Source organism: Nonomuraea rubra, from assembly GCF_014207985.1.
Lineage (GTDB): Bacteria > Actinomycetota > Actinomycetes > Streptosporangiales > Streptosporangiaceae > Nonomuraea > Nonomuraea rubra.
The window spans coordinates 4445212-4900257 of record NZ_JACHMI010000001.1 but is presented as its reverse complement, the minus strand read 5'-3'; the positions used below and the strand labels follow the sequence as shown (position 1 = coordinate 4900257).

The following is a 455046-nucleotide window of genomic DNA, read 5'->3' as shown; positions in this document are numbered from 1 at the left end:
TCGCCCTGTGGCGCGGGGAACCCCTGGCCGGGATCCCCGGAGCATGGGCGGCACGCGTGCGGGAGAGCCTGCGGCGGCAGCACCTGGACGCGGTCGTCGCCTGGGCGGACGCCGAGCTGCAGGCCGGCGACCCCGGCACCGCGACCGGCCGGCTCCGCGACCTGCTGGCCGAGTACCCGCTGGTGGAGCCGCTCGCCGCGGCGCTCATGCGCGCGCTCCACGCGGCGGGAAGCGGTGCCGAGGCCCTGGCCTGCTACGCCGCCATCCGCATGCGCCTGTCCGACGAGCTCGGCACGGAGCCCGGGGCCGAGCTGCGGCAACTGCACGAGGCGATCCTGCGCGACGAGCCGCGCCGGCCGCCGCCCCGCCGGCCCGGCGCACCGGCGCTCCTGCCCCTGGACGTGCGCGGCTTCACCGGCCGCGACGCCGAACTCGCCCGGCTGGACGCCGTGCTGGCCGAGACGGCCGAGCATCCCACCGCAGTGATCATCTCCGCGCTCTCGGGCACCGCGGGGGTCGGCAAGACGGCCCTGGCCGTACGGTGGGCGCACCGCGTCCGGGACGCGTTCCCCGACGGGCAGTTGTACGTGAACCTGCGCGGTTACGACACCCAGCAGCCGATGACGGCGGGTGAGGCGCTGGCGGGGCTGCTGTCCGCCCTCGGCGTGCCCGCGCAGGACCTCCCGCCGCAGCAGGACGACGCGGCCGCCCGATACCGGAGCGAGGTCAGCGGACGGCGCATGCTGATCCTCCTGGACAACGCCTCGTCGGTCGAGCAGGTCCGCCCGCTGCTGCCCGGCTCGCCGTCCTGCGTGGTGATGGTGACCAGCCGGGACTCCCTGGCCGGGCTGGTGGCGCTGCACGGCGCCTGCCGCCTGGACCTGGACCTGCTGTCCGCCGCCGACGCGACCCTGCTCCTGCGTACGCTCATCGGGGCGCGGGCCGACGCCGAGCCGGGCGCCGCCGCGGCGCTCGCCGGGCTGTGCGCGCGGTTGCCGCTGGCGCTGCGGGTGGCCGCCGAGATGGCCACCGCCCGTCCCGCCGCGCCGCTGGCGGACCTGGTCGCCGAGCTCGCCGACGAGCGGCGGCGGCTGGACCTGCTGAACGCCGGAGGGGATCCGCGGGCGGCCGTGCGGGCCGTGTTCTCGTGGTCCTACCAGCGCTTACCCGCCGGCACCGCCAGGGTGTTCCGGCTGCTGGGCCTGCATCCCGGCTCGGACTTCGACGCCGACGGCGCCGCCGCGCTGGCCGGTGTCACGCCCGGTCAGGCCGTACGGGTGCTGGAAGAGCTCGCCGGCGCCCACCTCGTCGAACGGCGCGCCGCCTCCCGGTACGCCTTCCACGACCTGCTGCGCCTCTACGCGAGGGAGCGCGCGCTCCAGGAGGAGCACGAGCACGATCGGCAGGCCGCGGCACACCGCCTGTACGACCACCACCTCCGCACCGCCGACGCCGCCGCCCGGCTGCTCTACCCGGAGAAGCTCCGGCTGCCCCTGCCCGGACCGCCATCGGCCCCGCGGTTCGCCGGCGACACCGCCGCGCTGGCCTGGCTGGAAGCCGAACGCGGCAACCTGCTCGCCGTCGCGCAGCACACCGCCGAACACGGGCCGCGTTCCGTCGCGTGGCGGCTCACCGACATCCTGCGCGGCTACTTCTGGCTGCGCATGTACGCCGCGGACTGGCTGGCCCTCGCCCACGCCGGTCTCGCCGACGCCCGGGCCGACGACGCGCCGGCGGCCCAGGCGGCGGCCGAGCTCAGCCTCGCCGACGCGTACCTGCACCAGACCCGCTTCGAACAGGCCGCCGAGCACTACACCAACGCGGCGGAGCTCTTCCAGCAGGCCGGGTGGCCGGACGGCCAGGCCGCCGCGCTGGGCAACCTCAGCAGCGTGTACTTCGACTCAGGCCGGCTCGGCGAGGCCGCCGCCTGCCTCACCCGGGCGCTCGCGGTGAACCAGCGGACGGGACGGCTCGCCGGGCAGGCCGCCAGCCTGGGCAATCTCGGGCTGGTGCACGAGGCGCTGGGACGGCTGGAGCAGGCGGCCGGGTTCTTCGAGCAGGCCCTGATCCTCGACAGGAAACTCGGCTTCCCCGGGGCCGAGGCCATCGACCTCAACAACCTCGGGGAGGTCTGCCACCTGCTCGGCCGGACAGGCCAGGCTCGGGACCTGCTGTTCCAGGCCCTGGAGATCGAGCGCAAGATCGGCGACCGGGACACCGAGGCCGAGACCCTGCGCCTGCTCGCCGACGTTCACCGTGACACCGGCCGCGACGGCGAGGCACGAGAGTTCGCCCGGTCCGCGCTGGCCCTGGCGCGCGACACCGGGAACCGCCGGTTCGAGGCCGAGGCGCTCAACACCCTCGCCTCCGTCTGCGGGCGGCTCGGCCTGCCTCACGACGCCGCCCGGCACCACGAAGAGGCCCTGCGCATCGCGCGCGAGACCAGGGCCCGCGCCCCCGAGCTGACCGCCCTCCTCGGCCTGGCCGCCGTCCGCCACCCTGATGACGCCCTCCCCGCCGCCGAGGAGGCGCTCGCCCTCGCCCGGCAGGACGGCTACCGGTTGCTCGAAGGCGCGGCCCTCACCGCCCTCGCCGGCCTCCACCACCTCGGGAACCGGGACGACCAGGCCGTCGAGCACGCCCGGCCGGCCTTGGAGATCCACCGGGAGACCGGTCACCGTCTCGGCGAAGCCCGTACTCGCCTCACGCTCGGCCACGCCTGCCGCCGCCTCGGCCGTCCGGACGCCTGCCTTGAGCACTGGCGGCGGGCCCGGACGATCTGCACGGAGATCGGCGCCCCGGAGGCGGGCGAGGTCCGCGCCCTCCTGGGCGACGGTCAGGAACCATGAGCCGGCAGGGAAGCGCCCCAGTGACTCCCCTGCCGGTCGGGGGGCCGGGCCCGGCTCCTTTGGAGCGTTGGACCGCTGAGACCATGGTGGCGACGGCATGCCGGCGCATTGTTGTCGAAAGCTTGCCGCCCTGCTCGCCCCGGCCCACATCGGCGAGCCCGCACCTTGAACGTGCGGGCCGTCGGTCAGGGGGCCGGTTCCGGCTTGAACGTGCAGGCCGTCAGACGGGAGGCCAGTTCCGAAGGGCCGCGTCGGCCACCTGCTGGAGTTCGTCAGGGCCGGCGCCGCCGGTGGCCTGGACGGCGATGCCGTTCGCCACGGTCATGAGGTAGCGGGCGAGCAGCGCCGGATCGACGTCCGCAGGCAGGTCGCCTTCGCTCGCGGCCCGCTGGAACCGGTCGCGCAGCCGGGCGCGGCCCTCCTCGCGCCAGGCGGCCAGGGCGTCGCTGATGGCCCGGGCCGTGTCGCCGGCGACCAGCGAGCCCTGCACGCCCAGGCAGCCGGCGGGGCAGCCGGGCCGGGTGGTCGCCCTGACCGAGCCGTTGAGGAAGGCGGTGGCCACCTGGCGCGCCGTCGGCTCCTCCAGCGCCCGGGCCACGTAGGCCGCCGGGCCTTCGCTGTAACGCTGCAGGGCCTTGCGGAAGAGGTCTTCCTTGTCGCCGAAGGCCGCGTACATGCTCGTCTTCGCGATCCCCATGGCGCGGGTCAGGTCGGTCAGGCTGACGCCCTCGTAACCGTGCTCCCAGAAGAGCAGCATGGCCTGCTCCAGGGCCTCGTCGGCGTCGAACCCCCGCGGCCGGCCCGGCGGCGTCCTCGGCGTCACTTCCACACACCCGATCATACGCCCTTCTGTACCGGGTGGACCGGAAGTGTGCCGCCCTGCCCGCCGGCCGTGAAGAAGCCGGCCGCCGCACGTCGGGCAGGGAGTGCAGCGGAAACAGTCGTGGGCGTGGTCGCATCGAACGACCACGCCCACGACCGCGTTCATCCCAGGGTCAGCTCAGCGGACGCCAGGGGCCGTGCGGGTTGCCCGGCTCCTGGTTGCGGGTCCACCAAGCGGCCTGGTACCGCCGGCCGCGGTGCTCCACCACGTCACCGGCCACGAAGATGCGGGTCGGTGTCCAGACGGCGGTGCCGTCGCCGGTCGTGGCGATCTCCTGCCACGGCCCGTTCGGGTCGCCGGGCTGCTGGCCGCGGGTCCACCACGACGCCCGCCAGACGGCGCCGCGGTAGGTCACCTCGTGGCCCGCGGTGTAGGCGGTCCCGGCGTCCCAGGCGGGCGGCGCCGGCGTGCCGGCCACGGTGAAGGTGCTGACCGCGCTGCGGGTCACGTGTCCCGCGGGGTCGCGCAGCTCGGCGTACCACTCGTAGGAGCCGCCGCTCCCGACGCCGTTCAGCATCACCGAGACCCGCTCGGCGCCGACCGCCTGCCGCACGTCACCGACCTGCTGCCGCGCGCCGGCCGCGACGGTGAGCGACGTGGCGGCCAGGGTCCGCTTCGTGCTGCCGCCGAGGTCGATCTCCAGGGCGAAGTTCTCCGAGTCCGCGCCGTGGAAGCCGGGGATCGCGCCCTCGGGGACCTTGTGGTGCCAGTTCCCGTCGGACGTCGCCTTGCCCAGCAGGGGCGACCAGGTGTTGAAGTAGATCAGGTCGTTCTCGGCGTCGACGCTGATGTGCTTGAGGTACTCCTGCCCGCCGTAGACGCGCGACTGGTAGTCGGTCAGTACGCCGTAGGCGCGGTTGCCGCCCGCGGTGGGCCGCGAGGCGACGCCGGTGCCGGCGATGTGACCGCCGAGCACCAGCTTGACGTTCGGGTACGGATCGATCAGCGCCCTGGTGACGTTGTCGTTCGACCAGCCGTTGACGCCCTGGTTCACCGAGTTGTGGTTGGCGAGGATCACCGCGTGGTCAGGGTGCGCCTCGATGACGCCCTTGGCCCAGGCCAGGCCGGGGTCCGCGGCGTTGTCCGCGGAGAAGTAGCCGACGGTGATCAGCAGCAGCTTCGCCCCGTCGATCTCGGCCGTGTAGTAGTAGTTGTCGATGTTGTCGCTGCCGCCGAACCGCCAGGGGCTGCCTTCGAGACTCCGCTCGAACCGCTCCATCGGGAAGTACTTCGGCAGCATGACCCGGCCGTTGCGCGCGTCCGAGTAGTCGTGGTTGCCCCACGAGATCATGTACGGCAGGTTCGCGTCCTCCAGCGCCCGCGCCGACGGCTCGGCGTTGACCCACTGGTATTCCTGCGACAGGTACTCGCGGTTGACCCAGTCGCCCGACTGCAGCACCAGCTTGGTCTTGCGCTCCGCCGCGACGCCGGCGACGTACTCGAACTGGTGCGTCATCAGGTCGGGCGTGGCCTGGGCGTAGAGCTGGGAGTCCGGCACGTGGTCGAACGCCCAGTCGTACCGGTCGGCGGTGGGCATCGACGCGAGGTCGCCGCCCTCCTGTCCCGGCAGCGCGGTCAGGCCGCGCCAGACCAGCAGGTGCAGCTTCCCGCCTGCCACGACGTTCTCGTTCGCGCGGGCGGTCACGTCGAGCTGGACCGCGGCGCCGGACGCGTCCGAGCCGGAGTCCTTCAGGATCCAGCGGCCGGCCGTGTGGTCGTACACGTGGGCCGAGACGGTGCGGTCGTCGCCCGAGCCCGTCCAGGTCAGGTGGAACTCCTCCTGCGTCGCCTGCTCGCCGGTGAGCGAGATCTCGTAGATCTGGAACGGGTTCTCGTTCGCGCCCTCCGTCGTCGGCAGCAGCTGCCCGGTGACGGTGCCGCTGCCGGGCTTGAGCGCGTCGGGCAGCCGGTCCGGGGTGGTGCCGGTGCGGACCACGACGTTCGAGCCGCTGAGCGGGATGGTCGGGCCCGCGTAGAACCTGGCCTCGACCCGCTCGCGGTCCTCCGTCTGCGGTGTCGCGCTCAGCGTGACTCCCGCGTTCGGCCCGGAGGCCGGCGAGGCGTCGTCGCTCACCTTCGGAGCGCCCGGCGCCACGGTGTCCTTGACCGTGAGCCGCACCTGGACCGGCTCGGCCAGGTCACGCGACCCGCCCTGACCGGGCTTGCCCGGCTTGGCCGGTTTTCCGATGGCGGTGGCCTCCAGAGTGAGCGTCTGCTCACCGATCTCGTTCACGGGCACGCGGACCGTGAACGGCCCGGCGTCGACCTGCTGGGTGAACACCTTCTGGCCGGCCACCTGCGCGGTGAGCTTCGCGCGCCGGCTGACGGTGCCGGTCACCTCGGCCAGGCCCGCCTCCAGCGAGGCGCCCGCGCGCGGGGTGCCGACCACCAGCGTCAGGCGCTCGTCCGCCCGCTCGGCCCGCTCGCCGAAGGTCACGGCGTCGCCGAACAGGTTCGCGTACCGGAAGGCCTCGAACGCGGGGGTGAACGCCACGCCCGCGATCTGCACCTCGTCGACCAGGCCGCGGAACGGCGCCCGGAGGGTGCCGTCACTCGTGTGGTAGTCGCCGATCGTCGTCTGCACGGCCGGATCGGAGAACGTGCTGCGGTACTCGACCATCTGGCTGTGCACCTCGCGGCCGTCGACGAACACCGAGTACGTCATGCCGTCGTAGGTCTGCGTGACCAGGTGCGGCCTGCCGTCGGCCGGGAAGCCGAACCGGTGGCTCAGGTCGACGTTCCCGAACTCGAAGCTGTTGCCCGCCAGGCGCGTGCCGACCTGCTTCTCGCCCGGCCGGATGCCCTGCCAGAACGTGAGCCGGCCGTCACCGGTCGCGCTCTCCTTCGCGACCACGGGCGCCGGCGAGCCCAGCGCGGCCAGGTCCTCCTCGGTGAGCGAGTACACGCCGCTGATCGCGATGCGGTCGTGACCGCCGCCGACGTCGCCCGCGTACTGCAGGCGCGAGCCCTCGAACCTCGCCTGGCCGGTGCCCCGCTCCGAGGCGCCGGTGACCAGGTTCGCGCCCACGACGAGGCCGGACTGCCGGCCGGTGGAGTCGGTGCGGCGCTCGCCGCTCGCGGTGCCGCTGCCGAAGTGCTCGACCAGCGAGTACGCCTCGCCCCACACGGCCGTGGGGTCGTTGCCCGGCGCCCCGCCGCCGAAGTAGGCCCACACCTGCCGCGCCGACCTGGCCGGCAGGCCCGGCACCCGGACCCACACCGTGGAGGTGCCGCCCGGCTGCCAGGTCTCCACCTCGAACGGCAGGGGTGCGCCGTCGGCGGCGAAGAACGCCAGCTCCTCCCGGTCGACGCCGGGCGTCGCCGGGATGCGGAGCTGCACGGGCGTGCCCGCGAAGTCCGAGGCCGTGTCGTTGCGGACGGTGACCGCCTGGCGGGAGGTGGCCTCGGGGTCGGCCCAGGCGACGGTCTTGCCGTCCGTGGACACCAGGCCGCCCAGCTCGCGCAGCCGCCGCTCGGCGGCCTCCAGGCGCGCCAGTCCGGTGAGGGCGCCGCGCTGCGCCTCGGTGAGACCGTTGGCGGCCTCGCGCGCCGCGGCCACGGCCTCGGCGTCCTTCAGCGTGACCTCGGCGGGCAGCTTGCCGATCAGCGAGTCGACCGGGGAGATCGCGCGGTCGATGCCGAAGCCCTCGAACAGGCGCGGCACGCCGCGGTCGCGGATGTCGTAGACGTTCACCGTGAGGCGGTCGGCCGTGACGTTCACCGCGGTGAAGTTCTCGCCCGCCTGCTCACCGGTGCGGTCGAACAGCCGCAGGTACGGCTCCAGGTCCACCCCCTGCGGGCTGGTGGCCTGCTTGTAGTGCTTGGCGCCCGCGGTGTTCGGCAGGAAGTAGATGGTGCCCTTGGGGTCCACCGAGTACTCGACGCGCTTGCCGTTGCGGACCTCGGTGATCCTGGTGGTCTCGACGGGCCGGGCGCCCTGGACCCCGGCGGGGTCGGCGGCCAGCACCTTGGACCGGCTCATCACGTGGTCGTGGCCCTGCAGCACCAGGTCGATGTCCAGCTCGTCGATCACCGGGACGAGGGTGCGGCGCATCGCCATGACGTCGCCGTCGTCCAGGTGGTTCGCCGTGGTGTAGGTGCCCTTGTGCATGGCCAGGACGAGCCACCGGGCGCCGGCCTCGCGCGCGGCCCTGGCGTCGGCCTTGAGCCAGTCGAGCTGCTTGCCGGAGATGCCCTCGGCGCCGCCCTCGTTGGTGTTGAGCACCATGAAGTGCGCGCGGTTGTAGGTGTAGGAGTAGTACACGCCGCTGGAGCGGTCCTGGCCCTGCGGGCCCTCCAGCGTGAAGTGGTCGGCGAACGCGTTCGCCGCCGCGTCGTGGTTGCCCGACGCCGGCGCGAGCGTGGTGTTCAGCAGGCTCGGGCGGGCGGAGTCGAGCAGGTCCTTCCAGTCCTGCTCCCGGTCGCCGGCCTCGACGACGTCGCCGTTGTGCATGACGAACTCCGCGTCCGGCACGTGCTTGAGCGCCTTGGCGATGGTCTGCGCCGACAGCTCCGCCTCGGCCAGGTTCTGCGACTGGGTGTCGGTCAGGTCGACGAACGTGAAGTCCTCGTCCCCGCCCTTCGCCGTGACGAACGTGCCGGTGGCGCTCCACACCTGCTGGTCCGCGTTGCCCACGCGGTAGTAGTACGTGGTGCCGGGCCGCAGGTCGCGGGCGACGGCGCGGTAGAACGTCTCCCCGTCCTCGCTCTCCTCGCGCTGCGCCTCGACCGTCACCGTGGCCGAGCCCTCGGGGAACTCGCGGTCCATGCTCAGCACGGCGGCGGCGGTGCCGGTCTCCAGCGTCGAGTACCAGGTGAAGGCGCGCTGCCTGCCCGGGTCGCCGTAGAACGTGGTGGCGATCCGGTTCGGCGCCTCGGCCGAGGAGACGTACTTCGGCACGGGGTGGCCGAGCTCGCCGTCCCAGCTCCACTTCTCGGCGAAGTCCCAGCCGAGTGCGGTGTAGGTGGCCTGGCGGGCGAGCGCGTCGGCCGTGGCGTCGGTGCCGTGCTGGTTCTTGGTGCCGGGGCCGGTGACGGCTTGCCCGCCGATGGTGATCGCGCTGTTCGCGAGGTTGCCCTGCGCGGTCCAGCCGTCGTACCCGGTGTAGCCGACGACGCGGCCGGCGAACCCGTCGATCCTGCCCTGGTAGGCGATCGAGCCGGACAGCGCGACGTTGCCGGTGAACGAGCTGCCGGAGCTCGGGTTGCCGGGGTAGGACACGACGTGCGCGGCGTCGATGCCGCGGGTGCCGCCCGCGCCGCCGTCCGCCGCCACGGTGAGGTTCGCCTCGACGAGGTTGTTGCGGATCGTCACGCCGTTGTTCGCGTACGACACGGCACCGGCCGGCATCTTGTGCGCGGCGATCGTGCCGCGTACCCAGTTGTCGGTGACGGAGCCGCCGCGCAGCTCGGCGACCAGGCCCGCCACCTTCTCCGCGCCGGGGGCCGTGAGGTTGGCGTCGAGCACGGCGTTGCCCGTCAGGGTCGCGTCGGTGGCGACGACGGCGAGGCCGGCCACGAACCCGGCGCGCGTGCCGCCGTCGGCCGTGACGCCCGCCAGGGTGAGGCCGCGGATGGTGCCGCCGTCGAGCTGCCGGACCAGGCCGAGCCGGTCGGCCTCGCCGCCGGCGCTCGCCTGCGGGGCGTAGACCAGGCCGCTGATCCGGTGGCCCGCGCCGTCCAGCACGCCCTCGAAGCGGTTGATGCCGCCGAACGGCGCGCGCCCGGCGAAGTCGAGGTCGGCGGTCAGCACGAAGTGCCTGTCGCCGGTGTACCGCTCGTTGCCGGCGTTGAGCTGGGCGGCCAGCAGCTCCAGGTCCTCGGCGGAGGCGAGCTCGTAGGGCTGCTCCGCGGTGCCGCTGCCGAACAGCGTCGGGGTGTACTGCGGCACGGGGTGGCGCAGCGCGTCGTCCCAGCGCCAGGCGTTGGTGAAGTCCCAGCCCAGGCCCTCGTACGTGGCCCGCTGGGCGAGCTGGCCGGCCGTGGCGTCCGTGCCGTGCTGGTTCCTGGTGCCGGGGCCGGTAACGGTCTGCCCGCCGATGGTGATCGCAGCGTTGGCCAGGTTGTTCTCGGCCGTCCAGCCGTCGTAGCCGGTGTAGCCGATGACGCGGCCGACGAACCCGTCGGCCTTGCCCGTGTAGGCGATCGAGCCGGACAGCGCGACGTTGCCGGCGAAGGCGGAGCCGTTGGGCGAGCCCGGGTAGCCGACGATGAGGCCCGCGTCGATGCCGCGCGTGCCGCCGTCCCCGCCCGGGACGGCGACCGTCAGGTCGGCCGCGGCCAGGTTGTGGCGCACCTGGGAGTTCTGGTTGACGTAGGCGGCGATGCCGGCGGGCATCTTGGCGGCGCGCAGGGAGCCGGTCACGAGGTTGTCCTCGATGGTCCCGTTGTGCAGCTCGGCGACGATGCCGCCCACCTTCTCGGCGCTGCTCGCCGTGAGCTGGGCGCCCTTCACGGAGATGCCGGTCAGGGTGGAGTTGGTGGCCACGACGGCGACGGCGCCGATCCAGCCGCCGGTGCTCGTCCCGGCGTCGGCCCGCACCCCGTCGAGGGTGAGGTTGCGGATCGTGCCGCCTTCCAGCCGGCGTACCAGGCCCAGGCGGTCGGCCTCGCCGCCCGCCGAGGGCTCCCGTACGAGCTGGAGGCCGCTGATGGTGTGGCCGGCGCCTTCGAACGTTCCAGTGAAGGAGTTGATGCCGCCGAACGTGCCGCCGCCGAAGTCGAGGTCGGCGGTTAACCGGTAGGCCGCGCCGCCGTAGCCGCCCGGGTCCCCGTTGATCGCGCTCGCGACGGTGCGCAGGTCGTCGGCCGAGTCGATCTGGTACGGGTCGCGGGGCGTGCCGGCGCCGTCGATCCCGGGCAGCGGATCGGCCGCGTGGGCGGCGGGCACCCCCGCCCCCAGAACGAGTACGGCGCCGAGCGCGGCGGTGACCCGGGCGAGGGCACGGGTGCGTGACAGGGCATGGGATCGCATGCGGCGAGTTCATCGATCATGGTTGAACTCGTCCGGGCCGGACGGCGACGCCACGATGAACATCGCAGTTTCGGCTCGTTCCATACAAGGCTTTTCGGCCGATCGTCGCCCTGAAGGCGGGGGCTGCCGCAGCCGCCCATCAAGGGCTGCGCGCCGGCGGAATCAGGTCCCCGTGACGGCGCTGCGGCGCTCGATCATCAGGACGTCCCGCCAGACGCCGCGGTGGCACCCGACGCGCTCCCGTACCCCGACGGTCCGGAAGCCGAGCGCCCGGTGCAGGGCCAGGCTGGCGGCGTTCTCGCCGAAGACGCCGGACTGGATCGTCCAGACGCCGGCGTCCTCGCCCGCGGCGATGAACGCCTCCAGCAGCGCCCGGCCGACCCCCTGGGCCTGGCAGCCCGGATGGACGTAGATACTGTGCTCGACCACCCCCGCGTACACCCGCCTGGACGACACCGCCGAGGCGGCCACCCAGCCGAGCACCTGGCCGGTGCCCGTGTCGCAGGCCACGTAGCGCAGGTGGGGCAGCCTGGCGGCGGTGAAGCCCGCCCAGCTCGGGGCGACGGTCTCGAAGCTCGCCTGGCCGGTGTCCAGCCCGGCCTGGTAGATGGCCAGCACCTCATCGGCGTCGCCGTCGCGCATCGGCCGGATCTCCACCTCCGGCGGGGCCGCCGGCTTGGCGGCCTGGACGATCGCCGAGTGCACGCCGTCGCCATGGTCCGCGGTCAGCGTGACGCGCACGCCGGTGAAGCCCGCCGCGGCCAGCAGCCCGCGGTACTCGCCCGCCGGGAGCGCGCCGGCCGCGCAGCCGACGCGCCGCTCGGCCGCGGCCCGCCGCTCAGGGTCCTGCTCGCCGTCCACCACCACGTCGCTGACGCCGAACCGGCCTCCCGGCCGCAGCACCCGGAACGCCTCCGCCAGCACCGCGGCCTTGTCGCTCGACAGGTTGATCACGCAGTTGGAGATGACCACGTCCACCGCCCGGTCCGGCAGCGGCACGCGCTCGATCGTGCCGTGCAGGAACTCCACGTTGCGGGCACCCGCCTGCCCGGCGTTGCGCCGGGCCAGTGCCAGCATGTCCGCGCTGGCGTCCAGCCCGTAGACCCTGCCCTCCGGGCCGACGCGGCGGGCCGACAGCAGCACGTCGATGCCGCCGCCCGAGCCGAGATCGAGCACGACCTCGCCGGGCCGCAGCCGGGCGACGGCCACCGGGTTCCCGCAGCCCAGGCTGGCCAGGACCGCTCCCTCGGGCAGCACGCCCAGCTCGTCGTAACCGGCCGGGCCGAAGCCGCCCCGCTCGAACGCGTCCTGCCCGCAGTCGGCGGCGGCCCGGCCGGCGTCCGCGGCGCGGGCGAGGGCGGAGTAGTGGTCGATGATCTCATCGTGCGCCATGGCTCTGCTCCTTCACTCACAGGTGGGCGCCGCCGGCGCGGGGTTGCCCATGACCACGTCGGCGGCGGTCGGGAAGCAGCTCACACAGTTCTCGTTGATCCGGTACAGGCTGGCGGTGCCCTGCTTCTCGACCAGGACGAACCGCACCTCGGCCAGGATCTTCAGGTGGTGCGAGACGGTGGACTGGCCCACCCCGGACACGGCCACGATCTCGCCCACGCTCATCGGCGCCCGGCGCCGCGCCAGCAGGGACACGATCTGGATGCGCGTGGCATCGGCCAGCGCCTTGAACCAGCTCGCGTACTCCTCGGCCTCCGCGCGTGGCAGAGGCCCCTTCTCCTCGTTCATCGTTAATCGACGATAGTCGATAGAGCGGGCGTACGGAAGCCGCGGCATATGATCGGCGGCATGGCGTTGCGACCTGTTCAGGTGAATTTCAAGGCCCGGGACGACGCGGCACTCGGCCGGTTCTGGGCGGAGGCGCTCGGCTGGGGCGTCTCCAGCGAGGGCCCCGGCGTGACCAACCTCGAGCCCGAGGGCTTCGTCTGGCCGGATCCCGACGCCTTCTACGTCGACCTCGTCACCGTCCCCGACCCCGAGACGGTGAAGTACCGCGTGCACCTCGACCTGGCCTCCACCTCCGCCGCCCACCAGGCCGAGCTGGTCGCGCGCCTGACGGAGCTCGGTGCCACGCCTGCCGACGTGGGCCAGGGCGAGGTTCCGTGGAAGGTCATGGCCGACCCCGAGGGCAACGTGTTCTGCGTGCTGGAGCCCCGGCCGAGGTACCAGGACACCGGGCCGATCGCCGCGGTGGTGGTCGACTGCGCCGATCCGCGGGCCATGGCCCGGTTCTGGGACCAGGCGCTGGACTGGACCCTGCACGAGGTCACCGACGACCACGCGCTGCTGCGTTCGGCGAAGGGGTCCGGCCCGTACCTGGAGTTCCTCCGCACGACCGGCGCGACGGCCGTGCCGAGCCGCGTCCATCTCGACCTGCTGCCGCATCCCGTCGAGGCCCAGGAGGCGGAGGTCGCCCGGCTGCTGGCCCTGGGTGCCACCACCGCCGACGTCGGCCAGGGCGACGTGCCGTGGAAGGTGCTGGCCGACCCCGAGGGCAACGAGTTCTGCGTGCTCGGACGCGGCTGACCCCGCCGCGCTGTGTGAGCCGGATCACCCGGGCCTGGCTAAACTGCCGCCATGACCACGGAGTCGTCCCCCCTCACCATCGCCCAGCTCGCCGAGCTGGCCGGAGTCTCCACCGCGACGGTCTCCAAGGTCGTGAACGGCCGCTCCGAGGTCTCCTCGGAAACCCGCGCCGCCGTCGAGGAGCTCATCCGCCGGCACGGCTACCGCCGCCAGCGCCGCCGCTCCGCCCCCACCACCCTGATCGAGCTCGTCTTCCACGCCCTCGAAGGCGACTACCCCGTCGAGATCACCAAGGGCGTCGCCGACGTCGCCCGCCGGCACGACCTCACCGTCGGCATCTCCGACCTGCACCGCGACCACACCACCGCCGACGCCTGGCTCGACGGCGTCCTGCGCCGCCGCCCCAGCGGCGTCATCGCCGTCTTCTCCGGCCTCACCGAGGCCCAGCACCAGCAGCTCACCCAGCGCGAGATCCCGCTCGTCCTGCTCGACCCGGCCGACGCCCCCGCCCGCGCCATCCCCTCCGTCGGCGCCGGCAACTGGAACGGCGGCCTCACCGCCACCCGCCACCTCCTCGAACTCGGCCACCGCCGCATCGCCATCATCACCGGCCCCGACTCCGCCCTGTCCAGCCGCGCCCGCCTCGACGGCTACCGCACCGCCCTCGACCTGGCCGGCCTGCCCGCCGACCCCCAGCTCGCCGGGTGCGGCGACTTCCTCATCGAGGGCGCCCTCACCGAAGCACACCGCCTGCTGCGCCTGCCCGACCCGCCCACCGCCGTCTTCGCCACCAACGACGGCCAGGCCATCGGCGTCTACCACGCCGCCCACCAGCTCGGCCTGCGCATCCCCGACGATCTCAGCGTCATCGGCTTCGACGACATGCCGTCGGTGAGATGGGCGATCCCCCCGCTGACCACCATCCGCCAGCCCCTCACCGACATGGCCGCCGCCGCCACCACGATGCTCCTGACCCTCGCCCAGGGCGAGCCGCTGCCGCAGAACCGCGTCGAGCTGGCCACCGAACTCGTCATCCGCGAGAGCACCGCACCACCCAAACCCTCCCGTGCCTGAGCCGAGGCGGGCGCCCGCCTCCGGTGCACGCCTCCTCCAGCGGCCTGGTCCTGCTCGCGCACGCCCCCGCCGAGCTGCGGGAACGCATGCTGCGCAGGCCGCGGCAGGCGTACACGACGGACACGATCACCGACGCGAAGGCCCTGCGCACGGCGCTCGCCGAAGTGCGGCGCAACGGGTACGCCTTCTGCCCCGGCCACATCCATCCCGACGCCACCGGCATCTCCGTGCCCGTCCGGGTGGCCGGGCAGGTGGTGGCCGCGCTCGGCCTGGTGGTGCCCAACGACGAGCACGCCTGGCCCCTGGTCCGCCCGCTGCAACTCACCGGCCTGGCCGTGGAGCGTGCCCTGGGCGGCCGGCCGGGACGGCCGGAGGCGGAGGCCGGCGATCCGGAGCGACCTCGATGATCGGGTTTGTCGGTGGCGCGATCTATCGTCCCGGCCATGACTTCTGCGACGCAGGCGTACACGTACGCCGCGCCCTCCTCCCTCGTCGCCGGCCGGCTCGGGCTGGCGACCTCCGGCGGCCGTGCCCTGTCCGGCCCCGCCGTGGCCCCCCGGTTCTTCAGCGGCGTGGTGACCCAGGCGGCCCCCGCCGCGGCGAGCCTGCTCGGCGTCGCCGACGTGGCGCTGGCCCGCTACCACCAGCCGCAGTCGCGGCCCGGCTGGGTGCGGGACCCGGTGGTGACGTGCAACGGCGACCGGTTGCGGTTCGAATCGTTCTCGGCCTGCGGCGGCGTGTACGCCCGGCTCGACCTGCTGAACGGCGCGCTCGACGGCGAGGTGTTCGACCGGGGCACCACCAACGTCGACGTGAACGCCCCGCTCAGGGAGGCGCTGGCGCGCATCGGCCCGCGCGACCCGTTGCACCTCGGGGTGGGCCTCGACGAGCTGGTCGTGACCACGATGGACGGCGCGGTGGTGGAGAAGAAGGTGCCGCTGCCCGAGCGCTGGTTACGCGGGTTCGCCGAGGTGCAGGTCATCGCCTCGGGCATGGACCAGCGCGGCGAGCTGGCCGGCATGGCGGCGGTGCGGTTCCTGCGCGGGCTGCCCAGGAGGGGCACGGTCTGGGTGACGCAGGCGGGCCGTGAGCTGAAGGTCTCCGACCGCCCGGTTCCCGGCGCGGTCCAGCTCGCCGCCCCCAACCGGCTCGGCACGCTCCTGCCGCTGCTGCGCTTCGCCACGTCCCTCCGGGTGTACGGCCCGAACGACGCCGCCTCCAGCGCCTGGGAGCTGGAGCTGCCGGGCATGCGCTACACGCTCACCCTCTCGCCCGAGCGCTGGCGCGGCTTCTCCGGCGAGGGCGCGGTGCTCGACGACCTGTCCACCGATGAGGCCGAGGACGACGCCGACGTGGTGGGCATGCTGCTCAACTTCGAGCCCGAGGTCGAGATCAGCCTGCTGGCCGCCCGCGCGGGCATCTCCGCCGACCGCGTACGCGCCGCGCTGACGCGGCTCGGCGTCGCCGGCCGGGTCGGCTACGACCTGTCGGAGGCCGCCCACTTCCACCGCGAGCTGCCCTACGACAAGGACCACGTGATCCTGCTCAACCCGCGGCTGGCCAGGGCGCGCAAGCTCGTCGAGGCGGGCGCCGTGCGCCTCGAAGGAGAGTCGGCCACCGTCCGCACCTCGGGCGGCGAGCGCCGCGTCTCGCTGGCCGACGGCTCCTGCACCTGCGAGTGGTGGTGGGACCATCGCGGCTCCCGCGGGCCGTGCAAGCACGTGCTGGCCGCCAGGATCGTCGCCCGCGCCGCCGTGGAGGTCTCCCGATGACGCTCTGGACGGAGATCTGCGACCTGGTCACCCGCAAGCAGGTCGCCCGCCTGGCCGACCGGCTCGTCACGCTCACCGAGGAGGAACGCGCCGAGCTGGGCGGGCGGCTGCCCGGCCTGGTCAAGGAGCTGCGCAGGGCCCGCACCGAGCAGGTACGCGCCCGGCACCCCGAGGACTTCGAGGAGCTTGCCTCCTGGGAGGTCGGCGACCTGCTCGACGAGCTGGCCGGCGGGCTGCTGCTGGCCGGGGTCGGCGTGATCACCGGCCCGGCGGCGGCCGTGACGTGGATGACCAGCCGCGACGTCAACCGCCGCTGGGCCAGGGACCCCAACGTCGGCCTGGTGTGCCGGGTGGCGGCCGCCCGTCCCCTGGAGTGGCGGCGCGAGGTCGCGGTCCGGCTGGCCCAGCGGATACGCCGTCCCGCCGACCGCATCGCGCCGCTGGCCGTGGCGCTGCTGCGGGAGTCCGGCGCGGTGCCGCCGGACCACGACCCGCTGGTGGCCGCGTGGCTGGCCGCGCCGAGCGTGCCGGGTGACCCGCTGACCCCCGTGCTGCTGCCCCGGGTCTTCACCGCCGACGGCGCGGGCCGCGCCCTCCGCGAGGAACGGCTGGAGCCCCGCCCGACGCGCTGGCTGGCCGCCGCCGCCCGCGACCTGCCCAGGGAGCAGGTGCTCGACGGTTGCGTGAGCCGTTTCCTGCGCGGCGGCGAGCCGCAGGACCTGCGGTTCTTCGTCCGGCTGCACACGCTGCTCGACCCCACGCCCGCGGAGTCCGCTCCCCGCGTGCGCGACTACCTGCGGTTGTTGCCGTCGGCCCCGGGCACGGTCGCCGAGCTGGCCGCCGGGCAGGTGCGCGCGGCGATGCCCCTCGACCACGCCGATCTGGTCGAGGCCGTGGACGCGCTCACCTTCCGGGAGGAGGCCAAGTTCGCCGCCACGGGCCTGCGCTGGCTCGACCAGGCGATCCGGGCCACGCCCGAATCGGCCGCCGACTTCGTGACCGCGCTGACCACGGCGTACGCGCACAAGTCGTTCGACGTGCGCAACCGCGCGGCCGAGCTGACCCTGAAGCACGCCGCCCTGTTCGACGGGCACGCCGAGGCGATCCTCGACGGCGCCGGCCACCTTCCCGCCGACCTGGGCGCGAAGCTGGCCGGGCGGTTCGGCGGTGCGGTCCCGGCCGGGGAGCTGCTGGAGCGGAAGGAGTTCCCGCCGCTGCCCGAGGTGCCGGAGGCGCGGCCGTTCCCCGAGCCGTCGATCTTCCCCGGCTACCACGAGCACTGGGTCGGCCACGAACGCTGGCTGGCGGCCTTCGTCGCCGGGATCGCCGAGGACCGGGCGGGGCTGAGCGGTAAGCTCAGGCGCCACGTCGAGGAGCACCAGGGCCACTGGCGCTCCAGGGACGTGCTCCTGCACCCCGCCGATTGGCAGTCGGCGCTGTCCGCCGAGCTCGTCACCCCCGGCAGCGTGCCGGAGCCACCGCCGATCGAGCCGGAGAAGTTCTGGGACGGCGCGAGCCACTCCGTCCAGGTGCGCGAACTCACCCGTGGCGAGGAGCCTGCCCCGGAGGAGCCCCTGCGGTTCACGATGGGCCGCTTCGGCTTCCACCGGCCCGGCCGCTACCTCGACGACGACGCCCCGCTGCGTGCCTTCTTCATCACCTGGACCAGCGACGACGGCCCGGAAGCGGCGGTGGCCCGCGAGGGCGACCGGCAGATCCCCTTCTCCGGGGGCCGGATCCACCTGAACGGCTCCCCCGCCGACGGCGCCGAGAGGATCTACGACGACTGGCTGCCGGGCCACCCCCATCCGGTGCGGTCGAAGCCCGGCGTCCTGTACGACGACTCGGGCGAGGCCATGCCGTCCCACGTCCTCGACGACGTCTACGAGCACCTGGCCGAGCTCGGCGTGGACCCCGCCCGGGTCGCGGCGATGCGGGCCGGGGAGCCGGTGCCCCCGCCGGGCCCGGACGAGCCGCTCGTGCAGGTGACCGTCGTGTTCATCCCGTCCCGGCTGCGTTCCTACCTGCCCGAGCCGCTGCCCGAGCACGAGGAGTGGCGGCGGCGCAACCGGCTGCCGCGCCCCGGCGGGGTCGCCCCGCTCCACGACTTCCTGCTGCACCGCTACGTGGAACTCGCCGCGGCCCTGCGCGACGGCACCCTGCCGCCGGTGCTGCTGGCCACGCCGACCTGGATGAGCGGCCACCTCGACCCCGACGTGCTGGTCGACCGGCTGGAGACCTGCGCCGCCGCCGAAGTGGAGCCGCCCCCGGCCGACCTGGCGCAGGCGCTGCTGCGGCTGCCCAGGGGCCGGCACCCGGCCGCGGCCGACCGGGCCGCCAAGGTCGACTCGGAGGCGGCCCGCTCGGCGGCCCGCTGGCTCGCCGGTGACGGCCTGGCCGACCCCGGGTGCGGCCTCGTGTGGCGGCACATGGCGGGCGGGTCCATGGTCGACTTCGGCGACGCGGAGCCGGAACACTTCACCGAGGTCAGACTGCAGCCGGAGCTGCGGGTGACGGCCCCGACCGGCCATCGGCTGATCGACGAGGTGCTGCTGCGCCAGCCCGACGGCTGGAGGTCCGACGAGTCCGGCGGCACGCTCGGGGCGTGGCCCGCCATGCTGCCCTCGCACCGTGAGGTCGTGGCCGTCAACCTGCTGCCCTTCCTGCTGTACGGCCACTGGGGCGCGGGGCTGACTCCGGCGGAGATCGCCGGCCTGGAGCTCGCCCAGGGGCCGATGGGCGAGTCCACGGCGGTGATCCTGGCCTTCCTCCTGGCCGACAGCGTGGCCGGCGTGATCCCGCTGGTCCTGCGCCTGGCCGCCAGGGGCGAGCTGCCCGCCGAGGCGATCGGCCGCCAGCTCGCGCTGGTGCTGCGCCGTACCTGGAAGGAGACCCGTCCCGCCGTCGCGGCCCTGACCGAGCTGGCGGACGCCGGTGGGCACCACGAGGTGTGGCGCATCCTGCGCACCCTGCTGCCGGCGATGTTGCCTGGCGAGGGGCGGCGCATCACCGTGACCCACGCCGACCTGGTCGCCTTCGCCGCCGACGTGGCCCGCTGGACCGGCGCGCGCGGGGAGATCCCGGTCGTCGGCGAGTTCGCGCGCAGCCGCCGGAAGATCCGCTTCGTCCACGAGTGCAGGCGCCTCCACGCCCAGCTCACCGGAGCCCCGTCATGAGCCGGTCGCGCCGTGACGCGGGTGGGTCAGCCGGCCAGCGCGAAGCCCGCCGCCGCCTCCGCGTGCAGCCGGGCGCTCGGCAGCACCGGGACGGCGGTGTCCTTCTCGCCGAGCAGCAGCTCGATCTCCGTGCAGCCGAGGATGACGCCTTCCGCGCCGTCGTCCGCGAGCTCGGCGACGATCCGGGCGTACGCGTCCCTGGACGCTTCGCTGATCACGCCGCGCACCAGCTCGTCGAAGATCACGCGGTGGACCAGTTCGCGCTGCTCACGCCGCGGGACGACCACGTCGAAGCCGTGGGCGGCCAGCCGGTCCCGGTAGAAGGGCTGCTCCATGGTGAAGCGCGTGCCCAGCAGCCCGACCTTGCGCATCCCCCTGGCGCGGACCTCCGCGCCCACGACGTCGGCGATGTGCAGCACGGGCACGCTCGCGGTCCGCGCCACGTCGTCGCTCACCCGGCTGAAGGTGTTGCTGCAGATGAGCAGGACGCCGGCGCCGAGCTCCTCCAGTTTCCTGCCCGCGCCGGTCAGCAGCGCGCTCACCTCGTCCCAGCGGTCGGCGAAGATGAGGTTCTCGACGGTCGTGTAGTCGATCGACCAGATGAGGCTGTTGGCTGAGTGGCTGCCGCCGAGCCGCTCGCGTACCCGCTGGTTGATGATCTGGTAGTAGATCACCGTCGACTCCCAGCTCAAGCCGCCGATGAGGCCTATCGCGCGCATGGAACTCCGTTTCACTGGTTGGTGCCGGCCAGCGCCCGGGCGCAGGCGCTGAGCCCGATCTCGCTGGAGGCCTTGACGAACACCACGTCTCCCGGCTCGACCAGGCCGGTGGCCAGGCTGATGGCTCCGGCCACGTCCTCGACGGTGTGGACGGCCACGCCCTGGCCCGGGGAGCGTGCCGCCTCCGCCGTCGCGAGCGGATCCCCGGCTCCGACCGCGATCAGCACGTCGAAACGGAGATCTGCGACGAGGCGGCCGATCTCCGCGTGCCGGGCGCGGGAGGCGTCCGCCTGCTGTCCCATCGCGCCGAGCACGGCGACGGTACGGCGGTCGCCGGCCAGGGCCTTGGCCGCCCGCAGCCCGGCGCGCATGGATTCGGGGTTGGCGTTGTAGGCGTCGTTGACGACGGTGACGCCGTCGGGCCGTTCGACGATCTCCAGGCGGCCCGCCGAGCGGCGCCGTGCGGAGTTCAGCCCCGCGGCGATCCCGGCGGCGTCCAGGCCGAGCACGGTGGCGACAGCGGCCGCGCCGAGGGCGTTGCCCACCTGGTGCTCGCCGATGAGGCCGAGCTCGACCGGGGCGCGGCCGGAGGGCGTCACCAGCTCGAACGCCGGTCGTGCCCGGCCGTCCATCCGCACGTTCTCGGCCCGCACCACCGCCTCCGGGGACCTGCCGTACAGCAGGACGGACGCCCTGGTGCGGCCGGCCATGCCCCTGACGTACGGGTCGTCGGCGTTGAGCAGGGCGAACCCGTCCGCGGGAAGCGCCTCGACCAGCTCGCCCTTGGCCTCGGCCACGGCGGCCCGGCCGCCTCCCATCCGCTCCGCGTGCGCGGTGCCGACGTTGAGCACCAGCCCGGCCAGGGGCGGTGCCAGGCCGGTCAGGTACGTCAGGTCGCCCTTCCTGCCCGCGCCCATCTCCAGCACCAGGTACCGCGTGGCGGCGTCGGCCCGCAGCACGGTGAGGGGCAGCCCGAGCTCGTTGTTGAACGAGCGGTCGGTGGCGACCGTCGGCCCGTGCGGTTCGAGCACCTGGGCCAGCAGGTCCTTGGTCGTGGTCTTGCCGACGGAGCCGGTCAGGCCGATCACGGCCGGGCTGATGCGTTCGAGCAGGTGCCTGGCCAGCAGGCCGAGCGCGAGCTGGACGTCCTTGACGACGAGGGCAGGCACGCCGACTGGCCGCGAGGCCAGCACGGCGGCGGCGCCGCCCGCGACCGCGGCCGCCGCGAAGTCGTGGCCGTCGACGTTGGCGCCGGCGGTGGCGGCGAACAGCCCGCCGGGCACCACCTCGCGGGAGTCGACCGCCGAGGGCGCCGTCACCGGCGTCCCCGGGTCGGGTACGTCGTGCAGGCCGGCGTCGAGCAGGCGCGCGATCTCGGCCAGCGTCATGGGGATCACGAGCCGCTCCTGGCGAACGCCAGGTCGATGAGGCGGCGCAGCAGGTCAGGGTACGGGACCCCGCTCGCCGCCCAGGCCCTGGCGTAGACGGAACGGGAGGTGAAGCCGGGCATGGTGTTGATCTCTCCCACGTACAGGCGTCCGGTGTCGTGCTCGTAGAGGAAGTCGACGCGGGCCAGGCCGTAGCCGCCGATGGCCCGGAAGGCGCGCAGGGACAGCTCCCGCACCTCCTCGGCCACCCGCTCCGGCAGCTCGGCGGGGATGGTGGCGATCTCGGCCCGGCTGAGGTACTTGGCCTCGTAGTCGAGCCACTCGCCGGGCACGATCAGCTCGCCCGGCACCGAGACGTCCGGCGTGTCGTAGCCGCCGAGCACGCCGCAGATGAGCTCGCGCGCGGCCACGCCCTGCTCGACGACGACCACCCGGTCGTGGGCCAGCGCCAGGTCCACGCCCGCGCGCAGCTCGTCCATGGAGGTGACGCGGGAGATGCCGATGGAGGAGCCCATGTTGGCCGGCTTGACGTACATCGGCCAGGCGAGCGGCTTCACCAGGCCCCAGGGGTCGGTGGCGGTGCGCCAGTCGTGCTCGGTGAACCACACGTGCGGGGTGACGGGGATGTCCTCCGCGAGGAACGCGCGCCGCATGGCGACCTTGTCCATCGCCACGGCCGAGGCCAGCACGCCGCAGCCCACGTACGGGATGCCCAGCGTCTCCAGGTGTCCCTGGACGACGCCGTCCTCGCCGAACGGGCCGTGCAGCACGGGGAAGACCACGTCCACCAGGTCGCGCCGCAGCTCCACCGGCCACCTGCCCTGCCGGTCGATGATCACGGGGACCGGCTCGTACAGATCCCTGGGCAGGGCGTCCAGCACGGCCTGCGCCGACTGCAGCGACACCTCGTGCTCGGCGGAGGGCCCGCCCGCCAGCACGGCCACGCGCGAGCGTTCAGTCACGATCAATAGAGCCTTCCTCAGTGGCGGGGTGACGGCCCGATCCACTCTGGGGCGGCGGTGTCCCCGGCTCGTCAGCGTCATGTCATGGTTGTGTCACGGCCGCGCCCCGTGCTATTTGTTTACGGAACCGTATCGTTAATTAATGATGAGGTGCCTCCATGGAAGCCGACGTCCTCGTGGCGGGGGCCGGGCCGGTCGGCCTGGCGCTGGCCATCGCCCTCCTGCAGCACGGCGTCCGGGTGCGGGTGGTCGACAAGGCTCCCGGCCCGGCCACCACCTCGCGGGCCAACTTCGTGCACGCGCGCGGCTCCGAGGTGCTCGACCGGCTGGACGCGCTCACCGGCCTGCCCGAGGAGTCCGTCCGGGCGATGACGATCACCACCTACGCCGGCGACCGCCCGATGATGCGCATCCGGTTCGGCGACCCCGGCCTGAACACCGCCGCTCCCCCGCTGGTGATCTCCCAGGCCCGCGTCGAGGCGCGGCTGCGCGAACGCCTGGCCGAGCTGGGCGGGCAGCCCGAATGGGGCTCCGCCGTGGTGGCCGCCGACCAGGACGCCTCCGGGGTCACCGCCGTGCTGGGCGACGGCCGTACCGTGCGGGCGGGCTGGCTCGTCGGCTGCGACGGGACCGGCAGCACGGTACGCAAGCTGGCCGGCATCGCCTTCCCCGGCGTCAAGGTCAGCGAACGGTTCCTGCTCGTGGACGCCCGCCTCGACACCACCCTCGACCGCTCCGGCACCAGCGGCTGGGTCCACCCGGACGGCATGCTGGGCGCGATGCCGATGCCCGGCGGCCAGTGGCGGCTGCTCGCCTACGACCCCGCCTTCCGCGAGGACAAGCCGAGCGAGGAGCAGATCGTCGAGCGCATGCGCCGCATCCTGCCGGCGCGTACCGGGCTCGGCGGCATCCGGCTGCTGGACGCGTCCTGGGCGTCGCTGTTCAGCGTGCACCGCCGCCTGGCCGACGCCTACCGGCGCGGCCGGATCCTGCTGGCCGGGGACGCCGCGCACGTGCACGCGCCGTTCGGCGGGCAGGGCATGCTCACCGGGCTCGGCGACGCCGAGAACCTGGCCTGGAAGCTGGCGCTCGTGATCGGCGGCCTGGCGGGCGAGCGGCTGCTGGACACCTACCAGGCCGAACGCCGGCCGCTGGCCACCCAGGTCCTGCGCGGCAGCACCGCCACCACCAAGGTCAACATCGCCTCCGGGCCCGTCGGCCGGTTCCTGCGCGACCGCGTCATGGTGCCGGCGTTCAACCTGCCCGTGGTGCAGCGCTGGACCACGTACACCACCTCCCAGCTCTGGGTCAGCTACCGGCGCGGCCCGCTCGGCGGACGCGGCGGCCGGCCACGGCCGGGCGACCGCGTCCCCGACGTGGCCTGCGAACGCACCGACGGCACCCGCACCCGGCTGCACGCCGAGCTGCGCGGCCGCTGGGCGGCCGTCGGCGACGGCGCCCTGTTCGAGGCCGCCCGGCGGCGCCTCGGCGACCGCGTCGTCCACCTCCGCCCGGTGGAGGCGCTGCCCGCTATGCTCGTACGCCCGGACGCCCACCTGGCCTGCAAGGGCGACCCCACCCGCTGGCTGGACGGAGCCCTCGCTTGACCGACCGCCGAGGACGCGGACGCCCCCGCGACCCCGAGACCGACGCCGCCATCCTGCGCGCCGCGCTGGAGCTGTTCATCGAGCGCGGCGTCGAGGGCACCAGCATGGAGCAGATCGCCAAGCGGGCCGGCGTCGGCAAGCTCACCGTCTACCGCCGCTGGAGCACCAAGGAGGACCTGATCGCCCAGGCCGTCGAGCAGACGGTCAGCGCCGACCTGGTCCCCTCCCCCGGCGACGTCCAGGCGCTCGACCCCCACGAGATCATCGAAGGCGGCCTGAAGACGGCGGCGGAGACGACCGCGAGCCCGGCCTTCCGCGCGCTGGTCGCCCGGATGATGGGCTCGGCCGTCAGCCATCCGCAGCTCATGGCCGTCTACTGGAAGCACCACATCCTGCCGCGCCGCGACCTGGCCGCCGCCATGCTGCGCCGCGCCCAGCAGGACGGCACGGTGGCGGCGGACGCCGACCTCGACGTGCTCATCGACATGATGGCCGGAGCCGTCACCTGGCGCGTGCTCCAGCCCGACCCGCCGGACGCCGCCGGGATGCTCGACTACCTGAAGAGCGTCTACCGCCAGATCGGGCTGTACCGATCCTGACCTTCAGCCGGACACGTCCTTGAGCGCTTCGCCGTCCGATCGGCCGCACTCCCCGGTCCCGCGCCGGGCCGCCGTGACCGCGCGGGCCGCCACCTCGGCGGAGGTCGTCCAGAACCGCACCTCCAGGGGCTCGTCCAGCTCCGGGAGCAGCAACCGGCCGCTGCAGGCAGGCCCGCCCTCGGGCGGTCGTCAGGGGGCCTGGCGGATAACTGCCCGGTGGCCGCCTGAGCCGGTCGGAGCCGGGGTCAGTGCTGGTCGGCGTAGTGCCGCGCGAGCAGGTCCACGCCCCAGTCGTTGCGCACGTCGCGCCAGACGGAGTGGATGTGGTTGGCCTCGTCCTGGGTGTTGTCGTACTCCAGCAGGAACGTGGGCCCGGCGACGCAGTAGTAGTGCCCCTGCCCGCGCTGGTCGGACCCCATCCAGGCGAACGTCACCCGGTCGAGTCCGGCTTCGAGCGCGTGCTGCCAGCAGGTCTCGCCGTACCAGCCGGGGGCGCGGTCGAAGTAGCGGCGGACGAGCCGCTCGAGCAGGTCCCTGGACGACGCCGTCATGTCGCCGTAGGGCAGCCCGCGGGAGATGCGGTCGAGGTCGGCGACGGGATCGTTGCGGGTGAGCACGTCGTCCGGGGCCACCTCGCCGGTGATCGCGATCGACCGCAGGCGCGGGCCGAGGTCGGCGAGCAGGGCCCGGCCCAGTTCCTCCTCCTCGGCGAGCAGCCGCAGGCCCCGCTGCGGTCCCGACAGCACCAGGGCCGGCTCGGCGCCCAGGAAGCTCGGCGTGACGGCGATCGAGTCGCCCACGACCGTGATGTGCACCGCGAGGTGGTGACCGTTGACCCGCCACGCCCACGGCTGCGGCCCTCCCGGCTCGCCGAACACCCGGAACCAGTAACGGTCGCCGTCGATCTCGTCGACGCCGGTCACCAGTCGGCGCCGGACGCGCTCCAGCTCGATGACGCCTCTCGCGACGCGCGCCCCGGCCAGGCCGCAGCCGAGGTCGAGCAGAACCAGCGCCAGCTCCTGCTGCCCCGTGGTCATCTCGACCAGCGGCAGCCCCGGACGCGGACCGGGCAGGTAGGACCACTCGGTGCGCTCCGGCGAGCCGAACGCCGCCGTGGCCGCGGCGCGCCGCTCGGTGTCGAGCGAGGCGAGGAAGCGCAGCACCGCCTGGCGCATCTCCTGGACATCGTGCGTACTCATGCGGGGTTCCTTAAATGGAGATCAGAACATCGGGGCCCTGACGCCTCGAAACCGCAACATACTGCACTTTAACGACAGGTGGCGTGGTCCTTGCTGTGGCGCGCGCCTGCCACAATGGCACCGTACGTCGCATACCTAGCTCTTCTCTCGCGAAGCTGTAGCAGCCTCTCCCCCACAGAAAGCCTCACGATGAGCAACGATCGCTCCGACGTCACCGCGAGGATCAAGCCCGAGATCCCGCACGCCGCCCGCATCTGGAACTACTGGATGGGCGGCAAGGACAACTTCGCCGCCGACCGGGCCGCGGGGGACGCCGTGGCCGAGGTCTACCCGGAGATCGTCCAGATGGCCGTGCAGTCGCGCGGGTTCCTCATCCGGGCGGTGCGCCACCTCGTCGCCGGGGCCGGGATCTCCCAGTTCCTCGACATCGGCACCGGGCTGCCGACGATGCAGAACACCCACGAGGTCGCCCAGGCGCTCGACCCCACCGCGCGCATCGTCTACGTCGACAACGACCCGCTGGTGCTCGTGCACGCCCGCGCGCTGCTCAGGAACACCTCCCCCGAGGGCGTGACCGCCTACGTGGACGGCGACTACCACCAGCCCGAGCAGATCATCTCCGAGGCCCGCAAGGTCCTCGACTTCACGCAGCCGATCGCCGTGATGTTCATGGGCGTTCTCGGCTACGTGGAAGACCTGCACGTGATGCGGTCCATCATCGACAGGGTCATGGAGGCCGTGCCGTCCGGCAGCGCCATGGTGCTGTGGGACGGCACGGCGACGGGTGAGGCGGTCGCCGAGGGCAGCGACAAGCTGGCCGAGAGCGGGGCCGTCCCGTACTACCTGCGCTCGCTGGAGGAGCTGGCCGAGTGCTTCGACGGGCTCGACCTGGTGGAGCCCGGGCTGGCGCCGATCACGCGGTGGCGGCCGGAGGACGAGGGAGAGGCCCCGTTCATCGACGCGCACGGCGGCGTCGCCTTCAAGCCGTGACCGGCCGCGCGGTCAGGTTTTCTCACGGTCGGCGGCCGGGGCGAACCGTCCGGGTCACCCCCACGTCGCGCGCTTGAGAATCGTCGCCAGGCCCGGGGTGTCCCAGACGTCCACGACCACGATCCCGGCCTCGCGCAGGTGCCAGACCCGCTCGGTGAAGGCCGACACCTTCTTGCCCTTGTCGTTCCTGCAGTGCGCGGCCCAGGCCCGGTACTGGGCCTGGTGGCCGCGCCCGGCCGGGCGCGTGGCGGCCACGGCCGGCTTGTGCGTGGGGAAGGACCACCACAGCTTGTCGTCGGCGGGGCAGGGAACCACGCCGGTGCTCGGGTGCCAGGGTCTCTTGCCGGTGTACGGCGACAGCTCGTGGCCGGTCCTGATCGCCTTCGGCCCGTACAGCTCGAACGAGTCGCACTCCACGTACGACCCCTTCTCCGGGCAGGTCCCCGTCACCACCTGCACGGTGGGACCGTCGCCGGTGGAATGGCGGTACACCTTCCAGCCGGACGGGATCTTCAGCTGCATGCCCCTGAAGGACACCGTCTTGGTCGTGTCGGCCGCGGCGGCCGGGACGGTCGCCGCGGCTCCGACGCCGCCGATCACGATGCCGGCGGCGACCAGGCGCTTGATCTTTTTCATCCCCATGGCTCGTTAGACACCTGGTCGCGTAGAACGGTTCTCTCCCGCGCCGGTCCGCGCCTCGCGCAGCAGCCGCGTGTCGCCGAACATGTCGTCCTGGGCGTGCTGAGCGCCGTACGACGCCCGAGGGCGCCCGGCGCTACGCCGAGCACTTCGACGGCGCCGTACTGCCCGAGCTGCGCCCGCCTGAGACGCCATCGTTCGAGATCCCCGCCGGAATCTCACGCGGGCCCCCGGCTCCCGAGAGGACTGCGGGCCAGCTTCGCGATCATGGCCCGCGCCTGTTTCCCGCCGAACTTCGACTCCGGCCAGCCCTCGGGATGATCGGAGAAGGTGTAGATCACGATCGCCCGGCCCTGCCGCGCCACCGTGCCGGCCATACCGGAGGCGACGAAGAAGCCCTTCACCAGGAACGCCTCGTCGCCGATGCGCGCCGGCCTCGTGGCGTGGATGAACGTGTGGCCGCCGCCCGCGTCCCGGGCGGCGCAGCGGCGCAGTTGCGCGCGCAGGCCCTGCACGGCCGCTCGGGCGGCACTCGCGTCCCGGTAGACGATCAGCTGCTCGGAGTGGGTGTCGTCCCATTCGACGCTGTCGCCGGTGATGGTGCGCGCCGCCCGGCGGCCCGGGTCGGTGCTCTGCTTCGTGGCGCAGGGATCGACCAGGAACGGCACGTCACGGCGGTCGGTGGTGGTCCAGGTCGCCCGGCCGAGCCGTTCGGCGGCCTTCTGCCTGGCGGCCTTGCCCTCGTACAGGAGGAATCCGCCGGGGATGCGCGAAGCGGCGGGCTGCCGGTCGGAGGTGGCGTGCGCGGGGACGGCGCCCAGCACGCCGATGAGCGTGGTCGCAGCCAGGGGCACCGCGACGGCACGCCGGAGGACGGCTCCCCGTTGAACGGCCCGCCGGAGGGCGGCTTCCTGGAGGACGGCTCGCCTGGATGGCGGAGGTGTGGTGTTCATCTGCATCCCCGTTCGCGACGACGGCGTGTCCTTGGGAGATGAGATGCCCACGGCCGGTGATTCGTTCAGCCTCCGGCCGGTGGGTCGCGCTCAGCGGGCCGGGTGGAGGCGGACGCAGCAGTGTTCGGGGGCGGGCTCCAGGCGGGCGGTGACGTCCGTCGCGGCGAGGCCTTCGAGGAGGCCGGAGACGAGGCACAGGTTCATGCCGCAGACCAGTTCGGTGTGCCGCTGGGCCAGGTTGTGGAAGGGGCAGTTGACGAGGGCGATGGTGTCGCCGGCGGCGCGGGGCTCGAAGCCGAGTGCCTCCAGGGCCTCCATGAGCCCGGTGCGGGCGTTGCGGCCGAGCTCTCGCCCCAGCTCGCGGGCGCGCCGGTCGAGCACCGTGCGGGGCGGCTCGCCCGAGGCGTGCGCTTCCTGGAGGGCGTCGGCGAGCAGGTGGGCGGCGGTTTCGTAGCGCCGGTCGGGCAGGGAGACGGCGATCTGCCCCGGCGCGCGCCGGTAGAGCTTGGCCGGGCGGCCGGCGCCGGGGCCGGTACGGCCGGTGCGGCGCTGGTAGACGGCTTCGAGCAGCCCTTCGGCCACCAGCTTGTCCAGGTGGAAGGAGACGGTGTTGCGGGGGGCCTGCACGGCGTCGGCGGCCTCGTCGCGGCCCACCGGCGCGGCCTGCCTGACCACGAACTCGTACAGGCGGCGCCGGGTCGGCTCGTCCAGCGCCGCGACGGCGGAGACGTGTGCCGGCCATGCCCCATCGACCTCGCCCATTCTAAAACCCACTTCTGTTGACTGAATTGCCGCACTCCTTCTAATGTTAACGAAACTCGTCAATAGAAGAAGGGTCCCCGTGGCATGAGTGAGTCCGTTGCGCAGCCGGCCAGTGATGCGTCCCCCGACCACCAGCACAGACGCCTGCGGGTGGTGCGCGGACAGGACGGTGTGGACCTCGCGGCCGCGCAACGGGCGGTGGCCGACCTGCTGACCGCGCTGGGCCGGGACGCGACGTCGGAGCACCTGGCCGACACGCCGAGACGGGTCGCGCACGCCTACGCGGAGTTGCTGGCGCCGCGCGAGTTCAACCTGACGACCTTTCCCAACGAGGAGGGGTACGACGAACTCGTCCTGGCGCGCGACATCCCCGTGCAGTCGTTGTGCGAGCACCACCTGCTGCCCTTCCAGGGCGTGGCACACGTGGGCTACCTGCCGGGTGACCGCATCCTGGGGCTGTCGAAGCTGGCCCGCGTCGTCGAGCTGTTCGCCCGCGACCTGCAGGTGCAGGAACGGTTGACCAAGCAGGTGGCCGGCTGGCTGCAGGAGCACCTGGCGCCCAAGGGCGTCGGCGTGGTCATCGAGGCCGAGCACCTGTGCATGTCGATGCGCGGCGTGCAGGCCCGCGGGTCCCGTACGGTGACCTCGGCCCTGCAGGGGCTGCTTCGCGAGGATCCGCGCTCCCGGCAGGAGTTCTTCGCGCTGTCCGGGGTCCACGCCTAGCCACTCCGTACGGACGGCCCGGCCGGCCCAGTGGGCCGGCCGGGCCGCCTCGTCAGTCGGCGAGCTTCGCGCTGAAGCGCGACTCGGCCGCGTCGAACTCGATCACGCGTACGCGTACCGTGGCGCCGGTCACGGCACCACCACCGCGGACGAGCCCTCGCACACCAGAGTCGGACTCGACGAAGAGCCCGAACGGCTTCGCGAACGTGACGACGACCTCGATCTCGTCACCGGCGTTCAGGAGGGTTCCGGTCATGCGGCTCACCCCCTCTCCATGCTCAGGGTGAGTCGGGCAGCGGCGCGCACGCGGCCCCAGGTTCCTTCCGTCGCGGGGCGGCGCGGGCTCCGGGCTCTGCCGGACATCACATGGCAGATCATACAGGCGGAGCCGCCGATCCGGCTTTTGCCATAGGAATCCCCTATGCCATCCGCTGACATTTCGTCTTTGCCTCTCGTTCTTTTCCCGGCATACCGTTGATCCGCGGCGAAGCGCATTCCCGCGATTATTCGAGACCGGAAGGAATTGCGGCATGTCTGAAATTCGAGAACTCAAGGGAAAGCGAGCCCTGGTCACCGGTGGTTCCCGCGGGATCGGGGCGGCCGTCGTGCGCCGGCTCCTGGACGCGGGCGCCGAGGTGCTGGCCACCGCCAGGTCGACCGCGTACCCGGCGCCGGAGGGGGCCGCGTTCGTGACGGCCGACATCCGTACGCAGGAAGGGACGCGGGCGCTGGCCGCCGCCGTGCGGGAGACGCTCGGCGGGGTGGACATCCTGGTCCACAACGCGGGCGGCGCGCAGGCCGGGCAGGGTGCGATGACGATCCCCGACGAGGACTGGCAGGACGTGCTGGAGCTGAACCTCCTGGCGGCGGTACGGCTGAACTCCCTGCTGGCGCCCGGGATGCGGGACCAGGGATCGGGCGCCATCGTGCACATCTCCACGGCCGCGCTGCTCCCGCCGGTGCCGGTGTTCGCGCACTACCAGGCGGCGAAGGCGGGGCTGGAGAGCTACAGCCGGGCCCTGGCCGCGGAGCTGGCCCCGTCCGGGGTCAGGGTCAACGCCCTGGGTCCCGGCAGGACCGCCACCCCCGGCGGCGAGGAGACGCGCAGGCGGTGGGCGAGCGGCGAGGGCGGAGCGGGCGCGGCCGCCGCTCCCCCGCTCGGGCGCGACGGCCGGCCCGGCGACATCGCCGACGCGGTGCTGTTCCTCGTGTCCGACCGGGCGAGCTGGATCACCGGAACCTATTTCTCCGTGGACGGCGGCGAATACCCCAGGAACTGAGCTTCTACAAAAAGAGAATTGAGGAATCACAGCATGGATGAATACAGCGGCAAGAATGTGGTGGTCACCGGTGGCGGCAGCGGCATCGGGCTGGCGATCGCGCGATTCCTGGCCGGCGGCGGCGCCCGCGTGGCGATCACCGGCCGTTCCCAGGAGCCGCTCGACGCCGCGCGGGAGCAGCTCGGCGAGGGCGCGGTGGCCTTCCGCGGCGACGTGTCCTCGCTCTCCGACCTGGACGCCCTGGCCGACCGGGTGAAGACCGAGCTCGGCACGATCGACGCGCTGTTCGTCAACGCGGGCATCACCGCCCTGACGCCCTTCGAGTCGACGACCGAGGCGATGTACGACGAGCTGTTCGCGACGAACGTCAAGGGCGCCTTCTTCACCGTGCAGAAGCTCGCCCCGCTGCTGAGCACGGGCGCCGGCGTCGTCCTCACCACCTCGGTCGCCGGCACCGTCGGCATGCTGGACACCAGCGTCTACGCGGCCGGCAAGGCGGCGCTGCGCTCCATGGCGCGCAGCTTCTCCCGCGAGCTGCTTCCGCGCCAGATCCGCGTCAACGCGATCAGCCCCGGCCCGATCGACACGGGGGTCCTGGAGCGCATCATGACGAGGGAGGCCGCCGAGGAGTTCAAGGCGGAGCGGGTCGCGGACAATCCCATGCGGCGTTTCGGCACCCTCGACGAGATCGCGACCGCGGCCGCGTTCCTGGCCTTCGACGCGACCTACACCGCGGGCGTCGAGCTCGCCGTGGACGGCGGGGTCACCCAGCTCTGACCGCCCCCAGCGCACCGCTCCACGGCTGTCCGCCGGCGTACGGCTCGGCCGAGGGGCGGAGGGAGGCGGAGCCGTCCCAGGTCTCCTGGCGCAGGAGGTCGAGCAGGGCCGTCGCCGCCGGGCCGGCGCCGGACTGGACGACGGCGATGACGGGCTGGGACACGGCCGGGAACACCGGCCGGGCAAGATGCTCGTAGCCGAGGGGCACCGCGGAGGCGGGGACGAGCGTCACTCCCAGGCCGTGCGCGGCCCACCGCACGGCCGTGGCCGTCTGGGACACGCGGGCGACCGTGGCCGGGGTCAGCCCGTGGTCCCGCGACACCTGCAGCAGCACGCCGTCGAGTGCGCTGTCACGGTCGAACCTGACCCAGGGCTCCCCCTCCAGGTCGCGCAGCTCGACCCGGTCCGCGGCGAGCTGCCGGTGCCCGGCGCCCAGCACCGCGACGAACTCCTCCTCGCCGAGGCGGTGGGCGTTCGCGGGGCTGCGCTCGCACGCCGCCATCAGGGCGAGGCCCAGCGCACCCTTGCGGCACAGCCGATCCAGCTCAGGGGAGCTCGACTCCTCGAAGACGGTGACCTCCAGGCGCGGGAAGCGGCGCCGCAGCGCGCTCAGCGCACCCGGCAGCTGCCGCGTGCCGAAGCCCAGCTGCGCCGCGACGACCAGCTCTCCCACCAGGTCGTCCGCGCCCGCGCGCGCCGTCGCCCGCGCCCGCCGCGCCGCGTTCACCGCGACCTCCGCCTCCTTGAGGAACGCCCGGCCGACCGCGGTGGGCACCAGCCCGGCCGCCGTCCGGGCGAACAGCGTGACGCCGAGGTCGCGTTCCAGGTTGCGGATCTGCTGCGACATCGACGGCTGGGCGACGCGCAACGACTCCGCCGCCGCCGTCACCGAGCCCTCCGCCGCGACCGCCAGGGCGTACTCGAACTGGCGAAGGCTCATCGGCTCCCGCCCCTCCCCGGGTGTTCCACCCCGTCGTCATCGTGTCCTGACCCCGCGTCAACACGTTCTCGTCCCGAACCCTTCCCGGAGGTGGCGCCGCCCTAAGGAGTCATGATCTCGCGCGGGGGGTGCAGGCCGGCGTCGAGCGGGACGCGGTCGCCGAGCGGGCGGCCCAGCTCGACCGTGTACGGCGTCGCCGGGTTGCCCATGCAGTTGTGGAAGTCGCCGGGGGCGCGTTCGACGCCGATGACCAGGCGTACGTCCCGGTCCGTCTCCTCCAGGCCGACCACCCGGATCCGCCCGGCGGCCGACTGCCCGCTGGCGCAGTCTCGTTCGGTCACCAGCAGGTGGAGGCTGTTGCCGGTGGCCGGCTTCGCCGGGTCGAGGGCGAGGTCGGCGACGCCCAGGTCGCCCAGGTCCCGCCGCAGGCTGCAGCCGCCGCGGCTGCGCAGGTGCCAGCTCGGGCGGCCGTCCGCGGCCGGCGGGCCGAAGCGCTCGATCACCAGGAAGTCGTGGGTGACCGTCGTGCTCCCGCGTTCTTCCGGCTCGTCGAACTCCTTCATGAGGGCGACGCGCTCGCCGGTCTCCTCGACGATGCGCCACTTGTCCAGGTCTTCGACCCGGCGGACCTCGTGCCCCTTGAGGGCGGCCCGGCCGTCGGGGCCGAGCCGCGTCGCCGGGCGGGCGGTGCTCATCACGTCCAGCGGGATCGGCCGGTCGTGGCAGGTGTAGGTCGGCTCGGCGGCGTCCGCCAGCGGCGTTCCGCAGCCGGAGACGAGGAGTAAGAGCGCGATGATTCGCTTCATGTCCTGGACGACGTGGTCATGCGCCGCCCGGTTCACGGGGCGGCGCATGGCCGGTGGGTTCCCGTCTTCGGTGACATCAGGCTCCGCGGTCACCGGTCATTCATCGTCCGGGACCCCCGGAGGCACCGGATCGGGAGGAACGGGGACGGGCCCGGAAGGTGCCTGCGCCACGGTGGTGGCCGCGTCGGCGGCTGGTGCCGCGGGCACAGCCGAAGTGAATATCAGGCTTGCCGCTACGAGTAGATGTCCCACCATCAGAGATCACCTCATGAGGTAGACGTTCGCCCGGACGATGCGGGCTGGCGGAGCACTGACCGGGGCGCCGGTGAAGCGCCCTCTGCTCTCCCCCACCACCCTGCCCCGGCGCGCGAACCCGGTCTCCCTCCCGGAGGCAAACCTTTCGGCAGAGCGGGCTTACCGTCGAGGTCCGGCCGTACGGTGAAGGCATGTTCTTCGAACCCCCGCCACCCCACGAAGAATCGCCCCGCGAACCCGAACCTCGCTTTCCGGCCTGGGCCGCCCCACCGGCGGGCGAGATGGGCGCGGTGCTGGTCAGCGGGCTGACCCTGGCCCGCACCCCGAACGTCGCCGTCACCGTGCCGGCGATCCAGGCCTTCACCACCGGCTGCCTGATCAACGTGGACCTCGCCACCCGGCGGCGGACCCTGTCCCCCGACGACTTCCAGGCACTCCAGCTGGCGGCGTTCCCCCACATGATCACCGGGGTGAAGTCCGACCAGCCGCTGCCGGACCAGCTGCTGCGCTTCGGCGTGCGCTTCGCCGGCGGCGCCAAGGCCACCACCGTCGGACAGCGCCTGGACAGGACCCGGCTCCCGCAGGAGCCGCCGCCGGGCCCGCGGCTGTCCCTGCTGCTCCCCGGCATGTCCATGCGCAGCGGTGACGACGACGCGGGCGTCATGACGTGGGGGCTGTGGTTGTGGCCGTCGCCTCCGCCAGAGCCGTTCGAACTCGCCGTGGAGTGGCCCGCCGGCGGGATCGAGCTGAGCCTCGCCGAACTCGACGGCGCGGCCATCGCGGCCGCCGCCCGCCAGGCGGTCCCGTACTGGCCGGAGTCCCCGCAGGGCGGGTAGCTCCGTGCCCGGCGGCTCTACGGGAGGTCGAAGGGGGCCGGGGCGTGGCCTTCCCAGATGCGGCGGGAGGCCTCCTCGGGGTAGGGCGTGGTCTGCGACTCGGTGTTCAGGACGCGGGTGAGCCGCCCGCCGGGCCGGTAGGCGGACCATCCCGCGTCGCCGGTGGTGACGAACCGGACCCAGATCTCCTGGAACTCGCGGGAGAGCGCGACGGCCTCGGGGGTGGGCTCGTCGCCGATGAGCTGCACGCCGACGGGGCTGTCCAGCGTGCCGAACGCCAGGGGGACGTCCAGGCTGTGGCAGGCGCCCAGGGCGCCGCCGAGCGCCGGGGCGGTCCAGCACAGCTCGAACAGGTACGAAGTACCGCCTGCCGCGGCGTTCGCCTCGGCGAGCTGCTGTGACGGCATGCGGAAGAGGGCGTCGGAGTACACCGCCTCCACCAGCTCCTCCGCCCCCGCCTGCGGGAACGCGGCACGGTAGGCCCGCGCGCCGTCCGGCTGGGGGGCGAGCAGGTCCAGGGCGTCGCGGGCGTCCTGCTCGGTGAAGGTGCCCCGCCGTCCGCTCATGACGCTGAACAGCCGGAACTCGTCCCGGGCGTGGCCGACGAGCAGTTCGATCCCGCTCGCGCGCGCGCCGGTCAGCGCGGGCCAGGGCGTTTCCGGGAGGACCTCGCCGTCGACGACGGGGCACAGGGCGGTGCCGGTCTCGGTGAGCCGTCCCCAGCTCTCCCGGTGCGCTTGCAGGCCGGCGTTGAACGAGGTGAGCTCCGCGGCCAGGTGCCAGGGGTCGAGGTCGCGCCAGGCCGCGGCGGTGGGGGCCGCCACGCCGAGCCGGTCCGCGAACGCGGCGGTGACCTGCCGCGCCAGCGCGGGGGTGCTGTGCAGCCCCGGCACCGAGTGGGCCATGGCCCGCCGGAACAGGCCGCGCGCCGCCTTCATGGTGAGGAGGGCGGCGACCGATCCCGCCCCGGCGGACACCCCGGCCACGGTGACCCGGCCGGGGTCGCCTCCGAAGGCGGCGATGTTGCGCTGCACCCACTCCAGCGCCGCGATCTGGTCGAGGAACCCGCGGTTGGGCGGCGCGTCGTCGAGGAACGCGAAGCCCTCGGCGCCCACGCGGCAGTTGATGGTCACCACGACGACGCCCGCCTCGGCGAGCGCCGCCGGGTCGAACATCGGGTCGCTCGACGCCGCCGAGAGGTAGCCGCCCACCGGGATCCACACCAGCACCGGCAGTCCTGCCGCGCCCGGGTCCGGAGTGCCGACGTTGAGCGTCAGCCAGTCCGTGCCCTGCGGCGGGCCCACGTCGATCGGCAGGGACAGCGGCACCACGGGGCCGAACTCCGTCGCCTGCCTCGTCCCCTCCCAGCGGTGCGGCGGGGCGGGCGCGGCGAACCGGAGTGCTCCCACCGGTGGCTGCGCGTACGGGATGCCGCGGAACACCGCGTGCCCCTGCCGCCAGAGCCCCTGCACGGCACCTTCCGTGGTCCGCACCCTTGGCTGTTCGGACATGACGCTTCCTTCCCTCGAATGGGCCTACAGGATTATGGGTCAGGTGTATTATGTCAATTGTATTGAAACCGGAGGGGTGCCGGCGATGCCGAAACAGGTGGATCACCGCGGACGTCGCGAGACGATCGCCCGCGCGCTGTGGCGGGTGGTGGAGCAGCGCGGCGTCACGCAGCTGACGATGCGCGTGGTGGCGCAGGAGGCGGGCATGTCCCTCGGGCAGCTGCAGCACTACTTCGCCTCCCGGGCCGCCATGCTCTCCTTCGCCATGGACTTCGCCTCCGAGCAGACCTCGCTGCGCGTCGGCCAGGGCCTCGAGAAGCTGGGCGACCGTCCGCACCCGCGGGACGTGCTGCGGCTGACGCTCGCGGAGATGCTCCCCCTGCACGCCGACGCCCGCGCGACCAGCCGGATGAGCGCCGCCTACGTCCTGGAGGCGCTGCACGACGAGGCCGTCCACGAGCAGGCGCGCCATGGCCTCGTCCAGGGGCGTGCGCTCGTCGAGCGGCTGGTCCGGCAGGCGATCGCCGACGGGCACCTCGACTCCGATCGCGACCCGGCGACCGAGACCAACCTGCTCCTCGCCCTCACCGGCTTCACCCCCCTGATCGAGCTGAACGTGATCGAGCCCCGGGACGCGCTCGCCGCGATCGACCTGCATCTGGACAGGCTGTTCAGCAGGAACGATCGACGGACATGAGGGGGTTGCTACATCTGTAGCGAGCGAGTGCTACAAATGTAGTCATGACGGACGCCATCACCCGGCCCGGCCGGTGCACCCTGTGCGAGGCGATGTGCGCGCTGCGCGTCACCACGTCCGGCGGGCGGGTCCTCGACATCCGCGGCGACGAGGACGATCCGCTGTCGGCGGGGCACATCTGCCCCAAGGCACTCGCCCTGGCCGACCTCCAGGAGGACCCCGACAGGCTGCGCTCGCCCGTCCGGCGCACCGCGGACGGCTGGCGGGACATCTCCTGGGAGGAGGCGTTCGACCTGGTCGCGGCGGAGCTCGCGCGGATCCGGCGACGGCACGGCGCGGACGCGGTCGCGGTCTATCTCGGCAACCCGGTCACCCACAGCCTCGGCGCCATGACCCACGCCCCGGCGTTCGCGAGCCTGCTCGGCACGCGTAACCGGTTCTCCGCGAGCTCGGTCGACCAGCTGCCGCACCAGGTGGTGTCCCGGCTGCTGTACGGCAACCAGTGGCTGCTCCCGGTCCCCGACGTGGACCGCACCGCGTACTTCCTGGTCTTCGGGGCGAACCCGGCCGTCTCCAACGGCAGCCTGATGACGGCGCCTGGCATGGGCCGCAGGATCCGGGCGCTGCTGGCACGGGGCGGCAAGATGGTGCTGTTCGACCCGCGCAGGACCGAGACGGCCAGGCTCGGGGCCGAGCACCACTTCGTCCGGCCGGGCACCGACGCCGCGCTGATCCTCGGCCTGGTACGGGTCATCCTGGAGGAAGGGCCGGCCAGGCCCGCCCCGTACGTGGACGGGCTCGGCGAGGTCCGCGACGTCCTCGAGCCCTTCACGCCCGAACGGGTCGAGGCCGCCACCGGGGTGGAGCCCGGCACGGTGACGCGGGTGGCCAGGGAGTTCGCCGCCGCGCCGGCCGCCGCCTGCTACGGCAGGATGGGCGTGTCCACGCAGCGGTTCGGCACGCTGTGCCAGTGGGGCATCCAGCTGCTCAACATCGTCACCGGCAACCTCGACCGCCCCGGCGGGACGATGTTCACCCGGCCGGCCGTCGACCCGATCAGGACCAGGCAGATCGACCCCGGGCACCAGGGCAGGTGGCGCAGCCGGGTACGCGGCCTGCCCGAGTTCGGCGGCGAGCTGCCCGTCGCGGCGCTCGCGGAGGAGATCCGCACGCCCGGGGCCGGCCAGGTGCGCGGCCTGGTCACGGTGGCGGGCAATCCCGTGCTGTCCACGCCCGCCGGGCCCGCCCTGGACGAGGCGCTGGCCGGGCTGGACTTCATGGTGTCCGTCGACTTCTACGTCAACGAGACGACGCGGCACGCCGACGTGATCCTCCCGCCGGCGGCGCCGCTCGAACGCGACCACTACGACCTGGTCTTCCACCTGCTCGCCGTCCGCGACACCGCCCGCTACGTGCCGGCCGTGCTCCCGAAGCCGCCCGGCGCCCGCCACGACTGGGAGATCTTCCGCGAGCTGGCCCGCAGGTACGGCCGGCCGGCGCGGTCCCGCGCGTGGCGTGCGGCTCTCATGGTGCGGATGCGGCCGGAGCGCATCGTGGACCTGGGCCTGCGCACCGGCCCGTACCGGCTGTCGCTGGCCCGGCTGCGGCGCCTGCCACACGGCGCGGACCTCGGCGAGCTACGGCCCAGCCTGCCCGGGCGGCTGCAGACCCCGCGCCGGCGCGTCCGCGCAGCCCCCTCGGCCCTGCTGGCGGCGGCCGGGGACGCGGCCGCCCAGCTGCTGCGGCCCGCCGGGGACGCGGTCACGGAGCCGCCGCGGCCCACCGAGGACGCGGTCACGGAGCCGCCGCGGCCGGCCGAGGCGGGCACCCTGCTCCTGATCGGGCGCAGGCACCTGCGGAACAACAACTCGTGGATGCACAACTCCAGCCGGCTGGTGAAGGGACGGCCCCGCCACCACCTCCTGATGAACCCCGGGGACATGGCGGCTCGCGGGCTGGGCGAGGGCGGCCTGGTGACCGTGCGCTCACCCGCGGGCGAGCTGACGGTGGAGGCGAGCGCCACCCCCGACCTCATGCCGGGCACGGTGAGCCTGCCGCACGGGTACGGCCATGATCTCCCGGGGGTCCGGTTGTCGGTCGCCCGCCGGGTGCGCGGCTCCAGCGTCAACGCGCTCACCGACCCCCGCCTCCTCGACCAGGTCAGCGGTACGGCGGTGCTCAACGGGGTACCGGTCACCGTGGAGCGATGCCGGTGAGCACCCGCAGCCGGCGGGCGGCGGACGCCGCCATCGAGGTGATCGCCGAGCAGGGCCTGCGGGGTCTGACCCACCGCGCCGTCGACACGCGCGCCGGCTTGCCGCCGGGCAGCACGAGCAGCTGCTTCCGCACCCGGCGCGCGCTGCTCGAAGGGGTGCTGCAACGCATGCTGGAGCTGGACGAGCTGCCGCTCACCCGGCTCCCGCCCGATGCCTGGAGCACCAGGGAGCGGGCCACGGCCACGATCGTCGGCCTGCTGGAGCACTGGCTGGGCGCGGCCAGGACGAGGACGCGCGCCAGGATGCAGCTCTACCTCGACGCCGGGGACGGCGCCCTGCTGCGGGCGGAGCTCGACGCGGCCGGCCAGGGGTTCGTCCGGATGGCCGCGGACGGCATGCGCGCCGCGGGGGTGCCGGACGCCGGCTACGCGGCACGCATGCTGGTGGCGCAGCTGGACGGCGTGCTCTTCGACGCCCTGGCCCGCCCCTGGCCCGAGGCGGATGGCGGCGCGTGGCTGAGGCACGCCGCCGAGACGATCATGCGTGGCGTCCCGTCCACCCGCCAATAGCACCGGATCACGGGTTTGGATCGTCGTTGGACGGTCATTTCCAAGCTTCCTTGGGCGGGATCTCATGCCGCCGTGGCCCGTACCTGCGGCCGGGACGGCCATCCTGAGGACGGGTCGGCATCCACCATGCGAACCGGAGGACAGACAGATGTCCAGAAGCCTGATCCGCACCCATCCCTTCCTCGCGCTGGCCGCGTGCGGCGTCCTGTGCGCCGGGACGGCGGCTCTCGGGCCGGCGCCGGTCACGGCGGAGGCGGCCGAGGTCATCGACTGCGTGCAGTCGAGCGGCGGGCTGGACCTGACCGTGGTCACCGAGAAGGATCGCGAGGCCGCGTGCGCCACCGGGGTGAAGGTGGGCGACGCGTACCGCGCGAAGGGCTTCGCCGAGGGGCCCGTCAGCGTGAACGTCGACGGCGCCGAATGGAGCTGCCGGCTCATCCGGGGCGGCCCTGACGACTTCCCCGACTGCACCAACGGGATGGAACAGGTCCACCTGAGCTCGTGACGGCCGGGAGGACGTTGCCGTCGTGGTCCGGGTTCCCGCTGATCAGCCGCTGGAGGAGCTCCGGGCGGGCACGTCGTTGACCGGGCTCCGGGCGCCCTGCCCGGTCAGGACCCGTACGGCCTCCTCCGCGGCGATGCGCCGCACCGCTGAGACGGCCTGCTCGGAGTAGTAGGCGGCATGCGGGGTGACGATCACGTTGGGCAGCGAGAACAGCGGGTTGCGCGGGCGCCAGTCGCGCTGCTTCGCGGGCTCCTCCTCCAGGTCGTCCAGCGCCGCGCCGGCGATCCACCCCTCGGCGAGCGCCTGGTGGAGCGCCGCGTCCTCCACAATGGGGCCGCGGGCGGTGTTGACCAGGACGGCGGTCGGCTTCATCCTGCGCAACGTCGTGCGGTCGAAGAGGTGGCGGGTGCCGGGGGTGAGCGGCGCCTGGATCACGAGGTAGTCGGCGCCTGCCACGAGCTCGTCGAAGGACACCGGCCGCACGTGGCGCGCTCGCAGCTCCGCGTCGTCGAGGAACGGGTCGTGCGCCCAGACCTCGACGCCGAACGCTCTGGCGCGTTCGGCGATGAGCTGCGCGATGGAGCCGAACGACAGCAGGCCGAACACCCGTCCGCGCAGCCGCCAGATGGGCTCGCCGCTCTGCCACTGCCATTCGCCCCGCCGGGTCGCCTGGTCGTAGGCGCAGATCTTGCGGGCGGCGGCCAGCCAGAGCGCGACGGCGTGGTCGGCGACCTCCTCGGCGCACCAGTCGTTCGGCGCGTTGGTGACCTGGATGCCCCGCCGGGTCGCGGCGTCGACGTCGACGATGTCCACGCCCGTGCCGTAGCGGGCGATCACCCGGCAGCGGGTGAACGCGTCGATGGCGCGGGCGCCGACGCGGGCGTACTGGGTCAGGACGCCGACGGCGTCCCGGCCCCGCGCGATCACCTCGTCCTCGCTCTTGCACTGCGCGGCGAGCAGCTCGAATCCGGCGCCCTCGATGATCGCGCGTTCGATGTCCACGTCGCCGAAGTCGGAGTCGGCGATCATGATGGTGCCTCTGGCGTCAGTGCGAGTCACGGGGAATCCCCTTGGTGTGGACGAGGTCCTGGTAGGACAGGGCGAGCTCCAGGCAGCCTCCGCTGTCGAGCTGGCCGACCGTGGCGCGGTAGATCTCCTGCCACGGGGTCTGGTTCTCGAACACGGGCGGGGTGTAGCCGGCCCACCGCGCGGCGATCTCGTCCTCCGTCAGCAGGACGTCGACGCGCGCGTTCTCGAGGTCGATGCGGATGCGGTCGCCGGTACGCAGGATGGCGAGGTTGCCGCCGGCGGCGGCCTCGGGGCTGGCGTTGAGGATGGACGGCGCGTCGGAGGTGCCGCTCTGGCGGCCGTCACCGAGCGTGGGCAGCGTGGTGACGCCCTGCCGGATCAGCGCGGCGGGCACCTCCATGTTCACGACCTCGGCCGATCCCGGGTAGCCGATCGGCCCGGTGTAGCGGATGACGAGGATGCAGCCCTCGTCCACGCCCAGGGCGGGATCCTGGATGCGGGCGTGGTAGTCCTCGGGCCCGTCGAAGACGATGGCGCGATAGTCGGACACCGCGGGGAAGCCGTCGGCGAGGACCGAGGTCTTCATGACCGCGGAGTCGAACAGGTTGCCCGTCATGACGGTGAGCCCGCCACGCGGGGCGAGAGGCTCGTCGAGGGGGCGGATGACCGCCGGGTCGGCGGGCGGGGCGTCGGCCAGGTTCTCGGCCACGCTACGGCCGGAGACGGTCACGGCCTCGCCGTGCAGGCGTCCCGCTGCGAGCAGCAGCCGCATCAGGGCGGGGACGCCGCCCGCGCGGTAGAAGTCCTCGCCGAGGAACTCACCGGCGGGGGCGACGTTCGCCAGCACCGGGACGTCGGCTCCGGCGCGTGCCCAGTCCTGGATGGACAGCGGCACCCCGGCGTGCCGCGCGATGGCGTTGATGTGGATGGGCACGTTGGTGGAGGCGGCGATGGCCGAGGCGACCACGATCGCGTTCTCGAACGCCTCCCAGGTCATGATCTTGCGCGGGGTGAGGTCCTCGCGTACGAGGTCGACCACGCGGTGGCCCGTGTCGTAGGCCATCTGCGCCCGCCGGCGGTAGGGGGCCGGGATCGCCGCGCACCCCGGCAGGGACATGCCCAGCGCCTCGGCGAGGCTGTTCATCGACAGCGCGGTGCCCATCGTGTTGCAGTGGCCGATGCTGGGCGCGGAGGCGCACACGCGTGCCATGAACTCGTCGTAGTCGATCTCCCCGGCGGCCAGCAGCCGCTTCGACTGCCAGATCACCAGCCCCGAGCCGGACGCCGCCACCCGCTTGCCCTGGTGGTAGCCGTTGAGCATCGGCCCGCCGGACAGGACGATCGCCGGGATGTTCACCGTCGCGGCCGCGGCCAGGCACGCGGGCGTGGTCTTGTCGCAGCCCGTCGTCAGGACGACCCCGTCGAGCGGATAGCCGTAGAGCACCTCGACCAGCCCGAGATAGGCGAGGTTGCGATCCAGCGCGGCGGTCGGCCGCTTGCCGGTCTCCTGCAGCGGGTGGACGGGGAACTCGAACGGGATGCCGCCGTTGTCGCGGATCCCGTCCCTGACCCGGTCGGCGAGGGCGAGGTGGTGGCGGTTGCAGGGGACGAGGTCGCTGCCCGTCTGGGCGATGCCGATGATCGGCCGGCCGGACCGGAGCTCCGCCGGGGTGAGCCCGAAGTTGAGGAAGCGTTCGAGATACAGCGCGGTCATCTCCGGGTTGCCCGCGTTGTCCCACCACGCCTGGCTGCGCAGGCCGCCGGTTTCCTGCATCACGAACCCTCGCATGGTGCCCCCGAATGTCCCCCGCGTCCGGCGGCGCGGAGAACGCCGCGAACATGCCCAGCTCTACCCTGCCGCTCCCGGCGTTTAACCGGATCAAGCCAGGCCGGGATGTTGCACAATGGGATCGGCACGCCGGCGAACCCAGGGAGGGGCGATGCGGCCGCTGGTCATCGCCTTGGTGGCGGTCCTGCTGGCGGGCGGCTGTTCGACGCCGAGGCGGGAGAAGATCACGGTCGCGTGCGGGGCGGGCGAGCCGTGGTGCGCGATGATGGTCAAGCGGTTCTCCGACGCCACCGGGGTGGAGGCCGACTTCGTGCGGCTGTCGAGCGGGCAGGCGCTGGAGCGGATCAAGGAGGCCGGGGCGCGGCAGGAGTTCGACGTCTGGCACGGAGGGCCGGCCGACTCCTACGTGGCCGCGAAGGCTCAGGGGCTGCTGGCGCCGTACGAATCAGGCAAGGCCGGCGAGATCCGGCCGGGATGGGCCGACCCGGACCACACCTGGAGCGGCGTCTACGCCGGCGTGCTGGCCTTCTGCAACAACACCAGGGAGCTGGCGAAGCGGGGCCTGCGGCCGATCCGGTCCTGGCGGGACCTGCTGGACGAGCGGCTGCGCGGCGGGGTCGCCCTCGCCCATCCGGCCACCTCGGGCACCGCCTACACCGCCCTGTGGACCCAGGTGGAGCTGAGCGGCGGCGACCAGGACGCGGCGCTCGCCTACCTGCGCGCCCTGCACGCGAACGTGCCGGAGTACAGCTCGTCCGGCGGCGCGGCCGCCGTGCGGGCGGCCAAGCGGGAGGCGGCGGTCGGCGTGGTCTTCTCCCATGACTGCGTCGCCGCCCAGGAGCAGGGCTATCCGGACCTGGAGGTGACCTTCCCGCAGGAGGGCACCGGCTACGAGCTGGGCGGCCTGGCCGTGCTGGCCGGGGCGCACGACCCGGACAGCGCCCGCAGGTACGTCGACTGGGCGCTGAGCGGAGCGGCCCAGCGGCTGGGCCCGCTGGTGAAGTTCTACGCCCTGCCCACCAACACCGGCGTGCCCGCGCACTCCAAGGCGGCCGACCCGGCGGCGGTCAAGCTGGTCCCCTACGACGTGGAGGTCGCCGGGAACGCCAAGCGGGCGCTCGTCGACAGGTTCAGCAGGGAGATCGCCGCGCCCTAGGAGCAGCCCTCGAACTGCGGGACGGCGATCACCGACAGGTCGATGCCCGACCGGCCGAACCACTTGTCCAGCAACATGTGCGCCGTGCCGTCCTGGTACATCCGCGTGATGGCCCGGTTGAGCTCCTCGCAACCGCCGACGTCGCCCTTGCGCACCCCGATCGACGTGCGCTGCTCGTTGAAGGTCGCGCCGACCAGGTGCAGGTCCACGCCCGGCCTGGTGAGCAGCCCCGCCAGGATCTGGCTGTTGGTGGAGATGGCGTCGATCTCGCCCTTCTCGATCATCTCCAGGCAGGTGTCGTAGTCGGGCACCTCGACGGCGATCGCCTTGACCCCGCGCTCTTCGATGATGCGCTGGGCGATGTTCGTGCCGCGCACCAGGCAGATCTTGCGGTTCTCCAGGTCGCGGACGTCGCGGACGGTGTTCTTGTCGGCCGGCCGTACCGCGATGTCCTGGAAGTCGAGGTGGTACGGGCCGGCGAAGTCGATCACCTTCTTGCGCTCCGGGGTGACCGACATGTGGGCGAAGACGAGGTCGGCGCGCCCGTCGGTGAGCACGGTGAGCTGGTCGCCCGCCTTGATCTCCAGCCAGCGGATGCGCTTGCCCAGCCGGGAGAGGAGATCCTCGGCCACGTCGATGTTGAAGCCGGCGTAGGCGCCGTCCTGCCCCCTGAAACTGATCAGCGGGACGTCGGAGCGGATGGCGACGACGACCTCGTCCTTGTCCACGAGGGATTCCTGCCGTGCCGTGCCGCAGGCGGTGAGCAGAGCGGCGAGCAGGACGATCGGCAAGAGCGGCAGTCTTCTCACCGGTACTCCCGCAGTCGCGGCCAGATGCCGGCCAGGATGAGCAGCGCGCCGGTGGCCAGCGCGGCGGGGATCCACCGCCACAACGTCTCCAGGGCTCCGTCACCTCTGTCGATGGCGCGCTCGAAGCCCGACTCGTACCGTCTGATCAGCTGCTCCAGCACCTGGTCGTACCCCTCGTAGGCGGTGCTGAGCTCGCCGTCCCAGAACTTGATCGCCTTCTCGCCCGACATCGTCCGCATCTCCGCGTCTGCCTGCTGGAACTGCTGGTAGGCGACGAAGAGCCGCCCCCGCTCCCGGCCCGGCAGGCCGCCGAGCAGGCCCTGGAAGTTCACCTGCAGCCTGCTCTGGTAGTCGCGCAGGCTGGTGGAGTCGACGGCGGCGACCGTCATGGACTTCTCCAGGAAGGTGTGCTCGTAGGTGTCCCTGCGGAAGCGGTCGAGCAGGTAGCGGCTCTGGTCGCCGTGCATGCTCCTGCTGATCGCCCGGGCCCTGGTCAGGGTGAGCACCGAGTCGAACCCCAGGCGCTTGGCCTCCTCCAGCGCCTCGCCCTGCCGGTTGAGCAGGGCCGTGCCGGTCACCAGGCCGGCCGTGGTGAGCACGGTGGCGACCACCAGGGCCGGGGCGAGGATCCGGCGGAACCTGCGGGTCAGGTAGGTCTGCAGGGCCAGCAGGCAGGCCACGGCGAGCAGCCCGGTGACGACGACCGCGACGCGCGCGAGCGAGGTGGCCGCGCGCTCGGCGGCGTGCGCGCGCCTGACGATCGTCCCGGTCTCCAGGGTCAGGTTGTACGCCTGCGGCAGCAGCTCGCGGTGCATGAGGTCGGTGGCCTGCTGGTAGGCGCCGACCACGGCGTCAGGAGGCGACCCCGCGGTGTGCCCGGACTGCGCGTCCAGCAGCCGGGCCTGGGCCGCCAGCCGCTCGTAGCGGCCCAGCCCCTCGATCAGCGACTCGACCGTGCGCTGCTCGGAGGGGTCGTCCAGGGCCAGCCGGTAGGCCTTGAGCAGGGTCTCGGAGGTCTCCAGCCGCCGCTGGTCGTAGGTGGTCAGGTCGGCCTGCTGCTGCGGGCCGTACTCCCTGCCCAGCAGCAGGGTCTCGGCCAGCAGCGCGTCCATCTCCGACATCTGCCGGTACAGGCCCGTGGTCGCGAGGACCTGGGGGCCGGCGTCGTGGCCGATGGTGCGCAGGCCGGAGCCCGTACTCGCCGCGCCGGCCAGAATCGCGGCCAGCAGCAGCGCCAGCGTCAGCAGCGACAGCCCGGCCAGCGTGCGCACCCGCCGGGAGACCGACCGCACGCGCCGGACCGCGGGCGCCGCCGTCACCGTCATGACCTGACCCGGCGGGGAACACCTGGATCATGGGCGTGCACCGCGCCTCCCGGGATCGCCTGCGGCTGGAATTCGAGCATGGCCGCGGGCTCGGTAGATCCGCAAGCCCGGGCCGGGCCGCGGTATGGAGATCGGGCTGCCGCCTTGGTCCGCGCTGGGCGTTCCGCCGTACGGCTGCGCGCCGGTGACCACGACATCCCCCTCCGAGGCGGCAGGGTATTGGATCACGGCCAAAAGACACGGGGCCGGGTCATGCGCACGTGGTGCCCCGGGGCGGCAGGCGGCGCTCGGTGACGTACGCGCTGACGTGCCCGATCACGCAGGCGTTGGCCATGGCGCCGAACAGGTTGTGGCCGGGGCCGTCGTACCGGATCGTGCGGCTGCCGGGGATCTGCCCGGCCACCCGGCTGGTGGCGCCGTAGTCCTGCCAGGTGCCCGCGCCCAGGAGCGGCGGCAGCGTGCGGGGCATCGGGGCGGGCGGGTTGCTCACGGGGGCGGGCCAACCGGCGCAGGTCAGCGGCAGGTGCCAGGCGAGTGGGAAGGCGGCCCCGGTGTTGGGCGCGATCGCGCGCAGCCGCTTGACCGTGCGCGCCAGCTCCCGCTGGGTGCCCGCGCGAGGGAAGTCGAGGCATTCCTTGACCCCGCCGCCGGGAATCCCGGGGTAGGGCTGGCTGCTCGACAGCGCGAAGCCGGAGGCGTCGCCCGCCTCGGCCGCCGTGATGGCGGCCGTGAGCTCGCCCCACCGCGCCGGGCCCGGCCGGAGCTTGAGATAGGCGAGGGCCTGGAGCTGGGTGCGGTCGTAGCGGGCGCCGGCCTCCGGGGCGGGGACGGGCTCCTCGTCCGCCCTGGCGAGCAGCGCCTGCCAGCGCTGCTCCAGGCCGGCGGGTGCCCAGGCGAAGAACCGGTCCATGAAGCGCTCGTTCTCCCGCGCCAGGGTCTCCAGCTCCCGTTCCCAGCGGCGGAGGCTGTGGTTGCCGATGCCGTCGATGTACAGGGTGCGGACGCGCCCGGGGAACAGCCGGGCGTACGACTGCGCGATCGTGCCCCCGTACGACAGGCCGAGGAAGTTCATCTCGTCGTCGCCGAGTGCGGCGCGGATGGCGTCGGCGTCGCGCGCGTCCGAGGCGGAGTCCATGTGGTCGAACAGTTCGGGGTCGGTGGCGCGGCACTTGCCGGCCCTGGCCTGGTTGGCGGCGGCGAGCCGGTCGAGCCCGGCCTGGTCCGAGGGGAACGCCGGGGTGCGCACGAACCCCCAGTCGCACCGCAGCACCGCGCCGCTGAGGCCGGGGTAGCCGCGCGGGTCCCAGGTCACGACGTCCATCGAGGTACGGATCCGGTCGAAGGTCCGGGTGCGTGCGGCCAGCAAGGCGATCTGGCCGCCCATCGGGCCGCCGAAGTTGACCAGCGCGGAGCCCTTCCTGGTGCCGGTGGCCGGCAGGCGGGCGATCTTGAGGGTGATCTTCCTGTGGCTGCCGGGCGACAGGGCGACGGGCAGGTCCGCGCACTGCAGTTCGGGCGCGTTCGCGAGGGGGCAGGCGGTCCAGCGCGGGGACGGCTGCGGCGTGGGGACGCCGGCCGGTGCCGCGAGCACGGCCAGCGCCACGAGGGCGTTGAGCATGCCGGGAACGCTAGGAGGCGCGCGAGTGCCGCGTCTGCTCCCGAAGGTCAGCGGTGATTGTTCACCAAAGTTGACTGGGAGAGCGGCGGCACCCCCTGAGTAGGGTGAGGCGTATGCCGAGAACTGCCCAGCTCGTCGCCGTGGTCGTGGTCGCGGACTCGGCGCTGTCGTGGCTGGACGGGATGGGGGGATGGGCGCTCGTCGCGTACGCCGTGGCCGTGGCGCTCACGATGGCGGCGCGGGGCCGCCTGCCGTTCGCGGCGTTCCTCGCGGCGCTGGCGCTGGCGCTGGTCACCGGCGGGTCGCTGGCCCTGCTGGTCTGCACCGGTTTCCAGGCCGGGCAGCGCCTCTCCACCCGCAGGGACCTCGTGGTGACGGCGGCCGGTCTCATCGCGTACGTGTGCGCCCTGCTGCTGGCCGTGGAACGGTCACCCGGCGGGGAGGACCCGTGGGTCAGCCTGGCCCGCGTCGTCATCCTGACCGCGCTGCCGCTGCTCGCCGGCCGGTACGTGGCCCAGCAGCGCGAGCACCTGCGCCGGGAGAAGGCGCTGGTCGCCGAGCAGGAGCGGCTGCGCGAGCGGCTGCGCATCGCCCACGACATGCACGACTCGCTCGGCCACCTGCTCAGCCTGGTGTCCGTGCAGGCCGCCGCGCTGGAGGTGGGCTCGCTGCCCCCCGACCAGCGGCGGGCCGTGAGCGGCCTGGCCGACAACGCCCGCGCCGCCGCGGCCGGGCTGCACCGGGCGGTCAGCGCGCTGCGCGACCACGACACGCCCGGCCTGGACGACCTCGACGGCCTCGTCGCCCGGTCCAGGGCGGCGGGCGCCGCGGTGACGATCGAGACGTGCGGCGAGGCCGTCCCGCTCGCCGATCCGCGGGCCTCCCACGCCGCCTACCGGGTCGTCCAGGAAGGGCTCACCAACGCGGTCAAGCACGCGTCCGGCGCGCCGATCACCGTGTCGCTCGACTGGCAACCCGACGCGCTGCTGCTCTCCGTGGCGAACCCGCTGCCCCGCCATCCCCACTCCCCCGCCGGCGGCGGCAGTGGCAACGGCAGCGGCCTGCCCGGGCTGACGGAGCGGGTCGCCGCCGCGGGCGGCCTGCTGCAGGTCCATCCGGGGCCGCGCGTCTTCCGGCTCGTCGCGATGCTTCCCCTGGTGCCGGTCCTCGCGGGGGCCGCCCCGTGATCAGGACGCTGGTCGCCGACGACGAGCCCCTCATCGCCACGGGCATCCGCACCGTCCTGGAGTCGGCGGGCGACATCGAGGTGGTGGCCACCGCCCGCGACGGGCGCGAGGCGGTGCGGGCCGCGCGCCTGCACCGGGTCGACGTGGCGCTCCTGGACATCGCCATGCCGGTGCTGGACGGCCTGGCCGCCGCAGCCGAACTGACCGGCACGCACGTGGTCCTGCTCACCGCCTTCGGCGACGAGGACAACGTACGGCGAGCGGTACGGCATGGCGTGTCCGGGTTCGTCCTGAAGACGTGCACCCCTGACGAGCTGATCCGCGCGGTCCACGCGGCTCATGCCGGGCAGGCGTACCTGTCGCCGGCGGTGGCGCGCCAGGTGCTCGACCTGGCGGCATCGGGGAGCCCCGGCCGGGGGCACGAGGGCGGGCACGACGCCGCCCGCAGGCTGGCCACCCTGACCGCGCGCGAGGCCGACGTGCTGGCGCTGGTGGCGCAGGGGCTGTCCAACGCCCAGGTCGCCCGGCGCCTGCACATGACCGAGGCGAGCGTGAAGACCTACGTCAGCCGGATCCTCGCGAAGCTGAACTGCGCCAACCGGGTGCAGGCGGCGCTGCTGCTGCGCGACGCGCCGTTCACCCCGTGACCTTCCGGGGAGGCTCTCAGAACCGGAAGCGCACGATGCGGACGGATCGTTTCAGGCCCGGCAGCAGGTTCAGGAAGCGGTAGAGGCGGCGGACGTTCGCGGGGGCCTTGGCCATCAGGATCGGCGAGTCGTTCATCGGCGCCTCGTCGACGTACTCCAGCCGCGGATGCCACGCGGCCAGCGCGGCCGGGTCGTTGAAGCCGCAGTGGAAGCGGGCGTCGTACACGCGCAGCGAGGGATCCCATCGCGAGGTGCGCCACGCCCAGACCGGCACCGTGTCGAACTGGAGCCGGCCCGTGGGGAAGGCGTCGACGACGCTGGTCAGCAGCCGCCGGACGTCCTGCTCGGTCAGGTACGGCACCAGCCCCTCGGCGATCATCAGCACCGGCCGCTCGCGGGGGATGCGGTCCAGCCAGGCCGGGTCGGTGACGCTGGAGGCGATCAGGGTGTAGTGCTCGCGCGGCGGCAGGAAGCGCTCCCGCAGCTCGATGACGGTGGGATAGTCCAGGTCGTACCAGTCGACGGTGGCGGGCGGGTCGATCCGGTACACCCGGGCGTCGAGGCCGCAGCCCAGGTGCAGCACCACGGCGTCGGGGTGGGCGGCCAGGAAGCTCCGGGCCCAGTCGTCGTGGGCCTTGGCGCGGACGACGGCCGCGAGGCCCACCTGGCTGGTGCCGAATCTGCGCTGGTCGTAGCCGGGGTCGAGGCGGCGCATCACCTGCTCGGCGTACGTGTCGCCGAGTATCGGGTCCGGCAGCCGGTTGTCCAGGGCCTTGGCCTTGAGTACGGGGCTGAGGGTCTTCTGCACCCCGACGAGCTGGGTCTCCTTCACCCCTCCGACACTACTCTTATTTCACGAATTTCGTGAAGTGCATGAATGATCTAAACTGTGAGGCCACGACAAGGAGAGGAGCCGCGGGTGACGCGAGCGGACGAGGGCGCCATCGCCGGTTTCCGGGAACGGTTCGCGCAGATCATGGTCGAATCCGGCATGCCCCGGATGGCCGCGCGCGTGTACGCCGCACTGCTGGTCACCGACTCCGGCAAGCTGTCGGCCGCGGAGCTCGCCGAGCGACTGGGTGTCGGCGCACCCGCCATCTCGGGCGCGGTCAAGTACCTGGTGCAGGTACGGCTGGTCGAACGCGGCCGCGAACCCGGGGCCCGGCACGACTTCTGCCGCATCCACGAGCACACCTGGAGCGAGTTCATCAGCCAGTCCGACCCGGTGCTCGTCCGGGTGCAGGCCGGTGCCGACGAGGGCACCGCGCTCCTGGGCCTGGACTCCCCCGCCGGGCGGCGGCTGGACGAGACCAGCCGGTTCTTCGCGTTCATGCGCGAGGAGATCAAGCAGTCGATGGCGAAGTGGTCGCGGCTCCAGGCGGCCGACCGCAGGGCAGGCTGAACGGACGGCAGGATCGCGCCGCACGGGCCGTGGTCGTCAACCGGGCGCGACGGCGCGCCGGACGCATTCGCGGAGCAGGGTGCGGCGCTGTTCGTGCACGGCGGGGGGCTCCTCGGCGGTGGCCGCGTAGACGTTGCTGACCGGTGACCAGGCCATGGACATGGCGATGACCATGGCCATCACGTCGAACGGGTCTCCCCGGCGTACGCGCCCGGCGGCCTGGGCCTCGGCGATGGCGCGCAGCTTGTGATCGTCGAGGCGGTCCCGCTGCTCCACGAGGTGGCCGGCCGGGCGGCGTTCCAGGCGCGCCCAGGTGGCCAGCCGGATCAGGTCGGGGCGGCGCAGGTACTCGTCGTAGAGGCGCACGGCCCAGTCGGCGAGGTCGCCGGCGTCGATGGGGACGACGTTCACGATCCGCTCCAGCGAGGCGAGGAAGATCGTGTCGAAGAGCCGGTCCTTGTTACCGAAGTAGGCGTAGAGCTGGGCCTTGTTGGTGCGGGCGGCGGACACGATCCGCTCGATGCGCGCCCCGGCGATGCCGTGCTGGGCGAACTCCCGCGTCGCCACGTCGAGGATGCGCTGGTAGGTCGCGGCTCCGCGCGAGGTCAGGGGCTGCTCCGCCATGCCTGCGACGCTATCAGACAGAACAGTTGGTTTGCTTCCGGAGGCGGCACGTGCGTACGATCGAATAGACCGAACAGTCTGTTTATAGAGGAGTGCCTGTGCGGACCACAACCGGATGGCGGGCGGACGGCTCGACAGGGACGCTGCGGCGCACGCCGCTGCGGCGCCGCGAGCTCCGCCCTGACGATCTCGCGGTGCGGATCGACTACTGCGGCGTCTGCCACAGCGACCTGCACGCGCTGCGCCATCACGACGGCGCGGCGGGGCAGCCGCTGGTGCCGGGCCATGAGTTCACCGGCGTGGTGACCGAGACGGGGCCCGCGGTCACCCGCTTCTCCCCCGGCGACCCCGTCGCCGTCGGCAACATCGTCGACTCCTGCGGCGAATGCCCCATGTGCCGGGCCGGCCAGGAGAACTTCTGCCACGCCTTCCCGACCCTGACCTACGGCGGCACCGACCGGCAGGACGGATCGACCACCCTGGGAGGTTTCTCCCGCGAGTACGTCGTCCGCGACCGGTTCGCCTACCCCCTTCCCCCAGGTCTCGACCCGGCCGCCGCCGCTCCGCTGCTCTGCGCCGGCGTCACCGTCTGGGAGCCCCTGCACAGCCTGGGCGTGGGCCCCGGCAGCCGCGTCGCCGTGGCGGGGCTGGGCGGCCTGGGCCATCTCGCGGTCAAGATGGCCGTGGCCCTCGGCGCCACCACATCGGTCATCAGCCGTTCGCCCGCCAAGGCGGCCGACGCGCGCCGGCTCGGCGCCCACGCCTTCGTCCTGTCAACGGATCCGGAACAGCTCGCCCAGGCCCGGGACACGTTCGACGTCGTCATCGACACCGTCTCCACCCCGCACGACCTGGGCCCGTACCTGCGGCTGGTCGCCATGGACGGCACGCTCAGCAGCCTCGGCCACCTCGGGCCGGTCACCGTGGAGACCATGGACCTGCTCCTGGGACGCAAGAGGCTCAGCTCCGCCGGCAGCGGAGGGCGTCCCGCGACCGCCGCCATGCTGGAGTTCTGCGCCGCCAACGGCATCACCGCCGAGATCGAGCTGCTCCCCTCGGCGCGGGTGAACGAGGCGCTCGACCGCCTCGGCCGCAACGACGTGCGTTACCGCTTCGTCCTCGACCTGTCCGACCTGAACTGAGCGCCCGGATGAAGGCCGGTCAGGCCGGCGGTCGAGGACGGCCAGGCCCAGAGCGGCCACGGACGCTTCGAGCGAGGGCAGGTCGGCGAGGTCCAGCCGGAGGGGCCGGACGAGCGCGCCGGGGCACGTCCCGGGGGGCTGGTGACATGGTGCGGCTCCTTGCGTCGAAAGTGCGGTCAGTGCTGGAGTTCTTCCGGTGCCCGGCGCGGCATCAGGGCCACGGCCGGGACGGTGAGGGCGGTGAGGGCCACGACCACGATGAGGCTGGTCGTCATGGCCGGGCCGAAGCCGGAGGCGGCCGACTGGAAGAAGATCGAGGTGACGGCGGCCGAGCCGATGCCGGCCGCCAGTTGCTGGACCGCCGACAGGGAGCCGCTGGCGCTGCCGGCCTCGCCGGGGGCGATGTCGCCGATCGCGACGTCGAAGATCGTGCCGTAGCAGGCGCCCATCCCCAGGCCGGTGAGGAAGACGGCCGGCGCCAGGGCCCACAGGCTCAGGCTCGTGCCGGAGGTGGCGACCAGGACGAGCAGCCAGCCGCAGCCGACCAGGATGACGGCCAGGCCGAGGAAGACGAGGGTGCGGCCGAGCTTCTTGATCAGCGCCATGCAGGCCGCGGCGGCCACGATGATGCCGACGGTCATCGGCAGGAGCCCCAGGGAGGCGTCCCGCGCCGAGGCGTGCAGCCCCTGCTGCATGAACAGGGAGAGCACGTAGACCAGCCCGGTGGTGGCGGCGAAGACGACCAGACCGGTGAGCAGTCCGGAGCTGAAGCCGCGGTTGCGCAGCAGGGACGGCTTGAGCAGCGGGTCGGCGGCGGTGGCCTGGCGGCGGGCGAAGGCGGCGAGGAACGCCAGGCCCGCGGCGATCGAGAGGACCGGCAGCGCGGTCCAGCCGTTGCTCGACCCCTCGACCAGCCCGAAGAGCAGGCCGACCATGGTGGCGGCGAGCAGCCCCGAGCCCGCCCCGTCCACGACGGTGGACGCGTCGCCGTCGTCGTGCGGCAGCAGCCGGACCGCCAGGATCAGGCCGAGGGCGCCGAGCACCAGGTTGACGAGGAAGATCGGGCGCCACGACAGCCCGGCGAGGTCGGCGTCGATGACGAACCCGGCCAGGATCGGGCCGCCCACCGAGGCGGCCCCCAGCAGGGGCCCGAACATCGCGAACGCCTTGGTGAGCATGTCGCGCGAGAACGTCTTCGTCATGATCGCCATGCCTTGCGGGATCAGGAGCGCGCCGAACGCGCCCTGGGCGGCGCGGGCCAGGATCAGCAGGGCGGGGTGGGGTGAGAGCCCCGCCACGGCCGAGGCGATCGTGAAGCCGCTCATGCCGATGAGGAACAGGCGGCGCTGGCCGTACTTGTCGCCGAGCCGCCCGCCGACCACGAGCAGGACGCCCATGGCGAGCATGTAGGCCGATCCGAGCCACTTGATCAGGCCCTCGCCGCCGTGCAGCTCGGCGGTGATCGTGGGTGCGGCGAGGTTGGTGACCGTGGCGTCGATCATGTCGAGGGCGTCGGCGAGCAGCACCAATCCCAGGATGGCCCACATGCGCCGGGTCGACACGGCCGCCGGCGGGGCGGCGGTTGCGGGGGTTGCCATGACGTCTCTCCGTTCGCAGAAATCTGAACTGACTACGAAACTATAATGACTATAGATTCCGACTCGTTTCAAGTTCGGCTACGATGAGGCCATGGGGACGACGATGGGGCGCCGGGAGCGCAAGAAGGCACAGACCCGCCAGGCGTTGTCGGAGGCCGCGTTGCGGCTGTTCAGCGAGCACGGGTACGACGGCGTCACCGTCGCCCAGATCGCCGACGAGGCGGACGTCTCCATCGCCACCCTGTTCGCGCACGTGCCGGACGGCAAGGAGGCGCTGATCTTCGACGACGGCGCCGAACGGCGTGTCTGGCTGGTCTCCGCGGTCCGCGACCGTCCCCCCGGCCAGTCGGTGCTGGAAGCCCTGCGCCGCTGCCTGGCCGCCCGGGGCCCCTTCACTGACGACCTCCCGCCCGAGCTGCGGCGCAAGCGCGACCTGATCGTCAGCACGCCCGCCCTGCGCGAGTACTCGCGCAAGCTCTGGATCGCCAGCGAGGGGGCTCTGGCCGAGGCGATCGCCGCCGAGAGCGGCCGCGACCCCTCCGACATGACCGTCCGCGCCCTGGCCCGCTACGTCCTGGAGATCCCCGAGCTCGCGGGCACGGAGCCCGACCCCCTGGCCGCGCTCCACGCCATCTTCGACCTGCTCGAATCCGGCTGCCCCGCCTCGCTCAGGGAAGCCTGACCGAGCCCTCCCGCCTGGCCGGGGAACGGTCGCGACCCGACTGGGCGCGCGGGCATACCGGCGACATACCGGCGCCGCCTACGCTGACGGGCCCGTACTCGATCATGCCCGAAGGAACTCCCGTGACCCGTCCAGCGTTCGTGACCGTCCTGGCCGTCCTCTTGTTGTCCCTGATCCCCGGCGTGTCCCACGCCGGGGCCGCGGGCGCGCTGGGCACGGCGGGCAACCTCATGCGCGAAGAGCAGCCGCGCGCCGACGGGATCAGGCACGTGGACACCAAAGCGATCATCGCGGGACTGAAGGCGCTCAACGCGAACACCTACGTCTATCCGATGGCCGGTGACAACGTGCACTGGACCGACCTCCGGGACGAGTTCCTGCCCGCGGCGGCCGCCGCCGGGATCGACGTCTGGGTGCTGGTGTACTCGCCGAGCCAGGCGGGCTGCTGCGTGTCCCGGCCGTTCAAGCACGACTACGTGGCCTGGTCCCGCGAGATCGCCACCCTCGCCAGGAGCCACCCCAACCTCGCCGGCTGGACGGTGGACGACTACGGCTACGACCTCAAGACGTTCACCCCGGCCTACGTCGGGCAGATGCGGTCGGCGGCCGAGGCGATCAGCCCTGGGCTCAAGTTCGTCCCGACCGTCTACTATTCCCAGTTCACCGACGCGTTCGTCGCCGAGCAGATCCCGCTCATGGACGGGGTGATCTTCCCCTTCCGTGACGAGCCGTACCGGGACACCTCCTGGTCGTGGAGCCTGTCGTACCAGGTGCGGCAGCTCGCCGAGCGGTTGCCCGGCACCGAGGTCTACCTGATGCCCTACGCCCACCCGCTGAGCCACGCCGCCCAGAAGCCGACGGTGTCCTACGTCGAGGCGGTCACCAGGAAGGGCATCGAGCACGTGCGCAGCGGCGAGCTCGCCGGGGTCCTGCAGTACAAGCTCCCGTTCGTCTCCCGCGACCTGGCGTGGACGCGCCCCGCGAGCGACAACCTGGCCCGCTCGGGCGACGGGCGGCTGAGCTTCGTCGTCCAGAAGGACACGGCCACCAAGGCCGGCGACGCGTGCGGCGCGACGCGGAAGCTCACGCTGAGCGCGGGGGCCGCCAAGCGCGTGGTGAGCTTCTGGCACCGCGACGCCCGCGGGCCGAGTCATCCGGCCGGCTACCACGTCAAGCAGCTGCTGCTCAACGGCCAGGTGGTCTGGCAGCGCGACGTCACCGCCGACGCGGCCGACACGTGGGCGCGCACGACGGTCGACCTCACGGCCAAGCTGGGCGGGGCGACGAGCGCGACGCTGCAATGGCGCCTGTACGAGCGCAAGGGCGTGAGCGACTACTTCATCGACGTCAGCGTGGACGACATCACCCTCACCGGCCTGGCGATGGGCGACCCCGGCGTGGAGAACGCCGCCGTCTGGACGCCCACCCTGGCCCGCCAGGGCGGCCCGGTCTACTGCTCCGCCCAGGTCTACCACGAGAACTACGGCGCCGACCTCGGCGCGCGCATCGCCAAGCTGTACGCCGCCGGGCAGGCGCCGGTTTCCTGAGGTAGGACGTGGCCCCCATATTTCGATGCAGGACTGCACTGTATTGTAATTGCCGAAGCCGGCGATGCCGGGCTCCCGGCAGGTCAGTCCGCGCAGGAAAGACAGGGATCAACCATGGGTGCCTACGTGCTCGGGTTCCATGACATCGACAGGACGCAGCTCGCCCTGGTCGGAGGGAAGGGGGCCAGCCTCGGCGAGCTGTCCGCGATCGACGGGGTCCGCGATCGATGGGGTCCGCGTGCCGTACGGATTCTGTGTCACCACCGACGCCTACCGGGAGGTCGTCGAGCAGGACGCCGGGGTCCCGCATCCAGGACGGCTTCGACCACCGGGCCGTCCGGCTGTCGGTCGTCGTCCAGCGAATGGTCTTCCCGGAGGCGGCCGGCATCCTGTTCACCGCCGACCCGGTCTCCGGCAACCGCACCGTCGTCTCGATCGGCGCCGGGTTCGGCCTGGGAGAGGCGTTCGTCTCCGGGCTCGTCAACGCCGGCAACTACCGCGTCAGAGCCGGGCGGATCATCGGCAGGCAGATCGCCACGCAGACCAAGGAACTGCGCGCCTCCCCGTCCGGCGGCACCGAGGAGCAGCCGATCGAGCCCGCCCGGCAGCACACGCAGACCCTCACCGACAGCCAGATCCTGCGGCTCGAGCTGCACGACAAGCTGGGCCGCACGGCCGGCGTCGTGGCGGGCAACCGCTTCTCCAAGGACGTCTGCGCCGAGCTCACCTCCGCCTGGGCCAGACCGGCCACGCTCAAGAGCCTCGACCAGGTGGACGTGCTCATGGCCGGCGCCCTGCGTACCGTGCTGAAGCGCAGGGACTTCGTCGCCTCGCTGGCACGCGGCAGGACCTCGATGCTGGACTTCGGCGAGGGCGGCCCGCTGCCGATCGTCCGCCAGTACCTCAAGCTCTCCCGCGAGGACGACCCGGGCGTCGTGCCCGGCCTCATCGCGTACACCGAGCAGAGGGTGGAGGCCGAGGCCGCCGGGCTCGCGGGCCGGGGCTTCATCAAGGAGCCGGAGGACGTGTACTTCCTGTCCATCGAGGAGTTCAGGCACGCGGTCAACACCGGCGAGCTCGACTACTCCACGGTCACGCAGCGCAGGGAGGCGCACGAGACGTACCGGAAGCTCGTCCCGCCGCGCGTGATCACCTCCGAGGCGCCGTGGTGGCCCGCGAGTACGGCCTTCCCGCCGTCGTCGGCGTGGAGGGTGCCACCGAGCGCATCAAGGACGGCCGGCGCGTCCGGGTGAACGGCGGCGAGGGGTACGTGGAGATCCTGTAGCCCGTGACGGGGTGACGGCTCAGCGCGCGAGCCAGTCCCGGTAGGTGGTTGCGGCGATGCGGGCGCCGTCCTTGGCGACCAGGGCGTAGCCCGAGGCGGCGGCGAACAGGCCGGCGCCGTTGTCGGTGACGACGGTGCGGGGGTCGCCCTGCGCGGCGAGGGTGATCCTGCCCAGCGCGTCGAGCGCGAAGACCTCGGGGCCCGCGATGTCGCGCGTGCCGCGCAGGGGGACGCCCACGCTCACGTCGGCCACCGCCCGCGCGACGTCGGCCGCGGCGACGGGCTGCACGAGGGTGGGCGGCAGGCGGACCGTGTGCTCGTCGCCGGTCCAGGACAGCACCTCGTCGATGGACTCGAAGAACTGCGTCGCCCGGACGATCGAGTACGGCACCGGACCGAACCTGAGCAGGTCCTCCTGCAGCACCTTCGCCTGGTAGTAGACCAGGCCGGGCACCTCGTCCGCGCCCACGACCGACAGGATGACCGCGTGGCCGACACCTGCCGCCTCGGCACCGCTCAGCAGGACGTCCATGGTGATCTGGAAGAACGCGGGCGAGGTGTCGTCGGCGGCCGGCGAGTCGGTCACGTTGACCACGACGTCGGCGCCCGCCAGCGCCTTGTGCAGGCCCGCCCCGCTGAGCAGGTCCAGGCCCGTGGACGGCGAGTGCGGCAGCGCCTCGTGCCCGCCCGCGTTCAGGATCCTGACGACCCGCGATCCGATGAGGCCGGTCCCACCGATGACTGCGATCTTCATTGCTTCGACCTTCTTCGTTCTCCGGGACTTCGAAGGGGTCCACCCGCCTGTAAGACCGGAGCGGTCACCCGGATCGTGACCGGCCAGGCAACTGGCCCGCACCGGCGTACCGCCGCCGGGCCCCGCGGCGGCTCCCCGCTGAAAGTTTCTCCCGCCGCGACCCTCCCACCAGCACCGTTGCCGGCCGCCGGCGCCGGGAGCCCTCCTCTGGACGCCGGATGGCGTACGTTACTGCCGCTCACCCGCATCCACGTCAAAGGGAGTCGTCGTGCGTACCTGGCCGGCCCGCGCCGTTGTGTCCTTGCTGATGGTGCCGCTGACGGCCGTTCCGGCGGCCTCCGCCGCGTCGGCGCAGCCGGACGCCCGTACGTGCGCGAAGGCGGACCTGCTGTTCTGCGAGGACTTCCAGTCCATGCCCGTCGGCGGGGCGAGCAGCCTGCGCTGGGGCATCGACACCGAGCACGGCACGCTCACCGTCGAGCGCGGGCGGCGGGGGCAGAAGGTGCTGCGGGTGCACACCGAGGGCAACGGCCGCGCGTTCCTGAAGGTGGACGACTTCGCCGCGCCGGGCAACAGCTTCTACGGGCGCGTACGGCTGCGGGTGGCCGCGTTCCCGTCCGCGCCGGACTGGGCGCACTACACGCTGGTCGAGGCGACCGGCGACGGGCCCGAGATCGTCCGCCCGCTCGGCGGCCAGTACGCCCCGCCGCCCCACGGGGGCGCCGCGTACTGGGGCGTCGGCGCGGACGGCGGCCCCACCGGGGACTGGACGAACTGGCGCACCACCGCACCCTCCGTCGCCGGGACCTGGACCTGCGTGGAGTGGCGCATGGACGCCGCCGACAACCGCATCTCGTTGTGGTTCGACGGGGTGGCCAAGCCGGAGCTGACCGTGTCCACCCGGGAGCACGGCGGCAACCCGGTGGACTTCGTCTTCCCGCGGTTCGACACGGTCAAGCTGGGCTGGCAGCTCTACCAGGCCAACCCGGCCCCCGCCGGCTACGACGTGTGGATGGACGACCTCGCGCTGAGCAGCCGGCGAGTGGGCTGCTGACCCTGCTGCCGACCCTGCTGCTGACCGCCTGCTCAGCGCGACGCCGGCGAGCGGGCAGGTCAGTGGAACTCGTCCGCGCTCCTGCACGTCATGAGCCCGTCCAGGCTCAGGCCGCCGCTCAGGATGCCCGCCACGTAGCCGCATCCCACCATGTGGCTGCCTCGCCTGGCGACCGCGGCGAAGACCGCTCCGGAGAACAGCTGCCTGCCTGCGGGGTTGGAGATCCGCGGCTGGACGCTGCACCTGGTGGTGTTGTTACAGGTCTTCTGGCGGCGTACGGAAGGCACCGGGTAGACGTGGCGGGTGACGTCCGCCGAGACGATGATGCGGTCCTGGACCCGGTCGCACACCACCACGTACGAGGCGACGACGGCGGAGCCGCTGGTGTAGATGCTGGAGACGTTCCCGCGGCAGTTGTCGCGGTTGGAAGCCTGGGCCGGCATCGCTCCGGCGAGCAGGGTTCCCGCGGCGACCGTGGCCACGAGGGCGGCCCTCAGGTACTTCTTCAAGGGAGATCCTTCCTGTGATCGGTGGCGTCAGTTGACGAAGCGGAAGGTCCCGCGCAGGACGGTGCCCCGCCCGCTCCAGTAGCTCTCGTAGTCGACCCGGTAGGTCGTGTCCTCGAAGGCGGCGAGCACCGCGCAGGTGGCGCCCGGGTGCCGGACATTGTCGTCCCTGATGACGATGGGGATTCCGATCACACCGGGGCGGGTCACGGTCACCTCGACCCAGGCCGTCCCCGTGGTGTCGTCCGCCCGGACGCAGAGCTCGTTGGTGGGGTCGGCGTAGCGGACGACGCCGTCTCCGACGTCCCGTTGGAAACTCGCCGCCAGGGCGGGTTGCGCGAGAATGACGCTCGCCACCGCCGCGGCGACGCCGACTGTGATCGTTCTGAGCGGGTTCATCGTTCCTCTTTCTCCCGGACGGAGATCGGCCCACAGCGAGCGTGATCGTCGCACGCGCCGGAAGCACCGTGGAATACGCGGGGAATACGCCTGGTCACCGTGGATCTTCGCCGGATCGCAGGCCGGAGCGGGGGTCGCCAGGGCCCGGGGCGGGCAGGATTCGCAATCGTTTCTTCACCCAGAGCGCCAGCGGAGCAGGCCGTCCGGGTTTACAGTGCCTCCCAGCCGAGGGGGCGCGATGGAGTTCGGGATACTTGGTCCGCTGACGGTACGGCGAGACGGCGAGCAGCTCGACCTGGGCACGCCCAAGGCGCAGGTGCTGCTGGCGGTTCTGCTGTGCCAGGCGGGTTACCCTGTTTCGGAAGATCAGCTTGTCGTGGCGCTCTGGGGGAACACCCCTCCCAAGAGCGCCACCAAGAACGTGCAGACCTACGTCCACCGGCTGCGGCGGCACCTGGGCGACCCCGCTCTCGTGGTGCGGCAGGGCTCCGGCTATCTGGTGCCGGTGGCCGGGGACGAGCTGGACGCGGCGAGGTTCGAGAGCCTGGCCGGATCAGGGCAGGCGGTGGAGGCCGCCGGCGACCCGGAGGAGGCCACCCGCCGCCTGCACGAGGCGCTGAGCCTGTGGCGCGGGCCCGCGTTCGTCGGCATGACCGATGTGCCGATGCTGGCCGCGGAGGCTTCGCGGCTGGACGAGGTCCGCCTGTCGGTCCTGCAGTCGCGGATCGCCGTGGACCTGAGACTGGGGCGCCACGCCGGGCTGCTGGGCGAGCTGACCGCGCTCACCGCCGAGTACCCGCTGCGGGAGCGGCTGCGCGCGCAGCTGATGCTGGCGCTGTACCGCTGTGGCCGGCGGGCGGACGCGCTCGCCGAGTACACGCGGGCCCGCAGGACCCTGATCGAGGAGACCGGCCTGGACCCGGCCGAAGAGCTGCACGACTTGCACCAGCGCATCCTCACCCAGGACCCCTCGCTCGACCTCGTCCCCCGCGCCACGGCGACGGTCACCGGTGCCCCACGGGACGAACCGGGCCCCGATCCGGGCGAGCGGGTACGGGACGCGCACCCGGTGCACGAGCCTCAGGCGGCTCCCACCCCCGCCGAGTTACCGCCGGACATCGCGGACTTCACGGGCAGGGACGACGAGGTGGCGTACCTCACCGGGGCGCTCACCAGGCCGCAGCCGGGCACCGTCGCCATGGCCAGCGTCGCGGGCCTGGGTGGCCTGGGCAAGACCACGCTCGCCGTGCACGTCGCGCACCGGATCGCGGACCGGTTCCCCGACGGCCAGCTCTACGCGGACCTGCGCGGCGCCTCGGCTGAGCCCGCCCGAACGGAGGACGTGCTCAGCCGGTTCCTGTTCGCGCTGGGCGTCAGCCCCACCGGCATTCCGGAATCCCTGGAAGAACGCGTGGCGCTCTACCGGAGCTGCCTGGCAGGACGCAGGATCCTCATCCTGCTCGACAACGTCGCCGGGGAGAAGCAGGTGCGGCCGCTGCTGCCCGGCGCGTCGGGCACGGCCGTGCTGCTCACCGGACGGGTCCGGCTGGTCGGCCTCGAGGGCGCGAGCCTGCTGGAACTCGACGTCCTGCCGTCCGGGCAGGCCATGGACCTGCTGAGACGGATCGTCGGCGACGAACGCGTCCAGGACGACCCGAGCGCGGCTCTGGAGATCACCCGGCTGTGCGGCCGGGTCCCGCTGGCGGTCCGCATCTCGGCGGCCAGGCTCCTCGGCAGGAGGCAGTGGAGCCTGGCCCACCTCGCCGGCGTCCTCGGCGAGGAGCGGCACCGGCTGGACGAGCTGGTGGCCGGCGACCTCGACGTCCGCGCGGGCTTCGAGATGAGCTACCGGATGTTGCCCGCGGGCACGCAGCGGGCCTTCCGGCTCGCCGGCCTGCTCGACGCGCCCGACTTCGCCTCCTGGGCGGTCGCGGCCCTCCTGGACGTCCCGGTACGGCAGGCGGAACGCGAGATCGAGAACCTGGTCGACGCCCACCTGCTGAACCTCACCGGGACGGACGAGACGGGCGGGCTCCGCTACCGGTTCCACGACCTGATCCGGTTGTACGCGCGCGAGCGGGCGCAGCGCGAGGACTCGGAACCCGAGCGCCGGGCCGCGCTCCAGCGGGCCCTGGGCGCGTGGCTGGCGCTGGCGGAGGCCGCGGCGGAGCACGTCCCCGGCCCCTGCTACGCCCTCATGCACAGCCGCGCGCCGCGCTGGCGGCTGCCCGCCGCCGTCTCCGGCCCGCTGCTGGCCGACCCGATGGCCTGGTTCGGCGCCGAGCACGCCGCGCTCATGGCGGGGGTGGCCCAGGCGTGCGAGGCCCGCCTGACCCAGCTCGCCTGGGACCTCGCCGGGTCCACCGAGACCTACCTCAACGTGCGCGGCCTGTACGACGGCTGGCAGCGCATGCACGAGCAGGCGCTCGCGCTCTGCCGCGAGACCGGCGACATGCAGGGCGAGGCCGTGCTGATGCGCGGCCTCCTGGAGGTCACCACCTGGAGCTCGCCGGCGGGCCCCGGACCGGCGATGACCCGGATGCGGGCCGGCGCCTCGCAGCTCCTCGACCTGTTCACCACGCTGAACGACCCGGTCGGCATGGCCGACGCCCTGGCGACCCTGGCCTGGAGCCTGACGGCCGACGGGAACGGCGGCGCGCAGGCGCTCGCCCTGGCGGAGCACGCCCTGCGGACGGCCGCCGACGCGGGCTACCTCGGCGGCCAGGCACGGGCCTATCACGTGCTGGCGATCATCCACGGCGAGGACGACCCGGAGGCGGCGCACGCGGTCCTGGAGCAGGCCACGAAGGTCGCCGAGGCCCTCGGCAACGTGCACTACACCACGACGATCACCCAGTTCCTCGGCGCGGCGAAGGCGTTCTCCGGTGACTTCGCGGGCGGCCAGGAACTGCTGGAGAGGTCCCTGGGCATGGCGCGGCGGCTGAACTACCGCTATCAGGAGACGTTCTCCCTGCTCTACCTGTCGAAGCTGTACGCCACGGTCGGGGACGAGCGGGCCAGGGCGACCGCCGAGCTGGCGCTGGCCTACAGCGAGAGCGGCAACTTCGGCCACTACCTCGCCGACTCGCTCAGCGTGCTCGGGCAGCTGGACCTGGCCGAGGGAGACCTGCCCGCCGCCATCGCCACCCTCGACCGCTCGGTCCGGGTGTGGCGGACCCGCGGCTCGATCCCCTACCTGGCGCGGACGCTGCGCGCCCTCGGCGACGCCCACGACGCCGCCGGCGACCACCAGACGGCCAGGGCCGTCTGGGAGGAGGCCCGCGAGCTGTTCCGCGGGATCGCGCACGAGCACGGCGTGCGAGCGCTGGACGCCCGGCTCACGCGTGAGGGGACGGAGTCCAGGGCCTCGAACCGGCGGTGACGTCGAGGACCAGCTCGGCCACGTGGTGATCGCCGCCCAGCGGGTCGGGCAGTGCCTCCTCGAACGTCACCAGCGCGGTGCCGGGACGGCGCAGCGCCGCGACGAACCCCCGCACCAGCAGCGGGCTGTCGAAGTCGAGGTACATCGGCTTGTGCCACTTCTCGCGGGTCCGGGTCCACGGCGTCGCGGACCTGGCCAGGCGCTCGTCCACGCCCTCCGGGGCGGAACGGGTGCGGAAGAAGCACCGGCGGGGGATCCACTCCGCGCGCCGCCATTCCGCGAGCCGCAGCAGGAACCGGGCCTCCTCCTCCCCCGTCCGGGGCAGCGGCACGCTCTGCGCGGGGAACCTGGTCTGCGCCCGTCCCGCGACGAGCGAGCCGATGGTCAGGCGCGGCCAGTCGCAGCGCCGATCGACCGGCGCCGTACGGGAGGGGTGCGGTGGTGGGAGGACCGAGAGGGGCGGCGTCTCGCCGGACAACACCGTCAGCAGGAGCGAGAACGGGGGCAGGAACTCTCGAGCGGCCGCGCCCGTGTGCACGACGCGTACCTCGCGGCCGTGCGTCGTGGCCAGCGCGAGGAGGCCGGTCTCCTCGTCGAGGCGGACGACGAGGTCGCCGATCCGCAGCCGGGCGCCGTCCGCGTGGTCGGCCAGGCCCGGGGTGCCGCCGAGGTGGAACGGGAGGCATCGCAGGTGGTCGTTGAGTGAGATGCCGAACCGGCCCGCGAACTCCGCGTAGATCGGGCCGGTTCCGTGGTCCGCCGGCCCGGCGTCGCGCCGTGCGCCGGTCAGGTGGTCGAGGCGGGCGCGAACCGAGCCGAATCCGGTGCCCAGCGCGTTGAGCACCGCCCGGAAGCCGCCGGCGGTGCCGGCGGGCTGGACGAAGGCGCTGATCGACCGCACTTCGGGCACCCAGGGCGGGTAGCTCGCGACCGCCGTGCGCAGGGCGCCGGGATGCACGGCCACCTCTCCGGCAGGCCTCCTGGCGGCAGGCCCCTCGGTGACGGGACTCACAGTGACGGGACTCTCAGTGGCGGGGCTCTCAGCGGCTGGGCTCTTGGCGGCGGCGTGGTGCGGGTAGGGCGACAGGGCCGCGAGTGCGGAGGTCATCACGTCGCTCAGCCGGCTCACCGAGGCCAGCACGCTGTCCTCGGGATGTCGCGCCGCCGGTGCGAGCACGCTGCCTCGCAGCTCGGCGCCGGCCTCGTCCGCGGCCGTCACGGCCTGCTGGTACTCGCGGTAGAACACGATCGCGGGGACGGGGCCGCGCCGGCGCAGCCGCTCGCCGAAGAGCTCCGTCAGCGCCAGCCTGGCCGGCAGGTGGGGCGCGAAGGGCGCGATCCACCGGCGGATCAGGTCCAGCTCCTCGGCGACCGGCCGCCACGCGCGTTCCGAGCAGACGGCGGGCGGCGCCGGGGTGACCGCCGTGTCGCGCACGTTGACGGTGGTGAGCGAGGCGAACATCGCGTGGTGCGGGCCGCCCGGTACGGCGAATCCGGCCAGCTCGCGCAGCCTGCCCGCCACCGTCTCACGGCGGGCCCGGTAGGAGCCGGAGCCGTCGATCGCCGGACGCGCCGCGAGCGCGGCGGCCGCCCGCTCCAGCGCGTCCGGCAACGCGCCGGCCTCCCCCGAGTCCCGCAACCACGCCGCGGATCCGGCGAGAACGTCGTCGAGGTGCGGGATCGGCAGCCCGCTCACGATGAGCCCGGCGTCGAGCAGGTGATCGAGGAAGGCGTCCACCTCGCCGTCCAGGGAGCCGTCGCCGCCGGTGAGGCGTTCGCGGAGTACGTGGCGGGGCAACCCTCCCGGCGCCGCGCCGAGCTGATCGATCAGTGCGAGGACGGAGGGCCGCGCGGGGACGGCACAGTGACGTTCGCCGCCGAGCAGCCCGAGAACTCCCAGCCCCCTGAGGTAGACGACCTGGTCCCCCAGGCGCTGTGCCGACGCGTTGAGCGCGAGCGGCACCCGCCCGGCCGCGTGCTCCGCCACGAAGCCGGCGATGCTCTCGCGGAGGTGGTAGTAGGAGAGCTCGAAGACGCCGGACCGATCCACCGGGCGCACCTCGACGGCGGGACCGCCGGCTCGCCACGCCACGGGGCCGCTGGTGGTGAACGTGCTGAGCGGGCTGGTCTTGGTCGCGGCGCGCGCCAGGTAGCGCGCCACCGTCGTCAGGGTCCCTGACCGAGGGGTCCTGGCCGGGTCGCTGATCCATTTCTCCAGCTCGGCCGCGAGCACGGGGCTCGTGCCGCCGAGCGCGATCCGGAACCCGGGGTCCATCGCGGCCTTCAGCAGCGCGTCCAGGCCCGACTCCCGCGCGGCGGCGAGGACGCCTGGGAGGGAGTCCTCGGCAGTGGCGAGCGCGGCGGCCCCGTCCAGCCAGCCCGAGATCCTGCGCGACACCTCCGCCGGCAGCCGCCCGGCGATCTCCGGCGTCCACTCCCGGGTGCCCGGCCGCCGACCGGCGTGCAGGGCCCGGCGGAGGCCGATGACGCGGGGGCGTACGTCGTCGCGAGGCAGGCCGCCGATGACGGCATGGAGGGCGTCGGCGATCGCGCGTCCCTCCGCTCGGAGCCCGTCGCGGCGGGCCAGCACGCCGTCGAGAGCCGCGGCGAGCCGCGGGGAGCGGAGCCCGTCGAGGGCCGCGGGAGCCAGTGCGGCGACGCGGACCACCGCGTTTCCCGCGCCGCCAGGGATGTGGCCGATACGGGCGGGCGCCTCCGGTGTGTTCACCGTTCTCCCTTCGCGATCCGGATGGAGAGCCCGGTCCGGCACGTGCGCCGGACCGGGCCGGGCCTGCCCTTCACGGGGCCGGCGTCATCGGCGGTCCGTCCGGGTTACTGCACTTCCTTCGGCGACCCGCTGCAGCAGCTGCAGCCGATCAGCTGGCAGGAGCAGCCGCAGTTCCTGGAAGCGCCGTACTCCAGCATCCCGTGACCGCCGGTCAGCGATTCGAGCTCGAGGTCACCGGTCTCCAGCTCGAAGACGTCGACCGGGAGGTCGGCGACCGAGAACTTCGACTTCGCAGGGCTCATCGCGTTCCTTTCTCTCCTTCACCCGGATCCCCCAGCGGGAGCCGGACGTTTCTCAGGCCTCACTCAGCTCGTCCGCGCGCGCGGGACTCAGCAGCTGACTGGAGATGAGCTCGGCGTACAGCTCGTCGGTTCGCATGAGCTCGTCGTGCGTGCCGACGGCGCGGGCGACTCCCTGGTCGAGGACGACGATGCGGTCCGCGTCCATGACCGTCGAGAGGCGGTGCGCCACGACGATGACGGTGACCGTCCGCGCGATGGTGCGGACGGTGTCGCGGAAGGCCGCCTCGTTGACGGCGTCGAGGTGCGAGGTGGCCTCGTCCAGGAGGAGCAGGCGCGGGCGGCGGAGCAGGGCGCGGGCGATGGCCAGGCGCTGCCGTTCCCCGCCGGAGAGCGTGCCGCCGCGGTGCCCGACGAGCGTGTCGAGCCCGTCGGGGAGGGCGTCCACGAACTCGTCGAGCCGGGCCAGCCCGAGCACGCGGGCCAGCTCCGCGTCGGTGGCGCCGGGGGCGGCGAAGGTGAGGTTGTCGCGGATGGTACCGGCGAGGACGGGGGCGTCCTGTTCGACGTAGCCGATTCCCTGGCGGAGCCGCGCGACCGGCCAGTCGCGGACGTCGCGGCCGCCGACCAGGACGCGGCCGTCCTCGTGCTCGTAGAACCTCTCGATCAGGCCGAACACCGTGGACTTTCCCGCTCCCGAGGTTCCGGCCAGCGCGGTCACGGATCCCGCCGCGGCGGTGAAGGTGAGTCCCCGCAGGACCGGGCCCGCGTCGCCGTACCGGAAGTGGACGGAGTCGAAACGCACGCTCAGGGGCGAGTGCTCCGCCTGCGGCGGCGGGGGCCCGTGCGGGGCCTCCGCGGGGTAGTCCAGCGCCTCGGCGATGCGGGCGACGCCGGCGGTCGCCGACTGGTAGGAGGCGAGCGCCTGGATCACGCTCTGCATGGGCCCGATCAGGTAGAACACGTAGAGCAGGAAGGCCACCAGCACCCCGACGTCGATGGTCCCGGTCGCGACCCGGGCTGCGCCGGCCACCAGGACGGTCAGGAGCGCGAGCTGATAGGTCAGGCCGGTGACGTTCGCGGACACCACCCCCCACCACGACGCCCGGGTCCTGGCCTGGCGTACGGCGTCCGCCGCGGCGTGCAGGCGGGCCTCCTCCGCCCGTTCCGCGCCGAACGCCCGGATGGTGCGCAGGGCGCCCAGAGCCCGTTCCAGATCGGCGGTCAGGGCGCCGACGGCCTCGGCCGTGGCCGCGCTCGCGCTCCGGATCCTGGGCGCGAGCAGGCGGAAGACCAGGAACGCGAGGACGACGACCGCCAGCGTCAGCCCCAGCAGGACGGCGTCCAGGTACGCCATGAAGCCGATCACCGCGATGACGACGGGGACGTGGATGCCCAGCCCGACGAGCGCGTCGGTGGTGAGGATGTCCACGCTCGCCGCGTCGGCGGTCGCCCGGGCGAGCAGGTCTCCCGGCCGGAGCCGGTCGAAGAACGGGACGCTCAGCCGCACCAGGCGCGAGGCGAGCAGCCGGCGGACGTCCCTGATCAGGATGACGCCCGTACGGTCGAGCAGGAACCAGCTGCCCGCGTTGAGCAGCACGTTGGCCACGATGAGCGCCCCCACGAGCAGGATCGCCCCGCTCGGCCGGGTCCCCTCGGAGATCTGGCCGATGAGCCGCTGCGTGACCAGGGGCAGCACCAGGACGCTCGTCGCGGAGAGCAACGACAGCACCACTCCCCCGGCCAGCCGGGCACGGTACGGCCGCGACCAGCGCAGGAAGATCCGCCACGCGGACACCGCCTGATGGGTCATGGGTCCTTCTCTCGGTAGTGGGGAACGGCCTCAGGGGAAGGGGTGCGGTTCCGTGTTGAGCTCGTCGTCGGTGAGGGGGCGCCGGGTGTAGCCGAGCCGGTGGGGCACCTCCAGCAGCCGGGGCAGCCCGCTGATCCGCCGGTGGCGGTGGCCGAAGGTCATCGGCAGCGTGCCGGGGATCAGCACCTTCACCGCGTGCAGGTCCATGGCGCGCAGCTCGTCCGGCGTCTGGTCGACGACCACGACGTCCAGCCCGGAGCCGGTGTACCGGCGGGCGACCGAGCGCATGAGCTCCCCCAGGTCGCCGGCCGCGAACTCGTCCGTGCGGGCGCCGACCTCGGAGGCGGGACGGCCGGCCGTGCTCGCGGTGAGGAAGTCCAGCCGTTCCGCGGCGCGCGGGTCGGTGTAGAGGAGCGGATGGTCCTCCATGTCCACGACGGCGGAGGAGTCCTCGGCCATGGCCGCCGCCCGGGCCCGCACCTCGGGGCTCGCGAAGGACTGGATGCCGTTGGTGAGCATGTCGCCCAGCTCGGCCACCGCGTTCGTGACCGCCCGGCGCCCGGACAGGTGGGAGCCGGCGGTGCAGAACGCCGCGGGCAGGTCCGCGCCCGGGGCGGCCGTGGCCAGGGCCCACACCGCGGGGATGCCGTGCTCGGCCGTGATGTCGAAGAGGCGGAGGTCGTACCCGGTCTCCGCGCGCAGGGCCGCGAGGTGGAGGGCGTTGCGCTCGTCGAGGGTCGCCTGGTCGATCTCCGGTACGGGCAGCCGGGCGTGCCACGTCAGCAGGAACCCGTCGCGTTCGGCGATCTCCAGCATGCCGTAGAGGACCGCCTCCTCCAGGCTGGAGCCGAGCGCGCACCCGTTCGAGATCTCGTAGACGAAGGGGCGGTTGTCCCGGTCGAGGGCGTGGGCGCCGTAGTAGGCGAGGGTCTCGGGCACCAGGATCGGCTCGCCGCGCAGGAACGACCAGCCCCACACCCAGCGGTAGTCACGATCCGGGTCGAACGGGTCGTACCCGAAGCCGGGCTCGTCGTACGCCTCCGGCGGGTGCAGGCCGAGGGTGCGCGGATCCAGGGCGCGGCCGGCGAGGTCGTGGTACGACCCCACCTCCGGGCTGTGCAGCCGCCCGGGAGCCGCGGAGAACCGTTCCAGCGCCTCGAGCAGCGCGATCGTCCGGCTGACGCGGCGCTGCGGGGCGCGGCCGTAACCGCCGGACCCCCGGCCCCAGCGGTGCGACACCTCCGCCGAGCTGAGGATCGCCCCGCCGGAGCTGCGGTCGTGCAGCAGCCACACCACGCCGGTGCGCTCGCCGACGTAGGTCTCGGTCAGCGCGTCCAGCTCCGCGGCGAGGTCGCGCCCGCGTGCCGCTCCCTCGGCATGGGCCGGCACCGGCCGGGGTGTCCCCAGTACGGCCGGGGGCTCGTCGGTCACGCGCGGGGCGCAGACCTCGCAGAGGGGGTCCGGCAGGACCCTGTGGGGGGTGACCGACAGGTCGTGAAGATCCACGGTGAGGACCGTCGAGCGGGTCCGTGGCCGCCCGCCGCCGGCGAAGGAGCGGACGTCGTCGGCTATCAGGGCCGCCGCCAGGCGGACGGCGTCCGCGGTCAGCAGCGGTGAGGGCGCGGCGAGCTGCTCGGCGTGGCGTTCGCGGACGGCCTCGCCGCGTTCGTACCTCGGGGCGGCCCAGGTCTGCCGGCGGGCGGCGCACAGGGCGCAGCCCGGTTCTCCCGGTGTCTCCCAGGGGCCGATGACGATCGTGTCCGGCTCGGTGCGGGCCGGGAGCACGGGGCCGGTGAGCCTGGCCCGCAGCTCGGCGGTGACGGCCTCGGACCAGCCGTCCATGGCGGCGACGGTCGGCGCGGCGGGGAGGTCTTCCCCGGGGAGCTGGACGGGCCGCACTCCGAGCCGGTCCGCCACGGCATCGGCGATACGCCCTGCCGCCAGCACGGTCGCCGGCCCAGTCGCCAGCGCGGTCGCCGGCACAGTCGCGGCGTGCTCGGACATCCTGCCTTCTTTCTGGGTTCAGGCCTGACAGAGGTCGTGAGGGCCGGCGATCGCCACCCTCAGGCTGAGCGGGGCGATCGCCGCCACGGCGGGGTCGTGGTCGAGGGGGAGGACGACGGCGCGGCGGCCGGTGGCGGCCAGGGCCGCCGCCACCCCGTCCGGGTCGATGACGTGGCCCGGATCGAGCCGCATCGTGGTGGCTCGTGCGGGGTGCGCGGCCGCCGATGGGCGGGGCCGTCCCGCGTGGATGCGTTGCTGGACGCTGAAGAGTGTTTCGAGGAGTCCCCGCGTCCAGGCCGAGGACGCGGTTCCCGCGGCCCTGGCCACCTCTGTCCCGCCACGGTGGAACGACAGGCTGGTGACCCCGAACCGGCCGCCGTGGTCGTGGACCTCGGGCAGTTCGCCGAGCTCGGCGAGCAGGGTGAAGCAGCGCCGTCCCACCGCGTCCAGGCCGGCCGGATCGGCCGTGACGAGGCGGCCCGCGGGGTCGTCGATGAGGTTCGCGTCACGCGTCCAGTGGGTGCAGAGCCCTCTCGCCACGGCCTCGTCCCAGGTGGCGCCGAAGCCCTCGCCGGCGGCGGCCCGCTGCCCGGCCAGCCGGGGGAAGGCGCGTGCCGCGGCCAGGCGTACGGGGGCCCCGGCCGCCAGGTCGTAGGCGATGGCGAACCCGCCCGGGGCGCCGGCGGCCCCCGCCGCGTACAGGGCCGTGTGCAGGGCCGCGTACAGGGCCGCGGGCTCGGCGTCCGCGGCGGCCAGCGCGGCGCCGCCGGAGTCGACCAGGCGCCGCGGGTCCACCGTCAGCGCGGCGTAGCGGGCCAGCGCCCGGCGGGCCGCCTCGATCCGGGTGTCCGCGTAGGCGAAACCCACCGCGCGCACGCTCGCACCCGGCCTGGGTGCGAGCACACTGACCTCGGCCTCGGACACGTGCAGCGGGCTCTGCGCGGCGGAGTCGTCGGGGAGGAACCGGAACGGGCCGAACAGCTCGTCGGCGGCCCTGACCGCCGCGTCGGAGAACTCCTGCGCGTCCTCGGCGGGCCGGGACCGCAGGTGGTCCACCCGGGTCAGCACCGCGTCCGGGGCGGGCGCCGCCGCCGGCAGCTCGTACGGGTGCGGCAGGCAGTGGTGCCTGGAGGTGATCAGGTCCGGCCCGAGCCGCGCCGGCCTGCTGGTGTGCCGCGGGTCCGCGGTGCCGGTAGCCCATCGGAACACCGCGCGTCCCACCTGCGCGGCGGCCACCTCCACGTGCACGCCGGTGATCGCCTCGGGGGCGCGTGGTGCTCTCCTCAGGCGTGCGCGCAGCGACTCCGGCCGTACCGTGACGAGGGCGTCGTCCTTGGCCACCCGCACGGGGACGTACCAGACGTCCGTCCCGTCCCGCAGGACGTGGCCGACGGCGAGCCCGTCGCGGGCGGCCCGGTCCGCGAACCGCGCCCTCTCAGCGGCACGGTCGAGGGCCGAGGTCAGGAGGAGGACGTCCAGGCTCCACAGGTCCTCCTCGCCGAGCCCGTCCGCGTCGCACACCCGGACCTGCGCGGCCCCGGAGGCGCGGAGCGAGGCGGCGATCGCCTCCGGCAGCGGATCAGCCGCCAGGCCGTCGTTCGCGACGGCGACGCTGAGGTCACGGAACCGCGCGAACGCGGCCCGCGCCCCGTCGCGGTGACTCTCGATGAAGGCGACCTCCGCCGCGAAGCCGCCGTCCTGTTCGTCGTCGCCGCAGGAGGGCGCGGGCTCGGCGGCGATCTCGCGGACGACGCCCGCGTCGCGCAACTGCGTCAGGATCGACCTGGCCAGGTCCGCGTGCGCGGGCGGCAGGCCCGCCGTGATCTCGTCGAGGCTCGACCGTCCGTCCAGGTGCGGGGCGAGGGCCTCGACCCATCGGGCGATGGACGCCCCGGTGAGGGTGACCGGCCCGGCCGGGGTGACGAGGTGCACCCCGTTCCTGATCGGGGCCAGGTACGTGTGGTCGACCAGGCGCAGCTTCATGCGTCTCCTTCCGTCGGGTGCTCCGCGGCGACGGTGCCGAGCATGAACTCCCCGACCACGTCCTCGCTGAGGGGATCGGCTCCGGTGATGCGCTGGAAGGCGCGGGGCGCGCTGCTCCCCAGGGCGCAGCCGCCGAGCCCCATGGCGGTGGCGACGAGGTACATGGTCTGGGTCAGGACACCGAGGTTCTTGAGGATCAGCGCGTACGCCAGGCCCTCGTACACCCACATGAGCTGTTCGAAGCGCGCGGTCACCAGCACCAGCACCTGCGGCCGCGCCCCGGCGCCGGACATCGCCCGCGCCGCGTCCAGCAGGATCGCCTCGGCGCCGGGCTGCCTGCCCACCAGCTCCAGGCGGTGGCCGTACCCGTCGTAGTGGTAGGTTCCTGGCTCCAGCCCGGCCACCTGGTGGGCCACCACGTACAGTTCGAGCTCGTGGACGCCGCCACCGCCCGGGTAGGCGCGGCGCGGCCGGTCGCCGTACGGGGTGGGGCGGTCGGCGGTCCTGGCGCAGCGGTGGAGGAACTCGGCGAGTTGCACGATCGTGATCGGCCTGCCCGCGTCGTGGTCGCGTACGGACCTGCGCGCCTCCAGCACCTCGGTCAGGCTCGGGTCCGTGGCCAGGACCCGTTCGCGGTCGGGGTGCGGCAGATCCGTGGCGGGCCCGGCGGCCGGTGGCCGGGGAGCCGGCGCGGCCGCGTGTTCCCGGCCCCAGTACGTGGCGCCGAACCCGCCGGCCACCCCGCTCCCGCCGTCGATGCCCCGGCTGCTCCAGTGGAACGCCAGGTCGACCGCGGACCACTGCCGGACGCGGAACTCCTCGTCCTCATCCCCGGTCACGGCGAGACCGGACCAGAGCAGGTCGCGCCGGAGCAGGGTCGCCGCCTGTGCGCCGATGCCCGGGAGCGGCCCGGCGGTGCCGGGATCGGCGAGCGCGGCCAGCGCGCCCGGGGCGTGGACCGTGATGGAGGCCCAGGCGCGGGGTGACGTGGCACGCAGCCCGCCGCCGGGCACCGCCGCGATGGTGGTGAAACGTGACAGCCGCGCGGTGGGCGGCACGTCCGCGGGCGCGTCCGCGGGTGGACGGCGCCGGGGCTCCAGGGTGTGGACGAGCGTGCCGCCGTCGTGGACGGTGACCGCGAGCCAGCCGTCCTGGCGCAGCCGCGACAGGAGCGCACGGGCTTGCGCGGGGAACTCCTCGGCCCGATGCTCCCCGGCGGCGAGCGCCCGGACGACGGCGAGGTCACCACCGTCGATCGGGGTCGTGTCGGGGTAACCCACCAAGTGGACCCCGTTGCGCTCGCGTCCGATCGCGACCCCCGCGCGGAGCCTCAGGGTCTCGCCCGCGGTCACCCGGCACCTCCGCCCGCCGCGGCGAAGTCGCCCAGGACGTCGGTGGCCTGCCTGCCGGTACGCCGTTCCACCGCCGCGGCGACCAGGTAGCAGAGGAAGTAACGCTGGAGTGGGGTCAGCCCCAGCCGGGTGAACTGCAGGTACATCAGGTTCAGCACGAGCCGGAAGAGCGCGAACCAGGTGGACGGGAGCACCTCGCCGAGCCACCGCTCGTTCTCGGCCAGGGCCCGGTGGAACGGGCTCAGGTCCCGGTAGGCGTCGCGCACCAGGGCCAGGTCGTCCGCGCCTTCTCCCAGCGGGAGCAGCCCGCGCCCGCGCAGGTCGAGCCCGTGTGCCCGGCTCGCCAGCAGGGCGGCGACCAGGCTCTCGGTCGCGTCGTCCACGGCCCCCGAGCCGGGGTCGAGCAGGGCGTCCAGACGGGCCCCGAGCACGCCGGCCCTGTCCTGGAAGTGCGCCTCCCACGCGCGCTGCCGCGCGGCGCCGCCGGCGTGCCGGGCGAGGTAGGCGTCGGCGTGCGACCGGTAGCTGAGGTAGCCCGCCTCGATCCCGTCCGAGTGGAACTCGTCGGCCACGACGACCATGGCGTCGAACACCGCCGCGAGCACGCCCTGCCCCTGGACCGCCCGGCCGAGTACGGCGAAGGCGTGATCGTTCGCGGCGCACATGAAGTCCGCGTACAGCGCGGCGGCCTCGGGTGTGCCGTGGACCGCCACCCGGGTGTCGTACGCCTCCACGTGCCAGGAGTTGTCGTCGTACCAGGGAGTCAGCGGGCCGGGCTCCGACTCGGCCTCGGCCAGCCGGCGGTGGAGCGGCAGAACCCCGTCCGGGTCGGCCGCTGTGGCGGGCAGCCCGGCCAGGTACGGGCCGATCCGCGCCCCGACCGCCGGGAGCACGTCCGTCCTGAAGGCGGTGCCGGTGGCTTCGACGTGCAGCCGCACGTGCGGGCCCTGGCGCCAGTGCCGAGCGAACCAGCAGCGGTGACCGCGGGCCGCCAGCTCGGTCATGAGCGGGCGGACGGCCTCCATCAGCAGGCGGTCGGTCGCGTCGCCGTAGTGGTGGATGTGCACGCTGTGCCAGCCGGCCGTGGTCATGCGGCCGCCTCGTCCCTGGCGAGCTCGGCGAAGGTCCGGTCGGCCAGGTCTCGAAGCCAGGATTCCTCGGTCAGGCTCACGCCGAGGCGGTTGCAGGTCAGGTGGGCGCACCTGCCGAGGACGTCCCGCACGGCGCCGGGCTCCCCGATCCGGCCGGCCAGGGTGGTGGCGGAGGCCGCGAGGGCGCCGGCGAAGCCGGACGGCTCCTCCGGCGGGTTCTCGGCCAGCGCGCGCGTCCGTTCCGCGATGGCGAGCAGGGTGCTCCGGCGGCGTTCGTACCGGGCCTCGGCCTCTCCGCCGGGCGGCCACGACGGCGTTCCCGGCTCCGGCCGGCCGGTGGCGATCCACCGGTTCAGGGCGAGCGTGGCGAACGCGGCCGTGGTGCGCCGGTCGCGGGAGGGCTGCGTCGCCAGTAGCCGCCGTACCGCTCCGCTGCAGCGGACGAAGTGGTCCTCGGTGGCGTGCAGGGAGGCGCCCGTCCCGTACGTGCCGGTCTCCGGCCGGTACGGGATGAACGCGAAGGAGTTGTTGGGCCGGAGATCGCGTTCGTACGACGGCAGCTCCTCCAGCGCCGCCATCGCGGGCGCGTACCGGTCGTAGTCCGCCTGCGTTGCCCGGGTGGGCGCGGGGAGGCGGCACAGGAAGTCCCCGGTGGCGACGGACAGGATCCGCCGTACGTCGTCCGCGCGCCCCGGGGCGGGCAGGGCACGGATCCGCAGGTGCGGGCCGCCTTCCCAGTACCGCAGGAAGAACAGGCCCGCACCGGCGGCGGCGGCGTCGAGCCGGTCCTGCACCGTGGCCAGCAGGTCCGTGATGACGAGATCGAGGTCGCCGTCGTAGAAGACGTGGACGCTGATCCACGGCCGCGTGCCGGTCACTCGCGCACCACCCGCTCCCTGATCCGTCCCTGCCACCGTGGCCTGGATGATCGGGGAACGTAGCGAGCGCCGGTATAACGCCGGAACACGTCCCGTATACGCGCCTGGTGAGCCCCTTACCAGCCGGCCGAGTCCTCCGCCACGGCGATCACCGGCAGCTCGGCCACCCGCAGGCGGGCGGAGCCGTACGGGACCAGCCGCATCGGCAGCACCGGCTGGCCGGTCGGGGCGGGGCCGGACGGGGGCACGTCCGCGGAGCCGTCCACGAGCTTCCACTCGCGCAGGATGGCGCCCGCCGCGTGGATCACGACGGGGGCGGCGTCCGCGGTGAAGGGCACCTCGGAGACCGGGCGGCGCTCGATCCGCCAGGACTGCCGGTCGGCGAGCAGCACGCCGCAGTTCCACATGGTCCGCGGGTTGATCTCCCATTCGGCGGGGCCGCGGTGGCCGGGGACGGTACGCCAGATCTCGCCGATGCCGTGCACCATGACCAGGGGGCCCAGGCGGAAGCCGACGGCGCCGCGGTCGCGCGGGACCGTACGCAGCCGCATCGGCAGCGTCAGCTCGATCCCTCGCCGTCCCGCCAGACCCGGCGCACCGCGACGCAGCCCAGCTCGTCGGGGGAAGCTGGCGCTGGGTGTTCTTCGCCCCCGTGTTCGTGGCCGGCGCCATCCTCCTCGCGGCGCTCAGGCTGGTGCCCGCCGAGGCCCGGCCTGCCTCGGCGCAGGGCGGCTACGACCTGGCCGGCGCGGGCAGCGCCGCCGCCGCGATGCTGCTGCTCGCCTACGGCATCGTCCGGCTCGAACACGGCGGCGACGATCTCGGGCCGACCCTCGGCGCGCTCGCCGCCGGGCTGGCGCTGGTGGCCGTCTTCATCGTGATCGAACGGCGCGCGAGGACGCCGCTCGTCCGGCTGGGGATCTTCCGCGAGTCCGCGATGGTCCGGGCCCACGTCGGCGCGATGCTCTTCCTGGGCGCGTTCTTCGGCTTCCAGTTCATCGTCACGCTGTACCTCCAGGAGCTGCGCGGCTGGTCCTCGCTGCAGACCGCGATCGCCCTGATCGCCATGGGCTGCGACGCCGTGCTGGCCCCCGTCCTCACGCCCCGGCTGGTGAACCGGTACGGCCACGCCCGGGTGATCTTCGGCGGCTTCCTGCTGGCGGTCGTGGCCTACGCGCTGTTCCTGCCGGTCGGGATGGACTGGCCGTACGCGGCGATGTTCCCGACGCTGATCATCTCGGGTACCGCCTTCGCCCTGGCCTACGGCCCGCTCACCATCGCGGCCACCAACAGCGTGGCCGAGGAGGAGCAGGGCCTGGCCGGCGGCCTGCTGTACACGTTCACTCAGTTCGGCTCGGCGGTCGGGATCTCCGCGGTCACCGCGGTGTACGGGTTCGCCGTGGCGGGCGGCGACGGCTCGCCGGGGGCGGTGCTGGACGCCTACCGGTCCGCGCTGGTGGTCCCCGTGGTCATGGTGCTGCTGGGGACGGGGTCTCCGCGTTCAGCCTGCTGACGGGCGACCGGCGGGCCCGGCCTGGCCGCGTCGGCCGGGCGGGAAAACCCGGATGACCTTCCCGGGGCGGCCTTGTTAGGGTGCCTGGATGTCTTCTCAGGGCGCCTTACTGCCGCGGTCGACACCGGCCGCCTCGGGGATGTCGTCCCGCGCCATCTCCGCGCTGCTGGACCGGCTCGAAGCGGAGTCCGTCGAGTGTCACTCCCTCATGGTCGTACACCGTGGTCACGTCGTCGCCGAAGGCTGGTGGGCGCCGTACTCGGCCGGGCGCCCGCACCTGCTGTACTCGCTGACCAAGTCGTTCACCTCGATCGCCGTAGGGCTCGCGATCGCCGACGGGCTGCTGTCGCTGGACGATCGGGTGGTGGACGTGCTGCCCGATCACGTCCCGGCCGGCGTCCCGGAGCAGGGGCGCCGCCTCACCGTTCACCACCTGCTGTCCATGACGGCCGGGCACCGCGACGACAGCCTCGCCGAGGCCTGGCGGCTGGAGCCGGGCGACCTGGTGAAAGGTTTCCTGCGCGTACCGTTCCCCGAGGCCGAGGGGACCCGGCACGCCTACGACAACGCGACCACGTTCGTCCTGGCCCGGATGGTGGAACGGGTCACCGGCCGCGGCCTGCCGGAACTGCTCGACGACCGCCTGTTCCTGCCGATGGGCATCGATCACGCCGAATGGGACCGGGTGGCGAGCGGCGCCGCGTTCGGATTCCACGGGCTGCACCTCACGACCGAGGCCGTCGCCGCCTTCGGCGAGCTGCTGCTGCGCGGCGGCCGCTGGGGCGAGCGGCAGCTCGTCCCGCGCTCCTGGGTGGAGCTGGCGACCAGCCGGCACATCGAAACCCTGCAGCTCGAGGACGGGTCGGCGGACGCCGACTTCCTCTGCGGTTACGGTTACCAGTTCTGGAGGTCGCGTCACGGGTACCACGGTCATGGCGCCTTCGGCCAGACCTGCGTGGTCGTGCCTTCGCACGACCTCGTGGTCGCGGCGACGGGCGCCATGGAGCAGTCCTGGCTCGGCGCGTTGTGGGACTGCCTGCTCCCCGGCCTGGACGACGTGGCGAGCCCCCGGGACGACGAACTGCTCGCCGAGCGGCTGCGCGGGCTGTCGCTCGCGCCGGTGCCGGGTTCTGCCGCGCCGGAGCGTTCCGTCAAGGCCAGGCTGGACGTCTCCGCCGAGGGCTCGCCGCTGCCCGGCGGAACCACGGTGATCGTCGATCCCGTGGACGGTGGGTGGCTCCTGCAGCTGGGGCCGTCGCTCGACATCGAGGCCGGTCATGGCGAATGGCGGGAGAGCGCACCGCTCGGCCGCCCCGTCGTCGCGACCGGCGCCTGGCAGGGCGACACGTTCGTCGCCGACCTGTACGTCATCACCACCCCGCACCGGGTCCGGCTGGTGGTCGACGCCGGCGCCGGTACGGCGGTGGCGACCTGGCACACCGTGCCGCTGACCGGGCCCAGCCTGGCGTTGCACCTGCGGTCGCCACTGATGACCCGGCCCGACGTGGCGTAGCCGGGCCGACGCTGGGGGCGCCTGCCGGAGGCGAGCCTGGCCCTGGCTAGCCTGCCATGAGCCGGGCCAGGCGGTCCCAGGCCGGGGAGGAGGCGCCGGGCTGGGACTGCTCGGCCAGCCTGGCGACGGCCTCGTTGCTGACGGGCCGGGTCTCGGAGCGGCTCTCGTGCCGGACGTACCAGCTCCGGGTGCGGTCCGCGAGGGCCGGGAGGCGAGGGTCGTCCGGCGGCCAGTCGTAGGCGGCGTCGTGGTCGAGGTAGAGCGCGCGGAACTCGGGGTCGTTCAGCAGCTCGCGCTTCTCGGCGATCCACACGGAGGCGTCCTGGGGTGAGGCGGTCTGCATCAGGATCCAGCCGTCGCGTTCCAGGTTCCGCTGACGTTCGCTCACGCCGAGCCGGCGCAGGTCGTCGAGGAAGTCGGCCACTTCGGGGGAGACGAAGAGCCGGTCGCCGCCGCGCAGCTCGGCGAGTTGCTCGCGGGTTCGCCGCAGCCGCGCGATGCGGTCCTCGAGGTCGTGGTCGATCTCGGCGATGGCCGCCGTGAGCGTGTCCGGGTCGGCGTCGAGCAGGTCCTTGATGCGGGTCAGGGGCACGCCCGCGTGGGCCAGGGTCCTGATCTTGACCAGGTCGATCGCGTGCTGGGCGGTGTAGCGCCGGTAACCGGAGGAGTCGCGGCCGGGCTCGGCGAGCAGCCCGCGCTCGTGGTAGTGGCGGATGGCCTTGGTGGTCACCCCGGCGTAGTCCGCGAGCCGGCCAATCGTGAACATGCCGGACATCCTCCCACTCGAACGGGTCAGCCCCGCCGCATCAGGCCCGCCGGGTCATGCGGCCGCCGCCGTTGCGGAAGCGCGCCTGGCCGTCGCGCACGTCGTGGTAGGAGACGAGCAGCAGGCGCAGGTATCCGTCGAACGCCTCCAGCGGGTACCCGGCGGGCGCGAACAGGCCGGGCCGGATCGGCACGTAGCGCTGCGGCGGGGCGGCGGTCGTGCCGCCGGCGAACTCCGTGAAGATCCGCTCCTGCGAGGCGTCCGCCGGCTCGTACGCGGCCCGCTCCTCCAGCTGGCCGTCCACGACGCTGACGTCGATGCGGAGCTGGCCGGAGCGGTAGGTGCCCGCGTACGGGGCGAGGTCGACGTCCTGCTCCGTCTCCGTGATCAGCGTGGGGATCGGGACGCCGAGGTGCTCGCTGAGCAGCCACTGGAGCAGCTGGTCCTGCAGCAGGATCGCCCCGGGGGTGTTGCCGAAGCAGGCGAGGACCAGGTCGTGCTCGGGGATGACGCACAGGATCGACACCCCGCCGGGCGACGCGCCGGACATGGCCAGGACGGTCGTGTCGCCGAACGGGTACCGCACCCAGCCCAGGCCCATCGGCGGGGTGTTCGGCGAGCGCAGGTCGTACGAGACCTGCTGCATCAGCGCGGCCGACCCGGCCGACAGGACGCGCGTGCCGGAGGGGGACACGCCGCCCGCGAGATGGGTACGCCCGAACGCGAGCAGGTCGGCGACGGTGCCGATCGGCGTGCCGCCGGCCGGGCCCCACGTGTCGGGCAGCGTGAACATGCCGGTGGGCCTGGCCTCCATGGTCTCCGGGTCCGGGAAGTGGCCGATCGCCGTGCTGCGCAGGATGGCCTGCTCGGCCGAGGTGCTGGAGTCCTTCATGCCGACGGGGGTGTAGATGTCGCGGGCGAGCAGCTCGGAGAAGGGCAGGCCGGTCACCACCTCCAGCAGGCGGCCGGCAACGATCATGCCGCCGTTGGAGTAGCTGAGCTGCTCGCCGGGCTCGAACAGGGTGCCGCACCCGCTCGCCAGGCCGGCGACGTACGTCTTGAGCGCGTCGCGGCCCTTGGCGTCGGGGAAGTACAGGTCCGCGTCGATGCCGTTGGTGTGGGAGATCAGGTGCCGGACGAGGATCTTGTCCGCCGCGCCCGGCACGTTCAGCGCGAATTCCGGCAGGTACGTCACCACCGGCGTGTCCAGGTCCAGCACCCCCCGGTCGACCTGCTGCAGGACCAGCGTGGTGGTCAGGACCTTGGTGACGGAGCCGAGCAGGAAGCCGGTGTCTTCGAGCATCGGCGCGCCGGTGGTGACGTTCGCGGTGCCGTGGGCGACGACGAACTGCTCGCCGGCGTGGTGGACGCCGGCGACGAACCCGGGGACGTGGTTGGCGGCGCAGTAGGCGGCGGCCTGCTCGCGGATCCGGGCTTCGGCGGTGTGCAGCTTGTTGGTGTTCATGCGGACGATCGTCGAACCTTGCCCCTAGGGCAAGGTCAAGCCCGCGCCGGAAAATCGGTCTCGCCCCTCGCCGGGCTACACCTGCCACCGGCAGATCACCTTGGGAACCAGCTCGGCTCCGATGCGCCGGTAGAACCGCTGGGCCGCCACGTTGGCCGCGGCGACCTCCCAGCGGATCACCCTGCCGTCCGCGGCCTCGGCGGCCGCGCGCATCAACTGCTCCCCCACCCGCCGGCCGCGTTCCCCATCGGCGACGAAGAGGTCGTCCAGCGCGAGGTAGTCCCCGCCCGACCACAGGCTGACCCGGACGAACCAGGACACGTAACCGACCGCCCGCCCGCCGCTCTCCGCGATCAGGTAGGTGATCTCGGGGCGCGCGAGCAGCTCGCGCATGCGCTCGGCGCTCACGCCGACAGCGGACCGCTGGCCCTGATGCCCGGCGAGCTCGCACATCAGGCGGTGGACGGTGGCCGCGTCGGCGGGCGTCGCGCGACGGATCGACAGCATGACGGATCTCCTCTGGTCAGCCGGTGGGCGGAAGGTGACGGAGCCGGCGGAGCGCCAGGATCGCGGCGGCGGCCGCGATGACCGCGGCGACGACGGCCGCCACGTTGAGCCCGCCGGCGAAGGCCTCGCGAGCGGGGGCGAGCACCGCCGCGGCGACGTCGTCCGGCAGCCCCCGTGCCGCCGACACGGCCCCGTCGAGGCTGTCGCGGCCGGCCGCGGCCGCCTCCGGCGGCAGGCCGGCGGGCAGGGAGGTGGCCACCTGGGCCCGGTAGACGACGGCGCCGATGCTGCCGATGACGGCGATGCCGAGCGAGATGCCCAGGTCGCTGCAGGTGGTGGCCAGCCCGGACGCCGCCCCCGCCTTCTCCGGCGGTACCGAGCCGACGACCAGGTTGGTGGTCAGCGCCATGGACGGCGCCACCGCGGGATAGAGCACCATGAAGCCCGCGACCAGCAGCGGCAGCCCGCCGGCCACGTGCACCTGGGTGAGCATGAGGTAACCGATCACCTGTACGGCCAGCCCGGCCGCGATCAGGTTCCCGGGGCGGATCCGCCGTACCAGGACGGGTGAGAGCGTGGAGACCACCACCAGCAGGGCCGCCCCCGGCAGCACCCACAACCCCGCCCGCAGCGGCGAGAGCCCCTCGACGAGCTGCAGGTACTGGGTGAACAGCAGGTAGATGCCGCCGAGTGCGGTCGCGGAGAGCAGGAAGACGCCCAGCGCGCCGCTGACCGCGCGGTTGGCGAACAGCCGCACGTCGAGCAGCGGCTCGGGCAGGCGAAGCTGGCGCACGAGGAACCAGGCGCCGAACGCCAGCCCGACCACGATGCCGGCCAGCGCGGGCAGCAGCGAGTCCGGCCTGGCCAGCTCCTTGACGCCGTAGACGATCGGCAGCAGCGTCGCCAGCGACAGCAGCACGCTGAACAGGTCGAGGCGGCCGGCGACCGGGTTGCGGGGGTTGGGCAGCAGCAGCGGGGCGCCGATCGCCACGACGGCCATGACGGGCACCGCGACCAGGAAGGCCGCGCGCCAGGAGAACGCCTCCAGCAGCGCCCCGCCGATCACCGGGCCCAGGCCGGTGCCGACGGAGATGCCGCCCGACCAGATGCCGACCGCGATGCCCCGCTGCCGCGGGTCGGCGAACGTGGCGAAGATCAGCCCGAGGGTGGCGGGCATCTGGGTGGCCGCGGCGAGGCCGAGCACCGCCCGCCACCCGATCATCAGTGCGGGGTCGGAGGTGTTGGCGGCGATCAGCGAGACGACGGCGAAGACGGCCGCGCCCGCGATCAGCAGCCGGCGATGGCCGATCCTGTCGCCGAGCGTGCCCATGGTGACCAGCAGGCCCGCCATCAGGAACCCGTAGATGTCGATGATCCAGAGGGTCTGGGTGCTGGTGGGCCGCAGCTCCGTGGCCAGCTGGGGGATGGCCAGGAACAGGATGGTGAGCATCATGAACAGCAACATGGCGGGCAGGACCAGCACCACCAGGCCCGCCCACTGCCGGGGGCCGGCGCGCCGGCCGTCGTCGAGGTCCGCGGACGACATGAGAATGTTCCTCCGGTGGGTTCTGATCCGGTGTGCAGACGGCGCCAACGTTAGGAAGGCCGTGGCGGTCGCCGAATCAGTGAACTCGCCGGTCCGGGCAGGGGCGGGTCAGGCCGGGCGTTCGGCGAGGACCAGCCGCATGAGCTCGGCGCGCGAGGTGACGGCGGTCTTCTGGAAGACCTTGCGCAGGTGGTAGTCCACGGTCCGCGGGCTGAGGAAGAGCTGGGCGGCGATCTCCCGGTTGGTCAGCCCCTCGCCGACGGCCAGCGTGATGCGCAGCTCCTGCGGGGTGAGCGGGCTTAGGGCGCCCGTCTCGTGGGGGCGGGCCGATCGCTCGCCGGACGGCCCGTCCCCACGCGGGACGCGCCCGCGCTCCCCGGCCGCGCGCAGCTCGCCCAGCACGCGGTCCTCCCAGGCGAGCGCGCCGATGCGGCGGAACGTCCCGGCCGCGCCGCGCAGGTGTTCCTGGGCCTGCGATCGCCGCCGGTCCCTGCGTAGCTGCTCGCCGAGCAGCAGCCTGGTACGGGCGTGCTCCAGCGTGGAGCCGGCCGTGGCGTGCAGGCGCAGGCTCCGCGCGAAGTGCCCGTCGGCGCTCTCGCCGGTGGACAGCAGCGCCCGGCAGCGGGCCGCGAGGGCGGCCGCCTCGGGTGAGGCCGTGTGCCGCCGCCACCGTTCGTAGCGGGCCGTGGCCGCGGCGGCCCGGTCGTGCTCGCCGGCGCGGACCAGCGCCTCGACGAGGTCGGGGACGACGCCCATGACGAGGTCGGCGGGCTCGCCGGTGTCCCAGGTGCCGGCCGCCTCGAGGTGCCGTACGGCTTCGCGGTACCTGCCGGCGGCCAGCTCGATGAGGCCGAGTGCCCGCCAGGCGCAGGTCATCGCGTCGGCCAGCCGGAGGTCGCTCGCCTCGGCCAGCACGCCGGTGGCCAGCTCGGCGGCTTCCGGGCGGCCCCGGACGGCCGCGCAGAGGGCGAGCAGCCCGCGGTTGCGGCAGGCCGTGCTCGGCTGGCCGACCTCGGTGGCGAACTGGTAGCCCTCCTCGGCGTGGGCCTCGGCGAGCCCGAGCCTGCCGCGGGCGAGCTCGTCGGCGGCCTGGTACTCGAGGTTCCAGGCCAGCGCGCCGAGCGATCCGCTGGCGCGGGCGAACCGCCCGGCTTCGCGGTAGAGGCGCCTGCCCGGCTCGTGCTCGCCGAGCCCGCGTAGCACGGAGCCGGCCATGGTCATCAGGATCGGATCGGCGAGCGCCTCCAGCGCGGCCCCGTCCCACGGCGCGGCACCGCCCTGGGGCCCGGGACCGTCCTGCGGCCCGGCACCGTCCTGGGGCCCGGCACCGTCCTGGGGCGCGGCACCGTCCTGGGGCGCGGTCGCCGGTTTCTGGCCGGTGCGGGCCTGGCCGGCGTGGCGCAGGAGGAGGAGTACCGCGTCCTGGGGGTCGTGCGGGTCCAGCGGGATCCCGTCGAGCCGGGCGGCGAGGTCGGGCCAGACCTCGGGCGTCCCGGCGCGGGTGCCGAGGTCGCCGTACATCGCGACGGTCGGGGCGAAACGGCGCCGGTCGAGGCGGAGCACCTGCGGGATCCACGGCCGGAGGAGGGCCAGCGCGTCCTCGGGAGAGCCGGCGAACTCGGCCACGACGGCCCGCATCACGGCGAGGGGGATGCGGTCGGCCTCGTCCAGGCGGGGTTCGCGCTCGGCCCTGTCGAGCAGTTCGGTGGCCTTCGCGGTGAACCCGCCGTGCAGGGCGGCGTGCGCGGCGGTCCACAGCCGCCGTCCCCTGCGCCGGGCGTCCGCGGTGAGCTCGGCCGCTCTGGCCAGCGCGGCCATGGCCGCGGCCGGGCCGCCGCGCGAGGCGGCCTGCTCGGCGGAACGTTCGAGTTGCCCGGCGACCTGCTCGTCGGGGCCGACCGCGGCCTGCCCGAGGTGCCAGGCACGGCGGTGCTGGTCGGCCGGGCCGTCGAAGGCCGCGGCGAGGGCACGATGGATCGCGGCGCGCCGGTCGGCGGCAGCGCTGTGATAGATCGCGGACCGGATCAGCGGGTGCCGGAACACCAGCCGCGTCCCGTCGTACGACAGAAGGTCGTCCAGCTCGGCGCGGTGGAGGGGGCCGGTGTCGACCCGCAGCGACGCGGCGGCCCGCTCGAACCCGTCGAGGCCGCCCGAGCCGCCGGCGGCGATCAGCTGCAGCAGCGGCAGGGACCCGGCGTGCCGTGCCCGCACCCTGGCCAGGAAGGAGCGCCGCAGTTCGTCGGTCATGGCCGGCGGCTCGGGCGTGCCCTCCGGGGGTATCGGCTGTCCGGCGAGCTCGACGAGGGCCAGCGGGTTCCCGCCGGTGACCGCCAGCAGGCGGCTCTCCTCGCCGCCGGTCAGCCGCCGCTCGCCGTGACGCTCGGCGAGCAGCGCTCGGGCGGACTCCTGGTCGAGGCCCATGAGCGGGACGCGGCGCAGGTCGGGCAGGCCCGCGCCGTGCCCCTCGTCGGCCCGGGCGGCGAGCACGAGCGCGACGGGCTCGTCGGTGAGGCGGCGGGCGACGAACGCCAGGGTCTTCAGCGTCGGCTGGTCGGCCCAGTGCGCGTCGTCGACGACGCACAACACCGGCTGATCGCCGGCCAGCAGGGACAGCGCCGACAGGGTCGACAGGGCGACCAGGAACGGATCGGGCGGCGCTCCATGCGCCCGGCCGAACAGCACGTCCAGCGCCTGCGCCTGCGGCCCGGGCAGCCCGCCGGCCCGGCCCAGCACGGGGAACAGGAGCTGGTGCAGCGTCGCGTAGGCCAGGTCGCTCTCCGGTTCGGCGCTGACGGCGCGCAGCACCAGGAAGCCGGCGGCCCGTTCCTCGGCGTGGGACAGCAGCGCGGTCTTGCCGATCCCCGGCTCGCCCTGCAGGATCACCCCGCCGCCGCGGCCCTCGGCGGCGTGCCGTAACAACGACTCCAGCAGTGCGATCTCGCCGTCCCTGCCGAGCACACGCCGGGCACGGGAAGCGCCCGCACCTGCGCCGGCACCTGCGCCGGCACGGGCGGGGTCGCGGTCTCCCCGGACCGGCGACTTCACTGATGCGGCCGCGGCGGCGGCTCCCCTAGCGTCGGGCATCGGACTGCCGCGTGGACAGGGACGAGACCATCGTGACGCGAGGAGCGTTGAGCGGGCGTACCGCCATCGTCGTCGGGACCGGTGGCGAGGAAGGCGCCGCCGTGTCGTTCGCGCTGAGCCGGGCCGGCGCCGGCGTGGTCCTCGCCGCCCGCCCCGGCCCCAAACTGACGGCGCTGGCCGCGGGCCTCGTCTCGGCGGGAGGCCAGGCCGTCGCCGCCGCCGTGGACGTCACCGACCCGGCCTCGGTCCGGCGGCTCGTCGAGCAGACGCTCGGCGCGTTCGGCCGGCTGGACCTGGCCGTCAACGAGGTTCGCGGGCGGGCGCTGGCGGTGGCGATGACGTACCAGCTCGCCGCGATGCGGCTGACCGGCGGCGGCCACATCGTCAACCTGGCCGCCGCCGAACCGGCCCGCACGCACGCCGGCTCCGGTGTGCGGATCGACACCGTCTCCGCGGCACTGTACGGCGGCCCGGAAGAGCTCGCCGCCGCCGTCGTGTCACTGTGCACCGGCCCAGCCGGATCGGCTCGCTGAGCGCGCCGGACGAGATCTGACATCTGCCCTCCTCCCGGAACCCCAATATACGGTACCCCCCTACCGTAAACAGCATTCGAGGGCTTAGTTAAGAGTCCTGCCATCTCCCGGCCGGGAAGCGGGATCACGAGTTGATTTCGAGCCTTGACCGTACCGGTCCGCGCACCTACCGTCCCTATCAAGTTAGGAAGCTTTACTAACGCTGGCGTCACCCCAGCTCATAGGAGATCCTCGTGCGCTTCGCCCCCCTAGCGGCGGCCGGGTTGCTGGCCCTGTCGCTGACCGCCTGCACAGCGGGCAAGGAGGCGCCGCCGTCGCTCGGCGCCCAGCCCAGACCCACCGCGAGCGGCACCGGACCGGCCGCCGCCGCGCTGCCCGCCGCCACGCTGGAGCTGTGGCACGGCTTCTCCACGGACGTCGAGACGAAGGCGTTCGAGGAGGCCGTCGCGGGCTTCACGAAGAAGTTCCCGCAGATCAAGGTCACCCTGAAGAAGGGCATCCAGGACGACCAGATCACCCAGGCGATCCGGGGCGGCAAGGCGCCCGACGTGGCGGCCTCGTTCACCACCGACAACGTCGCCCAGTGGTGCAAGAGCGGCGCCTTCCAGGATCTGACCCCGGTCATCCGGCAGGACGGCATCGACCTGGGCGTGCTGCCGGCCGCGTCCCGCGCGTACACCGAGTTCGAGGGCAAGCGGTGCACGATGCCGCTGCTCGCGGACGCGTACGGGCTGTACTACAACAAGGCGCTGATGAAGGGCGAGCAACCGCCGAAGACGCTGTCGGAGCTGACCGAGCTGACCAAGAAGCTCACCGTCCGCGACGCCGACGGGACGATCAAGGTCGCCGGGTTCATCCCGAGCTTCCAGTACTACGAGAACTCCCCCAGCCACCTCGGGCCCGTGGTCGGCGCGAAGTGGTACAACGACGACGGCACCTCGGCCATCGGCTCCGACCCCGCGTGGAAGCAGCTCCTGCGCTGGCAGAAGGACCTGGTCGACTGGTACGGCTACGACAACCTGGAGAAGTTCCGCAAGAGCCTGGGCGAGGAGTGGGGCGCCGAGCACCCGTTCTTCGAGGGCAAGGTCGCCATGATCCTCGACGGCGAGTGGCGCAACGCCATGATCGCGAACGACCCCGACGCCAAGGACCTGGACTACGGCACCGCCCCGCTGCCCGTCGCCGACGACAAGCCCGACCTGTACGGCAGCGGCTTCACCGCCGGCACCGTGATCGGCGTGCCGAAGGGCGCCGCGCACCCGCAGCACGCCTGGGAGCTGGTCAAGCACCTGACCACCGACACCGAGTCGCTGGTGACGCTGTCGAACGCGCTGCGCAACGTGCCCACCACCAAGGCCGCCATGGAGCACCCGCGCCTGGCCAGGGACGACAACTTCGCCACCTTCCTCGACATCTTCGCCCATCCCAAGACCTCGACGCTGCCCGCCAGCGTCAACAGCGTCTTCAACCAGGACGCCTTCTCCACCTTCCTCACCCAGTGGGAGAAGGGCGCGGTCAAGGACCTCGACGCCGGGCTGGCCGAGGTGGACAAGCGGATCAACGACAAGCTGAAGCTCTCCGGGGGCTGATGATGGTCTCCACCCACGCCGCGCCGCCCCGGCGGTGGCGCGGCGAGGGCGTACGCGCCCTCCTGTGGCTGTCGCCGTGGATCATCGGCGTCGCGGTCTTCTTCGTCTACCCGCTGCTGTCCACGGTGTACTTCTCCTTCCACCGCTACGACCTGTTCACGCTGGAGTTCATCGGCCTGGACAACTACCGCTACGCCTTCTCGGACGTCCGCGTGCTGCAGTCGGCGCTGAACACCCTCTGGCTGGTGGTGTTCATGGTCCCGGCCCAGGTCCTGTTCGCGCTGGGCGTGGCGCAGCTGCTGGCCAAGGTGAAGAGCGGCGGCGGCCTCCTGCGGACGATCTTCTACCTGCCGTCGCTGGTGCCGACGGTGGCGGGCACGGTCGCCTTCGTGTACCTGCTCAACCCGGCGACCGGCCCCGTCAACCAGGTGCTGGCGTGGTTCGGCATCACCGGCCCCGACTGGTTCGGCAGCGCCGCCTGGGCCAAGCCCAGCCTGACGCTGCTCGCCCTGTGGGGCGCGGGCAATCTCATCATGATCTTCCTGGCGGCGCTGCTGGACGTGCCCAGGCACCTGTACGAGGCCGCCGAGATCGACGGGGCGGGCGCCTGGCGGCAGTTCCGCAGCATCACGCTGCCGATGATCTCCCCCGTGCTGATGTTCTCGGCGGTCACCGGAGTGATCTACGCCGTGCAGTACTTCACGCAGGCGATGATCGCCTCCCGGGTGGCCTCCGGCGCGACCGACTCGGCCGGCAGCACGTTCACTCCCGGCTATCCGGACGGCTCGCTGCTCACCCTGCCCCAGCACCTGTTCCACACCGGGTTCAGGGACTGGTCGATGGGGCTGGCCTGCGTGCACGCGCTGCTGCTGTTCGCGGTCGCGATGGCGTTCACGCTGATCCTGCTCCGCCAGTTCAGCAAGGCGGAGGTGGCGTCGTGAGGCGCAGGCGGGGCCTGATGTGGGTCGCCCGGCACGCGCTGGCCATCGCGCTCGCGCTGATGTTCCTGGCACCGGTCGCGTTCGTGGCGCTGACCGCGCTCATGACCGACGAGCAGGCGCTCACCAGCCGGTTGTGGCCCGAGCGGTGGAACTGGGCCAACTTCGCCGACGTCTTCGCCCGCTCGGAGCTGCTCACCTGGACGGTCAACACGTTCGTCTACGCCTCGCTGGCGACGCTGTTCATGCTGGTGTCCTCCATCCCGGCGGCCTACGCGCTGGCGCGGTTCCGCTTCCGGGGGCGCAAGACGGCGTTCCTCGTCGTGATCGCCACGATGATGCTGCCGCCCCAGGTCGTGGCGGTGCCGATCTACCTGGTGTGGGCGCGGCTGGACCTGACGGACTCGCTGTGGCCGCTGATCCTGCCGATGCTCTTCGGCGACGCCTTTTCGATCTTCCTGCTGCGGCAGTTCCTCATCACGATCCCGCGCGACTACACCGACGCGGCCAAGGTGGACGGCTGCTCGGACGTGCAGATCCTGTTCTCCGTCATCCTGCCGATGGCCCGCCCCGCGATCGCGGCGGTGGCGCTGTTCTCGTTCTTCTACTGCTGGAACGACTACTACGGGCCGCTGCTGTACGCCGGGGTCGACCAGGAGGGCTGGACCCTGTCGCTGGGCCTGGCCACCTTCAAGGCCTTCCACAGCGTGCAGTGGAACCTCACCATGGCCGCCACCCTCCTGGTGACCGCCCCGGTGATCATCGTTTTCCTCTTCGCCCAGCGGGTTTTCATCGAGGGCGTGACATTGACGGGAGTGAAGGGTTGAAACTCGCCGTGGTCGGGGGCGGCTCGACGTACACGCCTGAGCTGGTGGACGGGTTCGCCCGGTTGCGGGAGGAGCTGCCGCTGACCGAGCTGGTCCTGGTGGATCCGGCCGCGGAGCGGCTGGAGCCGGTCGCGGGCATGGCCCGCAGGATGTTGCGCGCGGCCGGGCACCCGGCCACCGTGACGGCGACCGGCGACCTGCGGGAGGGGGTCGCCGGGGCGGCGGTCGTGCTGCTGCAGCTCCGGGTGGGCGGGCAGGCGGCCCGCGAGGTGGACGAGACGCTGCCGCTGCGCTGCGGCTGCGTCGGCCAGGAGACGACCGGCGCGGGCGGCCTGGCCAAGGCACTGCGCACGGTGCCGGTGGTGCTGGACCTCGCCGAGGTGATCGCCGAGCACGCGCCGGAGGCGTGGATCGTCGACTTCACCAACCCGGTCGGCATCGTCACCCGGGCGCTGCTCGACGCCGGGCACCGCGCGATCGGGCTGTGCAACGTGGCGATCGGCTTCCAGCGCCGCTTCGCGGCCATGCTGGGCGTCGAGCCGTCGCGGGTGTCGCTCGGTCACGCCGGCCTCAACCACCTCACCTGGGTGCGGTCGGTCCACCTGGACGGCGTGGACGTGCTGCCCCGCCTGCTCGCCGAGCACGCCCAGGAGATCGCCGGCGACCTGCACCTGCCGGTCGGGCTGATCAACCGGCTCGGCGCCGTGCCGTCGTACTACCTGCGCTACTTCTACGCCCACGACCTGGTGGTGGAGGAGCAGCGGACGGAGCCGTCCCGCGCGGCGCAGGTGGCGGACCTGGAGAAGCGGCTGCTCGCCATGTACGCCGATCCCGGCGTGACGGTCAAGCCGGACCTGCTGGAGCAGCGGGGAGGCGCGTTCTACTCCGAGGCGGCGGTGGCGCTCATCGCCTCGCTGCTCGGCGACCGGGGCGACACCCAGGTGGTCAACGTGCGCAACGGCGGTGTCCTGCCGTTCCTGCCGGCCGAGGCGGTCGTCGAGGTCCCGGCCAGGATCACGGCCTCCGGGGCCGAGCCGCTGCCCGTCGCCCCCGTCGAGCCGCTCTACGCGGGGCTGATCGCGCACGTGTCGGCGTACGAGACGCTGGCCGTCGAGGCCGCGCTGCGCGGCGGGCGCGAACGGGTCGCCGACGCGCTGCTCGCCCACCCGCTCGTCGGGCAGGAGCACCTGGCGGGCGAGCTGACCTCGCTGCTGGTCGAGACCAACCGTGCGCACCTGCCCTGGGCGGGAACGCGGTGAGGACGATCCTGGCGGTGGACGGCGGCAACAGCAAGACCGACCTCGCGCTGGTGGGCGAGGACGGCACCGTGCTCGCCACGGGGCGGGCCGGGCCCTTCGTGCCGCAGAGCGCCGGGGTGGCCGCCGCGGCCGACGTGGTGGAGCATGGGGCCAGGGCGCTGCGCGACGGCATGGCCGCGCCGTACGCCGACGTGCTGGCCGCCTACCTGGCCGGAGCCGACTTCCCCGCCGAGGAGGAGGCGCTGCGCGCGGAGTTCGAAGGGCGCGGGTGCGCGGGCGCGGTGTCGGTGGCCAACGACACCTTCGCGGTGCTGCGCGCGGGCGCGTCCGAGCCGTGGGGCGTCGTCGTGGTGTGCGGGGCGGGCATGAACGCCGCCGGGGTCTCGCCGTCCGGCGAGGTGGCCCGCTTCCCCGCGGTCGGCAGGTGGAGCGGCGACTGGGGCGGCGGCGAGGACCTGGCCACCTGGACGCTCTGGCACGCCGCCCGCATGGAGGACGGGCGCGGCCCGGCCACGGCGCTGGCCGAGCTGGTCGTCACGCGGTTCGGCACGGCGAGCGTCGCGGAGGTCGTGCACGCTCTGCACTTCGGCGAGCTGGACCCGGCCCGGCTGCACGAGCTGGTGCCCGGGCTGTTCGAGGTCGCGGCCGGCGGCGACGCCGTGGCCAGGGAGCTGGTGGCCCGGCAGGCGGAGGAGGTGGCCGTGATGGCCCGGGTGTGCCTGGAGCGGCTCGGCCTGCTGGACACGCCCGCCGAGGTCGTGCTCGGGGGCAGCGTGCTGGCCGCGCGGGACCCGTACCTGCACGGCCTGATCGAGGCCGCGATCGGGGCGAGCGCGCCGCTCGCGCGGGTCGTGGTCAGCGCCCTGCCGCCTGTCGCGGGCGCCGCCCTGGCCGGGCTGGACCTGCTCGGCGCGGACGGGTCCGCGCGAACCAGAGTTCGTGATCACTTCAGGAGGAGCGGATGAGAAGGCTGATCCCCGCGACGCTCGCGCTGGCGCTGCTGGCGGGCGTGACCACCCCCGCCCAGGCCGCCGCGCCCGGGCACATCCGGGTGGACCAGGTCGGTTTCGGGCCGGAGGAGAGTAAGCACGCCTACCTGATGACCAGCGGCCGGGCGGGGCGCTTCACCGTGGTGGACCGCCGCGGCCGGGTGGTGCTCGCGGGGCGGGCGGGGCCCGACCGGGGCTCGTGGAACAGCCGCTACCCGCACGTCTACGACCTCGACCTGACCCGGCTGCGCACTCCCGGCAGCTACCGGATCAAGGCCGCGGGGGCGACGTCGGCCGAGTTCGAGATCGGGCCGTCGCGGAATCCGGCGGCCGGGGTGCTGCGCTTCTTCGGCCTGCAGCGCGACGGCGCCGGCGCGCCCCGCACGCCGAGCCACCTCAACGACCGGGCCGCCTCCGTCTACGACTGGCCGGAGTTCACCGGCCCCGACACCGACCAGATCAAGGGCGAGCTGAAGAGGGTCGGGGGTCCGGTGGACGTCGAGGGCGGGTGGTTCGACGCGGGCGACTACCTCAAGTTCACCCACATCCTGGCGTACGTGGACACGCTCCTGTGGGCCGCCCAGCGGGACGGCAAGGCTTCCGGCCACGCCCTGCGCGACGAAGCAGCCCATGGGCTGAAATATCTGGACAAGATGTGGGATGAGGAGTCGAAGACGCTCTACATCCAGGTCGGCATCGGCGCCGGCAACGCCGAGGGCACGTTCGTCGGGGACCACGACATCTGGCGCCTGCCCGAGGCCGACGACGGCGACGACGCCGAAGGCCACCAGTTCATCCGCAACCGGCCGGTCTTCCGCGCCGCGGCCCCCGGTCAGCCCATCAGCCCGAACCTGGCCGGGCGCACCGCCGCCGCCTTCGCCCTGGCCGCGCAGCTCGAACCGTCCCCCCGTCGCGCCGCCCACCTGCTCGACCAGGCCGCCTCCGTCTACGCGATGGCCAGGACCACCGGCGTGGAGCGGCTGGTCACCTCCCTGCCGCACGCGTTCTACCCCGAGAGCGTCTGGCGCGACGACATGCAGCTCGGCGCCGCCGAGCTGGCCCTGGCCGCGCAGCGCCTGCGCGACCCGCGCGCCGGGCGGTGGCTGGCGGACTCGGCCCGCTGGGCGCGTGGCTATCTCGACGAGGATCAGGGCGACACGCTCAACCTGTACGACGTGAGCGCCCTGGCCCACGCCGACCTCCTCAAGGCCATGCGGGCCGCCGGGGGCGGTGCCACGGGCGCGACCGGCGCGGCCGACGCGGCCGGGACGACCGGGACGAAGGGCGTGACCGGGGCGACCGGTGGGGCAGGCGGGCTGGCCGTGACCGAGGCCGACCTGGTGGCCGGGCTGAAGGCGCAGCTCGACGCCGGTGCGCGCCGCGCCGCCGGGGACCCGTTCCGCGCCGGAGCGCTGTACGACACGTTCGACTCGGTCCCGCACGCTTTCGGCCTGGCCGCCACCGCCCGCCTGTACAGGTCGGCGACCGGCGACCGCGCCTACGACGCCTTCGGCACGCAGCAGCGCAACTGGGCGCTCGGCGCGAACCCGTGGGGCGTGTCCTTCGTCGCCGGAGCGGGCGAGAACTCGATCGCCTGCCCCCACCACCAGATCGCCAACATCACCGGCAAGCCCGCTACGGGCGCGGTCGTCAACGGGCCCAACAGCGCCGGGCTGTTCGAGGGCGGCCTGGGCGGGCACTTCGAGGAGATGCCGCCCTGCCCGGCCGGCGGGGTGGACCGCTACGCCGAGTTCACCGGGCACGGCAGCCGCTTCGTCGACGACGTACGCTCCTGGCAGGCCTCCGAGCCGGCCGACGACTTCGCGGCGATCGCCCTGTACGCTCTCATGCTGACGTGACGTCCCTGACGCGGAGGTGACGTGAAGCCACCTGTCCACGGGACGCCGAGGCTGATGCGCGCGATCAACGACCGCGCCGCGCTCCGCATCCTGCTGGAGAAGGGGCCGCTGACCCGGCCCGAGCTGAGCGAGCTGACCGGACTGTCGAAGCCGACGGCGTTCCAGCTCCTGGCCCGGTTGCAGGAGGCGGGGCTGGTGGTCGGCGACGGCGTCCGGGCGGGGCAGCCCGGGCGCACGGCCGAGGTCTACCGGGTCAACGGGGCGGCGGCGTACGTGGTGGCACTGGACGTCACACCCGAGCGGATCGGCGTCCAGGTGGCCGACCTCACCGGCGCCGTCGTCGGCGAGACCACCTCACCCGCCCCCGCGTCCGGCCCGTCCGGCCCGTCACGCGAGGGCGACCTGTCGCAGGCGGGCGATCTGTCGCAGGCGAACGGCCTGTCACCCGAGGGCGGCGGGCTGGTCGAGCGGCTGCGGGCGGCGATCGCGGCGGCGCGGCCGCCAGGCCCGCCGCATCGCGTCGTCATCGGCGTGCAGGGCGCCGTCGACCCCACCACGGGCAGGCTCGACTACGCCACCGCCGACGACATGCCCGGCTGGCAGATCCCCGACCTGGTGCCCACGCTCACCGCCGGGCTCTGCGTCCCCGTGGACGTGGAGAACGACGTCAACCTCGTCGCCCTCGCCGAGCAGGCGCACGGCGCGGCGACCGGCTGTCAGGACTTCGTGCTGCTGTGGGCCGGCGAGGGCCTCGGCGCCGCTCTCGTGATCGGCGGGCGCCTGCACCGCGGCTTCTTCGGCGGCGCCGGCGAGGTCGGCTACATGCCCGTGCCCGGCGCCGCCACGGCCCGCGACGGCGGCCGGTTCGCCGACCACGGCTACCAGGCGCTGGCCGGCGGGCCCGCCGTCCACGACCTGCTGCGTTCGTACGGCGTGCACGGGGCCGGCTTCCGCGAGTCGGTGGCGAACGCCGTGCGCCTGGCCGAAGGCACCGGGCGAGCCGCCGAGGAGGCGGCAGCGGGCCTGCGCACGGTGGCCGCCCGGATCGCCCTCGGCCTGGCGACCATCGCCTCGGTCGTCGACCCCGGGCTCGTCGTGCTGGCCGGGAGCCTGGTGTCCGCCGGGGGCGAGCGGCTGCGCGACCTGGTCGAGCGCGAGCTGAGGGTGCTGGACGTGGAGCGCCTGCGGGTGCGGCTGTCGGCCGTCCAGGGGAACCCGGTGCTGGTGGGCGCGCTGGACCTGGCGCTCGCCCGGGTCAGGGACGAGGTGTTCGGGCAGACCGCCCGCGACGGCGGCCCGGCGGCGCCCGCTCACGTTCGTGATCGCGGCATTGACGGCACGTGACGGTCTGCTCCAAGCTGAACGCAGGCTGACAGGGAGGGCGCCGATGTCGCCTGAACGTTTTCCCGGGACGAACAACGTCCCCTCGCCGCCATCGCGCGGGCCGAGTTCCTCGCCGGACTTCCCGAGGACCGGCGAGGAGGACGGCGGCGGCTCCGCCCTGCGCAGGGCCCTGCAGTCACCTCGTACCCGCGAGAGCGTCCACGCGCTGGTCGACGCCGGCGGGCAGATGCGGATCTCGGAGTTACAGGCCCGGACGGGGCTTTCGTTCCTGCCGTTCACGGCGATGCTGGCGGAGCTGACCGAAGAAGGGCTGGTGACGGTGACGGGGCCGCCGGGAGACGAGATCGTCCATCTCTACCGCGAGACCTGAGTGATGTGGGTCCCCTACCTGGCCGTGGTCCTCATCGGCGCCCTCGTCGCGCTGGCCGAGCTGGTGTCGCGCTACCGCGACGACCCGGCGGGCGCCCTGTTCTCCGTCCCGGCGATCCTCTATCTCGCGGTCAACGCCGGTGGCGCGGCCGCGGCCTTGTGGATGGTCGTGCAGTTCGGCTGGACCTTCGGGGCCACGGGCGACAGCGTCGCGTTCACGCAGGTGCTCGTGGCCGGCTTCGGGTCCGGAGCGCTGTTCCGCAGCTCGTTGTTCAATGTGACGGCGGGTGACCAGGTCATCGGGGTGGGGCCGAGCGCGGTGCTCACCGTGATCCTCTCGGCGACCGACCGGGCGGTGGACCGGGGCCGGGCCCGCCTCCGGTCCAAGGACGTGCACGACATCATGTCCGGATACCCGTTCGAGCGAGGCTCGGACGCGTTGCTCCAGTACAGCATGGCGGCGTTGCAGAACTTCACGCCCGCGGAGAGCAAGGTGATCGAGGACCGGATCGCCTCCTTGCGCTCGGGACGTGAGGCCACCCTGCCCGACCAGGTGAAGTCCTACGTGCTCGGCCTGTCGCTGCAGGCGTTGATCGGGGTGAAGGTGCTGCGTCAGCTCGTGGACTCGCTGCGCCCCGTCTTCGCCGAGGCTCCGCCCGCCGAGCAGGTGCTGCTGGAGATCCTGCGGATCAACGGCAAGTGCGAGCTGCGCAAGCTCCAGGCCAGGTCGGGGCTTCAGCTCTTCGAGTTCTCGCGCGTGCTGGACGGGCTGGTCGCCGCCGGGCAGGTCGTCCTGGACGAGGTGTCCGGCGAGGAGGTGGCGAGCCTGCCGGAGACGGGCCGCTGACCCGCGCCCTCAGCCCCCCTCAGCCCCTCAGCCCCTCAGCCCTTCCAGCGTCTTGCTCAGCCGCTGCCGCCAGTACTGGACCGACTCCGGCGCCCACCTGCGGACCTGGCGGTCGAGCGTTCGCCCGACCTCGTCGGCGCCTTCGTGGTCGCCGAGGACCGTCAGGCAGGTCGCGAGGCCGAGGTGGGCGTCGAACCAGCGCTCGCGGTACGCGTCCCCGCCCGGCCGGTCGGCCAGTTCGCCGAGGCTCCGCACCGCCGAACGGAACCCGCGCAGGGCCGGGGCGTCCCGCTGGGCGTGCAGGGACGTGACGCCCAGCCGCAGGCCGAGCTCCCCTGCGAGCACGGCGACGTCGTCGCGCCGGAAGGTGCGGCTCAACCACAACGTCGTCCCCAGCAGCGGTTCGAGCAGGCGCGAGGCCTCCTGGGTCAGGCCGCCGCGGCCGAGCTCGCCGGCGTTCCGCATCGACGTCCCGATCTCGGCGAGCCGCCCGTCCAGTTCGTCCGGCCGCAGCGCGAGCAGCGCGTCGAGGTCGCCGATCTGGCCTTCCAGCACTCTCAGCAACATGGCGGCGTCGGGCTCGCCGACCTCGAGCCCCGCCGTACGTTCCCGGTACCTTCTCGCGGCGGCGGGATTGCTCGTGAGCCGGCGCATCGCGAGATCGTCGTCACGCAGGTCTCCGCCGAAGCCGCGCGCCTGCCGGTAGGCGTCGGCCGCCTGCTCGACCCTGCCCAGCATGTGCAGCGCGGCTCCGGCCAGATACGCGCAGCGCAGCGCGTCGAAGCGCAGGTCGGGACGTCCGGCGATGACCTCGGCGTACAGCGCGGACGCCGTTCCCGCCTCCTCGGCGGACTCCTCCAGCCGCCCCGTCTCCAGCAGGAGCGAGGCCAGCCTGCGGTGGGAGGCGGCCAGCCAGGCGGGGTCGCGCTCGCCCGCCGACGCCAGCCGCTCGCTCTCCCCGGTGGCCGTCGCCAGAGCGTGCAGGGCCTCGTCGGCGTGGCCGGCCTCGGACAGGATCGCGCTGAGCGTCTCCAGGATGAGCACCCGCTCGACGGCCGGCTCGGGGCCCGCGCCGTCCGCCAGGAGCAGGGCCTCGCGGCACTCGTCGTAGGCGGCCTGCAGGTCACCGGCTCTGCGGTGCACGACGCCCCGCTCCCGGTGGATCATGGCGTCCTGCCTGATGAGCTGCGGAGTCCTGTCCTCGCCGAGCGCGGCCACGTCCCGGGCGGCCTCGTCGAGCACGTCCAGCGCGCCGGGACGACCGGCGTCCTCCAGCGTGACGGCCAGGCGTACCCGTGCTCTGATGAGCTGCCTGCCCCACTGCTCCATCCCCTCCAGGTCCACCAGGCGTCTCCACCGGTCGACCGCCACGCCGACCGGCTCCAGCGCCTGCTCCGCACCGTGCAGCTCGAAGGTCAGCGTCGACTCGAACTCCAGGCACTCGCTCAGCTCGTCCGCCAGGTCGGTCCGGCCGTCGCGCAGGACCACGCGCTCGTACAGCTTCCGCCCCCGCCGGTACGCCGACAGCGCCTCCTGCGGCCTGCCCAGGTGCTCGTGGGCGTAGCCGGCCTTCATGCAGGCGGAGGCGAGCTCGGTGGACAGGTCGTAGCGGCCGTGCCGCTCGACGAGCGGGGCCAGGAGCTCCACGGCTCGTTCCGCGTGCAGGAGCTGTGCCTCCATGCGCGTGGCCAGGGCGGCGCGGTTCATCGCCATGAGCGCCCGGACCACCTGTACGCCCTGGTCGCCGGGCTCCTCCTCGCCGGCGGCTCCCGGGCCGGCGAGCAGGGCGTCGGCTTCGTCCCAGAGCGCCGTGGCGCCGGCCTCGTCGCCCTCCTGCTCGCGCTGGGCCGCCATGGCGGCCAGCACCCGCGCCTGTCCGCGCCTGTCTCCCGATGACCGCAGCTCCGTGAGGGCGGCCCGCAGCGGCACGGCGGTCTCCGCGGCGGCGGCGCCGGCGGAATTCATGGTGTTCGCCTTGCTCAGCAGTGCCGAGCCACGTAGCCGGGCGGCCTCGTCCGCGTCGGGGAGGTCGTCCGCGCCGGCGATCGCCGCGTCGCTCGCGCTGATCGCCTCGGGGAGCCTGTTGCCGCGGCGCAGGGCGATGGCCAGCCAGTGGAGCGTCCACGGCCGCAGGGTGCGATGCCCGGCCGAGCCGGTGTCCAGCAGGCCGGCCGCGGACTCCAGGTGCGCGATCGCGCCGTCGGCGTCGCCGAGCGCCTGCCTGATCCGCGACTCGTGCACCTCGATCCGGGCCAGGACCTCGACGTTCTGCGCAGTGGCGGGAGCGTCGCGCAGGACCGCGGACGCCTCCTGGAAGGCCCGCAGATCGGCCAGGACCTGGGCGCTGAACCCGCCTCCGCGCCGTGGCCAGTGCGCCAGCGCCTCTCCGGGATCGCGGCCTGCGGCCTCGTAGGCGAAGTGCAGGTAGCGGCGCGGGTCGTCCCATCCGCCGCTCTCGCCGAGCGCCCTGCTGCGCGGCACGGCGAGCACGGAAGGCCGCTCCGGCGGTGTCAGCCCCGGCACGTGCAGCGCCGCCGCGGCCTCGCCAGCCGAGCGGGGCCTGTCGTCCGGGTCGAGCGCGAAGCATGCCTGGAGCAGCTCCGTGACGGCTGGGGGCAGCGGCACGCGGCACTGCCGGCGGCCGCGCACGATGGCGTCGAGGACGAACGGGGCGACGGTGCCCGACGGCCACGTCCGCTCGCCGGCGTACATCTCCAGCACGGTGACCGCCCAGCTCCACAGGTCGGCTCCGGGGCCGGCCGCCCGCCGCTCGGCCTGCTCGGGGGAGGCGTACGCGGACGTGGCGTCGCTGGGCACGGCGGCGAGCGTGGCGTCCCCGCCGCCGAACTGCGTCCACAGCAGGTGCTTGACGGTCTCGCCCAGGTCGCCCGCGACGTAGTCGATCACCGCTTCCAGCTGGGCGTGCTCGGCCGGCGTCGTGCTGTCTCCAGCGGCCAGGCCGAAGTCAGCGATCTTGGCGAGGCCGTCCGCGCCGAACAGCACGTTCGCCGGTTTCATGTCCAGGTGCAGCAGGCCCATCGCGTGTACGGCGTCCAGCCCCCAGGCCGTCTGCAGGGCTATCGCCTGGATCTCGGGGCCGGTGAGATCGCGGCGGCCGATGCGGTCGGCCAGGGAGCCGCCGGGTGCGTACTCGCTGAAGACGGCGACCTCCTCGCCGACGGTCCGTACGAAGTGGCAGGCGGTGATGTGCGGATGCGGCGGCAGCGCGACCCAGCGCTGCGCCTCCGCCAGGAGCCGCCCCTGCTCGGCCGGCTCGGCGCGGACCAGCCGCTTGATGGCGTAGCGTGTACCGGAGCGGCGGCTCTGGGCCAGGACCACCCGCCCGTAGCCGCCCCGGCCGAGCTCGCGTTCGACGACGAAGTCACCGGCCACGACGCTCCCGGGAGCCCAGCCCGTCATGTCAGCGCCCCCGCCAGGTCGGCACGCAGCTCGGCGGCGGAGGCGTACGGCAGCCCGTCGCCGTCGTCGACGGCCCGGTCGACGACCCGGGCGAGCGCCGGCGGCACGTCCTCGCGGCGGCTCGCGACGGGTAACGGCAGGGTGGTGGTGACCGTCAGCCAGGGGTCGCGGCCGGGCGTGAAGTCGCGCGGGGCGCTGCCGGTGAGCGCGTAGTAGAGGGTCGCCGCCATCGCCCAGACGTCGACGCCCGGCCGGGCGTACTTGAAGTCGAGCACCTGCTCCCTGGGCATGTAGGCCGGCGTGCCCAGCGTCGCGCCGGTACGCGTCATCCCGCTCCAGCCGGCCGACTCGAACGCCTTGGCCAGCCCGAAGTCGGCGATCTTGGCGGCACCGGCGGCGGTCAGCAGGATGTTGCCCGGCTTGATGTCGCGATGCACGAACCCGGCGCCGTGCGCGTACGCCAGCCCGTCGAGCAGCCCTTCGAACATCGGCAGGGCGCGCTCGGCGGGCAGCGGGCCGTCCCTGGCCACCAGGTCGGCCAGGCTGCCGCCCTCGCACAGCTCCATCACGATGAACGGCGCGCCCGCCGCCTCCCCCACCTCGGTGGCGTGCACGATGTGCGGATGGCGCAGCGCCATGCTCGCGAGCATCTCGCGGCGGAAGTACGCGACCGCCCGCCCGTCCGCCTCGGCCAGATCCGGCCGCATGAGCTTGATGACGCCCGGCGTGCCGTCGTCGCGGCGGGTGGCGGCGTACACGACGCCCATGCCGCCCCTGCCGAGTTCTTCGCCGATGGACCACGCACGGAGCTCGGGAGCCGAGCGCACCGTTTCCATGGCCTGATGATAAGCACCGGTGCCTTGCCGACAAGGCCCCGTGCTCCCGCCGTGATCTGCTTGCGGCAGGATCACGGCTCGTGCAGAAGACCACGATCACGGCCCTGGTGGCCTGCGGCTGCCTGGTGATGGCGGCCACCCCCGCCCAGGCTGCCCCCAAGGATCCCGTACGCGCTCTGAAGAGCGAGCTCGCCTCCGGGCGCGGCGTGCGGTTCACCGAGACGACGACGCTCACGGGCGACGGCAAGACCAAGATCCAGAGCCGCAAGGGGACCTTCCAGTTCAACGCCAAGGGCGTGGCGGCCGCCGACATCACCGCCACCCCCGCCGGGGGTGCCCGCGAGCGTACGATCAGCATCGGGAACGTGAGCTACACCTCGGGCGGCATGTGGGAGGGCCGTCTGCCGGAGGGCAAGTCCTGGCTCAAGAGCAAGGCCCTGCTCGGCGGCGGCAGCGGCTTCTACGGCCAGGTCATCAACCCCGCCGAGCCGAAGACCCTGGCGGCGCTGGTCAAGAAGGGCAAGCTGCGCGGCAGCACGCTGACCGGGAAGATCACCTTCAAGGAGCTGGAGAAGGCGTCGCGCTGGTTCGGGGCGTCGATCCCGCTGCGCATGCACGACGACACGAAGGTGTCCTACACGCTCACGCTGACGTCCGCGGGGCTGGTGAGCAGGGTGAAGTCGTCGTACGCGGCCACCGGGGTGTTCGACAGGAACGAGTTCGAAGGCAAGACGATCACGATCGACAGCCGCTTCACCGGGTGGGGCGCCAAGGTGTCCGTCAAGGCGCCGGATCCCGAGACGGTGACCACCGAACTGGGCAGCTGACCGGCCTTTTCGGGCCCGGGCCACCGCGTCCGGGGTCGTCCCGCGTGGAGGCGGGGGTCCGTCCGCGCGGCGGTGGTCGCGTGGTGGGGTCGCGCGGTGAGGGTCGTCCGGCGCGGTGGCGGCGGTCGCGTGGCGAGGGTCGTCTTGCGCGGTGGCGCGGTCGTCCCCCTCGCGGTGGCAGGGAGGGGCGTCTTGATGGTCGGCGGCGGAGCGCGATCCCCGGAGGTCGGCGACGGGTTATCGTGTGGATCGCGTATGGAAGGCCCGGGAAAGGAGCGGGATGCCGGAAATCCGCCCGCTCCGGCCGGGTGACCCCGAACGGGTCGGCCGCTGGCGGCTCGTCGGCGTGCTCGGCTCCGGCGGCCAGGGGACGGTCTACAAGGCGGCCGGCGACGACGGGCTCGAGGTCGCGGTCAAGCTGCTGCACAGCCATCTGAGCGGCGACGACGCCGTCACCAGGGGCTTCCTGCGGGAGGCCGAGGCGGCACGGCGGGTGGCGGCGTTCTGCACGGCGGCGGTCCTGGACGTCGGGACAGTCGGCGATCAGCCGTACATCGTGAGCGAGTACATCGCGGGTGAGACGCTGCAGCAGGTCGTCCGGTCGGCGGGGCCGCGCGCGGGCGGGGCGCTGGACCGGCTGGCGATCTCCACGCTGACCGCGCTGGCCGCCATCCATCAGGCCGGCATCGTGCACCGGGACTTCAAGCCGGGCAACGTGCTGATGGGGCCCGAGGGGCCGATCGTGATCGACTTCGGCATCGCCAAGGCGCTGGACGCGACGACGATGGTGTCCGGAGTGGTGGGGACGCCGGCGTACATGTCGCCCGAGCAGTTCGAGGGGCTGCGGGTGGGGCCCGCGTCGGACGTGTTCAGCTGGGCGGGGACCATGGTGTTCGCGGCCACGGGGCGGCCTCCCTACGCCGGGGAGACCGTTGCGGCCATCCTGCACGCCGTTCTCAGCGGGGCTCCCGATCTGAGCGGGGTGCCCGCGCGGCTGGCGGAGGTGCTGCGGGACTGCTTCGCCAGGGACCCGGCGGCGCGGCCGCTGCCCCTCGACCTGATGAAGCGGCTGACGAGCCGCCCAGGGGTCGCCGTCCCCGCAGAGGACGCACCCAGCGCGGGCCACGCACCCGGTGCGGGCCACCCCGCAGAGCGCACATCCGGTGCAGGCCAGTCCGCAGGCAGCGCGGCAGGGGTGGGTCAGCCCGCACCTGGCAGGCTCGGACCGGCGGCGCCCGGCTGGGCGGGGCACGCCGACCATGTGAACGTAGCGGGGCATTTCGGCCACGCGGACGTAGCCGGGCACGCCGGACACGCGGGCGCAGCAGGGCACGCCGGACACGCGGACGTAGCCGGGCACGCCGGCCATGCGGGCCTAGCGGGGCATCCCGGACACGCGGGCGTGGTGCCGCCGCAGCAGGCCGGGATGGCGGGCACCGAGACGGCGCCGGTTGGCGATGGGAAGCGGGTCAGCCGCCGGGCCGTGCTCAGTGCCGGGGCGGCGGCGCTGGCGACGGCGGCGGTGTCGGCGTTCGTCGTGCTCAGGCCCGACGGCGGCACCGGCCGCCAGAACGTGCCGCAGAACCCGCCGCCCTCACCCGCCGGCACCGGGACGGCCACCGCCTCCGTGTCGCCCTCCCCTACGCCGACCGCGGCGGCCGAGCCGTTCGGGACGCTGATCGGGGAGCCGGTGAAGCTGCCCGCCGGTACGGGCACCCCCGCCGCGATGGCGACGACCGGGCCCGGCGTGGCCTGTGGCACGAGCAACGGATCCATCCTCACCTGGGACCTCTCCACGAGCACGACCTCCCAACTCGGCGACGGCGGCACGGGCACGGCGGCGCTCGCCTATGGCCAGCACGGGAACGCCCCGGTGATCGCCTCCGGGCACGCCGACGGCAGGATGCGGCTGTGGAGCCCGTCAGGCGAGAGCCTGGGCACGCGGAAGGCCACCGACCCGATCGTCGCGGTGACGGTCGCGGGCGGGCGGGTGGTCGCGGTGTCGCAGAAGTACGACAGCCTGCGGGACCTGCACGGCACCGTGCGCCTGTGGGACGCCGGCACCGGCAAGCAGATCGGCCCCACGAGCACCGAGCACTTCCAGGGCATCAACGGCCTGGCGTTCGGCCGGCTGGACGGCGACGACGTGCTCGTGACGGGCGACGGCGCGAACCGCGTACGGGTGCGCCGCCTGGCCACGGGCGCGGTGACGCACACGTACAAGACGGGTGAGGTCGGTGGCATCGAGCGGCTGGCGTGCGGCGAGCTGGACGGCGAGCCGGTGCTCGTTTCCACGCATCTGGACGGCACCCTGCGCGTGTACGACCTGGCGACGGGCAAGCGCAGGCAGAAGTGGCCGTTCAGCGACCGCAGCCCGGACGACCGGGGCACCGCCGCGCTGGTGGCGGGCACGCTGGACGGCGTGCCGGTCGCGGTCGTGGCGCACGCGCCGCACGGCGGGGATGCGTTCGTGGGGGTGCGGCGGCTGGACGACGGGGCGATCGTCGGCGAGTTCGGGCACGGGGCGGGCGGCGGGATCCGACTGCTGGCCCTGGCGGAGCAGGCCGGGCGGCCGGTGGTGGTGACGGTCGGCGAGGACCGGCTGCTGCGGATGTGGAGCCTCAGTCCGGCCTAGGTGCTGTGGCAGCCTCAGTCCGGCCAAGAGGCTGTGAAGCCTCAGTCCGGCCGAGAGGCTGTGGAGCCCCGGCCCGGCCAAGAGGCTGTGGAGCCTCGGCCCGGACCAGGGCGTGTGGATCGCCCACGGGTCGCGTTGTCAGCAGGTGGGCCGCCATGGGCTTCCACCTGGAGCGTGTCGCCATGGGTCAGCGCCTCGACGCGCACGCCGTCCGTGACCGGCGTCGGCACCCCGATCTCGCCGTAGAGGCACGCGTCGAGCAGGCTCGCGCGGGTCCTGGCCCGGAGCTACTCGCCGCGGTCCCGCAGCGGGCGCTGCTCGCGGTCGCTCCTGGGGAGGTTGGCCTGCCGCTGACCGTGGCGCGAGTGGATTAACCGGTCCGTCCCTGGCCGGTGCACGAAGTCGTTGATCGAACGGAGGTTGAGCTGTCTGCCGGTCTTCTGCCCGGGCCCGTTGGCGGTGGCCTGCTTGGGTGCGTGACCGTCGAACGCGATCTCCAGGCGCCAGCCGTCACGCTTCAGGATGACTACGGGGCCGGAGGATCGCGGGACGGTCTGCACGTCCCAGCCATGTCGGTGTGCCCGGTGGGCAAGTGCGCGCGGATTCACCGAGTCGTACTCCTTGTGTCGAACGGGGGCGGTTCCTGCGGAGTTTGGCCTGCGGGGTGTCACGGGACGGGTGCGGTAGGTAGGCGGCGAACAGATCCCTTCTATCCAAGGGACGGTCGTAAGTCCGGTTCGGGTTCCATCGCGCGCTTCCCGACCGTCTTTTTGCCTTCCCGCGCACCCTCCGGCCGCGGGAGGTCCAGCCGCTTCGGGAGGCGTGCGTGTAACAGGTTCCGGCCGGCGTCGCGGCCCCGCGGTCAGCGGATGCGGCGGCCGGTTTCGGCGCAGGAGTAGCCGCCCAGCGCCTCCACCTCGGCGCGGAACCCCGGCTGCTCCAGCAGCGCCCACAGCGGCGCCAGCAGCTCCTCGGCCTGCGTCCCGGTACGCAGCACCAGGTCGTACGGCTCCTGCGCCACCGGGACGAAGTCCAGCCCGAAGGCGCGGGCGGCGGCGAGGATGCCCAGGCCGCAGTCCGCCCGTCCGGCGGCCACGGCCGCGGCGACCGCCAGGTGGGTGTGCTCCTCGCGGGAGTAGCCCGGCACCTCGGCGGGGTCGATGCCGTGGCCGGCCAGCTCGTGGTCGAGCAGCGCCCGCGTGCCGGCGCCGCGCTGCCGGTTCACGTAGCGCAGGTCGGGATGCGTGACGTCCTTGATGCCGGTCAGGCCGAGCGGGTTGCCGGGGGCGACGATCAGGCCCTGGTCGCGGTGGACCAGCCTGATCACGGTGACGTCGGCGTCCGCGCCCATCAGGCGGTCCACGTACGGCAGCGTGTACTCGCCGGTGGCGGGGTCCAGCAGGTGGGAGCCGGCCAGGTGGCACAGGCCGTCGCGCAGGGCGACGAGGCCGCCGAGCGAGCCGACGTTCGACGAGGCCAGGGTGACCAGCGGGTCGGCGGCGCGCAGGGCGGAGGCCGCGAGGTCGAGCACGAGGTCGTGGGAGCCGATGGCGACGATGGTCCGGCCGATCTCGGACAGGCCGCGCAGCAGCTCGACCCGTACCTGCTCGCCGGCGTGGTGGCCCTCCACTCCTGAGGGGACAACGAGCAGGCCGTCGGCGCGGACGAGCGAGGTGAGCACGCCGGCGCCGCGGGGCAGCGGGGTGGCGACGAGCCGGTCCCGTACCCGGCCGAGGCGCACGCGTACCCAGTCGTCCATGCCGAGGGCGGACGGCAGCTTCCTGGCCAGGTGCGCGGTGGCCACCGGGCGTTCGCGCGGCGCGGCGCCCTCCAGCTCGGCGAGCGCCGGGGCGGCGAAGATGTCGAACGTCAGCGCCGCCGACACCGGGTAGCCGGGCACGCCGATCACGGGCGTCCGCGCGACGGCGCCGAGCACGACGGGATGGCCGGGCCGCACGGCGACCCCGTGGACGGCGACGACGCCGGCCCCGGCGACCACGCGGGCGGTGTAGTCGTCGCGGCCGGCGCTGGAGCCGGCGATGAGCAGCACCAGGTCGGCGTCGCGGGTGGCCTCCGTGAGCGCCGTGGTGAGCGCTTCGGGGTCGTCGGGGACGATCTCCGTCACCCGGGCCTCGCAGCCTGCCTCCCGGGCCTGGGCGGCCAGCATCAGCGAGTTCGTGTCGAGGATGTCGCCGGGGGCGAGGTCGGCGCCGATCGGGCGGATCTCGTCGCCGGTCGGCACGATCACCACGCGCGGGGCCCCGCGCAGGCCGAGTTCGGTGACTCCCGCGGCGGCGCAGGCCGCGACGTCCACGGGGCGCAGCCGGTGGCCCTCGGGGAGCAGCAGCTCGCCGGCGCTGATGTCCTCCCCGATGGAGCGGACGTGCTGGTACGGCGGGACGGCCGCGCGCAGCTCGGCCTCGCCTGCCGGGGTGCGGTGCACGTGCTCCCGCATGACGACGGCGTCGTACCCGTCGGGCAGCGGGTCGCCGGTGTCCACGACGGCGAAGTCGCCGGGCGCCAGGAGCACCGGGCTGGTCTCGGCCGCTCCGACGGTGTCGGCGGCGCGTACGGCGATGCCGTCCATGGCCGCGGCGTCGAAGGCGGGCGAGGACCGGGTCGCCCAGACCGGCTCGGCCGTCACCCGGCCCACGGCGGCGGCGACCGGCGTCCGGAGCAGGGCGACTCGCGCGGGGCAGCCCGCCGCGGCGCGCGCCTCGCGCCAGACGGCGAGGGCCTGCGCCGCTGGGACGTCGGAGACAAAAGGACTTTCCGCGCTCATCAGTACAGGGTGACCTCTACTCTCAGACTTCCCGCGCTCATCACGACGCGACGACCTCCATGCGTGCTCATCGGTACAGCACGACCTCGACCTCGGTGCCCGCGTCCAGCCCGGTGGCCGGTTCGGGCACGATCACGTAGCCGTCGGCGCGGGTCAGCACCGACAGCAGCGCCGACGGGCCGAAGATCGGCTCGGCCAGGCCGTCCCGCACGCCGACCTGGACCACGTCGAGGCGGCCCGCCGCCGAGGCGAGGTCGCGTGACAGCCGGGCGCGGGTGCTCGGCTGCGGCGGCGGGCTCTCGCAGCCGGCCAGGCGCCACAGCAGCGGCACGCCGACCTGCCCGAACACGACCAGTGCGGACAGCGGGTTGCCGGGCAGCCCGATGAGCGGGATGCCCGCGCACTCGGCCAGCAGCGTGGGTTTGCCCGGTTTGATGGCGATCCCGTGGCACCAGACGTCGCCGACGGCGGCCACCGCGCCCGCCGTCTCGTCCCTGGTGCCGACGGACGAGCCCGCCGACACGACGACCAGGTCGGATTCGGGCAGCAGTGCGGTCAGGCGGTCCTTGAGCGCGCCGGGCTCGTCCGGGACGATGCCGGCGATCACCGGCTCGCCGCCGGCGTCGGCGACGAGCCCCGCCAGCGCGGAGGCGGTGGCGTCGCGCACCTGGCCGGGGCCGAGCCGCGCGGTGCCGGGCGGCACCACCTCGTCGCCGGTGGAGACGATCGCCACCCGGGGGCGGCGGTGCACGGCGACCTCGGTCACGCCCGCGGCGGCGAGGAAGCCGAGGTCGGGGGCGCGCAGCGGCCGGCCGCCCGGCGCGAGCACGCCGCCCCGCGCCACGTCCTCGTCGGCGCGGACGAGGCCGCCGCCCGGCGCGACGGGCCGGGTCACCTCGATGGTGCCCGGCATGGTCTCGGCGGTGTACTCCACCATGACGACCGCGTCGGCGCCGGGCGGGAGCACGCCGCCGGTCGGCATGGCGACGCAGCCGCCGGCGCGGACCGCCACGTCCGGCTCGGCGCCCATGCGGACCGCGCCGAGCAGGTCGAGGTAGGACGGGAGCGCGTCGGAGGCGCCGTAGGTGTCCATGGCGCGGACCGCGAAGCCGTCCACGGTGGAGCGGGCGAAGCCTGGCAGGTCGGCGGGCGCGGTGATGCCGGCGACGGGCACCCGGTGCAGCGCCTCGGCCAGCGGGACCCGCTCGGCGGGCGTGCGGTGCGCGGGCCGGAACCCGGCACGGACCTCGGCCAGGGTCCGTGCCGTGAAGAACTCTCTGCCGCTCAACGGTCCGGCTGCTCCTTCGAGCCTTCGGGGCGGGGCTGCGGGCGGGCCGCCGCGGCCCCCTTGTTCAGCCCGAGTACCGACACTACCGGTCCCAGCGCCACCTGCCCGAGCCCGCAGATGGACGTCTTGCGCATGGTCTCCTCCAGTTGCAGGATCCGGCCCTGCTGCGCGTCGTCGAGGGTGGCGGACCCGGAGTCCAGCACCCCGCGCAGCACCTCGTGGGCCTTGGTGGAGCCGACCCGGCAGGGCACGCACTTGCCGCACGACTCGTTGCGGAAGAACCGCAGCACGTTGGTGGCGGCGGCCAGCAGGTCGGTGCCCTCGGCGAGCACCACCAGGGCGCCGGAGCCGAGCATGGTCCCGGCCTCGGCCAGCGTGCCGAAGTCCAGCGGCAGGTCCAGCTTGTCGGGGCCGATGAAGTTGGAGGACGCGCCGCCCGGCTGCACGGCGCCGACCCGGGCGCCGCCGGGCACGCCGCCGGCCAGGTCGATCAGGGCGCGCACCGTGGTGCCCATGGGCACGCAGTACACGCCGGGGTTCGCGACGTGGCCGGAGACGGCGAAGAACTTCCAGCCGACGCTGTCGCCCTCGCCCTGCTCCGCCCACCATTCGGCGCCGCGCTGCAGGATCACCGGCACGTCGGCGAAGGTCTCCACCGAGTTGATCAGCGTGGGGCGGCCGTGCAGGCCGTAGTTGCCGGGGAAGGGCGGCTTGTTGCGCGGCTCGCCCCGGTGCCCCTCCATGCACTCCAGCAGCGCGGTCTCCTCGCCGAGGATGTAGCCGCCGGGCGAGACGAAGATGTCGAGGTCGAGGCGGCGGCCGCTGCCGCAGGCGTTCTCGCCGATCACGCCGGCCTCGCGCAGCGCCTCGATCTCCGCGTGCAGCACGCGCTCCTCGGGGCCGTACTCGTGCCGGATGAAGATCCAGCCCTGCTCGGCGCCGACCACGGCCATGCCGAGCAGCAGGCCCTCGATCACCAGGTGCGGCTGGTCGGTCAGGATCTGCCGGTCCTTGAACGTGCCGGGCTCGGACTCGTCGGCGTTGCAGATCGCGTACTTGACGCCGCCCGGCTCGGTGGCGGCGACCAGGCCCCACTTCCTGCCCGTGGGGAACCCGGCGCCGCCCATGCCGCGCAGCCCTGACGCCTCCAGCGTGGCCACCACGCTCTCGGCGCTGATCCGGCCGGCCAGCAGGGCACGCAGGCTCGCGTACCGGTCCTGGACGCCGGAGCCGGCCGGGTACGGGTCGTTCGGCCACGGCTCGGCGCGTCCCGTCACCGTGGCCTCGGCCAGCTCGCCCTCGCGGGCGGCGGCCACGAGCGTGTCGAGACCGGCGACCGGCGCGGGGTGCTCGTTGACGGCCAGCGCCGGGGCGCTGTCGCAGCGGCCCAGGCAGGACACCTCGGTGAGCTCGATCTCGGTGTCGTCGCCGTAGCGGGCGCGTACCTCGGCGATGCGGTCGTCGGCCGAGCGCAGCCAGCACGACAGGTCGTGGCACACGCTGACGCTCACCTTGGCGGGCGGGGTTGTGCGGAAGTGCGGGTAGAACGAGATGAGCCCCTCGATCTCGTACCGCGGCCGCCGCATGGTGCGGGACAGCTCCTCGAGCTCCTCCCGCGGCAGCCAGCCCAGCCGCGCCTGGATGGCGTTGAGCGCCGGGATCAGCGACGGGCCGGGGAACTTGCCGGCCCGTGCCTCGACGCCCGGAAGCCGGCGGCCCATCTCGAAACTCAGGGTCATTCGGACACACTCCACGTGGGCTCGGCGCTCAGCGCCTCGACCTGGATCGCACAGAACTTGAACTCGGGGATCTTGCCGTAGGGGTCGATCTCGTCGATCGTCAGCAGGTTCGCCGCCGCCTCACGGAAGTGGAACGGGATGAAGCAGTTGCCGAGCTGCTCGCGGTGCGAGATGCGGACCTGCAGCTCGATGACGCCGCGCCGGGAGCGTACGCGGGCCTGCTGGCCGTGCGACAGGCCGCGGTCGGCGGCGTCCTTGGGGTGCATGTACACCTCGGCGACCGGCGAGATCGTGTCCAGCGCGTACGAGCGCCGCGTCATCGACCCGGTGTGCCAGTGTTCGAGCAGCCGGCCGGTGTTGAGCACCAGCGGGTACTCGGCGTCCGGCAACTCCTTGGCCGGCAGCCACTGCGCGGGGACGAGGTGGGCGAGCCCGTCGTCGGTGTTGAACCGCTCGTCGAACAGGACCACGGTCCCGTCGGAGTGGTCGGGGTCGGCGTTGGGGTAGAGCTTGCCGGTCAGCCCCAGGTTGTCGTGGCGCAGGTTCGCGTACGACGGCATGAGCTCGACCATCTCGTCGAACACCTCGCTGGGCGAGGCGTACGACCAGTCCAGCCCGATCCGCCTGGCGAGGTCCTGGATGATCTCCCAGTCCACCCTGGCCTGGCCCGGCGGGTCCATCACCTTGCGGCCGAGCTGCACCCGCCGGTCGGTGTTGGTGTAGGTGCCGTCCTTCTCCAGGTACGACGACGCCGGCAGGATGACGTCGGCGAACTCGGCGGTCTCGGTCAGGAAGATGTCCTGCACGACGAGGAAGTCGAGCTGGGACAGCGCCTTGCGCACCTTGTTGATGTTGGGGTCGGACAGGAACGGGTTCTCGCCCAGCATGTACATGCCGCGCACGCCGCCCGGCTTCAGCACCGAGCCGATGATCTCGGTGACGGTGAGCCCGCGGTCGGGGTCGAGCTCGGTGCCCCAGGCCTGCTCGAACCGCCTGCGGGTGGCCTCCCGGTCCACGCCCTGGTAGTCGGGGTAGAACATGGGGATCAGCCCGGCGTCGGAGGCGCCCTGCACGTTGTTCTGCCCGCGCAGCGGGTGCAGGCCCGTGCCCGGCCTGCCCACGTTGCCGGTGATCGAGCAGAGCGCGATCAGGCAGCGGGCGTTGTCGGTGCCGGTGGTGTGCTGGGAGATGCCCATGCCCCAGTAGATGACGCCGGCCCCGGCCTCGCCCCAGACCCGCGCGACCTCGCGGATCAGGTCGGCGTCCACGCCGGTGATCTGCGCGGCCCGCTCGGGCGGGTAGTCGTTGACCGTGCGCACCAGCTCCTCGAAGCCGGAGACGCGGGCCTTGATGAACTCCATGTCGATCAGGCCGAGCCGGATCACCTCGTGCATGATCGCGTTGTAGAACGCCACGTCGGTGCCGGGCTTGACCTGGCAGTGGTAGTCGGCGTGCTCGGCCACGGTGCTGGCGCGCGGATCGACGTATACGATCTTGGTGCCGCGGCGGCGGGCCTGCTTGAAGAAGGAGCTGGCGACGGGGTGGTTCGCCGTCGGGTTCGAGCCGGTGATGATCACGACGTCGGCGTTGGCGACGTCGCCGTACGTGGTCGAGACCGCGCCGGAGCCGACGCCCTCGAACAGCGCGGCCACCGACGAGGCGTGGCACAGCCGGGTGCAGTGATCGACGTTGTTGGTGCCGAACCCGGCCCTGATCAGCTTCTGGAAGAGGTATGCCTCCTCGTTGGAGCACTTCGCCGAGCCGAACCCGGCGATGGCCCCGGGGCCCTGCTCGGCGTGGATCTCCTTCAGCCGCCGGGCGACGAGGTCGAGCGCCTCCTCCCAGGTGGCCTCGCGGAAGTGCGGCAGCACCTCGTCGTAGTCGACGAGCCCGCCCGGCTTGCGCTTGCGGTCCTTGCCGTTCCTGCTCAGCCTGGCGCTGCGGTCGCCTCCGCCTCCGGCGCGTCCCCTGTCGTTGTGCGCGTCGCCGCGCACGTCGGCCGACAGCGGGCCCTTGGGGTAGGACGATTCCTTCCTGATCAGGGGCATGGTCAGGCGTTGCGGGGAGGCCGCGTAGTCCCAGCCGTACCGGCCCTTGACGCACAGCCGGCTCTGCGAGCCGGGCTGGTCGCGCCCCTCGGCGAAGGCGATCGCGCCGCGCGACCGGTCGACGTAGTAGGTGAGGGCGCAGCCGACGCCGCAGTACGGGCACACGGTGTCGACCGCGTCCAGCTCCTGGCGGGGCCGGATGGGCACGTCGTTGATCGCCTTGTTGGTCAGCGCGCCGGTGGGGCAGGCCTGCACGCACTCGCCGCAGGTCACGCAGGAGCTGGCGCCCATCGGGTCGTTGAGGTCGAAGGCGATCCTGGTGGAGTAGCCCTTGCCGGAGCGGCCGATGACGTCGTTGCCCTGGATGTCGTCGCACGCGCGGACGCAGCGGTCGCACAGGATGCAGGCGTCGTGGTTGACCGCGATCACCGGGTTGGACAGGTCCAGGCCGCGCCCGGAGCCGCACGGCAGGTCGGTCGTCTCCTGGGCCACGTCGAACCGGTCGGCGAGGTCGAGGAGCAGGTTGTCGCCGGTGGTCGTCTGCTTCGGGTCCTCCGCGCGCGGCGGCTGGTCCGACAGCAGCAGCTCGGTCAGCGTCGCCCGGTTGCGCTCCAGCTCCGGGGTGCTGGTCTTGACCTGCATGCCGTCCTCGCAGGGCCGCACGCAGGCGGCGGCGAAGGCCCGCCCGCCCGTGTCGACCACGCACATGCGGCACACCCCGACGGGGTCGTACCGCTCGTTGTGGCACAACACCGGGATATCGATGTCCACCTCTTTGGCGGCGTCGTAAATGCTGGTGCCTTCCGGCACGGTCACGGCACGGCCGTCGATCTCGACGGTCACGGTGCGTACGGCGGTCGCCGGCTCCTCAAGCGTCGTCATCTCAACTCCACGCTGGCATACAGAATACGGCATACACCATGCGAGCAATCTACCCTTGCGGGTGGCCCGTCTTCTACCCCCTACTCACGATCTTCTACCTCGTCCAGCAGGAGATCAGGGAGGTCGGCCGCCACGACCCGCCCCTCGGGGTCCAGCCCGCGCGCGGCGTAGTAGCCGGCGACCATCGCCCGCAGGCGGGTCGCGTCCAGCGCCGCGCGGCGGCCCGAGCCGAGCTCCAGCGGCGTCTCCAGCATGCGCGGCGGCAGCGTGTCGTCGGCCGCGGTGGCGCCCTCGCGCAGGTTGAACGCGCGCTTGGCCCGGACGATCCGCCTGGCGGTCCCCCGCAGCTCGGCGGCGTCCACCTGCCATCCGGTGACCAGCGCGAGCAGCCCGGCCCACTCCGCGAACGGGTCGTCGAAGACGCCGCGCAGGAACTTGCAGAGGATCATCGAGTCCATGACCGCGGCGCGGTCCTCGGTGTCGACGGCGGCGGCGACGTGGGCCGCACCGCCGGCCAGCCGGTCCAGCTCGCCCGACAGGTCGGCCTCGTAGGCGCCGGACCGGTTGTGGTCGGCTCCCCTGGCGTTCACCGCGAGCCCGAGTGCCATGGCCTGAAGGCTTCGGGGCTCGTAACCGGGCAGCTCCAGACCCTTGACCTGCGGCGCGAAGTCGATCGAGGCGTGCCCTACGACGCCGGCGGCGCGGCGCGAGCCCTCCGCGAGCAGCTCGCCCAGGCCCGGCGAGCGCTCCCCGATCGCGTTCAGCGCGCGCAGCAGCGCCGCGCCGTCGCCGAACTTCAGCCACGGCTCGTCGAGCAGGCCGCGTTCGACGCACTCCATGGCCCACGCGATCGTGCCGCCCGCCGAGATGGTGTCGATGCCCAGCTCGTCGCAGCGGGCGCTGGCGGCGAACACCTCGTCGGGGTCGGACACGCCGCACAGGGGGCCGAGCGCGAAGACGTTCTCGTACTCCATCCGCTGCTTGCCGCCGCCCTTGCGCGAGTAGATGTGCTCGCAGCCGATGGAGCAGGACGCGCAGCTGTTGCGCGCCACCCCGCGCAGCTCGTGCAGCTCCTCGGCGGCCAGCCGGGGCGCGCCCTCGAACGTGGCGGCGGTGAAGTTGCGGGTGGGCAGGGTGCTGACGGCGTTGAACGCCAGCAGGTTGGCCAGCGTACCCAGCTCCCGGTACTTCGCCGTGGCCGGGCCGAAGCTGCGCCTGCGCAGGTCGCGGGCGGCGGCGAGCACCCCGGCCTGGTCGGCCACCGACACCTTGGTCCCCGCCCTGACCAGCACGGCCTTGAGGTTCTTGGCGCCCATCACGGCGCCCAGGCCGCCCCGGCCCGCGTGGCGGCCGTCATGGCTGATGGTCGCGTACCGCACCTGGCGCTCGCCCGCCGGGCCGATCGCCGCGGTGCGCCAGGTGCGGCCGAACCGCTCCCGGGCCGCGCGCTCCGCCTCGGCCGCGGGCAGCCCGGAGAGCTCAGGCGCCGGTTCGAGGCGCACGCCGTCGCCGTCGATCAGCAGCACCGACAGCTCCTCGGCCCGGCCGCGGATCACGATCGCGTCATGCCCGGTCAGCTTGCCGGCGATGGCGAACTGGCTGGAGGCGAGCGCGTCGGTCAGCAGGCCGGTCAGCGGGGACTTGGCCACCACGGCGAACTTCGCGCTGGTCGTCAGCGGGGTGCCGACCAGCGAGGAGAAGACGAACGCCAGCGGCGCCGCCGGAGCGAGCGGATCGACCCCGGCGGGCGCCAGCCGGTGCAGCAGCCACGTGCCGAGGCCCACCCCGCCGAGGTAGCCGCGCAGCACGCGCTCGTCCAGCTCGTAGGGGACGGCACTCGCCGTCCCGCCTGCGACGTCCACCAGCAACGCCCGTCCGAAGAACCCGCCAGCTGCCATGCCCTGACTCTACGACGGTGTCAAATCTCTCAGCCGCCGGCGTCCGCCGACAGGAAGGCGACGGTGTCGCCGGCCGCCAGCGGCAGGGCCGTGTCGCGGGTGACCTGGTCGCCGTTGAGCGCGGCCACCACGTGCCGGTCCAGGGCCAGCCCGACCGCGTCCGCCGCGGCTCCCAGCGTGGCGGCCCGTACGGCGTGCGGCCGGTGGCCGCCGTTCCTGGCGAGCGCGCCGAACCGCTCCACCACGATCTCGGGCGGCTGCCGGTCCCTGGCCGCCGCGTAGTCCTCCGGGGAGTTGACGTTCACCACGGACTCCAGCTCCGGGTCGTACCGGGCGAGCTGCGCGTCCGCCAGCAGCTCCGCGTCGTCGAGCCGGGCCACCTCGCAGTGCTTGAACAGCATGCCCGGCCGCAGGTCCCCCGCGGCCAGCAGGTCGGCGACCAGCCCGGCCAGGGACGTCCGGTAGCCGGCGGCCAGCGGCTGGCGAAAGCCCCTGGCCACCGGCAGCGCGACGTCCGTGCCAGGGGTCAGCGCGCGCAGGACCCGCCGGACGAAGGCCGGGTGCAGGAACGGCAGGTCCGTGGAGCACACGAACGCCGTCTCGGCCCGCCCGGCCACCGCCGCCAGCCCCACGGCCAGCCCCTGCATGGGCCCCAGCCCCTCGACGGGGTCCTCGGCCACCGTGACCCCCGAGGGCAGCGGCGGCAGCTCCTGCCCGGGCGCGGCGACCACGACGACCGGCCCGTCGACCGTCCTGGCCAGGACGGCGGCGGCCCGGTACAACAACGTCGAGCCGTGCCATTCCAGCCACGCCTTCGGCCGTCCCATCCGGGTGGAGCGCCCACCCGCGAGCACCACGCCCGCAGCAGTCTGCATGCCCGCATGCTAGGCCACGCCGCCGATCACGCACACGAGGCCCTGCCGCACGCGGCCTCCTGGTGACGATCCGGACGCCGCGTCAGGCCTCGCCGGGGGCGTCGAAGTGCCCGGTGCTGTGCTCGACCAGCATCGCCCTGCCCTTGATCTCGGCCGTGGCGTCGGGGCCGATGACGCCCTGCCCGGGGAGCTGGCCCGCGCCGCCCTCGGGGCCGAGCGGCACGAGGATCAGCGCGGGGCGGCGCTCGTAGGCGACGGTCTCGCCCTCGCCGGTGATCTGCGCGCGCAGGTTCGCGGCCAGCAGCTCGCCCTGCTGACCGGCGAAGCCGGCCATGTTCCTGTCGGCGTCGGAGATGTCGCCGATGGCGAAGACGCGTTCCTGCCCGAGCACCCGCAGGCCCGAGTCGACCTGGACGTATCCCTGCGCGTCCAGGGACTCGGCGAGCGCGCCGCGCAGGTAGTCGGTGCGGGGCACGACGCCGAAGCAGCGGAACCAGACGTCGGCCGTCAGCTTCTCCCCCGCCTCGGTCGCGATCGCGATCGGGGCCGCCGTGGCGGGCGGCGCGGCGGGCAGCTCCCGCAGCGGGCTGCCGAGCTTGAGCTCCACGCCGAGCTCGTCGAGCTGCCTGCGCAGCTCGTCGCGCAGCTCCTGCTCGAACGGCCCCGGCAGGATGTCGGGGGCGACGTCGGCGAGCGTGACGTGCTTGCCGGGGAACGCGGCCTTGATCTCCCCCGCCAGCTCCAGCCCCACGGGCCCCGCGCCGACCAGCAGCACCCGCTCGGCACCTGCCAGCACCTCGTGCGCGGCGCGGGCCTCGGCCTTGGCGAGCTCGGCATCCGGCTGCCCGGCCTTGGCCGGGAACGGGTACGCCGAGCCCGTGGCCAGCACCAGGTAGTCGGGCCGCAGCGTGGCGCCGGAGGCGAGCGTCACCTGCGTGCCGTCCACGGCCACGGCGTGGTCGCGCAGGAAGCGCCCGTGCGTGAGCAGCCGCCGGTAGGGCACGAAGATCCGGTCCAGCCACTCGGGCTCGACCAGCGCCCGCCAGGCGGCCACGTTGTGCATGAACGCGTCGGACGGGTCCACGAGCGTCACGTCGGCCACGTCGTCGAGCAGCCTGGCCACCTTGGACCCGCCGTATCCGCCGCCCAGCACCACGACGCTGGGACGCACGCGCGCACTCTCACTCATCACAGTCTCCCTGCTAGTCATTGAGGTGTGCCTAGGCTATTCATATCTACTAGCAAAATCAAAGTGACCTTGTTTCTGCTAGTTTGGAGGCATGGCACGGGCATCCACGCGACAGGACACGGGCGACTGCGTGCGTGGCGACGCCGCGCTGACGCGCGCGTTCGCCCTGCTCGGCAAGCGCTGGAGCGGCCCCGTGCTCGGCAGCCTGCGCGCCGGGCCGGCCGGGTTCCGCGAGCTGTCGCGGGCCATCGCCGGGGTGAGCGACTCCGTGCTGTCCGACCGGCTGTCCGAGCTCACCAAGGCGGGCCTGATCGCGCGCACCGTGGACGAAGGGCCGCCGGTCACGGTCACGTACGAGCTGACCGACAGCGGCAAGGCGCTGATGCCGGCGCTGCACGAGCTGTCGCAGTGGGCCGAGCACCACCTGCCCGAGGACGGCTCCTGACCGTCCGGGCGGTCATCACGCGCGCTCGGCCAGCGCCAGCAGCCTCTCCTCTGACGGCGAGCCCGTCGGAGCGGTGTAGACGACGAGGTACACGTCCGGGTCGGCGGTCGGCGCGAACGACTCCCAGTTGAGCGTCATCGTGCCCACGTCGGGATGGCGCAGCCGCTTGGCCCCGTACGTGCAGTAGGTCACCCGGTGGTCGGCCCAGTGGCGGGCGAAGTCGGCAGAGCGCGCGGTCAGCTCGTCGACCAGCGCCTGCGGGCGCGGGTCGGCGCCGGCCCTGCCCAGCGCCCCCCTGAGCCAGGCGGCGGCCTCGACGGCGACCTCCTCCCAGTCGGGGAAGACGTCGCGGGCCCGGGGGTCGAGGAAGATCCAGCGGATCTCGTTGCGCTCGGCGCGGGGCATGGCCTCGAAGTCCGTCAGGAGGGCCGCGCCCAGCCGGTTGATCGCCAGGATGTCCAGGACGCCGGTCATCAGCAGCGCCGGCACCGGGCCGAGCAGGTCGAGCATCATCCGCAGGGCCGCCCGTGGCCGGGCCGGTGGCCGGGCCGGCTCGTGATCGCGGTCGGCGATGAGCTCGCGCAGGTGGCGCAGCTCCTCGGGGTTGAGCCGCAGGACTCCGGCCACGGCTTCCAGCACCTGGTCGGAGACGTTGCCGACGCGCCCCTGCTCCATCCGGGTGTAGTAGTCGGCGCTGACCCCGGCCGCCAGGGCCAGCTCCTCGCGGCGCAGCCCGCGCACGCGGCGGCCATCGGCACGCGCGGGCAGCCCCACCTCGCGCGGGGACACCCGGGCTCGCCGCGAGCGCAGGAACTCTCGCAGCTCGTCCTGCCGGCTCATACCGCCAGTATCGCATGTGCGCAGGTCAGAGCCGTTTCCATCTCGAACCACACCGTCTTGCGGCCGGCTTCGCCGTTCACCTCGACGTCCCACCTGTCGGCGAGCTCGCCGACCAGGGCCAGCCCGCGACCGCCCGTGGCGGTGGCGCCGGCCCGGCGCGGCACCGGCGGGACGAGGGCACCGTGGTCGGTGATCTCGGCCCGCAGGCCGCCCGGCCTCCGGGTCAGGCGGAAGGTGATGGGCGACCGGGCGTGGACGACGGCGTTGGTGACCAGCTCGCTGACGGCGAGCGTGGCGTCGTCGATCGTCTCCGGCGGCACGCCCCATTCCGCCAGCGTGGCGCGGGTGAGCCGGCGCGCGTACGCCACGGACCGGGGCTCGGGCGGGAGCTTGCTGATGGTGGTCATGTCGTTGCCTCTCTCGTTCGCTCACCTGGTCAAACACCGCCAGGCGGGCGGACGAGGGGCCGGGGCTGGCCCTCCCGTACCTGGGTCCGGCCAGGACCACCTTCGCTTGAGAATCGGTTGCGTATCTTATCGCCGCGATCTACGGTGTCCTCCGTTAGATACGGGCACGTACCCTAAGAGAACGGGACACACTGATGACCGACAGCGGCTCGACCGGGAAGTCCGCGGGCGTGAGCACCGCCGGGATGCGGCGGATCCTGCCGCCGGACGTGGTGGAGCGGGGACGCGACCCGTTCGGCCCGCCGCCCGGCCTGCGGGGAGGGGGTGGCCCGGTCCGGCCGCTGGAGCTGCTGAACGGCGCCACGGCGTGGCTGGTGACCGGGTTCGACGAGGCCCGTACGGTGCTGGCGGACGCCCGGTTCAGCGCCGACAAGCTGCGCCATCACGACGCCACCTCGCTCCGGCCGCCGCAGGCGCAGGTGGCGGAGCGTACGGACGGGGCGTTCGTCTTCATGGACCCGCCCGAGCACACCCGGCTGCGGCGGGCGCTGACGGGCCAGTTCACGGTGCGGCGGATGCGGCAGCTCGAGTCGCGGGTGCGGGAGATCGCGGTCGAGCACGTCGAGGCGATGCGGGCGGCGGGCACCCGGGCCGACCTCGTGCCGGCGTTCGCGCTGCCGCTGCCGTCGCTGGTGATCTGCGAGCTGCTGGGCGTGGACTACGCCGACCGCGCGGAGTTCCAGGAGCGCACGGCGGTCGGCCTGAGCGCGAGCTCGACCCCGCAGGAGCAGCTGGAGGCGCGTGCCGGGCTGCACGCGTTCATGCGGCGGCTGGTGTCGGCCAAGCGCGCGAACCCCGCGGACGACCTGCTGTCGGGGCTCGTCCACGACGCCGACCCGCCCCTGACGGACACGCAGCTCGTGGACGTCGCGCTCCTCCTGCTCACCGCGGGCCACGAGACCACGGCGAACATGCTGGGCCTGGGGACGTTCGCGCTGCTGGAGCACCCTGACCAGCTCGCGGCGCTGCGGGCGGAGCCCGGCCTGATGGACGGCGCGGTGGAGGAGCTGCTGCGGTTCCTGTCGATCATCCAGCTCGGGGTCAGCCGGGTCGCCACGGAGCCGGTGACCTTGGGCGGGGTGGACCTGCCGGCCGGCGCGACCGTCGTGATCGCCACCCCCGAGGCGAACCGGGACCCGCGGCACTGGCCCGGCCCCGGCACGCTCGACCTGCGCCGCGCGCGCACGCCGCACCTGGCGTTCGGGCACGGCGTGCACCAGTGCCTGGGCCAGCAGCTCGCCAGGATCGAGCTGCGGATCGGGCTGGGCGAGCTGCTCTCCCGCCTGCCGGGCCTGCGCCTGGCGGTGCCGGCCGAGCAGGTGCCGGTGCGCGACGACATGCTGGTGTTCGGCGTGCGCTCGCTGCCGGTCACCTGGTCCTGAGCCGTTCAGCCCGCCGTCAGGTAGCGGGTGAACATCGCGACGAGCTCGTCCTCCAGGCTTTTCAGGTCGACGGGCTCGTGCTCGGAGACGACCTGGTGGACGACCAGCTCGATGGTGGCGTTGATGATCCGGGCGGCGGTGTGCAGGTCGGAGACCCGCACCTCGGGGTAGCCGCGCAGCAGCTCGCGGGTGTAGGCGGTGCGCTCCCCGGTGTACCGGTGGACCTTGTCCAGCAGTTCCTGCGAGCGCGGCGTCTTCTCCAGCATGACGCGCAGCAGCCGCGGGTCCTCCAGGTGGTTGGCGATGGAGGCCTGGACGAAGGCCCGCATGACGCCCTCCACGCTGGCGGGCGGCTCCTCGGCCTGGCTGCGGCCGGCCTCGGCGGCGCCGCTCTCGAGGTGCCCGGCCGTCAGCTCCAGCAGGATCGCATCCTTGTTCGGATAGTACTGGTACAACGACCCGATCGACACGCCGGCCCGTTCGGCGATGCGGTTGGTGGTGCCGGCGGCGTAGCCGTACTCGGCGAAAACCTGAGCAGCCGCCCTGAGGATGCGCCGGCGGGTGAGCTCGGCGCGGACCTGCCGGGGCTGTTTGCGCGGGTGGATCCGTGGGTCCCTCGACACCGCCTGCCTCCTGGTGAAATGCGCGAAAAGCGAGTAGCGCAAGAACTGAATAATTGCTCATAATATTGCCATGAGCAGGCAAAATACGCCACTCGCAGATCGTCCGCCGGCCTCCCGGCGGCCTCGCGAGGTCTCCATCGAACAGGTACTCGCCCGGCTCGGCGAGCCCGGCGCGATGGCCGTGCACAAGATCGAGGACCGGCTCGACGAGCACACGCGCCGCTTCATCGCGCACTCGCCGTTCCTGGCCATGTCCACCGCGGACGCCGCGGGCCGGGCCGACTGCTCGCCCCGGGGCGACTACCCGGGCTTCGTGAAGGTCCTCGGCGAGCGTTTGCTCGCGATCCCCGACCGGCCGGGCAACAAGCTCGCCGACTCCTTCCGCAACCTCGCGGAGAACTCCGGGATCGGGCTGCTGTTCCTCGTCCCCGGCTCGCGGGAGACCCTGCGCGTCAACGGCCGCGCGTACGCCACCGACGAGCCCGACGTGCTCGCCCGGATGCAGACCGAGGCCCGCGAGCCGGAGCTGGCCATCGTCGTGGACGTCGAGGAGGTCTACTTCCACTGCGGCCGCGCGCTCATCCGCTCCCGCCTGTGGGACCCCGCCAGCCAGGCCCTCGCCGGCGAGCTCCCGACACCCGGCGAGATGGCGGTGGCGAAGCTCGGCCTCGACCTCGACCCTCGGCTCGTCGAGGCGAGCCTCGAAGAGGGCTACCGGAAACTCTACTGACCGGAACCGGATCTCATGCAGCTCACCATTCTCGACCGCGTCGAGCGTCCCGCCGAGGACGTCGTCGCCCTCACCCTGCGCGGCGCGAACGGCCCGCCGGCCCCGTGGGAGCCGGGCGCGCACGTCGATCTCACCCTCCCGAACTGGCTGACCAGGCAGTACTCCCTGTGCGGCGACCCGGAGGACCGCGAGCGCTACCGCATCGCGGTCCGCCACGAACGGCTCAGCCGGGGCGGCTCCGACTACATCCACCGCTACCTCAGGCAGGGCCGCACGCTGGAGGTGTCCCTGCCGCGCAACCACTTCCCGCTCGTGCCCGCTCCCGGCTACCTCTTCCTCGCCGGCGGGATCGGCATCACCGCGATCCTGCCGATGGTGCGGGCCGCCGCCGGCGCGGGCGCGGCCAGCTCGCTGGTCTACGTGGGACGCACGTACGCCGCCATGCCGTTCGCCGGCGAGCTGCGCGCCGCGTACGGCGACCGGGTGACGATCGTCGCCACCGACCGCGACGACCGGCCCGACCTGGCCGCGCTCGCCGCCGCGCTGGGGCCGGAGACCGTCGTGTACTGCTGCGGCCCCGCCTCCCTGCTGGCCTCCTGCGAGGCCGTCTTCCCCGCCGGGCGGCTGCACGTGGAGCGGTTCCGCCCGGCTCCCAGGACGTTCGCGCCGGACACCGCGTTCGACGTCGTGTGCGCCCGGTCGGGACGGACCGTGCCGGTGCCGGCGGACGAGTCGCTGCTGTCCGCGCTGACGCACGCCGGCCTGCCCGTGCCGGCCGGGTGCCGGGAAGGCGTCTGCGGGAGCTGCGAGCTCACCGTCCTGGAGGGCGAGCCCGAGCACCGCGACGACGTCGGCGCCGCGCCCGGCCGCATGTACGCGTGCGTGTCCCGCTCGCTGTCGTCCCGCCTCGTCATCGACCTGTGAGGAGAACACCAGGTGCTGCCGAAGGTACGCCTGCCCGAGTCACGACAAATGATCACTTTGGAGGTCGTGCGGAACACCAGGCTGAGCCCGCACTTCACGTCCGTCACCCTCGGCGGACCCGAGCTGGAGCGGCTGCGGCCGATGGGCTTCGACCAGACGGTACGGCTGTTCTTCCCCCGCGAGGGCCAGGCGGGGCTGAGGATGCCGACGTTGTCGAACGAGGCGTGGATGGCGCAGGTGCTCCTGCTGCCGAAGTCGCGCCGCCCCTGGGTGCGCAACTACACGATCCGGCGGATCCGCCCCGAGGCGGGCGAGGTGGACATCGAGTTCGTCCTGCACGGCGGCGAGAGCCCGGCCTCGGCCTGGGCCCTGCGGGCGCGGCCCGGCGAGCCGGCGGGCATCTTCGACATGGGCATCAGCTACCTGCCGCCCGCGGGCGTCTCCTGGCAGTTGCTCGCCGGTGACGAGAGCGCGCTGCCCGCCATCCTGGCGATCCTGGACAGCGCGCCGGCCTCGCTGGTCGCCGAGGTCTTCCTGGAGGTGCCGGAGAGCGCTGACATCCGTACGGACGTGAGGGGGCCTTCGGGCGTACGGATCCACTGGCTGCCCCGCGACGGGTCGGGCCGGGCTCCCGGCGAGCTGGCACTCGAGACCGTCAGCCGGGCGGACCTGCCCGGGGGGCGCTTCTACACCTGGGTGGCGGGCGAGTCCCGGCTGGCCACCGGGCTGCGCCGGCATCTGGTGAACGAGCGGGGCACGCCCAAGGGGGACATCGCGTTCCTCGGCTACTGGCGGCGCGGCCGATCCAGCCCCGGCTGATCGCGCCCCGGTTAATACCGCCCCGGCTTTCCGGCCCCAGGCTGGTCCGGCCCCCAGCCTTTCCGCCCCCGGCTGGCCCGGGAGGGTGGTGACGGCGTCGCCTGCCTTCCATGGGCGCGGCGGGTCCAGAATGGCGAACATGCAGCTACGCGAGTTCGGCGAGTTCCTCAGGTCGCGCAGGGACCGCATCCGGCCCGGCGAGGTGGGGGTGCCTGTGGGCGCGCGGCGCCGGGTTCCTGGGCTGCGGCGGGACGAGGTGGCGGGGCTGGCCGGTCTGTCGGTCGACTACTACAACCAGCTGGAGCAGGGCCGCGGCGCGCAACCGTCGGAGCAGCTGGTGGCGGCGCTGGCCCGGGCGCTGCGGCTGACCGAGGACGAGCGGTCGCACCTGTACTTCCTGGCCGGCCGCCCCCTCCCGCCCCGGCACGGCCTCGCCGCGCACGTGCACCCCGGCATGCTCGACCTCCTGGAGCGGCTGCCCGCGACCCCCGCCGCGGTGATCACCGACCTGCACGCGACGCTCGTACAGAACCGCCTGGCCACCGCGCTGCTCGGGCCGATCAGCCCGGCGCGGGGCCGCGAGGCGAGCTTCCTGTACCGCTGGTTCACCGATCCGGACGCCCGCTCCCGCTACCACCCGGACGAGCACGAGCACCAGTCCCGCGTCTTCGTCGCCGACCTGCGTGCCGTGGCGGCGCGGCGCGGCGGTGACGCGGAGGTGGCCGGCCTCATCGCCGCGTTGTCCTCGTCCAGCGCCGAGTTCGCCGCCCTGTGGGCGCGCCAGGAGGTCGCGGTACGCCGGTCCGACCGCAAGCGGATCATGCATCCGGAGGTCGGCGCCATCGAGCTCGACTGCCTGAGCCTGCTCAGCGAGGACGGCACGCAGCGGCTGCTGTGGTTCACCGCACCGGCCGGCGGCGACGCGGCGGAGCAGCTCGCCCTGCTCGGCGTCCTGGGCGGGCACCGCTGACCCGCCATCACGACCGGACGATCACCCAGGACGGGCATTCCTGATCCGCCGACACGACCGGACGATCACCCTGGACGGGCATCGCCGATCCGCCGTCAGGGCTGGACGATGATCTTGCCCTTGGCATGGCCGCTTGCGAGGTACTGGAAGGCCTCGGCCGCCCGCGCCAGCGGCACCGTACGGTCGACCACGATCTCCAGCCCCTCGCCGGCGACCTTCGCGAGCCGGCCGGCGTCCGTGCGGTGGAACACGAACTCGGCGCGCACCCCGCGATCGGCCGCCCGCCCGGCGTCCGGCGGTGTGTTGAGGCTCACCAGCAGCCCGCCCGGCCGGAGCACGTCGAGGGACGCCGCCTCGAGGTCGCCGCCGACCGGGTCGATCACCACGTCCACGTGGCCGGCCTCGGCCCGGAAGTCGGTCGTGGTGTAGTCGATCACGTGGGCGGCGCCGAGCTTCGCGGCGATCCCGGCGCCCGCCGGCGAGACGGTGGTGATCACGCGGGCGCCGGCCTTCCGCGCCAGCTGGACGGCGAACCCGCCGACCCCGCCCGCGCCACCGTGCACCAGCACCGTCTGGCCGGGCTTCACCCCCGCCACCTCGGCCACCGCCTGCCACGCCGTCGCGGCCGCGGTCGCCAGCGCGGCGGCGAGGTGGAGCGGCACCGAGGCGGGAGCCGTGGCGAGGTTCGCGACAGGGACGGCGGCGTACCCGGCGACGGCTCCGCCTGCGACCGGGCCGGTGCGGGCGATCACGGGGTCCCCCGGGTGCAGGCCCGTGACGTCTGGCCCCACCCGTTCGACGGTGCCGGCGAGGTCGGTGCCCACCACGGAGGGGAAGGTGATCGGGAAGTGGTCGCGGACGTGGCCGGCGCCGATCTTGACGTCGAGCGGGTTCAGCGCCGCTCCGGCGACCCGGACCAGGACCTCGCCCGGCCCGGGGACCGGCTCCGGGATCTCCTCGACGACCGGGTGCTCGCCGTACGCGGTGTACCGCAGGGCCTTCATGGTTGTGCCTCTTTCTGCTCTCGGGCTTCCGGCAACCCACGATCGCCTGGGCGGATCGGCGCGGGAAGGCGGAGCTCACACTGGTGACGGCGGCACCCCGCTCGGACGTCAGGGGGCACGTCCGCCGACCAGCGGCACCCGCTGAAAGGCCAGGGGGCACGTCCCCCCGACCAGCGGCACCCCGCTGAGAGGCCAGGGGCACGTCCGCCCGACCAGCGGCCCCTCGCTGGGACGTCAGAGGCGCCAGCCGCGTTCGACCGACCGGCGGCACCGTTCCGGGTCGTCGCCCGCGCCGGCGAACAGGGCCGTCAGCAGCGGGACGCCGTGGGCCAGCGCCTGCTGCGGCAGGGGGCCGGTGGCGACCAGTGACGCCAGCCCGTGCCCGATGATCCAGCTCCGCGTGGCCAGCTCCAGCGGATCCGTATCGTCGCGGAAGCGGCCGGCGGCCGTGGCCCGTGCGACGGTGGCGACGAGGCAGTGCAGCGTGCCGTCCGCGGCGGCGGCGTCCTCCAGCTCGAACCCGGCGTCGAACATGACCCGGTAGAGGTCGGGGGCCGCCATGGCGTTGGACAGGTAGGCGGCGCCGAGCGCGGCCAGGTCCCGTACCGGGTCCCGCGTCGAGGTGACCGTGGCGAGGCGGGCGGCCAGGCGGGTGAAGCCTTCCTGCCGCATCGCCGCCCACAGGCCGTCCATGCTGCCGAAGTAGGTGTAGACGGCCATGGTGGAGACCCCGGTCCCGGCCACCAGGGAGCGGAGGGTGACCGGTTCGCGGGCGGCGAGCAGTTGCGCGGCGCGGTCGATGAGCAGGGAGCGGATCGCGGGGTCCTTCGTCCTCACCATGGCCCCACAATACATAGCTTTGCTATGTTTTCAGGAAATGCCGGACTTGCTGTGAGGAGCGGACATGACCGTGACGCTGATCAACCCCGACGGGCTGCCGAAGCCGGACGTCTACCGCCAGATGTCGATCGCGACCGGATCGAGGCTGGTGTTCCTGGCGGGCCAGGTGGCCCGTGACGCCGAGGGCAACCGGGTGGGCGAGGGCGACCTGGCCGCCCAGGTCGAGCAGGCGTACCTCAACATCGGCACCGCCCTCGCCGCGGCCGGCGGCTCCTTCGACGACGTGGCCAAGCTGACCGTCTACGTCGTCGACTGGACACCCGACAAGATGCCGCTGCTCGGCGAGGGGATCATGCGGGCGGCGGCGAAGCTCGGAATCGACCCGGTCAAGCCGATCACGCTGCTGGGCGTCGCCGCGCTGGGCGAGCCCGACCTGCTGGTCGAGGTCGAGGCCACCGCCGTGCTCGACTGAGCCACTTTCTCACCCCTGGGGCGGCGCCACCGGGACCGCGACTGCCGGAAGCGATGCCCCCAGAGCGCGACTGCCCGGAGCGGGCGCCGCCCGGAGCGTGACTGGCGGGAGGGGTGTTGGCGGGGGTCAGCGGGACAGGCGGTCGAGCCACTCGCCGAGGAGGTGCTGCTCGGCCTCGCTGAGCGCGGTCTGCTGGGGCAGCACGGCGCGCAGTGCGCGGGCGGCGCCGGCCGGGCCCGGGTCCTGGACGGCCGGGCTCTCCGTGGTGACGGCGGTGACCATGGCCTCGCGCATCGCGGTCAGCAGGGCCGGGTCGCGCCCGTCCTCCGGGAGCGACAGCCAGGTGAGCACGGCGCCGCGGGCCGTGGCGTGGACGAGGGCGGCGGCGAGCGGTTCCGCCACGCGCAGCCTGCCGACCGCGGCCAGGCGGCGGATGCGCCCCAGGAGGATCTCCATGCCGGTCCTGAACGCGGCCGAATCCGTGCCGCGCCGGGGCTCGCCGTACATCATCGCGTAGAGCGCCGGGTTGGCGAGCCCGAACTCCACGGCGAGGTCCCAGCCCGCCCGCAGGTCCTCGACCGGGTCGTCAGGGGCGGGGGATGCCTGCTTGGCCTCGAGGAACCTGGCGTAACCGTGCTCGGCCACGGCATCGAGCAGGCCGTCCATGTCGTCGAAGTGGCGGTAGATCGCGGGCGGCTGCACCCCGGCCGCCGCCGCGACCGCGCGGGTGGTGACCGCCTCGCGCCCCTCGCGCGCCAGGAGGCCGGCCGCGGCCTCGATCACCCGCCGCCGGGTCGGCTCCCGCCCGCCGGAAATCCCCTCCCGCGCGCCAGAAGTCCCCACCCGCCCGCCGGAAGCCCCCTCCGGCGCGCCAGAAATCCCCTCCCGCCCGCCGGAAACCCCCTCGGGCACGGGGCCTGAGGGGGTTTCCCGCCGTGTGCTCCTAGGCATGGAGGCGATCATATCGAGGGTCCGGTCCGGCGCGTTTCTCCAGGCGGGCGCCGCCGGGTGGGGTGATGGTCATGACGGTGCTGGGGATGTCGAGCTGGATCCGGTGCCATCGGCCGCGCGGGACGATCGCGGCCGTCCCCGCCGTCAGCCTGATCTCCTCCTCCCGCCGGCCCGGCTCTTCCGGACGGAGGTAGAGGCGGATCTTGCCGATGACGCAGGACACGATCTCCTCCGCGTCCGGGTTGACCTGCCAGTGGTCGGCGCGCACGTCGTCGCCGGTCTTGGCGTGGAACGCCTTCAGGCGCCAGCCGTCGCCGCCGGAGTCCACCGGACCGGGCCCGGCGTGGATCCTGCCGCCCGGGCGGAGGTGGATGGCGGAGGCGAACAGCTCGATCGGGGTCAGGGTCATCCGCGTACCCGGGGGTTCAGGCGGGGGTCTCGGCGGTGGCGGTCAGGACCGCGCGGCCGAGAAGGTGGCCGGCCATGGTGAAGCCGAGGTAGGCGGGGGTGGCCTCGGCCGGAACGCCGATGGTCTCGACGTCGAGGGCGTGCACCACGATGAAGTAGCGGTGCGGCCCGTGGCCCGCCGGCGGGGCGGCGCCGAGGTAGTGGGGCACGCGGGCATCGTTGGGCAACTGGTAGGCCCCTTCGGGGAGGCCGGAGCCGGTGTCGTCGCCCGCGCCCTCGGGCAGGTCGGTGACGGTGGCGGGGATGTCGGCCACGGCCCAGTGCCAGAACCCGGAGCCGGTCGGCGCGTCCGGGTCGTACACCGTCACGGCGTAGCTCTTCGTGCCCTCGGGGGCGCCGCTCCACGACAGCTGCGGGGAGACGTTCGCGCCGGACAGCTGCCCGCCGGTCAGCGTGGCACTGGTGACGGTGAAGGAGGGCACCTCGGGCAGGCGGGCGAAGGGGTTGTTCATCGCGTGGTTCCTCGTGATGGGACGTTGAGACATCATCGACCATAACACGAATAATCGATTATCTTGCGAATGGTCTATGCTGTGGGAATGACGCAGACGGCCGGCGCACCGACGAAGCAGATGCTCTCCGAGCGGGTTCACGCCCGGCTCCAGGAGGCGATCATGAGAGGCGAGTACGCCCCCGGCGAGGCGCTCAAGCCGCAGGAGCTGGCCCAGCGGCACGAGGTCAGCCTGGCCGTCGTGCGCGAGGCCCTGGTCCGGCTGGTCGGCGAGGGCATCGCGGTGCGGCTGCCGAACCGCGGCTTCGCGGTGCCCGACTTCTCGGACCGGCGCTGGCAGGAGATCGCCGAGGCCCGGCGTACGATCGAGCCGGTCATGCTGCGCCTGGCGATCGAGCGCGGCGACCTCGACTGGGAGTCACGGGTGCGCGCGGCCCACCACCGGCTGACCCGCACCCCCGTGTACGTGCCGGAGGAAGGCGAGTACTACAGCAGCGCCTGGTCGGAGGCCCACCGGGTCTTCCACCGGACGCTGCTGGACGGGTGCGGCAACCCCGTGCTCATGGACACGTTCGACCGGCTGTGGACCAGCAGCGAGCTGGCCCGCCGCTGGTCCGCCCAGCGCACGCCGGGCCGCGACGGCGTCGCGGAGCACCGCCGCCTGGAGGAGGCGGCGCTGGCCCGCGACGCCGACACCGCCGCCGGGGTGCTGACCGAGCACCTGACCCTGACCGCCGCGGGCCTGATCTCCTGCTCCTGACCTGACCAGAAGGCGGCCGCGGTCAGGGGGCGGCCGCGGTCAGGAGGCGGTCGCGGTCAGGAGGCGGTGGCGGTCAGGGGGTGGGTCCTGTCAGGAGGCGGTCGTCACCTTCCACAGGTAGCCGTCCGGGTCGCCGAACCAGGCGGAGTAGCCGCCCCAGTCCGCTGCCTCCGCCTCCTTGACGACGGTCGCGCCGGCGGCCACCGCGGTCCGCATGACCTCGTCCACCGTGTCCCTGGAGTCGGTGACGAAGTGGAAGGAGACGCCGCGGAACCCTGAGCCCTCGGCGGGGACGCCGGCGTCCTGCGCGGCGGCCTCCCATTCGTAGAGCGCCAGCTTCGAGGAGCCCTCGCCCAGGCTGCACCTGACGAAGCCGGGGTAGTCCTGTTCGATCTCGCCGCCCATGCCTTCGACGTAGAACTTCTTGGCGCGGTTCACGTCCTGGACGCCGAGCATGATCACGCTCGCTCGCAATGACATACTGCCCTCCCGTCGCTGCCGGTTTCGGGCATCACGCTAGGGGCTGGGTGCTGCGGTCCGCTTCTTCGATCCTGATCGGTCGTGGTGCGGTGAAGCGGCGCAGGGCGTCCAGCCCTGACAGGCCGTAGACGTCCTCCACGGCGTCGGCCAGCAGGTGGCATGTCCTGAACCGGTCGAGCGGGGTCAGGCCGAGCCGCGTCAGGTGCAGGTACGTGTAGTTGAGCAGCACGCGGTAACGCCGGAAGGCCGGGTCGGCGAAGATCGCAGCGTGGTAGGCGGGGTTGTCGAAGACCAGGCGCTGCAGCTCGCTGGGCTCGCGGTGCGGCGCGGGCGGGTCGCCTGGCCTGGCCAGGAAGGCCTCCCCCGGCTCGACCGTCGGCTGGACCAGCCGGCCGTCGTCCATCATCTCCGCCACCCGCGGCCGGTACCTCTCCAGCAGCGCCGCCCACTCCCGGACGAACGGCACGGGCGGGGCGGTGACGTCGTCCAGGCAGGCGACGACGTCCCGCACGCGTTCCGTCAGGGCCGCGCGCCGCTCGCGGAACGCGCGTTCGAAGGACGCGCGGGCCTGCTCCGGGTCGGCCGCCCAGGTGAGGTAGCCCTCCGCGTGCATCCGGAACGACAGGTAGCTGCGGTCGATGCGCTGCGAGGTGTGCGCGATCGTCAGCATGAGGCTCAGCGCCACCCCGAGCCTGCCGTCGCGGCCGGCGCGCACGTGCTCCAGCATGCCGAACAGCAGCGGGGTCGCATCCGTGTAGAACGCGGCGAGCAGGTCGGCCTCCTCGTCGCTGCCGAGCACGTGCCGGCGCGAGTCGTACGGGGCGTCCTGGATGGAGTTGTCCGGCGGCCACGGCGTGAGCGGGCCGCGTTCCTGCTCCCGCATGGCGAGCAGGCGGTGCCTGTCCAGGCCGGCGGCCGGGTCGAGCGCGGCCGTCGAAGGGTGTTCGCGCAGGTAGGCGCCGACGATCTCGGCCACGCGCGGGCGCACGACCCGCTCCCAGACGGTCGGGGACGCCTTGACGTTGATCCGCAGGTGCGGGCCCTGCCGCCAGTGACGCAGCACGTACGCCGCCGCCACCTGGCCGCGCAGCCCGTCGAGCAGCGGGCGGACGGCGTCCAGCAGCAGGCCGTCCTTGTCGGGAGCGTGGTAGTAGACGTGCACGCAGTGCCAGGCGGGGGTGTCGGATGCGGGCGAGCGGGTCAGGGGGACCACCTCCGGGGGTCGGCGAGGCCGGCGACGGCGCGGGCCGCCAGGAACGACATCTGCTGCTCGGCTCCGGCACGCAGCCCCAGCCGGTTGTGGAACAGGTGGACGCAGCGCATCACGATCAGGGAGACCGTGCGGTGCTCGGGTGGTGCGGCCCGGGCGAGGAACGCGTGCGGGGAGCCCGAGTCGGCGGGGGTGCAGCGGCCCTCGGCGTGCAGGGCGTCCAGGTCGGCTCGCAGGGTGTGGATCGAGGAGGCCCAGGTGGCGAGCAGGCCGGTGCTTGGAGGGTCCCAGAGGGTGCGGGTCTGGGCGAGGAGGGCGGTTTCGTGGCGCCGCCAGTCTTCCTCCATGGCGGTGCGCGTCCAGGTGGCCGCCCCTGGAGACGCCGGTCCGGAAGCGATCGTGAAGGACGTCCCCGGAGATGGTGGTGTGCTCGTCCCGGGAAATGGTGGGGCGCTCGGCTCGCGGATGGCTGAGGCGAGGCGGTGGGCGGCGGCTTGCTGGTCCGGCTCGCACGCGGCGATCGCGATCGTGAGCGCGGCCAGGCCGATCGCCGTGCGGCGGGCCGGCTCGGTCCCGGCGCGCAGCACGTCCAGGGCGAGGCGGCTCGACACCGCGAAGTGCCGTTCGGCGGCGGCCACGCAGGCGGCGTCGCCGTACGCCTCGTGCTCGGGGCGGTAGCCGATGAACGCCACCGAGCCGGGTGGGTGGAGCCGGTCGTCGTAGTTCGTACGCCGCTCGCCGCGGGCCATGGTGGCGGCGAAGGTGCGGTAGGCGGCCGGGTCGACCGGCGGGGAGGGGTGCTCGGCGAAGTGGGCCGCCGCCCGCTCGCGGATCAGGGCGCGGACGTGTGGCTGCCGGGCCGGGTCCGGCACCTCCAGCCGGAGCCGTACGTGCTGGCCGCCCTCCCAGTAGCGCAGGAAGAAGGCGGTGCGTGCGGTGCCGTCCGCCGTCAGCTCCCGGGTCACCGGGTCGACCACGGCGGTGATCAGGGGGTCGAGGTCGCCGAAGTGGAACAGGTGTGCGCTGATCCACCGCTCCTCGGCTTCGTCGCTCCGGGTAGCGGCGGAAAGCTGGGCCTCGGTATCTCCCGGAACAGCGCCGACGCCGGGCGGGCGCGGTTCTGCGGTGCTCGGAACGGCGCCGGCGTCAGGGAGGCGAGGCTCTGCGGTGGTGGTCGTGTTCGTGTGCGGCGCCGTCATGGGTGGCCCGGCTTGGCGGAGAGCTGGACGACGTACTCGGTGACGCGGGCGTCCGCGCCGTACCTGGGTGCCTGGGAGGGGTCGGGCAGGGTCTCTTCGAGGACCAGCAGGGCGCCGGGGTCGCGCAGGGTGCGGACGAAGCCGGTCAGCAGGAGCAGGTCGGTGACGTCCACGTACATGGGCTTGCGGTCCTTGCTCAGCAGCCCGGCCAGCAGGCCGTCCCCTACGTCCACCACCCGGGCGAAGAACCGGCGGGGCACCCCGTGCAGCGCCAGCCATCCGGCCAGCCTGGGCAGGTAGGCCGCCTCGCTCTCGCCCTTGGCCGGCACCGGGAACGCGCCCGCCCGCAGCCGCCAGACCGCCCGAGCGACCGTGACACGTCCGACGTCCATCCGCGGCCAGCGCTCCACCACCCCCTCGGCCGGCGGCTCGCTCCGGGTGCGGAACACCCAGCCGGGCACCATCGCCGTGGACGGCTCGCCGAACGCCCGCACCAGGAACTGCAACCAGGGCGGCAGCCAGTACTGGGCCGTCATGCCCAGGTGGACCGGCCTGACCTGGCGTCCCGCGCGGTCGTACAGGGCCAGCCGGTCGTAGCCAGGGTCGTAACCGACGGTGAGGTCAGCCGGGGCGACGGTGGGGAGGTTCGAGTCGGGGGCGGTGAAGGGGTGGTCGAGGGCGAGGTCGGCGGTGGCGGGGCGGACGTTCAGGCCGCCGCCGACGAGGCCGCGGCACTCGGCCACCATGACCTCGCCCTGCGCGGCCCGCAGGCCGGCGGCGGACGGCACGTCGCCGCCGGCCAGGGTGACCAGGCGGTGCAGCCGCGACAGGCCGCGCCCGTACCCGGCGGAGATCGAGTTGACGACCGCGCGCACGCCGCCGCCGGGGCCCGGTACAGCCTGGAGGTAGCAGCAGATCGACCCCGGCGGCCGGACGAAGCTCGGCCACTCCTGCGCCAGCGCCTTCAGGCGGGCCGCCGTGAGATCCACCGGCTCCAGGGCTCCGGGGCCCGCGCTGTCTATGCTGGAGCCCGCGCTGTGAGTGCCGGGGCCGGTGGGCCGGGTGTCGGGGCCGGCGCCGAGTCGTTCCCAGAAGCCTCGACGCAGTTCGGTGAGGCGGGTGAGGCCGGGTGGTGGGTCGGCGTCCGGCAGGGCGCGGGTGCCCGCGACCGGGTCACGCAGCATGGCGCGCAGCAGCGCCCCGCCCGCGCCCGGTGCCTCGCGGTGGATCTCGCGGTAGAGCTCCACGGCGGGGATCCGGCCGCCGGGGCCGTACCGGTCCAGGAAGAACGCGGTGGCGGCGATCTTGACGGGCAGGTCCGGGTCGAACAGGCCGAGCAGCCCGCGCAGTGCGTCGAGGTCGTCACAGACCCCGCGCCAGGCCGACGCGTTCAGCCGTCCCGCGACGCCGGGCATGACGGCGCTGTGCCACAGCAGGTTCTTGTCCGGCAGGGACGGCCCGGGCGGCAACACCTCCCGCAACGCCGACCGCACGACCCCGGCCACCTCGTCGCCGTCACGCAGCACCGCCCGCACGTCAGTGGCTGCCTTGTCGCTGTCATGCGGTGCCGCGCGCACGTCAGTGGCCGCCTTTCCGTGGTCACGCAGGGCGTCGGCGACCCGGGCGATGGCCTGCGCGTACGGGGCGGGACTGTCGGGCGCGAGCCACGACGCCAGCTCCCCCACCGGGTCGGCCCCCTGCTCGTCGTACGGCGGGACGTACTCCAGCAGCCCAGCCTCCGCCAGCGGCTCGATCCCGGGGGCCGAGGCGACGGTGGCGGTGTGCCGTTCGCGCACCCAGTCGAGGGCCTGCCGGACCTCGGGGCTCGCGGGCACGCTGGACAGCGGCTCGCCGTGCCCGGGGCTGAGGAACCAGATCCGGTTCCCGTCGTCGGAGGCCGACGGGTTGACGCGCAGCCGGGCCCGCTCCCGTACGCACCGGTGCCGGGTGAGCACCGCCCACAGCGGGCGCAGGACCGCCCGGTCGAGCTCCGCCATGACCTGCCAGGACGGCTCGCCCCCGGTCCGCACCGCCGGCCCGTCCGGCTCCCACCGGCCCAGGCCGCTGAGCGTGAACGTGGCGTACGGGCTGGTCTTGACGCTCGCCCTGGCCAGGTAGCGGGCCAGCCGCAGCAGCTCCTGCCGTTCGGGCGGGCGGTCGGCGGGGCCGGCGAGCCAGGCTTCGAGCCTGCCGGCCAGCACCGCGCTGCCCTGGGCGAGGCCGTGGCGGAACCCGGCGTCGGACACCGCCTCCCGCAGCACCGCCGTCTTCTCCCTCGACTCCGCCGCCAGCACGGCGGGCAGCTCGGCACGCAGTCCCTCCGCGCGGCGCCGCAGCGCGGTCCACGCCTCGAGCCTGGCGGCCAGGCCCGCGGGCAGGTCCGCCAGCACCTCGGCGGACGCGGCCCGGCCGCTCGGGCGGCGTCCCGCGAACACCGCGCGCCGCAACGCCACCAGCCCCGCCTTGAGCGGGCCCGCCGCCACGCCGCCTATCACCTCGTGCAGCTGATCGGACAGCCCGGCACCCTCCCGCCGCAGCCGGGCGGAGACGTCCGCCAGCTCGTCCACCAGCCGCCACGTACGGGTGCAGCGCATCCGGTCCAGACCGGCCACCGGCAGCCCCGCGACGCGGACGGCGAGAAGGGGCGAGAGTGCATAATCGGGATCAGCGAGCCTTGCAGAGTCGCCGTCCCCCGCGACGGGGACGGCGTGCGTTACCTGGGTCAATGGAACGCGCTCCTCGAAGGGTTCGTCAGGGGGTCGAGGGCGCCCACTGCACGGGCGCCCTCGACCCTGCTCGTCATCCCGGTGGCCGCGTGCGGCTCACCGGAGGGCCGACGCCGGCTCTACAGCTCCGGAGCCCAGCAGCTCATGGCCGTCAGGTACGACGAGCAGTAGCCGGGGGAGGACGAGGCACCGGTCTCGATGGTGCCGTGGCCCTCCGCCACGATGGAGTCGGCCGACACGACGTCGATCGAGTCGACCTCCAGGCCGCGGAGGTCGAGCTTCAGGTTCTCACTGGACATGTGCATCTCCTTCTGCAGTGTTCGGTACGAAAAGGTCGAACGGGTTACCTCTCTTGCCGGGGTGGCATCACCTCCTCGTTCACCAGGGCCGGGATGGGGCGGGTCACCAGGGGCCCGCCGGTCGGTGGGGTGCCCATCGCCAGGAAGGACAGGCTCCGCAGCGGGGTTCCGGCGAGGCCGAGTGCCTCGTCGGTGGTCTCGTTGGCGCCGTCGGAGTGGATGCGCGCGGCCAGGCCCAGCGCGGTGGCGGCCAGCGTGGCCCGCTGGGCGATCAGGCCCGCCTCCATCTGCTGCATGCGGTACCAGCGGTCGCCGAACGTTCCCGCGCCCGCGACCGGGTCGCCCACGGGGATCAGCACGGCGGCTGCGCCACGCAGCGCCACCCGCGTGTTGGCCAGCAGGGGGCCGGCCTCCACGTGGGCGGTGCCGGGCAGCTCGTGGAGGGTGTGCAGGGCGGGGTCGTACCAGTAGGCGCCGTTCGGCAGGCCCGCCACCCGCAGGGACAGCAGGCACAGCGCGGTCGCGGCGGGTCCCGTCGCGGCGCTGGGCAGGTCGGCCGGGTAACCGCCGCCCGCCGCCACCAGCACCGCGCCGAGCGCCCCTGCGGGGAGCGGCACCGGGCGGTAGCCGGCCAGCGGGGACGCGCGGCGCGCCACCGCCTCCGCCGGGTGGTGGCCGGTCGCGGGTTCGGGGGCCGGGAGGGTCCGGCCCGCTCGTACGGGCGGCCGCGGCCGGAACGCGCGGTCCGGGGAGCCGCTGCCGCCCGCGCCGGGCTCTGCCCGTGTGGAGGCCCGGTGCAGGACGGCGGCGGGGCCGTCCGGCATGGGTCTGGGCAGCGGCCTGCTCTCCCCCGCCACCGGCCGCGACATCAACCGCTCCGCCAGGGACGGCGCCGGCAACGCGGCGGGCCGCGTCGGCGGAGCACCGGAGGGGAAGGTGGGTTGCGACCGTGACTCGCCGGAGGGAAAGGCGGGCTGCGACCGTGACTCGCCGGAACGAGACAGCGTCGGCGCCGTGGTGGGTGGCAGGGTGAAGGTGAGCACGGCGAGCGTGGCCTCGCGGGTGCCGTCGAGGCCGAGCAGCCGGTCCATCTCGCCGTCCGGGAACCGCAGGTGGGCCCGGGTGGCCAGGCCCAGCCGCCCGCCCACGGCCAGCGCCTGGGCGATGAGCACGCCGGTCTCCTGGCAGATCAGGCGGTAGCCGAAGTCGCCGTACTTGAACATCGACCGCCAGAACACCGCGGGCAGGACGATCACCAGGTCCGCCGGGGAGCTGTCCGCGAGCAGTCCTGTCAGGGCCGGGACGTGGTCGCCGTCACGGAGGCGTTCCAGCACGTGGTGCACCGGATCGTAGTGGTACAGGCCGGCGGGCAGGTGCGGCTCGCCGATGGGCGAGAGCGACTCGCCTTCGGGGAGGAGCGCGGCGTCGCCGGGCGAGAGCACGTCGCCGGCGGCCACGTACGCCTCGATCGGGTAGAGCCCGCCGCCCGACGGTGCGGGACGGCCGGTGAGCAGCATGGGAGGGCGCCCGGAAGGCTCGCCGCCGTCGTCGAGGTGGTGGGACCACACGATCCTGGTCATGCCGAGCAGATCCCGCAGCAGCTCGCCGAGCAGGCCGAGGGGGTGGTGCCGGTCGGCGGTCCAGGGCAGCCGCACGCGTCCGGCGCCGGGGTAGCGCTTGTGCCGGGTCGGCGCCGCCGCCCAGTCGATGGACAGCGGGCCGCGGTCCCGCATGGCGGCCAGGTAGCGGCTCGTCGCCGTGCCGGGAGCGCTCGTGGCCGTGCCGAGTGTGCTGGTGGCCGGGCCGGGCGCGCTCGTCGCCGGGGTCGTGTGCATGCCGGGGTCTGCCTCCTTCCTTCGGCGGGGACCGGTCAGGGGAACGGGTGCGGGTACGGGTTCAGCTCCTCGGACCGCAGGTCGCGGTCGCGGTGGCCGAGGACCCTGGGCAGGCCCGGCAGCCGGGGCAGGCCGTGCACGCGCCGGTAGCGGTGGCCGAACGTCATGGACACCGTCCCCGGCACGATGACCTTCGCGGCGTGCATGCCGCACGCCCGAGCCTCGGGCGAGGTGATGTCGACGGCGATGACGTCGAGCCCGCCGGCCAGGTAGCGGCCCGCCAGCTCGGCCACGTCCGCCCGGAGGTCGTCGTGCTGCGGCCACGCCGCCCGGGCCGCCACCTCGGGCAGGGTCAGCGCGGGCCCCTCCAGCGGCAGGAAGCCCAGCCTGCCGAACGCGTCCGGGTGGGCGTAGGTCAGGGGATGGTGCTCCAGCAGCCGTACCTGGTCGGAGTCCGCCACGAGCCGGGCCGAGAACGCCGGGTCGTAACGTTCGAGGTGGCTGGCCAGCATGGGGCCGAGGTCCTCCAGGGCCCGGCGCAGCGCGCGTTCCGGATCGAGGTGCGAGGCGGAGCCGCACAGCGCGCGCGGCCGGTCCGGCCGGTCCAGGGCGTCGACGGCCATCACCCAGAACACCGGCACCCGCTGCTCCAGCAGCGCGGCGAACGCGTGCACGTCGTAGCCGAGCCGGTCGCGCACCCGCTGGGCGAGCATCGGGATGCGGCGGTCGGCCGCCGAGCCGAGGTCCACGCGCGGGACGGGCAGGCGGGCGTACCAGGTGGCCAGGGCCGCGTCCCGCTCGGCCACCTCCAGCAGGCCGTACAGGATCGCCTCCGCCGGGTGGCCGCCCAGGGCGCAGCCGTTGGAGCACTCGTAGGCGAAGCCGAGGTCGTCCCGGGGGCGGGGGCCGAAGAAGGCGTAGCTCTCCGGCACCAGCACGGGGGCGTCGCGGCCGAACGAGTACGCCCACACCCACGTCGTGGGGCGTTCCGGGGCGAAGCGGGTGAACAGGAAGCCGGGCTGGTCGTACCAGTCGTCGGGGTAGAGGCCCAGCGTGCGCGGGTCGAGGGCGTGGTCGGCGATGTCCGCGTACGCGGCGCGGACGGTGGTCCGGCGGCCGCGCGGGTGGATGCCGGCGATGCGCTCCAGGGCCTCGGCGACGGCGGTGGCGCGGGCCGAGGCGAAGTCGTCGCTGCGGCCGTAGCCGTGGTGGCTCTCGTGTTCGGTGCGGGCGGGGCTGAGCCGGGCGACCGCCATCGGGCCGCCGCCGCGCTCCTGCGCGACCAGGGCCTGCACGATGCCGGTCTCCGCGTCCACGAACCGCTGCTCCAGCTCCACCTCCCGGCCGGTGATCGTGCCGACCCGGAACGTCCAGGGGTCCGGTTTGGGCGCCGGGCGCGGGACGTACCGGCCTGCGTGCGGGCCGTCGTCCTGGCGGGTGCCGCAGTCGGGGCAGAGCGGGTCGGGCAGGAACGCGTGGCGGCGTACCGCGGCGGTGGGCAGGCGGATCTTCAGCAGCGCGCCGGCGGTCCTGGCGGAGCCGGGGTCGTGCCGCAGCCGGTGCACCTCGTCGGCGACCAGCGCGGCGACCGTACGCGAGACGAGCGGGGTGAGCAGGATGGTCGGCCGCGAGTCGAGGTCCCCGGCCCACTTCGCGCGCAGCGCGTCACGGGCCTGCGCGTCCGGGCGGTTGCCCGCGCGCCGGCGCGCCACGCACGTCGGGCAGCCGGGACGGGACGGGCGGACGGCGGGACCCACCAGCGCCCACCCGGCCTCGACCCGCACCGGCAGCCACGGCACGCCCCGCCCGGCCGCCCGCCGCGCCACCCCGGGGTACGGCCGCACGTCGTCGGCGTCGCTCGCGACGACGATCGCGCCGCCTCCGTGTCCGGTGGTGGAGGCGAGTGCCGCGCTGATCGCCGCGTGCAGGCGGCCCTCACCGAGGACGGTCACCCGGTCGAGGTCCGCGGCGGACGGGGCCGGGGTGATGGTGGCCTCAGTCATCGAGCAGGACGACTCGGGTGACGAACGGCAGCAGCCTGGCCGCCTCTGGGTCGCCGTCGAGCGGCACCGCAACCGGCACCTTGCCCGCGCGGCGCAGCGCGCCCGCCATCGTCCGCACGGCCTCGGCCGGGTCGCCGTCCGGTGGCCAGAGGGGGTGGGCGGTGGCGTACGCGGGCTGCCGGGCGGTTCGGGACTGCCAGCGGAGCAGCAGCCGTTCGAGGCCGTCGCGCAGGGCGTCGGCGACGGTGCCGGACACCGACACGACCGTTCCCAGGGCGGGGGTGGTCAGGGCGATGGCGGGGGCTCCGAAGGACGTGGTGTGGTCGCGGAGGTGCGGGGTTTCGCCGGCCAGGACGAGCTGTCGCAGCAGCGCCTCCGCGGCCGGGTCTCCCCCGGGCTCTACCGGTGTGCCCGCAACGGTGTCGTCGGCGGCTGGCAGGCGGGCGGCCAGCAGGTGCTCGCAGTGCGCCCGCAACCCGGCAGCCAGCGCCTCGGCCCAGCTCGAACCGGCACCGATGCCCATCGGCGGCTCCATCGCGCCGGTGGCCGCGCCGTTCGGCGGCTGCAGTGTGCGAGTGCCGGTGCCGCTCGGCGGGCGCAGCGTGCCGGCGCCGGTGAGCTGGAGGCCGGGCTCGGGTATGGGGCGGGGGCGCCCGTCCGGCAGCTCCACGCCCCAGGCCGGCCCGTCCTGGGTGCCGAGAGCGAGCAGGCCGTACGTGGCGAGGGCGGCGAGCAGGCAGCGCAGCCGGGCCGTCCGCTGATCGGGACCCCAGCCGAACGCCCGCGGTCCCGGCGCCCAGCCGGGCAGCGCGCCGAACGGGTCGGAGACGACCGCCTGGCACACCGCCAGCGGCGACTGCACCAGCGCCTGCTCGTCCAGCATGCCCAGCACGCCCGTCCGGGGGTCGACCAGGTCGGCGGTGCGAGCGAGCAGCCCGTCCGCGTCAAGGGAGGCGGTGACCGGCCCGGCCGCCGCCAGCGCCTTCGTCAGCTCCTCGACCGCCCCGGGTCTGCCGCCGCCCGCGCGCGGATGGGGCAGGAACCGGTGCGGGAGCGTGTCGAGAGTGCGCAGGTCGATCCGGGTGAGCGTACGTTCCGACGTCGTGTCGAGCCCGGTCACGTGGGAGAAACAGGCGAGCGCCAGCACGGCGGCGACCACCGTGGGCACCGGCCCGGACAGCAGGTCCTCGTCCGGAGCGACCGGAGCCGCGCTGGGCAGCCCGGCCAGGCGATGCCAGCCCGACTCCCCCGCCGTCCGCGAGGGCCGTCCCACCCGGCTGAGCCAGACCTCCGCCGGCCCGGCCAGCGCCTGCCCCAGCACGACCCCGGCCGCCTCGCAGGCGCGGGCCGTCGCCACCAGGTCATCGAGGTCCGTACCGACCTGGAGCACGACGTCGGCGTCCCCGAGCGCGTCCGCGACGCCGGTGGAGGAGGAGAGCGGGTGGAACTCCTGGGCGGGGTCGCGGCGGGCGGTTTCGGCGGCCTGGACGGCCCGCCCGGGCTCGGGGGAGATCACCGTGACCCGCCGCCATCCCGCGCCGGCACACGCCTCTGCCAGTGCCTCCAGCAGCGGCCCCGAGCCGGTCAGCACCAGGTGGGCGCGGCGGATGCGTTCGAAGCGCGACTCCGGCGAGCCCAGCGCGTACCCGATGAAGGCGATCTCCTCCGCGTACGCCCGCAGCTCCTCACCGCTCAGCCCGTGTGCCCGCGCCTGCCGCGCGTCCACCACGAACCGCTGCTCGGCGAGCCGCCCCACCAGCTGCTCCACCATGGCCCGGCGGTCACCGGAAAGGTGCTCGGTGAGCTCGGCCAGCGTGTGGCGGCCGGTCAACACGGGCGCCAGCCTGGCGAGCCAGGCGTACGCCTGCCGCCCGCGCAGTGTGCACGCACCGTAGTCGCTGTGGACGTAGGCGCCGTCGGGGCTCTCGACGAACCGTACGTCATCCCGTAGCTGCGGTCTCATCGCCGGATCGGCTTTTGGGAGCGCTCCCATGAGTGGGATGTTACGAACGGAACGCGTTTATGTAAACCCCAAATCACCCCTTTTATGTGCATTCATTGACAGTTATAATCACGAAATTCCACATTGCATTACGGAATGTCACTTTCCCAATGAATGGCATCCAGGATCACACCGAGAGGTCGCGCCAGCGTTCGGCCGACGCCAGAGCGTCCAGGCTGATCCGCTCCAGGAACGCACCACCCCTGGCCAGGCGGCGCCCCACGGGCGTGTCGAGCCCCAGCGTCTCCCCCGCCGCCTTCGCGACCTCCGCCGCCGCCAGCGTCTGCCGCGAGCTGATCACCGTCGAGCGGTACCAGGCGTCGTCGTCGACCACGTAGATGTCGCGCCGCCGCTGCGGATCGCGTTCGCGCCTGATCAGGCCCTGCTGGGTCAGGTAGCCCACGGCCGTGGAGATCGAGGCGGGACTGACGTTCAGCCCGCGTGACAGCTCGGCCGCGGTGAGCCTGCCGTCCTCGCTCAGCCACAGGCCGATGAGCACGCGCGCCATCATCTTCGGCAGGCCCATCCCGATCGCCATCTCGATGGCGCCCTCTTCCACCTCGACGACCTTGCGGTCGTGGGAGCCGGTGCCGGGCGAACGAGCCGGGGCGCCGCGCCGCGCCCGCCGCGCCGCCGCCTGGTGCGCCCGCTCGGGCCGGTAGTCGCCGGGACCGCCGTTGCGGGCGATCTCGCGACTGATCGTCGAGGTCGGCCGGTCCAGCCGCCTGGCGATCTCGGCGTAGGAGCGGCCCTCGGCGAGGCCGGTCGCGATGCGCTGACGGTCCTGCCGGGTCAACCTTCCCTCTGGCATGACGGCCAGTATTGCGTTCGACGCCATACAATGCAACGTTTCATTGCATTCAGCTTCACTGTCAACGCATCAATATATTCTGATTGAGCTGCAGAAATGCATATCGATTGATTGACGGAATTTCTGAAAGCAACGTAGCTTTCAATTATGTCGAACACGTACTATCGCGACGAGCCGGTCAGCCCGTCCCTCGACCGCGCACCCGCCTGTCCCTTCGATCCCGCCCCTTCGCTCACCGCCCTGCGCGCCGAGCAGCCGATCGCCCGGCTGGCCGCGCCCGAGGGCGCCCCCGGCGTCTGGATGATCACGGGATACGACCTGGTCCGCCAGGTCCTCGCCGACCCGCGCTTCAGCTCCCGCTACGAAACGCACTACCACCCCCTGGCGGGCGGCCACCTGCCGCCCGCCCCCGTCGGCGACCTGACCGGCATGGACGCACCCGAGCACACCCGCTTCCGCAGGCTGCTGGCGGGCAAGTTCACCGTCCGCAGGATGAACCTGCTCACCGAGCGGGTCACCGAGATCACCCGTGAGCGGCTCGACGCGATGGAGCGGCAGGGGCCGCCAGCCGACCTCGTCGAGGTCTTCGCGCGGCCGGTGCCGGCGCTGATGATCTGCGAGCTGCTCGGCGTGCCGTATGGGGACCGCGACCGGTTCCAGAGCTCCGCCCGGGCCCTGTCGGACGCCGGGACCCCTGAGGCGCAGTACGCCGCCTTCGCCCGGCTCGGCACGTACCTGCGGGAGCTCGCGCTCGCCAAGCGGGCCGAGCCGGCCGACGACCTGCTCAGCGACCTGGCCACCGGCGGCGACCTGACCGGCGAGGAGCTCGGCGGCGTGGCCGCGTTCCTGCTCGGCGCCGGCCTCGACACCACGGCCAACCTGCTCGCGCTCGGCACGTTCGCCCTGCTGCGCAACCCGGCCCAGCTCGCCGCCCTGCGCGGCGACCCCGGCCTGGCCCCCGGCGCCGTGGAGGAGCTGCTGCGCTACCTGTCCATCGCCGCCATCGGGATGCGCGGCGTGCTGGAGGACGTGGAGCTCGGCGGCAGGCGGCTCAGGGCGGGCGACACGGTCATCATCGCGATCAACGCCGCCAACCGGGACCCCGCCAGGTTCTCCGACCCCGACGTGCTCGATCTGCGCCGCTCGGCCGCCGGGCACCTGACCTTCGGGCACGGCGTCCATCAGTGCCTCGGCCAGCAGCTCGCCCGCATCGAGATGCGTGTCGCCCTTCCCGCGCTGCTCGCCCGCTTCCCGGCGCTGCGGCTCGCCGTACCTGCCGAAGAGCTGTCGCTGCGCACCGACCCCTCGCAGGTGTACGGCGTGCACAGCCTGCCCGTCACCTGGGACCGGAGGTGAGCACCATGCGAACCTTCGTCTCGGTGACGGGGCTGCGCAAGTCCTACGGCGCGCACCGTGTCCTGGACGGCATCGACCTCGCCATCCCGCAGGGCACCGTCTTCTCCCTGCTCGGCCCGAACGGCGCGGGCAAGACCACCATGGTGCAGATCCTGTCCACCCTGATCAAGGCCGACGCGGGCGAGATCCGGGTGGCCGGGCACGATCTGGCCCGGGAGCCCGACGAGGTGCGTGCCGCGATCGGCGTCACCGGTCAGTTCTCGGCGGTCGACAGCTTCCTGACCGGCGAGGAGAACCTGCGGCTCATGGCCGACCTGCTCCACCTCGGCCGGGCCCGGGGCCGCACGCGCGCCCGCGAGCTGCTGGAGCGCTTCGGCCTCACCGACGCCGCGCGCAAGCCCGCGGCCACCTACTCGGGCGGCATGCGCCGCCGGCTCGACCTCGCCATGACCATGGTCGGCACGCCCAGGCTCATCTTCCTCGACGAGCCGACCACGGGCCTGGACCCGCGCAGCCGCCGCACCATGTGGCAGATCGTCAGGGACCTCGTCCGGCAGGAGGGCGTGACCATCTTCCTGACCACCCAGTACCTGGAGGAGGCCGACGAGCTCGCCGACCGCATCGCGCTGCTCAGCCAGGGCCGGTTGGTGGCCGAGGGCACCCCCGAGGAGCTCAAGCGCATGGTCCCCGGCGGCCACCTCGTCGTACGCTTCGCCGACCCCGACGGGTACCGCAGGGCGGCCGGCCACGTCGGCGCCACCTCCAGCGACGACGCGGCCCTCACCGTCCAGATCCCCGACTCCGGCGGAGTCAGGACGCTGCGGAAGCTCCTGGAGTGGCTGGACACGCACGCCATCGAGGTCGCCGAGCTGTCGGTGCACACCCCCGACCTGGACGACGTCTTCCTCGCCCTGACCCAGGAGTCCTCCCGATGAGAGCGATCACCGACTCGGCGACCATGCTGCGGCGCCAGGTCAGGCACATCTGGCGCTACCCCACGCTGATCGTCACGTTCGTGGCCGTGCCCGTGGTGTTCCTGCTGCTGTTCGTCTACGTCCTCGGCGGCATCATGGGCGCCGGGATCGGCGGCGACCGCGCCGCCTACGTCGGTTACGTCACCCCCGGCATCCTGATCATGACGATCGCGAGCGCCGCGCAGGGGACCGCGATCTCGGTGGCCATGGACATGACCGAGGGCATCGTCGCCAGGTTCAAGACGATGGCCATCGCCCGCGTCTCCGTCCTCACCGGGCACGTGCTCGGCGCGCTCGTCCAGAACTTCATCGCGATCGCGGCGGTGATGCTGACGGCCCTGCTGATCGGCTTCCGCCCCGCCGCCTCCGCGCTGGACTGGCTCGGGGTGGTCGGCGTGCTCGCGATGTTCACCTTCGCCATCACCTGGCTGTCGGCCGCGCTGGGCATGGTCACCAGGAACGTGGCCACGGCCAGCAACCTGCCGATGCCGCTGATGCTGCTGCCGTTCCTGGGCAGCGGCGTGGTCCCGACGGAGTCGATGCCGGGCCCGCTGCGCTGGTTCGCCGAGCACCAGCCGTTCACGCCGGTCATCGAAACCCTGCGCGCGCTGCTGGCCGGGCAGCCCGCGGGATCCGGCCTCGCGGCGGCGGCACTCTGGAGCGCGGCCATCGCGCTGGGCGGGTACCTGTGGGCACGCAGGCTCTACAACCGGTGAGGTCCAGGATCGGATGACGCCCGGGTCGCGGCCTGGGTCAGGCCGTCGGCAGGTGCTTGGCGAGGAACTCGCGGATCAGCGCCGCGACCTCGTCGCCGGCGCTCTCCAGGAGGAAGTGGCCGCCCTCGAACAGGTGGATCTCCGCGTTCGCGGTGTCGCGGGCGAAGGCGCGGGCCCCGTCCGGGCCGAAGTACGGGTCGTACTTGCCCCACGTCGCCAGGACCGGCACCTGCCTGCTCCGTAGCCACTGGTGCAGCGCCGGGTACAGCGGCGGGTTCGTGGCGTAGTCCAGGAACAGCTTCAGCTGGACCTCCGCGTTGCCCGGCCGCGACACGAAGGCGTGGTCGAGGTGCCAGGTGTCGGGGCTGAGGATGCTCTCGTCCTCCACGCCGGTCACGTACTGGAACCGGATCCCCTCGAGCGTGAGCGCCGCGCGCAGTGCCGCCGCGTTCTCCGGGCTCTGCTCGCGCTGGTAGTTCCAGACGGCCTGCCAGTTGTCGGCGACGAAGCCCTCGTCGTAGCCGTTGCCGTTCTGGCTGATCACCGCGACCACCGCGTCGGGGTTGCGGATCGCCAGCCGCCAGCCGATCGGGGCGCCGTAGTCCTGGACGACGATCGCGTACCGGGTCACGCCCAGCTGATCGAGCAGTCCGGCGGTGAGATCCGCCAGCGCGTCGAAGCTGTAGCCGAACTCGTCGGCCGACGGCGCGTCGGAGAGCCCGAACCCGAGGTGATCGGGGGCGATGACCCGATAGCCCTCCAGCCGGGGGATCAGGTTGCGGAACATGAACGAGCTCGTCGGGAAGCCGTGCAGCAACACGATCGCCGGCATGCCGGCCGAGCCGGCCTCGCGGTAGAAGAGCCGATGGCCCTCGACCGTCGCGTACCTGTGGTGCACCATCCTTCTAACCCCCTTGAGTGACGTTGATGGTTAGACGGTAGACATCGGGGTATAACCTTGTCAAACGAGATTGGAGGTTAGAGCCATGACGAAGGCCGCAAGCCCCGACGAGGAGCTGCTCCTGGCCCTGCTGAACACGACCCCGACCGTCGCGGGAGAGGTGCAGGATCGGCTCGACGATCCAGAGGAGGCCCGCTCCTGGATCGCGGAGCACGCGGGCGAAGGGCATCACGACGAGGATCTCGGCCTCCTGCGTTCGACCCGCGACACGCTCCAGGCGCTGGTGCGCGGCCGGGCCGCGCCGGCGGCGCTCGCGCCGGCGCTGTCCGGCGTCAGCTACCAGCCGGTCCCCGGCGACACCGGCCTCAGCTGGCGGCTCGTGACACCTCGCGAGCACGCCCTGGCAGCCCGAGCCGTCGTGGCCTGGGACGCGCTCCGGCAGACCGCCCCCGGACGACTCCGCTCATGCGAGAACACGGACGAGTGCACGCTGTTCTTCGTCGATCACTCCAAGAGCAACAGCGCCCGATGGTGCTCGATGGCGGGCTGCGGCAACCGCATGAAGGCGCGCCGCCACTACGAGCGCCGGAAGAACGCCCAGACCATCGACTGACACACCCGCCCATCACCCTCGAACTTGTCAACGGCACGCAATGTGCCGATAGGATCGGTCGCATGACCGACACGCCACGACGCCGAGGCGCTGCGCGCACTGAAGAGCTGCTGCGGGCAACCCTCGATCTGGCCGCGGAGGTGGGTTACGCGGGCCTGAGCATCGAGGCGGTCGCCAGACGGGCCGGGGTCGGGAAGCACACGATCTACCGGCGCTGGCCGTCCATGGCGGCGCTGCTACTGGACGCGCTCAGCGTCGTGTGGGCCAGCAACCTGGACTACCGCGACACCGGGGACGTCCGCGCGGACCTGCGCGAACAGTTCCTGCGCTCGAGCCAGGCCCTCGCCGGCCCGCCGATCGGACCGGTCTACCGCGCCGTCATCGCCGAGGCGCAGGCCGACGCCACGCTGCGGGCGACCCTGCACGAACGATTCCTGGTCACCGTGGAGCAGAGCACCCTCGACCGGCTCACCCGGGCCCAGCACACCGGTGAGCTGGTCGCGGAGGCGAACCTGGAATTCGCCGCCGAGGTGCTGTGCGGCACCCTGTACTACCGCCACCTGCTGTCCACCCGCCCCATCGACGAGCACGCGATCGACGGGTTGCTGGACATGTTCATGGCCGCGTACGGAACAACGGCCTGAGCCCGGGCGCAAAGTGGGAAGGAGTCTCGACATGACACCCAAGCAGCCGAAAACCGAGCTCGACCCCCGCTACAGCTCCGCCCTGAACCCGCGCCCTGGCGCGGAGAACGTCACCGCCACCGACTGGGCCGAGGTCCAGCGCCGCATGCAGGCCGCCGAGATCTTCTGGATCACCACGGTACGGCCGGACGGCCGGTTGCACGTCACGCCCCTGATCGCCGCCTGGCACGACGGGGCGCTGCACTTCAGCACCGGGCAGGGCGAGCAGAAGGCGAAGAACCTGGCCGCCGACGCCCGCTGCGCGCTCACCACAGGCCACAACTCACTCTCCGAGGGCCTCGACATCGTGATCGAGGGCACGGCGGAGCGGGTGACGGATCCGGCGCGGCAGGAGGAGGTCATCGCCGCGTTCGAGGCGCAGTACGGCGACCACATCACCTCTCCTGAGGGCACCTTCTACGGCTTCGGCGACAACATCCGCAAGGGCAACGACCTGCTGTTCGCGGTGGCACCAGGCACGGCGTACGGCTTCGGGCACGACAGCCAGGTGTTCAGCCACACCCGCTACACCTTCTAGCGGGCGCCGGCCCCGACGTCACCGTTCAGGTCACGGGCGGCGGACGCGGTAGCGCAGGTGGGTGACGCGCTGCGTGAGCTCCTCGACGTCCGGCGTGGTCAGCCGGCGGACCAGGTCGAGTTCGACGTGCCCGGCCTGCAGGTTGTCGAACAGCCGGCGGCCCTGCCCGAGCAGGACCGGGACGACGTGCAGTTCCAGCTCGTCCAGCTGCCCTGCCCGCAGCAGCGCCTGCGCCGCCCCGGCACCGTGGACCATCACGTCGCCGTCCCCGGCGGCCGCGCGGGCCTGGGCGGCGCACTCCTGAACGTCGGTGACGTAGCGGACGCTGCCCGGCGGCGGGTCGTCCGGGACGTCGTGGGTCAGGACGAAGACGGGGACGCCGTCGTGATGGTCGCCCTGCCAGCGGCCGGCGTGCTCGTAGGTGCGGCGGCCGGAGATGACGGCGCGGGTGGCCTGCACCTCGGTGTACACCTGCCCGCTGGGTCCCGGGGCGTTGCGCCGGTCGAGCCAGTTGAACAGCCGGAAGCCGCCGATGCCCATCGGGGCGTCCAGGCTGTCCTGCGGCCCGGTGACGTAGCCGTCCAGGGACATGGTCATGTACAGCCGGATGATCGCCATCGTCTCAGCCCTCCGTCCGCACGCGGTAGCGCAGGTGCGCCACGCCCGGGCCGTCCGCGGCGCGGAGCAGTTCGAGCTCGATGTGGTCGGGCGGCAGGTTCTCGAAGAGCGGTTCGCCCTGTCCGATCAGGACCGGGACCAGGTGGATCTGCAGCTCGTCGAGGACGCCTGCGGCGAGTGCGAGCTGGGCGGTGCGGGCTCCGTGGACCAGGACGTCCTTGCCGCCGGCCGCGTCCCTGGCCAGGTTCATCGCGGTCGTCACGTCGCTCACGTAGGTGACCCCGGGCCATTGCAGCGCGGGATCGGGCCGGTGGCGGCTCAGGACGAAGATCGGCACGCCGTCGTGGTGGTCGCCGCCCCAGCCGCCGGCGAGCTCGAACGTCCGCCGGCCGGCGACGACCGCCCCGGTGGCCATGGCCTCGTCCATGACCTCACGGCTCGCGCCCGCCAGGTGGCCGAGGTCTCTCCTGTGGGCGGCGTCGGCGTCCGGCAGGAACCACTCATGCAGCCGATGCCCTCCGTCACCGAGCCCGTTGCCCGGCCCCGCGTTCGGGCCGGCGATGAACCCGTCCACCGACATCGACATGTACAGCACGGTCTTGCTCACGTTTCCGGTCCTTTCAGTACGTTCGTGGGCCCCAGCATGCGAGATCGTCCAGCCGGATTGAATCCCAGATTTCTGGGATGAGGCCGCCGATCGTCATAAGCTTCCGATCGTGGTCAACGCGACGGCGGCGCAGGCGCGCGTCCGCGAGGAGATCGTCAGGCTGGCTCACCGCGGGATGTCCGTGCCCGAGTTCTCGCGGGCCGTCGGCGATGTCCTGGGCCGGGCCGTGCCCGCCGAAGGCACCTGCCTGATGACGACCGACCCGGCGACCATGCTCCCGACCGCCGAGTTCGTGGAGAACGGCCTGCCCGCGGCGGAGCTGCTCCGGCTCGTGGAGATCGAGGTGCGCGAGCCGGACTTCAACACGTGGGTGCAGCTCGCCCAGGCCGGTCGCCCGGCCGGCAGCCTGAGCGAGGCGACCGCCGGCGACCTCGACCGTAGCCCGCGCCAGCGGGAGATCCGCCGTCCCGGGGGCTTCTCCGACGAGTTGCGGGTGGTGCTGGCCGGCGGCACGGGGACGTGGGGGCAGCTGACCGTGTTCCGGGAGGCGAAGCGCCCGTACTTCTCCCCGGCCGAGGTGGAGTTCGTGTCGTCGGTCGCCCCGTTGATCACCGACGGGCTCCGGCGCGGGCTGTTGCTCGGTGGCGCGCAGGCCGGTGACGACGACGCCGGGCTGCTAATCCTCGACGCCGATGACGGCGTGCGCATGTCGAACAAGGCGGCGGAGCGCTGGCTGGACGAGCTGGGCCTCGCCGACAGAGCGGGCGCCCGGCTGCCGCTGGTGATCTCCGCCGTCGCCCGCCAGGCCCGTTCCCTCGGCGGCCCGGCGACGAGTACGGCACCCGCGCCGAACGATCTCAGCCCGGCCAGGGCCCGGGCGCGCACCCTGGCCGGTCAGTGGCTGATCGTCCGGGGCTCGCTGCTGATGGACGGGCCGGAACCGCAGGTCGCGGTGATGCTGGAAGCCGCTCGCCCCGCCGAGATGGCGCCCCTGATGGTCGAGGCCTACGGCTTCACCGACAGCGAGCGCCGGGTCACCGAGCTGGTGGCCCAGGGCCTGTCCACCAAGCAGATCGCCGGCCGGCTGCACGTGTCGTCGTACACCGTGCAGGACCACCTGAAGTCGATCTTCGCCAAGTCGGGCACCGGTTCGCGCGGCGACCTGGTCGCCCGGCTGTTCCTCGATCACCATGCCGCCTCCTTGACCGCGCCCGGCGAACCCGGCGTCAGGTGATCTCGAGGTTGGCCATCATGCCCATGTCCTCGTGCTCGGCGTTGTGGCAGTGGAACAGGTAGCGGCCGCGGTAGCCGTCGAAGCGGGTGATGATCTCCACCGCTTCGCCGGGGCGCAGGGAGACGGTGTCCTTGAGGCCGGCGTCGTGGGGCAGGGGCGGGCGGCCGCTGCGCGACAGCACGCGGAAGCCGACCAGGTGCAGGTGGACGGGATGGTGCACGTCGGCGATCAGCCGCCACACCTCGACGTCGCCGAGCCTGGCGGTGACGTCGGTGCGGGCGGGGTCGAACGGCAGCCCGCCGATGAGCCAGCCACGCCCGCTGTGCAGGTGCCCGGTGCGGAAGGCGAAGTCGCGCACCCTGACGGCGTCCGACCGGCGCCAATCCGGCAGGTCGGTGGACAGCGTGGCCGGGACGCGGCTGCCGTCGGCGGCCTTGCGCGCCACGCGGAAGGCCATCACGTCGCGGGTACGCCCGGAGCCGAGCCGGTTGAGCAGCCTGACCCGCCCGCCGACCGGGACGCCCGAGAAGTCGACGATCAGGTCGTAACGTTCGGCCGGGGCGATCGGCAGCAGCCGGTGGGTGACCGGCGCCGCGAGCAGCCCCTGGTCGGCGCCGACCTGGACGAGATCCAGCCGGCGGCCGTCGTCGCCGACCGCTTCGAGCTCGTAGTGGCGGGCGTTGGAGGCGTTCAGCACACGCAGCCGGTAGCGGGCCGCGTCCACCTCGTGCACGGGCCACGGGGCGCCGTTCACCAGGATCACGTCGCCGAGCGCCCCCGCCAGGTACGGCTCCCGCACGCCGGGCCGCTCCCGCAGGGCCGGGTCGAGGGCGGGGTAGGCGAGGGCGCCGTCGGCGGCGAAGGCGCGGTCGGCGATCATGAGGGGCAGCTCGCGCGGCCCCGCGGGCAGGCCGAGCGCCTCCTCGGCGTCGTCGCGGACGAGGTGCAGCCCGGCCAGGCCGCGCCAGATCGCGGGGGCGGTGAAGTCCATCCGATGGTCGTGGTACCACAGCAGCGTCGGCCGCTGGTCGAGCGGGAACGTGTAGTCGCGCGTCACCTCCGTCACCACCGCCCTCGGGTCGTGCATCCCGTGCCCTGAACCGTGCCCTGAACCGTGCCCGGAACCGTGCCCGGAACCGTGCGGGGTGGCCGGTGCCGCCCAGCCTCGGGGCAGGACGAGGTCGGTGGGGTAGCCGTCGGAGGCCGCCGGGGTCCGCCCGCCGTGCAGGTGCACGACGGTCGGCACGGGCAGCTCGTTGCGATGCGTCACGGTGACCGGGCGGCCCCGGCGCGACTCGATCGTCGGCCCGGGGAAGGTGCCCCCGTACGTCCACAGCGGCGTCCTGACGCCGGGCAGGATCTCCGCGGTCACCTCCCGCTGGACGATCTCGTACCGCCCGGAACCGGCCGGCTCCAGCGTGCGCGGGATCGGCAGCGGCACCTGGTACGGCGGCGGCAGCGGCACGGCGCTACGCAGCTCGGCACCGGTGACCGGCGGCCGGCGGGCCAGCGCGGCCGAGGTGGACAGGCCGGTGGCCGCCACCAGCCCGAGCGCCCCGCCGATGCCCAGCACCCGCCGCCTGCTCGGGCCGCGGCCCTCGTCACGCGCGCGCATCGCGAGCCTCCCGCCGGACGAAGGGCCGCCGCCAGACGTCGATGAACTGCACGGCCAGCCCCACGACGGTCATCACGCCCAGCGGGACGTGCAGCCACAGCGCGCCCTCCAGCCCGGCGAAGTACTGCACCGTCTCGGCGGCCACCACCACCGCCGTGGCCAGGAACGGCCCCGCCTGGCGCAGCCGTACCCAGACCATGATCGCGGCGAGGACCTGCAGGTAGCCGATGGACGTGACCACGTCGGCGCCGACCGCGTGCCAGCGCAGGCTGTCGTAGTCGCCGGTCAGGTACACCCCGGCGAACACCGGCTGCCCGGCGATCGTGACGACGTGCGCGCTGACGACGGCCCGCAGCGCCCACCCCGTCCATTCCGTCGATGGCGTCGGTCGCGCCATGACGTCCCCTCCTCAGATCGTTCCCGATGCGAGCAGCAACGACGATATGAGGTTGGAGTTATCGTGTCTAAGATCAATATTGCTATGGTGTTATGTATCGGGGGTCATGATGGACCTGAACATGCTCAGGCAGTTCGCGGTGGTGGCCCGGCTGGAGCATCTCAGCCGGGCGGCCGACGAGCTGCGCGTCGCCCAGCCGTCGCTGAGCCGCACCGTCAGCAGGCTGGAGAGCGAGCTGGGCGCCCCGCTGTTCGACCGCGCCGACCGGCTGCGGCTGAACGCCACGGGCAGCCTCTTCCTGGGGTACGTCGAGCGCGCGCTCGGTGAGCTCGACGCCGGGCGGCGGGCCGTGGCCGACGCTGTCAGCGAGGGGGTGGGCAGCGTGCGGCTGGCCTCGGAGACGTTCCTGACCCTCACCGGGCCGCTGGCGGCCTTCAAGCGTGATCACCCGGGTGTCGAGTTCGGGCTGCACTGGATGGCGGCCGACGAGATGGCCCGCCACCTGCGGGCCCAGGACGTCGATCTGTGCGTCGCCTCGCAGCCGATCCACGCCGAAGGGCTGGCGTCCGCGCGGCTGTTCGACGAGGCCGTGGGGGTGGGCATGCCACTCGATCACCCGCTCGCGGGCCGTGACAGCGTGAGCATCGGCGAGCTCGCCGGCCAGCCCTTCATCACCGCCCGCAGGGGGCACTGGATCCGCAGGCTGCTCGACCGCCTCTTCGCCGCGCGCGGCCTCACCCCGAGGATCGTCTGCGAGAGCGACGAGCCCAGCGCGATCGCGGAGCTGATCAGCGCCGGGCTCGGCATCGGGCTCGTCCCCGCGTTCGCCCGCCGCGTCGCCGTCCGCACCCCGGGCGCCTGGATCGCCGTCGAGGAGCCCGACTGCCGGCGTACGGTCACCCTGTACTGGGGGGCCGGCAGCCGGCTGCCGGCCGCGGCCCGCCTGATGCGGGCCACGATCACCGGCTGGGACTGGAGCGCCGGAGGGCCGCAGGAGGCGATGACGACGTAGGACCAGCCCCCCCAGCGTGACACCCGCGAGATCTCTCGAGAGGGACTCAGCGGTCCAGGAGCGGGGCGAAGTACCCGCCGTTCCCCTCGGCGAACGCCGCGAGCATGGCGGCGGCGTTGGCGCGGTCGGCCTCGTCGGGGTCGCCGGCGGCCAGCTCGTGCGCCAGCACCCACATCTCCAGCATGATCGAGTAGCCGACGAGCACGTCAGGGCCGCCCGCGGCGTCCAGCGCGGCGGCGGTGACGTCCCGGACGGTGTCCCGCAGCGGGGCGCTGCCGCCGGGGCCGAAGGCCAGTTTGGCGATCTCGTTGAGGTCGATCGCGATGGGGGCGATCACGGCGAACTCGAAGTCGAGCAGGGCCACGACCCGGCCGGCGTGCCACAGGGTGTTCGGGGTGCACAGGTCGCCGTGGTTCAGCGCCACGGGCGCGGCGGGCAGGGCGGCCCAGAAGCGGTCGAGCGCGTGGCCGAGCCCCTTGGCCTGGGCCGGGGTGAGGCCTCCCGCGGAGACGAGCCGGTCCAGGGCCGCGGCCGCCTCCGCCGGGGTTCCGGGGAAGAAGGGCGAGCGGAGGCGGGCGTGCGGCGCGGCGGCGGCCACGTCGACGCGGTGGACGTGGCAGGCGCGTTCCCACATCTGCTCGACGGCGCGGGAGCGGGCGGCGGGGTCCAGGGACGGCCACACCTCCTCCAGGTTCTCCCCTGGCACGCGGCGGGACAGCACCCACTCGTGGCCGTGCCGGACGCCGGCGTCGACGACGGGGGGATAGCCGACCTCCGCCGGGAGCAGCTCCGCCAGCCGCCGCTCGCGGAGCAGGTCCGCCGTCCCGGGGCTGGAGGCGACGCGGACGACCAGCTCGTCGGTCAGCCACGTGGCGTTGGTCCAGCCCCTGCCGCGCCGGGCGCCGCCGAGGTCCGCTCCGTGGTCGCGCAGGACGGCTTCCGCCACGCGCTGGGAGTCAGAGGTGTTCGTCACGGTGGCACGTTACAAGGCCGGGGACCTGGGCGCGCGCTTGATCACCGAGCGCGCCGTACGGCAGCATGATCGCCTGATCGAGGAGGTGCAGGCGGTATGGCGCTGCCGCGCGTACGCGGGGGCCTGAGCAGCGCCCTGGCCCCGTTCCTGTTCCCGCTGGCCGTGGTCGGCTGCCTGATCGCGATGGGAGCGATCGCGAAGTTCCTCCTCTTCGCACCCGACGTGCGGCGCGTGGATCCGGCGGCGCTCTCGGAGTTGCGCGCCATCGGCCGGGTCGTCGGGGAGGACGCCGACACGCTGCACGAGTGGGAGAACACCCACGTCGAGTTCCGCTACCTCGTGATCCACCTCGACGGCGGCGAGGAGGACCTGCTCGCCGAGGCCGAGCGGCGGCTGGGCCGCACCGGCTGGCGGGTCTGGAACCGGGTGCCGCCCGAGAGCCACCTGGAGTCGGATCGCCGGCCTGGCCTCCTCGTCTCGGTGCAGCCGCTGCTCGGGGCGCCGCTGCGTGGCGAGCTGTGGCAGGGGATCGCGGCCACGGAGTTGCCCATGGACAGGATGGCCTACGTGACCGTGCAGCCGTGACAGTGAACCGTGTCGATCCCGGCGGTGCGCGTTCGACGCGTCGGTGAAGGGCGGGCAGGGAGTCCTGCCCGCGACGACCGACTCACCCGGGAGGAACCCATGAGGTACATGCTGATGCAGTTCGGCGACGAGGCCGCCCTGAGCGGCAGGTCCGAGGAATGGGTCCAGCAGATGATCAGGTTCATGATCGAGTTCACCGAAGGGCTGAGGAGGTCCGGCGAGCTGCTGGCGGACGAGGGGCTGGAGCTGGCGCCGAACGCGAAGGTCGTCAGCCTCCGGGACGGCGCGGTGGACGTGCGGGCCGGCACGATCGCCGAGCCCGCCCAGTCGCTGGCCGGCTGGTGGCTGGTGGACGTCGCGGACGAGGCCAGGGCGCTGGAGCTGGCCCGCCAGATCGTCGCCGGAGCCGGCGAGCCCGTGGAGGTCCGCCGGTGCCAGGAACTCCCGTGACCTGACCGGCGACGGACGCGGAAGGGTGCGCCGTACCGCAGCGGAAGGCACCCTTCTGCCCAGACATGTCATGGCTTTCTCCGATTTTCGGCGGAAGCCTATGGGCAAAGCGAAGATCTCGACTTATATTACGGCGCAGAGCAGCGTTATCCCATTCCTGCCCCAGCGTATGAGCCCCCGGCATCCGCCGATGGCGATGCCGCACCCCCCTTCGAGATGGGATAGGTCATGCGGACGTCCCCCCTGTTATCCCTCTTACTGATCATCGCCTGCCTGGTCGTCCCGGCCCCGGCGCACGCCGAGGTCCCTCCGCAGGAGCCCGGCGTCACCCTGCGCACGTACGACGTGCAGGTCGAGCTGTCCAGGCTCTGCACGCTCAAGCCGGGCCAGACCCCGAACGTGGACAAGCTGATGCCCACGATCGACTGGACCTCCGACGCGGACTTCGGCCTGACCGACATGTTCGTCACCGAGGCGGTCGGCAACATCTCCATCCCCGCCGCCGGCACCTACGAGTTCCGCCTCACCAGCGACGACGGCTCCCGGCTGCGCATCGACGACACCGTCGTGATCACCAACGACGGGCGGCACGGGCCGATCTCCGTCGACGGCACGATCACGCTGACCGCCGGCTACCACGCGCTGCGCGTCGACCACTTCGAGCACCTGTACGGCCAGCAGCTCAAGCTGGAGTGGAAGCCTCCGGGCGCCTCCGCGTTCGCCGTGGTGCCGTCCTCGGTGCTGAGCACGGACGCGGACGTCGTCAGGGTCACCGCCCCGGGCCGCAAGGAGTGCGAGAGCGGCGCCGACTCCCCCGGCGACGGGCTGCCGCTGACGTCCGTGCACCCGGATCTCACGCTCACCGACCTGCGCCCGGCCGGTTTCGAGCCGCAGGTGAGCGCGATGGACTGGCTGCCCGACGGCCGGCTGGCGATCGCCACGTGGGGCGGCTCGGAGAACAGGCTCGGCGAGGTGTACCTGCTCGGCAACGTCACGGGCGAGACCTCCCCCGAGCGGGTGACCACCAAGAGGATCGCGAGCGGGCTGCAGGAGCCCATGGGCATCAAGTACGTGGACGGCAAGCTCTACGTCTCGGAGAAGTCCCGGCTGGTGGAGCTGAACGACACCGACGGCGACGAGGTCGCCGACGACCTCAGGACCGTGGCGACCTGGCCGTTCGGCGGCAACTTCCACGAGTTCGCGTTCGGCCTGCTCTACCGGGACGGCCACTTCTACCTCAACCTGTCCGTCGCCATCGACTACGGCGGCGCCACCACGAACCCGCAGCCCGCGCGGGACAGGGGCACCACCATCAAGGTCAGCAAGGCCACCGGCAAGGTGGAGTACGTGGCCGGCGGCCTGCGCACGCCCAACGGGCTCGGCTGGGGCCCGCAGGATGAGCTGTTCGTCCTGGACAACCAGGGCGGCTGGCTGCCCGCCTCGAAGCTCGTGCACATCAAGCAGGGCCGGTTCTTCAACCACTACACCAATCCCGGCGGCCCGTTCGACGCCACCCCGGTCAGCCCGCCCGTGTTGTGGCTGCCGCACAACGAGATCGCCAACTCCCCCAGCACCCCGCTGGTCATGAAGCGGGGCAGGTTCGCGGGGCAGCTGCTGTTCGGCGACGTCACGTACGGCGGGATCCAGCGCGCCTACCTGGAGAAGGTCGGCGGCGAGTACCAGGGCGCGGTCTTCCGGTTCACGCAGGGGCTGGAGGCGGGGGTCAACCGCATCAGCCTGGGCCCCGACGGCGCCATCTACGCCGGCGGCCTGGGCGCGGGCGGCAACTGGGGTCAGCCGGGCAAGCTCACCCACGGCCTGCAGAAGCTGACGCCGGGCAAGGGCGAGGCGTTCGACATCCTGCGGATGCGCGCGGTGGAGGGCGGCTTCGAGCTGGAGTACACCGAGCCGGTGTCGGCGGAGACCGCCGCGTCGCTGGCGGCCAGGTACCAGGCCACCCAGTGGCGCTACGTCGCGGCCTCCACCTACGGCGGCCCCAAGGTGGACGAGGAGCCGCTGGCCGTCACCTCCGCGAGGCTGAGCGCCGGCGGCAAGAAGGTGACGCTGAAGCTCGACGGCCTGAAGCCGGGACGGGTGGTGCACCTGAGGTCACCGCGCCCGTTCACCTCGGCCTCCGGGCGGCCGCTGTGGAGCACCGAGGCGTGGTACACGCTCAACTCGCTGCCCGGAGGCCGGCCGGCGGACACCACGTACGAGGCGGAGAGTGCCGCGCCCAGCGGCGGCGCGAAGCTGAACACCGACCACCTGAGCTACTCGGGCAGCGGCTTCGTGGACGGCTACTGGACGGCGGGCGCGTCCACGCGGTTCGCCGTGCGGGTCGCCGAGGCGGGCACCTACCACGTGGGCCTGCGCTACTCCAACGGCCCGCACCCGGCGCCGGGCACCAAGTCGCTGAGCGTGTACGTCAACGGGACCAAGGTCAGGCAGGTGCCGCTGCCCACGACGGAGACGTGGGACCACTGGGCCACCCGGGTCGAGCCGCTGGCGCTGAAGGCGGGCGCCAACACCATCGCCTACACCTACGACACCGGCGACGCGGGCAACGTCAACCTGGACTCCATCACCGTGGCCGCGCGCCCGGTGCTGGAGGCGGAGCGCGCCGAGCTGCGCGGCGGCGCGGCGGTGCGCACGGACCACCAGGGTTACACCGGCGGCGGCTTCGTCGGCGGCTACACGGCGGTGGGCGCGAGCACGTCGTTCTCCGTGCGGGCGGACTCGCCGGGCCGGCACAACGTCGGGCTCCGCTACGCGGCGCCGGCCGGCACGTCGGTGAGCGTGTACGTCAACGGGACCAGGGTCAGGCAGGTCCGGCTGGCCGCCACCGGCGGCTGGGACGACTGGGCCGTCCAGACCGAGGCGCTCGACCTCAGGCGGGGCTCGAACAGGATCGCCTACAGGTACGACTCCGGCGACGCGGGACAGCTCAGCCTCGACCACGTCACGGTGTCGAAGGCGGAGCGGATCACGCTGTTCGACGGGTCGAGCCTGGCGGCGTGGGAAAAGCGGGCGGGCGGGGCGGCGACCTGGCCGGTCGCGGACGGCTCCATGGAGTCGTACGGCGGCGACATCCGCACCCGGCGGACGTTCGGCGACTTCAAGCTGCACGTCGAGTGGTACGAGCCGGACTACCCGCCGGACGTGACCGGCCAGCAGCGCGGCAACAGCGGCGTCTTCCTGCAGGAACGCTACGAGGTGCAGGTCCTGGAGTCGTACGGTGACACCACGCCGGCCGCCAACGAGGCGGGCTCCATCTACTCCAAGCGCGCGCCGGACCGCAACATGGCCACCGCCCCCGGCACGTGGCAGACCTACGACATCACCTTCCGCGCGGCCCGCTACACCAGCGCGGGTGTGAAGGTGGACGACGCGAGGGTGACGGTCGTCTGGAACGGGGCGGTGGTGCACGACGACGTGCCCATCGACGGCGGCACGGGCGACCACATCCCGGAGAGCGCGGCGGCGGGCGGGATCCGCTTGCAGGATCACGGCGACGCCGGCGAGAACCCGCGCTTCCGCAACGTGTGGATCGAACCCGTCTCCTGACCCCCGCGCTGGTCAGGCCGTCCCCTCCCGCGAGGGGGCGGCCTGCCATCTAGCCGAGCTCCGCCCGCAGCTCGGCGCAGGTCTCGTGGAGGTGGTCGAGGACCTCCTCGACGCGGTCCCGGTGGGTGCGGTGGCTGACGACGCACACCCGGATCATGTACCGGCCGCCGATGCGCGTGCTGGACAGCAGGGCGCGGCCGCGGGCCGTCACGCGGCGCAGCAGCTCGGCGTTGAACGCATCGGCGTCGCCGCGCTCCGGCACCCAGCGGAAGGCCACGGCGGTCAGGCCGGGCCGCCACGGCACCTCGAAGCCGTGCTCCCGCAGCCTCTCGTACGCCAGCTCGGCCAGGTCCAGCTTCTCGTCCAGGGCCTGGCGGAAGGCGGCGAGGCCGTGCAGCTTGATCGGCAGCCACAGCCGCAGTCCGCGGAAGTCGCGGGTCAGCTCGGGCGAGTACTCGGTGAAGTTCGGGATGTCCTCCTCCTCGCCCAGGTCCTGGAGGTAGGCGGCGCCCACGTGGTGGGCCTGGCGCAGCCGCGCGCCGTCGCGCACCAGCAGGGCGCCGGTGCCGTACGGCAGGAACATGGCCTTGTGCGGGTCGATGGTGATCGAGTCGGCCAGCTCGATGCCGCGCAGCCGGGCCCGGCCGCGTTCGGTGAGCTGGAACGGGCCGCCGTAGGCGGCGTCGACGTGGAACCACGCCCCCGCGTCGCGGGCGACGGCGGCGAGCTCGGGCAGCGGATCGACGGCGCCGGTGTTCGTCGTCCCCGCGCTGCCGATCACGAGGAAGGGCCGCAGCCCGGCCCGCCGGTCGTCCTCGATCATCGCGGCGAGCGCGTGCGGGTCCATCGCCAGGCTGTCCCGTGCCGGGACGACGCGCACGCGGCCGCGCGGGATGCCGGCCAGCAGGGCGGCCTTGGCGCAGGAGGCGTGGGTCTGGTCGGTGACGTACGCGGTGCCGTCGAGGAAGCTCTCGCCGAGCAGGGTGGTGCGGGCGGTGACGACGGCGGAGAAGTTGGCCATCGAGCCGCCGGAGGTGAGGATGCCGCGTGCCTGCTCCGGGTAGCCGAACAGGTCGCGCAGCCAGCCGATGGCCGTGGCCTCGATCTGGGCGCAGGCGGGGGCGAGCTGCCACACGGTGACGTACTTGTTCAGCGCGGCGGCCAGGAAGTCGGCGAGCGCGGCCGCGTACAGGCCGCCGCCCGGCACGTACGCGAGATAGCCGGGCCCCGCGCTGATGGCGCCGCTGCGGGCGGCGGCGTGCACCGTGGACAGCAGGCCGGGCAGCGGGCTGCCGTGCTCGGGCGCCGGCTCGCGCAGCGCCGCGGCCAGGGAGGCGGCGCCGTCGAGGTCGAAGGCGGGCAGGTCGGGCAACTCGTCCAGGAAACGCTGGACCAGGGCCAGCACGGCCTCCCCCATCTCGCGCGTCTCGGCGGGGCCCGGCTCCAGGGGGTACTGCTCGGCATCGGACATATCCGCATTTTTGCAGTGCGGGGTGGCGGGTCAGGCGCGGGCGCCGCCGTCCACCCTGAGCACGGTGCCGGTCACGTACGAGGCGCGGTCGCTGAGCAGCCACGCGGCGGCCTGCGCGATCTCCTCAGGGTCGGCGGTGCGGCCCAGCGGGATGCGCGGCCTGAGCCGCTCGACGAGGCCGGGCGAGTGCCGCTCCCACGTACGGATCATCTCGGTCATCGTGCCGCCAGGGGCGATCGCGTTGACGCGGATCCCCTCCGGCCCGTACGTGACGGCGGCCGACTCCGTGAGGCTGTTGACGGCCCGCTTCATCGCCCCGTAGGCGGGCAGCTCGGGGTTGCCCATCAGGCTGCCGACGCTGGAGTTGTTGACGATGGCGCCCGTGCCGGCGGTGGCCCGGATGGCGGCGACCTCGGCGGTCATGGCCAGCCACGGGCCCTTCAGGTTGACGGTGTAGAGGTGGTCGAAGTCGGCCTCGGCCACCTCGTCGACCGGGCCGGGCGGCGTGATGGTCGCGCCGTTGTTGAAGGCGACGTCGAGGCGGCCGTACAGGTCCACGACCCGATCGACGGCGGCGCGCACGGACCCGGCGTCGGCCAGGTCGCACACCGTGTAGTCAGCGGTGCCGCCCGCCGCCCGCACCTCCTCGGTCACCGTCTTGAGCTGCTCCTCCGTACGGGCCGCGAGCAGCACCCTGGCGCCTTCCGCGGCGAACAGCCGCGCCGCGGCGGCGCCGATGCCGCGCCCCGCGCCGGTGATGAAGGCGACCTTGCCGGCCAGCAGGCCCGTGGAGATGTCATCGATGGTGTGCATGGATACGAGCCTGCGGCAGCGCCCGCGGCTCATCCAGGTATCAGCAGTACATGCCTGGCATGCCCGGACTCGGGGCAGGCTGGGGGTATGGACAGACGAGAACTGGCGGCCTTCCTGCGCAGCAGGCGCGAGCGGATCACCCCCGCCGACGTGGGGCTGCCTGCCGGGCCGCGCCGCCGTACGCCGGGGTTGCGCCGCGAGGAGGCGGCGCAGCTGGCCTACATCTCGACCGAGTACTACACGCGGCTGGAGCAGGCCCGCGGGCCGCGCCCGTCGCACGAGGTGCTGGCCGGGCTGGCCCGGGCCCTCCGCCTGTCGGACGCCGAGCGCGACCACCTCCACCACCTGGCCGGCGCGCCGCCGGCCCCGGCGCCCGGGCCCTCGCGCGAGGTCCGCCAGAGCATCCTCGACCTGCTGCGGCGGCTGCCGCAGGCCGCCGCGATCGTGACGTCCGCGACGATCGAGGTGATCGCCTGGAACGACCTGGCGGCGGCGCTGATGGAGGACTTCTCCGCCCTGCCGCGGCGCGAGCGGAACCTGGTGCGCCGGGCCTTCCTCGGGCCGCACCCGCAGGGACGGCGGTTGTACGGGGTGTCGGACGTCGAGGAGTTCGCCCGCATGTCGACCGGCCGCCTGCGCGCCACCGCCGCCCGCTACCCCGGCGATCCCGAGGTGGCCGCGCTGGTGCGCGAGCTGCACGAGGGCAGCGCGGAGTTCGCCCGGCTGTGGGACTCGCACGACGTGGCCACGGAGCCCGTCATGACCAAGACCTTCCAGCATCCGCTGGTCGGCCCCGTCACCGTCAACTGCGACGTGCTCGACATCACCGACCGGGACCAGCAGGTCGTCATCTACACCGCCGCACCCGGCTCGCCGTCCGAGCAGGCGCTGCGCCTGCTGTCGGTCGTCGGCACGCAGCGCATGGACGTCCCGACCTGAGCCACCGCCCCGGCACTGACCGGCTCACCGTCAGGCGCGCGGGTCGGAGCCGCGCCCCCGCGCCGGGCCGGCTCTCCGGCAGGCGCCCGATCCGAACCGTGGGCTCGCGCCGGGTCAGCGCTGCGGCAGGAGGGCCACCTCGGACACCGGGCCGAGATGGCGGAGCTTGTCGGGGTTGACCACCGAGTGGATCGCCCTGATGACGCCGCCGTCGAGGTCGAGCCCGACCACACCGGCCACGCGGCCCTCCGCGTCGTACATGACGGCGCCCGGCCGGCCGTTGACCATGGCCGGCCGGTAGGAGACGCCGAGCCGGCCGACGCGGCGGAGCCCGGCGACGAGCAGCTTCGCGACGCGATCCGCGCCGGTCGCCGGCCTCGCGATCGCCTGCGCCTTGCCCCCGCCGTCCCCGTGCAGGACGACGTCGGGCGCGAGCATGCCGAGCAGCGCGTCCAGGTCCCCGCCCGCGGCCGCGTCGAAGAACCTGCGGGCCAGCTCCTCACCGCGGGCCCGCCGCGCCGGGGGCGGCGGGCCGGTGTCCGCCCGCCCGCCGGCGGTGACGCGCTGCCTGGCGCGGGCGAAGATCTGCCGGCAGTTCACCTCCGTCTTGCCGGTGATGCGCGCCACGTCCGGGTAGCCGTACCCGAACACCTCGCGCAGCACGAACACCGCCCGCTCGACCGGCGACAGGGACTCCAGCAGCACGAGGAACGCCATCGACAGCGAGTCGGCCAGCTCGGCGTGCTCGGCCGGCCCAGGCCCGCCCGAGCCGGCCGAGACGACCGGCTCGGGCAGCCAGTCCCCCACGTACGTCTCCCGCCGCACCCGCGCCGACCTCAGGTGGTCGATGCCCAGCCGCGTCACCGCCGTCGTCAGGTACGCCTTCCGGTCGGCGATCACGGTGCCGGCCCGGCGCGCCCTGGCCAGGCCGAGGAACGCGTCCTGCACGAGGTCCTCGGCGTCGCCCACGGAGCCCGTCATGCCGTACGCGATGGAGAACAGCAGCGGCCGGTACGCGTTCGCGCCCGTCTCGTCCGCCGCCCCGGACACCAGTTCCCACTCCTCGGCTCGCCTGCTCATCGGAGGGCGCCAGCGTATCGGAGCCGGCTCGGGCCCTCGCCGGTCACCAGGCGACGGGGCCGAGGCGGTCGACGAAGATCCCGGTCGGCCCGTCGGGGCCGAGGGTCGCGAGCCTGACGATCGAGTCGGTGCCCTCGGTGACCGTCAGCTCGCCGGTGTGGTGGTTCATGTCGGTGGCGGCGAACTTGCGGTTGGCGACCTCGCCGGGGGTGGCGAGGTTGAACTTGATGTCCGGGAGCGCCTGGGCGTACCGGACGGTGATCATGTTCAGCGCCGCCTTCGAGGAGCTGTAGGCGAGTTCGTGCAGCTTCGAGACGGGCTGCCCGGGATCGGTCACGACGGAGAAGGCGCCGCCGGCGCTGGACACCATCACGACCCTCGGATGCTCCGAGGCCCGCAGCAGCGGCAGGAAGGCGTGCGTGACCCTGACCGGCCCGTACACGTTGGTGTCGTAGACCGCGTGGATCTCCGCGGCCGTCGCCTGCGCGGGCGGGATGCCCCTTCCCGGCGCGCCGGCGTTGTTGATCAGCACGTCCAGCCGGTCGGTGTGCTCGCGGACGAGCCGTTCCGCGGCGGCGACCGACTCGTCCGAGGTCACGTCGAGCGGGACCAGGACCACGTTCGCGCCGCCGGCGGCCAGCTTGCCCGCGGCCGCCCGCCCGCGGTCCTCGTCCCGCGAGCCGAGGAAGATCGTCCAGCCCAGCTCGCCGAGCCGCCGGGCCGCTTCGAGGCCGAGGCCCTTGTTGCCGCCGGTGATCAGCACCGAGGTGCGTTCCGTGTTCGTCATGCCCTCTGAAGACGGAACACTCCCCCGGGCTGTGACACGGTGTGAGCGACGCCACAGCCATCGACGCTGTTCACCGGTATGAATGGATCATGACCACCGCACGCTATGACGGGCAGGCCGAGTGGTACGACGACATGAACGCGGACGGCGCCGCCGCCAACCTCGCCCGCGTCGTCGAACTGCTCGGCCCCGGCGCGGGCCGCTGCCTGGACCTCGGCTGCGGCACCGGCCAGTATCTTGACGCGATCCGGTCCACCGGCCGCACCGTCATCGGCCTCGACCGCTCGGCCGACCAGCTGCGGCTCGCCCGGCGCCGGGATCGCGCGCCGCTGCTGCAGGGCGACGCGACGGCGCTGCCGTTCGCCGCGGGCACCTTCGGCACCGTCACCGCGCTGTGGATCTCGACCGACGTCGACGACTTCGCCGGGGCGCTGAGGGAGGCGGCCCGGGTCCTGGTCCCAGGCGGCCTGCTGCTGTTCTACGGCGTGCACCCGTGCTTCAACGGCCCGCACGTGGAGAACCGGCAGGACGGCGCGCTGATCGTCCATCCTTCGTACCGGACGGCGGGCAGGCACGAGCACGCGCCGTGGTGGCGCGTGGGCGGGATCCGGGAGCGGCTCGGCATGAGCCACGTGCCGCTGCCCGGCCTGATCAACGCGTTCGTCGGCGCCGGGCTGAGCATCGATCACGTGTCCGAGCCGCGCGAGCAGCCCATCCCGTCCGTGCTGGCGATCAGGGCGTTCCGCCGGTAACGGAGTCATCCGCCCGCTTGGGCCGGCCCTCACGGCGGGCAGGGATGGAAACGCTTCCCACATGGACGCAACTTAAGGGCCTGATCGACCCTGCCCAGGAGCATCCCCAACCCGGGCAACGGCCTGCGCTCGGCCACCTCGGTGAGCAAGGGCGCGCAGCTCAACCCGATCATGGGGGACGGCAGTGCCGCCGTCGTCTTCGGCCGCAAGCCGCTGTCGGCGTGGAAGGACATCGTCGCCCAGTGGCGGAACGCGGGCGGCGACCAGGTGGCGGAGGAACTGGCCAACGAGCACGCGGCCCGCGCAATGAGACCGCTGTTGTGACCGGTTTGACACCGTCATGCTCGCGTATGATCGTCCGTGATGACGACGAGCCGGAGGCCCTCGATGGCGATCAGCGGTACCGGTGCGAGAGTGACGGCGTTCCTCGGCGTGCTCGCCCTCGCGGCCGGCGTGGTCGTGGCGATCGTGGCCTTCCGCGACACCGGCGACCAGCGGCTCATCCGCTCGGCCGCGGAGCTGGAGACGTACGCCCGCACGGTGCAGGAGGGCGAGCGGCTCGGTCCCCGGACCATCGGCGGGTTGGAGTTCGAGCAGGTTCGCCGCGAGCACGGGGTGGTCGTCTTCCAGCAGGGCGAGTCCCTGCACAGCCCGTACGGCTACGCCTGGAGCCCGCAGGGCGATCCGGGCCGGATCCTGGAGGGCGCGGAGTGGTCGGCGGACCCCGTCGACCACCGGTTCGAGCACCTGCACGGCTCCTTCTACTCCTGGCAGGGCAGGCGCTGAGTCAGGCGGCACCTCCGGTGTCCCCGGCCAGCGGCAGGTGGCTCGGAGGCGGGTGCGGGAGTGCCCGGCCCGTGTCGGTGGTGATGCCGTCGATGGCCAGCTCCAGGTAGCGCCGCCACGCCTCGGGCTCGGCGGCGAGCAGCGGCTCGGCCGTGTGCTGGATGCCGCTCACCAGCAGGACGACGTCGATGCCGGTGATGCCGGGACGGACGGCGCCCTCCCGGCGGGCGCGGTCGGTGAGCGCTTCGGCGACCTCGCAGAGGCGCCGGATGGCCTCCCGCACCCCCGCGTGCTGCAGGGACGGGCGCCCGACGGTCTCGCAGAACGCCCGGTCCCTGACGAAGGTCTCCACGCAGGCGGTCATGAACCGGCGCAGCGCCGATCCGGCGTCGTCGGCCGTGAGCAGTTCGCCGCCGGTGTCGGTGAGCTCGCCGAGCAGGCCGAGCATGATCGCCGCCAGCAGCTCGTCCTTGGAGGAGAAGTGCCGGAAGACCGTGCCCTTCCCCACCCCGGCCCGCTGCGCGATCTCACCGATGGACACCTCGACGCCGCGCTCGGCGAACATCTGCGCCGCGGCGTCCAGCAGCAGCCGGCGGTTGCGCACCGCGTCGCTGCGTGACGAGGCGGCGGGCGTGGTCCCAGCCATGAGCCTCCCTTCCGCTACCAGCTTACCCCAAGGTGACCGACCGGTCCGTTTCATGCGTTACCGTGAAAAGGTGACCAACCGGTCCGCTTACCAGATGGGAAGAAGCACCCTCATGAACACCACGTTGAACGGCAAGGTCGCCCTCGTCACCGGAGCGTCCTCGGGCATCGGCGAGGCCACCGCGCTGGCGCTGTCGGCGGCCGGAGCCCGCGTCGCGGCCGGCGGCCGGCGCGCCGACCGGCTGAAGCTCCTGGCGGACCAGGCGCCCGGCGAGCTGCTCCCCCTGGAGCTGGACGTGACCGACCAGGAGTCGGTACGGGCCGCCGTCGCGCAGACCGTCGAGCGCTTCGGCGCCCTGGACATCCTGGTGAACAACGCCGGGGTGATGCTCAACGGCCCGATCGCGGGCGCGGACACCACGCAGTGGACGCGCATGGTGGAGACCAACCTGCTCGGCTCGATGTACGCGGTCCACGCGGCCCTGCCGCACCTGCTGGAGCGCAGGGGCATCGTCGTGCAGGTCTCCTCGACCTCGGGCCGGACCGCCTCCGCCTACAGCGGCGTCTACGCCGCGACGAAGTTCGGCATCAACGCCTTCTCCGAGTCCCTGCGGCAGGAGGTGACCGCGCAGGGCGTGCGCGTCGTGGTCGTCGAGCCCGGCTTCGTCGCCACCGAATTGACGACTCACATCACCGATCCCACGATGCGGGCCGCCGCACGGGAGCTGGCCGAGTCCATGCGCACCCTGCGGCCCGAGGACATCGCCGCCGCCGTCCTGTACGCGGCCACCCAGCCGGAGCACGTCGCGGTCAACGAGCTCCTCATCCGCCCCACGGACCAGACCCGCGCCTGAACGGGACGGCCGGCTCGCCACCCGTGACCTTCCTGCTGCCCGGCCGTCCTGACTATTGTTGATCTCCACCTAGCGGAGGGGGATCATCACTGATGGCTCAGGGCGAGTCCGAGGCGGCTCTGGGCAGCCGGTACGTGCTGCTGGAGGAGATCGGCGGCGGCGCGATGGGGACGGTCTGGCGGGCGCGGCAACGCGACACCGGGGAGATCGTGGCGGTCAAGCTGCTGCGCGACGGCCTGGCCGGGGATCCCGACCTGGTCCTGCGGTTCGTGCAGGAGCGCAACGTGATGCGCAGCCTGCGCCACCCCCACATCGTCACGGTCCGCGACTTCGTCATCGAGGGAGATCGCCTCGCCCTCGTCATGGACCTCGTCGAGGGCGGGGACCTGCGCGGCCTGCTCCGGCAGCGCGGCACGCTGCCTCCCGGGGAAGCGGCCCGGCTGGCGGCCCAGGTCGCCGAGGCGCTGGCGGTCGCCCACGCGGTCGGCGTCGTGCACCGGGACGTCAAGCCGGGCAACGTCCTGCTCGACGGGGTCACGGGCCAGGCACGGCTGACGGACTTCGGGGTGGCGCGCATCGTCCACGGCCCGGGCCTCACCCAGACCAGCGCTGTCATCGGCACCCCCGCCTACCTGGCCCCCGAGGTGGCCGACGGCGCCGCCGCGGGCGCGCCCGTGGACGTGTACGCCCTCGGCCTGATCATCTACGAGCTGCTCGCCGGGCGGCCCCCGTTCGTCGGCGACCACCCGATGGCGCTGCTCCGCCAGCACGCCACCGCCTCGCCCCGCCGGCTCCCCGGCATGCCGGACTCCTTGTGGGCGCTCCTCGCGGCCTGCGCCGCCAAGGACCCGGCCGTACGTCCCGGCGCCCACGCGGTGGCGGCGGCGCTGAAGGAGGCGGCGCCGTCGCTGGCCGGCCTGCCGGCCCTGCCGCCGGTCCCCCGGGCCGAAGCCGTCTCCGCCACCTCTGAGCCCCTACCCGCCGTAAGCCACCCGGCCCCGGCCCCGCCGCCGCCCGCCTCACCCTCACCCACCCCGCCCTCGCCCGCCCCGCCGTCACACCCCGCCCAGTTGTCGCACCCCGCCCCGCTGTCGCACCCCACCCCGCTGTCGCACCCCACCCCGCCGCACCCCGCCGCGCCGCCGCCCGGCCGGGCGCAGGGGGCGGGCGCGGTTCCGTCCGATGGCGACGACACGCAGACCTCGGCCAGGCGCGGCCGGTCGCGGCAGCGCCTGGTCATCGCCGCGGCCGTCACCGCGGCGCTGGCCCTGTCCGGCGCCGCGGTGGCGGTCATCGCCCCGTGGCGGGCACCGGACGCGGACCCGGCACCCGTTGCCGCCGCCTCGACGCCACCTGCCGGTCAGGCGGCGGACCCGCCGGTCGTGACCCCCACCCCGCCCATCGACACCCCGTCGCCGAAGGACCTCGAGCTGCTCGACAAGCCGCAGGACAAGCCGAAGACCGTCGTCCCGGCCCCGTCCACCCCTCCGGCCTCGACCGCCCCGCCCACGCGCCGGGTCCGCACGCCCAAGCCGGCGAAGTCGTCCCCCACGGTGGAAGTGCCGGACGACGGCGGGGAGCCGCCCTCCGAGGAGCCGGCGGCGCCGGTGTGGCGCTGCCGCAGCTGGCTCGCCACGGGCAGCGGCGTCGAGATGTCGCCCTGCATGGCCGTGGTCGGCGACACCATCCACCTCAAGGGCCAGATCAGAGGATCCGCCTCCGTACGGTCCGACGTCCACGTGCAGCTCTACGACACCGACGCCGACACGAACCGCTCCCAGCCGTTCATCTGCACCGGCGTCGCCCCGCCGGGCGCGGGCGGCGTCGCGGTGTGCGGGCCGTTCACGATGACGGCCCCGCGGACCGGCGCCAAGACGGACGTCCGCCAGCGGTGGCGGGTGACGGGCGGTTCGACCTGGGGCGGCGGCGCCGAGAGCCCCTGGGTCCTGTGGTGACCTCCGCGCTCAGGCGGGAGGCAGGATGCGGCACAGGGCGTCGAGCGCGGGCCCGTACCCGTGGTCGGGCGGGGTGGCGTAGCCGACGACCAGCCCGTCGTGGGCGGGCATGACGGCGGCCGGGTGGCGGTAGCCGGCGAGGCCGTCCAGGGCGATCGACTGCCGGGCCGCGGCCTCGACGGCCGGCCGCTCGGTCCCCGGCGGCAGGTGCAGCACGGCGTGCAGCCCGGCGGCGATGCCGGTCGTCTCGATGTGCGGCGCCCGGGCGGCCAGGGTGGCGACCAGGCGGTCGCGGCGGGCGCGGTAGCGCTGGCGCATGCGGCGGACATGCCTGTCGTAGTGGCCCGAGCCGATGAACTCGGCGAGCGTGAGCTGATCCGTCACGCTCGCCCAGGCCTCCCGCTCCCCCTTGGCCGCCAGCACGGGCCCCAGCAGGCCCTCGGGCAGCACCATCCAGCCGAGCCGCAGCCCCGGTGAGATGCTCTTGCTGGTCGAGCCGAGGTAGACGACCCGCTCGGGATCGAGGCCCTGGACCGCGCCGACCGGCTCGCGGTCGTAGCGGAACTCGCCGTCGTAGTCGTCCTCCAGGATCAGGCCGCCGCGGGAGCGTGCCCAGTCCACCGCGGCGACGCGCCGCTCCGGGTGCAGGGGCCCGCCGGTCGGAAACTGGTGTGCCGGGGTGAGCAGCGCCGCCCGGACCCCGTGGAGGCCGGTCAGCTCGCTCGTGCGGGCGCCGTGCTCGTCCAGCGTGAGGGGGACCGTGCGGACGGAGGCCGCCGCCAGGACGGAGCGGTGGAAGGCGAGCCCGTACGACTCCACGGCCAGGGGGCCGCGCAGCACCCGCCCGCCGAAGAGCAGCCGCAGCGCGTGCGCGAAGCCGGAGCAGATCACGATCCGGTCCGGCGTGGTGCGCACGCCGCGGGCCCGCGAAAGGTACTCGGCCAGCGCCCGGCGCAGCTCGGGGCGGCCCTGCGGGTCGCCGGGGCCGAAGGCCTCGCCGGGCGCGGCGTTCAGCGCGCGGCGGGCGGCGGCCAGCCAGGCCGCGCGGGGGAAGGAGGAGGCGTCGGGCTGCCCCTGCCTGAGGTCGTGGGCCGGCGGGGCCGGGCGCGCAGGGTTCCTCCTGGGTACGCGCGGCTGCCGGACCGGCTCGGCCCGGGACGCCACCCGGGTGCCGGAGCCCTGCCTGGCGACCAGCCAGCCCTCGGCGACCAGGTCCGCGTAGGCGTCGGCGACGGTGTTGCGGGCCAGGCCGAGGTCCGCGGCGAGGGAGCGGTAGGGCGGCAGCCGGGTGCCGGGGGCCAGCCGCCCCTCCCGTACGGCCTCGCGCAGCGCGCGGGTGAGCACGGCGCGCCTGCCGCCGGGACCCGCCAGCTCCAGGTGCAGGTCGCTGCCGAGCCGCTCCGCCAGATTGACCCACGAATCCGCCACGGAAATGCACCCTATATCCGGCTTTTTCCAGCCATAGCGTTGGGTCCATGAACGTGATGAACACCTTGCGCTCCGCCGTTCGCGGCCAGGTCCTGCTGCCGGGCGACGCCGGCTTCGACACCGCCCGCCGCCCCTGGAACCTGGCCGTCGAGCAGCCCGTCGCGGCCGTGGTCGAGGCCGCCGACGCCGGCGACGTGGCCGCGCTCGTCCGCCACGCCCGCTCGGCCGGCCTGGGCGTCGCCGTCCAGCCGAACGGGCACGGCGCCTCCGGCCGCGCCGCAGGCACGATCCTGCTGCGTACCGGCCGGTTGGACACCGTGGAGATCGATGCGGCGGCCCGCCGGGCCAGGGTCGGCGCGGGCGTGCCGTCCGGGCGCCTGCAGGCGGCCGCCGCCGCGTACGGATTGACCGGGCTGCCCGGCAGCTCGCCGGTGGTCAGCGTGGCGGGGGTGGCGCTCGGTGGCGGGCTGAGCTGGTTCGGCCGCGCCCACGGCTGGGTGGCGGACGCGGTCACCGCGTTCGACGTGGTGGACGCGGAAGGGCGGGAGCGGCACGTCACCGCGGGCTCCGACCCCGACCTGTTCTGGGCGCTGCGCGGCGGAAGCGGCGACTTCGCCGTGGTCACCGCGCTGGAGCTGGCCCTGCATCCCGCGCCGCGCCTGTTCGGCGGCCGGGTCCTGTGGCAGGCGGAGCACGCGCCCGCGGTCATGGACGCCTTCCGGCAGATCACCGCCGCCGCGCCGGAGGAGCTGACGGTCTGGCTGGACCTGCTGCACTTCCCCGGCGCGGACCCCATGGTCGCCGTGGACGCCACGTACCTCGGCGGCGAGGACGCGGCCCAGGATTTGCTGGCCCCGCTGGACCGCCTGGCCCGGCCGATCTCCGACAGCAGGCGGGTCATGGCGGTCTCCGAGCTGGGCGGCATCACCGCCGAGCCCACCGGCCCCTCCCCCGGCCTCTCGCGTGCCGAGCTGCTGACCGGGCTGGACGACGCGGCGGCCAAGACCCTGCTCGCCGATCCGATCGCGCCGCTGCTCAGCGTCCAGGTCCGGCACCTGGGCGGCGCGTTCGCCCGGCCGTCCGACACCCCGCACGGGCCGCTGACCGAGCCGTACGCGCTCTACCTGTTCGGTATCCCCGCCGACCCGCGCACCGCCGAGGCCGTCGCCGCCAGGCAGCGCGGGCTCGCCGAGTCCCTTCCGGTCAGCGGGCGCAAGCCGTTCACCTTCCTCAACCCCGCCGAGACGGCGGCCGACGCGTTCGGCCCCGCCGCCCTGGCCCGGCTGCGCGCCGTCAAGCAGCGCCATGACCCGCACAACGTCTTCCGCTCGAACTTCCCCGTGGGCGGCTGAGGGCCCGGCGAGCCGGGGGATAATCACCGGCATGCGGTTCGGGATCCTCGGTGAGACCAGGGCGTGGCGGGACGACGGGGCCGAGGTGCCGCTGGGCGGGCCGGCCCGCCGCGCGCTGCTCGCGCTGCTGCTGCTCCGGCCCGGCGAGGTCGTGCCCGCCGACCGGCTGGCCGGGGGGATCGGGCCGGACGGGGTACCGTCGGCGCACGCGCTGCAGTCGCAGGTGTCCCGGCTGCGCGCGGCCCTGGGGCCGGCGGTGGTGATCGAGCGGGCCGGCAGCGGGTACCGGCTCATGGCCGATGACGACGACGTGGACGCCTTCCGGTTCTCACGCCTCGCCGCCGAGGGGCGGGCCGCGCTGGGCGAGGGCGATGCCCGGCGGGCGGTGGCGCTGCTGCGGGCGGCGCTCGGGCTGTGGCGCGGACCGGCGCTGGGCGAGCTGCCCGAGAGCGAGACGGCCCGGGCCGCCGCCATACGGCTGGACGAGCTGCGGCTCGCCGCACTGGAAGATCGCATCGAGGCGGAACTACGCCTCCCCGACCACCACCCGCCCCCACCCGAGCCGGCGCCCTCTACAGCGCCCACGGCAATACCGAGGCCAGGGCCACCTTCTACTTCGCCTCACCGCTGCTGGACCTCGACCGCCGCGACGCGGCCCGGCAGCAGGCCATCCTCACCGAGCAGTTCACGGGCAACGGCTGGGAGAGCGACCGCCTGCTGCGCGAGATGCGGCACGCGTCCGACTTCTACTTCGACTCGGTCGGCCAGGTGCGCATGGATTCCTGGACCCGCGGGCGCGTCGCCCTGGTGGGTGACGCCGCGTACAGCCCCTCGTCCCTGTCGGGCATGGGGACCGGGCTCGCCCTGGTGGGGGCGTACGTGCTGGCGGGCGAGCTGGCCGCCGCCCGCGGCGGCCACCGTGTCGCCTTCGCCCGGTACGAGGAGGAGATGCGGGAGTACGCGGCGGGCTGCGTGAAGATGGGCGACGGTGTCGCCGGGTTCATGGTGCCCGGCAGCCGGTTCATGGCCGGGTTCCTCAACCGCTACTACAAGATCATGCCGTACCTGCCGGGCAAGAACCTGATGACGAGCCTGGCCCGCAAGACCGCCGAGAACATCTCTCTGCGCGATTACGGGAGCCTGGTCAAGAGGTGAGGCGGGCGAAGAGGATCGCCCCCGGCGCGCGGTCGTCGAGGCCGAGCAGCAGCTGGGCCTCGACGGTGAACCCGGCCTCGCGCAGCCAGGCCGCCATCGTCTCCGGCCGGCGGCGGTGGACGTGCACCCGCATGGGATGGCCGCCGTACCCCTGGGTCTTCAGGACCGACTCGTCGCCGGTGTGGAAGCCGGCCAGCAGCGTCCCGCCCGGTCGCAGGACCCTGCGGAAGTGGCCGAGCACGGCCGGGATGGCGTCGTCGGGGACGTGGATCAGCGACCAGAAGGCGAGCACGCCGGCGACCGAGTCGTCGGGGAGGTCGAGCTCGGTCATCGAGCCCACCTCGAACCGCAGCCCCGGGTGGTCGCGCCGGGCCACGCCGATCATCGCGGGCGACAGGTCGAGGCCGAAGGCGTCGAGGCCCAGCTCGTGCAGGTGGGCGGTGACGTGCCCGGGCCCGCAGCCCACGTCGGCCACCTGCCCGCCACCGGCGGCGCGGACCAGGTCCGCGAACAGGGCCAGGGCCGCCCGCAGGTACGGGCGCTCGCCCAGCGCCCCGCGCAGCTGGTCGGCGTAGCTGACGGCGACCGTGTCGTAGGAGGTCCGGGTGTCCTCCAGCCAGTTGTCCGCGTCCATGCGCCGACACCCTAGTCCCCTTCGCGGCGGGGAATGTCGGTGGGCGCTGCCATACTGCGGCGCATGACGATGGAGACGGTCGTACTCACGGGCGCGGCGGGGAGTGTCGGCTCCGTGCTGCGGGAGCCGCTGCGGCGCCGGCTGCGCCGGTTGATCTCGGTCGACCGGGCGCCGCTGACCGCGGCGGGGCCGGGCGAGGAGGTGCGCCAGGCCGAGCTGGGCGGCGCCGGCGACGTGCGAGCGATCGTCGAGGGCGCCGACGCGGTCGTGCACCTGGCCGGGGTGCCCGACGAGGCGCCGCTGCCCGGCCTCCTGGAGGCCAACGTGCTGGGCACGCACCACGTGCTGGAGGCGGCGCGGCTCGCGGGAGTCAGCCGCGTGGTGCTGGCCAGCAGCAACCGGCTGACCGGCTGTTACCCGGCCGCGCGGACGGTCTCGGCGGACCTGCCGCCCAGGCCCGACGGCGTCTACGGCGTCAGCAAGGTCGCCATGGAGGCACTCGGGCGGCTGTACGCCGACAAGTTCGGCCTCCAGGTGGTGTGCCTGCGCATCGGGAGCCTGGAGCCGGAGCCGAGCGAGCCGCGACACCTGGCCACCTGGCTGAGCCCGCGCGACTGCGCCGGGTTCGTCTGGGCCGCGCTGACCCGGCCGGATGTCACCTTCACGGCCGCGTACGCGGTGTCGGCCAACACCCGCCGCTTCTGGGAGCTCGACGGCGGGCTCGGCTACCAGCCCCTCGACGACGCGGAGGCCTACGCCGGCCGCATCCCCGGCGCGGCCGAGTTCTTCACCGCCGACCGGCTCCAGGGCGGCGACTACGCCACCGCCTACTACACCGTGCGGCACGCCCTGGGCGGGAGCTCGTCCTGATCTTTCGGTGACGGCACACCCCCGCACGAGCACGGGCCGGCGGCGGCGTAACCTGTCGTCGTCCTGTTGATCGTGGGCCCCGAGGAGGCCGTTGTGGAGGACGTCACGAGCCGTCATCGCATGCTGGCGGTGCTCGCGCGCCGCGCCGCCGAGGCGAGCCGGCCGGGCGAGCGGACCGACGGCCACCGGGTGGCGCTGGCCATCGAGGGCGGCGGGATGCGCGGCACGGTGTCGGCGGGCATGGCGCTGGCGATCCAGCAGCTCGGCCTGCTGCCGCTGTTCGACGCCGTCTACGGCGCCTCCGCGGGGGCGATCTCGGGGGCGTGGCTGCTGAGCACGCGCCCTGAGGGGCTGCGCGGCTGGACCGACCCGGTGTTCGCCAAGGCGCTGATCCGCCGCGGCAACGTGCTGCGCGCCCGGCCCGTCGTGGACGTGCGGGGCCTGATCGAGACCGTCTACGTCCGCGACTTCCCGCTCGACTTCGCCTCCGTGCTGGCCGCCCCGATCGAGTTCCACCCCCTGGCCACCGACGTGCTGACGGGCGAGGCGGTGGACCTGTACCCGACGCTGACCTGCGAGCGCGACCTGCAGCTCGCCCTGCGGGCGAGCGCCGCCCTGCCGATGCTGGCCGGCCCGCCCGTGGCCATCGGCGACCGGCTCCTGTACGACGCGGGCGTGGCCGAGTCGATCCCGTTCCGCCAGGCGCTGCGCGACGGCGCCACCCACGTGCTCGTCCTGCGTTCCCGCCGCCTGGTCGACCGGGCCTCCGCGCGTACGGCGCCGTCGTGGGGGGCGCGGCTCGTCACCGGTGTCGGCCTGCGCCGCCACCCTCCGGCGCTGCGGACGGCGTTCCTGACGCGGGACGCCCGGCTGGCCGCCGACGACCGTCTCCTGGCCGAGCACGACCTCGACGGCCCCGCCCTGAGCGGCGGCCCCGCGGTGCTGTCCATCCGGCCGCCGGACACCTCGCCGGGCATCGGCCGCCTGGAGAGCGACGCGGCGCTGCTGCACGCCGCCTTCGAGGTGGGTCACGCCGCCGCGACCGCGGTGCTCGCATTTATCGATCAGCGAGATAATTCGTCCGGGGAATCGGCGTCGAGCGCGTATTAGTGCATAGAGCGAATTGAAGGACCTTCTTATCGTGAGAATCAATCTCACGGAAAGGAAGGGATCATGCGTAAGCTCCTCGCGAGCGGCGTACTCGCCGCCTCGATGGCCCTTACCGGACTCGCCGCCACGGCTCCCGCCCAGGCGAGCGTCACCACCGACGTGACCGTGGCCAGCGCGACCGCCAAGTGCCCGCACGGGTACTACTGGCACAAGCACTGGTACAAGAAGTGGTACAAGGGCGGCCACTGGTGGAAGGGCCACTACCACAAGAAGGGCCACTACCACTACTTCTACAAGTGGCACTGTCACAAGAAGGGCTGATCTGATAAAGGGGCCCGCCGACTTTCCGGTCGGCGGGCCCTTTTTATTGGGAATGGCGTTGCAGGATGGTCAGCCTGTCTTTTGGGTCAGGTTGTGGACCCAGGCCGACAGGCCCTGCATGAGCACGTCGAGGTCCTTGCGCAGCTCGTCGTTCTCGGCGCGCAGCTCGGTGTTGGCGGCGCGCAGCTCGGCGTTCTCCGTCCGCAGCGTGGCGTTCTCGGCGCGCAGCCCGGCGTCATCCGGGTGCGGCGCGGCGGTCTGCGCGGGCGGGCGGAACGCGTCCCGCCACGGGCCCAGCTCCTCGTGCCCGATCCGCACCGGCACCGGCGGCCAGACCTGTGTGACAGGCGGCTCGGCGGGCGCCGCAGGCACGGGCGACACAGGCGCGGGCACTGCGGAAGGGGACGCTGCGGGAGAGGGCACTGCGGCCGGTGGCCGGATCGGGGAGGGTGCGGACTCGGCCGGGGGCCGGGGCTTGGGCAGGGCGAGCGTGACCAGCGCGGCCGCCAGGGCGACGCCGCAGCCGACCAGCAACGCCGTACGGAACCCCGACTCGGACGGCAGCACGTGCCCGCCCATCGACACCGTCAGCTGCGACAGGATCACCCCGACCACCGCCGCCGACACCGACGTGCCGATGGAGCGCATCAGCGTGTTGAAGCTGTTGGCGGAGGCGGTCTCGCTCTGCGGCACGGCGCTCATGATCAGCGCGGGCATCGCACCGTAGGCCAGCCCGACGCCGATGTTGCCGACGCTGCTGGCGATCATCAGCCCCCACGCCGACCCCATCAGCCCGAACGCGGCCCCGTACCCGAGCGCGATGATCAGCGCGCCGGCGAACAGGCTGGTCTTGGGCCCCCGGGCGGCCGAGAGCCGCGCGCCCGGCGCCGAGACGGCCATCATCATCAGCCCGGACGGCGCCAGCCACAGCCCCGCCGCGAGCATGGACTGGCCAAGGCCGTATCCGGTCGCCTCGGGCAGCTGGAGGATCTGTATGACGACCAGCGACTGGGCGTACATGGCGAAGCCGACCAGGATGGAGGCGAGGTTGGTGAGCAGGACCTGAGGCCGGGCGGTGGTGCGCAGGTCCACCAGCGGGTCACGGGCGCGCAGCTCCCACAGGCCCCACAGCAGCAGCACCACGACGGCCGTGCCGAGCAGCCCGAGCGTGGTGCCGCTCCCCCAGCCCCAGTCGGCGCCCTTGGACACGCCGAGCAGCAGGCAGACCAGCGCGATCCCGAGGCCGAGTGCGCCGGTGACATCCAGGCGGCCACGGCCGTGGGCGGGCGTGGCCGGGACGAGCAGCCAGATCAGCACGGCGACCAGCACGCTCAGCGCGGCCGAGCCCCAGAACAGCATGCGCCAGTCGGCGTACTCGGCGACGGCCGCGGAGATCGGCAGGCCGAGCGCGCCGCCGATGCCCATGGACGAGCTCATCAGCGCGATCGCCGGGCCGACCCGCTGCGGCGGCAGCAGGTCGCGCAGCGCGCTGACGCCCAGCGGGATCATGCCGACGCCCAGCCCCTGCAGGCCGCGTCCGACGATCATCGGGATCAGGGAACCGGCGAGGGCGCACACCACCGATCCGGCGATGAGCGGTACGGAGCAGGCGAGCATCATGCGGCGCTTGCCGTACAGGTCGCCGAGCTTGCCGACGACCGGGGTGGCGACCGCGCCGACCAGCAGGGTCGCGGTGATCACCCAGGAGGTGTCGGCCGCGCCCGCGCCGAGCAGCCTGGGCAGCTCGCCGATCAGCGGCACCACCAGGGTCTGCATGAGGGAGCCGACGATGCCGGCCACGGCGAGCACGCTGACGATCCCGCCGCCGGAGCGCGAGGTGGGCGCGGAATGCACGTTATGTCCCCTTATTTCCCGTTAAGTCCGTTTGGACTATACACAGGATGTGTAGAGTGCACATCCACGGCCCCTCCTCCGGACGTGCTAGGCTGCCCGTCGTTCGGTGTTGGACTTCGGATGAGAGGGAGGTGAGGTTGAATGACCGCGGTGAAGACCGCTGCCGTGCGCAGCGCCCGGACATTCCTCACGTCCCGGGCCCCGGTCTGACCCCAAAATCCCCCTCGCCGTAGCCGTCCGGCTCACGGAGCGAGGCTGGTGACCGCGCGTCTCGTCGGGGCCCCTTCCCGCAAGGTGTCTCACGTTGTCCAACCACTTCACGGATCCCTCCGGCGGCCTGTCCCCGTACGGATGGACGGAATCACTCGACCAAGCCTTCGCCGAACACCGCGAGGCCGGGCTCGAACCGGCCCGGATCGCCCGGGTCGATCGCGGCCTGTGCGACGCGATCACCGGGTCGGGCCCGGTGCGGGCCGCCCTGGCGCTGCCGCACGCGTCCGACCCGCTCCTGACGCCCTGCACCGGCGACTGGGCCGCGCTGCGCCCCGGCCGCGAGCCTCGGCTGGTGGCCCTGCTGCCACGCCGCAGCACGATCGTGCGCTCGTCGGCGTCGCGCACCTCCCACGGGCAGGTGCTCGCCGCCAACGTCGACACCGTCGTCATAGCCGTCCCGCTGTCCGCTCCCCTGGACGCGGCCAAGCTGGAGCGGCTGCTGGCCATCGCGTGGGACAGCGCCGCCCGGCCGCTGATCGTCCTGACCAAGGCGGACCTGGCCACCGACGCCGCCGCCGCGCACGCCGAGGCGAGCGCGCTGGCTCCCGGCGTGGACGTCCTGGTCACCAGCGCGGCCACCGGTGAGAACCTCGACGTGCTGACCGCCCTGCTGAGCGGCGGCACCACGGTCCTGCTCGGGTCCTCGGGCGCGGGCAAGTCCAGCCTCGCCAACGCGCTGCTCGGCGACGAGCGGCTGGCCGTCGGCGAGGTACGGGCACAGGACGGCAAGGGCCGCCACACCACCGTCCGCCGCGAGCTGGTGCCCCTGCCCGGCGGGGGCGTGCTCATCGACACGCCCGGCCTGCGCGCGATCAGCCTGTACGACGCCGCCGACGGCCTGGAACAGGTCTTCGCCGAGATCGAGGACCTGGCCAGGCACTGCCGGTTCGGCGACTGCGCGCACGACGCCGAGCCCGGCTGCGCCGTCCAGGCCGCCATCCGGGCGGGCGAGCTGCCCGAGCGCCGCCTGGCCAGCTACCGCAAGCTGCAACGGGAGAACGCGTGGGCGGCCGCGCGCACGGACGCCCGGCTGCGCGGCGAGCGTACCGAGCAGCAGAAGGCCATCACCCGGCACCTGCGCGCGACCTACAGGTTCAGGGACCGGCAATCGTGACCGGAGAATCCCGCCCCCAGATCACCACCCCCGCCGCGCGCCACGAGCGCGGCGGCGACCTCCACAGCATTCCCGCACCCGCCTCTGCCCTGCCCACCGCAGACGAGCACAGAAACGGACCCCGACCGATGACCGATTCCTGGATCACCCGCCCCGAGACCGCCGCCGACCTCGGCCCGATCCGCGAGGTCAACCTCGCGGCCTTCCCCACCCCGCACGAGGCCGACCTGGTCGAGGCGCTGCGGGCCGACCCGGCGGCGTGGCTGCCCGGCCTGTCGTGGGTGGCGCAGCAGCCCGGCGGCCCCGTCACCGGGTTCTCGCTGCTCACCCGCTGCCACGTCGACGGCGCTCCGGCTCTCGCGCTGGGGCCGTGCGCCGTGCGGCCCGAGGCGCAGGGGCGCGGCGCCGGCTCCGCGGCCATCCGCGCCGGGCTGGACGCCGCCCGAGAGCAGGGCGAGAACCTCGTCCTGGTCCTCGGCCACGCCACGTACTACCCGCGCTTCGGCTTCGTCCCCGCCTCGCGCTACGGCATCAAGGCGCCGTTCGACGTCGAGGACCAGTACATGATGGCGCTCGTCTTCGACGCCGCGAGGCCGGTGCCGTCCGGCACCATCCGCTACCCGGCCGCGTTCGGCGTCTGACCGGGGCTTGAGGTGATCGTCCGGGCCGCCGGAGGAGCGCGGCCGGACGGTCACCGGCTCACCCCGCGGGCGAGGGGAGCGGCCGGACGGTCACCGGCGGCTCATCCGGCGGGCGAGTCGCTCAGGACCTTCGCCTCTTCGGCCTCGATCTGCTGGTTCCACTCCCGCTTGGAGGACTGCCAGCCGTCCTCGTCCCGCCCCAGCCGCCAGTAGCCGGAGATCGAGAGCTGCTCCAGCGGCACGCCCCGCTCCACCCGCAGGTACCGCCGCAGCTCCTTGACGAACGTCGCCTCGCCGTGCACGAAGGCGTGCAGGGTGCCGTCCGGGAACCTGGCGTCGCGCACCGCGCGTACCAGAGCCTCGCCGACCTGGCCGCCCGCGCGGTGCAGCCACACGACCTCGGCGTCACAGGCGGTCGGCAGGTGCTGCTCCTCGGTGGGGTCCTCCACCTCGACGAAGACCTTGGCGGGCGCTCCGGCGGGCACCCGCTCCAGCGCCGCGCCGATGGCCGGCAGGGCGCTCTCGTCGCCGGCGAGCAGGTGCCAGTCGGCCTCGGCGCTGGGCGCGTAGGCCCCGCCGGGCCCCATGAACCGCATCACGTCACCCGGCTTCGCCTGCATCGCCCACGGCCCAGCGAGGCCCTGAGCGCCGTGGCAGACGAAGTCGATGGCCAGCTCCCGCGCCCGCGGGTCCCACGAGCGCACGGTGTAGGTGCGCATGACGGGCCACTGCTCGCGGGGCAGCTCGGCGCGGATCACCCCCATGTCGAACGGCTCCGGATACGTCACCCCCGGCACCGGGAACAGCAGCTTCACATAATGGTCGGTGAACTCTCCCGCGCTGAACCCGGCCAGCCCCTCGCCGCCGAGCACCACGCGGATCATGTGCGGGGTCAACTGCTCGGTACGCAAAACCACACCGGTGGTGCACCGAGGCGCACGCCGTGCCGATTCCGTCGCCATCGGACTCCTCCTCGCTAGATTAGGCAAGCCTAACTTAACGGGATGACCACTCATGGCGGGTTCGCGGGCAGGGTGAGGGTGAGGACGGCTCCCCCGTCCGGGGCGTTGCGCGCGGTGAGGGTGCCGCCGTGCAGGTGGGCGTTCTCGGTGGCGATGGCCAGGCCGAGGCCGCTGCCGTCTGACCGGGCGCGGGCGCTGTCGGCCTTGGTGAACCGGTCGAAGACATGGGGCAGGAGGTCGGCGGGGATGCCGGGCCCGTCGTCGGAGACGGTGACGACGAGGCTGCCGGCCTCGGCCCGCACCCGGACGAGCACCGACACCTCGGGGCCGCCGTGCCGCAGCGCGTTGCCGGCGAGGTTGGCGAGGATGACGTCGGCGCGGCGCGGGTCGAGGCGGGCGCGCAGCCCCTGCGGGACGTCGGCGCGGACCCGGTCCTGCCAGTGCCGCAGCGCGAGCGTCTTGGTGACGAACTCGGCCACGTCCACCTCGTCGAGGTTCAGCACGGCGGCGCCGGCGTCGAAGCGTGACACCTCGATCAGGTCCTCGACCAGGCGGGTGAGCTTGCGGGTCTCGCCGGAGACCAGCTGCAGCGCCTCGGCGGTGAGCGGCGCGAGCCGGCCGGAGGCGGCGTCGGCGTCGAGCACCTCGGTGACGGCGCTCATGGCCGCCAGTGGCGTGCGCAGCTCGTGGGAGACGTCGGCGGCGAACCGCCGGGCCCGCACCTCCATGGCGCGCAGGGCCGCGGCGTCCGCCTGGAGCGTGGCCGCCATGGTGTTGAAGGTGCGGCCGAGGTCGGCGAGCTCGTCGTCGCCGGTGACGGTCACCCGCGTGTCCAGGCCGCCGCCCGCCATCCGCTCGGCGGCCGTACGGAGCCTGCGTACCGGCCTGAGCAGCCGGCGCGCGGCCAGCAGCGCGACGGCGACGGAGGCCAGGACGACGGGCAGCGCGCCGGCGCGGGCGGCGGCGGCCAGGGCGTCCACGTCCTGCTGCTGGGAGGCCAGCGAGAAGGAGGCGTAGACGACGAGCGGCGGCGGGCCGTCCGGGCGGGCGGCGGCGGTGACGGGCAGCGCCACGGCCAGCCAGGGTGTCTGCCCGTGGTGGAAGCGCTGGGCCAGCGCGGTGGCCGCCGTGGCCGCCTCGGCACGCAGGCTCGCGGGCACCGGCGGCGCCTGCGCTCCCGCGGCGACGAGCGGGCCGCCGCGGTAGGACAGCGCGGTGCGCCGGCCGCGCGGGCCCGCCGCCCGGTCGAGCTGCAGCGCCAGCGTCCGCAGGTCCGCCTCGCCGGGATCGGCGGGCAGGTCGGGCGCCAGCGAGTCGAGGTGGACGCGCAGCTCCTGGAGCGCGTCGGCCTGGGCGCGCGCCACGATCGCGCTCTGCCCCTGCCGGAACGTGAAAGCGGCGGCCGTCAGCGCGCTCAGCGCCGAGACCAGCAGGAACACCAGCACGAGCTGCGCCCGCAGGCCCCGCACCAGGGACGGCCGGATCACAGCGGGCCGAACCGGTAGCCGAAGCCGCGCACGGTCTGGATGTAGCGGGGGTTGCGGGAATCGTCCTCGATCTTGGCGCGCAGCCGCATCACGCACGCGTCCACCAGCCGGTAGTCGCCGTGGAAGCTGTGCTCCCACACCTGCTCCAGGAGTTGCTGGCGGCTGAAGGTCTGCTCGGGCGCGGCCGACAGGAACAGCAGCAGCTTCAGCTCCGCCGGCGCCAGCGCGAGCTGCGTGCCGTGCTTGAGCACGCGCAGGGAGACCCGGTCGACCAGCAGGTCGCCGTGGGTGGTGCGGGCCTGCGCGGAGGAGGCGGGCGCGGCGGTGCGGCGCAGCACGGCACGCATGCGGGCCTCGATGACCTCGCTGCTGGCCGGCTTGATCACGTAGTCGTCGGCGCCCGCCTCCAGGCCCACGACGATGTCCACGTCGTCGTCGCGGGCGGACAGGATCACGATGGGCACCTGGCTGAACGCGCGGATGCGGCGGCAGGTCTCCAGCCCGCTCATGCCGGGCAGCATCAGGTCGAGCAGCACGATGTCGGGGGCGCTCGCGACGAGCTCGGCCAGGCCGTCCTCGCCGGTCGCGACGAGCAGCGTCTCGTGGCCGCGGTGGCGCAGGCCGAGGCTCACGCCCCGGCGGACGGCGGGGTCGTCCTCGATCACCAGCACCCGGGTCACGAGAAGCCTCCCTCGCCGGCGGGGACGGCCGATCCGCTCTCGTCGCACCTCACCGGCCAGGGGCCGCCCGTCATGCCGGGCTCGTACACCTCGATGACGGGGGCGCCGCCGGCGCCGGCGGCGGCCGTGCAGACGAGCTGGCTCACCGCCACCGGACGCAGGTCGCGGACCAGCCAGGGGAGGCGGAGCTCGACCCGGCCGTCCGCCGTCCGGGCCCGCACTCTCTGGGACGCCCGGGGCAGCTCGGTGGCCAGGCCGCGCCGGCGTTCGTCCGCCGTGGGGCCTGCCAGCAGCGCGTCCATGGCGGGTTGCAGGCGGTCCCCGGCCGGTGCCGGGCGGGAGACCGGCCAGGTGCCCTCCTGGGTGACAAAGTACACCCGCAGCAGGTCGCCGCTGCCGGCGGTCAGGCCGCCCCGGGCCGGCTCTCCCGCGGGCAGCACCCCGGTGTCGGCGATCCCGCAACCCGCCAGCGCCACCACCGCGGCCAGTACGGCCGCCACGCGCCGGGGTGTGCCTGGCATGTGCTCGTTTCTCCTTTTCGGCATGCTGTCTCCGGTCACGGCGGGCCGAGCCTGCTCACGTCGACCGTCCCCGCGCCCGGCTCCGGCCGGGGGATCGCGGCCCACAGCCCGGCCGCCGTCACGGCGGTGACGGCCAGGGCCGCCCAGCCGCGCCGGCCGGTGGCCCAGCGGGCGCGCTGCCGTACCGGGTCCTCGACGGCGGCCTTCGAGACTACCGCAGCCAGCAGCGACAGCCCGATGGCGGCGGACGTCCAGGCCCACGAGCCGGTCGCCGGCCGGGGCAGCAGCAGGTAGACCGGCCAGTGCCACAGGTACAGGCCGTAGGACAGCTCGCCCAGCCGGCGCGGTACGGCGCTGCCGAGCGCCCGGCCCGCGAGCCCGCCCGGGCGGTGGGCCAGCAGCGCGATCAGCACCGCGCAGGCCAGGGAGTGCGCGAACATCCCGCCCTGGAACAGGCCGGGGGCCTTCTCCCCGTCGGTCAGCAGCCATGAGACCGTCAGGCCCCCCAGCAGCAGGGCGCACAGGACGTCCATGGCCTTGCGCGGCAGGGCGGCCACAGCGTCCCTGACGGGCGCGGTGGCAGCGGCGGCGCCGAGGAGGAGGGAGAACGCGCGGGTGTCCGTGCCCTCGTAGGCGCGGGTCGTGTCCACGGCCGCTCCCAGCTCGATCATGAGCAGGAGAGACCCGATCGCGCCGGCCACCGCGACGAGCGCGACCCGGCGGGGCCCGCCCGGCCCCCGTCCGGCGAGCATCACGATCAGGGGCCAGGCCAGGTAGAACTGCCATTCGACGCCGATGCTCCACAGGTGGGCGAACAGGCGGGTGCCCGAGGCGTTCCAGTAGCCGAGCTGCTCTCCGATGTAGTGCCAGTTCACGCTCTGGGCGGCGACCCACGGCGCGTCCGAGAGGGCGGGGCCGAGCAGGTCCGGCCTGGCGCACGCCCAGGCCAGCAGCAGTGCCGACAGGACCACGACGGTCAGCGCGGGCAGCAGCCGGCGGGCCCGGCGGCCCCAGAACGCCGCCAGGTCGAGCCGGCCCCGCTTGCCGAGCTCCGCGAGCAGCAGGCCGGTGATCAGGAAGCCGGACAGGACGAAGAACAGGTCCACGCCCAGGAACCCGCCGCGCAGGTGCCCGGCGTGGAACAGCAGGACCGCGGCGACGGCCAGCCCGCGCAGTCCGTCGAGCGCGCCGACGCGTTCCGGACGGGAACCGGACGCGGGCGAACCGGCGCGGCCCCGGTGTGGGGCCGGCTCCGGCGGGCCGTCGAGGGCGGCGTGGGAGGGGGGCCGCATCAGCCGCAGCCGAGCTTGGCGTAGCGTTCGTCGCCGGTCCACGGCCCGGTGGCCCAGGTGGCGGGGGCGGCCGGGGTGAAGCCGGTGAGCTCGCCGAGCCGCTTGGCGAACCAGGTGGCGAAGGCGGCCGCCCCCTGCTGGCAGGAGTGGATGCCGTCCTTGGAGCGCTGGGCCTTGGCGGCGGCGTGGTCGTTCCCCCACAGCTCGGCCGCGTCCAGGTAGCGGGCGTGCGCGCCCGCGGCGGCCTTGGCGGCCATCGCGGGGGCGCTCCTGATGGCGCGCTCGTGCGGCTGGAAGAACTCGTCGATCTTGAACGGCGGCGCGGACACCAGCACGAGCCGGGCACCGGCGTCCTCGGCCGACCGGGCGAGCTTCCGGTAGGCCGACAGTTGCTGGGCGGGGGTGCCCCAGTCGTAGCCGGTGATCTGGTAGGCCACCACGGTCGGGCGGAAGGAGGCGAGGTTCTCGCGCAGCGCCTTCCAGGTGTCCCCGGCCACCTTGGCCGTCACTTCGTGGTCGCCGGCGACGACGTTGCCGCCGCCGTCGGACGCGGCGTTCTTGAAGGCCACGCCGCCGGCCTCCAGCGCCGCTTCCAGTGCCGGGGCCTGCGCGCCCGCGATGGAGTCGCCCATCCACAACACCCTGACGCCGGTTTCCGGCACCGCCTGCCTGTCCGCCGCGGAGGTGGCGGCCGAGCCGCACCCCGCGAGCGCGGCCACGGCCAGGACGGCCAGGGGGATGCGGGGAGAGAAGTTCGTCGATCGCATGACGCTCAGGCAACCAGGCGGATCCCCCGCCCGGCCGCGCCGTCATCGTTTCATCACATGATGCGGGAGCGGCCGTCACGAAGCCTCGCCACACCCTGTCAGGCGTCGCCGGCGGCGTCCGATCCGGTGTGCTGCTTGCGCAGCCGCCAGGCGGCCTGGGCGCCGAGGCTGGTGTCGATGTGCTCGCGCATGACGGCGGCGGCCGAGTCGGCGTCGCCCGCGATGACGTACTCCAGCAGGGCCTCGTGCTCGGCGGCCTTGCGGTCGCGGGCCGCCTGGCCGCGCTCGACCTCCAGGGCCAGGCGGCGGTAGCGGTCGGCCTTGTCCCACAGGCCGTCGAGGGTCTGGATGAGCAGGTCGTTGTGCGAGGCGGTGTAGAGGGCCGTGTGGAACTTGCGGTGCGCGACCAGCTGCTCGTACGCGGGGTTGCCCGGCAGCGGTTTGAGGCCCTCCAGCGCGGCGCGCATGGCGGCGATGTCGGCCTTGGTACGGCGCTCGGCGGCCAGCGCGACGGCGAGCGGGTCGAGGCTGCGGCGCAGCTCCAGCAGGTCGCGGGCCTCCTCGGCGGCCAGGGGCGCGACGCGGGCGTCGCGGTGGGCGTCCAGCTCGACCAGCCCCTCGCTCTTGAGCCGGCGCAGCGCCTCGCGCAGCGGGGTGGTGCTGATCCCGATCTCGCGGGCGAGCTGGGCCTGCGCGATGACGGAGCCGGGGTGCAGGGTGCCGGACAGGATCAGCTCCTTGACCCTGAGATAGGCGTAGTCCGCCTTGGTCGTGTAGAGCTCCGCCGCTGGTTCGCTCATCGCCGTCCTGTCCCGTCGTCCGATGACGGTTATAACCTACACCGATCTCCTGCCAGATCGGCAAGCCGCTGAGGAACGAGGCCAAGGAGATGCCCGGACTGCCGTAACGCCTATAAGGCGTCCAAGACGCTTAAAGGCGTTACATTCCCCGGAAACGGAGCCTTGATGTCATAGGTTATAGCGAAGCAGAGCGTGCGGCATCGCAGGCGACGGGCCGGTTCCTCTCACCTGGCCTAGGAGGGAGCCACATGTTCACCTTCCACCCCCCCGTTCCGCGCCGTCGGCGCCGCCGCACTCGCGCTCGGCCTGCTCACGGCATGTGGCAGGCGTAGGAACCGCCGCCGCGCAGTGGCTAAGCTGCGCGCATGGCACGCGTTCTCCTCTTGCACTCCATGTACGGCCTGCGCCCCGCCGTCCACCAGGCGGCCGACAGGCTGCGGGCGGCCGGGCACGAGGTGCACGTCCCCGACCTGTACGGCGGCCGGGTCGCCGGCACGGCCGAGGAGGGCATCGCGATCAAGGAGGAGATCGGCCGTGACGAGCTGCTGAAGCGGGCCGTGGCCGCGGCCGCCCCGCTGTCCGACGAGCGGCTGGTCTACGCGGGCTTCTCGCTCGGCGCGGCCATCGCGCAGAACCTCGCCCTGGGCGACGAGCGCTGCCTCGGCCTGCTGCTGATGCACGGCACCTCCGACCTGGCCGAGGGCGTCGCGGCCGACGACCTGCCCGTCCAGCTGCACGTCGCCGACCCCGACATGTACGAGACCGCCGACTGGCTGAACTCCTGGTACCTCGGCATGCGCCGGGCCAGGGCCGACGTGGAGGTCTTCCGCTACCCCGGCGTGGGGCACCTGTTCACCGACCCCGGCCTGCCCGACTACGACGCCGAGGCCGCCGAGCGGGCCTGGGCGATCGCCCTGGACTTCGTCGCCGGCCTGTGATCCGTCCTTCGGCGGAGGAGCGGCGGCGGGCGGCGGGCGGGAGCTGCCGAACGGCGGATGGGCGCGGCCGCCGCCCGGCCCGAGGCTTGAGCCATGAGGAAGATCATGGCGAGCTGGCCCCGCTGGGCCGGGTACGCGGCGGCCTGCTGGTCGCTGGCTTACGGAGCGCTCGGGCTGTTCTGGGCGCTCGGCGGCGAAGGGTTCCCCTTCGGCAGGACGGACCCCGACTGGGAGCCCGGGCTCTCGGTGCTCGGGGACGCGACGAGGGACGTGGCGGCGCCGCTGATCGCGATGCTCGGCGCGCTGGGGGCGGCCGCCGGGCTGGCGATCGCGCGAGGGGTGCGGCGGGGACGGCCCCTGCTGCTCGGGTTCGCGTGGGCGGCGGCGGCCGGGCTGACCGTGGTGGTGCCCGACAACCGGGTGCTGATGCTGGTGGCGTACGCGCCGCTGCTGGTGGTGTTCGCCTTCACCGGCGTGCCGGGCGGGCAGCCGATGTCGGAGCTGGTGCCGTGGTCGCGGGTCAACCTGTTCATCGTGCTGGCGGGCGGGCTGCTGTGGGCGCTGGCCTCCCTGGCCCACCAGCGGCGCACGGCGGGCAGGTGCGTGGCCTGCGGCCGGGGCGGGCACCGTACGGCGCGCTGGGCCACGCCGGCGGCGGCGCGGCGCTGGGGGCTGTGGGCGGTGGTGGTCGCGGCGGCCATCCCCGCCATGTACGACGCCAGCCGCTTCGCCTGGGCGGCGGGCATCCCGCTGGGGATCACCGAGGAGTTCTGGCGGTGGCTGGACGAGTCGGGGCTGCGCTGGGCCGGGCTGTTCCTGAGCCTGATGGGGCTGGGAGGGGCGATCCTCACGCTCGGGCTGGTGCAGCGGTGGGGGGAGGTCTACCCGCGGTGGATCTGGTTCAGGGCGGGCCGGCCGGTGCCGCCGATGCTGGCCGTCGTGCCCGCCTCGATCGTGTCGGTGATCGTGCTGTCCGGAGGGCTGACCTTCTGGCGGCTGCGCATGGTGCACGACTACGAGTGGGAGATGTGGGCGACCTGGGCGCCGTCGCTGGTGTGGCCGCTGTGGGGGGTCGCGCTGGCCGCCGCGACCCTCGCGTACCACCTGCGCCGCCGCGGCGCCTGCCGGTCGTGCGGGCGCGGCGGGCCGCTGGAGGCCCAGCCGGAACCTGTGCGCGGCTAGGGCCGGAGACCCCTCATGACTAGGGACGGAGGCCGGCGGTTCGCGGCGGCCGGTCGGTGGGTCACGGAGGGCGGTCGGCGGGTCACGGCGGGCGGGGTGGCGGGGGTCGCCGGGGCCGTCTCGCTCGCTGTCACGCTGGCGCACCCGCTGACGGGGAGGGCGTCCGTGAACGCCCTGGCGATGGTGGCCGAGGTGTCGGTGCTGCTGGTGCTCACCGTCGTCACCGTCCGGCGCTCCCCCGCACGCCAGGCGGCCGTCGCCGCGACGCTGAGCGGCTCGGCGGTGGCGTTCATCCTGCTGCGTGCCGTGTGGCAGGGCCCGCCGCAACTGGCGTTCGGCGCGTGCGCGGCGTGGGCGCTCGGCGCGGTGGCGGCCACGGGGGTCGGGCTCTACCTGCGCAGGCTGGACGACAACCGGCGGCGCGCGGTCGAGGAGGCCACCCGGGCGCAGCGGCTCGGGCTGGCCCGCGACCTGCACGACTTCGTCGCCCACGACGTCAACGGCATGCTGGTGCAGGCCCAGGCCGCCCGGGTGGTGGCGGGCGAGCTGCCGGAGCCGGTCGCCGACGCGCTGCGGCGCATCGAGGAGGCAGGGCAGCGGGCGCTGGCCTCGCTCGACCGTACGGTGCACGCGCTGGGCGAGCGGGGGCCGGGGATCGAGGGGCTGGCGCGGCTGGCCGACGCGTTCTCGCCGGGCGTGCGGGTGGACCTGCACGTCGAGCCGGGCCCGGCGCCGCGGCAGGAGGTCTCGTCCCTGGCCTACCGCGTGGTGGCCGAGGCGCTCACGAACGTGCGCAGGCACGCCCCGCGTGCCACCATCGTGGCGGTGGAGATCGGTGAGAAGGGCGGTGTCCTGCGGGTGCGGGTGGCGGACGACGGCGGCGGCAGCTCGCCGAGCACCAGGGCCGGCGGCTTCGGCCTGGCCGGCCTGGGCGACCTGCTGGAGGCGCGCGGCGGACGGCTGACGGCCGGCCCGCACGGGCCCGGCTGGCAGGTCGTCGCGGAGATCCCGGCTTGACGACGCGGATCCTGCTGGCCGACGACCAGGAGGACGTGCGGATCGGCTTCCGGCTCATCCTCGACGCCCAGCCGGACATGACCGTGGTGGGTGAGGCCGCCGACGGCGCGCGGGCGGTCGAGCTGGCCCGCCACCTGCGCCCCGACGTGGTGCTCGCCGACGTCCGCATGCCGGGGCTGGACGGGCTGGAGGTCACCAGGCGGCTCGCCGCCGAGACCCGCGTGATCGTCGTGACCACGTTCGACCTGGACGAGTACGTCCACACCGCCCTGCGCGAGGGCGCCTGCGGCTTCCTGCTCAAGCGTTCGGGCCCCGCGCTGCTGGTGGAGGCCGTCCGCGCGGCGATGGCCGGCGACACGCTGATCAGCCCGCAGGTGACCGTACGCCTGCTCGCGGGCCTGACCCGCCGGCCACCGCCGCCGCTGGACGACCCGCTCACCGCCCGCGAGCTGGAGATCGCCCGCCTGGTGGCGCGCGGCCACACCAACGCCCGCATCGCCGCCGAGCTGACCATCAGCGCGGGCACCGTGAAGACGCATGTCGCCCACATCCAGCGCAAGGTGGGCGCCGCCAACCGGGTCGGCATCGCCGCCTGGGCGTGGAGCAGCGGCCAGGTGACCTGACGAGGGAGAGGACCGCAGGATGATCGAGACGGCCGACCACGGCGGCATCGCCGTGCTGACCCTGGCCAACGGCCCGGTGAACGCCCTGGACCTGGAGGTGCTGACCGCCGTCCCCGAGGTGCTGGACAGCGTGGCGGACGCCCGCGCCGTCGTGCTGACGGGCGCCGGCCGGGCCTTCTCGGCGGGCGTGGACCTGAAGCGGATCGTGGAGGGCGGTCCCGGATACGTCGAGCGGTTCCTGCCGGCGCTCAGCTCGGCGGTGCTCGCCCTGTTCGGCCGGCCGGAACCCGTCGTGGCCGCCGTGAACGGGCACGCCCTGGCCGGCGGGTGCGTGCTGGCCGCCGCCTGCGACGTCCGGCTGATGTCGGGCGGCACCATCGGCCTGACCGAGCTGGCGGCGGGCGTGCCGTTCCCGACGGTGCCCCTGGAGGTCATGCGCCACGCGGTCGGCCCGGCGCTCGACACGATGGTGCTCGGGGCCGGCCGGCTGGACCCCGGCCAGGCCGTCGCGATCGGCCTGGTGCACGAGGTCGTCGAGCCCGACCGGCTGCTCGCTCAGGCGCTGCGGCGCGCCGAGGCGCTGTGCGCGGTCCCGCCGGACGTGTACGCCTTCTCCAAGCGGCAGCTCCACGCGCCGGCGCTCGAACGCGTCCGAGCCGCGCGGGAATCGGACGATCCCGAGGTGCTGAGGATGTGGAGCTCCGAGCGGACGCACACGATCCTGCGCGGCTACCTCGACTCCCTGCGCCGGTCCTGAACCGGCTCAGTAGGTGATGAACCCGTACAGCGCCAGGTGGTTCGACTTCGTGCCGCTCACCGTGTGATCGACGCTCGACGGCCGCACGGCGCCCTTGACGAACAGGTAGTCGATCTTCCTGGAGCCCATGGTGGCCTTCGCTCCGTAGCCGGTCATGCCGAAGCCGCCGAGGGTGCCGGGGGCGATGCCCGTACGGTTCGCGTCGACGCCGATCACGCGGATCGTGGAGGCGTTCATCAGGCTCGTGGCGTCGGCGCCGACGTGGAGGCCGGAGCCGCCGATGCCCGTGTCGCCCGCGCCGGCGCAGGCGTGCTGCCCGTTCTGCTCGGGCAGGTGCATGGTCGCGGCGAACACGGACGTCCCGGTCGCCTTGATCGTGAACCTCGCGGCGATGGCGCTCGTGCGCTTCCACTTGTACGCGTACGCGGCGCCGTCGTCGTTGCTCGGCGGCTTGTACAGCGTGCACCCGGCCCCGCCGTCGTAGGCCGTGCCGGGCTTGAGCCAGCCGGCGCTCCAGTACTTCGAGGTGTCACCGAGGCTGAGCGTCCTGGTGTTGTAGAGGATGGCGTTGGTCTGCTTCTTCTTCAGGTCGCCGAGCTCCGGCCGGCTGCAGTGGTGGGAGCCGCCCCACGGCTCGGGGTCGGCCCAGGCCACGATCGCCCGGTAGGTGCCGGCCGGGTGGCCGAACAGGGCCGAGAGCTGGTCGGCGTACGCGGTGGCCTGCCCGGTGCCGCGTACCTGCTGGACGATGAGCAGGTCGGGGGCCTGCACGCCGGAGGTGCCGGTCGCGCCGTTGTCGTCGACCAGCATCGAGCGCAGGTGGTCGGGGCCGGAGATGCGGGTGCAGGTGCCGTCGGCGTTGTTCCGCACCAGGTTCTCGATGTTGTTGCTGTAGACCCGTAAGACGCGGTCGGCGGCGGCCGCGGGGGCCGCCGGCGCGAGGGCGGAAAGGGCGAGCGCGACCGCGCCGATCGATCGAAGACTGGATGCCATGGTGGCAGGGTAGCCAGCCGCATGATCGGCGAGCGCGGCCTCTTGCGCCGAACACTTACCTGAACTGGCGTCTGGACACCTGTCCGGCGAAGCGATGACGGAGCCGACCCGCCGCCGGCTGTCCGGCCGGCAGGCCGACACGGTGCGCCGGCTCACCGGCGCGGCCGTCGAGGAGGTGCGGGCGGCCGGGTTCGACGGGTTCACCGTGCGCAACGTGGCGCGCCGCGCGGGGGTCGCGCCCGCCACCGCGTACACGTACTTCACCTCGAAGAACCACCTGATCGCCGAGGTGTTCTGGCGGCGGCTGCGCGCCCTGCCGCCGATCCCGCCGTCGCCCGGGGAGCCGCGCGAGCGGGTGATCGCGGTGCTGCGCGAGATCGCGCTGCTGGTCTCCGACGAGCCGGAGCTCGCCGCCGCCTGCACGGCCGCGCTGCTCGGCACCGACCCGGATGTGCGGGAGCTGCGGCTGCGCATCGGCAGGACCATCCACCGCCGCCTGCTGGCGGCGCTCGACCCCGGCGCCGAGCGCCCGACGCCGGAGCAGGCGCGGATGCTCAACGTGCTGGAGTTCGCGTACGCGGGCGCGCTCGTGCACGCGGGCATGGGTTACAGCTCTTACGCCGAGATGGCCGACCGGCTCGCCGAGGTGGCCGGGCTGCTCTTCTGAGGGGGTGGCCGCCGTGCGGGGCAGCCCGTCCTACGACCCGTACGACTACGCGATCCACGAGGACCCGTACCTGGACCCGAGCACGTGGGGCCCGGCCCCGGCACCTGGAGCCGGCCGTGGCCGCGGGCGGGTTCGACGCGGTCGCGGACTTCGCGGGCAGGCTGCCGATGGACGTCGTCTGCGAGCTGATGGGCGTGCCGGAGGCCGACCGCGACGAGCGGGTGTTCCCCGAGCCCGACTGCTACGACCTCGACCGGGACACCTCTCCGCTGATCAGCTTCGGCGGCGGCCGGCACTTCTGCCTCGGGGCCGGCCTCGGCCGGCTGGAGGCGCGGCCGGCCCCGACCGAGTTCGTCCGCCTGGTCCGGGCCTACGACGTGCACGAGGACCACGCCGTACGCGTGCACCCCGTCAACGTCAGAGGCTTCGCCGCCTTACCCGTGACCGTCACCCCCCGATAGGAGGTCCGCCTCCATGCCCCGATTCGCCCCCCACCCCGGACGCCGCCCCGCGCTCAGCTGCGCGAGATCCCGCTGCTGGAGTCGGCGGTCGAGGAGGTGCTGCGCCTGCACCCGCCGCTGATCCTGCTGCTGCGGGTCGCCAGGACGGAGCAGCAGGTGCCCGGTTACCGCATCCCGCCGCGGACCCTGGTCGGCTGCAGCCTGGCGGTCTCGAACCGCATCCCGGAGGACTTCCCGCGGCCCGACTCCTTCGACCCGTCCCGCTACGCCAGGCCGCGCGAGGAGGACCTGGTCAACCGGTGGACCTGAGTGCCGTTCGGCGCGGGCAGGCATCGCTGCGTGGGCGCGAACTTCGCGATGATCCAGCTCAAGGCGATCTTCTCGGTGCTGCCGCGGGACTGGGAGTTCGAGCCGGCCCAGCCGCCGGACTCCTACCGTGACGACCACTCCGAGATGGTCGTCCAGCTCGCCCGGCCGTGCCGGGTCCGCTACCGGAGGCGCAGATCGTGAAGCCGGAAGCCGACCTGGACCTGTGCCAGGGGCACGCCATGTGCGAGCTGGAGGCGCCGGACGTCTTCGAGGTCCCGCGCAAGGGCAAGGTCCGCGAGCTCGCCCTCGGCTCGGAGATGGGGGCCTGGCCGGCTGGTCGTACCCGTACCAGAGCATCCTCATCGACGAGCGGCAGGGGCAGGTGGTCGGCTTCTGGAAGCAGCTCGCCGACGCCCGCCGCCCTGACGGCAGCCCGTACGAGGTGCCGGGGATCGGCGGGAGCCGGTTCAGGTACGGCGGCGGCTTCCGGTGGAGCCGGCAGCGCGACTGGTTGCCGCTGTGGTGAGGGCCGCTGTGGTGAGGGCCGCTGTGGTGAGGGCCGCTGTGGTGACGGCTAGTGCGGGATGGCGTCGATGAGCTGGCGGGCGCCCTGGCGGAGCAGCGCGACGGCGACCGAGGTGCCCAGGGTGGCGGGGTCGAGCGGGCCGGCCCACTCGTGGGCGTCCAGGACCGTCTTGCCGTCGGGGCTGAAGACGCGGGCGCGCAGCGACAGGCGGCCGTCGCGTCCGGCGCGGCCGTACCCGGCGATCGGGCTGTTGCAGTGGCCCTGCAGGACGTGCAGCAGCATGCGCTCGGCCGTCACCTCGCGCCAGGTGTCGGGGTCGCCCAGGCCGGCCACGGCCTCGATGGTCTGCTCGTCGTCCTCCCGGCACTGCAGGGCGAGCACGCCCGCGCCGATCGGCGGGCACATCGTCTCCAGCGGCAGCGCCTCGGAGATGCGCTCGCGCATGCCGATGCGTTCCAGGCCGGACACGGCCAGCAGCAGCGCGTCGGCCTCGCCGGCGTCGAGCTTCTCCAGCCGGCGGTTGGCGTTGCCGCGCATCGGGACGCAGCGCAGGTGCGGGTGGGTGGAGGCGAGCTGGGCGATCCGCCGCACCGACGACGTGCCGATGCGAGTGCCCGGCGGCAGCTCGTCCAGGGTGCCGCCGCCCGGGTGCACGAGGGCGTCGCGCAGGTCGTCGCGCTTGAGGAAGGCGGCCCAGGTCGTGCCCGCGGGCAGCGGCCGGTCGGCCGGGACGTCCTTGACGCAGTGGACGGCGAGGTCGGCCTGCCCCATCAGCAGGAGCGCGTCCACCTCCTTGGTGAACGCGCCCTTGCCGCCGAGCGCCGACAGCGCGCCCTGCCACCTGTCGCCCGACGTGGTGACCGGCACGACCTCCGTGCGGATGCCCGGGTGCAGCGCGGCGAGCTCGTGGCGGACCCTCTCCACCTGGGCGAGCGCCATGGGTGACGAGCGGGTGGCGATGCGGATCAGCTCAGGGACGGCCATCCGTCGATGGTAGCCCGGTCCGGCCGTCCCCGAGGCCTCATCCGGCGGGGGCCTGGGCGAGGGAGAGGCTGTTGCCGTCCGGGTCGAGGATCTCCACGTGGCGCACGCCGTTGCCGTAGGTCTCGACGGGCTCGTGCCCGATGCCGTGCGCGGCGAGCCTGGCCAGGATGTCGTCGAGGTCGGTGACGCCGAACGTGATCATGGTGCCGCCCACCCGGGAGGCCCGCACGTCCCGGTCGTCGAGGACGAGCCACGCGTTCTCACCGACCTGCCACAGGAGCTCGTCGCCGATGATCTCGTCCGCCGGCCGCCCGAAGAACACCTCGTACCACTTCCGCGAGATCGCCAGGTCGCGCACGCACACCACGCTGTGCAGGTCCATGGATGCCGTTCCTTCCGTCGCTTCGGGGATGAGACGGCTCGCGCGGCGGAAACTCATCGGGGCGGCACGTTCGGCGTGCCGTCGCGCATCGGCGGGAAGCGGAATCGGGCCGCGGTGGTGGCGCGCCCCATCCCGGTGATCGGGGCCTCGCCGACCGGCTCGGTGGCGTCGTCGATGACGACCTCCCAGCGGCAGTGCGGCACCCTGCCGCCCGGGACGCGCGGCGGGCGGTGCACCGGGCGGCCTCCCGGCCGCACCTCGTCCCGACCGCGATCAGCGAGGGGCGGTCGAGCAGGTGGACGATGAGCGCGTACTCCCTGACCAGGCGCACCAGGGCCGCCTTCGACAGGTCCTCGAAGCGGAAGCCGGGGATCGGCACTTCGAGAGGATCGATCCGGCCGCCGAGGAGGTCATCGGCCCGGCCGCCGACGCCACGCCCGGCCTGCTCGACGCGCCCGTGGCCGATCTGGGCTGGGTCGCGACCTCGCCGAGAGCTACGCCGGGACGCGCGACCTGGGCCGGGCCGCGCCGATGGGGATCGCCAGCGACCGGCGCGTGCTGCGCGAGCCGGTGGGCGTGGTCGGCGCGATCACCCCGTGGAACTTCCCGCACCAGATCACCCTGGCCAAGCTGGGCCCCGCGCTGGCCGCGGGCAACACGGTGGTGCTCAAGCCCGCCCCGGACACCCCCTGGTGCGCGGCGGCGCTCGCCCGGCTGGTCGCCGAGGAGACCGACGTCCCGCCGGGCGTCGTGAACGTCGTCACCGGCCGCGATCACGCCCTCGGCGCGCGGCTGGCCGCGCGAGATCGCCATCTTCCTCACCCACTACGTCGGCTGGCCGCTGGGAGCCCGGCTCAGCCTGCAGATCGACACGATCGTCGCCCGGCACGAGAAGCAGGCCGCTACAGAGGAGTGACCGGGGTGGCCCGCGGCACGTACACCAGCGCGTCGTACGCCTTCGCCGGCACCATGGACACCGTGTACATCCAGCTCACAGCGCTGAACAGGGAACGGAAGCCGTCGCCGACGCTGCCCATGCGCAGCTCCGAGCCGAGCAGCCGGCGGTTGGCGGGCGTGGCCGACGCCTGCGCCAGATTCACGTAACCCAGCGGCTCGGCGCCGAACAGCCCGGCCAGGGGCGTGTCGTGGCTCACGGTGAACCGCGCGCGCCCGCCGGAGGAGTCGTCGCGGCTGAGGAAGGTGCTGGTGCCGAACTCGGTGCCGATGGCGAAGTAGTCGTCCCCGTACGTCCTGGCCAGGCGCCGCCCCATCGACTCGAAGGAGAACGCGGCCCCTGTCTTGTCGAGGTGACCGTTGTGACCGGCCAGGATGAGCTTCTGGCGGCCGCGCCCGGCGATCCACTCGACGGCCTCGGCCATCCAGGCGTCCCGCTTGCTCGCGTAGTCGAGCCCGGAGAGCCGCAGCCGCGCGCCGCGGCCGATCGTCTCCGCGTGGTGCAGCGCGACGGCGAACGACTCAGGGGAGCTGCGCTGGACGTACGCGTCCTCGTGCTCGCGCATGCGGGCGGCGATCCGCTCGGCCGCGGCGGCGCCGGCCTCGACCTTCGCCTCGTCCTGCGTGGACCTGGTGGCGTCGGTGAGGCCGGCCAGCTCCTGTCCGGCCTGCTGGGCCTGGGCGGGCTCGACCGTGGCGAGGTAGCGCAGCAGCCGCTCCTTGTTGCGGTCGTAGCGCTGCATGTCGAAGCCGTAGAGGCGGACCTTGTCGGCGTCGGCGGCGGTCGCGTTGTGGTCGTGGATCCAGCGCAGCAGGCCGGCCGTCTCGCGGGTGCGGTAGATGTCGAAACCGAGCGCGGTGGCCGCCTGCTCCGCGGTGCCCTGGCCCTTGACGACGTAGTCGTCGGCGACGGCCGTGCCGCCGAAGTCGGCCTCCAGGGCGACCGTGCGGAAGCCGTGCTCCCGTACCAGCCGCTGGATGATCAGCGTGCGGGCCTGGACGAACTCCTTGTTGCCGTGGGTGGCCTCGCCGATGCCGACCACCCGGTTGGCGGCGGCGTCGGCGAGCGGGGCCCGGTCGAGGGCGACCACGGCGCCGGAGGTCACCCCCGCGGTGTCCACGCCCCCGCAGGCGGTCGCGAGCAGCGCGAGGCCCGCGAGGGCGGCGGCGAGCCTGTGCTTGTCGAACTCGATCATGGGTCCAGTTCACCGGCGCGGCGGGGTGCCTGTCATCGGAGCCAGGTCGAGCGTGACGGGGTGCGGGTTGTAGACCCTGGGCCGCCGCCGATGTGGACCTGGGTCGTACGGATGACAGTGCCGTGACCTCCGTCAACGAAGCCGCCACACGAGAGCGGCGGCTGAGTGCGGGAGCCGTTCTCGCGGTCTGACAGGCCAGGGCAGGGATGGCGCATATTTCGAACGGCACATTATTTACGGTCGATGAGGATTGTGTTACATATATGGGAATCCTCCGGGCGCGACGCCTCCTGACTACCGGAGACACCATGAAATTTCGGCTCCGTTCCGCCCTCATCGCCTGCGCCGCCCTGCTCCTGGCCGCCGGCTGCGGCTCCTCCGGCACCGGCGGTGGCGCGTCCGTCCCCGCCGACGCCTCCCCCGCCCTGCGCACGCTCATCGAGGCGGCGCAGAAGGAGGGCGAGCTGGTCTGGTACAGCGTCCCGGCGGAGAACATCGCCAAGGCCGTCTCCGACGACTTCACCGCGAAGTACGGCATCAAGGTCAAGTTCATCCGGCTCACCTCCAGCGACCTGGCCCAGCGCTTCGCCGCCGAGGCCGAGAGCGGCAGACCGGCCGCCGACCTGTTCGTGGGCTCCTACACGCCGTTCGTGCCCGAGGCGCTGGGCAAGGGCTGGACGGTCAAGCTCGCCGAGGCGAACATCCCCGACTTTCCCGGCGGCTTCCCGGACAAGTACCTGCTGCCCGACGCCGGGACCGCGGTGGTGCAGGTCCAGCCGACCGGCATCGCGGTGAACACCCAGCAGGGCGGGGACACGATCAAGGACTGGCAGGACATCCTCGACCCGAAGTGGAAGGGGAAGATCATCCTGGTGGATCCGCGGACGTCGGCCGCGTACACCCCGTTCTGGAACCTCATCGTCAAGGAGTACGGCGAGGAGTACCTGACCAGGCTCAAGGCGCAGCAGCCCGTGGTGGCCTCCGGGGCCGCGCCGGCGACGCAGCAGCTCGCGGCGGGTGAGGCGGCCATCGTCATGCCGGGCGTGCAGTCCATCGCCGACGACCTCAAGGGCAAGGGCGCGCCCGTCGGGTTCGTGCAGCCGCCCGCCTCGACCGGGCCGGAGATCGTGCCGGGGCTGGCCGCCAAGGCCGCCCACCCCAACGCGGCGCGGTTGTTCGTGCACTACCTGATGAGCGCGGAGGGCAACAGGAAGCTCAACGCGGTCCCCGGCTCCGGCTCGCCGCTCGACCCGGCCACCCTGCCCGCCCGCTACACCTTCAACCGGGAGCTGTCGGGCACGCCCGCCGAGCGCATCACCTCCCTGCTGGGCCTGACGTGATCAGGCGCCTCACCCCCTTCCAGGTCGCGGGGACGCTGCTGGCGCTCGCGCTCGGCGCGCTGGCGGTCTACCCGCTGGCCCTGGTGGTGGCCCGGCCGTTCGTCACCGGCGGCCGGCTGGACCTGGCGCCGATCCGCGACACGCTCGCCCAGGCCGGGCTGGGCACCCTGCTCTGGCACACCGCGGTCGTGGTAGGCGGCAGCGGGCTGGCGGCGATGGTGATCGGCTCCGCCCTGGCCTGGGCGAACGAGCGCACCGACGCCCGCATGGGGCTGCTCACCGACGTGGTGCCGCTGGTGCCGTTCCTGCTGCCGCCGATCGCGGGCGCGATCGGCTGGTCGCTGCTCGGCTCCGAACGCTCCGGCTACCTCAACCAGCTCCTGCGCCTCGGCCTCGGCGGGACCCAGGGCCCGATCGACGTCCACTCCTGGTACGGCCTGATCTTCGTCTACACCATCTACCAGGTCCCGTACGTCTTCATGATCGTCTCGGCCGGCCTGCGGAACACCGACGCCGCCATGGAGGAGCAGTCGCGGGTGAGCGGCGCGGGCCCGCTGCGCACCCTGCGCCGGATCTCGCTGCCCGCCGTACGGCCGAGCCTGGGCGCGGCCGGGCTCCTCATGGTGTGGACCGGGTTCGGGCTGTTCTCCATCCCGGCGATCCTGGCCCCGCAGGCCGGCCTGGACATCCTGTCGGTGCGGGTGGTGCAGCTCCTGTCGTTCACCTACCCGCCCGAGACCGGCGTGGCGGTGAGCCTGAACCTCGTCGTCATGCTGGTCGTCACCCTCGTCTGGTACGCCCAGACCCGGCTGCTGCGCAGCACCCGCACCGCCGGCCTGGGCGGCAGGGGCGCCCGGGCCCGCCCGCTGCGGCTGGGCCGGTGGCGCGGCCCGGTGCGGGGGCTGATCGTGGCGTATCTCGCGCTGACGTCGGTGCTGCCACTCGGCGCCCTGGTGCTGGTGTCACTGACCGGCTTCTGGAGCGGCACCGTCGACTGGACGCGGCTCAACCTCGACGCGGTCGTGCGCACGCTCACCGACACGGCCACCCAGGAGGCGCTGGTCAACAGCCTGCTGCTGGGAGTCGTGTGCGCGACGATCGGGGTGCTCGCGGCGGCGGTGGTGTCGGTGCTGGTCAGACGGTCGGGGCGGGCCACGGGGATGCTGGTGGACGCGGCGATCAAGTTCCCGCCGACGCTGTCGCACCTGGTCATCGCGGTCGGGTTCGTGCTGGCGTTCAGTGGGGCACCGTTCCACCTGGGCGGCACGCTGTGGATCCTCGTGCTCGCGTACGTGTCGCTGCACATGCCGCAGGCCACCACCGCCTCGGACGCCGCGGCCGGGCAGGTGGCGCCCGAGCTCACCGACGCCTCCCGGATCAGCGGCGCGGGCCAGGCGCGCACGTTCCGCCGGATCACGCTGCCGCTCATGGCGCCGGGCCTGCTGGCCGGGTGGGCGCTGCTGTTCGTCACCATCGCCGGGGACATCAGCGCCTCGGCGATCCTGGCCGGCACCGACAACGAGGTGGTGGGCTTCCGCATCCTCGAGGTGTTCGCCAACGGCGACTACGCCATGCTCGGCGCGATCTCGGTCCTGCTGACGCTGGCCACCTCGCTGGTGGTGCTCCCCGTCACCTGGTACGCGCGGCGGCGCGGCGCCTCCCCCCTCTCCCGAACCCAGCTCTGAGGACTTCGATGCAGGAGACCATTCCCAGGCGAGCCACCACGACGTCCGTCGTCCGGCTCGACGGCGTGCGCAAGCACTTCCGGCGGGCCGACCGCACGCTCGCGGCGGCCGTGGACGGCGTGTCCCTGGAGGTGGCCCCGGCCGAGATCCTCGTGCTGCTGGGGCCGAGCGGCTGCGGCAAGACGACGCTGCTGCGTTCCATCGCCGGCCTGGAACGGCCGGACGCGGGGCTGGTGGAGATCGGCGGCCGGGCCGTCTTCGACCCGGCGCGCGGGCTGGACGTCCCGCCCGAGCGGCGGGGGCTGAGCATGATGTTCCAGTCGTACGCGCTGTGGCCGCACATGTCCGTGTTCGACAACGTGGCCTACCCGCTGCTCAGCCGGCGCGGCGGCCGTCCCGGCCGGGACGAGGTCGCCGCCCGCGTGGGAGAGGCGCTGGAGCTGGTGGGCATCCCCGAGCTGGCCAGGCAGCACCCCGGCGAGATGAGCGGCGGCCAGCAGCAGCGGGTGGCCCTGGCCCGGGCGCTGGTGGCCGGGGACGGGCTGATCCTGTTCGACGAGCCGCTGTCCAACGTGGACGCCAAGGTACGCGAGCGGCTGCGCGTCGAGCTGCTGGCCATGCAGCGCAGGCTCGGCTTCGCCGCCGTGTACGTCACCCACGACCAGACCGAGGCGATGGAGCTGGCCTCCCGCATCGCCGTCATGCGGGAGGGGCGGGTCGAGCAGCTCGCGCCGCCGCGCGAGATCTACGACCGGCCCGCCACCCGGTACGTGGCCGGCTTCGTCGGCATCGCCAACGAGATCCCCGGCGAGGTCGTCGAGGTCTCCGGCGACCGGGCCGTGCTGCGTGCCCCGTTCGGGGCGCTGACCGGGGTGGCGGGGCCGGGGCTGCGGCCCGGCGCGGCCGGGGTGGCGGTGTGGCGGCCCGAGCACGGCCGGATGAGCGAGGGCGAGCCGGACGGAGCCAACCGGTGGCGGGCCCGGCGGCGGATCTCCATGTTCGCCGGGCCGCACCTCGAGCACCACCTCGACGGGGAGGGCCTGGCGTGCCGGCTGTGGTCGGACGGGTCGGAGGGCGAGGCGGAGGAGGTGTGGGTGAGCGTGACCCCTGAGCGGCTGCGGATGCTCCCCGCGTAGGGGGCAGGTGCCGTGGCGGGTCGCGGTCCCGCGCCCGGCGTGGCGGGTGGCTCGGGGCGGGCGGGTCAGCGCAGGACGGCGTCCTCCAGCCAGTGGCCGATGCGGGCCGCCACCCGGTCGCCGTCGTAGGTGCGGGCGTCGACGTTGTCGGCCTCGATCTCGATGACGGGGAAGCCCGCCGACTCCAGCGCCCGCGCGGTGAAGTAGCTGCCGCGCGGGTCGTCGGAGACCAGGTGCACCACGCCGTCGATGCCGTGCAGCCTGGCCTCCTTGACGTACCACTCGCTGGACCAGGGCGGGGTGTAGAGCTGGTCGGTGAAGGCGGCGAAGCGGGCGGCCAGGGCGCGCATGGGGTCGTCGCCGTAGCGGATGTAGCCGTCGGCGGCGATGGCCAGGTACATCGACCAGACGAAGACGGCGCCGTACTCGTCCTGGAAGCGCTGGTAGAAGCCCATGTCGTACCAGAGGCCGCGGCCGATCCACATCAGCCTGGCGCGCTCCCCCGGGCACACCGCGTGCCCGGCGTCCACCCGCTCGCGTACCTCGTCGTGGAAGCGGCGGGCGGCGTCGCGGGCCCATTCCGTGCCGCGGTGCCACTGCGGGAGCATCACGCCGGGGATGCCGTCGGCGACGGAGATCGGGGCCGGACGGGTGCGGGCGATGAGGTCGCGGGTCCGCCTGTTCCACTCCTCCTGCTCGTTGACCAGGGCCATCACCTCGCGGAAGCGGGACTCGCGGAAGCGCCTGCCGGTGGTGGTCTCCAGGAACCTGACGAGGTTCTCCAGCTCGGCGGTGAGCAGGTCGAGCCGGGCCGGGCCGATGGCCTGCTCCCAGCGGTGCGGCATCAGCTCCCACCAGTTGGCCGGCACCTCGTTCCCGGCCGCGCTCTCCAGGGGGTAGAAGGTGACGCCGGGCTCGCGGCCCCAGAGGTCGAAGATCTTGCGGGTGACGTCGCCGGAGGCGTCGCCGACCACGATGGCCGGTTTGGGCAGGCCGCCCCACGGGCCCTCGTCCGGGTCGAGGGCGGAGGCGAGGGTGAGCGCGTTGTACTGCTCGGAGTGGTCGGGCAGGCCGCGCTGCCGCAGCAGCTCCAGGTAGTGGCCGGAGCGTTGCTTGGCGGCGATGACCGAGGCCCACCACTGGCTGACGACGTACGGGATGTCCATGGCGCGGAAGATCTCGTGCGGCACGTCGGCGTTGACCACGGCCAGCGGCTCCCCGCCGGCCACCCGGGCCCGCAGGCCGGCGAACCACTCCCGCTGGTAGCGGCTCGCCTCGGTGGCCGTCGCCAGCCTCTTCACGCGTCCTCCTTGTGCAGTGCGGCCAGGTCGGCGTGGCCGTATGGCTGGCGGTCCAGCAGCACGGCCGGGATGTCGAGTGCGGCCCGTTGCGCCGCGAAGTCCCAGGCCGGCGCGTCGTCGCCGGTCCTGGCGTAGGCGACGAACAGGTCGGCGCCGCAGCGGCGGACGCCCATGGCGGCGTGGGCAGCGCGTTCGGCGGCGGTCGCCCGATGGGCGGTGGGTCCGAATTCGTGGTAGTGCTCGGCGAGCGCGTCCAGGTCGCCGGTGCCGACGTGGCGCTCGGCCTGGGGGTCCCCGAAGGAGTGGTCCTCGCCGACGATGACGTGGCCGTCCGCCTCGATGGCCTCGTACACGTGCGGGGTGTCGTGGTCGGAGCCGCTCAGGAAGACGCGCCGGCCGTGCAGCTCCGGCAACCGGCCGGCCTGGGCCAGCAGCTCCCGGAGCCGGGCGATGTGCTCGTCCAGGGCCAGGGCGGCGTTGGCCACGGCCAGGAACTGCCGCCCCGTGAGGCGGGCGGGCACGGCGCGGCGCAGCCCGGCGACGGCGGCCAGCAGGCGGCGGCGCTCGTCGTGCGCCTCGATCGCGGCGGCCAGGCCGAGCGGGCGGCCGGTCCAGGCTCGCAGCCGGGCCGCGAACTCCGCGATCCTGCGCCGGTTGTAGCGGGCGGTGGTGCGGTGCGGCAGGTGCAGGATGTCCACCAGGTACGCCTCCGGCACCCCCGCGCCCGGCTCGACCCGGCGCAGCTCGCGCAGGGCGTAGAAGAGCCGCAGCGACGCCTCGCAGTCGTGGGAGACGACGACCCGCTCCAGCTCACCGAACGCCCCGGTCAGCAGCCGGGTGAGGATCGACCGGGCCATCGGGTCCACGCCCCGGCCCAGGTAGCGGTCCCCGAGCGCGGAGTCCCCACGCGGGTCGCCGGTGAGGCGCACGGCGTGGAGCCCGGCGGCGGTCAGCAGCTCAACGGGCACGTCAGCACCGACATAGCCCACCATCGGCCTGCCGCCGGCTGCGGTGTCCCGTCCGTCGGGGTGGCGCGGCCGGGCGTAGGCCGCCTCCATGGCCGCCAGGGCCGGGAGCACGTCAGATCACCCCGTCCTCGGCCAGCGCCTTCAGCTCGTCGTCGGTGTACCCGAGCATCCCGCCGTAGATCTCCCCGTTGTGCTCCCCCAGCCCGGGCGCGGGCCCGTCGAGCGCGGCCTCGGCCGCCGAGAAGCGGATCGGGACGCCGGTCCCCACCAGCCCCGCCACGTCCCCATGCCTCGGGTGCTCCAGCGGCACCACCTCCGCCCGTTCGAGCACGAGCGGGTCGCGTACGGCGGCGGCGGGGTCCCGGACCTCGGCGGCGGGCACCCCGTGCCGGGCGAGCAGGTCGAGCACCTCGGCCAGCGGCCGGTCCGCCGCCCACGCCGCGATCATCCCGTGCAGCTCGTCCGCGGCGGCCACGCGGGCGTCCCGGGTGGCGAAGCGCGGATCCGCGGCCAGGTCGTCGCGTCCCATCGCCGCGAACAGGCCGCGGGCGAAGGCGTCGGTCGGCCCGCACAGCGCGAACCACCCGTCCGCCGCCGGGAACGTGCCGAACGGCGCCAGCCGGGGCACGGTGGCGCCGGTGCGGGCGGGCAGGCCGAGCCGTTCGTAGGCGTCGAACGGCTCGCAGGCGACCAGCGAGGTGAGCGCGCCCAGCATGGAGACGTCCACGTGCTGCCCGCGCCCGGTGGCGTCGGCCTGGAGGACGGCGGCCAGCGTGCCGATCACCGCGTAGAGCGGGGCGAGCAGGTCGCCCACGGGCAGCCCGAACCGGACGGGCGGCTCGCCGGGCGCGCCGGCGGTCATCATCACGCCGCTGAGCGCCTGCACGATCGTGTCCATCGCCTTGCCCGAGCCGGGCCCGCCCTGCGCGCCGAAGCCGCTGATGGAGGTGCACACGATGCGCGGGTTGATCATGCTCGCCCAGTCGTGGCCGATGCCGAGCCGGGCCGTGACGCCCGCGCTGTAGTTGTCGACCATGACGTCGGCGTGCCGGACGAGCCCCGCCAGGACGTCGCGGGCCTTGGGGTGCTTGAGGTTGAGGGTGACACTGCTCTTGTTACGCCCGCGCAGCAGCATCGACACCGACATGTCGTCCGGCTCGCGTCGGACGGTGGTGAGCCCGCCGGCGCCCACGTAGGGGGAGTTGTCGCGGGAGCTGTCGCCGCCGGTCAGCGGGTTCTCCACCTTGATGACGCGGGCGCCGAGCCCGGCCAGCAGGAGGGTGGCGTACGGCCCGGACAGCGCGGTCGTCAGGTCGATGACGGTGCGGCCCGTGAGCGGTCCTTCAGCCACGCAGCACCACCTCGCCGCCCTCCCAGCCGAACTCCGTCCCCAGGCCCGCCCGGCGGGTGATGTCCTCGACGTACGCCGCCACCCGCCGCCCTTCCGGGGAGTCGCCGAGCGGCACGGGCCGGCCCGAGTCGTCGATCCAGCACGGCACGAACCCCGCCGACACGAGCCCGTCGCGGTCGAAGCGGCAGACGGCGACGGCGGTGTTCCTGCTCTCGGGATGGAAGGGGTAGAACGGCATGTCCGGGTCGGGGGCGAAGCCGTACAGCTCCTTGCGGCGGCGTGCCCACGCGGCCCGCTCCCCCTCGTCGCCGGCGGCGGGGGTCAGGGCGTGGGTGACGGTGACGAAGTTCCCCAGGCCGTGATAGATGGGGCGGCCCCGGTACAGCTCGATGCCGCGCATGATGTGCGCGTGGTGGGCGAACACGGCGTGCGCGCCGGCGTCGATCGCGGCGCGGGCGACGGGCTGCTCGTACATGGCCAGCGCGGCGGGGGTGTGGCCGACGCCCTTGTGCAGCGACACCAGCACGACGTCCGCCTCCGCCGACAGCGCCGCCACGTCGGCGGCCATGCGTTCCAGGTGGGCGGGGTCGGCGAAGGTGTAGACGGCGGGCGGGCCGCCGGGGCTGGCGTGGTCGAGCTCGTAGTGGGTGAGGACCTTGATGTACGCGCAGCCGGGCTTGCGCGAGGTGGCCCACGACTCCCTCGGTCCGACGCAGTTGTAGCTGAGCACGCCGACGCGCAGCCCGTCGCGCTCGACCAGGGCGGGCCTGCGGGCCTCGTCCAGGGTCAGGCCCGCGCCCGTGGTGACCAGCCCGGCCTCGGCCGCGTACTTGATGGTGTCGGCCACGCCCTGGTCGCCGGCGTCGTAGACGTGGTTGCCCGCGAGGGTCACCACGTGGAAGCCCGCTCCGGCGATCGCCCGCAGGGCCTCGGGGTCGGCGGGCGGGGCCGGCACGTCGGTGCTGACCTGGGCCGTGGAGGTGCTGTGCGGTACCTCGACGTGGCCGATCACGACGTCGCCGCGGCGCAGGGTCTGCTCGGCGGGGGCGAAGAACGAGGCGGGGTCCGGCTCGTCCACGACCAGGTCGCCGACGGACATGACGGTGAGCGCGCTCATCGGGCTCTCTCCTTCTCCGGGTGGCGTTCCTGCGAGAAGCGCGACAGGAACGCGCGCAGGCGCGGCGAGCCGGGACGGTCGAAGATCTCCTCGGGCGTGCCGGTCTCGACGACGCGCCCGTGCTCCATGAAGACGCAGCGGTCGGCGACCTCGCGGGCGAAGCTCATCTCGTGCGTGACGATGATCATGGTCATGCCGCCGGCGGCCAGGTCGCGGACGACGCTCAGCACCTCGTCCACCAGCTCGGGGTCCAGCGCGCTGGTGGGCTCGTCGAACAGCATGATCCGGGGGCCGGTGGCCAGGGCCCGGGCGATGGCGACGCGCTGCTGCTGGCCGCCGGACAGCTGCCCCGGGTGGGCGTCCGCCTTGCCGGTCAGCCCCACCCGCTCCAGCAGGCGCAGCGCCTCCTCGCGGGCCCGCGCGGGCTCGCGGCCGTGCACGGCGACCTGCGCCTCGGTGAGGTTGCGCAGCACGCTCCAGTGGGCGAACAGGTTGAACTGCTGGAAGACCATGCCCATGCGGCCGCGCTGGGCCGCGACCCGCCGGTCCGGCAGGGGCCGCAGGTGGCCGCGGTGGAACTCGTAGCCGAGCAGCTCGCCGTCGAGGTACATGGCGCCGCCGTCGATCGCCTCCAGCTGGTGGACGCAGCGCACCAGGGTGGACTTCCCTGACCCGGACGGGCCGATCACGGTGACGACCTCGCCTTCGCGCACGTCCAGGCTCACCCCGTCGAGCGCCACGTGCTCGCCGAAGCGCTTGCGCACGTTCTGGACGCTGAGGACCGGCTTCACCGCCTCCCCCTTCCGAAGTGCCGCTCCAGGCGCCGCTGCCCGAGCGACAGTACGGTCACCACCGCCAGGTACCAGGCGCAGGCGACGATGAGCAACGGCACGATCTGGTAGGTCCGGTTGTAGATCACCTGCACGGAGTAGAGCAGGTCGGCCATCGCGATCACGCTGACCAGCGAGGTGCCCTTGAGCAGGCTGATGAACTGGCTGCCGGTGGGCGGGATGATCACCCGCATGGCCTGCGGCAGCACGACCTTGACGAAGCTCTGCCTCGGCGTGAAGCCCATGGCGCGGGCCGCGTCGCGCTGGCCACCGTCCACGGCCAGGATCCCGGCCCTGACGATCTCGGCCATGTACGCCGCCTCGTGCAGCGTGAGCCCGAGGACGGCGGCGGTCAGCGAGCTGATCACCGCGTTCGTCGGCCACGAGGCGAAGGTCGGCCCGAACGGAATGCCGAGCGAGAGGCGCGGCAGCAGGTAGCCGAGGTTGAACCAGAAGATGAGCTGCACCAGCGGCGGGATGCCGCGGAAGACCGCCACGTACCCGCCGCACGCCCACGCGACCGGCTTGAAGCCGCTCAGCCGGCCGGCGGCCAGCAGCACGCCGAGCCCGCCGCCCAGCGTCATGGCGATCACGGTGAGCAGCAGCGACATGCCGAGCCCCGCCAGGATGTTGGGGTCGAGCAGGTACTCGGCGACGACCGGCCACTCGAAGCGCGGGTTGGTGACGAGGAACCAGCCGAGCTGGGCGGCCAGCACGAGCAGCACCGCTCCGGCCAGCCAGCGCAGCGGGCGCACCCGGGGGCGGGCGGCGGCGACATCGGCTGGGACGGTGATCTCGCTCATTGGGCCGCCGCGGTGTTCAGCTTGGGCTCGTCCACCGTCACGTTCTGCAGGCCGTACTTGTCGGCGATGCGCCGGTACTCGCCGTTCTTGAAGATCTCCTTGAACGCCTCCAGCATGACCGGGCCCAGGCCGCTCGACTTGGGCACCAGCATGGCGAGCTGGTCGACGCCGGCGCCCTGCTCGTCGGTCTGCGTCACGTACGTGAAGGCGTCCTTCTCCTTGGCCATCGCGTCGATCGCGGCGCTCTCGGTCATGCCGGCGGCGTCGGCGCGACCGGACTTGGCGGCCAGGATCGTGCCGTTGGTGTCGGCCAGGCCGATGAACGCGAGCGCCGGTTTGCCCTGCTGGGCGCACCACTCGCTCAGGCGCTTGGCCTGGTCCTCCACGACGCTGCCCGCGGTGCCCGCGACGCGCTTGCCGCACAGGTCTCCCGAGCTCTTGACGGCGGCGGAGCCCGCCTTGGGGATGAGGTAGGAGGTGCGGCTGACCATCCAGACGATGGCGTCGAACTGCTTCTCGCGCTCGGCGGTGTCCTTGACCGGGCCGTTGAAGGCGTCGTAGCGGGAGGCGAGCATGCCGGACAGCGCGGCGGGCAGGCCGTTGACGATCGAGATCTCGGTGCGGACTCCCAGGACCTTGCCGAGGGCTTCCTGTAGTTCCTTGTCGATGCCGGTCACCGTCTTCCCGTCGTTGCCGACGATCCGGTAGGGAGGGTGGGAATCCCCGGCGAATCGGATGACGCCCGCTTCCTTGATGGCATCGGGTAGGCGGCCGGAGAGGGCCGTTCCGCCGGCCGCTCCGGCCGGCTCGCCGCCGTTCGCGCCGCAGGCCGCGGCGGTGGCGAGGGTCAGGGCCGCCGTGGCCGCGCGGGTGATCCTGGGCAATCTCATGGTGGTCCTCCGGAACCCGGATCATGTTGCAACACTCGTTGCGATCGTGCGAATTAATGTCACATCTAAGAGCGCACGTCTGTCAAGGGGTCGCGGTGCGGAGGAGAGGGGACACGGGCGCGCTCGCCGCCGGCGAGCGCGCCGGATCTAGCGGGGGGAGAGGATCAGGCTGGTGCGGTGGTGCGCCACCAGCTCGGCCAGGCCGGGATCGAACTCGGCGACGATCTGCTTCACGCGGAACTCGGCGAGCGTGCCCAGCGTGTCGTAGATCTCCACGAACACGTCCCTGGCCGCGCTCCTGGGCCAGCCGTCGGGCAGCAGCTCGGCGGGCAGGTCGGGGTCATGGTTGGGGAACGTGCGCCAGGTGTCCATGATCCCCGTACGCGCCACCAGGGCCTCGGACGCGCCCACGGTCCCGTTGCGCACGCGGGCCAGCAGCGGCGAGTACTGCGCCACGAACCCCTCGTAGGTGCGACGGAGCTGGTCGAAGTCCCACGCCTCCTGCGGCGCCCGCATGCCGGCCAGGTCGAGGGCCTGGGCGCGGAAGATCGTGGACGTGGGCACCTCCAGCTCGGCGAGCACGGCCGCGGCGTCGTCGGCGTCCGCCCTCGGGGAGACCCAGAGCCCGTCGTACAGGGGGGCGAAGCCGAGCCAGCGCAGCCGGGAACGCAGCGCGTGCCGCAGGTCGCGCTGCTCCTCCGAGATCGAGAACGCGGCGAGCACCCACGTCCCGTCCCAGGCGCCCTGCTCCAGCCCGAACGACATGATCCGCTGCCGGCCGTCGAGCAGCACCGCGGCGGCCCGGTCGGTGAGCCGGTAGTAGGTGCGCCGCCCCACCTTGGACGACTCCAGCAGGTCCCGCCGTGCCAGCCGCGACAGCGCCGCGCGGGCCGCCACCGCCGACACGCCGAACTCCTCGGCCAGCCGCACCAGCGCCGCCGACGGGAGCTGCTCGGACCGGCTGATCCAGTAGTCGCCCAGCAGCGTCGTGATCAGATGCTGCGGTGGCGCGCCCACCTGGAAACGTGGAAGATCGACGCCGCCTGCCTCGGTCCATGCACCGTCAGTCACCGTAGGAGTATATGGATAACGCTTACGCATACGCACGCAATCGATTCGTCGTACATCTCAGGCCGGGCGGAGTCGTACAGGGACGGACACCGCACCGATCTCGGGCATCCGCGCGCTCTCGACCGGGCCGCCGGCCTCGATCGCGGAGGTGCGCCGCAGCAGCTCCTCCAGGGCGAGGCGCATCGACAGCCTGGCCAGCGGCATGCCGGCGCAGGCGTGCCGGCCGCGCCCGAAGGCCAGGTGCGCCGCGATGTTGGGGCGGCCCTGGACGAACGTGTCAGGGTCGGGGAAGACCGCCTCATCCCGGTTCGCGGAGGCGTAGACGAGGGTGACCGGCTCGCCCGGGCGGATCCGCCGCCCGTGCAGCTCGATCTCCGCGCTGACCGTGCGGGCGAAGCCGCGGTAGGGCGTGAACAGGCGCAGGAACTCCTCCAGCGCGGCCGGCAGCAGCTCCGGGCGCGCCCGCAGCTCCGACTGCAGCTCCCGGTGCCGCGCCAGGTGGACGCAGATGGAGCCGAGCAGGATGGGCGGCGCCACCATGCCCACCACCAGGCACTGGCGCAGCGCGCCGACGATGTGCTCCGCCTCCAGCGGCCGGCCGCCTGGGCGCTCGGCCAGCAGCGAGGAGGCCGGGTCCTCCTCCACCGGGCGCGGTGCCGCGCGGCGATCGCGGACCAGGTCGCGGGCCATCGCGTACATGCGCTCGCTGGTCTCGTTCACCACCTCCCGGTCCAGGTCACGCCAGGCGCGCACCCAGCGGGCTGCGGTGGCGGCCAGCTCGGGGGCCAGGTGCGGGTCCAGGTTGAGCCACTCGGTGGTGACCCAGGCGGGGAAGACGGCGCCGAACTCCTGCGCGATGTCGCCGCCGCCGCGCTCGACGAGCGGGGTCAGCTCGCGGGCGGCGTGCGCGCGCAACCGCGGCTCCAGGCGGTCGATGCGGGCCCGCTGGAGGGTGCGGTCCAGGGCTCTGCGGTACGGGGTGTGGGCGGGGGCGTCGTAGTTGAGCGGCGGGCGGCGCAGGCCCCGGGGGTCGCTCGGGACGACGGCGCGCACCGAGGAGATGAACGTGACGGGGTCCGAGGCCGCGGCGGCCACGTCGGCGTAGCGGGTCAGCGCCCAGAAGCCGCCGTGCCTGCTGCTGCGGGCCACCGGGCAGGAGGAGCGCAGCCGCGCGTACATCGCCAGGCTCTCCTCGACGGAACCGGCCGCCTCGGGATCGAAGTCGTCATGTTCTGGCCCGCTCACCGGAGGACCGCTCACCGGGGGGCCGCTCACTGGGGGGCCGCTCACTGGGAGGCCTCGGTGAAGCGCATCGGGACCGCGTTGGTGCCCCACTCGGCCCAGCTCGCCATCTTGATCTCGCCGCTCACCTCGAACGCCGACGTCCGCGCCAGCGCCTCCTCCAGCGTCGTGACCAGCATCATGCGGGCCAGCGGAGCGCCGGGGCAGGTGTGCACGCCGGCGCCGAAGGCCAGGTGGCGTGCCAGGTTGGGCCGGTCGAAGCGGAACGTCTCGCCGTCGGGGAAGACGCTCTCGTCCCGGTTGGCGGAGGTGTAGACCAGCGCGATCGGCTCCCCCGCCCTGATGAGCCGGCCGCCGAACTCGACGTCCTGCCGCGCGGTCCTGGCCATCCCCCGGTACGGCCCGTACAGCCGCAGGAACTCCTCCACCGCGGCCGGGATGCGGGACGGATCGGCGCGCAGCAGCCCGGCGAGCCCGGGGTCGCCGCTCAGGTGCACGAACATGTTCCCGATGAACACGCTCGGCGCCACCATCCCGGTCACCAGCAACTGCCGGACGCAGCCGAGCACCATGTCCGGTGGCAGCGGCTCGCCCTCGTACTCGGCGGCCATGAGGGCGCTGGTGAGGTCCTGGCCGGGATCCATCGGGCGGGCCCGCCGCTCGTCGATCACCGCCTGCGCGATCTCGTACAGCCGGCGGCTCAGACGTACGACGTTATCCGTGTCGACGATCTGGATGGCTGCAACGTACGCGGCGCTGATCTCCTTGATCAGCCCGGCCAGGTCGGTCGGCAGATTGAAGAACGCCGCGAACACGTGTGCCGGGAACCTCTGCGCGTAGTCGACCGAGACGTCCCCCTCGCCCGCCTCGATGAGCGGCCGCAGCAACGCCACGGCGTGCTCGCGCACCCGGGGCTCCAGCGCGGCCATCTTGTCGCGGGTGAAGAAGCGGTTGATGACCCGGCGGTAGGCCGTGTGCTCCGGCGGGTCGAGGTGCAGCGGCGGCCGGCGGCCGGTGAAGGCGAACCTCGGCACGGTGTTCTGCACGGACGTGGTGAACAGGTCACGGCCGTCGAGGACGCGCTTGACGTCGTCGTAGCGGAACAGCGCCCAGAACCCGCCGTCGTAGGTCGTACTGTGCGCGACCGGGCAGGACGAGCGCAGTTCCTTGTAGAGCGCGTGGGCGCTGGTGAAGGTCTCAGGAGCGCGGGGGTCGAAGTCATGGGTTTCCGTGTCCTGTTGGGGCGTGGTCATCACGGCCTTCCTGGCTCGGCAGAGACTTCCTTGACAGTAGACATTTGCCGTTTCGTCCGTCAACAGGATGACGTATGTGTGCGGAGGTGATCACCTGCGCGCAGGGCGGCACGGCCCGCCCATCCAGGACCTGATCCCCGTGACGGGAGACCCGGTGGAAGACGTCGACGTTCCCCGGGGGCGGAACCGAGGGCGGAACCGAGGGCGGTGTCCCGCGCCTTTCCCAAACCGGTCGTCACCACCGCGGCGGGTGACCAAGAAAGGGTCGCCCAATTACGGAGCGGCACCACCGGAATTCATTAATCAACGATCTCTTCAGGACGGCGCCGAAAGGGCCGGAAGAACGTCACGGCGAACGATGGAACCGCCATTTGTGACCATGCCGGACGAGATCCGGGCCGCCGGCGCCGAGGGCGGGGCGCGCACGGCGCGGGCCCGTAGCGGCCGGCCGGCCGGAGGGCGCGTGGAGCCCACCCTTTCGCGGGTAAAAGCCCACGCCCGCAGGGCTTTCCGCCTTGCGACGGCTTTGGCGCAAACCCTGGCACAGAGGGCCCCCTCCTGTCTACAGTGTGGACAGCGAAAAGTGGATTTCCCTGACATCTGATTACAGATCGGACAGACGTCGATCTCAACTTCGCAACAGTGTGGACACGGCTATTTGTCCGAAACGTTGGCCGATGATCCTGTTGCGCATTAACCAGCAGCGCCGTTCCTAGTTCGGACACAAAGGAGAGCTGTCGTGACCCATAGGCGGAGACTTGGGAGATTCCTCACGGCGGTGACAGCAGGTGCGCTTCTGCTGTCCGCTTGCGGGCAGAGCGGCAACGAGGCGAGCAAGCCGACGGAGTCGGCCACTGGCGGCGCCGCCTCGGGCCAGACCATCACCTACGCGGGTGAGCAGGAGTTCAACTCCTACAACAGCATCGCCGTGAACAACCTGGTCAACAGCACCGCCATGCAGCGGGTGCTGCTCGGCTTCTGGTACTACGGCGAGAAGGGCGTGGTGACCCCCGACAAGGACTTCGGCACGTACACGAAGACGTCGGACTCGCCGCTGACCGTCGACTACGAGTTCAACGCCCAGGGCGTCTGGTCCGACGGAAACCCGATCGACTGTGACGACGCCCTGCTGTACTGGGCGGCCAAGTCCGGCAAGATCAAGGGCTTCCAGGTCGACGGCACCACCGGCGTCGAGCTCGTCAAGGCCCCGGCGTGCAAGGCGGGCGACAAGAAGTTCACCTTCGAGTACTCCGAGCCGTTCGCCGACTGGGAGAGCAACGGCCCCGGCGCCGCTGACGTGCTGCCGGCGCACGTGGCCTACAAGGCCGCGGGCATGAGCGAGGCGGACTTCATCGCCGCGGTGCAGGCCGCGGACGCGGCGAAGCTCGAAGCGGTGATCAAGTTCTACAACGAGGGCTGGGTCATCGAGGGCGGCATCAAGGACATGTCACTCTTCCCGGCCTCGGGCCCCTACAAGATCTCCGCCATGCAGCCCGGCCAGTCGCTGACCCTCGCCGCCAACGACAAGTGGTGGGGCGCCAAGCCGGCCACACCGACCATCGTCATGCGGGTGGTCTCCCAGGAGGAGCAGGCCCAGGCGCTGCAGAACCGCGAGGTCAACCTGATCGAGCCGCAGCCGAACCCCGACCTGCTCGCCCAGCTCGAAGGCATGCAGGGCATCACCGTGAAGACCGGTGACGCCTACACCTACGAGCACCTGGACTTCAACTTCGACTCCAGCGACTTCAAGGACAAGACGCTGCGCGAGGCGTTCGCCAAGTGCGTGCCCCGGCAGCTCATCGTGGACAACCTGATCAAGCCGCTCGCACCGCAGGCACAGGTGCTGCAGGTGCGCAACACGCTGCCGTTCGAGGCCGACTACGCCACCGTCTCCCAGGGCAGCGGCTCGGAGACCTACGCCCAGCCCGACATCGAGGGCGCCAAGGCGCTGCTGGAGAAGGCCGGCAAGGTCGGCATGGAAGTGAAGATCGGCCACAACCTGCCCAACCCGCGCCGTACGCAGGAGGTGCAGCTCATCGCCGACTCCTGCAACAAGGCGGGCTTCAAGATCACTGACGCCGGCGACGAGAAGTTCTTCGAGGCCGGCGGCCCGCTCGCCACCAACACCTACGACGTGGCGCTGTTCGCCTGGACCGGCTCGGCCGAGGTGAGCGGCTGGAGCTCGACGTACACCACGGTCAAGGAGTGCAGCGAGGCCGGCAAGGAGAACAACAACGGCTGCTACTCCAACAAGGAGGTCGACGACCTCATCAAGAAGCTCAACGCCGAGGTCGACAAGACCAAGCACCCGGCCATGATCGCCGCGATCGAGAAGGTGCTCTGGCAGGACCTGGCCACGATCCCGCTGTTCGCCCACCCGAACATGCTGGCCTGGGACGAGAAGCTGCAGAACATCGTGCCGAACCCGGCGCAGTCGTCCGTGACCTGGAACATGGACAAGTGGGCACTGGCCCAGTAGCCGTCCGATCACTCTGAAACACCGGCGCGGAGCGGAGGACTCCCGGGTCCTCCGCTCCGCACCACTCTCGAACCAAGGGGGATAACGAGTGATCGCCTTCATCGCGCGAAGACTGATCGTCTCCTTCTTCGTGCTCCTGGCGGCCACCATGGTCATCTACGGGCTGACGGCGCTCGCGGGCGACCCGCTCGAAGACCTCAGGGAGCTCCCGGGCCCGGACCGGGAGCGGAGGATGGCCGACCGCGTCGAGCGGATGAACCTCGACGATCCTCTCCCGCTCAGGTACCTGAGCTGGCTCGGCAACCTGTTCCGCGGCGACCTCGGCGTCAACCGCGACGGCCAGGACGTGGCCACGCTGCTCGGCAGCGCCCTGTCGGCCACGCTGCAGCTCGTCGTGGCCGCCACCGTGCTCGCGGTCGTCATCGGCGTCATCGTGGGCATCGTCTCGGCGCTGCGTCAGTACAGCGCCTTCGACTACTCGGTCACCTTCACCGCCTTCGTCTGCTTCTCGCTCCCGCTCTTCTGGGTGGCGGTGATGCTGAAGCAGTACCTCGCGATCGAGTTCAACGACTGGCTGCGCGATCCCGTCATCCCGCCCGCCGTCATCGGCGTGGTCGCCCTGCTCGGCGGGCTGGTCTGGGGCGCGCTGTGGATCGGCGGCCGGCAGGCGCGGCTGGCCGCGTTCGGCCTCGGCGCCGCCGCCACCGCCCTGACGCTGACGCTGCTGTCGGTGACCCGCTGGTTCGCCGATCCCGGCATCGGCGTCGTCCTCCTGGCGGTCCTCGCGGGCGGCACGGCGGTCGGCATCACCGCACTGATCTCCGGGCTGCGCTACCGCGATCCGCTCTACGCCGCCCTCTCGGCCGCGGGGATCGGCGTGATCCTCTCCGAGCTCCTGGATCCCGTCCTGGCCGATCCGAGCTGGCTGGAGATCTTCGGCCTGGCGCTGCTGACGGTCGCCGTCTGCGTGGGCCTCGGCTACGGCCTCGGCGGGCTGCTGCGCCGCCAGGCGATCCTCGCCTCCGTCCTGACAGGGCTGCTCACGGCCGGGCTGGTCTTCCTCGACCGCATGCTGCGCGGTTTCGCCGACTACAGCGACTACGTACGCGGCCGCCCGATCTCCACGATCGGCTCCAGCACCCCGAACTTCCAGGGCGATTTCTGGCAGACCAACCTGGACATGGCGGGCCACCTGCTGCTGCCGACCATGGCGCTGATCCTGATCTCGCTGGCCACCTACACGCGCTACAGCCGCTCCAGCATGCTCGAGGTGATGAACCTGGACTACGTGCGCACCGCGCGGGCCAAGGGCCTGCCCGAGCGCACGGTGGTCACCAAGCACGCCTTCCGCAACGGGATGATCCCGATCACCACGCTGATGGCCTTCGACTTCGCAGGCGTGATCGGCGGCGCGATCGTGACCGAGAACGTCTTCGGCTGGGAGGGCATGGGCAGTCTCTTCCTGCGAGGGCTGCAGGAGGTCGATCCGGCTCCGGTCATGGCGTTCTTCATCGTCTCCGGGAGCGCGATCGTGCTGTTCAACATGCTGGCCGACATCATCTACGCCTACCTCGACCCTCGGATCAGGCTGTCATGAGCGGGCAGTACACACCCACAGGAGAACCACCCATGGCGATCAGCGCGCAGGTCCCGGGGGCCGCGCAGGGCATGACCGTCGTCGCCCGCACCCAGAGCCAGCTCGTCCGCCGCCGCTTCTTCCGGCACCGCGCCGCGCTGATCGGCATGCTGGTCTTCGGCTCCGTCGTCCTGCTGGCGTTCACCTCCATCGGGTTCGGGCCCATCCCAGGCTGGTGGGACAAGACCTACCTGGCCACCGGATCGGTGGTGGACCAGGGCAGGCCGACGCTCAGCCTGGTGCCGCAGTTCCTGGGCGGCGAGGGCATCCGCTGGGGGGAGCATCCGTTCGGGCAGGACAACATCGGCATCGACTACTTCGCGCTCACCATGCGCGGCACCCAGCAGTCGATCATCGTCGCGTTCATCGTCGGCATCGTGGCCACGACGGTCGGCACGCTGGCCGGCGCCTTCGCCGGATATTTCAGGAAAAAGGTTGAAGCGATCCTCATGCGGCTCACCGACGTGATGATCACCATTCCTGTCCTGATCATCGCCGCCATCGTCGGCCGGACGTTCGGCGACTCGGGCATCGTGATCCTGGCCGTCTGCATCGGCCTGGTGACCTGGCCCACGCTGAGCCGGCTGATCCGCGGCGAGTTCCTGTCGCTGCGCGAGAAGGAGTTCGTCGAGGCCGCGCGGGCGCTGGGCACCTCCTCCCGCCGCATCATCTTCCGGCACATCCTGCCGAACACGGTCGGCGTCATCATCGTCAGCGCGACCCTGGCCGTCGCCAACGCGGTGCTGCTGGAGTCGGCGCTGTCCTTCCTCGGCGTCGGCGTGCAGCCGCCCGACGTCTCGCTCGGCCAGCTCATCGACACCTACCGCAGCGCGATGACGACCCGCCCGTGGCTGTTCTGGTGGCCCGGCGTGTTCATCATCGCGATCGCGCTGTCCATCAACTTCATCGGCGACGGTCTGCGCGACGCGTTCGACCCTCGACAGACCAGGGTGCGTGCCTGACATGACGGATTACCCCACCGAGATCCTCCGGGTGGAGGACCTGGCCGTCGAGTTCCCCACCGAGGACGGCCTCGTCCAGGCGGTCCGCGGAGTCTCCTACTCCCTGCACGAACGCGAGGTGCTCGGCATCGTCGGCGAGTCGGGCTCGGGCAAGTCGGTCTCGTCGCTGGCCGTGATGGGGCTGCTCCCCCGCGGCGCCCGCGTCCGGGGCAGGATCCTGTACCGCGGCGACGACGTACTGAAGCTGCCCGCCCGCAGGCGGCGCGACCTGCGCGGACGCAAGATCGCCATGATCTTCCAGGACCCGATGACCGCGCTGAACCCCGTGCACACCATCGGCGACCAGCTCGCCGAGGCCGTGCTCGCCCACGACCTCGTGCCGCGCAAGCAGGCGCTCGCCCGCGCCAAGGAGATGCTCGACCTCGTCGGCATCCCGCAGGCCGAGCAGCGGCTGCGCAGCTACCCGCACGAGTTCTCCGGCGGCATGCGGCAGCGCGCGATGATCGCCATGGCGGTCATCAACAACCCCGACGTCATCATCGCCGACGAGCCGACCACGGCGCTCGACGTGACCGTCCAGGCGCAGATCCTGGAGAAGCTCCTGGAGGTGAAGGACGCCGTCAACGCCGCGATCGTGCTCATCACGCACGACCTCGGCGTCGTCGCGGGCATCGCGCACCGGGTGCTCGTCATGTACGCCGGCAAGCCGGTCGAGGTCGGCGACACCGACACGATCTTCTACCGGCCGCGCATGCCGTACACGGCGGGGCTGCTCGGCTCGATGCCGTCGCTGGAGACGTCGGGCGGGCGGCTGCGCCCCATCAAGGGCGCCCCGCCCTCCCTGATCAACCTGCCGTCCGGCTGCCCGTTCTCGCCGCGCTGCCCGCTGGCCGACACCCGCTGCCACAGCGAGGAGCCGGCGCTCGTGGAGGTCGACGAGGGCGGGCACTACGCCGCCTGCCATCACTGGGACCAGCTGGCCGCGGTGGCGGATCCCACCGCGCTGTTCCGTACGGAGAGTGAGCCCGTCACATGAGCGTTCAGGTCACGCAGGAGCACCTCCTCGAGGTGGAGGACCTGGTGATGAGCTTCCCCGTACGCGGCGCGGGGCTCCTGCGCAAGGTGGCGGGCCACATCCAGGCGGTGAGCGGCGTGTCCATGCACGTCGACCAGGGCGAGACCCTCGGCGTCGTGGGCGAGTCGGGGTGCGGCAAGTCGACGACGGGCCGGGCCATCCTCCAGCTCCACAAGCCCACGTCCGGCTCGGTGCGCTTCGACGGCGAGGAGCTGACGACGTTGCCGCCCAAGCGGCTGCGCGCGGTGCGGCGCGACATCCAGATCGTCTTCCAGGACCCCTACGCCTCGCTCAACCCGAAGCTGCCGGTGAACGACATCATCGCCGAGCCGCTGAAGGTGCACGACCGGTGGAAGGACACCGGACCGAAGAAGGTGTCGGAGCTGCTGGAGCTCGTCGGGCTCAACCCCGAGCACGGCAACCGGTATCCGCACGAGTTCTCCGGCGGCCAGCGCCAGCGCGTCGGCATCGCCCGCGCGCTCGCGCTGGAGCCCCGGCTGCTCGTGCTGGACGAGCCGGTGTCGGCGCTGGACGTGTCGGTGCAGGCCGGGGTGATCAACCTGCTGGAGGACCTGCAGGACACCTTCGGGCTGTCCTACATCTTCATCGCGCACGACCTGTCGGTGGTCAGGCACATCTCCGACCGCGTCGCGGTGATGTACCTGGGCAAGATCGTGGAGACCGGCCCGCGCGATGACGTCTACGACCGTCCCGTCCACCCCTACACCCAGGCGCTGCTGTCGGCCGCGCCGACGGCCAACCCGGAGGAGGAGCGCCGCAGGCAGCGGATCATCCTCACCGGCGAGGTGCCGAGCCCGCTGGATCCGCCGAGCGGGTGCCGGTTCCGTACGCGCTGCTGGAAGGCGCAGGAGATCTGCGCCACCGAGGAGCCCGAGCTGGTCGACCGGGGCACCGGGCACCCGGCCGCCTGCCACTTCCCCGAGGTGAACACCAAGGTGGTGTGAGCCGGGCCGTCACCCCGTCCAGGTGATCGTGAACTGCAGGTCCGCGATCATCTGGAGGGTGACCGACCCGGTTTCGAAGCGCAGCTCCAGCCCCTGGTCCCCGTCGCCGCCGGACAGCCTGAAGTCGCTGAGCGTGCGCCCGACGGCGGCCGCCGCCCGCTCGCGTTCGTCGCGCAGGTACCAGATCACGCCCTCGGCCAAGAGGTGCCCCTCCTCGCCGTCGTCGTCCACGAGCCGGCACTCCTCGTACGGCTCGCCGGACCGCCCGTCCTCGAACCGCAGCCGGCCCTCGTACCCGGCCCAGATCTGCATCGTGTCACCGTCGAGGAACAGCAGCTCCAGCAGCTGATCCTCGGCGGGGCCGCCGTACTGGCGGACGAACCCGCGCCACACGCCCGCCAGGCACTTGCCGCGCCGCCGCCAGATCTCCTCCGGCAGGTCCTCGCCGCCCGGGTACGCGTGGCGCTCCATCAGCTCCAGGTACTCACCGGCGAGGCGGCGGGCCGTGTGCCCCGTGCGGGGATCGCGCTGGATGCCGAGGAGGTAGGCGGCCGCGTCGAGGCCGCCCGCCATCTCCAGGTGGGTCACCATGCCGTTCCCGTACTCCCCGAGGTTCGGGACGCTCGCGGCGAGCAGGGAGAAGTAGCGGCGGCGGTCGGCCCGCGTGCCGGCCGAGGTGAGCCGCTCGCGCAGCCAGTTGCTCACCTGTCCCGCAAGAATGGGGGGCAGCTCGTCCATCCAGACGCGGACGAACTCGGCGATCATCTCCGGCGACGGCCCTGGCTCAGACTCCGGCTCCGCGCGGGCCCCCTCCTCGGTCAGGGCCGCCACGCCGGCGCGGCGCACGTCGTCCAGCGTGGGCATCAGCTTCTCGAACCTGTTCCGCCACCGGCCCCACGAGTCCTCCATCGGCGCCAGCGCCCGGGAGAGCACGACCTGGTCGTACATGCTCAGCGGGTGCGGGTGGGCGGCGGCCCAGCGCCGGCACCGGTCGAGGACGTCGAGGGCCTGCGCGATGGTGCCAGGCGTGGTCTCCAGGGCCCGCGCCGCCTCCATGCGGGCCAGCCCGTCGGTCAGGCACCACGGCGGGCCGATGCCCTTCAGCTCGTCCGGGACTACCTCGTCCATGATCCAAACGCCTCCAGACCGGCCACCCTACCGATCAAGGGCCGCCCGCCGGAACCCGTGCGGCAGCGCCCTGACCTCGACCACCCGCACCCGTGATGCACGCATCACCCAGCAAAACGAGCAGAACCCTTCTGCGGCCGGGTGCCGTGGCTACCGTGCGGAGAACAAGGCGGTTTCCAGTACCTGCGGGGGGATGGTTGCTGTGACGTTCTCGACGATTGTGGCGGCGGTCTTCGTGATCGCGTTCGTGATCATCATCGTGAGCATGCTCACCTCGTTGACGAGGGGCCGGCCCGCCACGCGGCGGGCATCCCGCTACTCCGGCATGCCGTTCTCCGGCGGCTCCGGCTCCGGCTGGGGCGGCGGCGACAGCGGCTCCGGCTGGGGCGGCGGCTGCGACAGCGGCGGTTCCTCGGGGGGCGACGGCGGTGGCGGCGGAGGCGGCGGCTGAGGCTATGAGGCGAACGCCCCGTCCTGGGACCGATCAGGGCGGGGCGTTCACGTCAGTGGAGCGTTCCAGATCGGAGCGCGGACTCGGTGATGAGGGCGGCGACGGCGTCAGGGTCGTCGGTCATGCAGACGTGGCCGCAGCCGGGCAGCGATCCGACGCGGGTCCCGGGCGGGAGCTCGTCGAGGTGGCGGGCGACACCGGGCAGGAGAAGCAGGTCGCGGGAGCCCCACGCGACCGTCGTCGGGACGCTGAGCGGCGATCCCGCCAGGTAGCGGCGCTTGGCGGTGGCCCGGTACGTGGCGGCGAAGCCGGGGCAGCGGCCCATCGCCCGGATGCTACCGCGCGCCTGATCGGGCGACACCCGGGCGGGCCTGGCATGGGTCTGGCCGAGGACGAGGACCCGTCCCACACGGTGGGCCACCAGGCGCGACATCAGGCCGGCGGCGTGCTCGCAGCCCCACCGGATCATGCGCAGGCTGGCGCGCTGGTAGAGCGGCGTGGCACCGCGCCACAGCCCGGCCGGTGACACCAGGGTCAGCGAGGCGGCCGGGCGGATGGCGGCGAGATCGAGTGCCACCCATCCGCCGAGCGAGTGTCCGGCGAGATGCGGCGAGGTGATGCCGAGCCCTTGCAGGAGCTCCGCCACGATCGCCGCCAGGGCGGCCGGTAACGGCTCGATGCGCGCGGGCAGCGGCTCGGACTCCCCGAAGCCGGGCAGGTCCACGGCCAGGACGTCGAAGCGCTCGGCGAGCGCGGGGATGACGGGGTTCCAGGCGTCGCGCATGGATCCCAGGCCGTGCAGCAGCACGAGCGGCTCGCCCGTGCCCTGGCGGGTGTACGCGAGTGACGACATGTGGTTGCCTCCTTCAACGGTGCCGGACCCGGCGGAGCTTGTCGGGGTTGACCACGAGGTCGAGCTCGGTGATCAGGTCGCCGGCCACGGTGAAGCCCATGACGCCGACGACGGCCCCGCCGGCCTCGAACACCAGGCCCGCCGAGCCGTTGACCGTGCTCGGCCGCGGCGTGACGGCGTGCCTGGCCGTGACGCCGAGCAGCAGCCGCGCGACGTTCGGCGCGCCGGTGACGGGGCGGCGCGCCACCCCTGGCACCAGGCCGCCGCCGTCGGAGCGCAGGACGACCTTGGGGTCGAGGACGCGTACCAGTTCCTCGACGCCTCCGTGGAAGCACGCCTTCGCGAACGCCTCGACCGCGTGGGCGTGCTGCCCCTGGTCGGGGGTGAAGCGGGGCGCGCGGGCGCGGACGTGGCTCCTGGCCCTGGCCACGAGCTGGCGGCAGGCCACCTCGCTGCGGCCCACGGTCCGCGCGACCTCCGGGTAGGACAGGCCGAAGACCTCACGCAGCACGAACGCGGTCCGCTCGGCGGGGCTGAGCGATTCGAGCAGGACGAGCACCGCCATGCTGACCGACTCGTCCAGGGTCACCCGATCCTCGGGCCCGGGCACGGACAAGGTGCCGACGAGCGGTTCGGGCAGCCACTGCCCGACGTAGCTCTCGCGCCTGACCCGGGCGGAGCCCAGCTCGTCCAGGCAGATCCGGGCGACCACCGTGGTCAGCCAGGCCCGCACGTCCCGCGGCTCACTGCGCCGCGCGCGGGTGAAGCGCAGGTAGGCCTCCTGGACGGCGTCCTCGGCGTCGGCCAGCGTGCCGAGCAGGCGGTAGGCGACCTCGGTGAGGTGCGGCCGGTACCGCTCGAACTCGTCCGCGAGGTCCGCCGTGCTGCTGTCCGCTCTGCGAGGCTGCATACCTGTTAGACGACGAAGCCCACCGGGCTGTGACAAGGGGCCGCGTCATCCCCCGGCCACCAAGGAAGCCGGAAATTTTCACATAACCAGGATTGATGAAGAGAACTTTCGAGGATATCTTCACGATCAAGCCGCCCCTCCCCCGGGGCGGAGAGATTGGGCGTTCGACCGTACCCCTCCACCCCCTGTTTCCCGAGGTGAGCATGCCCAAGATCGGAAAACTCGCCCTGCCCCCTGCCCTCGCCCTCGCTGCGGCGCTGCTTGCCCAGCCCGCGTCCGCGGACCCCGTCGAGGCCCTGGCCACCACCCACAAGAGTCCGTTCAACTGCGGAAAGACGTTCAACGCGAACAACTGGACCCCCGGCCACAGCCCCTCGGGCTCGCTCGACTGGCAGGACTACGGGGGCGACGGCATCAACGGTGAGACCGTACGCGCCACCGCCGCCGGCACCGCGTACTTCTACGACGCGGGCAACACCAGCTACGGCAAGTGGATCGAGATCCGCCACGGCGACGGCACCCGAACCCGCTACGCCCACCTCGCCACCATGGCGCGGGCGGCCGGCGGCTCGATGAGCGTCGGCCAGGGCACCGCGATCGGCACGGTCGGCTCGACCGGCGGCTCCACCGCCCCGCACCTGCACTACGAGCAGCGAACCTCGACCGGAGCGGTGGACACCAGCCCCACCGTTGACGGCGTGACCGTGTCCCTGGGCCAGAAGAAGGCCATCACCAGCACGAACTCGTGCGGCGGCAACCCGTACACGCCCGAGGAGGTCTGCGGCGGCGGCTACGCGGTCATCGACTCGGCCGCGCTCACGGGCGGGCGCACCTACCTGCTCTACAACTCGGGCAACGGCAACAACTGCGTCGTGACGCTGAAGACGACGAACGTCGGATCCCCGTCGTCGATGTCGGCGTTCCTGGAGCCGGAAGGCGCGAGCAGGACGACGAACGCGGGCAGCTTCAGCTACTACGCGGGGCCTGTCGTGCGGTCCGCTCCCGGGCAGTGCGTCAAGTGGGGCGGCTCCATCGGGAGCAGCTCGTACACCAGCCCCTTCGAGCACTGCGGCTAGCTCGTCGTGGACGGTGCCGGGGGCGAGGGCGCACCCCCGGCCTCGTCACGGAACGTGGCGCGGGCGAGGCGCGCCCTCGGCCGCGGCACCGGTTCCAGGCCGGCCACGACGGCGTCGCGGACGCCGCCGGAGTCGGACAGGCGAACGACGGGCCGCGTTCAGCGGCCCTCGAAGACGGGTTTGCGCTTGGCCAGGAACGCCTCCACCGCGCCGGCGTGGTCGGCGGTCAGGCCCAGGCGGGCCTGGGCCCGGGCCTCGGCCGCCAGCGTGGCGCCGAGGTCCCGCTCCCACGCCTGCGCGATGAGCCGCTTGGACTCCGCGTAGGCGGCGGTCGGCCCGGCCGCGAGCCTGGCCGCCAGTGCCCGGCCCTCCGCGCCGACCTCGTCGCGCGGCACCACCCTCCCGGCGATGCCCCACGCGACCGCCTGCTCCGCGCCGAACGGCTCCGCGAGCAGGACCAGCTCCCTGGCCCGTGCCTCGCCGACCGATCGGGTGAGCGTCGCCGAGAGCCCGGAGTCGCAGGTCAGGCCGATCGCGCTGAACGCCGTACCGAAGACCGCGTCCTCGGCGAGCACCCGCAGGTCGCAGGCCAGCGCGAGGGCCAGCCCCGCGCCCACGCAGGTGCCGTTGACGGCCGCGACGACCGGCTTGTCCATCGTGGCCAGCAGCCGGACGACGGGCGCGTAGTCCTCCTCGACGGTGTCGAACGCGTGCGCGGGATCGCCGCGCAGCGCCGCCGCGTGCTCCGCCAGGTCCTGCCCGGCGCAGAACGCGCCGCCCGCCCCCGTCAGCAGCACGGCCCTGACGGCGGCGTCGGCGGCGACGTCCTCCAGCGCGCCGCGCAGCGCCGCCTTGGTCTTGGCGTCCAGCGCGTTGCGCCGCTCCGGACGGTTCAGCGTCACGACCGCCACGGCGCCGTCGCGCTCGACGGCGACCGGAGCCCCGTTCACCGCGCGTCCCAGGTCTTGGCGACCAGCGTGAGCACGTCGTAGGTGGCCACCGGCTGGTCCTCCTGGTTGGTCACGACGGCGTCCCAGCGGACCTCGCCGTAGTCGGCGTTGCTGCGCGGGGTGATCTGCTTGACGGTCAGCGTCACGGCGATGGTGTCGCCGGCCTTGACCGGGGTGAGGAAGCGCAGCGAGTCGACGCCGAAGTTGGCCAGCACGGGGCCGGGCGCCGGGTCGACGAAGAGCCCGGCTGCCAGCGACACGACCAGGTAGCCGTGGGCGACGATGCCGCCGAACAGCGGGTTGCGCGCGGCCGCCTCTGGGTCGGTGTGCGCGTAGAACGTGTCGCCGGTGAACTCGGCGAAGTGGTCGATGTCGGCGAGCGACACCGTGCGCGGCGCGGAGGCGATCGTGTCGCCGATCCGCAGCTCGGCCAGCGACTTGCGGAACGGATGCACGCCGGACTCGGCGCGCGCGGACCCCGTCGTCCACCTGCCGGTGATGGCGGTGAGCTGGTCGGGGGACGCCTGGACGGCGGTTCGCTGCATGTGGTGCAGCACCCCGCGGATCCCGCCCAGCTCCTCGCCGCCGCCGGCCCGGCCGGGGCCGCCGTGCACGAGGACGGGCAGCGGGGAGCCGTGCCCGGTGGACTCCTTGGCGTCGTCCCTGTCGAGGACGAGCACGCGGCCGTGCCACGGCGCGAGCCCGAGCACGACGGAGCGGGCCACGGCGGGGTCGTGGGTGGCGACGGAGGCCACGAGGCTGCCCCTGCCCCTGGCGGCGAGCGCGACCGCCTCGTCCAGGCCGTCGTAGCCGATCACCGTGCTGACCGGGCCGAACGGCTCCACGTCGTGCGGCTCGACGGCTCCGGGCCGCGCGCGCAGCACGAGCGGGGTCATGAACGCGCCGCGCTCGGGGTCGCCGTCGAGCAGGCCCGCGCCCTTGGGGTCCCCGAAGACCACCTCGGCGCTCGCCAGCAGCGCCTCGACGGCCTTGCGCACCTCCTCGCGCTGGCCGAGGCTGGCCAGCGCGCCCATCCGCACGTCGGGGTTGCGCGGGTCGCCGACGCTCACCTTGCCGAGCCGGTCGGCGAGCGCGTCGACCACCTGGCCGGCCAGCGCCGCGGGGACGAGCACGCGGCGGATGGCCGTGCACTTCTGCCCGGCCTTGACCGTCATCTCGGTGACGACCCCCTTGACGAACAGGTCGAACTCCGGATCGTCCGGCCGCACGTCGGGGCCGAGGATCGAGCAGTTGAGCGAGTCTGCCTCGACGTTGAGCGCCACGCCGTCGTCGAGCACGTTCGGGTGGCGGCGCAGGATGCCCGCCGTGTGCGCCGAGCCGGTGAACGCCACGGAGTCCTGGATCGTCAGCTCGTCGAGCAGCCCGCCGGCCGAGCCGGCGAGGAGCTGCAGCGTGCCCTCCGGCAGGATCCCGGACTCGATGATCTGCCGGACGGCCAGCTCGGTGAGGTACGCGGTCTGGCTCGCGGGCTTGACGATCGTGGGCAGGCCGGCCAGGAAGGCGGGGGCGAGCTTCTCCAGCATGCCCCAGACGGGGAAGTTGAAGGCGTTGATCTGGACGGCCACGCCCGGCCGGGAGGTGTAGAGGTGCTGGCCGGCGAACGTGCCGCCCTTGCCCAGGCGCTCCAGGCCGCCGTCGAGGACGACCGTGTCGTTCGGCAGCTCCCTGACGCCCTTGCTCCCGTAGCTGAACAGGGTGCCGATGCCGCCGTCGACGTCCACCGCGGTGTCGCGGGCGGTGGCGCCGGTGCGCACGGACAGCGCGTACAGCTCCTCCTTGCGCTCCAGCAGGTGCTTGGCCAGGGACTTGAGCAGGGCCGCCCGCTCGTGGAAGGTCAGGGCTCGCACGGCGGGGCCGCCGGTGTCCCTGGCGTGCCCGACCATGGCCGCGACGTCCAGCCCCCGGCTCGAGATCCGCGCGACCTCCTCGCCCGTGGCGGCGTCGAGCAGCGGTTCACCGTCGTCCGCCGCGCGGAACCATCGTCCGGCGGCGTAGCTCTCCAGCAGCGCGCTCACGCTGTCTCCTTTCCCCAGGGTCTCCGTTCCCCGGGACCTGTTGCGCGAAGACCCCGACCCGTGTCACGGTATTACTGACCGAGCGATAAGTAAATAAGAGTGATGTGTCTCGGAGGGAAGATGACGACGATCCCGGCGGAGCCGGAGCTGCAGGCCGCGTTCGACGCGACCATCGACCGCCATGACCGGATCGAGCCCCGTGACTGGATGCCGGACGCCTACCGCAAGACGCTCGTCCGCCAGATCGCCCAGCACGCGCACTCCGAGATCATCGGCATGCAGCCCGAGGGCAACTGGATCGGCCGCGCGCCGTCCCTGCGGCGCAAGGCGATCCTGCTGGCCAAGGTGCAGGACGAGGCGGGGCACGGGCTCTATCTGTACTCCGCGTGCGAGACCCTGGGCGTCTCCCGCGCCGAGCTGACCGAGTTGCTGCTCACCGGCAGGCAGAAATATTCCTCGATCTTCAACTACCCGACGCTGTCGTACGCCGACGTCGGCACGATCGGGTGGCTCGTGGACGGGGCCGCGATCTGCAACCAGGTGCCGCTCTGCCGCACCTCCTACGGCCCTTACGGCCGAGCCATGATCCGTATCTGCAAGGAGGAGTCCTTCCACCAGCGACAGGGGTACGAGCTGCTCATGACCATGATGCGGGGGACGGCCGAGCAGCGGGCCATGGTGCAGGAGTCGGTCGACCGGTTCTGGTGGCCGTCGCTGATGATGTTCGGGCCGCCGGACGCGCAGTCGCCCAACAGCGAGCGGTCGATGGCGTGGGGCATCAAGCGCAACTCCAACGACGAGCTGCGGGAGAAGTTCGTGGACATGACCGTCCCGCAGGCCGACGCGCTCGGCGTGACGCTGCCGGACCCCGATCTGCGCTGGAACGAGGAGCGCGGGCACTACGACTTCGGCGAGCCCGACTGGCGCGAGCTGGCCGCCGTCATCCGGGGTGACGGGCCGTGCAACGCGCAGCGGCTGGCGCACCGCCGGGCCGCCCACGAGGAGGGCGCCTGGGTACGCGAGGCCGCCACCGCCTTCGCCGCCCGCGAAGCCGCGGCGCGCGAGGGCACCGCACGCGAAGCCGCCGCCCGCGAGGGATCGGAGGTCGTCCGATGAGCGGCGACCGGCGGGAGTGGCCGCTCTACGAGGTGTTCGTCCGCGGCAAGCGCGGCCTCAACCACGTGCACGTCGGATCGCTGCACGCCCCGGACGACACGATGGCCCTGCGGCACGCCCGCGACGTCTACACCCGCCGCAACGAGGGGGTCAGCATCTGGGTCGTACGCGCCGACGCCATCACGGCCTCCAGCCCGGACGAGAAGGACCCGCTGTTCGGCCCGAACGGCGACAAGGTCTACCGGCACCCCACGTTCTACGACATCCCCGCCGACGTCCCGCACATGTGAGGAACGGACCGAACACCATGAGCGACGAACACGGCAGCGTCTTCGACGGCCTGCTCGGCGGCGACTCCTCCCAGTGGGCCTTCGGCACCGACTTCGAGGACCCGCTGGCCGGCGTCGACACCACGACACCCGGCGGCGTGGACCCGGCCGAGCTGGCCACGTACTGCCTGATGCTCGGAGACGACGCGCTGATCATGTCGCAGCGCCTGTCGGAGTGGTGCAGCCGCGCGCCCGACCTGGAAGAGGACATCGCGCTCGCGAACATCGCCCTGGACCTGCTCGGACAGGCCCGCCTGCTGCTGGCCCGCGCCGCCGCCGCCGACCCCGGCGTGGTGCCCGCCCTGCCCGAGGGCTCACCGGTGCCGCCGGAGGACGCGCTCGCCTTCTTCCGCGACGACCGCGAGTTCAGGAACGTGCGGCTGGCCGAGGTGGCCAACGGGGACTTCGCGCACGTCGTGGTCCGGTTGCTGCTGTTCTCCACGGCCCGGCTGGCGCTGCTGGAGCGGTTGCGGACGAGCCGTGACCAGGTGCTGGCGGCGGTGGCGGCCAAGGGCGTCAAGGAGGTCGCCTACCACCGGGACTGGGCCGGGCGATGGTTCCTCACGCTGGCGCGTGGCACCGAGGAGTCCAACCGCAGGCTCCTCGCGGCCCTCGACCTGCTGTGGCCGCTGCAGGGCGAGCTGGTCGGCGCGCACCCGCTCGAACGTTCCCTGGCGGGGTCGGGCGTCGGCGTGGATCCCGCGTCAATGCGCGAGGAGGTGGACGCCGTCCTCGACCAGGTGCTCACCGTCAGCGGCGTCCCCCGTCCCGAGCGCGCGCCCCTGGCGGGCGTCGGCGGCCGGACGGGCCGCGACGGCCTGCACACCGAGGCCCTGAGCCGCCTGCTCGCCGAGATGCAGGTGGTCGCCCGCGCCCACCCGAGCGGGCGCTGGTGAACACCGACCGGCGCGCGGCCGAGGCCGCCGGAAGGCGCACGGCCGACGCCGCCCGGCGCCGGGCGGCCGAGGTGGCCGGGGAGGTGCGCGATCCCGAGATGCCGATGCTCACCCTGGCCGACCTGGGCGTGCTGCGCGGCGTCGAGGTGGAGCGGGACGCGGGCGGCGGCGAGGTCGTCGTCGCCTCGATCACGCCGACCTACACCGGCTGCCCCGCCATGGCGACCATGCGCGACGACCTCGTCCACCGGCTCAACGACGCCGGGTTCGACCGGGTCGAGGTGCGGGTCGTGCTCGACCCGCCCTGGTCCAGCGACTGGATCTCGGAACGGGGCCGCGCCGCCCTGCGCGCCGCCGGGCTGTCGGCGCCCGGCCCCGCCCCCAGGCGCGCAGGCCCGGTGCTGCTCACGCTGACCGGCCCGCCCAGGCCCGCGCCGCCCTGCCCCCGCTGCGGCTCGGCGGCCACCCGCCTCACCTCGGAGTTCGGCGCCACCGCCTGCAAGGCCCTCTACCGCTGCACCGACTGCCTCGAACCGTTCGAGCACGTCAAGGAGATCTGACCGATGACCACGCTCGCGCCCGCCCCGTCCAGGGCCGCCGTCTTCCACCCGCTGACCGTGGCGGCCGTGGACCGGCTGTGCGAGGACGCCGCCGCGATCACCTTCGCCGTCCCCGGCGAGCTGCGCGACGCGTACGCGTTCGGAGCCGGCCAGTCGCTCACCCTGCGCCGCGTCATCGACGGCCGCGAGCACCGCCGCTCGTACTCGATCTGCGCCCCCGCCGGCGCCGCGCCGCGCATCGGCGTCAGGGAGATCCCCGGCGGCCTGTTCTCCTCGTGGCTCGTGCACGAGGTGCGGCCAGGCACCGTGATCGAGGTGCAGCCGCCCACCGGCTCCTGGCGGGCCGATCCCGAGCTGGGCGAGCGGCACCTGTGCGTCGCCGCCGGCTCGGGCATCACGCCGATGTTGTCGGTCGCCTCGACGGTGCTCACCCATCCCGGCGCGCAGGTCTCTCTCCTGTACGGCAACCGCACCAGCCGCACCGTCATGTTCGCCGAGGAGCTCGGTGACCTGAAGAACCGCTACGGCCCGCGGCTCCAGGTCGTGCACACGCTCTCGCGGGAGCCGCGCGACGTCGAGCTGCTGTCGGGGCGGCTCGACGGCGACCGGCTGCGCCGGCTGCTGACCGGTCTCGTCCCGGTGGAGGTGTTCGACCACGTCTGGTTGTGCGGGCCGCTCCAGATGGTCGAGGAGGCCCGGACGGTACTCGCCGAGCTGGGCGTGCCGCGCGACCGGGTGCACGTCGAGCTCTTCTACGCCGACGCCCCTCCCCCGCCGCCCCGCCGCGCCGCGAACGAGCTCTCCGGCGCCACGACGGAGCTGACCATCGTGCTCGACGGCCTGCGGACCACCTCCACGGTCTCCCGCGAGACGACCCTGCTCGACGGCGCCCAGGCCGGTCGTGGTGACCTGCCGTTCGCCTGCAAGGGCGGGGTCTGCGGGACGTGCCGCGCCGTCGTACGGGAAGGTGAGGTCGACATGCGCCGCAACTACGCGCTCGAACCGGCCGAGGTCGCCGCCGGCTTCGTGCTCACCTGCCAGACGTACCCGGTAGGGGAGCAGGTGACCGTCGACTACGACGCCTGACCGACCCGTACGACCACCGCACCGTTCAACGATCACAGGAGCTGCACGTGCCCGAATCCTTCGTCGTCTCCGGCGTGCGGACGCCGATAGGCCGTTACGGCGGCGCGCTCGCCCACGTCCGCCCCGACGACCTGGCCGCCCTCGTCGTACGGGAGGCCGTCGCCCGCGCCGGGATCGCCCCCGACCTGGTGGACGAGGTGGTGCTGGGCGCGGCCAACCAGGCCGGTGAGGACAACCGCAACGTGGCTCGCATGGCCGCCCTCCTGGCGGGCCTGCCCGACTCGGTGCCCGGCTTCACCGTCAACCGGCTCTGCGCCTCCGGGCTCACCGCGGTCACCACCGCCCGCGCCCTCATCGCCGCCGGGGACGCCGACGTCGTCGTCGCGGGCGGCGTGGAGTCGATGACCAGGGCGCCGTGGGTGATGGAGAAGCCGGCCAAGGCGTTCGCCAAGCCGGGCGCGTCCTTCGACACCTCCATCGGCTGGCGTTTCACCAACCCGCGCTTCGACGCCGCCACGACCGCCTCGATGCCGCAGACCGCCGAGACGGTGGCCGAGCGGTGGCGGCTCACCCGCGACGAGCTCGACGCGTTCGCCCTCCGCTCCCACCAGCGGGCGGTCGCGGCGATCAAGGAAGGCCGGTTCGCGGACGAGATCGTCCCCGTCCCGGTCGGCCCGGGCGCCGCAGGGAAGCGCCCGGCCGGCACGGGCGCGGCTCAAACGGGCGCGGCCGGCGCGAGCCCGGCCGGGAAGGGCCTGGCCGGTGAGGACGTGGTCGAGGCCGACGAGGGGCCCCGGGCGGACACCAGCATGGAGCGGCTGGCCCGCCTGCGCCCGATCCACGGCCCGGGCGGCGTCATCACCGCGGGCAACTCCAGCTCGCTCAACGACGGCGCCGCGGCCGTCGTCGTGGTGAGCGAACGCTTCCTGGAGCGGCACGGCCTGACGCCGCGCGCCCGGCTCGTGGCCGCCGCGCACGCCGGGGTCCCGCCCGAGATCATGGGGATCGGTCCCGTCCCCGCGACCCGCAAGGTGCTCGAACGCGCAGGCTGGCAGGTCGGCGACCTCGACGCCGTCGAGCTCAACGAGGCGTTCGCCGCCCAGTCGCTGGCCTGCGTCCGCGATCTCGGCCTCGACCTCGAACGCGTCAACGCCGACGGCGGCGCCATCGCCCTCGGCCACCCGCTCGGCGCTTCCGGCGCCCGCATCCTCGTCACCCTCCTCGGCCGGCTCGAACGCACCGGCGCCCACCGCGGCCTCGCCACCCTCTGCGTCGGCGTCGGCCAGGGCAGCGCACTCCTGGTGGAGCGGCCATGAACGGCGAACAGGAGAAGCACGGCGGACCGGCCGCGAGCAGCAGGCGAGAGACGGGCGGCGGGTCGGGTCTTGTCGTCGAGGAGGGCGGGGACCGGGTCGTGTGGCGGCTCAACCGCCCCGAGGTCCGCAACGCGATCGACCACGAGCTGGTACGCGCCCTCCACGACGCCTGCAGCGCCGTCGAGCACGAGCCGAAGCTCGTCCTGATCATCGGCGAGGGCACCACCTTCGCCGCAGGCGCGGACATCGCCCAGCTCCGCGAGCGCGGCCGCGACGACGCGCTGCGCGGCATCAACTCCAAGATCTTCGACCGGATCCACAGGCTGCCGATGCCGACGATCGGCCTGCTCGACGGTTACGCCCTCGGCGGCGGCGCCGAGCTCGCCTACGCCTGCGACTTCAGGATCGGCACGCCGCGCACCCGCATCGGCAACCCCGAGACCGGCCTCGGCATCCTCGCCGCCGCCGGCGCCGCCTGGCGGCTCGCCGAGCTCGTCGGGGAGCCGCTGGCCAAGGAGATCCTGCTCGCGGGCCGCGTGCTGACGGCGGAGGAGGCGCTGTCGGTGCACCTGCTCAACGAGGTCGTGCAGCCGGAGAACCTGCTCGCCACCGGCCACCTGCTGGCCGACCGGATCGCGGCGCAGGCGCCGCTGGCGACCCGGCTGATGAAGGCCGTCTTCCACGCCCCGCGCGACGCGCACCCGTTCGTGGACGACGTGGCACAGGCGGTGCTGGTCGAGACCGAGGAGAAGCAGGCGCGCATGACGGCGTTCCTGGAGCGACGCAACCGGAAGGAAGGCAACCGATGAACGCTGACCTGCCCAGGACCGTGGGAGTCGTCGGCGGCGGACGGATGGGTGCCGGCATCGCGCATGCGTTCCTCGTCGCGGGCGGCCACGTGGTCATCGTGGAGAGCTCCGCCGAGACGGCCGCCGCGGCGCGCGACAGGGTCGGTGACAGCCTGGCCAAGGCCGCCGCGAAGGGCACGCTCGCCGAGCCCGCGCAGGAGGTGGCGTCCCGGCTGCGCGCCACCGCCGATCGCGCCGGGCTGAGCGGCTGCGAGCTGGTGATCGAGGCCGTTCCCGAGGACGCGGCGCTGAAGGCCGAGGTGCTGGCCGCCGCCGAGAAGCAGGCTCCCGGCGCGGTGCTCGCCACCAACACCAGCAGCCTGTCACTGGCGGGGCTCGCCGCCGGGCTGGCGGCGCCCGGCCGCTTCCTCGGCCTGCACTTCTTCAACCCCGTCCCGGTGAGCGACCTCGTGGAGATCGTCGCGGGGCCGCGGACGGAGCCCGAGCTGCTGACGCGGGCGCAGGGCTGGGTGGCGGCGCTCGGCAAGACGCCGATCACCGTGACGGACTCGCCGGGTTTCGCCAGCAGCCGGCTCGGCGTGTGCCTGGCGCTGGAGGCGATGCGGATGCTGGAGGAGGGGGTGGCCAGCGCGGCCGACATCGACACCGCGATGACGCTCGGCTACCGCCACCCGGTCGGGCCGCTGCGCACCACCGACCTCGTCGGCCTGGACGTGCGGCTCGCCATCGCCGAACATCTGGCCCGCGAGCTCGGCCCCCGCTTCGAGCCGCCGCGCATCCTGCGCGGCCTCGTCGCCGCCGGGCACCTGGGCCGCAAGACGGGGCAGGGCTTCTACACCTGGTAATCCAGCCCGGGCCGGTTCGGCTCAGGCCTTGTGACGGTCGGGGCCCGGTTCGGCTCAGGCCTCGTGACTACCGGGACCCGGGGCGGCTCAGGCCTCGTGGCGGGCGAGGCCGTCGAAGGCGATGGAGGTGATCGCGTCGGCCACCATCGCCTGGTCGTACGCGCCGTCCGGCCGGTACCACTCCACCAGCGAGTTCACCATGCCGAACAGCAGCCGGCTCACCAGCGCGGGCGGCACGTCGTCGCGCAGCGCGCCCTCGGCGACGGCGTCCGCGACGAGCGCGGCCAGCCGGTCGTCGAGCCAGCGCCGCCGTTCCAGCGCGGCCAGCTCGATCTCGCTGTTGCCGCGCACCCGCAGCAGGAGCGTGACGGACGGCTGGTGCGCGACCAGCACCTCCACGCTGCGCCGCACCACTTCGCGCAGCCGCTGGTAGGCACCGGCCCCCGGCTGCTCGCGCGACGCCTCGGTCACGACGGAGGTGAGCTCGTCGAGCGCGTCGTCGAGCGCCTGGCCGAGCAGCTGCTCCTTGCTGGTGACGTGGTGGTAGATGGCCGGCTTGGTCAGGCCGAGCTCCTTGGCCAGGTCGCCCATGCTCGTGGCGTCGTACCCACGCCGGTTGAACAGCTCGACGGCGGCGCGCAGGATCGCCGACTGGTCATGGCCTGGACGGCCCCGCCTGCGGCGGGGGGCCGGTTCGGCATGTTCAGTCGTGCTCATCCCCGCAGCATCTCACGCGCCGCGAACCGCCCCGACCGCGCGGTCCGGCGCTCGCGTGCCGGGTCCTGGCGATGTGCTGTCGCTTTCGGCGCGGGCGTCGTCCTGCACGCCCTTCGTCATGGCTTCCCGGCGGGGAGCGGGGGTGGGGATGGAACGACGGCGACCGCGGGCTGCGTGGCCCGGCGCAGGGCGTAGGCTGCGGCCAGAACCCCGTCGAGCACCCCTGTGACGAGAAGGCCGAAGCCCGGACCGGCGTCTGAGCTGGTGATCCGGCAGAGGCCGGGCGTGGTCGTGGCCCAGCCGCCGGATGCGGTTCTATGACACGGGTGCCCGCCAGATCGCGACGATCGCGTCGATGAGGCCGTCGGCGGTGGCGGACCAGGTGGGGCGGAAGGTGGCGCCGTGGCCGGCCAGGGCCCGTTCACGTTCGGCGCACATCTGCACGATCAGGTGGCGGGCCATGATGCCGCGCTCGACCCGGACGCCGGCGGGCAGATCCGGCAGGCACCGGTCCAGGCCGTGGCGGAAGAGCCGCAGCACGGGGGCGGCGGTCAGGGCCTCGTCGACCATGATGGCGTTGAGCGCGGGGTCGGCCATGACCTGGGCGGTGAAGCGGGCGTACCAGGTGGGGCTGCCGAGGCTCTCCAGGTGCTCGGTGAGCGGGCGGACCAGGCAGGCGACCCAGTCGCGCAGGTCGGTGGAGCCGGCGATGCCCGCCATCATGCGGGTGCGGGTGCCCTCCAGTTGCTCGGCGTGCTTGCGGGCGATGGCGCGGATCAGGTCGGCCTTGGCGCCGAAGTGGTAGGTGACGGCGGCGTTGTTGCCCTGGCCGGCGGCCTCGCTGATCTGGCGGTTGCCGACGGCGTGCACCCCGCGCTCGGCGAACAGCCGCTCGGCGGCGGCCAGGAGCGCCTCCCGGGTCGCGCTGACCTGCTCGACCCGGGTCATCCTGCTGGTCATCGTTCCTTCACCGCACCGGGGACGTCGCGCAGCCCGCGACGGCCCGCCCCACAGGGCGCCGCGGGTCCTCGGCCGTGCCGGCGAGGCATCTCGGTAGCACAGCCTACGCAAGCCGGCCGCCCGGCACGGCCCGCCGGGACGCCGCCCGCCGGGGGGCCGCGTCCCGGCGGCGTGGCTAGGCGCGGTTGTCCACTTCGAGGACGAACCGGGCCAGCTCCAGCCGATCGACGTTGGGCCCGAAGGCGCTCGCGTTGCCGAGGACGAGGGCGCCGTCCGCGGTGGTGAGGGTGAGCGGGGTGGCCTGGGGCCAGAAGTTGTCCCAGGCGTAGTTGTGCCGGAACACGCCGCGCGCCGTCCCGCCGCCGGTCTCGCTGATGTCGAGGAACCGGCTGATGACGTCGGTGTTGTACGCGTGCCCGGTGTTCCTGTCGGCGTTGGCGTAATGCGTCACCAGCACGTACTCCCCCGGCCCGAACCCGGCGGGCCGGTCCAGGGTGATCGTGCTGGCGGCGCCGTTGCCGAGCTCGCCCACGTACGCGCCGGCGGAGGCGTTGGACGCACCCCCGGCACCCACCACGCGAGCCGCACCGGACAGGCGCGCCTGCTCGGCCTCGACCCGGTGCACCGCCGCGTCCGCCTGCCCCGCCCGTACGGTGACCAGCTCGCGCAGGTGCAGGCCCGCGAAGCCGCCGACCTCGACCTTCGAGATCCCGGCGGGCAGGTAGACCCGGACGCGCGAGGCGCCGTCACCGGGCCGGGCCGCCCGCACGCCGGGAACGGCGCGCCCGTCGATGCGCACGTCGAGGTCGCCGGCCCGCCCGGAACGGTACGACAGGGTCAGGTCGTGATAGCCGTCCTGACCGGCGGCGACGAAGAACGTGGCGCGGGCGCCCCCGCCGAGGGTGATGGCAGGACCGGCGCCGGAGCGGGTGAGCCGGGCGCCGCCGGAGAGCCGGGCCTCGTCGGCCGGGTAGGCCGCCCGCGCGGGCCCGGTGATCTCGGTGAGATCGAACCTGTCGAGGGTGATGTCGCTGCCGGGCAGCAGGGTCGTGCCGTCGGCGCTGGTGCGCAGGGAGAGCCGGTGGGTGCCGGCGGTCAGCTCGATCTCGACGTCGGTACGGCCGCGGTAGGTCCAGCCGAGCGTGGCCGAGTACTGCACGAGCCGGTCGAGGGCGCCGTCGACGAACAGCGCGTGCCTGCCGGGCACCTTGTTCGTGCCGTGGTGGATGCCGAGACGGTAGCGGCCGTCGCGCGGGACGGTGACGGAAAACGTCACGGCCGAGCCGGGCTGGTTCATGGAGCCGACGTCGCGCTTGCCGGAGGTGGCGTACTTCTGGGGGTCGGCCGTGGTGTCCTGGTCGTAGGCCTGGGCCGAGGCGAGGGTGGCCGACTCGGCCTCGATCGACGTCGTCCACGGCGCGTCGATGGCGGGGGCCGGGCCGCTCGACGGAACGATGGTCACCCGGTAGGCGGCCATGACGTCGCCTCCGGGAAGGTCGACGCGGAGTTTCCCGCCGGGCGCGGTGGTGCGGCGCGCCGCGACGACGGGCGGCTTGAGCGCGTCGCCCTCGTACCCTGTCCAGGTCGTCTTCGACACGACGACGTCGACCTGCCTGCCGAAGAGTGCCGGGTCGAGGCCGGTGACGTCGAGGCGGACGGGCTGGGCACCGCCGCCGGCCAGGACGGTGCCGCGCCGCGCGGGCTCGTCGACGGCCGCGACGGCCTGGACGGTGTCGGGGACGTTCGGGTGCGGCGGGGTGGCCCTGACGGTCTCCCCTGTCAGGTCGGCGTACCACTTGAGCAGCCACCAGCCGCCGTTGGCCTGGCGGGTGCGCACGGCGTGGTCGTCGAGGTTGCCGGCATAGGTCCAGTACGCCATGTCGGCGTCGACCTTGGTGTCCTCGAACATGGAGATCCACTGGACCAGCTGGCCGGGGACGGACATGTCGCGCCGGTTGCCGTACTCGTCGATGTTGACGGGCAGCGGGCCGATGCCCAGCTCGCGTTCGAGGGCGCGGTAGTGCTCGTGGTGGCCGCGGTAGCCGGCGAGGCTGTCGCGCGACAGCTCGTGCCAGGCCATGATGTCGGGCAGGCAGTCGCCGCCGCCGCAGGTGGCGCCCTTGGCCCAGGTGAGGAAGTCGCGCAGGCGGCCGGGGTTGTACCGGGCCTCGTTCGGGCCGACGATCCTGGCCTGGGGGTCGATGGAGCGGATGCGCTCGACGACGGCCTTCCAGTCGCCGAAGAACTTCTCCTTGAGCGCGTCCCAGTCCTGGTACCAGATCCAGTCGGGCTCGTTGAACGGCACCCAGACGAACCTGTCCTTGTCCGCCGGCCGCTCGCGGACGACCTTGCGCACCATGGTGTCGACCTTGGCGAGGTAGTCGTCGATGCCCAGGTTCTCGTACGGCCAGCGGCTGTAGACGTCCTGCATGTAGACGACGATCTCCTCGCCGCCGGCGGCGAGGAAGCCGTCCGCGACCACGAGCGCGTCGCCGTTGGGGTGCTGGTCGCCGTCGGGGGCCTTCTGCGCGACGGTACGCGGCCGGGCGCCGGCGAGCAGGGAGTCTCCGGGCACGCCCGGGTCCGACAGGCCGTACAGCATGCCGGTCGCGCCGCCGTGGACAGGCCCGGTGCGCTGGGCGAAGTCCACGGCGACCACGTCGGGGGCGGCCGCGGCACGGGCGGGGGTCATGGTCGAGGAGGCTAACGCCAGGACGGCGGCCACGGTGACGGCTCGCCCGGTCAGCCGGAGTCGGTGCATGGGAGTCCTCTCGCAGGTTTGTGTGACCGGTCACACGCTTGCCTTACTGTGACCGGTCACACAGTGCGGCGGAAGCCCTCGTCACCGGATCGTTACGCGCAGGTTCCTGGCACCGATCCGGATACAGCCGCTGTTCACGAGAAGTTCGAGGTCCGGTTCTACACTGGCGGGCTGCGGGGGCTTCGATCATCCGGAAAGCCATTCAGACCTCCGGAGGTACTTGTGCGCAGCACACGGCGGGCCGCGCCGGCCCTCGCGGCCGCGGCGGCCCTCGCCCTGCTCGGCGCGGCCGTCCCCGCGGCCGGCGCGGTGACGTCAGAGCGTTCCCCGGCCGGCGTGGTGACGACAGAGCGTTCCCCGGCCGGCGCCCGCTGCTCGGCCGACGTCTCCCTGCTCGGCTTCACCGACAGCCTGGACAAGACGACGTTCGAGGGCACGCCCGTCGGCGGGCTGTCCGCCCTCGCGCTCACCCGCTCGTCGCGGGCCCTGGCGCTGGCCGACAACGCCGGCACCACCCCCGCCCGCCTGTACGACCTCGGCCTCGACTCCGGCCGGGGCGGGCGCCTGTCGGCCGAGGTACGCGGGATGACGACGCTGCGGCGGCCGGACGGCACGCCGTACACGGGGGCCGACTTCGACGGCGAGGGGCTCGTCGCGGAACGCGGCGGCCGCACCGTGCTGGCCAGTTCCGAAACCGAGCCGTCGATCAGGCGCTTCCGGCTCTCCGACGGCCGCCAGGTCGCCGAGCTGCAGGTGCCGCAGCGGTTCCGGGTCGCCCCGGCCGGCCAGGCGGCGACCAACCAGACGTTCGAGGCGCTGGCCGCCACGCCCGACGGCCGCGTGCTGTACGCCGGCATGGAGGGGCCGCTGTCCGCCGACGGCCGCGACGCCGAGGGCCGCGGCCTGCAGCGGATCCTGCGCTACGAGGCCGGGCCCGGCGGCGCGTACACGCCCGCCGCCCAGCACGCCTACCGCACCGACCCGGGGCTCGGGCTCGTCGAGCTGGTGGCGCTCGCCGACGGGCAGCTGCTGTCCCTGGAACGTGGCTTCACCTCCGGCGTGGGCAACACCGTGCGGGTGTACCGGGTCTCCGCCACCGGCGCCGCCGACGTGTCCGGCGCCGAGTCCCTGTCCACCGTCACCGACCAGCGTTCCTGGGTGGGCAAGCAGCTGCTCGCCGACCTGGTCGACTGCCCGCCGTCCGGGGCCACCGCCGAGCAGCCGCAGCCGAACCCGCTGCTGGACAACATCGAGGGCATGGCGCTGGGCGAACGCCTGTCCGGTGACCGCCGCACGCTCTACCTCGTCTCCGACGACAACAACAACGCGGCGCAGACCACCCGCCTGTACGCGCTGAGCGTCCGCCTGCCGGACGAGGCCAGGCTGACGGGGCGGGCGCTGCTGTCCGCGACGGACTACCAGCCCGGCCCCACGTCGGGCACGCAGCTCCCGCCGGCCACCGTCAACGGGGTCACCCCGCCGTTCGCCGGCCAGCCGATCCCCGGCTTCTCCGCCGTGATCCCGGCCACGCCGCGCTCCCGCTCCGCGAGCCGCCTGCTCGCCATGCCGGACAACGGGTTCGGCGCGAAGAACAACTCGGCGGACTTCCTGCTGCGCGCGTACGTCATCGAGCCGGACAATCGTTCCGGCGAGGTCCGCGTACGCTCCCACATCGGTTTCCGCGACCCTGACCGCAAGGTGCCGTTCCCCATCGTCAACCAGGACACCGCCGACCGGCTGCTGACCGGGGCCGACTTCGACATCGAGTCGCTGGCCTGGGACGCGCGCGGCGACCTGTGGATCGGCGAGGAGTTCGGGCCGTACCTGGTGCGGACCGACCGCACCGGCAAGGTGCTGCAGGCGCCGATCCCGCTGCCGGACGGCACCAAGTCGCCGCAGTCGCCCGACCTGGCCGCCGGCGAGAGCCCGACGCTGCCGGCCAGCCGCGGGTTCGAGGCCGTGGCGGCGAGCACGGACGGCTGGACGTTGTACCCGATCCTGGAGGGCGCCAGGACCGGCGACGCCGACCAGCGGCGGCGCGTGGTCTACGAGTTCGACGTGCGCAAGTCGGCCTACACCGGACGTACCTGGACCTTCCGGGCGGACGAGCCCGGGCTGCTCGTCGGCGACGCGGCGGTGCTCGACGGCCGGCGGCTAATGCTGATCGAGCGGGACAACGAGATGGGGCCGAGCTCCCGGGTCAAGCGGCTGGTCGTCACCGACCTCGACGCCGCGGGGCAGGACGGGGTGCTGCCCCGCCGTACCGCCGTGGACCTGCTGCGCATCGCCGACCCGAAGGGCGTCTCCACGCCCGCCAGACCCGGCGAGTACGGGGTGGGGCCGCTGTTCTCCTTCCCCCTGCAGTCGGTGGAGTCGGTGCTGCCGCTGGGCGGCGACCGGGTGGTGGTCGCCAACGACAACAACTTCCCGGGCAACGACGGCCGCATCCCCGGCAGGGCCGACGACACCGAGGTGATCGTCATCGACGTGCCCGGCCTGCGCGGCTGATCCAGCGGAGCCGGCCGCATGCCCCGCGACCGGCTCCCGCCCGTCCGGTCAGGCGGCGCCGAGCGCGGTCGGTTCCTGCGGGAACAGCCCGTCGAACACCGCGGCCCGGTCGAAGGCCATCGCCCGGGTACGGGCCCGCACCTCCAGATCGTGCCGCTCCCCGGCGGACAGCTCCATGACCACCCGGTCCACGGCCTGCGCCAGCGCGGCGGCGTCACCGGGCGGGACGATGACGGCGGTGTCGCCGACCGCCTCCAGCGTGCCGCCCGTCGGGGTGGTGACGATGGGCCCGCCGCCGGCCAGCATCTTCTCGGCCAGCGCGATGCCGAACGTCTCGACGAAGTCGGGCTCGGGCTTGGTGGGCAGCACGTACGCCGCGCAGCCCCGCATGAGCAGCGCCTTCTCGCGGTCGTCCACGTCGGTGAGGAAGACCACGCGGTCGCCGCCCGCGGCCAGGGCCCGCGCCTGCTCCAGCATGGGCCCGGTGCCGGCGACGACCAGCTTCACCCGCGACCGGCAGCGCATCCGCCGGTAGGCGGCGAGCAGGTCGTCGATCCCCTTCGCCTTGGTCACCCGCGACAGGAACAGGATGTACCCGTCGCGCTCCAGGCCGCGCCGGGCCAGCGCGTCCGGCACCGACGCCGGGTCCAGGTCGAGGAAGGCGGAGGCGTCGATCGGCGGGTAGCTGACGGTGACGCGACGCCGGCACTGCTCGGCGAAGGCGGTGCCGCAGCGCGCGTCCACCTGCTCGGCCGAGGCGACGATCTCCTGCCTGGTGTAGTCGGAGACGGCGACGACCTCGTCGTTGGCCAGGAACGTGGTGAACAGCACGGTCGCCGCGCCGAACCGGCCCTCGCGCAGGCATGATCTGATCACGTTGGTCACGTCGGAGCCGACCGCCTTGGCGACGGTGCGCACGCCGGGCGCGAACCCGGCCGCGCGGGCGGCGGCGACCGCGTCCACGACGACCGGCGTGTGCGGCGCCAGGTACATGGACAGGCAGACCGTGGCGTACGGCTCGGCCAGCAGCTCGACGAGCCGGCCGGTGAGCCCGGCCTGGTAGCGCCCGTCGGGCACCCGGTAGTCGCCGACCGGCTCCGGCCGTTCCACGGTGATCCCCTCGCTGTACGGCAGCAGCCGGTCCAGCGGCTTGAGCGGCAGCCCCGCCGCCCGCAGCGCCGGGATGGGCCAGGTCAGCAGCCGTACGTCGGCGAACCCGCGGGTCAGCGCGACCTCGGCGAGGTTGCGCGCTTCGCCGGAATGGCCGCAGATGACCGGGTCGGCCCTGACCACGATGACGAGACGGCGGGGGAGGTGAGTCATCGCGTTTCCTCCGGTGTCGGGAGCGGATCGGACAGGGACGGCGGGCGGAGCCCGCGCCCCCACGCGGACGGCTCCGGGCCCAGCCGCAGGCGCAGCAGCCCGCCCTGGTGCACGGTGGTGGCGCTGAGGTGCGCCGCGTGCAGGGGTTTGCCGTTGAGCGTGGCCTCCTGGACGTACTGCGCCGACGGGTCACGGTCGAGGCCCTCCACGCCGATGGGGGTCTCGCGGTGCCCGCTGGTCTCGATGACGAACTCGTTGCCGCCCGCCCTGAGCACGGCGCGGGAGAAGGCGGGGGCGTTGACGAGGAACAGGTTCTGGCCCGCGACGGGGAACAGTCCCAGGGACGCCCAGACGTACCAGGAGCTGAGGCCGCCGGAGTCGTCGTTGCCGGGCAGGCCGCCGGGGCCGGTGCCGAACTGCCAGGTCAGCGCGGCGTGCACCACCTCGGCCGTGCGGTCGGGCCGGCCGGCGTAGTGGTAGGCCCACGGGGCCTCCATGTCGGGCTCGTTGTTGAGCCCCTCGAAGCGGTCGAGCGCGTACCCGGCGGCCATCTCCGCCGGCCGCGGGCGGCGGCCCGGCCGGTCCACGGGTTCGGCGCCGTAGCCGAAGAACCGGTCGAGCCTGTCGACGAACGCGCGGTCGCCGCCGGCCAGGGCGATGCGCGCGGCCATGTCGTGCAGCAGCCGGAAGGAGTAGTTCCACTTGCCGCCCTCGTAGAACTCCGAGTCGCGCAGCAGGCCCGTGCCGGGGTCGAAGGCGTTGCGCCACTGCCGGCCGCGTTCCTCCAGGTCGTCGGCCAGGCCGCCGTCGTTGAGCGCGCGGGCGACCTGGGCGGTGCAGTGGTGGGCGTAGGCGAGGTCGAGGGTGTGGGTGATCGGGTGCACGACGCCGCGCTCGTAGAAGTCCTCGCCGTACCCGCGGCGCAGGTCGCCGACCATGTGCACGAGCGCCCAGCTCCAGTCGAGCTCCGCCCTGCCGAGCGCGTGGGCGTCGGCGAGCGCGGTGTGGGCGAGCGCGCTGGCCTGGCGGAAGAACCGGTCGGCGCCGCGCGACATGCGGTAGCCGATGGGGAAGTTGCCCTCCTCCTCGCAGACCCTGATCAGCGACTCCAGCAGGTCCGCGGCCCGGCCGGGGGCGATGGCGGCCAGCAGCGGGAGCTGGGTCTTGTAGATGTCCCACATGGTGCACACGTCGAACGCGAACGGGCCCGGGGTGGGCCAGAACGGGCTCTCGTCGTCGGCGAAGCACGGCTTGATCAGCGCGTGGTAGAGGGACGTGGCCAGCACGGTACGGCGGGCGGGCGTGCCGCCCTCGACCTGGACGCGGTCCAGGTGCCCCGCCCAGCGGGAGCGGGTGCGCGCGAGCACCGCGTCGAAGGCCTGCCCGGTGTGCCCGCACTCGCGCTCCAGGTTCTGGCGGGCCTGGTCGCAGCCGCGCAGCGAGAACCCCATCCGCACCTCGACGGCCTGTCCCGGCGCCGCGGGGCCCATGAAGAGCATGCCGAAGGGCCGCAGCGTGGTGTGCCGGATGCTGTCGAAGTCGAGCCGGGTGCCGCCGTCGATGAGGCGGCGGTCGTACCAGAGCATCTGCCGCCAGCCGGGGCTGTCGACCTCGACGTACACCGACAGCGGGACGCCCTCCATCACCACCGTGCCCTGGGCGCGGCCGTGGCCCATGCTCTCGACCTGGGCGCGTACCGGGACGGTCCGGCCGAGGTCGATGGCCAGGCCGCCGCAGGACAGGTCGATCACCACGCGGGCGCTGTTGTGCGCGGGGAAGGTGTAGCGGTGCACGGCGACCTTGGTGCCGACGGTGAGCTCGCAGCGGATGCCGGTGTCCAGGGTGGCGGCGTAGTAGCCGGCCCTGGCGGCCTCGTCGTACAGCGGCCAGGACTCGCCGAGCACGTCGAGCGGCTGCACCATCGGGGTGACGCGGACGTAGTTGTAGTACTTGCGGATGGCGCCGGTGCCGGACTGCTGGAAGTGGGTGAAGCCGGAGGCCTGCAGCCGCTCGAACATCTCCTCGGGCACGCCCTCGGTGTTCTTGGCGTACCGGCCGTACCCCGTCGGGTACGCACCGGAGTAGGCGCAGGCGGACACCATGCCGAGCGGCGACGTGGCGCCGGGGTGGGTGTTGCCCACCTGCGGTTTCGGCCACCACCAGGTGGCGGCGAGACCGCGCGCGCGTGGCAGGTCCGTCGCCGCCGTTCCGATGAAGGGGTCAACGTTGTCGAGGATGGCGGGACTCTATCCAGCGCGCCGCCCCTGTAGGTTTCGGCGAGATGAACTCCTCGGCGGCGTGGCCGTCTCTTGACCGTTTCCATGTCTTGACCGGGGGAAGGGGGTGTGCTGTCATGTGCCTGTCGATTGTTGATCTCTGCCGCGCTCAGGGGGACCTCTCGCGAATCACCAGGTCGATCGACGTGGCGGCACACATTCTCGCCTTGGGGGCTCAGACGCATGCCCAGGAACATGGCGTTGTGGGATGGCTACGACGAGGTGACCTTCCAGGTCGTGATCAACGCTCGCGGCCGGCAGTCCGTCTGGCCGGTGACCTCGCCCCTGCCGCCCGGCTGGAGCGCGAAGGGCTTCGCGGGGTCGCGGCGCGCGTGCCTGGAGGAGATCGATGCCAGGTGGCAGGAGCCGCCGCTCGACGGCGGGTGGCAGAGCGGCGCGGGCGGCGGCAGGGCGACGGGCGCCAGCGCGCTGCGCGGGCCCCTGCGCGCGGTGCCCGACACCTCCATCACCGCCCTGATCAGGGCGCAGGACCTGCCGCGCGACCGGCTGGCCGCGCGGTGCGGCACCGAGCGGGTGACGCGGGGCGAGCTGCTGGACGCCGCCGCCGCGTGGGCGCGCGTCCTGGTGGAGGCAGGGTGCGGGCCTGAGGTGCCGGTCGCGGTGCTCCTGCCGCGCGGCGTCGAGGCGCTGATCGCGATCGTGGCCGTGCTGGAGGCCGGCGGCGCGTACGTCCCGCTCTCGTGCGACGACCCGCCCCAGCGCCTCCAGGCGATCCTGGCCGACTGCGGCGCCGCCGTCACCGTGACCACCGACGAGCTGGCGGAGCAGGTACGCGGGCACGGCGGCACCGTGCTGACGCTGTCGGCGCTGAAGGAGCGGGCCGCCTCGGCCACGGCGGCGCCGCGCCGGTCGTCGGCAGCGAGCCTCGCCTGCGTCTTCTACCCCTCCAGCGAGCCGGCGGGCGTCGAGTGCACGCACCGGCAGCTGGTCAACCACGCCCTCTGGTGCCGTGCGGCCTTCGCCCACCACCCGGGCGAGGTCACCTTCCTCAGCGCCCCGCTGTTCCTGCCCGGCTCCCTGACGATGATCTTCGCCCCGCTGCTGGCCGGCTGGCCTGTCGTCATCGCCCCGGACGGCGCGACGGCCGGCGCGCTGCTGGAGCTGTCGCGCACGGCCCCGGGCGGCCTCCTGGAGCTGACGCCCGCGCACGTGGGCGTGATGACGGCCCGCGGCGTCCCGGACAGCGGCCTGGCCCGGCAGCTCATCGTGGGCGGCGAGCCGCTGACCTTCGGCCCCGAGCTGCGCGCGTGGATGCGGGCCGACCCCGATCGCGTGGTGGTCAGCCACTACGGGCCGGCCGAGGCACACGGCTGCTTCTGCCACTGGCTGACGGGCGGCGAGGAGCCCGGCAGCCGGGTTCCGGCCGGCAGGCCGATCGACAACGTCGAGGCCTACCTCGTGGACCGCGACTGCGCGCTCGTCGGCGTGGGCGAGGTGGGCGAGCTGCTCGTCGGCGGGCCGTCGATCGGGCGCGGCTACCGCGACAGGCCGATGCTGACCGCCGAGCGCTGGATCCCGCACCCGTGGGGTGACGGCGCCACGCTGCTGCGGACCGGCGACCTGGCGCGCCTGGAGCCCGATGGCGTCGTGACCGTGCTGGGGCGCGCCGACCGGCAGGGGTAGATCCGCGTACCTGTTCATGTCCGAGGCCGCCGCCCGTCATCCGGGTGTTGGTTCGCGTTCATGAAAGATCACGACACTCCGCCACATGCACACCAAGACCCCGATTTGCCTGGCAGCGGCAAGTTTGTCGGTATTCGCCATGCTCACTCCGGCCTCCGCGTCCACCAGGCCGTCCGGCCTCGAGCTGTCCCTGCTCGGCCGCTACTCCGCCGGCGCCGTCGGGGCCGGAGCCGCGGAGATCACCGCGTACGACGCGAAGACCCGGCGCGTGTTCGTCGTCAACGCGGAGCAGGGCACGGTGGACGTGCTCGACCTGCGCGACCCGCGCGCGCCGCGCAAGGTGGCCACGCTCACCACCCCCGGCGCCAACAGCGTGGCCGTGCACGACGGGCTGGTGGCGGTCGCGCAGCAGGCGGCCGACAAGACGGCTGCGGGCAGCGTCGCGTTCTTCGACGCGCGCACCGGCGCGAAGAAGCGGCAGGTCACCGTGGGGGCGCTGCCCGACATGCTGACCTTCACCGGCGACGGGCGGCAGGTCGTCGTGGCGAACGAGGGCGAGGCGGCCTCGTACTGCGCGGGCGCCGTGAACGACCCCGAGGGTTCGGTCAGCGTGATCGACGTGCGGCGCGGCACCGTGCGCACCGCCGGCTTCCAGGCGTGGAACGGCAAGGAGGACGCGCTGCGCGCCAAGGGCGTGCGAATCAGCGGCCCGGGCGTGAGCGCGGCGCAGGACCTGGAGCCCGAGTACATCACCACCTCCGGCGGCACCGCCTGGGTCACCCTCCAGGAGAACAACGCGCTGGCCGTGGTGGACCTCGCCAGGGCCACGGTGCGCGGCATCGTGCCGCTCGGGCTCAAGGACCACGCGCAGCCGGCCGGCGCGCTGGACGCCTCCGACCGCGACGGCAAGATCGACATCCGCCCGCACCCGGTCAAGGGCGTGTACATGCCCGACGCGATCGCGCACTTCCGCGACCGCGGGCGTACGTACCTGGTGACCGCCAACGAGGGCGACAGCCGCGACTGGGAGTGCCACAGCGACGAGGTGCGGGTCAAGGACGCCGAGCTGGCGCCGTCCGCGTTCCCGAACGCCGCCGAGCTGCGCAAGGACGCCGAGCTGGGCCGGCTGACCATCCTGTCCGACTCGCCGAAGGACGCCGAGGGCAGGTACACCGAGCTGCGCGCGTTCGGCGGCAGGTCCGTCTCGGTGCGCGCCGCCGACGGCTCGCTGATCTGGGACTCCGGCAGCGAGCTGGAGCGGCTCGTCGCGCGCGACCTGCCCGCCGAGTTCAACGCCGACAACGAGGAGAACGACTCCTTCGACTCCCGCAGCGACAACAAGGGCCCCGAGCCCGAGGGCGTCACGGTCGGCCAGGTACGCGGCCGCACGTACGCGTTCGCCGGCCTGGAGCGCGTCGGCGGCGTCGTCGCCTACGACCTGTCGGACCCGCGCCGGCCCCGCCTGGCCGGATACGTCAACACCCGCGACTTCGCCGGCGACGTCGAGGCCGGCACGGCCGGGGACGTCGGCCCGGAGGGCGTGCTGTTCATCGACGCGCACGACAGCCCGACGCGCACCCCGCTGCTGGTGGTGGGCAACGAGGTGAGCGGCACCACCGCCGTGTACGAGATCAGGTCGTAGCCCGGCCCGGGGCTCAGCCGGTGACCAGCGTGAGCCCGAAGGCCGACAGGGCCTCCCCGACCGGCTGGAAGAAGGTGGACCCGCCGGTGGCGCAGTCGCCTGTGCCGCCGGAGGCGATGCCCTGCGCCTGGTCACCGGAGAGGAACGGCGCGCCCCACGTGCCCGGCTCCGCGCACACGCTGGTGCGTACCAGGCCGGTGACGGTGCCCTCCGGGTAGCCGACGGTGACGTTGCGCTGCTGGACCGTGCCGCAGTGCCAGCCGGTGACGGGGCTGGCCCGGCAGACGGGCGAGCCCACGGCGGCGGGCGCGGAGCCGCGCACGGGGCGTTCGACGCCGTGGGCGGCCACGGTGCCGCGCGGGGTCCAGCCGGGGTAGAGCGACACCCAGGCGTAGTCGTCGCCCGGGTAGGAGGAGGCTTCGAAGACGCCGAGGGGCGTGCCGCCGTAGCCGGTCAGGGCGACGTCGCCCGGCCGGCCGCACCGCCCGGCGGTGAGGAACCCGCCGGTGGCGCCGCGCCGCACGGTGAAGGCGACCGTGCAGCGTCCCTTGTCCCTGACGACGAAGGTGTCGCCGCCGCGGACGTCGCCGTAGGAGGCGGCCCCCGCCGGGCCGGGCGGCGCACCGGTGACCAGCGCGGCGGCGAGGACGATCGCGGCGGCCGGGCGGAAGAACCTCATGTGAACCTCCCGGGGCCACCGTAACGGCTCCGGGCCGCCGCCGCCCCTACCACTTGAGCAGGGGGCACGACGTTATGTCCGTACGAGTGATGACCCGGACCGTTACGTTGGGTACATGACCGCTCACGATTGCGGCTCGGCGGCGGCGCGTGCGGCCATGTTCGGCGCGCTGATCTCCGTGAGCCACACGTCCACGCTGGAGCAGATCCCCGACCTGGTGGCCGAGCAGGCCGCCCGGGTGGGGCTGTCCGACGTGGTGATCTATCTGGCGGATCTGCAGCAGGAGGTGCTCTCGCCGCTGGTCTCCCGGCCGGCGCCGGCCGGCTCGGGCGAGAGCGGGGAGATCTGCATCGAGGGGACGGTGGCCGGCCGCGCGTTCCAGCACGGCAGGATCCTGCCCGCCTCGGCACGCGACCCGCGCCAGTGGTGGGTGCCGCTGGTGGACGGCACCGACCGGCTCGGCGTCCTGCGCATCGGCGCACCCGGCGCCGACGAGGACGCCCTGCGGGACATGGAGCGCCTGGCCGGGCTGGTGGCCCTGCTCGTGGTCTCCAAACGGCCGCTCAGCGACACCTACGCCAGGCTGGTGCGGCGCAGGCGGATGAGCGTGTCGGCGGAGATGGAGTGGCGGCTCATGCCGCAGCGCACGTTCGCCACCGACCGGTTCGTGATCAGCGCGGTGATGGAGCCAGCGTACGACGTCAGCGGCGACGTGTACGACTACGCCCTCGAAGGGCGTACCGCCCATCTGGCCATCTTCGACGCGATGGGCCACGACACCGCCGCCGGGCTGACCGCCAACCTCGCCCTGACGACCCTGCGCAACAGCCGCCACGAGGGCGAGGGGCTCGTCCGGGCGGCGGAGAGGATCGACGAGGCGCTCATGGGGCAGTTCGGCGGCGAACGGTTCGCCACCGGCGTCCTGGCCACCCTGGACATCCCGAACGGCGAGCTGGTCTGGGTCAACTGCGGCCACCACCCGCCCGTGATCGTCCGCAGGCGCGCCACCATCGAGCTCGAATGCGACCCGGCGCCGCCGGCGGGCACCGGCCTGCACCTGCCGGTGACGGAGTGTCGCGCCCAGCTCCAGCCCGGGGACCGGCTCCTGCTCTACACCGACGGCATCACCGAGGCGCGCAACCGCCACGGCGAGGAGTTCGGCATGGAACGGTTCACCGACTTCCTCATCCGGCACCAGGCGGACGAGCTGCCGGTGCCCGAGACGTTGCGGCGGCTGATCCACCACCACCTCGACTACCACGAGCGCCGCCTGCGCGACGACGCCACCGTCCTGCTCGTCGAATGGCCCGGCACCCCCTACACCAGGAAGGAGGCCGAGGCCCTGACCGGCGTGCCCGAGGGCTCCGACACCCGGCCTCCCGGTTCCTAGCCCATGCGGTCTCACCGCTGCTCGCCGGACGCCGAGACGAAGGCGTCACCCCTGCTCCCCGGACGGCGCGGTGAAGCGGCCGCGGGCGACGAGCTCGACCGTGACCACGGTCGCGACGGCCTCCGCGGCCAGCAGCGCCACCAGCACCACGAGCTGGACGACACCCGCCTCGATCGGGCTCGCACCGCCGAGCAGCACCCCCACGAACGCCCCGGGCAGCGTGACCAGCCCCACGGTCCTCGTCTGGTCCAGGGCCGGCACCAGCGCCCCCGCCGCGGACGGCCGGCAGATCTCCATGGCCGCGTCCCGTGGCAGGAACCCCAGTGCCAGCGCCGCCTCCACCTCTCCCCTGCGCTGCCGCAGCTCCTCCACGGCCCGGCGTCCCGCGAGCGCGGTGGCGGTCAGGCACCCGCCCAGCAGGATCCCCGCGATCGGGATGATCACGATCCCGGACGTGGGCGTCAAGCCGCTGCCCGCCAGGGTCGCCAGCACGGGGGCGGTGCCCGCCGCGATCGGCAGCCCCGCCCACCACCATCCGGGACCGCCGGCGGTGACGCGACGGCCGGCGGTGAAGGCGGCGACGCCGTACATGAGCAGGATGAAACCTGCCACCGCCGCGGAGTACGCGACGACCCAGGCGATCACCACGGACACGACGCCGAGCTGCAGCGCGGCCCGCAGGCACGCCGTCACGACGGCCCTGCCGTGCCCCAGCCGCCCCAGCCACGCCACCGCGCCGCCCAGCGCGGCCAGCAGGACGACGATCACGGGCAGCAGCGGGGTGATGGCGATCATGGACGAGGAGGAGGACACGGCAGCAGTCTGGCGGAGCCCTCCGGGGCCCCGCCGCCCAGACCCCCGCTAACCGATCACCCGCAGGCGGACGGGGCCGAACAGGCCCGTGGTGCGCTGGCCGGGGAAGACGAAGTGGGTGGGGCTGACCTCGTCCAGGTAGGGGGCCAGGGTGCCGAGGACGAGGATCTCGACGGCGTTGTCGCCGTCGTCCAGCTCGACGTCGAACACGTACGGGGAGCAGACGCGCACGCCGCAGGGCCGCCCGTTCACGCTCACCTCGGCGCTGCCCCTGACCCGGCCCAGGTCGAGCAGGCCGGGCCCGGAGCGGGCGGGCACCGTGGCCCGGTAGCGCACGCCGCCGCTGTACCCGGCCAGCCCCTGCTCCTCCCAGTCGCCCAGCCGCATCCGGCCGGGCCCGCAGGTGAACCGCACAGGCCCGGCCAGCGCCGCACCACCCTGCGCGCCCGGCGTGGTGTGCACGACGAGCTCGACCGGCGCGGTTCCAATCTGCCAGTGCACGTCGTACCGGCCCAGGGCGGTCACCTCGATGCCGGTCGCTCCGGGTGGCGGGTCGAGCAGGAAGCGCTCGGCGCGCGGGCGGGCGCCGGGGACCGCGAACCCGGCCGGCAGCGCGACGGGGCCGCCGTCCAGCCAGCCCGCCTCCGGCAGCGGGTGCGGCCGGGGCAGCAGCCACAGGGCGGCGGGATCCCCGTACTGGCGCCGTCGTACGCGGGCCGCGGGCGACCAGCCGGGCCCGGAGACCACCAGCCCGTCCACCAGCACCCAGCCCTCGGACTCGACGCGTACGGTGTTGGGCCCCTCGCGCAGCAGGCGGGTGACGTCGTAGCGGCGCACGCGCGGGATGTCCGCCTCCGCGTACGGGTCGAACCCGCCCTGCCTGCCCGCCTCGGCACCGTTCACCAGCACCCGGCAGAACGCGGTGGACGCCACCTGCAGCACCGCCGGCCGCCCGCCCTCGTCCACGTGGACGACCGTCTCCAGGGGCGTGCCCGCGATCCACTCCGGCCGGATCGCGTCGGCCGGGTCGGCCACCAGGCACGCGTACGCCCGCAGATCCAGCTCCTCGTCCGGCACCAGCAGCAGCTCCAGCAGGTGCTCACCCGCCGGAAGAGGCGAACGCGCGACGGCGCAGTAGCCGCGGTCGTCGAGCGGTAGCTCAGCGCCGTCCACCCGGAGCGTCTTGGCCGCACCCGCGCCGAGCGCGAGCCGGCCGCCGCCCGGCGGGACGGTGACGACCGTGCGGAAGCGCACCTCCGTCCCCGCCGCGACCCGCCCGAACGCCAGGAACTCGACCGGCACCCGCCCCTTGGGCCCGAGCGTCTCGCGGTGCACGGCGTCCTTGCGCAGCCCGCGCGAGGCCGACCAGACGGAGGGCGCCCACGGCCCGTCGCCGATCCGCTGCTCGCCGCGCGGCCCGAACGTCACGTCCACCGGCTCGCCGTCCGGCGTCCGCAACGTCCAGCACTCGACGCCCTCGCCAGCGGTTCCGAAGTCGGACCAGGTGTCGTCCAGGGTGGGGACCAGCTCGACGTCCCAGGCGTCGCCGAGGTCCAGCTCCACCGGGTACGCGGGCCGCGGCGCGGGTTCGGCGTCGGTGCCGTCGAACACCAGCAGCGCGGCGGGCCCGTCGTCGAACGGCACGACCACCCGCACGGTGTCGCCCTCGCGGGTGTGCGGCAGCGGCACGGGATCGCCGCCGGCGAAGGGGCGCAGCAGCAGCGGCGTGCCGGTGACGCCTCTCACGGTGACCGGCAGCTCGCGCGCGTACCGGGCGGGCTCGAAGTCGATGACCGCGTCCAGCCAGCCCAGCTCCACCCCGCGCTCCTCGGGCCGGCCGACGCGGATGCGGCTGGCCATGGGGAACGCCGCGGGCAGGAACACCAGCGTGGTCTCGCCGTCCTCCCGCACCAGCGCGGGCACGGCCGCCTCGACCCGCCGCTCCAGCCCTTCCAGCACCTCCCCCACCCGCTCGGCGGACGCCACAAAACGGGCACCCCCCGCTGCGACAACCGCTCCCAGCACCGACGCACCGGACGACACAGCCCCGCCCAACACCGAAGCGCCCGATGACTCGGCCCCGCCTGGCTCCGGTGCGCCGACCACGACGAGCAGGCCGCCCCGTTCGGCGAACTCGGCTAGCCGGGCGGCGACCTCCTCGTCCAGGGTCGTGACGGCGGGCAGGATGATCGCCCGGTACGCCTCCGTGGCGACACTCAGCCGCCCGTCCTTGACGACCGCCCGCCGCACCGACTCCTCGTCGATCACGTCCGCGTCGAACCCGAGCCGATCCAGCACCCCGGGCGAGGTGGCGAACCAGGCCATGTTCCCCACCAGCTCCCGGTACACCTCCTGCGCCAGCACCGCCGCCGCGCCGGCGGCCCCGTCCGGCCCCACCCCGGCCTGGGCGGTGGCGGTGGGCAGGAGGACGGCCACGTCGCACGCGTGCCGCCCGAGCGACAGCGCCGCGCACAGCCGCGTGACGGCCGCGGCGAAGACCCGGTAGTGCCGCCAGTACGGCTGCCGCCAGTCGGTGGACGGCGGCGCCCACTCCCACCAGCCGCGCTTGGTCGTGTAGTAGACCGCGTGCGGGTTGTAGAGGGTGGCCCCGGCCCGCAGCCACGGCAGCAGCCAGTCGAACGTCTCCTCCAGCGTGCCGCCCCACCCGCTGGAGTGGAACGCCTCGATCCAGGTGCGCGAGCGCCCGTACAGGTGGGCGAGGGAGGAGTGCAGCCGGGCGTCGCCGTGGTGGTCGGAGCCGGGCGCGCCGAACCAGCGGTGGGTACGCGGGTAGTCGGCGTACAGCCGCACCCCGTCCACGGGATGCCCGGCGCGGGCCGGGTCCTGCTGGTCGCAGCCGTGCACCAGCCCATGCCGGGAGTGCCACTCGGCCAGCGGCCGGAAGAACGCCTCCTCGGCCAGCTCGGCCCGGGTGAGCTGGTACGCCCAGAGGTCCTCCGCCGAGTACGGCCGCCCCCTGCGGGCGAGGTGTTCCTCGGCGAAGCGGGCGGACCAGGTGGGCAGCGCCGGCAGCTCGTCCTGGAACGACCCCGCGATCACCTTGCCGAACCAGTGCCCGACCCGCCGTTCGAACTCGCCGTGCACCCGGTCGAGCAGCACCGCGCACGCCTCGCGCGACAGGTAGTCGAAGCCCCGCGTGCCGACGGTCCCGCCGGGCGACAGCCACTGCCCGGCGAACTCGGGCCGCTCCTGCACCAGCCGCGCCTGGAGGTCGGCCCCGGAGAAGCCGAGCTGGTCGTAGAACCACAGGTACGCGCCCAGCTCGTACGCGTCGGCGCACACCCCGTCCAGCAGCTCCCACCACGGCTCGGACAGGAACGGCGGGTCGTCGGCTCCGGCCCCGAACATCGGCCCGGAGGGGGCGAGGTTGAGGATGACCAGGTTGTGCACTCCCCCGGCGACCAGCCGCTCCATCTGCCAGCGCAGCCGGTCGCGGCGCAGCGGCTCGCCGCTCCACCACCAGATGGCGGCCGGCGAGTACGCCCGCGGCGGCTCGCGGAACACTTCGAAGACGTTCATCCCTTGAGCCCGCTCGCAAATCCCTTGATGACGTAGCGCTGCAGCGCCAGGAACACCAGCACGATCGGCAGCGCGCCGAGCACGAGCCCGGCGAAGACGAGGCCGTGCTGGGAGACGTACTGTCCGACGTAGGCGAACACGCTGACCGGCACCGTCTCGTAGCCGGACCCGCCGAGGTAGACCAGCGGGGTGAAGAAGTCGTTCCAGATGAAGACGGCGTTGAGGATCAGCACGGTGCCGGTGATGGGCCGCAGCAGCGGGAAGACCACGCGGGTGAACGCCGTCAGGTGGGTGGCGCCGTCGATCTGGGCGGCGCTGGCGTACTCGCGGGGCAGCGCCCGGATGAAGCCGGTGTAGAGGAAGACGGTGAACGGGAGCTGGATGCCGGTGTAGAAGAGGATCATCCCGGCGTGCGTGCCGATCAGCCCCAGGTCGTTGACCAGCTCGTACAGGGGGATCATGCCGAGCTGGAAGGGCAGCACGATGCCCAGCAGGAACAGCACGTACAGGCCGTAGCCGAGGCGGGTCTGGACGCGGGCCAGGAAGTAGGCGGCGAACGAGCCGAGCGCGATGAGCGCGACCAGGCTGGCCGCGGTGATCACGGTGCTGTTGACCAGCGACGGGCCGAGCGCCGCCGCCGACCAGGCGCCGGCGAAGTTGTCGAAGGTGGGCGGGTCCGGCGGGGCGAGCGGCGAGCGCGCGATCTGCCCGGGGTCCTTGAGGGCCAGCGAGACCAGCGTGTAGACGGGGAACAGGAACGCCACCGCCACCGCGATCATGACGATCTCCAGCACGAACGTCCTTCTCACACCGCCACCTCCCGGCTGCGCAGGTAGTAGACCTGGACGAGGGACACCGCGGCCACGAACAGCGCCAGCACCAGGGCGACGGCGGTGCTGTAGCCGAACTTGCCGAAGACGAACGCCTGCTTGTACAGCACCGTGGACAGCGTCTCGGTGGCGTAGCCCGGGCCGCCGTTGGTGGCGGCGAAGACCTGGTCGAACAGCTTGAGCCCGCCGATCGTGGAGAGCATCAGGTTGATCGTCAGGGCGGGGGCCAGCAGCGGCCAGGTGACGTAGCGGAAGCGCTGCCCGGTGCCCGCGCCGTCGATCATGGCGGCCTCGTGCAGCTCGCGCGGCACGCCTTCGAGCCCGGCCAGGAAGATGACCATGGAGTAGCCGGCGTTCTGCCACACGACCATGCCGGCGATCGACCACAGGGCGATCGACGGGTCGCCGAGCCAGTCCACCTCCAGGCCGAGCAGCCCGTTGAGGCCGGCCGACGGGTCGGGGTTGTAGATGTACTTCCACAGGAAGGCCACCATGACGGGGCTGACGACGACGGGCGCGAAGAAGATGACGCGCAGCAGGGCGCGGCTCCTGAGCTTGGCGTGCACGCCCAGCGCGAGCAGCAGGCCGACGCCGTTCTGCACCACGACGATGGCCACGGTGAGCAGCAGCGTGTTGCCGATCGAGCCCATGGCCTGCTCGTCGCCCAGCAGGGTGCGGAAGTTCTCCAGGCCGACGAACGACATGTCGCGGCCGATGCCGCTCCAGTCGGTGAAGGCGTAGACCACGCCGGCCACGGCCGGGTACAGCACGATCAGCGCGTACACGGCCAGGGCGGGCGCGGCGAACAACCAGGAGGGGGAGGCCGCGGAGAAGCGCCGCCGCCGGACGTGCGCGGGGCGGGCCCGGCCCGCGGTTACGGGAGTCACTTGCGGTAGGCCTCGTCCATCTTCTTCAGCGCCTCGTCGATCGTGGACTCGCCGGCCAGCAGCTCCTGGACGACGGCGAAGTGCACGGGCTGGACCTCGGCGTTCGGCCAGCGCTGGTCCATGAAGGGCACGGCGCGGTCCTTGGTGAAGGGCAGGAACGACTGGACGGCGGGGTCGATGGTGGAGCTCGCGTCCTGGGTGAGCGGGATGGCGGCGATGGCCTTGGCCCAGGCGTTGATGTTCTCCTGGCGGCCGAGGAAGTCGATGAACGCCTTGGCCTGCTCGGCGTTGCGGCCCTTGGCCGAGGCGCCGAGCCCGACGACGACGCCGGCCGGGATCCACACCTGGGCGGCGTCGTCGGCGCCGGGCAGGGGGAACATCGACAGGTCGTCGGGCGAGGAGGCGGCCTTGCGGAAGTCGGGCAGGACGGCGGAGACCTGGACGGCCATGGCGGCCTTGCCGGTGGCCACCATGGAGGTCTGCTGCTCGAAGGTCGTGCCGTTCGGCTTGTCGTTGAAGTAGCCGCGTTTCTGCAGCTCCAGGTACATCTCCATGGCCTGGCGCCAGCCGGAGTCCGCGAAGGTGGCCTGCCCGGCGAGCTGCTTGTCGTCGAACGTGGGGTCCTTGGCGTAGACGGTGGAGGGCACCAGCGCGTACGTGATGAGCTGGGTGACCCAGGGCGTCTGGGCGCCCAGCGCGATCGGCGTGACCCCGGCCTTCTTCAGCTTGTCGCACACGGCGAGGAACTCGCTCCACGTGGTGGGCGGCGCGTCGATCCCGGCCTGCTGGAAGACCTTCTTGTTGTAGACGGCGCCGATGACCGAGGAGCCGGCCGAGTACAGGTAGGTCTTGCCGTCGAGCTGGAAGGCGGGCTTGAACCCGGCGGGGATCGTCTGCGTCCAGGGCTGCGCCGACAGGTCGGCCAGCAGGCCGGCCTGGGCGATCTGGGTCATGGACATGGCGCTGCCGTTGCCGGGGAAGACGACGTGCAGGTCGGGGGCGTTGCCGGCGCCGAGCTGGGTGCGCACGGAGGTCTGCACCTGGTCGGTGGGCGCGTAGGAGGCCGTGATGCGGACGGCGGGCGTGGCCTTGGCGTAGGCGGCGGTCAGCTCGTCCATCGGCGTCTTCTGGTCGGCCACGCCGATGAACTTGAGCTCGGTGGTGGCCCCGCCACCGCCGCCGGTGGTGGCGGTGGTCTCCGGTCTGGTGGAGCAGGCCGTGGTGGCGAGGGTGGCCGCGGCCAGACCGCCCATCATGCGCAGGAACTGGCCGCGGCTGACCCTGGCGTGGTGCAGCAGGTCGGTCATGTCGCTGTCTCCTCGGTCGTGCGAAGTGCTGAGATCCCCCGAGAACGCCCGGCGGTCAGGAAGCCGGGCGGCTATGCGAACGTTTTAATACTTGTTAAATTAACAGTCAATCATGTTAAAAGTAGCGGTGGGTGGAGGGTACGAGTCGCCCGAGCGGGGTGTCAAGGGTAGGATGCGCAGCCGTCCGAACAGGGTGGAGACATTGGTGAATTCGCGTCAGCACACCTCCAGCAGGTCCACGCGATGGCAGGGCATGGCCGAGCACATCGTGCGCCAGGGCTCCGTTTCCGTGACCGAGCTCGCCGAGAGCTTCGGCGTGAGCCTGATGACCGTCCACCGCGACCTCGACGAGCTCGAGCGCCAGGGCATGGTGCGCAAGGTCAGGGGCGGCGCGACCGCCCAGGCCAGCAACGTCTGGGAGAGCAACATCGCCTACCGGCTCAAGGCCCACACGGCGGAGAAGGACGCGATCGCCAGGGTCGTGGCCGGCCTGATCGAGCCGGGCAGCTCGGTGATGCTCGACGACTCGACGACGGCCCTGGCCGTCGCCCGCCACCTGGGCGAGCTGGCCCCGCTGACCGTGGTGACGAACTTCCTGGAGGCGATCAGGCTGCTGGCCGCCGAGCGCGACCTCCGTCTCATCGCGCTGGGCGGTGAATATCACGCCACCCATGACTCGTTCCTCGGGCTCGGCTGCGTGGACGCGGTCGAGGCCGTGAACGTCGACCTGGTGGTGGTGTCCACCTCTGCGGTCACCGAGCAGTACGCCTACCACCAGGAGCAGGAGATCGTGCTGGTCAAGCGGGCGATGCTGCGCTCGGGCTCCCGGCGGGTGCTGGCCGTGGACGGCTCCAAGCTGGCCCGCGTGGCGCTGCACCGGGTGGCGCCGCTGGACGACTTCGACGTGGTGGTGGTGGACGCCGGCGCGCCCGCCGAGCTGCTCCAGCGGCTGCGCGACCACCACGGGGACGTCCGGGTGGCAGAGATGTAACGCCTGGATGCGTTATTTGTAACTTGTATCTTGTTAAGAGCGTGCCTGCTTGCTAGAAAGTGAGGGCTTCGTCCCCCAGCCTAGGAAGCAGCATGCCGCACCCTTCACGCCGGGGATTCCTCGGTTTAGGCAGCGCCGCCTTCGCCCTGGCCTTCACGACCGGCCTGGCCGACCCCTGGACCGCCCCCGCCTCTGCCGGCACGGCCGACTACCCCTTCCAGCTCGGCGTCGCCTCCGGTGACCCGCTCCCCGACCGGGTGATCCTGTGGACCCGCCTGGCGCCCAAGCCCCTGGAGCCGCTCGGCGGGCTGCCGTTCAACAGGATCCGGGTGGACTGGGAGCTCGCCGAGGACGAGGGCTTCACCCGCCGCGTCCGCTCCGGCTCGGCCTGGGCCACCCCCGAGTACGGCCACTCGGTGCACGTGGACGCCAAGGGCCTGCGCCCCGGCCGCGAGTACTTCTACCGGTTCCGCTCCGGCGGCGAGCTCAGCCCCGTCGGCCGTACCAAGACCGCACCGGCGCCGCGCAGCAGCCCGGAGTCGCTGCGCCTGGCGTTCGCCTCGTGCGCCTCCTGGCAGGACGGCTACTACACCGCCTACCGCCACCTCGCCGACGAGAACCCCGACGTGGTCTTCCACCTGGGCGACTACATCTACGAGTACGGCATCGTCCCCATGGGCGGCAACCGCAACACCCCGGTGCCCGAGCAGTTCCGGGTGCAGTGCGACACGCTCGACCGCTACCGCGTGCAGTACGGCCTCTACAAGAGCGACCCGGACCTGCAGGCCGCCCACCACCGCGCGCCGTGGATCGTCACCTGGGACGACCACGAGGTGCTCGACAACTGGGCCGGCCGCTTCGGCCCGGGCGGCGAGGTGACCGAGCAGGACTACCTGGTGATCCGCGCCAACGCCTTCCGCGCCTTCTGGGAGAACATGCCGGTCCGCGTCCCCTCGATGGAGGGCCCGGACGCGCGCATCTACCGCCGCTTCACCTTCGGCGACCTGGCCGAGTTCAACGTGCTCGACACCCGGCAGTACCGCGACGACCAGGTCTGCGGCGACGGCCAGCAGGTGGACTGCGCCGACCGGCTGGACCCGGCCCGCCAGATGCTCGGCGACGAGCAGGAGCGCTGGCTGCTCGACGGACTCGGCGCCTCCCGCGCCAGATGGAACGTGCTGGCCCAGCAGATCGCCATGATGCAGCTCGACTACGACCCCGGCCCCGCGCAGCGGCTCAGCATGGACCTGTGGGACGGGTACAGGTCCGCCAAGGACCGCCTGCTCACCGGCCTGGCCGAGCGCCAGGTGAGCAACCCCGTGGTGCTGACCGGCGACATCCACTACAACCTCGCCGGCGACCTCAGGACGAACTTCGACGACCCCGCCTCGCCCGCCGTCGGCGTCGAGTTCGTCTGCACCTCGATCAGCAGCGGCGGCAACGGGAACCCGAACACGGGCGTGCCGCCGGGCGGCTCGGACCCGGCCAACCCGCACCTGCGTTTCTCCAGCTACCAGCGCGGCTACGTCTCCTGCGAGGTCACCCGCGGCCAGTGGCGCTCGGACTTCAAGGCCGTCCCGTACGTGGACCGCCCCGGCGCCCCCGTCTCCACCCGCGCCAGCCTGGTCGCCCTCGACGGCGCGCCCGGCCTCCAGGTGCTCTAGGAAGGAGCCGATCATGCGTGTTCTCGCCGCCGCCCTGGCCGTCGCCGCCACCGTGACCACCACGGCCGCCGCTCACGATCCCGAGCCGTCGCCACCGGCGGCCTCGGTCAAGGTCGAGGCGGGCGTCTCCAAGGGCACCGGCAGGCTCACCCCCGTCGCGGGCGCGGCCGAGCTGGTGGCCCCGCTCGGCGTGGACCCGGCCTGCCCCGCCAAGCTCAGGATCGGCATGCGCAGCGACGCCCGCAAGGCCGCGTACGCCACGATGCGGGTGGAGCTGGACCCGCCGCTGACGGCCTCCCGCGCGATGCTGACCAGCTACCTCCCGCCCGGCTACCAGGTCGGCGCGAACCTGCTGGTCGCCGTCCCGCCCGGCACCCAGCAGGGCACGTACGGCCTGCGCCTGCGCACGCCGGACCGCACGCTGGAGGTGCCGGTCGAGGTCGTGCCCGTGGACGGCCTCGACAACGGCGGCAACCTCGCCCTGCGCCGCCCCGTCACCGCCTCCTCCCAGCACGTCAACGCCAACTACCCGCCGTGCAGCGTCGCCGACGGCGACCGCTCCTCCAACGGCTGGGCCGGCGGCAACGGCTGGAACGACGCGACCGCCAGGGCCTGGCCCGACACGCTGGCCATCGCGCTGGGCGGGGCCCGGCAGGTCTCCCGCGTGGACCTGTTCACGCTGGACACCGAGCGCTATCCCGCCTCCAGGTACGGGCTGCGCGACTGGGACGTGCAGGCGCAGGTGGCCGGCCAGTGGCAGACGGTCGCGCAGGTACGCGGCAACACCGCGGGAACGGCCCGCTCGGACTTCGCCCCCGTCAGCGCGGACGCCGTCCGCATCGTCGCGCTGGCCTCGAACGGCGCGAACGACTACACGCGCGTCATCGAGGTCGAAGTGCGCTGAAAGGAGTTAACCGTGAACACTCTCCCCCGTATCACCCCGCGCCGCGTCAAGGTGGGCCTGGTCGCCGGAGGGCTGGGGGCCTACTGGCCGCAGTTCCCCGACCTGCTGCCGCAGCTCCAGCGCTCCGCGGAGCGGGTCTCGGCGCGCATGCGCGGCTTCGACGCGGAGATCGTGGACGTGGGCTTCATCTCCGACGCCCGGGAGGGGGACGAGGCGGCCGAGAAGCTGCGGGCCGCGGGCTGTGACCTGATCGTCGGGTTCCTGACGACGTACATGACGGCCACCATGCTGGTGCCGATCGCGCAGCGCAGCGGCGCGCCCATGCTGCTGATCAACCTGCAGCCGACGGAGTCGATGGAGCACGCCACCTTCGACACCGGCCAGTGGCTGGCCTACTGCGGCGCCTGCCCGCTGCCCGAGATGGCCAACGCGTTCACCCGCGTCGGCGTCCCGTTCCGCTCGGTCTCCGGCTACCTGGAGGACGAGCGGGCGTGGGAGCGGATCGGCCGCTGGATCAGGGCGGCGGGCGTGCGCGCGGCGCTGCGTCACGGGCGGCACGGCCTGATGGGGCACCTGTATCCGGGCATGCTGGACGTGGCCACCGACCTGACGCTGGTGAGCGCCAACTTCGGCGGTCACGTGGAGGTGCTGGAGTTCGACGACCTGCGCGTGCGTACGGAGAAGGTCACCGACGCCGAGACCGGCGAGCGGGTGGCGCTGGCACGGGAGGTGTTCGAGCTGGCCGACTCGGTGAACGAGGAGGACCTGGCGTGGGCGGCCCGCGTGTCGGTGGGCCTGGACCGGCTGGCCGAGGACTTCGGGCTGGACAGCCTGGCCTACTACCACCGCGGCCTGGACGGCGAGGTGCACGAGCGGCTGGGCGCGGGCATGATCCTCGGCGCGTCCCTGCTCACGGCCCGGGGCATCCCGGCGGCCGGGGAGTACGAGCTGCGTACCTCGCTGGCCATGCTGATCATGGACCGGCTGGGCGGCGGCGGCTCGTTCACCGAGCTGCAGGCGCTCGACTTCGCCCGCGGCCACGTGGAGATGGGCCACGACGGCCCCGCCCACCTGGCGATCAGCTCCCGCCGGCCGCTGCTGCGCGGGCTGGGCGTGTACCACGGCAAGCGCGGCTGGGGCGTGTCGGTGGAGTTCGACGTCAAGCGCGGCCCGGTGACCGCGTTCGGGCTGCGGCAGGCCAGGGACGGGAGCTTCGGCTTCGTCGTGTCGGAGGGCGAGGTCGTGGCGGGGCCGCTGCTGCAGATCGGCAACACGACGTCCCGGGTGGACTTCGGCTGCGACCCCGGCGAGTGGACGGACGCGTGGAGCGCCAGCGGCATCTCCCACCACTGGGCCCTGGGCACCGGCCACCGCCTGGCCGACCTGCGGGCGGTCGCCGACCTGATGGGGGCGGAGGTGACGCACGTCCAGCCCTGAGCGGGCGCGCCGAGCACCCGCGTGCACGGACCCGGCCAGGGCACGTGCACGCGACCGCCCAGGGTAGGCTCGGCCTCATGGCGATCGGCAGCTTGTTCCTCTGACCCCGGCCCGCGCGGAGCGGCGGGGCACGCGCCGGCCTCCGGCGGTGCTCCGCGGTTCGACCATGCGCTCCTGACCCCCGGTCAACCGCTGGCTTCCAGAGAAACGAGCACCTCACCATGACTTCCGTGCGCCCGACGCACCCCTTCGCCGTCCTCGGCACCCTCGACCCCCGGGACCCGCGCCTGGACGACCTCGACCCCCTGCGCGCCGTCGTGGAGGGCGCCCAGGTCGTGGCCGTCGGCGAGGGCGCCCACTTCGTGCACGAGTTCGCCCTCGCCCGCGCCCGGCTGATCCGCTACCTGGCCGACCGCCACGGCTTCGACGTCCTGGCCCTGGAGATGGGGACGGCCGAGGCCGCCGCCGTCGGGCCCTGGCTGGCCGGCGACGGCGACGAGGGCGACCTGCCCGGGCTGCTTCCCCAGCACAGCCTCAACCTGTTCGGTGAGCTGCTGCGCCACCTGCGCCACCTGCGGGCCGGCGGCGCGCGCCCGTTCCGGATCGTCGGGATCGACCTGCCCAACACCCTCACCCTGCTCCCCGACCTCGACCCGGTCGCCGCGTACCTGCGGGAGGTGGACCCCGCGACCGCCGGCCTGATGACCGGCCTGCTGCGGACGGCCGCCGAGATCACCGGCGGCTCCGCCGCCGCGTCCGCCCCGCAGTGGGCGAGCCTCGAACCGGACCGCCAGGAGGCGATGACGGCCGGCCTGGCGAGGCTCGCGCTGCGGATGGACGCGCTCGAACCGCTCCACGCCGGCAGCGGCGGCCAGGACCGCTTCGACACCGCCCGCCTGCACCTGGAGGCGGCCCGCCACACCGACTACATGCTGCGGGCGATGAGCAACCTGTTCGCCGGGACCGGGATGGCCGACGACACCTCGATCCGCGACCGCTACATGGCCACCTGCCTGCGGTGGCACCTCGCCCGCACCGCCCCCGACGCCAGGGTCGTCGTGGTCGCCCACAACAACCACATCCAGAAGACCCCGGTCACGTACGAGGGCTACCCGACGGCCCTGCCCATGGGGTACCACCTCGCCCGCGACCTCGGCCCGCGCTACCGCGCCGTCGGCCTGACCCACACCGCCGGCGAGATCCCGGAGATGAGCTGGCCCGCACCGGAGGGCTCCACGCTCGGCTTCACCGTCGAGCCCGTCCCGCTCGATCCTCCGGCGCCAGGCAGCGTGGAAGGGGCGCTCGCCGAGGCGGGCCTGGCCTCCGACATCACCCTGACCGACCTGCGCTCGCCCAGCCCGGTGGTGGCGTCGCTGGAACGCATGCGATCGCAGGGCGCGACCATGGACCTGCCGGTCGCCCGGTCCTTCGACGCGATCCTGACCGTGCCGACCGCGACGCTCGACCCCAGCACCACCTTCTAGTCCCGTGGCCTGGCTCTCATCACCCACTCCCTTATCGCCGTTCTAAGTCAGAACGCCGTTCAAAATTTGGAAGCCGTGCTCTTACGCTGCGGTGTAGGTTGTCAGCGTGCAGGAGCAGACACCGGGGCGCAGGGCACGGCTACGGGCGCAGACCACCGAGGAGATCAAGACCGTCGCGCTCAAACACCTCTCCGAGGGCGGCCCCGACGCCGTGTCGCTGCGGGCGATCGGCCGCGAGATGGGCATGAGCGGCAGCGCCGTCTACAGCTACTTCGAGACCCGGGACGCGTTGATCACCACGCTGATCAGCGACATCTACACCTCGCTGCTCGACCAGGTGGAGGCCGCCCGCGACGCGGTCGCCGCCGGCGACGTCGCCGGCCGGATCATGGCGTGGGGGCACGCGGTACGCACCTGGTCGCTGGCCAACCCCGAGGGCTTCCGGCTCATCTACGGCGACCCGGTCGCCGGCTACCAGGCCCCGGCCGGCGGGCCCGCCCCGGAGGCCGCCAAGCGCGCCTGCCTGGGCCTCACCGAGCTGGCCGCCGCCGCCTGGCCGCACGCCAGGGCCACCCAGCCCGACACCGGCCACCAGTGGGCCGACTTCTCACCGGCGCTGGCCGCCACCGTCCGCGAGCACCTGCCCGACCTGCCCCCGGCGGCCGTCGCCCTCGCGCTGCGCCTGTGGGGCCGCATGCACGGGCTGATCTCCCTGGAGGTGTACGGCCACCTCGGCCCCCAGACCGGCGACCCCGCCAAGCTCTACCACGCCGAGCTGCTCGACCTGGTCAGGTCGCTGAACCTGACACCGGAGAATTCCTGAGAAACGCCGGTCACCTTCCTTCCGCGCGATCCGTCAGTGGAGTGACGAACCGCTGAAGCTGCGAAGGGAACACCTCATGACCACGTCCCGTCTGCCCAACCCCGCCACGCTCGTGCCCGAGCTCGGCCAGGTCGGCGCGGCGCTGTTCAAGGCCGCCGCCAACGGCTCCGTCCCGCAGACCACGATCGGCCTCGTGCAGCTGCGGGCCGGTCAGATCGTCGCGAACACGTACCTGACCATGCTGCACACCGGCAACCTGCGCAAGGCCGGGGTGACCGAAGAGCGCATCACCGCCGTGGCGTCCTGGCGCGACGCGCCGTACTTCACCGGCGCCGAGCGGGCCGCGCTGGCGCTGGTGGACGCCGTCCTCACGGCGAACCCGTCCGGCGAGCGCGTCCCGGACGAGCTGTACGCCGAGGCGTCCGCGCACTACGACGACAAGGCGCTCGCCACGCTCTGCATGGCGATCGGCCAGGTCTGCTTCTTCCTCCCGCTGGCCCTCATCGGCAGGCCGCTCCCCGGCGTGGCGCCCGCCGAGCAGTGGCGGGACTGACACCCGGGTGAGACTGTGAGCCCCGTCCGGGACGAGCCGGCCGGGGCCCGCCTAGGCGACCAGGGGCTGCTCGTCCAGCTCCGTCAGCGTCACCGTGCACAACCCGCCACGCCCGGCGCGCCGGGCGCACCGCGATCACCGGCGAGGGCACCGCGGCCGTGGCCAACGACGAGCCGCCGGCTCCTCCGCGGCCAGGGCCAGGCTCTTCGAGCTGTACGTGCCGCGCGAGTTCAAGCTGCTGCACGACACCGACGACGCGCGTTACCTGCTGGGCCTGCCGAACAAGTTCGACCTGTTCAGCCCGTACTGGCCGGGCCGGTGACCCCATCGCCCCTGGCCGGTGGCGGGGGCGCCAGGAGGGTCGAGCGGGCGGCCCGCGAGCAGGTCCGCGTGCGCCCGCCGCAGGTCGCGGTTCGGCTCCACACCCAGCTCGCGGGCGATGGCGGCCCGGATGCGGCCGTACCAGCGCAGCGCCTCGGCCTGGCGGCCGCACCGGTCGAGCGCGACGAGCAGGCGCAGGCACAGGGACTCGCGCAGCGGGTGGCGGGTGACCTGCTCGCTCAGCTCCGGCACCGTGTCGCTCGCGCGGCCGGCGAGGATGTCCAGCTCGGCCCGCCGTTCCAGGGCCGTGAGGTGACGCTCGGTCAGGCGGGGCGCCTGGATCTCCTCCAGCCAGCGCGAGCTCACGCCCTCGAACGGCTGGCCCCGCCACAGCTCCAGGGCCTGCTGGATCAGCTCGCGCTCGCGCGGGGATCCCCGCTCGGCGGCGGCGCGGTCCAGGGTCCGCTCGAAGCGCAGCGCGTCCACGGCGTCGGGGGCGGCGCGGAGCAGGAGGCCGTCCTGGCGGGTCTCGATCCACTCCCGCCCGAGCGCCTCGCGCAGCCGGGCCGCGTAGATCTGCAGGCAGCGGCGGCTGTAGCGGGGCTGCGCGTCCGACCAGACCGCCTCGGCCAGCCGCTTCATGGACACGGTGGCCGAGGCTGACATGGCCAGCACGACCAGCAGCGTCCGCAGCTTGCCGGTGGTCAGCGGCACCGGCCGCCCGTCCACGGCGACCTCCATCACCCCGAGCACCCCCACCGTCAGCCCGCGCCGCACCTCACCCGCCTCCTCCCACGCGGACCCGCGCACCTCACCCGCCTCTTCACACACGGTCCCGCGCCGCACCTCACCCGCCTCCTTCCGCACGGACCCGCGCCGCCCCGCGGCCGTTCGCCCGGGCGGCGGCTCGTGCCCGGCCGCCGTCCCCGGTTCAACGGCGGGTCGCCGCCCAGGGCTGGTCACCGGGCCTCCTCGCGGTCGCGGCGGGCCGTGGCGAGCACGGCCGCCACCGCGGCCAGGACCAGGGCGGCCAGGATCCCGGCGACCGCCAGCGTGAGCCCGTCCGGGCGGGTCAGCGGCTGGCCGCGCAGCGCCTGCCAGAGCGTCAGCCCGGTGAAGGCGGCGTACCCGGCGGCGGCCACGAGGACCAGCCGCGTCCTGACCCGCTCCCCGCGCAGCAGGGTCGTCCGCCGGGCCATCGCCGCCAGCAGCAGGGCCAGCAGCGGCAGCGCCTGCAGCGCGTGGATGCCGACGAAGTGTGCCACCCGCAGGTCACCCCCGGTGGTGCTCCACCCCGTGACCTGCATGATCGGCCCGCCGTCCAGCACGCCCACGCTGTGCCTGCCGATGATCCCGCCGAACCCGCCCTCGCGCATCGCCGCCCGCTGCGCCTCGGTCGGCCTGGTCATCAGGAACGCCATTCCGATGCCGAGCAGGGAGATGGCGGCGCCCGACCGGACCGCCCAGGTGAGCGTCCTGCCGCCGATCTCGCGGCGGATCAGGAAGAGGGCGACCACGATGTTGGCGAGCCAGAGCACGGTGATCGAGGTGCCCATGACGCCCCACAGGATCCCGTCGAGCGGGGTGGCGACGTTGAAGTGGCTCTGGCGGCCCCTGATCACCTGGGCGACGATGATCGCGTACTCGACCGCCAGGGCGGCCGCGATGACCGTCGCCGGCCACCGGACGAGCCGGCGGTGCGGCAGGTAGGTCACCAGCCACGACCACGTCACCGCGTACAGCACGATCGACACCGCGAACTTGAACGGTTTGCCCCAGATCGGCGCGCCCACCAGCACGCGGCCGTCGAGCGCGAGGCCGGCGAGCGAGATCGCCACGAACGGCGCGGTGACGGCCGCGACCAGCAGCAGCGGCCGGTGCCAGGTCCCCGGTCCCGGGGTGGTTCGCTCGCGCATGTGGTCACCCCCTGGTGTCGTCGCCGAGCGCGAAGGCCTGCCGACAGCATCGGTGCCGAGCGGGGCGAGATGATCGGGATGGCGGGCGGCTCGTCCGTTCCTCTGGGGATCCTGTCCGTACGGCTCTGCTCCCCTCCCGCGGGCCTTACGGTGGTTCCATGGTGGAGCCGCTGATCGTCGTGGTGGCCTATGACGGCATCGAGCTCGTCGACGTCGCGTCCGTGACGTCCGGGTTCGACTACGCGAACCGGCTGGGGGCGAGCCCGGCGTACCGGGTGATGCTGGTGACCCCGCTCGGGCGGCCGGTGCGCTGCGACTCGGGGCTGGAGCTGCGCGGGCAGGGCCGCCTCGACGGCGTGGACGGCCCGATCGACACGCTGATCGTCTCGGGCGGGCAGGGGCACGAGGCCGCCGCCGCCAACCCGCGGCTGGTCGGCCAGGTCATGCGGCTGGCCGGGCTGTCGCGGCGGGTGGCGTCGGTGTGCACCGGGGCGACCGTGCTGGCCGCCGCCGGCCTGCTCGACAACCGCCGGGCCACGACCCACTGGTACGAGGCCGCCCGGTTCGCCGCGCGTTTCCCGAAGGTGAACGTGGATCCGGCACCGATCTTCGTCAGGGACGGCGAGGTCTCGACGTCGGGCGGGGTCACGGCGGCCCTCGATCTCACGCTGTCCTTCGTCGAGGAGGACCACGGGCCCGAGATCGCCCGCCGGGTGGCCATGGGCATGGTCACGTACCTGCAGCGGCCGGGCGGGCAGACGCAGCTCAGCCTGTTCACCAACCTGCCGCGTTCCGACCAGGCGGTGGTGCGGCGGGTCATCGACCACATCATCGGCAACCTGGACGGCGATCTCGGCGTCGCCCGGCTGGCCGCGCTCGCCGGGGTGAGCGAGCGGCACCTCAACAGGCTGTTCGCCGAGCACGTGGGCAGGACCCCGTCGCGGCTGGTCCGCGACATGCGCATGGAGGTGGCCTCCCACCTGCTGACCAGGACGAGCGAGCCGCTCGCCGCGATCGCGCGCCGCTGCGGCTTCGCCTCCGCCGAGACCTTCCGCCAGGCGTTCGTGGCCTGGGCCGGCGTCCCGCCGTCGCAGTTCCGCGCGGCCGAACGCTGAAGCGAGCGCTGAATGCGCGTGCGGCTCCCGGACCCGGAGCCGCACGCGCGGACCTCAGTCTCCTGTGATCACGAAGGCCCTCGGTTGATCACGAAGGTCCTCCTGTGATCACGAAGGTCCTCCCGTGATCACGAAGGTCCTCCCGTGATCACGAAGGTCGAGCCCGGCTCCTTGACGATGTCGCCGGTGGCCGAGTTCGTGATGGTGACGCCGGTCAGGGTGGCGCTGCCGCGGGCGCTGCCCTGGGCCAGGATGCCGGCGCCGTTGTTCGACCTGTCGATGCGGACGTTCGTGATGGCGACGTTCGGCATGTTGCCGCCACCGCCCTTGAACTGGATGCCGTCGTAGGTCGAGTCGTGGATCTCGGTGTCGCGGATGGTCACGCCGGTGATGTCCCGGTTCTGGGCGAAGAGTGTGATGGCGCCGAACTTCTGCGCCTCACCCCAGAAGACGCCGCCGCACCGGTACAGCGCGTTCCCGGCGATCAGCGTCTGGCCGGAGAACGGCAGGGGGTTGTGGTCGGTGGCGAGCATGATGCCGGGGTAGTTCATCGTGTCGTAGATCAGATTGTTCTCGATCTTGTTGTTGTAGCCGCCGTAGATCGCGATGCCGTTGGCCCGCCACGGAAGCTGCACGGTGTTGTTGACGAACTGGTTGTCGTGGGCGATGTCCACCGACGGGTCCTTCACGTACGGGTTCGCCCAGACGGCCAGCGAGTCGTCGCCCGTCGTGCGGAACGAGGAGTTGAAGACCCGCGAGTTCCGGGTGCCGTTGCTGAAGTTGATGCCGTCGGCGTAGGTGTTGCGGATACGCATGCCGCTGAACTGCAGCCCGTCGGCCGGCCCCCACAGCTCGGGGATGTTGTCGTAGTCGCGGCCGACCCAGACGCCCACGTTGGCGTGCTCGATCCAGACGTTCGAGATCTTCGTGTTCTGGCCGAACCGGCCGTTCAGCCCGACCCCGCCCTCGGCGCCGCCGGGGCCGCCGCGGATGCGGCCGGAGCCGAAGATGGCCAGGTCGGAGATCTGCACGTTGTCGTCGATGTCGAAGCCGAAGTTGCCCTCGTGCGGGTGGTTGATGCCGCCCGTGGCCAGGTGCGGCTCGGTCAGGGTGTAGAGCTGGGAGTGCCACATGCCCGCGCCGCGGATCGTGACGTCGCTGATGCCGACCTGGTTGTACGGGCCACGGTTCAGCGGGTCGTCGGTGAGGATCTTCTTCTCCTGGCGCCACTGGCCCGGCGGGATCCACACGCAGTCGATGACGCCGTTCTGGTCGTCGGTGACCGCCTGCTGGATGGCGGCGGTGTCGTCGTTGCCGTCGCCGGGCGCGGCGCCGTACTCGGTGATCGAGGTGCACGCGGCCGGCTTGGTGGCCGGTGGCGCCACGTCCTCCAGGTCGATCAGGTCGATGATGTAGAAGGCGGCGCTGTCGCCGGCGTCCCGCTGGAGGCGGAACTTCGTACCGGCCGGGTACGAGCGCGACAGCAGCGCGTTGGACTCGTCGAACAGCCGCCTGGCGTCGGCCTGCGGCGTGTTGGTCAGCGCCTCCGGGTCGTCGCTGGTGCCGTACAGCCAGCTGTGCTTGGAGGAGAGGGTGAGTTTGCGGGCGAACGTCCCGTCGATGTAGAGGCTGATCGTGGCGTCGATGCCGCCGCCGCCCGGCGCGTCCGGGATCGAGTTGCGCACGACGATCGAGTTGGCGGGGCTGGTGGAGGTGAACTCGACGTACTGGCCGGTGTTGTCGAGCCGCACGGACTTCCTGCCGGAGGACTCGGTGGCGAAGTTGGTGTGGCCGAACGTGCGCAGCGGGTCCGCCTGGAGCAGGGTGCCCTGGTAGGCGGCGGCCTCGGCCTCGTACTCGACGTACGGCACCGAGGCGCCACGGCCGACGGTGATCGCCTGCGAGAGCGTGTTGTTGCTCTCGTCGGTCTCGGTGACGGCGCCGGTCGCGTCGGCGGTGGCGGTGATCGTGGCGCCGCCGGTGGTGGCGGTCCAGCCGCCGGTCATGGCCACGTTCGCCGTCGCGCCCGCGGCGATCGGGGCGGTGTCCGTGTTGAGCGTGGTGCCGCCCACGGCCACGCGGGTGACCGTGGTCGCGCCGGTCGTGGTCGTGCCGCGGTTCTTCACGGCCACGGTGAACGTGACCCGCGCGCCGGCGGCGGGGTTGGGCGGGGTGGCGGTGATGCCCAGCACCTGGAGGTCGGGGCCGGGGGCTTCGGCGATCACCAGGGACGTGGGCGCGGTGAAGGCGTTGTTGGCCTCGTTCTGCTCGGGGACCTCCTGCTCCTCGTCCACCTTGGCCGAGACCTGATAGACGCCCGCCTGCCTTGTCCCGATATTTGCGGACACGGTGGTGGACGCTCCGGCGGCCAGGGCGGCCACGCCGGCGCTGCCCACCTTGGTGGGGCCCGCGTAGAGGTTCACCGACGTGGCGGCGGAGGCGGCGGTGCCGGCGTTCCTGATCGTGGCGGACAGCGTGATCGCGGTCGTCGCGGTGGGCGAGGCGGGCGTCCAGGTGAGCCCGGTGACGACGAGGTCGGGGTTGGGCGCCGGGGTGCCGTAGATCTGGAACTCGGCGACCTGGCCGCTGGGGGCGCCGGAGTTGGCGGTGAACTGGAGCCGTACGTCGGCGACCTTGCCGGTGACCGGGACGGTCACGCTGTTGCCGGTGGCCGGGTCGAAGGTGTAGGTGGCCTGGGCGACGAGGGTGGTGAAGGTGGAGGCGTTCTGCTCGCGGCCGAGCACCTGGAGGGTCTGGGTGCGGCGGCCCCAGGCCGGGTCGGGGTTGAGCTTGAGCACGATGGAGGTCAGGTCGGCGTTGGCGCCGAGCTGGGCGGTCAGGGTGGCCGGGTAGGCGGCGCCCTCCCAGTAGGTCTGCAGGTTGTCGTCGTTGGCGTTGGCGGCGGCGTAGGTGTGGGTGTGCCCGGACTCCGTCAGCGTCTTGCCGAGGGCCAGGTTGTCACCAGGGTTGCCGGGATTGCCGGGAGCGCTGCCCCAGACCTCCAGCTCGGAGAGCTGGCCGGCGGGCCAGCCGGAGTTGGCGGTGATGTGCACGCGGACGTGGCGGGCGGTGGTGCCGGGGGGCAGGGTGATGGTGGCGGCCGGGCTGATGGTGTGGGTGGCCGCGGCGGCGATGGTGGTGAAGCTGGTGCCGTTCGTGCTGCCCTGGACGCTCAGCGTCTCGGTGCGGCTGGGCCAGCCGGTGGGCAGTTTGAGCACCACCTTGCTGAGGCCGGCGGTGGCGCCGAGGTCGACCTGGATCCACTGCGGGAAGGCGTTGTTGGCCGATTCCCAGTAGGTGGCCTGGTTGCCGTCGGTGACGTTGGCGGCGCGGTAGACGCCGGTGAAGCTGCTGGCGGTCGCCGTCTTGCCGGCGGCGAGGTTGGTGTCGGCCGCGGCGTGCGCGGCCGGTGCGGCGAGGAATCCGATGAGTAACGCAAGGGCGGCTAACAGTGCTCTCATGGGGGTGGCCCTCCGGGTAAGGCGGATGGCCGAACCATAGGATGTCGAGCAGATGGCCGCAATATTTCGACGAGATTGCGCAAAGAGATAACTTCAGCATCCCGCGGAATGAAGGATCTTCGCCCAGGTGGCGCCTACGAGCGCGTTTTCGGCTGACCCGCGGCGGAGCGCAAGCGGCTACGTCGGACGAGCGTAAGAAGACGCAAGACTTGCGCTCCGCGGCGGGTCAGCTTGCGGAGCCGTACGTCGGGCGGTGCAAGTGACGCGCTACAACCCCACGAGCGCGACGATCACGGACGTCAGCGCGATCGGCCCCATCACGGCCACCGTCACCACCGTCGCGGTGTGGCCGGGCAGCAGGCGGGCCAGGAGGCCCGAGGCGGCCCGCCGTACCGGACCGGCGCCGGGCAGCACGAACAGCCCCAGCGTGAACGCCCCGGCGGCCAGCGACTCGGCGTGGCTGGTGCTGAGCCGCCCGGCCAGGTGCAGCAGCCCCGCCGCGGCGATGCCGAAGGCCAGCGACAGGAGCAGGTGGCCCATCGCCACCATCGCGGCCCTGGTCAGCTCCGGCCGTTCCTCGGCGAAGTAGTGGTCGCCGGCGCGCAGGGCCAGCGACAGCGCCGCCACCACCAGGCCCACGACGACCGGCATGACGACGGTCAGCGCCACCAGCGTGACCAGCGCGAGCACCCCGACGAACCCGCTGCTCTTCAGGAACCGCCGCAGCTCGAACGGCTCCGCGGGCGGGCGAGGCGGCGCCGGGCGGCGCTCCTGCGGCGACTCGGCGTGCAGGGTGGGCGGCGGTGTCTCCTGTTCGCGCCGCCGGGCGTACTCGACCGGCGGGAGCAGGTCGGAGACGGTGTTCATGGCCACCGTACGGCCCCCGCGAGCCTGGGGCACGCGGCTGCCCGGGTCGAGCGCCCCGGCGGTCCGCAGCAGTTCCCGGGCGCCGGGGCGGGCCGACGGGTCGACCTGCAGCGCCCGGCTCAGCCAGTCGCGCAGCCAGGCCGGCGCCTTGTCGATCTGCGAGCGCCCCTCCATGGTGTTGAAGCAGACCGCCTCGAACGTGCCCGTGCCGAACGGCGGCAACCCCGTGGCTGCGAAGAACACCGTCGAGGCCAGCGCGTGCACGTCGGCCGCCTGCGTGATCTGCGAGCCGCGGATGATCTCCGGCGCCAGGTAGCCCGGCGTGCCGACGAACATCCCGCTCTGCGTCAGCCTGGCCGCGTCCACCAGGTGCGCGATGCCGAAGTCGATGACGAGGGGCCGCCCGTCGACCATCATGACGTTGGACGGCTTGAGGTCGCGGTGGATCACGCCGGCCGCGTGGATGTCCACCAGCGCCTGGCACAGCCCCTGCGCCAGCCTGATGACCTCGTGCGGCGGCAGCGGCCCCCCGGACAGCACGGTGTCCTCCAGCGTACGGCCGGGCGCGAACCGGGTCACCACGTACGGCCGGGCACCGGACAGCTCGGCGTCGAGCACCTCGGCGACGTACGAGCTGCGCACCCGGCGCATGGTCTCCACCTCGCGGAACAGCCGGTCGCGCGCCTTGAGGTCGGCGGCCACGTGCGGGTGCAGCACCTTGATCGCGACTTCCCGGCCCGCGGCGTCGAGACCGAGGTGGGCAACCCCCATGCCGCCCTCACCGATCTTCCTGACCATCCGGTAGGGGCCTAGATGCTCGTACGTCTGAGTGCTCATTCCCGGCGTCATCCTCCGTCTTCCCCCGTGTGCCGCGCCTTCCGTGTGCGTCGGCCCGCACATTCTCCCGCAAGCGCGTCCCCCAGAATGCACAGTAAGCGAAGATCTGTCCGAGTGCGGCGCCTGGTGTTCCAGAGGCGCCGCACCCGGCCGGAGGTCAGATCTCCTCGACGCTGCTCGGCTCGCGCCGGGACAGGTCGATGCCGAGCTCCTCCGCGGCGCGGAAGACGTCCTCGTCGGTGTCGCGCATCTCGATGGACATGCCGTCGCTGGAGAGCACCTCGACGTTTAGGCACAGCGACTGCATCTCCTTGATGAGCACCTTGAAGGACTCGGGGATGCCCGGCTCGGGAATGTTCTCGCCCTTGACGATGGCCTCGTAGACCTTCACCCGGCCGAGAACGTCGTCGGACTTGATGGTCAGCAGCTCCTGCAGCGCGTACGCCGCGCCATAGGCCTCCATGGCCCACACCTCCATCTCACCGAAGCGCTGGCCACCGAACTGGGCCTTACCGCCGAGCGGCTGCTGGGTGATCATGGAGTACGGACCGGTCGACCGCGCGTGGATCTTGTCGTCGACCAGGTGCAGCAGCTTGAGGATGTAGATGTAACCGACCGCGATCGGGTACGGGAACGGCTCCCCCGAGCGCCCGTCGAACAGTTGCGCCTTGCCGCTGCGCTGCACGAGCCGATCCCCGTCGCGCGTCGGGACGGTGTTGCCGAGCAGCCCGATGATCTCCTCCTCGTTCGCGCCGTCGAAGACCGGGGTGGCCATGTTGGTGCGCGGGGCGACCTGCTCGAAGCCCTTGTCACGCAGCCGCTCGGCCCAGGCCTCCTGGATGCCCGAGATGTCCCACCCGCGGGCGGCGATCCACCCCAGGTGGGTCTCCAGCACCTGGCCGACGTTCATTCGACCGGGCACGCCGAGGGGGTTGAGGATGATGTCGACCGGGGTGCCGTCCTCCAGGAACGGCATGTCCTCGACCGGCAGGATCTTGGAGATGACACCCTTGTTGCCGTGCCGGCCGGCCAGCTTGTCACCGTCGGTGATCTTGCGCTTCTGCGCCACGAGGACGCGGACCAGCACGTTCACCCCCGGCGGCAGCTCGTCGCCCTCGTCCCGGCTGAACACCTGCGTGTGGATCACCCTGCCGGACTCCCCGTGCGGCACCTTCAGCGAGGTGTCGCGGACCTCCCGGGCCTTCTCGCCGAAGATCGCGCGCAGCAGCCGCTCCTCCGGGGTCAGCTCGGTCTCACCCTTCGGGGTGACCTTGCCGACCAGGATGTCGCCGGGCACGACCTCGGCGCCGATCCGGATGATGCCGCGCTCGTCGAGGTCGGCCAGGACCTCCTCGGAGACGTTCGGGATGTCCCGGGTGATCTCCTCCGGGCCCAGCTTGGTGTCACGGGCGTCGACCTCGTGCTCCTCGATGTGGATCGAGGACAGGACGTCGTCCTGGACCAGCCGCTGGGACAGGATGATCGCGTCTTCGTAGTTGTGACCCTCCCACGGCATGAACGCCACCAGGAGGTTCTTGCCCAGTGCCATCTCGCCCTGGTCCGTGCACGGGCCGTCGGCGATGACCTGGTTGACCTCGACCCGGTCGCCCTCGGCCACGATCGGCTTCTGGTTGAAGCTGGTGCCCTGGTTGGAGCGCTTGAACTTGGCCACCCGGTACGTCGTCCGCGTGCCGTCGTCGTTCATGACGGTCACGTAGTCGGCGGAGACCTCCTCCACCACCCCGGCCTTCTCCGCGTTGATGACGTCACCCGTGTCGGTGGCGGCACGGTACTCCATGCCGGTGCCGACCAGCGGCGCCTCGCTCTTCAGCAGCGGCACCGACTGGCGCTGCATGTTCGCGCCCATCAGGGCCCGGTTCGCGTCGTCGTGCTCCAGGAACGGGATCATCGCGGTGGCCACCGACACCATCTGGCGCGGCGACACGTCCATGTAGTCGACCTCGCCGGAGCGCACGTACTCGAACTCGCCGCCCTTGGTGCGGACCAGCACGCGGTGGTCGGCGAACGAGCCGCCGGCCGTCAGCGGCGAGTTCGCCTGCGCGATGACGAACTGGTCCTCCTCGTCGGCGGTCAGGTAGTCGATCTGCTCGGTGACCCTGCCGTCGACGACCTTGCGGTAGGGCGTCTCGATGAAGCCGAAGGCGTTGAGGCGGCCGAAGCAGGCGAGGTAGCCGATGAGGCCGATGTTGGGGCCTTCGGGGGTCTCGATCGGGCACATCCGGCCGTAGTGGGACGGGTGCACGTCGCGGACCTCCATGCCGGCCCGCTCGCGGGACAGGCCGCCGGGGCCGAGCGCGTTCAGCCGCCGCTTGTTGGTCAGGCCGGCCAGCGGGTTGGTCTGGTCCATGAACTGCGAGAGCTGCGAGGTGCCGTAGAACTCCTTGATCGACGCCACGACCGGGCGGATGTTGATCAGGGTCTGCGGCGTGATGGCCTCGACGTCCTGCGTGGTCATGCGCTCGCGCACGACCCGCTCCATGCGGGCCAGGCCCAGGCGGACCTGGTTCTGGATGAGCTCGCCGACGCTGCGCACGCGCCGGTTGCCGAAGTGGTCGATGTCGTCGACCTCCAGGGGCAGGCCCGTGGACTCCTCGCCGGCGTGCAGCCGCACCAGGTACTCGATGGCCGCGACGATGTCGTCCTCGGTCAGGACGGTGACGTCGATGTCGAGGTCCAGGCCGAGCTTCTTGTTGACCTTGTAGCGGCCCACCTTGGCGAGGTCGTACCGCTTGGGGTTGAAGTAGAGGTTCTCCAGCAGGGTCTGCGCCGACTCCTTGGTCGGCGGCTCGCCTGGCCGCAGCTTGCGGTAGATGTCGAGCAGGGCGTCGTCCTGTCCGGCGGTGTGGTCCTTCTCCAGCGTGGCCCGCATCGACTCGTACCGGCCGAAGCGCTCGAGGATGCGCTCGGCCGTCCAGCCGAACGCCTTGAGCAGCACGGTGACGGGCTGCTTGCGCTTGCGGTCGATGCGCACCCCGACGCTGTCGCGCTTGTCGATCTCGAACTCCAGCCAGGCACCCCTCGACGGGATGACCTTGCAGCCGTACAGGTCCTTGTCGGAGGTCTTGTCGGCGTTGCGCTCGTAGTAGACGCCGGGCGAGCGGATGAGCTGCGACGTCACGACGCGCTCCGTGCCGTTGACGATGAAGCTGCCCTTCGGCGTCATGAGCGGGAAGTCGCCCATGAACACCGTCTGGCTCTTGATCTCACCCGTGGTGTTGTTGATGAACTCGGCCGTCACGAACATCGGCGCGGAGAAGGTCATGTCCTTCTCCTTGCATTCGTCCACGGAGTACTTCGGCGGCTCGAACCGGTGGTCGCGGAACGACAGGGACATGGAGCCCGAGAAGTCCTCGATCGGGCTGATCTCTTCGAAGATCTCCTGGAGGCCCGACTGGGCCGGGACGTTCCTCCGCCCGGCCTGGCGAGCCGCCTCGACCCGGGCCTTCCACCGCTCGTTCCCGAGCAGCCAGTCGAACGACTCGGTCTGCAGGGCGAGCAGGTCGGGAACTTCCAGAGGCTCCTGGATGCGCGCGAAGGAGACACGGCGGGGGCCGGCGGGAATGGGAGAGGCATTGCGCGAGGCTGCCAACAGATGTCCTTCCGGAGGATACGAAGGCGAAGGAGGGCAGCATAACGCAATAGGCAAACGGAAGTCCACACTTATTTGTAGTGTCAACTCCATCTGCCGCCATCAATATCCCACACACTCCGCACCCTCGTCAAACCGGCGCTCGATCGCCACCTAGATGCAATTTGCTGGCAATTGCGGAGTATGTGCACAATGGTGCCGATCGTTGATCCTTCACCATCCGGAGACCTCGCCCCATGAGCCGCCCGCTCCGTACCGTCCCAGCCAGGCTGCTCGCTCTCGCGATGGCGGCCGTGACGCTGACCGCCTGCTCCCAGGCTCCCGCCGCCCAGGAGACCCGGCAGGCTGCGGCGCCGCAGCCGGGTTTCCCGGTGACGGTCGAGAACTGCGGGCGCGAGCTCACCTTCGACCAGCCGCCGTCCAAGGTGGTGACCGGCTACCACCCCTCCCTGGAGACCCTGCTCGCCCTCGGCCTCGGCGACCGGATCGCCGGCCGCACCTTCTTCGGCGAGAGCGCGTTTCTGCCCGGCCAGAAGGAGCAGTACGACCGGATCCCGCAGATCTCCGAAACGATCATGCTGCCGCAGAAGGAGGTCATGCTGGCCCAGAGCGCGGACTTCGTCCTGGACAACGCGATGGCCAGCTTCGACGCCGCCGGCGGCTACGCCACCGTGGAGGAGCTGGACGCGGCCGGCAGCCCGGTCTACATCCTGGGCGGCTGGTGCAGCCCCGAGGAGGTGCTCCGGTTCACCATCGACGACACCTTCACCGACCTGCGCAACCTCGGCAAGATCTTCGGCGTTCCCGACCAGGCGGAGAAGCTGGTCGGCGAGCTGCAGGCCCAGCTCGCCGACGTCAAGAAGCGCGTCGAGGGCCGCACGCCGGTCAAGGTGCTGGCCACCGACGGCGGCAAGGGCCCGGTGAACGCCTACGGCGGCTCCGGCATCACCCAGCAGATGATCGCCCTGGCCGGCGGCGAGAACGTGCTCAAGGACGTCAAGGGCGACTACACCGAGGTCAGCGTCGAGAAGGTGAGCGCCTCGCAGCCCGAGGCGGTGCTCGTCAGCGACTACGCCACGCTGCGCGGCGAGGACATGCCGAGCTCGCCCGCCAAGGCCGAGGAGGCGTTCGCGATCGCCAAGAACAGCCCCGCCGCCAAGGACAAGCGTTACCTCGCCCTGCCCGTGGCCGCCCAGCACCCCGGCTACCGCAACATCCTGGCCGTCACCGACATCGCCAGGTTCCTGCACCCGGACGCCTTCGCGCAATGACCGCCCAGGACGTGGCGCCCACCAGGACGGTGAGCGCCGGACCGGCTCACCGGCGCGCCGGCCGATTCGTGCTGCTCCTCACCGCCCTCGCCGTGGCCGCGGTCGCCTCGACCTGGCTGGCGGTGAGCATCGGCGCGGTCCACGTCGCCCTGCCGGAGGCGTGGGGCATCGTCGCCGACCGGCTCGTTCCCGGCCTGGTGCCGCGCACGTGGACGCCGGTGCAGGAGCAGATCGTGTGGGACTTCCGGCTGCCGCGCGCGCTGCTGGCGCTGCTCGTCGGGGCCGGGCTGGCGGTGGTCGGCGCGGTGCTGCAGGCGCTGGTGCGCAACCCGCTCGCGGACCCGTTCCTGCTCGGGATCTCCTCCGGCGCCTCGTTCGGCGCGGTGTGCGTGTTCATCCTGGGCACCTCGGCGCTGGGCGGGCTGTCGCTGTCGGCCGCCGCCTTCGCCGGCTCGCTGCTCGCCCTCGGCCTGGTCTACCTGCTGGCGCAGCGCAGCGGCCGGCTCACCCCGTCCCGGCTGGTGCTGGCCGGGGTGGCGCTGGCGTACCTGTTCCAGGCCGCCTACAGCTACGTGCTGCAGGCCGCGCAGAGCGGGCGGGCCGCCCAGCAGGTGCTGTTCTGGCTGATGGGCAGCCTGGGCGGGGCCCGGTGGCACATGCTGCCGCTGCCGGCCGTCGTGCTGGCCGCCGGGGTGACGTACCTGCTGCTGCAGCACCGGCCGCTGAACGCGATCGCCGCCGGGGAGGAGACGGCCGTCTCGCTCGGGGTGAACGTCGGCCGGTTCCGCCTGATCCTGTTCGTGCTGACCTCGCTGCTGGTCGGCGTGCTGGTGGCCACCAGCGGCGCGATCGCGTTCGTCGGCCTGATCGTGCCGCACGCCGCCCGGCTGCTCGCCGGCGCCGACCACCGCCGGGTGCTGCCCGTCACCGCCCTGCTCGGCGCCGTGTTCCTGCAACTGGTGGACATCGCCGCCCGTACGGTCAACGCGCCGCAGGAGCTGGCGTTGAGCATCGTCACCGCGCTGTTCGGCGTGCCGTTCTTCCTGTGGCTGCTGCGCCGGCGTTCGGTGGACCGGGCGGTGACCGTCTCATGAAGCTCGACCTGCGCGGCGTGTCCGTCGCCCTCGACGGACACGCCATCGTGCACGAGGCCGACCTGCTGGTGGACGACGGCGAGTTCGTGGCACTCGTCGGGCCGAACGGGTGCGGCAAGTCCACGCTGCTGCGGACGATCTACCGGGCGCTGAAGCCGTCGGCCGGGCTCATCGCCGTGGACGGCGACGACGTGCACCGGCTGCCCGCCCGCCAGGCCGCCCGGCGCACCGCCGTGGTCGCCCAGGAGATCCCGGCGGACCTCGACTTCACCGTGGCGGAGATCGTCGCCATGGGCCGCACCCCGTACAGGCCCGACGCCGCCGCCGACGCGGAGCGGTACGCGCGGGCGCTGGACCGCGTCGGCCTGGCCGGCGCCGCGGACCGGATCTTCGCCACCCTGTCCGGCGGCGAGAAGCAGCGGGTCCTGCTCGCCCGCGCCCTGGTCCAGGAGACCCGCCTGCTCCTGCTGGACGAGCCCACCTCCCACCTGGACATCCGCCACCAGCTGGAGATCCTGCACCTGGTGCGCGAGCTGGGCAGCGAGGTGGGCATCGCGACGCTGGCCGTGCTGCACGACCTCAACCAGGCGGCCGCGTTCTGCGACCGGCTCTACGTGATGAGCGCCGGCCGCATCGTCGCCGGCGGCCCGCCGGGCCAGGTCCTCACTCCCGAGCTGATCTCGCAGGTGTACGGCGTGCGCGCCGTCCAGCGCCCCCAGCTCGTCTTCGAACGGCTCAAAGAAGAGGCGTGACGGTCAGGTCCCGGCCCTGGGCCTGCGCGGGCGGGCGGGTGCCGAGCAGCGCCGCGATGGTCGGGGCGACGTCGATCAGCCGGGCGCCGCGAGGGCGGGCGCCGGGCCGGATCCCCGCGCCGGACAGCACCAGGGGGACCTTGGCCTCGCCGAGGCTGCCGTGAGCCCCGCGCCACTGCCCGTCCGGGGGCTCGGGCAGGGCGAAGCCGTACGGGGGCCGGGCCTCGGCGACCAGGTCGCCCAGCTTGTCGCTCGCGTGCAGGGCGCGCAGCGCGCGGTCGTCGAGCACCCGGCCGATCTCCGGCAGGCGGCGCAGCGCGGCCTTGATCCTGTCGCGGGCGGCGGGTCCGGCCGCGGTGCCGCGCAGCGTGATGTCGCCCAGGCGGACCGCGTTGGGCACGATGACGACCTCCGTGCCTGCGGCCGGGGCCGAGCCCGAGGGCACGACCTCGACGCTGTGGCCGAGCGCCTGGACGGCGCCGACGACCTGCGGGAGCAGCGTACGGTTCCAGGCCGTCATGCCGTGATCGCTGGTCACCAGGAAGGCCGTGTCCCGAAATATGCCGACATCCTTGGTGGCTTGGATGAGGCGGCCGAGCTGGTGGTCGTGCTCGGCGAGCAGCGGGCCCAGGTTCGGGCTGTCAGGGCCCTCGTTGTGGCCGAGCCCGTCGAGGTCGGAGCTGTAGACGGCGAGCAGGTCGGGGATCCGCGGGACGGTCACCTGCTGCCCGCCGGAGTCCACCGGCCGCAGGTTGAGCAGGTCGATCGCCACGTCCACGCGCTGCCCGAACCCGCCGCCCGGCTGGACGTACAGGTGCTCGGGGTCGCCGTACCGCACGCCGTGGTCCTGGACCATGTACCACTGCACGGAGGCGACCGTGCGCCCCTCGGCCGCCAGCGACTCGGCGATGGTCTCGGCCGCCAGGAACCGGCTCTGGCCCTGCGCCCTGCCGCTCACCGGGTCGTAGACGTAGGCGACGTTGCCGTGCACCTCCGGGTACGCGCCCGTGCTCATGGACGCGCGGCACGGGTTGGAGACCGTGTGGAAGGTGGCGTCGGCGACCGTGAGGACACCCCTGGCCGCCAGCCGGTCGAGGTTGGGCGTGGGGACGCGGCCCAGGTAACCGGGGTCGAAGCCGTCCCAGTCCACCAGGACGACGTGCCTGGCCCCGCGCCGCCGGCCGGCCTGCGCCGCGGCGGGCGCGGGCGCCGCGCTCGTGATCGTGCCGGCCGCCGCCAGGGCGCCGAGCATGGTGCGCCGAGAAATCGACATGGACGATCCTCGCCTTCGCGGCCGCCGCCGCGACGGCCCCGACCAACGTAGAGGACGCCGGGCGGCGGTCACACCGGCTTCGGGTGACAACCACGTGAACGCCGTTACCGTGTGAAGATCGTCCCCTACGTACGACGAGGAGAGCGCCCCTGTGACCTGGGACCCCTTCGGCACGCTCGGCCGCGCGCTGTGGATCGGCGGCGGCCAGTGGGCCGGCAAGTCCACCGTGGCCCGGCTGCTGGCCCAGCGGTACGGGCTGACCGCCTACCACTACGACTACCACGACGCCCGCGGCCACGACGACCGCCGCGTCGCCCGCCGACTCAGGCTCGGCGAGCCGCCCGGCGGCCCGGACCCCGACACCAGGTGGATCCGCGGCACCCCGGCGGACCTGGCGGCGGAGACGCTGGCCGGCTTCCCGGTCCGGTTCGAGTGGGCGCTGGACGACCTGCGCGGGCTCGTCTCCGGGCGGCCGATCCTCGCCGAGGGCTGGGGGTTGCGGCCCGAGCTGGTCGCGCCGATCGCCGGCTCGCCCCGCCGGATGGTGGTCATGGTGCCCACCGCGGCGTTCCGCGACCGGCAGGCGCGCGAGCTGCCCCGGGCGGCCACCGTCGGGGCCGGGGTGAGCGATCCGGCCCTGGCCCAGCGCAACCGGCTCGAACGCGACCGCCTCGTCGCCGACGACGCCGTACGCTCCGCGCACCGGCTCGGCATCCGCGTGATCGAGGTCGACGGCACGCTCGGCGCGGAGGCCGTCGCCGGCCTCGTGGCCGACCACTTCCGCCCCTACCTGCCGCCGGAGGAACCATCATGACCGGGCGCTCCCGGGCACGCGCGCTCGGCGTGCTCGTCGGCACGCTGCCGACCGGCCCGCTCAACGCGATCACGGACGTCGAGGGCGTCCTGGTGGGGCACACCACGATCGACGACGGCGCCGCCCTCCGCACCGGGGTCACCGCGATCGTTCCCCGGCCCTTCGGACCGCTGCCCGCCGCCGTCTACACAGGCAACGGGTACGGCAAGCTGGTCGGCTCGACCCAGGTGGACGAGCTGGGCGTGCTGGAGTCGCCGATCGTGCTGACGGGCACGCTGTCGGTGTTCAGGGCGGCGGACGCGGTGCTCACGTACCTGATGGAGCTGCACCCCGGCGGGCTGTCCTTCAACCCGCTCGTCGGGGAGACCAACGACGGCTTCCTGTCCGACATCCGGCGCCGCCCGATCACCGAGCGCCACGTCCTGGACGCGCTGGAGGGCGCCTCGGGCGGCCTGCCGGCGGAGGGCTGCGTGGGCGCGGGCACGGGGACGACGGCCCTGGGGTTCAAGGCCGGGATCGGCACCTCGTCCAGGCGGCCGGTGGTGGAGGGCGTTCCCGTCACGGTGGGGGCGCTGGTGCAGGCCAACTTCGGCGGCGTGCTGACGGTGCGCGGCGTCCCGATGCCGGTCGAGGAGCTCGTCCCTGGGGCGGGGCGGGTGGAGCCGCCGGGCAACTCGTGCATGATCGTGGTGGCCACGGACGCGCCGCTCGACGCCCGTCAGCTCGGCCGGCTCGCCCGCCGGGCGGTCTTCGCGATGGGGCGGGTGGGGGCGTCGTACTCGCACGGGAGCGGCGACTACGCGGTCGCGTTCAGCACGGCCTCCCGGGCGGCTGTCCTGCCCGATGCCGCGCTGGATCCGGTGTTCGCGGCGGTCATGGACGCGGTGGAGGAGGCGCTGCTCAACTCGCTGTTCATGGCGACGACCACGACGGGGGTGCACGGGCACACGAGTCACGCGGTGCCGTACGACCGGCTGGGCTGAACCCGCCGGCTCACTCGAACCGGTCGGCGAACGCGGCGCGGTTCGCCGAGTCCGGGTCGCGATCCCACACGGCGAACGTCACCCGCTCGAACACGCCCGCGAAGTCGCCGGTCAGGTGGCCGTGGAAGGCCCCGGCGACCTCGCGCGGGTCGTTGCGGAACACGCCGCATCCCCACGCGCCCAGCACCAGCGTGCGGGCGCCGTGATGCGCGGCGACGGCCAGGACGCGCCCCGCCCGCTCGGTCAGCGCCCGGCGGATCCGCTCGCCCGCGCCGGGGTCGCGGCGCAGCACCTGCCCGGCGTTGGGCGCCGGCGAGGTGAGGAACGAGACGAGGTACGGCTCGGCCAGCAGCCGGCCGTCCGTGTCCCGGTGCACCGGCACACCCGGCGACCAGATGACGCGGTGGCTGTAGAGCAGGTCGGGCGAGGCCCGGTGGGCGGCGTAGTAGCCGGGCGCCCGCAGGAGGCAGGGGTAGAGCAGGGAGTGCCGGCACAGGTCCTCTTCCTGCGCCTTCGCGCCGCCGAGGTAGCCGCCTCCGGGGTTCCGGGCGGAGGCGAAGTTCAGCACCGCGATCCCGGCCGCGCCGTCCAGGTGCAGCCGGCGCGCCGCGCCCAGGCTGCCCTCGCCGGTGACCTCGAAGGCCGTCGCGTACGTGCCGGCGCCCTTCCAGGCGAGGGTGCCGTCCGGCGGATGGCTCACGGTGCCGGTGACCGCGTCCCGCAGCGCGGGGCCGACCTCCACGGTCGTGCCGTCGGCTGCCTGGTAGTGGCCGTCCGCGGCGATTCGCTCGTTCGCCGCCGCGAACCGGCGCAGTCTTCCGCTCACGCGTCCTGATCGTAAGCGGTGATCGTCGGGCACAAGAAGCGGATTTCTCCAGACATGTTATACAAGATATGGATTTGTCATACAGATTGTGGAGGACGACACGTGATCGCCCAGGCCGACTACGACGTGGTGCTGGTGGGTGGCGGCATCATGAGCGCCACCCTCGGCGCGCTGCTGCGCCGCGTGCGGCCGGACTGGTCGGTCCTGGCCCTCGAACGGCTGGACGGCCTCGGCCTGGAGAGCTCGTCCGCCTGGAACAACGCGGGCACCGGCCACGCCGGGCTCTGCGAGTTCAACTACACGCCGCTGACCGGCGCCGGCTCGATCGACGTGAGCAGCGCCGTCGCGGTCAACGAGCAGTTCCAGCTCTCCCGGCAGCTCTGGGCGCGCCTGGCCGAGGAGGGCACGCTCGGCGATCCCGCGGGCTTCATCCGGCCGGTCCCCCACTACGCCTTCGCGCACGGCGCCGCCGGGGTGGAGCACCTGCGGCTGCGCCACGCGGCGTTGCGCGGGCATCCGCTGTTCGAGGGGATGGAGCTCACCACCGACAGGGACGTCATGGCGGGGTGGCTCCCGCTGATGTTCGCCGGCCGTCCCGGGCGCGGGCCGGTGGCGGTCTGCCGTACCCGGGGCGGCACGGACGTGGACTACGGGGTGCTCACCCGGCGGCTGTTCGCCGCCCTGGCGGGTGGCGGCGCCGACGTGCGGACCGGTCACGAGGTGCGGTCGCTGCGGCGGGACGGCCGGTCGTGGCGGCTGCGGGTGCGCGACCTGCACGGCGCCCGCGACTACCTCGTACGCGCCCCGTTCGTCTTCCTCGGCGCGGGCGGCGGGACGTTGCCCCTGCTCCAGAGCGCCGGCGTGCCGGAGACGCGGAGGTACGGCGGCTTCCCCATCAGCGGCCGGTTCCTGCGCGCGGCCGATCCCGGGCTGCTGGCCCGCCACCACGCCAAGGTCTACAGCCACGCCGAGCCGGGCGCGCCGTCGCTGTCGGTGCCGCACCTCGACACCCGCGTGGTGGACGGCCGCGCGTACCTGATGTTCGGGCCCTTCGCCGCGTTCTCGCCGCGCTTCCTCAAGCGCGGCCGGCTGTCCGACCTGCCGCGGTCGGTCACCCCGCGCAACGCCGGCACGCTGCTGGGCGCGGCCCGCGACAACCGCGACCTCCTGCGATACCTGGTCGGGCAGCTCGCGCAGACCCGCGGCGGCCGGTTGCGGGCGCTGCGCCGGTTCGTCCCCGACGCGCGGGCGCGGGACTGGGAGCTCGTCACGGCCGGCCAGCGGGTGCAGGTGGTCAAGCGGGTGAACGGCCGGGGCGCGATCGCCGGCTTCGGCACCGAGGTCGTGACGTCGTCCCACGGCGGCCTCGCCGCCCTGCTCGGCGCCTCCCCCGGCGCCTCCGCCTCCGTTGCGATCATGCTCGACGTGCTCGAACGCGCCTTCCCCGCCCACCTGCCCGGCTGGCGCCCCGCGCTCCGCGACCTCCTCCCCTCCTACGGCCTCTCCCTGTCCGAGGAGCCCGCGCTGTTCCGGGCGCTCGACGCGCGCACCGCCGAGACCCTGGGCCTGGACCGTGGCTGACGGGCACGGCGCTGACGGGCACAGCGCTCACGGGCACGGCGCTCACGGGCACAGCGCTCACGGGCACAGCGCGAGCCTCGCGGACCGGGTGGAGGGCGAGCTGCGGCGCGGCATCGGGAGCGGGGAGTGGCGGCCCGGCGAGCTGCTGCCGTCGGAGGGCGAGCTGGCCGTCCGGTTCGGCGTCAGCCGCACCGTCGTGCGCGAGGCCATCTCGCGGCTGCGGGCGGCGGGGCTGGTCGAGACGCGGCGCGGGCGCGGCTCGTCCGTCCTGGCGAGACCGCCGGCGCAGGACTTCACCCACTCGCTGGGCACGGTACGCACCCCGGGCGACCGGCTGCACCTCCTGGAGCTGCGGCGCGGCATCGAGGTGGAGGCCGCCGCGCTCGCCGCCGCCCGCCGCACGCCGGCGGCGCTGGCCGCCGTGGACGCCGCGCTGCGCCGTACGGCCGCGGTGCGGGGCGGCGCCAGCGACGCGGTCGAGGCGGACTTCGCCTTCCACCGCGCCGTCGCCGCCGCCACGGCCAACCGCTTCTACCTCGACCTGCTCGACACGCTGGGCGCCGGCGCGATCACCCGCCCGTACGCGGGGCCCGAGCCCGACCCCGGCCACCTCGACCAGGTCCTGGGCGAGCACCGCCGGATCCGCGACGCGATCGCCTCGGGGGACGCCATGGGGGCCGCCGCCGCCATGCGCACCCACCTCGACGCCTCCATGACACGGCTCAGGGGCTACGAACGTTGATCGGCCGGCACCGCGGGCGCGGGCTGCTCCGCCGGGGGCTCCGACGGTGATCGTCTGTGCAGCAGGAGCGCCGTCAGGCCGCCCGCGGCCAGGCCCCAGAACGCCGCGCCGATGCTGAGGATCGTCATCCCCGACGCGGTGACCACGAACGTGACCACCGCCGCCTCCCGTCCCTCCGGCTCGGTCACCGCGCCGGCCAGCGAGGAGCCGAGCGCCGACAGCAACGCCAGGCCGGCCACCGCGGTGACCAGCACGGGCGGGGACAGCAGCACCAGCGCCATGGCCAGGCCCGCGCCGAGGCCGAGCGCCAGCTGCCCGGCGCCGAGCGCCACCGTCGCGATCCACCGGCGGCCGGGGTCGGGGTGGGTGTCGGGGCCGGCGGTCAGCGCCGCGGTGATCGCGGCCAGGTTGACGGCGTGCCCGCCGAACGGCGCCGCCACCGCACTGGCCAGGCCGGTCGTGACGAGGACCGGGCGCAGGGGCGGCAGGTAGCCGTAGGTCGCCATGACCGCCATGCCCGGGACGTTCTGCGCGGCCATGGTGACGAGGAACAGCGGGATGGCGATGCTCACCACCGCGGACAGGCTCAGCGCCGGAGCGGTCAGCTCGACCGCGGGCCGCAGCGCCGCGCCTGACAGGCCGCCGCCGTTCCCCTGCACCGCGATGGCGACGACCGCCACGGCGAGCGCGCAGGGAACGGCCCACCGCCGCTGGTACCGCTGCAGCACCGCCCAGGTCAGCACGACGGGCACGGCGAGCATCGGGACGTCGACGACGGCGCGGACCGGTGCGGTGCACAGGCTGAGGATGACGCCCGCCAGCATGGCGGCGGCGATCGGGCGCGGGATGGCGGCGATCGCCCGGGCCGGCCAGGGCGACAGGCCGGCGAGCACGAGCAACCCGGCGCAGACGATGAACGCGCCGACCGCGGCCGGGAACCCGCCGGGCACGGGGCCGGTCGCCATCAGCAGCGCCGCGCCGGGGGTGGACCAGGCGATGCTGATCGGCATGCGGTACCGCAGCCCGAGGAAGATCGCAGCCGCCCCGACGCCGCAGCACAGGGCGAGCAGCCCGGACGCGGCCTGCCCCGGCGTCGCCCCGACGGCCCGCAGCCCGGCGAGCACGACGGTGAACGAGCTGGCATAGCCGACCACCGCGCTGACCAGCCCCGCCATGACCGCCTGCACGCGCATGCCCCGCCCCCTGAAAGGTCCACCGTTCCACATACGGAACGAACCCTAGCCACGCGGTCATCAGGGGACAAGACCTGCGGTGCGGGCGAGCTGACATGCTGGGGCCCCATGAGCGTCGAGCAGAGGAACGTCCAGATTCGCCCCGTCCGGGAGGAGGACCGTGACGCTGTCATGGAGCTCGCGTCCCAGCTCACCGAGGGGGTGGCCGACTGGCGCGACCCCGGCGCCGTGGTGGAGGCGGCGCGGCAGTGGCTGGCCGGCTTCTTCGGCCCCGCGCCGGAGCAGCGCGGAGCCGTGTTCGTGGCCGCGGCCGGCGGCGAGGTCGTCGGCGTGGTCTCCGTCAACACCCACCGCCACTTCACCGGGCCGGTCGAGGCGTACGTCGGTGAGCTGGTCGTCGCGCCGCGGGCCGTCCGCGCGGGGCTGGGCCGGCGGTTGCTGAGCGCGGCGGAGGACTGGGCGCGGCGGCAGGGGGTGCGCCATCTGACACTGGAGACGGCAGCGGGCAACACGACCGCGCGGCGGTTCTACGCTGCCGTGGGGTATCGGGAAGAGGCGGTCCGCTTCACCCGGGTGCTCGATTAGCGCCTCCGGCCACCGTGGCGCGGCTCGCCACGGTGGCCGGAGCCTGCGTCAGAGGTCCGCGCCGAGGCCGAGCTCGCCGACGGTGACGGGCAGGCCGGTGCGGAGCGACTGGTTGGCGGCGATGCCGACGGCGACCGCCCGCAGGCCGTCGCGGTAGTCGGCGGCCCGGGCGAGGAGGTCGGGGCCGAGGCGCAGGTCGCGGCGGAAGACGTCCTTGAGCAGGATGGCGTCGCCGCCGCCGTGGCCGCCGATGCCGGCGGGGATGGTGACCTCCTCGGGCCGCTGCCAGTGCCGCTGGACGACGAGGCGCTCGCCCTCGGGGCGCAGCGGGTCGTGCGCGCCGAGCGGGGTGGTCGACGGGTCGAGCACGGCGTTGCCGTTCGCGTCCAGCTCGATGAAGCCGCGCTCGACGACCTCCAGCTCGGCGCGGCCCGCGGTGCCGTTGACCGTGACGCGGTAGCCCTCCCAGGGGCTGTGCGCGTTGAGCGAGTAGCTCAGCCGCGCGCCCCGGCGGTAGTCGACGAGGACCGCCAGGTTGTCCTCGATGGTGACGCCGGGCGCGAACGGGTCCTGGTCGCGGCGGTAGCCGTCGTGCCGCTCGGCCTGAAGGTAGAGGGCGTCCAGGCGGGGGTCGGCGCGCAGGTCCAGGGAGAACGGGTCGCCGTGGGCGCCGGTGCCGCGCTCGGGCCGCTCGCCCATGCCGCGGGCGGCGGCGTTCTCGTCGCCGTAGAAGCGCAGCGCGCCGGAGGCGTAGACCTTGGCGGGGGTGTCGCCGAGCCACCAGTTGATCAGGTCGAAGTGGTGGCTGGCCTTGTGGATCAGCAGGCCGCCCGAGTTGGCCTTGTCGCGGTGCCAGCGGCGGAAGTAGTCGGCGCCGTGGACGGTGTCCAGCGCCCACTCGAAGTGCACGCTGGTCACCTCGCCGATCGTGCCGGACTCGATGACCTGCCGCAGGGTGGAGTTGCGGGGCGCGTAGCGGTAGTTGAACGTCATCACGACGTCGCGGCCGGTGTCGGCGACGGCCTTGGTGATGCGGCGGCAGCCGTCCGCGTCGATCGTCAGCGGCTTCTCCACCACGACGTCCGCGCCGGCCCGCAGCGCCCGGTCGACCAGCTCGGCGTGGGTGCGGTCCAGGCTGGTGACGATCACGACGTCCACGCGCTGCTCGGCGACCATCCGCTCCAGGCCGTCGGGGGTGTGGCGGGGCAGCCCGGCCGGGCCGCCGAGGCCCAGCTCCTCGCCCACCTGGGCATCGTAGTAGTCGATGCGGGCCGGGTTCGGGTCCAGCCAGGCGACGAGCGCGCCCACGTCGGCGTGCTCGCCGGTCAGCGCGGCGACGTACATGCCGGCCCGGTGCCCGGTGCCGGCCACCGCGTAGCGGCGGCGGGCGCGCGACGGGGGCGGCGCGGCGAACCGCGGCACCACTCCGGCGCCGGGCTCGCTGCTGGTGTGGGACGCGGGGGCTGGGGCGGTGGGGTTCTGATCCACGGGGCGGGTCACGAAGGTCCTTCTCGCTGGAGACGGGCGTCACGGCTAAAGTGAACGTTCATTTCGGCACGTTAGTGAACGAACACGCGAAGGGTCAAGAAGGGTATCTTTCCCGCACGACTGGGGAAAGTGAACGTTCATGGAGAGTGCCGGGTGAACGAACACTTCCCGGCCACCGGTACGCTGATCCCGCGTACCGGCCGAGCGAGGAGTGCCACGTGAGCAAGGGTGCGGCGGCGAAGCGGCCGACCATCATGGAGGTCGCGAGGCTCGCCGGCGTCTCCCACCAGACGGTGTCGCGCTACCTCAAGTTCAACGGCGACGGCATGAAGCCCGCCACCAGCGAGCGCATCAGAACGGCCATCGAGCAGCTCGACTACCGCCCGAACCTCGTCGCCCGCGCCATGCGCAACCGCCGCACCGGCCGGCTGGCGATGCTCCTGCCCGCGGGCACCGCCGTCAGCGCCCTGGAGCTGCTGGCCGGCGCCACCGCGGCGGCCCACGAGGCGGGCTACGTGGTCGAGGTCGTCACGCTCGGCGGATCGCCGCAGACGTGGGCGCAGCGGGCGCTGGAGCTGTCCGATTCCGGGCTGTTCGAGGGCATCCTGTCGCTGACCCGGATGGCGCTGCCCGCCCAGCGCCCGGGAAGCGTGCCGATCGTCGTCTCCCCCGACTACGACGACCGCATGCGCGGGGTCGGGGAGCTCGCGGACGCCTCCCACATGGCCGAGATCGTCGAGGGCCTGGCCGCGTACGGGCACCGGCGGTTCCTGCACGTGGCGGGCGACTACGCGCACACCTCCGCGCGCCAGCGCAGGCAGGTCTATCTCGACACCCTGCGGCGGCTGGGGCTGGAGTCCCACGGGGTCGCCGACTGCGGCTGGTCGGCGCAGGCGGCGCGGCAGGCGGTGCTGGACCTGCCGCCGGGCAGCGGCGTCACCGCGGTCATCGGCGCCAACGACCTGGTGGCCGCGGGGGCGATGCGGGGGGCCTGGGAGCGCGGCTGGAAGGTGCCGGAGGACCTGAGCGTCACGGGGTGGGACAACAACCCCGTGACCGCGTTCCTCCCGCCGTCGCTCACGACGGTCGACGTCGATCACGAGAGGCTGGGGCGCCGCGTGCTGGCCCGGCTGCTGGCCGCGCTCCGCGGCGAGCCCGCGCCCCAGGAGGACGAGCCGATCACCCGGGTGATCTGGCGGGAGTCGACCGGGCCGGCCCCCGGGCGGGCGCGCTGAGCCGGGGCCGCCGTGGTCAGACGGGCAGAGCCGCCGCCAGCGGTGCGCCGATCTGGATGTCGAGGTACGCCACGAGGTCGTCTCCGTCAACGGCGCCCCGGCTCGCGTCGATGACCACGATCGTCCCGGCGACGATGCCGGCGAAGCTCGTTCCCGACCGGCGGGACTGCTCGATGCGCTCGGTGACCGGACGGCGGACGGCCTCGCTCAGGAAGGTCAGCCCGTGCGGGAACTCCTCGGCCAGCGCATGCCGCTGCCGCCCCGACTCGATCCGGCTCCCGATGCCGAACTGCGCCGACACGATCTGGTCCTGGCGCAGCGTCACCCGGAAGTAGCCGTTCGACCGGACGCGGGTGCACGACTCCTGGGGCGGGTAGAAGCAGTCGTACCCGCCTGCCAGGAGATCGTCCACGGCGGAGCTCATCGTGGTCGCGTAGTGCTCGGCGCCGAACGGCCAGCGGCGTACGGAGGCGTCCCTGGCGGTCACGAGCAGGCCGTCGAGGCCGGAGAAGCCGTAGTCGGCGTGCTCGTCCCGCCATGCGGCCCTGGGAAGATCGTCGCTCCGCCGCACCGCCGGTTCGCCGAGGTCGTGGGCGAAGTCGTCGATCTCCTGCCGCGCGCGGTCGCCCGCGCCCGGCCAGATCGCGGCGAGCGCGGGCGCCGCGGCGTCCACGACCCGCGGGGGTTCGCCCTGCTGGTACGTACCGTCCTCGGGAGGCGGGAACCAGGCCCAGGCGAGCCGGCCGTCGCGGTCCAGCAGGAACTGCGCGACCTGGGGGTGCACGGTGTCCGACTCGTCGCGATGAGCGATCCGGCACCACAGGGCCCGGCCGTCCGCGTTGCTCCGGGCCTGCGCGCAGAACCAGCCGGCCTGCGTCAGCGGCCGGGTGAGTGCCGCGGCCGTGCCGCCGGCGGGGACGGGCACGGCCACCGAGTTCTCGTCCGCGGCGGGGTGGGCGTACACCGTGGGCGAGGGCCGCGCGGGCTCGGGCTGCCCCGTGCAGCCGGTCAGCGCCCACGAGCCGAGGATCGTGGCCAGCACGGTGGTCACGATCGTCCCTTTTGCGTCGAACACGGACGAGAGTTTACGAGCAGCCGCCCCCACGGCCGGGCCCGCCGGCCGGGTTACCAGGTCTTGCCGGCCTGCTCCCGGTTCGCACGGTTGATGCGGTTGAAGAAGTTGGTCAGTGCGACCTCCGTGATGATCGAGGACAGCTGCTGGTCGTCGAAGTGCTCGGCGGCGGCCGCCCAGACCTCGTCGGTCACGCCCGGCGCGCCGTCCTGGATCCGGGTGGCGGCTTCGGCCAGCGCGAGCGCCGCCCGTTCCGCGTCGGTGAAGAACGGCGTCTCGCGCCAGGTGACCACGTTGTGCAGCCGCTCGTCGGTCTCCCCGCGCCGCTTCGCCGAGTGGATGCCGGCGAAGACGCACGGGCTGCAGCCGTTGATCTGGCTGACCCGCAGGTGGATCAGTCCGAGCAGGAGAGGGTCCACGCCGCCCGCGTGGATCGCCTTGTACAGGTGCTGGATCGCGGTGGTCACGTCGGCGTTCGCCTGGCTCTTCAGACGTGCTTCCATCGGTGGTGCTCCTTCATCGGTTACGTGTGCCCGTCCGGGCCCGTCATCACCCATGACGGAGCAGTTCGGAGGAAGGTAACAAGATGTCCGACACCAGCCCGGCGGATCCGGTGGCCGAGGCGTTCGAGGCGCAGCGCGACCGGCTGCGCGCGGTCGCCTACCGCATGCTCGGCTCGCACGCCGACGCCGACGACGTGGTGCAGGAGGCCTGGCTGCGGCTCTCCCGGCAGGACGCGGCGGCGATCCACAACCTCGCGGGCTGGCTGACCACCGTGGTCGGCCGGATCAGCCTGGACGTCCTGCGCTCGCGGCAGGCCCGCCCCGAGGCGTCCTACGACGACCGGCTGCCCGAGCTGGTGGTGACGGTCGACGACGGCCCCGCGCCTGACGAGGACGTGGCGCTTGCCGACTCGGTCGGGCTGGCGCTGCTCGTCGTCCTGGAGTCGCTGGGGCCGCGCGAGCGGCTGGCGTTCGTGCTGCACGACCTGTTCGCGGTGCCGTTCGACGAGATCGGGCAGATCCTCGGCAGTTCCGCGGACGCCGCCAAGATGCTCGCCAGCCGCGCCCGCAGGAAGGTGCGGGCGACCGAGCGGCCGGCGGGCGGCGGGCCCGAGCAGCGGGAGGTGGTCCGGGCCTTCCTGGCGGCGGCTCGCCGCGGCGACTTCGAGGAGCTGCTTCGGGTGCTCGACCCCGAGGTGAGGCTGACCATCGACACGCCCGGCGGGGTGGTCGTGGTCCTGGGCGCCACCAAGGTCGCCTCCGGCACGCGGGTGGGCACCGGTGCGGCCGCGCGGGGGCGGGAGGTGCTGGTCAACGGCCTTCCCGGGTTCGTGGCGTGGCGGGAGGACGGGACTCCGCTGTCGCTCCTGGCCTTCACCGTCGCCGGCGGCCGGATCGCCCGGATCAGGGCCGTGGTCGATCCCGCCCGGCTCGCGTCGATCGACCTGCCGGAGGCGGGGTGAGGCACCGGCGCGGGAACGGCGAACGGCCGCCGGGGTCGCGCCCCGGCGGCCGTCCGCGTCCTGTCCCGGTTCACGCCATCCGGTCCCGGGCCGGGACCAGGCGGGCGCCGAGGGCGCGGGCGCCGATCACCATGGCCGCCGCCGCCAGGACGATGTCCTTGAAGATGTACTGCGCCTCGAGCGTCGGCGCGCCGGGGAACAGGTTCGTGAAGAAGAACACGTACGGCGCGAAGAAGCCCGCCAGCGCGCCCGTCATCACCACCAGCCCCGTCTTCAGCAGCTTGCCGGTCACCAGGGTGAGACCGATGAAGACCTCCATCGCGGCGATCACGGCCTGCGCCGCGTAGCCCGACAGCAGGCCCAGGGACAGCTTCTCCAGCGTGGCCACCGACAGCGCCTCCGCCGGGCTCACCCCCGGGAAGAACTTGAGCGTGCCGAAGGCCACGAAGACCAGGCCGAGACTGATCCGCAGGACGTCGATGCTGTGCCGGGCCAGCCAGCCGGAGAGTCTGGAGATCATGGTTTCGATGGTGGCGGTCATGTCGTGCTCCCTCGTCGAGGATGTCGTTTCCGTCTGCGTTCAGACTCGCGAACTCGGCGGCCGGGAGCGTCGGGCCGGAGGAGACACCTGGGGTACGCCGTCGCACGTACCCCGGGGTCCGTACGTACTGCCGGAGGCCTCAGGGGTTCGCCCTAGGGGGAGGCGTTCTCCAGGTCGGTGCGTACGCCGGCGGTGGTAGCGCGGTCGTTCACGGGATGATCAGCGGCTCGCCGTTGGCCAGGACGTTCCGGAGGACGAGGTCCTCGACGTGCTGGACGACGCTCGGCGTCGCGATGGTGCCGAAGTCCACGTCGGTCAGCGTGACGCCGCGGATCGGCGCGTCGGCGTAGCCGCGCAGGTTGAGCGCCCGGTTGGCCGTGCTGACCGTCACGTCGCGCACGTCGATCCCGCCGACCACGGGGTTGAAGCCGTGGCCCGGCCCCTCCTCGTAGTTGAAGTCGATGTCGATGACCGAGCCGCCGACCTGGCCGATCTCCAGGTTCCTGGCGTGGAAGCCCTCGACGAAGCCGCCCCGCACGGAGTTGGTCTTGAAGCGCAGCGCGATGTCGAGGTCCGGGCTGGACATCGTGCAGTCCCTGATGAACACCTCGCGCACGCCGCCCGACATCTCGCTGCCGATCGTCATGCCGCCGTGCCCCTCGCGGAACGTGCAGCCCTCGACCAGGATGTGCTCGCTGGGCACGTTCACGCGGCGGCCGTCGGCGTTGCGGCCCGACTTGATCGCGATGCAGTCGTCGCCGGTGTCGAACGTGCAGTCCCTGATCACCACCAGCCGGCTGGACTCGGGGTTGCAGCCGTCGTTGTTCGGGCCGTGGGTGCGGACCGTGACGCCGCGTACGAGCACGTTCTCCGACAGGGTGGGGTGGATCTCCCACATCGGGGAGTTGACGATGGTGACGCCCTCGATGAGCACGTTCCGGCAGCGGTAGGGCTGGACGAAGGACGGGCGCAGGTAGCCGCCCTCGCCGTAGGTCCGCTGCTCGACCGGCACTCCCTGCTCGGCCTGGGCGAACAGGGCGGCCCTGGCCTCGGCCTGGCGCGGCTCCCCCGGCTCCCAGCCGTGGTCCCCCGAGCCCTTCCACGGCCACCAGTGGTCGTCGTCGGCCTGCCCGTCGAGCACGCCCGCCCCGGTCACCGCGACGTCGTGCTGCCCGTACGCGTAGATCAGCGGCGAGTAGTTGAGCAGCTCGACCCCCTCGAACCTGGTCAGCACCAGCGGCAGGTACGCCCTGGGGTCGGTGCTGAACAGCAGCGTGGCACCCTCGGCCACGTGCAGGTCCACGTTGCTCAGCAGGTGCACGGCGCCGGTCAGGAACCGTCCCTCGGGCACGTCCACGTGCCCGCCGCCCGCCGCGTGGCAGGCCCTGATCGCGGTACGGATGGCGGCCGTGCAGTCCGTCACCCCATCCCCTACGGCACCATATTTCCGGATATCGAAGCGGCGGTGCGGGAACCTCGGCCCGCGCACCTTCGCCGCGATGCGGTTGGCCCGCGCCCACGGATCGGATAATGCCTGCGCGGCCGGCGCATCGAGACCCAGCGGCACGACGGCGGACAGGGCCATGGCGCGCACGGCGTCACGGCGGCTCCAGGACAGACCTCGGGAACGGTTCGGCATGGACGGGGCCTCCCTCGCCGGCACCTGCTCAGGACACCCCGGATGCTATGTCAACCCCTTGCACTGATCCAGACGCAGCGGGCACATCACCCCAGGATCAGAGGTGCAACCGTTTGCAGGATTCGCCTCAGCGCAGGATCACCTGCCCCCTCGGGGTGCCGAGGACGGCCCGCAGCGCGGGCTCCGGCCCGTCGGCGACGTCGAGCCGGACGCCGAGCGCGGCCAGGTCGCGCCGGAGCGCGTCGGGGTGCGGATGCGCGGCGGAGAACGCGATCAGGTCGACCAGCGGCAGGTCCGAGTCGGCGGGATGACGGGTGCCGCCCCAGTCGATGAGGAACGGCACCGGCTCGACCTCCGCCGGGTCCTTCCACCGGGTGAGCCGCCACTCCAGCAGCTCGCCCGCCGGGGTGCGCCTCGACAGGGGCTGCACGTCGCCGGGGTCGTACCCCTGCTCGCGGGCCAGCCGCACCGTCTGATCGAGGTCGTCCGGGCGCACGGCCCACGCGGCGAGCCGCGGCTCGGCCAGCGTCTCCAGCCCGAACGCCCGCGGCCGGACGGTGGCCGCGGGATCGGGGCCGATGATCTCCAGGTAGGAGGAGGGGCCGAAGCGGACGAGGTGGTTGGCGGTGCCGCCGGGATGGCTGCCGCCGGGCGCCGGGGTGATCCCCGTACGCTCGGCGAACGCGGCGACCCCTGCGGCGAGGTCGGGCACCGCGTAGACGAGGTGGTCGAGCCGGGGATGCGTCACGTGTCCTCCAGGGTGGGCTCGCGCCGCGGGGTCGTCATCTGTCCTCCAGGGTGGGCTCGCCGAGGGAGAGCATCAGCCGGTTCGCCCAGCCGAAGAACGCGCCGGCGTGCACGGCGTCGCTGATCGCCAGGTCGTCGAGCCCGGCCGCGCGCAGCGCCGCGATGTGCTCCGGGCCGAGCCGGGACGGGGTGTCGGCCAGCGCCACGGCGGCGTCGATGACCGCCCGCCACCGGTCGTCCTGCCGGGCGCTCACCCCTTCATCCAGCAGGCGGCGCACGTCGCCGGGCCGCTTGGAGTGGTGACCGGCGAAGCGCGCGTGCACCGAGGCGCAGAAGACGCAGCCGTTGTGGCGGGAGGTGGCGGTGGCGGCCAGCTCGCGTTCGGCGCGCGGCAGCCCGCCGTCGGGGTTGTAGAAGATGTCCTGGTCGGTCTTGGTGCGGGCGTGCAGGATGCCGGGGTCGCGGGCGAGCAGCAGGAAGTACGGGGAGGTGGCGCGGGCCCTGTCCACCAGCGCCTCGTGGTGGGCGTCGGTCAGCTCCTCCTCCGTCAGGGGCGCCAGCCAGGGCCGCCAGCCGAGCCGGTCCGTGGTGAAGCCGGTCATGCCGCCTGGTCCTTCCGTGCGGTGAGGCCGGTCATGCCGTGACCCCTTCCTGGTTGAGCAGCCGCAGGCCGGTGATCACCCGTACCTGGAAGCTGAGGAACGCGACGAGCTGCGACAGCGTGACGATCCCCGTCTCGCTCCAGCCCGCGCGGCGCAGCGCCGCCAGCGCGTCCCTGCCCGCCTCGCGCGGCCGGAAGACGAGCAGGTGAGCGTGCTCGAACGCGGCGGCGAGCCGGACACCGAGCGCGGCCGGGTCGCTCGCCCGGTAACGCGGCCCCTCCTCGCTCTCGGCCGCCAGAACACCCGCGTACACGCCGTAGGGCCCGGTGGCGCGGCCGGCCTCGACCTCGTACTCCACGGCCTTGAGCAGGCCGGGCGAGAGCTCGGCGAGGCGGTCGGCGTAGAAGCGGGCGACCGTGAGGTCCTGGTGCAGGCCGGTGACGAAGGCCGCGACCGCGTCGCGCTCGACGAGCGTGACCTCGCCCTCGTCGTCGGGGGTGAAGAGCACATCGTAGCTGCGCTGGGCGTGCTCGCGGGCGTCGGGGCGGCGGTCGCGCAACCGGTCGAGGGAGGAGCCGGGGGCGATCCCGGCCAGGTGGTCGATGACGTCGGTGATCATTTCATGCTCGATTCCGTGACGGGGCGCCGGCCGAGCGCGGGCGCGACCTCGGTCGCCAGCAGCTCGATGGAGCGCAGGACCAGGGGGTGCGGCGGGTCGACCGAGTGGACCTGGAAGACCAGGTCGGTGGCCCACCGCAGGGTGGGATCGGCACGCAGGCTCTCGATGACGTCCTGCGGCGTGCCCAGGTGCACGTCGTAGGCGGTGATCCGGCTGTCGAGGTCGCTGCCGGGCAGCTCGAAGGGCAGGGGGCGGCGGCCGAGGCCGATCTCGGCGTACCGCAGCGCCTCGGCGCGGCTGTCGGCCACGAACGCGGTCCGCGACGCCATGATGCGCGGCGCGGCCCCGGGCGGCAGGCTCTCGTGGTACGCCTCGACGATCGGGAGCTGCAGGTCCGCCAGCGTGGCCTGCGGGCGCTCGGCGGGCCGCGGCTGGGTGCGCGACAACATCAGCCCGTGGCCGGCCCGCCCGGCCCTGGCCCCGCCCGCGACCGAGAACGTTGCCTCCCACACGGCGTCGAGCAGCCGGGGCGCGGGCGGGTAGAGCCGGCTGCCGCCGCCGAGGTCCTCGCCCGCCCAGGCGCGCCGCAGCACCCACAGGTGCTCGGCGTACAGGGCCGCGCGGTCGGCGGGGTCGTGCCCGAAGGGCGCGAACGCCGACGGTGTTCCGCCGCCGCCCACGCCCACCTCCAGCCGCCCGCCGGTCAGCAGGTCGAGCACGGCGGTGTCCTCCGCCACCCGCAGCGGCTGCTCCAGCGGCAGCGTGATGATGCCGGTGCCGAGCCTGATGCGCTCGGTCCTGGCCGCGACGTGGGCGAGGAACACCAGCGGCGCCGGCAGCCCGCCCTCCTCGCCGTCGAAGTGGTGCTGCGCCACCCACGCCGTGTCGAACCCGTACGCCTCGGCGTGCCGGATCTGCTCGGCGGCCAGCCGGTAGCGCTCACCGGGCGGCGCGTCGTCCAGCAGCCGGGTGAAGAAGCCGAGCCTCATCGCACCCGCTCCGGGATCGCGGCCAGCAGCTCGCGGGTGTAGTCGTGCCGGGGGTCGCTGAAGACCTGGCGGGTGGTTCCGGTTTCCACGATGCGTCCTTTGCTCATGACGGAGACGGTGTGCGAGATCTGGCGCACCACGGCCAGATCGTGCGAGATGAACAGGTAGGTCAGGCCCAGCTCGCGCTGGAGCCGTTCGAGCAGGTCGAGGATCTGCGCCTGCACGGTGACGTCGAGCGCCGAGACCGCCTCGTCGAGCACGAGCACCTCGGGCTCGACGGCCAGCGCGCGGGCGATCGCCACCCGCTGCCGCTGCCCGCCGGACAGCTCGCGGGGCCGGCGCGCGCGTACCTCGCCCGGCAGCGCCACCCGCTCCAGCAGGTCGGCGACGCGGTCCCGGCGCGCCTGGCGGTCGCCGAGCCCGAAGTTGCGCAGCGGCTCCTCGATGATCTCTCCGATGGACTGGCGAGGGTCGAGCGACCCGTACGGGTTCTGGTAGACGAGCTGCACGTGACGGCGGAAGCGGCGGCCGTCCGGCGCACCTGCGATGCTGACCGTTCCCGACGTGGGCGTGGCGAACCGCGCGACCATCCTGGCCGTGGTGGTCTTGCCCGAGCCCGACTCGCCCACCAGCGCGTGCGTGGTGCCGCGCGTCACCTCGAAGGACGCGCCGTCCACCGCGCGGAACGGGCGCCGCCCGACGCGGAACTCCTTGACCAGGTCGCGCACCACGATGGCGGGCCGCCCTTGACCGGGCTCCCGGAAGGGCCGCGCCGACAGGGCGGGCGCGTCGTCCAGCAGCCGCTTCGTGTAGTGCTCCCGGGGCGCGGCCAGGATCGCGGCCGTCGTGCCCCGCTCGACCACGCGGCCGTCCCTCATCACGACCACGCGGTCCGAGCGGACCGCCGCCACGCCGAGGTCGTGGGTCACCAGCAGGACGGCCGTGCCGTACTCGGCCCGCAGGTCGTCGATGAGGTCGAGGACGCGCCGCTGCACGGTGACGTCCAGGGCGCTGGTGGGCTCGTCGGCGATGATCAGGCGGGGCCGCAGGGCGATCGCGGCGGCGATGAGCACGCGCTGGCGCATGCCGCCCGACAGCTCGTGCGGGTACTGGCGGGCCCGCGTCTCCGGGTCGGGCAGGCCGACGCGGGCGAGCAGGTCGAGGACGCGGGTCCGGATCGTGCGGCGGTCGCGCTCGCCGTGGATGCGCAGCACCTCGCCGAGCTGGGCGCCGATGGACTTGACCGGGTCCAGGGAGTTCGCCGGGTCCTGCGGGACCAGGCCGATCTGGCTGCCGCGTACGGCACGCAGCCGGTGCTGCGACCAGCCGGCCAGGTCGTTCTCCCCGAACAGGATCCGGCCCGCGTCGAGGGTGGCGTTGGCCGGCAGCAGGCCGATGAGGGCGTGGGCCGTGGTGGACTTGCCCGACCCGGACCCGCCGACGACGGCCACGACCTCGCCCGGCTCGACCGACAGGGACACGCCGTGCAGCGCGCGGCGGCCGTCGTAGGAGACCGCCAGGTCGTGCACCTCCAGCAGGCTCATGCGCGTTCCCTTCCGATCGAGCGGCTGATGCGTCCGGCGGCCAGCACCACGGCCACCACGACGGCGCCGGGCAGCGTGGTCAGCCACCACGAGGTGGCCAGGTAGTTGCGCCCCTCCGCGATGAGCAGCCCCCATTCCGGGGTGGGCGGCTCCGCGCCGTAGCCGAGGAAGCCGAGTGTCGAGATGGCCAGGATGGCCGCGCCGAACTGCAGGGCGGCCAGCGCGATGACGGGGCCGAGGGAGTTGGGCAGCACGTGCCGCCACAACACGGCGGGGTACCGTCCGCCGCTGCCGAACGCGGCCTCCACGTAGTCGGTGCGGCGCACCCGTACGACCTCGGCGCGGGCCACCCGGGCGAAGGCGGCCACGGAGCCGATGCCGACCGCGATCGCGACGTTCACCGTGCCGGGGCCGAGCAGGATGATCACCGTCAGGGCCAGCAGCAGGCCGGGCACCGACAGCAGCACGTCCACGACCCGCATGACCGCCGCGTCCGCCACCCCGCCCGCGGCGCCGGCCAGCAGCCCGAGCAGCGTGCCGAGCAGCAGGCCGACGCCGACGGCGACGAGCGCCCCGGACAGCGAGTGCACCGAGCCGTGCACCACCCGGGCGAAGACGTCCCGCCCGACCGCGTCGGTGCCGAACAGGTGCTCCGCACCCGGCGGCCGGAGCTTGCCGGCGGGTGCGCCGGCGATCGGGTCGTACGCGGTGAACACGCCCGGCACGACCGCCCAGAGCAGCACGAGCGCGACGACCAGCCAGGCCACGACCAGCCCGACCGGCACCCGACCGATCCCGGCGCGGCCGGGCCTCACCGCCTCCGCCGGGCGGCCGTCCGCGTTCTCAGCCGGGGTCGGCGCTCCCGTCATGCCGCCGCTCCCTTCAGCCGGGGGTCGAGGATCGGGAACAGCACGTCCACCACCAGGTTGACCAGCACGAACACGGCGGCCGCGAGCACCACGACGGCGAGCATGACCGGCGTGTCCTGCGCGTTGACGGCCTGCTCGGTGAGCCGGCCGATCCCGGCGCGGCCGAAGACGGTCTCGGTCACGACCGAGCCCGCGATCAGCTCGCCGAACGTCAGCCCTGCCACCGTGAGCGCCGGCAGCACGGCGTTGCGGGCCACGTGCCGCCACAGGATCCACCAGCGCGTGGCGCCCCTGGCCGCGATCACCGGCACGAACGGCTGCGCGTACACCTGGTCGATGGCGCGCGCGAGCACCTGCGCGATCGGCGCCGAGATCGGCACGGCCAGCGTCAGCACGGGCAGGACGAGCTGCTGCGGCTCGCTCCCGCCGATCACCGGCACCAGCCCCAGCCGGAACGAGAAGATCTGGATCAGCAGGATGCCCAGCCAGAACGCGGGCACCGAGACGAACAGCGACGGCACCGACAGCAGCGCCCCGCGCAGCCACGAGGCGGTGCTGTAACTCGCCGCGAACGCGATCACCACGGCGATCACCACGGCCAGCAGGAACGCGGCCGACGCCAGCCGGGCGGTCTCGGGCAGCGCCTCGGCCAGGCGTTCGGCCACGGGCGTGCCGGTGTCGATCGAGTAGCCGAGGCTGCCGGTCAGGAAGCCGAGCAGGGTCTGGACGTAGCCGGCGACCGGCGAGCCGCCCGCGTAGTAGGAGCGGATCTCGGCGATCTGCTGGGGTGACAGGCCGAGCTCCGGGTTCTGGAACTTGATCAGGATCGAGTCGCCGGGCAGGAGCTGCAGGAGCACGTAGCTCGCCGTGAAGGCGGCCCACAACACGAGCGCCGCCTGCCCGGCGCGCGACAGCAGGTACCTGGTCACGGCCGCGACTTCCACACCGAGTAGAACCACGGCCGGGCGACCGCCTCGAAGGCCACGCCGTGCACATGCGGCGCTGAGCCGTACACCTGGGGCTCCTCGAAGAGCGGGATCGCGTAGCCCTGGTCGATCACGTACCGCTGGATCTCGGCGACCTTGGCGTTGCGCGCGGCCTCGTCGGGCTCGGCGGACTCCTCCTCCAGCAGCCGGTCCAGCTTCTCGTCGTCGGAGAGGATGACGTCGCGGTTCTCGCTGTGGAAGTGGCTCTTGATCACGTCCTGGTCGGCGCGGCCGACCATGCCGTGCTGAATGGCGGTCTTCTCGGCGTCCTTGATGTCCACGGCCTGGGTGCCGGCGTCGGCGGGGCGGATCTCCAGCTTGACGCCGAGCTTCGTCCACTGCTGGGCGACGAGTTCGAGGGTCTGCTTCGACAGCGGCTGCGGGCCGGAGACGAACACGCCCAGTTCGAGCCGCCTGCCGTCCTTGGTGCGGACGCCGTCGGCGCCGCGCGTCCAGCCCGCCGTGTCGAGCAGCTCGTTCGCCTTGGCCGGGTCGTGGACGAGCTCCTTGGACAGGTCCACGTACCCCTGGGCGAGGTGGCTGAGCACGGAGGTGGCGACCGGGTAGCTCCCGGTGAACAGGGTGTCGACGATCTCCTTGGCGTTCGTGCCGAGGCGCAGCGCCGTGCGTACGCGGGCATCCTTGAGCAGGCTGTTGCCCGGCCGCAGGTACAGGCCGTTGTTCACGCCGCGGGTGGGCTCGGCGTGGATCAGGAAGCCGGCGTCCTTGACGGTCTGTTCGTCGTACGCCTGCACGTAGCGCACCATGTCGGCCTGGCCGGAGGTGAGCGCGCCGACGCGCACGTTGTCCTCCGGCGTGACGATGATCTTGATCTCGTCGAGGTACGCGCGGCCCTGGTGCTCCGACGACGGCGGCGCCCAGTCGTAGTCCTCGCGGGCGACGAGGTCGACCTCCTTGTCGAGGATCTGCTTCTTGAGCGTGAAGGGGCCGGAGCCGACGATGTTCTTCAGCCGGCACTGCTGCTCGTACGGCAGGGAGATCGTCTTCTTCGACACCAGGCCCGCGCCGATCACGGAGGTGCCCTGGAGGAAGCCGGGCGACGGCTTGCCGAAGTGGAAGCGCACGGTGCGTGGGTCGATGACCTCGCTGCGCTCGTAGTTGTTGACGAACTCGGCGACGGGCAGCTTGAGCTTCTCGTCGCCGAGGCCGTACACGTCGAAGTTGGCCGCGACGGCGTCGGCGTCCAGCGGGGTGCCGTCGCTGAACGTCACGCCGTCGCGCAGGTGGAAGGTGTACTCGGTGGCGTCCTCGTTGATCTCCCACTTGGTGGCGATCCACGGCTCGATCTCGAGCGTCTCGGGGTTCTGCCAGGTCAGCTTGTCGGTGATCTGGTTGAGGATGCCGCCGTTGGGATAGAAGCCGGCGGCGGGCAGGTAGAGGCAGGTCGGCGGCTGATGCTCCAGGTAGGTGAGCGTGCCGCCGCGTACGGGCTTGCCGTCGCCGGGTGCCGGGCCGGCCGCGTCCCCGCCGCCGCCACAGGCGCCGAGGAGGCCCACGAGGGTGAGCGTGACGACGGTGCGCAGCGGTCTGGATGGAGACATGGGGGTACTGCCCTTCATGAACGTCTGGAAGCTAAACCAGCATAACCTACCTAAATAGTAGAAAATCAAGCGGTGGGGGTTGTCGTCGCGGGTCTGGTCTCAGGCGGCCAGCACCTTGCGGAGCAGCTCGCCGAACTCGGCCGGGTGGGTGGTCAGGCCCGTGTGCCCGCCGGGGAAGTGCACGAACTCCGTGCCGAACCGTTCGGCCAGGAAAGCGGCGGGGCGGTAGGGCAGCTCGCCGCGCGAGTCCTGGCCGGCCGCGAGGACCAGCCGGTCAGACAGGGCTCGCAGGCGGGGCAGGTCGGGGGTGTAGGCCATGAAGCTGGGAACGATCCGTCCGAGGAAGTACGGCATATCCGCCATCGTGCGCTCGGCCCGGGCCGCGGCCTGCGGCGGCAGCTCGGCGGCGGGGGTGCGAGGCTTCTCAGCCTTGGGGGCAGCGGTGCCGGGGCGGGCGAGTCCTGCCGCGAAGACGGCCGCGGCGGGCATCAGGCCCTCGCGGCGGAACGTGTCGTCGACGCGGGCGAGCAGTGCGCGGTGCTCGGCGGCGTCCGGCAGCACTCCGACCACCGGCGGCTCGTGCGCCACGACGCGCTCGACCCGCTCGGGGTGGGTGACGAGCAGGTGCAGGGCGACGATCGCGCCCGAGCTGCAGCCGGCCACGCGGGCGGGCGCGCCCGGTGACAGCAGCTCCAGCAGCCGGAACGCGTCGTCGGCGTGCTGCTCGACCGACTGCCGGGCCTCGGGATCGTCCAGCGGGCTGCGGGACAGGCCGCGCGGGTCGTAGGAGACGACCGTGTACTCGCCGGCCAGGCCGTCCGCGACGCCGTCGAACGAGGCGGCGCCGCCCGTGCCGCCGGGGATCAGCAGCAGGAGCGGGCCGCTGCCGCGCACCTCGTAGCGCAGGTTCGCGCCGGGCACGCGCAGGTGGCCGATGGTGGGGGTGGTCATTCCGGGTCTCCTTCGTGTTCGTGTTCTGGCCAGTGCTCCAGGAGGGTGTGCAGGGCGTCGAGGGAGCGCAGCCAGGTGGCCTCCGCCGGGCGCGCGTGCGCGAACCCGCCCGCGGCCTCGAGGCTGACGAACCCGTGCAGCGTGCCGCGCATCAGCCGGACCGCGTCGGTCAGGTCCGGCTCGTCCAGCCGGTAGGCGCGCAGCATGCTGTACGTCAGCTCGATCGCGCGCCGCGGCCCGGTCGCCCTGGCCACGAGCTCGGGATCGATGTCCATCGGGGTCTGCGTGGCGGTGTAGCGGCCCGGGTGGTCGTGGGCGTAGCCGCGCCACGCGTTCGCGTACGCCACCAGCGCGTCCTTCCCGGACCGGCCCGCGGTGGCCTCCGCGATGCGGATGGTCTTCTCGTCCGCCGCCAGCAGCGCGATCCGGCCTCGCAGGTCGTCGAGGTTGCGGACGTGCGCGTACAGGCTGGCGTCCTTCACCCCGAGCCGGCGGGCCACGGCCGACATGGTCACGTGCTCCAGCCCGACCTCGTCCGCCAGCTCGGCCCCGACGAGCGTCACCCGCTCGGCCGTCAACCCCATCCGTGCCATGCACGCCACCCTTTCCTAGAGTGATTAGGTTATATCTAATACCCCTAGGAAGGTGCCAGTCAGCAGCAGAGAAGCAGCAAGTTTCGGATGTTCGCTGAAATTTTCATCCACCTAAATCCCCCTTCAAACCAGGCTGCTCACCCACGCACCCAGCAGGCGCCTCACAGTCTGACCCGAAACATTGACAACTCCGCACAACGCGGCCGATACTTTCGCCACCGTTCCGATAGTTTCGACGATGCCCGCCTTCACGAGAAGGAAGCATGCAGATGAACGACGCACCCCACCCCCCACAGAGCCGCAGACGCGGCCGCATCCTGCGGTTCGCCGGCCGGGCCTGCGCCGTGGTCGCGGCGCTGGCCGTGGCGATGTTGCCGAGCGTCGCGCACGCGGCCATCACCACCAACCAGACCGGCACCAACAACGGCTACTTCTACTCGTTCTGGACCGACAGCCAGGGCACGGTCTCCATGGAGCTGGGCTCCGGCGGCAACTACAGCACCTCGTGGCGCAACACCGGCAACTTCGTCGCCGGCAAGGGCTGGAACCCCGGCGGTCGCAGGACGGTGTCCTACTCGGGCAGCTTCAACCCCTCGGGCAACGCCTACCTGACCCTGTACGGCTGGACCAGGAACCCGCTCGTCGAGTACTACATCGTCGACAACTGGGGCACCTACCGGCCGACCGGCACGTACAAGGGCACGGTGACCAGCGACGGCGGCACGTACGACATCTACCAGACGACGCGCTACAACGCCCCGTCCATCGAGGGCACCCGCACCTTCAACCAGTACTGGAGCGTGCGCCAGTCGAAGAAGACCGGCGGCACCATCACGGCCGGCAACCACTTCGACGCCTGGGCCCGCAACGGCATGAGCCTGGGCAGCCATGACTACCAGATCCTCGCCACCGAGGGTTACCAGAGCAGCGGCAGCTCCAACATCACGGTCGGCGGCTCCTCCGGCGGCGGCGGTGGCGGTGGCGGGGGTGGGGGTGGGGGCGGCGGCGGTGGTTGCACCGCGACGCTCTCCGCGGGCCAGCAGTGGAGCGACCGCTACAACCTGAACGTGTCGGTCAGCGGCTCCAGCAACTGGACCGTCACGATGAACGTGCCCTCCCCGGCGAAGATCATCGCCACCTGGAACATCACCGCCAGCTATCCCAGCGCCCAGGTCCTGACCGCCAGGCCCAACGGCAACGGCAACAACTGGGGCGTGACCGTCCAGCACAACGGCAACTACACCTGGCCGACGGTCTCCTGCAGCGCGAGCTGACCTTCGGTCACCCGCGGCGCGGCGGCGCCTCACCTGCCGCCGCGCCGCACCGCGTGCGCGTTCAGAACGGGAAGGCGCGATCCTGGTCGCGCACGGTCACCCACTGCAGCTCGCAGAACTCCTCGGCCGCGAACCCCGTCCCGGACCGCCCCCACCCGCTGTCCTTCACCCCGCCGAACGGCATGTGCGGCTCGTCGTTGACGGGCTGGTCGTTGACGTGCACGATGCCGACGTCCAGCGCGGCGGCCAGCCTCAGGCCGCGGCGGCCGTCGCCGGTGATGACCGAGGCGACGAGCCCGAAGTCGGAGGCGTTGGCGCGGGCGACGGCCTGCTCGGCCGACTCGACCGGCTCAAGCACCACCACGGGCCCGAACGTCTCCCCCTGCGCGATCTCCGCCTCGTCGGGCACGTCCGTGAGCACCGTGGCCGGGTCGGCGGGGTCGCCGGTGGGCAGGGCCGCCACCCTGGCCGCGAAGCGTTCGGCGAACGCCTCGGCCAGCGGGCGTTCGACGTAGATGCGGCGGGCGCACATGCACACCTGCCCCTGGTGCACGAACGCGCCGAAGGTCGCGGCGTCGACCGCGTACTCGAGGTCGGCGTCGCCCGCCACGATCAGCGGGTTCTGGCCGCTGAGCTGCAGCACGACGCGTTTTGAGGTGCCGGCTGGTAGGCCAGGTGGGCGGCCTGGCGGAGCAGCTTGATCGCGAAGTCGAGCTGGATCTCGCCCAAGTGGCGGCCGCAGCCGGTCTCGGCGGCCAGCGCGCCGAGCACCTCGCCGCCGCGCCGCTCCAGGATGCCGGCGGCGCGCAGGAAGACCTGCTGCCGCTCCCCCGGCAACGCCCGCGCCCACCCGGCGAACGCCTCGCCGGCCGCGGCGACGGCCCGGTCGCGCCGGTCACCCGCGTCTCCTCGGCCGAGGAGGCCGCCGAGCTGGCCGCCGCCGGCGAGTACGGCCTGTCGCTGGGCATCGTGACCCGCGACGTGATGCGCGGCCTGGCCGTGGCCGAGCGGATCCCGACGGGGATCGTGCACATCAACGACCAGACGGTCAACGACGAGGCCAACGCCCCGTTCGGCGGCGTACGGGCCTCCGGCACCGGCTCCCGCTTCGGCGGGGCGGCGGCCAACGTCGAGGCGTTCACCGAGACCTGCTGGATCACCCTGCGCGGCGAGCCGCCCCGCTACCCGTTCTGACGCCCGCGCGCAACCGGCCGGGTCAGGGCGCGGTCTTCCGCCAGACCGAGACGTGGCTCCTGCTGTCGCCGGTGAACGGCTCGCGCCCCCAGCCGGCCCAGCGCTCGTGCAGCGTCATCCCGGCCAGCCGCGCCATGAGGTCCAGCTCCGCCGGCCACACGTAACGGTGGGTCGAGGAGTACGTCTCGACCTGCCCGTCCGCCGTCCAGTAGTGGTGGGAGACGGCGAGCTGCGAGGCGACGTCGTACTCCTCGAACCCCAGGTGCGCCGGCGTCACCGCGAACGGGTGGACGGTCTGGCCGGGCGGCAGGCGCCGCAGCTCCGGGACGTACACCTCGATGACGAAGCAGCCGTCAGGGCCGAGGTGCGCCGCCGCGTTGCGGAAGCACTCGACCTGCTCGTCCTGCGTGGTCAGGTTGGTGATCGTGTTGCGTACCAGGTAGGCGAGGGTGAACGTGCCGTCCACCCGCGTGGTGGCGAAGTCGCCGACGGTCACGCCGACGCGCTCCGCGCCGGGCTTGGCGCGCAGCTGGGCGATCATGGCGGCCGACAGGTCGATGCCGTGCACGCGCACGCCGCGCCCGCTGAGCGGCAGGGCGAGCCGGCCGGTGCCGACGCCGAGCTCCAGCGCGGCGCCGGAGCCCGCCAGCCCGGCGAGGAAGTCGACCGCCGGGTCGACGACCGCGGGCTCGAACAGCTCGGGCCATTTCTCCTCGTAGGTCTCGGCGATTCGCGCGTCGAAGGTGTTCTGTGGCATACGGCCACTGTGGGCACACGCGCGCCGCGACCGCCATCGAATAAGGCGGGCGCGTACGTCGTCATCGCCTTGCGTACACCATGCTGTCGTGCGTACAGTGTTCGCCATACCAGAACGCCGTGCACTTGATGGAGGAGACATGGGCCACCAGCCCCTGGCAGAGCTTCCCCTCACCCGCACCCCCGGCTGCCCCTTCGACCCGCCGTCCGAGCTGGCCGGGGTGCGGGAGCAGGCGCCGATCAGGCGGCTGGCCTTCCCCGACGGGCACGTGGGATGGCTGGTCACCGGTCATGCCCTGGCCCGGGCGGTGCTGGGCGACCCGCGTTTCAGCTCGCGTCCCGAGCTCATGCACTACCCGCTGCCGGGGGTGACGTCCGGCGAGACGCCGCCGGCCGCGGTCGGCGACCTCACCGGGATGGATGCCCCCGAGCACACTCGCTACCGCAGGCTGCTGATCGGCAAGTTCACCGTGCGCCGCATGAGCCTGCTCGCCGAGCGCGTCCGGCAGATCACCGCCGCGCAACTGGACGTCCTGGCCGGGCACGGCCCGCCCGCGGACCTGGTGCGGCTTTTCGCACAGCCGGTGCCCGCGCTGGTGATCTGCGAGCTGCTCGGGGTCCCGTACGCCGACCGCGAGACGTTCCAGCGGCACGCCACCGTGCTGGCCGGCGGCGACCACGGCCCGGAGGAGCAGCACGAGGCGTTCGGCGCGCTGAGCGCGTACCTGCACGGGCTGGTCCTGGCCAAGCGCGCCCGGCCCGCCGACGACCTGCTCAGCGACCTGACCGGCACCGGCCTCGACGACCAGGAGCTGGCGGGCGTCGGAGCCTTCCTGCTCGGCGCCGGGCTCGACACCACCGCGAACATGATCGCGCTGGGCACGTTCGCCCTGCTGAGCCACCCGGACCAGCTCGCGGCGCTGCGCACGGAGCCGGAGCTCGCCGACCGGGCCGTGGAGGAGCTGCTGCGTTACCTGAGCATCGCCCACACCGGGCAGCGGGCCGCGCTGGAGGACGTCGAGCTGGACGGTCACCTCGTCAGGGCCGGGGAGACGGTCGTCGTCTCGGTGCAGGCCGCCAACCGGGACCCGGCCAGGTTCGCCGACCCGGACGGGCTCGACCTGCGCCGGCAGGCCGCGGGGCACCTGGCCTTCGGCCACGGCGCGCACCAGTGCCTGGGCCAGCAGCTCGCCCGGGTCGAGCTGCGCGTCGCGCTGCCCGCGCTGATCGGCCGCTTCCCGTCGCTGCGCCTGGCCGTGCCCGCCGGGGAGGTGCCGCTGCGCGGCGGCCTGGACATCTACGGCGCGCTACGGCTCCCTGTCACCTGGGACGCCTGAGCCCGGCTGGACCTGAGGTAGGCGATGCCGAGGTCGAGGGCGGACTCCAGGTGGGTGGTCCGCCCGGTGGACATCTGGATCAGCACACCGCCCTGGATGCCGGCCAGGATCGCGGCGGCCGCCCGTTCGGGGTCGAGATCCGGGTCGATCTCGCCGGCGGCCTGCATGTGGCGCACCCCGGCGGCGATCTCGGCCTGCCACTGCCCCATCAGCTCGGTGACCACCGCCTGCGCCCCCGGCGTGCGGTCGCCCAGGTGCGAGGTGACGGCGTTGAGCGGGCACAGGCGGCCCTGCTTGCGGTAGCGGTCGACGACCCGGTCGCGCCAGGCGTACCAGGCGGGCCAGGAGGTCAGCTCGCCGAGCTGCGGCCGCTGGTCCTCCAGCACCCGGCCGGCCTCGTACCGGGCCACGGCCAGCAGCAGCTCCTCGCGCCCGCCGGGGAAGTAGTGGAAGAGCTGGCTCTTGCTGGTCGAGGTCACGGACAGCACGTCGTCGAGGGTCGTGGCGGCCACGCCGTGCTCGCGGATGAGCCCGGCCGCGCCTTCGAGGATGCGCTGCCGCGTGGCGGCTCCCTTGCGGGTCAGCGTGGGCATGATCGGCCTCCACCGGGATCGGACGACGTGATCGACGATACCGGTTCTGGACTTGCGAGTCCATTTTCTCCGGCGCAAGCTGGCCGCATGCCCATGGATCAGTACTTCCTGCTCGGCCGCTCCGGCCTGCGCGTCAGCCGCCTCGCCCTCGGCACGATGAACTTCGGCACCGGCGGCTTCCACGCCGCGTACGGCAAGACCGAGGACGAGGCCCGCCCCATCTTCCGCCGCTACCTCGAGGCCGGCGGCAACTTCATCGACACCGCCGACTTCTACACCGCCGGGGAGAGCGAGACCATCCTCGGCAACCTCATCGCCGAGGCCGGGGTACGCGACCGGGTGGTGCTCACCACCAAGTTCACCAACAGCGTGGACCCCGGCGACCCGAACGCCGGCGGCAACGGCCGCAAGCACATGATCAGGGCGCTGGAGGCGTCCCTGCGCCGCCTGCGCACCGACCACGTCGATCTGTTCCTGCTGCACACCTGGGACCGGATCACCCCGGTCGAGGAGGTCATGCGCACGTTCGACGACCTCACCAGGGCCGGCAAGATCCGGTACGCGGGCCTGTCGGACGTGCCGAGCTGGTACGCGGCCAGGGCCCAGACCCTGGCCGAGGCGCACGCGCTCGCCCCGGTGGTCAGCCTGCAGCTCCCCTACTCCCTGGTGGACCGGGCGATCGAGCGCGAGCACGTCGCCATGGGCCAGAGCCTGGGCCTCGGCATCACCGCGTGGAGCCCGCTCGGCAGCGGCTTCCTCACCGGCAAGTACCGCCAGGCCGACCAGGGCCTGACCGGCGAGGGCCGGCTGAGCGGCGCGGGCGGCGCGGGGCGCACGTGGTCGGACAGGGAATGGCGGCTCCTGGGGACGCTGGAGAAGGTCGCCGCCGAGTTCGGCCGGCCGATGGCCCAGGTGGCGCTCAACTGGGTCGCCACCCGGCCGGGCGTGGCCTCGGCGATCATCGGGGCGAGCAGCGCCGGGCAGCTCGACGCCAACCTGTCCGCCCTCGACTTCGACCTGCCCGCCGAGCTGAGTGCCCGGCTCGACGAGGCGAGCGACGTGCCCGCGGAGTCGGTGTACCGGATGTTCACCGCTGGCTACCAGGGCTGGCTGGTCAGCCCGGGCGCCAAGGTCGCCGACAAGCCCGCCGGTTACGTCCCCGCCGTGCGGAACTGGGCGCCGGAGAACGCGGCCTGACCGACTACCGGAGTGCCCTTTGTGGGGTTCTGGGCTATGGTCGCCCGTATGACGGGACCGTGGAGAACACCACGAGGGTCCATCGCGTTCACCGGCGTGATGGGCCTGGTCCTGCTGTCCCTGCTGCTGGTCGGCGCCTCGTGGGGCGCCGGGGGCGGCGGGGGCTCCGGCATGCCGGCCGGCGTGCCGTACTGGCCGGCGTGGAGCCTGGGCGACTCGGGCGCCGAGCTCACCAGCCTGCCGCCCCAGGCCACCAGCGTGCGCGAGCACCACGTACTGTCGCTCTGGCCGCCCCTGCGCGGTGAGCGGCAGGCCGAAGCCGGCCATCTGGCGCTGCTGCCGTCGCCCGGCCACGACGAGGCCGCGATCCGCGACCCGCAGCAGTTCGCCCACCTCGCCACGGGGTCACGCAGCCCGCCGCTGACCTAGCCGCCGCCTTTCACCACCTCAGGAGCCCTACGGCCGACGCCGTAGGGCCTCGCCGCGCGTGCACGCCTCCCCTGCGGGGCGACCGCGCGCTCTCAGGCGGCCAGCCATGACGACCGGTCCGGTGTGTGCCGGTCGTCCCGTCAGCGTGCCCATCCCCGGAAGGATCTCTCCGATCATGACCGACACCCACGGAGCCTCACACCTCAGCACCATCCAGCTCCAGACCCTCCGCCAGGACCTCCAGGAGCAGCTCGAACGGCGCAGCCGCCAGCTGCTCGGCCTCCAGGACGAGGCGCGGCAGAGCACCGGCGCCGACGACACGTGGCAGGAGCTGCTGGTCTCCCTGACCACCGCCGACCGTGCGATCGCCGAGCTCTCCCAGGCCCTCGACCGGCTCGCCACCGGCGACTACGGCCGCTGCGGGCACTGCACGGCGGGCATCCCGTTCGAACGGCTGAAGATCCGGCCGCTGGCCCGCTACTGCATCGGCTGTCAGCGCCGGTTCGAGGCGGCCTAGCCGTTCAGATCACGCACCCGTCCTCCGTCAGGTCCCGCAGGCCCGCGGCGATGCGCCGGTAGGACGGGCACTGCGTGAAGTCCTCGGCGGTGCACTCCATCAGGTGCTCGATCAGGCGCTTGGACGCCGCGATCTCCTCGAGCCGCCGCTCGAGGTCCGCGTGATGCCGTTCGAGAAGTGCTCGGCGCTCGGCCCTGCCGGCCGCGCCGAGCACGTCCCTGATCTGGTCGAGGCTCATCCCGCCGCCCTTGGCCCGGATGATCGTCATGACCCGTACGACGTGGTCGCGGGTGTAGCGGCGGCGGCCGTTCACCCGGGCGGCGGGGGTCAGCAGGCCCATGGCCTCCCAGTGGCGCAGCACGTGCGGCGCCAGGTCGAACCGTTCGGCCAGCTCGCCGATGCGCATCGAGTCCGTCGAGTTCATGTTGACATTAACTTGTAGATGCGCCCGGCCGTCAAGGCTACGCGGTCACCGCGTACACGCGCGTGGTGCCGAACACGCCCGTGTCCCTGCGCCGCCAGGGCGTCACCGTGCGCAGGTGGCGGAAGCGGCCGGTCCGCAGCAGGTGCTCCTCCTCGACGGGGTTGAAGTAGATCAAGGTGATCGGGCGCGGGTTCCTGTCGGCCGAGCCGAGCAGGCGGTCCATGGCGGCGGCGAACGTCCTGCCCCTGAACGGGTTGTTGAGGAACACCACGCTGACGTCGTCGGGGATGTCGTAGTCGAGCGCGTCCGACTGCACGAACTCCACCTCACGCGCGCGCATCCGCAGCCTCGTGGCGGCCAGGTTGGCCCTGGCCACCTCGGTCAGCTCGGGAGACAGCTCGACGCCGATCACCTGCTTGAACGGGTACCTGCCCGCCGCCTCCAGCACCATCCTGCCCTTGCCCGCGCCCAGGTCGAGGAACACGTCCTGGCCTCCCACGTCCCCGACGGGCAGCGCCCTGCGCAGGGTGCCCCAGTGGGCGGGCGAGTAGTAGACGCGTTCCGGGTGGTCGAGGCCGAACTCCGCGAGGTCGGCGAAGTCGGCGGTGCGCACGCCGTACCGCTGGTCGTAGAGCAGCCTGGCCAGCCGGCGGCGCACGGAGCGCAGCCGTACGGGCAGGCCGCCGCCCATCATCAGGACCTCTTCCGCCGGCAGCACCGCCTCGCAGCCCAGGGCGATCGGCGCGCCCGTCACGAGCGCGCCGAGCAGCAGCGGCACCCTCTCCCGTACGGCCGTACGCGGGCCGCCGGGCGGCGGGGCGGCCAGGTCGTCGATCACAGTCACAGGCGTCTCCTCGGAGGGTGGCCGGCGCTGGCAGTGGCCGGCTACCGCCCGAGTGTGACAAGTCAGGACGGGGTCAGGACAGCCCCTGATGACCAGAGGCGGTCCCGGGCTTCGGGTGGCCCGCATCCGTACGGACGGCAAGGGATACATTCGGCAGGGCAAACCCTGACATGGCGCACGACACCTCGCAGTTGGGAGCCTGACATGGCCGATGGCGACCCGCCCGTGCGGCGGGCCCTGTTCCTGCACGCGCCGATCCGGCGCAGGCCGCGGGCGGTGCTGGAGCGGATGCTGGAGCTGGTGGACGACGACACCCCGCCGGACGGCCCGGACGGTCCCGTCGCCGTGCTGGAGCGGCGCCTGGCCGGGCTGCTCGGCAAGGAGCGCGCGCTGTTCTTCCCGAGCGGGACGATGGCGCAGCAGGCCGTGCTGCGCGTGTACGCCGACCGCGGCGGGCGCCGGACGTTCGCCGGGCACCCGTTCACGCATCTGGACGTGTGGGAGGAGCAGGGGTACAACGCCGTCCACGGGTTGCGCTTCCGCCGTACCGGTGACCCGTACGAGCTGATGACGGCGCAGGACCTGTGCGCGATCGGCGAGCCGCTGGCGGCGGTGGTGTGGGAGCTGCCGCAGCGCGACCTCGGCGGCCTGCTCCCCGAGTGGGACGAGCTGGGCGAGCAGGTCGGGCTCATGCGGGCGACCGGGGCTGCCGCGCATCTCGACGGGGCGCGGCTGTGGGAGGCCCAGACGTACTACCGGCGGCCTCTGGACGAGATCGCGGGCCTGTTCGACTCCGTGTACGTCTCGCTCTACAAGAGCCTTCAGGGCGTGCGGGGGGCCGTGCTCGCCGGCGACGCGGGTACGGTGGCCGCGGCCGGGGTGTGGCGGCAGCGGCTCGGCGGCGGCATCGCGGACGCGTGGCCGCTCGCCCTGGCCGCCCTCGCCGGCCTCGGCACCGTCGGGGAGCGCATGCCCGTCTACCGCGAGCACGCGATCGCCATCGCGGCCGCCATCAACGCCGACGGCGCTGCCCGCACCCGGCCGGATCCGCCGCAGACGCCGCTGTTCCACGTGCACCTGCCCGCTCCCAGGCGGGCCGTGGAGCAGGCCGGCCGGGCGCTGCTGGAGGAGCAGGGCGTGCAGCTCTGGGGCCGGGTGCGCAGCGGTCCCGACCCGTCCCGCTGCAGCTTCGAGGTCACGGTCGGCGAGAACGCGATGGACTTCACGCCCGAGGAGGTGGCCGCCCTCATCCGCGACGTGCTGACCCGCACCGCCAAGTGAGCACCGCCAAGTGAGCACCGCCAAGTGGACGCTGTCGAGGGCGGGATCCGGCGCGTGGGCGGGGGGTGCCTAGAATGCCCGGGATGGAGCTGAGTCCTCGCCTGGAGCAGGAGTGGGAGCTGCATCGCCCGGCCGTGTTCGGTGCGGCGTACCGGCTGCTGGGCAGCGTGGCCGAGGCCGAGGACGTGGTGCAGGACGTCTGGCTGCGGGCGGCGGCCGCCGAGGACCTGGCGCAGGTGGCGAACCTGCGGGCGTGGCTGATCACGGTGGCGGCGCGCACGGCGTACAACGTGCTGAGGTCGGCCAGGGTGCGGCGCGAGGACTACGTCGGGCCGTGGCTGCCCGAGCCGCTGCTGACCGGCCCCGACGCGGCCGGGCCCGTGCTGGTGGACGAGTCGGTGGGCACGGCGATGATGGTGGTGATGCGGGAGCTGGCGCCGCCCGAGCGGGTGGCGTTCGTGCTGCACGACGTGTTCGGGCTGCCGTTCGAGCAGATCGCCGGCGTGCTCGGCAGGTCCGTGCCGGCCTCGCGCAAGCTGGCCTCCCGGGCGCGCGGCCGGGTCGCGGCGGCCCGCGACAGCGAGCCGGAGGCCGCGCGCGGCGAGCGCGAGCGGGTGGTGGCCGCCTTCCGCGCCGCGTCGCAGGCGGGCGACCTGGCCCGGCTGGTGGCGGTGCTGGATCCGGACGTGGTGTACGTCGCCGACGGCGGCGGCAGGGCCAAGGCCGCCCGCGTGCCGGTACGCGGCCGCGACCGGCTGGCGCCGATGCTGGCGTGGATCGAGGGGCGGCACCCGGCCGAGCGGATCGAGCCGATCGAGGTGGGCGGGCAGCCCGCGCTGATCACCTACCGGGACGGCGTGCCGGCGTGGGTGGACACGTTCGGGATCCGCGACGGCCGGATCGTCACCATCTGGCGGGTGGTCAATCCGGAGAAGCTCCGGCGTCTCGGTCACCTTTGACCGGGCTGTGTTGTCTGCCTGGCGTACGGGAGCACGTCACAGACTGAGGAGACACACATGCCGCACATCGTGATCATCGGTGGGGGCTTCGCCGGGGTGTGGGCGGCGGCCGCGGCCGCGCGCTTGCGTGACGCCGCCGGCCTGGACATCACGCTGATCGCGCCGGACGACGCCATGGTGCTGCGCCCGCGGATGTACGAGGCCGACCCGGACCGCGCGACCGTCCCGCTGTCGGGGCTGCTCGATCCCATCGAGGTCCGCCACCGCCGCGCCTGGGCGGAGCGCATCGACGTGGCAGCCCGCCGGGTGCACGCCGGCGGGGAGGCGATCGGCTACGACCGGCTGGTGCTGGCCACGGGCAGCCGGCTGGTGCGGCCCGGCCTGCCGGGCGCCGGCCTGCTGTTCGACGTGGACACCCTGGCGGGCGCACGGCGGCTGGCCGATCACCTGCGGGGCAGGGACGGGTTCACGGCCGTGGTGGTCGGGGCCGGGTTCACCGGCCTGGAGGTGGCTACGGAGCTGGCCGGGCGCGGGCGGGTGGTGCTCGTGGACCAGGCGGACGTCGTGGGGCCCGACCTCGGGCCCGCACCGCGGCCGTACATCGAGGACGCCCTCGGCCGGCTGGGCGTCGAGCTGCGCCTGGGCACCGGCCTGTGTGCGGTCGAGCCCGGCGGGGCGGTGCTGTCCGGCGGGACGCGGATCGCCGCCGACGCGGTCGTGTGGACGGCCGGCGTGCGCGCGGACCCGCTCACCGAGCAGATCCCCGCGCGCCGCGACCGGCTCGGCCGGCTGGCCGTCGACCGGTGGATGCGGGTGGCGGAGCCGTCGGGGGCCGTGTTCGCGGCCGGGGACGTGGCGGCGGCCCGCTTCGACGACGGCCACGATGTCATGCAGTCCTGCCAGCACGCGACCCCGATGGGCAAGACGGCCGGGCACAACGCCGCCGCCGACCTGCTCGGGCTGCCGCCGCTCGATTTCGCACCCGCGCCGTACGTGACCTGCCTGGACCTGGGGGCCGCCGGTGGGCTCTACACGAAGGGCTGGGAGCGGGAGGTCGCGCTCAGCGGCGAGCGGGGCAAGGAGGTCAAGCAGTGGATCATGAAGCGGATCCAGCCTCCGGTCGATGACGCCGGGCTCCTGCTCGATCTGGCGGGGAGGGTGCGCCTGCCGATCCCGTTCTGAACGGCCTGGGCGGCGTGCGGTTAGGGTGCGGATCATGCAGGTGATCCGCGAGGCTTCGCCCGGTGACGTGGCGGCGATGGCCGGGCTGATGGCGCGCCGCCGCGAGGAGTACGAGCGATACCAGCCGGTGTTCTGGCGCCGCGCCCCCGGCGCCGCGGACCGGCACGCCGCGTTCCTGGCCGGGCTGGTCGGCGATCCGGAGGTGATCGTCCGGGTGTGCGAGCGGGACGGCCGGTTCGCCGGCTTCGCGATCGCGTCCCTGGTCCCCTCTCCTCCGGTCTACGACCCCGGCGGGCCCACGTGCACGATCGACGACTACGCGGTCGTGGACGACCGCGACTGGGCCTCGATCGGCGTGGACCTGCTCCGGGCGGTCACGGACGAGGCGCGGGCGCGGGGCGCGGCGCAGGTCGTGGTGGTGTGCGGGCACGCCGACCAGGCGAAGCGGGAGGCGCTCCGCCTGGCCGGGCTGTCCATCGCCTCGGAGTGGTGGACGGCGCCGCTCTGAGCACGCTCCATCGTGTGGCGGGCACGACGGTGGCTGCCGGATGGACGGTCCCGCGAGGGCGGGTGTCAGGCGAGCGGGGCGAGGTGGATGGAGGTGGGGCGGGTGGCGGCGTCGTAGGCGGCGCGGGCTCCGGTGGCGCCCATGCCGCTGTCGCCCGCCGGCTCGTAGAGCCGCTCGGGGCCGCCGCCCTGCCACTGGTTCACCCAGACGACGCCGGCGGGGATGCGGCGTGCCGCGGCGGCGTGCGCGGGGTCGGTGGTGTAGACGGTGGCGGCCAGGCCGTACCGTGAGGCGCCGGCCCGCTCCAGGCCCTCCTCGAAGGAGGAGACGACGGCGACGGGAGCGACCGGCCCGAACGTCTCCTCCGTCATGACCAGCATGGACTCGTCCACGCCGGTGAGCACGGTGGCGGGGTAGTAGAAGCCCGGGCCCTCGGGCACCACCCCGCCGGCGCGGACGGTCGCGCCGCGCTCGACGGCGTCGGTGACGTGCCGGACGACGACGTCCCGCTGCCGCCGGTCCACCAGCGGCCCGAGCACGTCACCGGCCGGGTAGGCGCCGGCGGCCTCGACGAGCGCGGCGACGAACGGCTCGGCGACGTCCTGGTGCACGTAGATGCGCTCCATGGAGGTGCAGATCTGCCCGGTGTTGGCGAACGCGCCGAACGCCACCGCGGCGGCCGTCGCGGCCGGGTCCACGCCGGCGTCCACGATGACGGGGTCCTTGCCGCCGAGTTCGAGGATCGACCGGTGCAGCAGCCCGCCGCTCTGCGCGCCGACCTTGCGTCCCGCCTCGACGGAGCCGGTGAAGTGCACGAGGCCGATCCGCTCGTCGGCGGCCAGCGGCGCGCCGGCCCGCGAGTCGCCCAGGACGAGGTTGACCACCCCGGGCGGCAGGTCCATCAGCTCCAGCAGCCGCGCCGCCGACAGCGGCGAGCGCTCGGACGGCTTGAGCACGACGGTGTTCCCGGCGGCGAGCAGGGGGCCGAGCGCGCCGAGGGTCATGGGCACGGGGAAGTTCCACGGCACGATGACGGCGGTGACGCCGAGCGGGTTGCGCACGATCGTGGTGCTGCCGCCGTCCGGGCCGGCGATCGTCTCCTCGAACGGATAGTCCAGGGCCTCGGCCACGGCGACCTTGAACGCCTGCGCGGCGCCGCCGATGAACGCGGTGCCGAGGGCGACCGGTTTGCCCATCTCGCGGCACTCGGCCTCGGCCAGCTCCCCGGCGTGCGCGGCGACCGTGTCGGCCCAGCGGGTCAGGCGGGCGACGCGGTCGGCGACGGGGAGCGCGGCCCAGGCCGGCTGCGCCGCGGCGGCGGCGTCCACGGCCAGGCGTACGTCCTCGGGCGAGCCGCTGGGGCAGCGCGCGACGGCCTCCTCGGTCGCCGGGTTCACCACGTCGTGGAAGCCGGCGCCGCGGGCGTCCTGCCAGACGCCGCCGATCAGGTTCTGCAGGGTATTCAACGGGGTGCTCCTAGAGGCGGTCGGCCATGAGCTCGCCGGCCATGATCGCTGTCAGGTTGGTGTTGGCCCGCGGCACGGACGGGAAGATCGAGGCGTCCACGACGCGCAGCCCGTCGAGCCCCAGGACGCGGCACGACGGGTCGACCACGGTGGTGGCGTCGCGGGGGTCGCCCATGCGGCAGGTGCTGGTGCCGTGCTGGGCGTCCATGGCGGTGGCCAGGAGGTGCTCGCCGAGCGCGGCGTCGTCGTCCAGCACCTCGAACAGCCGGGCGTTCGCGGCCTCGGCGGAGGCGGCCAGGATGGGGGCGACCTCGGGCTTGCGGGCGAGCTCGGCCAGGGCGCGCACGCCCTGGCGCATGCGCTCCAGGTCGCGCGGGTCCGACAGCATGCGCTCGCGCACCTCGGGCTGCGCCTCGGGGTCGGCGGAGGTCAGGGTCAGCACGCCGCGCGAGTGGTTCTGGTTGAGCCACACGCCGACGCCGCCGGCGGGCAGCCGCTTGTCGGCGGCCTCCATGGACAGGACGTTCTGGTTCAGCGAGACGAACATCATGTCGAGCGGCAGGCCGCCGGGACCGCTGGTGTAGCGGACGCAGACGTTGGTGTGGCGGTCGTCCGCGGTGCGGATGGCGGCCTGCTCGGCCAGGAGCAGGCTGATGACGATCATGGGGTGGTCCTGCATGCCGCGGCCGACGGGAAGGTCCTGCCGGACCTCGATGCCGAGCCGTTCGAGATCGGCCGCCGGGCCCACGCCGGAGCGCAGCAGGATGGCCGGGGAGTGGATGACGCCGGCGCTGATGACGATCTCGTCCGCGTGCTCGGTCGTGACCGTGCCGTCCTGCACGACCCGTACGCCGACGGCCCGGTTCCCGGCGAACAGCACCCGGTCGACCAGGGCGCCGCCGCGTACGGTGAGATTGGGCAGGGACCGGGCGGGCTCCAGGTAGCCGTCGTTGACCGACACCCTGCGCCCGGCGCGGGAGTTGATCGGGTACGGCGAGACGCCGATCGCGCCCGGCGCGTTGACGTCGGGCGCCCAGGGGTGACCGGCGGCCAGCGCGGCATCGCACAGGGCGGTGTCCACCGAGCCCCACCGCTCGCGCGGCATGCGGAAGATCGGGGTGGGGCCGCCGCGCCCGTGGTACGGCTCGTCGCCGAACTCCTCGTCGTCCTCCAGCCTGGCGAAGTACGGCAGCACGTCCTGCCAGGACCAGCCGGCGCAGCCCGCCGCGGCCCAGTCCTCGAAGTCCTCGACCGGCGGCCGGATCGCGATCTGCCCGTTGATCGAGGAGCTGCCGCCCACTCCCCTGCCGCGCCAGTACGGGGCCCGCGGCTGGCTGTCGGTGCGCGAGGAGTCGACCCCGGCCCACACCAGGCCCTCGACGGCGGTGGGGTCGAGCAGGGCCCGGACCGGGTTCGGCGACCGCCACGCCTCGTGCATCTGCGCCGACCGGTAGTCGGGGCCCGCCTCCAGGAGCAGGACGCGCCTGCCTCGCCCGGCGGCGCGGGCGGCGAGCGCCGCGCCGGCGGAGCCCGCGCCCACGACGATGATGTCCCAGCCCGTGTCTGTCACGGCGAACCTCCTGCTCAGGGCGGCCGGAAAAGTCCGGACCGCGGCTAGCCGGTAGACTGCCGTGAGCAAAAAGTTCAGTCAAGAGTGAAAGTTCATTTTTTTCTGACCGTTGGGAGACGGGTGGTGTCCAGCCTGGCCGGCGACCTGAGCCCCTTGATCGACGATTTCGGCCTGCGCATCGGCCGCGCGATGGGCTGGCCGCCCATGGCGGGGCGCGCCGCCGGGGTGCTGATGCTCAGCCCCGAGCCGATGGCGACGGCGGAGCTGCAGAGCGCGCTCGACGCGAGCAAGGGCTCGGTCTCCGAGATCACCCGCCTGCTGGTCGACAGCGGCACCGTGCGGCGCTTCAAGGAGCCGGGCTCGCGCCAGTACGTCTACCAGTGGCGCGACGACGCCTGGATCGGCTGCCTGCAGCACGTGCTGGAGCAGACCAGGGAGCTGCTGACCCTCGCCGAGCACGCGCGGGCGCGCGGCGACGAGCTCCCCGAGCCGCAGCGCGGCCGGCTGCACGAGATGCACGAGTACTACACGTTCATGGTCCGGCACATCGAGGCGATCTTCGAGGAGTACAGGACGCTCAAGTCCTAGTCCGGCGCCCCCCACTGCGCGCCGCTGCCCCGCGCCTCGTCGAACACCAGCCACGTACGCGTGGACAGCACGCCCGGCACGTCCTGGATGCGCTCCAGCACCACGTGCCGCAGCGTCTCGTTGTCCGGTGTCCTGACCAGGACGAGGATGTCGTAGTCGCCGCCGACCATGGCGAAGTGCTCGACGAACGGGATCTCCTTGAGCTGGGCCAGCACCGCGCGCCAGGAGTTCTGCTCGATGGTCACCGACACGTACGCGCTGGTGCCCAGGCCGGCCCGGTGCGGCGCGAGCTCGACGGTGAAGCCCGTGATCACGCCGTCGTCCACCAGCCGGGTCAGGCGGGCGTAGGCGTTCGCGCGCGAGATGTGCACCCGGTCGGCGAGCGTGCGCACCGACATCCGGCCGTCGCGCAGGAGCTCGGCGATGATCGCCCGGTCCACCGCGTCCAGCCCGGTGGCCGAACGTCCCGGCCAGCCGTTCCCAGGGGCCCCTTCAGACGACAATTGGCCCTCCAAGAGCCGGTTGCGAACCATTTGTCGCACATTATCCATGGTCTCTTGAACGGATGGCCAGCTAGACGGACGCTGTCTGTGACAAATGTCCGCAGAGGGGATCGCCGATGGTGCAGGTCCGTCCGTCGCCGGCCGGCTTCGTCTGGCACCCCTCCCTGGGCGAGCGCTCCGACCAGCAGAAAGTGAGTGGCTTCATGTCCACGAAGACGTCGGCGAAAGCCGTGCGGGAGCTGCTGCCCTCGCAGGCGCCCATCCGGTTCGTCGATGAGAGCGGCTCCGCCGTCAAGGCCCCCGCGGGGTACGCCGTGCCGCCGGACGACCTGCTGCGCGCGGCGTACCGGTGGATGGTCGTGGGACGGCGCTTCGACACCCAGGCGACGGCGCTGACCAAGCAGGGCCGGCTCGCCGTCTACCCGTCCAGCCGCGGCCAGGAGGCCTGCCAGGTCGCGGGGGTGCTCGCGCTGCGCGAGCACGACTGGCTGTTCCCCACCTACCGCGACTCGGTGGCGCTGGTGGCGCGCGGCCTCGACCCGGTCGAGGTGCTGACGCTGCTGCGCGGCGACTGGCACTGCGGCTACGACCCGGCCGCGACCCGGGTGGCGCCCCAGTGCACGCCGCTGGCCACGCAGGTGCTGCACGCCACCGGCATGGCCGAGGCGCTGCGCCGCAAGGGCGAGGACGGCGTGGTGATGGCGTTCATCGGGGACGGCGGGACGAGCGAGGGCGACTTCCACGAGGCGCTCAACTTCGCCGCCGTGTTCAAGGCGCCGGTCGTCTTCTTCGTGCAGAACAACAAGTACGCCATCTCCGTGCCGCTGGCCAGGCAGAGCGCGGCGCCGGCGCTGGCGTACAAGGGCGTCGGGTACGGCGTGCCCGCCGAGCAGGTGGACGGCAACGACCTGGTGGCCGTGCTGTCCGTGCTGAGCGCGGCCGTCGAGCACGCCCGCTCCGGGCAGGGGCCGTTCCTCGTCGAGGCGCACACGTACCGGATGGACGCGCACACCAACGCCGACGACGCCACCCGCTACCGCGACGACGACGAGGTGCGGCGCTGGAGCGCGGCCGACCCGCTGCCGCGGCTGGAGACGTACCTGCGCGGGCGCGGCCTGCTCACCGACGAGGACGCCGAGTCCGCCCGTACGCGGGGCGAGTCGCTCGCCGCCGACCTGCGGGCGCGGATGAACGCCGACACCGAGCCCGACCTGCTCGAGATCTTCGACCACGTCTACGCCGAGCCCACCCCCCAGCTCCTCGAACAGCGCGAGCAGCTGCGGGCCGAGCTGAACGCACAGGAGAGCTGACATGTCCACCGTCTCGATGGCGCAGGCCCTGAACACGGCCCTGCGCGACGCGCTGCGCGACGACGAGCGCGTGCTGGTCTTCGGCGAGGACGTCGGGCCGCTCGGCGGCGTCTTCCGCATCACCGACGGGCTCACCAGGGACTTCGGCGAGGAGCGCTGCTTCGACACGCCGCTGGCCGAGTCGGGCATCGTGGGCCTCGCGGTCGGCATGGCGATGGGCGGCTACCGGCCGGTGGTGGAGATGCAGTTCGACGCGTTCGCCTACCCGGCGTTCGAGCAGATCGCCTCGCACGTCGCCAAGCTGCGCAACCGCACCCGGGGGAAGCTGTCGCTGCCGATGGTGATCCGGGTCCCGTACGCGGGCGGCATCGGCGGGGTCGAGCACCACTGCGACTCCAGCGAGGCGTACTACGCCCACACGCCCGGCCTGAAGGTCGTCACCCCGGCGACCGTCGAGGACGCCTACTGGCTGCTGCGGGACGCCATCGCCGACCCCGACCCCGTGGTGTTCCTGGAGCCGAAGAAGCTGTACTGGGCCAAGGCGGAGGCGGCGCTGGAGCGGCGCGCGGCGGCGCCGTTCGGGCGGGCCGCGATCCGGCGGCCCGGCCGGGACGCCACCCTGGTCGCCTACGGGCCGTCCGTGCCCGTCGCGCTGGAGGCCGCCTCCGCCGCCGCCGAGGACGGGCTGGACCTGGAGGTCGTGGACCTGCGGACGATCGTGCCGTTCGACGACGAGACCGTCGTCGCGTCGGTGCGGCGTACCGGACGGTGCGTGGTCGTGCAGGAGGCGCAGGGGTTCGCGGGGGTGGGGGCCGAGATCGCGGCGCGGGTGCAGGAGCGGTGCTTCCACTCGCTGGCCGCGCCCGTGCTGCGGGTGGCCGGGTTCGACATCCCGTACCCGCCGCCGAAGCTGGAGCACGCGCACCTGCCCGGGGTGGACCGGGTGCTGGACGCCGTCGACCGGCTCCAGTTCGACGACCGGCCCGACGTGCGGCATCTGACCAGGGGGGCGGCGTGAACACCCTGGAGGCCCAGCTCTTCCGGCTGCCCGACCTGGGCGAGGGGCTGACCGAGGCGGAGGTGCTGGTCTGGAAGGTCGCCGTCGGGGACAGCGTGGAGATCGACCAGATCGTGGTGGAGGTGGAGACGGCCAAGGCCGCCGTGGAGGTGCCGGTTCCGTACGCGGGGACCGTGCTGGAGCTGCACGCCGAGGCGGGGACGACCCTCTCGGTGGGCGATCCGCTCATCTCGGTGGGCGGCGGCGTTCCCGGCACGGGTGGCGAGAGGGTTGCGGAAGCCGGCCCTGACGTGGCGGCGGAGCGTTACCGGGAGGAGGAGCGGGCCGGGTCGGGCAACGTGCTGATCGGCTATGGCACCGGCCACCTTCCTGGGCGGCGACGCCGGCGCCGAGCCCGCCCCGGCGCGGCCCCACCGGCTGCGGCAGGGCCCGGGGAGGCGCCGCGGGTGATCTCGCCGCTGGTCCGCCGGCTGGCGCAGGAGCACGGCATCGACCTGGCCGGTCTCACGCCCAGCGGCCCCAACCGGGTCATCCTGCGCCGCGACGTCGAGCGCGCCATCGCGGAGTCCCGCGAGCCGGCCGCGGCATCGCGCCCCGGGCCTGCCGCCGTCGCCACCAGCGCCGCCACCAGCGCCGCCGGCAGCGCCGCAGACGCCGTCACCACCGCGCCACAGCAGGCCGTACGACCGGCGACCACCACCGACCGCACGCCGCAGCCCGCCACCCCCGCTTCCGAGGAGCCGGAGCGCATCCCGCTGCGCGGCCTGCGCCGGGCGGTGGCCGAGAAGCTGTCCAGGAGCAGGAGCGAGATCCCCGACGCCACGACCTGGGTGGACGTGGACGCCACCGGCCTGCTGGAGACCAGGGACGCGTTGCGCGCCGCAGTCCCCGACCGGCGCATCGGCCTGCTGGCGCTGCTGGCCCGCATCTGCGTCGCCGGCCTGCGCCGCCACCCGGAGCTGAACTCCACGGTGGACCTGGAACGGGCCGAGATCGTCCGCTACCCGCGGATCCACCTGGGCTTCGCCGCCCAGACGGAGCGCGGCCTGGTCGTCCCGGTCGTCCGCGACGCCCACCGCATGACGCTGACGGAGCTGGCCGCCGAGCTGGCCCGCCTGACCGCGCTGGCCCGCGAGGGCACCCTCCCCCCGCAGGTCCTGACCGGAGGCACCTTTACGCTCAACAACTACGGCGTGTTCGGCGTGGACGGCTCCACCCCGATCATCAACCACCCCGAGGCCGCCCTCCTGGGCATCGGCCGCATCATCGACAGGCCATGGGCGGTGGACGGCGCCCTCGTCGTCCGCAAGGTCACGCAGCTCTCGTTCACGTTCGACCACCGCGTCTGCGACGGCGGCGTCGCCGGAGGTTTCCTCCGTTACGTCGCCGACTGCGTGGAACGCCCGGCGACCCTGCTGGCCGACCTCTGACAGACGAGCGGTCAGCCGAGCGGCGACCCGACGCGGTGCAGGGTCCCGTCGGGATCGACGTAGGCGAACTCGCGCAGCCCGTACTCGGTGTCCTGGGGCCGGCCGAGCCGCCCCGGGACGCCGGCGGCCGCCCACTCGGCGTGCACCGCGTCCGCGGCGGAGACGTACAGGTAGACGGCCGCGCCGGTGCGGCCGGGATCGTGCTCGGCCCACTCGGTCAGGTGCAGCGACACTCCGCCGCGCTCGACGAAGGCGTAACGCGCGCCGCCCTCGTAGGCGCGGACGCCGAAGCCGAGCCGCCGATACCGCTCCATCGCCGCGTCCAGGTCCAGCACCGGCACCACTGGCGCCACGCTCTCGAACACCACTCCGTCGGCCACCGCGAACCCTCCTTCTCGTCCGGCCCTCCCCGCCCATGATGTCCCAGGCCGGGTCTCGGATAAACTGTGCCCGTGCATCTGTACTTCCTGTGAGAGACGACCGCCTCGCCCGCCCGCCATCGGGCGCTGCCAAGCGCGTTCGCAGTCCTCTCTCACCTCCAGGTTCCCCGCCCCGACGCCAGGGGTGCGCGCGAGCCTGTCTTCGACAGGAAGCACATGTCTGCCATCGTCATGCCATCCGCTCGTTCGCGAGCCCATCTCAACGCCACCGGCCTGCACCTGTCGCGCGGTGGCCGGCCGGTCCTGACCGGCGTGGACCTCATCGTCTCCCCCGGCGACCGCCTCGGCGTGGTCGGCGAGAACGGCCGCGGGAAGACCACCCTGCTGCAGGTGCTCGCCGGCACGCTGGCCCCCGACTCCGGCACCGTGCACCGGGCCGGCACGCTGGGCGTCGCCGACCAGGAGATGCCCGTCGCCGCCGACGGCACGGTCGGCGACCTCATCGACGTCGAGCTGGCCCAGGTGCGCGCGGTGCTGCGCGCGTTCGAGTCGGCCGCTCTCGACCTAGTCGAGGAACGTCCGGGCGCCGAGGAGGCGTACACCGAGGCGCTGGCGGCGGCCGACTCCATCGGCGCCTGGGACGCCGACCGCCGCGTCGAGATCTCCCTGGCCGCGCTCGACGCGGTCGCCGACCGTTCCGTGCCGCTGGCGGAGCTGTCGGTCGGGCAGCGGTACCGGATCCGGCTGGCCTGCCTGCTGGGCGCCGGGCACGACCTGCTGCTGCTCGACGAGCCCACCAACCATCTCGACGCCGGCGGCCTCGACCACCTGACCGCCGCGCTCCGGGCGCATCCCGGCGGCGTGGTGCTGGTCAGCCACGACCGCGCGCTGCTGTCGGACGTGGTGACCGCGGTGCTGGACCTCGACCCGACCGGCGACGGCCGTCCCCGCACGTACGGCGGCGGGTACGCGGGCTACCGGGAGGGCCGGCAAGCCGAGCGGGAGCGCTGGGAGAGCGCGTACCGGGACCAGCAGCTCGAACACCGGCGCCTCGCCCAGGACCTCTCCGCGGCCCAGAACCGGCTGTCCACCGGCTGGCGGCCGGAGAAGGGCACCGGCAAGCACACCCGCGCCACCCGCGCGCCGGCGCTGGTGCGGGCGGTGCACCGGCGGCAGGAGGAGCTGGAGGCGCACCTCGTGGACGTGCCCGAGCCGCCGCTGCGGTTCCAGCCGCCGCACCTGGACGCGCCCGCCGGGGTCACGCTGCTGCGCGCCGACGGCGTGAGCGTCCGCGGCCGGTTCGACGCGCCGCAGTCGGTGCTGCTCCGCGCGGGCGACCGCCTGGTGGTGACCGGACCGAACGGCTCGGGCAAGTCGAGCCTCCTGCACGTGCTCGCCGGCCGGCTCGCCCCCGACACGGGGACCGTCCAGGGCAGGCGGGGCACCCGTACCGGCCTGCTCGCCCAGGAGTCGCCGCCGCCGTCGCGGCGGCGGGCCTTCGAGGTGTACGAGTCCGCCGTGGGCAGGCTCGTCGCCTCGGGCGAGCTCGACGAGTCGGCCGCGGTCGGGCTCGGCCGGCTCGGCCTGCTCCCGTCGGAGGCCCTGCACCGGCCGGTCACCGAGCTGTCGGTCGGGCAGCGCCGCCGGCTCGACCTGGCGCTCCTGCTGGCCTCCCGGCCGCAGGTGGTGCTGCTCGACGAGCCGACCAACCACCTGTCCATGGTGCTGATGGAGGAGCTGACCGAGGCGCTGACCACGATGGACGCCGCGGTGGTGCTGGCCACCCACGACCGCCGGCTCCTGCGCGACACGGAGTCCTGGCCCCGGCTCCGGCTCTGAACCTGGACGGTCGCCCCGCCTTCACGGCGGGCGTTCACGAGCCGCCAAGACGGGCGGCTTGTCCGAGTACGCGACAATACTGTGTGTGATAGTGGACCAGGCGATCTACTGCGGCGGCGTGCGTGAGACCATCACGGGCGACATCAGCGAGGCGTTCAACGCGGCGCGGGCCAGGGGCGACAGCTTCCTGTGGATCGGCCTGCACGATCCCTCGCAGGAGGAGTTCGACCTGATCACCCACGAGGTGAAGCTGCACCCGCTGGCGGTCGAGGACGCCATCCACGCCCACCAGCGGGCCAAGCTCGAACGCTACGACGACACCCTGTTCGTGGTGCTCAAGCCGCTGCTGTACGACAGGGAGAGCTCCGACATCGAGGTCGGCGAGATCAACCTGTTCCTGAGCAAGGACTTCGTCATCAGCGTCCGGCACGGCCAGGCCGCGCCGCTGAAGGCCGTACGCCGCCGTCTGGAGGCCGATCCCGGCCTGCTCGCCGCGGGTCCCTCGGGGGTCCTGTACGTGATCTGCGACCAGGTCGTCGACGACTACGGCCGCATCACGCACGAGATCGAGAGCGACCTCATCGCGCTGGAGCGCCGGGTGTTCAGCGGCCAGTACGCCGACGCCACCGAGGACATCTACTCGCTCAAGCGCGAGGTCCTGGAGTTCCGCACCGCCCAGGACCCGCTGATCCCGGTGCTGGAGGAGATCGTGAAGGGCCGGGTGGAGCTGTGCTCGGCCACCCGGGAGCAGTTCCGCGACGTGCTCGACCACCTGCTGCGCGTGGACGCCCAGGTGGACGAGCACAACGAGCTGCTCACCAGCGCCCTGACCGCGCATCTGGCGCTGACGGGGCGGGAGCAGAACAAGGTGGCCATGCAGCAGAACGCCGACATGCGCAAGATCTCGTCATGGGCGGCGCTCATCGCCGTCCCCACGATGATCGCCGGGATCTACGGCATGAACTTCGACCACATGCCCGAGTTGCACTGGGTGATCGGGTATCCGCTCGCCCTGGTGGTCATGGCCGTCGCCGTGGTCGTCGTCTTCCGGCTGCTGCGCAGGAGCGGATGGCTCTGACGGGCTGCCGCCGGCTCTGATGGGTGGTCGTCGGCTCTGATGGGTGGTCGTCGGCTCTGATAGGCGGTCGCGGTCACCACGTGCGCGGTAGCGGGAAGCGCGCGCGTACCGCGAAGCCGCCGTCCGGCTCCGGGCCGGTGTGCAGGCTGCCCTGCACCATCGCCAGCCGCTCCCGCATGCCGACCAGCCCCTGGCCGGGCCGCCTGCCCGTGCCGGTCGTGGCCGCCGCACCGCTCGTGGTGGCCGCGCCGGTCGGGACGGGTGGCGGGCCGCCGGTCGCGGGCGCGTTGCGTACCTCCAGCGTGAGCGCCTGCTCGGTGTAGCCGATGGCGACGGCCGTCGGGGCGGCGCCGGCGTGCCGCAGCACGTTCGTCAGGGCCTCCTGCAACACCCGGTACGCGGTGACGTCCAGCACGGGTGGCAGCGGGGGCAGGTCGGCGGGGGCGTCCAGCGTCACGGCCAGGCCGGCCGCGCGTACGTCCGCGATCAGCTCGTCCAGCCGGACCAGCGACGACATCGGCGCCACCTGCTCACCCTCGACGCGCTCGCGCAGGAGGCCGACCAGGCCGCGCATCTCCTCCACGGTCTGCCGCCCCAGCCGCTCCAGCCCGGCCACCACCTCCCGCTCGGCCGGACGGTCACCGAGCAGCCGGCGCAGCGCGCCCAGTTGCAGGGTCATCACGCTGACCGAGTGCGCGACCGCGTCGTGCACCTCCCTGGCGATGCGCGTACGTTCCTGCGCCACCGCCGCCTGCGCGCCGGCCTCGCGTTCGGCGTCGAGCGCGGCGGCCAGCTCCGCGTACTGTGCCGCCCGCTCCTCGCTGCGGCGCGCCAGCAGGCCCATGGACCAGCACGGCAGCAGGACCGCGGGGACGAACAGCAGCTCCCACGCCGACGCCCCCGGCGGCGCCGTGGCGGCGAACGACGCGGCGGCCAGGCCCAGCGCCAGGGCCGCGCGGCGGGTCGGCTCGCGCCAGCCGGCCCAGCTGACCGCCCCGATCATGCCGATCACGGCCGCGCCGGAGATGCCGGGCGCGCCGAAGAGCAGCGTGCCCGCGGGCAGGCAGAGCGCGGCGATCAGGGTGGCGGCGAGCGGGTACCGGGCGGCGAGCATCAGGCCCGCGCCCATCGCGACCCCCGACGCCCAGGTGGCCGTGGCGGCGGCGCCGAAGAAGTCGTCGAGCCGGGTCTCGGCCATGGCCAGCACGGCGACCAAGGGTCCGAACACCACGGGTATGAGGCGTACGTCCCTCAGCCGCGTCCACGTCATAGCCCCCGATCGTAGGTCCGGCCCCCGCGCGTCCGACTCCGCCCGACGGGGGATCTTGACAGGTCACCGCCTCCCCCTGACAGCGGACCCGGAACGCCGGCCGTCGCCGCCGCGGCCCGCGCGCCCCGGGGATCCAGCGGCTCGCCGCCCGCCGCGGCGAGGTGCCGATGGCCGGCCGGACCCTCGTGTGGTGGAACGACCCGTGGAGCGGCCGGGCGTGGATCCTGCGCGGGGTGACCTGCACGGCGGCCGGGAGACGGGCGGGCTCGGCCTGCGCCGCGTCACGGGCGGCCGCACCACCGCCGCGCCGGCCGAGGGGCTGGTCAGCTCGTGACGGTCACGTCCCGCAGCAGGAAGTAGCTCATGGCGTCCGCCTGGAGGTACAGGTGGAACTTGTCCGCCCTGGGCTTGGCCGTCTTGTCGGCGGTGACGATGGTGGCGATCACGTAGTTCTTGGCGACGTTGGCGCGGATCTGCCCGTACGCGAACGTGTCCAGGGTCATGTCGGTGCGGATGTTCACGGCGTTCGAGTCGAGCTTGGCCAGCCGGGTGGCGGCGGCCTTGGCCGCCTTGTCCGTCGGGAACGCCATCGTCACCTGCACCGCCCTGAGGTGCCCCCGGTACGCCGAGTAGGCGACCTGGATGGCGCGCTCGCACTTGTTCCTGGACAGCACGCCCTCGCCGTCCACCGGGTCGCACGTGTCGTACGACCAGCCGCCGACCTTGTTGGCCGAGAACTTGACCCCCTCGAAGCGGAAGTTCCAGTCGCCGAACTCGCTGTGCGTGATCGGCGAGCCCGGCGCGGCCCGCGACGAGCCGGGGGTGGTGTCCGAGGGTGGGTCGGCCGATCCCGTCGGCTCCTCCGCCGGCTCCTCCGCCGCGTCGCCCGCCGGGTCTCCCGTCGCGTCTCCTGCGGGGTCTTCCGATGGCTCGGATGACGGGGATTCCAGGGGCGCGGTCGTGGGGCCGGAGGTTCCGGTGCCGGACAGGCCGGACGTGGTCTCGGTGCGGGAGGCGTTGAAGTAGGCGATCGCGCCGGCCGTGCCGCCCAGGAGGAGGATGACGCCGAGGGCGGCGGACAGGCCGATGATCAGGGTGTTGTGGCGCTTCGGGGGTAAGCCGCCGAACTCGTACGGGTTCTGGGGGAGGCCGTAGGGGTCGCCCTGGTCCGCGTAGGTGGTCGGGAACTCCGGACGGGACGCGTAGGGGCCGGAGGCCAGGCCGGGGCCGGGCATCGGAGCCTGTTCGGGCCAGCGCTCCTGCTCGGGCCACCAGTCCTGGTCGGGCGGCGGGCCGTATTCGGGGCGGCGGTCCTGGCCGGGCCACCGGTTCTGGCCGGAGGTCGGACCGTACTCGGGACGGCGGCCGTAGTCCGGGGGCGGGCCGCCCTGGCGGGGCTGGGGGCCGGGTTCCGGGCGGCCGGCCCCCTGGCCGTGGGCGGCGCCGCCCCACGCGCCGTATCCGGGAGGCGGAGTGGCCGGGCCGTGGCCGGGGCGGCCGTTGGGGGGCGGTGCCTGCTGGCCCCACGGGTCATCGGGGTGGGGCTGGGAAGGGTAGCTCATTGGCCCATTGTGGGACGGCTCGTGCCGCTCGCCGGGGGCACACCGCCAAGGGGTATGAGAGTGAACCCGGGCCGCGCGCACGTACGTACCAGACAAGGCCGCCAGGCCCCGGGACGGTCAGGCGAACTCTTCGACGTACTCCTCCGCCGGTCCGAGTTCGGGGTGGTCGCGCAGCTCCAGGATGTCGCCGGATCGTTCCAGCTCCAGGACGGTCACGGTGTTCTCGCCGGTGCGCAGCAGCGGTGCCGGGCAGTACAGGGTGACCTGGGGGCCGATGTCCCAGTGGCGGCCGAGCAGGAACCCGTTGACCCAGACGAGACCGCGGCCGGAGCCGGGCAGGGCGAGGAAGGTGTCCGCGGGCGTCTCGACGTGCAGCGTGGCGACGGCGAACCCACCGGGCGCGGAGCCGGAGGCGGGGTCGGGGTTGAGGGCTGGGGCGGGGGCGGGAGCGGTGGCGCGGGTCAGATCGGCGTCCGTCCACTCCTGCAGGGCGATCGGCGTGCTGTCCCAGCCCTGCACCATGCGCCGGTCGATCAGGACGGGCCCGAGCAGCCCCTTGTGCCCGCCGACACCCGGCCCGTAGTTGACCCGGCCGAGGCTCTCGACCACGACCTCCAGCCGGACGACCGCGCCGGTCCCGCGTACCGTCAGCTCAGGCCGGTCGGCGTCGGCGACGCCGAGGAACGTGCCGTCGGCGAAGACGAGCGCCCGGTCGCGGACGTCGGCGAGGATCAGCCGGTGCTCGCCCGCGGGGACGCGCGGGTGCGCGGTGTGCAGCACCATGCCCGCGTCGAGCCCGAGCCGCTCGAACGAGGCCGGGCGCGGCCCGGACGAGGTGGGCGCGGGCACGGCGCGGAGGCCGGCGAGCAGGCCGGCGCGGGGGACGAGCGGCACGCGCGCGGGCGGCAGCACCGGGGGGCGTTCCGCCACCCGCAGGGGCCCGCTCGCCCCGAACACCTTGCGCATGGCGTGGAACTTGGCGGTCAGGGTGCCGTCCTCGGCGACGGGCGCGTCGGAGTCGTAGCTGGTCACGGTGGGCTGCAGGCGGCCGTCCGCCTCGTTGGCGCCCGCCCAGAGGCCGAAGTTGGTGCCGCCGTGCGCCATGTAGAGGCTGACGCTGCCGCCGTCGGCGACGATCCCCTCCAGGGTGCGCACCGCGCTGTCCACCCCGCGGACGTGGTGCCGCTCGCCCCAGTGGTCGAACCAGCCGTTCCAGAACTCGGCGACCACGAACGGCTCGTCCGGCCGGCGCGAGGCGAGCAGCCGCCGGGCGGCGTCGGGCTTGGAGCCGAGGGTGACAGCCGTCAGGGTTCCGGGCAGGGTGCCGCCGTCCAGCATCAGCTCGGTGGGGCCGTCGGCGGTGAACAGCAACTCGATGATGCCGCGCGCGGCCAGCGCGTCGCGGTTCCAGCGCAGGTAGGCGTGGTCGTCGCCGAAGCTGCCGAACTCGTTCTCCACCTGCACCGCGACGATCGGCCCTCCGCAGGCGGCCTGGAGCGCGGCCAGGCGCGGGACGAGCTCGTCGAACCAGCGGCCGGCCGGGCCGGTGAAGGCGGGGTCGGAGCTGCGGACGGCGACGTCGCGGCCGGTGAGCCAGCTCGGCAGGCCGCCGTTCGACCACTCCGCGCAGATGTACGGCCCCGGCCTGACGATGACGTCGAGCCCCTCCTCGCCCGCTGTCCGGATGAACCGCTCGACGTCACGCCAGCCGTCGAAGCGGGGCTCCTCGTCCTCGCGGGGCTGGTGGAAGTTCCAGGCGATGTAGGTGTCGACCGTGTTGAGCCCGAGGTCGGCGAGCCTGCGGATCCGGTCCCGCCACAGGTCGGGGTGGACGCGGAAGTAGTGCAGCGCTCCTGACAGGATCTGGTGGGGCACGCCGTGCCGGTACAGCCGGCGGCCGGTCCACGTGAGCGCGGGGGACTCGCTGGGCTGTGCCGGGGACGCGTACGGCGCGGGGAGCTCGATCACGGGGGCAGAGCCTATGTTATCGATGCCATGTGTAACAACCGCGGTATGATCCAGCCCAGAACGAGAGGAGCGCCATGACCAAAGCCACCGAGCGGCCCGCGAGGCAGCCCAGCATGGCTGACGTGGCCAGGACCGCCGGGGTCTCGGCGCAGACCGTCTCGCGCGCGCTGCGCGACTCGCCCAACGTCAACCCCGAGACGAAGAAGCGCGTGCTCTCCGCGGTGGAGCAGCTCGGCTACCGCTTCAACGCCGCCGCCAAGATGCTCTCCTCGGGCCGCAGCCACACCATCGGGCTCGTCCTGCTGCAGTCGGGCGGCTACTACTCGCGCTCGGCGGTGACCGCCGGCGTCGAGGCGGCCGCCGGCGAGGCCGGGTACGCGGTGAGCATCGCCACCATCGCCAGGCTCGACACCGGCCTGATGGAGCGATCCCTGTCCAAGCTCGCCGACCAGGGCGTGGACGGCATCGTCATCGCGGTGCCGCTGATCTCCGTGACCCAGAAGATGGAGGACATCACCAGGGACATCCCCACCGTCACGCTCGACGGCTCGCGCACCGCCAGCGCCCGCGTGCTGGGTATCGACCAGAAGGAGGCGGGCAGGATCGCCACGCAGCACCTGCTGGACCTCGGTCACCGCCAGGTGTGGCACGTCGCGGGCCCCGACGAGTGGATCGAGGCCCGCCAGCGCCGCCGGGGCTGGCAGGAGTGCCTGGCCGCGGCAGGGATCCAGGCGCCGCCGCCGCTGGAGGGCGACTGGTCGCCCGACTCCGGCTACCGGCAGGGGCAGGTCCTCGCGATGATCCCCGACGTCACCGCGGTCTTCGCCGCCAGCGACGAGATGGCCTTCGGGGTCATCCGCGCGCTGCGCGAGCGCGGCAGGTCGGTGCCCGACGACGTGTCCATCGTGAGCGTCGACGACATCGCCCTGGCCGCCTACTGCAGCCCGCCGCTGACCACCGTCCGCCAGGACTTCTACCGCTCGGGAGCGGCGGCGGTCGCGCTGCTGCTCGACGAGGCCGCCGCCGGCGACGGGGAGTCCCTCGTCACCGCGTCGCTGTCGGTGCGTGACTCCACCGCGCCGCCGCGCGCCTCCTGAGACCCCCATGGGACCGGCCGTTCGTGACTGCCACTTGCGCCGCCCATGTTATCGATGCCATCGTAACAACGCCCGCATTCAGGTGGGCAGTCGTCGGAAGGACCCAGAACCCATGAGGAGATCGCTCATCCTCGCGAGCGCCGTCACGGCGCTCGGACTGCTCACCGCCTGCGGGGCCGACGGGGGCGGCTCGGACGCCGGCTCCAGCAAGACGACGCTGAGCGTCGCCGCCCTCGAAGGCGGCTACGGCCGGGACATGTACACGCAGGTCATCCAGGCGTACGAGGCCAAGCACCCGGACGTGGACGTGCAGCTGCAGATCTCCAAGAGCATCGAGGACGAGATCACGCCGAACATGAAGGCCGGCCGCTTCCCCGACGTCGTGGTGCTCGGCCAGGGCCGCAAGGCCGCGCTCACCGAGACGCTGATCAAGGACAAGGCCCTGGAGGACCTCACGCCGGTGCTGCAGGCGAAGGTGCCCGGCGAGGACAGGACCGTGGGCGACAAGCTCATCGACGGCATCGTGGGCAACCTCAACACCAACCCGTACGGCGACGGCAAGACGTACACGATGCCGATGTACTACGCGCCGACCGGGCTGTTCTACAACAAGGGCCTGTTCGACAAGAAGGGCTGGAAGGTCCCGGCCACCTGGGACGAGCTGTTCGCGCTGGGCGAGACGGCCAAGAAGGACGGGATCTCGCTGTTCACGTACCCGACGGCCGGGTACCTCGACTCGTACTTCTTCGCGCTGCTGGCCGACGTCGGCGGTGAGCAGTTCTACACCGACGTCATGACGTACAAGCAGAACGTGTGGCAGACGCCGCAGGCGCGGCAGGCGCTCGACCTCACCACCAAGCTGCTGAAGTACGCCGCACCGACCACGGTCGGGTACGCCAACGAGCAGGACTTCACCAAGAACCAGCAGTCGATCCTCGACAACAAGACGCTGTTCATGCCGAACGGCACGTGGATCGTCGGCGAGATGAAGGACGCCCCGCGCGCCGACGGCTTCGCGTGGGGCCTGACGCCGCTGCCGGCGGTCACGGCGGGCGGCAAGCGGTACATCACGACGTCCGTGGAGTCCGTCTGGGTGCCGAGCGGCGCCAAGAACAAGGACGCCGCCAAGGAGTTCGTCGCCTACCTGTACTCCGACGAGGCCGCGAAGATCTTCGCCAAGTCGAACGCCGTCCAGCCGATCCAGGGCATCGCGAGCAGCCTGACCGAGGAGAACGCCGCGTTCTACCAGGTCTACGAGGACGCGTCGGTGACCGCGCTGGTCGGCGGGTTCGCCAGCACCGCGCCGGTCGAGGGCGTCGACATCAAGGCCACGCTCTTCGACACCGCGAACAGCATCATCAGCGGTGACAAGACCGAGGACCAGTGGCAGGCCGCGCTGAACGACGCCAGCGAGAAGCTGCGCCAGGCGGGGAGCTGAGCCGTGGCGAGACCCGCGGAGCGGGGCAGGCGCGGCAACGGCCTGTTCGTGCTCGCCTGCCTCCTGCCCGCGCTCGTGCTGTTCGTCGTGTTCATGATCGTCCCGACCGTGAACGTGTTCCGGATGTCGTTCTACACCTGGAGCGGCTTCTCCCCGGACATGCGGTTCGTGGGGCTGGAGAACTTCACCCGGCTCCTCGACGACGAGCAGTTCGTGCGCGCGTTCCAGAACACGGTGGCGCTGCTCGTCGTCGTGACGGTCGTGACGATGGGCATGGCCCTGTTCCTGGCCGCGATCATGACGCGCCAGAAGCTGCGGGGCCGGTCGTTGTACCGGTTCATCCTGTACGTGCCGAGCGTGCTGTCCGTGGTCGTCATCGCGGCGGTCTTCTCCGCCCTCTACGACCAGGAGAACGGCCTGATCAACGGCACGCTGCAGGCGCTGTCGCTGGACGGCCTGCGGCAGATCTGGCTCGGCGACCAGCAGCTCGTGCTCTGGTCCGTCGCGATCGCGATGGTCTGGCAGTCGCTCGGCTACTACATGGTCCTCTACATGTCCGGCATGTCGAGCATCCCGGAGTCGCTGTACGAGGCCTCCGCGCTCGACGGCGCGTCCGCCGGGCGGCAGTTCTTCGCCATCACGCTGCCGCTCATCTGGCAGAACCTGCGCACGACGCTGACGTTCTTCGTGATGAGCGCGGTCAACCTCAGCTTCGTCCTCGTCCGCGCGATGACCGGCGGCGGGCCCGACGGCTCCTCCGAGGTGCTGCTGAGCTACATGTACAAGCAGGCGTACACGAACTCGTCGTACGGCTACGGCATGGCCATCGGCGTCGTCATCTTCGCGTTCTCGTTCCTCGTGTCGCTGCTGGTCAGCCGCGCCACGCGGCGCGAGCCACTCCAGTTCTGAAGGCACAGCCATGACCAAGACACTGCGCGCCGGCCGGGCGCTGACCTACGTCCTCGTCACCGCGATCGCGCTGGCCATCGCGGTGCCGGTCGGCTGGGTGCTGCTGGCCTCGATGAAGCAGAAGGGCGAGTTCTACGGCAGCCCGTGGACACTGCCCGAGGGCCTGCACCTGCAGAACTACGTGGACGCCTTCGTCACCGCCCGCATGGGGCAGTACTTCTTCACCTCGGTGCTGGTGACCGTGCTCGGGCTGGTGTTCGTCATCGCGGTGTCCGTGCCTGCGGCGTACGTCATCGCCCGGTACGAGTTCCGCGGGCGCGGCCTGGTGGAGGTCGCGCTGCTGGCCGGGCTGTTCGTCAACGTGAACTACATCGTGGTGCCGATCTTCCTCATGCTGGTGGGCTGGGACCGGGCGCTCGTGGACGTCTTCCCCGGCGGCTTCTTCATCGACAACCCCGGGGTGTTGTCGCTGGTGTACGCGGCCACGTCGATCCCGTTCACGATCTACCTGCTGGCCGCGTACTTCCGGTCGATCCCGGCCGACTACGAGGAGGCGGCGGCGCTGGACGGCGCGTCCCGCTTCCAGGTGATGACCAGGGTGATGCTGCCGATGGCGCGGCCCGCGCTGACCACCGTGATCCTGTTCAACTTCCTGGCCTACTGGAACGACTTCATCATCGCGCTCACCCTGCTCCCGGGCGAGGGCAAGACGCTGCAGGTGGGCCTGCTGAACCTGATGACCGCGCAGAAGGCCGCGGCCGACTACGGGCGGCTGTACGCCGGCATGGTCATCGTCATCGTCCCCGTCCTCATCTTCTACGCGTTCATCCAGCGCCGGCTCATCGAGGGCATGGCGTCCGGCGGCGTGAAGGGCTGATGCACATGAAGGATTCGACGCGCGGTGCGCTGGTCGTCGCCGCCCGGACGCTGGTCGCGGCCGTTTGCGTGGCCGTCGTGATCTCCGCCCGCACCCCTATCGGGTGGGGCAACCTCGCGCTCATGCTGGCCGGCCTGGGCGGGCTGCTGGCCGTACTGGCCTCCTACAACCGGAGGTGGCGGTGAACGCGGCGGCTCTGGCGGCGGTCCGGCCGAGCGGGCGGCAGCTCGCGTGGCAGGAGATGGAGTTCTACGGGTTCGTCCACTTCGGCATGAACACGATGACGGACCGGGAATGGGGCCCGGGGCATGACGACCCCGCCCTGTTCGACCCGGCCGCGCTGGACGCCGACCAGTGGGTGCGGGCGCTCAAGGCGGCCGGGATGACCGGGGTGATCCTCACCTGCAAGCATCACGACGGGTTCTGCCTGTGGCCGAGCGCGGTGACGTCGTACACGGTGGCGGCCTCGCCGTGGCGCGGCGGCCGGGGTGACGTGGTGGCGGAGGTCGCGGGGGCGGCGCGGCGCCACGGGCTGAAGTTCGGGATCTACCTGTCGCCGTGGGACCGCACCGAGGCCTCGTACGGCGGCGGCGCCGCGTACGACGACTTCTACGTCGCGCAGCTCACCGAGCTGCTCACCCGGTACGGGCCGATCTTCTCCGTCTGGCTGGACGGCGCGAACGGCGAGGGCCCGAACGGCAGGCGGCAGACCTACGACTGGGAGCGGTACTACGCGGTGGTCCGCGAGCTGCAGCCGGACGCGGTCATCAGCGTGTGCGGGCCCGACGTGCGGTGGTGCGGCAACGAGGCCGGCGACACCCGGCCCGACGAGTGGAGCGTGGTGCCGCGGGCGCTGCAGGACGCCGAGCGGATCGCGGACCGGTCGCAGCAGGCGGACGACGGCGCCTTCGCGCGGCAGGCGATCCGCAGCGACGAGCGCGACCTGGGCAGCCGGGCGGCGCTGGCCGGGCACGAGGACGACCTGGTCTGGTATCCGGCCGAGGTGAACACCTCGATCCGGCCCGGCTGGTTCCACCATCCGGCCGAGGACGGGGCGGTGCGGCCGGTGGAGGAGCTGTTCTCCATCTACCTGCGTTCCGTCGGCGGCAACTCGTGTTTCCTGCTCAACGTGCCGCCCGCCCGCGACGGGCTGCTGCGGGAGGCCGACGTGGCGGTGCTGGAGGGGCTGGGGCGGCGGATCTCGGACTTCCGGGCGCGGCGGGTCAAGGCGGCCGTGACGGTGTCGTCGGGGTTCCCTGGCGACGTCGCCACCTCCTGGCCGGGCGAGGCCGGCCCCGCTCGGCCGGGCGAGGTCGCCTCAGGCCGGCAGGGTGCGGCGCGGCGGCCGTGGCGGCCGGACGCCGCCGACCCCCTGCCCCAGGTGACGCTCGCGTTCGACCGGGCACGCCGGATCGAGGCGGTCTGTGTCGGCGAGGACATCACGCAGGGGCAGCGCGTCGAGCACGTCGTCGTGCGGGGGCGTCTCTCGGACGGGCGGTGGGTGACGCTCGGCGAGGCGAACGCGGTGGGTTACCAGCGCATCCTGACGTTCGCGCCGGTGGAGGTGGACGGGGTGCGGGTCGAGGTGGCCGAGACCCGGGACACGCCGGTCATCGCGCGGCTGGCGGCCATCGAGGCGGCCTCGTGAAAGGCACCTCGGTGAAGAGCACCGCGCACAAGGGCGCCGTGCGCAAGGGCGCCGTGCCCGGCAACACGCGGCGTGGCGGCGCCGGGCAGGGCCGCGCTGGCCGGGGCGGCGCTGGGCGCGGCAGCGCGCGGCGAGGCGGCATCGGGCAGGGCGGTGCTGGGCGGGGGCTGTCGCGGCGGGCCGTCGTGCTGATCGCGGGCGTGCTGGCAGCCCTGGCCGCCCTGGTCGGCACCGGTGTGGCGTTCAGCTCCCGCCCCGACCGGGTGGCCGCCATCGACGGCCACCCCGTCACCCGCGACGAGCTGCTCTTCCACCTGCACCGCCTCGCCCCCACCGTCCAGAACGAGTTACGCAACCGGTACCACCTCCAGGGCAGCATCGACTGGTCGGCGAAGGCCGGCGACCGGACCGCGTTCCAGCGGCTCACCCAGCGCGCCCTCGACGAGATCCGCCGGGACAAGGCCACCCTGCTCCTCGCCCAGGACAGGGGCCTGATCGACTCCCCCGACCACAGCGACTTCCTCGCCGACCTGGACGCCGAGAACGCCCGCCGCGCCGACGCCATCGCCAGGGGCGAGGTCGTCTACGGCCTGGCCGAGTTCTCCCCCGAGGAGTACTACTCGCACCGCCTCACCGAGCTGACGACCGCGCTGAAGCAACGCCTCGAACCCGAGCTGGGCGTCACCGAGGCCGAGGTGCGGCAGGCGTTCGACGCCGACCGGGAGGCGTGGAGCGCGAACGCCACCACGTACACGTACACGAAACTCGTCGTGCCGGTCCCCGACGGCGCGCCGGCCGCCTACGCCGAGAACCTGCGGCGGCGGGTGGCCGAGGCGGACGGGCTGGCCGAGGTCGCCGAGCGCGAACCGGGCGCCACGCTCACGACCGCCACCCACCAGGGCGGCGGCCCCGCCGCCCACGACCGGGACCTCACGGCGGTGCTCGGCGGGCTCGGCCAGGGCCAGATCTCGGCCCCGGTCCCGGGCACAGGACAGATCACCTACTACGAGCTCGACGGCAAGACCGTCGACGAGCGGGCCGCGTTCGCCGGTTACGAGCGGCGGATCCGGCAGTCGCTCATCGAGGAGAAGTTCACCCAGTTCCTCCAGCGCCGCGTGGACAGCAGCCACATGGAGGTCGACGCGGCGGCGGTGGACGCCATCAACGCAGAGGACGCACGACTTTGACACGTACCGCACCCCCTGTCGCGCGGGCGCTGCGGCTGGGCCTGACAGCCCTGCTGGCCGCGCTGCTCGCGGGATCGCTCGCCCCGGCCGCCACGGCCGAGGCGCACTCCCCCGCCGTCACGAAGAAGGACCTGCCCGGCAACTCGCCGAACAGGACGGGCGGCAAGGACTACTACCTCGACGCCACGAACGGCCGCGACGACGCGGCCGGCACCTCGCCGCGGACGGCCTGGCGCACCCTGGCCAGGGCGAACGCGACCACGTTCGCGCCGGGTGACCGCATCCTGCTCAAGGCCGGCGAGCAGTGGCACGACGAGCAGCTCTGGCCGAAGGGCTCGGGCAGCGCGGGCCGCCCGATCACGATCTCCGCGTACGGCGACGCGCACGCCCGCCGCCCGTACATCGCGACGAACGGCAAGGTGCCGAGCCCGTTCAAGGCGGACGGCACGAAGAACCCGGAAACGGTCGGCCTGACCGGCGCGATCGTGCTGCGCAACCAGCAGTACTTCGAGATCGACAACGTCGAGCTGTCCAACGACGACGACTTCGCCACGAACATCACCACGGGCTCGTACGTCCGCGACGGCATCGCGGTCTCGATCAACGCCGACCTGCTGGAGCCCGGCGCGGACAGCGTCATGGACCACTTCCGCGTCACCGACGTGTACGTGCACGACCTCGACGGCCCGAGCACCTGGCAGAAGATCCACTACGGCGCCGTCAACTTCCAGGTCTTCGGCGCCAGGAGCTACAAGGAGTACGGCACCGGCGGCCACCACTTCCGGGACGTCAGGATCGAGGACAACACGTTCGTGAACGTGGAGCTGCACGCCGTGCAGTTCGCGTTCAACTGGTTCGCCGCCGACGGCAGGGACGCCGGCCAGTACGACGAGAGCGGCAAGTTCCACGAGGGCTGGGAGCAGCTCTGGGTGCGCACCCGCGACCTGTACAGCCGGGACGTCTACATCGGCCACAACTACGCGGAGAGCATCGGCCAGGGCGCGTTCCAGTTCGCCAACAGCCAGCGGATGACGGCCGAGTACAACGAGGTCAACGGCTTCCTGGAGCGGTACGACGCGGTGTCGTGCGGGCTCTACCTGTGGGCCGGCGCCGACTCGGTCATGCAGTACAACGAGGTGTACGGCGGCCCCGACAACGAGTACGACGGCACCCCGTGGGACCTGGAGTACACCAACTTCAACGTCACCTACCAGTTCAACTACTCGCACGACAACGCGGCGGGCTGGATGGCCTACATGGGCAACAGCTCCAACTCGGTCGCCCGTTACAACCTGAGCGTCAACGACAACGGCGTGCTGGTGAAGAACATGTTGTCGACGAACTACTCGCCGACGTACTTCGTGAACAACACGTTCGTCTACGACGGCGCGGACCTCGACTACGTGCACGACGAGACGTTCCTGAGCCGGGTCTACTTCCTGAACAACATCTTCTACAACACCTCGAAGAGCGAGCCGACGCCGTGGTACCGCCGTACCGGGGCGCTGCGGCAGGCGGTCTTCTCCAACAACGACTACTTCGAGGCGGGCGGCACCCACTCCGGCCAGGAGCCGGCCGACCAGGCGGGCCTGCGCGCGGACCCGAGGTTCGTCGGCGACCCGGCGGAGTACGTCACCGGCGCGGGCGTGGACCGGATCAGGAAGTCCGCGGCGCACTTCGCCCTGCGCAAGGACTCGCCGCTGATCGACGCCGGCCGCTACAACCCGCACCTGGGCACCGAGGACTTCCTCGGCACCCACATCTACCACGGGAAGGCGCCGGACATCGGCATGGCCGAGAGCCGGATCGGCAAGAAGGTCAGGAACCCGGTGGACACCGACCCCATCGAGGAGGAGGGCCAGGGCCGGGCCAACCTCGCGCTCGGCAAGACCGCCACGGCCAGCTCGACCCACCCGGGCGCGAACGGCACGCTCGGCGCGGTGAACCTGACCGACGGCGACCCGGCGACCCGCTGGGCCGCGGCGGACGACGCGGCGTACCCGATCACGCTGGACGTGGACTTCGGCGCGGACACCACGTTCGACGAGGTGTACCTGGACGAGTACACGGACTCGGGCACCAACCCGCGGGTCAGGACGTTCGACCTGCAGCGGTGGGACGCCGGGAGCGGGGCGTGGGTGACGTTCGCGAGCGGCGCGGACGGCATCGGGCACGACCTGTCGGTGACCGGTTTCGGCACCGTGACGACCACCAAGCTCAGGGTGGCGCTCACGAGCCAGCAGCCTGCGGAGGTCTACACGCCGACGCTCACCGAGATCGCCGTCTACCGCAGCTGAGAGTGGGGGCGGGCGGGCGCTCGGGCGCTCGCCCGCCCTTCCGGTTTCGTGTCACTGCACGCGGTTCAGCAGGACGGGGTCGTGGTCGAACGCGTGCAGCAGGAGGTGGGCCATGGTGAACCGGCCGCCCGGCGAGAGCAGGTCCGGTCTCCAGCCGGGCCGGCGGACGATCGAGTGCCGGCTGCCCTCCATGGCGCGGTGCATGACCTCGGCGACGATCCGGCCGCCGACACCGGTCAGCACCCCGCCGTTGATCTCCGCCTCGCGCAGGACGTAGAACCAGAGCGGCGTGTGGTCGGCGATCCGGCTCCGGTCGTCGCCGCTGAGCCCGCTCAGGTCGGCCCCCCGCTCGCCGTCGAGGATGTCCCGGGCGCTCAGCGGGCTGAGCTTCGTGTACTGCTGCATGAACCGCGCCGCCTGCTGCCCGGTGGCGAGCCGCACCATGTCGGCTCTGACCAGGTTCCTGAAGGCCAGGTTCCGCTGGATCCGCGCCGGGATGCCGTCCGCGAGCCCGCCGCCGAACGTGCCGGGCGGGAGCTGCCCGAGGAAGCGGCCCAGCAGCGTGTCGATGCGCTTGGCGCGGTTGAGGCCGCCGGCCGGCGGGGCGAACGCGGGCCCGGCCTCGCCGTCCCCGGCCAGATCGAACAGCCTCCGCCAGTCCGGGATCCAGTTGGACGGCAGCCGGTTGTCGCCGTTCAGCTCGCCGCCGGTGCCGGAGAAGGTGAAGAGCCGGTCCAGGGTCGCCGGTGTTCCGTCCTGGTTGAAGACGCTGTTCCACTCGTAGCCGTCGCGCACCATGCTGTGCCCGATCCGGAACGCGGCGATCGAGAACTCGATCGGCATCGTGGGCAGCCGTCCCGGGACCGCGGTGGCGTACCGGCTGCCGTTCCCGTACGGGTCGATCGGGACCTCGAAGAGCTGGCGGCCGTGGGTGAAGACCTCGTCGAGGATGGCGGGGTCCACGATCCTGGGCAGGTAGTCGTGGCGCAGCACCCACTGGTAGTGCAGGACGACCCGCTCCCGCGCCTTGTCGAACAGCAGCGCGCTCGGCGTGCCCTGGCTGACCAGGTCGTCCACGATCCGGTTGTGGAAGCGTACGAAGGCCAGGTGGATCTGGGCCACCGCGAGGTTCTCGTCGTTGCGCGGGTCCGGGATCAGCGGTTCGCCGCTGCCCCGCACCCTCGCCAGGTCGAACCCGTCGAACTCGCTCAGGTCGCCCACGCCGGCGGTGCGGCCCGTGCGCAGCCGCACGCCGTCCGGCTCGTAGCAGGCGGCGCTGTCGGGGTGGCCGGGGCCGAAGCCGTAGAGGGAGTCCAGGTCGAGGGCCGGGGAGCGGCCCTGCATGAGCTGCTCGACGGTGACCCGCTCGCCGAGGGTCCTGTCGGTCACGTCCTTGGTGAGGTCGTGGTCGACGAACTGGCCGAGGTAGGTGTAGCCGGCGGGGATCGCGGAGTCCGGTTGCTCGTCCTGCTCGTCCTGGCTGTGCGGGACCATGGCCGCGGCGAGCCGCTCCGCCAGCGACGTGTCCACGGGGCCGCCGGCCGGATCGGGGCCTTCCTGGGGGACGAGGCGGGAGAAGCGGAAGTGCCGCAGCTCCTCCCAGGTCGACGGCTGCCGGCGGCTTGCCCCCGCGTCGGGCTGGTAGATGGTGCCCTCGTCGGAGAGGTAGTAGTCGCTGCGCTGGTGACGGTTCATGTGCGGTCGGCTCCTTCTGGGATCGCAGTCGCGAGCGCGCCTAACCCGCACCAGAGCAGGCGGGTGTCCCGTTGATACCGGCCGGTCAGCCGGGCACGGTCGAGTCCGCCCCCATGCAGACGAACCCGGCCGCCACCGCGTACGCCGCCAGGTCCTCGCCCGCCACCTGCTGCTGTGCCTGGGCGAGCGCGGCGGCCGTGGAGTGGCCGGCGGCCAGCAGCTTGTGCAGGGCGATCATGAGGGTGGTGCTCTCGACGTCCAGGATGGACAGGACGGGGGCCACGATGGTGCGGGTGCCCAGGGCCAGGAACGTGGCGCTGAGACCGAGCAGCTCGTCCCCCGGGCGGACGACGAAGCGGCCGCTGTCGCAGGCCGCCAGGATCACGATCTCCGGCGGGTGGCGCAGGCGTTCCAGGTCGTAGACCGTGAGCGGGCCGTCGGCCAGGCGGAGGGAGGAGAACAGGGGGTTGGTGGGGTGCACGTGGCCGTGCGCGGCGATGTGCGCCAGCCGGGCGCCGTCCAGCCCGGCCAGCACCGCCTCCGTGCCCGCGGCCTCGTCGACCAGGGCGGGCACGGAATGGATGGAGGCCACCCCCTCGGCCTCCGCACGTGCGCCGGGCAACCCGGGCCCCGCCGCCGCCAGCACCGGCCTCCCCGCCACCGGCATCGGCCTCCCCGCCAGTACCGGGCTCGCCGCCGCCGGCACCGGCCCCTGCGCCTCACCGGCCGGTCGCGAGGTCGCGCCTGCCTGGTTCCCGGTGTGCCACAGGGTCGCCGAGGGCGACAGACTCAGCGGGCGGCCCGCGCACGACGGCAGCACCGACCACGGCAGGGCCTGGACGGGGCCGCTGGGGACCAGCACCAGCGGCCGGTCCCCCACGTCGGCGGCGAGCGGCCGCATCAGCAGCCCGTCCAGCCGCTCCGCGGTGCCCCGCAGCAGCAGCTCAGCGGCGTCCTGGCTGCCCGGCAGCGACTGCCGCCTGGCCATCCGGCGCAGCGCGAACGGCACGCGTTCGACGAGCGCGCGGATGGGCCCCAGCGGCCCCAGCTCCCGCAGCCGGACCCGCCCGTCCACCACCGTGATCGCGTACATCACCTCATCGACGTGCACGAACTCCACGAGCGCCCGCTCCCCCAGCGCCCGCCCCAGCTCCCGGGGCGGCACCGGCGCCGCGAGCGCGGCCCCTTCTGCGTGGTGGCGGCAGTAGTCGCGGATCTCCCGCTCCAGCCTGACCTGCCGCTCCGTCAGCACGGTGATGTCCTCACCGGCGGCGCGCCGCCGGCCGAGGTCGGCGACCACGATCCGGAGCTGGTCCAGCGCCCCGGCCAGCCGCGGATCGTTCGGCGGCCGGGCCGGCTTCATCAGCAGGTGCCTGGCCCGGCCCTGCTCCGCCCAGGCCAGCACCTCCTCGGGCCGGCCGTCGCCCAGCGCCATCCGCAGCCCCAGCTCGGCCGCCCCGACCCGGAACCCGGACGCGTGCGCCCGCAGATCGGTCGCCCCCAGCGTGGCGCGATGCTCGTCGTGCACGCGCAACGCGGTCCGCAGCGCGCTCTTGGCGCCCCGCCGGTTGCCCCGGGCCAGCCGTACCAGCGCCTCGGCGTGCCAGGCGGCCACGCGCTGGATGGCGGGGCCCCGCAGCCGCCGCCGCGCGGCCAGTTCGAGCTGCCGCTGGGCGCGCTCGCTCCAGCCGCGTTCCATCGCCAGCCTGGCGGCGAGCATGCGGGCCTCCACCTCGGAGGAGAGCAGGCGGGCCGCGGCCAGCTCGGCCGCGCACCGCTCCACCCGCCCCACGCTGACCCGGTGAGTGCCCGCCGCCGCCGACGAGCTCAGCGCCACGAACCTGGCCACCACCGCCCACTCCGGCCGGTGCTGCCGGCCGAAGCCGAGCGCCGCGCGGCGGGCCTCGCGCACCGCCTGCTCGTGGTCGCCTTCCAGGTACGCCGTGCGCGCGAGCAGCAGCCGGGCCTCGGGCACGCCCACCGTGCGCTTGCGCCGCGCGAACTCGGCCAGGGTCTCCTCGGCCGCCTCCCTGGCCTCCGCGACGAGCCCGGCCGACAGCAGCAACTCGGTCCTGTCGGCCAGCGTCCAGCAGAGCTGGTGCGTGTCGAGCCTGCGGAAACGCCGCTCGGCCAGGTCGAGGTAGCGCAGCGCGGCCGGCACCTCGCCGCGCAGTGCGCTGATCCAGCCGAGGTTCTGCCAGGCGATGGCCAGGGACAGGTCCAGGCCGAGACGCCGGCACAGCCGCTCCGCCTCGTGCAGGTCGTGCTCCGCCGCGGCGAACTCGTTGCGGAGCCCGTGCACGATCCCGCGGTTCGACAACACCCGCTGCAACCACAGGTGGTCCCCGGCCTGGATCAGGGCGGGAACCGCGAGGCGGTAGGCGGCCAGCGCCTCGTCCGGCCTGCGCAGGTGGTTGTGGATGACGGCCCGCTGGGCCTCCGCCCTGGCCCTGCCGGCGCCGCGCAGATCGGGCAGCGCCCGGTCCACCTCGGCCAGCGCCTGGTCCATGCGGCCGCGTACGCACCAGACGAAGGACAGGCGCAGGCGCGCCTCGGCGGCCAGCTCCGGTGACCCGGCTCGCTGCGCGAGCCGGATGGACTCGCGCAGGTGCCGGGCGGCGACGTGCAGGTCCGTCACGTGGAACGCCGCGATGCCCAGGGCACGCGCCGCCACCGAGGCGAGCGCGAGGTCGCCTTCGTCCCGCGCGCGCCGCGCCACGCCGGCGGCCACGACCATCAGGCGGGCAGGGTCGGACTCGGCGAGCCGCAGCAGCTCCGCGCCCGGATCGGAAGGGCTCTGACTCACTCACGGGAGTGTGCCGTGAAAACGGCCCCGTGTGATGTATCAGGCGGGCGACAACTGCTCTCTGTTTTCCGGCGCGCGCTATCACCACACCCCAAGGGAGACAGCGATGGCCGACTACAACGTGGTCAGGCGCCGGATCGAGGCGTTCCGCAGCGACGAGATCGTGCTCGACCCGAAGGACCTGCGACAGGTACGTCAGAGGCTCGACGCGCTCCAGATCACGATGACGTTCCTCGCCGCCAGCGCGCGGCTGGGCCTGCACCGGTACAGGCTCGGCGGGATCGCCGCCGGCGTCGGGTCGCTCGGTCCGGGGCTGGTGGAGCGGGTCAGGGCGGCGGCCGCGGGCACCTACATGGAGGGCGAGACGCCCTCTCCCCTGGACCTGCTGCTGTTCCATCTCCGCGAGGCCTCGGCCGCCGCGCACCAGGGGTACCAGCCGGTGGTGGCGAAGGTCCGGGTCTACGAGAACATCGAGGGCTCGCCGTACAGCGGGGGCAGCGTCGGTGATCCCCGGCCCGTCGCCGCGTTCGGCCTGCCGGCGCGATCGGACTCGACCCGGCGGCGGCCCCGGATCGGCATTCTGGACACGCCGCTGCATCCGCACCCGAAGCTGGCCGGGCGGTACCTGCTCGGGTCCCCCGGCGCGCTGCTCACCGAGGAGCAGCAGCAGGTGTCCTTCAGCGGGCACGCGATCTTCGTCGCCTCGGTGGCGGCGGCGCAGGCGCCGGACGCCGAGTTCGTCATCTACCCCGTGCTGGACGCGAAGAAGCTGACCACGAGCTCCTGGGAGCTGGCCACCACGATGGTCGGCGCGCTGGACGACGACCTGGACATGATGATCATCGCGCTGGGCGGCGCCACGGCCGACGGGCGGGAGCCGCTGATCCTGGCCCGCGCCTGCGAGCGTACGAGCGGCATCGTCAAGGTGGCCGCCCTCGGCAACAACGGCCAGGACAAGGCCGCGGCGCCCGAGGGCACCCAGTTCTCCGAGCTGCCCCCGAACACGCCGATCTGGCCGGCCGCCAGCTCCACGGTGATCGCGGTCGGCGCCAGGAACGAGGCGGGCGACGCGGCGGCGTACTTCTGCCCGACGCTGGAGGAGGCGCCCTGGACCGACTGCACGGCGCCCGGCGTGAACCTGCCCGGGTTCTTCCTGCCCGGCCAGGTCTGGATGGCCGAGCTCGACGTGGTGGCGGGCGTGGTCAAGGTGACGGACCGGTCGGCCGTCTTCCCGGCCCCCGGCCACGCCACGTGGAGCGGCACCTCGTTCGCGGCCGCGTACGCCGGCGGCGCCATCGCCCAGAAGGCCTACAGCCAGGGAGTCCCGGTCCGGGAGCTGGCGGACAAGCTCTTCTGGGAGGACCCTGATAGGGCCCCGACAACGTACGACTCCGCCCCACCCGCCGGTCTCGACATCGTGCGGTTCATGAAGTGACGGCGGAGGCGTCTGCTAAGGACCTGCCCATGCCGGAGGATTTCGCGGTGGACGCCCTGGTCATCCGCGCCCGCGCGGGTGACCAGGGCGCGTGGGACCGGCTCGTCGAGCGGTACGCTCCCATGCTCTGGTCGATCTGCAGGGCGTACGGCCTGGACCGCCGGGACATCGACGACGTCGCCCAGCACGTGTGGATGCGGGCGGTGGAGCACCTGTCGCGCCTGAGAGCCCCGGAGCGGCTGGGCTCGTGGCTGGCCACGACGACGAAACGCGAGTGCGTCCGCGTCCGCAGGGCCAGGCGCAGGCTGGACACCGCGGAGTACCCGCTCGACGCCGCCACCACCGCGGACGACCAGGGCGACGACATCACGCGGGCGGTGGAGGAGGCCGAGCGCAACGCCGTGCTGCGCGCGGCCTTCGCCGAGCTGTCGCCCGGCTGCCAGCGGCTGCTGTCGCTGCTCATGCTGGAGGTCTCCTACACCGAGATCTCCGCCCGGCTCGGCATGGCCGTGGGCAGCATCGGCCCCACCCGATCGCGCTGCCTGGCGAGACTGCGCGCAGACGCGGCGCTGTCCGCCCTGATGAGGGCGGACATGGAGGTGCGGGAAGGTGATAGCCATGTCTGAGGCGTGGGACGACCACGAGCTGCTCGCCCGGCTCCGCGCGGCCATCGAGGCCGCGGAAGCCGTCCCGCGCGATTTCGTCGAGGCGGGGAAGTCGGCGTTCGCCTGGCGGGAGATCGACCTCGACATGGAGCTGGCCGAGCTCGCCGAGCTGACCTACGACTCGGCCATGCATCGCGAGGAGGAGGCGGCGGCCCTGCGCGCGGACTCCGCCGTGCTGCGGGCGCTCACGTTCGCCGCCACGCAGCTCACCATCGAGCTGGAGATCACCGAGGGCGCCCTGCTCGGCCAGGTGGTGCCGCCGCAGGCGGGGGAGATCCACGTGCAGGGCGGGGCCGGCAACGGGGGGCCGCTGGAGATCGACGACCTGGGCGTGTTCGTCATCCGCGGCAAGCCGGACGGGCCGTTCCGCCTCCACTGCCACACCCACACGGGGCTGGACGTGTCGACGAGCTGGTTCACGCTGTAGGTCGTGCCGGCCACGCCGCGGGGGCCGGCACGTGATCAGGCCACTCCCGCGCGGCTGTCAGGTGTCCTCGCGGTAGAGGGCCACGAGCAGCGGGCGGGTCAGGGCGGCCATCTCGGCGGGCGGGCAGGGGCAGCCGCGCCGGAGCCAGTCGGTGGCGACGCTGAGCAGGGCGCCCGCCGTGAAGGCGGCCGGGACGTCGTGCGGGATGTCCGCGGCGCGGTCGAGCAGGCCGGCGCCGGTGCGGTTGGCGTACACGGTCACGGTGGCGCGGTGGCGCAGGTGGTCCATGACGCGGGCGCTGCCCTGCGGGCCCAGCACGCTGCGGTAGAGGCCGGCGTGCTCGGCGAGGTGCGCGAAGAAGGTCAGCAGCGTGTCGGACGGCACCCCGGCCGGGCCCGGCGCGGCACGGCCGGGGATGGCGTCGATGAGCTCGTCGATCATGGCCGTGCAGGCGGCAGCGGCCAGCTCGTGCACGTCGCGGTAGTGGTCGTAGAACGTGGAACGGCTGATCCCGGCCCGCTCGGCGACGTCGGCCACGCTGATCCTCGACAGATCCCGGTGCTGGACGAGCTCGATCAGGGTGGCCCGCAGAGCCGCCTTGGTGCGACGCACCCTCGGATCGGCCTGCTCCTCGCGGTCTCTGGTGGTCGTCACGCACGTCAGTGTAGTGTCCCGGACAATTGAAGGTTAGGCTACAGGTGTAGGGAAGTTGTGTTTGCAGGACACCATGGTGATGGGAGAGCCTTGACCACCGACTCCACCGCGACGCTCCAGACCGCCCGCACTTGCCCGTTCGGCCCGCCGGAGCAGCACCTGCGGTTCCTGCGCGAGCAGCCCGTCGCCAAGGTCGCGCTGGCCACGGGGCGCGAAGCCTGGGTGGCCACGCGCTACGAGGACATCCGCACGATCCTGAGCGACCCGCGGTTCAGCGCCGACCGCCGCCACCCCAACGCGCCCCGCCTGAGCAGCGCCGACGGGCAGATGGCCGCCTCACCGCTGCCGAAGATGCTGCTGGAGATGGACCCGCCCGAGCACACCCAGGCCCGCCGCATGGTGATCGGCGAGTTCACCGTCCGCCGCATGGCCGCGCTGCGGCCGCGCATCCAGCAGATCGTGGACGACCACCTCGACGCCATGCTCGACGGCCCGCGCCCCGCCGACCTGGTGACGGCGCTGGCGCTGCCGGTGCCGTCTCTGGTGATCTGCGAGCTGCTCGGCGTGCCGTACTCCGACCACGACTTCTTCCAGGTCCACTCGGCGCAGCTGCTCAACCGCGCGGCCACCGAGCAGGAGCGGCAGCACGCCGTCCTGGAGCTGGTCGTCTACCTCGACAAGCTGATCACGGCCAAGGAGCAGGAGCCCACCGACGACCTGCTCGGGCGCCAGATCCTCAAGCAGCGCGAGAACGGCGAGGCCGACCATCTGGCGCTGCTCAGCCTGGCGTTCCTGCTGCTGATCGCCGGGCACGAGACCACGGCGAACATGATCTCGCTGGGCACGTACATGCTCCTTCAGCACCCCGAGTCGCTCGAGGCGCTGCGCGCCGACCCCGGCAAGACCGCCGGCGCGGTGGAGGAGCTGCTGCGGTACTTCACCATCGCCGAGCTGGCGATGGCGCGGGTGGCGCTGGAGGACGTCGAGCTCAGCGGCACCGTGATCCCCGCCGGGTCCGGCGTGCTCATGCTGGCCAACGCCGGCGACCGCGACCCCGAGGCGTTCGAGGACCCCGAGCGGTTCGACATCGACCGTGACGCCCGCAGCCACCTCGCCTTCGGCTTCGGCCCGCACCAGTGCCTGGGGCAGAGCCTGGCCCGGGTGGAGCTGGAGATCGTCTTCACCACGCTGTTGCGGCGCCTGCCCGGGCTGCGGCTGGCGGTGCCCGCCGAGGAGCTCTCGTTCAAGGACGACTCCACCGTGTACGGCATGAACGAGCTGCCCGTCACCTGGTAACCGGCCCGTGCCCGGAGCCCGCCTGCCGTGCCGGGATCGCAGGCGGGCTCTGGAGGCGTGAAGAAGGATGCGGGGGTCGGGCAATCAGTGCCGATGACCCCCATGGAAAGGCTGCCGGTGCATGCCCCTGATCCCTCTCCCTCCGTACGCACGGCGGAGGAGACGACCGACGCGTCGATCATCGAGCGGTCCCGCCACGAGCCGGAGCGGTTCTCGGTGATCTTCGACCGATACTTCACGGCGATCCACCGGTACGTGGCCGCCCGGCTCGGTGCGGGCGCCGCCGACGACGTCGCCTCCGAGACGTTCCTGGCCGCGTTCGACCAGCGGGACCAGTACGACCTGGCGTACCCGAGCGCGCGGGCCTGGCTCTACGGCATCGCGACGAACCTCATCGGCCGCCACCGCCGCGCCGAGATCCGCCTCTACCGTGCGCTCGGGCGCGCCACCGGCCCCGGTGACGTGGAGAACCACGCCGACCGGGTCGCCGACCGGGTGAGCGCGCAACAGCTGAACCCGGCGCTGGCCAAGGGGCTGGCCGGGCTGTCCGAGGGAGATCGCGACGCGCTGCTGCTCGTCGCCTGCGCCGAGCTCAGCTACACGGAGGTGGCACGGGCCCTGGCCATCCCGACCGGCACCGTGGGCTCGCGCGTCACCCGGGCCAGGCGCAGGCTCCGCTCGGCGCTCGGCCTGCCCGCACAGGAGGTGGATGATCGTGGATGAGCTGCGGCAGCTCAAGGATCGCCATGACGCCATGCCGGAAGCCGACGATCAGGTGGTCGCGCGGGCGCGCGCCCGCCTGCTCGCCCACCTGAGCGCACCCCGGCCCCGGGCCGGCGGGTCTCGCCCCCGGGTGTTCGCCCGCCCGCCCGGTCCCCGGGTCCGGCCTCGGCTCGGGTGGGTGGTGGGTCTGGGCGCCGCGGCGCTCGCCGTGGTGCTGGTCGCGGTGATCACGACCATGACCGCGACCCGTGAAGGCTCCACGCCTGTGCAGGCGCAGCCGCCGGCCACCCCACTCCGGCTGGGCCCGGTGGCCAGCGCCGAGGACCTGGCCGGCAACGCGGCGGCGCTGGCCGCCGCCGCCCCTGATCCCGTGCCGGAGCCCGGCCAGTGGGCGTACGTCAAGAGCCGGAACGTCCTCCAGCAGTCGAAGACCAGGACAAGGACGCACGAGCTGTGGCGGCGGGCGGACGAGAAGCAGTTCGCCTACCTGGAGGACGGGGAGCTGAAGGTGGTGGACGGCTCCGAGTTCGAGGTGACCTACCCGTACCTGCTCTCGCTGCCGACCGACCCGGCCGCCCTGCTCGCCAGTGTGTACGCGGAGGTCGACGCCCAGCATGCCCGGCGCCAGGAGGAACGGCGCGGCGGCCGCGCCACGGTGCCGCCGCTGACCCAGGAGCAGCGGCACACGTACGCCTTCCAGCACATCGTGCAGGGCATGCGGGACGCCGTGCTGCCCCGCACACTCCGCGCGGCCATGTACGGCGCCCTGGCGAAGATCCCCGGCGTCCGGTACGAGGCCCGGGCCACGGACCTGGCCCGGCGGCCGGGGGTGACGCTGTACCGGGTGCACGAGGGCTACCTGCGGGACGAGATCTTCGTGGATCCGGACACGTACGAGTACCTGGGGTACCGCACGATCGTGGTCCGGGACTTCGAGCAGCCCGGCGCGTACTACTCGGTCAGGAAGGGGCAGCTCCTCGGCTGGGGCAGCGTCATCGCGAGCGGGGTCGTGGACCGGCCTGGCCTGCGCCCGTGACGGTCTCGCCACCCCGGCGGGCGTCCGCCGGGGTGGCGAGGCCGCCGCCTCGGCGGGCAGCCGTCAGCACGGCGCCGCACGCCACGGTGGTGAGGCCGGCCAGCAGGGCGGCGGCGCCCAGGGTCAGCAGGTCGGGGCTGGTGAGGGGCTGGGCGCGCAGGGCCTGCCAGGTGACCAGGGCGACGAGGCCGACGTACCCCAGGGCGGCGACGCCGATCAGGCGGGCCCGGGTGCGCTCGTCGCGCAGGATCGGGTGGCGGGCGGCCAGCCAGGCCAGCAGGAGGGCGAGGAGCAGCATCACCTGGAAGCCGTGCAGGGCGACGAAGTGGGGGACGCGCAGGTCGCCGCCGGTGGTGCTCCACTGGGTGATCGGCAGCCCGGGGCCGCCGTCCGGCACGCCCACGCTGTGGCCGCTCCCCAGGGGGACCGGCACGCCGTCGGTCGTCAGCCCCGTGTGGGGCTTGCCCTGGAACGGGATGAGGAAGCCGAGGAGCATGCCGCCGACGGCCAGGAGGAGTCCGGCGTGGATGGCGCGGCTCGCCGCCCGGTCGGGCCCCACCCGCTGGACGGTCAGGATGATCGCGAGCACCAGGTTGGCCAGCATCATGCTCATCACGCCCAGGCCGAAGACGCGCTGGACCGCCTCCTCGAAGGGCTCCGCCGTGTCGTTGAAGTGGCTGAACGTGCCGCGCGCGGCCTGGACCGCCACGATCCCGACGTCCACGAACGCCGCGACCGCGAAGACCGTGGCCAGCCCGGAGGTCCACCGCCTGCCCCGGTGCGGCAGGGACAACATCCAGGCCAGGGTCGTTCCGTAGATCGCCAGCGACACCGCGAACTTGAACGGCTTGAGCCAGACGGGCGCCCCCTGCAGCACCCGGTCGTCGAGCACGAGCCCCGCCAGCGACACGGCGAGCAGGACCAGCATCGAGGCCACGAACAGCATCAGCGGCCTGTGCCACTGCGCCACCTGGCGGCGCAGCGCGTGCGGTGCGGCGGACATGAGGACCCTCCCTGGGGGACGAGGTGACGTCCGCTCCAGGGTCCGCTCCGGGCGCCGCGATCACATTCCCGCGCGCACCCCAGGTCGTACGGGGGTCAGCACCACCATGATGTTGACGCGAACCGGATGAAGGGATACGTTCCGGTAGATTTCACGGTTGTCCAAGGGAAATCCGGTGAGATGCCGGTGCGGACGCGCCACTGTATCCGGGACGCAGATCCCGGGAGCCAGGTCGCTTGGCGGCCGTGACCTCGCTGAATGGGACGCGTCAACCCTGAGGAGGATCAGATGAGTGGACTCACCACTCCTTCCGCCGCCATTCCCTTCCCCCGCCTGCGCCTCTGGCTGCCGGCGGTGCCCGTGCTGCTGCTCGTCGCGTACCTCGTCCTGATGGACAACGGCGCCGTCTCCCAGACGGGGGCGTTCCTGCACGAACTGATGCACGACGGGCGTCATCTGCTCGGCGTGCCCTGCCACTAGAGGGCGCGGGCATGGTACGCACCCTGCTGGTCAGGGGCCTGTGGGCAGGCCTGCTGGCCGGACTGATCGCGGGCGGCTTCGCCTTCGCCTTCGGCGAGCCGCACGTGGACAGCGCGATCGCCCTCGAAGAAGCGGCGGCCCCGCCCGCCCACGAACCGGCCGGATCATCCGCACACGGATCGGACGAGCCGGCTGCCCAGGCGTCCGGCGAGGCGGCTCCGCATGATCACGGGCATGATCATGGCGAAGAGGCCGTGGTGTCCAGGCCGGTGCAGAAGGCCGGGCTCTTTCTCGCCACCGGCCTGTACGGGCTGGCCGTGGGCGGTGTCTTCGCGCTCGTGTTCGCGGGGCTGCGGGGACGGGTCGGGCCACGCTCGGACGGGCGGCTGGCACTGGCCACGGCCGGGGCCGCCTTCACCGCCGTCGTCCTCGTACCGTTCGTGAAATATCCCGCCAATCCACCCGCCGTAGGTGATCCCGCGACGATCAACGATCGCACGCTCCTGTACGTGGTGATCGTGCTGGTCGGACTGGCCGCGACGGCGATCGCGGTGGCGACGGCCCGGCGGGCCTCGTCGGCGGATCCCTGGGTCCGGTGGGTGGCGGCCGCGGGCGGCTTCCTCGTTCCGGTGATCGCGGCGTGGATGCTGCTGCCCGGGGTCGACGAGGTGCCCGGCGGGTTCCCCGCGACCCTGCTGTGGGAGTTCCGGATCGCCTCGCTCGGGACGCAGGTCGTGTTCTGGGCGGCCTTCGGGGTGCTGTTCGGCTGGGCGAGCGACCGCGTGTCGGCCAGGCACGCGGCGACCACGCGCCCGGCGACCGCACCACCCACCTCACCTACGACCTCGTCCACGCCTCCGTCTCCGGCCTCGTCGAGCTGAGCCGGGTGTTGTTCATCCGGCACGCGACGACACCTGGCATGCGCGCGGCCTGCTTCCCCGGCGACGGGGGCGCGGATCCCGCGAGCCTGGCCAGGGCCGCCGCCCTGCGCCCGCTGGTCGTGGGGCGGGAGGCGTGGGTCTCCCCCGCCAGGGCGGCACGGCAGACCGCCCTGGCCATGGGGCTGGAGCCTCGGGTGTGCGCCGCGCTCGGGGAGGCGGACTGCGGGCGGTGGCGCGGCCTGCCGTACGAGCGGGTCGCGCGGGAGGAGCCGGAGGCGCTGGCACGCTGGCTGTCCGACCCGCACGCCGCACCGCACGGCGGCGAGAGCCCGGCCGCGTTCGCGGACCGGGTGGCGGCCTGGCTCGCCACGACCCGAGAACCCACCCAGCACGACACCCCCACCCCGACCCGCGCGCCGAGCCGGCGGCCCGTCCCGGTGCCGCTGGTCGTGGTCTGTGATGCCGGGGTCATCAGGGCGGTGCTCGGGCATGCGCTGGGGCTGGGCCCCATGGCCGCCGCTCGATTCGATCTCGCCCCCTTGTCCGCCACCGAGCTGATCGCCGCGCGGGACGGCTGGCGGATCGCGTACGTCAACCGAAAGGTCTGAGTCTTGATCGTCACCTACCCGTTCAGCGCCGTCGTCGGCCTCGGCGACCTGAAGCTGGCGCTGGTGCTCAACGCCGTCTCCCCCCGGGTGGGCGGGGTACTCGTACGCGGCGAGAAGGGCACCGCCAAGTCCACGATCGTGCGGGCGCTGGCGGCCCAGTTGCCCGCCGTGAACGTGGTGCCCGGCTGCCGGTTCGCCTGCGATCCGGCGGCGCCCGCGGCCGAGTGCCCCGACGGCCCGCACGACGCCGGCGCCCAGGGGGTCGGCCGTCCGGCGGCCCTGGTGGAGCTGCCGGTAGGCGCGTCGGAGGACCGGCTGGTCGGCTCCCTCGACGTGGAGCGGGCGCTGACGGAGGGGGTGAAGGCGTTCGAGCCGGGCCTGCTCGCCGCCGCGCACCGCGGCGTGCTGTACGTGGACGAGGTGAACCTCCTCCACGACCACCTCGTCGACCTGCTGCTCGACGCCGCCGCGCTGGGGACGTGCTACGTCGAGCGCGAGTCCGTGTCCGTACGTCACGCGGCCCGCTTCCTGCTCGTGGGCACCATGAACCCGGAGGAGGGCGAGCTGCGCCCCCAGCTCCTCGACCGGTTCGGGCTGACGGTCGAGGTGAAGGCGTCCCGCGACCCCGCCGAACGCGCCGAGGTGGTGCGGCGGCGGCTCGCCTTCGACACCGGCCCCGAGGCGTTCGCGGCGCGGTGGGCCGGTGAGGAGGCGGCGCTGGCCCGGAGGATCGCGTCCGCCAGGGGCCGGGTGGCGGAGGTGCGGCTGCCGGACGCCCGGCTGCGGCAGATCGCGACGGTGTGCGCGGCGTTCGAGGTGGACGGGCTGCGGGCCGACCTGGTCACGGCGAACGCCGCCCTCGCCCACGCCGCCTGGCAAGGCCGCGACAGCGTCACCACCGAGGACGTACGCGCCGCCGCCAGGCTGTCGCTGCCGCACCGGAGGCGGCGTGACCCGTTCGACGCGCCGGGGCTGGACGAGGCGTTGCTGGACGAGTTGCTGGAGCGGACCTCCGGCGACGATGACGACCCGGACGGGCCTGACGGGCCTGACGGCGGACCCGGCCGAGCTTCCGGTCCCGACGGCGAACCCGGCCGGCCCTCCGGACCCGACGGCGGGCCGGGCCGGCCGTCTGGAGCCGATGATGGGCCGGGTCGGGCTCCCGGGCCTGACGGCGGCTGGAGCGACGCCGCGGGCGACCAGGCGGGCGACGCTCACCGACAGGGCGCCGGCCAGGGCGACCGGGAAGACGACGGGCGACGGGAGCACACCAGGGGCCAGGCCGATGATCGGCGGTGGCCCGGATCCGGCACGCCGGACACAGCGTGGGACGCCGCGCAGGCGGACGGCGGCGTCACCGAGCGGACGGGCGGCGGAGCCCGGGAGATCGGAGGCGGGGAGACCGGAACCGGGGAGGGCCGAGGCGGGGAGGGCGGTTCGCGGGTGGCCGGGGTGGCGCGGCCGTACCGGGTGCCGTTGCTGGAGGTGCCGGGGATCGGTGAGGGGGCGGCCGGGCGGCGGTCCAGGTCGCGGGCGTCGCAGGGGCGGGGCACCGGGGCGCGCCGCCCGTCGGGGCGGGTGCGCGACCTGCACGTGGCCGCGACGATGCGGGCCGCGGCGCCGTACCAGAGGGAGCGCGGGCGTAGTGGCGCGGGGCTGGTGCTGCGCGGGGACGACCTGCGCGAGGTGGTGCGTGAGGGCCGGGAGGGCAACCTCGTGCTGTTCGTGGTGGACGCGAGCGGCTCGATGGCGGCTCGCAAGCGGATGACGGCGGTCAAGACGGCCGTGTTGAGCCTGCTGCTCGACGCTTACCAACGGCGCGACAAGGTGGGGCTGGTCACGTTCAGGGGCTCGGGGGCCGAGGTGGCGCTGCCGCCGACGTCGTCGGTGGAGGTGGGGGCGGCGCGGCTGCGTACGCTGGCCACCGGCGGGCGTACGCCGCTGGCGGCGGGGCTGGTGCGGGCGGCCGAGGTGTTGCGCGTCGAACGGCTGCGCGATCCCGCGCGGCGGCCGCTGCTCGTGCTGGTGACCGATGGGCGGGCCACGGCGGGCGGTTCCGTGGAACGGGCGGCGTCCCTGCTGGCCGGGACGGCGGCGGTCGTCGTGGACTGTGAGAGCGGGCCCGTGCGGCTCGGCCTGGCGGTGCGGCTGGCGGCTCGCCTGCGGGCGCGGCTCGTCCCTCTCGACTCGCTGACCGACCTCGGGTCGGTCGTCCACGACCACAGGCCACGAGACCCCAGGGCGCGGGGACGGCAGGTGCAGGACCGCAGCGCTCGTGACCACGGGATGCGTGACCACGGGATGCGTGACCGCGGGGTGCGGGATCGCGGGAAGGCGGGTTGATCATGCCGCAGGGCAAGCCGGCCGTCGTGCCCGACGACGGTCTCACCACGCGGCAGCGCCGCACCAGGCCGCTGCTGATCGTGCACACCGGCCCCGGCAAGGGCAAGTCCACGGCCGCGTTCGGGATGGCGTTGCGGGCGTGGAACCAGGGCTGGCCGGTCGGGGTGTTCCAGTTCGTGAAGTCGGCGAAGTGGCGCATCGGCGAGGAGCGGGCGCTCAAGGTGCTCGGGGACAGCGGCGAGGGCGGCCCGGTCACCTGGCACAAGATGGGCGAGGGCTGGTCGTGGATCCAGCGGCCCGGCACCGAGGAGGACCACGCGGCCGACGCCCGGGAGGGCTGGGAGCAGATCAAGCGGGATCTGGCGGCCGAGACGTACCGGTTCTACGTGCTGGACGAATTCACCTATCCCCTGAAGTGGGGGTGGCTGGACCTGGACGACGTGATTGCGGCGCTCACCGGCAGGCCGGGGAACCAGCATGTCGTGATCACCGGCAGGGACGCGCCCGAGCGGCTGGTCGAGGTGGCTGATCTGGTGACGGAGATGGGCAAGGTTCGCCATCCCATGGACGCCGGGCAGAAGGGCCAGAAGGGCATCGAGTGGTGAGGATCCCGCGGCTGGTCGTCGCGGCGCCGTCGTCCGGCAGCGGGAAGACGACCGTGGCCACGGGGCTCATGGCGGCGCTGCGGGCGCGCGGCCTGCGGGTCTCGCCGCACAAGGTCGGCCCCGACTACATCGATCCCGGCTATCACGCGCTGGCCACCGGGCGGCCCGGCCGGAACCTCGATCCGTGGCTGCAGGGTGAGGAGCGGGTCGTGCCGCTGTTCCTGCACGGGGCGGCGGGGTGCGAGGTCGCGGTGGTCGAGGGCGTGATGGGGCTGTTCGACGGGAGGGGCGACACGGAGTTCGCCTCGACCGCGCACGTCGCCCGGCTGCTGGGCGCGCCCGTGGTGCTGGTGGTGGACGCGTCCAGGCAGAGCAGGTCGGTGGCGGCGGTGGTGCACGGGTTCGCCACGTTCGATCCGCGGGTGCGGGTGGGCGGGGTGGTGCTCAACCGGGTCGGGTCCGATCGGCATGCGGAGTTATGCCGTTCCGCGCTGGCGGGGGTGGGAGTGCCGGTGCTGGGGGTGGTGCGGCGGGATGATGCCGTGTTCACGCCGTCGCGGCATCTGGGGCTGGTGCCCGCGGCCGAGCGGCAGGGGGAAGCGGTGGACGCGGTGGAGCGGCTGGCCGCGCTGGTGGCCCGGTCGTGCGACCTGGATGCGCTGCTGCGGCTGGCGAGGTCGGCTCCTCCGCTGGACGCGTTTCCCTGGGATCCGGTCGCCGCCGCCTGGGGCCGAGGGGATGGCCAGGTCAGCGGGCCTGGCGGACCCGGCGGGCTTGGCGGACCCGGCGCGCTGGGCGGACCCGGCGGGCTGGGCGTTTCCACCGGTTTCCCCGGTCGCGTCGGTGCGGTGGCGGGGGTGCGGCCCGTGGTGGCGGTGGCGGGTGGGGCGGCGTTCACGTTCGGGTACGCCGAGCACGTGGAGCTGCTGCGGGCGGCGGGGGCGGACGTCGTGACGTTCGACCCGCTGCGTGACGAGCGCCTGCCGGACGGCGCCGGCGCGCTGGTGATCGGCGGCGGCTTCCCCGAGGTGTACGCCGCCGAGCTGGCCGCCAACGAGCCCCTGCGCGCACAGGTGGCGGCCTTCGGCGGGCCGATCGTGGCCGAGTGCGCGGGGCTGCTGTACCTGTGCGACGAGCTGGACGGGCGGCGCATGTGCGGCCGCGTCCCTGGCCGGGCCTCGATGACGTCCCGGCTCACGCTCGGTTACCGGGAGGCCGTCGCGCTCGCGCGTACGCCGCTGACCAGGCCGGGCGAGCGCTTCCGCGGGCACGAGTTCCACCGCACCACGGTCGAGTACGCGGGCCCGCCACTGTTCCGCTGGGAGGATCGCTCCCGCCGGAGCGGCACCGGCACCCACGGGAGGAGCACCGGTCAGAGCGGCGGCGACGGGTACGGCGATGCGCTGGTGGCGGCCTCTTACCTGCACCTGCACTGGGCCGGCACGCCGGGGACGGCTCAGCGGCTGGTGTCGTCCTCCAGGTCTCCCTCGGTCTTGAGATAGATCTCCTGCAGACCGCGCAGCACCTCGGGATCGGGCCGCTCCCACATGCCGCGCTCGGCGGCCTCGAGGAGGCGTTCGGCGATGCCGTGCAGGGCCCACGGGTTCGACTCGGCCAGGAACGCCTGGTTCTCCGGGTCGAGCACGTACGTCTCGGTCAGCTTGTCGTACATCCAGTCGGCGACCACCCCGGTGGTGGCGTCGTAGCCGAACAGGTAGTCGACGGTGGCGGCGAGCTCGAACGCGCCCTTGTAGCCGTGCCGCCGCATCGCGGCCAGCCAGCGCGGGTTGACGACCCTGGCGCGGAAGATGCGGGCGGTCTCCTCGGAGAGCGTCCTGGTGCGTACGGCGTCCGGCCGGGTGCTGTCGCCGACGTAGGCGGCCGGGGCCCTGCCGGTGAGTGCCCGGACGGTGGCGATCATGCCGCCGTGGTACTGGAAGTAGTCGTCGGAGTCGGCGATGTCGTGCTCGCGGCTGTCGACGTTCTTGGCGGCCACGGCGATGCGGCGGTAGGCGTCCTCCATCTGCGGGCGGGCGGCCACGCCGTCGAGGTCCCGGCCGTAGGCGAAGCCGCCCCACACCGCGTACACCTCGGCCAGGTCGGCGTCGTCGCGCCAGTTGCGGCTGTCGATCAGTGGCAGCAGCCCCGCACCGTACGCGCCGGGCGCGGAACCGAAGATGCGCATCGTGGCCCGCCGTTCGTCGCCCGCCGCCCCTGCCGCCGTCCCGGCCACGTGGGCGCGTACGTAGTTGTGCTCGTGCGGCTCGTCCAGGGCGGCGACCAGGCGTACGGCGTCGTCGAGCATCGCCACCACGTGCGGGAACGCGTCCCGGAAGAAGCCGCTGATCCGGACCGTCACGTCGATCCTGGGCCGGCCCAGCTCGGCGAGCGGGATCGGCTCCAGGCGGGTGACGCGGCGGGAGGCCTCGTCCCATTCGGGGCGGACCCCGAGCAGCGCCAGCACCTCCGCCACGTCGTCGCCCGCCGTCCGCATGGCGCTGGTGCCCCAGACGGACAGGCCCACGGAGCGCGGCCACTCCCCCGTGTCGGCGCGGTAGCGCTCCAGCAGCGACTCGGCCATCGCCTGCCCGGTCTCCCAGGCCAGCCTGCTGGGGACCGCCCTGGGGTCCACGGAGTAGAAGTTGCGGCCCGTCGGCAGCACGTTGACCAGGCCGCGCAGCGGCGACCCGCTGGGCCCGGCCGGGACGTACCCGCCGTCCAGGGCGTGCAGGACGTGGTCGAGCTCGTCGGTGGTGCGCGCCAGCCGGGGGACGACCTCGGTGGCGGCGAAGGTGAGGATGCGGGTGACGAGCTCGGGAACCTCATCCCCGTCGCTCCCGGCCGGCACGTCGGCGGGCACTGGCGGCGCGTCCGTGAGGATGGCGCGGGCGACCTCGGGGGCCGCCTCGGGTGCCCAGCCGCGTTCCTCCATCCCCTCCACCAGCGAACGCGCGACCGCCTCGGCCCGATCCACGGCCGTCAGCCCCGCCGTCCCGTCCTCCACCAGCCCGAGCGCCTCACGAAGCCCCGGCAGCGTCTCACGCCCGGCCCACAGCTGCCGCGCCCGCAGCATGGCCAGCACCAGATCCACCCGGACCTGCCCCACCGGCGCCTGCCCGAGCACGTGCAGCCCGTCGCGGATCTGCGCGTCCTTCACCTCGCACAGCCACCCGTCCACATGCAGCAGGAAGTCGTCGAACTCGCTGTCGTGCGGCCGGTCCGCCAGCCCCAGGTCGTGGTCGAGCCGGGCGGCCTGGATGAGCGTCCAGATCTGCGCCCGGATCGCGGGCAGCTTGGCCGGGTCCAGGGCGGCGATGGTGGCGTGCTCGTCCAGGAGCTGCTCCAGCCGCGCGATGTCCCCGTACGTGTCGGCCCTGGCCATCGGCGGCACCAGGTGGTCCACCAGCACGGCGTGCGCCCGCCGCTTGGCCTGGGTGCCCTCGCCGGGGTCGTTCACCAGGAACGGGTACACCAGCGGCAGGTCCCCGATGGCCGCGTCGGTGGCGCACGCGGCGGACATCCCCGCCGACTTGCCCGGCAGCCATTCCAGGTTGCCGTGCTTGCCCACGTGCACCATCGCGTGCGCGCCGAACTCGGCCGACAACCAGCGGTACGCGGCCAGGTAGTGGTGGCTGGGCGGCAGGTCGGGGTCGTGGTAGATGGCGATCGGGTTCTCGCCGAAGCCGCGGGGCGGCTGGACCATGACGACCAGGTTCCCGGCGCGCAGCGCGGCCAGCACGAGATCGCCGTCGTGCACGAACAGCTCGCCGGGCGGCGGCCCCCAGTGCCGCTCCATCGCGGCCCGCAGGTCCCCGGGCAGCGTGCGGTACCACTGCTCGTACGAGGCGGCGGAGATCCGTACCGGATTGCCCGCCAGGTGCTCTTCCGTCAGCCAGTCCTGGTCCTGGCCGCCGGCGGCGATCAGCGCGTGGATGAGCGCGTCGCCGTCCTGCTCGGCCACGCCGGGGAAGCCGTCGCCCAGGTCGTACCCTGCCTCGGCGAGCCTGGCGAGCAGCCGTACGGTGCTGGCCGGGGTGTCCAGGCCGACGGCGTTCCCGACGCGGGAGTGCTTGGTCGGGTACGCCGACAACATCACGACCAGGCGCCGCCCGGCGGGCGGGACGTGGCGCAGCAGCCCGTGCCGTACGGCGAGGCCGGCCACCCGGGCGGCCCGCTCGGGGTCGGCGGCGTAGACGGTCAGCCCGTCCTCGTCGATCTCCTTGAACGAGAACGGCACCGTGATGATCCGCCCGTCGAACTCGGGGATCGCCACCTGCGAGGCGGCGTCCAGCGGCGACAGGCCGTCGTCGTTCTCCTCCCACGCCTGCCTGCTGGTGGTCAGGCAGAGGCCCTGGAGGATCGGCACGTCGAGCGCGGCCAGCGCGCCCACGTCCCACGCCTCGTCGTCGCCGCCCGCGGCGGCCGTGGCGGGACGCGCGCCGCCCGCCGCCAGCACCGTCACGACCAGCACGTCCGCGGCCCGGAGTGCGTCGAGCAGTTCGGGCTCGGCGGTGCGCAGGGACGAGCAGAAGATCGGCATGGCCCGGCCGCCCGCGTCCTCGATCGCCGCGCAGAGCGCCTCCACGAACGCGGTGTTGCCCGCCAGGTGGTGCGCCCGGTAGTAGAGCACCCCCACCACGGGCTCGTACCCCGGGGTGCCGGGCCGGCCCGTTCTGGCCGCCCGCTCCAGCCTCCCCCAGGACGGCGTCCGCGCGGGCGGCGCGAACCCGTGGCCGGTCAGCAGCACGGTGTCCGACAGGAAGGCGTGCAGCTCGGCCAGGTTCGCCGGCCCGCCGTGGGCCAGGTACGCGTGCGCCTCGGCGCAGACGCCACCGCTCACCGTGGACAGCTCCATCAGCTCCGCGTCCGGCGCCTGCTCCCCGCCCAGCACCACCACGGGCCTCGGGCCGGCCAGCAGCGCGTCCAGCCCCTCCTCCCAGGCGCGCCGCCCGCCGAGCAGGCGCACCACGACCAGGTCCGCACCCTCCACCAGCGCGGGCAGGTCGCCGGCGGCCAGCCTGGCCGGATTGGCCAGCCGGTACGGGGCCGCGCTCGCGCGGGCGCTCAGCAGGTCGGTGTCCGATGTCGAGAGCAGCAGGACGGTACGGCTGTCGCCAGGCACGGCAGCATTCCTCCCTCGGGGTCCTCGCCCCGGTCGCGGGTGACACGACGGCAGGAGTCTCCTGGCTCCCGGATCAGCGCTCACCCCGGCCTTCCCACCCGTCGCCGGGCAGTGGCCTGCGGTGGGGTTCGCTCCCCGGTCACAGTGGCGGGACCGCGCCGGTTTCGCACCGGCTTCCTCCCATTGCCATCGCCTACCAGGAGACTACGGCACGACCGGCCTCCACCAGAACTGGCGTTACCATCCTCTTCGTGTCCATAGCCGACTTTTCCGGACGGATCCGTCCTGACGCCTGTCCGGGCGCGCTACAGGTACACGAGGCCGCGGACGGCCCGCTGGCCCGGGTCCGCCTGCCCGGCGGCGCGGCGTCCGCCGCCCAGCTCCATGCGCTCGCGGACGGCGCCGAGACGTTCGGCTCGGGCGTGATCGAGCTCACCTCGCGGGCGAACGTCCAGGTACGCGGCCTCCACTCCCCCGCCGCCTTCGCCGGGCACCTCGCCGCGGCCGGGCTGCTGCCGTCGGCCGAGCACGAACGTGTCCGCAACATCGTCGCCTCGCCGTTGAGCGGCCGGGGCGCCGGTGGGTCGCTGGACGCGCTCGCCCTGGCGGAGGCCCTGGACCGGGCGCTGTGCGGGCTGCCCCGGCTGGCGGGGCTGCCGGGGCGGTTCCTGTTCGCGGTGGATGACGGGTCGGGGGATGTGGCCGGGCTCGGGGCGGATGTGACGTACGCGGCCGGGATCTGCGGCAGGCCGCCCACTCGCGAGGAGGCCGGTGAAAGGCGGCTGTTGCTGGCGGGCCGGGACACCGGGTTGACCTGCGGTCCGGAGTCCGCTGTACCGCTCATGATCGCCGCCGCGGAGGCGTTCCTCGACCTGCGCCCGGACGGCGCTCCCCGCGCCTGGCGCATCCACGAGCTGGAGAACGGCCCGGCCCGCATCGCCGCCCACCTGACCGCCGACCCGGCCGCCCGCGCGCTCAAGTCCGCACCACCCGCCGCACCACCGTCCCCAGAACCGACCGCCGGCCCAGCCGCCGAACCAACACCCCAGGGACCGGCCCCCGGCCCAGCCGCTGAACCGACGGCCCAGGAGACGACCGGCGGGCGGCGGGCCGGGCGGCTGGTGCAGCGGGACGGGCGGGTGGCGCTGGAGGTACTGGTGCCGCTCGGCAGGCTGACGCCCGCCCAGGTCCGGGCCCTCGCCGACAGCGGCCCGGCCGTACGGTTCACCCCGTGGCGGACCGCCGTGTCGCTGGACCTCTCCCCCGCCGGGGCCGAACGTGCCGAGCGGGCACTCGCCGGCGCCGGCCTCATCACCGACCCGGCCTCCCCCTGGGCCGGCGTCACCGCCTGCACCGGCCGCCCCGGCTGCGCGAAGGCGCTGGCGGACGTGCAGGCGGACGCGCGGCGCTGGGTGGAGGGCCTGGACCGCGCCCCCGGAACGCCCGTCCACTGGGCCGGCTGCGAGCGGCGCTGCGGCCTGCCCCGCGGCCGGGTCGTCGAGCTGATCGCGACCGCCGACGGCTACCGGCGGCAACCCGAGTGAGGACCAGCACCGGCGGCAGCCCGAGCGAGAACCACCACCGGCGGCCGGCTCCCGAAAAGGACCACCGTCAACCGCCGCCCTCCAGAGACAACCCGAGCAGCGACCACAACCGGCAGCGGCCACCAGGCAAGGCGGCCATGACGACCCAGCCACCGAGAAGGGCACCCGTGACCGACTACCTCCGCGACGGCGCCGAGATCTACCGGCGCTCGTTCGCGACCATCCGCGCCGAGACCGACCTCACGGGCCTGCCGCCCGAGGTCGCCCAGGTGGCGGTGCGGATGATCCACGCCTGCGGCATGACCGACCTCGTCACCGACCTGGCCTGGTCCCCCGGCGTCGTGGTGCGGGCGCGCGAGGCGCTGCGCCGGGGCGCGCCCGTGTTGTGCGACGCCATGATGGTCGCCTCGGGCGTGACGAGGCGCAGGCTGCCCGCCGCCAACGAAGTGGTGTGCACGCTCCCCGACCCCCGCGTACCGGAGCTGGCGGAGAAGCTGGGCACCACGCGCAGCGCCGCCGCGCTGGAGTTGTGGCGCGACCGCCTCGACGGCGCGGTGGTGGCGATCGGGAACGCGCCGACCGCCCTGTTCCGGCTGCTGGAGCTGGTCGAGGAGGGCGCCGGACGGCCGGCGGCGGTGCTGGGCATCCCGGTGGGGTTCATCGGCGCGGCGGAGTCCAAGCAGGCGCTGGCCGCCAGTGGCCTGGAACACCTGGTGGTGCACGGTCGCCGCGGCGGCAGTGCGATGACGGCGGCGGCGGTCAACGCCGTCGCGAACGAGACGGAGTGATCATGGTGAAGGGACGCCTGTACGGGGTCGGGCTCGGCCCCGGTGACCCGGAGCTGGTCACGGTCAAGACCGCCAGGCTGATCGGTGAGGCGGACGTGATCGCGTACCACGCCGCCAGGCACGGCCGCAGCATCGCCCGTTCGATCGCTCTGCCGTACATGAGGGAGGGGCAGATCGAGGAGCTGCTGCTCTACCCATTGACCACGGAGACCACCGACCATCCAGGCGGCTACCAGGGCGCGCTCGACGACTTCTACGCCGACTGCGCGCAGCGGCTGGCCGCGCACCTGGACGCGGGGCGGACCGTGGTGGTGCTGGCCGAGGGCGATCCGCTGTTCTACGGCTCGTACATGCACCTGCACAAGCGGCTCGCCCACCGCTACGAGACCGCGGTGGTGCCGGGCGTGACGTCGGTCAGCGCCGCGTCGGCCGTGCTCGGCCGGCCGCTGGTGGAGCGGGACGAGGTGCTGACGGTGCTGCCCGGCACGTTGCCGGCGGAGGTGCTGGCCGAGCGGCTGCGGGAGACGGACTCGGCGGCGGTGCTCAAGCTGGGCAGGACGTTCGAGAAGGTGCGCGAGGCGCTGGCCGAGGCCGGCCGGCTGGATGACGCCTGGTACGTCGAGCGTGCCACGATGGGCGCCGAGCGGGTGGCGCCGCTGAAGGACGTGGACGCCGGCGGCGTGCCGTACTTCTCGCTGGCCCTGCTCGCCAGCCCGGCCGAGCGCACGTTCGTGCCGGAGCCGCCCGTGGCGAGGCAGTCCGGTGAGGTGGCCGTCGTGGGGCTGGGCCCGGCGGGGCGGCCGTGGCTGACGCCCGAGGCGCAGGAGGCGCTGGCCGCCGCCACCGACCTCGTCGGGTACGGCCCGTACGTGGACCGGGTGGCCCCGAACCCGCGCCAGCGCCGCCACCGCACCGACAACCGGGTGGAGGCCGAACGCGCCAGGCACGCGCTGGAGCTGGCCCGCGACGGTGCCCGGGTGGCGGTGGTGTCGTCGGGGGATCCCGGTGTGTTCGCCATGGCCAGCGCGGTGCTGGAGGCGGCGGCGGACTTCCCGGACGTGCCGGTGCGGATCGTGCCGGGGCTGACGGCCGCGCAGGCGGTGGCCAGCCGGGTGGGGGCGCCGCTGGGGCACGACTACTGCGTGGTGTCGCTGTCCGACCTGCTCAAGCCGTGGGAGGTGGTGGCCGGACGGCTCACTGCCGCTGCGAGGGCCGACCTGGTGCTGGCGATCTACAACCCGGCCTCGCGCAGCCGCACGTGGCAGCTCGCGGCGGCCCGTGACCTGCTGCTGGAGCACCGGGACGCCGCCACCCCCGTCGTGATCGGGCGTGACGTGGGCGGCGAGCAGGAGAGCGTGACCGTCACGACGCTGGGCGACCTGGATCCCGGGCAGGTGGACATGCGCTGCCTGCTGATCATCGGCTCCTCGACCACCCGGGTCACCGGTCGCGGCCTGGTCTACACGCCCCGCCGCTATCCCTGACCGGCCGCCCAGGCCGTCGCCGCCGCCACGGTGTCCACCAGGCGGACACCGGGCGGGAGGGGCGGCCGGTCGGCCATGATGACCGGGAGGCCGAGCTCTCGGGCGGCGGTCAGCTTGGCGGCGGTCAGCTGCCCGCCGCTGTCCTTGGTGACGAGCACGTTCAGGTGGTGCTCGCGGATGAGCGCGCGCTCTCCTTCGAGTGTGTACGGGCCTCGGGCGAGCAGGACGTGCACGTGGGGCGGCACGGGCGGCTCCGGCGGATCCACCGACCTGGCCAGCAGCCACGCCCCGGGCAGGCCCGCGAAGACCGGCAGGCTCCTGCGGCCCGTCGTGAGGAACACGCGCGCCTCCGCGACACCCGGCACGGAGGCGGCCGTGCTCGCGGTGGTACGCCAGGCGCCTGTGGCGAGGAGGTCGGCGGCGGCGTGCAGGGAGGGGACGCGGTGCCAGGTGTCGCCCGGCCCCTCCTGCCAGCCCGGCCGCCGCAGGACCAGGAGCGGCACCCCGGTGTCCGACGAGGCGGTGGCGGCCGACGCGGTCATCCGCTGGGCGAACGGATGGGTGGCGTCCACCAGCGCGTCGATGCGCTCCTCGGCCAGGTAGGCGGCCAGCCCTCCGGCCCCGCCGAACCCGCCTTCCCGCACCTCCCCGACCGGCAGGCGCGGGTTGCTCACCCGTCCGGCCAGCGACGACACGACCCGCAGCCCGGGACGCGCGTCGAGCTCGGCCGCCAGTGCCCGCGCCTCGGCCGTGCCCCCCAGGATCAGGACCCGCCGCACGTCCGCTCCCGCTCCACGCTGTAGAGATGGCTGTCGGGAAACTGCGTGGCCGACAGCACGCGCCCGACCACGATCACCGCCGTCCGCCGGATGCCCGCCGCACGCACCTGCTCCCCGATGTCCGCCAGCGTCCCCCGCAGGATCACCTCGTCGGCCCTGCTCGCCCGGGCCACCACGGCCACAGGACAGTCGCCCCCGTACGACGGCAGCAGCTCGGCCACCACCTCGTCGATCCGCTGCACCGCCAGATGCAGCACCATCGTGGCCCCGCTCGCCCCCAGCGTGGTGAGGTCCTCGCCCTCGGGCATCGGCGTGGCCCGCGCGGCCGTACGGGTCAGGATGATCGTCTGCCCGACGCCGGGCACGGTCAGCTCCCGCCCCAGCGCGGCCGCCGCCGCCGCGAACGCGGGGACGCCCGGCACCACCTCGTACGGCACCCCGAGCCCGTCCAGCCGCCGCATCTGCTCGGCCACGGCGCTGAACACCGAAGGGTCGCCGGAGTGCAGGCGGGCGACGTCGAGCCCGTCGCGGTGGGCGGCGAGCAGTTCGGCGACGATCTCGTCGAGGGTGAGGTTCGCGGTGTCGACGAGCCTGGTGCCGGGCGGGCAGGAGTCGAGCAGTTCGCGGGGCACCAGCGATCCCGCGTACAGGCACACCGGCGCCGTCTGCAGCCGGCGCAGCCCGCGGAGGGTGATCAGGTCGGCGGCGCCGGGGCCGGCGCCGATGAAGTACACGGTCACGCGTCTTCCTCCCTGGTCACAGACCATACGGTTACGGGCATCGCAGGCCGCCATCCGGTGAATCCGCCCACGGGCGAGGCCCGCTGCACGGCCAGGCGTACGAGGTCGCCGCCGAGCCTGCCGTACCACTGGCCGATGAGGGCCTCGGACTCGAGGGTGACGGCGTTGACGACGAGCCTGCCGCCGGGGCGGAGCCGTGACCAGCAGCGTTCGAGCAGGCCGGGTGCGGTGACGCCGCCGCCGACGAACACCGCGTCCGGCGCGGGCAGGCCGTCCAGGGCCGCCGGGGCCCTGCCCTCGACGACGCGCAGCGACGGCGCGCCGAGGCGGGCGGCGTTGCGGCGGATGGCCGCGGCGCGGTCGGTCCGGCTCTCGACGGCCACGGCGGCGCACGACGGGTGGCTGCGCATCCATTCGACGGCGATGCTGCCGGCGCCGGCGCCGACGTCCCACAGCAGTTCGCCGGGGCGCGGGGCGAGCCGCGACAGGGTGACCGCGCGGACCTCGCGCTTGGTGAGCTGGCCGTCGTGCTCGTACGCGCTGTCGGGCAGCCCCGGCACGAGGGCCAGCGGCTCGGCGTCCTGGGCGGCCACGCATTCGACGGCGATCACGTTGAGCGGGGACGCGGCGGGCCCGGCCCAGGTGCCGGCCGTGCCGTGCTGGGCCGTCTCGGTGGCCGCGCCCAGGTCGGACAGCACGGTGATGGGGCTGGGGCCGTACCCGCGGGCGGTCAGCAGCGCGGCGACCTGGGACGGGGCGTCGTGGCCCGCCCCGAGCACGACGATCCGGCGGCCGGGGAGCGCTGCGGCGTTGAGCGTCTCGGGCGGGCGGCCGACGAGGCTGACCGTCTCCGTCTGCTCGACCGGCCAGCCGAGGCGGGCGCACGCGAGGGACAGCGACGACACGTGCGGCAGAACCCGCACGCCGGGCGCGCCGAGGAGCCGGACCAGCGTGGAGCCGATGCCGTAGAACATGGGGTCGCCGCTGGCCAGCACGCACACCTCGCGGCCGGCGTGCCGTTCGAGGAGCCCGGGCAGCGCCGGGAGCAGCGGCGAGGGCCAGCGGACGCGCTCCGCCACCACGGACGCGGGCAGGAGCTCCAGTTGCCGGGGGCCGCCCATGACGACCTCGGCGGCCTCCAGCGCGCGCCGCGTCGTCTCGGGCAGTCCGTCCCAGCCGTCCGCGCCGAGGCCGGCGACGGTGATCACACGTTGCCCAGGACGCGGGTCACCTGGATCTCGATGACCACCCGGGCCGGGTTGGCGCGGGGCGGCTTGTACCGGGCCGTGTAGCGGCGCTCGGCCTCGGCCACCTCCTCAGGCGAGGTGCGTACGACGGCCCGCCCCTCCAGCGTGGACCAGCGGCGGCCGTCCACCTGGCAGAGCGCGACGGGAGCGCCGCCGGAGGCGGCGATGAACCTGGCCTTCGCCGAGGTCCCGGACGTGATCACCCGGGCGATGCCGGTCTCCAGGTCCAGCGTCGCGCCCACCGGCACCACGTGCGGCGGCCCGCCGGGGCGCGCGGTGGAGAGCGTGCACACGTGCCGCTCCTGCCAGAAGGCGGCGAAGGCACTGCCCTGCTCGGCCAGGTTCACGATCCTCCTCGGGTGATTTGCGAGGCATATCGTATATCGCCGCCTTTTTCGTGTGATGCGGCGCCTGGCAGGCTGGAGCTACCCGCTCAACGGCAGAAGGGAGCCATGCCGAGCACGGACTTGACGCCGCCGAGCAGGTGCTGGACGAAGTACTGGTCGCCTTCCATCGGCTCGTCGGTCCACGCCTTGACGTCGTGGCCCAGGGTGGTCAGCCACGCCTTGCCCCCGTCGTAGTACTGGCACCAGCTCACCGGATGGTGCTCGCCGTGCCCGGGGTGCCCGAGGTTGCCGCGTACGCCCTGCGGCAGGGTGCTCTCGTCCACCTCGGCCAGCACGCGGACGCGAGTGGGCGCGGGAATGAGGTTGTACCACTCGTCGGAGAACGCCCAGGTCCTGGGCAGGCCCTGGGTGGAGGCGTCGCGGCGGTTCACGGTGACGACGGTGCCGGGCTGGTTGGCGCCGTGGTCGTAGAAGTTGGCGTTGCCGAGCAGGCCCTCGTACCAGGGCCAGTTGTACTCGGTGCCGAAGGCGTTGTGCACCCCGATGAAGCCGCCGCCGGCGCGGACGTACTGGCGCAGCGCGGTCTGCGCGGCGTCGTCGAGGGTGTCGCGGGTGGTGCTGAGGAACATGACGGCGTTGTAGTTCAGGAGCCGGCCCGCCGAGGAGAGCTGGGTGACGTCCTCGGTGTAGTCGACCGCGAAGCCGTTCTCCTGGCCGAGCTTGAGCACGGCCTTGACGGCGACGTTGTTGTCGTTGAGCGGCGGGTTGAGCCCGGGGCCGAGCGGGGTGCCGAGGTGGGCGTGGCGGGGGCCGGCGGTGCGGCTGTAGACGAGCAGCTTGTAGCCCTCGGCGGGGTCGAAGTTGCCCCAGTCGTGGTAGCAGCGGGGGTCGGTGCCCCGGCAGACGCCGTAGTCGGGGTCGCCGAGGTTCCTGGCCGGTTCCGGGGAGGCGGCGGAGCTGGGTGCGGTGGCGGTGAGCAGCAGGAGCGCTGCTCCGGTGACGGCGGCGACGGAGAGTTTGCTGCGCATGGGCACCTCGCAGGTGGATCCACTAGGTGGATCAATTGGTCCACTCGGGGGCTTGAGCGTAACTGCGGATCTTCGCGGCGACAAGCTCTTGCCTTCACTCGCGGATGGGACTTATGGTGCGTCCGTCGTCCTGGTCTACGTCGGCATGCAGGGCAGCACCGGCGGCGCCCGCGGCCGGGCGTACACGCTGAAGGCCGGCACCGGCGAGGTCGCCTGGACGTTCTGGTCGTGCCCCGGCGAGGGCCAGTTCGGCAACGACACCTGGGAGGGCGAGTCCTGGAAGACCGGCGGCGCCGTCCCGTGGATCCACCCGGCCGTCGCCCCGGACCTCGGCCTGGTGTACTGGACGTTCGGCGGCTCCTACCCGCGCCTGGACGGCTCCACCCGGGGCGGCGACAACCTGTTCGCCAACTCGATCGTGGCCATCGACGCCAAGACGGGCGAGCGGAGATGGCACTTCCAGTCGGTGCACCACGACATCTGGGACCTCGACAACGTCATGGCCCCGGTGCTGGTGGAGCTTCCAGTGCGGCGCCGGGGTGCACACCAGCCCGATCAGCTACGAGATCGACGGCGAGCAGTACGTCGCGGTGCTGGCGGGCGGGAACGGGCTGCCGTACCCGGACATCCCCAGGGGCGACCACCCGTGGGCGTTCAAGCTCGGCGGCAAGGTCGCGCCCGCCCCGGCGCCGGCGCCGCCGGAGCAGCGCAACGACATCAGGGCGGCGGCCGTCACCGGCACCACGGTAACGCTCGGCCGGGTCTGGGACGCGGCGAACCAGCGGCCGGGCGCGACGGAGAACACCGTGGCGCAGAACGCCATGTCCCCGCAGCACCTGCGGGTGCCCAAGGGCACCCGCGTCACGTTCGTCAACCCGCAGGACAACGCCAGCGCGCACGCCGCCGTCTCGTTCTTCGAGTACGAGTTCGACACCGGCCTGCTGATGCCCGGCCAGTCGTTCACGCACACCTTCGACACCCCGGGCGAGTACTTCTACAACGACGCGATCTTCCCGCAGAACACCGGCAAGATCGTCGTCTTCTGAGTGAACGGCCCCGCCGTCCGGCGGGGCCGTTCTCAGATCCAGGTCGGCAGGATGGACGGCGGGATCGGGCCCTTGTTGCGCCGTCCCTGCCCGCTCTCCTCCCAGGCGTGGGCCAGGATGCCGACGGACCGGCTGAGCACGAACAGCCCGCGCGCGAGCGGCGCGGGGAAGCCCAGCTCGGCGTAGACGACGGCGGTCGCCCCGTCGATGTTCATGGGCACCGGGGCGATCAGCCGCTCGATCTCGAGCGCGGCCCGCAGGTGCGCGCCCGCCACCACCCCGTCCTCGGCCGCCTCCGCCACCAGGCCGAGCAGCGGGTCGCGGCGCGGGTCGCGGCTGTGGAAGCGGTGCCCGAATCCGGGCAGGTAACGGTCACGCGCCCGCCAGCGCGCGACCACGGCAGCGGCGTCCCCGCTCGGGCCACTGCCGGCATCACCGCCGACCGGATCAGTGCGGACGTCGCCCGGGTCGCCGCCGGCGTCCCCGCCGCTGCCCGGATCGCCGCCGGTGTCGCCGCCCGGGCCGCGTGAGCCGGCCACCACCTCCTCCAGCAGCCGGACGCACTGCTCGCCCGCGCCCCCGTGCACGTCCCCGAGCAGGTTCACCCCGGTGGCCACGGCGTTGTTGAGCCCCACTCCGCAGGTGGCGGCCATCCGGGCGACGGCGATGGACGGCGCGTGCGGCCCGTGATCGACGGAGGAGACCAGCGCCGCCTCCAGCAGCGCGGCCCGGCGCGGGTCGGGGCGCTCGCCGCGGAGCATCAGCCAGATCATCTCGGCGAACCCGATCCGCCCGATGAGGTCCTGGACCGGCTGCCCGCGCAGCTCGATGACATCGGGCTCGATCCTCGACACCGCGGTGGCCCACCAGTCGGCCGCGGCCGTCCCACCCGCATCAGGCCCGCCGACGGCCCTCGCTGCCTCACGCTCGCTCATGACGCCGCCTCGACCTCGGCGTTGTGCTCTCCGAGCAGCGGCGCGGGCCCGCGCGGGCGCAGCGCGACGCCGTCCACCATGACGCCGTTCCCGGTGACGGCGACCTGCCGCTCCCCCGCTCCCGCCAACGGCACCTCGGTCAGGAAGCCGCGATGGCGTACCTGGTCGAGGGCGAGCGCCTGCGGGACGGTGAGGATGCGGGCGGCGGGCACCCCTTCCGCGGCGAGAATCTCCTCCCACTCCAGCGCGGTCTTGGCCCGCAGCGCCTGGTTGAGCTCCTGGTTGAGCTCCCCCCGGTGGTGCTTGCGCGACTCGCGCTCGGCGAAGCGCGGGTCGGCGGGCAGGTCGGGCCGCCCCACGAGCCGGCACAGCGTCTCGAACTGGGCCTGCTGGTTGGCGGCGATGTTGAGCGGCCCGTCGGCGGTCTCGAAGGTGCCGGACGGCGCCGCGGTGGCGTTCTGGTCCCCCATCGGCTCCGGCTCGACCCCGCTGACCAGGTAGTTGGAGACGGTCCAGCCCATGGCGGAGATCGACGCCTCCAGCATGGACAGGTCCAGGAAGCAGCCGTGGCCGGTGCGGTGCCGTCCGGCCAGCGCGGCGGAGATCGCCAGGGCGGCCATCAGCCCGCCGACGGTGTCGCAGATGGGGAAGCCCACCCGCAGCGGGGCGGTGTCGGGCGTGCCGGTGACGCTCATCATCCCGGACAGGCCCTGGATGATCTGGTCGTAGGCGGGCGCGCCGCTCATCGGGCCGCTCTGCCCGAAGCCGGAGATGGCGCAGTAGACGAGCCGGGGATTGAGCTCGCGCAGGTGGTCCCAGCCGTAGCCGAGCCTGGCGAGCACGCCGGCCCTGAAGTTCTCCAGCAGGACGTCGGCGCCGGCGAGCATCGACTCGAACGCGGCCCGCCCTTCCCGGCTCTTCAGGTCGAGCTCGACCGACTTCTTGCCGGCGTTCTGGGCCAGGAAGGAGGCGCCCATCCTGGCCCGGTTGAGCTCGGGGTCGGGGCCGAGCCGCCGGGCGAGGTCCCCGGTGCCGGGCAGCTCCACCTTGACCACCTCCGCGCCGAACAACATCAGCTGATAACTGCAGTACGGCCCGGCCAGCACGTTGGTCAGGTCCACGACCTTGACGCCGTCCAGTGGCAACTGCTGCATGCACGCTCCATTGAGTCAAGTCAGAGGATGGTCGAACCCGCGCTCCGACATCCGCTTGGCCGCCTCGCGCAGATCCGCGGCGAACTCCCGGACCCGGTCCTCGGTGAAGCGGACGGTGGGGCCGCTCAGCGTCAGCGCCGCCACGGCCGCCCGCCCGCCACCGCCGACGGCGCTGCCGGTGCTGCCGGTGCTGCCGGTGCTGACAGTGCTGGCGGCGCCGGCGGCGCCGGCGGCGCCGGCGGAGGTGACCGGCCCGGTGATCGGGACGGCGACGGCGGACAGGCCGGGCTCGCGTTCGCCCTGGCTGGCCGCGTAGCCGTCGTGCGCCGCCCGGCCGATCCAGGCCCGCAGCGTCGCCACGTGGGCCTCGCCGTACGGGGAGGAGCGGGCCACCCTGACGAGCAGCCGCTCCGGCGCCTGGATCAGCAGGACCTTCGAGGAGGCGCCGGCCCACAGGGGCAGCTCGTCGCCGACGCGCACCACGTGGCGCAGCGGTTGCGGGCTTTCCTGCTGGGCGATGCAGATGCGGCGCACGTCGCGCGGCACGTAGAGGTTGACGGTCTCCCGGTGCCGTGCCCCCAGCTCGCGCATGAGCTGGACGGTCTCCGCCGGCAGCTCCCACGCCGAGCGGGCCAGGTGCGCCCAGCGCCACAGCGCCGGCCCGGCCGTGAACCCCTTGGGCGTGGCCCACAGCAGCCCCATGTGCTCCAGGGTCTGCAGCAGGCGCAGCGCCGTGGTCTTGGCCAGGCCCGTCTCGTCGACGACCTCGCGGATCGTCAGCGTCCGCCGGTCCTCGGAGAGCAGCGAGAGGATGTCGAACGCGCGCTGGACGCTGCGTACGCCCCCGCCCTCCCCCATGTTCGAAGGCATGGCCGCACGCTAACACTCAGTCCGCTTAGCGGTCCATATGCTCCGCCAAGCGGATTGCCGGACACTATTGCCATAACGTTCGCCGGGCTCATACCGTGAGGGCAATCCACACTGCGGATTATCAGAACCGCTGAGCGGATCCAGTGGGAGTCATCATGAACACCATCCACGAAGCCGGATGCCTGGTCGCCGGGGAGTGGCTGCCCGGAGGCCCGCATGCCGAACGCATCGGCCCCTACCTGCGCGAGCCCGTCAGCCGGGCCCGCACCGCACAGGACGAGGACGTCACGGCCGCGCTCGCCTACGCCCGCCGGTCCGCCAAGCGGATCGCCCGCCTGGCGCCCGCCACCCGGGCCGGTGTCCTGGAGCGGGCCGCCGCGGCGGTGACCGCGCAGGGCGAGCGGCTGGCCCGGCTGCTGGCGCTGGAGCTGGGCAAACCGCTCAAGGACGGGCGCGGCGAGGTGTTACGGGTGGCCGACACCCTGTCCGTCGCCGCCGCCGAGGCGCGGATGATCGGCGGCGAGGTGCTGCCGGTCGCGGGCTGGGCCCGCGGGGTCGGCAACACCGCGATCACGCAGCGGGCCCCGGCCGGCCCGGTGCTGGCGATCACGCCGTTCAACGCCCCGGCGAACCTCCTGGCCCACAAGCTCGCCGCCTCCTTCGCGGCCGGCAACACCACGATCGTCAAGCCGCCGCCGCAGGCGCCCGCGGTCTCCACCGCGCTGGTGGAGCTGCTGCTGGAGGCCGGGATGCCGGTGGAGGCGGTGCAGGTCCTGCACGGCGGCGGCGAGGTGGGCGCGGCATTGTGCGCGGCGCCGGAGATCGCCGTCGTCAGCGTGACCGGCGGCGTCCCCGCCGGTCACGCCGTCGCCCGCGCCGCCGGCCCGAAGCGGGTCATGCTGGAGCTCGGCGGCAACGCCGCCACCATTGTCTGCGAGGACGCCGACGTCGCGCAGGCGGCGCTGGTGTGCGCCCGCACCGGTTACAGCAACTCGGGGCAGAGCTGCATCTCCGTGCAGCGCGTCTACGTGCACCGCAGCCGGTTCGAGGAGTTCGCCGAGGAGCTGACCGCGCAGGTGAAGGGCCTGGTCGTGGGCGACCCCCTGGATCCGGCGACCGACGTGGGCTCCATGGTGGACGACGACGCGGCCGAGCGGGTGGTCCGCTGGACGGCCGAGGCCGCCGCCCAGGGCGCCCGGGTGACGGCGGGCGGCACGCGGCAGGGCGCGGTGATGGCGCCGACCGTGGTCGTCGCGCCGCCCGCCGAGGCCAGGGTGGTGCGCGAGGAGGTGTTCGGCGCGCTGGTGGCCGTGCTGCCCTACGACGGCTTCGACGAGGTGCTGGAGGAGTGCAACCGCAGCTCGTACGGGCTGCAGGCCGGGCTGTTCACGCACGACGTGCGCCGCGTCGTGACCGCCTGGCGCGAGCTGGAGGTCGGCGGCTTGATCGTGAACGGCTCGTCCAACTTCCGCCTCGACCACGTGCCGTTCGGCGGCGTGAAGGACTCCGGCATCGGCCGCGAGTCGCCGCGCTGGATGATCGAGGACTTCACCGTGACCAAGACCCTCATGCTCAAGGGCCTGACCATCTGGGGAGACGAGTGACCAGGACAGCCGCCCACGCCCTTGTCGAGCAGCTGGAGCAGCTCGGCGTCGAGTACGTCTTCGGCACCTGCGGCCACACCAACATCGCCGTCCTGGACGCGCTGGCCGACAGCCGGATCCGGTTCGTCATCGCCCGCCACGAGCAGGCCGCCGCGCACGCCGCCGACGGTTACGCCCGCGCCTCCGGCAAGCCCGGCGTGCTGCTCGTGCACGTGGGCCCCGGCCTGACCAACGCCGCGACCGGCGTCATGACGGCCGCGCTGGACTCGGTGCCGCTGGTGGTGATCTCCGGCGACATCCCCTCCTACTACCACGGCAGGCACCCGCACCAGGAGATCAACCTGCACGCCGACGCCGACCAGGCGAGCGTGTTCCGGCCGTTCGTCAAGCGGGCCTGGAACGTGCACCGGGCCCAGGACCTGGGCCGCTTCGTCGAGCGCGCGTTCTGGACGGCCACCTCGGGCCGCCCCGGCGCCGTGCTGGTCAACGTGCCGATGGACGTCTTCTCGCGGCCCGCGGCGCCGTACCCGCCGGCCGGCTCCGCGGCCCCGCCCGGGCTGCCGCGGTCCACCGCGGAGCTGATCGCCGCCCGGCTGGCCGGCGCCGAGCGCCCGCTGATCTACGTGGGCGGCGGCCTGCGCGAGCACGCCGGGCCGCTGATCCGGCTGGCCGAGCACCTCGACATCCCGATCGCGCACTCGCTGATGGCCAAGGGCACGGTCCCGGACGCGCACCCGCTGGTCATCGGGATGCCGGGCTTCTGGGGGCTGGAGCTCACCAACGCCTACGCCCGCGGGGCGGACGTGGTGCTGGCGCTGGCCACCCGGTTCGCCGAGACCGACGCCAGCTCCTGGGACCCCCGCTTCACCTGGGACTTCTCCGGCAGCACGCTGATCCAGATCGACATCGACCCGGCCGAGATCGGTCGCAACTACCCGGCGGAGATCGGCGCCGTGGCCGACGTGCGGCTCGCGGTCGAGGCGATCGCCGAGGCGGCCGCGGCCCACGCCGCCCGCGACAGGACCGAGCTGCGCAAGCAGATCCTGGAGGCGCGGACGGAGCTGTTCGCGGCCAGCCGGGAGCGGGGCCGCAGCGAGGACCTCCCGCTGCGCCCCGAGCGCATCCTGAAGGACCTGCGGGACGTGCTGCCGCCGGACACGATCCTGGTGACGGACGTGGGCTGGAACAAGAACGGCGTCGCCCAGTGCTACGAGCTGCCCGCCGGGGGCCGCTTCATCACCCCGGGCGGGGCCTCCACCATGGGGTTCGGGCCGGCCGCCGCCGTGGGCGTGCAGCTCGCGCAGCCGGGCAGGACCGTGGTGGCGCTGATCGGCGACGGCGGGATGAGCGCGCAGCTGCCCGCGGTGCCGCTCGCCGTCGAGCAGGGCGCCGCGGTGATCTTCGTGGTGATGAACAACCGCGCGCACGGCACGATCTCCGACCTGCAGTCGGCGCACTTCGGCCGCAGCCACGGCTGCGACTTCACCGACCCTGCGGGGCGGCCCTACAGCCCCGACTTCGCCGCGCTCGCGCGGGCGTGCGGCGCCGACGGCCACACCGTCGCCGCACCCGCCGAGCTGGGCACGGCACTGCGCGAGGCGGTCGCGAACCGGCGCCCCGCCGTGATCGACGTGCCGATGGTCAACGAGCCGGTGCCGACACCCGGTCACTGGAACATCAAGGACATCTACCAGGGACTGTTCACCGACTGATCCCGGGCGGAAACCGTTGCACGTTCGAGATTCCCTCAGCCTGCCCCGTCGCTTATAACGAACGTACTAGTCCGTGAATTAACCTCACCCACCCCCCTAGAGGTGAACCCGTGCATTTCACGAGATTCTCCATCGCGGCCGCCGCCCTGATAGCGCTCGCCGCCTGCGCCCCTCCCGGTCAGCAGGCCGAGTCCGGCGCCACCGCCACCGGCCCCATCAAGATCGCGAACGTCAACGCGCAGAGCGGCCAGCTCAGCTCGCTCGGCCAGTGGGAGCACAAGGGCGTCAAGCTCGCCATCGAGGAGGCCAACAAGGCCGGCGGCGTCAACGGCCGGCAGATCCAGCTCGACCTCTTCGACAGCCAGGGCGACCCGACCGTCGGCACCAACGTGGCCAGGAAGATCTCCGCCGAGGGCTACATCGCGATGCTCGGCACCGCCGAGAGCGCGGTCACCCTCGCCATGGCGCCCATCCTGAAGGACGCCAAGATCCCGAACATCACCTCCGGCCAGTCGCCCAAGCTCGCCGAGCTGAAGAGCCCGTTCCTCTTCCTGAACGCACCGACCAGCGTCACCTTCGACGAGACGCTCGCCAAGTACCTCGTCGACGACAAGGGCATGAAGAAGATCGCGCTGATCAGCAACAACGGCGCGTACGGGGCCGGCGAGCACGACGCGTTCCTCAACTCGCTCAAGACCAGGAACATCACCCCGTCCGCCGACGAGATCGTCACCCCCGACCAGAAGGACTTCAACTCCAACCTCGCCAAGATCCGCGAGCAGGACCCGGAGGTGCTGTTCATCGGCGCCGAGGAGGTCCAGTCGGGGCTGATCGCCAAGCAGGCGCGCGAGCTCGGCATCAAGGCCGTCTTCGCCGGCGGCGCCCCCGTCGGCACCGACGTGTACGCCACCACCGCCGGCCTGGACAACGCCGAGGGCACCATCGTCAGCTCCCCCTACCTGAGCAACGAGGCCACCCCGGAGATCAAGGAGTTCGCCGCCAAGTACAAGGCCGCCTACAACGAGGAGGCCCGCATGCACGTCGCCAAGGCCTACGACGGGGCGTCGATCCTCATCGAGGCGCTCAAGCAGACCAACGCCGAGGGCGGCCAGAAGCTCGCGGACGCCATCCGCGGGGTCAAGCGCGCCGGGCTGCTCGGCACCTACAACTACGACGCCAACGGCGTCGGCATCCACGAAACCAAGATCGGCCTGGTCAAGGACGGCAAGGTCGTGCCCGAGGCCGCGAGCTGACGTGCAGGTCTTCCTTCAGACCCTGATCGGCGGGGTCACGTTCGGAGCGGTCTACGCGCTGGTGGCGATGGGCTTCTCGATCGTCTACCGCACCATGGGCCTGGTCAACTTCGCCCACGGCAGCGTCGTGATGATCGGCGCGTACGCCGCCTCCACCTTCTACATGGCCAGCAAGCTGCCGTTCGCGGTGGCCGTCGTGGTCGCGATCGCGGTCACCGCGCTGATCGGCCTGGTCATCGAGCGGTTCCTGCGCCCGCTGGAGAACAAGGACTTCACGCTGATGCTCATCGGCACCATCGGCTTCGGCGCGGTGCTGGAGGCGGGCGCGGTCCTGGTCTGGGGCGCGACCGGGCACGCCGTGCCGTCCCCGGTCGCGACGGGGCCGATCGACGTGGCCGGGATCCGCATCCCCACCTACAGCCTGCTGGTGATCGCCGTGGCCGCCGCCGCGACCGGGCTGCTGGCGCTGTTCCTGCAGCGGACGAAGCGGGGCGCGGCCATGCAGGCGGCCGCCATGGACCACCAGGCCGCCACCGCGGTCGGCATCCACGTCGGCCGCAGCAACGCCATGGCCTTCGCCATCGGCGCCGGCCTGGCCGCGCTGGCGGGCAGCCTCATCGGCCCCATGCTGTACGTGAACCCGACCATGGGCGGCACCCTGGGCATCAAGGGCTTCGCCGCGGCCATGCTCGGCGGCTTCGGCAGCATGCCCGGCGCGATCGTCGGCGGCCTGGCCTTCGGCCTGCTCGACTCCTTCGCCGCGGGCAACTTCCAGGAGTACTCCGAGCTGGTCACGTTCCTGGTCTTCGCGCTGATCGTGATGATCCGCCCCACCGGCATCTTCGGAGAGGCCACGGTGAACCGAGCATGAAACGAGTGGCGCTCATCGCCATCGCCGCGGTCGCGGCCTGGCTGCTGCCCTATGGCCTGGGCGGGTACGCCATCCACGTCGCCGACGTCGCGATCATCTTCGCGATCCTGGCCATCGGGCTCGGCCTGACCATGGGCGTGGCCGGGCAGATCAACCTGGCCCAGGTCGCCTTCTTCGGCGTCGGCGCGTACACGGTGGCCATCCTCACCACGGAGGCGGGTCTCGGCTTCTGGACGGCGTCGCTGCTGGCGCTGGCGACCGCCGTGGTGTTCGGCGTGCTGGTCGGCATCCCGGCGCTGCGCATGCAGTCGCACTACCTGGGCATCGTCACGCTCGGGCTGGCACTGGCGTTCACGAACTGGGTGACCAACGCGCACATCGCCGGGCGGGCCGAGGGCATCAGCGACATCCCGGTGCCGCCGATGTTCGGCGTCGACCTGTCCAGCGGATACCTGTTCTACTACGTCGAGCTGATCGTCTTCGCGATCGCGCTGGCGTTCGCGCTGCTGGTCACCCGCTCGCCGCTGGGCCGCCGCCTGCGCGCGATGCGGGACGACGACCTGGCGGCCGGGGCGCTGGGCGCGGAGATCCCGCTGCTGCGGATGACCGCGTTCGTGCTGTCCGGCCTGTACGGCGGCCTGGCCGGCATCCTGTACGCCGGGCTGATCCGGTTCGTCGCCCCCGAGTCCTTCAACATCGCCAACATGTTCCTGCTGCTCGCCATGGTGATCATCGGCGGGCGGGCCAGCATCCTGGGCTGCGTCGTCGGCGCGGTCGCGCTGTCGCTGGTCAGGGAGGCGCTGCTGGACGCCTCGGGTTACGCGCAGCTCGGCTACGGGCTCGTGGTGGTGCTCGTGGTGGTGTTCGCGCCCAAGGGGCTGGCGGGCCTGCCCGGGCAGATCCGGTCGCTGCTGCGCAGGCGGACCGGCGGGTCGCGGGCCCAGCTCGGCCCGTTCCTGCCGTACGACGCCGTGCCTCCGGCCGGCGAGGAGGACGTGCTGGAGATCCGGGGCGTGACGATGCGCTTCAAGGGCCTGGTGGCGCTCGACGAGGTGTCGCTCACCGTGCCGGCGGGCCAGATCCGCGGCATCGTCGGGCCGAACGGGTCGGGCAAGACGACCCTGTTCAACGTGATCAGCGGCTTCTACACGCCCGGCCAGGGGGCGGTGGTGCTGCACGGGCGCGAGGTGACGGGGATGGCGCCGTACCAGCTCGCGCAGCGCGGGGTGGCGCGCACGTTCCAGAACCTGCGCCTGTTCGAGGACCTCAGCGTGCGCGAGAACCTGCTGCTCGGCCTGGACCGCACCCGCACCTGGTGGATCTGGCGCTACCCGAGCCTGCCGTGGAAGGTGCTGGGCTACGAGCGGGCGCTGCGCAGGCGCGCCGGGGAGCTGATCGAGCGGTTCGGGCTCGTGGAGGTCGCCGACGCCGAGCCGCGCTCGCTGCCCTACGGCATCCAGCGCCGCATCGAGCTGGCCCGCGCCATGGCCATGTCCCCCGGGCTGCTGCTGCTCGACGAGCCCGCCGCCGGGCTCAACGGCGAAGAGGTGCGCCAGCTCGCCGACATCGTCCGCTCCATCAGGGACTCGGGCGTCACCGTGATCATCATCGAGCACAACATGGGCCTGGTCATGTCGCTGTGCGACCAGGTCACCGTGCTGTCCAGCGGCAAGGTGATCGCCGACGGCCCGCCCGCCGAGGTCGCGGTGCACCCGGACGTCGTCGCCGCCTACCTCGGCGACTCGATGGCCGCACCGACCGAGGAGACCGCCGAGGCCGCTGTCGAGGAGGCGACCCGATGACCACGCAGGGGACGACGCTGACCGTCGAGGGGCTGTCGGTGCACTACGGCGGTGTCCGCGCCGCGCACGACGTGTCGTTCACCGTCGAGCCCGGCCAGTCGCTGGGCATCATCGGCGCGAACGGCGCCGGCAAGTCCTCCACCCTCAAGGCGATCATGGGGCTGGCGCCCCGGCAGGCGAAGGCGATCAGGTTCGGCGAGCACGACCTGCTGCGCGCGCCCGCGCACACGCTGGTCCGGCACGGCATCGGCTACGTGCCCGAGGGCAGGCACGTCTTCCCCGGGCTCACGGTGGAGAAGAACCTGCTGCTCGGCGCGTACACCAGCAGCTGGAAGCGCACCCCGATCGACGAGGTGTTCGAGCTGTTCCCGGTGCTGGGCGAGATGCGCGGCCGGCTGGCCGGCGCGCTGTCCGGCGGGCAGCAGCAGATGCTGGCCGTCGGCCGGGCCATGATGTGCCGCCCGAAGGTGATGCTGCTGGACGAGCCGTCGATGGGGCTGTCGCCGAAGCTGGTCAGCGACATCGCCGCCGTGCTGAAGAAGCTCAACGCGGGCGGCCTGGCCATCCTGCTCGTCGAGCAGAACGCCAAGCTCACCTTCGACGTCACCACCACCTGCCTCGTCATGGAGAACGGCGAGATCGCCGCCGGTGGCACCTCGGCGGAGCTGAGCGAGGACCCCCAGGTCCGCCGCATCTATCTCGGCCTCTAACGAAAGGATGGTCCATGGTCCGTCGCAGAGAGTTACTCGCGGGCGCCGTCGCGGCTGTCGCGCTCGCCGGAGCAGGTCAGAGCCCCGCCGCCGCGGTCAGCCGGCGCGCCGGCCGGGACTTCCCGAAGGTCGGCGGGAACCTGGCGAACCAGAACTACACGGCGCTGCGCGGCCTGCACCGGGGCAACGTCAGGCGGCTTCGGGCGGCGTGGGTGAACAACATCGAGGGCGGGCTGATGGCGGGCAACAGCCAGAGCACCGCCGTGGCCGTGGACGGCGTCCTGTTCATCGAGTCGGCCCTGGGCAACGTGGTCGCGGTGGACGGCCGTACCGGGGCGACGATCTGGAAGTACGAGCAGACGCGCGGCGCGGTCACGCGCCGCGGCGTCGGGGTCGGCGGCGGCCGGATCTACACCTGCGCCAACGACAACTGGCTCATCGCCCTCGACCAGCGCACCGGGCAGGTGCTCTGGGAGCGGCAGCACAACGGGTACGGCAACCTGGAGAAGGTCGCCGTCACCTACCACGACGGCATGCTCTACTGCGGCACCAACGACGGCCCGCGCGGCGCCGCGCTGGCCTTCGACGCCGCGACCGGCGACCTGGCGTGGCACTTCTGGGGCACGGCCGCCCCCGGCGAGATCGGCGGCGGCACCTGGGAGGGCGACTCCTGGCAGGTCGGCGGGGCCACGCCGTGGATGCACTGCGCGATCGACCCGGAGCTGGGGCTGGTCTACTGGACGTTCGGCAACGCCAGGGGAAGCAAGTCCTCGCAGGACGGCTCGGAGCGCGGCGGCCAGAACCTGTTCGCCAACTCGATCGTGGCCATGGACCTGAAGACCGGCGCCTACCGGTGGCACTTCCAGTCCATCCACCACGACATCTGGGACATGGACAACGTGATGGCGCCCGTGCTGGTGGACGCCCGCGTGCGCGGCCGGCTGCGCAAGCTGGTCGTGTACGGCAGCAAGACCGGCATGTACTACATCCTCGACCGCGCCGACGGCTCGGCCCCGCTGGGCATCGACGAGCTGCCCGTGCCGCAGGAGCCCCGGCAGAAGACGTGGCCGACGCAGCCGTTCCCGCGCCAGGGCGGCTGGACCGAGCTGCGCCCGGTGGCGCAGCCGCTGGGCACCGAGGTGCCCGGCCTGCCGCACCGGGCCGTGCCGAACTACACCATCGGCTCGCTCTACACGCCGCACTGGGACGAGCCGATCCTCACCATCCCGGGACACGGCGGCGGCGCCGACTGGAACCACCAGTCCTACAGCCACAGCACCCGCCTGGTGTACACGGGCTTCGGCTACGTGGCCGCCGCCCACTCCCTGACCGAGTCGTCCAACGGGCTGCGCCCGCCCGGCGAGTACATGACGGGCGGCGTGGTGGCCGTGGACCCCTCGACGAACCGGGTGCGGTGGAAGCGGAACCTGCCGTACTCGCTGGCCCACGGCAACGGCATCCTGACCACCGCCTCCGACCTGCTGTTCATCGGCCAGCCGGACGGCAACCTGCTCTGCCTGGACGCGCGTGACGGGCGCGAGCTGTGGCGCTGGCAGACGGGCGCCGGCGTCAGCAGCAGCCCCATCGCCTACGAGATCGACGGCGAGCAGTACGTCGCGGTCTACGCGGGCGGCACCGGCATCCCGTACGGCAACTCGGCGCCGCGCGGCGACCACCTGTGGGCCTTCAAGCTCGGCGGCACCGTGTCCCCCGCGCCGGCCCCGCCGCCGCCGGTGGTCCGCCGCCCGGTCTCCGGCCAGCCGGTGGACGGCGCCACGGTGAACAACACGGTCGTGCTCGCCCGCGTCTACACCGACGGGCAGGTCGGCACGGTGGAGTCCACGGCGGTGAACGCCATGGCCCCCACCCACCTGCGGGTGCCGGTGGGCACCACGGTCACGTTCGTCAACCCGCCCGGCAACGTGCACGTGCACGGCGCCACCCAGTTCTTCGAGGGCCTGTTCGACGTCAGGCTGAAGCCGGGCGAGTCCTTCCAGTACACGTTCACGAAGCCGGGCGAGTACTTCTTCAACGACTCCTACAGCCCGAGGCCCACCGGCAAGATCGAGGTCACGGGCTGATCACCGCGACGTCGGGGGTGCGGAGCGGGAACCGTTCGAGCACCAGCGGGTCATGGCCGGCGACCACCAGCCCGGGGCCGCCGGCCAGCTCCTTGATGCGGTCGAAGGCGCCGTACATGCCGGTCATGCTGTGCAGGATCGGGAAGGGGCGGTCGCTCTCGATGTTCTCGTAGAAGTGGCTGGCGTCGGAGGCGAGCACCACGGGGCCGCGGGCCGTCTCGACGCGTACCACCTGCATGCCGGCGGTGTGCCCGCCGACGAGGTGCACGCTGAGGCCGGGCAGCAGGGCCGCGTCGCCGTCCGGCACGAGCGCCCGCCCGTCCTTCACGGCGGCGGTCAGGTGGGCGAGGTCGCCGTCGTCGAGCAGCCAGCGCTCGCGGGTGATGCGCTCCGCCCAGGGGCCGGTCCAGTAGTCCAGCTCGGCCCGCTGCACGACGTACCGGGCGCGCGGGAAGTCGCGGGCGGTGCCGGTGTGGTCGTAGTGCAGGTGGGTGAGCACCACGTGATCGACCGACTCGGCGGCGATGCCCAGCTCGGCCAGGGCCTCGACGGGTGAGCAGCGGTAGTCGAGGCCCTGGACGCGGGCCGCCCGCCCCGGCGCGATGCCGGTGTCGACGACGACCGTGTGCTCGCCGGAGACGGCCGCCCAGACGTAGTAGGCGGTGGGGTGGGAGCTCTCCCCGCCGGGCTCGTAGCCGTGGAAGTGCTCGCCGCGCCGGGCGTCGCGCTGCGCGTAGCGCACGGCGTAGACGGTGTACTGGGGGTGCGTGCTCACACCTTCACCCGGCCGGTGAGCGGCCTGAGCCCGAGCTGGTCGGTCGGCACCTGGTAGGTCTCCCTGGCGGTCGCGACGGCGGCCACGTTGATCAGGCAGACGACCGCGGTGATGACCGAGACGCCGAGCCAGCTCCCGGGGCCGGTGCCGGCCACGGCGGTGGCCACGGTGGGCGCGAACCCGGCGATGGCGAAGCCGATCTGGGTGCCGATCGCCATGCCGGACAGGCGGACGCGGGTGGTGAACATCTCGCCGTAGAAGGAGGGCCACACGGCGCTGGTGGCGCTGTGCACGACGCCGAACATCAGGATGCCGGACAGGAAGATCAGGACGTAGTCGCCGGCGGAGATCGACCACAGGTAGGCGAACATGAGGACCGCGCAGCCGAGCGAGCCGCCGACGAAGACCGGCTTGCGGCCGACCCGGTCCGACAGCCTGCCCCACAGCGGGATCGTGATGACGGCGGCGACGTTGGCCAGCACGCCGACCCAGAGCATCGGGCTGCGCTCCAGGCCCATCGTGTTGACCGCGTACGACAGGGCGTGCACGGTGAAGATCGTGCTGACCGAGGCGATGACCGCGGCGACGACGACGCGCAGCACGTCCCGCCACTGCTCGCGGAAGAGCACCGCGAGGGGCATCTTCGCGACGGTGTTGGTGGCGACCTCCTGCTCGAAGGCGGGGGTCTCCTCCAGCGTGCGGCGGATGACGACGCCGGCCACGGCCACGATGACGCTCAGCCAGAACGGCACCCGCCAGCCCCAGCTCAGCAGCTGCTCCTCGGGCAGGGCGGCGATGGGCAGGAAGATCGCGGTGGCGATGATCTGGCCGGCCTGGGTGCCGTTGAGGGTGAAGCTGGTGTAGTAGGCGCGCCGGTCCTCGGGGGCGTGCTCCAGCGTCATGGAGTTGGCGCCGGCCTGCTCGCCCGAGACGGAGAAGCCCTGCATCAGGCGGAGCAGCACGAGCAGGACCGGCGCCGCCACGCCGATCTGGTCGTAGGTGGGCAGGCAGCCGACCAGGAACGTGGAGCCGCCCATCATCAGCAGCGTGGTGACCAGCACCCGTTTGCGGCCGAACTTGTCACCGATGTGCCCGAGCACGAACGCGCCCACGGGCCTGGCGAGGTAGCCGACGCCGAACGTGGCCAGCGCGAGCAGCGTCCCCGTTGCAGGTGAGGAGGACGGGAAGAAAATCTTGTTGAAGACCAGCGCGGCGGCCGTGCCGTAGATGAAGAAGTCGTAATACTCCAAAGCACTGCCTATCCAGGCAGCAATGGCCGCTTTACGCGGTTTGCCCTGCACCGTCACAATTTGCTCCTCAGGGTGACGTCGGGGGGTAGTGCGGTTACAGGAAACTAACTCACTGGTTCGTACATTACAAGGGTGTTGCCGCAGGATTAAGCACCCGCGTGCTGCACGGCGAGCCGGATGGGGGCGTTGCCGGCCCCGTACCCCTGGTAACCGCCGAGGCGCTGGACGAGCTCGAAGAACACCCGGCCCGCGGTGACCGTGTACAGGTGCAGGAACTCGCCGCCGGCGCCGTCGCGGTCGTAGAGCACGCCGAGCCGGCGCAGCTCGGGATCGACCTCGTAGCGGGCCTCCAGGTCGTCGTAGTAGTTGTCCGGGATGGGCAGCAGCAGGTCGGGGTGCTCGGCCCGGAGCCTGCGGGCCACCGCCACGACGTCGTCGCAGGCCAGCGCGAGGTGCTGCCAGGGCTGCTGGCCGGCGCCGACGTGGGCGATGTTCACCACCATGCGCACCGCGCCGTCGGGGGCCGACATGGCCTTGCTGCGCAGCAGGCCGTACGGGTCCGGCAGCTCCAGGCTCTCCTGCGGGCGCAGGCCGAGCACGCTGCGGTAGAACAGGGCGGCCTCGTCGAAGTAGTGCAGCGGCTGGGTGAGCGCCACGTGGTCGATGTGGGTGATCCGGCCTGGAATGGCGGCGCCGGGGCCGAAGTCGGCGAGCCAGGCGGTGTCGCAGAAGAAGATCTCGGTGCCGTCAGGGGCGGCGATCGCGTCCAGCGGGGCGTCCTCGGGGGCCCGCTCGCGGGGCAGGACGGGCGACAGCAGCGCGCCGGCGTGCTTGACGGCACCGCCGGGGTCCGGGCTGTCCAGGCCGATCGCGACCAGGGCCGGGTCCGCCACCTGGTCGCGGGCGTTGAGCAGGAGCCTGGCCTCGCCCTGCGACCACAGCTCGACCGGCTTGCTCGCGTGCACGCCCGTCCTGGCGAAGCCGAGCGCGGTCAGCAGCCCGCCGAGGGTGCCGGTGTCGGCCAGCTCGGCGAAGGCGAAGCCGGCGGGCACGGCCGGATGGCTCAGGCCGTCCAGGCTCTGCTCCAGCGCGATGAGCGAGCGCATGCCGTCCAGCGCGGTGCGTTCGGTGGACGCCTGGCGGAAGACGTCGTTGAACACCTCCAGCGACAGCGGCCCCGCGTAGCCCGTGCGCAGCACGCTGGCGGTCAGCCCGGCCAGGTCGAAGTTGCCCTGCCCGGGGAAGCAGCGGTAGTGGCGGCTCCACTGCAGCACGTCCATGGCCAGCAGCGGCGCGTCGGCGAGCTGCAGGAAGAAGATCTTCTCGCCCGGGATGGCCTCGATGCCGATCGGGTCGGAGCCGCGCGACAGGATGTGGAAGCTGTCCAGGCAGGTGCCCAGGTTCGGGTGGTCGGCCATGCGCACGACGCGCCAGGCGTGCAGGTACTCGTTGACGTGCCGGCCCCAGGCCAGCGCCTCGTAGGCGATGCGGACGCCGTACTCGGCGGCCCGCTCGGCCAGCAGCCGGAGCTGCTCGGCGGCCAGCTCGTCGTCGCCGATCGCGGCCGGCGAGACGTTCGAGCAGACCAGCAGCAGGTCCGCGCCGAGCCGCCGCATCACCTGGAACTTGCGCTCGGCCCGGCGCAGGCTGCCCGCGAGCACGTCGGCCGGCACCGCCTCGAAGTCGCGGAAGGGCTGGTAGAGGTCGATGCCGAGGCCGAGGTCGGCGGCCCTGGCCCGGACCTCCTCCGGCGACAGGGGGCAGGCCAGCAGGTCGTTCTCGAAGATCTCCACCCCGTCGAACCCGGCGGCGGCGATCGCCTCCAGCTTCTCCGTGAGCGTGCCGCTCACCGACACGGTGGCGATGGACTTGCGCACGATTCCTCCTGTAGACGGGTTCAGACAGCGATGAGATCGGTCAGGTGGGCGAACATCCGCTCGGCGTCCGGCTCGCGGCCGGTGAACAGCCTGAACGCGTGCGCGGCCTGGAAGACGACCATGCCGCCGCCGTCCAGCGTCCGGCAGCCGATCGCCCGCGCCTGCTTGAGCAGCTCCGTCTCCAGCGGCCGGTAGACGATGTCGGCCACCCACAGGCCGGGATGGAGCAGCTCGGCCGGCAGCGGCAGACCCGGATGGTGGGCCATGCCGGTCGGGGTCGCGTGCACCAGCCCCTCGGCCCCGGCCAGCAGACCGGGCAGCTCGGCCGCGTCCGCGGGGCGGGCCCGTCCCGCGCCGAAACGGGCCGACAGCTCGCCTGCCAGCGCGCCCGCCCGCGCCGGGTCCGCGTCGACCAGGGTGATCCGGTCGGCGCCCATCGTGAGCAGCGCGTGCGCGACCGCGGCTCCCGCGCCTCCGGCGCCGAGCTGCACGATCCTCCTGGTGGGCACGTCCGGCAGGCCGCGCGCGAACGACTCGGCGAAGCCCGTCCAGTCCGTGTTGTGGCCGATGGCGCGCTCGCCGTCGAACACCACGGTGTTGACCGCGCCGAGCATGCGGGCATCCGGTGACAGCTCGTCCAGGTGCGGGATGACGGCCTGCTTGCAGGGGTGGGTGATGTTGAGCCCGTCGTAGCCGAACCTGCGCGCCGTGCGGACCAGCTCGCCCACCTCGCCGCCCACCCGGTCGGTGTCCAGCAGCCGGTAGACGTAGTGCAGCCCGTGGTGCACGGCCTCCTGCTCGTGCAGCGGCGGGCTCCAGGAGGGCCCGATGCCCGAGCCGATCAGCCCGACCAGGAATGAGTCCATCACGTCGTCCTTTCAAGCAGGTGCTGCGGTTTTCTTAATGTACGTACTAGTGAGTTAGCTGGCTAGACGTGACTCTTGACTTCACGGCGCCGCCCGTGGAGCCTTGTGGACTATCTAGTCCGTACTTCCAGGACGGAGCTCGGTTGTCACTGGTGAGTGAGGGCGGGCCGGCCGTGGGCCGCCCTCTGGCCCTGGGTCCCGTACGGCTGCGCAACCGGTTCGTCGCGGCCCCGATGGAGCGCAACTACTGCGAGCTCGACGGCACCGTCACCGACCGCTACACCGCCTACCTCGCCCGGCGGGCGCGGGGCGGCGCGGCGCTGGTGTTCGCCGAGGCCGCCTACGTCCGCGCGGACGGCAAGGGACGGCTGCGGCAGCTCGGCGCGGACACCGACGCGCGCGTCCCCGGGCTCGCCCGGCTGGCCTCGGCCGTGCACGACGGCGGCGCCCTGCTCGGCGTGGAGCTCAACCACGGCGGCCGCACCGCCCAGAGCGCGGTCAGCGGCTTCCAGCCGGTCGCCCCCTCCCCCGTCCCGTGCCTGCCGGCCGGCGGCGAGCCGCCCCGGGAGGCGCCGGCCGCCGAGGTGTACGAGCTGGCCGCCGCCTACGGGGAGGCCGCACGCCGCTGCCGCGAGGCGGGGGTGGACGTGATCTCGATCCACGGGGCGCACGGGTATCTCGTGCACCAGTTCCTCTCCCCCGCGTTCAACCTGCGTACCGACGAGTTCGCCGACCCCCTCCGCTTCCTCGGCCTGGTCGTCGAGGCGGTCCGCGAGCAGGCCGGTCCCGGCGTGGCCGTGGGGCTGCGGCTGTCCGCGCACGAGGGGTTCGAGGGCGGGCTGACCGCGGAGCGCACGTTCGAGCTGGTCTCTCGCGCCCGGCTGGACCTGCTGGACTTCCTCGACGTGTCGGCCGGGTCGTACGAGGCGGGGCAGTGGAGCATCCAGCCCGCCGAATGGGAGCCGGGCCTGCTCGCCCCGTACGCCGGGCGGTACCGGGAGCTGGGGCTGCCGGTGGGGGTCGCCGGGCGGATCAACACCGCGGAGAGCGCCGAGGCCATCGTGGCGGGCGGCCTGGCCGACTTCGTCTCCCTGGCCCGCGCCCTCCACGCCGATCCCGACTTTCCCCGTCACGCCCTCGCCGGGCGGGGGTATCGGCCGTGCATCGCGTGCAACTACTGCATCGACCGGCTCGGCAGCGGCGAGCCGATCCCTTGCACGGTCAACCCGGGGGCTGGGCGCGAGCACCTGATCCCGGCGCCTGCGCCCGCGGGCCGGGGCGCGGTGCCGGACGCACTCGCGAAGCACGGCGCGGCGCCCGTCACGCCTGCGGGGCCGGGGGCGGTGCTGGTGGTGGGGGCGGGGCCGGCCGGGCTTGAGGTGGCGCGGCTGCTGGCCGAGCAGGGGCGGCGCGTTCAGGTGCTGGAGCGTGAGGAGCACGTCGGCGGGCTGGTCGCGCTCGCCGGGCGGCTGCGCGCGTACCCGGAGCATCGCCGCCTGCTGCGGTGGTGGGCCGCCGAGCTGGACCGGCTCGGGGTGAGCGTGCGTACCGGCACCACCGCCACCCGCGAGGAGCTGGCGCGGCACGAGGCGGACGCCATCGTGCTGGCCACCGGCGGCACCGGCCGCCTGCCCGACGTTCCCGGCGTGGGCCTGCCGCACGTCCTCGACGTGCGCGACTGGCTCGCCCTCGGCCAGGACGTCCCGAGTTCCTGCGTCATATGGGGCGCCGACCGCGAGGGCGTGGCCGTGGCCGACCACCTCGCCGCCGAGGGGGCGGAGGTGCTGCTCCTCGGCCCGCAGCCGGCCCTCGCCCCGGACGTCGGCCGCCGCGCCAAGATCCTCATGGTGCCGCGGCTCATGGAGAACCCGAAGGTCCGCATCCTGCTGGAGTCCACGGTCTCGGCCATCGAGCCCGACCGCCTGCTCGTACGCTCCGGTGGCCAGGCGGAATGGCTGCCCGCGCCGGGCCCGCTGCTGGTCTCCCACGGTGTCGTCCCGCGTCCCGGGCTGCTCGCCGACCTGCTCGCGGACCGGCGGCCCCGCCTGGGGGTGCACGTGCTCGGGGACGCGGGGGACAACGGCGGCTCGCTCCACGGGTGCTTCGCCGCGGCGGCGGAGGTGGCCGACGCCCTCGCGCGAGCATGCACGCGAGGGCAGGCCCTCACCCCGGACGACACCCCTCGCGGCGGCCTCAGGCCGGACGGGTCGTCGCCCGAGCGCGGCGGCCCACGTTCGTGAGCAGTTCCGTGAACGCCTTCCGCGTGGTCTCGGCGAACCCCGCGAAGAACCGGTTCGCCAGCGGCACCGCCCACCGCAGCCACTGCGCCACGTTGAACACCCGGTGCACCAGCAGCGCCCCCTGAGGATGCGGCTCGACGCTCCACTCTCCGCGATACCACCATCCGCCCTGGATGGCGATGGTGTGACCGGCCACCTCCACGGTGGAGGTGTGCCCGGGCGCGTCCTCCACGGTGAACCGGCCGGAGCGGCGGCCGTCGGGCAGCAGTTCCTCGGCGAGGGCATCCCACACCCGGGAGGCGGGCGCCTCGACGACCCCGGCCACCTCGGTGATCAGCTTCCTCATGACGCCACCCGGGTGTTCTGGAAGGAGGCGAAGCGCCAGCCCCCGGGCGTGCGGACGGCGGTGAAGGAGACGGTGGAGGCGCGTTGCAGGCCGTCCACCGCGGTGCCGCCGGCGACAACCACCAGGACGGCGCCGTCGGCCAGCGGCTTGACCGTGTACTCGCCGCCGGTGGACATGGTGGAGCCGTTGAGCGGGCCCTCGAAGAGCCGGCGGTGCATGGACTCGATGGCCTCCCGTCCGCGGGTGTGGGTGCCGTCGAAGGTGATGTAGTCGGCGTCCTCGGTGAAGACGGCGGCGTAGGCGGCGGCATCGCCGCTGTTCCACGCTTCGGCGAGGCCGGCGAGCAGGTCGGCGACCTCGGACGCGGGGATCTCGGACATGGCGCAACTCCTCGTGCTCGCGGCGCCTATCCTGAGGTGTGCGACTCCAGGCAGGGCAGGCGCCTTGTTCTCGGATGTCCGGCTGCCAGGGTGTTGGCGCACCCTGGCAGCCGCTCTTACCTCAGGGCTCGCCGAGCACCCCTTCCAGGAGCTCCCGTCTGACGGTGCTCGGCCAGTCGAGCTCGCCCGACTCCAGCCGGGCGATGAGGTCCCTGAGCCAGGCCAGCTCGGTCTCGCTCAGGGCCCGTTCGTAGTCGACCTCGATCATCAGGACGTCGGGCAGGCCGCCGTCCTTCAGCGCCTTCAGGTGGGCGTTCATCGAGGCCAGCGACCCTTCGATGGACGCGGCCCTGGTGCGCAGCGCCCGCAGCGCGTCGGGCACCGGCAGGACGCCCATCAGGGAGACGGCGGCGGTGAACGTGCGGCGCTCGGCTCCCGGGTTCTCCAGCAGCGTGCGGAGCCTGGTCGCCAGCTCCCGGAGGCCCTCGTCGGTGATCTCGTAGACGGTGCGCTCCGGGCGGCGGCCCTCCCTGCTGGTCTCGACCGGCACGATCAGCTCCTCGGCCGCCAGCCTCTCGACCGCGTGGTAGAGGCTTCTGGGCAGCCCCGTCACGTAGTCCTTGTGCGTGTCGACGATGAAGCGGTGCAGCTCGTACGGGTGGCTGGCACGTACCGACAGCATGGCCAGCACGGTGAGACCGACCAGGTCAGGACGCCGCGCCATGAATCTCCCTTCCATATTGCAATTCGCACTATAGCGGAGTAGACACGGAAAGGCACCTCGCTATAGTGCAGACTGCAATATAGAAGGAGACATCACCATGAAGATCTTGGTCATCGGCTCGACCGGCCGCACCGGCCGGCACGTGCTCGCGCAGGGTGTCCAGCGCGGCCACGAGATCACCGCGTTCGCCCGCCGCCCCGAGCTCCTCGCCGGCCGCGACGGCCTGGCCGCCGTGCACCAGGGCGACGCCCGCGACCTGGCCGCCGTCCGTACGGCGGTGCACGGCCAGGACGCCGTCATCGCCGCGGTCGGCGGCAGCGAGATCGCCCGCACCCTCATCGCCGCGATGCGCGAGAGCGGCGTGCGGCGGGTGGTGATGACCAGCAGCCGCTCGGTCCCCGCCACCCGCCCGCGCCTGCCGGTCACCCTGGCCTGGCTGTTCTTCCGCGAGGCGTACGTGGACCTGGCCAGGGCCGAGGGCATGCTGCAGGTCAGCGACCTCGACTGGAGCGTCGCCCGGGGCACGATGCTGACCGACAAGCCGGGGGCGGGGCGGGTGCACGTCGACTTCGAGGCCAACGCCACGGGCGGGGCCATGCAGCTGTCACGCGCCGACTACGCGATGGCCCTCCTGGACACCGCCGAGGACCCGTCGCTGATCGGCAAGGCCCTGGGGGTCTGCGGCCCGAAGTAACGCGGTGCGGGTCTCACTGATCGGCGCGCGCGAGCCCCCGGATGGCGGGGACGGCGAGCAGCAGGCCGGCGACGACCAGGACCATCGCCGAGGCCGCGAACAGCAGCGGCACCGTGCCCAGCAGCAGCGCGAGGGGTCCCGCCAGCGCCTGGCCGACGGGTTTCATGACGAGCGAGCCGGCCGCGTCATAGGCGTGCACGCGCCCGAGCAGCTCCTGGGGGACGTGGGTCTGCACGCTCGTGTGGAACATGACCACCCAGAACGTCATGCCCAGGCCGCCGATCGCGTAGCAGGCGGCCAGCGCGGCGGGGGGCCAGCCGAGCGCCACGCCGAGCGGCATGAGGGTGGCGCACGTCAGGGCGATGGCGCCGGCCCGGAGGGGGTGCCGCGGCCTGATCCGCATCGCGGCGAGCCCGCCGAGCAGGTTCCCGACGCCCAGCGCGGACATGATGAGGCCGAGCGCGGACGCGCCGTACAGGGTGATGATCGTGCTGTGGCCCAGGGTCAGCGTCGGGCCCGACGAGCTGACCTGCCAGACGAACCAGATCACGATCACGCCCCACAGCCACGTCCTGGAGCTGAACTCCCGCCACCCCACCACCAGGTCGCGCCGGAAGGTCGAGCCCTCCGCCCGCGTCCCGCCCGCCGGGAGGCGGAGGAGGAACAGGCAGGCGCCGCTGACCGCGAACGTGGCCGCGTCGATCGCGAAGACCGTCCACGGCGCGGAGACGGCCAGGAGCACGCCCGCCAGGGAGGGCGCGAGCACGCTCATGATCGACTCGGAGACGCGCAGCGTGGCGTTGCCCCGCTGCACGTCCCGGGCGATCTGCGGGGTGATGCTGGCGACCCCGGGCTGGAAGGTGGCGCCGCCCGCGCCGACCAGCGCCAGCAGCACGAGCACCTGCCACAGCTCGGGCGCGCCCAGGGCGAACAGCAGGGCGAGCAGCGACTGGAAGACCAGGCGAACGACGTCGGAGAGGATCATCATGCGCCGCGCGCCGAACCGGTCCGACAGCACGCCACCGAAGATCATCAGAACGGCGAAGGGAGCCAGGTGGGCGGCCAGCGCGTAGCCGACGCCGCTGAGGCCGTACCCGCCGTGGATCATCGCGGCGGAGATGACGACGGGCAGCATGTGGTCGCCCAGCAGGGACGTGCTGCGGGCCGCGAAGAACAGGGTGAAACCGCGGGTCCAGAGCCGTTGCCCGCTGTGCGCCTCTAACACGGTGAGCCCTCGCCCGCCGTCCCCGTCTCCCCCATCCGTTCAAATGATCACATGGGGGAGGTGGTGTCAATCTCGGGCGGTTGTAATCTTTTCGTGACCTAGAACAGGTGATGGTCCGCAATTTACGGGCATTTTCGATCTCGAAGTCCAGCAGAGGGCTTCAGCTCACGCGAATCACCGGAGCGTGCCTCTGCCTGGGCTTCTCGTCATGGGCAGAGCCGCTGGCACCTTTTGGAGCAGCAACATGCCTGTCCTGAACCTCGCCTTCGAACAGCTCACCGCCGAGGAACTGCTGGCCGAGCTCGCCGATCCGCAGATCACGGAGATGCGGGCCGTACGCGTGCGCGAGCGCCTGGTGGAGATGCACGAAGGGCTGGTGAGCGAGGTCACCCGCCGCTACCGGTTCCGGGGCGAGCCCATGGAGGACCTGCGCCAGGCCGCGTACGTCGGGCTGATGAAGGCCGTCAACGGCTTCGACCCCGAGCTCGGGCACGAGTTCAGGGGATACGCGATGATCACCATGATGGGCGAGGTCAAGCGGCACTTCCGCGACCGCACCTGGGCCATCCGGGTGCCGCGCCTCTACCAGGAGCGGCGCATCGAGCTCAACAAGGCCACCGCCGAGCTCACCCAGGAGCTGGGCCACGCGCCGACCGTGGCCGAGCTGGCCGCGAAGATGGGCATCTCCGAGGAGGACGTCCTGCTCGCTCTGGAAGCCTCCACCGCCTACAGCACGCTGTCGCTGGACGCCCCGGTCAGCAGCGGCGACGAGGACGCCGCCGAGCTGAGCGACTTCGTGGCCGACCAGGACGCCTCGCTCGACACGCTGGTCGACCGGCACGCGGTCAAGCCGCTCATCGACGCCCTGCCGCCGCGCGAGAAGAACATCCTGCTGATGCGGTTCTACGGGAACATGACCCAGTCGGAGATCGCCCAGGAGTTCGGCATCTCGCAGATGCACGTCTCCCGCATCCTGCGCGCGGTCCTCACCAAGCTGCGCACGGCCCTGTCGGAGTGACCGATCGCAGGCGTGCGGCCGGCGTCGCGCCGCCCGACAGATCATAAAATCCTGTCGGTGATCACAGAGGCCGAGGAGATCGAGCTCGCCCTGACCGGCCACAGGCACTCCGAGGAGTGCCTGCTGGCCGAGGTCGGGTGGCGGCACTACGGCACCACCATCGACCTCTCCTTCAACGACATCCGGGAGGGCGACCGGATCCGGCCGGAGATCCTGGACCGGCCCCGGCCGGTGACGGTGCGGGCCTACCTGGTGCAGGAGCTCAAGCTGGCCAACGCGATCACCGAGGCCATGGCCCGCGAGCCGGAATCCCTCGACATCAGCGCCTGATCCGGTGGGGATGTCCGGCTCTGGCACACTTTGGCGGGTGAAGCGGCTACTCCTCATCGGCATCGGCGCCGGCGACCCCGACCATCTCACCCTGCAGGCGGTCAAGGCGATCGCCGCCGCGGACGTGTTCTTCATCGTGGACAAGGGCGAGGTCAAGCACGACCTCGTCCAGCTCCGGCTGGACATGATCGCCGAGCACGGGCGGGCGCCGTACCGGATCGCCGAGGCGCGCGACCCGGAGCGGGACCGGGACGCCGCCGCGTACACCGCCGCCGTGGACGACTGGCGCTCGCGGCGCGGGCTCGCCGTCGAGGCGCTCATCCGCGACGAGCTGGCCGACGGCGAGACGGGGGCGTTCCTGGTGTGGGGCGACCCCGGCGTGTACGACAGCACGCTGGCCATCGTCGAGGAGATCCTCCAGCGCGGCGACGTCACCTTCGACTACGCGGTCATCCCCGGGATCAGCAGCGTGTCCGCGCTGACAGCCGCCCATCGCACCAGCCTGACCCGGGTGGGGCGGCCGGTGCACCTGACGACGGGGCGGCGGCTGGCCGAGGGCGGCCCGACGGCCGACGACGTGGTGGTGATGCTCGACGCGCACTGCTCGTTCGACGGGCTGGACGACTACGCCATCCACTGGGGCGCCTACGTGGGCACCGCCGACGAGATCCTGGTGTCGGGGCCGGTGGCGGAGGTGGGCGAGCGCATCAAGCGGGTACGGGCCGAGGCGCGGGCCCGCAAGGGCTGGATCATGGACACGTACCTGCTGCGGCGGCTGTCACCTCGTGCAGAACAAGCCTGACCAGCTCGATGTGCCGCTCCGTGTCGTCGGCGGTGGCGAGCAGCACGATGCTCCAGCCCAGATCAGGCAGCCGGGCGTGCTGGGCGCGCAGGCCCGGCCAGCCTCCGCCGTGCCGGTGCACGCGGTGGCCGGCGTGCGAGCGCAGGCCGACGCCCCACGCGTAGCCGGTACGGGTGCCGTCGGCCAGGCGGCCAGGAGTGTGCAGGAGCTCCGAGACGCCGAGCTCGTCGGCGTTCAGCGCCTGGCCCCAGCGCAGCAGGTCAGCGGCGGTGCTCCACACGCCCCCGTCGCCGAGTGACAGCGGCGCCGGGTGCCGGGGGCTCAGCGGCGCCGCGCCGGGCGGGGCGGCGGCGGGGCCGGGCCAGAAGCGGGTGCCGGGCATGGACAGCGGGGCGAACAGCCGGTCCCGGGCCAGGTCGGGCAGCGGCCGGCCCGCCGCCCGTTCGGCCGCCGCGGCGAGGCAGACGTAGCCGGCGTTGGAGTAGGCGTACGCGGTGCCGGGGACGCCGGGCAGGGCGGCGAAGCCGGTGAGGGCGCGCAGGACACCCTCGCTGGTGCGGTCGCCGGTGAGCACGGCATCGACGACGGAGTCGGCGGGCAGGGCGGCGAGGTGGTGGAGCAGGTGCCGCGGGGTGACGCCGCCGGCCCACGCGGGCAGCTCGGGAAGGTGACCGGACAGCGGGCCGTCCACGTCGAGGACGCCCTCCCGGGCGAGCAGGGCGATCAGCGCGGCGGTCATCTGCTTGGACAGCGAGGCCGCGTACACGGGCGTCCCGGGCGTGAGCCCCTGCACGTGGAAGATCGGCGGCTCGCGGTGCCGCTGGAGGCCGACGACGAGCGGCTCGTCACCGCCGTAACCGGCCTGCCGCACCAGCCGTTCCAGCCGTTCCACGGTCAGCCGCGGCCCTGGGACGCGCGGAGCGCGGCCAGCCGGGCCTGCCACTTGTCCACCAGGACCGGGATCTCCTCCCGCATGAGCTGGAGGAACTCCCACGTCTCCGCCAGCCGCGCCGCCGCGGGGCTGGCCTGGCCGACCGCCTCCATGCCCTCGCGCAGGGTGCGCTCCCACTGCGTGAACAGCACGTCCTGCTGCAGGATCGCCTGCGACCACTGGTCCTCGGTCACCCGGTAGTGGTCGCGGCGGGCGCCGGGGTCGCGTTCGCGCGTCACCAGCGCCACCTGCGTCAGATACCGTACGGCGCCCGACACGGCAGCCGGGCTCACCTGCAGGAACTCCGCCAGCTCGGCCGCGGTGCCACGGCCCTCCTCGGCGACCAGGAGGGCGGCGTAGATCCGGGCGGGCATCCTCGGGATGCCGGTGGCCACCAGGTCGAGGGCGAGGCGCTCCACGAAGCGGCGCACCGCCTCCTCGTCCCGCCCGTGGTCGATCTTCCTCTGCACCCGCCACATCTTACCGTTATTCAGAACTTTCACGAATTTGTGAAAACTATGTAGTGTGCTGGGCATGGAACGCGAGAAGGTGGAACTCACCACCGTTCAGGGGACGATGCTCGCCACCCTGTACGCCAGGGCGCTGGACAGCCGCGCCCGCCACTCCATCCTCGGCGACCACACCGCCGACGAGGTGGTCAGGCGCGTCGACCACGACTGGAGCAAGACCGGCACCCAGGCACCGTGGGACGCCGCCACCCTGGCCCTGCGCGGCCGGGAGCTGGACCGCTGGACCGGCGAGTTCCTGATCGCCCATCCCGGCGAGGTCACCGTCCTGCACCTGGCGTGCGGGCTGGACACCCGGGTGCACCGGCTGGACCCGCCGCCCTCGGTGCGGTGGGTGGACGTCGACTTCCCCGACGTCATCGAGCTGCGGCGGCGGCTGCTGCCCGAGCCGGGCGGGAACTACCGCATGCTCGGGGCCTCGGTCACCGAGGAGGGGTGGCTGGAGGAGGTGCCCGGTGACCGGCCCGTCGTGGTCGTGGCCGAGGGGCTGACGATGTACCTGCACGAGGAGGAGGGGCGGCAGCTCATTCAGCGGATCTGCGGGCACTTCCCCGGCGGGGAGCTGCTGTTCGACTGCTTCAGCGAGCGGCTCGTCCGGCTGGCGAAGAAGCTGAGCTGGATGGCGATGGGGATCGCGCCCCGGGCGGTGCTGGAGAGCTGGCACTGGGGGATCGACGACCCGCGGGAGCTGGAGGGGTGGCAGGACGGGCTGGCGTTCGTGGACGATCTGTACGTGGTGGACGTGCCCGATCTGGGCAGGCTGCCGGCGGCGGCGCGGATCGGGCTGCGGCTGGGCGCGCACCTGCCCGGCGGGCGCGACTCCGGGCGGTTGCTGCGGTACCGGTTCTGAACCCTGCGGCACCGATTCTGAGCCGATGGGGACTTCGCTAGGCTGAGGCGTTCAAATCCGATCTTGCCCCCCAGGAAGTGTCCCGTGCCCCGCAACCACCGATTAGGCGTCCCCGCCCTGATCGTCACGGCCCTGTACGCCGCCGCCCTCCTGATCACCGCCGCAATAGCCCTGACCAGCGGCGACATCGCCCCGCTGTGGCGCCTGACGGTCTTCGCCCCGGTGGAGGAGACCATCGAGGCGACGCCGCAGAACGTGGCCACCATGCTGCTGATCGGCGCACCCTGGGCCTGCGCGCTGTGGACGTGCCTGCGGGGCCCGCGCACGGGCACGCCGCCGGAGCCGACCACGAAGGACAGGCGGCTGCGCCTGGCACTGTACGCCGCCGCGGCGGCCTGGCTGCTCCACCCGATCGCGCCCGGCTGGCCGTGGTGGGCGGTGGCGCTGGACTCGCTGCTGATGCTCGCAGTCGTGCTGCTGTTCGCCCCGGTGCTGGGCGACGGCCTGGAGCTCCCGGTCGTGGCGCAGATCGCCGGCGTGCTCGCGTACGGAGGCGGCGCCGTCACCGCGGTGACCGACGAGCTCGGCGTGGACCTCGGCCTGCTCTCCCTGCTCTTCGCGCTGGGCCAGCTCGTCTGGATGGTGCTGGTGCTGCGCGCACAGCGGTGGGACGGGCGCTGGCCGTTCGTCACGTACCTGTACGGGATCACGTCCCTGGTGCTGCCGCTGCTCGTGCTGGCGGTGGGCTGGATGCTGGTGGACGCCGGCAGCCTCTACTACAGCCTCGCGGCGGCGGCCGGGGTGCTGATGGCCACCTGGCTGGCCCAGTCGGCGCACGACCTCGCCGACCCGCGCAACCGGCCGGTCGCGCCCGTGCCGCTGCCCGGCGATCCGGCGACCCCGTGTCACGCGCACCTGCGGTCGGCGCCCAGGAAGGTGCCGGTGCGCCGCGCGCTGCCGTAACCGGCGGCGAAGGCGCCGTCCTCGAAGACCGGCTCGCCCGCCACGCACACCGCCCTGACGGCGGCGTCGCTGCGGTTCACCATGCGCCGCACGCCGCCGAGGTCCGGCATGGGCGCCTCGTGGTAACCGGCCAGCCGGTCGTCGAGCCCGGCCGGGTCCACCACCACCAGGTCGGCCCGGTCGCCCGCCCGCAGCGTGCCCGCCCGCAGCCCGAACCAGTCGGCCAGCTCACCGGTCAGCCGGTGCACCGCCTGCTCCGCCGTCATGAACGGCCGGCCCGCCGCCTGGGCGGCCACGACCCGCTGCAGCAGCCGCAGCGGGACGTTGTAGTGGGCCATGTTGCGCAGGTGCGCCCCCGACTCGGCGAACCCCAGGTGCACGGCAGGGTCACCGGCGAGCCGGTCCAGCACGTGCGGCCGGTGGCCGGCGATCGTCGTGCGCCAGCGCAGCCGCGGCCCGTGCGCGACCACGAGATCGAGGAACGTCTCGGCCGGATGCCGCCCGCGCGCGTGCGCCACCTCGCCGAACGACCGGCCCGCCACCCCCTCCTCGGGGCAGGAGACGATCTCGGCGTCGTACAGGTGCCGGAACCGGCTGTCGTAGTCGCGGCGGAACCACCTCCGGTACGCCCGCCGCGACAGCAGCCGCGCCCGCTCCGCCTCCTGCCGCAGGTGCAGCGCGGCCGCCGTGGCGCCGAACTCCTCGAAGATCGCCAGATCGATGCCGTCGGCGTACAGCTCGTACGGCACCGGCAGGTGCTGCCAGCGCACCTCGGCCCGCAGCAGCCGGTTGACCGGCGTGGTCAGCCTCGCCAGCGCGGGCGACGTCCCGGAGTCGAGCGCCGGCAGCAGCGACGTCTTCAGCCTCGGCCGCACCCGCAACCCGGCGCTGGCCAGGAAGAACCGCAGGCTGTCCCACGGCCTGGCGGCGCCAGGGGCGCCCTGCAGCACCCGGCCGCGCTCGCGCAGCACCCGGTGCAGCACGCGGTACTCGCGCCAGCCCGCGAACGTGGACGGCAGCCGCGCCGACCGGAACCGCTCGCCGTCGAGGCGGCAGTGCGTGCTGGTCACGGTGGACAGGCCGAGGAAGCCGGCGTCCAGGGCGCGGCCGAGCAGCGCCGCCATCCGGTCGAGGTCCCGGCCCGACGCCGGACCGGCGCCGACCGCGCGGCCCAGCCCCATGACGTACGCCCGCAGGTCGGAATGGCCGAGGAAGGCGGCCACGTTCGGGCCGAGCGGGCGGGCCAGCAGCGCCCGCACGTACTCGTCGGCGCCCGACCAGCTCCGGTGCCGCTTCAGCGCGTCGAGCACGGCGGCATGCGGCAGCGCCTCCACGCGGCTGAACAGGTCGGCCGCATCGTCGGCCGCGCAGTAGACGGCCGACAGCGAGCAGTTGCCGAGCACGACCGTGGTCACGCCGTGCCGTACGGACTCGGGCAGGCCGGGAGACTGCAGCACCTCGACGTCGTAGTGGGTGTGCACGTCCAGGAAACCCGGCAGCACCCAGCAGCCGCCCGCGTCGAGCACCCGCCGGCACCCCGCCTGCGGCAGCGGCTCGGCCGAGACGGCCGCCACCCGCCCGGCGCGCACCCCCAGGTCGCGGACCGCCGACGGGCTCCCCGCGCCGTCGAACCAGCGGCCCCCCTTGATGATCAAGTCGAACATCGCCGTCCCCCGGCTGTCGCGTACGGTAAGCGATCGCTCGAACACCCTACGACATGGGGCTGCGGCCGGACCCCGTCCCCCGAGCGTGTCCGGCCACCGCCAGCACTCTCAGTCGACCTCCACGATGGCCTCGGCGAACTGCGCCGAGTACAGCCGGGCGTAGGCGCCGCCCGCCGCCAGCAGCGACTCGTGCGTGCCCTGCTCGACGATCCGCCCGTCCTCCATCACCAGGATCAGGCTGGCGTCGCGGATCGTGGACAGCCGGTGCGCGATCACGAAACTCGTCCGGCCCTCCCGCAACGAGCTCATCGCCCGCTGGATGAGCACCTCGGTCCGGGTGTCGACCGAGCTGGTCGCCTCGTCCAGGATGAGGATCGCCGGCTCCGACAGGAACGCCCGCGCGATCGTGATGAGCTGCTTCTCCCCCGCGCTGACCGCCGCGCCCTCCTCGTCGATCACCGTGTCGTAGCCGTCGGGCAGCGTGTGCGCGATGCGGTCCACGTGCGCGGCCCGCGCGGCGGCCTCGATCCGCTCGCGGGTGGCGCCCTCCGCGCCGTAACCGATGTTCTCCGCGATCGTGCCGCCGAACAGCCAGGTGTCCTGCAGCACCATGCCGATGTCGGCGCGCAGCTCCTCCCGCGACATCCGCGCGATGTCCACCCCGTCGAGCGTGATCCGGCCGCCCGTCACCTCGTAGAACCGCATGATCAGGTTGACCAGCGTCGTCTTGCCCGCACCGGTGGGGCCCACGATGGCCACCGTCTGGCCAGGCTCCACGGTCAGCGACAGGTCCTCGATCAGCGGCCGGTCCTCGGCGTACCTGAAGGACACGTTCTCGAACGCCACGCGCCCCCTGACCGCCGCCGGCCGCGCGGGCTCGGCCGGCTCGGCCGACTGCTCGGGCGCCTCCAGCAGCTCGAAGACCCGCTCGGCCGACGCGGCGCCCGACTGGACCAGGCCCGCCATGCCGGCCAGCTGCGTCAGCGGCTGGCTGAACTGCCGCGAGTACTGCACGAACGCCTGCACGTCGCCCAGCGAGATCGAGCCCGAGGCCACCTTCAGCCCGCCCACCACGGCGACCAGCACGTAGTTGAGGTTGCCGATGAACATCATGGCCGGCTGGATGACACCGGAGATGAACTGGGCACGGAAACCGGAGGCGAACAGCGCCTGGTTGTGCTCCTCGAACGCCTGCGCCGCCTCCTTCTGCCTGCCGAACACCTTGACCAGCGTGTGCCCGCCGTACATCTCCTCGATGTGGCCGTTGAGCTTGCCCGTCGAGGACCACTGCTTGATGAACTGCGGCTGCGCCCGCTTGCCGACGGCCGCCGTCACGTACACCGACACCGGCACCGTCACCAGCGCGATCAGCGCCAGCACCGGCGAGATCCAGAACATCACCACCAGCACCCCCACGACCGTCAGCACCGAGGAGATGAGCTGGCTCATCGTCTGCTGCAACGTCTGCGCGATGTTGTCGGTGTCGTTCGTGGCCCGGCTGAGGATCTCACCGCGCGGCTGGCCGTCGAGGTAACTCAGCGGCAGCCGTGCCAGCTTGTCCTCGATCCGCCCGCGCAGCCGCGCCGCCGCCCGCTGCACCACCACCGTCGTCAGCCGGAACTGCATGATCCCCAGCACCGCCGCCACCAGGTAGAGCGCCAGCACCCAGCCCAGCACCTGCGCCAGGGCGGTGAAGTCGATCCCGCGGCCCGGCACGACGCTCATCGACGCCACCATGTCGGCGAACGTGTCCTGCCCGCCGGCCCGCAGCCCCGCCACGGCCTGCTCCTTGCTGACCCCGGCGGGCAGCTGCGCCCCGATGATGCCGTTGAAGATCAGGTCCGTGGCCTGGCCGAGGATCTTCGGGCCGGCCACCGTCAGCGCCACACCGGTCGCGCCGAGCACCAGGATGACGATCAGCATCGCCCGCTCCGGACGCAGCAGCCGCATCAGCTTGCGCAGCGTGCCGCCGAAGTCGAGCGCCTTCTCGGCCGGCCCGCCGCCCATCATCCGGCCGGGGCCGAGGCCGGGCTGCGGGCGCCGCGCCGGCGCCTGTGTCGTCACGCTGCCGCCTCCTGTTCCGTGAGCTGCGACAGCACGATCTCCCGGTACGTCGGGCAGCCGTCCATCAGCTCGGCATGGGTACCGCTACCGGCCACGCGCCCGTCCTCCAGGACGATGATGCGGTCGGCGTCACGGATCGTGCTCACCCGCTGGGCCACGATCACGATCGTGGCGTCGGCGATCTCCGCGGCCAGCGCCGCGCGCAGCCGCGCGTCCGTCGCGTAGTCGAGCGCGGAGAACGAGTCGTCGAACAGGTAGATCTCCGGCCGGTGCACCAGCGTCCGCGCGATGGCCAAGCGCTGGCGCTGCCCGCCCGACACGTTCGTGCCGCCCTGCGAGATCGGCTCCTCCAGCCCGCCCGGCATCGCCTCGACGAACTCGCGGGCCTGCGCCACCTCCAGCGCCCGCCACAGCTCCTCGTCGGTCGCGTCCGGCCTGCCGTAACGGAGGTTGGAGGCGACCGTGCCGGTGAACAGGTACGGCGACTGCGGCACCAGGCCGACCGCCCGCGACAGCACGGCCTGGTCGAGGTCGCGCACGTCGGCGCCGTCCACCAGCACCTCGCCCGCGGTCGCGTCGAACAGCCGCGGGATCAGGTTGAGCAGCGTGGTCTTGCCGCTGCCCGTACTCCCGATGATCGCCGTCGTACGGCCGGGCCGCGCCACGAAGCTCACGCCGCACAGCACCGGCTCCTCCGCACCCGGATAACGGAAGTCCACCGACCGCAGCTCCAGCTCACCGTCATGGCGCTCCGGCACGACGGGAGCCGCCGGCGGGTGCACGGTCGGCTCGGTCGCCAGCACCTCCTCGATCCGCTCGGCGCACACCTCGGCCCGCGGGATCATCATGAACATGAACATCGCCATCATCACCGACATGAGGATCTGCATGAGGTAGGAGATGACGGCGGTGAGCGCCCCCACCTCCATGGCCCCCTCGGCGATGCGATGGCCGCCGAACCACACCACGGCGACGCTGGAGACGTTCACCACCAGCATGACCGTGGGGAACATCAGCGCCATCAGCCGTCCCACCCGCAGCGACACGTCGGTCAGCCGGTCGTTGTCGGCGGCGAACCGCTCGCGCTCGTACCGGTCGCGGACGAACGCCCTGATGACCCGGATGCCGGTGATCTGCTCGCGCAGCACCTGGTTGATCCGGTCGATGCGCTCCTGCATCGTGCGGAAGAGCGGCCGCATCCGCACCACGATCACCGCGACGATGACGATCATCACCGGCAGCGCCACGAGCAGCAGCGACGACAGCGTCACGTCCTGCCGCAACGCCAGCACGATGCCGCCGACGCACATGATCGGCGCGGCCACCATCATGGTGAACGCCATCAGCACCAGCAACTGGATCTGCTGCACGTCGTTGGTCGTCCGGGTGATCAGCGACGGCGCGCCGAACCTGCCGACCTCCTGCGCGGAGAAGTCCTGCACCCGGCGGAAGATCGCGGCCCGCAGATCCCTGCCCAGGGCCATCGAGGTCCGGGCGCCGTAGTACACCGCCACGGTCGCGCAGACGATCTGGACGAGCGTCACACCGAGCATCACCAGCCCGACGCGCATGATGTAACCGGTGTCGCCCCTGACGACACCGTCGTCGATGATGTCGGCGTTGAGCGTCGGAAGATAGAGCGTGGCCAGCGTCTGCACGAACTGGAAGAGCACGACGAGCGTGATCTCTCTCCGGTACGGCCTGAGCTGGACCCGCAGCAAACGGAACAGCATCAGCAAGGGCTTTCTTGGTCTGGGGTGGGGGAGGACCGCACGAGCAACCCGTCGAGCAGCACGGAGACGATCTCCTCGTCCTCCATGTCCGCGAAGTCGCCGCCCTCGTCGAAGCCGCGGTGCACGGACACCGCGACCAGCATGAGCAACAGCTGCGCCGCCGCCTCGGGCGAGCGCCGCAACCGGTCGCGATCGGGCTCCATCAGGGAGGCCAGCGCGGCCAGCAGCCGCCGCCGGCCGTCCATCATGCTCTCCCGGAACCCGGCGTCGTCGGCCATCAGATCCTTGGGGACGGCCATGAGATTGGCGTTGTCGCGCATCCGCGCCCGCAGGATCGCGACCGCCTCGCCCAGCCGCGCGCGCAGCCCGGCGTCCGCGGGGACGGCCGCCATCGCCGCCACGGCGGGCAGCGGGTCGAAGGCGCTCATCAGTGCCGCCCGCAGCAGCGTGGCCTTGTCGCGGAAGACACCGAAGATGGTGCCCTCGGCCACGCCCGCCGCCTCGGCGATCTGACGGGTGCTCACCGCGGCGCCGTACGCCCGCAGCAGCGGGATGGTGGCGGCGATGAGAGCGGCCCGGCGATCCTCCGGCGCCATCGCCGGCACCCTGCGCCTCTTGTTCACGGCCGGAAGCGTAATGAGCGAGTACTCACTCATTCAAGTGGTTTTATGGCGAGGACAGCGGACGGGAATGTGGCCCTTTAAGCACGCACAGTAGTCATATGCGTTGCGAACTCGATGCCGGGCAGCCGACCGTCACCCTGGACCGCACCCGGCTCCGCGCCGCCCCGTACGAACCGGGCAGGGACGACACATGCGCACTGCCCATGCCCGGCGTCATCCTCGCCCGTGCCGGCGAGCAGCTCGAACGCATCCGCACGGCCTGGCGCGCCTCCCGCTACGAACGCTTCCTCCCGGAAGCGAACCACGCCCTCCTGCACCGCTTCGCCGGCGCGCTCACCCGCCTGCTCCCCACCGCGCCCGCCACCCCGTTCACCGTGGACGACCTCCTCGCCGCCGGCCTCCTCCCCCGCCACCGCCGCCTCGTCACCACCCTGCTGCGCCTGCTGCGCGAACACGACCTCGCCCACCCGACGCCGGACGGCCGCTGGCACCTCACCACCGGCCCCGCCGACCCCGACGAGCTCACCCGCGCCCTCCTCCAGCGCCACCCCGCCTTCCTCGCCGAAGTGGCGCTCAGCACCCGCGTGGCACGCCGGCTCCCCGCCGTGCTCCGCGGCGAGACCAACCCCCTGGACCTGCTCGAAGACGGCCCGCTCCAGCACCTGTACGACGTCGCCCCCGTGTGCCGCTTCACCAACCGGGTCGCCCGCGCCCTGCTCCGCCAGATCCTCGCCGCCTGGCCGGGCGACCGCACCCTGCGCGTGCTCGAAGTCGGCGCGGGCACCGGCGGCACCACCGCCGCCCTGCTCCCGCTCCTGCCGGCCCACCTCACCCGCTACACCCTCACCGACCCCAGCCCGCTCGCCTGCGCCGCCGCCCGCCACCGCTTCCCCGGCCACGACTTCCTCGACCACCAGCAGCTCGACCTCGACACCGACCCCACCAGCCAAGGCTTCGCCTCCGGCGGCCACGACGTCGTGATCGCCGCCAACACCCTGCACACCGCCCGCGACCTGCCCGCCGCGCTGGACCGCGTCCGCAGCCTGCTCGCCCCCGGCGGCCACCTGCTGGCCATCGAGACCCACGACCCCGCCCTGCTCCTCGGCGCCTTCGGCACGCTCGACCACGCCTGGCCCGCCGAGGACGACCCCCTGCGGCCGCGCACCACGCTGCTGCGCCGCGAGCAGTGGCCGCCGCTGCTGCGCGAGTGCGGCTTCACCCACCTCGCCCGGACCGGCGACGACACCAGGCCCGGCCGCGACACCTTCTCCATCCTCCTGGCCGCCCGCCCCCGCGCCCGCACCCGCCCCCGACCGCTCCCGCCCGCCGCCACCAGGACCCGCTGGATCATCGCCGCGGAATCCGAGCACGAACTCCCCCTCGCCGACGCGGTCGCCCGCCTCCTGACCCCACCGCACGCGGGAAAGGCGGTCGCGGTGCTCGCCGGGCAAGGTCCGGAGCTCATCTCCACCCGGCCGCCCGGCGAACGGGTGGCCGTCACGTTCGTACCCGCCGGCCACGCCACCCGCGCCGGCGACGAGCCGCCACCCGCGCTGCGAGCCATCGCACGGGCCTTCGACGCGCTCCCCCCAACCGCCAGACGATCACTGTACGTCGTCACCCGCCCCGCCACCGCCACCACCGTCCAGGACGCCGCCACGGCCATCGCCCGCGAACACCCCGGCCTGCACCTGCCCCGCATCACCCTGCACCCCGGCGAGACCATCGCCGCCGACGCCCGCAGGCTGGCCCACGAACTCCTGGCCACCCCCGGCGACCACGAGATCGTCCTGACACCGCGAGGCCGCTTCGTCATCCGCGAGCAGCCCCACACCCCTCCCGCCTCCTACGCCCTCGACCTCGCCCCCGACCTCGAAGCCCCCGAACCGGCCTGGACCCGCACCGCCCCTCCCCCGCCCCCCGGCCCCGGCCTGGTCGCCGTCGACGTACGCGCCGCCACCCTCCCCGTACGGAGGACCGGCGCCCCGCGCCCCTGGTGGTCCTGCGCCGGCCTGGTCACCGCCGTCGGAGACGGCGTCACCGGCCTCAGGCCGGGCGACCGCGTCACCGGGCTCGCCCCCGGCACGCCCGCCTCCCACGTCCTCACCCCGGCCCGCCTCCTCACCACCACCCCCGCGGGAACGCCCGACGCCGAGGCCGCCACCGCACCGCTGCCGAACCTGCACGCCCACCTCGCCCTGACCGTCCAGGCCAAGCTGTCACCGGACGAGACCCTGCTCCTGCACGACGACGCCACCGGCCTCGGCCTGGCCGCGCTGCGGTACGCCCGCCACTGCGGCGCCCGCGTCCTGGCCGCCGCCCGCACCCCGGCCCAGCGCGACCTCCTGCTCACCTTCGGCGCCTGGCACGTGCTCGACGCCCTCGCCCCGGACGCGCCCCGCCAGGTGCTGGCGCTGACGGACGGCCGGGGTGCCGAGGTGATGGCGGGGCCCGCCCCGTCCGGCTGGGAGCGGGCGCTGGCCGATGACGGGCGGTACGTGGAGCTCGGCGCCGCCGACCCCTCGGACCCGGACGTGTTCGCCGAGGTGATGGCCGGAGCGGCACGGGACTGGTGTCTGCCGCTGCCGTACGGCGCCTACCCCGCGGCCCGCGTGCGGGACGCCCTGGCGTCGATGCGGGCGGGCGCGGCCCTCGGCGAGATCGTGCTCTGCTTCGACCGGACCGCCCCCTTTACAAAGTAGATCAGAAGGGCTACCTTCGTCCGTGGGAGGGAGGCCTGTGGAAGAGAGCGCGGCGCTGGCCCAGCTCGCCCGGCGGCTCGAAGAGGTGGTCAACGACCTGCGGGGGCTCCCCGTGGACGTCGAGCGCCTGGTCGACAGCGAGCTCGTCCGGCAACGGATCTCCCAGGCCGCGGCCTCGGCCACCGAACTGCGCGCCATGCAGCCCGTCGGGCAGGCCGGCACGGAGCGCGACGAACGCTCGACCCGGCGCGAGAACCTCGACGCCCTGGAGCGGGGCATGCGGATGCGGACGATCGTGCACGCCGACATGCTGGACAAACCACTCCTCGCGGCGCGGATCAGGCAGTTGCACGCCGCCGGCGACCTGCACCGGGTGGTCGACGAGCCGATCCAGCAGATGGTCATCTTCGACCGTACGGTGGCGTTCCTCCGGATCGTCCCCGTCGCCCACTCCCCCGGAGCGCTGGTGATCAGGCAGCAGAGCCTGATCACCGCCCTGATCGACCTGTTCGAGCGGACGTGGGCCGGCGCCAGGGAGGTCACCGAGCCGACGCACCGGCTGACCGCGAGGGAGCGCGAGGTGCTGGCGCTGATCGCCGAAGGGCGCTCCAACAGCGCCGTCGCCCGGGCGCTGTCGATCACGGAGGCCGCAGTGGGGAAGCACGTGGCCGGCCTGTTCGCCAAGCTGGAGATTCCGGCGACGGCCGACGACAACCGGCGGGTGCTGGCGGTGCTCGCCTACCTGCGGGGGACGGCCAGGTAGCGGTACGGTCCGGTAGAGGGACGGTCAGGTAGAGGTACGGTCCGGTAGAGGGACGGCAGGGATAGGGCGCGGCGGGGGTAGGGGTGCGGCGGGGGTAGGGCCAGGCCGACCCCGGACTCGCCCCAGGCCCCGTGCGGGCGTCACCCGGCCTGCCGTTCAATGATCCTCATGCAACGCATGACCGGATTGCTCATCGGCGCGATGTTCGGCGCCGTCTTCGTCTTCGTCAACACGCACGACCCGCTCGGCGGCACCGCCGTGCTCCTCCTCCGGGTGGCGGCCGGCCTGGCCGCGGCGGGCGTGCTCGTCCTGTGGTTCACCGCCGCCCGCGGAAGGCAGGGCACCGGCGGGCGGCAGGGCGCCGACGCCAGTGCCCGGGGAGCCATGTTCGGCCGGGGCTATCTCGCCGTCGTGGCCGCCGAGGCGATCCTGCTGTTCGGCGGGCTGCGGGTGCTCGCCGCGCTCGGAGCTCCCGAGCAGGCCAACGTGGCGTGGGTCGCGCTGGTGGTCGGGGTGCACTTCGTCGCGCTGGCACCGATCTGGAAGAGCTGGGACATCGCCGTCCCCGGTGCGGTGCTCAGCCTCCTCGGCGTCGCCGGGCTCGCCCTGGCGCCGACGTCCGCGGCGGCCTGGGTGCCGTTCCTCAGCGGCGTGCTGTCGGGGATCGTGCTGCTGGCGGGCGCCCTGACCGTGGGCTGGCGGACCGTGGCGGCCGTCCCGCGCTGAAGCGCGGCACTGTCCCGCACTGAAGCGCGGCGCCGCCCGGCCGCGAGCGTGGCGCCGCCCGGCCGCGAGCGCGGCGCCGCCCGGCCGCGAGCGCGGCGCCGCCCGGCCGCGGTCCGGACGTCAGCAGGCCGCCGCCGCGTGGCGCATCAGGGGCTCGGCGGCGGTGCGGAGCTCGTCGGTGAACGGTGCGGGCCGCAGCGTGGCCGGGTCGAGGTTGACGTTCACCCGGTAACCGTCGGCATGCACCACCTCCCGGTCCGGCGACAGCACGCGGAATCCGTACACGCCGCTGGTGCGGCCCAGCCGTTCGATCCAGAAGTGCACCACGGGTTCGCCCGCCCCCACGATCGGCACGTGATAGGTCACCTTGAACTCCCGCACCGCCAGGAACACGTCCTTGAACACCGACCGCGCCGCGTCGGGCGACCAGCCCAGACGCTGCCAGTACGCCCCGATCGCCCGCTCGACCAGCAACGCGTACCGGGAGTTGTGCAACAGGCCCATGGCGTCGAGATCGTCGAAATGCACCTGGACAGGCTCGTGCACGCCGTCTTCCATCATCATGATCAATCCTCCGGGAGAAGTGCGGGCTCGGGGCAGAGCGCGCGCAGCCGCTGCAGGACGGCGCGGCGGGCGTGGGCGAGGGCGGCGGGCCCGTCGTGCAGGCGGGAGTGGATGATCACCATCTCGCCGAGCGCGTCGATCTCGTACGCGAGCTGCGCCGGATCCGCGCCGTCCACCAGCTCACCCAGCTCCTTGGCCTGCGCCACCAGCCGCTGGATGAACTCCTGCCACTCGCGCATGGCCCGCGCCACGCGGTCGTGCACGGCTCCCGGCCGGTCGTCGAACTCGGCCTGCACGGTGAAGAAGAAGCATCCACCCGGCAGCAAGCCTTCGCGGTAGAAGCGCAGCCGCGCCTCGTGCAGCGCGAACAGCCGCCGCACCCCGGCCGGAGCACTCATGGCGGGCGCCACGACGTGCTCCTTCCACTGGCGGGCCGCCCATTCCACGGCGTCAAGCTGTAGCTGCTCCTTGTCACGCCAATGAGCGAAAAATCCGGACTTACTGGTGCCGGTGGCCGTCGCCAGCCGCCCCAGCGACAGCCCCTCCAGCCCTTCGACGGAGGCCAGGCCCACCGTCCGCTCGAGAATCGCCTCCCGGCTGCGCAACCCGCGCAGCCGCCGGCCGTCCTGCGTCATGCCGCCAAACTATACGAACGATCGGTCGTTTGTATAGTTGTTGATCGCAGAGGTCACGAGCCGCCCTTGATCTGCCTGAGGATGCTCTCGTCCGTGATCTCCGTGTCCCTGGCCAGGAGGAGGGCCTTGCTGAGGATGAGCGCCAGCCGGTCGTCATCCTCGAACGGCAGGAACAGCCGCTCGTCGCGGCGGCGTTCCGGCACGATGCACAGGTAGACGTCGCCCGGGTCCATGAGGACGTTGCCACTGCCCACGTGGATCTTGTAGGTGCGCAGGTCGCCGCGGACGACCAGGAACCGGTCCGTGAGCGTGCAGCGTGCGCCGATGGCCGTGCGGGGCAGGAGGCGGGCCAGGGCGTCGCGGCGTACCTCGCCCGAGGGCTGCAGCGGGCCGGCCGAGGTGTCGCGCCAGTAGGCCAGGTGGCGGTCGTGGCCGCGGTCGGCCCAGGCGGGGTCGGCCGCGATCGAGGTCACGGCCACGAACAGGTCGACGTCCCGCATGGCCTCGCTGAACACCAGCGGCGGGACCTCGGCCAGCGGCGCCTCGCGCCAGGCGCCCTCGTCGCCGCGCCGGTGGAAGCGCACCTGGTCGGTGGAGGCGTACTCGCCGGGCTCGTCGTACAGGTAGTCGTGGTGGAACGACACCCGCCAGCGGCCCTCCGCCAGGACCCGGGTGGCCGCGTCCGTGTCGCCGCCGTCCCAGGGGCCGAGCATCCTGGACTCCCAGTTCCTGGACCGGAACATCGCGTAGAGGCGGCGGTAGTCGACGATGTGCGCGGCGTACCGGTTGGAGTAGGCGGCGGTCTCCTCCTCGGCCGGGGTCAGCGGGTAGACCTCGCGGAAGGCCTGCTTGAACGGCTGCCTGACCCGCCCCTCGGTCACGGCCTCCCGCCACCGGGCCACCTCCCCGGCGGCGGCCCGCGCCGGATGCCACAACCGCACCCGCCGCCCATCCGGCGCGGCGGGTCCATCCGCGGCGGCGCATTCGCCCGGCGCGGCGGGCCCGTCCGTGGCGGCGGGGCCGTCCGTGGCGGCGGGGCCGTCCGTGGCGGCGGGGCCGGATCCCGGGGTGAACGCGGGCGGGAGGGCCTGCCATTCGCCGGGGGCGGTCTCCACCTCCCAGATCAGCCGGGCCGCCACCGTGCCCGCGATCGGGTGCCCGGCGACCCGCTCGCGCCATGTCTCGTACGGCCACGACATCTCCCCCGCGAACCCGGCCTCCAGCGCCCGGCACAGCGTCGTCACCTGCCGCCGCACCTGCTTGACCAGCTCGCGCAGCCGCTTGACCTCCTCGGGATGCTCCCTGCGCACCGCCGCCGGCACGCTCTTGAGCGCCTTGCCGCCCTGCCACCAGCCCAGCTCGAACTCCCCGCCCGCACCGGGCGAGACCACCGCCGTGTGCTCCCCCAGCGCCACCTCCAGCCGCCCCCCGGACGCGAACCCCAGGTCCGGCATGCGGAAGGCCACCTCGACCCGGTCGGCCAGCCCCGGCTCGGCCTTCTTGATCATGCGGTCGAGCTGCTTGACCACCCCGGCGTGCCGGGTCGCCGCGCGGGCCGCGCGCAGCGCCGTGACGGCCTCGGGCGTCGGGAACCGCCCGACCGCCCGCCCGAGCTCGAACAGCAGCGCCTGCGACGGCAGCGTCTTGGCCTTCGTCGGCGCGACGGCGACCCGGGCCAGCAGGCTGCCGAGCAGCTCGGGCAGCCACGGCGCGTCGCTGTGGAGCGCCAGCCGCGCGGCCCGGCCGAGCGCCGGCACCTCGGCCGCCGTGAACGCCTTGTCGGCACGGTACGGCAGCTCGCCCGCGTGGATCGCGGCCAGCCGCGCCTCGGCCGCCTCCAGCGCCGAACGGGCGAACTCCGCGTACGGCGTCAGCGCCGCCAGCCGCTCCCAGACCCCGGGCAGCTCGGGCGGCGACCCGTACGAGCGGGGCCCCACCTCGGCCACCAGCGCCCTGCCGACGGGATCGAGCCCCAGCACCACGTCACGCTCGGCCACCGCCAGCGACCCCTGCGGCTCGTCCATCGGTTTCCCCCGCTCGTCCATCCCGGCGACCCCGGCCACGGCCAGCAGCGCGTACGGCTCCTCAAACCGCGAGTGCGCCACCATGAACTCGGTCAGCGCCCGCGCGATCCCGGCCAGCTCGGCCTGCGGCGCCCCGCCGGGGCAGCGCAGCAGCGCGCCCGCCGCCAGGCACACGTCCGCCCACCGGCGCCTGTCCAGCCCGGCGGCGAGGGCCTCGTAGAGCGCGAGGCACGACTCGGGGGTGAACTCCGGCTGCCGCTGCTTGACCTCGTTCTCGACGGCGTACCGCATCGAGAAGGCGGGGCCCGTGCCCCTGGTGCGGTAGGCGAGCGGCAGCAGATGCCCCAGATCGGCCGCCGTCAGCCGTGACGCGTCGGGCCACGGGTCCGGGTAGCCGATGCCGGGCTCGGTCAGGTGGCGGTGGAGGTACTGGGCTTCCGGGGAGAGCTGGGTGATCACGTTCACGGGTCAGCAGGTTGCCGTACCGGACCGACAAAAGCACATCGGCGCAGGCCGGGCCCGGCCCTCGCAACCCTCAGGACGCGGGCCGGCCTCGCGACCGTCAGGACGCGGGCCGGCAGGTGGTGCCCGGCGGCGGGAGCCTGAGGGTCGTCAGGTACCGGTTGACGTGGGCGGTGACGCAGCCGCTCAGCCCCTGGACGTAGAGGGTGTGGCCGTGTCCCTCGTACCGGAGGGTCGCCGAGCCGGGCACGTGGCGGACGATGGTCTCGACCTCCGTGTGGTCGGTCCAGCTCCCCACCCCCAGGAACGGCGGCAGCCCGGTGGCGGGCAGCGGGGCCGGCGGGTTCGTGACGGGCGCGGGCCAGCCGGCGCACGCCAGCGGCCACCAGGAGCGCTGCCCCGCGAAGTTCGGCGAGAGCTCGCGCGCCCCGCGCAGCGCCTTCCGGTACGCCTCGTAGCCGCCGTACCCCTTGCCGTCGAGGCAGTGCGTCATGTTCTGGCCGGTGAGCGAGGGCACCTTGGGGCTGCCCGACGCCTGCCGTACGTAGTCGGCGAAGCCGGCCGCGTCACCGGCCACGGCCTGCTCGATCGCGTCGGCGAGCTGGACCCAGCGCGGGACGTCCGGCTCGCCGCCCGGCGCGGTGAAGCTCGGGGCGGCGGCCACCTTCAGGTCGAACCCGCTGTACGCGGCCCTGCTCGGATCATTCTTCACCGGGACGGGCGAGCGGTCCGCGGCGGCCACCAGCGCGCGCCACACCTCCCCCACGTCCTGGCCGTGCAGCGCGCAGGCCGTCGCCGACCGGCACCAGGCGGCGAACCGCTCCAGCTGCCGCTCCGCGACCGCGTACCGGCGGGGCTCACCGGCCGCGGTGTCCTCGACGTGGGCGGCGGTGCCGTCCAGGACCATGGCGCGCACGCGGGCGGGGAACAGGCGGGCGTACGCGGCCGCGGGCGTCCCGCCGTAGGAGTTGGCCAGGAAGCTCAGCCGCTCCTCGCCCAGCGCGGCGCGGACGGCCTCGATGTCGCGGGCGACGGAGGCCGAGTCCATGTGGTCGAAGAGCTCGGGGTCGGCGGCGCGGCAGCGTTGCGCGTGCTCGCGGTTGCTCCGCTCGAGCGCCGCGTACTGGGCGCGGTCGCGCGGCAGGGTGATCCAGGGGCCGGTGGCGAGGCAGTCGTACGGCAGCGCGCCGCCGGGCTTGACGGTGTTGCGCGGCGCGAAGCTCACCACGTCGAACCGGTCGCGCAACTGCGCGAACCGCCCGTGGTACTGCTTCAGGTCGTCGATCCCCGACGCCCCCGGGCCGCCCGGGATCGAGAAGACCGTGCCGATGCGGCGTTCCGCGCCCGAGGCCGGGAGCAGGGCGACCGGGATGGTGATCTTCCGTCCCTCCGGCTTCTTCCAGTCCAGAGGCACCTGCACGGTGGCGCAGCGCATGTCCCCCGGGGCGTCCTGGTCCGCGCACGGGCGCCAGGCAGGCGTGTCTCCCGAGGCGAGGCCCCTCTCCGGGGACTGGGCCACAGGTCCTGGCGAATCGCTCGCCTCAGGCGGGGCCATCAGGCCGTTCGCGGGACGCTCCGCCAGCGCCGGCGCGTCGCCGGCCGAGGGCACCGCCACCAGGCCCGCCACCAGCCCCGCCGCCAAGCTCGTCGCCAGCGTCGCGACCACCCCCACGGCCAGCGCCTTCACCTTGCGCCTCTTCGCCGCGATCCCCGCCGCCCCCGCCGCCATCGCCGCGGCGACGTGGGCGGCCAGCAGCCCTGCGGCGGCTCCCGGGGCGAGGGTGCCGCCGCCGACCCCGGCGATCTGCTGCGGCAGGCTCTCGAACAGGTACGACCCCGCCTGCGCCCGCAGCGGCGACGGCAGGACCCGGACGGCGAACGGCACCACCAGGAAGATCAGGACGAGCACGACCAGGCTCCCCGGCGTCGAGCGGATCGCCGCGCCCACCCCCAGGCCGAGAAGCGCCGCCGCCGCCATGGACAGCCCGGAGACGATCACGGAGGTGAGCACGCCCGGCTCGGACAGGCCGGTGCCCAGGGTCCGGCCGTCGAGCAGGATGTGGCCGGCGCGGTCGCCGAGCACGGCCTGCGCCGACAGGTGCATGGCGAACGCCAGGACCTGCCCGCCGGCCAGGGTCACCGCCGCCAGCCCCGGCACCTTGGCGAACAGGAGCAGCTGCCGCCGCGGCACCGCCACCAGGCTCGTGCGGATCATGCCGGTGGCGTACTCGGAGGTGATGGTGAGCGCGCCCAGCGTGCCGAACACGAAGTACGCGACCGGCAGCCCGGTGCCCAGCCCGTCGCCGTTGCTGGTGAACCGCAGCCGCTCCGCCGGCGACTGGCCGTCGTACCCGCGGATCATCAGGTACGCCACCCCGGCGCAGACCAGGACGGCGAGGAGGGAGGTGGCCAGCAGGTAACCGTTCGAGCGGAGCGAGCGGAGCTTGTGCCACTCCGAGGCGATCACGTCGATCATCGGGTCTCCTCGGTGACCGGGCGGCGGGCGCCATCCTCGACGCCGTCCTCGGTGACGGGGCGGCGGGCGCCGTACTCGACGCTGTCCTCGGTGAGCTCCATGAACGCCTCCTCCAGGGAGGCGCTGCGCGGCGTCAGCTCCCGGAGCGCGATCCCCGCCCGCAACGCGAGGTCGCCGATGCCGGCCGCGTCCACACCCCGCACGAGCAGAGCCCCTTGCTCGCCGGGCACCGCCCGTCCCGGTGGTCCCGGGTCCTCGGTGGTCACCGTGGCGCCGTGGGTGCGCAGGAGGTGCGCGAGCCGGTCCGGGTCCGTGGCGCGTACCAGCACGTCGCGGCGGAAGCGGCCGGCGAGCGCGTCCGTGGTCGTGTCGGCGATCAGCCGGCCGCGGCCGATGACGACGACGTGGTCGGCGGTGAGCGCCAGCTCGTTCATCAGGTGGCTGGACAGCAGCACGGTGCGGCCCTCGGCCGCGAGCGAGCGCAGCAGGTCGCGGATCCAGCGGATGCCCTCCGGGTCCAGCCCGTTCAGCGGCTCGTCGAACATCAGCACCGCCGGATCCCCGAGCAGCGCCGCCGCGATGCCCAGCCGCTGCTTCATCCCCAGCGAGAACCCTCCGACGCGCCTGCCGGCGACCTCCGTCAGCCCCGCCTGGCCGAGCACGGCGGCGACCCGGCGGGGGCCGATGCCGTTGCTGCGCGCCAGGCAGCCGAGGTGGGCGCGGGCGGTCCGGCCGCCGTGGACCGCGCCGGCGTCGAGCAGCGCTCCCATCGTGAGCATGGGCCGGCGCAGCGACGCGTACGGGCGGCCGTCCACCAGCGTCTCGCCGGCGTCGGGCGACTCCAGCCCGAGCACGGCCCGCATGGTCGTGGACTTGCCCGCCCCGTTCGGGCCCAGGAAACCGGTCACCAGCCCCGGTTTCACGGTGAAGGTCAGGTCGTCCACGGCGACCGTGCGGCCGTACCGCATGGTCAGGCCCCTCACTTCGATCATGTCTCCCTCTCGTCGGCCCGCGTCGGGCGGGCGGCGTGACCATGGTCGCGGCCGGGGAGCCCGGCCTCCATGGGCGTCCGCCTACCGGCCCCGGTGGAATATCGCCACCTCAGGGGGTGGGGCCAGCCCCACCGCCTTCCGCCCGCGGGCAGGGCAGACTGCAGGGGTGAACCGGACACGACCCGCGACCGGCGGCGGCACGACGCGGGGAACCGCCGAGAGGCCGGCGGCTCATGCCCCCAGGCGGGCGGCGGGCCTGGCCCGGTCGGCGGCCAGAGCCGCCACCGGCCTGGCGCCGAACGCCCTCACAAGCCTGGGGAAGCTGGTCCTGAACGCCCTCACCGGCCTGGTGGAGCTGGTGCTGAACGCCGTCACCGGCCTGGCCGCGCTCGCGTTGCTGCTGCTCGCAGGGCTGAGCACCGCCTTGACCCCCGTGATCGGTGCCAGGGCGGCGGCACCGCTCGCCCTGGCCCGCCGCCTGGCCACGTTCCACCGCCGGCGGGCGGGCCCGGACCCGCGCGGGCCCGCCCCCACCACCCGCCGCACCCTGCTCTGGCTGGCCGTGCACAGCGTGACGGGCCCTGCTCCCCTGGTGGCGACGGGGGCGATGCTCACCGCCCTGGACTACGTCTTCTTCAGGCTGCACCCGCTGGAGCGGAGCTCGCTGAACACGTTCGCCATGAGCCTGTCCATCGCGGCCATCGCCGTGGTGATCCTCATGTCCGTGTCGATGTTCCGCACCGGCCAGGCGCGGCTGTCGCGCCTGCTGCTGGACCCGCGGCCCGCGCCCGACGCCCGCATCCGTGAGCTGACCGAGTCGCGGGCGGCGGTGGTGGACGCGCGCGCGGCCGAGCTGCGCCGCATCGAGCGCGACCTGCACGACGGCGCCCAGGCCAAGCTGATCGCCATCCGCATGCACCTGGGCCTGGCGCGCGGCTGCCGCGACCCCGGCGAGCTGCTGCGGGTGATGGACGAGGCGCGGCAGGTCGCCGGTGAGGCCCTGACGGACCTGCGCGACCTCGTACGCGGCATCCATCCCCCTGTCCTGTCCGACCGGGGGCTGGCGGGCGCCATCGAGGCGTCCGCGCTGCTCTGCCCCGTGCCGGTCACGCTCGACCTCGACCTGCGCGAACGGCTGCAGCCGCCCGTCGAGTCGGCCGTGTACTTCGCCGCCGCCGAGGCCCTGACGAACGTCACCAAGCACAGCGGCGCCTCGCGCGCCTGGGTGCGGCTGCGGCACAGGGCCGGCGTGCTCAGCCTGACCGTGGGCGACGACGGCCACGGCGGTGCCCGCCGCGACGCGGGCACCGGCCTGCGCGGCATCGAGAACCGCCTGTCCGCCTTCGACGGGTCGCTCACCGTGAGCAGCCCTCCCTGCGGCCCCACCGAATTGATCATGGAGCTTCCGTGCGCGTAGTCATCGCCGAAGATCTCGCACTGCTGAGGGACGGGCTGGCCCGCCTCCTGTCGGCGAACGGCTTCACCGTGGTGGAGGCCGTCGACAACGCCCCCATGCTGCTGCGCGCGCTGGTGCGCCACCGCCCGGACGTGGCCGTGATCGACGTGCGGCTGCCGCCGGGCTTCACCGACGAGGGGCTGCGCACCGCGCTGGAGGCCCGCCGCCGCGTCCCTGGCCTGCCGGTGCTGATCCTCTCCCAGTACGTGGAGCAGCTGTACGCCAGGGAGCTGCTGTCCGACCGCTCCGGCGGGGTGGGCTACCTGCTGAAGGACCGGGTGGGGGACGTCGACCGGTTCGTGGACGCGGTCCGTCAGGTCGCCGGCGGCGGCACCGCGATGGACCCCGAGGTCGTCACCCAGCTCCTGACCCGCCGGGGCCGAGACGAGCCGCTGGCCACGCTGACCCCGCGGGAGCGCGAGGTGCTGGAGCTGATGGCGGAGGGCCTGTCGAACCTGGCCATCGCCGCCCGCTTCCAGGTCACCGACAAGGCGGTCGCCAAGCACACGAACAACATCTTCACCAAGCTCGGCCTGCCCCCGTCCGACGACCACCATCGGCGCGTCATGGCGGTCCTGGCCTACCTGCAGTCCGCCCCGTCCGCGAGCCACCGCCAGTAGCGCGCGCGTTCCCGAAGCGACGCGTTCCCGAAGCGGACGCCTGCCTGTAGTGGGCGCGTGCCCGTACCGGACGCGTTTATCCGGCGCCGGGCCGCGGGGCCTGGAAACGTTCGTAGTTGGCGACGGTGGACAGCGAGCGCGGCTCGGCCCGGTCGAGGTACAGGACGCCGTTCAGGTGGTCGGTCTCGTGCTGGGCGATGCGCGCGGGCCAGCCGGACAGCTCCAGCTCGTACGGCCGCCCGCCGCCGTCCGAGGCCGACAGCCGGACCAGCGTGTGCCGCGGAACGACGGCGGTCAGCCCCTCGACGCTCAGGCAGCCCTCGTAGAAGGCGTGGTAGCGGGACCCGAGCGCGGTGACGACGGGGTTGACCAGCTCCAGCGGCGGTTGCGGCGCGCGTTCCCGCTCGGCGGCGACCTCGGCCGGCACCTCGGCGTGATCCTCGATGACCGCCAGCGCCAGGGGGATGCCGACCTGCGGGGCGGCCAGCCCCACGCCGACGCCCGGCAGGTGCAGGAACATCGCGTCGAGCAGCTCGCGCAGCAGGGCGTCGGGGAGCTGGCCGTCGTACCGCTCGGCGGGGCGGCGCAGCACCGGGTCGCCGATCTGCGTGACGGACCAGGGCCTGGGCGCCGCCAGCAGGGCCTGCACCTGCTCGACCAGCTTCGCGTCGCCGCTCATCGCACGCCTCCCGCCGCACAGGGGCGCCGTCCGCCGCCGGAGGTGTACTCGTGTTCCATGCGCGAGGGGTCCTTCCGTGCGGTGGCCGGTGGCCGTTCATCGGCCGCTGTGCAGACGGTAGAGCATGGGCGCGCCGCCGCGCACCACCGGCTTTCCGCCCGCGCCGGAGTGGCCTGCTCAGCGGCCGCTGCCCTCCGCCGGGGCCTCGGGCGGCGCGCCCGTCAGCGGCGTGGTGTCGTGGTATCGGACCTCGTACACCCGCTCGGTGAACCGCCACCCGTCCCCGGTCCGCCGGTACCGGTCGTGATAGATCGCGAAGTTCGACTCCGCGCGGCCGTCGCGCAGCCGTCCGAGCTCCTGCATGTACGCGCGCCCGGTCGCCGTGTCCCCCTCGATCCGGATCACGCCCGGATGCGTCGTCTGCACCAGGAACTCCACGAAGCCCGGCACCCGCCGCCCCCACGTGCGGATCTCCTCGGGGCCGGTCAGCTCGGCCGGGATGTTGGGCATCCGCAGCACGCCGTCCGGCGTGAACAGCGACGCCAGGCGGTCGTAGTCGCGCATCATCGCCGCATCGGTGAACTCGCCGCGCAGCGCCTCGATCTCGACGCGGTCGGCGATGCTCTGATAGTCGTTCATCGGTTTCCTGCCCGCTGGATGGTGTGTCCTTCTCGCAGTACGACGGCGTACGGCCGCGGATTGTGAGGCGGACCGGGCACCGCGGCGAGGCCGGTTGTGGCAGCCTGTGCCCCATGCTCTCGAACCGCCCCCCGCTCCCGGACGAGGTGGAGCGTGCGGTCTCCCGCTACCTGTCCGTGGCCGACCGGCTGGTTCCCGGGCGGATCCGCGGGTTCTACGTCGTCGGCTCGGTCGCGCTGGGCGCCTGGCGCTCGGGCCGCAGCGACATCGACTTCGTCGCCGTGGTGGACGGTGACGCCGGCGAGCGGGACCTGCGCCGGCTGTCCCTGCTGCACAAGGCCGGCAACGTGCCGGCGGCGGGGCAGGCGCTGATCCGGGCCAGGCCGGCCGTCCCCGGCACGCTGAACGGCGTCTTCGTCGCGTCGGGCGACCTGCGCGAGCCGGTCACGCGCATCCGCCCGGTCGCCTCGCACAGCGGGTGGCGCTTCAAGCGGGGGCGGGGCTTCGAGGCGAACCCGGTCGTGTGGAAGGTGCTCCTGGAGAAGGGCGTCACGGTACGCGGCCCCGCCCCGCACGAGCTGGGCCTCGACCCCGAGCCGGGCAGGCTGCGCGAGTGGAACCTGCGGCAGTTGCACGGCCACTTCAGCACCTGGGCCGGCCGGGCGATGTCGGGCAGGCCGCCGCGCAAGCCGCTGCAGCCGGCTCATCGGGTGGCGCTGGCCACCGTGCTGTCACCTCCCCGGCTGCATCACACGGTCGTGACGGGCGAGGTGATCTCGAAGGAGGCCGCGGCGGAGTACGCGCTGGACACCTTCGAGGCGCGCTGGCACCCGCTGATCCGGCTCGCGCTGGCCCGGCGGCTCGGGCTGCCCGCACCCGCCGGCGGCGGCGACGCGTCACTGTCCGATCGGCGGAGGCTGCCTCACCTGGCGGGCGAGTTCATGCGCGAGGTGATCACGAGCGCGGGACCTGGGTGATCGCGGGCGGAGGACCAGGGTGATCGCGGGCGCGGGACTCGGGTGATCGCGGGCGCGGGACCCGGCGCGTGGTCCCGCGGCGCCGGACCGCGCTCAGGGCTCCTGGTCGGCGCGTTCGTCGAACAGGTCAGGCAGGAAGTGCTCCAGGTTGCCGACCTCCTCGATGTGGTGCTTGATCCACGCCTGGAGCTTGGCCGGCGGGAAGGCCCGGGTGGCGGCCGCGCGGTTCAGGAACAGGCGGCCGAGCAGGGTGGAGTCGCCCAGCTGAAGGCGCGTGACGAAGCGGGTTCCCGACGGGACGGCGGTGAAGTCGTTCTCCAGGCGGACCAGGGTGGTGCCTGCCAGGCGCTTGGCGATGACGGTGCGCTCGTCGGTGAGCTCCTGCACCCTGACCTGGATGTCGATCACCAGGCCGGGGTCGCGGCCGAGTGCCTCGATGATGCGGAGCCGGGCGCCCGGGCTGACGCCGCCGTCGCGGCCCGGGGTGCGCAGCTCGTAGGAGATGTGGTCGAGGGGGTGCCAGACGAGGTAGCGGGGGTAGACGGCGCCGGCGTACTCCATGGTTCCTGGGATGTGGCCGTACCACCAGGTGAGCATCTGCGGGGTCACGCCCGTGAGCGGGGCGTGCTCGATGGTGATCTCGAGCCGGCCGTCGTGCGTGGTGCGGGACACCCGCGCCGACTCCGGTGGCCGCATCGGCCACAGGAGGGGGCGTCCGGCGGGGAGCGGAGAGGTTCGCATCCCAGGCGCCTACCCTGACGGGGGCGTACGAACATCACCGTACATGTCGCCAATGTCGCGGCCAGGATGAGGAACCGGCGAAGCGCCCGCTTAGAAATGGCCTACCTCCGGTGACTCCGTGCTTTATCCCCCGCGTATGCGGGTCCCCCTAAACTCCGCGCGCCGCGGGCATGAGGAAAGGCCCCCTATTGAAGGGGGCCTTTCCCGGGCCAATCTAGTGCGCGGCCTCGTACTTCTGGATCACAGAAGAGGCGATGCGGCCGCGCTCGCTGACCGGCAGGCCGTGCGCCTTCGCCCACTGCCGGATCTCCTGGCTCTTCTCCTTGCTCATGGCCCGCGTCGCGGCGCCGGGGGTGCGGCGGCCGCGAGGCCGCGACATGGACGTGGCCTCGTCGCGCCGCGCCTTCGCGATGAAGGGCGCCAGGGCCGCGCGTAGCCTGTCCTCGTTCTCGGGCTTCAGATCCATGACGAACCGGTCACCCTTGATGCTGAAGGAGACGGGGTTCTCGTCCTCCATGGGGGAGCCGTCGAAGTCGTCCGTGATCGTTTCAATCAACCTCTTGGCCATGCTGGCACTCCAATTCAGCCCCAGGTTGTGCGGTACTGTAGCGCTCTGCGCGATGCCGTCAAGCCGTATCGAGATTTACCGGAAATTTTCTGTGCGCGGACCGGCGGACCAGCATGAGTTCGCCTTGGTCATTCTACCTAAATAAATCTCCGTACCGGAAGATTCAGCCTTCAACCGTGCCGCATTGAGCGGCCGGTCGTTTCATTGGAAGCCCGGCCGCCGCCTCCCGGGCCGGCTTTTCGGGTATGTCGTTTCGGACTTTTCGACCGCTCGGCACTGTGATGAATGCGGCAGGCGAAGTAATTTGCAGCCATGCACAGGTCATGGGGCGCATGTGCCCTGCCGCCACGCAAGACCGCCCGCCTCTCCGTCGCCGTCGCCGTCGCCGTGATGGTCGCATGCTCGGCCGTCTGCTGGGCCGGCTCGCCTGCCGCGTACGCGTCCGGCGACGCCCTCGCGGCCCCCAACCCGGTCGTCGTCTGGGACAGGAACGCCCAGACGGCCATCTACGAGGTCGCCGGCCAGCCGCCGCAGGTAGCCGGGCGCAGCTTCGCGATGGTGCACGGCGCCGTCTACGACGCGGTGAACGCGATCGCGGGCACCCCGTACCAGCCCTACCTGGCCGCGCCGCGCGCCACCGGGCGCGAGTCGGCCAGCGCCGCCGTCGCCACCGCGAGCCACCTCGTGCTGGACGCCCTCTTCCCCGCCCAGCAGGACCGGCTGCGGGCCCAGTACGACGAGGCCCTGGCGGAGATCCCCGACGGCGGCGCCAAGCAGGAGGGCATCGCCATCGGCACCCGCACGGCCACCGCGATGATCGCCGCGCGGAAGGACGACGGGGCGTTCGGCGACCAGACGTGGCCGGTGGGCACCCTGCCGGGCCAGTGGCGGCCCGCGCCTCCCGCCTTCGCCTCGGACGGCGCCTGGGTCGGGCACGTCAAGCCGTTCGTCATCCCCAGCGCGTCCATGTTCCGCACCTCGGGGCCGCCCGCGCTCACCAGCCGCCGCTACGCGCGCGACCTGAACGAGGTCAAGGAGATCGGCTCGGCCACCAGCACCGTCCGCACGGCCGACCAGACGCAGGCCGCCATCTGGTGGCACGACCGGCGGCTGACCGAATGGGAGATCAAGCGGCAGCTCGCCACCACCCAGCGGCTGGACACGCTGCGGACGGCGCGCATGTTCGCGATGACGAGCCTGGCCGAGGCCGACGCCACCATCGCCTGCTTCAACGAGAAGGCGGCGTGGAACTTCTGGCGGCCCGTCACCGCGATCCGGCTCGCCGGCGCCGACGGCAACCCGGCGACGTCCCCCGATCCCGGGTGGACGCCGCTCCTGGTCACCCCGCCGCATCCCGACTACACCTCGGGGCACGCCTGCTTCACGGCGGCGAGCATGTCGGCGCTGACCCGCTTCTTCGGGCGCGACGACATCTCATTCAGCGGCCACAGCGCCGACTCGGGGACCACGCGGCACTTCCGGAGCTTCTCGCAGGCGCTCGACGAGGTGATCGAGGCCCGGGTGTGGGGCGGCATCCACACGCGGTCGGCGGACGTGGCGGGGGCGGGGATCGGCAAGAACGTCACCGCCTACGTGGTCGCCCACGAGTTCCGGTCGAGGCCCTGACCGCCACCGTGCCGCGCGTCCTTCGGCGGGGCGCCCTGCCGAAAGGCGCATGCATTTCAGCGGGCGCCCTGGCGGGAGGCGCGCGCCCTTTCAGTGGGCGCCCTGCCGGAAGGCGCGCGCCTTTCAGCGGGTGCCTTCGCGGGAGGCGCGGGCCGGCGGCCGGTCAGCCGGCGAAGTCGACGTCCTTCGTCTCGACCGTCCCGCCCGTGCGGCCCGGCGCCGTCTGGTACTTCCAGTAGAGGTTGGTGTGCGCGATCACCTGGTCCGGCGGGGGCGCGCCCCACTCCGACTGGTCCTCCGTCGTGTGGGCGTCGGCGACGAGGATCGCGTCGTACCCCCTGACGAGCGCGCCGTGCAGCGTCGAGCGGATACAGGCGTCGGTCTGCGCGCCGGCGACCACCAGCCGCCCGACCTCGAGCCCCGCCAGCACGCTCTCCAGCGTGGTGTCCTCGAAGGAGTCGAGGTAGGTCTTCTCCACCAGCGGCTCGTCGTCGGCCCTGCTCAGCTCGGGCACGATCCGCCACTCCTCGCTCTCCCTCGGCAGCTCCTCGTCGTTGTGCTGCACCCAGACGACGGGGACCTGCTCGACCCGCGCCCTGTCGACCAGGCTCGCCACGTTGGCCACCACCGCGTCGCGCTCGTGGGCCTGCGCCACGACGCCGTTCTGCACGTCGATGACGACCAGTGCGGTGTTCGGCCGGTTCTCCAGTGTGGTCATGGCTGCCCCCTTCGGCGGTGTTTGTCGTGCACGACCGTACATGGACATGGTTCGGGCCCGCACCCGGTAGCGGGTGCGGGCCCGGACTCGAGGCCGCGTCAGGTCAGGCGGGAACGATGTTCTCCGCCTGCGGGCCCTTCTGGCCCTGGACGACGTCGAAGGACACCTTCTGGCCCTCGTGCAGCTCGCGGTAGCCGCCGTTGGAGACGATGTTGGAGTAGTGCGCGAAGACGTCGGCGCCGCCGCCGTCCTGCGCGATGAAGCCGAAGCCCTTTTCCGAGTTGAACCACTTGACGGTTCCGGATGCCATGGCGATCTCCTTAGAGACGTGGAGTGGCGTGATTCGCACCGTGCGAATCACGGTGTCGCCGTGATGAAAGCCCATCCGGAAATGACCGGAAACACAAAACGCACCTGGGGGAAACATCTGCCAGGTGCGTACGAAGTCTTTTATGGGTACAACAACTGCAACGCTCATCAGCCTAGCACACATTTTCCGGGCACCGAACCAGGCCCCCCGAACTCCCGCCGCCGGAGCCCGGGGCCCGGCGGCGGGCGGGTCGCCGTCAGGCCTCCTCGTGGGCGAGGGCGCGTTCGGAGGCCGGCCGCGCGGACAGGGCCCACCGGCCGGGGCCGAGGACGGCGATGAGCAGGAAGGCCCAGCAGAAGAGGGCGGCCTTCTCGCCGCCGTTCTCGATCGGGAACAGCGCCTGGGGCTGGTGAACGACGAAGTAGGCGTAGGCCATGGTGCCCGAGCAGAGGACGGCGGCGGCGCGCGTGGCCACGCCGAGGACGACGAGCGTGCCGGCGACCAGCTCGATGACCGCGGCCCACCACCCGGGCCACTGCATGAACGCGGGCGCCGGGCCCGCAGGGCCGCCCAGGACGTTGAAGAGCGTCGCCGCGCCGTGGCAGGCGAACAATAGTCCGGTCACGAAACGGTAGCAGGCCAGGAAAAGCCCCTGCTGTTTGAGCAGCGTTTCCACAGCGGCGTCCGTCCTTTCTGCAGAGGTCATGCCGGGTCTTGTTCCCTGACTGGAAGGGAAATATGGGAGCGCTCCCACGAGCATCAATAATTGGCCAGGCCCGTGTCAACCATGAGCCATCCTCCCGGCCCAGGTCGATAAACAGGTTCGGCGCGCCCACATGGCCGGACACCCGTTTTCCAAAACTTTCCTGACCGTGAAATTTTCATCCGGTGGACGTCGTGCGAGGCGTCCGCGATGAGTTCTGCCGAGGGCCGCGGTCTGCATGGGCACACCCCGTACGCGAGGAGGGCCTCATGACCGCCACCTACACCTTCGACGTCTTCTCCAGCCTCGACGGCTTCGGCACCGCCGGCGGCGACTGGACCGGCTACTGGGGCAAGCAGGGCCCCGAGCTGCTCGGCCACCGCCTCTCCGTGTACGAGGAGGAGCAGCGGATGGTCTTCGGGGCGAACACGTTCCGGGCGTTCGCGCGGATGCTGGCCTCCAGCACCGAGGGGTCCGAGGTGCTCGACCCCTGGGTGACGCGGATGCGGAGCCTGCCGGCGACGGTGGTGTCGAGCACGCTGGAGGAAACGTTCGGCTGGCCGGACGCGACCATCGCGCGCGGCGACGCCGTGGACGTCGTCGCCCGGCTCAAGGAGGAGTCCGAGGTGCCGCTGCGCTCGCACGGCAGCCTGTCGCTGAACCGGGCGCTGATGGCCGCCGGCCTGGTGGACCGCGTCCAGGTGACGCTCTTCCCCGTGATCACCGGCCGGACCGGGACGGAGCCGGTCTTCCAGGGTGCGGCGGACTTCGACCTCGAACTGCTCGAGTGCCGGACGCTCGGCGAGCACATCCAGGAGCTCGTCTACCGGCCCACGCTCCACCCCTGACCGTCTCCACCCTGGCCGGCGTGCGGCACCATCGCGGCCGCCAGCAGCGTGCGCAGTGCCGCCAGCGCCCTGTCCGGGTCGACCAGGCCGGGCGCCAGCAGCCACTGCTGGTGAACGCCGATCCCGGCCCCGATGATCATCACGGCCAGCGCGTCGGCGGACAGCTCCGGCGGCAGGGGCAGCCGTTCCAGCGACCGCCTGCAGTGCTCGCGCAGGGTGTTGTGGATCTCCACGTACCGGCCCTGGATCGGCGAGCCCGGCTCCAGCGCCTCCACCAGGAGGGTCACGAACAGCTTGGTGGTGGGCAGCACGAACAGGGCGGCGGCGGCCTCCACCATCCGGTCGAACCCCGCCTCCCCGCTCTCGCCCGGCTCCTCGCCGAGGCGCGCGCGGATCATCTCCACCGAACGTTCGAGCACGGCCAGCAGCAGGCCCTCCTTGCTGCCGAAGTGCCACGGGATCGACCCTCTGCTGATGCCGGACCGTTCGGCCACGTCCGCGAACGTGGTCTGCCGGTACCCCTTGGCGGCGAAGAGCTCGGCCGCCGCCGCCAGGATCAGCTCGCGGCTCTCCTGGCTCGTCTGCTCCCGTCGTGTTGTCACGCCACCCCCTTCTCCTATGCCGTAAATCATATTCTATGCTGGCCAACACAGGCGGCCGCGTCGGCCGGCCGCGAGAACCCCGAGGAGAGCGTCATGAAGGTGGCCATGGTCGCCCATCACTACCCGCGCGCCGAGCACCGCGAGGAGTTCGTCGCCCGCGTCCACCGGGTCGCGGAGGTGTTCAGGGGAACGCCGGGGTGCCTGTCGGCCGAGGCGTGGCTGGCGGGCGAGGCGGTGGTCTCGATCGTCCGCTGGGAGTCGCAGGAGGCGTCCGCCGCCTCGCTGGTGGCCGCACAGGGGGCGGCGGGGGTGGACATCGCCTTCGACGAGCGGGAGTCACGCCCGCGCGAGATCGTCCAGCTCGTCGAGGCCTAGCCCCAGGCCGGGGCGGCGGGACGAGTTGACGGTGGGTGCACGGTTCCTTGATCCAGCGTCCACTCCCCCGCCCCTTCCGGCGGCCGGATGTTAATGTCATTAGCACCAGTGTTATCGGCATTAACATTCGGGAGGAACCCGCCATGACGTCATCAGCGGTGCTCGTCACCGGCTGCTCCTCGGGCATCGGCCGGGCCACGGCACTCACCCTGGCCAGGGCGGGCCTGCCGACCTGGGCCACCGCCCGCCGTCCCGAGACGATCGAGGACCTGGCGGGCGCCGGCTGCCGGATCCTGCCCCTCGACGTGACCGACGAGGACTCCTGCGCGCAGGCGGTCGAGGCGGTCGAGAAGGAGCACGGCGCGGTCGGCGCGCTCGTCAACAACGCCGGATACACGCAGGTCGGCGCCGTGGAGGAGCTCACGCTGGAGCAGTACCGGCGGCAGTTCGAGACGAACGTGCTCGGCGGGATCCGGCTGACCCAGCTCGTGCTGCCCGGCATGCGCGCCCAGCGCTCGGGCACGGTCGTCTACCTCGGGTCCGGCGCCGGCCTCGTCGCGCCACCGGCGTCCAGCGCGTACGCCATGACCAAGTTCGCCCTGGAGGCGCTCAGCGACGCGCTGCGCCTGGAGGTCACCGGGTTCGGCGTGCGGGTGGTGCTGCTGGAGCCGGGCGCGGTGCGTACGCGGCTGATGGACACCGGCTGGGACCTCCAGGCGAGGACGGACAGCGGCAGCCCGTACGCCACCTTCATGGCCAACGTGCGCGCGATGACCGACCGGGCGCACCGGCCCGAGGCGCGCAACGTGCTCGACGCGCAGGCCGTCGCCGACGTGATCGTGCGGGCGATCACCTCCCGGCGGCCCAGGACCCGCTACCCGATCGGCAGCGGCACCCGGCTGGCTCCGCTGCTGCGGCGGCTGCTGGGCGACCGCGGCTGGGACCGCCTGATGGGCCGCCTGGTCCCGTTCTCCGGCTGAGCCCGGGCCGTGGCGTACGCTGACCCGCGGACGAGCGAAGGGTGTGGGTCGTGAGGGTCAAGAAGCGCGGGTATCACCACGGCGACCTGCGCGCCGCTCTGATCGACGCCGCCGTCCAGCTGATCGGTGAGCGCGGCGTGAAGGGCTTCACCCTGGCGGAGGCCAGCCGCCAGCTGGGGGTGAGCGTCGCCGCCCCCTACCGCCACTTCGCCGACCGTGACCGGCTCGTCGCCGCGGTGGCGGCGCAGGCGTGCGAGGTCATCGGGCAGGCCGTGGGGTCGGCGGGCGGGGAGACTCCCGCCGAGAGGCTGTCCGAGGCGGCCCGCGCGTACGTCTCGGCCGCCGCGGCCAACCGGCCCCTGTTCGTGGCGCTGATCGGCGTGGGCCTGGACAAGCGGCGCTACCCGGAGGTGGAGGAGGCGGCCCGCCCGGTGGCGCGGGCGTTCCTGGAGCCGGCACGGCTGATCACCGAGGCGGAGGAGGACGCGGTGCACCTCACGGAGACCGTCGTCGCCATCGCCCACGGGCACGCGGTGCTGCTCATGGACGCCTCGTTCGGCCCCGGCCCGCGAGCCGCCGCACCGGTCGCCGCCCGCGCGGCCGACGCCGTCCGCGCCGTCGTGGACCATCGCCGGTCCCGGGCCGGCGCCGCCTGCCCCGAGCCAAGGAGGGATGATGAGCGCGCAGAGGTGGATCGACTTCCGCGACCTGGAGCGGCGGATCACGCTCGGCCCGATCCAGGTGGTGATCAACCCCCGGCTTCCGCTGGAGGCCGATGACGGCTACCAGATCCTGGTGCCGCTGACCGGCAGGATGTGCGGGGGCCAGGTCGTCGTCCACGACGCCGTCACGCGGGGCGGAGCGGCCGGCCTGCTGGAAGGGGCCGTCGCACGCGTGCCCAAGGCGCTGCTGCCGCTTCCGCAGGAGCCGGTGGAGCGGCTGCTGGGCCGCGGCCTGCCCGACACCGGCGGCGTCGGCGCCCTGCTCCGCCGTTTCGTCGCGGACCTGGTGGACGAGCAGGAGACGTTGCGCCCGGCGGACGGGCCGCGGCTGGGCATGGTGCTGCTCGACCTGCTGACCGCGTTCCTGGCGGTGGCCGCGGAGGCGCCGGACGGGCCGGACGGCGGCACCGTCGTGCCGCCGGACCCGCGCGCCGAGCTGACCCTGCGGATCCGCGCCTACATAAAGGAGCACCTGCCCGACCCCGAGCTCGGCCCGCGGTCGGTGGCCGCGGCGCACCACATCTCGGTCAGCTACCTGCACCGCCTGTTCCAGGACGCCGGGACGACGGTGGCGGCCTGGATCCGGGGCCTGCGGCTGGACCGGGCCAGGCGCGACCTGACCGACCCGGTGCTGCTCGACCTCCCGGTGTACGCCATCGCCGGCCGCTGGGGTTTCGTGAACCCCGCCGACTTCAGCCGGGCCTTCAGGGCGAGGTACGGCCTGCCGCCGAAGGAGTTCCGGCTGAAGGCTGTGAGCCCGCGTCCGGTGGCGTGAGGGGGTTCCTCGTCAGCGGCAGCAGGCACACCACGCCGGCCACGCCGCACAGGCCGATCGCGAGCGAGGGGGAGCCGAGCAGATCGGACACGGCGCCCGAGGCCGCGGTCGCCAGGCCGTTGCCCGCCATCATCGCGGCCACCGCGACGCCGAAGGCGCGGGCGCGGTGGGTGTCGGGCACCTCGGTGACGAAGCGGGCGTTCAGCGTGATCTGGAACGCCGTGCCGTACCCCGAGAGGGCCAGCAACGCCAGCAGGACCGGCAGCGGCGGGCCGGCCGCGATCGGGACCAGGGCGAGGCAGGACGTCACCGCCATCGCCCGCACCTGGCGCAACCGCCGCGCGGGCGAGGTGAACCGCCCGTGGCCGACCGCGCCCGCCACGCAGCCGAGCGACACGGCGCTGAGCAGCAGCCCGGCGAGCTCCTCGCCGCCGCCCAGCTCCCCCGCGTACGCGATCATCTGGCCGGACGGCGCGCTCGTGAACGCCGCCCCCGCCACCGCCGGCAGCACGCACGCGCGCAGCGTGCGGCTGGACCTGACGAGCCGCACGCCGTCGAGGGTGTCCCTGAGCACGGAGGAGGCGGGGCCGCGGGGCGGTGCGGGGCGGCGGGCCAGGCAGAGGGCGAGCAGCAAGGCCGACAGGCCGAACGTCGCCGCGTCGGCGACCAGCGCGGCGCGCGGTGACAGCGCCCCCACCAGCAACCCGCCCGCCGCGAAGCCCAGCACCTGGGCGAGCTGGGCGGTGAGGCTGCTGATGCCGGCGGCGACGACGTACCGGTCGCCGTCGAGCACCTGCGGCATGATCGCCGAGCGGGCCGCCTGCGCCGGCGGGGCCAGCAGCGCGGACCCGAACAGCACCCCGATCAGCACGCCGGGCGGGAGGCCGGGAACGGCGAGCACGAGCATCAGCAGCATGCGGGCCAGGTCGCAGGCGACCATCACCGTCCGCCGGGGGAACCGGTCGGAGAGGGTGGCGAGCACCGGCCCGACCACCACCCACGGCAGGTAGCCGACCCCGAACGTGATCGCGGCCAGCAGCGCGGACCCGGTGGCGCCGAAGACCACGGCGGAGGCCGCGATCTTGGAGAGCTGGTCGCCCGCCAGTGAGAGCAGGTGCGCGGCGAACAGGCCGCGGAACTCGCGGACCGCGAAGACCTCCCGGTACGTCGCCGCCGCGGCGTGAACCCTCGCCATGCGCGTGCCCCCTTTCGATGCGACGGGCCCTGGACGGGGAACGGCGGACTCGCGGCACGTTCAGCGAGTCCGCCGGCTCCTTCTCCGGGAGGTGCTAGTACCACGTGTTCTGGCGCGTGATCTTCATCGCGTTCACCTCCTCCCCTGTCTCGCGGACCCCATGAATCGATGCTGGCCGCCCGTTCGCGAGCCGTGTTGACCACGGGTCGCCGGATCGTTGACACCGGATGCACGGCGGTGCGCGTGCATCCTCCGTCAAGTGGCCGTGGACTCCCCGTCATGGACGGCGGGCGGGCCGGCCGGGATCATGGTGGGCGCCGTATGTCCGGGGGAAGAGGCATCGATGACTGCAGGGGCTTCGTTCGACCTGTTCGAGAACCACCTGGCCGGCCTGGAGGTGACCACCGCTCACGACCGCGCGTTCCAGGCCGGCGGGCGCGAGGCGGATCTCGGCGCGGTGCAGGTGGCGGTCAAGTCGGTCAGCCCGATGACGGTGCGGCGCCGCCGGACCGGTGGGGACGGCGCCTGGCACGACGAGCAGTACCAGATCGTCATGCCCGTCCACGGCACGATCACGGCCACCTGGGGTGCGCGGGATGCCAAGGTGACCCCCGGCGAGGTGTACGCGCACGACATGGCGCGGCTGGAGGGTTGCGCGATGACCGGCTCGGCCGAACGCGAGGAGTTCGAGATGTTGTTGCTCGCGTTCCCGAGGTCCCTGCTGCCGTTCGGCGCGGCGGACCTCGACGGGGTGCTCGGCCGGTCCGTGCGGGGCACGAGCGGGCTCGGCGCCGTCCTGCGGAACTTCACCGCCACCCTGGCCGACAGGAGGAACGCGCTGGGGTCCGCCGACCGTTCGCGGCTGGGCGTGGCGCTCGTCGACCTCGTCACCGCCTTCCTCGCCGCGGAGATCGAGGAGTCGAGCGGCCCCTGCCCCGGCGGTCCCCGGCACGGGCTCGCGCTGCGCGTCCAGGCGTACATCCTCACGCACCTGCGCGACCCGGGCCTGTCACCACGCGAGATCGCCGCCGCGCACCACATCTCGGTCAGCTACCTGCACCGGCTGTTCCAGGGCCAGAGCGAGACGGTCGCCGCGTGGATCAAGGGCAGGCGTCTGGAGAGGGCCCGCCGCGACCTGGCCGACCCGGCGTTCCGCGCGCTGCCGATCCACGCCGTCGCCGCCCGCTGGGGGTTCGTCCATCCCGCCGACTTCAGCCGATCCTTCCGTACGGCGTACGGCATGACGCCCAGCGACTTCCGCCACCACGCCCTCACCACGCCGGGGTAGCGCCCCTATGGTCCGGCCGCCCCGCCAGGCGGCTCCTTGCCGGCCTCGGTGATGAGCGCCAGGGCGAATCCGGCCGTACGGGTGGCCATCTCCCGGGCGGGGACCTGCCGGCCGTTGCCCAGCCACCAGGTGATGGCCTGCAGGAACATGCCGCCCAGCAGGGTCGGCACCAGGTCGCCCGGCTGCTGCGGCAGGTGCTGGGAGGTCATGCCGGCGAGGGTGGCGTGCATCCTGCGGGCGAACCACGTGCTGCCCTTGCTGCCCAGCAGCGCGCCGTAGAGGCGGTGGTAGTGGTCGATGTGCTCGAAGAACGCGGTCCACCGGTCGAGCACGGGCGTGTCGGGGCTGTCCGTCATGGTGCCGAGCAGCTCCGCCATGGCCTCGTCGAAGATCTGCTCCACCAGCTGGTACTTGTCGCGGTAGTTGCGGTAGAAGGCCGCCCTGCTCACCATCGCCCGCTCGGTGATCTGCCCGACGGTGAGCCGCTCGAAGCCGTGCTCCTCGATGAGCTCGACCAGGGCCTGCCTGAGCAGCGTGCGGGTGCGCCGGACCCGGACGTTCTCCCGAGACATCTCACGCCTCCTGTCTCCCTTGGGACATGACGCCGGTATTGAGACTGGCCAGTGTGGACCGGACCTGAACAGGCTGTCTACTACAAGACAGTCTGTCTCGCCAGTGCGAGAAGGGGGAACGACATGAGAGCCCTGGTCGCGAGGTCCTACGGCCCGCCGCACACCCTCCGGATCGAGGACGTGCCGATCCCGGAGCCCGGCCCCGGCCAGATCCAGGTGCGGGTGTCGGCGGCCTCGCTCAACCCCGCCGATCTGATGATGACCAGCGGCGAGATCAGGGAGGCGTTCGAGACCCGCTTCCCCTACGTCCCGGGCTCGGACTTCGCCGGCACCGTCACCGGGCTCGGCCCCGGCGTCAGCACGTTCGCGGTGGGCGAGGAGGTCTTCGGATTCGGCGCCCCGCCCTCCTACGCCGAGCGCTTCGGCCTGCCCGCGGTCACCTCGGGCGGCCTGGCCGAGTACGCCACCTTCCAGGCCGACGGCCCCTTCGTGGCCCGCAGGCCCAGCGGCCTGCCGCCCGAGACGGCGGCGGCACTGGCCAGCACCGGCATGACAGCCGTCGCGGCCGTGGCGGACGGGGACGTCCGGCCCGGCGAGCGGGTGCTGGTCATCGGCGCGACCGGAGGCGTGGGCAGCATCGTCGTCCAGCTCCTGGCCAGGACGCGCGCGGCCGAGGTCGTCGCGACGGCGATCCCGGAGTACGCCGGCTACGCCCGCGCGCTGGGGGCGGCGCACACGATCGACTACCTGACCTCCGACGTCGTGGCCGCGACCCGCGAGCTCCATCCGGACGGCGTGGACGCCATCGTCAACCTCGTCCTCGACGGCGACCGGCTCCAGGAGGCCGCCCGGGCGCTCCGGCCGGGCGGCCGGGTGGTCAGCACCACGTTCGGCTCCATCGGCGGCGACGGCGCCACGCTCAAGGTGGTCAACGGGCCGCCCAGCCTGCGCGCGGACACCTTCCCCACCCTGGCGGCCCAGGCGCTCGACGGCACGCTGATCGACATGATCAGCCGCACGTACCCGTTCGACCGGGCGGCCGAGGCCCTGGCCGACCTCGCCGCCGCTGCGCACACCAGGGGTAAGTGGGTCGTCTCGATGCGGTCTGTCCCCCGTGAGAGCTACCCGTGATTGTCCACTGGGTGGTGACGATTCCGGAGCCGCCGATTCCATAGCGTTACGACCTGGCCGCCGCGCGACCGCCGGCGGCCACCACACCAGGTCGTTCGGCTCCGTCTCATTCTCTCCCTGGAGGACATCGTGCCCCGCAAGCACGCATTCGTCATGGCAGCACTGTGCAGCACCGTGATCGGCGCGGGAGCCGCCGGCTGCGGCGCCGACTCGCTGGACGATTGGGACCCCCTCGCCCCCATGACGAGCGCGTCCGGCCCCGCGCCGATCTCCGGCACCCAGAAGATCGAGGTCGGGGGCCGGTCGGTGAACGTGTCCTGCTCGGGCGACCCGGCCAAGGGCAAGCCGGTCGTCATGCTGATGCACGGAGGCGGTGACGGGCTCGACAAGCTGGCCGCTCTCCAGAAGACGCTGAGCGAGCAGCACCGGGTCTGCTCCTACGACCGGCTCGGCGCGGGCGCCAGCGCCAAGCCGGCAGGCCCGCAGGACTTCTCCAGCGCCGGCGAGGTCCTGACCGGGGTGCTCGACCGCGTCGCCGGTGACAGCCCGGTCGTGCTGGCCGGGCACTCGCTGGGCGGGCTGGTCGCCGCCAGGTACGCCCCCGGCCACCAGGACAGGGTCAAGGGCCTGGTCCTGATGGACGCCACCCCGCCCACCATGGCGGGTGACATCGCCAGGACGATCCCCGAGTCCGCCACCGGCCCGGCGGCCGAGGTGCGCGCCCAGAACCTCGCGGTCTTCGAGGGGCAGAACCCGGAGCAACTCGTCATGCCCGACGGGAAGGTGGGTTCCGCCGGGGACATCCCGGTCGAGGTGATCCAGCACGGGAAGCCGTACCTCGCGGCCATCCCCACGTACGGCAAGCGCCTGGAGCAGGCGTGGGCCGCGGGCCAGCGCAAGTGGCTGGCCCTGTCGAGCGCCAGCAAGCTGACGACGGCCGGGAACAGCGGCCACTACATCTACGTCGACCAGCCCGAGATCGCCGTCCAGGCCATCTCCCGCGTCGCCGCGCAGGCCGCGGATCAGTAGCGGCCCGTGATCAGCGGGCGGTGAGGCGCTCCCAGTTGCGGTGGGCGATGTCGGCCTTCTGGTCGTCGGTGAAGGGCGCGTCCTCCAGGAGGGAGCGGGCGGCGCCGGCGCTGGTGTCGACGTAGGGGAAGCCGCCGGGGCGGAACCCGTAGGTGAAGGGGTAGTCGGTGGAGTACAACATCCGGTCGGTGCCCATGACCTCGGCGGTCCAGCGCAGGTAGCGGGGGCTGTTGGTGCCGCTGCCCGCGACCCAGAAGTTCTGCTTGAAGTAGTCCGCGAGCGGCTGCCGCAGGCCGCCCGCCTCGGCGACGCAGCCGGTGTGGTCGAGGTAGAACAGCACGACCTCGCCCCAGTGCCCGGCGATCACCTGGAGGTCCGGGAACCGGTCGAAGACTCCAGAGAAGATCATCCGCAGGTACTGGACGCCCAGGTCGTAGTACCAGCCGATCGCCGGCCCGGCCAGCGCCGTGCCGATCGGGCCGATGCCGGAGTAGTAGGCGTCGATCACGGGCTGGACCGGGAGCTGCGGGTGGAAGTGCAGCGGCACCCCGAGCCGTTCGGCGGTGGCGTACAGCTCGTCGTTGTCCGGGTGGTCGGCCAGCCTGTCGCCGGTTCGGCCGTACAGCATGGCGCCGGGGAAGCCCAGCTCGCGCACCGCACGCTCCAGTTCGGCCGCGGCGGCGGCCGGCGACTGGGTGGGGATCGCGGCGAACGCCTGGAATCGGTCGGGGCGCGCGGCGACGATCTCCGCGAGCTGGTCGTTGGCCTCGCGGGCCACCGGGATCGCGTCGGCCTCGGGCAGGTCCTGCACGCCCGGCGTGGACAGGGACAGCACGGCGACGTCGATGCCCTGGTCGTCCATGTGGGCCAGCCGCCGCTCACCGGTGTCGCGCAGGTTCTCGGCGACCGGGCCGTCCCCGAAGCCGCGGGAGGGGATCCGCGGCGACCCGGCCCGCTCGTACGCCTTCAGGACGGCGGGCACGACGACGGTCTCTTCCACTCCGATGATCCGCAACCGGTCGGGCATGGTGGCGCTCCTTCACTGATGCTTCCAATGGAACCGTCAGCAACGGTATCACTGTTATTATCGTTGTCAACGCAATGCAGCTAACGTCGATATTGATGGTTGCCCGCACGCGGAGGCGGTCCTTAACCTGGGGGGAGCGCGCGAGGGCGCTGCCAGTCCGCGGGCAGGGACCTTCCCACCTCGAAGCAGCACGTCCACGCATGGGACACGACCAGCCTCTTTCCGGCCGGGCAAGCGGACCCCGGCGGCGAAGGAGGTTGCCATGGCCGATCGTCATTTCGAGCTGCCCGCCCGTCCGAACCTGGAGTACTACCGCAAGCAGGCCAAACACCTGCGGCACGCGTACGCGGCGGGCGACCCCGACGCCGCGGCCCGGGTCGCCGACGTGCTGGGCGGCGCCGGGCGGTTCCTGCTCAGCGACGCCCAGTTCGTGCTCGCGCAGGAGCACGGGTTCCGGACCTGGGCCGAGTTCCGCGCCCACGTCGAAGGCCGCGGCGGGGAACGGCCGGTCTCCCGCCTCATGGGAGTCAGGCCGGGCGTCTACGCCTCGATGGCCGGCGCCCTCCTCGACGAGTTGCGCCGCGGCGATCCCGGCGCGCTGCGACGACTGCGGGCGTACGTGCCCCGGCACGCCACCGCCACCTCCGCCGCGGGCGCCGAGCCGCGCGACGCGCGGCTGATCATCGCGCGCGAGCTCGGCTTCCCGACCTGGCACGAGCTCGTGTCCTTCACCGAGAAGTCCCGCCGCGACCTCGGTGAACGCCGGGAGGAACGGCGGCGGCTGCACCCTGAGGCCGGGGCGCTGCTGGCCGGCGACACCGACCGGCTGGCCGCTCTGACCGCCGGGCAGGCCGGCACCCTGCTGCTGATGCTCGCGCGGCCGGAGACGATCCCCGGGGTCCGGCTCGGCAGGGAGCTGGGCGTGCCGCGCGCCGGGGTCGAGGTGCTGCTCGGCAAGGCCACCGACCTGGATCTCCCGCTCGTCTGGGCCGCCCGCTCCAACCGGGTGGCGTACGTGCGGCTGCTGCTCGACGCCGGCGCCGACCCCGGCGTCCGGAGGTGGGGCATCACCCCGCTGGAGAACGCGATCCACCACGACAACACGGAGATCGTGGACCTGCTGGCCGCACGCGCGATCGTCCCGGCGGCGCTGTGGACGTACGCCGCGTGCGGGCGGCTGGATCGGGTGCGGGCCTGCTTCGACGCGGACGGGCGCCTACGGCCGGACGCCGCGCCGGCGCGGCCCGACCTCGCCGACACCGGGGCCGGGTTCCCGTCCCGGTTGCCGCCGGCCGACGATCAGGAGGAGATCGTGGGCGAGGCGTTCGTGCACGCCTGCCAGCACGGCCGGGTCGAGGTCGTGCGCTGGTTCCTCGACCGGGGCGTGCATCCTGACGTCGCGCCCTACCTCGGGCGGACCGGCCTGCACTGGGCCGTCCGGGGCGGGCGGGCGCACGTGGTCCGGCTGCTGCTGGAGCGCGGTGCCGACCCGTCCGTACGCGACGATCTCCTCCGGTCCGACGCCGGCGACTGGCTGCGCATCGCCTTCGTCGGCCGCCCGCACGATCCGGTGGCCCGGAGGCTCCGCCGGCTGATCGCGTTCCGGCCGCGCTGAAGGGAAGGCAGGTGCCCAGCTCGGTCGGCCGCCGCCAGCGCGGTCTCAGGGGGCGGCGGTCTCGCGTGCCCGTGACGCCTGCGCCGGAGCGCTCTCAGGGGGCGGCGGCGGTCTGGCTGCGGTCGATGAGGTCCAGGACCGCGTCCCGGATCTCGCGGAAGATCGCCAGGGTCTCCTCGGCCGCCGCCTTGACGGCCGCCTCGCCGGGCGGGTCCGCCGGTTCGAACAGCTGCGCCACGGTGTCGGCGAGCACCGCGTCCGGGTCGTCGGCCCCGGGCGGGGCGGTCTCCGGCTCGTAGACGGCGGTGGAGAAGCCGTCGAGCAGGGCGTGCAGGGCGCAGGCCTGGCCGGCGAGCGGGCGGTCGTCGCGGATCAGGCCGTGGCGGCGCAGGATCGGCATGACCGCGTCCCACATGGCGGCCGGCCGGGCGCGGGCGTACAGCTCGCGGTCGCCGGGATCCTGCATGAGCAGCCGCAGCAGCTCCGGCTCCCCGCTGCGCAGGCGGCGCCCCAGCGGGAGTCTCGACCCGGTACGGACGACGAGCGGCGCCTGGCGGCGGGGCCGGACCATGCCGGGGTCGGCGGTGATGCGGGCGATCCCCTCCTCCATCAGGGCCGGCAGGTCACGGGCGACAGCCCGCGGATGAGGTCCTCCTTGCTGGGCCAGTACAGGTAGACGGTGCCCTTGCCGACGCCGGCCGCGCGGCTGATCTCCGGCACGGTGACCTTGCCCGCGCCGTGGTCGAGCACCAGCCCGCGCGCGCTGTCCAGGATGCGGGCGGCCTTGCGCGAGTGGAGTTCGACCAGCCGGCTCACGGAATTCGTCCTCTCCTTCGGTCAGGCGGCGGCGACGTTCCCGGCCCGCGTGTCCTCGGCCATTATTGCGCCGGAGTGGGGCGTTCAGGGTGGTGGCCGGGTCAACGGTGGTCCTCCGGCCAGCCGAGGGGGTGCGCCGGCGTCGCGACCGATTCCTCGCCCGCCTGGTTGAAGACCGTCAGCGCCTCGATCACGGCGCGGCGCTGCTCGGGAGTCATCCGCGAGACGATGGCGGCGACCTCGGCCTGCCGGCGGGCCATCACCTTGGCCACGAGCCGGCGGCCCTGCGAGGTCAGGCTCATGATCGATTCACGCCGGCTGTGCGGGCTGACCTCGCGGACGACCAGCTCGGCCAGGACGAGCCGGTCGGCCATCCGCATCGCCGTGGGAGAGGTGACGCCGAGGAGCCCGGCCATGGTGACCAGGTTGGTGGGCCCCTGCTCGCTGAGCACCACCAGCATGCGGAACTGCGGCAACGTCACCTTGCCCTCGACCTCGGCCAGTGACCGGACGGCGATCCCCACCAGCAGCCGGGAGGCCGCGACCACGGCCGACGTGACCGCCAGGGGATCGGCGCTGTCCGGTCCGTGCCAACCGCTGTGCGTCATACGTCACTTCTACAGCGCCCCTGCCCGGTCGTGCCGGGGAAGAGCGGTGATCAGGCGAGGTCGGCGAGGTCCTCACCGGTGAGGCGGATCGACCGGGCGGCCAGGTTCTCCTCCAGGTGGGCCACGGTGCCGGTGCCCGGGATGGCCAGGATCGCGGGGGACAAAGCCAGCAGCCACGCCAGCGCGATCTGGCGGGCGGTGGCGCCGTGCCGTTCCGCGACCTTGACCAGGGCGGGGTCGTCGAGGCCGGTCCTGCCGCCGCCCATGGGGAAGAAGGGCACGAACGCGATGCCGGCCTGCTCGCAGGCGTCGAGGACGGCCGTCTCGGCGCGGTTGGCGATGTGGAAGTGGTTCTGGACGGCGGCGACGGGGGCGATCGTGCGGGCCTCGGCGAGATGGCCGGTGTCGACGTTGCTGAGGCCCAGGTGGCGGATCAGGCCCTCCTCGCGCAGCGCGGCGAGCACCTCGAAGCGCTCGGCGAGCGATTCGCCGCGCGGCGGGTCCGTCTTGCCGATGCGCAGGTAGACCAGGTCGAGGCGGTCCAGGCCCAGGCTCTCGAGATCGGCTTCGACCTGGGGGCGGAGCTCGGCCGCGGTGGCCTGGCGGGGGCCGCCGGGGCCGAAGACCGGGCCGACCTTGGTGGCGATGACCAGGTCGTCCGGGTACGGGGCCAGGGCCTCGCGAATCAGGGCGTTGGCGGTCACCGAGCCGTCCTGGGCGCGGTAGAAGCCGGCGGTGTCGAGGTGGTTCACGCCCAGCTCGGCGGCGCGGCGCAGGACGGCTCGCCCGGACTCGGCGTCCCGGGCGGGGCCGCCCGGGTGGCTCTGGCACAGGCGCATGGCGCCGAACCCGAGCCTGCCGATCGTCAGGTCGTGGCCGAGGTGGAACTGGTCGGTCATGTCTCTCCCCGTGAGGTGATGTGGATTCCGCCGGTTCAGCGGCGGGACGAAACCGGCAGGCGACCGGCGAACCGCGACGACCCGGCCGCCGAGGCGCCCCGGCGCGGTGATGCGGCCTGCGGGGCGTCCCGTCGCGGTGACCCGGCCTGCGGGGCGTCCTGCCGTTGGGAGCCGGTCGCCGGGGCGTCCCGCCAGGTGCATGAGAGGCGGAGGCGACCGCCGGGCCAGACCACGGTCCAGTGCGGCCCGCCGGCGTGGACGCGCCGGCCCGCGCCGCCCGCGAACGGGCGGTACGACCGCGAGCGGTTCCTCCGCAGGCCCCGGCCGGTCCTGAGCTTGACCGCCACCGGGTGGGGGCAGCCGCTCCGGTGCGCGGACACCACCGGCGCCTCGTGCCCGTTCGCGGTGCCGGTGACGAACGTGACCGTCTCGTCGAGCGGCGCCCGGCCCGTACGGTTGTAGTCCGCCCTGACGTCCTCGAACCCGATCGACAGGCCGCAGAACAGCATGAGCTCTTCCGGCGGGTGCAGGACGTCCGCGACGGTCTCGCGGTACACCGACCAGGACATCTGCGGGCAGCTGTGCAGCCCCTCCTCGCGGAGCAGCAGCATGACCGTCTGCAGGTACATGCCGACGTCGGCCCACTGGGGCAGGCCCAGGTCGCGGTCGATGTAGCAGAACAGGGCGACGGGCGCGCCGAAGCACTGCCAGTTGCCCGCCGCGGCCCGCTGGCGGGACTCCCAGTCGTCGCGGGCGACGCCGAGCGCGCCGTAGCGCTCCCGGCCGAAGGCGGACCGGCGCTCGCGGTACGGGGACTTCAGGTCGGCCGGGTACATCTCGTACTCGCGCTCGTCCCAGGGGTCGCCCGCGGCGAGCCGCGCACCGGCCCGCCTCTTGATCTCGGCGAGCGGCTCGCCGGTCACCACGTAGATGCGCCACGGCTGAAGGTTCGACCCGGACGGGGCCCAGGCCGCAGCCGACAGCACGCGCTTCAGCACCTCCATGGGGACGGGCTGGTCGGTGAATCCGCGTACCGCCCGGCGGCTCGTGACTGCCTCGTAGACGTTCATGATCGAAACCTCCTGCCTGCACGTCGTGTTCCTGTGGATACAGTTCGATAGTATCAGACGAAATCGTATCATTCAATACGATCTCGACCCGCAAAGGTGCCATGAGCTGGTAAAACGTGTCGCGGGCGGCTACTACAGCGCGTCGTCAGCGGTGGGATAGGCGACCCGGGTCAGCAGCTCCTTCAGCTGCTCGGCCTCGTCGGGGCCCAGCCCGGCGGCCAGGCGGGCGGCCTGCGGCTCCGCCGCCACGTGGGCCGCGTCGAAGAGCTCGATCCCCTGCGGCGTGATCTCGACCACCCGCACCCGCCGGTCGCCGGGAACCGTCCTGCGCACGGCCAGGCCCTTGCGCTCCAGGTCGTCCACGACCCGCATGACGCCCGCCTTGTCCGAGCCGGTCGCCGCCGCCAGGTCCCGCTGCACCGTGGGGCCGCGGTCCATCAGCACGATCAGCACGGCGAAGTGCCGCAGCTCGATGCCGAGCGGCCGGAGCGCCTCCGTCATCACCGAGGCCGCGCGCCAGTGCGCCTGGCGCAGCAGCAGCCCGAGGGCGAAGGGCGAGGTGTCGCCGGGGCGGGCGGTCGCGCGCGAGGTGGTGACACGGTCAGGGACGTCGGCGGCCATGACGTCATGCTACCGAGCGTCCTTTCACCCGAAACCATTTCATTCGCGATGAAACCGGAACGGAGCACTGTCACGCACCCGCGTGGCCGCCCGGTCTCAGGGGGATGAGCGAACCCCATGGCGCCACCCGGCTCCCGGAGGCCGGCCACCTGATCGACCCGGACCGTACGCCGTGGCACGCGCTGCCGGCCGGCGAGGTCGCCGTCCTGCTCCAGGCCGCCCCCGAGGAGGGGCTGTCGACCGGCGAGGCGTCGCGGCGGCTCGACCGCCACGGCCCCAACCGCCTGCGGGAGGCGGCCCGCGAACCGCGCTGGCGCGCCTTCCTGCGTCAGTTCCAGGACCTGATGATCGTGATCCTGCTGGCCGCCGCCGTGGTCAGCCTGGTGATCTCGCGGGAGTGGGAGACCCCGCTCGCGATCGCCGTGGTCGTGCTGCTGAACGCCACCATCGGCTTCGTCCAGGAGTCCCGGGCAGAAGCCTCGCTGGAGGCGCTCAGGAAGATGACCTCCACCGTGGCGACCGTCCGGCGGGACGGCACGCTCACCCGGCTGGACGCCACCGGGCTGGTACCAGGGGACGTGGTGGTCGTCGAGGCCGGGGACCGGGTGCCGGCGGACGGGAGGCTGCTGTCCTCGGCCTCCCTGGAGGTGCGGGAGTCGGAGCTGACCGGGGAGGCGCAGCCGGTCGCCAAGTCCGCCACCGGCCGCGTCGAGGAGGGGGCGGCGCTGGCCGACCGTGCGAACGCGCTGTTCATGAACACCTCGGTCACCCGCGGCCGGGGCGAGATGATCGTCACGGCCACCGGCATGGCGACCGAGACCGGGCGGATCGCCGGCCTGCTCGCCTCGGCCAAGCCCGCCCCGACCCCCTTACAACGGCAGATCAGCACGCTCAGCAGGACCCTGGCGCTCATCTCCGCCGTGGTGGTGGCCGTCGTGGTCGTGCTCGGGCTGGTGCGCGGGCAGGAGTTCGGGGTGTTGTTCGTGACCGCGGTCTCGCTGGCCGTGGCCGCCATCCCGGAAGGGCTGCCGGCGGTGGTCGCGTTCACGCTGGCCATGGGCACCGAACGGCTCGCCCGCCGCGGCGCCATCGTCAAGCGGCTGTCGTCGGTGGAGACCCTGGGCAGCACCTCGCAGATCTGCACCGACAAGACCGGCACGCTGACCCTCAACCAGATGACGGCCAGGGAGGTCTTCCTCGCGCGGCGGCGCTTCACCGTCTCGGGCCACGGTTACGCTCTGGACGGGCGCATCCGCTCCACCGACGGCCGCCCGCCACCGGCCGCCCTGGACGAGGCGCTGATCGCGATGGCGCTCTGCACCGACGCGGTGTTCCGCGACGACGAGGAGGCGGTGGTCGGCGATCCCACCGAGGCCGCCCTGGTCGTACTGGCCGAGAAGGGCGGCATCGACGTCACGGCACTGCGCCGGCAGCGCCCGCGCGTGGCGGAGGTCCCGTTCGACGCGGACCACAAGTTCATGGCCACCTTCCACCGCTGGACCGATGGCGGCGGCCGGCCGGTCGTGCGCTGCTTCGTCAAGGGCGCGCCGGACGTCCTGGCCGCCCGGGCCACCCACTACCTGGGCCCGGACGGCGTCACCGAGCTCGACCCGCAGGAGCGGCGGCGCTACGACGAGGCGAACGCGAGCCTGGCCGGACAGGGCCGGCGGGTGCTGGCCGTGGCCCTCCAGGACTTTCCCGCCGGCGAGGTCGCCGGCGAAACCGCGGGCGAGGCCGCCCGGAAAGCCGCCGGGAATGCCGCGGGCGAGAGCGCCGGCGAGGCCATCGGTGGCGATGCGAAGGAGCTGCTGGACCGCCTGGTCCTGATCGCCCTGGTCGGCATCGTCGACCCGCCGAGGCCGGAGGCGAGGCAGGCCATCGAGCAGTGCCGCGAGGCGGGCATCCGCGTGCGGATGATCACCGGCGACCACGCGGTGACCGCCGCCGCCATCGCCCGCGACCTCGGCATCCCCGGCCAGGCCGTCACCGGCGCCGAGCTCGACCGCTACACCGACGACGCCGATCTGGCCCGCCGCCTGGACGGCATCGGCGTCATCGCCCGGGTCTCGCCCGAGCACAAGCTCCGCATCGTCGGCGCACTCCAGGCCCGCGGCGACGTCGTCGCGATGACCGGCGACGGCGTCAACGACGCCCCCGCGCTGCGCAAGGCGGACATCGGCGTCGCCATGGGCCTGACCGGGACGGAGGTGACCAAGGAGGCGGCGACCATGGTGCTCACCGACGACAACTTCGCCACCATCGTGGGCGCCGTCCGCGAAGGCCGCGGCATCTACGACAACATCGTCAAGTTCACCCGTTTCCAGGTCTCGACCGCGCTCGGCTTCGTGCTGACGTTCCTGATCACCTCGCTGACCGGCCTCGCGGGCGGCGCCCCGTTCACCGCCCTGCAGATCCTCTTCGTCAACCTCGTCATGGACGGCCCGCCCGCGATGTCGCTCGGCGTCGACCCGGCGAGCCCGGACGCGATGAGCCGGCCACCCCGCCCGCCCCGCGAGCCCATCCTCACCAGGGAACGCCTCGTGCGCATCCTGCTGACCAGCACGATCATGGCGACCGGCACCGCCGCCGTGCTCGTCTGGGCGCCCGGCCCCGCCGCGGCCGTGGGCCAGGCCAGCGTCGCGGGCACGATGGCGCTCGTCACGTTCGTCTTCTTCCAGGCGTTCAACCTGCTCACCGTCCGCCACCCCACCCGCAGCCTGTTCCACCGCGAGACCCTGCACCACCCGAACCCGCTGGTCGCCACGCTCGCGGTCGTCGTCCTGCTGCTGATCATCGTCGAGGTGGACGCCCTGCACGGCTTCTTCACCACCACCGATCTCACCTTCGGCCAGTGGCTGGCCTGCCTGGCCGTCGGCTCGGCCATCCTGTGGGCGGGCGAGCTGGTCAAGGCCCTGATGCGGGCCCGCGACCGCCGGTGAACCGGCGGTCAGGCCGTCTCGGCCGCGCCGTCGAGCAGCGTGGCGCGGATCTGCTTGCGGGAGACGATGCCGAGCTTCACGAAGATCTTGCGCAGGTGCCACTCGACGGTATGGGGACTGATGAAGAGCAGAGCGCCGATCTCCGAGTTCGTCAGCCCGTCGCCGGCGAGCTGCGCGATGTGCGCCTCCTGGGCGGTGAGCGTGGTGCGCACCTCGACGAGGCGTCTGCGTACCGTCTCGCCGGTGGCCTGCAGCTCGCGCCGGGCACGCTCCGCGAACGCCTCGGCGCCCATCTGGGCGAGCAGCTCGTACGCGGCGCCCAGCTGCTCCCGGGCGCCGGCGCGGCGGTTCTCCCTGCGCAGCCATTCGCCGTAGAGCAGCCGGCTGCGGGCGCGGGCCACGCCGGCCTCGGTACGGCCGAGCCGCTCGATCGCCTCGCGGTAGAGGGCGTCGGCGGCCTGCCCCTCGCTCACCTGGGCGCGTACCAGGGCCGAGGTACCGAGGCCCCAGTCGGTGCCGGCGGCCTGGGCCATCTCGTCGAGGTGCCGGGCGGCGGTGGCGGCGCGGGCGGGCCGGCCGCTGCGGGTGGCGGCCTCGACGAGCTCGACCAGGGACGAGATGGACAGGCCGAGCTCCTGCGGGTTCTCGCAGCCTCGCTCGGCCGCGACGTACGCCTCCTCGTAGCGGCCCAGGCCGTTGCAGAGCACCGCGTTCGCCCAGTGGGTGGCGGTCAGCACCTTGCCCTCCCCCTGGAGTGCCAGGTCGCGGGTGATCGCCTCGATCGCCTGGCGGGTGGCGGCTTCCCGGCCGCGCCACGGCTCCAGCACCAGGGCGCAGTAATGGGCGAAGACGCGGCTGCCCGTCGCCTCACCGATCGTCGCCGCCTCGGCGACCAGCGACTCGGCGACGGCGAACTGGCCGGCGTCGACCCGGTTCGGCACGAGCAGCAGCAGGGCGGGCGGCAGGATGGACAGGGCCCCGGTTTCGCGGGCGAGCTCGACCAGCTTCGCCGAGAGCATCGACCAGCCGTCGAAGTCCCAGGTGTTGTGGGCCATGCGGGAGGCGAGCGGGAGCCAGCCGAGGCCCTCCTCCCGGGAGATGTCCGCTGTGCGGAAGGCGTCCAGGGCCCGGCGGACCGTCGGCACGCCTGCCGCGTAGCTCTCGGTGACCATGGCCGCCACGCCGTTCACGAGCAGGTCGTCACGCTCGGGGCGCGGTCCGGGTGGTGCGGCTAGCGCCGCCGCCGCCACGTCCGCGAGCTGGGCGCCGTCCGGCAGGCGGCCGGCGGTGAGTGCCGCGTACAGCGCGTCGCGGTAGGTCTCGCGGGCCAGCCCGGCGTCCAGCGGCTCCAGCCGCCTGGCCGCCTTGAGCAGCAGGGGCAGGCCGGCGCCCGCGCTGGTGGAGGCGAACATGATCTGGCCGCGCAGCAGGTCGGCCTGGGCGAGCTCGCGCTCGCCCAGGGGGCTGAGCTCCGCCGCGTCCAGGAGTTCGAGTGCGGCGTCGTACCCGCCGGCCTGGTGCTTGGCCCGGGCGGCGGCCAGCGCTCTGGCACCGCGGCGGGCGGAGTCGGGGGTCAGCTCGGCCGCCCGTTCCAGGAACGCGGCCGCCGCCGCGACCCCGCCGCGGGCCTGTGCCCGGCCGGCGGATCGTTCGAGCTCGGCGGCCACCGCCTCGTCGGGGCCCGCGGCGGCGCAGGCGAGATGCCAGGCCCGGCGGTCGGGGTCCGCCTGGGGGTCGGTCGCGTCGGCCAGCGCGCGGTGCACGCCCTGCCGATCCTCCGGGGACGCCACGCGGTAGGCCGCGGAACGCACGAGGGGGTGGCGGAACCGTACCCGGGCCCCGATGGTGATCAGTCCAGCCGACTCGGCCGGTGCCGCCGCGGCCGAGTCGATGCCCAGCAGGTCCGCCGCCCGTGCCAGCAGGGCCACGTCGCCCACCGGCTCGGCCGCCGCGATGAGCAGCAGTCGCTGGGTCTCGGGGGGCAGCGAACGGACCCGCCGCAGGAAACTCTGCTCGATCTGGCCGGCCAGGGACCCCGTGTCGGGCCGCCCGAACCCGCCCGCCAGCTCCGCCGGGGTCAGCCCCTGGGGCAGCTCCAGCAGGGCCAGCGGGTTGCCCTGCGTCTCGGCGACGATCCGGTCCCGTACCCGCGCGTCGAGCCGTCCGGGAACCACGGAGTCCAGCAGCGCGCGGGCGTCGCCGTCGCTCAGGCGGCCGACCTCGAGCTCCGGCAGCCCCGCCAGCTCGTCCTCCAGGCTGGGCTCGCGCACCGCGAACACCAGCCCGATCCGCTCGGCGAGCAGGCGCCGCGCGACGAAGGCGAGCGTCTGCGCGGAGACCCGGTCGAGCCACTGGGCGTCGTCGACGAGGCAGACCAGCGGCTCCTTGTCGGCCACGTCGGCGAGCAGGCTGAGCACCGAGAGGCCGACCAGGAAGCGGTCGGGCGGAGGCCCCGCGCTCAGCCTGAACGCGGTGCCGAGCGCCTCGCGCTGCGGGGCCGGCAGGTGCGGGAGATGGTCCAGGAACGGGGCGCAGAGCTGGTGCAGCCCGCCGAAGGCCAGCTCCATCTCCGACTCGATGCCCGCCGCCCTGGCGATCCGGCAGCCGGCCGCGCCGGCCCGCGCGTGCTCCAGCAGCGCCGTCTTGCCGATGCCCGCCTCGCCGCGCACCACCAGGACCGCGCTGTGGCCGGACTGCACCGTGGCCACGAGCTGGTCCAGCGCCTCGCATTCGGTCTGCCTGCCGCGCAGCTGCAACCTGGGATCCTTGCTCGCCATGGCCACGCCTCCACCGGCCGCACGTCCGACAGCTGGAGGCACCGGGCGGTCGGCTTGATTGGACACGTAGCCTATCTCTCCGGTCTGGATCACGGCAAAAGGTGCGGCGCCGTCGAAGGGGGTGCCGCGGACGTTCCCGGGAGCACCGTCACGGCGACGTCCTCCCGGCCCCGCAGTGGGCGCGGATGAGGGCGATGACGGTGCCGGCGGTGCGGTCCAGGTGGCTGCGGCCGTCGGGCAGCTTCGCCGCCGGGCTGATGTAGCTGTTGTGCCCGACGTGGGTGGCCGGGTCCAGCCTCCGGGCGGTGATCTTCCCGTCGCGGCGGGCCCGGTTCCAGGCGCTGCGGCGGAACACCCGCCAGCGCTGCGGGAAGAGCCAGGTGCCGACCCGCTCGATCCAGTCCTGGTCGCTGGTGAGCTGGTACAGGTGGTCGGCGTGGGTGAGATCGTTGGCGCCGTTGTGGAACCCGCCGATCGTGATCAGCAGCAGCGGCGCGCCCAGCCCGGCGTGCAGCGCCGGGACGGCGCCGATGGCGACCTGGGCGCCGCCGCTGTAGCTGACCAGCACCACGGGGATGCCGCTGCCCGGCCGGTAGCCGGCCCGGCGGAGCTGGTCGGCGATCTGGGCGCCCACGGCGCGGTTGTACAGCGGGCGGTACCGGTGGTCGGCGGCGACGAAGATCTGCATGACGTTGTGCAGGAACAGCAGCAGCCCGACATGGTGGCGCAGCCACTCCCACACGGGCCGGTTCACCAGCGGCGCGGCCAGCGGCGAGTACGGCTGCACCTGCCCCAGCACGCGCAGCTCCGGCGCCCCGCCGATCAGGGCCTCGACCAGCTTGCCCCCGTCGCGGGTGTCGCGGAAGCGGCGCTTGCCGATGCCGTCCAGGTAGACCAGGTACGCGTCCGGCGGCCGGTCCGGGTCCGCGCCCCTGGCGTAGGGCATGTCCTGTGGCAGTTCGGTGGTGGGGGCCCGCCAGCCGGCGGCGTACGCCAGCACCTCGTACCGGGCGAGCAGCGCCTCGGCGAGCAGGACCGGGCCGAGCACCAGGACCAGGAGCGGGAACTCGGTCATGCGGCCGGCTCCCGCACCCCGGTGAGGGCGCCGACCTGCACCACCAGGCGGCGGACCACCTCGACGGCCAGGCCGAGCCCGAGCCCGGCGACGGCCACGCAGCCCGCGGCGGCCCACCAGCCCAGCCCGGTCGCGGCGGCGAGCGGCGCCACCAGGCCGGCCCCGACCGCCACCAGCAGCAGCATGTGCAGCAGCGGCCCGAGGAGCGGGAACGCGAGAATGGCCGCGAGCAGCAGCGGGACAGCCTTGTCGGGGGTCCAGGTGAACGCGGCGACGCCGGGCGGGGGCTCGGTGAGCATCAGCCCGGCGAGCGTCCACGCGATCAGCGGCCACAGCCCGAACACCGCGCCCTCGACGACGGCGCCGATCAGGACGAGCGGGATCAGCTGGGGCCGCGACGTGCGGGGCCGGCGGGCGATCAGCGGCAGGAGGCGTCCGGCGGCCTCGGACAGCCCGCCCAGCAGCAGCAGGGTGAGCACGAGGGGCGACATGGCTCACCGTTCCCGTGGGGTGTCCGCCGGTGCGGGGCGGCCCTGGCGGCTGCGGTGCAGGTGGCGCTCCAGCTCGTCGGCGGCGCGCACGTAGCCGCCGGCCTCGCGCTGGGCGACCTGCATCCGGTCCGCGGCGGCCATGAAGCGCGGCTCGTCGAGCAGCCGCCGGGCCAGGGCGTGCACGAGCCCGGGGCCGGCGTCGCGGGCGCTGATCGCCAGGCCGGAGCCGAGCTGGACGACCCGGCGGGCCACGAGCGGCTGGTCCGCACCCTGGGGGATCAGCAACATCGGGACCCCCGCGTACATGGCCTCGTTGGCGCTGTTCATGCCGCCGTGCGTGACGAACAGCGCGGCCCGTTCCAGCACCTCGGTCTGCGGGACGAAGCGGCGCGCGATCACGTTGTCCGGCAGCGGGTCCAGCGCGGCCGGGTTGGTCTCCCCGGTGGCGATGACCACGGTGCCGCCCAGCGGGGCGAGCGCGACGACGAGGTTGCGCAGCAGCTGCGGGCCCGCGTTGAACACCGTGCCGAGCGCGGCGTACAGCACGGGGGCCCGCAGGCGGTCGGCGGGGAACGACGGGTCGGGCAGGCGGGAGCCCAGGCTGGGGCCGACGAACCGGAACGACTCGTCCAGGGCGCCGGCGCCCGGCTGGAAGTCGCGCGAGGTGAAGACCAGGTTGAGCGGCTGGCGGACGTTCGCGTAGTCGAAGCGCGGCAGGCCGCGGGTGTCGTAGCCGCTGCGCAGCTTGCGCCGCCACCGCAGGTAGTCGCGGGTGTTGCGGGGGTGGGAGGCCGCCTCGGCCAGCAGCTGCCACGAGACGCGGGTGGGGCTGGGCGTGTGCCGGCCGTACGCGAACGTGGTGAACAGCGACACCGCGGGCACGCCGAGCTCACGGGCGGCGACCGCGGCCCACATGCAGGCGGAGTCGTGCACGATCAGGTCGGGCCGGATCTCGAGCAGCTCGGCGAGCACCCGGGGCAGCAGACCGACGGTGGTGCGGGCGAGCCCCTCCAGCATCGTGATCGGCATCGGCGGGTCGGCGAGCGGCCGGTCGGCCTCGGGGTACGGGTACACGGTCGCGCCGGTGGCCGCGATCTCCGCCGAGAACGCGGAGGAGATGTGGTAGGTGACGGAGTGGCCGCGCCGGACGAGCTCGGCCACGACGGGCAGCGTCGGGTTGACGTGCCCGTGCATCGGGATGTTGAGGAACGCGATGGTGCTCATCGGCCGGCCTCCCTCGCCGGGGCGGCCGGACCGGCGGGATGGCAGCTCATCCCGTACAGGCCCGGCCCGTTGACGCGCAGCCCGTCGAGGAACCGGCCCGCCGTGCGGGCGGCGGTGCCGATCAGCCGCTCGGCGTGCCGGAAGTCCCACGGGGCCGGCCAGGTGTCGATGCCGGTCGGCAGCACGACGGTGGGGAGGTGGGTGGACACCTCGCGCAGGTCGCGCTCGATCTGGTGGTGCGCCAGCAGCAGCGCCGCCCTGGCGGCGACCGCGTCGGCCCGCCGGGGCGGCAGGGCCGAGGCCAGCGGCCATTCGGGCCCGGCCGACAACACCACCACGCTGGCCGCCCCCGCCTGCCGCGCCGCCCGTACGGGGACGTAGGCGATCACCCCGCCGTCGATGAGCGTGCGGCCCTCCCGCTCCACCGGGGGCAGGACTCCCGGGATGGCGGCGCTGGCCAGCAGCGCGGACACGAGGTCCCCCTCGCTGAGCAGCGCCTCGCCGCCGGTGGCCAGGTCCGTGGCCACGGCGGTGAAGGGGATGCGCAGCTCTTCGATGCGCCGCGGCAGGTCGGCCCTGGCGATCAGCTTGCGCAGGCCGTGGTCGGCGACGATGCTGACCCGCGAGGCCAGGAGGCCGAGCGGGTACACCTCGCGGCGGCGTACCCGGGTCCACACGTGGTCGAGCCGCTCGGCGGCCGTGCCGGGGTGGGCGGCCACGATCGCGCCGTTGAGCGCCCCGACCGAGGTTCCGATGATCATGTCAGGGGCGAATCCGTGCTGCTCCAGTGCGTACCCGATGCCGACCTGCGCGGCTCCGAGCACTCCCCCGCCGCCGATCACCGCCGCCACGGGGCGGGGCAGGGAGCTCAGGCCCGGCGCGTGCGCCTTCCCGTCACGTGTCATGGCCTGACGCCTTCCATGACCGGCGACTCCCGGCCGTGGGCCCTGGCAGGCCGGGGAGGCCGGTCTCCCGCGTTGTGTCACCCACATGATCCGCCCTTCTCACCAGCGCGCTGAATCGGACAGGTGTCACCGCTGAGACAGGACAGCCCCCCGCGCGCGTGACAGCCACGGCGGCTTTCACGCGGTCGGGGGCGAGGCGTCACGCGGCGGGCCCGGTGCCCGGTCTA

Annotated in this window: 405 protein-coding genes, 5 pseudogenes and 1 riboswitch (1 of these 411 only partly in view); of the genes and pseudogenes, 200 read left to right on the top strand and 210 right to left on the bottom strand. The window is 73.2% G+C overall.

The window, feature by feature from the left end:
- Positions 1–2849 carry the 3' portion of an AfsR/SARP family transcriptional regulator gene (locus HD593_RS22305; RefSeq protein WP_185104070.1) on the top strand. It extends 385 nt beyond the left edge of the window, so the window shows 2849 of its 3234 coding nt (coding positions 386–3234); its start codon lies beyond the left edge, outside the window; it ends in the stop codon at positions 2847–2849.
- Between the two features lie 220 nt (positions 2850–3069).
- Here the strand turns inward: HD593_RS22305 and HD593_RS22300 are convergent, their stop codons facing one another.
- The 4 genes from HD593_RS22300 to HD593_RS22285 form a co-directional block, all read right to left on the bottom strand.
- Positions 3070–3678 carry a TetR/AcrR family transcriptional regulator gene (locus tag HD593_RS22300; protein WP_312903618.1) on the bottom strand — a complete coding sequence of 203 codons (609 nt, stop codon included), beginning with the start codon at positions 3676–3678 and terminating at the stop codon, positions 3070–3072.
- A gap of 166 nt (positions 3679–3844) precedes the next feature.
- Positions 3845–10705 (bottom strand): DUF2341 domain-containing protein, encoded by a 6861-nt coding sequence (locus tag HD593_RS63520; RefSeq protein WP_185104068.1) that lies wholly within the window; start codon positions 10703–10705, stop codon positions 3845–3847.
- 162 nt (positions 10706–10867) lie between these two features.
- Entirely contained in the window at positions 10868–12097 is a 1230-nt protein-coding gene (locus HD593_RS22290; RefSeq protein ID WP_185104067.1) for a GNAT family N-acetyltransferase, read from the bottom strand.
- A 12-nt stretch (positions 12098–12109) separates the two neighbouring features.
- Entirely contained in the window at positions 12110–12445 is a 336-nt protein-coding gene (locus HD593_RS22285; protein ID WP_185104066.1) for an ArsR/SmtB family transcription factor, read from the bottom strand.
- Positions 12446–12505: 60 nt separating this feature from the next.
- Between HD593_RS22285 and HD593_RS22280 the strand changes: the two genes are divergently transcribed.
- From HD593_RS22280 to HD593_RS22260, 5 genes are read left to right on the top strand one after another with little or no spacing between them, the layout of a single operon-like run.
- Positions 12506–13243: a VOC family protein gene (locus HD593_RS22280; RefSeq protein WP_185104065.1), complete on the top strand. Its 738-nt coding sequence runs from the start codon at positions 12506–12508 to the stop codon at positions 13241–13243.
- A gap of 51 nt (positions 13244–13294) precedes the next feature.
- Positions 13295–14317 carry a LacI family DNA-binding transcriptional regulator gene (locus tag HD593_RS22275; protein ID WP_185104064.1) on the top strand — a complete coding sequence of 341 codons (1023 nt, stop codon included), beginning with the start codon at positions 13295–13297 and terminating at the stop codon, positions 14315–14317.
- A 23-nt stretch (positions 14318–14340) separates the two neighbouring features.
- Positions 14341–14724: an IclR family transcriptional regulator domain-containing protein gene (locus HD593_RS22270; RefSeq protein ID WP_312903616.1), complete on the top strand. Its 384-nt coding sequence runs from the start codon at positions 14341–14343 to the stop codon at positions 14722–14724.
- A gap of 36 nt (positions 14725–14760) precedes the next feature.
- Complete coding sequence (locus tag HD593_RS22265) at positions 14761–16089, top strand: SWIM zinc finger family protein (protein WP_185104063.1); 1329 nt, start codon at positions 14761–14763, stop codon at positions 16087–16089.
- On the top strand, positions 16086–19265 hold the full coding sequence (locus tag HD593_RS22260; protein WP_185104062.1) for a hypothetical protein: 3180 nt from the start codon (positions 16086–16088) through the stop codon (positions 19263–19265). Before HD593_RS22265 ends, HD593_RS22260 begins: the two co-directional genes overlap by 4 nt.
- Before the next feature lie 26 nt (positions 19266–19291).
- Here HD593_RS22260 and HD593_RS22255 read toward each other — a convergent pair whose 3' ends face one another.
- The 3 genes from HD593_RS22255 to HD593_RS22245 are packed head-to-tail and all read right to left on the bottom strand — an operon-like array spanning position 19292 to position 22334.
- Positions 19292–19984: an aspartate/glutamate racemase family protein gene (locus tag HD593_RS22255; protein WP_185104061.1), complete on the bottom strand. Its 693-nt coding sequence runs from the start codon at positions 19982–19984 to the stop codon at positions 19292–19294.
- 11 nt (positions 19985–19995) lie between these two features.
- Positions 19996–21381 (bottom strand): UDP-N-acetylmuramoyl-tripeptide--D-alanyl-D-alanine ligase, encoded by a 1386-nt coding sequence (locus tag HD593_RS22250; RefSeq protein WP_185104060.1) that lies wholly within the window; start codon positions 21379–21381, stop codon positions 19996–19998.
- Positions 21378–22334, bottom strand: coding sequence for a D-alanine--D-alanine ligase family protein (locus HD593_RS22245; protein ID WP_185104059.1), 957 nt, complete (start codon positions 22332–22334; stop codon positions 21378–21380). Before HD593_RS22245 ends, HD593_RS22250 begins: the two co-directional genes overlap by 4 nt.
- A gap of 158 nt (positions 22335–22492) precedes the next feature.
- Here HD593_RS22245 and HD593_RS22240 point away from each other — a divergent pair, with 158 nt between their 5' ends.
- Together HD593_RS22240 and HD593_RS22235 are read left to right on the top strand one after the other, a co-directional pair.
- Positions 22493–23941, top strand: a complete 1449-nt coding sequence (locus HD593_RS22240) for an FAD-dependent oxidoreductase (RefSeq protein ID WP_185104058.1) — start codon at positions 22493–22495, stop codon at positions 23939–23941.
- Complete coding sequence (locus tag HD593_RS22235) at positions 23938–24540, top strand: TetR/AcrR family transcriptional regulator (RefSeq protein WP_185104057.1); 603 nt, start codon at positions 23938–23940, stop codon at positions 24538–24540. The genes HD593_RS22240 and HD593_RS22235 overlap by 4 nt, the downstream gene beginning before the upstream one ends.
- Before the next feature lie 3 nt (positions 24541–24543).
- Here HD593_RS22235 and HD593_RS22230 read toward each other — a convergent pair whose 3' ends face one another.
- Positions 24544–24693: a hypothetical protein gene (locus tag HD593_RS22230; protein WP_185104056.1), complete on the bottom strand. Its 150-nt coding sequence runs from the start codon at positions 24691–24693 to the stop codon at positions 24544–24546.
- A gap of 92 nt (positions 24694–24785) precedes the next feature.
- Positions 24786–25739: a DUF3500 domain-containing protein gene (locus HD593_RS22225; RefSeq protein WP_185104055.1), complete on the bottom strand. Its 954-nt coding sequence runs from the start codon at positions 25737–25739 to the stop codon at positions 24786–24788.
- 189 nt (positions 25740–25928) lie between these two features.
- Between HD593_RS22225 and HD593_RS22220 the strand changes: the two genes are divergently transcribed.
- Entirely contained in the window at positions 25929–26729 is an 801-nt protein-coding gene (locus tag HD593_RS22220) for an SAM-dependent methyltransferase (RefSeq protein ID WP_185104054.1), read from the top strand.
- A gap of 54 nt (positions 26730–26783) precedes the next feature.
- Here HD593_RS22220 and HD593_RS22215 read toward each other — a convergent pair whose 3' ends face one another.
- From HD593_RS22215 to HD593_RS22205, 3 genes are all read right to left on the bottom strand, one after another.
- Positions 26784–27365, bottom strand: a complete 582-nt coding sequence (locus tag HD593_RS22215) for a hypothetical protein (RefSeq protein ID WP_185104053.1) — start codon at positions 27363–27365, stop codon at positions 26784–26786.
- Positions 27366–27586: 221 nt separating this feature from the next.
- Positions 27587–28222 (bottom strand): hypothetical protein, encoded by a 636-nt coding sequence (locus HD593_RS22210; protein WP_185104052.1) that lies wholly within the window; start codon positions 28220–28222, stop codon positions 27587–27589.
- A 189-nt stretch (positions 28223–28411) separates the two neighbouring features.
- Complete coding sequence (locus HD593_RS22205; protein WP_185104051.1) at positions 28412–29083, bottom strand: helix-turn-helix transcriptional regulator; 672 nt, start codon at positions 29081–29083, stop codon at positions 28412–28414.
- Positions 29084–29167: 84 nt separating this feature from the next.
- Here HD593_RS22205 and folE point away from each other — a divergent pair, with 84 nt between their 5' ends.
- Positions 29168–29806 (top strand): GTP cyclohydrolase I FolE, encoded by a 639-nt coding sequence (folE, locus tag HD593_RS22200; RefSeq protein ID WP_185104050.1) that lies wholly within the window; start codon positions 29168–29170, stop codon positions 29804–29806.
- Positions 29807–29858: 52 nt separating this feature from the next.
- On the opposite strand, the gene HD593_RS22195 is transcribed toward folE, so the two are convergent.
- A complete protein-coding gene (locus tag HD593_RS22195; RefSeq protein WP_185104049.1) occupies positions 29859–30062 on the bottom strand; it encodes a hypothetical protein in 204 nt (67 codons plus the stop codon).
- Between the two features lie 274 nt (positions 30063–30336).
- On the opposite strand from HD593_RS22195, the gene HD593_RS22190 reads away from it, so the two are divergent.
- Together HD593_RS22190 and HD593_RS22185 are read left to right on the top strand one after the other, a co-directional pair.
- Positions 30337–31086 (top strand): oxidoreductase, encoded by a 750-nt coding sequence (locus HD593_RS22190; RefSeq protein WP_185104048.1) that lies wholly within the window; start codon positions 30337–30339, stop codon positions 31084–31086.
- 33 nt (positions 31087–31119) lie between these two features.
- Positions 31120–31863 (top strand): SDR family oxidoreductase, encoded by a 744-nt coding sequence (locus HD593_RS22185; RefSeq protein ID WP_185104047.1) that lies wholly within the window; start codon positions 31120–31122, stop codon positions 31861–31863.
- Here HD593_RS22185 and HD593_RS22180 read toward each other — a convergent pair.
- Together HD593_RS22180 and HD593_RS22175 are read right to left on the bottom strand one after the other, a co-directional pair.
- The gene (locus tag HD593_RS22180) at positions 31850–32803 is read right to left on the bottom strand and encodes a LysR family transcriptional regulator (protein ID WP_185104046.1); all 954 of its coding nucleotides are present in this window, start codon (positions 32801–32803) and stop codon (positions 31850–31852) included. The two genes, HD593_RS22185 and HD593_RS22180, sit on opposite strands and share 14 nt — an antisense overlap.
- Before the next feature lie 101 nt (positions 32804–32904).
- Positions 32905–33609 (bottom strand): hypothetical protein, encoded by a 705-nt coding sequence (locus tag HD593_RS22175; RefSeq protein WP_185104045.1) that lies wholly within the window; start codon positions 33607–33609, stop codon positions 32905–32907.
- Positions 33610–34055: 446 nt separating this feature from the next.
- Between HD593_RS22175 and HD593_RS22170 the strand changes: the two genes are divergently transcribed.
- Positions 34056–34700, top strand: coding sequence for a hypothetical protein (locus HD593_RS22170; RefSeq protein WP_185104044.1), 645 nt, complete (start codon positions 34056–34058; stop codon positions 34698–34700).
- 17 nt (positions 34701–34717) lie between these two features.
- Here the strand turns inward: HD593_RS22170 and HD593_RS22165 are convergent, their stop codons facing one another.
- Positions 34718–36211, bottom strand: coding sequence for a carboxylesterase/lipase family protein (locus HD593_RS22165; protein ID WP_185104043.1), 1494 nt, complete (start codon positions 36209–36211; stop codon positions 34718–34720).
- A gap of 85 nt (positions 36212–36296) precedes the next feature.
- On the opposite strand from HD593_RS22165, the gene HD593_RS22160 reads away from it, so the two are divergent.
- The 4 genes from HD593_RS22160 (at position 36297) to HD593_RS22145 (ending at position 40198) form a co-directional block, all read left to right on the top strand.
- On the top strand, positions 36297–36908 hold the full coding sequence (locus tag HD593_RS22160) for a TetR/AcrR family transcriptional regulator (protein WP_185104042.1): 612 nt from the start codon (positions 36297–36299) through the stop codon (positions 36906–36908).
- A 44-nt stretch (positions 36909–36952) separates the two neighbouring features.
- Entirely contained in the window at positions 36953–39124 is a 2172-nt protein-coding gene (locus HD593_RS22155) for a molybdopterin-dependent oxidoreductase (RefSeq protein ID WP_185104041.1), read from the top strand.
- A complete protein-coding gene (locus tag HD593_RS22150) occupies positions 39121–39693 on the top strand; it encodes a TetR/AcrR family transcriptional regulator (RefSeq protein ID WP_312903614.1) in 573 nt (190 codons plus the stop codon). Before HD593_RS22155 ends, HD593_RS22150 begins: the two co-directional genes overlap by 4 nt.
- 148 nt (positions 39694–39841) lie before the next feature.
- Entirely contained in the window at positions 39842–40198 is a 357-nt protein-coding gene (locus HD593_RS22145) for a hypothetical protein (protein ID WP_185104039.1), read from the top strand.
- A gap of 42 nt (positions 40199–40240) precedes the next feature.
- Here HD593_RS22145 and HD593_RS22140 read toward each other — a convergent pair whose 3' ends face one another.
- Together HD593_RS22140 and HD593_RS22135 are read right to left on the bottom strand one after the other, a co-directional pair.
- Positions 40241–41257, bottom strand: coding sequence for a C-terminal binding protein (locus HD593_RS22140; RefSeq protein ID WP_185104038.1), 1017 nt, complete (start codon positions 41255–41257; stop codon positions 40241–40243).
- Entirely contained in the window at positions 41244–43001 is a 1758-nt protein-coding gene (locus tag HD593_RS22135; RefSeq protein ID WP_185112034.1) for an IlvD/Edd family dehydratase, read from the bottom strand. Before HD593_RS22135 ends, HD593_RS22140 begins: the two co-directional genes overlap by 14 nt.
- A 166-nt stretch (positions 43002–43167) precedes the next feature.
- Between HD593_RS22135 and HD593_RS22130 the strand changes: the two genes are divergently transcribed.
- Positions 43168–44172: an ABC transporter substrate-binding protein gene (locus tag HD593_RS22130; protein WP_185104037.1), complete on the top strand. Its 1005-nt coding sequence runs from the start codon at positions 43168–43170 to the stop codon at positions 44170–44172.
- Here HD593_RS22130 and HD593_RS22125 read toward each other — a convergent pair.
- The 3 genes from HD593_RS22125 to HD593_RS22115 form a co-directional block, all read right to left on the bottom strand.
- Positions 44169–44981: a substrate-binding periplasmic protein gene (locus HD593_RS22125; RefSeq protein ID WP_185104036.1), complete on the bottom strand. Its 813-nt coding sequence runs from the start codon at positions 44979–44981 to the stop codon at positions 44169–44171. The two genes, HD593_RS22130 and HD593_RS22125, sit on opposite strands and share 4 nt — an antisense overlap.
- Positions 44978–46306, bottom strand: coding sequence for a hypothetical protein (locus HD593_RS22120; protein WP_185104035.1), 1329 nt, complete (start codon positions 46304–46306; stop codon positions 44978–44980). Before HD593_RS22120 ends, HD593_RS22125 begins: the two co-directional genes overlap by 4 nt.
- Before the next feature lie 250 nt (positions 46307–46556).
- Entirely contained in the window at positions 46557–47924 is a 1368-nt protein-coding gene (locus HD593_RS22115; RefSeq protein ID WP_185104034.1) for an alpha/beta hydrolase, read from the bottom strand.
- A gap of 113 nt (positions 47925–48037) precedes the next feature.
- On the opposite strand from HD593_RS22115, the gene HD593_RS22110 reads away from it, so the two are divergent.
- Both HD593_RS22110 and HD593_RS22105 read left to right on the top strand, forming a co-directional pair.
- Entirely contained in the window at positions 48038–49111 is a 1074-nt protein-coding gene (locus HD593_RS22110; protein WP_185104033.1) for a sensor histidine kinase, read from the top strand.
- On the top strand, positions 49108–49758 hold the full coding sequence (locus HD593_RS22105; protein ID WP_185104032.1) for a response regulator: 651 nt from the start codon (positions 49108–49110) through the stop codon (positions 49756–49758). Before HD593_RS22110 ends, HD593_RS22105 begins: the two co-directional genes overlap by 4 nt.
- A gap of 16 nt (positions 49759–49774) precedes the next feature.
- Here HD593_RS22105 and HD593_RS22100 read toward each other — a convergent pair whose 3' ends face one another.
- Positions 49775–50590 (bottom strand): class I SAM-dependent methyltransferase, encoded by an 816-nt coding sequence (locus HD593_RS22100; protein WP_185104031.1) that lies wholly within the window; start codon positions 50588–50590, stop codon positions 49775–49777.
- Between the two features lie 87 nt (positions 50591–50677).
- Here HD593_RS22100 and HD593_RS22095 point away from each other — a divergent pair, with 87 nt between their 5' ends.
- Positions 50678–51160, top strand: coding sequence for a GbsR/MarR family transcriptional regulator (locus HD593_RS22095; protein WP_185104030.1), 483 nt, complete (start codon positions 50678–50680; stop codon positions 51158–51160).
- A gap of 36 nt (positions 51161–51196) precedes the next feature.
- On the opposite strand, the gene HD593_RS22090 is transcribed toward HD593_RS22095, so the two are convergent.
- Entirely contained in the window at positions 51197–51784 is a 588-nt protein-coding gene (locus HD593_RS22090) for a TetR/AcrR family transcriptional regulator (protein ID WP_185104029.1), read from the bottom strand.
- Between the two features lie 98 nt (positions 51785–51882).
- Here HD593_RS22090 and HD593_RS22085 point away from each other — a divergent pair, with 98 nt between their 5' ends.
- On the top strand, positions 51883–52926 hold the full coding sequence (locus HD593_RS22085; protein WP_185104028.1) for an NAD(P)-dependent alcohol dehydrogenase: 1044 nt from the start codon (positions 51883–51885) through the stop codon (positions 52924–52926).
- A 176-nt stretch (positions 52927–53102) separates the two neighbouring features.
- Here the strand turns inward: HD593_RS22085 and HD593_RS22080 are convergent, their stop codons facing one another.
- Positions 53103–54524, bottom strand: a complete 1422-nt coding sequence (locus HD593_RS22080; RefSeq protein ID WP_221524880.1) for an MFS transporter — start codon at positions 54522–54524, stop codon at positions 53103–53105.
- Positions 54525–54615: 91 nt separating this feature from the next.
- On the opposite strand from HD593_RS22080, the gene HD593_RS22075 reads away from it, so the two are divergent.
- The 4 genes and pseudogenes from HD593_RS22075 (at position 54616) to HD593_RS65130 (ending at position 58038) form a co-directional block, all read left to right on the top strand.
- Positions 54616–55206 carry a TetR/AcrR family transcriptional regulator gene (locus HD593_RS22075; protein ID WP_185104027.1) on the top strand — a complete coding sequence of 197 codons (591 nt, stop codon included), beginning with the start codon at positions 54616–54618 and terminating at the stop codon, positions 55204–55206.
- Positions 55207–55328: 122 nt separating this feature from the next.
- The gene (locus HD593_RS22070; protein WP_185104026.1) at positions 55329–56753 is read left to right on the top strand and encodes a hypothetical protein; all 1425 of its coding nucleotides are present in this window, start codon (positions 55329–55331) and stop codon (positions 56751–56753) included.
- A gap of 227 nt (positions 56754–56980) precedes the next feature.
- Positions 56981–57391: pseudogene (locus HD593_RS65135) on the top strand (PEP/pyruvate-binding domain-containing protein); the annotation flags it as partial.
- A 527-nt stretch (positions 57392–57918) separates the two neighbouring features.
- Positions 57919–58038 (top strand): PEP-utilizing enzyme, encoded by a 120-nt coding sequence (locus tag HD593_RS65130; RefSeq protein ID WP_425262859.1) that lies wholly within the window; start codon positions 57919–57921, stop codon positions 58036–58038.
- A 19-nt stretch (positions 58039–58057) separates the two neighbouring features.
- Here the strand turns inward: HD593_RS65130 and HD593_RS22060 are convergent, their stop codons facing one another.
- Entirely contained in the window at positions 58058–58792 is a 735-nt protein-coding gene (locus HD593_RS22060; protein ID WP_185104025.1) for an SDR family oxidoreductase, read from the bottom strand.
- Between the two features lie 268 nt (positions 58793–59060).
- Between HD593_RS22060 and HD593_RS22055 the strand changes: the two genes are divergently transcribed.
- Positions 59061–59846: a hypothetical protein gene (locus HD593_RS22055; protein ID WP_185104024.1), complete on the top strand. Its 786-nt coding sequence runs from the start codon at positions 59061–59063 to the stop codon at positions 59844–59846.
- Between the two features lie 59 nt (positions 59847–59905).
- Here HD593_RS22055 and HD593_RS22050 read toward each other — a convergent pair whose 3' ends face one another.
- Complete coding sequence (locus HD593_RS22050) at positions 59906–60355, bottom strand: hypothetical protein (RefSeq protein WP_185104023.1); 450 nt, start codon at positions 60353–60355, stop codon at positions 59906–59908.
- A gap of 27 nt (positions 60356–60382) precedes the next feature.
- Positions 60383–60751, bottom strand: a complete 369-nt coding sequence (locus tag HD593_RS22045; RefSeq protein WP_185104022.1) for a hypothetical protein — start codon at positions 60749–60751, stop codon at positions 60383–60385.
- Between the two features lie 238 nt (positions 60752–60989).
- Between HD593_RS22045 and HD593_RS22040 the strand changes: the two genes are divergently transcribed.
- Positions 60990–64133, top strand: a complete 3144-nt coding sequence (locus HD593_RS22040) for an AfsR/SARP family transcriptional regulator (RefSeq protein ID WP_185104021.1) — start codon at positions 60990–60992, stop codon at positions 64131–64133.
- On the opposite strand, the gene HD593_RS22035 is transcribed toward HD593_RS22040, so the two are convergent.
- The 9 genes from HD593_RS22035 to HD593_RS21995 all read right to left on the bottom strand — a co-directional run bounded on the left by HD593_RS22035 (position 64090) and on the right by HD593_RS21995 (position 76832).
- The gene (locus tag HD593_RS22035; protein ID WP_185104020.1) at positions 64090–66861 is read right to left on the bottom strand and encodes a lantibiotic dehydratase; all 2772 of its coding nucleotides are present in this window, start codon (positions 66859–66861) and stop codon (positions 64090–64092) included. The genes HD593_RS22040 and HD593_RS22035 overlap by 44 nt on opposite strands.
- A 104-nt stretch (positions 66862–66965) precedes the next feature.
- On the bottom strand, positions 66966–67163 hold the full coding sequence (locus HD593_RS22030; RefSeq protein ID WP_185104019.1) for a thiomuracin/GE37468 family thiazolyl RiPP peptide: 198 nt from the start codon (positions 67161–67163) through the stop codon (positions 66966–66968).
- A 52-nt stretch (positions 67164–67215) separates the two neighbouring features.
- A complete protein-coding gene (locus tag HD593_RS22025) occupies positions 67216–68973 on the bottom strand; it encodes an ABC transporter ATP-binding protein (protein WP_185104018.1) in 1758 nt (585 codons plus the stop codon).
- 30 nt (positions 68974–69003) lie between these two features.
- The gene (locus HD593_RS22020) at positions 69004–70977 is read right to left on the bottom strand and encodes a TOMM precursor leader peptide-binding protein (protein ID WP_185104017.1); all 1974 of its coding nucleotides are present in this window, start codon (positions 70975–70977) and stop codon (positions 69004–69006) included.
- A gap of 18 nt (positions 70978–70995) precedes the next feature.
- Positions 70996–72960 carry a hypothetical protein gene (locus HD593_RS22015; RefSeq protein ID WP_185104016.1) on the bottom strand — a complete coding sequence of 655 codons (1965 nt, stop codon included), beginning with the start codon at positions 72958–72960 and terminating at the stop codon, positions 70996–70998.
- Entirely contained in the window at positions 72957–74312 is a 1356-nt protein-coding gene (locus tag HD593_RS22010; protein WP_185104015.1) for a SagB family peptide dehydrogenase, read from the bottom strand. The genes HD593_RS22015 and HD593_RS22010 overlap by 4 nt, the downstream gene beginning before the upstream one ends.
- Positions 74309–75403 (bottom strand): thiopeptide maturation pyridine synthase, encoded by a 1095-nt coding sequence (locus HD593_RS22005; protein WP_185104014.1) that lies wholly within the window; start codon positions 75401–75403, stop codon positions 74309–74311. The genes HD593_RS22010 and HD593_RS22005 overlap by 4 nt, the downstream gene beginning before the upstream one ends.
- Positions 75400–76281: a lantibiotic dehydratase C-terminal domain-containing protein gene (locus tag HD593_RS22000; RefSeq protein ID WP_185104013.1), complete on the bottom strand. Its 882-nt coding sequence runs from the start codon at positions 76279–76281 to the stop codon at positions 75400–75402. Before HD593_RS22000 ends, HD593_RS22005 begins: the two co-directional genes overlap by 4 nt.
- Positions 76282–76397: 116 nt before the next feature.
- Entirely contained in the window at positions 76398–76832 is a 435-nt protein-coding gene (locus tag HD593_RS21995) for a hypothetical protein (protein ID WP_185104012.1), read from the bottom strand.
- 86 nt (positions 76833–76918) lie between these two features.
- Here HD593_RS21995 and HD593_RS21990 point away from each other — a divergent pair, with 86 nt between their 5' ends.
- On the top strand, positions 76919–77794 hold the full coding sequence (locus tag HD593_RS21990; protein ID WP_185104011.1) for an MFS transporter: 876 nt from the start codon (positions 76919–76921) through the stop codon (positions 77792–77794).
- 88 nt (positions 77795–77882) lie between these two features.
- A complete protein-coding gene (locus HD593_RS21985) occupies positions 77883–79307 on the top strand; it encodes a serine hydrolase domain-containing protein (protein WP_185104010.1) in 1425 nt (474 codons plus the stop codon).
- Between the two features lie 46 nt (positions 79308–79353).
- On the opposite strand, the gene HD593_RS21980 is transcribed toward HD593_RS21985, so the two are convergent.
- The 5 genes from HD593_RS21980 to HD593_RS21960 form a co-directional block, all read right to left on the bottom strand.
- On the bottom strand, positions 79354–80073 hold the full coding sequence (locus tag HD593_RS21980) for a MerR family transcriptional regulator (protein WP_185104009.1): 720 nt from the start codon (positions 80071–80073) through the stop codon (positions 79354–79356).
- A 40-nt stretch (positions 80074–80113) separates the two neighbouring features.
- Positions 80114–81538, bottom strand: coding sequence for a serine hydrolase domain-containing protein (locus HD593_RS21975; RefSeq protein WP_185104008.1), 1425 nt, complete (start codon positions 81536–81538; stop codon positions 80114–80116).
- A 75-nt stretch (positions 81539–81613) separates the two neighbouring features.
- Positions 81614–82045: a GNAT family N-acetyltransferase gene (locus HD593_RS21970; RefSeq protein ID WP_185104007.1), complete on the bottom strand. Its 432-nt coding sequence runs from the start codon at positions 82043–82045 to the stop codon at positions 81614–81616.
- A 16-nt stretch (positions 82046–82061) separates the two neighbouring features.
- A complete protein-coding gene (locus HD593_RS21965; RefSeq protein WP_185104006.1) occupies positions 82062–83591 on the bottom strand; it encodes an MFS transporter in 1530 nt (509 codons plus the stop codon).
- A 108-nt stretch (positions 83592–83699) separates the two neighbouring features.
- Complete coding sequence (locus HD593_RS21960) at positions 83700–86549, bottom strand: helix-turn-helix transcriptional regulator (protein ID WP_185104005.1); 2850 nt, start codon at positions 86547–86549, stop codon at positions 83700–83702.
- Between the two features lie 173 nt (positions 86550–86722).
- Between HD593_RS21960 and HD593_RS21955 the strand changes: the two genes are divergently transcribed.
- The 10 genes from HD593_RS21955 to HD593_RS21910 all read left to right on the top strand — a co-directional run bounded on the left by HD593_RS21955 (position 86723) and on the right by HD593_RS21910 (position 97229).
- Entirely contained in the window at positions 86723–87208 is a 486-nt protein-coding gene (locus tag HD593_RS21955; protein WP_185104004.1) for an SDR family NAD(P)-dependent oxidoreductase, read from the top strand.
- Between the two features lie 233 nt (positions 87209–87441).
- A complete protein-coding gene (locus HD593_RS21950; RefSeq protein WP_312903610.1) occupies positions 87442–88797 on the top strand; it encodes an ABC transporter substrate-binding protein in 1356 nt (451 codons plus the stop codon).
- Positions 88797–89738 carry a carbohydrate ABC transporter permease gene (locus HD593_RS21945; RefSeq protein ID WP_246546674.1) on the top strand — a complete coding sequence of 314 codons (942 nt, stop codon included), beginning with the start codon at positions 88797–88799 and terminating at the stop codon, positions 89736–89738. The genes HD593_RS21950 and HD593_RS21945 overlap by 1 nt, the downstream gene beginning before the upstream one ends.
- The gene (locus HD593_RS21940) at positions 89735–90562 is read left to right on the top strand and encodes a carbohydrate ABC transporter permease (RefSeq protein ID WP_312903608.1); all 828 of its coding nucleotides are present in this window, start codon (positions 89735–89737) and stop codon (positions 90560–90562) included. The genes HD593_RS21945 and HD593_RS21940 overlap by 4 nt, the downstream gene beginning before the upstream one ends.
- Entirely contained in the window at positions 90559–91821 is a 1263-nt protein-coding gene (locus HD593_RS21935; protein ID WP_185104003.1) for a 6-phospho-beta-glucosidase, read from the top strand. Before HD593_RS21940 ends, HD593_RS21935 begins: the two co-directional genes overlap by 4 nt.
- Complete coding sequence (locus HD593_RS21930; protein ID WP_185104002.1) at positions 91818–92786, top strand: N-acetylglucosamine kinase; 969 nt, start codon at positions 91818–91820, stop codon at positions 92784–92786. Before HD593_RS21935 ends, HD593_RS21930 begins: the two co-directional genes overlap by 4 nt.
- Positions 92783–94669, top strand: a complete 1887-nt coding sequence (locus HD593_RS21925; protein WP_185104001.1) for a glycoside hydrolase family 9 protein — start codon at positions 92783–92785, stop codon at positions 94667–94669. The genes HD593_RS21930 and HD593_RS21925 overlap by 4 nt, the downstream gene beginning before the upstream one ends.
- A gap of 21 nt (positions 94670–94690) precedes the next feature.
- A complete protein-coding gene (locus HD593_RS21920; protein WP_312903606.1) occupies positions 94691–96013 on the top strand; it encodes an ROK family transcriptional regulator in 1323 nt (440 codons plus the stop codon).
- A gap of 43 nt (positions 96014–96056) precedes the next feature.
- The gene (locus tag HD593_RS21915; RefSeq protein WP_185104000.1) at positions 96057–96383 is read left to right on the top strand and encodes a hypothetical protein; all 327 of its coding nucleotides are present in this window, start codon (positions 96057–96059) and stop codon (positions 96381–96383) included.
- A gap of 3 nt (positions 96384–96386) precedes the next feature.
- Positions 96387–97229 (top strand): hypothetical protein, encoded by an 843-nt coding sequence (locus tag HD593_RS21910; protein WP_185103999.1) that lies wholly within the window; start codon positions 96387–96389, stop codon positions 97227–97229.
- Between the two features lie 27 nt (positions 97230–97256).
- Here HD593_RS21910 and HD593_RS21905 read toward each other — a convergent pair whose 3' ends face one another.
- Together HD593_RS21905 and HD593_RS21900 are read right to left on the bottom strand one after the other, a co-directional pair.
- Positions 97257–100649, bottom strand: a complete 3393-nt coding sequence (locus HD593_RS21905) for a serine/threonine-protein kinase (protein ID WP_185103998.1) — start codon at positions 100647–100649, stop codon at positions 97257–97259.
- Entirely contained in the window at positions 100646–101485 is an 840-nt protein-coding gene (locus HD593_RS21900) for a serine/threonine-protein kinase (protein ID WP_185103997.1), read from the bottom strand. The genes HD593_RS21905 and HD593_RS21900 overlap by 4 nt, the downstream gene beginning before the upstream one ends.
- 80 nt (positions 101486–101565) lie before the next feature.
- Between HD593_RS21900 and HD593_RS21895 the strand changes: the two genes are divergently transcribed.
- Both HD593_RS21895 and HD593_RS21890 read left to right on the top strand, forming a co-directional pair.
- Positions 101566–102312, top strand: a complete 747-nt coding sequence (locus HD593_RS21895; protein ID WP_185103996.1) for a hypothetical protein — start codon at positions 101566–101568, stop codon at positions 102310–102312.
- A gap of 280 nt (positions 102313–102592) precedes the next feature.
- Positions 102593–104947 carry a protein kinase domain-containing protein gene (locus HD593_RS21890; RefSeq protein WP_185103995.1) on the top strand — a complete coding sequence of 785 codons (2355 nt, stop codon included), beginning with the start codon at positions 102593–102595 and terminating at the stop codon, positions 104945–104947.
- 287 nt (positions 104948–105234) lie between these two features.
- Here HD593_RS21890 and HD593_RS21885 read toward each other — a convergent pair whose 3' ends face one another.
- The 8 genes from HD593_RS21885 to HD593_RS21850 form a co-directional block, all read right to left on the bottom strand.
- Positions 105235–105555 (bottom strand): hypothetical protein, encoded by a 321-nt coding sequence (locus HD593_RS21885; RefSeq protein ID WP_185103994.1) that lies wholly within the window; start codon positions 105553–105555, stop codon positions 105235–105237.
- A gap of 254 nt (positions 105556–105809) precedes the next feature.
- A complete protein-coding gene (locus tag HD593_RS21880; RefSeq protein ID WP_185103993.1) occupies positions 105810–107729 on the bottom strand; it encodes a molybdopterin biosynthesis protein in 1920 nt (639 codons plus the stop codon).
- A 67-nt stretch (positions 107730–107796) separates the two neighbouring features.
- On the bottom strand, positions 107797–109017 hold the full coding sequence (locus HD593_RS21875; protein ID WP_185103992.1) for a molybdenum cofactor synthesis domain-containing protein: 1221 nt from the start codon (positions 109015–109017) through the stop codon (positions 107797–107799).
- Positions 109014–110756 (bottom strand): NAD(P)H-dependent oxidoreductase subunit E, encoded by a 1743-nt coding sequence (locus tag HD593_RS21870; protein WP_185103991.1) that lies wholly within the window; start codon positions 110754–110756, stop codon positions 109014–109016. Before HD593_RS21870 ends, HD593_RS21875 begins: the two co-directional genes overlap by 4 nt.
- Positions 110753–113686 carry a formate dehydrogenase subunit alpha gene (gene fdhF, locus HD593_RS21865; protein WP_185103990.1) on the bottom strand — a complete coding sequence of 978 codons (2934 nt, stop codon included), beginning with the start codon at positions 113684–113686 and terminating at the stop codon, positions 110753–110755. The genes HD593_RS21870 and fdhF overlap by 4 nt, the downstream gene beginning before the upstream one ends.
- 80 nt (positions 113687–113766) lie before the next feature.
- Positions 113767–115584: an aldehyde ferredoxin oxidoreductase family protein gene (locus HD593_RS21860; protein WP_185103989.1), complete on the bottom strand. Its 1818-nt coding sequence runs from the start codon at positions 115582–115584 to the stop codon at positions 113767–113769.
- A gap of 29 nt (positions 115585–115613) precedes the next feature.
- Positions 115614–116459 (bottom strand): NTP transferase domain-containing protein, encoded by an 846-nt coding sequence (locus HD593_RS21855; RefSeq protein WP_185103988.1) that lies wholly within the window; start codon positions 116457–116459, stop codon positions 115614–115616.
- 82 nt (positions 116460–116541) lie between these two features.
- A complete protein-coding gene (locus tag HD593_RS21850) occupies positions 116542–117648 on the bottom strand; it encodes an NAD(P)/FAD-dependent oxidoreductase (protein WP_221524877.1) in 1107 nt (368 codons plus the stop codon).
- A gap of 91 nt (positions 117649–117739) precedes the next feature.
- On the opposite strand from HD593_RS21850, the gene HD593_RS21845 reads away from it, so the two are divergent.
- Positions 117740–118093 carry a winged helix-turn-helix transcriptional regulator gene (locus HD593_RS21845; RefSeq protein ID WP_185103987.1) on the top strand — a complete coding sequence of 118 codons (354 nt, stop codon included), beginning with the start codon at positions 117740–117742 and terminating at the stop codon, positions 118091–118093.
- 15 nt (positions 118094–118108) lie between these two features.
- Here the strand turns inward: HD593_RS21845 and HD593_RS21840 are convergent, their stop codons facing one another.
- Both HD593_RS21840 and HD593_RS21835 read right to left on the bottom strand, forming a co-directional pair.
- Complete coding sequence (locus HD593_RS21840) at positions 118109–118933, bottom strand: helix-turn-helix domain-containing protein (RefSeq protein ID WP_185103986.1); 825 nt, start codon at positions 118931–118933, stop codon at positions 118109–118111.
- The gene (locus HD593_RS21835) at positions 118930–119340 is read right to left on the bottom strand and encodes an ATP-binding protein (protein WP_185103985.1); all 411 of its coding nucleotides are present in this window, start codon (positions 119338–119340) and stop codon (positions 118930–118932) included. The genes HD593_RS21840 and HD593_RS21835 overlap by 4 nt, the downstream gene beginning before the upstream one ends.
- A gap of 245 nt (positions 119341–119585) precedes the next feature.
- Here HD593_RS21835 and HD593_RS21830 point away from each other — a divergent pair, with 245 nt between their 5' ends.
- On the top strand, positions 119586–120782 hold the full coding sequence (locus tag HD593_RS21830; protein WP_185112027.1) for a cytochrome P450: 1197 nt from the start codon (positions 119586–119588) through the stop codon (positions 120780–120782).
- 5 nt (positions 120783–120787) lie between these two features.
- Here HD593_RS21830 and HD593_RS21825 read toward each other — a convergent pair whose 3' ends face one another.
- Positions 120788–121405 (bottom strand): TetR/AcrR family transcriptional regulator, encoded by a 618-nt coding sequence (locus tag HD593_RS21825; RefSeq protein WP_185103984.1) that lies wholly within the window; start codon positions 121403–121405, stop codon positions 120788–120790.
- Between the two features lie 70 nt (positions 121406–121475).
- Here HD593_RS21825 and HD593_RS21820 point away from each other — a divergent pair, with 70 nt between their 5' ends.
- From HD593_RS21820 to HD593_RS21805, 4 genes are all read left to right on the top strand, one after another.
- A complete protein-coding gene (locus tag HD593_RS21820) occupies positions 121476–122135 on the top strand; it encodes an MSMEG_1061 family FMN-dependent PPOX-type flavoprotein (protein WP_185103983.1) in 660 nt (219 codons plus the stop codon).
- 15 nt (positions 122136–122150) lie between these two features.
- The gene (locus HD593_RS21815) at positions 122151–123059 is read left to right on the top strand and encodes a PDR/VanB family oxidoreductase (RefSeq protein WP_185103982.1); all 909 of its coding nucleotides are present in this window, start codon (positions 122151–122153) and stop codon (positions 123057–123059) included.
- A 12-nt stretch (positions 123060–123071) separates the two neighbouring features.
- Entirely contained in the window at positions 123072–123878 is an 807-nt protein-coding gene (locus HD593_RS21810; protein WP_185103981.1) for a siderophore-interacting protein, read from the top strand.
- 139 nt (positions 123879–124017) lie between these two features.
- Entirely contained in the window at positions 124018–124848 is an 831-nt protein-coding gene (locus HD593_RS21805; protein ID WP_185103980.1) for a helix-turn-helix transcriptional regulator, read from the top strand.
- A 95-nt stretch (positions 124849–124943) separates the two neighbouring features.
- On the opposite strand, the gene HD593_RS21800 is transcribed toward HD593_RS21805, so the two are convergent.
- Both HD593_RS21800 and HD593_RS21795 read right to left on the bottom strand, forming a co-directional pair.
- The gene (locus tag HD593_RS21800) at positions 124944–125852 is read right to left on the bottom strand and encodes an NADP-dependent oxidoreductase (RefSeq protein ID WP_185103979.1); all 909 of its coding nucleotides are present in this window, start codon (positions 125850–125852) and stop codon (positions 124944–124946) included.
- Positions 125853–126086: 234 nt separating this feature from the next.
- Complete coding sequence (locus tag HD593_RS21795; RefSeq protein ID WP_185103978.1) at positions 126087–126692, bottom strand: TetR/AcrR family transcriptional regulator; 606 nt, start codon at positions 126690–126692, stop codon at positions 126087–126089.
- 64 nt (positions 126693–126756) lie between these two features.
- On the opposite strand from HD593_RS21795, the gene HD593_RS21790 reads away from it, so the two are divergent.
- Positions 126757–127164 carry a RidA family protein gene (locus HD593_RS21790; protein WP_185103977.1) on the top strand — a complete coding sequence of 136 codons (408 nt, stop codon included), beginning with the start codon at positions 126757–126759 and terminating at the stop codon, positions 127162–127164.
- Between the two features lie 126 nt (positions 127165–127290).
- On the opposite strand, the gene HD593_RS21785 is transcribed toward HD593_RS21790, so the two are convergent.
- From HD593_RS21785 to HD593_RS21775, 3 genes are read right to left on the bottom strand one after another with little or no spacing between them, the layout of a single operon-like run.
- On the bottom strand, positions 127291–128115 hold the full coding sequence (locus HD593_RS21785; protein ID WP_185103976.1) for a TetR/AcrR family transcriptional regulator: 825 nt from the start codon (positions 128113–128115) through the stop codon (positions 127291–127293).
- Positions 128108–128524 (bottom strand): cupin, encoded by a 417-nt coding sequence (locus tag HD593_RS21780; RefSeq protein WP_185103975.1) that lies wholly within the window; start codon positions 128522–128524, stop codon positions 128108–128110. Before HD593_RS21780 ends, HD593_RS21785 begins: the two co-directional genes overlap by 8 nt.
- 16 nt (positions 128525–128540) lie before the next feature.
- Positions 128541–129035, bottom strand: coding sequence for a YbhB/YbcL family Raf kinase inhibitor-like protein (locus HD593_RS21775; RefSeq protein ID WP_185103974.1), 495 nt, complete (start codon positions 129033–129035; stop codon positions 128541–128543).
- A gap of 87 nt (positions 129036–129122) precedes the next feature.
- Here HD593_RS21775 and HD593_RS21770 point away from each other — a divergent pair, with 87 nt between their 5' ends.
- Positions 129123–129794 carry a GntR family transcriptional regulator gene (locus HD593_RS21770; protein ID WP_185103973.1) on the top strand — a complete coding sequence of 224 codons (672 nt, stop codon included), beginning with the start codon at positions 129123–129125 and terminating at the stop codon, positions 129792–129794.
- A gap of 90 nt (positions 129795–129884) precedes the next feature.
- On the opposite strand, the gene HD593_RS21765 is transcribed toward HD593_RS21770, so the two are convergent.
- From HD593_RS21765 to HD593_RS21725, 9 genes are all read right to left on the bottom strand, one after another.
- Complete coding sequence (locus tag HD593_RS21765; protein ID WP_185103972.1) at positions 129885–130274, bottom strand: VOC family protein; 390 nt, start codon at positions 130272–130274, stop codon at positions 129885–129887.
- A 31-nt stretch (positions 130275–130305) separates the two neighbouring features.
- Positions 130306–131487, bottom strand: a complete 1182-nt coding sequence (locus HD593_RS21760; protein WP_185103971.1) for a thiopeptide maturation pyridine synthase — start codon at positions 131485–131487, stop codon at positions 130306–130308.
- Positions 131475–132683, bottom strand: coding sequence for a lantibiotic dehydratase C-terminal domain-containing protein (locus HD593_RS21755; protein ID WP_185103970.1), 1209 nt, complete (start codon positions 132681–132683; stop codon positions 131475–131477). Before HD593_RS21755 ends, HD593_RS21760 begins: the two co-directional genes overlap by 13 nt.
- Positions 132680–135409 carry a lantibiotic dehydratase gene (locus HD593_RS21750; RefSeq protein ID WP_185103969.1) on the bottom strand — a complete coding sequence of 910 codons (2730 nt, stop codon included), beginning with the start codon at positions 135407–135409 and terminating at the stop codon, positions 132680–132682. Before HD593_RS21750 ends, HD593_RS21755 begins: the two co-directional genes overlap by 4 nt.
- 119 nt (positions 135410–135528) lie before the next feature.
- Positions 135529–135708: a hypothetical protein gene (locus tag HD593_RS21745; protein ID WP_185103968.1), complete on the bottom strand. Its 180-nt coding sequence runs from the start codon at positions 135706–135708 to the stop codon at positions 135529–135531.
- A 44-nt stretch (positions 135709–135752) separates the two neighbouring features.
- Positions 135753–137543 (bottom strand): nitroreductase family protein, encoded by a 1791-nt coding sequence (locus HD593_RS21740; protein WP_185103967.1) that lies wholly within the window; start codon positions 137541–137543, stop codon positions 135753–135755.
- A 35-nt stretch (positions 137544–137578) separates the two neighbouring features.
- The gene (locus HD593_RS21735; protein WP_185103966.1) at positions 137579–139546 is read right to left on the bottom strand and encodes a TOMM precursor leader peptide-binding protein; all 1968 of its coding nucleotides are present in this window, start codon (positions 139544–139546) and stop codon (positions 137579–137581) included.
- A complete protein-coding gene (locus HD593_RS21730; protein WP_221524875.1) occupies positions 139539–141509 on the bottom strand; it encodes a hypothetical protein in 1971 nt (656 codons plus the stop codon). The genes HD593_RS21735 and HD593_RS21730 overlap by 8 nt, the downstream gene beginning before the upstream one ends.
- 166 nt (positions 141510–141675) lie before the next feature.
- Positions 141676–142359 (bottom strand): helix-turn-helix domain-containing protein, encoded by a 684-nt coding sequence (locus HD593_RS21725; RefSeq protein ID WP_185103964.1) that lies wholly within the window; start codon positions 142357–142359, stop codon positions 141676–141678.
- Between the two features lie 147 nt (positions 142360–142506).
- Here HD593_RS21725 and HD593_RS21720 point away from each other — a divergent pair, with 147 nt between their 5' ends.
- The 3 genes from HD593_RS21720 to HD593_RS21710 are packed head-to-tail and all read left to right on the top strand — an operon-like array spanning position 142507 to position 145405.
- The gene (locus tag HD593_RS21720) at positions 142507–143715 is read left to right on the top strand and encodes a cytochrome P450 (RefSeq protein ID WP_185103963.1); all 1209 of its coding nucleotides are present in this window, start codon (positions 142507–142509) and stop codon (positions 143713–143715) included.
- 5 nt (positions 143716–143720) lie between these two features.
- Complete coding sequence (locus tag HD593_RS21715; protein ID WP_185103962.1) at positions 143721–144650, top strand: ATP-binding cassette domain-containing protein; 930 nt, start codon at positions 143721–143723, stop codon at positions 144648–144650.
- Positions 144647–145405 carry an ABC transporter permease gene (locus HD593_RS21710; RefSeq protein ID WP_185103961.1) on the top strand — a complete coding sequence of 253 codons (759 nt, stop codon included), beginning with the start codon at positions 144647–144649 and terminating at the stop codon, positions 145403–145405. The genes HD593_RS21715 and HD593_RS21710 overlap by 4 nt, the downstream gene beginning before the upstream one ends.
- A 37-nt stretch (positions 145406–145442) precedes the next feature.
- On the opposite strand, the gene HD593_RS21705 is transcribed toward HD593_RS21710, so the two are convergent.
- A complete protein-coding gene (locus HD593_RS21705; RefSeq protein ID WP_185103960.1) occupies positions 145443–146306 on the bottom strand; it encodes an alpha/beta fold hydrolase in 864 nt (287 codons plus the stop codon).
- An 85-nt stretch (positions 146307–146391) separates the two neighbouring features.
- Between HD593_RS21705 and HD593_RS21700 the strand changes: the two genes are divergently transcribed.
- The 3 genes from HD593_RS21700 (at position 146392) to HD593_RS21690 (ending at position 148140) form a co-directional block, all read left to right on the top strand.
- Positions 146392–146919 carry a CGNR zinc finger domain-containing protein gene (locus tag HD593_RS21700; RefSeq protein WP_185103959.1) on the top strand — a complete coding sequence of 176 codons (528 nt, stop codon included), beginning with the start codon at positions 146392–146394 and terminating at the stop codon, positions 146917–146919.
- A 62-nt stretch (positions 146920–146981) separates the two neighbouring features.
- Positions 146982–147563 carry a TetR/AcrR family transcriptional regulator gene (locus HD593_RS21695; protein WP_185103958.1) on the top strand — a complete coding sequence of 194 codons (582 nt, stop codon included), beginning with the start codon at positions 146982–146984 and terminating at the stop codon, positions 147561–147563.
- A 31-nt stretch (positions 147564–147594) separates the two neighbouring features.
- Entirely contained in the window at positions 147595–148140 is a 546-nt protein-coding gene (locus HD593_RS21690; RefSeq protein ID WP_185103957.1) for a pyridoxamine 5'-phosphate oxidase family protein, read from the top strand.
- A gap of 30 nt (positions 148141–148170) precedes the next feature.
- Here HD593_RS21690 and HD593_RS21685 read toward each other — a convergent pair whose 3' ends face one another.
- Entirely contained in the window at positions 148171–148758 is a 588-nt protein-coding gene (locus HD593_RS21685) for a dihydrofolate reductase family protein (protein ID WP_185103956.1), read from the bottom strand.
- A 4-nt stretch (positions 148759–148762) separates the two neighbouring features.
- A complete protein-coding gene (locus HD593_RS21680; protein ID WP_185103955.1) occupies positions 148763–149365 on the bottom strand; it encodes a dihydrofolate reductase family protein in 603 nt (200 codons plus the stop codon).
- Positions 149366–149474: 109 nt separating this feature from the next.
- On the opposite strand from HD593_RS21680, the gene HD593_RS64440 reads away from it, so the two are divergent.
- A complete protein-coding gene (locus HD593_RS64440) occupies positions 149475–150599 on the top strand; it encodes a helix-turn-helix transcriptional regulator (protein ID WP_185103954.1) in 1125 nt (374 codons plus the stop codon).
- Here the strand turns inward: HD593_RS64440 and HD593_RS21670 are convergent.
- Complete coding sequence (locus tag HD593_RS21670) at positions 150592–152214, bottom strand: multicopper oxidase family protein (RefSeq protein WP_185103953.1); 1623 nt, start codon at positions 152212–152214, stop codon at positions 150592–150594. The genes HD593_RS64440 and HD593_RS21670 overlap by 8 nt on opposite strands.
- The gene (locus tag HD593_RS21665) at positions 152201–152611 is read right to left on the bottom strand and encodes a hypothetical protein (protein WP_185103952.1); all 411 of its coding nucleotides are present in this window, start codon (positions 152609–152611) and stop codon (positions 152201–152203) included. Before HD593_RS21665 ends, HD593_RS21670 begins: the two co-directional genes overlap by 14 nt.
- A 121-nt stretch (positions 152612–152732) precedes the next feature.
- Here HD593_RS21665 and HD593_RS21660 point away from each other — a divergent pair, with 121 nt between their 5' ends.
- Positions 152733–153623, top strand: a complete 891-nt coding sequence (locus HD593_RS21660; protein ID WP_246546671.1) for a LysR family transcriptional regulator — start codon at positions 152733–152735, stop codon at positions 153621–153623.
- 46 nt (positions 153624–153669) lie between these two features.
- On the opposite strand, the gene HD593_RS21655 is transcribed toward HD593_RS21660, so the two are convergent.
- Positions 153670–154596: a phosphotransferase family protein gene (locus tag HD593_RS21655; protein WP_221524874.1), complete on the bottom strand. Its 927-nt coding sequence runs from the start codon at positions 154594–154596 to the stop codon at positions 153670–153672.
- A gap of 1 nt (position 154597) precedes the next feature.
- Between HD593_RS21655 and HD593_RS63515 the strand changes: the two genes are divergently transcribed.
- From HD593_RS63515 to HD593_RS21640, 4 genes are all read left to right on the top strand, one after another.
- Positions 154598–154723: a hypothetical protein gene (locus tag HD593_RS63515; protein WP_281402469.1), complete on the top strand. Its 126-nt coding sequence runs from the start codon at positions 154598–154600 to the stop codon at positions 154721–154723.
- A complete protein-coding gene (locus tag HD593_RS21650) occupies positions 154693–155181 on the top strand; it encodes a hypothetical protein (protein WP_185103951.1) in 489 nt (162 codons plus the stop codon). The genes HD593_RS63515 and HD593_RS21650 overlap by 31 nt, the downstream gene beginning before the upstream one ends.
- 99 nt (positions 155182–155280) lie before the next feature.
- Positions 155281–155631 carry a YciI family protein gene (locus HD593_RS21645; RefSeq protein ID WP_185103950.1) on the top strand — a complete coding sequence of 117 codons (351 nt, stop codon included), beginning with the start codon at positions 155281–155283 and terminating at the stop codon, positions 155629–155631.
- Between the two features lie 228 nt (positions 155632–155859).
- Positions 155860–159195, top strand: a complete 3336-nt coding sequence (locus HD593_RS21640; RefSeq protein WP_185103949.1) for a 3-keto-alpha-glucoside-1,2-lyase-like domain-containing protein — start codon at positions 155860–155862, stop codon at positions 159193–159195.
- Positions 159196–159244: 49 nt separating this feature from the next.
- On the opposite strand, the gene HD593_RS21635 is transcribed toward HD593_RS21640, so the two are convergent.
- Positions 159245–160666: a pyridoxal phosphate-dependent decarboxylase family protein gene (locus HD593_RS21635; RefSeq protein WP_185103948.1), complete on the bottom strand. Its 1422-nt coding sequence runs from the start codon at positions 160664–160666 to the stop codon at positions 159245–159247.
- A 30-nt stretch (positions 160667–160696) separates the two neighbouring features.
- On the bottom strand, positions 160697–161479 hold the full coding sequence (locus HD593_RS21630; RefSeq protein WP_221524873.1) for an SDR family NAD(P)-dependent oxidoreductase: 783 nt from the start codon (positions 161477–161479) through the stop codon (positions 160697–160699).
- An 87-nt stretch (positions 161480–161566) separates the two neighbouring features.
- On the opposite strand from HD593_RS21630, the gene HD593_RS21625 reads away from it, so the two are divergent.
- Complete coding sequence (locus HD593_RS21625; RefSeq protein ID WP_185103946.1) at positions 161567–162418, top strand: helix-turn-helix transcriptional regulator; 852 nt, start codon at positions 161567–161569, stop codon at positions 162416–162418.
- A gap of 114 nt (positions 162419–162532) precedes the next feature.
- On the opposite strand, the gene HD593_RS21620 is transcribed toward HD593_RS21625, so the two are convergent.
- Both HD593_RS21620 and HD593_RS21615 read right to left on the bottom strand, forming a co-directional pair.
- The gene (locus tag HD593_RS21620; RefSeq protein WP_185103945.1) at positions 162533–163498 is read right to left on the bottom strand and encodes an RNA polymerase sigma-70 factor; all 966 of its coding nucleotides are present in this window, start codon (positions 163496–163498) and stop codon (positions 162533–162535) included.
- A 43-nt stretch (positions 163499–163541) separates the two neighbouring features.
- Positions 163542–164285, bottom strand: a complete 744-nt coding sequence (locus tag HD593_RS21615; protein ID WP_185103944.1) for an SDR family NAD(P)-dependent oxidoreductase — start codon at positions 164283–164285, stop codon at positions 163542–163544.
- A gap of 89 nt (positions 164286–164374) precedes the next feature.
- On the opposite strand from HD593_RS21615, the gene HD593_RS21610 reads away from it, so the two are divergent.
- From HD593_RS21610 to HD593_RS21600, 3 genes are all read left to right on the top strand, one after another.
- Positions 164375–165037, top strand: a complete 663-nt coding sequence (locus HD593_RS21610) for a class I SAM-dependent methyltransferase (RefSeq protein WP_185103943.1) — start codon at positions 164375–164377, stop codon at positions 165035–165037.
- 141 nt (positions 165038–165178) lie between these two features.
- Positions 165179–165361 (top strand): hypothetical protein, encoded by a 183-nt coding sequence (locus HD593_RS21605; RefSeq protein WP_185103942.1) that lies wholly within the window; start codon positions 165179–165181, stop codon positions 165359–165361.
- A 39-nt stretch (positions 165362–165400) separates the two neighbouring features.
- A complete protein-coding gene (locus HD593_RS21600) occupies positions 165401–165823 on the top strand; it encodes a hypothetical protein (RefSeq protein ID WP_185103941.1) in 423 nt (140 codons plus the stop codon).
- 1 nt (position 165824) lies between these two features.
- On the opposite strand, the gene HD593_RS21595 is transcribed toward HD593_RS21600, so the two are convergent.
- The gene (locus HD593_RS21595) at positions 165825–166469 is read right to left on the bottom strand and encodes a TetR/AcrR family transcriptional regulator (RefSeq protein WP_185103940.1); all 645 of its coding nucleotides are present in this window, start codon (positions 166467–166469) and stop codon (positions 165825–165827) included.
- A 112-nt stretch (positions 166470–166581) separates the two neighbouring features.
- Here HD593_RS21595 and HD593_RS21590 point away from each other — a divergent pair, with 112 nt between their 5' ends.
- Both HD593_RS21590 and HD593_RS63510 read left to right on the top strand, forming a co-directional pair.
- On the top strand, positions 166582–167322 hold the full coding sequence (locus tag HD593_RS21590; RefSeq protein ID WP_185103939.1) for an SDR family NAD(P)-dependent oxidoreductase: 741 nt from the start codon (positions 166582–166584) through the stop codon (positions 167320–167322).
- 92 nt (positions 167323–167414) lie between these two features.
- The gene (locus HD593_RS63510; protein ID WP_185103938.1) at positions 167415–169277 is read left to right on the top strand and encodes a protein kinase domain-containing protein; all 1863 of its coding nucleotides are present in this window, start codon (positions 167415–167417) and stop codon (positions 169275–169277) included.
- 9 nt (positions 169278–169286) lie between these two features.
- Here the strand turns inward: HD593_RS63510 and pdxR are convergent, their stop codons facing one another.
- Positions 169287–170705, bottom strand: coding sequence for a MocR-like pyridoxine biosynthesis transcription factor PdxR (gene pdxR, locus HD593_RS21580; protein ID WP_185103937.1), 1419 nt, complete (start codon positions 170703–170705; stop codon positions 169287–169289).
- Positions 170706–170752: 47 nt separating this feature from the next.
- On the opposite strand from pdxR, the gene HD593_RS21575 reads away from it, so the two are divergent.
- The 3 genes and pseudogenes from HD593_RS21575 (at position 170753) to HD593_RS21565 (ending at position 173212) form a co-directional block, all read left to right on the top strand.
- Entirely contained in the window at positions 170753–172057 is a 1305-nt protein-coding gene (locus HD593_RS21575) for an FAD-binding oxidoreductase (RefSeq protein WP_185103936.1), read from the top strand.
- Positions 172011–172541: pseudogene (locus tag HD593_RS21570) on the top strand (AfsR/SARP family transcriptional regulator); the annotation flags it as partial. The gene HD593_RS21575 and the pseudogene HD593_RS21570, both read left to right, overlap by 47 nt.
- Before the next feature lie 242 nt (positions 172542–172783).
- Entirely contained in the window at positions 172784–173212 is a 429-nt protein-coding gene (locus HD593_RS21565) for an FAD-dependent monooxygenase (RefSeq protein ID WP_185103935.1), read from the top strand.
- On the opposite strand, the gene HD593_RS21560 is transcribed toward HD593_RS21565, so the two are convergent.
- Positions 173202–173846, bottom strand: coding sequence for a class I SAM-dependent methyltransferase (locus HD593_RS21560; RefSeq protein WP_185103934.1), 645 nt, complete (start codon positions 173844–173846; stop codon positions 173202–173204). The genes HD593_RS21565 and HD593_RS21560 overlap by 11 nt on opposite strands.
- A 63-nt stretch (positions 173847–173909) precedes the next feature.
- Here HD593_RS21560 and HD593_RS21555 point away from each other — a divergent pair, with 63 nt between their 5' ends.
- The 3 genes from HD593_RS21555 to HD593_RS21545 all read left to right on the top strand — a co-directional run bounded on the left by HD593_RS21555 (position 173910) and on the right by HD593_RS21545 (position 176147).
- Positions 173910–174716, top strand: coding sequence for an NAD-dependent epimerase/dehydratase family protein (locus HD593_RS21555; RefSeq protein ID WP_185103933.1), 807 nt, complete (start codon positions 173910–173912; stop codon positions 174714–174716).
- A 93-nt stretch (positions 174717–174809) separates the two neighbouring features.
- Positions 174810–175826, top strand: a complete 1017-nt coding sequence (locus HD593_RS21550) for a patatin-like phospholipase family protein (RefSeq protein ID WP_221524871.1) — start codon at positions 174810–174812, stop codon at positions 175824–175826.
- A 63-nt stretch (positions 175827–175889) separates the two neighbouring features.
- The gene (locus HD593_RS21545) at positions 175890–176147 is read left to right on the top strand and encodes a hypothetical protein (RefSeq protein WP_185103932.1); all 258 of its coding nucleotides are present in this window, start codon (positions 175890–175892) and stop codon (positions 176145–176147) included.
- A 69-nt stretch (positions 176148–176216) separates the two neighbouring features.
- Here the strand turns inward: HD593_RS21545 and HD593_RS21540 are convergent, their stop codons facing one another.
- The gene (locus tag HD593_RS21540; protein WP_312903603.1) at positions 176217–178001 is read right to left on the bottom strand and encodes an MFS transporter; all 1785 of its coding nucleotides are present in this window, start codon (positions 177999–178001) and stop codon (positions 176217–176219) included.
- A 304-nt stretch (positions 178002–178305) separates the two neighbouring features.
- Here HD593_RS21540 and rsgA point away from each other — a divergent pair, with 304 nt between their 5' ends.
- Both rsgA and HD593_RS21530 read left to right on the top strand, forming a co-directional pair.
- Complete coding sequence (gene rsgA, locus HD593_RS21535; RefSeq protein ID WP_185103931.1) at positions 178306–179388, top strand: ribosome small subunit-dependent GTPase A; 1083 nt, start codon at positions 178306–178308, stop codon at positions 179386–179388.
- 128 nt (positions 179389–179516) lie between these two features.
- Positions 179517–180029 (top strand): GNAT family N-acetyltransferase, encoded by a 513-nt coding sequence (locus HD593_RS21530; RefSeq protein ID WP_185103930.1) that lies wholly within the window; start codon positions 179517–179519, stop codon positions 180027–180029.
- Between the two features lie 101 nt (positions 180030–180130).
- Here HD593_RS21530 and HD593_RS21525 read toward each other — a convergent pair whose 3' ends face one another.
- The 7 genes from HD593_RS21525 to HD593_RS21495 form a co-directional block, all read right to left on the bottom strand.
- Positions 180131–180991, bottom strand: coding sequence for a siderophore-interacting protein (locus tag HD593_RS21525; RefSeq protein ID WP_185103929.1), 861 nt, complete (start codon positions 180989–180991; stop codon positions 180131–180133).
- A 50-nt stretch (positions 180992–181041) separates the two neighbouring features.
- On the bottom strand, positions 181042–182478 hold the full coding sequence (locus HD593_RS21520) for a HAMP domain-containing sensor histidine kinase (protein ID WP_185103928.1): 1437 nt from the start codon (positions 182476–182478) through the stop codon (positions 181042–181044).
- A complete protein-coding gene (locus tag HD593_RS21515; RefSeq protein ID WP_185103927.1) occupies positions 182475–183158 on the bottom strand; it encodes a response regulator transcription factor in 684 nt (227 codons plus the stop codon). Before HD593_RS21515 ends, HD593_RS21520 begins: the two co-directional genes overlap by 4 nt.
- Complete coding sequence (locus HD593_RS21510) at positions 183155–183679, bottom strand: hypothetical protein (protein ID WP_221526837.1); 525 nt, start codon at positions 183677–183679, stop codon at positions 183155–183157. The genes HD593_RS21515 and HD593_RS21510 overlap by 4 nt, the downstream gene beginning before the upstream one ends.
- 35 nt (positions 183680–183714) lie before the next feature.
- Positions 183715–184971 (bottom strand): acyltransferase family protein, encoded by a 1257-nt coding sequence (locus tag HD593_RS21505; protein ID WP_185103926.1) that lies wholly within the window; start codon positions 184969–184971, stop codon positions 183715–183717.
- Positions 184971–185738 carry an SGNH/GDSL hydrolase family protein gene (locus HD593_RS21500; protein WP_185103925.1) on the bottom strand — a complete coding sequence of 256 codons (768 nt, stop codon included), beginning with the start codon at positions 185736–185738 and terminating at the stop codon, positions 184971–184973. Before HD593_RS21500 ends, HD593_RS21505 begins: the two co-directional genes overlap by 1 nt.
- Before the next feature lie 98 nt (positions 185739–185836).
- Positions 185837–186538 carry a GntR family transcriptional regulator gene (locus tag HD593_RS21495; protein ID WP_185103924.1) on the bottom strand — a complete coding sequence of 234 codons (702 nt, stop codon included), beginning with the start codon at positions 186536–186538 and terminating at the stop codon, positions 185837–185839.
- A 365-nt stretch (positions 186539–186903) separates the two neighbouring features.
- On the opposite strand from HD593_RS21495, the gene HD593_RS21490 reads away from it, so the two are divergent.
- From HD593_RS21490 to HD593_RS21470, 5 genes are all read left to right on the top strand, one after another.
- A complete protein-coding gene (locus tag HD593_RS21490) occupies positions 186904–187476 on the top strand; it encodes a dienelactone hydrolase family protein (protein ID WP_185103923.1) in 573 nt (190 codons plus the stop codon).
- 93 nt (positions 187477–187569) lie between these two features.
- The gene (locus HD593_RS21485) at positions 187570–188658 is read left to right on the top strand and encodes an NYN domain-containing protein (protein WP_185103922.1); all 1089 of its coding nucleotides are present in this window, start codon (positions 187570–187572) and stop codon (positions 188656–188658) included.
- A gap of 15 nt (positions 188659–188673) precedes the next feature.
- Positions 188674–189675, top strand: coding sequence for a sensor histidine kinase (locus HD593_RS21480; protein ID WP_185103921.1), 1002 nt, complete (start codon positions 188674–188676; stop codon positions 189673–189675).
- Positions 189672–190298, top strand: a complete 627-nt coding sequence (locus HD593_RS21475) for a response regulator (RefSeq protein WP_185103920.1) — start codon at positions 189672–189674, stop codon at positions 190296–190298. The genes HD593_RS21480 and HD593_RS21475 overlap by 4 nt, the downstream gene beginning before the upstream one ends.
- A gap of 19 nt (positions 190299–190317) precedes the next feature.
- Positions 190318–191055: an enoyl-CoA hydratase/isomerase family protein gene (locus HD593_RS21470; RefSeq protein WP_185103919.1), complete on the top strand. Its 738-nt coding sequence runs from the start codon at positions 190318–190320 to the stop codon at positions 191053–191055.
- A gap of 6 nt (positions 191056–191061) precedes the next feature.
- Here HD593_RS21470 and HD593_RS21465 read toward each other — a convergent pair whose 3' ends face one another.
- Complete coding sequence (locus tag HD593_RS21465) at positions 191062–192048, bottom strand: hypothetical protein (protein ID WP_185103918.1); 987 nt, start codon at positions 192046–192048, stop codon at positions 191062–191064.
- A 94-nt stretch (positions 192049–192142) separates the two neighbouring features.
- Here HD593_RS21465 and HD593_RS21460 point away from each other — a divergent pair, with 94 nt between their 5' ends.
- From HD593_RS21460 to HD593_RS21440, 4 genes and pseudogenes are all read left to right on the top strand, one after another.
- A complete protein-coding gene (locus HD593_RS21460; protein ID WP_185103917.1) occupies positions 192143–192715 on the top strand; it encodes a TetR/AcrR family transcriptional regulator in 573 nt (190 codons plus the stop codon).
- 116 nt (positions 192716–192831) lie between these two features.
- Entirely contained in the window at positions 192832–193176 is a 345-nt protein-coding gene (locus tag HD593_RS21455) for a cytochrome P450 (RefSeq protein WP_185103916.1), read from the top strand.
- A gap of 21 nt (positions 193177–193197) precedes the next feature.
- Positions 193198–193686 (top strand): annotated as a pseudogene (locus HD593_RS21450) (cytochrome P450).
- 181 nt (positions 193687–193867) lie between these two features.
- Positions 193868–194011, top strand: a complete 144-nt coding sequence (locus HD593_RS21440) for a hypothetical protein (protein WP_185112770.1) — start codon at positions 193868–193870, stop codon at positions 194009–194011.
- 48 nt (positions 194012–194059) lie between these two features.
- On the opposite strand, the gene hemC is transcribed toward HD593_RS21440, so the two are convergent.
- The 3 genes from hemC to HD593_RS21425 are packed head-to-tail and all read right to left on the bottom strand — an operon-like array spanning position 194060 to position 195613.
- Positions 194060–194995, bottom strand: coding sequence for a hydroxymethylbilane synthase (gene hemC, locus HD593_RS21435; RefSeq protein ID WP_185103915.1), 936 nt, complete (start codon positions 194993–194995; stop codon positions 194060–194062).
- Positions 194996–195032: 37 nt separating this feature from the next.
- Positions 195033–195377 (bottom strand): VOC family protein, encoded by a 345-nt coding sequence (locus tag HD593_RS21430; RefSeq protein ID WP_185103914.1) that lies wholly within the window; start codon positions 195375–195377, stop codon positions 195033–195035.
- Positions 195378–195430: 53 nt separating this feature from the next.
- On the bottom strand, positions 195431–195613 hold the full coding sequence (locus HD593_RS21425; RefSeq protein ID WP_185103913.1) for a hypothetical protein: 183 nt from the start codon (positions 195611–195613) through the stop codon (positions 195431–195433).
- A 295-nt stretch (positions 195614–195908) separates the two neighbouring features.
- Here HD593_RS21425 and HD593_RS21420 point away from each other — a divergent pair.
- A pseudogene (locus tag HD593_RS21420) lies at positions 195909–196121 on the top strand (aldehyde dehydrogenase family protein); the annotation flags it as partial.
- A 158-nt stretch (positions 196122–196279) separates the two neighbouring features.
- Here the strand turns inward: HD593_RS21420 and HD593_RS21415 are convergent.
- Positions 196280–197527, bottom strand: a complete 1248-nt coding sequence (locus tag HD593_RS21415) for an erythromycin esterase family protein (RefSeq protein WP_185103912.1) — start codon at positions 197525–197527, stop codon at positions 196280–196282.
- A gap of 308 nt (positions 197528–197835) precedes the next feature.
- On the opposite strand from HD593_RS21415, the gene HD593_RS21410 reads away from it, so the two are divergent.
- The 3 genes from HD593_RS21410 to HD593_RS21400 are packed head-to-tail and all read left to right on the top strand — an operon-like array spanning position 197836 to position 201688.
- Positions 197836–198867: an ABC transporter substrate-binding protein gene (locus HD593_RS21410; RefSeq protein WP_185103911.1), complete on the top strand. Its 1032-nt coding sequence runs from the start codon at positions 197836–197838 to the stop codon at positions 198865–198867.
- Positions 198864–200552, top strand: a complete 1689-nt coding sequence (locus HD593_RS21405) for an ABC transporter permease (protein ID WP_185103910.1) — start codon at positions 198864–198866, stop codon at positions 200550–200552. The genes HD593_RS21410 and HD593_RS21405 overlap by 4 nt, the downstream gene beginning before the upstream one ends.
- An 8-nt stretch (positions 200553–200560) precedes the next feature.
- Positions 200561–201688: an ABC transporter ATP-binding protein gene (locus HD593_RS21400; protein WP_185103909.1), complete on the top strand. Its 1128-nt coding sequence runs from the start codon at positions 200561–200563 to the stop codon at positions 201686–201688.
- 65 nt (positions 201689–201753) lie between these two features.
- Here HD593_RS21400 and HD593_RS21395 read toward each other — a convergent pair whose 3' ends face one another.
- The 10 genes from HD593_RS21395 to HD593_RS21350 form a co-directional block, all read right to left on the bottom strand.
- On the bottom strand, positions 201754–202989 hold the full coding sequence (locus tag HD593_RS21395; protein WP_185103908.1) for a 2-hydroxyacyl-CoA dehydratase family protein: 1236 nt from the start codon (positions 202987–202989) through the stop codon (positions 201754–201756).
- Positions 202986–204068 (bottom strand): 2-hydroxyacyl-CoA dehydratase family protein, encoded by a 1083-nt coding sequence (locus HD593_RS21390; protein ID WP_185103907.1) that lies wholly within the window; start codon positions 204066–204068, stop codon positions 202986–202988. Before HD593_RS21390 ends, HD593_RS21395 begins: the two co-directional genes overlap by 4 nt.
- 1 nt (position 204069) lies before the next feature.
- Positions 204070–205308: a CaiB/BaiF CoA transferase family protein gene (locus tag HD593_RS21385; RefSeq protein ID WP_185103906.1), complete on the bottom strand. Its 1239-nt coding sequence runs from the start codon at positions 205306–205308 to the stop codon at positions 204070–204072.
- A complete protein-coding gene (locus HD593_RS21380; RefSeq protein ID WP_185103905.1) occupies positions 205301–206425 on the bottom strand; it encodes a CapA family protein in 1125 nt (374 codons plus the stop codon). The genes HD593_RS21385 and HD593_RS21380 overlap by 8 nt, the downstream gene beginning before the upstream one ends.
- Positions 206422–207216, bottom strand: a complete 795-nt coding sequence (locus tag HD593_RS21375) for an amino acid ABC transporter ATP-binding protein (protein ID WP_185103904.1) — start codon at positions 207214–207216, stop codon at positions 206422–206424. Before HD593_RS21375 ends, HD593_RS21380 begins: the two co-directional genes overlap by 4 nt.
- On the bottom strand, positions 207213–208058 hold the full coding sequence (locus HD593_RS21370; RefSeq protein WP_185103903.1) for an amino acid ABC transporter permease: 846 nt from the start codon (positions 208056–208058) through the stop codon (positions 207213–207215). Before HD593_RS21370 ends, HD593_RS21375 begins: the two co-directional genes overlap by 4 nt.
- Positions 208055–208948, bottom strand: a complete 894-nt coding sequence (locus HD593_RS21365; RefSeq protein WP_246546670.1) for a transporter substrate-binding domain-containing protein — start codon at positions 208946–208948, stop codon at positions 208055–208057. Before HD593_RS21365 ends, HD593_RS21370 begins: the two co-directional genes overlap by 4 nt.
- 147 nt (positions 208949–209095) lie before the next feature.
- Positions 209096–210019 carry a PaaX family transcriptional regulator gene (locus tag HD593_RS21360; protein WP_312903601.1) on the bottom strand — a complete coding sequence of 308 codons (924 nt, stop codon included), beginning with the start codon at positions 210017–210019 and terminating at the stop codon, positions 209096–209098.
- A 57-nt stretch (positions 210020–210076) separates the two neighbouring features.
- On the bottom strand, positions 210077–211264 hold the full coding sequence (locus tag HD593_RS64435; RefSeq protein WP_221524870.1) for a cytochrome P450: 1188 nt from the start codon (positions 211262–211264) through the stop codon (positions 210077–210079).
- Between the two features lie 41 nt (positions 211265–211305).
- Positions 211306–212514, bottom strand: coding sequence for a cytochrome P450 (locus HD593_RS21350; RefSeq protein ID WP_185103902.1), 1209 nt, complete (start codon positions 212512–212514; stop codon positions 211306–211308).
- Between the two features lie 778 nt (positions 212515–213292).
- On the opposite strand from HD593_RS21350, the gene HD593_RS21345 reads away from it, so the two are divergent.
- The 5 genes from HD593_RS21345 to HD593_RS64425 all read left to right on the top strand — a co-directional run bounded on the left by HD593_RS21345 (position 213293) and on the right by HD593_RS64425 (position 219631).
- Positions 213293–214993 (top strand): ABC transporter family substrate-binding protein, encoded by a 1701-nt coding sequence (locus HD593_RS21345; RefSeq protein ID WP_312903599.1) that lies wholly within the window; start codon positions 213293–213295, stop codon positions 214991–214993.
- Positions 214994–215081: 88 nt separating this feature from the next.
- Complete coding sequence (locus HD593_RS21340) at positions 215082–216590, top strand: ABC transporter permease (RefSeq protein ID WP_185103900.1); 1509 nt, start codon at positions 215082–215084, stop codon at positions 216588–216590.
- A gap of 32 nt (positions 216591–216622) precedes the next feature.
- Positions 216623–217591, top strand: coding sequence for an ABC transporter permease (locus HD593_RS21335; protein ID WP_185103899.1), 969 nt, complete (start codon positions 216623–216625; stop codon positions 217589–217591).
- Between the two features lies 1 nt (position 217592).
- Positions 217593–218627, top strand: a complete 1035-nt coding sequence (locus HD593_RS64430; RefSeq protein WP_185103898.1) for an ABC transporter ATP-binding protein — start codon at positions 217593–217595, stop codon at positions 218625–218627.
- The gene (locus HD593_RS64425) at positions 218624–219631 is read left to right on the top strand and encodes an ABC transporter ATP-binding protein (protein WP_185103897.1); all 1008 of its coding nucleotides are present in this window, start codon (positions 218624–218626) and stop codon (positions 219629–219631) included. The genes HD593_RS64430 and HD593_RS64425 overlap by 4 nt, the downstream gene beginning before the upstream one ends.
- Positions 219632–219640: 9 nt before the next feature.
- Here HD593_RS64425 and HD593_RS21320 read toward each other — a convergent pair whose 3' ends face one another.
- Complete coding sequence (locus HD593_RS21320; protein WP_185103896.1) at positions 219641–220759, bottom strand: hypothetical protein; 1119 nt, start codon at positions 220757–220759, stop codon at positions 219641–219643.
- A gap of 202 nt (positions 220760–220961) precedes the next feature.
- On the opposite strand from HD593_RS21320, the gene HD593_RS21315 reads away from it, so the two are divergent.
- Positions 220962–221210 (top strand): hypothetical protein, encoded by a 249-nt coding sequence (locus HD593_RS21315; RefSeq protein ID WP_185103895.1) that lies wholly within the window; start codon positions 220962–220964, stop codon positions 221208–221210.
- A 52-nt stretch (positions 221211–221262) separates the two neighbouring features.
- On the opposite strand, the gene HD593_RS21310 is transcribed toward HD593_RS21315, so the two are convergent.
- Together HD593_RS21310 and sigJ (HD593_RS21305) are read right to left on the bottom strand one after the other, a co-directional pair.
- A complete protein-coding gene (locus tag HD593_RS21310) occupies positions 221263–222063 on the bottom strand; it encodes an alpha/beta fold hydrolase (RefSeq protein ID WP_185103894.1) in 801 nt (266 codons plus the stop codon).
- Between the two features lie 13 nt (positions 222064–222076).
- Positions 222077–222973 carry an RNA polymerase sigma factor SigJ gene (gene sigJ / locus HD593_RS21305; RefSeq protein WP_185103893.1) on the bottom strand — a complete coding sequence of 299 codons (897 nt, stop codon included), beginning with the start codon at positions 222971–222973 and terminating at the stop codon, positions 222077–222079.
- Positions 222974–223176: 203 nt separating this feature from the next.
- Between sigJ (HD593_RS21305) and HD593_RS21300 the strand changes: the two genes are divergently transcribed.
- Positions 223177–224049 carry a M23 family metallopeptidase gene (locus HD593_RS21300; RefSeq protein ID WP_185103892.1) on the top strand — a complete coding sequence of 291 codons (873 nt, stop codon included), beginning with the start codon at positions 223177–223179 and terminating at the stop codon, positions 224047–224049.
- Between the two features lie 158 nt (positions 224050–224207).
- Here the strand turns inward: HD593_RS21300 and HD593_RS21295 are convergent, their stop codons facing one another.
- Both HD593_RS21295 and paaZ read right to left on the bottom strand, forming a co-directional pair.
- Entirely contained in the window at positions 224208–224999 is a 792-nt protein-coding gene (locus HD593_RS21295) for an enoyl-CoA hydratase/isomerase family protein (RefSeq protein ID WP_312903597.1), read from the bottom strand.
- Positions 224996–227035 carry a phenylacetic acid degradation bifunctional protein PaaZ gene (gene paaZ, locus HD593_RS21290; RefSeq protein WP_185103891.1) on the bottom strand — a complete coding sequence of 680 codons (2040 nt, stop codon included), beginning with the start codon at positions 227033–227035 and terminating at the stop codon, positions 224996–224998. The genes HD593_RS21295 and paaZ overlap by 4 nt, the downstream gene beginning before the upstream one ends.
- A 120-nt stretch (positions 227036–227155) precedes the next feature.
- Between paaZ and paaA the strand changes: the two genes are divergently transcribed.
- Genes paaA through HD593_RS21250 form a run of 8 tightly spaced genes read left to right on the top strand, consistent with a single transcriptional unit; the run spans position 227156 to position 233992 of the window.
- Entirely contained in the window at positions 227156–228151 is a 996-nt protein-coding gene (gene paaA / locus HD593_RS21285) for a 1,2-phenylacetyl-CoA epoxidase subunit PaaA (protein WP_185103890.1), read from the top strand.
- The gene (gene paaB / locus HD593_RS21280) at positions 228148–228441 is read left to right on the top strand and encodes a 1,2-phenylacetyl-CoA epoxidase subunit PaaB (RefSeq protein WP_185103889.1); all 294 of its coding nucleotides are present in this window, start codon (positions 228148–228150) and stop codon (positions 228439–228441) included. Before paaA ends, paaB begins: the two co-directional genes overlap by 4 nt.
- Positions 228442–228458: 17 nt before the next feature.
- A complete protein-coding gene (paaC, locus tag HD593_RS21275) occupies positions 228459–229376 on the top strand; it encodes a 1,2-phenylacetyl-CoA epoxidase subunit PaaC (protein WP_185103888.1) in 918 nt (305 codons plus the stop codon).
- Positions 229373–229936, top strand: coding sequence for a 1,2-phenylacetyl-CoA epoxidase subunit PaaD (paaD, locus tag HD593_RS21270; RefSeq protein ID WP_185103887.1), 564 nt, complete (start codon positions 229373–229375; stop codon positions 229934–229936). The genes paaC and paaD overlap by 4 nt, the downstream gene beginning before the upstream one ends.
- Before the next feature lie 3 nt (positions 229937–229939).
- Positions 229940–231022: a 1,2-phenylacetyl-CoA epoxidase subunit PaaE gene (paaE, locus tag HD593_RS21265; protein WP_185103886.1), complete on the top strand. Its 1083-nt coding sequence runs from the start codon at positions 229940–229942 to the stop codon at positions 231020–231022.
- A gap of 47 nt (positions 231023–231069) precedes the next feature.
- Positions 231070–232338 (top strand): thiolase family protein, encoded by a 1269-nt coding sequence (locus HD593_RS21260; RefSeq protein WP_185103885.1) that lies wholly within the window; start codon positions 231070–231072, stop codon positions 232336–232338.
- Positions 232335–233147: an enoyl-CoA hydratase/isomerase family protein gene (locus HD593_RS21255; protein WP_185103884.1), complete on the top strand. Its 813-nt coding sequence runs from the start codon at positions 232335–232337 to the stop codon at positions 233145–233147. Before HD593_RS21260 ends, HD593_RS21255 begins: the two co-directional genes overlap by 4 nt.
- Entirely contained in the window at positions 233144–233992 is an 849-nt protein-coding gene (locus tag HD593_RS21250; protein WP_185103883.1) for a 3-hydroxyacyl-CoA dehydrogenase family protein, read from the top strand. Before HD593_RS21255 ends, HD593_RS21250 begins: the two co-directional genes overlap by 4 nt.
- An 87-nt stretch (positions 233993–234079) precedes the next feature.
- On the opposite strand, the gene HD593_RS21245 is transcribed toward HD593_RS21250, so the two are convergent.
- The 3 genes from HD593_RS21245 to HD593_RS21235 form a co-directional block, all read right to left on the bottom strand.
- Positions 234080–234709: a TetR/AcrR family transcriptional regulator gene (locus tag HD593_RS21245; RefSeq protein WP_185103882.1), complete on the bottom strand. Its 630-nt coding sequence runs from the start codon at positions 234707–234709 to the stop codon at positions 234080–234082.
- Positions 234710–235024: 315 nt separating this feature from the next.
- The gene (locus HD593_RS21240) at positions 235025–235669 is read right to left on the bottom strand and encodes a TetR/AcrR family transcriptional regulator (RefSeq protein ID WP_185103881.1); all 645 of its coding nucleotides are present in this window, start codon (positions 235667–235669) and stop codon (positions 235025–235027) included.
- A 175-nt stretch (positions 235670–235844) separates the two neighbouring features.
- The gene (locus HD593_RS21235) at positions 235845–238430 is read right to left on the bottom strand and encodes a CBM35 domain-containing protein (protein ID WP_185103880.1); all 2586 of its coding nucleotides are present in this window, start codon (positions 238428–238430) and stop codon (positions 235845–235847) included.
- Between the two features lie 222 nt (positions 238431–238652).
- Between HD593_RS21235 and HD593_RS21230 the strand changes: the two genes are divergently transcribed.
- Entirely contained in the window at positions 238653–240938 is a 2286-nt protein-coding gene (locus HD593_RS21230; protein ID WP_221524869.1) for an esterase-like activity of phytase family protein, read from the top strand.
- Positions 240939–240986: 48 nt separating this feature from the next.
- Here HD593_RS21230 and HD593_RS21225 read toward each other — a convergent pair whose 3' ends face one another.
- On the bottom strand, positions 240987–242261 hold the full coding sequence (locus HD593_RS21225) for a glycosyltransferase (RefSeq protein ID WP_185103879.1): 1275 nt from the start codon (positions 242259–242261) through the stop codon (positions 240987–240989).
- A complete protein-coding gene (locus HD593_RS21220; RefSeq protein WP_312904446.1) occupies positions 242258–244474 on the bottom strand; it encodes a glycoside hydrolase domain-containing protein in 2217 nt (738 codons plus the stop codon). The genes HD593_RS21225 and HD593_RS21220 overlap by 4 nt, the downstream gene beginning before the upstream one ends.
- A gap of 258 nt (positions 244475–244732) precedes the next feature.
- Here HD593_RS21220 and HD593_RS21215 point away from each other — a divergent pair, with 258 nt between their 5' ends.
- Positions 244733–246181 (top strand): AMP-binding protein, encoded by a 1449-nt coding sequence (locus tag HD593_RS21215; RefSeq protein ID WP_185103878.1) that lies wholly within the window; start codon positions 244733–244735, stop codon positions 246179–246181.
- 139 nt (positions 246182–246320) lie between these two features.
- A complete protein-coding gene (locus tag HD593_RS21210) occupies positions 246321–247823 on the top strand; it encodes a choice-of-anchor I family protein (protein WP_221524868.1) in 1503 nt (500 codons plus the stop codon).
- 13 nt (positions 247824–247836) lie between these two features.
- On the opposite strand, the gene HD593_RS21205 is transcribed toward HD593_RS21210, so the two are convergent.
- The gene (locus HD593_RS21205) at positions 247837–248502 is read right to left on the bottom strand and encodes a S1 family peptidase (RefSeq protein WP_185103876.1); all 666 of its coding nucleotides are present in this window, start codon (positions 248500–248502) and stop codon (positions 247837–247839) included.
- A 115-nt stretch (positions 248503–248617) separates the two neighbouring features.
- Between HD593_RS21205 and HD593_RS21200 the strand changes: the two genes are divergently transcribed.
- Complete coding sequence (locus tag HD593_RS21200; RefSeq protein ID WP_246546668.1) at positions 248618–249892, top strand: PP2C family protein-serine/threonine phosphatase; 1275 nt, start codon at positions 248618–248620, stop codon at positions 249890–249892.
- Positions 249893–249937: 45 nt separating this feature from the next.
- Here HD593_RS21200 and HD593_RS21195 read toward each other — a convergent pair whose 3' ends face one another.
- From HD593_RS21195 to HD593_RS21175, 5 genes are read right to left on the bottom strand one after another with little or no spacing between them, the layout of a single operon-like run.
- Entirely contained in the window at positions 249938–250705 is a 768-nt protein-coding gene (locus HD593_RS21195) for an ABC transporter permease (RefSeq protein WP_312903595.1), read from the bottom strand.
- Between the two features lie 48 nt (positions 250706–250753).
- Complete coding sequence (locus HD593_RS21190) at positions 250754–254245, bottom strand: hypothetical protein (protein WP_185103875.1); 3492 nt, start codon at positions 254243–254245, stop codon at positions 250754–250756.
- A complete protein-coding gene (locus HD593_RS21185; protein WP_312903593.1) occupies positions 254242–255054 on the bottom strand; it encodes a carbohydrate ABC transporter permease in 813 nt (270 codons plus the stop codon). Before HD593_RS21185 ends, HD593_RS21190 begins: the two co-directional genes overlap by 4 nt.
- Positions 255051–255962 (bottom strand): carbohydrate ABC transporter permease, encoded by a 912-nt coding sequence (locus HD593_RS21180; RefSeq protein WP_185103874.1) that lies wholly within the window; start codon positions 255960–255962, stop codon positions 255051–255053. The genes HD593_RS21185 and HD593_RS21180 overlap by 4 nt, the downstream gene beginning before the upstream one ends.
- Positions 255959–257269 carry an extracellular solute-binding protein gene (locus HD593_RS21175; RefSeq protein WP_185103873.1) on the bottom strand — a complete coding sequence of 437 codons (1311 nt, stop codon included), beginning with the start codon at positions 257267–257269 and terminating at the stop codon, positions 255959–255961. The genes HD593_RS21180 and HD593_RS21175 overlap by 4 nt, the downstream gene beginning before the upstream one ends.
- Before the next feature lie 205 nt (positions 257270–257474).
- On the opposite strand from HD593_RS21175, the gene HD593_RS21170 reads away from it, so the two are divergent.
- From HD593_RS21170 to HD593_RS21135, 8 genes are all read left to right on the top strand, one after another.
- Positions 257475–258260, top strand: coding sequence for a DeoR/GlpR family DNA-binding transcription regulator (locus tag HD593_RS21170; RefSeq protein ID WP_312903591.1), 786 nt, complete (start codon positions 257475–257477; stop codon positions 258258–258260).
- A 92-nt stretch (positions 258261–258352) separates the two neighbouring features.
- Complete coding sequence (locus tag HD593_RS21165) at positions 258353–259924, top strand: alkaline phosphatase D family protein (RefSeq protein WP_185103872.1); 1572 nt, start codon at positions 258353–258355, stop codon at positions 259922–259924.
- Positions 259925–259937: 13 nt separating this feature from the next.
- On the top strand, positions 259938–260828 hold the full coding sequence (locus HD593_RS21160; protein ID WP_185103871.1) for a discoidin domain-containing protein: 891 nt from the start codon (positions 259938–259940) through the stop codon (positions 260826–260828).
- Positions 260829–260840: 12 nt separating this feature from the next.
- Entirely contained in the window at positions 260841–262265 is a 1425-nt protein-coding gene (locus tag HD593_RS21155) for an L-fucose/L-arabinose isomerase family protein (RefSeq protein WP_185103870.1), read from the top strand.
- A gap of 230 nt (positions 262266–262495) precedes the next feature.
- Positions 262496–263749: an erythromycin esterase family protein gene (locus tag HD593_RS21150; protein WP_221524866.1), complete on the top strand. Its 1254-nt coding sequence runs from the start codon at positions 262496–262498 to the stop codon at positions 263747–263749.
- Between the two features lie 106 nt (positions 263750–263855).
- Positions 263856–264572, top strand: coding sequence for a TetR/AcrR family transcriptional regulator (locus tag HD593_RS64420; protein ID WP_185103868.1), 717 nt, complete (start codon positions 263856–263858; stop codon positions 264570–264572).
- A 76-nt stretch (positions 264573–264648) separates the two neighbouring features.
- On the top strand, positions 264649–265125 hold the full coding sequence (locus HD593_RS21140; RefSeq protein ID WP_185103867.1) for a carboxymuconolactone decarboxylase family protein: 477 nt from the start codon (positions 264649–264651) through the stop codon (positions 265123–265125).
- A 94-nt stretch (positions 265126–265219) separates the two neighbouring features.
- On the top strand, positions 265220–265447 hold the full coding sequence (locus HD593_RS21135; RefSeq protein ID WP_185103866.1) for a hypothetical protein: 228 nt from the start codon (positions 265220–265222) through the stop codon (positions 265445–265447).
- Here the strand turns inward: HD593_RS21135 and HD593_RS21130 are convergent.
- Both HD593_RS21130 and HD593_RS21125 read right to left on the bottom strand, forming a co-directional pair.
- Complete coding sequence (locus HD593_RS21130; protein ID WP_185103865.1) at positions 265387–266292, bottom strand: AfsR/SARP family transcriptional regulator; 906 nt, start codon at positions 266290–266292, stop codon at positions 265387–265389. The genes HD593_RS21135 and HD593_RS21130 overlap by 61 nt on opposite strands.
- A gap of 113 nt (positions 266293–266405) precedes the next feature.
- The gene (locus tag HD593_RS21125; protein ID WP_185103864.1) at positions 266406–267362 is read right to left on the bottom strand and encodes a hypothetical protein; all 957 of its coding nucleotides are present in this window, start codon (positions 267360–267362) and stop codon (positions 266406–266408) included.
- A gap of 158 nt (positions 267363–267520) precedes the next feature.
- Here HD593_RS21125 and HD593_RS21120 point away from each other — a divergent pair, with 158 nt between their 5' ends.
- Positions 267521–268477, top strand: a complete 957-nt coding sequence (locus tag HD593_RS21120) for a GlxA family transcriptional regulator (protein ID WP_185103863.1) — start codon at positions 267521–267523, stop codon at positions 268475–268477.
- Positions 268478–268605: 128 nt separating this feature from the next.
- On the opposite strand, the gene HD593_RS21115 is transcribed toward HD593_RS21120, so the two are convergent.
- The 3 genes from HD593_RS21115 to rpoB form a co-directional block, all read right to left on the bottom strand.
- Positions 268606–271938 (bottom strand): CARDB domain-containing protein, encoded by a 3333-nt coding sequence (locus HD593_RS21115; RefSeq protein WP_185103862.1) that lies wholly within the window; start codon positions 271936–271938, stop codon positions 268606–268608.
- A 267-nt stretch (positions 271939–272205) separates the two neighbouring features.
- Positions 272206–273642 (bottom strand): serine/threonine-protein kinase, encoded by a 1437-nt coding sequence (locus HD593_RS21110; protein ID WP_185103861.1) that lies wholly within the window; start codon positions 273640–273642, stop codon positions 272206–272208.
- 157 nt (positions 273643–273799) lie between these two features.
- Positions 273800–277252: a DNA-directed RNA polymerase subunit beta gene (gene rpoB / locus HD593_RS21105; protein ID WP_221524865.1), complete on the bottom strand. Its 3453-nt coding sequence runs from the start codon at positions 277250–277252 to the stop codon at positions 273800–273802.
- A gap of 236 nt (positions 277253–277488) precedes the next feature.
- Between rpoB and HD593_RS21100 the strand changes: the two genes are divergently transcribed.
- Genes HD593_RS21100 through HD593_RS21090 form a run of 3 tightly spaced genes read left to right on the top strand, consistent with a single transcriptional unit; the run spans position 277489 to position 280369 of the window.
- Positions 277489–278523 carry an ABC transporter substrate-binding protein gene (locus HD593_RS21100; RefSeq protein ID WP_185103859.1) on the top strand — a complete coding sequence of 345 codons (1035 nt, stop codon included), beginning with the start codon at positions 277489–277491 and terminating at the stop codon, positions 278521–278523.
- Positions 278520–279617 (top strand): FecCD family ABC transporter permease, encoded by a 1098-nt coding sequence (locus tag HD593_RS21095; RefSeq protein WP_185103858.1) that lies wholly within the window; start codon positions 278520–278522, stop codon positions 279615–279617. The genes HD593_RS21100 and HD593_RS21095 overlap by 4 nt, the downstream gene beginning before the upstream one ends.
- Positions 279614–280369 carry an ABC transporter ATP-binding protein gene (locus tag HD593_RS21090; protein ID WP_185103857.1) on the top strand — a complete coding sequence of 252 codons (756 nt, stop codon included), beginning with the start codon at positions 279614–279616 and terminating at the stop codon, positions 280367–280369. The genes HD593_RS21095 and HD593_RS21090 overlap by 4 nt, the downstream gene beginning before the upstream one ends.
- Here HD593_RS21090 and HD593_RS21085 read toward each other — a convergent pair.
- On the bottom strand, positions 280353–281642 hold the full coding sequence (locus HD593_RS21085; protein ID WP_185103856.1) for an alkaline phosphatase family protein: 1290 nt from the start codon (positions 281640–281642) through the stop codon (positions 280353–280355). The two genes, HD593_RS21090 and HD593_RS21085, sit on opposite strands and share 17 nt — an antisense overlap.
- A 151-nt stretch (positions 281643–281793) precedes the next feature.
- Between HD593_RS21085 and HD593_RS21080 the strand changes: the two genes are divergently transcribed.
- Together HD593_RS21080 and HD593_RS21075 are read left to right on the top strand one after the other, a co-directional pair.
- Positions 281794–282456, top strand: coding sequence for a hypothetical protein (locus HD593_RS21080; RefSeq protein WP_185103855.1), 663 nt, complete (start codon positions 281794–281796; stop codon positions 282454–282456).
- Complete coding sequence (locus tag HD593_RS21075; RefSeq protein ID WP_185103854.1) at positions 282453–283439, top strand: P1 family peptidase; 987 nt, start codon at positions 282453–282455, stop codon at positions 283437–283439. The genes HD593_RS21080 and HD593_RS21075 overlap by 4 nt, the downstream gene beginning before the upstream one ends.
- 10 nt (positions 283440–283449) lie before the next feature.
- Here the strand turns inward: HD593_RS21075 and HD593_RS21070 are convergent, their stop codons facing one another.
- Positions 283450–284265, bottom strand: coding sequence for a TIGR02452 family protein (locus tag HD593_RS21070; protein ID WP_185103853.1), 816 nt, complete (start codon positions 284263–284265; stop codon positions 283450–283452).
- 102 nt (positions 284266–284367) lie between these two features.
- Between HD593_RS21070 and mqo the strand changes: the two genes are divergently transcribed.
- Positions 284368–285846 carry a malate dehydrogenase (quinone) gene (gene mqo, locus HD593_RS21065; RefSeq protein ID WP_221524864.1) on the top strand — a complete coding sequence of 493 codons (1479 nt, stop codon included), beginning with the start codon at positions 284368–284370 and terminating at the stop codon, positions 285844–285846.
- The gene (locus HD593_RS21060) at positions 285839–286588 is read left to right on the top strand and encodes a FadR/GntR family transcriptional regulator (RefSeq protein WP_185103851.1); all 750 of its coding nucleotides are present in this window, start codon (positions 285839–285841) and stop codon (positions 286586–286588) included. Before mqo ends, HD593_RS21060 begins: the two co-directional genes overlap by 8 nt.
- Here the strand turns inward: HD593_RS21060 and HD593_RS21055 are convergent.
- Positions 286576–287781 carry a benzoate/H(+) symporter BenE family transporter gene (locus HD593_RS21055; protein WP_246546667.1) on the bottom strand — a complete coding sequence of 402 codons (1206 nt, stop codon included), beginning with the start codon at positions 287779–287781 and terminating at the stop codon, positions 286576–286578. The two genes, HD593_RS21060 and HD593_RS21055, sit on opposite strands and share 13 nt — an antisense overlap.
- Before the next feature lie 108 nt (positions 287782–287889).
- Between HD593_RS21055 and HD593_RS21050 the strand changes: the two genes are divergently transcribed.
- The gene (locus tag HD593_RS21050) at positions 287890–288366 is read left to right on the top strand and encodes a GNAT family N-acetyltransferase (RefSeq protein WP_185103849.1); all 477 of its coding nucleotides are present in this window, start codon (positions 287890–287892) and stop codon (positions 288364–288366) included.
- A gap of 48 nt (positions 288367–288414) precedes the next feature.
- Here the strand turns inward: HD593_RS21050 and HD593_RS21045 are convergent, their stop codons facing one another.
- Positions 288415–289866, bottom strand: coding sequence for a Gfo/Idh/MocA family protein (locus HD593_RS21045; RefSeq protein WP_312903589.1), 1452 nt, complete (start codon positions 289864–289866; stop codon positions 288415–288417).
- A gap of 206 nt (positions 289867–290072) precedes the next feature.
- Between HD593_RS21045 and HD593_RS21040 the strand changes: the two genes are divergently transcribed.
- Positions 290073–291089, top strand: coding sequence for a LacI family DNA-binding transcriptional regulator (locus HD593_RS21040; protein WP_312903587.1), 1017 nt, complete (start codon positions 290073–290075; stop codon positions 291087–291089).
- 16 nt (positions 291090–291105) lie between these two features.
- On the opposite strand, the gene HD593_RS21035 is transcribed toward HD593_RS21040, so the two are convergent.
- Positions 291106–292164: a hypothetical protein gene (locus HD593_RS21035; RefSeq protein WP_312903585.1), complete on the bottom strand. Its 1059-nt coding sequence runs from the start codon at positions 292162–292164 to the stop codon at positions 291106–291108.
- A 50-nt stretch (positions 292165–292214) separates the two neighbouring features.
- On the bottom strand, positions 292215–292664 hold the full coding sequence (locus HD593_RS21030) for a carboxymuconolactone decarboxylase family protein (protein ID WP_185103848.1): 450 nt from the start codon (positions 292662–292664) through the stop codon (positions 292215–292217).
- An 83-nt stretch (positions 292665–292747) separates the two neighbouring features.
- Here HD593_RS21030 and HD593_RS21025 point away from each other — a divergent pair, with 83 nt between their 5' ends.
- Positions 292748–293626, top strand: a complete 879-nt coding sequence (locus tag HD593_RS21025) for a sigma-70 family RNA polymerase sigma factor (RefSeq protein ID WP_185103847.1) — start codon at positions 292748–292750, stop codon at positions 293624–293626.
- A gap of 70 nt (positions 293627–293696) precedes the next feature.
- Here the strand turns inward: HD593_RS21025 and HD593_RS21020 are convergent, their stop codons facing one another.
- The 12 genes from HD593_RS21020 to HD593_RS20965 all read right to left on the bottom strand — a co-directional run bounded on the left by HD593_RS21020 (position 293697) and on the right by HD593_RS20965 (position 305268).
- Positions 293697–294167, bottom strand: coding sequence for a DoxX family protein (locus HD593_RS21020; RefSeq protein WP_185103846.1), 471 nt, complete (start codon positions 294165–294167; stop codon positions 293697–293699).
- Positions 294168–294375: 208 nt separating this feature from the next.
- Positions 294376–295806, bottom strand: a complete 1431-nt coding sequence (locus HD593_RS21015; RefSeq protein ID WP_221524863.1) for a glycoside hydrolase family 28 protein — start codon at positions 295804–295806, stop codon at positions 294376–294378.
- A gap of 127 nt (positions 295807–295933) precedes the next feature.
- A complete protein-coding gene (locus HD593_RS21010; RefSeq protein ID WP_185103845.1) occupies positions 295934–296554 on the bottom strand; it encodes a VOC family protein in 621 nt (206 codons plus the stop codon).
- Between the two features lie 34 nt (positions 296555–296588).
- A complete protein-coding gene (locus HD593_RS21005) occupies positions 296589–297155 on the bottom strand; it encodes an alkylhydroperoxidase domain protein (protein WP_185103844.1) in 567 nt (188 codons plus the stop codon).
- A gap of 31 nt (positions 297156–297186) precedes the next feature.
- The gene (locus tag HD593_RS21000; protein ID WP_185103843.1) at positions 297187–297774 is read right to left on the bottom strand and encodes a CMD domain protein; all 588 of its coding nucleotides are present in this window, start codon (positions 297772–297774) and stop codon (positions 297187–297189) included.
- Positions 297771–298763 carry a putative FMN-dependent luciferase-like monooxygenase gene (locus HD593_RS20995; RefSeq protein WP_185103842.1) on the bottom strand — a complete coding sequence of 331 codons (993 nt, stop codon included), beginning with the start codon at positions 298761–298763 and terminating at the stop codon, positions 297771–297773. The genes HD593_RS21000 and HD593_RS20995 overlap by 4 nt, the downstream gene beginning before the upstream one ends.
- On the bottom strand, positions 298760–300307 hold the full coding sequence (locus HD593_RS20990) for a dipeptide ABC transporter ATP-binding protein (protein ID WP_185103841.1): 1548 nt from the start codon (positions 300305–300307) through the stop codon (positions 298760–298762). Before HD593_RS20990 ends, HD593_RS20995 begins: the two co-directional genes overlap by 4 nt.
- Positions 300304–301176, bottom strand: coding sequence for an ABC transporter permease (locus HD593_RS20985; RefSeq protein ID WP_185103840.1), 873 nt, complete (start codon positions 301174–301176; stop codon positions 300304–300306). Before HD593_RS20985 ends, HD593_RS20990 begins: the two co-directional genes overlap by 4 nt.
- On the bottom strand, positions 301173–302105 hold the full coding sequence (locus HD593_RS20980; protein WP_185103839.1) for an ABC transporter permease: 933 nt from the start codon (positions 302103–302105) through the stop codon (positions 301173–301175). The genes HD593_RS20985 and HD593_RS20980 overlap by 4 nt, the downstream gene beginning before the upstream one ends.
- Positions 302102–303724, bottom strand: coding sequence for a TIGR04028 family ABC transporter substrate-binding protein (locus HD593_RS20975; protein WP_185103838.1), 1623 nt, complete (start codon positions 303722–303724; stop codon positions 302102–302104). Before HD593_RS20975 ends, HD593_RS20980 begins: the two co-directional genes overlap by 4 nt.
- Positions 303725–303823: 99 nt before the next feature.
- The gene (locus HD593_RS20970; RefSeq protein WP_185103837.1) at positions 303824–304675 is read right to left on the bottom strand and encodes an alpha/beta fold hydrolase; all 852 of its coding nucleotides are present in this window, start codon (positions 304673–304675) and stop codon (positions 303824–303826) included.
- On the bottom strand, positions 304672–305268 hold the full coding sequence (locus HD593_RS20965; protein WP_185103836.1) for a TetR/AcrR family transcriptional regulator: 597 nt from the start codon (positions 305266–305268) through the stop codon (positions 304672–304674). Before HD593_RS20965 ends, HD593_RS20970 begins: the two co-directional genes overlap by 4 nt.
- Before the next feature lie 269 nt (positions 305269–305537).
- On the opposite strand from HD593_RS20965, the gene HD593_RS20960 reads away from it, so the two are divergent.
- Entirely contained in the window at positions 305538–306542 is a 1005-nt protein-coding gene (locus tag HD593_RS20960) for a glycoside hydrolase family 11 protein (protein ID WP_185103835.1), read from the top strand.
- Between the two features lie 61 nt (positions 306543–306603).
- Here HD593_RS20960 and HD593_RS20955 read toward each other — a convergent pair whose 3' ends face one another.
- The gene (locus HD593_RS20955; protein WP_221524862.1) at positions 306604–307185 is read right to left on the bottom strand and encodes an aldehyde dehydrogenase family protein; all 582 of its coding nucleotides are present in this window, start codon (positions 307183–307185) and stop codon (positions 306604–306606) included.
- On the bottom strand, positions 307155–307379 hold the full coding sequence (locus HD593_RS65125; RefSeq protein WP_350669240.1) for a hypothetical protein: 225 nt from the start codon (positions 307377–307379) through the stop codon (positions 307155–307157). Before HD593_RS65125 ends, HD593_RS20955 begins: the two co-directional genes overlap by 31 nt.
- On the opposite strand from HD593_RS65125, the gene HD593_RS64415 reads away from it, so the two are divergent.
- Positions 307272–307736 (top strand): aldehyde dehydrogenase family protein, encoded by a 465-nt coding sequence (locus HD593_RS64415; RefSeq protein WP_379478811.1) that lies wholly within the window; start codon positions 307272–307274, stop codon positions 307734–307736. The two genes, HD593_RS65125 and HD593_RS64415, sit on opposite strands and share 108 nt — an antisense overlap.
- Before the next feature lie 22 nt (positions 307737–307758).
- Here the strand turns inward: HD593_RS64415 and HD593_RS20945 are convergent, their stop codons facing one another.
- Positions 307759–308493 (bottom strand): class I SAM-dependent DNA methyltransferase, encoded by a 735-nt coding sequence (locus HD593_RS20945; protein WP_185103834.1) that lies wholly within the window; start codon positions 308491–308493, stop codon positions 307759–307761.
- 139 nt (positions 308494–308632) lie between these two features.
- Between HD593_RS20945 and HD593_RS20940 the strand changes: the two genes are divergently transcribed.
- The gene (locus HD593_RS20940; protein WP_185103833.1) at positions 308633–309829 is read left to right on the top strand and encodes a cytochrome P450; all 1197 of its coding nucleotides are present in this window, start codon (positions 308633–308635) and stop codon (positions 309827–309829) included.
- Here the strand turns inward: HD593_RS20940 and HD593_RS20935 are convergent.
- Complete coding sequence (locus HD593_RS20935) at positions 309790–310422, bottom strand: TetR/AcrR family transcriptional regulator (RefSeq protein ID WP_185103832.1); 633 nt, start codon at positions 310420–310422, stop codon at positions 309790–309792. The two genes, HD593_RS20940 and HD593_RS20935, sit on opposite strands and share 40 nt — an antisense overlap.
- A gap of 87 nt (positions 310423–310509) precedes the next feature.
- On the opposite strand from HD593_RS20935, the gene HD593_RS20930 reads away from it, so the two are divergent.
- The 3 genes from HD593_RS20930 (at position 310510) to HD593_RS20920 (ending at position 312565) form a co-directional block, all read left to right on the top strand.
- Positions 310510–311619, top strand: a complete 1110-nt coding sequence (locus tag HD593_RS20930; protein WP_185103831.1) for an aldo/keto reductase — start codon at positions 310510–310512, stop codon at positions 311617–311619.
- Between the two features lie 48 nt (positions 311620–311667).
- Positions 311668–312048: a hypothetical protein gene (locus HD593_RS20925; protein ID WP_185103830.1), complete on the top strand. Its 381-nt coding sequence runs from the start codon at positions 311668–311670 to the stop codon at positions 312046–312048.
- 175 nt (positions 312049–312223) lie between these two features.
- A complete protein-coding gene (locus HD593_RS20920; RefSeq protein WP_185103829.1) occupies positions 312224–312565 on the top strand; it encodes a TraR/DksA family transcriptional regulator in 342 nt (113 codons plus the stop codon).
- A 4-nt stretch (positions 312566–312569) separates the two neighbouring features.
- On the opposite strand, the gene HD593_RS20915 is transcribed toward HD593_RS20920, so the two are convergent.
- Positions 312570–312989: a helix-turn-helix domain-containing protein gene (locus HD593_RS20915; protein WP_246546666.1), complete on the bottom strand. Its 420-nt coding sequence runs from the start codon at positions 312987–312989 to the stop codon at positions 312570–312572.
- 37 nt (positions 312990–313026) lie between these two features.
- Positions 313027–313833 (bottom strand): class I SAM-dependent methyltransferase, encoded by an 807-nt coding sequence (locus HD593_RS20910; protein ID WP_312903583.1) that lies wholly within the window; start codon positions 313831–313833, stop codon positions 313027–313029.
- 204 nt (positions 313834–314037) lie between these two features.
- On the opposite strand from HD593_RS20910, the gene HD593_RS20905 reads away from it, so the two are divergent.
- The 4 genes from HD593_RS20905 (at position 314038) to HD593_RS20890 (ending at position 317763) form a co-directional block, all read left to right on the top strand.
- The gene (locus HD593_RS20905) at positions 314038–315114 is read left to right on the top strand and encodes a threonine aldolase family protein (protein ID WP_185103828.1); all 1077 of its coding nucleotides are present in this window, start codon (positions 314038–314040) and stop codon (positions 315112–315114) included.
- A gap of 83 nt (positions 315115–315197) precedes the next feature.
- Positions 315198–316073, top strand: coding sequence for an RNA polymerase sigma factor SigJ (gene sigJ / locus HD593_RS20900; protein ID WP_185103827.1), 876 nt, complete (start codon positions 315198–315200; stop codon positions 316071–316073).
- A gap of 57 nt (positions 316074–316130) precedes the next feature.
- Positions 316131–317255 carry an NAD(P)/FAD-dependent oxidoreductase gene (locus HD593_RS20895; RefSeq protein ID WP_185103826.1) on the top strand — a complete coding sequence of 375 codons (1125 nt, stop codon included), beginning with the start codon at positions 316131–316133 and terminating at the stop codon, positions 317253–317255.
- 34 nt (positions 317256–317289) lie between these two features.
- Positions 317290–317763: a GNAT family N-acetyltransferase gene (locus tag HD593_RS20890; RefSeq protein ID WP_185103825.1), complete on the top strand. Its 474-nt coding sequence runs from the start codon at positions 317290–317292 to the stop codon at positions 317761–317763.
- Between the two features lie 65 nt (positions 317764–317828).
- Here HD593_RS20890 and HD593_RS20885 read toward each other — a convergent pair whose 3' ends face one another.
- On the bottom strand, positions 317829–319229 hold the full coding sequence (locus tag HD593_RS20885) for an aldehyde dehydrogenase family protein (protein WP_185103824.1): 1401 nt from the start codon (positions 319227–319229) through the stop codon (positions 317829–317831).
- A 10-nt stretch (positions 319230–319239) separates the two neighbouring features.
- Complete coding sequence (locus HD593_RS20880; RefSeq protein ID WP_185103823.1) at positions 319240–320799, bottom strand: GMC family oxidoreductase; 1560 nt, start codon at positions 320797–320799, stop codon at positions 319240–319242.
- Positions 320800–320922: 123 nt separating this feature from the next.
- Between HD593_RS20880 and HD593_RS20875 the strand changes: the two genes are divergently transcribed.
- Entirely contained in the window at positions 320923–321387 is a 465-nt protein-coding gene (locus HD593_RS20875; protein WP_312903581.1) for a GbsR/MarR family transcriptional regulator, read from the top strand.
- Here the strand turns inward: HD593_RS20875 and HD593_RS20870 are convergent.
- Positions 321384–321890 carry an Lrp/AsnC family transcriptional regulator gene (locus HD593_RS20870; protein ID WP_246546664.1) on the bottom strand — a complete coding sequence of 169 codons (507 nt, stop codon included), beginning with the start codon at positions 321888–321890 and terminating at the stop codon, positions 321384–321386. The two genes, HD593_RS20875 and HD593_RS20870, sit on opposite strands and share 4 nt — an antisense overlap.
- Before the next feature lie 203 nt (positions 321891–322093).
- Here HD593_RS20870 and pdhA point away from each other — a divergent pair, with 203 nt between their 5' ends.
- From pdhA to HD593_RS20855, 3 genes are read left to right on the top strand one after another with little or no spacing between them, the layout of a single operon-like run.
- Positions 322094–323200, top strand: coding sequence for a pyruvate dehydrogenase (acetyl-transferring) E1 component subunit alpha (pdhA, locus tag HD593_RS20865; protein ID WP_185112004.1), 1107 nt, complete (start codon positions 322094–322096; stop codon positions 323198–323200).
- Position 323201: 1 nt separating this feature from the next.
- Positions 323202–324218, top strand: a complete 1017-nt coding sequence (locus HD593_RS20860; protein ID WP_185103821.1) for an alpha-ketoacid dehydrogenase subunit beta — start codon at positions 323202–323204, stop codon at positions 324216–324218.
- Between the two features lie 5 nt (positions 324219–324223).
- Positions 324224–325648 (top strand): dihydrolipoamide acetyltransferase family protein, encoded by a 1425-nt coding sequence (locus tag HD593_RS20855; protein ID WP_185112003.1) that lies wholly within the window; start codon positions 324224–324226, stop codon positions 325646–325648.
- 11 nt (positions 325649–325659) lie between these two features.
- On the opposite strand, the gene HD593_RS20850 is transcribed toward HD593_RS20855, so the two are convergent.
- Complete coding sequence (locus HD593_RS20850; RefSeq protein WP_312903579.1) at positions 325660–326028, bottom strand: bleomycin resistance protein; 369 nt, start codon at positions 326026–326028, stop codon at positions 325660–325662.
- Between the two features lie 231 nt (positions 326029–326259).
- Here HD593_RS20850 and HD593_RS20845 point away from each other — a divergent pair, with 231 nt between their 5' ends.
- Both HD593_RS20845 and corA read left to right on the top strand, forming a co-directional pair.
- Complete coding sequence (locus HD593_RS20845) at positions 326260–327867, top strand: ABC-F family ATP-binding cassette domain-containing protein (RefSeq protein ID WP_221525973.1); 1608 nt, start codon at positions 326260–326262, stop codon at positions 327865–327867.
- 85 nt (positions 327868–327952) lie between these two features.
- The gene (corA, locus tag HD593_RS20840; protein ID WP_185103819.1) at positions 327953–328945 is read left to right on the top strand and encodes a magnesium/cobalt transporter CorA; all 993 of its coding nucleotides are present in this window, start codon (positions 327953–327955) and stop codon (positions 328943–328945) included.
- A gap of 73 nt (positions 328946–329018) precedes the next feature.
- Here corA and HD593_RS20835 read toward each other — a convergent pair whose 3' ends face one another.
- Positions 329019–330215 carry a sensor histidine kinase gene (locus HD593_RS20835; RefSeq protein ID WP_185103818.1) on the bottom strand — a complete coding sequence of 399 codons (1197 nt, stop codon included), beginning with the start codon at positions 330213–330215 and terminating at the stop codon, positions 329019–329021.
- A 190-nt stretch (positions 330216–330405) separates the two neighbouring features.
- On the opposite strand from HD593_RS20835, the gene HD593_RS20830 reads away from it, so the two are divergent.
- Positions 330406–330549, top strand: a complete 144-nt coding sequence (locus tag HD593_RS20830; RefSeq protein ID WP_185103817.1) for a hypothetical protein — start codon at positions 330406–330408, stop codon at positions 330547–330549.
- On the opposite strand, the gene HD593_RS20825 is transcribed toward HD593_RS20830, so the two are convergent.
- Entirely contained in the window at positions 330539–331777 is a 1239-nt protein-coding gene (locus HD593_RS20825; RefSeq protein ID WP_185103816.1) for a hypothetical protein, read from the bottom strand. The two genes, HD593_RS20830 and HD593_RS20825, sit on opposite strands and share 11 nt — an antisense overlap.
- Positions 331778–331894: 117 nt before the next feature.
- A complete protein-coding gene (locus HD593_RS20820; RefSeq protein WP_312903577.1) occupies positions 331895–333745 on the bottom strand; it encodes a glycoside hydrolase family 35 protein in 1851 nt (616 codons plus the stop codon).
- Positions 333746–333819: 74 nt separating this feature from the next.
- On the opposite strand from HD593_RS20820, the gene HD593_RS20815 reads away from it, so the two are divergent.
- The 8 genes from HD593_RS20815 to HD593_RS20780 all read left to right on the top strand — a co-directional run bounded on the left by HD593_RS20815 (position 333820) and on the right by HD593_RS20780 (position 343198).
- A complete protein-coding gene (locus HD593_RS20815) occupies positions 333820–334842 on the top strand; it encodes a LacI family DNA-binding transcriptional regulator (protein WP_185103815.1) in 1023 nt (340 codons plus the stop codon).
- 112 nt (positions 334843–334954) lie between these two features.
- Positions 334955–336280, top strand: coding sequence for a carbohydrate ABC transporter substrate-binding protein (locus tag HD593_RS20810; RefSeq protein WP_185103814.1), 1326 nt, complete (start codon positions 334955–334957; stop codon positions 336278–336280).
- Between the two features lie 3 nt (positions 336281–336283).
- Positions 336284–337189 carry a carbohydrate ABC transporter permease gene (locus tag HD593_RS20805; protein WP_312903575.1) on the top strand — a complete coding sequence of 302 codons (906 nt, stop codon included), beginning with the start codon at positions 336284–336286 and terminating at the stop codon, positions 337187–337189.
- 10 nt (positions 337190–337199) lie between these two features.
- Complete coding sequence (locus HD593_RS20800) at positions 337200–338066, top strand: carbohydrate ABC transporter permease (RefSeq protein ID WP_185103813.1); 867 nt, start codon at positions 337200–337202, stop codon at positions 338064–338066.
- 5 nt (positions 338067–338071) lie between these two features.
- On the top strand, positions 338072–338251 hold the full coding sequence (locus HD593_RS20795) for a DUF6903 family protein (protein ID WP_185103812.1): 180 nt from the start codon (positions 338072–338074) through the stop codon (positions 338249–338251).
- A complete protein-coding gene (locus tag HD593_RS20790) occupies positions 338248–339714 on the top strand; it encodes an alpha-L-fucosidase (RefSeq protein WP_221524860.1) in 1467 nt (488 codons plus the stop codon). Before HD593_RS20795 ends, HD593_RS20790 begins: the two co-directional genes overlap by 4 nt.
- Positions 339711–340901, top strand: coding sequence for a hypothetical protein (locus HD593_RS20785; RefSeq protein WP_185103811.1), 1191 nt, complete (start codon positions 339711–339713; stop codon positions 340899–340901). The genes HD593_RS20790 and HD593_RS20785 overlap by 4 nt, the downstream gene beginning before the upstream one ends.
- Positions 340898–343198 carry a discoidin domain-containing protein gene (locus tag HD593_RS20780; protein WP_185103810.1) on the top strand — a complete coding sequence of 767 codons (2301 nt, stop codon included), beginning with the start codon at positions 340898–340900 and terminating at the stop codon, positions 343196–343198. The genes HD593_RS20785 and HD593_RS20780 overlap by 4 nt, the downstream gene beginning before the upstream one ends.
- Positions 343199–343249: 51 nt before the next feature.
- On the opposite strand, the gene HD593_RS20775 is transcribed toward HD593_RS20780, so the two are convergent.
- Positions 343250–344893 carry a peroxidase family protein gene (locus HD593_RS20775; RefSeq protein ID WP_185103809.1) on the bottom strand — a complete coding sequence of 548 codons (1644 nt, stop codon included), beginning with the start codon at positions 344891–344893 and terminating at the stop codon, positions 343250–343252.
- An 85-nt stretch (positions 344894–344978) separates the two neighbouring features.
- Positions 344979–347699, bottom strand: a complete 2721-nt coding sequence (locus HD593_RS64410) for a CHAT domain-containing protein (RefSeq protein WP_185103808.1) — start codon at positions 347697–347699, stop codon at positions 344979–344981.
- A gap of 106 nt (positions 347700–347805) precedes the next feature.
- Here HD593_RS64410 and HD593_RS20765 point away from each other — a divergent pair, with 106 nt between their 5' ends.
- From HD593_RS20765 to HD593_RS20755, 3 genes are read left to right on the top strand one after another with little or no spacing between them, the layout of a single operon-like run.
- The gene (locus HD593_RS20765) at positions 347806–349134 is read left to right on the top strand and encodes a S8/S53 family peptidase (RefSeq protein WP_185103807.1); all 1329 of its coding nucleotides are present in this window, start codon (positions 347806–347808) and stop codon (positions 349132–349134) included.
- Between the two features lie 29 nt (positions 349135–349163).
- A complete protein-coding gene (locus tag HD593_RS20760; RefSeq protein ID WP_185103806.1) occupies positions 349164–349760 on the top strand; it encodes an RNA polymerase sigma factor in 597 nt (198 codons plus the stop codon).
- Complete coding sequence (locus HD593_RS20755) at positions 349753–350226, top strand: PDZ domain-containing protein (RefSeq protein ID WP_185103805.1); 474 nt, start codon at positions 349753–349755, stop codon at positions 350224–350226. Before HD593_RS20760 ends, HD593_RS20755 begins: the two co-directional genes overlap by 8 nt.
- A 57-nt stretch (positions 350227–350283) precedes the next feature.
- Here HD593_RS20755 and HD593_RS20750 read toward each other — a convergent pair whose 3' ends face one another.
- Positions 350284–350880, bottom strand: a complete 597-nt coding sequence (locus HD593_RS20750; protein ID WP_312903573.1) for a TetR/AcrR family transcriptional regulator — start codon at positions 350878–350880, stop codon at positions 350284–350286.
- A gap of 90 nt (positions 350881–350970) precedes the next feature.
- On the opposite strand from HD593_RS20750, the gene HD593_RS20745 reads away from it, so the two are divergent.
- The 3 genes from HD593_RS20745 (at position 350971) to HD593_RS20735 (ending at position 353935) form a co-directional block, all read left to right on the top strand.
- On the top strand, positions 350971–352176 hold the full coding sequence (locus HD593_RS20745; RefSeq protein WP_185103804.1) for a cytochrome P450: 1206 nt from the start codon (positions 350971–350973) through the stop codon (positions 352174–352176).
- Positions 352177–352269: 93 nt separating this feature from the next.
- Positions 352270–352899, top strand: coding sequence for an RNA polymerase sigma factor (locus tag HD593_RS20740; RefSeq protein WP_185103803.1), 630 nt, complete (start codon positions 352270–352272; stop codon positions 352897–352899).
- A complete protein-coding gene (locus tag HD593_RS20735; RefSeq protein WP_185103802.1) occupies positions 352886–353935 on the top strand; it encodes a CU044_5270 family protein in 1050 nt (349 codons plus the stop codon). The genes HD593_RS20740 and HD593_RS20735 overlap by 14 nt, the downstream gene beginning before the upstream one ends.
- Here the strand turns inward: HD593_RS20735 and HD593_RS20730 are convergent.
- Positions 353892–354938 (bottom strand): hypothetical protein, encoded by a 1047-nt coding sequence (locus tag HD593_RS20730; protein ID WP_185103801.1) that lies wholly within the window; start codon positions 354936–354938, stop codon positions 353892–353894. The genes HD593_RS20735 and HD593_RS20730 overlap by 44 nt on opposite strands.
- A gap of 288 nt (positions 354939–355226) precedes the next feature.
- Between HD593_RS20730 and HD593_RS20725 the strand changes: the two genes are divergently transcribed.
- The 6 genes from HD593_RS20725 to HD593_RS20700 are packed head-to-tail and all read left to right on the top strand — an operon-like array spanning position 355227 to position 361357.
- Entirely contained in the window at positions 355227–355418 is a 192-nt protein-coding gene (locus tag HD593_RS20725; RefSeq protein ID WP_185103800.1) for a CbtB domain-containing protein, read from the top strand.
- Between the two features lie 11 nt (positions 355419–355429).
- Positions 355430–356299 carry a CbtA family protein gene (locus HD593_RS20720; RefSeq protein ID WP_185103799.1) on the top strand — a complete coding sequence of 290 codons (870 nt, stop codon included), beginning with the start codon at positions 355430–355432 and terminating at the stop codon, positions 356297–356299.
- A gap of 5 nt (positions 356300–356304) precedes the next feature.
- Complete coding sequence (locus HD593_RS20715) at positions 356305–356907, top strand: histidine phosphatase family protein (RefSeq protein WP_185103798.1); 603 nt, start codon at positions 356305–356307, stop codon at positions 356905–356907.
- 3 nt (positions 356908–356910) lie between these two features.
- The gene (locus HD593_RS20710) at positions 356911–359250 is read left to right on the top strand and encodes a VWA domain-containing protein (RefSeq protein ID WP_185103797.1); all 2340 of its coding nucleotides are present in this window, start codon (positions 356911–356913) and stop codon (positions 359248–359250) included.
- A 2-nt stretch (positions 359251–359252) separates the two neighbouring features.
- Positions 359253–359855 carry a cob(I)yrinic acid a,c-diamide adenosyltransferase gene (gene cobO, locus HD593_RS20705; protein ID WP_185103796.1) on the top strand — a complete coding sequence of 201 codons (603 nt, stop codon included), beginning with the start codon at positions 359253–359255 and terminating at the stop codon, positions 359853–359855.
- Complete coding sequence (locus HD593_RS20700) at positions 359849–361357, top strand: cobyrinic acid a,c-diamide synthase CobB (protein WP_312903571.1); 1509 nt, start codon at positions 359849–359851, stop codon at positions 361355–361357. The genes cobO and HD593_RS20700 overlap by 7 nt, the downstream gene beginning before the upstream one ends.
- On the opposite strand, the gene cobN is transcribed toward HD593_RS20700, so the two are convergent.
- A complete protein-coding gene (cobN, locus tag HD593_RS20695; RefSeq protein WP_312903569.1) occupies positions 361312–364977 on the bottom strand; it encodes a cobaltochelatase subunit CobN in 3666 nt (1221 codons plus the stop codon). The genes HD593_RS20700 and cobN overlap by 46 nt on opposite strands.
- A 32-nt stretch (positions 364978–365009) precedes the next feature.
- A riboswitch (cobalamin riboswitch) is annotated at positions 365010–365212 on the bottom strand.
- A 16-nt stretch (positions 365213–365228) separates the two neighbouring features.
- Here cobN and cobG point away from each other — a divergent pair.
- The 3 genes from cobG to cobJ all read left to right on the top strand — a co-directional run bounded on the left by cobG (position 365229) and on the right by cobJ (position 368793).
- The gene (gene cobG, locus HD593_RS20690) at positions 365229–366521 is read left to right on the top strand and encodes a precorrin-3B synthase (RefSeq protein WP_221524859.1); all 1293 of its coding nucleotides are present in this window, start codon (positions 365229–365231) and stop codon (positions 366519–366521) included.
- A gap of 137 nt (positions 366522–366658) precedes the next feature.
- A complete protein-coding gene (locus tag HD593_RS20685; protein ID WP_221524858.1) occupies positions 366659–367309 on the top strand; it encodes a precorrin-8X methylmutase in 651 nt (216 codons plus the stop codon).
- Between the two features lie 2 nt (positions 367310–367311).
- On the top strand, positions 367312–368793 hold the full coding sequence (gene cobJ, locus HD593_RS20680; protein WP_185103794.1) for a precorrin-3B C(17)-methyltransferase: 1482 nt from the start codon (positions 367312–367314) through the stop codon (positions 368791–368793).
- Here the strand turns inward: cobJ and HD593_RS20675 are convergent.
- The 5 genes from HD593_RS20675 to HD593_RS20655 form a co-directional block, all read right to left on the bottom strand.
- Positions 368784–369572, bottom strand: a complete 789-nt coding sequence (locus tag HD593_RS20675) for a cobalt-precorrin-6A reductase (RefSeq protein WP_185103793.1) — start codon at positions 369570–369572, stop codon at positions 368784–368786. The two genes, cobJ and HD593_RS20675, sit on opposite strands and share 10 nt — an antisense overlap.
- Positions 369557–370312 carry a precorrin-4 C(11)-methyltransferase gene (cobM, locus tag HD593_RS20670; protein WP_185103792.1) on the bottom strand — a complete coding sequence of 252 codons (756 nt, stop codon included), beginning with the start codon at positions 370310–370312 and terminating at the stop codon, positions 369557–369559. The genes HD593_RS20675 and cobM overlap by 16 nt, the downstream gene beginning before the upstream one ends.
- Complete coding sequence (cbiE, locus tag HD593_RS20665; RefSeq protein ID WP_185103791.1) at positions 370309–371520, bottom strand: precorrin-6y C5,15-methyltransferase (decarboxylating) subunit CbiE; 1212 nt, start codon at positions 371518–371520, stop codon at positions 370309–370311. The genes cobM and cbiE overlap by 4 nt, the downstream gene beginning before the upstream one ends.
- The gene (locus tag HD593_RS20660) at positions 371517–371906 is read right to left on the bottom strand and encodes a pyridoxamine 5'-phosphate oxidase family protein (RefSeq protein ID WP_185103790.1); all 390 of its coding nucleotides are present in this window, start codon (positions 371904–371906) and stop codon (positions 371517–371519) included. The genes cbiE and HD593_RS20660 overlap by 4 nt, the downstream gene beginning before the upstream one ends.
- Before the next feature lie 86 nt (positions 371907–371992).
- The gene (locus tag HD593_RS20655) at positions 371993–372934 is read right to left on the bottom strand and encodes a ThuA domain-containing protein (RefSeq protein WP_185103789.1); all 942 of its coding nucleotides are present in this window, start codon (positions 372932–372934) and stop codon (positions 371993–371995) included.
- Between HD593_RS20655 and HD593_RS65560 the strand changes: the two are divergent.
- Both HD593_RS65560 and HD593_RS63485 read left to right on the top strand, forming a co-directional pair.
- Positions 372933–373409, top strand: a pseudogene (locus tag HD593_RS65560) (hypothetical protein); the annotation flags it as partial. The gene HD593_RS20655 and the pseudogene HD593_RS65560 sit on opposite strands and share 2 nt — an antisense overlap.
- A 64-nt stretch (positions 373410–373473) precedes the next feature.
- The gene (locus HD593_RS63485) at positions 373474–373980 is read left to right on the top strand and encodes a cupredoxin domain-containing protein (RefSeq protein WP_221524856.1); all 507 of its coding nucleotides are present in this window, start codon (positions 373474–373476) and stop codon (positions 373978–373980) included.
- 32 nt (positions 373981–374012) lie between these two features.
- Here HD593_RS63485 and HD593_RS20645 read toward each other — a convergent pair whose 3' ends face one another.
- Genes HD593_RS20645 through HD593_RS20635 form a run of 3 tightly spaced genes read right to left on the bottom strand, consistent with a single transcriptional unit; the run spans position 374013 to position 376939 of the window.
- A complete protein-coding gene (locus tag HD593_RS20645) occupies positions 374013–374915 on the bottom strand; it encodes a citryl-CoA lyase (RefSeq protein ID WP_185103788.1) in 903 nt (300 codons plus the stop codon).
- Positions 374912–376069, bottom strand: a complete 1158-nt coding sequence (locus HD593_RS20640; protein ID WP_185103787.1) for a CaiB/BaiF CoA transferase family protein — start codon at positions 376067–376069, stop codon at positions 374912–374914. Before HD593_RS20640 ends, HD593_RS20645 begins: the two co-directional genes overlap by 4 nt.
- A gap of 15 nt (positions 376070–376084) precedes the next feature.
- Positions 376085–376939, bottom strand: a complete 855-nt coding sequence (locus HD593_RS20635; protein ID WP_185103786.1) for an IclR family transcriptional regulator — start codon at positions 376937–376939, stop codon at positions 376085–376087.
- A 155-nt stretch (positions 376940–377094) separates the two neighbouring features.
- Between HD593_RS20635 and HD593_RS20630 the strand changes: the two genes are divergently transcribed.
- The 7 genes from HD593_RS20630 to HD593_RS20600 all read left to right on the top strand — a co-directional run bounded on the left by HD593_RS20630 (position 377095) and on the right by HD593_RS20600 (position 386972).
- Entirely contained in the window at positions 377095–378543 is a 1449-nt protein-coding gene (locus HD593_RS20630) for an aldehyde dehydrogenase family protein (RefSeq protein WP_185103785.1), read from the top strand.
- A complete protein-coding gene (locus HD593_RS20625; RefSeq protein ID WP_185103784.1) occupies positions 378540–380255 on the top strand; it encodes a thiamine pyrophosphate-binding protein in 1716 nt (571 codons plus the stop codon). Before HD593_RS20630 ends, HD593_RS20625 begins: the two co-directional genes overlap by 4 nt.
- A 110-nt stretch (positions 380256–380365) precedes the next feature.
- The gene (locus HD593_RS20620) at positions 380366–381508 is read left to right on the top strand and encodes an ABC transporter substrate-binding protein (protein WP_185103783.1); all 1143 of its coding nucleotides are present in this window, start codon (positions 380366–380368) and stop codon (positions 381506–381508) included.
- A 1-nt stretch (position 381509) separates the two neighbouring features.
- On the top strand, positions 381510–382379 hold the full coding sequence (locus tag HD593_RS20615) for a branched-chain amino acid ABC transporter permease (RefSeq protein ID WP_185103782.1): 870 nt from the start codon (positions 381510–381512) through the stop codon (positions 382377–382379).
- Positions 382376–384181, top strand: a complete 1806-nt coding sequence (locus tag HD593_RS20610) for a branched-chain amino acid ABC transporter ATP-binding protein/permease (protein WP_185103781.1) — start codon at positions 382376–382378, stop codon at positions 384179–384181. Before HD593_RS20615 ends, HD593_RS20610 begins: the two co-directional genes overlap by 4 nt.
- Positions 384178–384891, top strand: coding sequence for an ABC transporter ATP-binding protein (locus tag HD593_RS20605; protein WP_185103780.1), 714 nt, complete (start codon positions 384178–384180; stop codon positions 384889–384891). Before HD593_RS20610 ends, HD593_RS20605 begins: the two co-directional genes overlap by 4 nt.
- A 14-nt stretch (positions 384892–384905) precedes the next feature.
- The gene (locus HD593_RS20600) at positions 384906–386972 is read left to right on the top strand and encodes an outer membrane protein assembly factor BamB family protein (RefSeq protein WP_185103779.1); all 2067 of its coding nucleotides are present in this window, start codon (positions 384906–384908) and stop codon (positions 386970–386972) included.
- On the opposite strand, the gene HD593_RS20595 is transcribed toward HD593_RS20600, so the two are convergent.
- The 4 genes from HD593_RS20595 to HD593_RS20580 all read right to left on the bottom strand — a co-directional run bounded on the left by HD593_RS20595 (position 386962) and on the right by HD593_RS20580 (position 391740).
- Positions 386962–387747: an N-acyl homoserine lactonase family protein gene (locus HD593_RS20595; protein WP_185103778.1), complete on the bottom strand. Its 786-nt coding sequence runs from the start codon at positions 387745–387747 to the stop codon at positions 386962–386964. The two genes, HD593_RS20600 and HD593_RS20595, sit on opposite strands and share 11 nt — an antisense overlap.
- Complete coding sequence (locus tag HD593_RS20590; protein ID WP_312904444.1) at positions 387744–389048, bottom strand: MFS transporter; 1305 nt, start codon at positions 389046–389048, stop codon at positions 387744–387746. The genes HD593_RS20595 and HD593_RS20590 overlap by 4 nt, the downstream gene beginning before the upstream one ends.
- Positions 389049–389143: 95 nt before the next feature.
- The gene (locus tag HD593_RS20585; RefSeq protein ID WP_185103776.1) at positions 389144–390874 is read right to left on the bottom strand and encodes a bifunctional sugar phosphate isomerase/epimerase/4-hydroxyphenylpyruvate dioxygenase family protein; all 1731 of its coding nucleotides are present in this window, start codon (positions 390872–390874) and stop codon (positions 389144–389146) included.
- Positions 390875–390894: 20 nt separating this feature from the next.
- On the bottom strand, positions 390895–391740 hold the full coding sequence (locus HD593_RS20580; protein ID WP_185103775.1) for a shikimate dehydrogenase: 846 nt from the start codon (positions 391738–391740) through the stop codon (positions 390895–390897).
- Between the two features lie 152 nt (positions 391741–391892).
- Here HD593_RS20580 and HD593_RS20575 point away from each other — a divergent pair, with 152 nt between their 5' ends.
- Complete coding sequence (locus HD593_RS20575; RefSeq protein WP_312904443.1) at positions 391893–393980, top strand: oxidoreductase; 2088 nt, start codon at positions 391893–391895, stop codon at positions 393978–393980.
- Here the strand turns inward: HD593_RS20575 and HD593_RS20570 are convergent.
- From HD593_RS20570 to HD593_RS20560, 3 genes are all read right to left on the bottom strand, one after another.
- Positions 393934–394326: a hypothetical protein gene (locus tag HD593_RS20570; protein ID WP_185103774.1), complete on the bottom strand. Its 393-nt coding sequence runs from the start codon at positions 394324–394326 to the stop codon at positions 393934–393936. The genes HD593_RS20575 and HD593_RS20570 overlap by 47 nt on opposite strands.
- Positions 394323–394706: an SgcJ/EcaC family oxidoreductase gene (locus HD593_RS20565; protein WP_185103773.1), complete on the bottom strand. Its 384-nt coding sequence runs from the start codon at positions 394704–394706 to the stop codon at positions 394323–394325. Before HD593_RS20565 ends, HD593_RS20570 begins: the two co-directional genes overlap by 4 nt.
- 121 nt (positions 394707–394827) lie before the next feature.
- Positions 394828–395430 (bottom strand): PadR family transcriptional regulator, encoded by a 603-nt coding sequence (locus HD593_RS20560; protein WP_185103772.1) that lies wholly within the window; start codon positions 395428–395430, stop codon positions 394828–394830.
- A gap of 97 nt (positions 395431–395527) precedes the next feature.
- Here HD593_RS20560 and HD593_RS20555 point away from each other — a divergent pair, with 97 nt between their 5' ends.
- Positions 395528–396124 carry an NAD(P)-dependent oxidoreductase gene (locus HD593_RS20555; RefSeq protein ID WP_185103770.1) on the top strand — a complete coding sequence of 199 codons (597 nt, stop codon included), beginning with the start codon at positions 395528–395530 and terminating at the stop codon, positions 396122–396124.
- A gap of 13 nt (positions 396125–396137) precedes the next feature.
- Here HD593_RS20555 and HD593_RS20550 read toward each other — a convergent pair whose 3' ends face one another.
- Positions 396138–397349 carry an MFS transporter gene (locus HD593_RS20550; protein WP_185103768.1) on the bottom strand — a complete coding sequence of 404 codons (1212 nt, stop codon included), beginning with the start codon at positions 397347–397349 and terminating at the stop codon, positions 396138–396140.
- A gap of 244 nt (positions 397350–397593) precedes the next feature.
- On the opposite strand from HD593_RS20550, the gene HD593_RS20545 reads away from it, so the two are divergent.
- The 3 genes from HD593_RS20545 to cobF are packed head-to-tail and all read left to right on the top strand — an operon-like array spanning position 397594 to position 399499.
- A complete protein-coding gene (locus tag HD593_RS20545; protein ID WP_185103766.1) occupies positions 397594–398367 on the top strand; it encodes a SigB/SigF/SigG family RNA polymerase sigma factor in 774 nt (257 codons plus the stop codon).
- A 57-nt stretch (positions 398368–398424) separates the two neighbouring features.
- Positions 398425–398697: a hypothetical protein gene (locus HD593_RS20540; RefSeq protein ID WP_185103764.1), complete on the top strand. Its 273-nt coding sequence runs from the start codon at positions 398425–398427 to the stop codon at positions 398695–398697.
- A 37-nt stretch (positions 398698–398734) separates the two neighbouring features.
- Positions 398735–399499 (top strand): precorrin-6A synthase (deacetylating), encoded by a 765-nt coding sequence (cobF, locus tag HD593_RS20535; RefSeq protein WP_185103763.1) that lies wholly within the window; start codon positions 398735–398737, stop codon positions 399497–399499.
- Here cobF and HD593_RS20530 read toward each other — a convergent pair.
- Together HD593_RS20530 and HD593_RS20525 are read right to left on the bottom strand one after the other, a co-directional pair.
- Complete coding sequence (locus HD593_RS20530) at positions 399447–400391, bottom strand: serine hydrolase domain-containing protein (RefSeq protein ID WP_185103761.1); 945 nt, start codon at positions 400389–400391, stop codon at positions 399447–399449. The genes cobF and HD593_RS20530 overlap by 53 nt on opposite strands.
- A gap of 2 nt (positions 400392–400393) precedes the next feature.
- Positions 400394–400900 carry a GbsR/MarR family transcriptional regulator gene (locus tag HD593_RS20525; RefSeq protein WP_221524852.1) on the bottom strand — a complete coding sequence of 169 codons (507 nt, stop codon included), beginning with the start codon at positions 400898–400900 and terminating at the stop codon, positions 400394–400396.
- A 64-nt stretch (positions 400901–400964) separates the two neighbouring features.
- Between HD593_RS20525 and HD593_RS20520 the strand changes: the two genes are divergently transcribed.
- Together HD593_RS20520 and HD593_RS20515 are read left to right on the top strand one after the other, a co-directional pair.
- Positions 400965–401807 (top strand): class I SAM-dependent methyltransferase, encoded by an 843-nt coding sequence (locus HD593_RS20520; protein WP_185103759.1) that lies wholly within the window; start codon positions 400965–400967, stop codon positions 401805–401807.
- A gap of 84 nt (positions 401808–401891) precedes the next feature.
- Positions 401892–402770: a hypothetical protein gene (locus HD593_RS20515; protein WP_185103757.1), complete on the top strand. Its 879-nt coding sequence runs from the start codon at positions 401892–401894 to the stop codon at positions 402768–402770.
- On the opposite strand, the gene HD593_RS20510 is transcribed toward HD593_RS20515, so the two are convergent.
- From HD593_RS20510 to HD593_RS20495, 4 genes are all read right to left on the bottom strand, one after another.
- On the bottom strand, positions 402713–404434 hold the full coding sequence (locus HD593_RS20510; RefSeq protein ID WP_185103755.1) for an N-acyl-D-amino-acid deacylase family protein: 1722 nt from the start codon (positions 404432–404434) through the stop codon (positions 402713–402715). The genes HD593_RS20515 and HD593_RS20510 overlap by 58 nt on opposite strands.
- 108 nt (positions 404435–404542) lie before the next feature.
- Positions 404543–406498 (bottom strand): ABC transporter ATP-binding protein, encoded by a 1956-nt coding sequence (locus HD593_RS20505; protein ID WP_312903566.1) that lies wholly within the window; start codon positions 406496–406498, stop codon positions 404543–404545.
- The gene (locus HD593_RS20500; protein ID WP_185103754.1) at positions 406495–408231 is read right to left on the bottom strand and encodes an ABC transporter ATP-binding protein; all 1737 of its coding nucleotides are present in this window, start codon (positions 408229–408231) and stop codon (positions 406495–406497) included. Before HD593_RS20500 ends, HD593_RS20505 begins: the two co-directional genes overlap by 4 nt.
- Positions 408231–408854 carry a TetR/AcrR family transcriptional regulator gene (locus HD593_RS20495; RefSeq protein ID WP_221524851.1) on the bottom strand — a complete coding sequence of 208 codons (624 nt, stop codon included), beginning with the start codon at positions 408852–408854 and terminating at the stop codon, positions 408231–408233. The genes HD593_RS20500 and HD593_RS20495 overlap by 1 nt, the downstream gene beginning before the upstream one ends.
- A 98-nt stretch (positions 408855–408952) precedes the next feature.
- Here HD593_RS20495 and HD593_RS63480 point away from each other — a divergent pair, with 98 nt between their 5' ends.
- From HD593_RS63480 to HD593_RS20480, 3 genes are all read left to right on the top strand, one after another.
- Positions 408953–411556 (top strand): methyltransferase, encoded by a 2604-nt coding sequence (locus tag HD593_RS63480; protein ID WP_185103751.1) that lies wholly within the window; start codon positions 408953–408955, stop codon positions 411554–411556.
- Positions 411557–411593: 37 nt separating this feature from the next.
- Positions 411594–412319 (top strand): helix-turn-helix transcriptional regulator, encoded by a 726-nt coding sequence (locus tag HD593_RS20485; protein ID WP_312903564.1) that lies wholly within the window; start codon positions 411594–411596, stop codon positions 412317–412319.
- Between the two features lie 177 nt (positions 412320–412496).
- Positions 412497–413045, top strand: coding sequence for a hypothetical protein (locus HD593_RS20480; protein WP_221524850.1), 549 nt, complete (start codon positions 412497–412499; stop codon positions 413043–413045).
- Positions 413046–413165: 120 nt separating this feature from the next.
- Here HD593_RS20480 and HD593_RS20475 read toward each other — a convergent pair whose 3' ends face one another.
- The 5 genes from HD593_RS20475 to HD593_RS20455 form a co-directional block, all read right to left on the bottom strand.
- Positions 413166–413609 (bottom strand): acyl-CoA thioesterase, encoded by a 444-nt coding sequence (locus HD593_RS20475; protein ID WP_246546660.1) that lies wholly within the window; start codon positions 413607–413609, stop codon positions 413166–413168.
- A 2-nt stretch (positions 413610–413611) separates the two neighbouring features.
- Entirely contained in the window at positions 413612–414244 is a 633-nt protein-coding gene (locus tag HD593_RS20470) for a TetR/AcrR family transcriptional regulator (protein ID WP_185103747.1), read from the bottom strand.
- A gap of 53 nt (positions 414245–414297) precedes the next feature.
- A complete protein-coding gene (locus HD593_RS64405) occupies positions 414298–416733 on the bottom strand; it encodes a DUF4132 domain-containing protein (protein ID WP_185103745.1) in 2436 nt (811 codons plus the stop codon).
- Positions 416734–416830: 97 nt separating this feature from the next.
- Positions 416831–419206 (bottom strand): alpha/beta fold hydrolase, encoded by a 2376-nt coding sequence (locus tag HD593_RS20460; RefSeq protein WP_185103743.1) that lies wholly within the window; start codon positions 419204–419206, stop codon positions 416831–416833.
- The gene (locus HD593_RS20455) at positions 419203–420198 is read right to left on the bottom strand and encodes an ABC transporter ATP-binding protein (RefSeq protein WP_185103742.1); all 996 of its coding nucleotides are present in this window, start codon (positions 420196–420198) and stop codon (positions 419203–419205) included. Before HD593_RS20455 ends, HD593_RS20460 begins: the two co-directional genes overlap by 4 nt.
- A gap of 166 nt (positions 420199–420364) precedes the next feature.
- On the opposite strand from HD593_RS20455, the gene HD593_RS20450 reads away from it, so the two are divergent.
- Both HD593_RS20450 and HD593_RS20445 read left to right on the top strand, forming a co-directional pair.
- On the top strand, positions 420365–421615 hold the full coding sequence (locus HD593_RS20450; protein ID WP_312903563.1) for a sensor histidine kinase: 1251 nt from the start codon (positions 420365–420367) through the stop codon (positions 421613–421615).
- The gene (locus HD593_RS20445) at positions 421606–422274 is read left to right on the top strand and encodes a response regulator (RefSeq protein ID WP_185103738.1); all 669 of its coding nucleotides are present in this window, start codon (positions 421606–421608) and stop codon (positions 422272–422274) included. Before HD593_RS20450 ends, HD593_RS20445 begins: the two co-directional genes overlap by 10 nt.
- A gap of 76 nt (positions 422275–422350) precedes the next feature.
- Here the strand turns inward: HD593_RS20445 and HD593_RS20440 are convergent, their stop codons facing one another.
- Positions 422351–422953: a peptide deformylase gene (locus tag HD593_RS20440; protein WP_185103736.1), complete on the bottom strand. Its 603-nt coding sequence runs from the start codon at positions 422951–422953 to the stop codon at positions 422351–422353.
- A gap of 177 nt (positions 422954–423130) precedes the next feature.
- Positions 423131–423592 carry a nuclear transport factor 2 family protein gene (locus HD593_RS20435; RefSeq protein WP_185103734.1) on the bottom strand — a complete coding sequence of 154 codons (462 nt, stop codon included), beginning with the start codon at positions 423590–423592 and terminating at the stop codon, positions 423131–423133.
- Positions 423593–423705: 113 nt separating this feature from the next.
- On the opposite strand from HD593_RS20435, the gene HD593_RS20430 reads away from it, so the two are divergent.
- Positions 423706–424569, top strand: a complete 864-nt coding sequence (locus HD593_RS20430) for an aminoglycoside adenylyltransferase domain-containing protein (protein ID WP_185103733.1) — start codon at positions 423706–423708, stop codon at positions 424567–424569.
- Between the two features lie 93 nt (positions 424570–424662).
- Here the strand turns inward: HD593_RS20430 and HD593_RS20425 are convergent, their stop codons facing one another.
- Positions 424663–425265 (bottom strand): hypothetical protein, encoded by a 603-nt coding sequence (locus tag HD593_RS20425; protein WP_185103731.1) that lies wholly within the window; start codon positions 425263–425265, stop codon positions 424663–424665.
- A gap of 259 nt (positions 425266–425524) precedes the next feature.
- A complete protein-coding gene (locus HD593_RS20420) occupies positions 425525–425878 on the bottom strand; it encodes a histone-like nucleoid-structuring protein Lsr2 (protein ID WP_185103730.1) in 354 nt (117 codons plus the stop codon).
- A 312-nt stretch (positions 425879–426190) separates the two neighbouring features.
- On the opposite strand from HD593_RS20420, the gene HD593_RS20415 reads away from it, so the two are divergent.
- The gene (locus tag HD593_RS20415) at positions 426191–427504 is read left to right on the top strand and encodes a vanadium-dependent haloperoxidase (RefSeq protein ID WP_221524849.1); all 1314 of its coding nucleotides are present in this window, start codon (positions 426191–426193) and stop codon (positions 427502–427504) included.
- 163 nt (positions 427505–427667) lie between these two features.
- Here HD593_RS20415 and HD593_RS20410 read toward each other — a convergent pair whose 3' ends face one another.
- The 3 genes from HD593_RS20410 to HD593_RS20400 all read right to left on the bottom strand — a co-directional run bounded on the left by HD593_RS20410 (position 427668) and on the right by HD593_RS20400 (position 429238).
- Positions 427668–428222 carry an isochorismatase family protein gene (locus HD593_RS20410; RefSeq protein ID WP_185103728.1) on the bottom strand — a complete coding sequence of 185 codons (555 nt, stop codon included), beginning with the start codon at positions 428220–428222 and terminating at the stop codon, positions 427668–427670.
- 103 nt (positions 428223–428325) lie between these two features.
- Complete coding sequence (locus HD593_RS20405) at positions 428326–428532, bottom strand: cold-shock protein (RefSeq protein ID WP_185103726.1); 207 nt, start codon at positions 428530–428532, stop codon at positions 428326–428328.
- Between the two features lie 256 nt (positions 428533–428788).
- A complete protein-coding gene (locus tag HD593_RS20400; RefSeq protein WP_185103724.1) occupies positions 428789–429238 on the bottom strand; it encodes a DoxX family protein in 450 nt (149 codons plus the stop codon).
- A 266-nt stretch (positions 429239–429504) separates the two neighbouring features.
- Here HD593_RS20400 and HD593_RS20395 point away from each other — a divergent pair, with 266 nt between their 5' ends.
- Positions 429505–430083: a dihydrofolate reductase family protein gene (locus HD593_RS20395; RefSeq protein WP_185103722.1), complete on the top strand. Its 579-nt coding sequence runs from the start codon at positions 429505–429507 to the stop codon at positions 430081–430083.
- Here the strand turns inward: HD593_RS20395 and HD593_RS20390 are convergent.
- Complete coding sequence (locus HD593_RS20390) at positions 430059–430685, bottom strand: TetR/AcrR family transcriptional regulator (protein ID WP_185103720.1); 627 nt, start codon at positions 430683–430685, stop codon at positions 430059–430061. The genes HD593_RS20395 and HD593_RS20390 overlap by 25 nt on opposite strands.
- A 93-nt stretch (positions 430686–430778) precedes the next feature.
- Here HD593_RS20390 and HD593_RS20385 point away from each other — a divergent pair, with 93 nt between their 5' ends.
- From HD593_RS20385 to HD593_RS20370, 4 genes are all read left to right on the top strand, one after another.
- A complete protein-coding gene (locus tag HD593_RS20385; RefSeq protein ID WP_185103719.1) occupies positions 430779–431060 on the top strand; it encodes an antibiotic biosynthesis monooxygenase family protein in 282 nt (93 codons plus the stop codon).
- A gap of 143 nt (positions 431061–431203) precedes the next feature.
- Complete coding sequence (locus tag HD593_RS20380) at positions 431204–432040, top strand: SDR family oxidoreductase (protein ID WP_185103717.1); 837 nt, start codon at positions 431204–431206, stop codon at positions 432038–432040.
- Between the two features lie 50 nt (positions 432041–432090).
- Complete coding sequence (locus HD593_RS20375) at positions 432091–432819, top strand: TetR/AcrR family transcriptional regulator (RefSeq protein WP_185103715.1); 729 nt, start codon at positions 432091–432093, stop codon at positions 432817–432819.
- A complete protein-coding gene (locus tag HD593_RS20370) occupies positions 432716–433537 on the top strand; it encodes an AraC family transcriptional regulator (RefSeq protein ID WP_221524847.1) in 822 nt (273 codons plus the stop codon). Before HD593_RS20375 ends, HD593_RS20370 begins: the two co-directional genes overlap by 104 nt.
- Here the strand turns inward: HD593_RS20370 and HD593_RS20365 are convergent.
- Entirely contained in the window at positions 433467–434732 is a 1266-nt protein-coding gene (locus tag HD593_RS20365; protein WP_185103712.1) for an MFS transporter, read from the bottom strand. The two genes, HD593_RS20370 and HD593_RS20365, sit on opposite strands and share 71 nt — an antisense overlap.
- A gap of 343 nt (positions 434733–435075) precedes the next feature.
- Here HD593_RS20365 and HD593_RS20360 point away from each other — a divergent pair, with 343 nt between their 5' ends.
- On the top strand, positions 435076–436020 hold the full coding sequence (locus tag HD593_RS20360) for a helix-turn-helix domain-containing protein (protein ID WP_185103710.1): 945 nt from the start codon (positions 435076–435078) through the stop codon (positions 436018–436020).
- 5 nt (positions 436021–436025) lie between these two features.
- On the opposite strand, the gene HD593_RS20355 is transcribed toward HD593_RS20360, so the two are convergent.
- Entirely contained in the window at positions 436026–436592 is a 567-nt protein-coding gene (locus tag HD593_RS20355) for a TetR/AcrR family transcriptional regulator (protein WP_185103708.1), read from the bottom strand.
- A 123-nt stretch (positions 436593–436715) separates the two neighbouring features.
- Between HD593_RS20355 and HD593_RS20350 the strand changes: the two genes are divergently transcribed.
- The gene (locus tag HD593_RS20350) at positions 436716–437723 is read left to right on the top strand and encodes an NADP-dependent oxidoreductase (RefSeq protein ID WP_185103706.1); all 1008 of its coding nucleotides are present in this window, start codon (positions 436716–436718) and stop codon (positions 437721–437723) included.
- A gap of 129 nt (positions 437724–437852) precedes the next feature.
- Positions 437853–438752 (top strand): alpha/beta fold hydrolase, encoded by a 900-nt coding sequence (locus tag HD593_RS20345; protein ID WP_312903561.1) that lies wholly within the window; start codon positions 437853–437855, stop codon positions 438750–438752.
- Between the two features lie 10 nt (positions 438753–438762).
- Here HD593_RS20345 and HD593_RS20340 read toward each other — a convergent pair whose 3' ends face one another.
- A complete protein-coding gene (locus HD593_RS20340) occupies positions 438763–439779 on the bottom strand; it encodes an amidohydrolase family protein (protein WP_185103704.1) in 1017 nt (338 codons plus the stop codon).
- A gap of 262 nt (positions 439780–440041) precedes the next feature.
- On the opposite strand from HD593_RS20340, the gene HD593_RS20335 reads away from it, so the two are divergent.
- A complete protein-coding gene (locus HD593_RS20335; protein WP_185103702.1) occupies positions 440042–441394 on the top strand; it encodes an ankyrin repeat domain-containing protein in 1353 nt (450 codons plus the stop codon).
- A 94-nt stretch (positions 441395–441488) separates the two neighbouring features.
- On the opposite strand, the gene HD593_RS20330 is transcribed toward HD593_RS20335, so the two are convergent.
- The 6 genes from HD593_RS20330 to HD593_RS20305 all read right to left on the bottom strand — a co-directional run bounded on the left by HD593_RS20330 (position 441489) and on the right by HD593_RS20305 (position 445408).
- Entirely contained in the window at positions 441489–442004 is a 516-nt protein-coding gene (locus tag HD593_RS20330; protein WP_185103700.1) for a hypothetical protein, read from the bottom strand.
- Complete coding sequence (locus tag HD593_RS20325) at positions 442004–442210, bottom strand: TetR/AcrR family transcriptional regulator (RefSeq protein WP_185103698.1); 207 nt, start codon at positions 442208–442210, stop codon at positions 442004–442006. The genes HD593_RS20330 and HD593_RS20325 overlap by 1 nt, the downstream gene beginning before the upstream one ends.
- A 101-nt stretch (positions 442211–442311) precedes the next feature.
- Positions 442312–442818, bottom strand: coding sequence for a MarR family winged helix-turn-helix transcriptional regulator (locus tag HD593_RS20320; protein WP_185103696.1), 507 nt, complete (start codon positions 442816–442818; stop codon positions 442312–442314).
- Positions 442819–442868: 50 nt separating this feature from the next.
- Entirely contained in the window at positions 442869–443717 is an 849-nt protein-coding gene (locus HD593_RS20315) for an aldo/keto reductase (protein ID WP_185103695.1), read from the bottom strand.
- A gap of 35 nt (positions 443718–443752) precedes the next feature.
- Positions 443753–444787: a nitroreductase gene (locus tag HD593_RS60320; RefSeq protein ID WP_221524846.1), complete on the bottom strand. Its 1035-nt coding sequence runs from the start codon at positions 444785–444787 to the stop codon at positions 443753–443755.
- A gap of 132 nt (positions 444788–444919) precedes the next feature.
- On the bottom strand, positions 444920–445408 hold the full coding sequence (locus HD593_RS20305; RefSeq protein ID WP_185103693.1) for a MarR family winged helix-turn-helix transcriptional regulator: 489 nt from the start codon (positions 445406–445408) through the stop codon (positions 444920–444922).
- A 104-nt stretch (positions 445409–445512) separates the two neighbouring features.
- Between HD593_RS20305 and HD593_RS20300 the strand changes: the two genes are divergently transcribed.
- Entirely contained in the window at positions 445513–448347 is a 2835-nt protein-coding gene (locus HD593_RS20300) for a cation-translocating P-type ATPase (protein ID WP_185103692.1), read from the top strand.
- A gap of 8 nt (positions 448348–448355) precedes the next feature.
- Here HD593_RS20300 and HD593_RS20295 read toward each other — a convergent pair whose 3' ends face one another.
- The 5 genes from HD593_RS20295 to HD593_RS20275 form a co-directional block, all read right to left on the bottom strand.
- Positions 448356–451124, bottom strand: a complete 2769-nt coding sequence (locus HD593_RS20295) for an ATP-binding protein (RefSeq protein WP_185103690.1) — start codon at positions 451122–451124, stop codon at positions 448356–448358.
- A 148-nt stretch (positions 451125–451272) separates the two neighbouring features.
- Positions 451273–452199 carry a hypothetical protein gene (locus tag HD593_RS20290; RefSeq protein ID WP_185103688.1) on the bottom strand — a complete coding sequence of 309 codons (927 nt, stop codon included), beginning with the start codon at positions 452197–452199 and terminating at the stop codon, positions 451273–451275.
- Entirely contained in the window at positions 452196–452690 is a 495-nt protein-coding gene (locus tag HD593_RS20285) for a hypothetical protein (protein WP_185103686.1), read from the bottom strand. Before HD593_RS20285 ends, HD593_RS20290 begins: the two co-directional genes overlap by 4 nt.
- A gap of 3 nt (positions 452691–452693) precedes the next feature.
- Positions 452694–453914, bottom strand: coding sequence for a macrolide family glycosyltransferase (locus HD593_RS20280; protein ID WP_185103685.1), 1221 nt, complete (start codon positions 453912–453914; stop codon positions 452694–452696).
- Positions 453911–454819 (bottom strand): patatin-like phospholipase family protein, encoded by a 909-nt coding sequence (locus HD593_RS20275; protein ID WP_185103683.1) that lies wholly within the window; start codon positions 454817–454819, stop codon positions 453911–453913. Before HD593_RS20275 ends, HD593_RS20280 begins: the two co-directional genes overlap by 4 nt.
- Positions 454820–455046: the final 227 nt, after the last annotated feature.

Excerpts from the sequence above, each read along its gene's own strand:
- HD593_RS63520 (WP_185104068.1), bottom strand. The coding sequence starts at position 10,705 with ATGCGATCCCATGCCCTGTCACGCACCCGTGCCCTCGCCCGGGTCACC.
- HD593_RS22290 (WP_185104067.1), bottom strand. The coding sequence starts at position 12,097 with ATGGCGCACGATGAGATCATCGACCACTACTCCGCCCTCGCCCGCGCC.
- HD593_RS22285 (WP_185104066.1), bottom strand. The coding sequence starts at position 12,445 with ATGAACGAGGAGAAGGGGCCTCTGCCACGCGCGGAGGCCGAGGAGTAC.
- HD593_RS22280 (WP_185104065.1), top strand. The coding sequence starts at position 12,506 with ATGGCGTTGCGACCTGTTCAGGTGAATTTCAAGGCCCGGGACGACGCG.
- HD593_RS22275 (WP_185104064.1), top strand. The coding sequence starts at position 13,295 with ATGACCACGGAGTCGTCCCCCCTCACCATCGCCCAGCTCGCCGAGCTG.
- HD593_RS22265 (WP_185104063.1), top strand. The coding sequence starts at position 14,761 with ATGACTTCTGCGACGCAGGCGTACACGTACGCCGCGCCCTCCTCCCTC.
- HD593_RS22260 (WP_185104062.1), top strand. The coding sequence starts at position 16,086 with ATGACGCTCTGGACGGAGATCTGCGACCTGGTCACCCGCAAGCAGGTC.
- HD593_RS22255 (WP_185104061.1), bottom strand. The coding sequence starts at position 19,984 with ATGCGCGCGATAGGCCTCATCGGCGGCTTGAGCTGGGAGTCGACGGTG.
- HD593_RS22240 (WP_185104058.1), top strand. The coding sequence starts at position 22,493 with ATGGAAGCCGACGTCCTCGTGGCGGGGGCCGGGCCGGTCGGCCTGGCG.
- HD593_RS22225 (WP_185104055.1), bottom strand. The coding sequence starts at position 25,739 with ATGAGTACGCACGATGTCCAGGAGATGCGCCAGGCGGTGCTGCGCTTC.
- HD593_RS22220 (WP_185104054.1), top strand. The coding sequence starts at position 25,929 with ATGAGCAACGATCGCTCCGACGTCACCGCGAGGATCAAGCCCGAGATC.
- HD593_RS22215 (WP_185104053.1), bottom strand. The coding sequence starts at position 27,365 with ATGAAAAAGATCAAGCGCCTGGTCGCCGCCGGCATCGTGATCGGCGGC.
- HD593_RS22205 (WP_185104051.1), bottom strand. The coding sequence starts at position 29,083 with ATGGGCGAGGTCGATGGGGCATGGCCGGCACACGTCTCCGCCGTCGCG.
- folE (WP_185104050.1), top strand. The coding sequence starts at position 29,168 with ATGAGTGAGTCCGTTGCGCAGCCGGCCAGTGATGCGTCCCCCGACCAC.
- HD593_RS22195 (WP_185104049.1), bottom strand. The coding sequence starts at position 30,062 with ATGACCGGAACCCTCCTGAACGCCGGTGACGAGATCGAGGTCGTCGTC.
- HD593_RS22190 (WP_185104048.1), top strand. The coding sequence starts at position 30,337 with ATGTCTGAAATTCGAGAACTCAAGGGAAAGCGAGCCCTGGTCACCGGT.
- HD593_RS22185 (WP_185104047.1), top strand. The coding sequence starts at position 31,120 with ATGGATGAATACAGCGGCAAGAATGTGGTGGTCACCGGTGGCGGCAGC.
- HD593_RS22180 (WP_185104046.1), bottom strand. The coding sequence starts at position 32,803 with ATGAGCCTTCGCCAGTTCGAGTACGCCCTGGCGGTCGCGGCGGAGGGC.
- HD593_RS22175 (WP_185104045.1), bottom strand. The coding sequence starts at position 33,609 with ATGAAGCGAATCATCGCGCTCTTACTCCTCGTCTCCGGCTGCGGAACG.
- HD593_RS22170 (WP_185104044.1), top strand. The coding sequence starts at position 34,056 with ATGTTCTTCGAACCCCCGCCACCCCACGAAGAATCGCCCCGCGAACCC.
- HD593_RS22165 (WP_185104043.1), bottom strand. The coding sequence starts at position 36,211 with ATGTCCGAACAGCCAAGGGTGCGGACCACGGAAGGTGCCGTGCAGGGG.
- HD593_RS22160 (WP_185104042.1), top strand. The coding sequence starts at position 36,297 with ATGCCGAAACAGGTGGATCACCGCGGACGTCGCGAGACGATCGCCCGC.
- HD593_RS22155 (WP_185104041.1), top strand. The coding sequence starts at position 36,953 with ATGACGGACGCCATCACCCGGCCCGGCCGGTGCACCCTGTGCGAGGCG.
- HD593_RS22145 (WP_185104039.1), top strand. The coding sequence starts at position 39,842 with ATGTCCAGAAGCCTGATCCGCACCCATCCCTTCCTCGCGCTGGCCGCG.
- HD593_RS22135 (WP_185112034.1), bottom strand. The coding sequence starts at position 43,001 with ATGCAGGAAACCGGCGGCCTGCGCAGCCAGGCGTGGTGGGACAACGCG.
- HD593_RS22130 (WP_185104037.1), top strand. The coding sequence starts at position 43,168 with ATGCGGCCGCTGGTCATCGCCTTGGTGGCGGTCCTGCTGGCGGGCGGC.
- HD593_RS22120 (WP_185104035.1), bottom strand. The coding sequence starts at position 46,306 with ATGACGGTGACGGCGGCGCCCGCGGTCCGGCGCGTGCGGTCGGTCTCC.
- HD593_RS22115 (WP_185104034.1), bottom strand. The coding sequence starts at position 47,924 with ATGCTCAACGCCCTCGTGGCGCTGGCCGTGCTCGCGGCACCGGCCGGC.
- HD593_RS22110 (WP_185104033.1), top strand. The coding sequence starts at position 48,038 with ATGCCGAGAACTGCCCAGCTCGTCGCCGTGGTCGTGGTCGCGGACTCG.
- HD593_RS22090 (WP_185104029.1), bottom strand. The coding sequence starts at position 51,784 with ATGGCGGAGCAGCCCCTGACCTCGCGCGGAGCCGCGACCTACCAGCGC.
- HD593_RS22080 (WP_221524880.1), bottom strand. The coding sequence starts at position 54,524 with ATGGCAACCCCCGCAACCGCCGCCCCGCCGGCGGCCGTGTCGACCCGG.
- HD593_RS22075 (WP_185104027.1), top strand. The coding sequence starts at position 54,616 with ATGGGGACGACGATGGGGCGCCGGGAGCGCAAGAAGGCACAGACCCGC.
- HD593_RS22060 (WP_185104025.1), bottom strand. The coding sequence starts at position 58,792 with ATGAAGATCGCAGTCATCGGTGGGACCGGCCTCATCGGATCGCGGGTC.
- HD593_RS22045 (WP_185104022.1), bottom strand. The coding sequence starts at position 60,751 with ATGAACCCGCTCAGAACGATCACAGTCGGCGTCGCCGCGGCGGTGGCG.
- HD593_RS22040 (WP_185104021.1), top strand. The coding sequence starts at position 60,990 with ATGGAGTTCGGGATACTTGGTCCGCTGACGGTACGGCGAGACGGCGAG.
- HD593_RS22030 (WP_185104019.1), bottom strand. The coding sequence starts at position 67,163 with ATGAGCCCTGCGAAGTCGAAGTTCTCGGTCGCCGACCTCCCGGTCGAC.
- HD593_RS22025 (WP_185104018.1), bottom strand. The coding sequence starts at position 68,973 with ATGACCCATCAGGCGGTGTCCGCGTGGCGGATCTTCCTGCGCTGGTCG.
- HD593_RS22020 (WP_185104017.1), bottom strand. The coding sequence starts at position 70,977 with ATGTCCGAGCACGCCGCGACTGTGCCGGCGACCGCGCTGGCGACTGGG.
- HD593_RS22015 (WP_185104016.1), bottom strand. The coding sequence starts at position 72,960 with ATGAAGCTGCGCCTGGTCGACCACACGTACCTGGCCCCGATCAGGAAC.
- HD593_RS22005 (WP_185104014.1), bottom strand. The coding sequence starts at position 75,403 with ATGACCACGGCCGGCTGGCACAGCGTGCACATCCACCACTACGGCGAC.
- HD593_RS21995 (WP_185104012.1), bottom strand. The coding sequence starts at position 76,832 with ATGCGGCTGCGTACGGTCCCGCGCGACCGCGGCGCCGTCGGCTTCCGC.
- HD593_RS21985 (WP_185104010.1), top strand. The coding sequence starts at position 77,883 with ATGTCTTCTCAGGGCGCCTTACTGCCGCGGTCGACACCGGCCGCCTCG.
- HD593_RS21980 (WP_185104009.1), bottom strand. The coding sequence starts at position 80,073 with ATGTTCACGATTGGCCGGCTCGCGGACTACGCCGGGGTGACCACCAAG.
- HD593_RS21975 (WP_185104008.1), bottom strand. The coding sequence starts at position 81,538 with ATGAACACCAACAAGCTGCACACCGCCGAAGCCCGGATCCGCGAGCAG.
- HD593_RS21970 (WP_185104007.1), bottom strand. The coding sequence starts at position 82,045 with ATGCTGTCGATCCGTCGCGCGACGCCCGCCGACGCGGCCACCGTCCAC.
- HD593_RS21965 (WP_185104006.1), bottom strand. The coding sequence starts at position 83,591 with ATGTCGTCCGCGGACCTCGACGACGGCCGGCGCGCCGGCCCCCGGCAG.
- HD593_RS21945 (WP_246546674.1), top strand. The coding sequence starts at position 88,797 with ATGATGGTCTCCACCCACGCCGCGCCGCCCCGGCGGTGGCGCGGCGAG.
- HD593_RS21925 (WP_185104001.1), top strand. The coding sequence starts at position 92,783 with ATGAGAAGGCTGATCCCCGCGACGCTCGCGCTGGCGCTGCTGGCGGGC.
- HD593_RS21915 (WP_185104000.1), top strand. The coding sequence starts at position 96,057 with ATGTCGCCTGAACGTTTTCCCGGGACGAACAACGTCCCCTCGCCGCCA.
- HD593_RS21910 (WP_185103999.1), top strand. The coding sequence starts at position 96,387 with ATGTGGGTCCCCTACCTGGCCGTGGTCCTCATCGGCGCCCTCGTCGCG.
- HD593_RS21905 (WP_185103998.1), bottom strand. The coding sequence starts at position 100,649 with ATGACGGGCTGGGCTCCCGGGAGCGTCGTGGCCGGTGACTTCGTCGTC.
- HD593_RS21900 (WP_185103997.1), bottom strand. The coding sequence starts at position 101,485 with ATGGAAACGGTGCGCTCGGCTCCCGAGCTCCGTGCGTGGTCCATCGGC.
- HD593_RS21890 (WP_185103995.1), top strand. The coding sequence starts at position 102,593 with ATGCCGGAAATCCGCCCGCTCCGGCCGGGTGACCCCGAACGGGTCGGC.
- HD593_RS21880 (WP_185103993.1), bottom strand. The coding sequence starts at position 107,729 with ATGAGCGCGGAAAGTCCTTTTGTCTCCGACGTCCCAGCGGCGCAGGCC.
- HD593_RS21870 (WP_185103991.1), bottom strand. The coding sequence starts at position 110,756 with ATGACCCTGAGTTTCGAGATGGGCCGCCGGCTTCCGGGCGTCGAGGCA.
- fdhF (WP_185103990.1), bottom strand. The coding sequence starts at position 113,686 with ATGACGACGCTTGAGGAGCCGGCGACCGCCGTACGCACCGTGACCGTC.
- HD593_RS21860 (WP_185103989.1), bottom strand. The coding sequence starts at position 115,584 with ATGGCAGCTGGCGGGTTCTTCGGACGGGCGTTGCTGGTGGACGTCGCA.
- HD593_RS21855 (WP_185103988.1), bottom strand. The coding sequence starts at position 116,459 with ATGCAGACTGCTGCGGGCGTGGTGCTCGCGGGTGGGCGCTCCACCCGG.
- HD593_RS21850 (WP_221524877.1), bottom strand. The coding sequence starts at position 117,648 with ATGAGTGAGAGTGCGCGCGTGCGTCCCAGCGTCGTGGTGCTGGGCGGC.
- HD593_RS21845 (WP_185103987.1), top strand. The coding sequence starts at position 117,740 with ATGGCACGGGCATCCACGCGACAGGACACGGGCGACTGCGTGCGTGGC.
- HD593_RS21840 (WP_185103986.1), bottom strand. The coding sequence starts at position 118,933 with ATGAGCCGGCAGGACGAGCTGCGAGAGTTCCTGCGCTCGCGGCGAGCC.
- HD593_RS21835 (WP_185103985.1), bottom strand. The coding sequence starts at position 119,340 with ATGACCACCATCAGCAAGCTCCCGCCCGAGCCCCGGTCCGTGGCGTAC.
- HD593_RS21830 (WP_185112027.1), top strand. The coding sequence starts at position 119,586 with ATGCGGCGGATCCTGCCGCCGGACGTGGTGGAGCGGGGACGCGACCCG.
- HD593_RS21820 (WP_185103983.1), top strand. The coding sequence starts at position 121,476 with ATGAGCAGGCAAAATACGCCACTCGCAGATCGTCCGCCGGCCTCCCGG.
- HD593_RS21815 (WP_185103982.1), top strand. The coding sequence starts at position 122,151 with ATGCAGCTCACCATTCTCGACCGCGTCGAGCGTCCCGCCGAGGACGTC.
- HD593_RS21805 (WP_185103980.1), top strand. The coding sequence starts at position 124,018 with ATGCAGCTACGCGAGTTCGGCGAGTTCCTCAGGTCGCGCAGGGACCGC.
- HD593_RS21800 (WP_185103979.1), bottom strand. The coding sequence starts at position 125,852 with ATGAAGGCCCTGCGGTACACCGCGTACGGCGAGCACCCGGTCGTCGAG.
- HD593_RS21795 (WP_185103978.1), bottom strand. The coding sequence starts at position 126,692 with ATGGTGAGGACGAAGGACCCCGCGATCCGCTCCCTGCTCATCGACCGC.
- HD593_RS21790 (WP_185103977.1), top strand. The coding sequence starts at position 126,757 with ATGACCGTGACGCTGATCAACCCCGACGGGCTGCCGAAGCCGGACGTC.
- HD593_RS21785 (WP_185103976.1), bottom strand. The coding sequence starts at position 128,115 with ATGCCTAGGAGCACACGGCGGGAAACCCCCTCAGGCCCCGTGCCCGAG.
- HD593_RS21780 (WP_185103975.1), bottom strand. The coding sequence starts at position 128,524 with ATGACCCTGACCCCGATCGAGCTGTTCGCCTCCGCCATCCACCTCCGC.
- HD593_RS21775 (WP_185103974.1), bottom strand. The coding sequence starts at position 129,035 with ATGAACAACCCCTTCGCCCGCCTGCCCGAGGTGCCCTCCTTCACCGTC.
- HD593_RS21770 (WP_185103973.1), top strand. The coding sequence starts at position 129,123 with ATGACGCAGACGGCCGGCGCACCGACGAAGCAGATGCTCTCCGAGCGG.
- HD593_RS21765 (WP_185103972.1), bottom strand. The coding sequence starts at position 130,274 with ATGTCATTGCGAGCGAGCGTGATCATGCTCGGCGTCCAGGACGTGAAC.
- HD593_RS21755 (WP_185103970.1), bottom strand. The coding sequence starts at position 132,683 with ATGACGGCGCCGCACACGAACACGACCACCACCGCAGAGCCTCGCCTC.
- HD593_RS21745 (WP_185103968.1), bottom strand. The coding sequence starts at position 135,708 with ATGTCCAGTGAGAACCTGAAGCTCGACCTCCGCGGCCTGGAGGTCGAC.
- HD593_RS21740 (WP_185103967.1), bottom strand. The coding sequence starts at position 137,543 with ATGCACACGACCCCGGCGACGAGCGCGCCCGGCCCGGCCACCAGCACA.
- HD593_RS21735 (WP_185103966.1), bottom strand. The coding sequence starts at position 139,546 with ATGACTGAGGCCACCATCACCCCGGCCCCGTCCGCCGCGGACCTCGAC.
- HD593_RS21730 (WP_221524875.1), bottom strand. The coding sequence starts at position 141,509 with ATGAGACCGCAGCTACGGGATGACGTACGGTTCGTCGAGAGCCCCGAC.
- HD593_RS21725 (WP_185103964.1), bottom strand. The coding sequence starts at position 142,359 with ATGCCAGAGGGAAGGTTGACCCGGCAGGACCGTCAGCGCATCGCGACC.
- HD593_RS21720 (WP_185103963.1), top strand. The coding sequence starts at position 142,507 with ATGTCGAACACGTACTATCGCGACGAGCCGGTCAGCCCGTCCCTCGAC.
- HD593_RS21715 (WP_185103962.1), top strand. The coding sequence starts at position 143,721 with ATGCGAACCTTCGTCTCGGTGACGGGGCTGCGCAAGTCCTACGGCGCG.
- HD593_RS21710 (WP_185103961.1), top strand. The coding sequence starts at position 144,647 with ATGAGAGCGATCACCGACTCGGCGACCATGCTGCGGCGCCAGGTCAGG.
- HD593_RS21705 (WP_185103960.1), bottom strand. The coding sequence starts at position 146,306 with ATGGTGCACCACAGGTACGCGACGGTCGAGGGCCATCGGCTCTTCTAC.
- HD593_RS21700 (WP_185103959.1), top strand. The coding sequence starts at position 146,392 with ATGACGAAGGCCGCAAGCCCCGACGAGGAGCTGCTCCTGGCCCTGCTG.
- HD593_RS21695 (WP_185103958.1), top strand. The coding sequence starts at position 146,982 with ATGACCGACACGCCACGACGCCGAGGCGCTGCGCGCACTGAAGAGCTG.
- HD593_RS21690 (WP_185103957.1), top strand. The coding sequence starts at position 147,595 with ATGACACCCAAGCAGCCGAAAACCGAGCTCGACCCCCGCTACAGCTCC.
- HD593_RS21685 (WP_185103956.1), bottom strand. The coding sequence starts at position 148,758 with ATGGCGATCATCCGGCTGTACATGACCATGTCCCTGGACGGCTACGTC.
- HD593_RS21670 (WP_185103953.1), bottom strand. The coding sequence starts at position 152,214 with ATGCGCGCGCGTGACGAGGGCCGCGGCCCGAGCAGGCGGCGGGTGCTG.
- HD593_RS21665 (WP_185103952.1), bottom strand. The coding sequence starts at position 152,611 with ATGGCGCGACCGACGCCATCGACGGAATGGACGGGGTGGGCGCTGCGG.
- HD593_RS21660 (WP_246546671.1), top strand. The coding sequence starts at position 152,733 with ATGCTCAGGCAGTTCGCGGTGGTGGCCCGGCTGGAGCATCTCAGCCGG.
- HD593_RS21650 (WP_185103951.1), top strand. The coding sequence starts at position 154,693 with ATGGCGCTGCCGCGCGTACGCGGGGGCCTGAGCAGCGCCCTGGCCCCG.
- HD593_RS21645 (WP_185103950.1), top strand. The coding sequence starts at position 155,281 with ATGAGGTACATGCTGATGCAGTTCGGCGACGAGGCCGCCCTGAGCGGC.
- HD593_RS21640 (WP_185103949.1), top strand. The coding sequence starts at position 155,860 with ATGCGGACGTCCCCCCTGTTATCCCTCTTACTGATCATCGCCTGCCTG.
- HD593_RS21635 (WP_185103948.1), bottom strand. The coding sequence starts at position 160,666 with ATGTCCGATGCCGAGCAGTACCCCCTGGAGCCGGGCCCCGCCGAGACG.
- HD593_RS21630 (WP_221524873.1), bottom strand. The coding sequence starts at position 161,479 with ATGCACACCATCGATGACATCTCCACGGGCCTGCTGGCCGGCAAGGTC.
- HD593_RS21625 (WP_185103946.1), top strand. The coding sequence starts at position 161,567 with ATGGACAGACGAGAACTGGCGGCCTTCCTGCGCAGCAGGCGCGAGCGG.
- HD593_RS21620 (WP_185103945.1), bottom strand. The coding sequence starts at position 163,498 with ATGAGCAGGCGAGCCGAGGAGTGGGAACTGGTGTCCGGGGCGGCGGAC.
- HD593_RS21615 (WP_185103944.1), bottom strand. The coding sequence starts at position 164,285 with ATGACGAACACGGAACGCACCTCGGTGCTGATCACCGGCGGCAACAAG.
- HD593_RS21610 (WP_185103943.1), top strand. The coding sequence starts at position 164,375 with ATGACCACCGCACGCTATGACGGGCAGGCCGAGTGGTACGACGACATG.
- HD593_RS21600 (WP_185103941.1), top strand. The coding sequence starts at position 165,401 with ATGACGACGAGCCGGAGGCCCTCGATGGCGATCAGCGGTACCGGTGCG.
- HD593_RS21595 (WP_185103940.1), bottom strand. The coding sequence starts at position 166,469 with ATGGCTGGGACCACGCCCGCCGCCTCGTCACGCAGCGACGCGGTGCGC.
- HD593_RS21590 (WP_185103939.1), top strand. The coding sequence starts at position 166,582 with ATGAACACCACGTTGAACGGCAAGGTCGCCCTCGTCACCGGAGCGTCC.
- HD593_RS63510 (WP_185103938.1), top strand. The coding sequence starts at position 167,415 with ATGGCTCAGGGCGAGTCCGAGGCGGCTCTGGGCAGCCGGTACGTGCTG.
- HD593_RS21575 (WP_185103936.1), top strand. The coding sequence starts at position 170,753 with ATGAACGTGATGAACACCTTGCGCTCCGCCGTTCGCGGCCAGGTCCTG.
- HD593_RS21565 (WP_185103935.1), top strand. The coding sequence starts at position 172,784 with ATGCGGCACGCGTCCGACTTCTACTTCGACTCGGTCGGCCAGGTGCGC.
- HD593_RS21560 (WP_185103934.1), bottom strand. The coding sequence starts at position 173,846 with ATGGACGCGGACAACTGGCTGGAGGACACCCGGACCTCCTACGACACG.
- HD593_RS21555 (WP_185103933.1), top strand. The coding sequence starts at position 173,910 with ATGACGATGGAGACGGTCGTACTCACGGGCGCGGCGGGGAGTGTCGGC.
- HD593_RS21545 (WP_185103932.1), top strand. The coding sequence starts at position 175,890 with ATGCGTAAGCTCCTCGCGAGCGGCGTACTCGCCGCCTCGATGGCCCTT.
- HD593_RS21530 (WP_185103930.1), top strand. The coding sequence starts at position 179,517 with ATGACCGATTCCTGGATCACCCGCCCCGAGACCGCCGCCGACCTCGGC.
- HD593_RS21525 (WP_185103929.1), bottom strand. The coding sequence starts at position 180,991 with ATGGCGACGGAATCGGCACGGCGTGCGCCTCGGTGCACCACCGGTGTG.
- HD593_RS21510 (WP_221526837.1), bottom strand. The coding sequence starts at position 183,679 with ATGCCAGGCACACCCCGGCGCGTGGCGGCCGTACTGGCCGCGGTGGTG.
- HD593_RS21505 (WP_185103926.1), bottom strand. The coding sequence starts at position 184,971 with ATGCGGCCCCCCTCCCACGCCGCCCTCGACGGCCCGCCGGAGCCGGCC.
- HD593_RS21500 (WP_185103925.1), bottom strand. The coding sequence starts at position 185,738 with ATGCGATCGACGAACTTCTCTCCCCGCATCCCCCTGGCCGTCCTGGCC.
- HD593_RS21495 (WP_185103924.1), bottom strand. The coding sequence starts at position 186,538 with ATGAGCGAACCAGCGGCGGAGCTCTACACGACCAAGGCGGACTACGCC.
- HD593_RS21490 (WP_185103923.1), top strand. The coding sequence starts at position 186,904 with ATGGCACGCGTTCTCCTCTTGCACTCCATGTACGGCCTGCGCCCCGCC.
- HD593_RS21485 (WP_185103922.1), top strand. The coding sequence starts at position 187,570 with ATGAGGAAGATCATGGCGAGCTGGCCCCGCTGGGCCGGGTACGCGGCG.
- HD593_RS21480 (WP_185103921.1), top strand. The coding sequence starts at position 188,674 with ATGACTAGGGACGGAGGCCGGCGGTTCGCGGCGGCCGGTCGGTGGGTC.
- HD593_RS21470 (WP_185103919.1), top strand. The coding sequence starts at position 190,318 with ATGATCGAGACGGCCGACCACGGCGGCATCGCCGTGCTGACCCTGGCC.
- HD593_RS21465 (WP_185103918.1), bottom strand. The coding sequence starts at position 192,048 with ATGGCATCCAGTCTTCGATCGATCGGCGCGGTCGCGCTCGCCCTTTCC.
- HD593_RS21460 (WP_185103917.1), top strand. The coding sequence starts at position 192,143 with ATGACGGAGCCGACCCGCCGCCGGCTGTCCGGCCGGCAGGCCGACACG.
- hemC (WP_185103915.1), bottom strand. The coding sequence starts at position 194,995 with ATGGCCGTCCCTGAGCTGATCCGCATCGCCACCCGCTCGTCACCCATG.
- HD593_RS21430 (WP_185103914.1), bottom strand. The coding sequence starts at position 195,377 with ATGGACCTGCACAGCGTGGTGTGCGTGCGCGACCTGGCGATCTCGCGG.
- HD593_RS21415 (WP_185103912.1), bottom strand. The coding sequence starts at position 197,527 with ATGATCGAGTTCGACAAGCACAGGCTCGCCGCCGCCCTCGCGGGCCTC.
- HD593_RS21410 (WP_185103911.1), top strand. The coding sequence starts at position 197,836 with ATGAAATTTCGGCTCCGTTCCGCCCTCATCGCCTGCGCCGCCCTGCTC.
- HD593_RS21400 (WP_185103909.1), top strand. The coding sequence starts at position 200,561 with ATGCAGGAGACCATTCCCAGGCGAGCCACCACGACGTCCGTCGTCCGG.
- HD593_RS21380 (WP_185103905.1), bottom strand. The coding sequence starts at position 206,425 with ATGAGCGCGCTCACCGTCATGTCCGTCGGCGACCTGGTCGTGGACGAG.
- HD593_RS21370 (WP_185103903.1), bottom strand. The coding sequence starts at position 208,058 with ATGAGCGAGATCACCGTCCCAGCCGATGTCGCCGCCGCCCGCCCCCGG.
- HD593_RS21365 (WP_246546670.1), bottom strand. The coding sequence starts at position 208,948 with ATGAGATTGCCCAGGATCACCCGCGCGGCCACGGCGGCCCTGACCCTC.
- HD593_RS21350 (WP_185103902.1), bottom strand. The coding sequence starts at position 212,514 with ATGACCACGCCCCAACAGGACACGGAAACCCATGACTTCGACCCCCGC.
- HD593_RS21335 (WP_185103899.1), top strand. The coding sequence starts at position 216,623 with ATGGCGATCAGCGCGCAGGTCCCGGGGGCCGCGCAGGGCATGACCGTC.
- HD593_RS64430 (WP_185103898.1), top strand. The coding sequence starts at position 217,593 with ATGACGGATTACCCCACCGAGATCCTCCGGGTGGAGGACCTGGCCGTC.
- HD593_RS64425 (WP_185103897.1), top strand. The coding sequence starts at position 218,624 with ATGAGCGTTCAGGTCACGCAGGAGCACCTCCTCGAGGTGGAGGACCTG.
- HD593_RS21320 (WP_185103896.1), bottom strand. The coding sequence starts at position 220,759 with ATGGACGAGGTAGTCCCGGACGAGCTGAAGGGCATCGGCCCGCCGTGG.
- HD593_RS21310 (WP_185103894.1), bottom strand. The coding sequence starts at position 222,063 with ATGTCGTCACTCGCGTACACCCGCCAGGGCACGGGCGAGCCGCTCGTG.
- sigJ (WP_185103893.1), bottom strand. The coding sequence starts at position 222,973 with ATGCAGCCTCGCAGAGCGGACAGCAGCACGGCGGACCTCGCGGACGAG.
- HD593_RS21300 (WP_185103892.1), top strand. The coding sequence starts at position 223,177 with ATGCCCAAGATCGGAAAACTCGCCCTGCCCCCTGCCCTCGCCCTCGCT.
- paaA (WP_185103890.1), top strand. The coding sequence starts at position 227,156 with ATGACGACGATCCCGGCGGAGCCGGAGCTGCAGGCCGCGTTCGACGCG.
- paaB (WP_185103889.1), top strand. The coding sequence starts at position 228,148 with ATGAGCGGCGACCGGCGGGAGTGGCCGCTCTACGAGGTGTTCGTCCGC.
- paaC (WP_185103888.1), top strand. The coding sequence starts at position 228,459 with ATGAGCGACGAACACGGCAGCGTCTTCGACGGCCTGCTCGGCGGCGAC.
- paaE (WP_185103886.1), top strand. The coding sequence starts at position 229,940 with ATGACCACGCTCGCGCCCGCCCCGTCCAGGGCCGCCGTCTTCCACCCG.
- HD593_RS21255 (WP_185103884.1), top strand. The coding sequence starts at position 232,335 with ATGAACGGCGAACAGGAGAAGCACGGCGGACCGGCCGCGAGCAGCAGG.
- HD593_RS21250 (WP_185103883.1), top strand. The coding sequence starts at position 233,144 with ATGAACGCTGACCTGCCCAGGACCGTGGGAGTCGTCGGCGGCGGACGG.
- HD593_RS21245 (WP_185103882.1), bottom strand. The coding sequence starts at position 234,709 with ATGAGCACGACTGAACATGCCGAACCGGCCCCCCGCCGCAGGCGGGGC.
- HD593_RS21240 (WP_185103881.1), bottom strand. The coding sequence starts at position 235,669 with ATGACCAGCAGGATGACCCGGGTCGAGCAGGTCAGCGCGACCCGGGAG.
- HD593_RS21235 (WP_185103880.1), bottom strand. The coding sequence starts at position 238,430 with ATGCACCGACTCCGGCTGACCGGGCGAGCCGTCACCGTGGCCGCCGTC.
- HD593_RS21225 (WP_185103879.1), bottom strand. The coding sequence starts at position 242,261 with ATGACTCACCTCCCCCGCCGTCTCGTCATCGTGGTCAGGGCCGACCCG.
- HD593_RS21215 (WP_185103878.1), top strand. The coding sequence starts at position 244,733 with ATGGCGTTGTGGGATGGCTACGACGAGGTGACCTTCCAGGTCGTGATC.
- HD593_RS21210 (WP_221524868.1), top strand. The coding sequence starts at position 246,321 with ATGCTCACTCCGGCCTCCGCGTCCACCAGGCCGTCCGGCCTCGAGCTG.
- HD593_RS21205 (WP_185103876.1), bottom strand. The coding sequence starts at position 248,502 with ATGAGGTTCTTCCGCCCGGCCGCCGCGATCGTCCTCGCCGCCGCGCTG.
- HD593_RS21200 (WP_246546668.1), top strand. The coding sequence starts at position 248,618 with ATGACCGCTCACGATTGCGGCTCGGCGGCGGCGCGTGCGGCCATGTTC.
- HD593_RS21190 (WP_185103875.1), bottom strand. The coding sequence starts at position 254,245 with ATGAACGTCTTCGAAGTGTTCCGCGAGCCGCCGCGGGCGTACTCGCCG.
- HD593_RS21175 (WP_185103873.1), bottom strand. The coding sequence starts at position 257,269 with ATGACCGACCTGCTGCACCACGCCAGGGTCAGCCGCGGCCAGTTCCTG.
- HD593_RS21165 (WP_185103872.1), top strand. The coding sequence starts at position 258,353 with ATGCCGCACCCTTCACGCCGGGGATTCCTCGGTTTAGGCAGCGCCGCC.
- HD593_RS21160 (WP_185103871.1), top strand. The coding sequence starts at position 259,938 with ATGCGTGTTCTCGCCGCCGCCCTGGCCGTCGCCGCCACCGTGACCACC.
- HD593_RS21140 (WP_185103867.1), top strand. The coding sequence starts at position 264,649 with ATGACCACGTCCCGTCTGCCCAACCCCGCCACGCTCGTGCCCGAGCTC.
- HD593_RS21125 (WP_185103864.1), bottom strand. The coding sequence starts at position 267,362 with ATGCGCGAGCGAACCACCCCGGGACCGGGGACCTGGCACCGGCCGCTG.
- HD593_RS21120 (WP_185103863.1), top strand. The coding sequence starts at position 267,521 with ATGGTGGAGCCGCTGATCGTCGTGGTGGCCTATGACGGCATCGAGCTC.
- HD593_RS21115 (WP_185103862.1), bottom strand. The coding sequence starts at position 271,938 with ATGAGAGCACTGTTAGCCGCCCTTGCGTTACTCATCGGATTCCTCGCC.
- HD593_RS21110 (WP_185103861.1), bottom strand. The coding sequence starts at position 273,642 with ATGAGCACTCAGACGTACGAGCATCTAGGCCCCTACCGGATGGTCAGG.
- HD593_RS21100 (WP_185103859.1), top strand. The coding sequence starts at position 277,489 with ATGAGCCGCCCGCTCCGTACCGTCCCAGCCAGGCTGCTCGCTCTCGCG.
- HD593_RS21095 (WP_185103858.1), top strand. The coding sequence starts at position 278,520 with ATGACCGCCCAGGACGTGGCGCCCACCAGGACGGTGAGCGCCGGACCG.
- HD593_RS21090 (WP_185103857.1), top strand. The coding sequence starts at position 279,614 with ATGAAGCTCGACCTGCGCGGCGTGTCCGTCGCCCTCGACGGACACGCC.
- HD593_RS21085 (WP_185103856.1), bottom strand. The coding sequence starts at position 281,642 with ATGTCGATTTCTCGGCGCACCATGCTCGGCGCCCTGGCGGCGGCCGGC.
- HD593_RS21075 (WP_185103854.1), top strand. The coding sequence starts at position 282,453 with ATGACCGGGCGCTCCCGGGCACGCGCGCTCGGCGTGCTCGTCGGCACG.
- HD593_RS21055 (WP_246546667.1), bottom strand. The coding sequence starts at position 287,781 with ATGCGCGTGCAGGCGGTCATGGCGGGGCTGGTCAGCGCGGTGGTCGGC.
- HD593_RS21050 (WP_185103849.1), top strand. The coding sequence starts at position 287,890 with ATGAGCGTCGAGCAGAGGAACGTCCAGATTCGCCCCGTCCGGGAGGAG.
- HD593_RS21030 (WP_185103848.1), bottom strand. The coding sequence starts at position 292,664 with ATGGAAGCACGTCTGAAGAGCCAGGCGAACGCCGACGTGACCACCGCG.
- HD593_RS21025 (WP_185103847.1), top strand. The coding sequence starts at position 292,748 with ATGTCCGACACCAGCCCGGCGGATCCGGTGGCCGAGGCGTTCGAGGCG.
- HD593_RS21020 (WP_185103846.1), bottom strand. The coding sequence starts at position 294,167 with ATGACCGCCACCATCGAAACCATGATCTCCAGACTCTCCGGCTGGCTG.
- HD593_RS21015 (WP_221524863.1), bottom strand. The coding sequence starts at position 295,806 with ATGCCGAACCGTTCCCGAGGTCTGTCCTGGAGCCGCCGTGACGCCGTG.
- HD593_RS21005 (WP_185103844.1), bottom strand. The coding sequence starts at position 297,155 with ATGACCGGCTTCACCACGGACCGGCTCGGCTGGCGGCCCTGGCTGGCG.
- HD593_RS21000 (WP_185103843.1), bottom strand. The coding sequence starts at position 297,774 with ATGATCACCGACGTCATCGACCACCTGGCCGGGATCGCCCCCGGCTCC.
- HD593_RS20995 (WP_185103842.1), bottom strand. The coding sequence starts at position 298,763 with ATGAGGCTCGGCTTCTTCACCCGGCTGCTGGACGACGCGCCGCCCGGT.
- HD593_RS20990 (WP_185103841.1), bottom strand. The coding sequence starts at position 300,307 with ATGAGCCTGCTGGAGGTGCACGACCTGGCGGTCTCCTACGACGGCCGC.
- HD593_RS20985 (WP_185103840.1), bottom strand. The coding sequence starts at position 301,176 with ATGACGGGAGCGCCGACCCCGGCTGAGAACGCGGACGGCCGCCCGGCG.
- HD593_RS20975 (WP_185103838.1), bottom strand. The coding sequence starts at position 303,724 with ATGTCTCCATCCAGACCGCTGCGCACCGTCGTCACGCTCACCCTCGTG.
- HD593_RS20970 (WP_185103837.1), bottom strand. The coding sequence starts at position 304,675 with ATGACCACCCCCACCATCGGCCACCTGCGCGTGCCCGGCGCGAACCTG.
- HD593_RS20965 (WP_185103836.1), bottom strand. The coding sequence starts at position 305,268 with ATGGCACGGATGGGGTTGACGGCCGAGCGGGTGACGCTCGTCGGGGCC.
- HD593_RS20960 (WP_185103835.1), top strand. The coding sequence starts at position 305,538 with ATGAACGACGCACCCCACCCCCCACAGAGCCGCAGACGCGGCCGCATC.
- HD593_RS20945 (WP_185103834.1), bottom strand. The coding sequence starts at position 308,493 with ATGCCACAGAACACCTTCGACGCGCGAATCGCCGAGACCTACGAGGAG.
- HD593_RS20940 (WP_185103833.1), top strand. The coding sequence starts at position 308,633 with ATGGGCCACCAGCCCCTGGCAGAGCTTCCCCTCACCCGCACCCCCGGC.
- HD593_RS20935 (WP_185103832.1), bottom strand. The coding sequence starts at position 310,422 with ATGCCCACGCTGACCCGCAAGGGAGCCGCCACGCGGCAGCGCATCCTC.
- HD593_RS20930 (WP_185103831.1), top strand. The coding sequence starts at position 310,510 with ATGCCCATGGATCAGTACTTCCTGCTCGGCCGCTCCGGCCTGCGCGTC.
- HD593_RS20925 (WP_185103830.1), top strand. The coding sequence starts at position 311,668 with ATGACGGGACCGTGGAGAACACCACGAGGGTCCATCGCGTTCACCGGC.
- HD593_RS20920 (WP_185103829.1), top strand. The coding sequence starts at position 312,224 with ATGACCGACACCCACGGAGCCTCACACCTCAGCACCATCCAGCTCCAG.
- HD593_RS20915 (WP_246546666.1), bottom strand. The coding sequence starts at position 312,989 with ATGAACTCGACGGACTCGATGCGCATCGGCGAGCTGGCCGAACGGTTC.
- HD593_RS20905 (WP_185103828.1), top strand. The coding sequence starts at position 314,038 with ATGGCCGATGGCGACCCGCCCGTGCGGCGGGCCCTGTTCCTGCACGCG.
- sigJ (WP_185103827.1), top strand. The coding sequence starts at position 315,198 with ATGGAGCTGAGTCCTCGCCTGGAGCAGGAGTGGGAGCTGCATCGCCCG.
- HD593_RS20895 (WP_185103826.1), top strand. The coding sequence starts at position 316,131 with ATGCCGCACATCGTGATCATCGGTGGGGGCTTCGCCGGGGTGTGGGCG.
- HD593_RS20890 (WP_185103825.1), top strand. The coding sequence starts at position 317,290 with ATGCAGGTGATCCGCGAGGCTTCGCCCGGTGACGTGGCGGCGATGGCC.
- pdhA (WP_185112004.1), top strand. The coding sequence starts at position 322,094 with ATGTCCACGAAGACGTCGGCGAAAGCCGTGCGGGAGCTGCTGCCCTCG.
- HD593_RS20860 (WP_185103821.1), top strand. The coding sequence starts at position 323,202 with ATGTCCACCGTCTCGATGGCGCAGGCCCTGAACACGGCCCTGCGCGAC.
- HD593_RS20845 (WP_221525973.1), top strand. The coding sequence starts at position 326,260 with ATGCCATCCGCTCGTTCGCGAGCCCATCTCAACGCCACCGGCCTGCAC.
- HD593_RS20835 (WP_185103818.1), bottom strand. The coding sequence starts at position 330,215 with ATGACGTGGACGCGGCTGAGGGACGTACGCCTCATACCCGTGGTGTTC.
- HD593_RS20825 (WP_185103816.1), bottom strand. The coding sequence starts at position 331,777 with ATGAGCTACCCTTCCCAGCCCCACCCCGATGACCCGTGGGGCCAGCAG.
- HD593_RS20815 (WP_185103815.1), top strand. The coding sequence starts at position 333,820 with ATGACCAAAGCCACCGAGCGGCCCGCGAGGCAGCCCAGCATGGCTGAC.
- HD593_RS20810 (WP_185103814.1), top strand. The coding sequence starts at position 334,955 with ATGAGGAGATCGCTCATCCTCGCGAGCGCCGTCACGGCGCTCGGACTG.
- HD593_RS20800 (WP_185103813.1), top strand. The coding sequence starts at position 337,200 with ATGACCAAGACACTGCGCGCCGGCCGGGCGCTGACCTACGTCCTCGTC.
- HD593_RS20795 (WP_185103812.1), top strand. The coding sequence starts at position 338,072 with ATGAAGGATTCGACGCGCGGTGCGCTGGTCGTCGCCGCCCGGACGCTG.
- HD593_RS20775 (WP_185103809.1), bottom strand. The coding sequence starts at position 344,893 with ATGAACCGTCACCAGCGCAGCGACTACTACCTCTCCGACGAGGGCACC.
- HD593_RS20765 (WP_185103807.1), top strand. The coding sequence starts at position 347,806 with ATGGCCGACTACAACGTGGTCAGGCGCCGGATCGAGGCGTTCCGCAGC.
- HD593_RS20760 (WP_185103806.1), top strand. The coding sequence starts at position 349,164 with ATGCCGGAGGATTTCGCGGTGGACGCCCTGGTCATCCGCGCCCGCGCG.
- HD593_RS20755 (WP_185103805.1), top strand. The coding sequence starts at position 349,753 with ATGTCTGAGGCGTGGGACGACCACGAGCTGCTCGCCCGGCTCCGCGCG.
- HD593_RS20740 (WP_185103803.1), top strand. The coding sequence starts at position 352,270 with ATGACCCCCATGGAAAGGCTGCCGGTGCATGCCCCTGATCCCTCTCCC.
- HD593_RS20735 (WP_185103802.1), top strand. The coding sequence starts at position 352,886 with ATGATCGTGGATGAGCTGCGGCAGCTCAAGGATCGCCATGACGCCATG.
- HD593_RS20730 (WP_185103801.1), bottom strand. The coding sequence starts at position 354,938 with ATGTCCGCCGCACCGCACGCGCTGCGCCGCCAGGTGGCGCAGTGGCAC.
- HD593_RS20725 (WP_185103800.1), top strand. The coding sequence starts at position 355,227 with ATGAGTGGACTCACCACTCCTTCCGCCGCCATTCCCTTCCCCCGCCTG.
- HD593_RS20720 (WP_185103799.1), top strand. The coding sequence starts at position 355,430 with ATGGTACGCACCCTGCTGGTCAGGGGCCTGTGGGCAGGCCTGCTGGCC.
- cobO (WP_185103796.1), top strand. The coding sequence starts at position 359,253 with ATGCCGCAGGGCAAGCCGGCCGTCGTGCCCGACGACGGTCTCACCACG.
- HD593_RS20685 (WP_221524858.1), top strand. The coding sequence starts at position 366,659 with ATGACGACCCAGCCACCGAGAAGGGCACCCGTGACCGACTACCTCCGC.
- cobJ (WP_185103794.1), top strand. The coding sequence starts at position 367,312 with ATGGTGAAGGGACGCCTGTACGGGGTCGGGCTCGGCCCCGGTGACCCG.
- HD593_RS20655 (WP_185103789.1), bottom strand. The coding sequence starts at position 372,934 with ATGCGCAGCAAACTCTCCGTCGCCGCCGTCACCGGAGCAGCGCTCCTG.
- HD593_RS20645 (WP_185103788.1), bottom strand. The coding sequence starts at position 374,915 with ATGAGCGAGCGTGAGGCAGCGAGGGCCGTCGGCGGGCCTGATGCGGGT.
- HD593_RS20640 (WP_185103787.1), bottom strand. The coding sequence starts at position 376,069 with ATGCAGCAGTTGCCACTGGACGGCGTCAAGGTCGTGGACCTGACCAAC.
- HD593_RS20635 (WP_185103786.1), bottom strand. The coding sequence starts at position 376,939 with ATGCCTTCGAACATGGGGGAGGGCGGGGGCGTACGCAGCGTCCAGCGC.
- HD593_RS20630 (WP_185103785.1), top strand. The coding sequence starts at position 377,095 with ATGAACACCATCCACGAAGCCGGATGCCTGGTCGCCGGGGAGTGGCTG.
- HD593_RS20610 (WP_185103781.1), top strand. The coding sequence starts at position 382,376 with ATGAAACGAGTGGCGCTCATCGCCATCGCCGCGGTCGCGGCCTGGCTG.
- HD593_RS20605 (WP_185103780.1), top strand. The coding sequence starts at position 384,178 with ATGACCACGCAGGGGACGACGCTGACCGTCGAGGGGCTGTCGGTGCAC.
- HD593_RS20600 (WP_185103779.1), top strand. The coding sequence starts at position 384,906 with ATGGTCCGTCGCAGAGAGTTACTCGCGGGCGCCGTCGCGGCTGTCGCG.
- HD593_RS20580 (WP_185103775.1), bottom strand. The coding sequence starts at position 391,740 with ATGGACTCATTCCTGGTCGGGCTGATCGGCTCGGGCATCGGGCCCTCC.
- HD593_RS20570 (WP_185103774.1), bottom strand. The coding sequence starts at position 394,326 with ATGAGGAAGCTGATCACCGAGGTGGCCGGGGTCGTCGAGGCGCCCGCC.
- HD593_RS20565 (WP_185103773.1), bottom strand. The coding sequence starts at position 394,706 with ATGTCCGAGATCCCCGCGTCCGAGGTCGCCGACCTGCTCGCCGGCCTC.
- HD593_RS20560 (WP_185103772.1), bottom strand. The coding sequence starts at position 395,430 with ATGGCGCGGCGTCCTGACCTGGTCGGTCTCACCGTGCTGGCCATGCTG.
- HD593_RS20555 (WP_185103770.1), top strand. The coding sequence starts at position 395,528 with ATGAAGATCTTGGTCATCGGCTCGACCGGCCGCACCGGCCGGCACGTG.
- HD593_RS20545 (WP_185103766.1), top strand. The coding sequence starts at position 397,594 with ATGCCTGTCCTGAACCTCGCCTTCGAACAGCTCACCGCCGAGGAACTG.
- HD593_RS20520 (WP_185103759.1), top strand. The coding sequence starts at position 400,965 with ATGGAACGCGAGAAGGTGGAACTCACCACCGTTCAGGGGACGATGCTC.
- HD593_RS20510 (WP_185103755.1), bottom strand. The coding sequence starts at position 404,434 with ATGTTCGACTTGATCATCAAGGGGGGCCGCTGGTTCGACGGCGCGGGG.
- HD593_RS20500 (WP_185103754.1), bottom strand. The coding sequence starts at position 408,231 with ATGCTGTTCCGTTTGCTGCGGGTCCAGCTCAGGCCGTACCGGAGAGAG.
- HD593_RS63480 (WP_185103751.1), top strand. The coding sequence starts at position 408,953 with ATGCGTTGCGAACTCGATGCCGGGCAGCCGACCGTCACCCTGGACCGC.
- HD593_RS20480 (WP_221524850.1), top strand. The coding sequence starts at position 412,497 with ATGACCGGATTGCTCATCGGCGCGATGTTCGGCGCCGTCTTCGTCTTC.
- HD593_RS20475 (WP_246546660.1), bottom strand. The coding sequence starts at position 413,609 with ATGATGATGGAAGACGGCGTGCACGAGCCTGTCCAGGTGCATTTCGAC.
- HD593_RS20470 (WP_185103747.1), bottom strand. The coding sequence starts at position 414,244 with ATGACGCAGGACGGCCGGCGGCTGCGCGGGTTGCGCAGCCGGGAGGCG.
- HD593_RS20460 (WP_185103743.1), bottom strand. The coding sequence starts at position 419,206 with ATGATCGACGTGATCGCCTCGGAGTGGCACAAGCTCCGCTCGCTCCGC.
- HD593_RS20455 (WP_185103742.1), bottom strand. The coding sequence starts at position 420,198 with ATGATCGAAGTGAGGGGCCTGACCATGCGGTACGGCCGCACGGTCGCC.
- HD593_RS20440 (WP_185103736.1), bottom strand. The coding sequence starts at position 422,953 with ATGAGCGGCGACGCGAAGCTGGTCGAGCAGGTGCAGGCCCTGCTGGCG.
- HD593_RS20435 (WP_185103734.1), bottom strand. The coding sequence starts at position 423,592 with ATGAACGACTATCAGAGCATCGCCGACCGCGTCGAGATCGAGGCGCTG.
- HD593_RS20430 (WP_185103733.1), top strand. The coding sequence starts at position 423,706 with ATGCTCTCGAACCGCCCCCCGCTCCCGGACGAGGTGGAGCGTGCGGTC.
- HD593_RS20425 (WP_185103731.1), bottom strand. The coding sequence starts at position 425,265 with ATGCGGCCACCGGAGTCGGCGCGGGTGTCCCGCACCACGCACGACGGC.
- HD593_RS20420 (WP_185103730.1), bottom strand. The coding sequence starts at position 425,878 with ATGGCCAAGAGGTTGATTGAAACGATCACGGACGACTTCGACGGCTCC.
- HD593_RS20415 (WP_221524849.1), top strand. The coding sequence starts at position 426,191 with ATGCACAGGTCATGGGGCGCATGTGCCCTGCCGCCACGCAAGACCGCC.
- HD593_RS20410 (WP_185103728.1), bottom strand. The coding sequence starts at position 428,222 with ATGACCACACTGGAGAACCGGCCGAACACCGCACTGGTCGTCATCGAC.
- HD593_RS20405 (WP_185103726.1), bottom strand. The coding sequence starts at position 428,532 with ATGGCATCCGGAACCGTCAAGTGGTTCAACTCGGAAAAGGGCTTCGGC.
- HD593_RS20400 (WP_185103724.1), bottom strand. The coding sequence starts at position 429,238 with ATGACCTCTGCAGAAAGGACGGACGCCGCTGTGGAAACGCTGCTCAAA.
- HD593_RS20395 (WP_185103722.1), top strand. The coding sequence starts at position 429,505 with ATGACCGCCACCTACACCTTCGACGTCTTCTCCAGCCTCGACGGCTTC.
- HD593_RS20385 (WP_185103719.1), top strand. The coding sequence starts at position 430,779 with ATGAAGGTGGCCATGGTCGCCCATCACTACCCGCGCGCCGAGCACCGC.
- HD593_RS20380 (WP_185103717.1), top strand. The coding sequence starts at position 431,204 with ATGACGTCATCAGCGGTGCTCGTCACCGGCTGCTCCTCGGGCATCGGC.
- HD593_RS20370 (WP_221524847.1), top strand. The coding sequence starts at position 432,716 with ATGAGCGCGCAGAGGTGGATCGACTTCCGCGACCTGGAGCGGCGGATC.
- HD593_RS20365 (WP_185103712.1), bottom strand. The coding sequence starts at position 434,732 with ATGGCGAGGGTTCACGCCGCGGCGGCGACGTACCGGGAGGTCTTCGCG.
- HD593_RS20360 (WP_185103710.1), top strand. The coding sequence starts at position 435,076 with ATGACTGCAGGGGCTTCGTTCGACCTGTTCGAGAACCACCTGGCCGGC.
- HD593_RS20355 (WP_185103708.1), bottom strand. The coding sequence starts at position 436,592 with ATGTCTCGGGAGAACGTCCGGGTCCGGCGCACCCGCACGCTGCTCAGG.
- HD593_RS20350 (WP_185103706.1), top strand. The coding sequence starts at position 436,716 with ATGAGAGCCCTGGTCGCGAGGTCCTACGGCCCGCCGCACACCCTCCGG.
- HD593_RS20340 (WP_185103704.1), bottom strand. The coding sequence starts at position 439,779 with ATGCCCGACCGGTTGCGGATCATCGGAGTGGAAGAGACCGTCGTCGTG.
- HD593_RS20335 (WP_185103702.1), top strand. The coding sequence starts at position 440,042 with ATGGCCGATCGTCATTTCGAGCTGCCCGCCCGTCCGAACCTGGAGTAC.
- HD593_RS20330 (WP_185103700.1), bottom strand. The coding sequence starts at position 442,004 with ATGGAGGAGGGGATCGCCCGCATCACCGCCGACCCCGGCATGGTCCGG.
- HD593_RS20320 (WP_185103696.1), bottom strand. The coding sequence starts at position 442,818 with ATGACGCACAGCGGTTGGCACGGACCGGACAGCGCCGATCCCCTGGCG.
- HD593_RS20315 (WP_185103695.1), bottom strand. The coding sequence starts at position 443,717 with ATGACCGACCAGTTCCACCTCGGCCACGACCTGACGATCGGCAGGCTC.
- HD593_RS60320 (WP_221524846.1), bottom strand. The coding sequence starts at position 444,787 with ATGAACGTCTACGAGGCAGTCACGAGCCGCCGGGCGGTACGCGGATTC.
- HD593_RS20305 (WP_185103693.1), bottom strand. The coding sequence starts at position 445,408 with ATGGCCGCCGACGTCCCTGACCGTGTCACCACCTCGCGCGCGACCGCC.
- HD593_RS20300 (WP_185103692.1), top strand. The coding sequence starts at position 445,513 with ATGAGCGAACCCCATGGCGCCACCCGGCTCCCGGAGGCCGGCCACCTG.
- HD593_RS20295 (WP_185103690.1), bottom strand. The coding sequence starts at position 451,124 with ATGGCGAGCAAGGATCCCAGGTTGCAGCTGCGCGGCAGGCAGACCGAA.
- HD593_RS20290 (WP_185103688.1), bottom strand. The coding sequence starts at position 452,199 with ATGACCGAGTTCCCGCTCCTGGTCCTGGTGCTCGGCCCGGTCCTGCTC.
- HD593_RS20285 (WP_185103686.1), bottom strand. The coding sequence starts at position 452,690 with ATGTCGCCCCTCGTGCTCACCCTGCTGCTGCTGGGCGGGCTGTCCGAG.
- HD593_RS20280 (WP_185103685.1), bottom strand. The coding sequence starts at position 453,914 with ATGAGCACCATCGCGTTCCTCAACATCCCGATGCACGGGCACGTCAAC.
- HD593_RS20275 (WP_185103683.1), bottom strand. The coding sequence starts at position 454,819 with ATGACACGTGACGGGAAGGCGCACGCGCCGGGCCTGAGCTCCCTGCCC.